The organism is Mycoplana sp. ABR4_002 (assembly GCF_056159645.1).
This window is the reverse complement of sequence record NZ_JBSWVO010000001.1, coordinates 1,228,445-1,673,390: the sequence shown is the minus strand read 5'-3', so window position 1 is coordinate 1,673,390 and position 444,946 is coordinate 1,228,445. Positions and strand designations below refer to the sequence as shown.

At 66.4% G+C, this 444,946-nt stretch carries 430 protein-coding genes, 3 tRNA genes, 2 pseudogenes and 1 other annotated feature (1 of these 436 only partly in view); of the genes and pseudogenes, 197 read left to right on the top strand and 238 right to left on the bottom strand.

Going from position 1 to position 444,946, the window contains the following annotated elements; all coding sequences use genetic code 11:
• The 20 genes from ACXAGF_RS08025 to ACXAGF_RS07930 form a co-directional block, all read right to left on the bottom strand.
• A protein-coding gene (locus tag ACXAGF_RS08025; RefSeq protein WP_475015935.1) for a coiled-coil domain-containing protein crosses the window boundary here: on the bottom strand, window positions 1–937 show its 5' portion. 110 nt of this gene lie to the left of the window's left edge; only the first 937 of its 1,047 coding nucleotides appear in the window; its start codon is at window positions 935–937; its stop codon lies off the left edge, out of view.
• A 57-nt stretch (window positions 938–994) separates the two neighbouring features.
• Entirely contained in the window at window positions 995–1,402 is a 408-nt protein-coding gene (locus tag ACXAGF_RS08020) for a hypothetical protein (protein ID WP_475015933.1), read from the bottom strand.
• Window positions 1,403–1,419: 17 nt separating this feature from the next.
• A complete protein-coding gene (locus ACXAGF_RS08015) occupies window positions 1,420–1,959 on the bottom strand; it encodes a head-tail connector protein (RefSeq protein WP_475015931.1) in 540 nt (179 codons plus the stop codon).
• Window positions 1,959–2,141 carry a hypothetical protein gene (locus ACXAGF_RS08010; protein WP_475015930.1) on the bottom strand — a complete coding sequence of 61 codons (183 nt, stop codon included), beginning with the start codon at window positions 2,139–2,141 and terminating at the stop codon, window positions 1,959–1,961. Before ACXAGF_RS08010 ends, ACXAGF_RS08015 begins: the two co-directional genes overlap by 1 nt.
• A gap of 65 nt (window positions 2,142–2,206) precedes the next feature.
• The gene (locus ACXAGF_RS08005; RefSeq protein ID WP_475015929.1) at window positions 2,207–3,469 is read right to left on the bottom strand and encodes a phage major capsid protein; all 1,263 of its coding nucleotides are present in this window, start codon (window positions 3,467–3,469) and stop codon (window positions 2,207–2,209) included.
• A 98-nt stretch (window positions 3,470–3,567) separates the two neighbouring features.
• Window positions 3,568–4,155, bottom strand: a complete 588-nt coding sequence (locus tag ACXAGF_RS08000; protein WP_475015928.1) for an HK97 family phage prohead protease — start codon at window positions 4,153–4,155, stop codon at window positions 3,568–3,570.
• A complete protein-coding gene (locus tag ACXAGF_RS07995; protein ID WP_475015926.1) occupies window positions 4,118–5,395 on the bottom strand; it encodes a phage portal protein in 1,278 nt (425 codons plus the stop codon). The genes ACXAGF_RS08000 and ACXAGF_RS07995 overlap by 38 nt, the downstream gene beginning before the upstream one ends.
• Window positions 5,392–6,948 carry a terminase large subunit gene (locus tag ACXAGF_RS07990; RefSeq protein WP_475015924.1) on the bottom strand — a complete coding sequence of 519 codons (1,557 nt, stop codon included), beginning with the start codon at window positions 6,946–6,948 and terminating at the stop codon, window positions 5,392–5,394. The genes ACXAGF_RS07995 and ACXAGF_RS07990 overlap by 4 nt, the downstream gene beginning before the upstream one ends.
• Window positions 6,936–7,346, bottom strand: coding sequence for a hypothetical protein (locus ACXAGF_RS07985; RefSeq protein WP_475015922.1), 411 nt, complete (start codon window positions 7,344–7,346; stop codon window positions 6,936–6,938). The genes ACXAGF_RS07990 and ACXAGF_RS07985 overlap by 13 nt, the downstream gene beginning before the upstream one ends.
• Window positions 7,347–7,962: 616 nt before the next feature.
• Complete coding sequence (locus ACXAGF_RS07980; protein ID WP_475015921.1) at window positions 7,963–8,844, bottom strand: transcription termination/antitermination NusG family protein; 882 nt, start codon at window positions 8,842–8,844, stop codon at window positions 7,963–7,965.
• 51 nt (window positions 8,845–8,895) lie between these two features.
• A complete protein-coding gene (locus ACXAGF_RS07975) occupies window positions 8,896–9,717 on the bottom strand; it encodes a ribonuclease H family protein (RefSeq protein ID WP_475015919.1) in 822 nt (273 codons plus the stop codon).
• Complete coding sequence (locus ACXAGF_RS07970; RefSeq protein ID WP_475015917.1) at window positions 9,714–10,100, bottom strand: hypothetical protein; 387 nt, start codon at window positions 10,098–10,100, stop codon at window positions 9,714–9,716. The genes ACXAGF_RS07975 and ACXAGF_RS07970 overlap by 4 nt, the downstream gene beginning before the upstream one ends.
• Entirely contained in the window at window positions 10,097–10,354 is a 258-nt protein-coding gene (locus ACXAGF_RS07965) for a hypothetical protein (RefSeq protein WP_475015916.1), read from the bottom strand. The genes ACXAGF_RS07970 and ACXAGF_RS07965 overlap by 4 nt, the downstream gene beginning before the upstream one ends.
• On the bottom strand, window positions 10,351–10,659 hold the full coding sequence (locus tag ACXAGF_RS07960) for a DUF6074 family protein (protein ID WP_475015914.1): 309 nt from the start codon (window positions 10,657–10,659) through the stop codon (window positions 10,351–10,353). The genes ACXAGF_RS07965 and ACXAGF_RS07960 overlap by 4 nt, the downstream gene beginning before the upstream one ends.
• Complete coding sequence (locus tag ACXAGF_RS07955) at window positions 10,652–11,209, bottom strand: hypothetical protein (protein ID WP_475015913.1); 558 nt, start codon at window positions 11,207–11,209, stop codon at window positions 10,652–10,654. Before ACXAGF_RS07955 ends, ACXAGF_RS07960 begins: the two co-directional genes overlap by 8 nt.
• Window positions 11,206–11,376, bottom strand: coding sequence for a hypothetical protein (locus tag ACXAGF_RS07950; RefSeq protein ID WP_475015912.1), 171 nt, complete (start codon window positions 11,374–11,376; stop codon window positions 11,206–11,208). The genes ACXAGF_RS07955 and ACXAGF_RS07950 overlap by 4 nt, the downstream gene beginning before the upstream one ends.
• Window positions 11,373–11,705, bottom strand: a complete 333-nt coding sequence (locus ACXAGF_RS07945; RefSeq protein ID WP_475015910.1) for a hypothetical protein — start codon at window positions 11,703–11,705, stop codon at window positions 11,373–11,375. Before ACXAGF_RS07945 ends, ACXAGF_RS07950 begins: the two co-directional genes overlap by 4 nt.
• 175 nt (window positions 11,706–11,880) lie before the next feature.
• The gene (locus ACXAGF_RS07940; protein ID WP_475015909.1) at window positions 11,881–12,336 is read right to left on the bottom strand and encodes a hypothetical protein; all 456 of its coding nucleotides are present in this window, start codon (window positions 12,334–12,336) and stop codon (window positions 11,881–11,883) included.
• Window positions 12,336–13,187: a hypothetical protein gene (locus ACXAGF_RS07935; protein ID WP_475015908.1), complete on the bottom strand. Its 852-nt coding sequence runs from the start codon at window positions 13,185–13,187 to the stop codon at window positions 12,336–12,338. The genes ACXAGF_RS07940 and ACXAGF_RS07935 overlap by 1 nt, the downstream gene beginning before the upstream one ends.
• Window positions 13,188–13,266: 79 nt before the next feature.
• The gene (locus ACXAGF_RS07930; protein WP_475015906.1) at window positions 13,267–13,458 is read right to left on the bottom strand and encodes a DNA-binding protein; all 192 of its coding nucleotides are present in this window, start codon (window positions 13,456–13,458) and stop codon (window positions 13,267–13,269) included.
• Window positions 13,459–13,571: 113 nt separating this feature from the next.
• Between ACXAGF_RS07930 and ACXAGF_RS07925 the strand changes: the two genes are divergently transcribed.
• Together ACXAGF_RS07925 and ACXAGF_RS07920 are read left to right on the top strand one after the other, a co-directional pair.
• A complete protein-coding gene (locus ACXAGF_RS07925; protein ID WP_475015904.1) occupies window positions 13,572–13,946 on the top strand; it encodes an Arc family DNA-binding protein in 375 nt (124 codons plus the stop codon).
• A gap of 2 nt (window positions 13,947–13,948) precedes the next feature.
• Window positions 13,949–15,184: a tyrosine-type recombinase/integrase gene (locus ACXAGF_RS07920; RefSeq protein WP_475015902.1), complete on the top strand. Its 1,236-nt coding sequence runs from the start codon at window positions 13,949–13,951 to the stop codon at window positions 15,182–15,184.
• Window positions 15,185–15,361: 177 nt separating this feature from the next.
• On the opposite strand, the gene ACXAGF_RS07915 is transcribed toward ACXAGF_RS07920, so the two are convergent.
• Complete coding sequence (locus tag ACXAGF_RS07915) at window positions 15,362–16,201, bottom strand: hypothetical protein (protein ID WP_475015900.1); 840 nt, start codon at window positions 16,199–16,201, stop codon at window positions 15,362–15,364.
• A 270-nt stretch (window positions 16,202–16,471) separates the two neighbouring features.
• Here ACXAGF_RS07915 and ACXAGF_RS07910 point away from each other — a divergent pair, with 270 nt between their 5' ends.
• Window positions 16,472–16,669 (top strand): hypothetical protein, encoded by a 198-nt coding sequence (locus tag ACXAGF_RS07910; protein ID WP_475015897.1) that lies wholly within the window; start codon window positions 16,472–16,474, stop codon window positions 16,667–16,669.
• A gap of 158 nt (window positions 16,670–16,827) precedes the next feature.
• Here the strand turns inward: ACXAGF_RS07910 and ACXAGF_RS07905 are convergent, their stop codons facing one another.
• Window positions 16,828–17,268 carry a YqaA family protein gene (locus ACXAGF_RS07905; RefSeq protein WP_475015896.1) on the bottom strand — a complete coding sequence of 147 codons (441 nt, stop codon included), beginning with the start codon at window positions 17,266–17,268 and terminating at the stop codon, window positions 16,828–16,830.
• A complete protein-coding gene (locus ACXAGF_RS07900; protein ID WP_475015893.1) occupies window positions 17,258–18,577 on the bottom strand; it encodes an MFS transporter in 1,320 nt (439 codons plus the stop codon). Before ACXAGF_RS07900 ends, ACXAGF_RS07905 begins: the two co-directional genes overlap by 11 nt.
• A gap of 230 nt (window positions 18,578–18,807) precedes the next feature.
• On the opposite strand from ACXAGF_RS07900, the gene ACXAGF_RS07895 reads away from it, so the two are divergent.
• Window positions 18,808–18,942 carry a hypothetical protein gene (locus ACXAGF_RS07895; protein ID WP_475015891.1) on the top strand — a complete coding sequence of 45 codons (135 nt, stop codon included), beginning with the start codon at window positions 18,808–18,810 and terminating at the stop codon, window positions 18,940–18,942.
• Window positions 18,943–19,125: 183 nt separating this feature from the next.
• Window positions 19,126–19,470 (top strand): hypothetical protein, encoded by a 345-nt coding sequence (locus tag ACXAGF_RS07890; RefSeq protein ID WP_475015889.1) that lies wholly within the window; start codon window positions 19,126–19,128, stop codon window positions 19,468–19,470.
• 59 nt (window positions 19,471–19,529) lie between these two features.
• Here the strand turns inward: ACXAGF_RS07890 and ACXAGF_RS07885 are convergent, their stop codons facing one another.
• From ACXAGF_RS07885 to pcsA, 7 genes are all read right to left on the bottom strand, one after another.
• Entirely contained in the window at window positions 19,530–20,279 is a 750-nt protein-coding gene (locus ACXAGF_RS07885; RefSeq protein ID WP_475015887.1) for a FadR/GntR family transcriptional regulator, read from the bottom strand.
• Between the two features lie 591 nt (window positions 20,280–20,870).
• Complete coding sequence (locus tag ACXAGF_RS07880; RefSeq protein ID WP_475015885.1) at window positions 20,871–21,941, bottom strand: BMP family ABC transporter substrate-binding protein; 1,071 nt, start codon at window positions 21,939–21,941, stop codon at window positions 20,871–20,873.
• A 49-nt stretch (window positions 21,942–21,990) separates the two neighbouring features.
• Window positions 21,991–22,911 carry an ABC transporter permease gene (locus ACXAGF_RS07875; protein WP_475019235.1) on the bottom strand — a complete coding sequence of 307 codons (921 nt, stop codon included), beginning with the start codon at window positions 22,909–22,911 and terminating at the stop codon, window positions 21,991–21,993.
• On the bottom strand, window positions 22,911–24,008 hold the full coding sequence (locus ACXAGF_RS07870; RefSeq protein ID WP_475015883.1) for an ABC transporter permease: 1,098 nt from the start codon (window positions 24,006–24,008) through the stop codon (window positions 22,911–22,913). Before ACXAGF_RS07870 ends, ACXAGF_RS07875 begins: the two co-directional genes overlap by 1 nt.
• Window positions 23,998–25,566 carry an ABC transporter ATP-binding protein gene (locus ACXAGF_RS07865; RefSeq protein WP_475015881.1) on the bottom strand — a complete coding sequence of 523 codons (1,569 nt, stop codon included), beginning with the start codon at window positions 25,564–25,566 and terminating at the stop codon, window positions 23,998–24,000. Before ACXAGF_RS07865 ends, ACXAGF_RS07870 begins: the two co-directional genes overlap by 11 nt.
• A gap of 41 nt (window positions 25,567–25,607) precedes the next feature.
• Window positions 25,608–26,579, bottom strand: a complete 972-nt coding sequence (locus tag ACXAGF_RS07860) for a quinone oxidoreductase family protein (protein ID WP_475015878.1) — start codon at window positions 26,577–26,579, stop codon at window positions 25,608–25,610.
• Window positions 26,580–26,595: 16 nt separating this feature from the next.
• A complete protein-coding gene (gene pcsA / locus ACXAGF_RS07855; RefSeq protein ID WP_475015876.1) occupies window positions 26,596–27,321 on the bottom strand; it encodes a phosphatidylcholine synthase in 726 nt (241 codons plus the stop codon).
• A 250-nt stretch (window positions 27,322–27,571) separates the two neighbouring features.
• On the opposite strand from pcsA, the gene ACXAGF_RS07850 reads away from it, so the two are divergent.
• Window positions 27,572–28,777, top strand: a complete 1,206-nt coding sequence (locus ACXAGF_RS07850) for a UbiH/UbiF family hydroxylase (RefSeq protein ID WP_475015873.1) — start codon at window positions 27,572–27,574, stop codon at window positions 28,775–28,777.
• On the opposite strand, the gene ACXAGF_RS07845 is transcribed toward ACXAGF_RS07850, so the two are convergent.
• Both ACXAGF_RS07845 and ACXAGF_RS07840 read right to left on the bottom strand, forming a co-directional pair.
• Window positions 28,745–29,707 (bottom strand): AEC family transporter, encoded by a 963-nt coding sequence (locus ACXAGF_RS07845; protein WP_475015871.1) that lies wholly within the window; start codon window positions 29,705–29,707, stop codon window positions 28,745–28,747. The two genes, ACXAGF_RS07850 and ACXAGF_RS07845, sit on opposite strands and share 33 nt — an antisense overlap.
• A gap of 68 nt (window positions 29,708–29,775) precedes the next feature.
• Window positions 29,776–30,525: a cytochrome c biogenesis CcdA family protein gene (locus tag ACXAGF_RS07840; RefSeq protein ID WP_475015869.1), complete on the bottom strand. Its 750-nt coding sequence runs from the start codon at window positions 30,523–30,525 to the stop codon at window positions 29,776–29,778.
• Between the two features lie 259 nt (window positions 30,526–30,784).
• Here ACXAGF_RS07840 and ACXAGF_RS07835 point away from each other — a divergent pair.
• Window positions 30,785–30,860: transfer RNA gene (locus ACXAGF_RS07835), tRNA-Lys, on the top strand.
• Between the two features lie 664 nt (window positions 30,861–31,524).
• Here the strand turns inward: ACXAGF_RS07835 and ACXAGF_RS07830 are convergent.
• A complete protein-coding gene (locus ACXAGF_RS07830) occupies window positions 31,525–32,172 on the bottom strand; it encodes a class I SAM-dependent methyltransferase (RefSeq protein WP_475015867.1) in 648 nt (215 codons plus the stop codon).
• A 358-nt stretch (window positions 32,173–32,530) separates the two neighbouring features.
• On the bottom strand, window positions 32,531–32,839 hold the full coding sequence (locus tag ACXAGF_RS07825) for a hypothetical protein (RefSeq protein WP_475015865.1): 309 nt from the start codon (window positions 32,837–32,839) through the stop codon (window positions 32,531–32,533).
• A gap of 224 nt (window positions 32,840–33,063) precedes the next feature.
• Here ACXAGF_RS07825 and ACXAGF_RS07820 point away from each other — a divergent pair, with 224 nt between their 5' ends.
• Window positions 33,064–33,837 (top strand): NAD kinase, encoded by a 774-nt coding sequence (locus tag ACXAGF_RS07820; protein WP_475015863.1) that lies wholly within the window; start codon window positions 33,064–33,066, stop codon window positions 33,835–33,837.
• Between the two features lie 123 nt (window positions 33,838–33,960).
• Here the strand turns inward: ACXAGF_RS07820 and prfB are convergent.
• The 3 genes from prfB to ACXAGF_RS07805 all read right to left on the bottom strand — a co-directional run bounded on the left by prfB (window position 33,961) and on the right by ACXAGF_RS07805 (window position 39,189).
• Window positions 33,961–35,092, bottom strand: a protein-coding gene (prfB, locus tag ACXAGF_RS07815) for a peptide chain release factor 2 (RefSeq protein WP_475015860.1) whose coding sequence is annotated in 2 segments (ribosomal slippage) — window positions 33,961–35,022 and window positions 35,024–35,092 — 1,131 coding nt in all. Because the reading frame shifts where the segments join, the coding sequence is not laid out codon by codon here.
• 109 nt (window positions 35,093–35,201) lie between these two features.
• The gene (locus tag ACXAGF_RS07810; RefSeq protein WP_475015858.1) at window positions 35,202–37,652 is read right to left on the bottom strand and encodes a penicillin-binding protein 1A; all 2,451 of its coding nucleotides are present in this window, start codon (window positions 37,650–37,652) and stop codon (window positions 35,202–35,204) included.
• Window positions 37,653–37,890: 238 nt separating this feature from the next.
• Window positions 37,891–39,189 carry an N-acetylmuramoyl-L-alanine amidase gene (locus tag ACXAGF_RS07805; RefSeq protein ID WP_475015855.1) on the bottom strand — a complete coding sequence of 433 codons (1,299 nt, stop codon included), beginning with the start codon at window positions 39,187–39,189 and terminating at the stop codon, window positions 37,891–37,893.
• Window positions 39,190–39,864: 675 nt separating this feature from the next.
• Here ACXAGF_RS07805 and ACXAGF_RS07800 point away from each other — a divergent pair.
• Window positions 39,865–42,738 (top strand): Rne/Rng family ribonuclease, encoded by a 2,874-nt coding sequence (locus tag ACXAGF_RS07800; RefSeq protein ID WP_475015853.1) that lies wholly within the window; start codon window positions 39,865–39,867, stop codon window positions 42,736–42,738.
• Window positions 42,739–42,863: 125 nt separating this feature from the next.
• On the opposite strand, the gene ACXAGF_RS07795 is transcribed toward ACXAGF_RS07800, so the two are convergent.
• Window positions 42,864–44,015 (bottom strand): pyridoxal phosphate-dependent aminotransferase, encoded by a 1,152-nt coding sequence (locus ACXAGF_RS07795; protein ID WP_475015851.1) that lies wholly within the window; start codon window positions 44,013–44,015, stop codon window positions 42,864–42,866.
• 217 nt (window positions 44,016–44,232) lie between these two features.
• Between ACXAGF_RS07795 and ACXAGF_RS07790 the strand changes: the two genes are divergently transcribed.
• The 5 genes from ACXAGF_RS07790 to aat all read left to right on the top strand — a co-directional run bounded on the left by ACXAGF_RS07790 (window position 44,233) and on the right by aat (window position 48,086).
• Window positions 44,233–44,997 (top strand): DsbA family protein, encoded by a 765-nt coding sequence (locus tag ACXAGF_RS07790; protein ID WP_475015849.1) that lies wholly within the window; start codon window positions 44,233–44,235, stop codon window positions 44,995–44,997.
• 193 nt (window positions 44,998–45,190) lie between these two features.
• Window positions 45,191–45,625, top strand: coding sequence for a type II 3-dehydroquinate dehydratase (gene aroQ, locus ACXAGF_RS07785; RefSeq protein WP_475015847.1), 435 nt, complete (start codon window positions 45,191–45,193; stop codon window positions 45,623–45,625).
• An 18-nt stretch (window positions 45,626–45,643) separates the two neighbouring features.
• Window positions 45,644–46,108 carry an acetyl-CoA carboxylase biotin carboxyl carrier protein gene (accB, locus tag ACXAGF_RS07780; protein WP_475015845.1) on the top strand — a complete coding sequence of 155 codons (465 nt, stop codon included), beginning with the start codon at window positions 45,644–45,646 and terminating at the stop codon, window positions 46,106–46,108.
• 10 nt (window positions 46,109–46,118) lie between these two features.
• Window positions 46,119–47,462, top strand: coding sequence for an acetyl-CoA carboxylase biotin carboxylase subunit (gene accC / locus ACXAGF_RS07775; protein ID WP_475015843.1), 1,344 nt, complete (start codon window positions 46,119–46,121; stop codon window positions 47,460–47,462).
• Window positions 47,463–47,471: 9 nt separating this feature from the next.
• A complete protein-coding gene (gene aat, locus ACXAGF_RS07770) occupies window positions 47,472–48,086 on the top strand; it encodes a leucyl/phenylalanyl-tRNA--protein transferase (RefSeq protein ID WP_475015841.1) in 615 nt (204 codons plus the stop codon).
• Between the two features lie 49 nt (window positions 48,087–48,135).
• Here aat and ACXAGF_RS07765 read toward each other — a convergent pair whose 3' ends face one another.
• From ACXAGF_RS07765 to gatB, 4 genes are all read right to left on the bottom strand, one after another.
• Entirely contained in the window at window positions 48,136–48,570 is a 435-nt protein-coding gene (locus ACXAGF_RS07765) for a DUF2155 domain-containing protein (RefSeq protein ID WP_475019234.1), read from the bottom strand.
• 100 nt (window positions 48,571–48,670) lie between these two features.
• A complete protein-coding gene (locus tag ACXAGF_RS07760) occupies window positions 48,671–49,066 on the bottom strand; it encodes an NADH:ubiquinone oxidoreductase subunit NDUFA12 (RefSeq protein WP_475015839.1) in 396 nt (131 codons plus the stop codon).
• Between the two features lie 149 nt (window positions 49,067–49,215).
• Window positions 49,216–49,713: an N-acetyltransferase family protein gene (locus ACXAGF_RS07755; protein ID WP_475015837.1), complete on the bottom strand. Its 498-nt coding sequence runs from the start codon at window positions 49,711–49,713 to the stop codon at window positions 49,216–49,218.
• Window positions 49,714–49,717: 4 nt separating this feature from the next.
• Complete coding sequence (gene gatB / locus ACXAGF_RS07750; protein ID WP_475015835.1) at window positions 49,718–51,220, bottom strand: Asp-tRNA(Asn)/Glu-tRNA(Gln) amidotransferase subunit GatB; 1,503 nt, start codon at window positions 51,218–51,220, stop codon at window positions 49,718–49,720.
• A gap of 167 nt (window positions 51,221–51,387) precedes the next feature.
• On the opposite strand from gatB, the gene ACXAGF_RS07745 reads away from it, so the two are divergent.
• Complete coding sequence (locus ACXAGF_RS07745; RefSeq protein WP_475015833.1) at window positions 51,388–51,756, top strand: DUF1294 domain-containing protein; 369 nt, start codon at window positions 51,388–51,390, stop codon at window positions 51,754–51,756.
• 123 nt (window positions 51,757–51,879) lie between these two features.
• Complete coding sequence (locus tag ACXAGF_RS07740; protein ID WP_475015831.1) at window positions 51,880–52,137, top strand: YjhX family toxin; 258 nt, start codon at window positions 51,880–51,882, stop codon at window positions 52,135–52,137.
• 42 nt (window positions 52,138–52,179) lie between these two features.
• Here ACXAGF_RS07740 and ACXAGF_RS07735 read toward each other — a convergent pair whose 3' ends face one another.
• The 5 genes from ACXAGF_RS07735 to ACXAGF_RS07715 all read right to left on the bottom strand — a co-directional run bounded on the left by ACXAGF_RS07735 (window position 52,180) and on the right by ACXAGF_RS07715 (window position 55,846).
• On the bottom strand, window positions 52,180–52,692 hold the full coding sequence (locus tag ACXAGF_RS07735) for an N-acetyltransferase family protein (protein ID WP_475015829.1): 513 nt from the start codon (window positions 52,690–52,692) through the stop codon (window positions 52,180–52,182).
• Between the two features lie 60 nt (window positions 52,693–52,752).
• Window positions 52,753–54,234, bottom strand: coding sequence for an Asp-tRNA(Asn)/Glu-tRNA(Gln) amidotransferase subunit GatA (gene gatA / locus ACXAGF_RS07730; RefSeq protein WP_475015827.1), 1,482 nt, complete (start codon window positions 54,232–54,234; stop codon window positions 52,753–52,755).
• Between the two features lie 17 nt (window positions 54,235–54,251).
• Complete coding sequence (locus ACXAGF_RS07725; RefSeq protein WP_475015825.1) at window positions 54,252–54,728, bottom strand: GNAT family N-acetyltransferase; 477 nt, start codon at window positions 54,726–54,728, stop codon at window positions 54,252–54,254.
• Between the two features lie 3 nt (window positions 54,729–54,731).
• Entirely contained in the window at window positions 54,732–55,019 is a 288-nt protein-coding gene (gene gatC / locus ACXAGF_RS07720) for an Asp-tRNA(Asn)/Glu-tRNA(Gln) amidotransferase subunit GatC (RefSeq protein WP_475015823.1), read from the bottom strand.
• Window positions 55,020–55,138: 119 nt separating this feature from the next.
• The gene (locus ACXAGF_RS07715) at window positions 55,139–55,846 is read right to left on the bottom strand and encodes a metal-dependent hydrolase (protein WP_475015821.1); all 708 of its coding nucleotides are present in this window, start codon (window positions 55,844–55,846) and stop codon (window positions 55,139–55,141) included.
• Between the two features lie 80 nt (window positions 55,847–55,926).
• Here ACXAGF_RS07715 and ruvX point away from each other — a divergent pair, with 80 nt between their 5' ends.
• Window positions 55,927–56,400 (top strand): Holliday junction resolvase RuvX, encoded by a 474-nt coding sequence (gene ruvX / locus ACXAGF_RS07710; RefSeq protein ID WP_475015819.1) that lies wholly within the window; start codon window positions 55,927–55,929, stop codon window positions 56,398–56,400.
• Here ruvX and ACXAGF_RS07705 read toward each other — a convergent pair.
• Both ACXAGF_RS07705 and ACXAGF_RS07700 read right to left on the bottom strand, forming a co-directional pair.
• Window positions 56,358–56,696, bottom strand: coding sequence for a DUF6105 family protein (locus ACXAGF_RS07705; protein ID WP_475015817.1), 339 nt, complete (start codon window positions 56,694–56,696; stop codon window positions 56,358–56,360). The two genes, ruvX and ACXAGF_RS07705, sit on opposite strands and share 43 nt — an antisense overlap.
• On the bottom strand, window positions 56,693–56,863 hold the full coding sequence (locus tag ACXAGF_RS07700) for a hypothetical protein (RefSeq protein WP_475015815.1): 171 nt from the start codon (window positions 56,861–56,863) through the stop codon (window positions 56,693–56,695). The genes ACXAGF_RS07705 and ACXAGF_RS07700 overlap by 4 nt, the downstream gene beginning before the upstream one ends.
• A gap of 200 nt (window positions 56,864–57,063) precedes the next feature.
• Here ACXAGF_RS07700 and ACXAGF_RS07695 point away from each other — a divergent pair, with 200 nt between their 5' ends.
• Window positions 57,064–57,996 carry an AEC family transporter gene (locus ACXAGF_RS07695; protein ID WP_475015812.1) on the top strand — a complete coding sequence of 311 codons (933 nt, stop codon included), beginning with the start codon at window positions 57,064–57,066 and terminating at the stop codon, window positions 57,994–57,996.
• On the opposite strand, the gene ACXAGF_RS07690 is transcribed toward ACXAGF_RS07695, so the two are convergent.
• Entirely contained in the window at window positions 57,981–59,630 is a 1,650-nt protein-coding gene (locus ACXAGF_RS07690; RefSeq protein WP_475015810.1) for an acyl-CoA dehydrogenase family protein, read from the bottom strand. The two genes, ACXAGF_RS07695 and ACXAGF_RS07690, sit on opposite strands and share 16 nt — an antisense overlap.
• Before the next feature lie 173 nt (window positions 59,631–59,803).
• On the opposite strand from ACXAGF_RS07690, the gene ACXAGF_RS07685 reads away from it, so the two are divergent.
• Genes ACXAGF_RS07685 through dprA form a run of 4 tightly spaced genes read left to right on the top strand, consistent with a single transcriptional unit; the run spans window position 59,804 to window position 63,866 of the window.
• The gene (locus ACXAGF_RS07685) at window positions 59,804–60,745 is read left to right on the top strand and encodes an aspartate carbamoyltransferase catalytic subunit (protein ID WP_475015808.1); all 942 of its coding nucleotides are present in this window, start codon (window positions 59,804–59,806) and stop codon (window positions 60,743–60,745) included.
• Complete coding sequence (locus tag ACXAGF_RS07680) at window positions 60,742–62,034, top strand: dihydroorotase (RefSeq protein ID WP_475015806.1); 1,293 nt, start codon at window positions 60,742–60,744, stop codon at window positions 62,032–62,034. The genes ACXAGF_RS07685 and ACXAGF_RS07680 overlap by 4 nt, the downstream gene beginning before the upstream one ends.
• A gap of 45 nt (window positions 62,035–62,079) precedes the next feature.
• Window positions 62,080–62,694 carry a glycerol-3-phosphate 1-O-acyltransferase PlsY gene (gene plsY / locus ACXAGF_RS07675; protein WP_475015804.1) on the top strand — a complete coding sequence of 205 codons (615 nt, stop codon included), beginning with the start codon at window positions 62,080–62,082 and terminating at the stop codon, window positions 62,692–62,694.
• 14 nt (window positions 62,695–62,708) lie between these two features.
• On the top strand, window positions 62,709–63,866 hold the full coding sequence (dprA, locus tag ACXAGF_RS07670; RefSeq protein WP_475015802.1) for a DNA-processing protein DprA: 1,158 nt from the start codon (window positions 62,709–62,711) through the stop codon (window positions 63,864–63,866).
• Here the strand turns inward: dprA and ACXAGF_RS07665 are convergent.
• Window positions 63,798–64,052 carry a hypothetical protein gene (locus tag ACXAGF_RS07665; RefSeq protein WP_475015800.1) on the bottom strand — a complete coding sequence of 85 codons (255 nt, stop codon included), beginning with the start codon at window positions 64,050–64,052 and terminating at the stop codon, window positions 63,798–63,800. The genes dprA and ACXAGF_RS07665 overlap by 69 nt on opposite strands.
• A 263-nt stretch (window positions 64,053–64,315) precedes the next feature.
• Between ACXAGF_RS07665 and topA the strand changes: the two genes are divergently transcribed.
• The 6 genes from topA (at window position 64,316) to rpmG (ending at window position 71,946) form a co-directional block, all read left to right on the top strand.
• Window positions 64,316–66,973 carry a type I DNA topoisomerase gene (gene topA / locus ACXAGF_RS07660; protein WP_475015797.1) on the top strand — a complete coding sequence of 886 codons (2,658 nt, stop codon included), beginning with the start codon at window positions 64,316–64,318 and terminating at the stop codon, window positions 66,971–66,973.
• The gene (rnr, locus tag ACXAGF_RS07655; RefSeq protein ID WP_475015794.1) at window positions 66,970–69,324 is read left to right on the top strand and encodes a ribonuclease R; all 2,355 of its coding nucleotides are present in this window, start codon (window positions 66,970–66,972) and stop codon (window positions 69,322–69,324) included. The genes topA and rnr overlap by 4 nt, the downstream gene beginning before the upstream one ends.
• Window positions 69,325–69,358: 34 nt before the next feature.
• Window positions 69,359–69,814 (top strand): DUF983 domain-containing protein, encoded by a 456-nt coding sequence (locus ACXAGF_RS07650; protein WP_475015792.1) that lies wholly within the window; start codon window positions 69,359–69,361, stop codon window positions 69,812–69,814.
• Window positions 69,811–70,479, top strand: coding sequence for an NUDIX hydrolase (locus ACXAGF_RS07645; RefSeq protein WP_475015790.1), 669 nt, complete (start codon window positions 69,811–69,813; stop codon window positions 70,477–70,479). Before ACXAGF_RS07650 ends, ACXAGF_RS07645 begins: the two co-directional genes overlap by 4 nt.
• Window positions 70,480–70,491: 12 nt before the next feature.
• On the top strand, window positions 70,492–71,676 hold the full coding sequence (locus ACXAGF_RS07640) for an MFS transporter (protein ID WP_475015788.1): 1,185 nt from the start codon (window positions 70,492–70,494) through the stop codon (window positions 71,674–71,676).
• Window positions 71,677–71,778: 102 nt separating this feature from the next.
• Entirely contained in the window at window positions 71,779–71,946 is a 168-nt protein-coding gene (rpmG, locus tag ACXAGF_RS07635) for a 50S ribosomal protein L33 (protein ID WP_475015786.1), read from the top strand.
• Window positions 71,947–72,765: 819 nt separating this feature from the next.
• On the opposite strand, the gene ACXAGF_RS07630 is transcribed toward rpmG, so the two are convergent.
• Complete coding sequence (locus ACXAGF_RS07630; RefSeq protein WP_475015784.1) at window positions 72,766–74,133, bottom strand: PleD family two-component system response regulator; 1,368 nt, start codon at window positions 74,131–74,133, stop codon at window positions 72,766–72,768.
• Window positions 74,134–74,149: 16 nt separating this feature from the next.
• Window positions 74,150–74,521: a response regulator gene (locus ACXAGF_RS07625; protein WP_108001214.1), complete on the bottom strand. Its 372-nt coding sequence runs from the start codon at window positions 74,519–74,521 to the stop codon at window positions 74,150–74,152.
• A 141-nt stretch (window positions 74,522–74,662) separates the two neighbouring features.
• On the opposite strand from ACXAGF_RS07625, the gene ACXAGF_RS07620 reads away from it, so the two are divergent.
• The 4 genes from ACXAGF_RS07620 (at window position 74,663) to ACXAGF_RS07605 (ending at window position 78,447) form a co-directional block, all read left to right on the top strand.
• On the top strand, window positions 74,663–74,959 hold the full coding sequence (locus ACXAGF_RS07620; protein WP_475015782.1) for a DUF3572 domain-containing protein: 297 nt from the start codon (window positions 74,663–74,665) through the stop codon (window positions 74,957–74,959).
• Complete coding sequence (locus tag ACXAGF_RS07615) at window positions 74,959–75,615, top strand: hypothetical protein (protein WP_475015780.1); 657 nt, start codon at window positions 74,959–74,961, stop codon at window positions 75,613–75,615. The genes ACXAGF_RS07620 and ACXAGF_RS07615 overlap by 1 nt, the downstream gene beginning before the upstream one ends.
• A 136-nt stretch (window positions 75,616–75,751) precedes the next feature.
• Window positions 75,752–77,038, top strand: coding sequence for a DNA polymerase IV (locus ACXAGF_RS07610; protein WP_475015778.1), 1,287 nt, complete (start codon window positions 75,752–75,754; stop codon window positions 77,036–77,038).
• Between the two features lie 113 nt (window positions 77,039–77,151).
• A complete protein-coding gene (locus ACXAGF_RS07605; RefSeq protein WP_475015776.1) occupies window positions 77,152–78,447 on the top strand; it encodes a L,D-transpeptidase family protein in 1,296 nt (431 codons plus the stop codon).
• A 2-nt stretch (window positions 78,448–78,449) separates the two neighbouring features.
• Here the strand turns inward: ACXAGF_RS07605 and hutC are convergent, their stop codons facing one another.
• A complete protein-coding gene (hutC, locus tag ACXAGF_RS07600; RefSeq protein WP_475015774.1) occupies window positions 78,450–79,199 on the bottom strand; it encodes a histidine utilization repressor in 750 nt (249 codons plus the stop codon).
• A gap of 80 nt (window positions 79,200–79,279) precedes the next feature.
• A complete protein-coding gene (locus ACXAGF_RS07595; protein ID WP_475015772.1) occupies window positions 79,280–80,623 on the bottom strand; it encodes a formimidoylglutamate deiminase in 1,344 nt (447 codons plus the stop codon).
• A 101-nt stretch (window positions 80,624–80,724) separates the two neighbouring features.
• Between ACXAGF_RS07595 and hutI the strand changes: the two genes are divergently transcribed.
• From hutI to ACXAGF_RS07550, 9 genes are all read left to right on the top strand, one after another.
• Window positions 80,725–81,972: an imidazolonepropionase gene (gene hutI / locus ACXAGF_RS07590; RefSeq protein WP_475015771.1), complete on the top strand. Its 1,248-nt coding sequence runs from the start codon at window positions 80,725–80,727 to the stop codon at window positions 81,970–81,972.
• A 41-nt stretch (window positions 81,973–82,013) separates the two neighbouring features.
• On the top strand, window positions 82,014–83,549 hold the full coding sequence (hutH, locus tag ACXAGF_RS07585; protein ID WP_475015770.1) for a histidine ammonia-lyase: 1,536 nt from the start codon (window positions 82,014–82,016) through the stop codon (window positions 83,547–83,549).
• Window position 83,550: 1 nt separating this feature from the next.
• Window positions 83,551–84,351 (top strand): N-formylglutamate deformylase, encoded by an 801-nt coding sequence (gene hutG / locus ACXAGF_RS07580; RefSeq protein ID WP_475015768.1) that lies wholly within the window; start codon window positions 83,551–83,553, stop codon window positions 84,349–84,351.
• A gap of 16 nt (window positions 84,352–84,367) precedes the next feature.
• Window positions 84,368–86,044 carry a urocanate hydratase gene (gene hutU, locus ACXAGF_RS07575; RefSeq protein ID WP_475015766.1) on the top strand — a complete coding sequence of 559 codons (1,677 nt, stop codon included), beginning with the start codon at window positions 84,368–84,370 and terminating at the stop codon, window positions 86,042–86,044.
• A gap of 65 nt (window positions 86,045–86,109) precedes the next feature.
• Window positions 86,110–87,435: a YjiH family protein gene (locus ACXAGF_RS07570; RefSeq protein ID WP_475015764.1), complete on the top strand. Its 1,326-nt coding sequence runs from the start codon at window positions 86,110–86,112 to the stop codon at window positions 87,433–87,435.
• A gap of 154 nt (window positions 87,436–87,589) precedes the next feature.
• On the top strand, window positions 87,590–88,156 hold the full coding sequence (locus ACXAGF_RS07565) for a HutD/Ves family protein (protein ID WP_475015762.1): 567 nt from the start codon (window positions 87,590–87,592) through the stop codon (window positions 88,154–88,156).
• 146 nt (window positions 88,157–88,302) lie between these two features.
• The gene (locus ACXAGF_RS07560; RefSeq protein ID WP_475015759.1) at window positions 88,303–89,079 is read left to right on the top strand and encodes an ABC transporter substrate-binding protein; all 777 of its coding nucleotides are present in this window, start codon (window positions 88,303–88,305) and stop codon (window positions 89,077–89,079) included.
• An 88-nt stretch (window positions 89,080–89,167) separates the two neighbouring features.
• A complete protein-coding gene (locus tag ACXAGF_RS07555) occupies window positions 89,168–90,112 on the top strand; it encodes a LysR family transcriptional regulator (RefSeq protein WP_475015758.1) in 945 nt (314 codons plus the stop codon).
• A gap of 119 nt (window positions 90,113–90,231) precedes the next feature.
• A complete protein-coding gene (locus ACXAGF_RS07550; RefSeq protein WP_475015756.1) occupies window positions 90,232–91,356 on the top strand; it encodes an NAD(P)/FAD-dependent oxidoreductase in 1,125 nt (374 codons plus the stop codon).
• A gap of 85 nt (window positions 91,357–91,441) precedes the next feature.
• On the opposite strand, the gene secD is transcribed toward ACXAGF_RS07550, so the two are convergent.
• A complete protein-coding gene (secD, locus tag ACXAGF_RS07545) occupies window positions 91,442–93,988 on the bottom strand; it encodes a protein translocase subunit SecD (RefSeq protein ID WP_475015752.1) in 2,547 nt (848 codons plus the stop codon).
• Window positions 93,989–94,092: 104 nt separating this feature from the next.
• Entirely contained in the window at window positions 94,093–94,563 is a 471-nt protein-coding gene (locus ACXAGF_RS07540) for a hypothetical protein (protein ID WP_475015750.1), read from the bottom strand.
• A 328-nt stretch (window positions 94,564–94,891) separates the two neighbouring features.
• Here ACXAGF_RS07540 and ACXAGF_RS07535 point away from each other — a divergent pair, with 328 nt between their 5' ends.
• On the top strand, window positions 94,892–95,470 hold the full coding sequence (locus ACXAGF_RS07535) for an exopolysaccharide biosynthesis protein (RefSeq protein WP_475019233.1): 579 nt from the start codon (window positions 94,892–94,894) through the stop codon (window positions 95,468–95,470).
• Between the two features lie 12 nt (window positions 95,471–95,482).
• On the opposite strand, the gene ACXAGF_RS07530 is transcribed toward ACXAGF_RS07535, so the two are convergent.
• Together ACXAGF_RS07530 and ACXAGF_RS07525 are read right to left on the bottom strand one after the other, a co-directional pair.
• Complete coding sequence (locus ACXAGF_RS07530) at window positions 95,483–99,121, bottom strand: AAA family ATPase (protein ID WP_475015748.1); 3,639 nt, start codon at window positions 99,119–99,121, stop codon at window positions 95,483–95,485.
• On the bottom strand, window positions 99,121–100,398 hold the full coding sequence (locus ACXAGF_RS07525) for a metallophosphoesterase family protein (protein ID WP_475015746.1): 1,278 nt from the start codon (window positions 100,396–100,398) through the stop codon (window positions 99,121–99,123). The genes ACXAGF_RS07530 and ACXAGF_RS07525 overlap by 1 nt, the downstream gene beginning before the upstream one ends.
• Window positions 100,399–100,604: 206 nt before the next feature.
• On the opposite strand from ACXAGF_RS07525, the gene ACXAGF_RS07520 reads away from it, so the two are divergent.
• Complete coding sequence (locus ACXAGF_RS07520) at window positions 100,605–101,081, top strand: MarR family winged helix-turn-helix transcriptional regulator (protein ID WP_475015744.1); 477 nt, start codon at window positions 100,605–100,607, stop codon at window positions 101,079–101,081.
• Window positions 101,082–101,218: 137 nt separating this feature from the next.
• Here ACXAGF_RS07520 and ACXAGF_RS07515 read toward each other — a convergent pair whose 3' ends face one another.
• The 5 genes from ACXAGF_RS07515 to ACXAGF_RS07495 all read right to left on the bottom strand — a co-directional run bounded on the left by ACXAGF_RS07515 (window position 101,219) and on the right by ACXAGF_RS07495 (window position 109,104).
• Window positions 101,219–103,411 (bottom strand): esterase-like activity of phytase family protein, encoded by a 2,193-nt coding sequence (locus ACXAGF_RS07515; protein WP_475015742.1) that lies wholly within the window; start codon window positions 103,409–103,411, stop codon window positions 101,219–101,221.
• Window positions 103,412–103,599: 188 nt separating this feature from the next.
• Window positions 103,600–103,875: a DNA-binding protein HupB gene (gene hupB, locus ACXAGF_RS07510; RefSeq protein ID WP_108001199.1), complete on the bottom strand. Its 276-nt coding sequence runs from the start codon at window positions 103,873–103,875 to the stop codon at window positions 103,600–103,602.
• A gap of 206 nt (window positions 103,876–104,081) precedes the next feature.
• A complete protein-coding gene (lon, locus tag ACXAGF_RS07505; RefSeq protein WP_475015740.1) occupies window positions 104,082–106,508 on the bottom strand; it encodes an endopeptidase La in 2,427 nt (808 codons plus the stop codon).
• A gap of 397 nt (window positions 106,509–106,905) precedes the next feature.
• The gene (gene clpX, locus ACXAGF_RS07500) at window positions 106,906–108,183 is read right to left on the bottom strand and encodes an ATP-dependent Clp protease ATP-binding subunit ClpX (RefSeq protein WP_475015738.1); all 1,278 of its coding nucleotides are present in this window, start codon (window positions 108,181–108,183) and stop codon (window positions 106,906–106,908) included.
• Window positions 108,184–108,471: 288 nt separating this feature from the next.
• The gene (locus ACXAGF_RS07495) at window positions 108,472–109,104 is read right to left on the bottom strand and encodes an ATP-dependent Clp protease proteolytic subunit (protein ID WP_475015736.1); all 633 of its coding nucleotides are present in this window, start codon (window positions 109,102–109,104) and stop codon (window positions 108,472–108,474) included.
• A 288-nt stretch (window positions 109,105–109,392) separates the two neighbouring features.
• Here ACXAGF_RS07495 and ggt point away from each other — a divergent pair, with 288 nt between their 5' ends.
• From ggt to ACXAGF_RS07480, 3 genes are all read left to right on the top strand, one after another.
• A complete protein-coding gene (ggt, locus tag ACXAGF_RS07490; protein ID WP_475015734.1) occupies window positions 109,393–111,150 on the top strand; it encodes a gamma-glutamyltransferase in 1,758 nt (585 codons plus the stop codon).
• A gap of 474 nt (window positions 111,151–111,624) precedes the next feature.
• Entirely contained in the window at window positions 111,625–112,050 is a 426-nt protein-coding gene (locus ACXAGF_RS07485; protein WP_475015732.1) for a TIGR02594 family protein, read from the top strand.
• Between the two features lie 71 nt (window positions 112,051–112,121).
• A complete protein-coding gene (locus tag ACXAGF_RS07480; protein WP_475015730.1) occupies window positions 112,122–113,369 on the top strand; it encodes a cytochrome P450 in 1,248 nt (415 codons plus the stop codon).
• A gap of 54 nt (window positions 113,370–113,423) precedes the next feature.
• Here the strand turns inward: ACXAGF_RS07480 and ACXAGF_RS07475 are convergent, their stop codons facing one another.
• A complete protein-coding gene (locus tag ACXAGF_RS07475; RefSeq protein ID WP_475015728.1) occupies window positions 113,424–114,254 on the bottom strand; it encodes an SDR family NAD(P)-dependent oxidoreductase in 831 nt (276 codons plus the stop codon).
• A gap of 138 nt (window positions 114,255–114,392) precedes the next feature.
• Between ACXAGF_RS07475 and ACXAGF_RS07470 the strand changes: the two genes are divergently transcribed.
• The gene (locus ACXAGF_RS07470) at window positions 114,393–114,848 is read left to right on the top strand and encodes a MarR family winged helix-turn-helix transcriptional regulator (RefSeq protein WP_475015726.1); all 456 of its coding nucleotides are present in this window, start codon (window positions 114,393–114,395) and stop codon (window positions 114,846–114,848) included.
• 35 nt (window positions 114,849–114,883) lie between these two features.
• On the opposite strand, the gene ACXAGF_RS07465 is transcribed toward ACXAGF_RS07470, so the two are convergent.
• From ACXAGF_RS07465 to ACXAGF_RS07445, 5 genes are all read right to left on the bottom strand, one after another.
• The gene (locus ACXAGF_RS07465) at window positions 114,884–115,228 is read right to left on the bottom strand and encodes a cupin domain-containing protein (RefSeq protein WP_475015724.1); all 345 of its coding nucleotides are present in this window, start codon (window positions 115,226–115,228) and stop codon (window positions 114,884–114,886) included.
• A 28-nt stretch (window positions 115,229–115,256) separates the two neighbouring features.
• Window positions 115,257–115,997, bottom strand: a complete 741-nt coding sequence (locus ACXAGF_RS07460) for an NYN domain-containing protein (protein WP_475015722.1) — start codon at window positions 115,995–115,997, stop codon at window positions 115,257–115,259.
• A gap of 16 nt (window positions 115,998–116,013) precedes the next feature.
• Window positions 116,014–117,294: an O-acetylhomoserine aminocarboxypropyltransferase gene (locus ACXAGF_RS07455; protein ID WP_475015720.1), complete on the bottom strand. Its 1,281-nt coding sequence runs from the start codon at window positions 117,292–117,294 to the stop codon at window positions 116,014–116,016.
• A 181-nt stretch (window positions 117,295–117,475) separates the two neighbouring features.
• Window positions 117,476–117,904 carry a CoA-binding protein gene (locus tag ACXAGF_RS07450; RefSeq protein WP_475015718.1) on the bottom strand — a complete coding sequence of 143 codons (429 nt, stop codon included), beginning with the start codon at window positions 117,902–117,904 and terminating at the stop codon, window positions 117,476–117,478.
• An 85-nt stretch (window positions 117,905–117,989) separates the two neighbouring features.
• The gene (locus ACXAGF_RS07445; RefSeq protein ID WP_475015716.1) at window positions 117,990–118,427 is read right to left on the bottom strand and encodes a CoA-binding protein; all 438 of its coding nucleotides are present in this window, start codon (window positions 118,425–118,427) and stop codon (window positions 117,990–117,992) included.
• Between the two features lie 241 nt (window positions 118,428–118,668).
• Between ACXAGF_RS07445 and ACXAGF_RS07440 the strand changes: the two genes are divergently transcribed.
• A complete protein-coding gene (locus ACXAGF_RS07440; protein ID WP_475015714.1) occupies window positions 118,669–119,505 on the top strand; it encodes an EamA family transporter in 837 nt (278 codons plus the stop codon).
• Window positions 119,506–119,521: 16 nt separating this feature from the next.
• On the opposite strand, the gene ACXAGF_RS07435 is transcribed toward ACXAGF_RS07440, so the two are convergent.
• Window positions 119,522–120,343 (bottom strand): enoyl-CoA hydratase, encoded by an 822-nt coding sequence (locus ACXAGF_RS07435; RefSeq protein WP_475015712.1) that lies wholly within the window; start codon window positions 120,341–120,343, stop codon window positions 119,522–119,524.
• A gap of 150 nt (window positions 120,344–120,493) precedes the next feature.
• On the opposite strand from ACXAGF_RS07435, the gene ACXAGF_RS07430 reads away from it, so the two are divergent.
• From ACXAGF_RS07430 to rpsI, 3 genes are all read left to right on the top strand, one after another.
• The gene (locus ACXAGF_RS07430) at window positions 120,494–120,931 is read left to right on the top strand and encodes a PaaI family thioesterase (RefSeq protein ID WP_475015710.1); all 438 of its coding nucleotides are present in this window, start codon (window positions 120,494–120,496) and stop codon (window positions 120,929–120,931) included.
• Between the two features lie 229 nt (window positions 120,932–121,160).
• Window positions 121,161–121,625, top strand: coding sequence for a 50S ribosomal protein L13 (gene rplM / locus ACXAGF_RS07425; RefSeq protein ID WP_475015708.1), 465 nt, complete (start codon window positions 121,161–121,163; stop codon window positions 121,623–121,625).
• Between the two features lie 2 nt (window positions 121,626–121,627).
• Window positions 121,628–122,101, top strand: coding sequence for a 30S ribosomal protein S9 (gene rpsI, locus ACXAGF_RS07420; protein ID WP_475015706.1), 474 nt, complete (start codon window positions 121,628–121,630; stop codon window positions 122,099–122,101).
• Window positions 122,102–122,224: 123 nt separating this feature from the next.
• Here the strand turns inward: rpsI and ACXAGF_RS07415 are convergent, their stop codons facing one another.
• Window positions 122,225–124,207 (bottom strand): acyltransferase family protein, encoded by a 1,983-nt coding sequence (locus ACXAGF_RS07415; protein ID WP_475015704.1) that lies wholly within the window; start codon window positions 124,205–124,207, stop codon window positions 122,225–122,227.
• A gap of 257 nt (window positions 124,208–124,464) precedes the next feature.
• Here ACXAGF_RS07415 and speB point away from each other — a divergent pair, with 257 nt between their 5' ends.
• Both speB and argC read left to right on the top strand, forming a co-directional pair.
• On the top strand, window positions 124,465–125,436 hold the full coding sequence (speB, locus tag ACXAGF_RS07410) for an agmatinase (protein WP_475015702.1): 972 nt from the start codon (window positions 124,465–124,467) through the stop codon (window positions 125,434–125,436).
• A gap of 76 nt (window positions 125,437–125,512) precedes the next feature.
• The gene (gene argC / locus ACXAGF_RS07405) at window positions 125,513–126,445 is read left to right on the top strand and encodes an N-acetyl-gamma-glutamyl-phosphate reductase (protein WP_475015700.1); all 933 of its coding nucleotides are present in this window, start codon (window positions 125,513–125,515) and stop codon (window positions 126,443–126,445) included.
• Window positions 126,446–126,530: 85 nt separating this feature from the next.
• Here argC and ACXAGF_RS07400 read toward each other — a convergent pair whose 3' ends face one another.
• Window positions 126,531–127,634 carry a COX15/CtaA family protein gene (locus ACXAGF_RS07400; protein WP_475015698.1) on the bottom strand — a complete coding sequence of 368 codons (1,104 nt, stop codon included), beginning with the start codon at window positions 127,632–127,634 and terminating at the stop codon, window positions 126,531–126,533.
• Between the two features lie 125 nt (window positions 127,635–127,759).
• Here ACXAGF_RS07400 and ACXAGF_RS07395 point away from each other — a divergent pair, with 125 nt between their 5' ends.
• Window positions 127,760–127,975: a DUF2842 domain-containing protein gene (locus ACXAGF_RS07395; protein WP_475015696.1), complete on the top strand. Its 216-nt coding sequence runs from the start codon at window positions 127,760–127,762 to the stop codon at window positions 127,973–127,975.
• 169 nt (window positions 127,976–128,144) lie between these two features.
• Window positions 128,145–129,422 (top strand): GNAT family N-acetyltransferase, encoded by a 1,278-nt coding sequence (locus ACXAGF_RS07390; RefSeq protein ID WP_475015694.1) that lies wholly within the window; start codon window positions 128,145–128,147, stop codon window positions 129,420–129,422.
• 3 nt (window positions 129,423–129,425) lie between these two features.
• Here ACXAGF_RS07390 and ACXAGF_RS07385 read toward each other — a convergent pair whose 3' ends face one another.
• The gene (locus tag ACXAGF_RS07385) at window positions 129,426–131,642 is read right to left on the bottom strand and encodes a GumC family protein (protein ID WP_475015692.1); all 2,217 of its coding nucleotides are present in this window, start codon (window positions 131,640–131,642) and stop codon (window positions 129,426–129,428) included.
• 204 nt (window positions 131,643–131,846) lie between these two features.
• Between ACXAGF_RS07385 and ACXAGF_RS07380 the strand changes: the two genes are divergently transcribed.
• The 7 genes from ACXAGF_RS07380 to ACXAGF_RS07350 all read left to right on the top strand — a co-directional run bounded on the left by ACXAGF_RS07380 (window position 131,847) and on the right by ACXAGF_RS07350 (window position 138,271).
• A complete protein-coding gene (locus ACXAGF_RS07380) occupies window positions 131,847–132,425 on the top strand; it encodes a polysaccharide biosynthesis/export family protein (RefSeq protein ID WP_475015690.1) in 579 nt (192 codons plus the stop codon).
• Between the two features lie 5 nt (window positions 132,426–132,430).
• Complete coding sequence (locus tag ACXAGF_RS07375; protein WP_475015688.1) at window positions 132,431–133,612, top strand: glycosyltransferase family 4 protein; 1,182 nt, start codon at window positions 132,431–132,433, stop codon at window positions 133,610–133,612.
• Between the two features lie 58 nt (window positions 133,613–133,670).
• A complete protein-coding gene (locus tag ACXAGF_RS07370; protein WP_475015686.1) occupies window positions 133,671–135,239 on the top strand; it encodes an undecaprenyl-phosphate glucose phosphotransferase in 1,569 nt (522 codons plus the stop codon).
• Complete coding sequence (locus tag ACXAGF_RS07365) at window positions 135,236–136,471, top strand: O-antigen ligase family protein (protein WP_475015684.1); 1,236 nt, start codon at window positions 135,236–135,238, stop codon at window positions 136,469–136,471. The genes ACXAGF_RS07370 and ACXAGF_RS07365 overlap by 4 nt, the downstream gene beginning before the upstream one ends.
• Window positions 136,472–136,480: 9 nt before the next feature.
• Window positions 136,481–137,635, top strand: coding sequence for a glycosyltransferase (locus ACXAGF_RS07360; RefSeq protein ID WP_475015682.1), 1,155 nt, complete (start codon window positions 136,481–136,483; stop codon window positions 137,633–137,635).
• A 119-nt stretch (window positions 137,636–137,754) separates the two neighbouring features.
• Window positions 137,755–137,831: transfer RNA gene (locus tag ACXAGF_RS07355), tRNA-Pro, on the top strand.
• A 137-nt stretch (window positions 137,832–137,968) separates the two neighbouring features.
• The gene (locus ACXAGF_RS07350) at window positions 137,969–138,271 is read left to right on the top strand and encodes a hypothetical protein (RefSeq protein ID WP_475015680.1); all 303 of its coding nucleotides are present in this window, start codon (window positions 137,969–137,971) and stop codon (window positions 138,269–138,271) included.
• Between the two features lie 40 nt (window positions 138,272–138,311).
• Here the strand turns inward: ACXAGF_RS07350 and ACXAGF_RS07345 are convergent, their stop codons facing one another.
• The gene (locus ACXAGF_RS07345) at window positions 138,312–139,658 is read right to left on the bottom strand and encodes a sensor domain-containing phosphodiesterase (RefSeq protein ID WP_475015678.1); all 1,347 of its coding nucleotides are present in this window, start codon (window positions 139,656–139,658) and stop codon (window positions 138,312–138,314) included.
• A gap of 86 nt (window positions 139,659–139,744) precedes the next feature.
• Window positions 139,745–140,440 carry a response regulator transcription factor gene (locus tag ACXAGF_RS07340; RefSeq protein WP_475015676.1) on the bottom strand — a complete coding sequence of 232 codons (696 nt, stop codon included), beginning with the start codon at window positions 140,438–140,440 and terminating at the stop codon, window positions 139,745–139,747.
• A gap of 609 nt (window positions 140,441–141,049) precedes the next feature.
• On the opposite strand from ACXAGF_RS07340, the gene ACXAGF_RS07335 reads away from it, so the two are divergent.
• Window positions 141,050–143,806 (top strand): hybrid sensor histidine kinase/response regulator, encoded by a 2,757-nt coding sequence (locus ACXAGF_RS07335; protein ID WP_475015673.1) that lies wholly within the window; start codon window positions 141,050–141,052, stop codon window positions 143,804–143,806.
• A 142-nt stretch (window positions 143,807–143,948) separates the two neighbouring features.
• On the opposite strand, the gene ACXAGF_RS07330 is transcribed toward ACXAGF_RS07335, so the two are convergent.
• The 7 genes from ACXAGF_RS07330 to ACXAGF_RS07300 form a co-directional block, all read right to left on the bottom strand.
• Window positions 143,949–147,221 carry a cadherin-like domain-containing protein gene (locus ACXAGF_RS07330; RefSeq protein WP_475015671.1) on the bottom strand — a complete coding sequence of 1,091 codons (3,273 nt, stop codon included), beginning with the start codon at window positions 147,219–147,221 and terminating at the stop codon, window positions 143,949–143,951.
• A 420-nt stretch (window positions 147,222–147,641) separates the two neighbouring features.
• Window positions 147,642–148,169: a MerR family transcriptional regulator gene (locus ACXAGF_RS07325; RefSeq protein WP_475015669.1), complete on the bottom strand. Its 528-nt coding sequence runs from the start codon at window positions 148,167–148,169 to the stop codon at window positions 147,642–147,644.
• 127 nt (window positions 148,170–148,296) lie between these two features.
• Window positions 148,297–148,641, bottom strand: coding sequence for an integration host factor subunit alpha (locus ACXAGF_RS07320; protein ID WP_475015667.1), 345 nt, complete (start codon window positions 148,639–148,641; stop codon window positions 148,297–148,299).
• Between the two features lie 106 nt (window positions 148,642–148,747).
• Window positions 148,748–149,719: a beta-ketoacyl-ACP synthase III gene (locus tag ACXAGF_RS07315; RefSeq protein WP_475015665.1), complete on the bottom strand. Its 972-nt coding sequence runs from the start codon at window positions 149,717–149,719 to the stop codon at window positions 148,748–148,750.
• The gene (gene plsX, locus ACXAGF_RS07310; RefSeq protein WP_475015663.1) at window positions 149,716–150,786 is read right to left on the bottom strand and encodes a phosphate acyltransferase PlsX; all 1,071 of its coding nucleotides are present in this window, start codon (window positions 150,784–150,786) and stop codon (window positions 149,716–149,718) included. Before plsX ends, ACXAGF_RS07315 begins: the two co-directional genes overlap by 4 nt.
• 103 nt (window positions 150,787–150,889) lie before the next feature.
• Complete coding sequence (locus ACXAGF_RS07305) at window positions 150,890–151,441, bottom strand: YceD family protein (RefSeq protein WP_475015661.1); 552 nt, start codon at window positions 151,439–151,441, stop codon at window positions 150,890–150,892.
• Window positions 151,442–151,464: 23 nt separating this feature from the next.
• Window positions 151,465–152,010, bottom strand: coding sequence for a ubiquinol-cytochrome C chaperone family protein (locus tag ACXAGF_RS07300; protein WP_475015659.1), 546 nt, complete (start codon window positions 152,008–152,010; stop codon window positions 151,465–151,467).
• A gap of 134 nt (window positions 152,011–152,144) precedes the next feature.
• Here ACXAGF_RS07300 and ACXAGF_RS07295 point away from each other — a divergent pair, with 134 nt between their 5' ends.
• Window positions 152,145–152,642, top strand: coding sequence for an outer membrane protein assembly factor BamE (locus tag ACXAGF_RS07295; protein ID WP_475015657.1), 498 nt, complete (start codon window positions 152,145–152,147; stop codon window positions 152,640–152,642).
• Between the two features lie 72 nt (window positions 152,643–152,714).
• On the opposite strand, the gene ACXAGF_RS07290 is transcribed toward ACXAGF_RS07295, so the two are convergent.
• The 4 genes from ACXAGF_RS07290 to ribH all read right to left on the bottom strand — a co-directional run bounded on the left by ACXAGF_RS07290 (window position 152,715) and on the right by ribH (window position 157,211).
• Complete coding sequence (locus tag ACXAGF_RS07290) at window positions 152,715–154,850, bottom strand: sodium-translocating pyrophosphatase (protein ID WP_475015654.1); 2,136 nt, start codon at window positions 154,848–154,850, stop codon at window positions 152,715–152,717.
• Between the two features lie 187 nt (window positions 154,851–155,037).
• Entirely contained in the window at window positions 155,038–156,261 is a 1,224-nt protein-coding gene (locus ACXAGF_RS07285) for an MFS transporter (RefSeq protein ID WP_475015651.1), read from the bottom strand.
• Window positions 156,262–156,270: 9 nt separating this feature from the next.
• Complete coding sequence (gene nusB / locus ACXAGF_RS07280; protein ID WP_475015649.1) at window positions 156,271–156,753, bottom strand: transcription antitermination factor NusB; 483 nt, start codon at window positions 156,751–156,753, stop codon at window positions 156,271–156,273.
• Complete coding sequence (gene ribH / locus ACXAGF_RS07275; protein ID WP_475015647.1) at window positions 156,750–157,211, bottom strand: 6,7-dimethyl-8-ribityllumazine synthase; 462 nt, start codon at window positions 157,209–157,211, stop codon at window positions 156,750–156,752. The genes nusB and ribH overlap by 4 nt, the downstream gene beginning before the upstream one ends.
• A gap of 208 nt (window positions 157,212–157,419) precedes the next feature.
• On the opposite strand from ribH, the gene ACXAGF_RS07270 reads away from it, so the two are divergent.
• The gene (locus tag ACXAGF_RS07270) at window positions 157,420–157,944 is read left to right on the top strand and encodes a cupin domain-containing protein (RefSeq protein ID WP_475015645.1); all 525 of its coding nucleotides are present in this window, start codon (window positions 157,420–157,422) and stop codon (window positions 157,942–157,944) included.
• A gap of 116 nt (window positions 157,945–158,060) precedes the next feature.
• On the opposite strand, the gene ACXAGF_RS07265 is transcribed toward ACXAGF_RS07270, so the two are convergent.
• The 9 genes from ACXAGF_RS07265 to ACXAGF_RS07225 all read right to left on the bottom strand — a co-directional run bounded on the left by ACXAGF_RS07265 (window position 158,061) and on the right by ACXAGF_RS07225 (window position 166,597).
• Entirely contained in the window at window positions 158,061–158,855 is a 795-nt protein-coding gene (locus ACXAGF_RS07265; protein WP_475015643.1) for a Hint domain-containing protein, read from the bottom strand.
• A gap of 290 nt (window positions 158,856–159,145) precedes the next feature.
• Window positions 159,146–159,961, bottom strand: a complete 816-nt coding sequence (locus tag ACXAGF_RS07260) for a Hint domain-containing protein (protein ID WP_475015641.1) — start codon at window positions 159,959–159,961, stop codon at window positions 159,146–159,148.
• Window positions 159,962–160,171: 210 nt separating this feature from the next.
• On the bottom strand, window positions 160,172–160,792 hold the full coding sequence (locus ACXAGF_RS07255; protein ID WP_475015638.1) for a riboflavin synthase: 621 nt from the start codon (window positions 160,790–160,792) through the stop codon (window positions 160,172–160,174).
• 5 nt (window positions 160,793–160,797) lie between these two features.
• Window positions 160,798–161,892, bottom strand: coding sequence for a bifunctional diaminohydroxyphosphoribosylaminopyrimidine deaminase/5-amino-6-(5-phosphoribosylamino)uracil reductase RibD (gene ribD, locus ACXAGF_RS07250; protein WP_475015636.1), 1,095 nt, complete (start codon window positions 161,890–161,892; stop codon window positions 160,798–160,800).
• 3 nt (window positions 161,893–161,895) lie between these two features.
• Entirely contained in the window at window positions 161,896–162,375 is a 480-nt protein-coding gene (gene nrdR, locus ACXAGF_RS07245; RefSeq protein ID WP_475015635.1) for a transcriptional regulator NrdR, read from the bottom strand.
• A gap of 9 nt (window positions 162,376–162,384) precedes the next feature.
• A complete protein-coding gene (gene glyA / locus ACXAGF_RS07240) occupies window positions 162,385–163,683 on the bottom strand; it encodes a serine hydroxymethyltransferase (RefSeq protein ID WP_475015633.1) in 1,299 nt (432 codons plus the stop codon).
• Window positions 163,684–163,886: 203 nt separating this feature from the next.
• Entirely contained in the window at window positions 163,887–165,212 is a 1,326-nt protein-coding gene (locus tag ACXAGF_RS07235) for a L,D-transpeptidase family protein (protein WP_475015631.1), read from the bottom strand.
• A 311-nt stretch (window positions 165,213–165,523) separates the two neighbouring features.
• Entirely contained in the window at window positions 165,524–166,033 is a 510-nt protein-coding gene (gene ldtR / locus ACXAGF_RS07230; protein WP_475015630.1) for a transcriptional regulator LdtR, read from the bottom strand.
• A 126-nt stretch (window positions 166,034–166,159) separates the two neighbouring features.
• Entirely contained in the window at window positions 166,160–166,597 is a 438-nt protein-coding gene (locus tag ACXAGF_RS07225; RefSeq protein WP_475015628.1) for a DUF6163 family protein, read from the bottom strand.
• 143 nt (window positions 166,598–166,740) lie between these two features.
• On the opposite strand from ACXAGF_RS07225, the gene hemB reads away from it, so the two are divergent.
• From hemB to ACXAGF_RS07205, 4 genes are all read left to right on the top strand, one after another.
• Entirely contained in the window at window positions 166,741–167,748 is a 1,008-nt protein-coding gene (gene hemB, locus ACXAGF_RS07220; RefSeq protein ID WP_475015626.1) for a porphobilinogen synthase, read from the top strand.
• 92 nt (window positions 167,749–167,840) lie between these two features.
• Window positions 167,841–168,302, top strand: coding sequence for an RDD family protein (locus ACXAGF_RS07215; RefSeq protein WP_475015624.1), 462 nt, complete (start codon window positions 167,841–167,843; stop codon window positions 168,300–168,302).
• A 150-nt stretch (window positions 168,303–168,452) separates the two neighbouring features.
• The gene (locus ACXAGF_RS07210; protein ID WP_475015622.1) at window positions 168,453–169,214 is read left to right on the top strand and encodes an arginyltransferase; all 762 of its coding nucleotides are present in this window, start codon (window positions 168,453–168,455) and stop codon (window positions 169,212–169,214) included.
• Between the two features lie 15 nt (window positions 169,215–169,229).
• Window positions 169,230–170,144 (top strand): DMT family transporter, encoded by a 915-nt coding sequence (locus ACXAGF_RS07205; protein ID WP_475015620.1) that lies wholly within the window; start codon window positions 169,230–169,232, stop codon window positions 170,142–170,144.
• Between the two features lie 114 nt (window positions 170,145–170,258).
• On the opposite strand, the gene parC is transcribed toward ACXAGF_RS07205, so the two are convergent.
• Window positions 170,259–172,535, bottom strand: a complete 2,277-nt coding sequence (gene parC / locus ACXAGF_RS07200) for a DNA topoisomerase IV subunit A (protein ID WP_475015618.1) — start codon at window positions 172,533–172,535, stop codon at window positions 170,259–170,261.
• A gap of 213 nt (window positions 172,536–172,748) precedes the next feature.
• On the opposite strand from parC, the gene ACXAGF_RS07195 reads away from it, so the two are divergent.
• The 4 genes from ACXAGF_RS07195 to queE all read left to right on the top strand — a co-directional run bounded on the left by ACXAGF_RS07195 (window position 172,749) and on the right by queE (window position 175,949).
• Entirely contained in the window at window positions 172,749–173,936 is a 1,188-nt protein-coding gene (locus ACXAGF_RS07195) for a hypothetical protein (protein WP_475015616.1), read from the top strand.
• Between the two features lie 212 nt (window positions 173,937–174,148).
• The gene (gene queC, locus ACXAGF_RS07190; RefSeq protein WP_475015614.1) at window positions 174,149–174,859 is read left to right on the top strand and encodes a 7-cyano-7-deazaguanine synthase QueC; all 711 of its coding nucleotides are present in this window, start codon (window positions 174,149–174,151) and stop codon (window positions 174,857–174,859) included.
• On the top strand, window positions 174,859–175,215 hold the full coding sequence (gene queD, locus ACXAGF_RS07185; protein ID WP_475015612.1) for a 6-carboxytetrahydropterin synthase QueD: 357 nt from the start codon (window positions 174,859–174,861) through the stop codon (window positions 175,213–175,215). The genes queC and queD overlap by 1 nt, the downstream gene beginning before the upstream one ends.
• Complete coding sequence (queE, locus tag ACXAGF_RS07180; protein WP_475015610.1) at window positions 175,212–175,949, top strand: 7-carboxy-7-deazaguanine synthase QueE; 738 nt, start codon at window positions 175,212–175,214, stop codon at window positions 175,947–175,949. The genes queD and queE overlap by 4 nt, the downstream gene beginning before the upstream one ends.
• Before the next feature lie 118 nt (window positions 175,950–176,067).
• On the opposite strand, the gene ACXAGF_RS07175 is transcribed toward queE, so the two are convergent.
• The 7 genes from ACXAGF_RS07175 to ACXAGF_RS07145 all read right to left on the bottom strand — a co-directional run bounded on the left by ACXAGF_RS07175 (window position 176,068) and on the right by ACXAGF_RS07145 (window position 182,214).
• Window positions 176,068–177,552 (bottom strand): SulP family inorganic anion transporter, encoded by a 1,485-nt coding sequence (locus ACXAGF_RS07175; protein ID WP_475015608.1) that lies wholly within the window; start codon window positions 177,550–177,552, stop codon window positions 176,068–176,070.
• Window positions 177,553–177,621: 69 nt separating this feature from the next.
• Window positions 177,622–177,677, bottom strand: a sequence feature (sul1 is cis-regulatory element that is thought to sense ions involved in sulfur or methionine metabolism; They are found in Alphaproteobacteria).
• A 115-nt stretch (window positions 177,678–177,792) separates the two neighbouring features.
• Window positions 177,793–179,583 carry an aspartate--tRNA ligase gene (aspS, locus tag ACXAGF_RS07170; RefSeq protein ID WP_475015607.1) on the bottom strand — a complete coding sequence of 597 codons (1,791 nt, stop codon included), beginning with the start codon at window positions 179,581–179,583 and terminating at the stop codon, window positions 177,793–177,795.
• A 92-nt stretch (window positions 179,584–179,675) separates the two neighbouring features.
• A complete protein-coding gene (locus tag ACXAGF_RS07165) occupies window positions 179,676–179,897 on the bottom strand; it encodes a GDCCVxC domain-containing (seleno)protein (RefSeq protein ID WP_475015606.1) in 222 nt (73 codons plus the stop codon).
• A 300-nt stretch (window positions 179,898–180,197) separates the two neighbouring features.
• Window positions 180,198–180,443: a hypothetical protein gene (locus tag ACXAGF_RS07160; RefSeq protein ID WP_475015604.1), complete on the bottom strand. Its 246-nt coding sequence runs from the start codon at window positions 180,441–180,443 to the stop codon at window positions 180,198–180,200.
• Window positions 180,444–180,477: 34 nt separating this feature from the next.
• Entirely contained in the window at window positions 180,478–180,714 is a 237-nt protein-coding gene (gene rpsU / locus ACXAGF_RS07155) for a 30S ribosomal protein S21 (RefSeq protein ID WP_475015603.1), read from the bottom strand.
• Between the two features lie 398 nt (window positions 180,715–181,112).
• The gene (locus ACXAGF_RS07150; protein ID WP_475015601.1) at window positions 181,113–181,322 is read right to left on the bottom strand and encodes a cold-shock protein; all 210 of its coding nucleotides are present in this window, start codon (window positions 181,320–181,322) and stop codon (window positions 181,113–181,115) included.
• 268 nt (window positions 181,323–181,590) lie between these two features.
• Window positions 181,591–182,214: an FMN-binding negative transcriptional regulator gene (locus ACXAGF_RS07145; RefSeq protein ID WP_475015600.1), complete on the bottom strand. Its 624-nt coding sequence runs from the start codon at window positions 182,212–182,214 to the stop codon at window positions 181,591–181,593.
• Window positions 182,215–182,288: 74 nt separating this feature from the next.
• On the opposite strand from ACXAGF_RS07145, the gene pdxR reads away from it, so the two are divergent.
• A complete protein-coding gene (gene pdxR, locus ACXAGF_RS07140; RefSeq protein WP_475015599.1) occupies window positions 182,289–183,746 on the top strand; it encodes a MocR-like pyridoxine biosynthesis transcription factor PdxR in 1,458 nt (485 codons plus the stop codon).
• Window positions 183,747–183,773: 27 nt separating this feature from the next.
• Here the strand turns inward: pdxR and ACXAGF_RS07135 are convergent, their stop codons facing one another.
• A complete protein-coding gene (locus ACXAGF_RS07135; protein WP_475015598.1) occupies window positions 183,774–184,820 on the bottom strand; it encodes an alcohol dehydrogenase family protein in 1,047 nt (348 codons plus the stop codon).
• 69 nt (window positions 184,821–184,889) lie between these two features.
• Between ACXAGF_RS07135 and ACXAGF_RS07130 the strand changes: the two genes are divergently transcribed.
• Window positions 184,890–185,411 carry a TetR/AcrR family transcriptional regulator gene (locus ACXAGF_RS07130; protein WP_475015596.1) on the top strand — a complete coding sequence of 174 codons (522 nt, stop codon included), beginning with the start codon at window positions 184,890–184,892 and terminating at the stop codon, window positions 185,409–185,411.
• A 27-nt stretch (window positions 185,412–185,438) separates the two neighbouring features.
• On the opposite strand, the gene ACXAGF_RS07125 is transcribed toward ACXAGF_RS07130, so the two are convergent.
• A complete protein-coding gene (locus tag ACXAGF_RS07125; RefSeq protein ID WP_475015594.1) occupies window positions 185,439–185,648 on the bottom strand; it encodes a DUF1127 domain-containing protein in 210 nt (69 codons plus the stop codon).
• Between the two features lie 200 nt (window positions 185,649–185,848).
• On the opposite strand from ACXAGF_RS07125, the gene ACXAGF_RS07120 reads away from it, so the two are divergent.
• Window positions 185,849–187,357, top strand: a complete 1,509-nt coding sequence (locus ACXAGF_RS07120) for a winged helix-turn-helix domain-containing tetratricopeptide repeat protein (RefSeq protein ID WP_475015593.1) — start codon at window positions 185,849–185,851, stop codon at window positions 187,355–187,357.
• 45 nt (window positions 187,358–187,402) lie between these two features.
• On the opposite strand, the gene ACXAGF_RS07115 is transcribed toward ACXAGF_RS07120, so the two are convergent.
• On the bottom strand, window positions 187,403–187,795 hold the full coding sequence (locus tag ACXAGF_RS07115) for a GFA family protein (protein WP_475015591.1): 393 nt from the start codon (window positions 187,793–187,795) through the stop codon (window positions 187,403–187,405).
• A 246-nt stretch (window positions 187,796–188,041) separates the two neighbouring features.
• Here ACXAGF_RS07115 and ACXAGF_RS07110 point away from each other — a divergent pair.
• A pseudogene (locus tag ACXAGF_RS07110) lies at window positions 188,042–188,969 on the top strand (MBL fold metallo-hydrolase).
• A gap of 153 nt (window positions 188,970–189,122) precedes the next feature.
• Here the strand turns inward: ACXAGF_RS07110 and ACXAGF_RS07105 are convergent.
• The 7 genes from ACXAGF_RS07105 to ACXAGF_RS07075 form a co-directional block, all read right to left on the bottom strand.
• Window positions 189,123–189,560, bottom strand: a complete 438-nt coding sequence (locus ACXAGF_RS07105; RefSeq protein WP_475015589.1) for a thioesterase family protein — start codon at window positions 189,558–189,560, stop codon at window positions 189,123–189,125.
• Entirely contained in the window at window positions 189,557–190,318 is a 762-nt protein-coding gene (locus tag ACXAGF_RS07100; RefSeq protein WP_475015587.1) for a class I SAM-dependent methyltransferase, read from the bottom strand. Before ACXAGF_RS07100 ends, ACXAGF_RS07105 begins: the two co-directional genes overlap by 4 nt.
• Entirely contained in the window at window positions 190,308–190,811 is a 504-nt protein-coding gene (locus tag ACXAGF_RS07095; protein ID WP_475015586.1) for a MarR family winged helix-turn-helix transcriptional regulator, read from the bottom strand. The genes ACXAGF_RS07100 and ACXAGF_RS07095 overlap by 11 nt, the downstream gene beginning before the upstream one ends.
• A gap of 93 nt (window positions 190,812–190,904) precedes the next feature.
• Window positions 190,905–191,321, bottom strand: coding sequence for a GFA family protein (locus ACXAGF_RS07090; RefSeq protein ID WP_475015585.1), 417 nt, complete (start codon window positions 191,319–191,321; stop codon window positions 190,905–190,907).
• A gap of 141 nt (window positions 191,322–191,462) precedes the next feature.
• Window positions 191,463–191,921 (bottom strand): SRPBCC family protein, encoded by a 459-nt coding sequence (locus tag ACXAGF_RS07085; protein ID WP_475015583.1) that lies wholly within the window; start codon window positions 191,919–191,921, stop codon window positions 191,463–191,465.
• Between the two features lie 50 nt (window positions 191,922–191,971).
• A complete protein-coding gene (locus ACXAGF_RS07080; RefSeq protein ID WP_475015581.1) occupies window positions 191,972–192,238 on the bottom strand; it encodes an ArsR/SmtB family transcription factor in 267 nt (88 codons plus the stop codon).
• 86 nt (window positions 192,239–192,324) lie between these two features.
• Window positions 192,325–192,780: an Lrp/AsnC family transcriptional regulator gene (locus ACXAGF_RS07075; protein WP_475015579.1), complete on the bottom strand. Its 456-nt coding sequence runs from the start codon at window positions 192,778–192,780 to the stop codon at window positions 192,325–192,327.
• Between the two features lie 118 nt (window positions 192,781–192,898).
• On the opposite strand from ACXAGF_RS07075, the gene ACXAGF_RS07070 reads away from it, so the two are divergent.
• The 5 genes from ACXAGF_RS07070 (at window position 192,899) to rnd (ending at window position 199,159) form a co-directional block, all read left to right on the top strand.
• Window positions 192,899–193,810 carry a DMT family transporter gene (locus ACXAGF_RS07070; RefSeq protein ID WP_475015577.1) on the top strand — a complete coding sequence of 304 codons (912 nt, stop codon included), beginning with the start codon at window positions 192,899–192,901 and terminating at the stop codon, window positions 193,808–193,810.
• Window positions 193,811–193,835: 25 nt separating this feature from the next.
• Window positions 193,836–195,035 (top strand): aromatic amino acid transaminase, encoded by a 1,200-nt coding sequence (locus ACXAGF_RS07065; protein WP_475015575.1) that lies wholly within the window; start codon window positions 193,836–193,838, stop codon window positions 195,033–195,035.
• Between the two features lie 172 nt (window positions 195,036–195,207).
• Window positions 195,208–196,443, top strand: coding sequence for an MFS transporter (locus ACXAGF_RS07060; RefSeq protein ID WP_475015574.1), 1,236 nt, complete (start codon window positions 195,208–195,210; stop codon window positions 196,441–196,443).
• Window positions 196,444–196,522: 79 nt separating this feature from the next.
• A complete protein-coding gene (locus ACXAGF_RS07055; RefSeq protein WP_475015572.1) occupies window positions 196,523–197,920 on the top strand; it encodes a multicopper oxidase family protein in 1,398 nt (465 codons plus the stop codon).
• Between the two features lie 93 nt (window positions 197,921–198,013).
• Complete coding sequence (rnd, locus tag ACXAGF_RS07050) at window positions 198,014–199,159, top strand: ribonuclease D (RefSeq protein WP_475019232.1); 1,146 nt, start codon at window positions 198,014–198,016, stop codon at window positions 199,157–199,159.
• Window positions 199,160–199,165: 6 nt separating this feature from the next.
• Here rnd and ACXAGF_RS07045 read toward each other — a convergent pair whose 3' ends face one another.
• Entirely contained in the window at window positions 199,166–199,573 is a 408-nt protein-coding gene (locus tag ACXAGF_RS07045; protein WP_475015571.1) for a DUF2000 family protein, read from the bottom strand.
• Here ACXAGF_RS07045 and ACXAGF_RS07040 point away from each other — a divergent pair.
• From ACXAGF_RS07040 to ACXAGF_RS07030, 3 genes are all read left to right on the top strand, one after another.
• On the top strand, window positions 199,572–200,474 hold the full coding sequence (locus tag ACXAGF_RS07040) for an AraC family ligand binding domain-containing protein (RefSeq protein WP_475015570.1): 903 nt from the start codon (window positions 199,572–199,574) through the stop codon (window positions 200,472–200,474). The two genes, ACXAGF_RS07045 and ACXAGF_RS07040, sit on opposite strands and share 2 nt — an antisense overlap.
• Window positions 200,475–200,514: 40 nt before the next feature.
• Window positions 200,515–201,015 carry a phosphatase domain-containing putative toxin gene (locus tag ACXAGF_RS07035; RefSeq protein WP_475015569.1) on the top strand — a complete coding sequence of 167 codons (501 nt, stop codon included), beginning with the start codon at window positions 200,515–200,517 and terminating at the stop codon, window positions 201,013–201,015.
• Window positions 201,016–201,268: 253 nt separating this feature from the next.
• Window positions 201,269–202,627: an esterase-like activity of phytase family protein gene (locus ACXAGF_RS07030; protein WP_475015568.1), complete on the top strand. Its 1,359-nt coding sequence runs from the start codon at window positions 201,269–201,271 to the stop codon at window positions 202,625–202,627.
• A gap of 62 nt (window positions 202,628–202,689) precedes the next feature.
• On the opposite strand, the gene ppx is transcribed toward ACXAGF_RS07030, so the two are convergent.
• The 5 genes from ppx to ACXAGF_RS07005 all read right to left on the bottom strand — a co-directional run bounded on the left by ppx (window position 202,690) and on the right by ACXAGF_RS07005 (window position 208,882).
• Window positions 202,690–204,210, bottom strand: coding sequence for an exopolyphosphatase (gene ppx, locus ACXAGF_RS07025; protein ID WP_475015567.1), 1,521 nt, complete (start codon window positions 204,208–204,210; stop codon window positions 202,690–202,692).
• 12 nt (window positions 204,211–204,222) lie between these two features.
• A complete protein-coding gene (locus tag ACXAGF_RS07020; protein ID WP_475015566.1) occupies window positions 204,223–206,421 on the bottom strand; it encodes an RNA degradosome polyphosphate kinase in 2,199 nt (732 codons plus the stop codon).
• A 62-nt stretch (window positions 206,422–206,483) separates the two neighbouring features.
• Window positions 206,484–207,185: a DnaA regulatory inactivator HdaA gene (hdaA, locus tag ACXAGF_RS07015; protein ID WP_475015565.1), complete on the bottom strand. Its 702-nt coding sequence runs from the start codon at window positions 207,183–207,185 to the stop codon at window positions 206,484–206,486.
• Window positions 207,186–207,197: 12 nt separating this feature from the next.
• Window positions 207,198–208,391 carry an AI-2E family transporter gene (locus ACXAGF_RS07010; RefSeq protein ID WP_475015564.1) on the bottom strand — a complete coding sequence of 398 codons (1,194 nt, stop codon included), beginning with the start codon at window positions 208,389–208,391 and terminating at the stop codon, window positions 207,198–207,200.
• Window positions 208,358–208,882, bottom strand: a complete 525-nt coding sequence (locus tag ACXAGF_RS07005; protein ID WP_475015563.1) for a CDP-alcohol phosphatidyltransferase family protein — start codon at window positions 208,880–208,882, stop codon at window positions 208,358–208,360. The genes ACXAGF_RS07010 and ACXAGF_RS07005 overlap by 34 nt, the downstream gene beginning before the upstream one ends.
• A 220-nt stretch (window positions 208,883–209,102) precedes the next feature.
• On the opposite strand from ACXAGF_RS07005, the gene purM reads away from it, so the two are divergent.
• Together purM and purN are read left to right on the top strand one after the other, a co-directional pair.
• Window positions 209,103–210,176, top strand: coding sequence for a phosphoribosylformylglycinamidine cyclo-ligase (gene purM / locus ACXAGF_RS07000; RefSeq protein ID WP_475015561.1), 1,074 nt, complete (start codon window positions 209,103–209,105; stop codon window positions 210,174–210,176).
• Window positions 210,173–210,841, top strand: coding sequence for a phosphoribosylglycinamide formyltransferase (gene purN / locus ACXAGF_RS06995; protein WP_475015560.1), 669 nt, complete (start codon window positions 210,173–210,175; stop codon window positions 210,839–210,841). Before purM ends, purN begins: the two co-directional genes overlap by 4 nt.
• A 440-nt stretch (window positions 210,842–211,281) precedes the next feature.
• Here the strand turns inward: purN and ACXAGF_RS06990 are convergent, their stop codons facing one another.
• A complete protein-coding gene (locus ACXAGF_RS06990; RefSeq protein ID WP_475015559.1) occupies window positions 211,282–211,890 on the bottom strand; it encodes an NUDIX domain-containing protein in 609 nt (202 codons plus the stop codon).
• Between the two features lie 86 nt (window positions 211,891–211,976).
• Complete coding sequence (locus ACXAGF_RS06985) at window positions 211,977–214,091, bottom strand: molybdopterin-containing oxidoreductase family protein (RefSeq protein ID WP_475015558.1); 2,115 nt, start codon at window positions 214,089–214,091, stop codon at window positions 211,977–211,979.
• Window positions 214,092–214,177: 86 nt separating this feature from the next.
• On the opposite strand from ACXAGF_RS06985, the gene ACXAGF_RS06980 reads away from it, so the two are divergent.
• The 4 genes from ACXAGF_RS06980 (at window position 214,178) to ACXAGF_RS06965 (ending at window position 216,948) form a co-directional block, all read left to right on the top strand.
• Window positions 214,178–215,041, top strand: a complete 864-nt coding sequence (locus ACXAGF_RS06980; RefSeq protein ID WP_475015556.1) for a 23S rRNA (adenine(2030)-N(6))-methyltransferase RlmJ — start codon at window positions 214,178–214,180, stop codon at window positions 215,039–215,041.
• 124 nt (window positions 215,042–215,165) lie between these two features.
• A complete protein-coding gene (locus ACXAGF_RS06975; RefSeq protein WP_475015555.1) occupies window positions 215,166–215,621 on the top strand; it encodes a hypothetical protein in 456 nt (151 codons plus the stop codon).
• A 3-nt stretch (window positions 215,622–215,624) separates the two neighbouring features.
• The gene (locus ACXAGF_RS06970; RefSeq protein ID WP_475015554.1) at window positions 215,625–216,332 is read left to right on the top strand and encodes a ribonuclease T2 family protein; all 708 of its coding nucleotides are present in this window, start codon (window positions 215,625–215,627) and stop codon (window positions 216,330–216,332) included.
• A 25-nt stretch (window positions 216,333–216,357) separates the two neighbouring features.
• Window positions 216,358–216,948, top strand: coding sequence for a glutathione S-transferase (locus ACXAGF_RS06965; RefSeq protein WP_475015552.1), 591 nt, complete (start codon window positions 216,358–216,360; stop codon window positions 216,946–216,948).
• A 123-nt stretch (window positions 216,949–217,071) separates the two neighbouring features.
• Here the strand turns inward: ACXAGF_RS06965 and ACXAGF_RS06960 are convergent, their stop codons facing one another.
• Complete coding sequence (locus ACXAGF_RS06960) at window positions 217,072–217,710, bottom strand: outer membrane protein (RefSeq protein ID WP_475015550.1); 639 nt, start codon at window positions 217,708–217,710, stop codon at window positions 217,072–217,074.
• A 362-nt stretch (window positions 217,711–218,072) separates the two neighbouring features.
• Between ACXAGF_RS06960 and ACXAGF_RS06955 the strand changes: the two genes are divergently transcribed.
• Both ACXAGF_RS06955 and uvrC read left to right on the top strand, forming a co-directional pair.
• A complete protein-coding gene (locus ACXAGF_RS06955; RefSeq protein WP_475015548.1) occupies window positions 218,073–218,837 on the top strand; it encodes an SDR family oxidoreductase in 765 nt (254 codons plus the stop codon).
• On the top strand, window positions 218,834–220,870 hold the full coding sequence (uvrC, locus tag ACXAGF_RS06950) for an excinuclease ABC subunit UvrC (protein ID WP_475015547.1): 2,037 nt from the start codon (window positions 218,834–218,836) through the stop codon (window positions 220,868–220,870). The genes ACXAGF_RS06955 and uvrC overlap by 4 nt, the downstream gene beginning before the upstream one ends.
• A gap of 139 nt (window positions 220,871–221,009) precedes the next feature.
• On the opposite strand, the gene ACXAGF_RS06945 is transcribed toward uvrC, so the two are convergent.
• Window positions 221,010–221,459, bottom strand: a complete 450-nt coding sequence (locus ACXAGF_RS06945; protein WP_475015545.1) for a hypothetical protein — start codon at window positions 221,457–221,459, stop codon at window positions 221,010–221,012.
• 292 nt (window positions 221,460–221,751) lie between these two features.
• Between ACXAGF_RS06945 and pgsA the strand changes: the two genes are divergently transcribed.
• The 3 genes from pgsA to ACXAGF_RS06930 are packed head-to-tail and all read left to right on the top strand — an operon-like array spanning window position 221,752 to window position 223,070.
• Window positions 221,752–222,336: a CDP-diacylglycerol--glycerol-3-phosphate 3-phosphatidyltransferase gene (gene pgsA / locus ACXAGF_RS06940; protein ID WP_475015543.1), complete on the top strand. Its 585-nt coding sequence runs from the start codon at window positions 221,752–221,754 to the stop codon at window positions 222,334–222,336.
• The gene (gene moaD, locus ACXAGF_RS06935) at window positions 222,336–222,590 is read left to right on the top strand and encodes a molybdopterin converting factor subunit 1 (RefSeq protein ID WP_475015541.1); all 255 of its coding nucleotides are present in this window, start codon (window positions 222,336–222,338) and stop codon (window positions 222,588–222,590) included. The genes pgsA and moaD overlap by 1 nt, the downstream gene beginning before the upstream one ends.
• 3 nt (window positions 222,591–222,593) lie before the next feature.
• Entirely contained in the window at window positions 222,594–223,070 is a 477-nt protein-coding gene (locus tag ACXAGF_RS06930) for a molybdenum cofactor biosynthesis protein MoaE (RefSeq protein WP_475015539.1), read from the top strand.
• A 31-nt stretch (window positions 223,071–223,101) separates the two neighbouring features.
• Here the strand turns inward: ACXAGF_RS06930 and ACXAGF_RS06925 are convergent, their stop codons facing one another.
• Window positions 223,102–223,998 carry a branched-chain amino acid ABC transporter permease gene (locus tag ACXAGF_RS06925; protein WP_475015537.1) on the bottom strand — a complete coding sequence of 299 codons (897 nt, stop codon included), beginning with the start codon at window positions 223,996–223,998 and terminating at the stop codon, window positions 223,102–223,104.
• Between the two features lie 66 nt (window positions 223,999–224,064).
• Here ACXAGF_RS06925 and ACXAGF_RS06920 point away from each other — a divergent pair, with 66 nt between their 5' ends.
• Window positions 224,065–224,619, top strand: a complete 555-nt coding sequence (locus ACXAGF_RS06920; RefSeq protein ID WP_475015535.1) for a CGNR zinc finger domain-containing protein — start codon at window positions 224,065–224,067, stop codon at window positions 224,617–224,619.
• A complete protein-coding gene (locus ACXAGF_RS06915; RefSeq protein ID WP_475015533.1) occupies window positions 224,616–225,158 on the top strand; it encodes a hypothetical protein in 543 nt (180 codons plus the stop codon). Before ACXAGF_RS06920 ends, ACXAGF_RS06915 begins: the two co-directional genes overlap by 4 nt.
• A gap of 174 nt (window positions 225,159–225,332) precedes the next feature.
• Here the strand turns inward: ACXAGF_RS06915 and ndk are convergent, their stop codons facing one another.
• Both ndk and ACXAGF_RS06905 read right to left on the bottom strand, forming a co-directional pair.
• On the bottom strand, window positions 225,333–225,755 hold the full coding sequence (gene ndk / locus ACXAGF_RS06910; protein ID WP_475015531.1) for a nucleoside-diphosphate kinase: 423 nt from the start codon (window positions 225,753–225,755) through the stop codon (window positions 225,333–225,335).
• A gap of 99 nt (window positions 225,756–225,854) precedes the next feature.
• Complete coding sequence (locus ACXAGF_RS06905; RefSeq protein ID WP_475015529.1) at window positions 225,855–226,547, bottom strand: glutathione S-transferase family protein; 693 nt, start codon at window positions 226,545–226,547, stop codon at window positions 225,855–225,857.
• Between the two features lie 141 nt (window positions 226,548–226,688).
• Here ACXAGF_RS06905 and ACXAGF_RS06900 point away from each other — a divergent pair, with 141 nt between their 5' ends.
• From ACXAGF_RS06900 to ACXAGF_RS06880, 5 genes are all read left to right on the top strand, one after another.
• On the top strand, window positions 226,689–227,204 hold the full coding sequence (locus tag ACXAGF_RS06900) for a DinB family protein (RefSeq protein ID WP_475015527.1): 516 nt from the start codon (window positions 226,689–226,691) through the stop codon (window positions 227,202–227,204).
• A gap of 134 nt (window positions 227,205–227,338) precedes the next feature.
• Window positions 227,339–227,629, top strand: coding sequence for a hypothetical protein (locus ACXAGF_RS06895; RefSeq protein ID WP_475015526.1), 291 nt, complete (start codon window positions 227,339–227,341; stop codon window positions 227,627–227,629).
• 151 nt (window positions 227,630–227,780) lie between these two features.
• Window positions 227,781–228,797, top strand: a complete 1,017-nt coding sequence (locus tag ACXAGF_RS06890; RefSeq protein WP_475015524.1) for a GGDEF domain-containing protein — start codon at window positions 227,781–227,783, stop codon at window positions 228,795–228,797.
• Between the two features lie 54 nt (window positions 228,798–228,851).
• Window positions 228,852–230,741 carry an ABC-F family ATP-binding cassette domain-containing protein gene (locus ACXAGF_RS06885; protein WP_475015522.1) on the top strand — a complete coding sequence of 630 codons (1,890 nt, stop codon included), beginning with the start codon at window positions 228,852–228,854 and terminating at the stop codon, window positions 230,739–230,741.
• A 316-nt stretch (window positions 230,742–231,057) separates the two neighbouring features.
• Entirely contained in the window at window positions 231,058–232,164 is a 1,107-nt protein-coding gene (locus ACXAGF_RS06880) for a TRAP transporter substrate-binding protein (RefSeq protein ID WP_475015521.1), read from the top strand.
• A 121-nt stretch (window positions 232,165–232,285) separates the two neighbouring features.
• Here the strand turns inward: ACXAGF_RS06880 and ACXAGF_RS06875 are convergent, their stop codons facing one another.
• Window positions 232,286–233,056: an adenylate/guanylate cyclase domain-containing protein gene (locus ACXAGF_RS06875; protein ID WP_475015520.1), complete on the bottom strand. Its 771-nt coding sequence runs from the start codon at window positions 233,054–233,056 to the stop codon at window positions 232,286–232,288.
• A 207-nt stretch (window positions 233,057–233,263) separates the two neighbouring features.
• Here ACXAGF_RS06875 and ACXAGF_RS06870 point away from each other — a divergent pair, with 207 nt between their 5' ends.
• Entirely contained in the window at window positions 233,264–233,677 is a 414-nt protein-coding gene (locus ACXAGF_RS06870) for a cupin domain-containing protein (RefSeq protein WP_475015518.1), read from the top strand.
• A 63-nt stretch (window positions 233,678–233,740) separates the two neighbouring features.
• On the opposite strand, the gene ACXAGF_RS06865 is transcribed toward ACXAGF_RS06870, so the two are convergent.
• Entirely contained in the window at window positions 233,741–235,588 is a 1,848-nt protein-coding gene (locus tag ACXAGF_RS06865; RefSeq protein WP_475015517.1) for a TRAP transporter large permease, read from the bottom strand.
• Window positions 235,585–236,163 carry a TRAP transporter small permease subunit gene (locus ACXAGF_RS06860; RefSeq protein ID WP_475015515.1) on the bottom strand — a complete coding sequence of 193 codons (579 nt, stop codon included), beginning with the start codon at window positions 236,161–236,163 and terminating at the stop codon, window positions 235,585–235,587. The genes ACXAGF_RS06865 and ACXAGF_RS06860 overlap by 4 nt, the downstream gene beginning before the upstream one ends.
• A gap of 249 nt (window positions 236,164–236,412) precedes the next feature.
• On the opposite strand from ACXAGF_RS06860, the gene ACXAGF_RS06855 reads away from it, so the two are divergent.
• Window positions 236,413–237,339 (top strand): Gfo/Idh/MocA family protein, encoded by a 927-nt coding sequence (locus ACXAGF_RS06855; RefSeq protein ID WP_475015513.1) that lies wholly within the window; start codon window positions 236,413–236,415, stop codon window positions 237,337–237,339.
• Between the two features lie 220 nt (window positions 237,340–237,559).
• Window positions 237,560–238,915 (top strand): metal-dependent hydrolase family protein, encoded by a 1,356-nt coding sequence (locus tag ACXAGF_RS06850; RefSeq protein WP_475019231.1) that lies wholly within the window; start codon window positions 237,560–237,562, stop codon window positions 238,913–238,915.
• Window positions 238,916–238,977: 62 nt separating this feature from the next.
• Here ACXAGF_RS06850 and ACXAGF_RS06845 read toward each other — a convergent pair whose 3' ends face one another.
• Window positions 238,978–239,427 carry a DNA polymerase III subunit chi gene (locus tag ACXAGF_RS06845; protein ID WP_475015511.1) on the bottom strand — a complete coding sequence of 150 codons (450 nt, stop codon included), beginning with the start codon at window positions 239,425–239,427 and terminating at the stop codon, window positions 238,978–238,980.
• 5 nt (window positions 239,428–239,432) lie between these two features.
• On the bottom strand, window positions 239,433–240,920 hold the full coding sequence (locus ACXAGF_RS06840; RefSeq protein WP_475015509.1) for a leucyl aminopeptidase: 1,488 nt from the start codon (window positions 240,918–240,920) through the stop codon (window positions 239,433–239,435).
• A 305-nt stretch (window positions 240,921–241,225) separates the two neighbouring features.
• Here ACXAGF_RS06840 and lptF point away from each other — a divergent pair, with 305 nt between their 5' ends.
• The 7 genes from lptF (at window position 241,226) to ACXAGF_RS06805 (ending at window position 249,591) form a co-directional block, all read left to right on the top strand.
• Window positions 241,226–242,413, top strand: coding sequence for an LPS export ABC transporter permease LptF (lptF, locus tag ACXAGF_RS06835; RefSeq protein ID WP_475015508.1), 1,188 nt, complete (start codon window positions 241,226–241,228; stop codon window positions 242,411–242,413).
• Entirely contained in the window at window positions 242,410–243,489 is a 1,080-nt protein-coding gene (lptG, locus tag ACXAGF_RS06830; RefSeq protein ID WP_475015507.1) for an LPS export ABC transporter permease LptG, read from the top strand. Before lptF ends, lptG begins: the two co-directional genes overlap by 4 nt.
• The gene (locus ACXAGF_RS06825) at window positions 243,489–245,834 is read left to right on the top strand and encodes an LPS-assembly protein LptD (protein ID WP_475015506.1); all 2,346 of its coding nucleotides are present in this window, start codon (window positions 243,489–243,491) and stop codon (window positions 245,832–245,834) included. The genes lptG and ACXAGF_RS06825 overlap by 1 nt, the downstream gene beginning before the upstream one ends.
• Before the next feature lie 208 nt (window positions 245,835–246,042).
• Window positions 246,043–246,981: a SurA N-terminal domain-containing protein gene (locus ACXAGF_RS06820; protein WP_475019230.1), complete on the top strand. Its 939-nt coding sequence runs from the start codon at window positions 246,043–246,045 to the stop codon at window positions 246,979–246,981.
• A gap of 61 nt (window positions 246,982–247,042) precedes the next feature.
• Window positions 247,043–248,071 carry a 4-hydroxythreonine-4-phosphate dehydrogenase PdxA gene (pdxA, locus tag ACXAGF_RS06815; protein WP_475015505.1) on the top strand — a complete coding sequence of 343 codons (1,029 nt, stop codon included), beginning with the start codon at window positions 247,043–247,045 and terminating at the stop codon, window positions 248,069–248,071.
• A complete protein-coding gene (rsmA, locus tag ACXAGF_RS06810; RefSeq protein WP_475015504.1) occupies window positions 248,071–248,904 on the top strand; it encodes a 16S rRNA (adenine(1518)-N(6)/adenine(1519)-N(6))-dimethyltransferase RsmA in 834 nt (277 codons plus the stop codon). The genes pdxA and rsmA overlap by 1 nt, the downstream gene beginning before the upstream one ends.
• 75 nt (window positions 248,905–248,979) lie before the next feature.
• On the top strand, window positions 248,980–249,591 hold the full coding sequence (locus tag ACXAGF_RS06805) for a methyltransferase family protein (protein ID WP_475015502.1): 612 nt from the start codon (window positions 248,980–248,982) through the stop codon (window positions 249,589–249,591).
• A gap of 3 nt (window positions 249,592–249,594) precedes the next feature.
• Here the strand turns inward: ACXAGF_RS06805 and gmk are convergent, their stop codons facing one another.
• The 7 genes from gmk to fabD form a co-directional block, all read right to left on the bottom strand.
• Window positions 249,595–250,260 carry a guanylate kinase gene (gene gmk / locus ACXAGF_RS06800; protein WP_475015501.1) on the bottom strand — a complete coding sequence of 222 codons (666 nt, stop codon included), beginning with the start codon at window positions 250,258–250,260 and terminating at the stop codon, window positions 249,595–249,597.
• Between the two features lie 5 nt (window positions 250,261–250,265).
• A complete protein-coding gene (locus ACXAGF_RS06795; RefSeq protein WP_475015500.1) occupies window positions 250,266–251,153 on the bottom strand; it encodes a YicC/YloC family endoribonuclease in 888 nt (295 codons plus the stop codon).
• Window positions 251,154–251,311: 158 nt separating this feature from the next.
• Window positions 251,312–252,487: an endolytic transglycosylase MltG gene (gene mltG, locus ACXAGF_RS06790; protein WP_475019229.1), complete on the bottom strand. Its 1,176-nt coding sequence runs from the start codon at window positions 252,485–252,487 to the stop codon at window positions 251,312–251,314.
• Window positions 252,488–252,732: 245 nt separating this feature from the next.
• Window positions 252,733–253,992, bottom strand: coding sequence for a beta-ketoacyl-ACP synthase II (gene fabF, locus ACXAGF_RS06785; RefSeq protein WP_475015499.1), 1,260 nt, complete (start codon window positions 253,990–253,992; stop codon window positions 252,733–252,735).
• A gap of 103 nt (window positions 253,993–254,095) precedes the next feature.
• On the bottom strand, window positions 254,096–254,332 hold the full coding sequence (locus ACXAGF_RS06780; RefSeq protein ID WP_097139127.1) for an acyl carrier protein: 237 nt from the start codon (window positions 254,330–254,332) through the stop codon (window positions 254,096–254,098).
• Window positions 254,333–254,614: 282 nt separating this feature from the next.
• Window positions 254,615–255,352 (bottom strand): 3-oxoacyl-[acyl-carrier-protein] reductase, encoded by a 738-nt coding sequence (gene fabG, locus ACXAGF_RS06775; RefSeq protein ID WP_475015496.1) that lies wholly within the window; start codon window positions 255,350–255,352, stop codon window positions 254,615–254,617.
• Window positions 255,353–255,373: 21 nt separating this feature from the next.
• On the bottom strand, window positions 255,374–256,318 hold the full coding sequence (gene fabD / locus ACXAGF_RS06770; RefSeq protein ID WP_475015495.1) for an ACP S-malonyltransferase: 945 nt from the start codon (window positions 256,316–256,318) through the stop codon (window positions 255,374–255,376).
• Between the two features lie 145 nt (window positions 256,319–256,463).
• Between fabD and ACXAGF_RS06765 the strand changes: the two genes are divergently transcribed.
• On the top strand, window positions 256,464–257,915 hold the full coding sequence (locus ACXAGF_RS06765) for a hypothetical protein (protein WP_475015494.1): 1,452 nt from the start codon (window positions 256,464–256,466) through the stop codon (window positions 257,913–257,915).
• A gap of 200 nt (window positions 257,916–258,115) precedes the next feature.
• Window positions 258,116–259,159: an aldo/keto reductase gene (locus ACXAGF_RS06760; protein ID WP_475015493.1), complete on the top strand. Its 1,044-nt coding sequence runs from the start codon at window positions 258,116–258,118 to the stop codon at window positions 259,157–259,159.
• 194 nt (window positions 259,160–259,353) lie between these two features.
• Here ACXAGF_RS06760 and ACXAGF_RS06755 read toward each other — a convergent pair whose 3' ends face one another.
• A complete protein-coding gene (locus ACXAGF_RS06755) occupies window positions 259,354–259,731 on the bottom strand; it encodes a hypothetical protein (RefSeq protein ID WP_475015492.1) in 378 nt (125 codons plus the stop codon).
• A gap of 365 nt (window positions 259,732–260,096) precedes the next feature.
• On the opposite strand from ACXAGF_RS06755, the gene rpsF reads away from it, so the two are divergent.
• From rpsF to ACXAGF_RS06725, 6 genes are all read left to right on the top strand, one after another.
• Window positions 260,097–260,534 (top strand): 30S ribosomal protein S6, encoded by a 438-nt coding sequence (gene rpsF, locus ACXAGF_RS06750; RefSeq protein WP_475015491.1) that lies wholly within the window; start codon window positions 260,097–260,099, stop codon window positions 260,532–260,534.
• A 24-nt stretch (window positions 260,535–260,558) separates the two neighbouring features.
• Window positions 260,559–260,807, top strand: coding sequence for a 30S ribosomal protein S18 (rpsR, locus tag ACXAGF_RS06745; RefSeq protein WP_475015489.1), 249 nt, complete (start codon window positions 260,559–260,561; stop codon window positions 260,805–260,807).
• A gap of 215 nt (window positions 260,808–261,022) precedes the next feature.
• Complete coding sequence (locus tag ACXAGF_RS06740) at window positions 261,023–262,000, top strand: DUF2232 domain-containing protein (protein ID WP_475015488.1); 978 nt, start codon at window positions 261,023–261,025, stop codon at window positions 261,998–262,000.
• Between the two features lie 22 nt (window positions 262,001–262,022).
• Window positions 262,023–262,601 carry a 50S ribosomal protein L9 gene (gene rplI, locus ACXAGF_RS06735; protein ID WP_475015486.1) on the top strand — a complete coding sequence of 193 codons (579 nt, stop codon included), beginning with the start codon at window positions 262,023–262,025 and terminating at the stop codon, window positions 262,599–262,601.
• 181 nt (window positions 262,602–262,782) lie between these two features.
• Window positions 262,783–264,069 carry a class I SAM-dependent methyltransferase gene (locus ACXAGF_RS06730; RefSeq protein ID WP_475015484.1) on the top strand — a complete coding sequence of 429 codons (1,287 nt, stop codon included), beginning with the start codon at window positions 262,783–262,785 and terminating at the stop codon, window positions 264,067–264,069.
• A gap of 260 nt (window positions 264,070–264,329) precedes the next feature.
• A complete protein-coding gene (locus tag ACXAGF_RS06725; protein ID WP_475015483.1) occupies window positions 264,330–265,832 on the top strand; it encodes a replicative DNA helicase in 1,503 nt (500 codons plus the stop codon).
• A 12-nt stretch (window positions 265,833–265,844) separates the two neighbouring features.
• On the opposite strand, the gene ACXAGF_RS06720 is transcribed toward ACXAGF_RS06725, so the two are convergent.
• The gene (locus tag ACXAGF_RS06720) at window positions 265,845–266,450 is read right to left on the bottom strand and encodes a hypothetical protein (RefSeq protein ID WP_475015482.1); all 606 of its coding nucleotides are present in this window, start codon (window positions 266,448–266,450) and stop codon (window positions 265,845–265,847) included.
• Between the two features lie 157 nt (window positions 266,451–266,607).
• Between ACXAGF_RS06720 and alr the strand changes: the two genes are divergently transcribed.
• Window positions 266,608–267,774 carry an alanine racemase gene (gene alr, locus ACXAGF_RS06715; protein WP_475015481.1) on the top strand — a complete coding sequence of 389 codons (1,167 nt, stop codon included), beginning with the start codon at window positions 266,608–266,610 and terminating at the stop codon, window positions 267,772–267,774.
• Window positions 267,775–267,841: 67 nt separating this feature from the next.
• Here the strand turns inward: alr and ACXAGF_RS06710 are convergent, their stop codons facing one another.
• Window positions 267,842–268,474: a LysE family translocator gene (locus tag ACXAGF_RS06710; protein ID WP_475015480.1), complete on the bottom strand. Its 633-nt coding sequence runs from the start codon at window positions 268,472–268,474 to the stop codon at window positions 267,842–267,844.
• A gap of 221 nt (window positions 268,475–268,695) precedes the next feature.
• Between ACXAGF_RS06710 and radA the strand changes: the two genes are divergently transcribed.
• From radA to ACXAGF_RS06690, 4 genes are all read left to right on the top strand, one after another.
• On the top strand, window positions 268,696–270,099 hold the full coding sequence (radA, locus tag ACXAGF_RS06705; RefSeq protein ID WP_475015479.1) for a DNA repair protein RadA: 1,404 nt from the start codon (window positions 268,696–268,698) through the stop codon (window positions 270,097–270,099).
• Between the two features lie 146 nt (window positions 270,100–270,245).
• On the top strand, window positions 270,246–270,863 hold the full coding sequence (locus ACXAGF_RS06700) for a CvpA family protein (RefSeq protein WP_475015477.1): 618 nt from the start codon (window positions 270,246–270,248) through the stop codon (window positions 270,861–270,863).
• A gap of 221 nt (window positions 270,864–271,084) precedes the next feature.
• On the top strand, window positions 271,085–272,581 hold the full coding sequence (gene purF / locus ACXAGF_RS06695; RefSeq protein ID WP_475015476.1) for an amidophosphoribosyltransferase: 1,497 nt from the start codon (window positions 271,085–271,087) through the stop codon (window positions 272,579–272,581).
• 93 nt (window positions 272,582–272,674) lie between these two features.
• Window positions 272,675–273,415 carry an SDR family NAD(P)-dependent oxidoreductase gene (locus ACXAGF_RS06690; protein WP_475015474.1) on the top strand — a complete coding sequence of 247 codons (741 nt, stop codon included), beginning with the start codon at window positions 272,675–272,677 and terminating at the stop codon, window positions 273,413–273,415.
• 86 nt (window positions 273,416–273,501) lie between these two features.
• On the opposite strand, the gene pssA is transcribed toward ACXAGF_RS06690, so the two are convergent.
• Together pssA and ACXAGF_RS06680 are read right to left on the bottom strand one after the other, a co-directional pair.
• Window positions 273,502–274,356 carry a CDP-diacylglycerol--serine O-phosphatidyltransferase gene (gene pssA, locus ACXAGF_RS06685; protein WP_475015472.1) on the bottom strand — a complete coding sequence of 285 codons (855 nt, stop codon included), beginning with the start codon at window positions 274,354–274,356 and terminating at the stop codon, window positions 273,502–273,504.
• Window positions 274,357–274,414: 58 nt separating this feature from the next.
• The gene (locus ACXAGF_RS06680) at window positions 274,415–275,173 is read right to left on the bottom strand and encodes a phosphatidylserine decarboxylase (RefSeq protein WP_475015471.1); all 759 of its coding nucleotides are present in this window, start codon (window positions 275,171–275,173) and stop codon (window positions 274,415–274,417) included.
• Between the two features lie 182 nt (window positions 275,174–275,355).
• Here ACXAGF_RS06680 and ACXAGF_RS06675 point away from each other — a divergent pair, with 182 nt between their 5' ends.
• Complete coding sequence (locus ACXAGF_RS06675; RefSeq protein WP_475015469.1) at window positions 275,356–276,048, top strand: extensin family protein; 693 nt, start codon at window positions 275,356–275,358, stop codon at window positions 276,046–276,048.
• A gap of 54 nt (window positions 276,049–276,102) precedes the next feature.
• Here ACXAGF_RS06675 and ACXAGF_RS06670 read toward each other — a convergent pair whose 3' ends face one another.
• Window positions 276,103–277,995, bottom strand: coding sequence for an ABCB family ABC transporter ATP-binding protein/permease (locus ACXAGF_RS06670; protein ID WP_475015467.1), 1,893 nt, complete (start codon window positions 277,993–277,995; stop codon window positions 276,103–276,105).
• 141 nt (window positions 277,996–278,136) lie between these two features.
• Window positions 278,137–280,278, bottom strand: coding sequence for a LysM peptidoglycan-binding domain-containing protein (locus ACXAGF_RS06665; protein ID WP_475015465.1), 2,142 nt, complete (start codon window positions 280,276–280,278; stop codon window positions 278,137–278,139).
• A 156-nt stretch (window positions 280,279–280,434) separates the two neighbouring features.
• Here ACXAGF_RS06665 and ACXAGF_RS06660 point away from each other — a divergent pair, with 156 nt between their 5' ends.
• The gene (locus ACXAGF_RS06660; protein ID WP_475015463.1) at window positions 280,435–281,055 is read left to right on the top strand and encodes an LOG family protein; all 621 of its coding nucleotides are present in this window, start codon (window positions 280,435–280,437) and stop codon (window positions 281,053–281,055) included.
• A 30-nt stretch (window positions 281,056–281,085) separates the two neighbouring features.
• Here ACXAGF_RS06660 and rarD read toward each other — a convergent pair whose 3' ends face one another.
• The 6 genes from rarD to cysS form a co-directional block, all read right to left on the bottom strand.
• Window positions 281,086–282,024 carry an EamA family transporter RarD gene (gene rarD, locus ACXAGF_RS06655; RefSeq protein WP_475015462.1) on the bottom strand — a complete coding sequence of 313 codons (939 nt, stop codon included), beginning with the start codon at window positions 282,022–282,024 and terminating at the stop codon, window positions 281,086–281,088.
• A gap of 175 nt (window positions 282,025–282,199) precedes the next feature.
• Window positions 282,200–283,816: a citramalate synthase gene (cimA, locus tag ACXAGF_RS06650; protein ID WP_475015461.1), complete on the bottom strand. Its 1,617-nt coding sequence runs from the start codon at window positions 283,814–283,816 to the stop codon at window positions 282,200–282,202.
• A 79-nt stretch (window positions 283,817–283,895) separates the two neighbouring features.
• On the bottom strand, window positions 283,896–284,372 hold the full coding sequence (locus tag ACXAGF_RS06645) for a GFA family protein (RefSeq protein WP_475015460.1): 477 nt from the start codon (window positions 284,370–284,372) through the stop codon (window positions 283,896–283,898).
• Window position 284,373: 1 nt separating this feature from the next.
• Window positions 284,374–284,868 carry a GFA family protein gene (locus ACXAGF_RS06640; protein ID WP_475015458.1) on the bottom strand — a complete coding sequence of 165 codons (495 nt, stop codon included), beginning with the start codon at window positions 284,866–284,868 and terminating at the stop codon, window positions 284,374–284,376.
• Entirely contained in the window at window positions 284,865–285,362 is a 498-nt protein-coding gene (locus ACXAGF_RS06635) for a GFA family protein (RefSeq protein WP_475015457.1), read from the bottom strand. The genes ACXAGF_RS06640 and ACXAGF_RS06635 overlap by 4 nt, the downstream gene beginning before the upstream one ends.
• Entirely contained in the window at window positions 285,344–286,771 is a 1,428-nt protein-coding gene (gene cysS / locus ACXAGF_RS06630) for a cysteine--tRNA ligase (RefSeq protein ID WP_475015455.1), read from the bottom strand. The genes ACXAGF_RS06635 and cysS overlap by 19 nt, the downstream gene beginning before the upstream one ends.
• A gap of 368 nt (window positions 286,772–287,139) precedes the next feature.
• Between cysS and ACXAGF_RS06625 the strand changes: the two genes are divergently transcribed.
• Window positions 287,140–287,280 (top strand): hypothetical protein, encoded by a 141-nt coding sequence (locus ACXAGF_RS06625; protein WP_475015454.1) that lies wholly within the window; start codon window positions 287,140–287,142, stop codon window positions 287,278–287,280.
• Window positions 287,281–287,509: 229 nt separating this feature from the next.
• A complete protein-coding gene (locus ACXAGF_RS06620; protein WP_475015452.1) occupies window positions 287,510–287,698 on the top strand; it encodes a hypothetical protein in 189 nt (62 codons plus the stop codon).
• A gap of 43 nt (window positions 287,699–287,741) precedes the next feature.
• On the opposite strand, the gene ACXAGF_RS06615 is transcribed toward ACXAGF_RS06620, so the two are convergent.
• The gene (locus ACXAGF_RS06615) at window positions 287,742–288,518 is read right to left on the bottom strand and encodes an SOS response-associated peptidase (protein ID WP_475015451.1); all 777 of its coding nucleotides are present in this window, start codon (window positions 288,516–288,518) and stop codon (window positions 287,742–287,744) included.
• Between the two features lie 129 nt (window positions 288,519–288,647).
• On the opposite strand from ACXAGF_RS06615, the gene ACXAGF_RS06610 reads away from it, so the two are divergent.
• From ACXAGF_RS06610 to ACXAGF_RS06570, 9 genes are all read left to right on the top strand, one after another.
• Window positions 288,648–289,088 (top strand): NUDIX domain-containing protein, encoded by a 441-nt coding sequence (locus tag ACXAGF_RS06610; protein WP_475015449.1) that lies wholly within the window; start codon window positions 288,648–288,650, stop codon window positions 289,086–289,088.
• Window positions 289,089–289,093: 5 nt separating this feature from the next.
• The gene (locus ACXAGF_RS06605; RefSeq protein ID WP_475015447.1) at window positions 289,094–289,534 is read left to right on the top strand and encodes a TIGR02301 family protein; all 441 of its coding nucleotides are present in this window, start codon (window positions 289,094–289,096) and stop codon (window positions 289,532–289,534) included.
• Window positions 289,535–289,624: 90 nt separating this feature from the next.
• On the top strand, window positions 289,625–289,894 hold the full coding sequence (locus tag ACXAGF_RS06600) for a hypothetical protein (protein WP_475015446.1): 270 nt from the start codon (window positions 289,625–289,627) through the stop codon (window positions 289,892–289,894).
• An 18-nt stretch (window positions 289,895–289,912) separates the two neighbouring features.
• A complete protein-coding gene (locus ACXAGF_RS06595) occupies window positions 289,913–290,692 on the top strand; it encodes a hypothetical protein (RefSeq protein ID WP_475015445.1) in 780 nt (259 codons plus the stop codon).
• A 152-nt stretch (window positions 290,693–290,844) separates the two neighbouring features.
• Complete coding sequence (gene ygfZ, locus ACXAGF_RS06590; RefSeq protein ID WP_475015444.1) at window positions 290,845–291,687, top strand: CAF17-like 4Fe-4S cluster assembly/insertion protein YgfZ; 843 nt, start codon at window positions 290,845–290,847, stop codon at window positions 291,685–291,687.
• Window positions 291,684–292,319 carry a YfbR-like 5'-deoxynucleotidase gene (locus ACXAGF_RS06585; RefSeq protein ID WP_475015443.1) on the top strand — a complete coding sequence of 212 codons (636 nt, stop codon included), beginning with the start codon at window positions 291,684–291,686 and terminating at the stop codon, window positions 292,317–292,319. Before ygfZ ends, ACXAGF_RS06585 begins: the two co-directional genes overlap by 4 nt.
• Complete coding sequence (locus tag ACXAGF_RS06580) at window positions 292,316–292,864, top strand: tyrosine phosphatase family protein (protein WP_475015441.1); 549 nt, start codon at window positions 292,316–292,318, stop codon at window positions 292,862–292,864. Before ACXAGF_RS06585 ends, ACXAGF_RS06580 begins: the two co-directional genes overlap by 4 nt.
• Window positions 292,861–293,835: an NUDIX hydrolase gene (locus ACXAGF_RS06575; RefSeq protein WP_475015440.1), complete on the top strand. Its 975-nt coding sequence runs from the start codon at window positions 292,861–292,863 to the stop codon at window positions 293,833–293,835. The genes ACXAGF_RS06580 and ACXAGF_RS06575 overlap by 4 nt, the downstream gene beginning before the upstream one ends.
• 76 nt (window positions 293,836–293,911) lie before the next feature.
• Window positions 293,912–294,790, top strand: a complete 879-nt coding sequence (locus ACXAGF_RS06570) for a mechanosensitive ion channel family protein (protein ID WP_475015438.1) — start codon at window positions 293,912–293,914, stop codon at window positions 294,788–294,790.
• A 123-nt stretch (window positions 294,791–294,913) separates the two neighbouring features.
• On the opposite strand, the gene nadC is transcribed toward ACXAGF_RS06570, so the two are convergent.
• From nadC to ACXAGF_RS06515, 11 genes are all read right to left on the bottom strand, one after another.
• The gene (gene nadC / locus ACXAGF_RS06565; protein WP_475015436.1) at window positions 294,914–295,819 is read right to left on the bottom strand and encodes a carboxylating nicotinate-nucleotide diphosphorylase; all 906 of its coding nucleotides are present in this window, start codon (window positions 295,817–295,819) and stop codon (window positions 294,914–294,916) included.
• A 52-nt stretch (window positions 295,820–295,871) separates the two neighbouring features.
• Complete coding sequence (locus tag ACXAGF_RS06560; RefSeq protein WP_475015434.1) at window positions 295,872–297,470, bottom strand: L-aspartate oxidase; 1,599 nt, start codon at window positions 297,468–297,470, stop codon at window positions 295,872–295,874.
• 126 nt (window positions 297,471–297,596) lie between these two features.
• The gene (nadA, locus tag ACXAGF_RS06555) at window positions 297,597–298,676 is read right to left on the bottom strand and encodes a quinolinate synthase NadA (RefSeq protein ID WP_475015432.1); all 1,080 of its coding nucleotides are present in this window, start codon (window positions 298,674–298,676) and stop codon (window positions 297,597–297,599) included.
• Between the two features lie 182 nt (window positions 298,677–298,858).
• On the bottom strand, window positions 298,859–300,103 hold the full coding sequence (locus tag ACXAGF_RS06550; protein WP_475015431.1) for an MFS transporter: 1,245 nt from the start codon (window positions 300,101–300,103) through the stop codon (window positions 298,859–298,861).
• A 99-nt stretch (window positions 300,104–300,202) separates the two neighbouring features.
• On the bottom strand, window positions 300,203–301,066 hold the full coding sequence (locus ACXAGF_RS06545; protein ID WP_475019228.1) for an MOSC domain-containing protein: 864 nt from the start codon (window positions 301,064–301,066) through the stop codon (window positions 300,203–300,205).
• A gap of 93 nt (window positions 301,067–301,159) precedes the next feature.
• Complete coding sequence (locus ACXAGF_RS06540; protein ID WP_475015430.1) at window positions 301,160–302,245, bottom strand: acyltransferase family protein; 1,086 nt, start codon at window positions 302,243–302,245, stop codon at window positions 301,160–301,162.
• Between the two features lie 110 nt (window positions 302,246–302,355).
• Window positions 302,356–305,226 carry a DUF2339 domain-containing protein gene (locus ACXAGF_RS06535; protein WP_475015429.1) on the bottom strand — a complete coding sequence of 957 codons (2,871 nt, stop codon included), beginning with the start codon at window positions 305,224–305,226 and terminating at the stop codon, window positions 302,356–302,358.
• Between the two features lie 137 nt (window positions 305,227–305,363).
• Window positions 305,364–305,873 (bottom strand): PaaI family thioesterase, encoded by a 510-nt coding sequence (locus ACXAGF_RS06530; RefSeq protein WP_475015428.1) that lies wholly within the window; start codon window positions 305,871–305,873, stop codon window positions 305,364–305,366.
• Window positions 305,870–306,625, bottom strand: a complete 756-nt coding sequence (gene recO / locus ACXAGF_RS06525) for a DNA repair protein RecO (protein WP_475015426.1) — start codon at window positions 306,623–306,625, stop codon at window positions 305,870–305,872. The genes ACXAGF_RS06530 and recO overlap by 4 nt, the downstream gene beginning before the upstream one ends.
• A gap of 269 nt (window positions 306,626–306,894) precedes the next feature.
• On the bottom strand, window positions 306,895–307,257 hold the full coding sequence (locus tag ACXAGF_RS06520) for a hypothetical protein (protein ID WP_475015424.1): 363 nt from the start codon (window positions 307,255–307,257) through the stop codon (window positions 306,895–306,897).
• A gap of 9 nt (window positions 307,258–307,266) precedes the next feature.
• Window positions 307,267–307,755 carry an SRPBCC domain-containing protein gene (locus ACXAGF_RS06515; protein ID WP_475015422.1) on the bottom strand — a complete coding sequence of 163 codons (489 nt, stop codon included), beginning with the start codon at window positions 307,753–307,755 and terminating at the stop codon, window positions 307,267–307,269.
• Window positions 307,756–307,826: 71 nt separating this feature from the next.
• Here ACXAGF_RS06515 and ACXAGF_RS06510 point away from each other — a divergent pair, with 71 nt between their 5' ends.
• The gene (locus ACXAGF_RS06510; RefSeq protein WP_475015420.1) at window positions 307,827–308,150 is read left to right on the top strand and encodes an ArsR/SmtB family transcription factor; all 324 of its coding nucleotides are present in this window, start codon (window positions 307,827–307,829) and stop codon (window positions 308,148–308,150) included.
• A gap of 89 nt (window positions 308,151–308,239) precedes the next feature.
• Window positions 308,240–308,722, top strand: a complete 483-nt coding sequence (locus ACXAGF_RS06505; protein ID WP_475015418.1) for a methyltransferase family protein — start codon at window positions 308,240–308,242, stop codon at window positions 308,720–308,722.
• A 211-nt stretch (window positions 308,723–308,933) separates the two neighbouring features.
• On the opposite strand, the pseudogene ACXAGF_RS06500 reads toward ACXAGF_RS06505, so the two are convergent.
• Window positions 308,934–309,869, bottom strand: a pseudogene (locus ACXAGF_RS06500) (adenylate/guanylate cyclase domain-containing protein); the annotation flags it as partial.
• A gap of 106 nt (window positions 309,870–309,975) precedes the next feature.
• Window positions 309,976–311,427 carry an aminotransferase-like domain-containing protein gene (locus ACXAGF_RS06495; protein ID WP_475015416.1) on the bottom strand — a complete coding sequence of 484 codons (1,452 nt, stop codon included), beginning with the start codon at window positions 311,425–311,427 and terminating at the stop codon, window positions 309,976–309,978.
• 85 nt (window positions 311,428–311,512) lie between these two features.
• Here ACXAGF_RS06495 and ACXAGF_RS06490 point away from each other — a divergent pair, with 85 nt between their 5' ends.
• Window positions 311,513–312,376, top strand: a complete 864-nt coding sequence (locus tag ACXAGF_RS06490) for a DMT family transporter (RefSeq protein WP_475015414.1) — start codon at window positions 311,513–311,515, stop codon at window positions 312,374–312,376.
• A 110-nt stretch (window positions 312,377–312,486) separates the two neighbouring features.
• Here ACXAGF_RS06490 and bla read toward each other — a convergent pair whose 3' ends face one another.
• The 3 genes from bla to ACXAGF_RS06475 all read right to left on the bottom strand — a co-directional run bounded on the left by bla (window position 312,487) and on the right by ACXAGF_RS06475 (window position 317,213).
• Window positions 312,487–313,377, bottom strand: coding sequence for a class A beta-lactamase (gene bla / locus ACXAGF_RS06485; RefSeq protein WP_475015413.1), 891 nt, complete (start codon window positions 313,375–313,377; stop codon window positions 312,487–312,489).
• Between the two features lie 142 nt (window positions 313,378–313,519).
• Window positions 313,520–315,817, bottom strand: a complete 2,298-nt coding sequence (locus tag ACXAGF_RS06480; RefSeq protein WP_475015411.1) for a Tex family protein — start codon at window positions 315,815–315,817, stop codon at window positions 313,520–313,522.
• A 142-nt stretch (window positions 315,818–315,959) separates the two neighbouring features.
• Window positions 315,960–317,213, bottom strand: a complete 1,254-nt coding sequence (locus tag ACXAGF_RS06475; protein ID WP_475015409.1) for a class I SAM-dependent methyltransferase — start codon at window positions 317,211–317,213, stop codon at window positions 315,960–315,962.
• 160 nt (window positions 317,214–317,373) lie between these two features.
• Here ACXAGF_RS06475 and ACXAGF_RS06470 point away from each other — a divergent pair, with 160 nt between their 5' ends.
• Window positions 317,374–318,426 carry an ABC transporter substrate-binding protein gene (locus ACXAGF_RS06470; protein WP_475015407.1) on the top strand — a complete coding sequence of 351 codons (1,053 nt, stop codon included), beginning with the start codon at window positions 317,374–317,376 and terminating at the stop codon, window positions 318,424–318,426.
• Window positions 318,413–320,770, top strand: coding sequence for a putative bifunctional diguanylate cyclase/phosphodiesterase (locus ACXAGF_RS06465; RefSeq protein WP_475015405.1), 2,358 nt, complete (start codon window positions 318,413–318,415; stop codon window positions 320,768–320,770). The genes ACXAGF_RS06470 and ACXAGF_RS06465 overlap by 14 nt, the downstream gene beginning before the upstream one ends.
• A gap of 24 nt (window positions 320,771–320,794) precedes the next feature.
• On the opposite strand, the gene era is transcribed toward ACXAGF_RS06465, so the two are convergent.
• The 8 genes from era to rpoZ all read right to left on the bottom strand — a co-directional run bounded on the left by era (window position 320,795) and on the right by rpoZ (window position 327,695).
• Window positions 320,795–321,724: a GTPase Era gene (gene era / locus ACXAGF_RS06460; protein ID WP_475015404.1), complete on the bottom strand. Its 930-nt coding sequence runs from the start codon at window positions 321,722–321,724 to the stop codon at window positions 320,795–320,797.
• A 99-nt stretch (window positions 321,725–321,823) separates the two neighbouring features.
• Window positions 321,824–322,543 carry a ribonuclease III gene (gene rnc, locus ACXAGF_RS06455; protein ID WP_475015402.1) on the bottom strand — a complete coding sequence of 240 codons (720 nt, stop codon included), beginning with the start codon at window positions 322,541–322,543 and terminating at the stop codon, window positions 321,824–321,826.
• A complete protein-coding gene (gene lepB / locus ACXAGF_RS06450) occupies window positions 322,540–323,310 on the bottom strand; it encodes a signal peptidase I (RefSeq protein ID WP_475015400.1) in 771 nt (256 codons plus the stop codon). The genes rnc and lepB overlap by 4 nt, the downstream gene beginning before the upstream one ends.
• Before the next feature lie 76 nt (window positions 323,311–323,386).
• Window positions 323,387–323,797: a holo-ACP synthase gene (gene acpS, locus ACXAGF_RS06445; protein ID WP_475015398.1), complete on the bottom strand. Its 411-nt coding sequence runs from the start codon at window positions 323,795–323,797 to the stop codon at window positions 323,387–323,389.
• A 13-nt stretch (window positions 323,798–323,810) separates the two neighbouring features.
• Complete coding sequence (locus ACXAGF_RS06440) at window positions 323,811–324,389, bottom strand: DUF2062 domain-containing protein (protein WP_475015396.1); 579 nt, start codon at window positions 324,387–324,389, stop codon at window positions 323,811–323,813.
• Between the two features lie 127 nt (window positions 324,390–324,516).
• Window positions 324,517–324,669: a DUF3563 family protein gene (locus ACXAGF_RS06435; protein ID WP_475015394.1), complete on the bottom strand. Its 153-nt coding sequence runs from the start codon at window positions 324,667–324,669 to the stop codon at window positions 324,517–324,519.
• A 206-nt stretch (window positions 324,670–324,875) separates the two neighbouring features.
• A complete protein-coding gene (locus ACXAGF_RS06430) occupies window positions 324,876–327,101 on the bottom strand; it encodes a RelA/SpoT family protein (protein WP_475015392.1) in 2,226 nt (741 codons plus the stop codon).
• Window positions 327,102–327,290: 189 nt separating this feature from the next.
• On the bottom strand, window positions 327,291–327,695 hold the full coding sequence (gene rpoZ / locus ACXAGF_RS06425) for a DNA-directed RNA polymerase subunit omega (protein WP_475015390.1): 405 nt from the start codon (window positions 327,693–327,695) through the stop codon (window positions 327,291–327,293).
• 315 nt (window positions 327,696–328,010) lie between these two features.
• Here rpoZ and ACXAGF_RS06420 point away from each other — a divergent pair, with 315 nt between their 5' ends.
• Window positions 328,011–328,589 (top strand): LabA-like NYN domain-containing protein, encoded by a 579-nt coding sequence (locus ACXAGF_RS06420; protein WP_475015388.1) that lies wholly within the window; start codon window positions 328,011–328,013, stop codon window positions 328,587–328,589.
• A gap of 125 nt (window positions 328,590–328,714) precedes the next feature.
• Window positions 328,715–329,137, top strand: a complete 423-nt coding sequence (locus ACXAGF_RS06415) for a hypothetical protein (protein WP_475015386.1) — start codon at window positions 328,715–328,717, stop codon at window positions 329,135–329,137.
• A gap of 104 nt (window positions 329,138–329,241) precedes the next feature.
• Here the strand turns inward: ACXAGF_RS06415 and smpB are convergent, their stop codons facing one another.
• Window positions 329,242–329,721, bottom strand: coding sequence for an SsrA-binding protein SmpB (gene smpB / locus ACXAGF_RS06410; RefSeq protein WP_475015384.1), 480 nt, complete (start codon window positions 329,719–329,721; stop codon window positions 329,242–329,244).
• Between the two features lie 8 nt (window positions 329,722–329,729).
• Window positions 329,730–330,614 carry a 4-hydroxy-tetrahydrodipicolinate synthase gene (gene dapA, locus ACXAGF_RS06405; protein WP_475015382.1) on the bottom strand — a complete coding sequence of 295 codons (885 nt, stop codon included), beginning with the start codon at window positions 330,612–330,614 and terminating at the stop codon, window positions 329,730–329,732.
• 298 nt (window positions 330,615–330,912) lie between these two features.
• Between dapA and ACXAGF_RS06400 the strand changes: the two genes are divergently transcribed.
• Entirely contained in the window at window positions 330,913–332,982 is a 2,070-nt protein-coding gene (locus tag ACXAGF_RS06400; protein WP_475015380.1) for a lytic transglycosylase domain-containing protein, read from the top strand.
• A gap of 59 nt (window positions 332,983–333,041) precedes the next feature.
• Window positions 333,042–333,926 carry an alpha/beta fold hydrolase gene (locus ACXAGF_RS06395; RefSeq protein WP_475015378.1) on the top strand — a complete coding sequence of 295 codons (885 nt, stop codon included), beginning with the start codon at window positions 333,042–333,044 and terminating at the stop codon, window positions 333,924–333,926.
• Window positions 333,927–334,066: 140 nt separating this feature from the next.
• Here the strand turns inward: ACXAGF_RS06395 and ACXAGF_RS06390 are convergent, their stop codons facing one another.
• A complete protein-coding gene (locus tag ACXAGF_RS06390) occupies window positions 334,067–335,170 on the bottom strand; it encodes a porin (protein WP_475015376.1) in 1,104 nt (367 codons plus the stop codon).
• A 532-nt stretch (window positions 335,171–335,702) separates the two neighbouring features.
• On the opposite strand from ACXAGF_RS06390, the gene ACXAGF_RS06385 reads away from it, so the two are divergent.
• Window positions 335,703–335,990 (top strand): porin, encoded by a 288-nt coding sequence (locus ACXAGF_RS06385; RefSeq protein ID WP_475015374.1) that lies wholly within the window; start codon window positions 335,703–335,705, stop codon window positions 335,988–335,990.
• A 45-nt stretch (window positions 335,991–336,035) separates the two neighbouring features.
• Complete coding sequence (locus tag ACXAGF_RS06380) at window positions 336,036–337,097, top strand: porin (RefSeq protein WP_475015372.1); 1,062 nt, start codon at window positions 336,036–336,038, stop codon at window positions 337,095–337,097.
• 67 nt (window positions 337,098–337,164) lie between these two features.
• On the opposite strand, the gene ftsZ is transcribed toward ACXAGF_RS06380, so the two are convergent.
• The 3 genes from ftsZ to ACXAGF_RS06365 form a co-directional block, all read right to left on the bottom strand.
• A complete protein-coding gene (ftsZ, locus tag ACXAGF_RS06375) occupies window positions 337,165–338,178 on the bottom strand; it encodes a cell division protein FtsZ (protein WP_475015370.1) in 1,014 nt (337 codons plus the stop codon).
• Window positions 338,179–339,040: 862 nt separating this feature from the next.
• A complete protein-coding gene (locus tag ACXAGF_RS06370; RefSeq protein ID WP_475015369.1) occupies window positions 339,041–339,352 on the bottom strand; it encodes a hypothetical protein in 312 nt (103 codons plus the stop codon).
• 245 nt (window positions 339,353–339,597) lie between these two features.
• Window positions 339,598–340,488: a LysR substrate-binding domain-containing protein gene (locus ACXAGF_RS06365; protein WP_475015367.1), complete on the bottom strand. Its 891-nt coding sequence runs from the start codon at window positions 340,486–340,488 to the stop codon at window positions 339,598–339,600.
• 177 nt (window positions 340,489–340,665) lie between these two features.
• Here ACXAGF_RS06365 and ACXAGF_RS06360 point away from each other — a divergent pair, with 177 nt between their 5' ends.
• Window positions 340,666–341,052, top strand: a complete 387-nt coding sequence (locus ACXAGF_RS06360) for an ectoine synthase (RefSeq protein ID WP_475015365.1) — start codon at window positions 340,666–340,668, stop codon at window positions 341,050–341,052.
• 46 nt (window positions 341,053–341,098) lie between these two features.
• Here the strand turns inward: ACXAGF_RS06360 and ACXAGF_RS06355 are convergent, their stop codons facing one another.
• From ACXAGF_RS06355 to ACXAGF_RS06340, 4 genes are read right to left on the bottom strand one after another with little or no spacing between them, the layout of a single operon-like run.
• The gene (locus ACXAGF_RS06355) at window positions 341,099–341,914 is read right to left on the bottom strand and encodes an SDR family NAD(P)-dependent oxidoreductase (RefSeq protein WP_475015363.1); all 816 of its coding nucleotides are present in this window, start codon (window positions 341,912–341,914) and stop codon (window positions 341,099–341,101) included.
• A gap of 10 nt (window positions 341,915–341,924) precedes the next feature.
• The gene (locus ACXAGF_RS06350) at window positions 341,925–342,890 is read right to left on the bottom strand and encodes a TIGR03571 family LLM class oxidoreductase (RefSeq protein WP_475015361.1); all 966 of its coding nucleotides are present in this window, start codon (window positions 342,888–342,890) and stop codon (window positions 341,925–341,927) included.
• A 49-nt stretch (window positions 342,891–342,939) separates the two neighbouring features.
• A complete protein-coding gene (locus ACXAGF_RS06345) occupies window positions 342,940–343,242 on the bottom strand; it encodes a DUF1330 domain-containing protein (protein ID WP_475015359.1) in 303 nt (100 codons plus the stop codon).
• A gap of 25 nt (window positions 343,243–343,267) precedes the next feature.
• Complete coding sequence (locus ACXAGF_RS06340; protein ID WP_475015357.1) at window positions 343,268–344,272, bottom strand: zinc-binding alcohol dehydrogenase family protein; 1,005 nt, start codon at window positions 344,270–344,272, stop codon at window positions 343,268–343,270.
• Window positions 344,273–344,377: 105 nt separating this feature from the next.
• Here ACXAGF_RS06340 and ACXAGF_RS06335 point away from each other — a divergent pair, with 105 nt between their 5' ends.
• Together ACXAGF_RS06335 and ACXAGF_RS06330 are read left to right on the top strand one after the other, a co-directional pair.
• Window positions 344,378–345,283: a LysR family transcriptional regulator gene (locus ACXAGF_RS06335; RefSeq protein WP_475015355.1), complete on the top strand. Its 906-nt coding sequence runs from the start codon at window positions 344,378–344,380 to the stop codon at window positions 345,281–345,283.
• A 104-nt stretch (window positions 345,284–345,387) separates the two neighbouring features.
• Window positions 345,388–346,260: a hypothetical protein gene (locus ACXAGF_RS06330; protein WP_475015353.1), complete on the top strand. Its 873-nt coding sequence runs from the start codon at window positions 345,388–345,390 to the stop codon at window positions 346,258–346,260.
• A 48-nt stretch (window positions 346,261–346,308) separates the two neighbouring features.
• On the opposite strand, the gene ACXAGF_RS06325 is transcribed toward ACXAGF_RS06330, so the two are convergent.
• Window positions 346,309–346,764: a MarR family winged helix-turn-helix transcriptional regulator gene (locus ACXAGF_RS06325; protein WP_475015351.1), complete on the bottom strand. Its 456-nt coding sequence runs from the start codon at window positions 346,762–346,764 to the stop codon at window positions 346,309–346,311.
• 98 nt (window positions 346,765–346,862) lie between these two features.
• On the opposite strand from ACXAGF_RS06325, the gene ACXAGF_RS06320 reads away from it, so the two are divergent.
• Both ACXAGF_RS06320 and ACXAGF_RS06315 read left to right on the top strand, forming a co-directional pair.
• Window positions 346,863–347,294 (top strand): DoxX family protein, encoded by a 432-nt coding sequence (locus ACXAGF_RS06320; protein WP_475015350.1) that lies wholly within the window; start codon window positions 346,863–346,865, stop codon window positions 347,292–347,294.
• A gap of 14 nt (window positions 347,295–347,308) precedes the next feature.
• Window positions 347,309–348,043, top strand: coding sequence for a glutathione S-transferase family protein (locus ACXAGF_RS06315; RefSeq protein ID WP_475015348.1), 735 nt, complete (start codon window positions 347,309–347,311; stop codon window positions 348,041–348,043).
• A 46-nt stretch (window positions 348,044–348,089) separates the two neighbouring features.
• Here ACXAGF_RS06315 and ACXAGF_RS06310 read toward each other — a convergent pair whose 3' ends face one another.
• The gene (locus ACXAGF_RS06310) at window positions 348,090–349,079 is read right to left on the bottom strand and encodes an AraC family transcriptional regulator (protein ID WP_475019227.1); all 990 of its coding nucleotides are present in this window, start codon (window positions 349,077–349,079) and stop codon (window positions 348,090–348,092) included.
• A 64-nt stretch (window positions 349,080–349,143) separates the two neighbouring features.
• On the opposite strand from ACXAGF_RS06310, the gene ACXAGF_RS06305 reads away from it, so the two are divergent.
• Together ACXAGF_RS06305 and ACXAGF_RS06300 are read left to right on the top strand one after the other, a co-directional pair.
• A complete protein-coding gene (locus ACXAGF_RS06305; protein WP_475015346.1) occupies window positions 349,144–349,512 on the top strand; it encodes a DsrE family protein in 369 nt (122 codons plus the stop codon).
• A gap of 146 nt (window positions 349,513–349,658) precedes the next feature.
• Window positions 349,659–350,105 carry an ester cyclase gene (locus tag ACXAGF_RS06300; RefSeq protein WP_475015344.1) on the top strand — a complete coding sequence of 149 codons (447 nt, stop codon included), beginning with the start codon at window positions 349,659–349,661 and terminating at the stop codon, window positions 350,103–350,105.
• Here ACXAGF_RS06300 and ACXAGF_RS06295 read toward each other — a convergent pair.
• From ACXAGF_RS06295 to ACXAGF_RS06180, 24 genes are all read right to left on the bottom strand, one after another.
• The gene (locus tag ACXAGF_RS06295; RefSeq protein ID WP_475015342.1) at window positions 350,045–350,998 is read right to left on the bottom strand and encodes a LysR family transcriptional regulator; all 954 of its coding nucleotides are present in this window, start codon (window positions 350,996–350,998) and stop codon (window positions 350,045–350,047) included. The two genes, ACXAGF_RS06300 and ACXAGF_RS06295, sit on opposite strands and share 61 nt — an antisense overlap.
• A 215-nt stretch (window positions 350,999–351,213) precedes the next feature.
• Window positions 351,214–351,525 carry a hypothetical protein gene (locus ACXAGF_RS06290; RefSeq protein WP_475015340.1) on the bottom strand — a complete coding sequence of 104 codons (312 nt, stop codon included), beginning with the start codon at window positions 351,523–351,525 and terminating at the stop codon, window positions 351,214–351,216.
• Entirely contained in the window at window positions 351,503–352,438 is a 936-nt protein-coding gene (locus ACXAGF_RS06285; RefSeq protein WP_475015339.1) for a LysR family transcriptional regulator, read from the bottom strand. Before ACXAGF_RS06285 ends, ACXAGF_RS06290 begins: the two co-directional genes overlap by 23 nt.
• A 3-nt stretch (window positions 352,439–352,441) precedes the next feature.
• On the bottom strand, window positions 352,442–355,462 hold the full coding sequence (gene cofH, locus ACXAGF_RS06280) for a 5-amino-6-(D-ribitylamino)uracil--L-tyrosine 4-hydroxyphenyl transferase CofH (RefSeq protein WP_475015337.1): 3,021 nt from the start codon (window positions 355,460–355,462) through the stop codon (window positions 352,442–352,444).
• Entirely contained in the window at window positions 355,440–356,396 is a 957-nt protein-coding gene (cofD, locus tag ACXAGF_RS06275; RefSeq protein WP_475015335.1) for a 2-phospho-L-lactate transferase, read from the bottom strand. Before cofD ends, cofH begins: the two co-directional genes overlap by 23 nt.
• Window positions 356,393–357,157 (bottom strand): coenzyme F420-0:L-glutamate ligase, encoded by a 765-nt coding sequence (gene cofE, locus ACXAGF_RS06270; RefSeq protein ID WP_475015333.1) that lies wholly within the window; start codon window positions 357,155–357,157, stop codon window positions 356,393–356,395. The genes cofD and cofE overlap by 4 nt, the downstream gene beginning before the upstream one ends.
• Window positions 357,154–357,819, bottom strand: coding sequence for an NADPH-dependent F420 reductase (gene npdG, locus ACXAGF_RS06265; RefSeq protein WP_475015332.1), 666 nt, complete (start codon window positions 357,817–357,819; stop codon window positions 357,154–357,156). Before npdG ends, cofE begins: the two co-directional genes overlap by 4 nt.
• Before the next feature lie 67 nt (window positions 357,820–357,886).
• Window positions 357,887–358,915: an LLM class flavin-dependent oxidoreductase gene (locus ACXAGF_RS06260; RefSeq protein ID WP_475015330.1), complete on the bottom strand. Its 1,029-nt coding sequence runs from the start codon at window positions 358,913–358,915 to the stop codon at window positions 357,887–357,889.
• A gap of 41 nt (window positions 358,916–358,956) precedes the next feature.
• Window positions 358,957–359,319: a nuclear transport factor 2 family protein gene (locus ACXAGF_RS06255; protein ID WP_475015328.1), complete on the bottom strand. Its 363-nt coding sequence runs from the start codon at window positions 359,317–359,319 to the stop codon at window positions 358,957–358,959.
• A gap of 29 nt (window positions 359,320–359,348) precedes the next feature.
• On the bottom strand, window positions 359,349–360,623 hold the full coding sequence (locus ACXAGF_RS06250) for an aminotransferase class III-fold pyridoxal phosphate-dependent enzyme (RefSeq protein WP_475015326.1): 1,275 nt from the start codon (window positions 360,621–360,623) through the stop codon (window positions 359,349–359,351).
• 153 nt (window positions 360,624–360,776) lie between these two features.
• Window positions 360,777–362,255 (bottom strand): NAD-dependent succinate-semialdehyde dehydrogenase, encoded by a 1,479-nt coding sequence (locus tag ACXAGF_RS06245; protein WP_475015325.1) that lies wholly within the window; start codon window positions 362,253–362,255, stop codon window positions 360,777–360,779.
• Window positions 362,256–362,257: 2 nt separating this feature from the next.
• Window positions 362,258–362,473 (bottom strand): biotin/lipoyl-binding carrier protein, encoded by a 216-nt coding sequence (locus ACXAGF_RS06240; protein ID WP_475015324.1) that lies wholly within the window; start codon window positions 362,471–362,473, stop codon window positions 362,258–362,260.
• A gap of 16 nt (window positions 362,474–362,489) precedes the next feature.
• Window positions 362,490–363,851, bottom strand: a complete 1,362-nt coding sequence (locus ACXAGF_RS06235; RefSeq protein WP_475015322.1) for an acetyl-CoA carboxylase biotin carboxylase subunit — start codon at window positions 363,849–363,851, stop codon at window positions 362,490–362,492.
• Window positions 363,848–364,687: a 5-oxoprolinase subunit B family protein gene (locus ACXAGF_RS06230; protein WP_475015321.1), complete on the bottom strand. Its 840-nt coding sequence runs from the start codon at window positions 364,685–364,687 to the stop codon at window positions 363,848–363,850. Before ACXAGF_RS06230 ends, ACXAGF_RS06235 begins: the two co-directional genes overlap by 4 nt.
• A complete protein-coding gene (locus tag ACXAGF_RS06225; RefSeq protein WP_475015320.1) occupies window positions 364,684–365,460 on the bottom strand; it encodes a LamB/YcsF family protein in 777 nt (258 codons plus the stop codon). The genes ACXAGF_RS06230 and ACXAGF_RS06225 overlap by 4 nt, the downstream gene beginning before the upstream one ends.
• Window positions 365,457–366,470 (bottom strand): 5-oxoprolinase subunit C family protein, encoded by a 1,014-nt coding sequence (locus ACXAGF_RS06220; protein WP_475015318.1) that lies wholly within the window; start codon window positions 366,468–366,470, stop codon window positions 365,457–365,459. Before ACXAGF_RS06220 ends, ACXAGF_RS06225 begins: the two co-directional genes overlap by 4 nt.
• 49 nt (window positions 366,471–366,519) lie before the next feature.
• Window positions 366,520–367,557, bottom strand: coding sequence for a branched-chain amino acid ABC transporter permease (locus ACXAGF_RS06215; protein WP_475015317.1), 1,038 nt, complete (start codon window positions 367,555–367,557; stop codon window positions 366,520–366,522).
• Window positions 367,557–368,444, bottom strand: a complete 888-nt coding sequence (locus tag ACXAGF_RS06210) for a branched-chain amino acid ABC transporter permease (protein ID WP_475015315.1) — start codon at window positions 368,442–368,444, stop codon at window positions 367,557–367,559. Before ACXAGF_RS06210 ends, ACXAGF_RS06215 begins: the two co-directional genes overlap by 1 nt.
• Window positions 368,441–369,178 carry an ABC transporter ATP-binding protein gene (locus ACXAGF_RS06205; protein WP_475015313.1) on the bottom strand — a complete coding sequence of 246 codons (738 nt, stop codon included), beginning with the start codon at window positions 369,176–369,178 and terminating at the stop codon, window positions 368,441–368,443. Before ACXAGF_RS06205 ends, ACXAGF_RS06210 begins: the two co-directional genes overlap by 4 nt.
• Window positions 369,168–369,848 (bottom strand): ABC transporter ATP-binding protein, encoded by a 681-nt coding sequence (locus ACXAGF_RS06200; protein WP_475015311.1) that lies wholly within the window; start codon window positions 369,846–369,848, stop codon window positions 369,168–369,170. Before ACXAGF_RS06200 ends, ACXAGF_RS06205 begins: the two co-directional genes overlap by 11 nt.
• A gap of 78 nt (window positions 369,849–369,926) precedes the next feature.
• Entirely contained in the window at window positions 369,927–371,117 is a 1,191-nt protein-coding gene (locus ACXAGF_RS06195; RefSeq protein WP_475015309.1) for an ABC transporter substrate-binding protein, read from the bottom strand.
• A 347-nt stretch (window positions 371,118–371,464) separates the two neighbouring features.
• Window positions 371,465–371,992: a carboxymuconolactone decarboxylase family protein gene (locus ACXAGF_RS06190; RefSeq protein ID WP_475015307.1), complete on the bottom strand. Its 528-nt coding sequence runs from the start codon at window positions 371,990–371,992 to the stop codon at window positions 371,465–371,467.
• Window positions 371,993–372,104: 112 nt separating this feature from the next.
• Window positions 372,105–372,869 (bottom strand): SDR family oxidoreductase, encoded by a 765-nt coding sequence (locus ACXAGF_RS06185; RefSeq protein WP_475015305.1) that lies wholly within the window; start codon window positions 372,867–372,869, stop codon window positions 372,105–372,107.
• Window positions 372,870–372,906: 37 nt separating this feature from the next.
• Window positions 372,907–373,701: an SDR family NAD(P)-dependent oxidoreductase gene (locus ACXAGF_RS06180; RefSeq protein ID WP_475015303.1), complete on the bottom strand. Its 795-nt coding sequence runs from the start codon at window positions 373,699–373,701 to the stop codon at window positions 372,907–372,909.
• Between the two features lie 123 nt (window positions 373,702–373,824).
• On the opposite strand from ACXAGF_RS06180, the gene ACXAGF_RS06175 reads away from it, so the two are divergent.
• The gene (locus ACXAGF_RS06175) at window positions 373,825–374,766 is read left to right on the top strand and encodes a GlxA family transcriptional regulator (RefSeq protein WP_475015301.1); all 942 of its coding nucleotides are present in this window, start codon (window positions 373,825–373,827) and stop codon (window positions 374,764–374,766) included.
• A 100-nt stretch (window positions 374,767–374,866) separates the two neighbouring features.
• Here the strand turns inward: ACXAGF_RS06175 and ACXAGF_RS06170 are convergent, their stop codons facing one another.
• A complete protein-coding gene (locus ACXAGF_RS06170) occupies window positions 374,867–375,352 on the bottom strand; it encodes a cupin domain-containing protein (protein WP_475019226.1) in 486 nt (161 codons plus the stop codon).
• Between the two features lie 493 nt (window positions 375,353–375,845).
• Between ACXAGF_RS06170 and ACXAGF_RS06165 the strand changes: the two genes are divergently transcribed.
• From ACXAGF_RS06165 to ACXAGF_RS06135, 7 genes are all read left to right on the top strand, one after another.
• Complete coding sequence (locus tag ACXAGF_RS06165; protein WP_475015299.1) at window positions 375,846–378,095, top strand: DUF3604 domain-containing protein; 2,250 nt, start codon at window positions 375,846–375,848, stop codon at window positions 378,093–378,095.
• A gap of 44 nt (window positions 378,096–378,139) precedes the next feature.
• Window positions 378,140–379,333, top strand: a complete 1,194-nt coding sequence (locus ACXAGF_RS06160; RefSeq protein WP_475019225.1) for a hypothetical protein — start codon at window positions 378,140–378,142, stop codon at window positions 379,331–379,333.
• 8 nt (window positions 379,334–379,341) lie between these two features.
• A complete protein-coding gene (locus ACXAGF_RS06155; RefSeq protein ID WP_475015298.1) occupies window positions 379,342–380,325 on the top strand; it encodes a peptidyl-prolyl cis-trans isomerase in 984 nt (327 codons plus the stop codon).
• A complete protein-coding gene (locus ACXAGF_RS06150; RefSeq protein WP_475015296.1) occupies window positions 380,322–381,338 on the top strand; it encodes a HupE/UreJ family protein in 1,017 nt (338 codons plus the stop codon). Before ACXAGF_RS06155 ends, ACXAGF_RS06150 begins: the two co-directional genes overlap by 4 nt.
• Before the next feature lie 11 nt (window positions 381,339–381,349).
• Complete coding sequence (locus tag ACXAGF_RS06145; protein WP_475019224.1) at window positions 381,350–381,940, top strand: HupE/UreJ family protein; 591 nt, start codon at window positions 381,350–381,352, stop codon at window positions 381,938–381,940.
• Window positions 381,937–382,530, top strand: coding sequence for a HupE/UreJ family protein (locus ACXAGF_RS06140; protein WP_475015294.1), 594 nt, complete (start codon window positions 381,937–381,939; stop codon window positions 382,528–382,530). Before ACXAGF_RS06145 ends, ACXAGF_RS06140 begins: the two co-directional genes overlap by 4 nt.
• A gap of 483 nt (window positions 382,531–383,013) precedes the next feature.
• The gene (locus ACXAGF_RS06135) at window positions 383,014–384,249 is read left to right on the top strand and encodes a tyrosine-type recombinase/integrase (RefSeq protein WP_475015293.1); all 1,236 of its coding nucleotides are present in this window, start codon (window positions 383,014–383,016) and stop codon (window positions 384,247–384,249) included.
• Window positions 384,250–384,897: 648 nt separating this feature from the next.
• Here ACXAGF_RS06135 and ACXAGF_RS06130 read toward each other — a convergent pair.
• The 8 genes from ACXAGF_RS06130 to ACXAGF_RS06095 form a co-directional block, all read right to left on the bottom strand.
• Complete coding sequence (locus tag ACXAGF_RS06130) at window positions 384,898–385,587, bottom strand: response regulator (RefSeq protein ID WP_475015291.1); 690 nt, start codon at window positions 385,585–385,587, stop codon at window positions 384,898–384,900.
• Window positions 385,584–388,274, bottom strand: a complete 2,691-nt coding sequence (locus ACXAGF_RS06125; protein ID WP_475015290.1) for an ATP-binding protein — start codon at window positions 388,272–388,274, stop codon at window positions 385,584–385,586. Before ACXAGF_RS06125 ends, ACXAGF_RS06130 begins: the two co-directional genes overlap by 4 nt.
• Window positions 388,275–388,282: 8 nt before the next feature.
• On the bottom strand, window positions 388,283–388,852 hold the full coding sequence (gene kdpC / locus ACXAGF_RS06120; RefSeq protein ID WP_475015288.1) for a potassium-transporting ATPase subunit KdpC: 570 nt from the start codon (window positions 388,850–388,852) through the stop codon (window positions 388,283–388,285).
• Between the two features lie 2 nt (window positions 388,853–388,854).
• Window positions 388,855–390,891 carry a potassium-transporting ATPase subunit KdpB gene (gene kdpB / locus ACXAGF_RS06115; RefSeq protein ID WP_475015287.1) on the bottom strand — a complete coding sequence of 679 codons (2,037 nt, stop codon included), beginning with the start codon at window positions 390,889–390,891 and terminating at the stop codon, window positions 388,855–388,857.
• Window positions 390,892–390,901: 10 nt separating this feature from the next.
• Entirely contained in the window at window positions 390,902–392,611 is a 1,710-nt protein-coding gene (gene kdpA, locus ACXAGF_RS06110) for a potassium-transporting ATPase subunit KdpA (RefSeq protein ID WP_475015285.1), read from the bottom strand.
• Between the two features lie 13 nt (window positions 392,612–392,624).
• On the bottom strand, window positions 392,625–392,726 hold the full coding sequence (gene kdpF / locus ACXAGF_RS06105; protein WP_475015283.1) for a K(+)-transporting ATPase subunit F: 102 nt from the start codon (window positions 392,724–392,726) through the stop codon (window positions 392,625–392,627).
• Window positions 392,727–393,479: 753 nt separating this feature from the next.
• Entirely contained in the window at window positions 393,480–394,142 is a 663-nt protein-coding gene (locus ACXAGF_RS06100) for a hypothetical protein (protein WP_475015281.1), read from the bottom strand.
• Between the two features lie 385 nt (window positions 394,143–394,527).
• Entirely contained in the window at window positions 394,528–395,460 is a 933-nt protein-coding gene (locus ACXAGF_RS06095; protein ID WP_475015279.1) for a LysR family transcriptional regulator, read from the bottom strand.
• Between the two features lie 149 nt (window positions 395,461–395,609).
• Here ACXAGF_RS06095 and ACXAGF_RS06090 point away from each other — a divergent pair, with 149 nt between their 5' ends.
• The 7 genes from ACXAGF_RS06090 to ACXAGF_RS06060 are packed head-to-tail and all read left to right on the top strand — an operon-like array spanning window position 395,610 to window position 402,190.
• Complete coding sequence (locus ACXAGF_RS06090; RefSeq protein WP_475015277.1) at window positions 395,610–396,695, top strand: ABC transporter substrate-binding protein; 1,086 nt, start codon at window positions 395,610–395,612, stop codon at window positions 396,693–396,695.
• A gap of 2 nt (window positions 396,696–396,697) precedes the next feature.
• Window positions 396,698–397,783 carry an ABC transporter ATP-binding protein gene (locus tag ACXAGF_RS06085; RefSeq protein WP_475015275.1) on the top strand — a complete coding sequence of 362 codons (1,086 nt, stop codon included), beginning with the start codon at window positions 396,698–396,700 and terminating at the stop codon, window positions 397,781–397,783.
• Window positions 397,780–398,727 carry an ABC transporter permease gene (locus tag ACXAGF_RS06080; RefSeq protein WP_475015273.1) on the top strand — a complete coding sequence of 316 codons (948 nt, stop codon included), beginning with the start codon at window positions 397,780–397,782 and terminating at the stop codon, window positions 398,725–398,727. The genes ACXAGF_RS06085 and ACXAGF_RS06080 overlap by 4 nt, the downstream gene beginning before the upstream one ends.
• 1 nt (window position 398,728) lies before the next feature.
• Window positions 398,729–399,532: an ABC transporter permease gene (locus ACXAGF_RS06075; protein ID WP_475015271.1), complete on the top strand. Its 804-nt coding sequence runs from the start codon at window positions 398,729–398,731 to the stop codon at window positions 399,530–399,532.
• Between the two features lie 16 nt (window positions 399,533–399,548).
• Window positions 399,549–400,181, top strand: coding sequence for a cysteine hydrolase family protein (locus ACXAGF_RS06070; protein WP_475015269.1), 633 nt, complete (start codon window positions 399,549–399,551; stop codon window positions 400,179–400,181).
• A complete protein-coding gene (locus ACXAGF_RS06065; protein WP_475015267.1) occupies window positions 400,178–401,131 on the top strand; it encodes a DMT family transporter in 954 nt (317 codons plus the stop codon). Before ACXAGF_RS06070 ends, ACXAGF_RS06065 begins: the two co-directional genes overlap by 4 nt.
• On the top strand, window positions 401,132–402,190 hold the full coding sequence (locus ACXAGF_RS06060; RefSeq protein WP_475015265.1) for an ornithine cyclodeaminase: 1,059 nt from the start codon (window positions 401,132–401,134) through the stop codon (window positions 402,188–402,190).
• Between the two features lie 87 nt (window positions 402,191–402,277).
• Here ACXAGF_RS06060 and ACXAGF_RS06055 read toward each other — a convergent pair whose 3' ends face one another.
• The 4 genes from ACXAGF_RS06055 to ACXAGF_RS06040 form a co-directional block, all read right to left on the bottom strand.
• Window positions 402,278–403,369: a tyrosine-type recombinase/integrase gene (locus ACXAGF_RS06055; RefSeq protein WP_475015263.1), complete on the bottom strand. Its 1,092-nt coding sequence runs from the start codon at window positions 403,367–403,369 to the stop codon at window positions 402,278–402,280.
• A 185-nt stretch (window positions 403,370–403,554) separates the two neighbouring features.
• Window positions 403,555–404,007 carry a helix-turn-helix domain-containing protein gene (locus ACXAGF_RS06050; RefSeq protein WP_475015261.1) on the bottom strand — a complete coding sequence of 151 codons (453 nt, stop codon included), beginning with the start codon at window positions 404,005–404,007 and terminating at the stop codon, window positions 403,555–403,557.
• Entirely contained in the window at window positions 404,004–404,393 is a 390-nt protein-coding gene (locus ACXAGF_RS06045; protein WP_475015260.1) for a helix-turn-helix transcriptional regulator, read from the bottom strand. The genes ACXAGF_RS06050 and ACXAGF_RS06045 overlap by 4 nt, the downstream gene beginning before the upstream one ends.
• Before the next feature lie 254 nt (window positions 404,394–404,647).
• Window positions 404,648–404,738 (bottom strand) — tRNA-Ser (locus tag ACXAGF_RS06040).
• Window positions 404,739–405,094: 356 nt separating this feature from the next.
• Between ACXAGF_RS06040 and ACXAGF_RS06035 the strand changes: the two genes are divergently transcribed.
• Window positions 405,095–406,132 (top strand): calcium-binding protein, encoded by a 1,038-nt coding sequence (locus tag ACXAGF_RS06035; RefSeq protein ID WP_475015259.1) that lies wholly within the window; start codon window positions 405,095–405,097, stop codon window positions 406,130–406,132.
• A 63-nt stretch (window positions 406,133–406,195) separates the two neighbouring features.
• Here ACXAGF_RS06035 and ACXAGF_RS06030 read toward each other — a convergent pair whose 3' ends face one another.
• Entirely contained in the window at window positions 406,196–407,317 is a 1,122-nt protein-coding gene (locus ACXAGF_RS06030) for a Gfo/Idh/MocA family protein (protein WP_475015257.1), read from the bottom strand.
• A 128-nt stretch (window positions 407,318–407,445) separates the two neighbouring features.
• Here ACXAGF_RS06030 and ACXAGF_RS06025 point away from each other — a divergent pair, with 128 nt between their 5' ends.
• The 6 genes from ACXAGF_RS06025 (at window position 407,446) to ACXAGF_RS06000 (ending at window position 415,293) form a co-directional block, all read left to right on the top strand.
• The gene (locus ACXAGF_RS06025; RefSeq protein WP_475015256.1) at window positions 407,446–408,315 is read left to right on the top strand and encodes a MurR/RpiR family transcriptional regulator; all 870 of its coding nucleotides are present in this window, start codon (window positions 407,446–407,448) and stop codon (window positions 408,313–408,315) included.
• Window positions 408,316–408,413: 98 nt separating this feature from the next.
• On the top strand, window positions 408,414–410,348 hold the full coding sequence (locus ACXAGF_RS06020; RefSeq protein WP_475015255.1) for a bifunctional 5-dehydro-2-deoxygluconokinase/5-dehydro-2-deoxyphosphogluconate aldolase: 1,935 nt from the start codon (window positions 408,414–408,416) through the stop codon (window positions 410,346–410,348).
• A gap of 86 nt (window positions 410,349–410,434) precedes the next feature.
• On the top strand, window positions 410,435–412,285 hold the full coding sequence (gene iolD, locus ACXAGF_RS06015; RefSeq protein WP_475015253.1) for a 3D-(3,5/4)-trihydroxycyclohexane-1,2-dione acylhydrolase (decyclizing): 1,851 nt from the start codon (window positions 410,435–410,437) through the stop codon (window positions 412,283–412,285).
• A 67-nt stretch (window positions 412,286–412,352) separates the two neighbouring features.
• Entirely contained in the window at window positions 412,353–413,270 is a 918-nt protein-coding gene (gene iolE, locus ACXAGF_RS06010; protein ID WP_475015252.1) for a myo-inosose-2 dehydratase, read from the top strand.
• 30 nt (window positions 413,271–413,300) lie between these two features.
• Window positions 413,301–414,098, top strand: a complete 798-nt coding sequence (gene iolB, locus ACXAGF_RS06005) for a 5-deoxy-glucuronate isomerase (protein WP_475015250.1) — start codon at window positions 413,301–413,303, stop codon at window positions 414,096–414,098.
• Between the two features lie 121 nt (window positions 414,099–414,219).
• Window positions 414,220–415,293: a polysaccharide pyruvyl transferase family protein gene (locus ACXAGF_RS06000; protein ID WP_475015248.1), complete on the top strand. Its 1,074-nt coding sequence runs from the start codon at window positions 414,220–414,222 to the stop codon at window positions 415,291–415,293.
• Window positions 415,294–415,331: 38 nt separating this feature from the next.
• On the opposite strand, the gene ACXAGF_RS05995 is transcribed toward ACXAGF_RS06000, so the two are convergent.
• Window positions 415,332–416,357 (bottom strand): extracellular catalytic domain type 1 short-chain-length polyhydroxyalkanoate depolymerase, encoded by a 1,026-nt coding sequence (locus ACXAGF_RS05995; protein ID WP_475015246.1) that lies wholly within the window; start codon window positions 416,355–416,357, stop codon window positions 415,332–415,334.
• A gap of 279 nt (window positions 416,358–416,636) precedes the next feature.
• Between ACXAGF_RS05995 and ACXAGF_RS05990 the strand changes: the two genes are divergently transcribed.
• The 3 genes from ACXAGF_RS05990 (at window position 416,637) to ACXAGF_RS05980 (ending at window position 419,707) form a co-directional block, all read left to right on the top strand.
• Window positions 416,637–417,815, top strand: a complete 1,179-nt coding sequence (locus ACXAGF_RS05990) for an acyl-CoA dehydrogenase (RefSeq protein WP_475019223.1) — start codon at window positions 416,637–416,639, stop codon at window positions 417,813–417,815.
• 184 nt (window positions 417,816–417,999) lie between these two features.
• Window positions 418,000–418,428 (top strand): PilZ domain-containing protein, encoded by a 429-nt coding sequence (locus ACXAGF_RS05985; protein ID WP_475015244.1) that lies wholly within the window; start codon window positions 418,000–418,002, stop codon window positions 418,426–418,428.
• A 157-nt stretch (window positions 418,429–418,585) separates the two neighbouring features.
• Window positions 418,586–419,707, top strand: coding sequence for a pyridoxal phosphate-dependent aminotransferase (locus ACXAGF_RS05980; RefSeq protein WP_475015243.1), 1,122 nt, complete (start codon window positions 418,586–418,588; stop codon window positions 419,705–419,707).
• An 84-nt stretch (window positions 419,708–419,791) separates the two neighbouring features.
• On the opposite strand, the gene ACXAGF_RS05975 is transcribed toward ACXAGF_RS05980, so the two are convergent.
• Entirely contained in the window at window positions 419,792–420,061 is a 270-nt protein-coding gene (locus ACXAGF_RS05975; RefSeq protein WP_475019222.1) for a sel1 repeat family protein, read from the bottom strand.
• A 508-nt stretch (window positions 420,062–420,569) separates the two neighbouring features.
• Here ACXAGF_RS05975 and ACXAGF_RS05970 point away from each other — a divergent pair.
• Window positions 420,570–420,911: a DUF2147 domain-containing protein gene (locus ACXAGF_RS05970; RefSeq protein WP_475015241.1), complete on the top strand. Its 342-nt coding sequence runs from the start codon at window positions 420,570–420,572 to the stop codon at window positions 420,909–420,911.
• A gap of 99 nt (window positions 420,912–421,010) precedes the next feature.
• On the opposite strand, the gene ACXAGF_RS05965 is transcribed toward ACXAGF_RS05970, so the two are convergent.
• A complete protein-coding gene (locus tag ACXAGF_RS05965; RefSeq protein WP_475015239.1) occupies window positions 421,011–421,712 on the bottom strand; it encodes a glutathione S-transferase N-terminal domain-containing protein in 702 nt (233 codons plus the stop codon).
• 192 nt (window positions 421,713–421,904) lie between these two features.
• On the opposite strand from ACXAGF_RS05965, the gene ACXAGF_RS05960 reads away from it, so the two are divergent.
• The 4 genes from ACXAGF_RS05960 to ACXAGF_RS05945 all read left to right on the top strand — a co-directional run bounded on the left by ACXAGF_RS05960 (window position 421,905) and on the right by ACXAGF_RS05945 (window position 424,274).
• A complete protein-coding gene (locus ACXAGF_RS05960; RefSeq protein ID WP_475015238.1) occupies window positions 421,905–422,072 on the top strand; it encodes a hypothetical protein in 168 nt (55 codons plus the stop codon).
• A gap of 28 nt (window positions 422,073–422,100) precedes the next feature.
• Window positions 422,101–422,280: a hypothetical protein gene (locus ACXAGF_RS05955; protein WP_475015236.1), complete on the top strand. Its 180-nt coding sequence runs from the start codon at window positions 422,101–422,103 to the stop codon at window positions 422,278–422,280.
• A 74-nt stretch (window positions 422,281–422,354) separates the two neighbouring features.
• Window positions 422,355–422,675 (top strand): YnfA family protein, encoded by a 321-nt coding sequence (locus ACXAGF_RS05950; protein WP_475015234.1) that lies wholly within the window; start codon window positions 422,355–422,357, stop codon window positions 422,673–422,675.
• Window positions 422,676–422,771: 96 nt separating this feature from the next.
• Window positions 422,772–424,274 carry an AMP nucleosidase gene (locus ACXAGF_RS05945; RefSeq protein ID WP_475015232.1) on the top strand — a complete coding sequence of 501 codons (1,503 nt, stop codon included), beginning with the start codon at window positions 422,772–422,774 and terminating at the stop codon, window positions 424,272–424,274.
• A gap of 4 nt (window positions 424,275–424,278) precedes the next feature.
• Here ACXAGF_RS05945 and ACXAGF_RS05940 read toward each other — a convergent pair whose 3' ends face one another.
• Window positions 424,279–425,247, bottom strand: coding sequence for a lysylphosphatidylglycerol synthase domain-containing protein (locus tag ACXAGF_RS05940; protein WP_475015230.1), 969 nt, complete (start codon window positions 425,245–425,247; stop codon window positions 424,279–424,281).
• A 144-nt stretch (window positions 425,248–425,391) separates the two neighbouring features.
• Here ACXAGF_RS05940 and ACXAGF_RS05935 point away from each other — a divergent pair, with 144 nt between their 5' ends.
• Entirely contained in the window at window positions 425,392–426,342 is a 951-nt protein-coding gene (locus ACXAGF_RS05935; RefSeq protein ID WP_475019221.1) for a glycosyltransferase family 2 protein, read from the top strand.
• A 1-nt stretch (window position 426,343) separates the two neighbouring features.
• Complete coding sequence (locus ACXAGF_RS05930; RefSeq protein ID WP_475015228.1) at window positions 426,344–427,864, top strand: ArnT family glycosyltransferase; 1,521 nt, start codon at window positions 426,344–426,346, stop codon at window positions 427,862–427,864.
• 76 nt (window positions 427,865–427,940) lie between these two features.
• Here ACXAGF_RS05930 and ACXAGF_RS05925 read toward each other — a convergent pair whose 3' ends face one another.
• The gene (locus ACXAGF_RS05925) at window positions 427,941–429,311 is read right to left on the bottom strand and encodes an aspartate aminotransferase family protein (protein WP_475015226.1); all 1,371 of its coding nucleotides are present in this window, start codon (window positions 429,309–429,311) and stop codon (window positions 427,941–427,943) included.
• A gap of 197 nt (window positions 429,312–429,508) precedes the next feature.
• On the opposite strand from ACXAGF_RS05925, the gene ACXAGF_RS05920 reads away from it, so the two are divergent.
• A complete protein-coding gene (locus ACXAGF_RS05920) occupies window positions 429,509–430,867 on the top strand; it encodes a glutamine synthetase family protein (RefSeq protein WP_475015224.1) in 1,359 nt (452 codons plus the stop codon).
• A 9-nt stretch (window positions 430,868–430,876) separates the two neighbouring features.
• Here ACXAGF_RS05920 and ACXAGF_RS05915 read toward each other — a convergent pair whose 3' ends face one another.
• Window positions 430,877–431,815, bottom strand: a complete 939-nt coding sequence (locus ACXAGF_RS05915; protein ID WP_475015222.1) for a diacylglycerol/lipid kinase family protein — start codon at window positions 431,813–431,815, stop codon at window positions 430,877–430,879.
• Window positions 431,816–432,128: 313 nt separating this feature from the next.
• Here ACXAGF_RS05915 and ACXAGF_RS05910 point away from each other — a divergent pair, with 313 nt between their 5' ends.
• The gene (locus ACXAGF_RS05910) at window positions 432,129–433,373 is read left to right on the top strand and encodes an MFS transporter (protein ID WP_475015220.1); all 1,245 of its coding nucleotides are present in this window, start codon (window positions 432,129–432,131) and stop codon (window positions 433,371–433,373) included.
• 113 nt (window positions 433,374–433,486) lie between these two features.
• Here ACXAGF_RS05910 and ACXAGF_RS05905 read toward each other — a convergent pair whose 3' ends face one another.
• The 4 genes from ACXAGF_RS05905 to ACXAGF_RS05890 all read right to left on the bottom strand — a co-directional run bounded on the left by ACXAGF_RS05905 (window position 433,487) and on the right by ACXAGF_RS05890 (window position 438,236).
• The gene (locus ACXAGF_RS05905) at window positions 433,487–434,374 is read right to left on the bottom strand and encodes an ABC transporter permease (RefSeq protein ID WP_475015218.1); all 888 of its coding nucleotides are present in this window, start codon (window positions 434,372–434,374) and stop codon (window positions 433,487–433,489) included.
• Between the two features lie 113 nt (window positions 434,375–434,487).
• Window positions 434,488–435,486 carry an ABC transporter substrate-binding protein gene (locus ACXAGF_RS05900; RefSeq protein ID WP_475015216.1) on the bottom strand — a complete coding sequence of 333 codons (999 nt, stop codon included), beginning with the start codon at window positions 435,484–435,486 and terminating at the stop codon, window positions 434,488–434,490.
• Between the two features lie 307 nt (window positions 435,487–435,793).
• On the bottom strand, window positions 435,794–436,411 hold the full coding sequence (locus ACXAGF_RS05895; RefSeq protein ID WP_475015215.1) for a L,D-transpeptidase: 618 nt from the start codon (window positions 436,409–436,411) through the stop codon (window positions 435,794–435,796).
• A gap of 160 nt (window positions 436,412–436,571) precedes the next feature.
• Entirely contained in the window at window positions 436,572–438,236 is a 1,665-nt protein-coding gene (locus ACXAGF_RS05890; RefSeq protein ID WP_475015214.1) for an electron transfer flavoprotein-ubiquinone oxidoreductase, read from the bottom strand.
• A gap of 542 nt (window positions 438,237–438,778) precedes the next feature.
• Between ACXAGF_RS05890 and ACXAGF_RS05885 the strand changes: the two genes are divergently transcribed.
• The 6 genes from ACXAGF_RS05885 to ACXAGF_RS05860 all read left to right on the top strand — a co-directional run bounded on the left by ACXAGF_RS05885 (window position 438,779) and on the right by ACXAGF_RS05860 (window position 443,942).
• The gene (locus ACXAGF_RS05885; RefSeq protein ID WP_475015212.1) at window positions 438,779–440,095 is read left to right on the top strand and encodes an Hsp70 family protein; all 1,317 of its coding nucleotides are present in this window, start codon (window positions 438,779–438,781) and stop codon (window positions 440,093–440,095) included.
• Between the two features lie 58 nt (window positions 440,096–440,153).
• A complete protein-coding gene (locus ACXAGF_RS05880) occupies window positions 440,154–440,942 on the top strand; it encodes an SDR family oxidoreductase (RefSeq protein WP_475015210.1) in 789 nt (262 codons plus the stop codon).
• A gap of 80 nt (window positions 440,943–441,022) precedes the next feature.
• Complete coding sequence (locus ACXAGF_RS05875) at window positions 441,023–441,898, top strand: uracil-DNA glycosylase (protein ID WP_475015208.1); 876 nt, start codon at window positions 441,023–441,025, stop codon at window positions 441,896–441,898.
• Window positions 441,899–442,088: 190 nt separating this feature from the next.
• Complete coding sequence (locus ACXAGF_RS05870) at window positions 442,089–442,265, top strand: hypothetical protein (RefSeq protein ID WP_475015205.1); 177 nt, start codon at window positions 442,089–442,091, stop codon at window positions 442,263–442,265.
• 68 nt (window positions 442,266–442,333) lie between these two features.
• Window positions 442,334–442,477, top strand: a complete 144-nt coding sequence (locus ACXAGF_RS05865) for a hypothetical protein (protein WP_475015203.1) — start codon at window positions 442,334–442,336, stop codon at window positions 442,475–442,477.
• A 181-nt stretch (window positions 442,478–442,658) separates the two neighbouring features.
• The gene (locus ACXAGF_RS05860) at window positions 442,659–443,942 is read left to right on the top strand and encodes an MFS transporter (RefSeq protein ID WP_475015201.1); all 1,284 of its coding nucleotides are present in this window, start codon (window positions 442,659–442,661) and stop codon (window positions 443,940–443,942) included.
• Between the two features lie 16 nt (window positions 443,943–443,958).
• Here ACXAGF_RS05860 and ACXAGF_RS05855 read toward each other — a convergent pair whose 3' ends face one another.
• On the bottom strand, window positions 443,959–444,897 hold the full coding sequence (locus ACXAGF_RS05855; RefSeq protein ID WP_475015199.1) for a DMT family transporter: 939 nt from the start codon (window positions 444,895–444,897) through the stop codon (window positions 443,959–443,961).
• Window positions 444,898–444,946: the final 49 nt, after the last annotated feature.

Sequence of the window (444,946 nt, the reverse complement as noted above, 5' to 3'; positions counted from 1 at the left end):
TGCAGCCGGGGATGTTGTCCTCGATGCGCATCGGAAGGTCTGCGCCGCCGAGCCAGTTGTGCCGGACGGTGATGTTCGTGATCTTGCCGGTCTCGTTCTTGCAGAAGATCGCCGAGGTATCGACCCAGTCGATATAGTTCTGCTCGATCACGTGGCCGCTGTTGGTCCACTGGATGGCGATGCCGTCGCAATGGGCGCCGTTCGGATAGTAGGGCTGGTGGATCAGGTTATAGCGGATGACCGCGTTCGAGCCCTGCAGCTTGATGCCGTCCTTGTAGCCGCGGATTTCCGAGTTGGACACGGAGGCGCAGCCGAGAATGGCAGCCTCACGCGATCCGCCCTGCCCGACGAACAGGCAGTGATCGACGGTGATCTTCATGCCGTCCGCGTCGATGCCCCAGGTGCCGCTGGTGGCGAACTCGCAATCCTCGAAAACGGTATTGGCGGCCGGGAAGACAGTCCCGGTAAAGCGCTTGCCCTTGACCGTGCCGCTCACGCTGTTGGATGTCGCATTGGTGCGAGCAATGCGCGGACCAACCGTTGCAGAAGTCGGCCAAGCCGTCTGAAGACCCCTCCAGAAGCCGGTCGGGGGCTCGGGTTCGGGTTCGGGTTCGGGCTGCGGTTCCGGCTCGGGCTCCGGCTGCGGTTCAGGTTCAGGTTCCGGATCGGGGCTGCCGGCCTCAAGCTCGGCAATACGAGCCTGCAGTTGCGCAATCGTGGCGCTGACATCGGAAATGGTCGCATCGCGCTGTGCGATCGTCTGGCGAGCCGCTGCGATCTCCTGGTTCTTCTGGGCCAGAACCGCGGCGTCCTCGATGGCGTCCGCTTCAAGCGCGGCCTGAACCGCTGCGATCTTCTCCGCGTCGAATGCAGCCTGTAGACCGGCGTCATGCTCGGCCAGTGCTGCCTCAAGCAACTGCTGTAGGTTGATACCCATCACAGGGACTCCTGTCGTTCGATGGTTGCCGCCCCCGGCCCCTCATGCAGTCGTGCGTCAGCCGTTGTTGTCGGTGATCGTGAACGACGTCACAGTGAAGGACTGTCCGGAAGCAAAAGAGGTGTTGTCGACCGTCATGTCGCCGCCGCCGCCCGTCGCCGTTACAGTGCCCTGTGCGTGGCAGGTCGTGCCGTCCGAGGCATACAGGCGGAAGTGAGCCGCAGTGCCCGTGGCGTCGGCCGAGGTGTCTTCCCAGGTGCCGGACTTGGCCTTGGTGCCACCCGATGCAGCCGCCATCCAGTCGGACGGGAGGCTCAGGGTCGCCACAACCGTGCCGGAATCGGCCGTCGCACAGTTTGCCGGTGCTGCGCCCGTGCGGATCTTCAGGACAGCCGAGGTGCCGATCGTGGTCTCGACGGCGTCAAGCTTCGCGTTGCGAACCGCAACCGAGTATTGCAGTGCCATTGTCAATTCTCCTTGGGCTAGCGCCGGTAGTTGCTGAGAAGCGTGTCGAGGGCGGTCCAGCCTTCCGCCTTGCTGTTTTCGCGGTTCTCGTAGGCGTCACCGATATGCAGGAGCATGGCGTGCTTCACCGGGGCGGGGACCGTCTCGTAGCCAGCTTCCAGCGTTACCGTGATGCGCGAGCCCGACTGGATCGCCGGCCAGACCTTGCCGTAACCGGCAACAATCGCCGTATCGAGCCCGTCCGCGCGCAGTTCATAGTCCGTATCCGGCACAACCGCGCCCGTGCCATCCGTTGCCACATAGGCGATCGACACAACCTGGAGGACAGGCGCGACCGGAACATGGGAAAGGTCGGCGAAGCTGTCACACTTGATCTCGACCGTCTGCTCGGCAAAGCGGGCGGCGCAGTAGGCTTCAATGTGTTCGCGAGCGGTGGTGATCAGCGCGCCGATGAGGGTGTCGTCATCGCTGTCCAGAACGCGCAAATGCGCCTTGGCTTCGGCCAGTGTGACCGGTTCAGTCGATGGCGGGTCAGTGACTTTCGCCTCGTACCACATCAGTAGCGCTTTTCCCGCACCGGCTTGGCGACAGCGCGCTCGACCTTGGCTTCCGCAACCGGGACGGCATAACCTGCTTCGATGAGGCGCGTTGCCTCTTCGCCGGAAAACCGCTCGGTTTCCTCGTTCGGCGCGAGGGCAAAATCAGTGCCGGCCATGCTGGTGAGCATTTTCAGTTTCATCAGCAAACTCCTTCGGTTTTGAGAGCGGGCGGCGCGAAACCGCCCGCCTTGCAAAGCCGACCAGCTTACGTGGCGGTGAGCAGGTGCTTGACGGCAGCGGTGTCGCCGAGTTCGCCGTCGAAGCGGATCAGGCCGGCGATCCCGAGGTCCGGCCAGAAGCGCTCACGCATCACGCCGATGACCGGGGAGCCGACCTTGCGGACGAAGTACTTGGACAGGTCGCCGAACAGCATGACCTTCTTGGTCGCAGCCAGCGAATCCATGTCGTCGTTGATGCTGTAGCGGTAGCCGAGCAGCGTGCCAGGCTGGCCGGTGGTGATGTCGCCCATCTGCCACAGGTAGTTGCCCTGGCCGTCCTTCAGCTTGCGGATTGCCGCAAGGGTCGCGTCGTTGAACATGAACCGGGCCTTCGGCGAGCGGCGGTAAGCCGAGTTGACCGAGTGCAGCAGGTCGATGATCTCGTCGGACGTGATGGCGGACTGTGCAGCCGCGGTCTTGCCGAGCGATGACGCCGTGACAATGCCGTTCGGGTCGCCCGTACCGTCGCCGATCGTCAGCTCACGATTGGCAATGCGGCCGAGGCGTTCGCCGAGGAGCGAGCCGAGGAGCGATTCCATGTTGAAGATGGAGTCCTGCGCCAGTTCCATCGAGAACTTGACGAACTCGGTGTCGTAGACGTAGGCGTCCAGGCGCTTCTGGCCGAAGGTGACATCCTTGCCGCCGTCATCGGTCAGCGCGGTGCCTTCCGTGTGCTTCTCGGCGGTGACGGCCGTGTCATCGACGGTCGGGATGTTGATCTGGTTGCCGGATGCCGTGTTGAGGACGGTGCAGATGTCCTCGTCGTACATCGGACCCCAGTCCTTCATCGACTTGATGATCTGGTTCGCCAGTTCGACCGGAACGGTGTAGCCGCCGGCTGCTGCCGTGGTGCTCTGAATGCGGGTTTCGATCTTCTGAACGCCGGCCTTCAGGACGGAGCGCTCTTCGGCGGACAGTTCGGTCAGATCGGCGCCCGATGCGATGAACTTGTGGAAAACAGCGCGATATTCCGGCTGTTCGCCGTCATCCTGGCCGCGAGCCTCGCCGTTTTCCTGCGAAATCGGGCGCTGCTTGGCGCGGGCCTCTTCCGTGCGCTTCTCGATGGCGGCGAGCTTTTCTTCGCGCTCGATCACCTTCTCGACCTTGTCGAACTCGGCCATGATGTCGTCGTGGCGCTTGTCGAGTTCAGCCGAGCGGGCCTCGTCGGTGTTGGCCTTGATGGCGTCGAGGGCTTCGCGGGCGTCGTGAACGAGCTTTTCCCGCTTCTCCTGCAGTGCTTTGATGCTCATAAGTCAATCTCCTTGTTGAGCACGACAAAAAGCCCGCCGAAGCGGGCGACGATGGCGGGAAGCGGGTGCTGTCCAGCCCTCCGGGAACCCCGGGTGATCTAGGAAATCTTCCGAAAGCGCTGTTCGGCCTTGGCCTTGCGCTCGGCAACGCGGCGCGAGGCTGCGTCGTGGTTGTGTTGGCGCCGCTCCTTGCGCGTTTCGTCGAGCGATCGCATGGCAATCGAGGTGTCGTCATAGGCGGGTCGAGCCACGGCGCTGACCTCGATCAGGTCTACCTGCTGGATCGTGCGAACCGGGACATCGCCGGTCTCGTCCCACTCCTGCTTTGTGACGATGAAGCCGAAGGACATGCCCCGGATGTCGCCCCGTTCGATCAGCGCGGCCAGATCGCGGCCGTCCGAGGTGTCGGGAAGGTCGATCTCGACCGCAAGGCCGTTGTCGTCTTCACTGAGCCGAAGCGTGCCGGCGCTGGAACGCCCGATCACCCGCCCCATGTCGTGGTCGTAGAGCGCCAGAACGTCGCCCTTTACGGCCTCGGAAAACGCTCCCTTGGCCACGACTTCACGGAAGTGTCCGCCAATATCTGCAGCGCTGCCGAATACTGCAGCATACCCGCCAACGGTCCTGCCGGAATTGCCGGCGCGGACCTCAAGCGGACGGATCAGCGTCCGTTTTTCCAGGCTCATCAGGCTCTCCATTGCCATTGTCGTCAGGCTGCGGGCCACCGGTTTGATCGATGTTCTGGGATCCAAGCGGAACCGTGGCGCCCTGAATGTGTAGCTTGTCCGCTTCCCCACCCTTTGCCGGCAGGTTCTCCAGCAAGCGCGCCTCGTCAGGGGTCCGGATGCCGTTCTGGATTGCGACTGCGTAACCATCCATGCGGCTCTTGAAGTCGCCACGCAGGAGCCCGTCGAGATTGTGCTCAACGTAGCGGTTGCCCTTGAGGCGTCCGAACAGCTTCAGGTTCATCTCGGCCTCCAGGGAGCGAGCCCACTGGCCGATAAGGTGCTTTACGAGGTGCAGGTCCTGCTGTTCCGCATTCGAGAAGGTCGCTCTCGACAGATCCTGCAGGAAAACCGGCGGCAACTGGTAGGCCCGCGCGATTTCCTCGATCTGGAACCGCCGCGCCTCTGTCATCTGCCCCTTTTCAGGGTCGAATCCGACCGGCTTCAGTTCGTGCCCGGGCGGCATCGGGAAGATTGACTTTTCGCTCTTCTTCGCGGCATCGATCGCGCGGTGAACGTCTGCCATTGCGCGCTGCATGGCGTCCGTGCCCTTGGGCAGCGGGCCACTCAAGGCAAGCGGCGGAATCCCGCCACCGGCAAAGAAGTGGCTGGCGTAGTCATTCATTGCCAGGGCGAGCTGAATCGCCTTGCCCGCCATGACGATCGGGCCGTAGTGGCTCAAACCGTCCGGCTTCAGCATGAACGGCACGTCGATCACATCGGCCGCGGAATATTCCTTGTTCTCGAACTGGTAGATCGTGCGGCCGGCGCGGCGCTTTATCGTGGTCTTGGTCGGGTCCATCGGCCAAAGGGCCTCGACGCCAGCCGGGGTGCGCTCGATCCACGCGAGCCCACGCCCACCGGTAAAGACCTGCTGCCAGAAATACTGGCGGAACCTGTACGAGGTCGCCTCGTCGTTGGCGCTTTCATGCACCACGATCTCAAGCTTGCCGCCGGCCTTGACCGGACCATCCTTCGTGGACCGGTAGGCGTGGAGCGGCAAGGTCGCCAACGTGCGCGACAGAAACGCCACCGCCGCCCAGACAGACGGGACAGTCAGCGCGCTGTCGATCGTGACATTCGGCAGATTGGTGCCGTTGACGCCGAAAAAGGCGAGGAAGTTCTCAGCACTGACCGGGACGGTCTCGGTCTCTACCGATGCCCTCCGCTCCGAGCGCTTGCCAAATCCGAAAATCTTCATGCGCCCACCAGCCTGAAATTAGGATCGTCCCACGGTGAGGCGACGTGCCCGCCCTCTTCCCAGGTGCCGGCGACAGACATCGCCATCGCGAGCGCCACCATGCCGTCGATGCGGCCATGAGACTTCGATTTACTCAGTTTCCGGTTTCCGGCCGGGTCGGACTGGACCGTGGCGTTCGCGGCGCACATCGTCAGGACCGGGTGCCCGCCATGCGCGATCTTCTGGTTCAGAAGTGCGCTTTCGAGGTCACGCAGGGCCGGGGACATGGACTGGAACCCCTGCCCCATTGGCTCGAACACGGCGTCGTCGCCTTCCAACTGCCATTCCTCGAAGCCGGCCTTGACCAGCCAGGGCTTCAGGTGCCGCCAATTCCAGCGGTCAAAGGCGATCTTGCGAATGTCCAGATCGTCGAAAAGCGCCCGCAGGTGCTCGGCGACATACTGATAATCGATCGTCCGGCCTGGTGCCGCGAGCAGGTGCCCTTGATTGTGCCACACGTCGTACGGGACGCGATCGGCGCGGGCCTTGTCGTGCAGCCCGTCTCCGGGAAGCCAGAATGTCGGCTTGACGTGCCAGACGCTGGCAGACGGGGCCACCAGCACCAGCGCGGTCAGGTCCGACACTTCCGAAAGGTCGAGCCCGCCATAGACCGGCAGCCCGTCGAAGCTCTCGATCACCTCTGCGCCGCAACCTGCCCAGACCACACGCGAGACAAACGGCGCGTTCATGTCGACGCGCTGATTGAGGATCAGGTTTCGGAATTCCGCCTCTCGGCTCGGCATTCGGCGGGCATCTTCCGCCATTGCCTTCGTTTCCTCTGCGTTCTGGAAGTCACCAAAGGCAGGATTCGCCGCCCTGATCGCATCTTCCGAGAACGGGTCCAGTTCGTGGTCTGCCGTGTAGAGGCTGACCACCACGCGGGCGTCCGCACCCTTCAGGGCGTCATCGATCAAAACCGAGAGCAAGTCCCCGTCTGTGGGCGCCTGCGTAGAGATCACGATCGATAGCGGTTGATCCTGGGCACCCGTCGCCGTCTCCAGCGCCTCGTAAAGCTCAGACCGCGGCCCCTTCACCTGCCCCAGCTCGTCGTGGACGATGAACACCGGAGACAGACCGTAGGCCGTCGAAGCATCCGCCGACAGCGCCCGATACAGCGTCCCCAACTCCGGACAGGCCAACTGCTTTGCCGTGTCCCGGATCACGACGTAGGCGTTCAGGTCCGGCGACATGCGCACGATCTTGGCAGCCAGTGCGAACAGGACCGCCGCCTGGTCTCGAGACTGTGCGGCGCTGAACAACTGGCTATTCGGCCTCGCCTCCGGGCCGCAGAGGTGGAGGAGCAGCAGAAACGATGCCAGGGCCGTCTTGCCGTTCTTCCGGCCGAAGCTCAGAATCGCGCGGCGCGTCCCGGCCTTGTTGTCGTAGATCTTGACGATTTCCCGCTTCTGCCAATCGCGAAGCTTTACCGCCTGGCCGACAAGCCGCCCTTCTGGGACCCTGCAGTGCTTTTCCACCCATGCGATGTTGCGGCCGGCGCGGGTCAGCTTTCCCAAGGTCTACTAACCTGTTTCGGCTTCTTCCGTTCCTTGTCGAACGTCGCCTGCTGCGAAATCCGCATTCGCGTGGCAAGCGAGGAAATCGCCCTGCCCTCGCGCTCCTGCATCTTCAGAAGCTTGTCGTACTGGTCAACGTCGAAAGCCTTCTCGGCCTCGCACGCCGTGACCAGTTGCGCCACTCGGCGAGCTGCGACGACGTGCCGGCAGTACTGCGCCAGCATCCCGTGCGTCTCCCGCGGGAACCAGTCGGCCGGCATCCGATTGACGACCGCCCACCATTCCGTCGCCTGTTCGTCTGTCAGATCATACGGCGCATCCGGCCGCTGGATCGTCTCGACAGGGGAGACAGTGGCAACCTCAAGAGACGCGCCAGACTTGCGTCCGCGAGTACCCATCACAGAAACCTTTTTTGGTGGAGTTTATGGTTTTTCGACTCCCGCGCCGGTCCAGAGGCCGAAGGGGCTAGAGATCCGCCCCACCCCTCCCCCTGGGGTCAGGGCCTGCCGTTCGCGGGGTGCCTGGCATCGGTCGGCCATCCGTCCTCGCCTATGGCCTTGCTGAAGCCATTGCGGTCCTCTGACTGCTTGGCTCCGTCATGGTGCTGCTTGCATAGGCTCTGGAATGGGCCAGCGTAGAACAGGGCAACGTCGCCCTTGTGGTTCTCGATGTGGTCGCAGACTGTTGCGGCTGTCACCCTGCCTGCCGCTGAACACATGCGGCACAGAGGCTCTGCTGCTAGCTGGCTACGACGTATGGCCTGCCAGCGTGCTGTCTTGTAGAGGGCGCGGTATGCGCCGGCCTCACCGCTGCGCCGATCCTTGGCCACTTGCTGGGACTCCATAAACGAAACCCGCCCCGGCGAGGCCACGGGCAGGCGCTACGCATGGGCAACTGGAGAAAGGACGCAATTCTTCCATCGTGCCGAATGCTATGGTTCGGCCTTTGGGACCGGCAGCAGCCCAGCGCGAAGACTGGGGAGCGCATAGGAATTCTGTCATCCCGAATAGGAATTTACACAGCCTCGCGAAACTCATCAAGCGCTTTATCGTCCTCAATAGCGTCGATTGCGGATAAAATTCCTGCAACCCTCTCACGAACGCGGTCAGGAAGCCCGTTGATGCAAGCGTCGGCGTGCTGGCGTAGCGAAACAGTTCTGCTTCGCCCCCGAGGCAGCAGACGGCCGAGCTCTCCATGCAGGGTCTGCCGCCTCTTGAAGCGAGCAATCTCTACCTTGTGCGTCTTATGGAGCCGGTAGTCCTGATGGCGCTTGAACATCTCCAGCATCAGGAACTGGATATCGTCTTCACTCAGTTCTGCCGGTGCGCGGCCGTTCGTCACGACGGCGAGCACACCATCGACATCCCTGATCGACGCGAACCCCCGGCCCGGATCGTGTCGGATGAAGGCATACCCCACCAAGAGTGGAAGCCGCCTCTCGCGTAGCTTACGGCTGCGGTGAACTCGCAGTTCTCTCCAAAAGGCCGGCATGTACACGTCGATCCCGGCTTCGCGCAGATTTCGCTCAATTATGCTTTCGCCGCGGCGATACTCGGGCGGGTCCGGCATTTGCCGCGCCATTGATTGCGATCCCGGCTTGGTTCTCACCGCATACCACTTCGCCCCAGTCGCCCGGTGGACTTGCAGCGCGGCCCAGTCGACCACCACAACGCGTCGGGTATAGGGCCGCTTGCCTTGAGAGCAGACCTCCTGATCCTCTTGGACGGCGGGAAGCACCCGAGCGCGATCGAGGCCGGCGGCGCGGATCAGGGCATAGGAGCGATCCACAGTGAAGCTCTCATCGACCAGTCGCCAGCCGGACAGTCGATCCTGGGCGACGATTGCGTAGCCTACCACGGATGCCTTTATTCTGATTGTCTCGTCGGAAGCGAGCATTGATGCACCAATCCTTTGTTGAACATTTTCGAGATACGTCCCCAATTTGTTCTACACATGTTCATGATATGCATCATAAATAACGTTTGCCGCCTCTGTCCTGCCCTGCTCCGCCAGTTCATCTGCCCGTTCGTTGCCGACAATCCCGTTGTGACCTTTGACCCAATTCACGGTGACCTGTTCCGACGCGGTACCGGCTAGCGCCTCGTCGATCGCCTGCCAAAGCTCGGCATTCAGGAGGATGCGGTTCTCAGGCTTGGCTTTCGCTCCACCGCGAGCCCAGCCGTTCTTTTTCCAGCCATGCCGCCAATCATTGACGCCATTCACACAATATTGGCTGTCCGACCAGATCGTGACCGGACCGCCAAGCCTCTTGGCTACCTCGATCGCGTTGAGAAGCGCCGTCAGTTCCATCTGGTTGTTGGTGGCCTGCGGGTCGCCACCGCACAGTGCATCGATCTCGACGCCATCACGATAGACCACGACGCCCCACCCGCCCTCGCCCGGATTGGGAATGGCTGCCCCGTCCGCGAAGACATGAAGCCCCATACTGAAATCGCATGCTTGGTTGCTTTTCTGTGAGGGCGACCTAGGTTTGGCTTGCTTGGCCCAACTGGCGGCGGACCGAGCGGAGGCGGGCGGCGCGGATGTCGTGACACCCGCCTCCATACCACCGGCCGGGATAGCCTTCTGGATTTGCAGAAGTGTCGGCGTCATGTCCGATCCCTTTGGCGGGAACCTCACACGACTGCCAACCAGTTGCTGGGCCATGAATGCCGCCTGGCGATCAGTCTTGAACGCCGTCACGTCGGCGCCTAGTCCGCGGAGAAAGTCGCACAGCGGCTTCAGCGAGTCCGGGAAGGAGTAGCTCATGCGTCCCTCCCGTGATTTTTCAGAAAGTCTGGCAGCACATAGTCCGTGCGGCCGTGCTGGTGCATGCTCGCGATGAATTCCTCGCTGGTCGGCTCGTTGATGGAGCGAGGCACCTTCGTGTTGATATGGCGCTCGACCTCGGCCTGCATATCCGCCGGCCAGAGGGTGTGGACCGGAATGCCTGCCATCGCAGCGGCGACAAAGTCATCGAAAGAAGGCTGATTGCTTATCAGCTCGCGAAAGCGCGCCATGACAGCCTCCGCTGCCTTGCTGCGGGGATGGTGCTTGCTTCGCTCGACAACCTCCCAGCCCAGGAGGCGGAAATAGACGAAATCCAAAAAGAAGTGGGCTTGCTCCTCGGTCATGGTCGGAAGGCTGGTCATGCGGCACCGCCGATCTGCATTTGCAGCGCCTGGATCAGGACGCGCACGTCAGCAGCAGTAGCGAACAGCACGAACGGGTCCTCGCCGCCATCCATGCTTTGCTGGCGGATTACAATCCCGCCCCAATTATTGCGATACACGGCAGTACTTGGCTGTTCGCGAATGATGATGTCCGCATCGTTCGTCCACCAATCGAAGTCGTCACGCGCTTTTTCCCCGGCGTTCGGCATCAGTGGCTCTAGTAGGTCGGTCATGCTGCACCCCATGGATTGTTGCTGCCGCGACCGCCGCCATAGGCCTGCCGGATCATTTCGGACTGCACCGCGTCGTGGAAGGATCGAAGTTCATCAGCGATTGCCATCTCATCGAGACCGATCCGGGATAGATGCTTCCGGTTCGCTGCCATGACCTGCTTCCAGTACAGCACAGCATCTTCGCCGTGCTTGGACGATAGAAGCTGGGCGGTGTGACGGACCTTGCCGACGCGATTGATCAGCGGGAACAGGATCACCTTGCAAGGTGGTGTCCAGGTGAAGAGTGGAAGATCACGCTCACTCATTGCTCGTACCTCCCATGGTATATCTATATGTGTCGCATGGGTGCGCCTGTGAAACTGCAAAATCGGGCTTCACAGTACGATGGGTGCGCCTGTGAGCTATGAAATCGGACATTTTCGGCAGCGGGGCGTCGCATGGGTGCGCCTGTGTGTCCGATGGGTGCGCCTGTGTTTTTTTCGCTGGCTGCCACCGCATGAACTCTTTCGAGGGCAGTTCGCCGGTCACGTCACAGCTGTATTCGGTCAGCCTCCACTCGGTCACAGCCCGGTTTTTGACGTTGAAGGCACTGGCCTTCACCTTGGCGATGAAGCCCACGTGCGCCAAACGATTCAGCGCACGCTTCGCGGTGTCGCGTCCCATGCCTAGTTCGTCGCCAAGCTCACGGCAGCCTAGACCAATCCGGCCGTTGTTCGTGCCGTCATACCGCCATTTGACTTCGATATAGGCGTTGCGCTCGATCGGGGTCAAAGCCTTCCATGCGGCGCTGCGCTTTACGTAGGCCTCAATCATGATGAACTTGGATTTGCCCTTTCGCTTATGCTTGCTGCTCATCCGTGCGCCTTTCTGTATGTCCTGAACTTGTTCGCCATGGTGAGCGCCTGGGCAGCCTGCGCGGCGGTGAGTCCGAATTGCTCGCGGACGACGGTGAACTTGTTCTCCAGCGTCTCGGGTTGATCTGTGAGCCACATGGCAGCGGTGGTAATGGGATCGATGGTCATGCTTTGCCCTCCAGATAGCCGAGGGCGGCGGCAAGCATGGGCTTAACCGCCCACGACGCTTCGAAGAGGGCCGCCTCGCCTAGTGCAAACCGAAGGGCAGCAATCGCGCCCTCCATCGTCTTCGCCGGCTCGTTCCAGTTCTCGAGAACGCGGAGCGGCGCGGCATAGGTCATTTCGACAACCTCGTCCTCACCGCCGAGCGCGTTAAAGTCCGCTTCCGGGATCGAGTTGAAAGCGCTGCAACCGTCTTCATAGGCCCTGATGGCGAGAATGATGGGATCGGTGACGGCAAGGATGATGCCGTCTGCAGGATGTGTAGCGTACTCCATTATTTGCCCTCCTGCGTTGCGGCGACCTGTAGGTAGTGCTGGATGACGGCCTCGCGCGGCATAACAGTGTGAAGGGGCGCCGCGGCATCGTATCTGCGGAGCAACTCATCAAGCGGCACGTAAGATACACGGACGAAACCGCCGCGGCCCGTGGGGGTGAGGTCGGTCACAAGCATCAGGTGCCCCCCCTCGTACCGCGGAGATTTGGACCACCTTGGTTTTTGTAGGCGGCGGCAAGCCCGACCATGTCGGACCTGTCATGGCCCCCCATTATCCTACCAGCAGCGATGCTGTAGGCGTTGAAAGCAGGGCCCCCTCCCCATCTGTCTTCATCCCTAGCAGGGTGCCCGGCCCTAATATCAATCGCTTCGCAAAGGCCGTGAGCCATAGGATGCGAAATAATCGTAACAATCTTGCCGTCGTTGGTGGCGGTCTCGGCCGCCCTGTTCTCTCGGTCGAAGTTCTGAGCATGTTTCACCATGCGCCTCGCTGCCGACCTAGGGAGAAAGGCTTTCGCGAGTTCTTCCGCGTCAACCCAAAAGAAGTCGGGCTCATTGTGGGGCGGCGTGAAGAACGATACCGGCTTGCCGTTGATCTCCGCGGAGGCGACGAGTTTGGACTTTACCCGCATCAGGAGTCCTCCCCCTGAATGTCAGAACGCAGGAGGTCGACGATGCGTGATGCCCACATCAACTGCTTGATAGGGACACCTCGTCCGGTTCGCTTGTCGGTATCCTTGAAGACCCCGCCGGCCGCCTGACCTTTCGGCGTCAGCTCGTAATAGACGTGGCCGTGGTAGTCTCTGAGCGCGTGCTGATAACCATAGTGCACCAAGAGCTTGTTAGCTTCTTGCGCGCTTTTCAGCCCTAGGCGGTTGGCAATCGTGGTTGGCACTAGATCCGGTTGGTTCACCTGGGCGTCGACATGGGTGATGCCAAGAGAACCCATCACATCAAAGCCAGTCGTGAGCCTGGTGGCGCGGTTCGCGGAAAGGACCGCCTGATTGCCTTTGAGGCCAAGCTGTCGAGCCACACTGGCGAACATGCGGTACTGAAGGCGGCCTTCCCGAGCGACTGCCACCTTTACAGCCAGCGGAATATCCGCCGGACGAACCGAGGGCAGATCGCCTCGCCGCCATGCGACAAATACCTTGATCAGCATGTGGCGGACCTCCGAAGCGCGGTCTGCGTCGGAAAGGGCGGCCGCGAGCAGTGCCTGTTCTTCGTTCAGCCAGTACTCGGTGAACTCCTGACCGCGCGACTTGCCCCGCTGTGGGGCGAGTGAGCCGAACTTCAGGAACTCACCCATGTTCCGCTCGATCAGTTCGCGAATTTTACGGGCGCGGGTGAATCCAAGCCGATCGGCGATATCTAGGTCACGAGCGCGAGGGCCATCGCCGAAGCCCTTCAGCGGTATATCCGAGATCACCCGGCTGGACATTGTAACCGGCACACCATCTGTGATATTGATCACACTGTTCATTTTCAGATCCTTTCGGAGGAATGGATTGGACCGTGGCTCAGCAGTGTTGGCGCACTGGCTGGGCCTTTTGCTTTTTGGGTCATGCCGCAGTCTCCATGAAGAACGCGATCAGTTTGCCGCGTTCTGCGACCCAACGGCCGCCGACCTTTCTGGCGGGGAGCTGGCCAGTTTTCAGCATGTGAAAAGTCTGCCTCGGCGTCCGGCCGATCAGCTTAGCGATCTCTTCCACCTCCCAAATAAGATCGAGAGGAGCGTCCTTATCTACGGCCATTTACCCTTCCTTTACGTTTGGCGGTGTAACCACGGTGGTCAGGTAACCACCGTGGTCACTTGATGTCAACACCACGGTGGTCCATAACGTGGGAAAAGTTTCGAGGAACTCTCATGGGACGCGAAGATCCACAACTGAAGCTACGCCTTAGCGAGGAGATGAAGCAGCGAGTAACCGACTCAGCGCGAGCGAATAATCGATCCGTGAACGCTGAAATCGTAACAAGGCTGGAAAGAACTTTCGCCGAGGACGACCATTACGAAGAACTTGCGACTGCTCAGCCCGAGCCTCCAATCCCCGACGACGACGGCGATAAAGCGCGATTGCGCAGAACTGAGCTACCAGACGGACTAGACTTCGACGAGTATCAACGCCTCTTGAGCCGGGCGCTTCGTGAAGCGACCAGAGCTGCATTTGAAACCGTCGACAAACAGGTACTTGCTCGTGGCGGGAAAGTACTTGTGCTGGATGAGCCAGACGATAACTAGCCATGTCCGTCCGCAAGCGTGAATGGACCACACCAAAGGGCGAGACGAAGTCCGCATGGGTCGTCGACTACACCGACACCGCGGGCAAGCGCCGGCTGAAAACCTTCAAGCTGAAGAAGCTGGCCGATGCCTTCGCGGCTACTGCATCCGTTGAAGTCAGGGAAGGGACGCACGTAGCGGATCGAGAGACGGTGACTGTCGAGGCGGCAAGCAAGCTCTGGATCGCTTCGACGAGGGCTGCGGGCCTGGAGAGATCCTCGATCGAGGACTATGAGCGCACTCTGCGCCTGCACATCATTCCCTTCATCGGCACCCAGCGCTTGAACGCGCTGACAACAGCGCGCCTCCGATCGTTTGAGGACCAGTTGCGCGAGAGCGGCCGGTCCGCATCGATGACGAGACGGGTGCTGACCTCCCTCGGGACAATGCTGGCAGACGCGCAGGAGCGAGGGCTCGTTGTGCGTAATGCTGCCCGGGAAATGCGCGCGCGTCGAGGGCAGAGCGCAACTCGCCAGGAAAAACGCCAAAAGGGCCGGCTGAAAGTCGGGACGGATATCCCGACCCGGGATGAGGTCAAGGCACTGCTTGCGGCGGCTGATGGTCGCTGGCGCCCTCTCCTTCTGACCGCCACCTTCTGCGGGCTACGAGCGTCCGAGCTGCGGGGTCTCCGCTGGAAGGACGTCGATATTGAGAAGCGGGTGATCCGGGTTCACCAGCGTGCCGATCGCTTCAATGACATTGGCCAGCCCAAGTCGATCTCTGGGGAACGCACGGTGCCCGCACCGCCGCTGGTGATCAATGCGCTGCGGGAATGGAAGCTAGCCTGCCCCAAGCGAGATACCGGCAAGCTGGATGGTGATGGCAAGCCGGTCATGGTCCATGATCTCGTCTTCCCGAACGGCAGCGGCAAGGTCGAGCAGTTGAACAATATCCTCCGGCGCGGACTTCACCCCACCTGGAAAGCAGCGGGCGTCGTCGTCGAGACGGATGAAGTGGACGAGCAAGGCAAAGTGGTGCTGGCTCCCAAGTACTCGGGCCTGCATTGCCTGCGCCATTGGTTCGCGTCGTGGTGCATCAACCGTCGCGAGGACGGTGGGCTCGGGCTACCGCCGAAGGTCGTCCAGGAACGCATGGGCCACTCGACGATTGCGATGACCATGGACACCTATGGCCACCTCTTCCCGAGGGGTGACGACGGCTCGGAACTGGCTGAAGCAGCGGACTCGATCCTCGCTTGACGCGACACGAATGCAACATGACTGCAACATGGATGCCATTTCCTCCTGATTTCCAGCGCTTCGGCCATGATTTGTAATCAGGGGGTCCCGGGTTCGAGTCCTGGTGGGGGCACCAGAATTCTTCAAACAAGATCAATTGCCTTAGCGGCTCCAGGCGACTGAGGGACCGGCCTGCACCTAGTGCGGGGGTGTGAACTCGAAGGTGCCTGCCATCTCGACGAAGCCGCGGTAGATGGCCTCGTCTCGGGAATCGAACGTCACCGTCAAATGAAAGATCTTGCCGTCGTGGGCAGCAACAATGTGCTCACTCTGGTAAAGGCCATCGGTTCGGTACCGGACCGCGTTGGCCCCGGCCAGAACCGCCTCCTCGACCGCGCTGGTGGCGAGGTCGATCGACGAGATCCGCCGGTTGCGCTCGACCCAGACCGGCGCGTGCAAATGCTTCGCATTGCGGTAGACGCGCAAGGATACGGCCTTCGGACTCTCCCGTGGTCCAGCGCCGTCGGCGAGCGTGTCAGCGTCCGAGCGGGTCATGAGCGAGATTGCGTAGACCGGGGCCGGGCTTTCGCTGACGTTGACGGGGACGGCAACGTATCCATCCGGCTCCTTGAGGTAGTCAAACCGGAACCCTTGCTCGGGAACCGAATGCCGAGAGACGAGACGAAACGCGTGGCTCGCGTCTTCGCAGGGAACGATCGCGCCATCCTCGGATCTCCTGCCGCGCACGGAGACTAGTTCCCCGACGTTCAGTTTCTCGGGGGCGGCAAGCCGCTGCCTGGCGGCGCAAAGGTTTCTCCCCCGGGAAGGGACGGCGATCGTCACGATGCCCTGTGCCGCCGTTCGAACCCTTACGACCGCCGGGCCATCCAGCATCATCGCGGACAGATCGACCGCGGCAATTTCTCCTTCAAGCTCCACATCTTCCGCAGCAACACCTGCCGTCGCCAGCGGCAGGGCGAACGCTCCGGCGAAAACCAGGCGGGCGCCGACACGGCAATTCAGGCGCAGCGGCTGCATGGTTGGCTCCTTCGGGGGGGACGCCGCTCACCGCAATAGCGCGGTGGACGACGATTGGTACCGCGTGACCTCACGCGCGTCCATCGGCCCCGCGAAAACATCTGCAGCGGACGGCGGGAAGGCAATCCGCCCGCCGCGCAGCGCCGTTCTGCGCAAATGAAACCAAATCCGCGCTACGGCGTTGACATGAAAGCCGCCCCGCCCGGGTCGGTTTGGCCAACCGTCCCTCCAGAACCCTATCGAGGCGGCCGGCACAGTCGAGATACTACCATGGACCGGTTTGCCTATATCGCCCGGGAACTTTGTGATCTGATCGACTTGGCAAAGGACGACCACGATCCGCTAACGGAGTTGCGCTATTTCCTGTCGATGGCGCTGGAACATGCCGAATCCCTGCGACGGGCGCAGGCCGACGAGGCAGGCCGGCAAGGGCAGCGGCTCGATCCCGATCCGGCCACGCTCAACTAGATTGCGGGGACGACGCCATCTTTGCCCGGATGCCGATCGTTACAACGCCCCCCGAGGGAAGAGCTGCGAGGAAGATCACGGACACCGGGTGCCGGCGCCCCCCTCGCCTGTAGGGCGGGCCCCGTATCGCCGCAACTCGACAGGCCTGATCGCCGGGCTCACATCCATCCGCTGGCCGCCGCCGCGAGCACGGCATAGCGTCCGACCTTGGCGACCGAAACCAGTATGAGGAACGTCGACAGCGGCACCTTCAAGACGCCGGCGACGACGGTGATGGGGTCGCCGATGAACGGAACCCAGCTCGCCAGCAGCGACCATTTTCCATAGCGCCGGTACCAGTCCTGGGCCTGCTCCAGACGGGCGGCCGAGACCGGAAACCAGCGGCGGTTGCGGAACCGGTCGATGCCGCGTCCCAGCAGCCAGTTGACGACCGATCCCAGCACGTTGCCGGCACCGGCCACGGCGACCAGAACCGCAGCCGGAAGGTCGCCGGTCAACAGGAGCAGCACGAGGGCCGTCTCCGACTGGGCGGGGATGATGGTCGCGGCGAGAAACGCCGCCGCGAACAGGCCCAGGCAGGCTGCAAGGTCAGCGCTCAAGCGGCCATTCCGGGTGCAGGCTGTCGATGATGATGGCGTGGGCGTGGCGCTTTCCCTGCCGCGCATGGCCTGCGGCGAGATGCGGGTCGTCGAAGGCAAGGTCGTGATGGCTGTGCGCCAGTTCGGCATCGTCCGCGGCCGGCCAAAGCCGCAGCGCCGCCAACAGCGCCCCGGCACCGATGGCGGCGAGGACAAGCGCCGAGGCTCCAAGGCCGGCTTCGGCACCGATCCATCCGGCCAGCGGATAGGTCAACAACCAGGCGGCATGGGACAGGGCAAAATGGGCGGCAAACAGCGCGGGCCGGTCCTCGGCGTGGGCCGAGCGCCGCAGCAGCCGCCCCGACGGCGTCTGGGCGGCCGCGTAGCCGATCCCGAGGAGGAACCAGAGCATCAGCAGCGGCCCGTAGGCGTCGATGGCGGCCGCCGCGGCCACCCCGGCAACGAGGACGGCGGCACCCGTCAGCATCACCCGGCGGTCCGCATAGTTGTCGAGCAGCTTCGGCAACGCCAGCGCCGCCAGCATCGACCCGCCGCCGAAGGCGGCGAGCGCCCAGGCCGTGTGCTGCTGGCTGAGGCCGAGACCGGCCTGCACGAAGACCACAGTGTTGACGATGACCATCGCACCCGCGGCCGACACCGCCAGACAGATCGCCAGCAGCCCGCGAAGCCTCGGCGTCGCCAGGTAGATGCGCATGCCGCGCGTCATCCTGTCGTAGATGCCGACGCTCTCCTTGGCCGGCTGGCGCGGCAGGACCACAGAGACCACAAGCACGGCCGAAGCGCAAAAGCCGATCACCGTGCCGCCGAACAGCACATGATACGACATCACCGTCAGCAGCAGCGCCGCGAGCACCGGACTGACGAGGCTCTCCAGATCGTAGGCGAGACGCGACAGCGACAGGGCTCGCGTATAGTCGCGCTCTTCGACCAAGACGTCGGGGATCGTCGCCTGGAAGGCGGGCGTGAAGGCGGCCGATGCGGACTGGAGCAGGAAGATCAGGAGATATACCTGCCAGACCTCGGAGGCGAAGGGCAGGAACAGGGCGACGCCGGCACGGACGAGATCGAGGCCGACGAGCATCAGCCGGCGCGGCAGCATTTCGGCAACGGCTCCGGCGACCGGGGCGACCGTCACATAGGCGACCATCTTGATGGCCAGCGCCGTGCCGAGAACCGCACCCGCCGCGTCCCCGGCGATCTCAAAGGCGAGCAGCCCGAGCGCCACTGTCGCAAGGCCGGTGCCGACCAGGGCGATGATCTGCGCCAGGAACAGGTGCCGGTAGGTCCGGTTGCGGAGGACATCGAGCATGGCTGTGTTCCAGATGCGGCAACGGATCGCTGGTCCTGCGCCTGGCCCCTTTCCTATCTTCTGGACAGGATATTTCAACAGGCAATGTCGGCAACAGCCAGCGGAGCGGCTCCCGCAGCCTGTCGTTCCCCGCCGCGCGCATCCGCCCGACTATCGGAAAGCGCGAATATCGCCGGTGGCTTCCCGCCTGCCGTCCGCTCATGCTACTCTATTGGATGGGAGGAGATGTTATGGGTAATTTCGTTGCATTGTCCGCGATCGTCGTCGGCTCCGCCGTCCTCGGGCTCATCGTCGCCTATGCCATGCGCCGGCAGCGGGAAGCGCATACTCCCCCCAGCCATGACGACGCATCGCTGCGGTTCTAGCCCCGCCACCGATCCCGATGCGATCCGCCCCGTAGAGAAGGCGCGCGCCGCGCCGACCGGTCCGGCCACAGACTTCGTGCATCCCATCATGCCCGGGGATCTGTTCCTTGCGCCCGGTGAGCGGGCGACCATGCCATCGCCGCAGCCATCGACTCGCCGCTTTCGCCGTGCAAGACTGCGGCCATGATCGAAAGCAGCGACATCGAACTCGAAGACGAACGCCTCAAGCTGTTGAGCGAACTGGCGCGATCGAAGCAGTCCACGCCCGCGACGCTGGCGACGCGCAACGCTCCGGGCAGCATCGGCTTTCACGAAGCGACACATACGGCGTCGATCGTACTCGACCTTCTCGACCAGCACCTGCTGCGGCATCCGGCGATCACCGCCAATCCGGAGTGGTTCCGCTACGCCTCCCGCGCCAGCGAGGCGCTGTTCAATCTCTATCAGTCGATGGGCGCCGCGCAGCTCGACCATCACGGCGATGACGGGCTGCGGCCCGAGGACCTGAACGCCAGCAACGACGACTGAGCCCCTACCACGCCGATATGATGCAAGCCGCGCCGGCGCATCGGCGGTGATCGCAGCGGTCAGGAAGGACTGTGCTCGTTGAGGGCGTCGACGACACGCTCGCGGCCGACCCGGATGACATGTTCCATGGCACGGCGCGCGCCCTGCTCGTCGCGTCGGCGGATTTCCTCGACGATGCGGATGTGCGTGGCCGCCACGTCATCGATCTTGACGGGGTCGCGCGCAGGCGAACTCAGCCGGAACACGCCCACGAGAGCCGCCTCGATCAGACTGCCGATGGTGCGGAAGAACGGATTGCGCGAGGCCTCCAGCACGCTGAGATGGAAACGCAGGTCGGCCAATGCCAGCGTCTCGGCCGTGTGCTCCGGATCGCCCATCGCCATCGCCAGCCGCATCATCTGGCTGATATCGGCATCCGTGGCAAAGCGGGCCGCCAGCACCGCCGCATGCGGCTCGAAAGCCAGTCTCACCTCGCTGAGATCGAGCAGGAAGGCCTCATCGACTCCCTTGGCCAGTTGCCAGGTCAGGATGTCGCTGTCGAACAGGTTCCATTGCGTCCGCGGCGTAACCCGCGTGCCGATCCGCGCGCGCGGCACCACCAGCCCCTTGGCGGACAATGTCTTCATCGCCTCGCGCAGCACGGTACGCGAGACACTGAAGCGCGCCGCGAGCTCGGCGTCCCCAGGCAGGGTCGCACCAACCGGAAACTCGCCGGCGACGATGGCGCGCCCGAGTTCATTGACCACCTGCGCATGGCTCGTGCGTGTATTGGCCCCAGTGATGACGGTTTCGAGCAGACCCTTGCGCAACAGACCCTATCCTCCCTGCGGCCATTCCAAGCGGATCCACATGCCGCAATGTGCAACCCGGTGACGTCGCCGCGCCGGCACGTTGTGTCGCCTTCACGTCACGCCTTCGGCTCATCCGCCAGCCGCCCCGTTCGATCAGGGAAGCGCCTCTACCTGAGGATAGACCCGAAAAGCAGACGCCCAATCAATATCTTCGTCTTCGACCTGCAGATCGGGCTCCATCCCCCGGCGGCATCCTCCCCGTGCCACCGCAGCCGCTCCAAGCTCCACCCCGGCGACTGCATCCGGCTGTGCCGAGGTATAGAGCGCGAAAGCGATTCCCGAAAGCCCGAGCATCGTCCCCCGGCGGTCCGACCAGTCCCCCATGCCGGGGCACCGTCAGACAGGAACCGGTCCGACGTCGTCCAACCATCATATTATATGACTTTATCGCGCACGCAAACGCGTTCCAGCCGCGATTGCACGTCGCAAGTCCGCAGCGCTGGCCGAACCGGCGCAACAGGGCGCGACGAGGAAAAAGGCCCCCGCAGCGGCAGCGCTACGGGGGCCGTCGTTGGACCGTACGCGACAGTCGCCGCGACCGGTTTCGGTCTATTGGGGCAGCGTGTCGTCGACGCCGGCAATATAGAAGTTCATGCCGAGCAGCGTACCGTCGTCGGCCGTCTCGCCGTCCTTCAGCCAATCCGAGCCGTCCTGCTTCTTGATCGGCCCGGTATAGGGGTGAAGCTCGCCCGAGCGGATCTTCGCCTCGGTCTCTTCCGCCATCGTCTTCACGTCGTCAGGCATGTTGGTGTAGGGCGCCATCGTCAAAATGCCGTCCTTGAGGCCGTCCCAGACCTGCTCCGACTTCCAGGTACCGTCGAGCAGCTGGTTGGCGCGCTTGATGTAGTAGGCGCCCCAGGTGTCGACGATCGCCGTCAACTGCGTCTCCGGCCCGGCCTTGATCATGTCGGAGGCCTGACCGAAGGCCTTGATGCCGCGCTCGGCGGCGACCTGCATCGGCGCGGTCGTGTCGGTGTGCTGCGTCAGGATATCGACGCCCTGGTCGATCAGCGCCTTGGCCGCGTCGGCTTCCTTGCCGGGGTCGAACCAGGTGTTGGCCCAGATGACCTTGACCTTGAAGTCCGGGTTCACCGACTGTGCGCCGTGGACGAAGGCGTTGATGCCCATCACCACCTCGGGGATCGGGAACGAGGCGATGTAGCCGGCGAGACCCTTCTCCGACATCTTCGCGGCGATCTGACCCTGGATGTAGCGGCCTTCATAGAAACGCGAATTGTAGGTGGCGACGTTCGGCGCCGACTTGAAGCCGGTGGCGTGCTCGAACTTCACGTCCGGGAACTTCTCGGCGACCTTGATCGTGGCGTCCATGAAGCCGAAGGAGGTGGTGAAGATCAGCGCGCAGCCGGAACGGGCCATGCGCTCGATCGCGCGTTCGGCGTCCGGACCTTCGGGTACGTTTTCGAGGAACGGCGTCTCGATCTTGTCGCCGAATTCTTCCTGAAGCTCCTGGCGGCCAATGTCGTGCGCCTGGGTCCAGCCGCCATCGGTCTTGGAGCCGACGTAGATGAAGCAGATCTTGGTCTTGTCCTGGGCGTTGGCGCCGGCGGCAAAGCCGAGCATCGCCGCCGAGGCTGCAAGTGCGAGTATCAGTGTTTTCATTTCGACCTCTGTAGGTTTGAGACTTGGTTTTCCCGCCGCTTCTTCTTCTTCACCGATCGGGCACGAATGGCTTGCCGAGCGATGCGGGCGTGTTGATCAACGTCATGCGTCGATTGTGCGATATCAGAACGAGGACGACAACGGTCGCCGCGTAGGGAAGCGCCGACAGGAACTGGGAAGGGATGCCGAGGCCAAGCGCCTGCGCGTGCAACTGGCTGATCGACACCGCACCGAACAGGTAGCCGCCGGCCAACACCCGCCAGGGCCGCCACGACGCGAAGACGACGAGCGCGAGCGCGATCCATCCGCGGCCGGCCGACATGTTCTCCACCCATTGCGGCGTATAGACGAGCGACAGCTGCGCGCCGGCCAGGCCGGCGCAGGCGCCGCCGAACAGCACGGCGAGATAACGGGTGCGGATGACGCCGATGCCGAGCGCATGGGCCGAGCCGTGATTGTCGCCGATCGCGCGGATCTTCAGGCCGGCGCGGCTCCTGAACAGGAACCAGTTGACGCCGATGACGAGCGCGATCGACAGGTAGAAGATCAGGTCCTGCTTGAACAGCAACGGGCCGAGGACGGGGATCCCGGACAGAAGCGGCACCGCGATCTGCGGCAGCTTCGTCCCCGACATGCCGACATAGGCCTCGCCGATCTGACCTGAGACGCCGAGGCCGAGAATGGTCAGCGCCAGGCCGGTGGCCACCTGGTTCGCCACCAGCGTCAGCGTCAGGAACCCGAACAGGGCCGAAAACAGCGCCCCGCCGGTGATCCCGGCGAGGATGCCGACATAGGGCGAACCGGTCGCGTGCGTCGCGGCGAAGGCGAGCACGGCGCCCATGATCATCATGCCCTCCACCCCGAGGTTGAGCACGCCGGCGCGTTCGGTCACCAGTTCGCCGAGCGCGGCCAGCACCAGCGGGGTCGCGGCGGTGATGACGGTCAGGAGGATCGCCTCGACAATGCCCATCACTCGGCCCCGCCTTGCGCTGTCGCCACCGTCCTGCCTGCGAGGACGAGCCGGATCTTGTACTGGATGAGCGTGTCGCAGGAGAGCACGAAGAAGAGCAGCAGCCCCTGGAACACGCGCGTCACCTTGTCGGACACGCCGAGCGTCAGCTGAACCGCCTCGCCGCCGACATAGGTCAGCGCCAGGAACAGGCCGGCGACGATCACGCCGAGCGGATTGAGCCGGCCCAGGAAGGCGACGATGATGGCGGTGAAGCCGTACCCGGGCGAAATGATCGGCTGCAGCTTGTTGATGTTGCCGCTGACCTCGGAAATGCCGGCAAGGCCGGCAAGCGCGCCCGACAGAAGCATCGAGAACCAGATCATGCGGCGGGAGGAAAAGCCCGCAAACCGCCCTGCCCGTTCCGACTGTCCGAGCACGGTGATCTCGAAGCCCTTCAGCGTGTAGCGCATCATGAACCAGACCAGAAGCGCAGCGACGATGGCGAAGACGAAGCCGAGATTGGTGCGGCCCGAATCCAGCACCTCGGGCAGGATGGCCTCGGGGGCGAAGTTGCGGGTGACCGGGAAGTTGTAGCCCTCCGGACTGCGCCACGGCCCGCGTACGATCCAGTCGAGGAACAACTGGGCGATATAGACCAGCATCAGGCTCGACAGGATCTCGTTGGTGTTCATGTTCGCCTTGAGGAAGGCGGGAATCGCCGCATAGAGCGCGCCACCGATCATGCCGCAGACCAGCATCAGCGGCAGCACCATCGGCGAGTGCCATTCGTTGAACACCACCGGGATGATCGACCCGGCAATAGCCCCCATGATGAACTGGCCTTCGGCACCGATATTCCAGTTGTTGGAGCGGTAGCAGACGGAGAGGCCGACGCCGATCAGGATCAGTGGCGCCGCCTTGATCGCGATCTCGTGCAGCGACCAGACGTCGAGCAGAGGCTCGACGAAGAAGCCGTAGAGCGCGCTGGCGGGATCCTTGCCGAGCAGCGCGAACATGATGCCGCCGGCAACCACCGTCAACGCCAGGGCGATGAAGGGCGAAAGCACCGCGTACATGGTCGAGGAACTTGGCCGCTTCTCCAGTTCAATGCGCATGAACCGCCTCCGCCTTCTTCTCGTGCATGCCGCCCATCAACAGACCGATCTTCTCGCGCGTCAGCTCGCGCGCCGGAAAGGCGTCGGACAGCCGCCCCTCGCTGATGACGGCAATCTCCGTCGCCACCTCGAAGATCTCGTCCAGATCCTGGCTGATCACGAGCACGGCGGAGCCGGCCCTGGCGAGGTCGACCAGCGCCTGGCGGATGCGGCTGGCCGCACCGGCGTCGACGCCCCACGTCGGCTGGTTGACGACCAGCACCGCCGGCTGGCGGTCGAGTTCGCGGCCGACGATGTATTTCTGCAGGTTGCCGCCGGACAGCGAACCGGCCGGCGGATCGTCGCCGCTCTTGCGCACGTCCATCGCCGCGGAGATCCGCCGCGACGCCATGCGCACGGCCACGTGCTTGATGATGCCGAGCACGCCGCCACCGAGGAACGCAGCGCGGTCCGACTGGTTGCGGGCCAACACGAGATTGTCGGACAGCGACAGACCGGTCACGGCGGCGTGGCCGTGGCGCTCTTCCGGCACGAAGCCCGCCCCCATCAGCCGACGCGCCGTGATGCCGAGGGTGCCCACGGGGCGTTGGCGGATCTTCACCGCATCGCCCGCGGCAATCGGAAACTCCCCCGACAGCGCATCGAACAGCTCGCCCTGCCCGTTGCCGGCGACGCCGGCGATCGCCAGCACCTCGCCGCCATGGACCTTGAGCGAGACGTCCTTGAGTGAAACCGCAAACGGTGTGCGTGCCGCCACGCTGAGATTGCGCGTCTCGAGCAGCACCTCGCCGCGGGTGCTCGTGCCTTCGGCCGTTACCGCCGCCACGTCGCTGCCCACCATCATCCGCGCCAGCGACGCCGGCGTCTCCTGGCGCGGGTCGCAGGCGCCGGTGACCTTGCCATGGCGAAGCACGGTGGCGCGGTCGCAAATGCGCTGCACCTCCTCGAGCCGGTGACTGATGTAAAGCACCGACCGCCCTTCCGCCTTCAGCTTGGCGAGCGTCTCGAACAGCCTGTCGGCCTCCTGCGGCGTCAGCACCGAGGTCGGCTCGTCGAGGATGATCAGTTGCGGGTTCTGCAGCAACGCCCGCACGATCTCGATGCGCTGGCGCTCGCCGACCGACAGGTCGGCAACATGCGCGTTCGGGTCGAGCGGCAGGCCGTAGGCATGCGACAGGCGCGCCGATTCTTCCGCCACCTTGGACAACGAGATGCCGGCAGGCAGCGACAGGGCGATGTTTTCCGCCACCGTCAGTGCCTCGAACAGCGAGAAGTGCTGGAACACCATGCCGATGCCGAGCTTGCGCGCGATGCTCGGGCTTGCGATCGAGACGGCCCCGCCCTTCCAGAAAATGTCGCCGCTGGTCGGCGCCAGCACGCCGAACAACATCTTCACCAGCGTCGACTTTCCGGCACCGTTCTCGCCGAGCAGGGCATGGATCTCGCCCGGATCAATCCGCAAATCGATGCCGTTGCAGGCGGCGAACGAGCCGAACAGCTTCGTCAGGTTGTGCACAGCCAGCAACGGGCTGCTCGCGGACGCTCCAGCGACTGACACTCTGCCCCTCTTTTCTCGAAGCCCTCCCCCTCGCAGCAACGTCAGGGAATGAGCAACGTCGTTCCGCTTGTTCTTCTTGTTTCCAGATCCGTGTGGGCGCGCCCCGCCTCCGCCAACGGATAGGTCTGATTTATATTGATACGCACTTTGTTGCTGCGCACAATATCAAAGAGGGAATTTGCACACGCGTCTAGTTCGGGGCGCGTGGCGATGTAGTGGAACAGCGTCGGCCGGGTGGCGAACAGCGAGCCCTTCTGCGCCAGCAGTCCCACACTGAACGCGTCGACAGCCCCGGAGGAATTGCCGAAGCTGACCCACATCCCGCGCGGCTTCAGGCAGTCCAGCGACTTCGGAAACGTGTCCTTGCCGACCGAATCATAGACGACGTCGCACTTCTTGCCATCGGTCAGTTCCAGCACGCGCGCGGCGAAGTCCTCGCGCGTATAGTCGATCACGTGGTCGTAACCGTGGGCGAGCGCCAGCTCGATCTTTTCCTTCGAGCCGGCCGTGCCGATCACGGTCGCGCCGAGCGCCTTGGCCCACTGGCCGGCAATCAGGCCGACGCCGCCGGCGGCGGCATGGAACAGGATCACGTGCCCGGGCTTCACCGGGAAGGTCTGCAACAGCAGGTACTGCGCGGTCATGCCCTTCAGCATCATCGCCGCCGCGGTTTCCAGCGAGATCCCGTCCGGCACCTTGACCAGATGCCGTGTCGCGATGTTGCGCTCGGCCGTATAGGCGCCATCGGCGGAGGCGTAGGCAACGCGGTCGCCGAGCGCGAAATCGGTCACGCCCGCTCCGAGCGCCGTCACCGTTCCCGCTCCCTCCTTGCCGGGAATGAACGGCAGATCGGCCTTGTAGAGCCCGGTACGGAAATAGACGTCGATGAAGTTCAGACCAATCGCCGCCTGGCTGATGCGCACTTCGCCCGGCCCCGGGGGCGACAGCTCCACCTCTTCCAGCTTCAACACTTCCGGACCGCCGAGCGAGCGGACGATGATGGCCTTTGTCATGTGAATTCTCCCGGACTCAACGCTTGCCGAGGCGCGGAAACAGCTGCATCACCGCGCCGATGCCATAAAGATAGACCCCCGTCGCGACCACGCCGATCACCACCCATTGCGGCGTTGCGAAGTGCAGCAGCAGCGCATAGCCGCCAAGCGCCGCCCAGAGGAAGAACACAGCGAGGTTGAGCGACCGCAGCCGCTGGACCCGCACCGGATGCAGGAAGTGAATAGGCATGAAGGTCAGCAGCACCGAAACGAACACAACGATCGACGCCGTCACTTCGCTCGCCTTGATGACGAACAGGGTGAACACGATCATGTTCCAGACGACGGGAAATCCGGAAAAGAAATACTCGTCCGTCTTCATGCCCATGTCGGCATAGTAGATCGCGCTGGAAACGACGATCGCTCCGGCGGCGACAAAGGACCACGGCTGGCCGATCATGCCGCTCTGGTACAGCGCGAAGGCGGGCAGCAGCACGTAGGTCACATAGTCGATCACGTTGTCGAGCGTATCGCCGGACCAGTTGGGCAGCACCTCCTTCACCCGGACCTTGCGGGCGATCGGTCCGTCAATGCCGTCGACCAGCAGCGCCAGACCCAGCCACCAGAACATGTCGACAAAACGATGCTCGGCCGCGGCGACCACCCCGAGAAAGGCCAGGAACGAACCGGAAGCGGTCAGGATGTGCACCGAAAAGGCGCGGATCTCGGCGTAGGGTACGCGCCTGTAATTGAAGAACCTCATCGCCTGCCCTTGTCCGTCGCCGTGCCACCCGCCGCGCAGCAGATGCTGACACAGCCCTTTTTTCGCCGGTAATATGCACCGATTGGCCGCGGCTTCCAGCGAAAATCGGGGGACGGCCGCAGGCATCCGGCGACGCTTGTCGGCCTGCGCCGATGGAACGCATGGATTTTGCCCGAATCCGGGCTTAGTTTGCGCAGGAACGCCCGTCGGCATTTCTGTGGGTAAGCATGGCATGAAAGAAGAACCGCGCATGGAAGTCTTTGATATCGCGATCGTGGGCGCCGGGCTGGCCGGCAATCTCGCCGCCCTGGCACTGTCCGATTCGGGCCGGCGGATCGCGCTGGTCGCGCCCGCCAGCCGGCCGCACGACGCGCGCACCACGGCGCTGATGGCGCAGTCGATCGACTTTGTGCGGCAGCTCGGCCTTTGGGACGAGATCGAAAGGGTCGCCGCACCGCTGGAGACAATGCGCATTCTCGACGGCACCACGCGGCTGTTCCGCGCCCCGCCAGTCAGCTTCCGCTCCAGCGAGGTCGGCCTGCCCGCCTTCGGCTACAACATCCCGAACGCGCCGTTCCTCGCGAGCCTGGAGCGCAGGATCGCCGCCCAGGATACGATCACCCGGTTCGAAACGACGCTGGAGCGGCTGAGCTTCCCCGACGGCGGCGTCGAGCTCCATCTGGCCGACGGGCACAGCATCGGCGCCGGGCTTGTTGCCGGTGCCGACGGCCGCCAGTCCGAGGTCCGCCGCCAGAGCGGCATCGCCGTGCGCGCCTGGACCTATCCGCAGACGGCGCTGGCGCTGAACTTCGGCCATGAACTGCCGCACGCCAGCATCTCGACGGAATTCCATACCGAGAGCGGTCCATTCACGCAGGTGCCGTTGCCCGGGCGCCGCTCCAGCCTCGTGTGGGTGCTGTCACCGAAGAATGCGGAGGAGACCCGCGCGCTGCCGCTCGACCAGTTGGGCCGCGCCGTCGAGGACCGCATGCAGTCGCTGCTCGGCAAGGTCTCGATCGAGGCGCCGCCGCAGGCCTTTGCGCTCTCCGGCATGCAGGCCGACCGGTTCGGCAAGGGGCGCATCGTGCTGATCGGCGAGGCCGCCCACGCCTTTCCGCCGATCGGGGCGCAGGGCCTCAACCTGAGCCTGCGCGACGTGATGGCGCTGCGCGACCTGCTGGCCGACCGGACCCAACCCCATGCCGCCACCGGCGAGGCTTTCGACCGGCGTCGCCGCGCCGACATCCACAGCCGCACCGCCAGCGTCGACCTGCTCAACCGCTCGCTGCTGTCGGGCTTTTTGCCCATGCAGATCCTGCGCACGGCCGGGCTGCACATGCTGTCGGCCATCGGCCCCTTGCGCAGCGTCGTCATGCGCGAGGGCGTCGAGCCCGGCGGCTCGCTGCGGGCGCTGCGCGAGGGCCTAGGGGAACGGATCCCCCGGCAGCAGGCCTGACTTCACCAGGTACAGCAGCATCGTCACCGTCGCGACGGACAGGACGGTGGTGATCAGGATCGTCGCCGATGCGCGCTCCTGCCAGACCCCGTATTGCTGGCCGATGACGAACACGTTGGTCGCCGTCGGCAGGGCGGCGAGCAGCACGGCGGTATAGACCCAGACGGGGTCGAAGTTTCCCGCCGCCCCGAGCACCAGATACATCGTCAGCGGCAGCAGCAGCAGTTTCGCCGGCACGATGTAGGTGATCTCGATCGGGATGCGCTTGAGCGGGCGCAATGCCAGCGTCACGCCCATCGCGAACAGCGCGCAGGGGGCGGCGGCCTGGGCGAGATAGTCGATCAGCCGCTGCAGCGGCCCCGGTGCCTCGAAGGAGAGAAAGGCGGCGACGAACCCGGCCGCCGTCGCGAGGATGAAGGGATGGGTGACGATCCGGCGGACAACGTCACCGGCGATCGCCGTCGCGGGCCGCTTCTCGCCGCCCGAGAACGACATCAGCGCCGGCGCCACCATGAAGTGCAGCATGTTCTCGAAACAGAACACCAGCGCCACCGGCACCGCCGCCGGCTCGCCGAAGGCCAGCAGCGCCAGTCCCGGCCCCATGTACCCGATGTTGCCATAGGCCGCGGCGAGGCCCTGGACCGTGGCCTCGCCGACCGTCGCGCGCCGGGGAAGGAGGCCGACGGCGAAGATCAGCCCGAAAACGAGGTAGGTGGCGCCGACATTGGCGAGGATGAAGTCGACCCTGGTCAGCTGCTCGATCGGCGTCTTCGATACAAGCTTGAAGAACAGCGCCGGCAGGGCGATGTAGATGATGAAGGTGTTGAGCCAGCCGAGCGCCTCGGCCGGCTGGCGGGTGATCCTCGCCGCCAGGTAACCGAGCAGTATCATGCCGAAGAACGGCAGCACCAGTCCCGTGATTTCCGCCATGCGCCCCGCGAATCCCCGCTCCGTGCACCCGACCTGCCGGACGGTCTAGCCGATGCGGCAGCGCACGGCTAGCCGATCTGTGACAGGATCGGGAATGTCTGCTGGAACCAGATCGCCACCGAGCTGATATAGCCGAACATGAAGGCCAGCCCGGTCAGAACGAGCAGGACGCCCATGACGCGCTCGACCGCGCCGAGATGCTTCTTGAAGCGCACCAGGAACCGCATGAAGGCACCGGAAAAGCCCGCGGCGATCCAGAAGGGGATGGCGAGACCCAGGGAATAGACCGCGAGCAGGAAGGCGCCCTCGCCCACCGTCTCGCGCGCGGCCGCCACGCCGAGGATCGCCCCCAGCACCGGCCCGATGCACGGCGTCCAGCCGAAGGCGAAGGCCAGCCCCATCACATAGGCGCCCGACAGGGTGGCCGGCTGGCCGCCGCCCTGGAAGCGCGCCTCGCGCGAGAACAGCCCGATCCGCAGCAGGCCGAGGAAGTGCAGCCCCATGAGAATGATGATGACGCCGCCGACCTGCGCGAGCAGGTCCAGATGCCGGCGCAGCGCCATGCCGATGGTCGAGGCGCCGGCGCCGAGGGCCACGAACACCGTGGCGAAACCCAGCGTGAACAGCAGCGCCGACAGCAGCACCGCCTTGCGCGCCCGGCCGTCATCGACGGCGACCGTGCCGCCACGGAACTGGTCGACGGAAATGCCGGCCATGTAGCACAGGTAGGGCGGCACGAGCGGCAGAACGCAAGGCGAGAGGAAGGACAGCGTACCGGCCAGAAGTGCGCTCAGCAGGGATATTTCGGCAATCGACAAGCAGATTCTCCATGCCTGGAAACGGCCAGGCACACCGGTGATGCCCCACTCGCGGCGCGTTCGCCGGCATCGCGCCGAACGCCCCGACCGCGGCCGGGCACCGGAGGCTTCCATAACCGCCCCGGCGGCTCCGGGCCAATCACCTTTTGGCGAACGCGGCGAAATGCAGCAAAAGCCGGGCGGGCTGACGAAAAGATGGTTGACCGAGAGGAGACGCCTGCTATATGTCCGCCCACTTCCGCGGGACAGGCCCGCCTGGGAGCGCGTAGCTCAGCCGGTAGAGCAACTGACTTTTAATCAGTAGGTCCAGGGTTCGAATCCCTGCGCGCTCACCATAAGATCACACACTTCGACCATTGCTTGCCGGGTGCGCCAGAACCTGCGGCAACGACAAGCGCGCGGTCTTGCCGTCCGTCGCCCTTGTCGATCTTGCACGGCAGCGGGTCGCCCACGGACGGCCTGACTGGCGACGCTTCATCCGAGCGCCGAAGTCTACAACCGCAGAGCACCGAAGGGCCGGAGGGGTGTTTTTTAGCTAACCGTACCGGAATCACGGAATCAGACCTTCCCAGACGTTCGACCAAAGTCGTAGAGAAAGCCTGTTACTTCCATCTCCCCGCGTCACTGCGAGCCATGTGTGTGACGCCCCTAGCCCCGCCGTCGCGCGGGGCTTTTTTTGGGAAGCGCGCCATCACCAGAAGTGGCCGCCATCGATACCGCGACAAAGCAGCCGTTTCGGACGCCATTCCGTCTCCGACGGCTGGCGCTCGCTTCCCGACCATCGAAAAAGGACGGCGCTTTTGACGGCGCCGCCAGTCTTTGGGGCTGTTGTGTTGCGGGGCTAGCTTACCGCGCCGCAACCATAGACCCATTCCCGGTTGCTTCGTACCGTATAACCGCGTGCTAGATCGAAGTAGCGAGAAACATAACGAGAATGGGTCCGGAACATCCGCATTGTCCGATCTCGGCCGGGTGCTCGCGGGGCTGCCGCGGCAGCCGTCAGGCGGTCCGCCGTGCCACCAGCGACGGCCGATCGCCGCGCATCGGGGCCGTCGCGCGCTGCTCGTCCCTGGACTGATAGATCGCGACCGGGTGCCCCGCGCCGTCGGTCCAGCGCCGGCGGCAGACCAGCCAGGAATGGGCGTCGAAGACGCCTCGCTGCGCCGGCGACTCCATCACGAAGGCCAGGGTCACGCTCCGCCCCGCACGATCCGACCGCATCTTGTGCAGGACCGTGTCCAGAACGTTGGCCTCGAACGGATTGAACAGATAGGCGGCGCTCACGCCGGAATAGTCGAACTCCTCGGCGGCGACCGTGTGGATCTCGGCGGGAGCGCGGCGCCCCCGCATGCGCCGGACGTTCGCCCGGGCCAGGCGTGACAGCTTCGGCGAACACTCGACGCCGAGCACCTTTCGCACGCTCATGCGCGAGGCCAGGCATACGACCCGCCCCTTGCCGGACCCGATGTCGGCGAAGACATCGGTATCCTTCAACGCGAGCCGCCGGAGCACGTCCCTGGTGTCGGAGTAGTCCACGCTGGCATAGTAGACCGCGTCGTCCCTCTCGGCGGGCTCGGTCCCCCGCGTCGACACCCCCAGCAGCCAGTCATTGATCAGGTTCGAGAGCCGTCTCAGAAATGCAGCCATTGCGTCTTCCTTTCATTCCGGCGGCGGCCCGGGCCGCAGGACATGACAGAGGGAATGCGATGGCCGCGCAGCCGCGTTCGCGCGCAGCACGGCCGGCGACACATAACGTCAGCGCCACGAACAACGACGAACCGGCACCTTCAACGGCGCCGCCCGATGCCCGTATGTGAGGAATGATGGTGCGGCGCCGAAGCGACCGCTCTACAACCATACACGATTTAGGGTTGGTTAATACCGCCCAGTCCGGTTGCTAGATCGAAAGAGCGAGAAACGAAACGAGAATGGTTCGAGGCTGCCGCGGCCTGGCGGGCCGGCCAGGAACGGCCGATCTTGCGCGGCGAGGCTACGACCGCCACGTCTAGTCCGGCGCCGCAACGAGCCGCAGGCGGCGGAGGTGCCTGATCTTCTCGTCGGTAGCCGCCAACAGCGTTCGGTAGATTTCCTGAAGCGCATCGGCGGCGTCGTGGTAGGGCTGCGGCAGGTCGGCGGCACGCATTTCAGTCCGGATCCGATCGATGTCCTGCTCGCCCTTTTCGACAATGCGTGCGAGGCTGAGCGCCTGGTCCAGGGTCAGGCCATCCCGGGCGAGGATCTCGGGGACCCGGGAAAGCAGGCGCCGGATGATCGCGCCTTGCCGTTCCAACGTCTGCACCCAGTCGACCGCCATACCGCCCCTCGCCCGCCAAGCCTGAATGTTAAACCGGTAGGGTAAACGCCCGGTAACCACTGCTGTGCGCGTGCCGCCGGCAGCCGGCGGCATGCGCACAGCGGCAAATTTTGTAATGCGCTGGGCGGCGATGCGTGCAACAAAGGCGTGCCCGCCCATGGGATCGGCGGGCTGCCGGCACATGTGCCGGCCAGGGCAGTGGCGGAGAAGGCGCGGCGCGGGGCATGAAAAGCAGCATCGGATCGTTCTGTTTCGTGGCGGCGCAGGGGCCCGAGGCGCAAGAGGCTCACCAGGAACTGGTCCGCCACTACGGCAATGCCGCACCGGAGGATGCAGACGTCATCGTTGCGCTTGGCGGTGACGGCTTCATGCTGCAGACGCTGCACCTGATGATGAACTCCGGCAAGCCGGTCTACGGGATGAACCGAGGCTCGATCGGCTTCCTGATGAATCGCTACCGCGTCGACGGCCTGCCGGAACGAATCGCCGACGCCGTGGAGAACGTCTTCCGCCCGCTCGAGATGAACACCGTCGATGTCGATGGCAACCGGCGCCAGGCGCTCGCGATCAACGAAGTCTACCTGTTCCGCCAGTCCTACCAGGCAGCGAAGCTGCGCGTGACCGTCGACGGTCGCACGCGGCTCGAGGAACTGATCTGCGACGGCCTGCTGCTGGCAACGCCGGCGGGTTCCACCGCCTACAATCTCTCGGCCCATGGCCCGATCCTGCCGCTGGAGGCACCGCTTCTGGCGCTGACGCCGGTCAGCCCGTTCCGGCCTCGGCGCTGGCGCGGGGCGCTGCTGCCGAATCACGTCACCGTCGAGATCGACATCCTCGAAGCGGACAAGCGTCCGGTGAACGCCGTTGCCGACTATACCGAGGTGAAATCGGTGATAGGGGTCAGCATCGCCGAATCGCCGAGTTGCACGGCGATCCTGCTGTCCGACCCCGACCACTCCTGGTCGGAACGTATCCTCGCCGAACAGTTCCAGTATTGATCCGGGAGCCGGCCTCGTGCCGACGCACGGACGTCAGCGGCCCGAAGGACGCAAAAAACCAGTTCCGACGCCTGAAACAGAAAAGGCCCCCGAGGGGGCCTTTGCCAGCGCGCTTCCGCCGGTTCAGGCGATGTCTTCCACAACCGCATCCGCACCGCCGCTGACGCGGTGGGCAAGCGCAGCTTCCATGAACTCGCTGAGCTCGCCGTCGAGCACGTCCGAGGGCGAGGTGCTCTCGACGCCCGTGCGCAGGTCCTTGACCAGCTGATAGGGCTGCAGCACGTAGGAGCGGATCTGGTGCCCCCAGCCGATGTCGGTCTTCGACGCCGCCTCGGCATTTGCCGCCTCCTCGCGCTTCTTCAGCTCGGCCTCGTAGAGACGGGCGCGCAGCATGTCCCAGGCCTTGGCCCGGTTCTTGTGCTGTGAGCGTTCCTGCTGGCAGGCGACAACGATTCCCGACGGGATGTGGGTGATGCGCACCGCCGAATCGGTCGTGTTGACGTGCTGGCCGCCGGCGCCGGACGAACGGTAGGTGTCGATGCGGCAGTCGCTCTCGTTGACCTCGATGTTGATCGAGTCGTCGACAACCGGATAGACCCAGATCGACGAGAACGAGGTGTGGCGGCGGGCATTGCTGTCATAGGGCGAGATGCGCACCAGCCGGTGCACGCCCGATTCGGTCTTCATCCAGCCATAGGCATTGTGGCCCTTGACGAGAATCGTCGCGGACTTGATGCCGGCCTCTTCGCCGTCGTGGATTTCCAGCAGCTCCACCTTGAAGCCCTGACGTTCGGCCCAGCGCGTGTACATGCGCAGGAGCATGTTCGCCCAGTCCTGGCTTTCCGTGCCGCCGGCGCCGGAATGCACTTCGACATAGGTGTCGTTGCCATCGGCCTCGCCGGAAAGCATTGCCTCGACCTGGCGGCGATTGGCTTCCGTCCGCAGCTCCTTCAACGCGTTTTCCGCGTCCTTGACGATGTCGGCGTCGCCCTCTTCCTCACCGAGCTCGATCAGCTCGATATTGTCCTTCAGCTGCTGCTCGAGGTGGCGCAGGCCGTTGACGCCGTCGTCGAGCTGCTGGCGCTCGCGCATCAGTTTCTGCGCCTCGGAGGCGTCGTTCCAGAGGTTCGGATCCTCTGCCTTGTTGTTCAACCAGTCCAGTCGTCTTATCGCCTGGTCCCAGTCAAAGATGCCTCCTCAGCAGGCTTATGGCCTGCTTGATTTCGTCGACCACATTCTCGATTTCCGCGCGCATGTCCGTTTCTTCTGTTGTTGGCGAGTTGGGGCCGTGAATAGTCACATGACCCGAGGATGTAAAGGCGAGCGTGGCGACGCCCGCCTTTTTTCACCCGGCGGCGACCTGCTCAGAACAGGCCGCTCTGCCCGCCGGTGACGGCCTGGTTGGCCTGCGGGGAACTCCGCAGGATCTCCTCCGGCTCCATATATTCCTCGCCGCCGATGACGGAGAACACGTCAGCGGGTCCGGTGCCCGGCTTGAAGGCTTCCATGATCGTGTCCGGCTCGCCTTCATAGGCCTGCATGCCGGTCTTGCGGTTGACGGCGATCATCTGCATCCCTTCCGGGATGATGAACTTCGACTGCGGGGTACCTTCGGTCGCGGCCTGCATGAACGCGTTGAAGATCGGGGCGGACAGCGATCCGCCGGTGGCGCCGCGACCGAGCGGCGCCGGGCTGTCGAAGCCGAGATAGAGGCCGGCGACGAGGTCCGGCGTGTAGCCGACGAACCAGGCGTCCTTTTCGTCATTGGTCGTGCCGGTCTTGCCGGCCACCGGACGATCGACCTTGATCTTGCCGGCGGCGGTGCCGCGCGCGACGACGCCCTCCATCATCGAGGTGATCTGGTAGGCCGTCATCGGATCGAGAACCTGCTCGCGGTTGTCGATCACCGTCGGCTCGTCCTGCCCCTGCCAGCCGGACGCGTTGCAGCCCTCACAGGTCCGCTCCTCGTGGCTGTAGATGGTCTTGCCGTAGCGGTCCTGGATGCGGTCGATCAGCGACGGCTTGATCTGCTTGCCGCCATTGGCGAGCACCGAATAGGCCGACACCATGCGCAACACGGTGGTCTCGCCGGAGCCGAGCGACATGGCCAGCACCGGGTACATCTTGTCGTAGACGCCGAAGCGCTCGGCGTATTCGGCGACGAGGTCCATGCCCATGTCCTGGGCAAGCCGGACGGTCATCAGGTTGCGCGACTTCTCGATGCCGAGACGCAGCGTCGAGGGACCAGCCGCGCCGCCGCCATAGTTCTGCGGGCGCCAGACTTCGCCGCCGGCGACGATCTCGATCGGCGCATCCATGATCACCGAGGCCGGCGTGTAGCCGTTGTCGAGCGCTGCGGCGTAGACGAAGGGCTTGAAGGAGGAGCCCGGCTGGCGCATCGCCTGCGTGGCGCGATTGAACTCGGACTGACTGTAGGAGAAACCGCCCACCATCGCCAGCACGCGGCCGGTGTGGGGATCCATGGCGACCATGCCGCCCTGCACCTTCGGCGGCTGCCGCAGGCGATAGACGCCGTTGTCCGCGGTCGGCTCGACATAGACCACGTCGCCTGCCGCAAAGACACCCGCGGGCGACTTCGCCGTCTTGCGGTCGCCCTTGGCCGAACGGTACGCCCACTTCATCTGCTCGGCGGGAATGCGACCGGTGACGCGCTCCTCGACGATCTTGCCAGACGGCTCCTTGCGCGGCTGGAGGCCGATGTCAGCCCCCTCGCCGTCGGCCGCCAGCACGACCGCAAGCTTCCATTCCGGCACGTCGCTGAACGCGCTCACCTGGCTGAGCTCCACGCCCCAGTCGCCACCGACATCAATCGTCTTGATCGGACCGTGGAAGCCGCGGCGCTCGTCATAGCTGATCAAGCCCTCGTGCAGGGTCTTGCGGGCGATCACCTGCAGTCGCGGATCGAGCGAGGTGCGCACCGACAGACCACCTTCATAGAGCGCATTGTCCCCGTAGCGCTCGATGATCTGCCGGCGCACCTCTTCGGCAAAGTAGTCGGAGGCGAAGAGGTAGGAGCCGCGGTTGCGCGGCGTCACGCCGAGCGGCTGCTTCTTGGCCTCGTCCCCCTCGCTGCGGCTGACGTAGCCATTTTCGACCATCCGGTCGACCACCCAGTTGCGGCGCTCGATCGCCGCCTCGACCTTGCGGAACGGATGATAGTTGTTCGGCCCCTTCGGCAACGCGGCCAGATAGGCGGTCTCGGCGATGGTGAGTTCGGTAACCGCCTTGTCGAAATAGGTGAGAGCGGCGCCGGCGATGCCGTAGGAGTTCATCCCGAAGAAGATCTCGTTGAGATAGAGTTCGAGAATCCGGTCCTTCGAATAGGCCTGCTCGATGCGGAACGACAGGATCGCTTCCTTGACCTTGCGGTCGATGGTCTGGTCCGACGACAGCAGGAAGTTCTTGGCGACCTGCTGGGTGATGGTCGAGGCGCCGACCGGTCGCCGGCCGGAGCCCATCTGCTGGACATTGGTCACGATCGCGCGGAACAGGCCGGTCACGTCCACGCCGGGATGATTGTAGAAGTTCTTGTCTTCGGCCGAGAGAAAGGCCGCCTTGACGCGATCAGGAATCGCCTGGATCGGCAGGTAGAGCCGGCGCTCGCGCGCATACTCGGCCATCAGCGCTCCGTTGGTCGCGTGCACGCGCGTCGTCACCGGCGGGGCATAGCTGTTCAGCACCTCGTAGTCGGGCAAATCCTTCGTAACGCTGGCGAGATAGACCGCAGCAATAGCGGCCACACCGAGGAAAAAGACGGTGCCAATCCCGAAAAAATATCCAATCAATCTGAGCATGTGCCGTTACCGGTACCCTATCACTTCATCAGCCAGGACGATGGCGGCGCCGAGCGCGCGTACACAACGTGCGGGCCGCCATCCCGTCGGCGACAGAAACTCGCCCCAAGAGCCTTCTCAACCGCAGCGCTCCGAGTAGAGCCTCGAATGTGAGGAAAATAGGGCTTACTGCAATCGATACACGATGACTACGGCACAATTGCCGGTGCTGTCACTTTTTCGGCACATCGCCACGCTTTCAGCCGCCATTGACCGTCACCGTGGAGCGGTAGCGCTGCACCGCCTCGGCGAGCAACCCGGCGACCTTCTTCCGCCAGGCCGGATCGAGGAGCAACTTCTCATCCTCCTTGTTCGACAGGAAGCCCAGCTCCAGCAGCACGGATGGCACGTCGGGGGCCTGCAGCACGCGGAAGCCGGCGTGGCGGTGCGGGTTGTTGATCAGGTTCACCTGTCCCTCGAACGCGCCGACGACCTCGTTGGCGAGGCTGATGGAAAACCCTTGCGTCTCCCGCCGCGTCAGGTCGATCAGGATGTCGGCGACCTCGGGCGGGCCGCCGTCGGGCGCGATGCCGGCGATCTGGTCGGACAGGTTCTCGCGCTCGGCGAGATTGGCGGCCAACGTGTCGGACGCCTTGTCGGAGATGGTGTAGACCGTCGCACCGCGAATGTCCTTCTGGCGCAGCGTGTCGGCGTGCACGGAAATGAGGAGATTGGCGCCGCGGTTGCGGGCCAGCTGGACCCGCTGCGGCAGGGACAGGAACTCGTCCTGCTCCCGCGTCAGAAAGGCCTCGGTCGCCGGCAACCCGTTCAGCGCCGCCGCCAGTTCCCGCGCGAAGTCCAGCGTCACCGTCTTCTCGTGGGTGCCGGTCGCGGTTCCCTGGGCACCGTTGTCGATCCCGCCATGGCCGGCATCGACGGCGATGACGAAGCGACCGCCCGCCTCAGCCCCCGGCAGCAGCGCCCCCTTGTCCGTGGCCGCAGGCGTCGCCGGAACGCCCTTCCACTGCTGGACCTCCAGCAGTTGCGAATACTGGCCCTCGGTGACAATCGCCGTGTCGAGCACGAGCCGGTAGCTCGCGCCGCCCTCCTCGGAGCGCACCTCGGAGGCGACCACGCTAACCGGGCGGCGGGCGGTGAGCACAATGCGGGAGCGCCCCGCGGCCATCGCCCCGTAGCGAACGTCGGAGAACAACCCGCGCGCAGCCATCTCGTCCGGTTTCAGGCCGAACACCGTTTCTGGCAGGTCGATCAGGATTCGATAGGGGTTTGCGACATAATGAACCGAAAAGTCCGGGCGCCGGTCGAAGTCGAGGACCAGCCGGGTCCGCGCGTCGTCGCCCGCAAGGCGACCGGAATAGGCCAGAAGCGCCGCATCGGCGAGGGGAAGTGCGCCCGTCGTCGCCGCCGGCTCGGCCGCGACGGCCGTACCGAGCGAGGAAACGATGCCGGCAACCAGCGCCAGCGCTGCGGCGAGCCCCCGCAAACGCCCTCTCGCCAGCCGTACCGCATGGTTCGTTCGCGTCGCTGAGCCCCTCACCGCATCCCTCGTCCTGCATCCAACCGCCCGTTACACGCCCGCAGCAGCCCGAAACCGAACTGATTCGGGCGCGGCCAGTATATCAAAACCAACCCTGCGCAGCGCCGCCGCAAGATGCCGCCGCAGGGTTAATCCGAAATTACCGCGCCGCGGCAACCTCGCCCTCCATCCGGCGCGATTAGATCATAATTGTGACGGCGCCGGCTTTTTCCTTGCCATTGTGACATCTTGAACATAAAAGCGAATTCAGGGAAAAAGCACAGACGGGATAGACGCCCGCAGACGGGCAGCCAACCTATTGGAATTGGCGCCGAAACAGGCCTTCATCGGCCGTCGCAGTGGTTCTTCCCGGACACTGGAATCGCGGTAATCCGGCGGTGGCCGGACCAATTCACAGGTGGTGTTCCACCATGGCCCTCAGGGCCGCTTTCATCGGACCGTAATGGTCTATGGCTTTGGCATTCTCGTTTGGAACTTGAAGTTGTCGCTGCGGTATTTGTCAGAAGTTAACAGGCTCCGGTGCGTTACCGTACCAGCCGTTGTCTGGCCGCGGCCCGCTCAGCCCAACCGGACGGGAAATCACTTATCCGGCGCAGCGCTCCCGCCTTCCGATCCGTCGTCCCCCGTGGACCGGTCGCCAGACAGGCTACGTCTGCGCCGAGGAGCAGAATATTCATGGCAGACAAGATGCTTATCGATGCGTCTCACGCAGAGGAGACGCGCGTCGTTGTCGTACGCGGCAACCGCATAGAAGAGTTCGATTTCGAATCGCAACACAAGAAGCAGATCCGCGGCAACATCTACCTGGCAAAGGTAACCCGGGTCGAGCCGTCGCTGCAGGCGGCGTTCGTCGATTACGGCGGCAACCGCCACGGCTTCCTCGCCTTCGCGGAAATCCATCCCGACTACTACCAGATCCCGCTCGCCGACAGGCAGGCCCTGCTCCGCGCCGAAGCGGAGGAGGCCCGTCGCGACGACGACATCGAGCACGTCGAGACCGCCCCGACTGCCGCCGACAAGGCGGCAGAAAAGGCCGCGAAGACGGAGGCCAAGGCCGCCCCTGCGACCGCAACAGAGTCCGAGGCGGCTTCGGTCGCTGCCGAATCTGACGCCACGGTCGAGGCGACCCCGGTCGTCGAGGCGGCTCCGGCGGACGGCGAAACCAAGCCGAAGGCCCGCAAGCCGCGCAAGCCGCGCGCCAAGAAGACCGCAGCAGCGGACGAGGCTGCCGCAGAGGAAGCCGCAGCGACCGACGACGACGGCGCCACGCCCGGCGAAATGGCCGCGATGGTCGATACCGACGTGATCTCGGAAGATGTTCGGCGGCGGTCCGACGACGACGACGACGACGATCATCACGAAGAAAAGGAAGAGATCGAATCCGTCGGCGCCGAAGACGCGATGGAGGAAGTTCCGGACCGGGTGGTGCGCAAGCCGCGCAAGCAGTATCGCATCCAGGAGGTGATCAAGCGCCGGCAGATCCTTTTGGTTCAGGTGGCCAAGGAAGAGCGCGGCAACAAGGGCGCGGCGCTGACGACCTATCTTTCGCTGGCCGGCCGCTATTCGGTGCTGATGCCGAACACCGCCCGCGGTGGCGGCATCTCCCGCAAGATCACCAACCCGCAGGACCGCAAGCGGCTGAAGGAGATCGCCCGCGATCTCGAGGTGCCGCAGGGCATGGGCGTGATCCTGCGCACCGCCGGCGCGAACCGTACCAAGGTCGAGGTCAAGCGTGACTTCGAGTACCTGATGCGCCTGTGGGAGAACGTGCGCACGCTGACGCTCAACTCGACCGCGCCCTGCCTCGTCTACGAGGAAGGCAGCCTGATCAAGCGCTCGATCCGCGACCTCTACAACAAGGACATCGGCGAGATCGTCGTGGCCGGCGAGGAAGGCTACAAGGAAGCCAAGGGCTTCATGAAGATGCTGATGCCGAGCCACGCCAAGGTGGTTCAGCCCTATCGCGACATCCATCCGATCTTCTCGCGCTCGGGCATCGAGGGCCAGCTCGACCGTATGCTGCAGCCGCAGGTCACGCTGAAGTCCGGCGGCTACATCATCATCAACCAGACCGAGGCGCTGGTTTCGATCGACGTCAACTCGGGTCGTTCCACGCGCGAGCACTCGATCGAGGAGACGGCGCTGCAGACGAACCTGGAAGCGGCCGAGGAAGTGGCGCGCCAGCTGCGCCTGCGCGACCTCGCCGGCCTGGTCGTCATCGACTTCATCGACATGGAGGAGAAGCGCAACAACCGCTCCGTCGAAAAGCGCCTGAAGGACCACCTGAAGAACGATCGCGCGCGCATCCAGGTCGGCCGCATCTCGCACTTCGGGTTGCTGGAAATGTCGCGCCAGCGCATTCGCGCCTCGGTGCTTGAGAGCACGATGCAGGCCTGCCCGCACTGCAACGGCACGGGCCACGTCCGCTCGCAATCCTCGGTCGCGCTGCATGTGTTGCGCGGCATCGAGGAGTACCTGCTCAAGAACACCACCCACAACATCACCGTGCGCACGACGCCGGACATCGCGCTGTACCTGCTCAACCACAAGCGTGGCACGATCAACGACTACGAGGCTCGCTTCGGCCTGCACATCATCGTCGATGCGGATGCCCATGTCGGCGCGCAGCACTTCGCCATCGACCGGGGCGAACCGGTGGAGAACCCCGTCAAGATCGAGCAGTTCGTGCAGTTCGCGCCCGAGCCGGAAGATGACGACGATATCGTCATCGAGGAGGATCTTGCCGACGAAGAGGCCGAGGTTGTCGCCTCCCCGGCACAGGCCGCCGAGGAGTCCGGGCGCAAGCGCAAGCGTCGGCGCCGCCGGCGCGGTCGCGGCGGGCGCGACGAGGAAGGCAGCGACACCGCCTCGTTCGGCGGTGAGCAGCCGGGCGACGAGGGCGACGAGGACGAAGACGTCGACGAGGCCGACGAGGCGACGGCCGGTGCCGAGGGCTCGAGCGGCGATGGCGACCAGGCGAAGCGCAAGCGGCGCCGGCGCGGCAAGCGCGGCGGGCGCCGCAACCGCGGCGATGAAGCCGGAGTAACGGCGGGCGAAGACGTCGCAGGGGCGACGGACGCGGAGGCCGTCGAGGAAGCCGAGGCCGCAGGACTGGACGCAGACGTCGCCGCCGAGGCGGCGATCGAGGGCCAACCCGCGCCAACCGAGGCCGAAGTTGCCGCCGAGGTACAGCCCGAGCCGGCTCCCAAGCCGCGCCGAACCCGCAAGGCGAAGGCCAAGGCGGAACCGGAGGCCGAAGCCGTCGAGGCAGTGGCTGCCGAGGCCGTGGCCGAGGTCACAGAAGCGGTAGCCGACGTAGCGGCACAGGCCGAGGTCGAGGCCCAGCCGGTCGCGGAGCCCGCGCCGGAACCGGCAGTGACCGAAGCGGCCGCCGATCTCGACGAGGCCAAACCCGCTCGTGCGAACCGCGATCTCACCACGATCGCCACGACGCCGGTGGTGAAATCCTCCACCTCGCAGGACAAGAGCGACGACGAGCCGGAGAAGCCCAAGAAGGGCGGCTGGTGGCAGCGTCGCGGCTTCTTCTGACACCGCACCCCGCAACAACAAAAAGACCCGGCCTTCGCGCCGGGTCTTTTCGTCTCTGCTGATGGCGGCCGCTCGGCACGCAATGCGCGTCCTCGCTGCGCGGCCATGGAGGAACGCGGTCGGGGCTATTTCAGCCAGGCGGCGATGCGGTCGGTGGCCTCGACCATCTCGTCGTGCGAGCCGGCAAAGGAAAAGCGCATGGTGCGATGTCCGCCGACCGGATCGAAGTCGTGCCCCGGCGTCGCCGCGACGTTGATCTCGGCCAGCATCCGGCGGGCGAAGGTCATGCTGTCGTTGCTGAAGCGGCCGACGTCGACATAGGCGTAGAAGGCCCCGTCCATCGGCGAGGCGACGGTGAAGCCGATCTCCGGCAGGCGAGCCGCCAGCAGGTCGCGGTTGCGACGGTAGACTTCCCGGTGCCGGTCGAGCTCCTCGCCGGCCCCGAGTGCGGCAAGGGCTGCGACCTGGGAGATCTCCGGGGCCGAGATATAGAGACTCTGCGCCAGGCGCTCGACCGGACGCGCGATCGCATCGGGCAGGACCATCCAGCCGATCCGCCAGCCGGTCATGCAGTAGTATTTGGAGAAGGAATTGATGACGACGACTTCGCCGGTCAGTTCGAGCGCGCTCGTCTCCGCGCCCGAAAACGTCAGGCCGTGGTAGATCTCGTCGGAGATGAAGGTGATCGCATTGGCGGCGCAGTAGTCCGCAAGCGCTTTCAGATGCGCGCGGTTGGTGACGGTTCCGGTCGGGTTGGCAGGACTCGCCAGCAGGATCCCGGACAATTTTCCGAACACGCCCTGGGCCGCCTCGAGGCTCTCCGGCGTCATGGTGAAATCGTTCTCGGCGTTGACCTCGATCTCGATCGTCTCAATCCCGAGGGCGGCGAGGATGTTGCGATAGGCCGGGTAGCCGGGACGGGCGATCGCGACCCGGTCGCCCGCGTCGAACAAGGTCAGGAAGGCGAGGTTGAAGCCCGCCGAAGAGCCGGTGGTCACCGCGACCCGCTCGGGCGCGATGTCGACGCCGTGGCGCGCGCGATAGTGTGCCGCGATCTCGGCGCGCAGGCCCTGAAGGCCTAGCGCCTCGGTATAGCCGATCCGGCCGTCGGCCAGCGCCGCCCGCGCCGCTTCCAGCGCCGCGCGCGGCGCGGGCTGGGCCGGCTGACCGACCGCCATCGAAATGACCGGGTGGCCGGCCGAACGCCGCCGCGTTGCGTCCGCAAGCACGTCCATCGCGTGGAAGGGCTCGACCGCGCTGCGTCTCGATATCTTCATGACCGTCTTTCCCTGGAACTCGCATCGAGGCTCCGCCTTTCCTTGCCGGAAGAAAGGTCTGTTCACAATCCCGGGAGGATCGGAATTCGGCCACTTTTGCTGTTTCGTTGGCAACCACCGCGCCCTAAGGTCGTCGCAATGCACCGCGAGGATGTCGACACGCGGGAAAAAGGAACGCACCGCCAAGGGGCGGTCGCCACACCGTAACGAGGAAAGAATGTTTCGCATCTCCGGCATCACGCTCGCAGCCGCGCTCGCGCTCGCGAGTTCCGCTTCCCTCGCGCTTCCCGCGCTCGCGCTCGACGCGAAGCAGAAGGAAGAGATGGGGGCCTACATCAAGGAATACCTGCTCGCCAATCCGGAGATCCTGATCGACATGCAGGAGGCGCTGCAGCGCAGGCAGGCGGAGGCACAACAACAGCAGGCGACCGCGGCGATCGCGGAGAACCGCAAGGCGATCTTCGACGACGCGACCGACATCTCGCTCGGCAATCCGGACGGCGACGTCACCATCGTCGAGTTCTTCGACTACAATTGCGGCTACTGCAAGCGTGCGCTTGCCGACATGGACGCCCTGCTGGAGAGCGACAAGAATGTCCGCTTCGTCCTGAAGGAACTGCCGATCCTCGGCCCGGATTCGCTGGCGGCGCACAAGGTCAGCGCCGCCTTCCGCGACCTCGCCCCGGAGAAGTACGGCGAGTTCCATCGGACGCTGCTCGGCGCCGAAGAGCGCGCGACCGAGGACAGCGCGATCGCCGTTGCCGTCAAACTCGGCGTCAGCGAGGCCGACATCCGCAAGCAGATCGAGGCAAAGCCGCATGACGAGGCGGTGCGCCAGGCCTACACGCTGGCGCAGAGCCTGAGCATCACCGGCACCCCGTCCTATGTGGTCGGCAACGAGGCCGTGTTCGGCGCGGTCGGGGTCGACGAGCTCAGCGACAAGGTGGCCAACGTCCGCGCTTGCGGCAAGACCAGCTGCTGAGCCAGCCCATATCGGCAATCCGGACCCCGGGAGGCACGTTTTCCCGGGATCATGGGTGCCCCGCCATCTTTCCGCCATTCCCTTGCTGTTCAGGCTTCTTGGTTGTGGACAAGGCCGGCCCGGGTCCTTGGGGCTTTTCCTTCAAGAACCGCCGGTCTATAGGTAACCCACGATCCAGCAAGCGGAAATGGGAATGTCCACAATCTTTGTCCTGAACGGCCCGAACCTCAATGCGCTCGGCAAGCGCGAGCCCGGCATCTATGGCGGGCACACCCTGGCCGACATCGAGACGCTGTGCCGCTCCGAAGGCGAAAGGCTGGGCTTCACCGTCGACTTCCGCCAGACCAACCACGAAGGCACACTTGTCGACTGGATCCACGAGGCAGGCGAAACGGCCGCCGGCATTGCCATCAATGCGGGCGCCTATACGCACACCTCGATCGCCCTGCACGACGCAATTCGCGCCATCCGCATTCCGGTCGTCGAGCTGCATCTTTCCAACGTGCATGCCCGCGAGGAATTCCGACACAAGTCCGTGATCGCGCCTGCGGTCAAGGGCGTGATCTGCGGCTTTGGCGAGCAGAGCTACATCCTGGCGCTCAACGCGCTCAAATCCATCACGACATAAAGAAAAAGGCTCACACAAATGGCTGAGAAGAAACAGGGCATCGATCAGGTACTGATCCGCGACCTCGCCAACATCCTGAACGAGACGGACCTGACCGAGATCGAAGTCGAGCAGGACGACCTGCGCATCCGCGTCTCGCGCGCCGGCACGCCGCAATATGTGTCCGCCCCTGTTCCCGCCGCGCCGGTTGCAGCCGCCGCACCGATCGCGGCCGTCGCTGCCGCCCCGGTCGCCGCCGTGCGTGACAACAAGAACGCCGTGACCGCGCCGATGGTCGGCACCGCCTACCTGTCCCCCGCCCCGGGCTCCCGCCCCTTCGTCGAGGTGGGCTCGACGGTGCAGGAAGGCCAGACCATCCTGATCATCGAAGCGATGAAGACGATGAACCAGATCCCCGCCCCCCGCTCCGGCAAGGTCACCGAGATCCTCGTCACGGATGCCGCCCCGGTCGAGTATGGCGAGCCGCTGATCGTCATCGAGTAAGGGCAGGCTGATGATTTCCAAGGTCCTCATAGCCAACCGTGGCGAGATTGCGCTCCGCGTCCTGCGCGCCTGCAAGGAACTCGGCATTGCCACGGTTGCCGTGCATTCGACGGCAGACGCCGACGCGATGCACGTTCGCCTCGCCGACGAAAGCGTCTGCATCGGCCCGCCGCCGTCGCGCGACAGCTACCTCAATATCCACCAGATCGTCGCCGCCTGCGAAATCACCGGCGCCGACGCCGTCCACCCCGGCTACGGCTTCCTGTCGGAGAACGCCAAGTTCGCCGAGATCCTCGATGCGCACGGTATCACCTTCATCGGGCCGACCGCCGAGCACATCCGCTTGATGGGTGACAAGATCACCGCCAAGCAGACGGCGATGGAGCTGGGCATTCCCGTCGTGCCGGGTTCGGAGGGGGAAGTGAAGCCGGAGAACGCGCTTGAAGTGGCGCGCAAGATCGGCTTCCCGGTCCTCATCAAGGCAACCGCCGGTGGCGGCGGCCGGGGCATGAAGGTGGCCAAGACCGAAGCGGAGCTGGACATGGCGGTGGCCACGGCGCGCTCGGAAGCCGCGGCCGCCTTCGGCAACGACGCCGTCTACATGGAAAAGTTCCTCGGCCATCCGCGCCACATCGAGGTGCAGATCGTCGGCGATGGCAAGGGTGACGCCATTCACCTCGGCGAGCGCGACTGCTCGTTGCAGCGGCGCCACCAGAAGGTCTGGGAGGAGGCAAACTCCCCTGCCCTCAACATCGAGCAGCGCATGAAGATCGGCCAGATCTGCGCCGACGCGATGAAGAAGATGAAGTATCGTGGCGCCGGCACGATCGAGTTCCTCTACGAGGACGGCGAGTTCTATTTCATCGAGATGAACACCCGCCTCCAGGTAGAGCACCCGATCACCGAGGCGATCACCGGCATCGACCTGGTGCACGAGCAGATCCGCGTCGCCTCCGGCGCCGGGCTCTCGGTCACGCAGGAGGAGATCGAGTTCTTCGGCCATGCGATCGAGTGCCGCATCAATGCCGAGGATCCGCGCACCTTCGTCCCTTCGCCCGGCACGATCACGCATTTTCATGCGCCCGGCGGCCTCGGCGTTCGCGTCGATTCCGGTGCCTACCAGGGCTACCGCATCCCGCCCTACTACGACAGCCTGATCGGCAAGCTGATCGTGCACGGGCGGACCCGCGTCGAATGCATGATGCGCCTGCGCCGCGTGCTCGATGAATTTGTCATTGACGGAATCAAGACGACGCTTCCATTGTTCCAGGAACTGATAGCCAATCAGGACATCGCCAACGGCGACTACGACATCCATTGGCTGGAGAACTATCTGGCCAAGACTTCAGCCTAGGGGCAGAGCATGGCAGGGCGGCGCGGCAGGTCACCGGAAGTCACACCGGAACTCTTGCTGCGCGCCTATTCCATCGGGCTGTTCCCGATGGCCGATTCGGCGGACGACCCGGAGCTGTTCTGGGTCGAGCCGGAGATGCGCGGCGTGATTCCGCTGGACCGGTTCCATGTCTCGCACAGCCTTGCCAAGAAGATTCGCAAGAAACCATTCGACATCCGCGTCAATACCGCCTTCGACGCCGTCATCGCCGCCTGCGCCGAAGTGGCGCCGGACCGTCCCTCCACCTGGATCAACCGCAAGATCCGCGCGCTCTACGCCACCCTCAACCAGATGGGCCATGCCCATAGCGTCGAGGCCTGGGAGGGCGACCAGCTTGTCGGCGGACTGTACGGGGTTTCGCTCGGCGCGGCGTTCTTCGGCGAGAGCATGTTCTCCCGAAGGTCCGACGCCTCCAAGATCTGTCTCGTCTATCTGGTCGAGCGGCTGCGGCAGCGGGGCTTCCGGCTGCTGGACACCCAGTTCACCACCGAACACCTGAAGACTTTCGGGGCCATCGACGTGCCCAAGGCCGATTATGAATGCCTGCTGTCAAAGGCGCTGGCCTCGCCCCACCTGCCCTTCTGAGGGCGTCGGCGCGGTCGGCGCACGGCAGACAAGGCGTCTCGCAGCGCTGTTACTGGTTGCCCGAAGCCTCCGAGGCTTCTGGGGGCGGTACGTCCGAGTTCTGCTTGCACTCGACGAGCCAGACGTCATAGACGGGATGCTCGACGGCGTTAAGGCCGGGGCTCTCGGCAAACATCCAGCCGGTAAAGATCCGCCGGATCTTGCGGTCGAGCGTGATCTCGTCCACCTCGACGAAGGAATCGACCTTTTGCGCCTCCGCATCGTCGCGGTTGTAGCAGACCCGCGGCGTGACCTGCAGCGCGCCGAATTGCACGGTCTCTCCGACATAGACGTCGAAGGAGGTGATGCGGCCGGTGATCTTGTCGAGGCCGGAAAACACCGCGACGGGATTGGCAATGCGGGCGGCCTCGGCGGACGGGGCGGCGGCCAGCGACGCGACGACGGCCGCGGCCGTCACCTGGCCGATGCGCGTCCTGATCTTCAGCCTGCCTGCCAAGTCCATCACGTTCCGTCTCTCCAGAAAAACCGGCCCGGTTCGATGACCGGGCCCGTCTGCGCTAACCGTCAAATGTGGCGAAAGCGGTTCAGTTGCGCGGGGCCCAGGCGTCGTAGTCGCCGGTGACGCGGGGACGCTCGCCCGGCACGGCGAGCGAGCCCGGCGGGCGGTAGGCCTGCGCCGTGCCGGTCATGTTCGGGCGGTGCTCCTGCTCCCACTCGCGCGGCTGGTAATTCTCGTCGGCCGGCGAGACGTCGGTACGGTGATGCATCCAGCCGTGCCAGCCGGGCGGGATCTTCGAAGCTTCGGCATAGCCGTTGTAGATCACCCAGCGCCGCGTACGCCCCTCGGAGTCCTTGCCCCCCTGATAGTAGACGTTGCCGAACTGGTCCTCGCCGACCTTCTTGCCGAAGCGCCACGTATGAAAGCGCGTTCCGATGGTCTGACCGTTCCACCAGGTGAAAATCTGCTTGAGAAGGCTCATTGCTCACGTCCTTGGCCGGACCGCACGCCTGGTCCGCTGTCGAAAATCGTCACTCGCTTATGGCGCGGCATGCCCTGAATGTCCAGCGATTCCCGCCGTTTCGACCGGGCTTGCCGCCACCTTCAACCACTTCCGGCCGGGGCCGCGCCTTAGCCGAGAGCCTTCTCGTAGATCAGCGCGGCGATGCCGGACTGGGCTCCGCCGCAGTTCTCGGTTGCGCCAACTCTGAAAAAGCCGTGCGCCTCGTAAAAGCCGATCGCCCGGGCGTTCTGCGGCTCGACCTCGAGCCGCATCACCTTCGCATCCGGGAAGCAGGTCTCCAGCTCGGCAAAGAGATCGCGGCCGACCCCCTGCCCCTGGAACGACGGCAGCACATAGAGCTGGTGCAGGATCACCGCCTTGGGATCCGAGGCCGACATGGCAGCATAGCCCATGCCGGCGAGCCGCGTGCCGTCGTCGGCAACGACGAACTCCGCGCTCTTGCGCGCCAGCTGCGCCTTCAGCGCCTCGACCGAATGCCAGCTGGCAGTGATCTCCGCGACCCTGGCGGCGCCGTAGAGAGTGTCATAGGTCGCGTGCCACGCCTCGCCGAGAAGCGCGCTGACCCCGGGAAGATCGCGCTCGGAGGCGGTGCGGACGAAAAACACCGCCCTATTCCTCGATGCCGAGCTTGGCCTTGACCAGCGCCTGCACGGCCTGGGGGTTGGCCTTGCCGCCGGTCGCCTTCATCACCTGGCCGACGAACCAGCCGGCCAGCGTCGGCTTGGCCTTGACCTTGGCGACCTGATCCGGGTTCGCGGCGATGATGTCGTCGACGGCCTTTTCGATCGCGCCGGTGTCGGTCACCTGCTTCATGCCGCGGCTCTCGACGATTTCCGCCGGCACGCCGCCTTCGTTCCAGACGATCTCGAACAGGTCCTTGGCGATCTTGCCGGAAATCGTGCCGTCCTTGATCAGGTCGATGATGCCGCCAAGCTGGCCGGGCGAGACCGGGGTGTCCTCGATGCCCTTGCCGGCCTTGTTCAGCGCGCCCAGCAGGTCGTTGATGACCCAGTTGGCCGCGGCCTTGCCGTCACGGCCGGCGGCGACCGCCTCGAAGTAGTCGGCGACCGCCTTTTCCGAGACCAGCACCGAGGCGTCATAGACCGACAGGCCGAGCTCGCTGACGAAGCGCGCCTTCTTGTCGTCCGGCAGTTCCGGCAGGTCGACCCGCAGCGCCTCGACATAGGCGTCGTCGAACTCGAGCGGCAGCAGGTCCGGGTCGGGGAAGTAGCGATAGTCGTGCGCCTCCTCCTTGGAGCGCATCGAGCGGGTCTCGCCCTTGTTCGGGTCGAACAGCCGCGTCTCCTGGTCGATGGCGCCGCCGTCCTCGAGGATGGCGATCTGGCGGCGCGCCTCGTACTCGATCGCCTGGCCGACGAAGCGGATCGAGTTGACGTTCTTGATCTCGCAGCGCGTGCCGAACGCCTCACCGGGCCGACGGACGGAGACGTTGACGTCGGCGCGCATGGAGCCTTCGTCCATGTTGCCGTCGCAGGTGCCGAGATAGCGCACGATCGAGCGCAGCTTGGTCAGATAGGCCTTCGCCTCGTCCGAGGACCGCAGGTCGGGCTTCGAGACGATCTCCATCAGCGCCACGCCGGAACGATTGAGGTCGACATAGGACATGGTCGGATGCTGGTCGTGCATCGACTTGCCGGCGTCCTGCTCCAGATGCAGGCGCTCGATGCCGATCTCGACATCCTCGAACTGGCCCTGACGATCCGGCCCGACGGAAATGGTGACGGTGCCCTCGCCGACGATCGGGTCCTTGAACTGCGAGATCTGATAGCCCTGCGGCAGGTCGGGGTAGAAGTAGTTCTTGCGGTCGAAGATCGAACGCTTGTTGATCTTCGCCTTCAGCCCGAGGCCGGTGCGGATCGCCTGCCTGACGCATTCCTCGTTGATGACCGGCAACATGCCGGGCATGGCGGCGTCGACGAGCGAGACGTTGGCGTTCGGCGGCTTGCCGAACTCCGTCGATGCGCCGGAGAAGAGCTTGGCGCTGCTGGTGACCTGCGCGTGAACCTCCATGCCGATAATCACTTCCCAGTCGCCGGTGGCGCCGGGAATGAAGCGTTTCGGGTCGGGGGTGCGAACGTCGACAATGGTCATGATCAGCTCTTGGGAATTCGCTTCGGAATGGCGGATTTTGTCCGGTGTCGGTAGCCCATATGGGCAGGCGGCGCAAGGCTTTCACCCCTGGCGGGGGATGGGGACAGAGATTTGCGGATGGCGCCAGCCGATGACCGGCGGTTAACCGCGACGAAGTAGGCTTGGCCATGACCGCGCCGATCGTCCTCCTCCTGTCCGCATCCAGCATCATGACGTTTCTGATGTTCTGGTGGGACAAGCATGCCGCCCGCACCGGCCGGTGGCGGCTGCGCGAAAGCACGCTGCTGGCGGGCGCATTGATGGGCGGCAGCCTCGGCGCGGTGATCGCCCAGCGAATGCTCCGGCACAAGACCCGCAAGGAGCCCTTCCGCACGAGGCTCATGATGATCGTCGGCCTTCATGCCATCTTGCTCGGCCTCTGGCTTGCGGCCGCGGCGTCGCCCCCCGCATGGCCGACATTGACGGCTGGCGACGCATATTCTAGGACTGGCGGCCTATCTGGAGTGTTGATGTTCTCTTCGTCCGAGTCCCGCTGAGGGCCCTGCCCGCAAACTGAAGCTTGCGCGCACGGGCCTGAAAAAACGGCAAACCCCGCCCGGCATCGTCTGGCGGATCGTTTTTTCGCGTTCTCGAAGAACGCCTCCAGGACTTCCACGACAATGGACATTTCTCGCGCCGAACAGCGCATTCTCCACCTGCTTGCCCAGGGCGGCAGGATCGAGCTCGAACGGGACGATACCCGAACCATCATCAGCGTCTACTGCATCACCCGCGACGGCTGGCGCGCCAGCGGTCTCGACATTCAGCTCTTTCGCAAGCTGAAACGGCGTCGGTGCATCGCCTCCAGCGACGGCAAGCCATACCGGATCACGCAGCGCGGGCTGGTTCTGGTGCGTTCGCAGCCGGACAACCGGTAAGACGTTGGGCGCGCAGCTGCGGCTGCGCGCCTTTCATCGCGGTCAGAAGCCGCCTGGTCCATACCCGATCGGCTCGTCATCTACCAATTGCCGCCGGAGCCCGATCGACTCGACATCGCGGTCGAGCTTCGGCGAATAGGTCACGGACAACCAGTTGACCGAATAGCCGCGCTTGCGGAAGAAGGCGAGCGCCGGCGCGTTTCGGGCGTGGGTCTGCAGGGTAACGGCGTCGAAGTCCGACCGGCGCAACTCGTCCTCGACCGTGGCGAGCAGCGCGCTGCCGACGCCCCGGCGCTGCAGCGCGGGCTCGACCCAGAGATCGGTGATCTCCTCGTCCATCCTCTCTCGCGCCGCCCAGCCGGCAATACGCCCGGTCGCCTCGGCGACCGTGACGGTCAGCCAGTGCGCCGACAGAAACTCGAGGAAGGCGATGCGGGCATTGTCCCGCTGAGCGTCGATCTCCGCCACGCCCGCCACCGCCATCTCCCAGGCGCGCAGACCGACCTCGGCGAGGACCGGTATGTCGTTGTTTCGCGCATGTCGGATGGTTGTCATGGAGCCGCCCCTTCCCGGCCCCATCAAACCACTCGAATCACCGCTTGGCGAGGGGGTCGCTTACCACCACTTCTTCGCTTCGAAGCGGCCGGCGGCCTGCTCGATCACATGGGCGGTCCTGAAGAGGGTTTCCTCCTCGAACGGCTTGCCGATCAGTTGCAGTCCGAGCGGCAGGCCCTTGTGGTCGAGGCCGGCGGGAACGGCGATGCCCGGCAGGCCGGCCATGTTCACCGTCACGGTGAAGATGTCGTTCAGGTACATCTTCACCGGATCGGCGGCGAGATCCTCGTCGGCGATGCCGAAGGCAGAGGACGGCGTTGCCGGCGTCAGGATCGCATCGACCCCGGCGTCGAAGGCCAGCTCGAAATCGCGCTTGATCAGGGTGCGGACCTTCTGCGCCTGCAGGTAGTAGGCGTCGTAGTAGCCGGCCGAGAGCACGTAGGTGCCGATCATGATTCGGCGCTTGACCTCCTGGCCGAAGCCGGCGGCGCGCGTCCTTTCGTACATGTCGACGATGTCCTTACCGTCGACGCGCAGGCCGTAACGGACGCCGTCATAGCGCGCGAGGTTCGAGGAGGCTTCCGCCGGCGCAACGATGTAGTAGGCGGGCAGCGCGTACTTGGTATGCGGCAGCGTAATGTCGACGATCTCGGCGCCGGCCTCCTTCAACCAGGCAATGCCCTGCTGCCAGAGCGCCTCGATTTCCTCCGGCATGCCGTCGACGCGGTACTCCTTGGGAATGCCGATGCGCATGCCCTTGATCGACTGGCCGAGCGCCTTCTCGTAGTCCGGAACCGGCAGATCCACCGAGGTCGTGTCCTTCGCGTCAACGCTCGCCATCGACTTCAGCAGGATCGCCGCGTCGCGCACGTCGCGGGCGATCGGGCCAGCCTGGTCGAGCGAGGAGGCGAAGGCGACGATGCCCCAGCGCGAGCAGCGGCCGTAGGTCGGCTTGATGCCGACGGTGCCGGTGAAGGCCGCCGGCTGACGGATCGAACCGCCGGTGTCGGTCGCGGTCGCGCCGGCGCACAGCAACGCCGCGACGGCCGCGGCGGAGCCGCCGGAGGAACCGCCGGGAACGAGGTCGAGATTGGAGCCCTGCGCGCGCCAGGGGTTCTTGACCGGGCCGTAGTAGGAGCTCTCGTTCGACGAGCCCATGGCGAATTCGTCCATGTTCAGCTTGCCGAGCATGACCGCGCCGTCGTTCCAGAGGTTCTGCGTCACCGTCGATTCGTACTTCGGCTTGAAGCCGTCGAGAATATGGCTGCAAGCCTGGGTGTGAACGTCGCGGGTGCCAAACAGGTCCTTGATGCCGAGCGGAATGCCTTCCAGGGCGCCGGCCTTGCCCTCGGCGATACGGGCATCCGAGGCCTTGGCCATCGCGCGCGCCTTATCCGGCGTCACCGCCACATAGGCGTTCAGCGTGTCGTTGGCGGCGTCGATCGCGGACAGATAGGCCTCCGTCAGCTCGACGGCGGTGATCTCCTTGGCGCCGAGCTTTTCACGGGCTTCGGCAATGGTCAGGCGGGTCAGATCGGTCATGGTTCTATCTTTTCGCGTCATGCAGCGCTGGAGGCGCGTCCAAGCTGCTTCTGGTAGAAAACGGAATAGGGGCTGTCCGGGTAGTCGAGCACCGGGCCGCAGCGGCTGAACCCGGCCTTCTCGTAGATGGCCCAGGCGGCGGGGTGCCGGTCGCCGGTCTCGAGCACGAGTTCGCACAGGCCGTCCGCTTCGGCGGCATCGAGGATCCGTCCGAGGATCGCGCGGCCGATACCGCGGCCCTGCCAGCCGGCTCGGGTATACATGCGCTTGACTTCACCGGTCTGCGCCGAATGGCGCTTCAGCGCGCCGCACGCCACCGCCTTGCCATCCGCCCGCGCGATCCACACGGCAACGCCCGGCTCGGCCATCTGCGCCACCGTCAGGTGGTGGCAGGCCTCCGGCGGCGAGAGCGTCAGCAGAACCTCGTTGAGTTCCGCAACCAGCTCGCGCACATCGTCCTGCAGCGGGGTCTCGATGGCGATCGCGACGGCCAAGGCTTACTCCACGACCTTCGGCACAAGGAAGAAGCCCCGATCGGACACCGGCGCGTTGGCGACGATGTCTTCGGCGGCGTTGCCGTCGGTGACGCGGTCCTCGCGCTTGCGCATCGCCATCGGCGTCACCGAGGTCATCGGCTCGACGCCCTCGACGTTCACTTCGCCCAACTGCTCGACGAAGCCGAGGATGCCGTTAAGCTCCCCCATCATGCGCTGGGCTTCGTCCTCGTTGACCGCGATACGGGCCAGGTGGGCCACCCGCTTTACGGTGGCAAGATCGACAGACATCGGCATTCTCCGGTCGGAAATTTCCCACCCGCTATACTGACCAAGGCTCGGCTGCGCAACGGGGGAATGCGCTCGGCCGCGTGTTCGCGGCGCGTTGCATTGCCCTGCAACCGATGCGGCTATCGCGAGATCACCTCGCCGACCTTGGGCACTTCGACCGCGCCGGCCGAGGCCCCATCCATCGCCGTGACAAAGGTGTCGGCGGTTCGCTCGATGATCGGAAACGACCCGTAGTGGCAGGGTATGACCGTGCCGAAATTGAAGAAGCGCTGGCAGGCCAGCGCCGCCACCGCCCCGCCCATGGTGAAGCGGTCGCCGATCGGCACGAGACCGATGTCGGGTTCGTGCAGTTCCTCGATCAGCCCCATGTCGGAGAAGATGTCGGTGTCGCCCATGTGATAGAGCGTCGGCTCGTCCTCGAAATGCAATACGAGCCCGTTGGCGTTGCCGAGCGCATGCGAGACCCCGTCTTCGGTGATCTGGGCCGAGGAATGCAGCGCGTTGACGAAGGTGGCCGAAAACCCGTCGAAATGGACGGTGCCCCCGGTGTTGCCCATCTCCAGCTTCTTGACGCCCTTCGAACCCAGCCATGCCGCAAGATCGGCATTGGCCATCACCGTGGCACCGGTTTCCTTGGCGATCGCGACGGTGTCGCCGACGTGGTCGCCGTGGCCGTGGGTCAGGAGGACATGGCTCAGGTCGGCGGTGGCGGCGCGGCGTGTCGAAGGATCGAAAGCGGGGTTTCCGGTGAAGAACGGATCGATGAGGATCTTCGCCTTGCCCGTCTCGAGGCGGAAGGCGGAGTGGCCGAGCCATGTGATGTTCATTGAAATTCTCCTTGCAGGTTCTTCCCCAGCACAAGCATATGGGGCATAGCCTCGGCAGGAAAAGGCTGGAAGCGCGCATCATGGCAATTCTGACGATCGAAGAACTGGCAACCTACCTGGAACCGGGACAACCGATCGCCGGCCTCGACCTCGGCACCAAGACGATCGGTCTGTCGGTATCCGACCTCGGCCGAAGGCTGGCGACCCCGCGCCCGGTGCTGAAGCGGGTGAAGTTCGGCGTCGATGCCGAGACGCTGCTCAACTTCGCCGAGAAGGAGAAGATCGCGGCCTTCGTCATCGGCCTGCCGATGAACATGGACGGCAGTGCCGGCCCGCGCGTCCAGGCTACCCGCGCCTTCGTGCGTTCGATGGGCGAGCGAACGGATATCCCCTTCGTCTACTGGGATGAGCGGCTGTCGACGGTCGCCGCCGAGCGGACGCTGATCGAGATGGACGTGTCGCGCAAGAAGCGGGCCGAGCGGATCGATTCGGCGGCCGCCTCCTTCATCCTTCAGGGCGCGCTGGACAGATTGTCGGCGCTCGCCAGGTCCTGAGGCCGATCGGTTTCGGGCCGCGCGCGACGCGCGGTCCACCAGGCGATGATGCGCCTGCGGCGCCGGAAGGCAATGATGGCGAAGACCAGCAGGCTGTCGACGACGATGGCGCGTACCACGAGCGGCGGGATGCTCTCCGGCGGCAGCCCCAAAACATTGCCGTAGACGCGAAACACCAGGTCATGCGCGTCGCGCGTCAGCATGAAGATGCCGAAGCTCATGTCGTAGTAGGACAGGCCGTACCAGCTCCCGAGCAGCGCGATCGGCCCGGCCCAGAGGACGAGGAACCACTTCATGCCATCCGCCTCTCGCTCACCGCCCGTGATCCCATTTCCATTCCCAGTTCCCGCACCAATGAAAGAGCGAGCAGGACGGCCGCGGGCACCGCGATATCGAGCGCCAACGCAGCGAAAAAGGCCGTCATGGCCGCCATATGTACCGCTCTCGGCATGGTCGTCCGCATGGTTAACAAAATCCTTACGCAACCACCTTCTACCCTATGCCCCGGGGTCGCAACGTAAACTCCCCGTTAAGGTTAATTTCCACACGGCGCCCCTCCGGTCATCATGCGATCGGGCGAAGCTGCTCCGGTTTTTCAGGATTGCCGTTTCCGCGAACCCGTGAAAAGACGGCAAAAAATTTCCTGCCCGCTGGTTCCCCGACATGCTCGCCATCTTCGAAAGCACCCTGCCCGTCTTCCTCCTCGTCATCCTCGGCACGCTCCTCAAGCGCTGGCCGAAGCTGGACGACGGGCTGTGGCCCGGCCTGGAGCAACTGGGGTTCTACGTGCTCTTCCCCGCCCTGCTCTTCTCCACGCTCGCCCAGGCCGACTTTGACGGCATGGCGGCGTCGACGCTGGCGGCAACGACGATCGGATCGGTGACGGTCATGTCGGGTGCGGTCCTGCTGTGCTGGCCGCTGTTTCGCAAAACCGGTGTGTCGGCGTCCTCCTTCACCACCATCTTCCAGACCGCAACGCGCTGGAACGGCTTCATGGCGCTGGCGATCGCGGCCAAGCTGTACGGCGCGGACAGCATGGCGATGCTGGCGCTGATCATGACCCTGATCATCATCCCGATCAATTTCTACAATATCGGCATCCTCGTCTGGTTCGGCGGCGGCGCCCGCGACATCCGCGCCTTCATGACCAAGGTCGTCACCAACCCGCTGATCATCGCCGCCGCGCTCGGCACGCTGTTCAACCTGCTCGACATCAGGGTCTACGGGCCGCTGATGGTGACGATCGACCTCGTCGCCGAGGCCTCGCTCAGCCTCGGCCTGATCATGGTCGGCGCCGGCCTCAGGGTCGCCGACGCGCTGCGGCCGCAGCCGATCGCGCTGCTGCCGGTGGTCCTGAAGCTGCTGGTGATGCCGCTGATGATGACCGGCGCGGCCTGGCTCGCCGGAATCGGCGGCGAAGCGCTGCTGACCGTGGCGCTCGGCGCCAGCGTGCCGACCGCGATGAACGGCTACCTGCTCGCCAAGCAGATGGGCGGCGACGCGCCGCTCTATGCCGCCGTCGCCACGCTGCAGACGGCGGCGTCGTTCTTCACCATCCCGCTGGTATTGCTGCTGGCCGGTTACGCGGCCGGATAGAGCAGGTCGACGATATAGCCGGAATCGAATCGCGAATCGAGCATGCCGTAGGTGGAACGCCAGCCGGCCGCCAGCCGCGTCTCGACAAAGGCGTCGGCGATGCGCCCTGCCCCGATCCGGTTCAGTTCGGCCGCGGCCGCCGACAGCGCCAGTTGTTCCACCAGCATGCGCGCGGCCCCCTCGTCGCGCTCGCAAAGCGACGTTGCGGCGCGCAGAACCTCGACCGTCTTGCGGCCCGACGCCCCGAGGTCGCGGGCGATCCCGGCGAAGACCGATTCGAACAGGTCCTTGCCGCGCGACAGCACGCGCAAGAGATCGAGCGCCATCACGTTGCCCGAGCCCTCCCAGATGGCGTTGACCGGGGCCTCGCGGTAGTGGCGCGCGATCGGGCGCTCCTCGACGTAGCCGCCGCCGCCGATGCACTCCATCGCCTCGTAGATCAGGGCCGGGGCAATCTTGCAGCACCAGTACTTCGTCACCGGCGTCATCACCCTGGCATAGGCAGCCTCGTCGGCGCTCACCGGCGCCTTGTCGAAGGCCTCGGCCAGGCGCAGCGACAGCGCCGTGGCTGCGGCAACGTCGAGGGCCATGTCGGCCAGCACGCGCGTCATGATCGGCTGGTCCACCAGCGCCTTGCCGAACACCTTGCGGCCGCGGGCGTGGTGCACCGCCTCGGCGAGCGAAGCGCGCATGATGCCGCTGGAGGCCAGCGCACAATCGAGTCGGGTCAGCGTCACCATGTCGAGGATGGTGCGGATGCCCGCGTCCGGGGCGCCGAGCAGGAAGCCGAAAGTATCGGTGAACTCGACCTCCGAGGAGGCGTTCGAGCGGTTGCCGATCTTGTCCTTCAGCCGCTGGAAGCGCAGGCCGTTGGCCGTCCCGTCCTCGAGCAGCCTTGGTACGAGAAAGCAGCCCATGCCGTCGCGCGTTTGCGCCAGCATCACGAAGGCGTCGCTCATCGGCGCCGACATGAACCACTTGTGCCCGCTCAGCCGGTAGATGCCCTCGCCGACGCGCTCCGCCGTCGAGGTGTTGGCGCGGACATCCGTGCCGCCCTGCTTCTCCGTCATGCCCATGCCGATGGTGATGGCGGACTTCTGCATGGCCGGTCGGTTGGTGCTGTCGTACTTGCGCGACAGGATGCGCCCGCCCCATTCGCGCTGGACCACGGGGGAGGCCGAAATCGCCGCGACCGAGGCGCTCGTCATGGTCAGCGGGCACAGGTGCCCGCATTCGAGCTGCGCAGTGAGGTAGAAGCGCACGGCGCGCGCCTTGTGCGCCCGGCCGCGCTCGTCCGGCAGGCTCTCCCAGACCGACGAATGCAGGCCGATTGCCATCGACCGGCGCATCAACGCATGCCAGGCCGGGTGGAAGTCGACCACGTCGAGCCGCTCGCCGCGCGGGCCGTGCGTGCGCAGCTGCGGCGGGGACTCGTTCGCCATACGCGCCAGCTCCTGCGCCTCCGGCGCAGTCACGCTGCGGCCGAGCGCGTCGAACTCGTCGCGCAGCGATTTCGGCAGCGTGGCCGTCCCGTCGACCAGCAGCGGATCGGACCGATAGGCATTGATGCCCGCCCAGAGCTTGGGCTGATTCAGGTCGGCAAGGGTTTGTTCGGTCCGGGTAATCTGAGTCATGTAGCGGTTCTAGCCTAAGTGTTCACGCTGCGAAACGGGGGCCTTGCGGCCGTACCGGGAAAGAATGCCGGCAAAAGACTAAGGAACCGGCTGCAAGGACTCGGTGCTGCCTTGCCGCCAGCGGGAGGAGCCTCTATAGACCCGCCGTATTCAAGACAGTCGAGGCGACCACCATGGATTCCTTTCCGCATCGCCACCTGCTCGGCATCAAAGGCCTGACCGAGCCGGAGATCACCTATCTGCTCGATCGCGCGGACGCTGCCGTCGACATCAGCCGGCAGCGGGAAAAGAAGACCTCCACGCTGCGCGGACTGACCCAGATCAACCTCTTCTTCGAGGCCTCCACGCGCACACAGTCCTCCTTCGAACTGGCCGGCAAGCGGCTCGGCGCGGACGTGATGAACATGTCGGTCGGCAATTCTTCGGTGAAGAAGGGCGAGACGCTGATCGACACGGCGATGACGCTGAACGCGATGCATCCAGACGTGCTGGTGGTGCGCCACTCCTCCGCCGGCGCGGCCGCCCTGCTCGCCCAGAAGGTCTCCTGCGCCGTCGTCAACGCCGGCGACGGCCAGCACGAACACCCGACCCAGGCGCTGCTCGACGCGCTGACCATCCGCCGCGCCAAGGGCAAGCTGTCGCGCATCATCGTCGCCATCTGCGGCGACGTGCTGCACTCGCGCGTCGCCCGCTCCAATATCCTGCTGCTGAACGCCATGGGCGCGCGGGTGCGGGTCGTGGCGCCGGCGACGCTGCTGCCGAACGGCATCGCTCAGATGGGCGCCGAGGTCTATCACTCGATGGAGGACGGCCTGAAGGACGCGGACGTGGTGATGATGCTGCGGCTGCAGCGCGAGCGCATGTCGGGCGCGTTCGTTCCCTCCGTGCGGGAATATTTCCGCTACTTCGGGCTCGACGCCGAAAAGCTGAAGGCCGCCAGGGACGACGCGCTGGTCATGCACCCGGGTCCGATGAACCGCGGCGTCGAGATCGCCTCGGAGATCGCCGACGGGCCGCAGAGCGTGATCGAGCAGCAGGTGGAAATGGGCGTCGCCGTCCGCATGGCGGTGATGGAGACCCTTCTCGTGTCGCAGAACCAGGGACCGCGCGCATGACCCGCCCGACCGTCATCAAGAACGTCCGCATCATCGATCCGTCGCAGAACCGCGACGAGACCGGCTCGATCGTCATCGACAACGGCCGGATCGCCGCTGCCGGCAAGGCCGCGCAGAACCAGGGCGCACCCGAGGGAGCGGAGATCGTCGACGGCGCCGGCCTCGTTGCCGCGCCGGGTCTGGTCGACGCGCGCGTCTTCGTCGGCGAGCCGGGCGGCGAACACCGCGAGACGATCGAATCGGCCGCCCGCGCCGCCGCCGTCGGCGGCATCACTTCCTTCATCATGATGCCCGACACCGACCCGGTGATCGACGACATCGCCCTTGTCGAATACGTGCAGAAGACCGCGCGCGACATGGCCGCCGTGCACGTGCATCCGGCCGCGGCGCTGACCAAGGGGCTGGCCGGCACCGAGATGACCGAGTTCGGTCTGCTGCGCCAGGCCGGCGCCGTCGCCTTCACCAATGGCCGCCATCCGATGCACGACAGCCAGGTGCTGCGGCGGGCGATGACCTATGCCCGCGAGTTCGGCGCGGTCGTCTCGCTCGAGACGCGCGACCAGCACCTCGGCGCAGGCGGCGTCATGAACGAGGGCCTGCTGGCGAGTTGGCTCGGCCTGTCCGGCACGCCGCGCGAGGCCGAGGTGATCCCGCTCGAGCGCGATCTCCGCCTGGCCGCGCTCACGCGCGCCGCCTACCACGCCGCGCAGATCTCGGTACCGGAATCGGCCGAGGCCATGCGCGTCGCCCGCGGCCGCGGCGCCAACGTCACCTGCGGCATCTCGATCAATCACCTGTCGCTCAACGAGAACGACATCGGCGAGTATCGCACCTTCTTCAAGCTCTCGCCGCCCCTGCGCGGCGAGGACGACCGCAGCGCGATGGTCGCGGCGCTGGCCGACGGCACCATCGACATCATCGTCTCCTCGCACGACCCTCAGGATGTCGACACCAAGCGCCTGCCGTTTGCCGAGGCCGCCGACGGCGCCATCGGGCTGGAAACCATGCTGGCGGCGGCGCTGCGCCTGCATCACAGCGGCGAGGTCGGGCTGATGCGACTGCTCGATGCCATGTCCACCCGGCCGGCGCGGATCTTCGGCCTCGACGCGGGCACGCTGAAGCCCGGCGCGGTCGCCGACCTCGTCCTGATCGATCTCGACGAGCCGTGGATCGCCTCGAAGGACGGCTTCGTCTCGCGCTCGAAGAACACCCCGTTCGAAGATGCCCGCTTTACGGGGCGGGCGGTTCAAACCTATGTTGCGGGCAAGCGCGTCCATTCGGCGCGCTAGGGGCAGCATGCGCGGCCGACGCCGCACCTCGGGGGAGCCAAGACCGTGTCCGACCTATTCACCTGGCAGCTCGCGCCGCTGCCGACGATCCTGTGCCTCGCCTTCGGCTATCTTCTGGGTTCGATCCCGTTCGGCCTGATCCTGACACGCATGGCCGGCCTCGGCGACGTGCGCAGCATCGGCTCGGGCAACATCGGCGCCACCAACGTGCTGCGGACCGGCAACAAGAAACTTGCCGCGGCGACGCTGCTGCTCGATGCGCTGAAAGGCACGGCCGCCGCCGCGGTCGCATCACGCTGGGGAGTTGAGGCCGGTATCGCCGCCGGCTTTGCCGCCTTTATCGGCCACCTGTATCCGATCTGGCTCGGCTTCCGGGGCGGCAAGGGCGTCGCGACCTATCTCGGCGTCCTGCTCGGGCTCGTCCCCTACATGCTGGGCGTGTTCGCCGCGGTCTGGCTCGCCATCGCCTATCTCAGTCGCTACTCCTCGTTGTCCGCCCTGGTTGCAACCTTGGCCTGTACGGTTGTATTGTGGCTGACAGGGAACGACAAGGTTGCACTGCTGTTTGCCGTCCTCACCGCGATCTCGTGGTGGAAGCACCGTGCCAACATCGCGCGGCTGCTGGCGGGAACCGAGAGCAGGATCGGCGACAAGGGCTAGCACCGGGGGGAAACATGTCCGATGGCGCAGGCAGGCAGGGAATTGCGCTTTCGGAGAAACAGAGGATCGCCTGGCTACGGCTGATCCGCAGCGACAATGTCGGCCCCGTTACCTTCCGCGACCTGATCAACCATTTCGGCACCGCCGAGACGGCGCTGGAAATGTTGCCGGAGCTTTCGCGTCGCGGCGGCGCGAGCCGGTCCATCCGGGTCGCCAGCACGGCGGACGCCGAGCGGGAACTGGAACGCGCGCACCGCCACGGCGCCAGCTTCGTCGGCATCGGCGAGCCCGACTACCCCGCCCTGCTGCGCAAGATAGACGGCGCGCCGCCGCTGCTGGCGATCAAGGGCAATCCGCGCATTGCGACCGAGATCGCCGTCGGCATCGTCGGCTCGCGCAACGCCTCGATCGTCGGCGCCAAGTTCGCCGCCATGCTGGCCCGGGACCTCGGGGCCGCCGGCTATGCCACCGTCTCCGGCCTTGCCCGCGGTATCGACACGGCGGCGCACCGGGCCAGCCTTGCCACCGGCACGATCGCCGCGATGGCCGGCGGTTTGGACCAGCCCTATCCGCCGGAAAACGTCGAGCTGCTCGACGCCATCACCGCCGGCAATGGGCTGGCCGTGAGCGAGATGCCGTTCGGCTGGGAACCGCGGGCCCGCGACTTCCCGCGCCGCAACCGGCTGATCGCCGGCATCGGGCTCGGGCTCGTGGTGGTCGAGGCCGCCAGTCGATCGGGCTCGCTGATCACCGCCCGCAACGCCGCCGACTTCGGCCGGCTCGTCTTTGCCGTACCGGGCTCGCCGCTCGATCCGCGCGCCCACGGCACCAACGGGCTGCTGAAGGACGGCGCCATCGTCACGACCGGCGCCTCCGACGTGCTGGAGGCGCTGGAGCCGCTGCACGGCCCGGACCGGCATCATCCGATGACCGGCGCGAACGACCCCGGCAGCGTCGGGGAACCCGATCCGCGCGCCCCTTTCCTGCCCCCGAGCGACGGCGATCGCGATCGTATCGTCTCGGCGCTGGGGCCGACGCCGGTCGAGCTCGATGACGTGATCCGCCACACCGGCCTCCCGGCAGCGACGGTCTACCTGGTGCTGCTAGAGCTGGATCTTGCCGGGCGGCTCTGCCGTTATCCCGGCGGACTGGTTGCGTTCGCCCCGGATTGAGAGCGGCCGAAGCCCAGACAGGATGTCGCTGGCCTCGACGAAGGCCATCTCGATGAGGTAACGCAACATCTCCGCGCCCTCGGTGTTGGCCACGGCCCGCAACTCGCCCAGCATCTGCCGGATGTAGGCGACGTTCTCCCGCGTACGTTCGTCCGGAGGATCGGGAATCATGGGTTTGGTATTCATGTCGCGTCCCTGTTCGAATACCGCCGCGGCGGCGCATGACCTCTTTGCGCCTTCTGCACCTGAACCACGATACAACCTTTATTTTAAATTGCAATACAAGCATGCAACTCTCAATGGTTGCATTTGCCGCAAGCCAGTAATTTTGGCCGCGCCTCTTGACCGGAGCGATTTCCCTGTTCATTTCGAGGCAACGACAACGCCGGCGCGCATCGCAGACATAAGGGCTATCCCGCCGGGATCGCCCCCGGCATCAGAGAACGACGATGAATGTTGTAGTGGTTGAATCGCCTGCCAAGGCCAAGACAATCAACAAGTATTTGGGCTCTGGCTACAAGGTGCTGGCCTCGTTCGGCCATGTGCGCGATCTGCCCGCCAAGGACGGCTCGGTGCTGCCAGACCAGGACTTCGAGATGTCGTGGGAAGTCGACAGCGCCTCGGCCAAGCGGATGAAGGACATCGCCGACGCGGTGAAGGCATCCGACGGTCTGATCCTGGCAACCGACCCGGATCGCGAGGGCGAGGCCATTTCCTGGCACGTGCTCGATCTGCTGAAGAGAAAGCGGGTGCTCGGCGACAAGCCGGTCAAGCGCGTCGTCTTCAATGCCATCACCAAGTCTGCCGTGCTCGACGCCATGAAGGCGCCGCGCGACATCGACATCGATCTCGTCGATGCCTATCTCGCCCGGCGCGCGCTCGACTATCTGGTCGGCTTCAACCTCTCGCCGGTGCTGTGGCGCAAGCTGCCCGGCGCCCGCTCCGCCGGCCGCGTCCAGTCGGTGGCGTTGCGCCTTGTCTGCGACCGCGAGTCCGAGATCGAGCGCTTCGTCTCGGAGGAATACTGGAACCTCTCGGCGCTGCTGAAGACACCGCGCGGTGACGAGTTCGAGGCACGCCTCGTCTCGGCCGAGGGCAAGCGCCTGCAGGCAAAATCGATCGGCAATGCCGAGGAGGCCAGCCGCCTCAAGGACCTGCTCGAGGCCGCCAGCTACCGCGTCGCGAGCGTCGAGGCCAAGCCGACCCGGCGCAACCCCGCACCACCCTTCACCACCTCGACACTACAGCAGGCCGCCTCCTCCAAGCTCGGCTTCTCGGCCTCGCGCACCATGCAGGTCGCGCAGCGCCTCTACGAGGGCATCGACATCGGCGGTGAGACGGTCGGCCTCATCACCTACATGCGTACCGACGGCGTGCAGATGGCGCCGGAGGCGATCGACGCCGCCCGTCGGGCGATCGGCAGCCAGTTCGGCGAACGCTACCTGCCGGAAAAGGCTCGCTTCTATTCCACCAAGGCGAAGAACGCCCAGGAAGCGCACGAGGCGATCCGTCCCACCGACTTCAACCGCGTGCCCGATCAGGTCCGCCGCGCGCTCGACCCGGACCAGGCAAGGCTCTACGACCTGATCTGGAAGCGCGCCATCGCCAGCCAGATGGCCTCGGCCGAGATCGAGCGGACCACCGTCGAGATCGAAGCCAACGCCGGCGGCAAGCAGGCCGGCCTGCGCGCCACCGGGTCGGTGATCCGCTTCGACGGCTTCATCGCCGCCTACACCGACCAGAAGGAGGACGGCGAGCAGAGCGACGACGGCGACGAGGACGGCCGCCTGCCGGAGATCAACGCGAACGAAAACCTCGCCAGGCAGAAGATCAACGCCAGCCAGCACTTCACCGAGCCGCCGCCGCGCTACTCGGAGGCGTCGCTGATCAAGAAGATGGAAGAACTCGGCATCGGCCGTCCCTCCACCTATGCCGCAACACTGAAGACGCTCGGCGATCGCGAGTACATCACCATCGACAAGCGCAAGCTGATCCCGGAGGCAAAGGGCAGGCTCGTCACTGCCTTCCTCGAGAGTTTCTTCACCCGCTACGTCGAGTACGACTTCACCGCTGCGCTCGAAGAAAAGCTCGACCAGATCTCGGCCGGCGAACTGAAATGGAAGGACGTGCTGCGCGACTTCTGGCGCGACTTCACCGCCCAGATCGACGAGACCAAGGAGCTGCGCGTCACCAACGTTCTCGACGCGCTGAACGAAATCCTGGCGCCGCTCGTCTTTCCCAAGCGCGAGGACGGCAGCGACCCGCGCACCTGCCAGGTCTGCGGCACCGGTAAGCTGTCGCTGAAGCTCGGCCGCTACGGCGCCTTTGTCGGCTGCTCCAACTACCCGGACTGCAACTTCACCCGCCAGCTCTCCTCGGAGGCCAACGGCGACGCGGAAGCGGCCGCTTCGAACGAACCGCAGAGCCTCGGCAAGGACCCGCATACCGGCGAGGAGATCACGCTGCGCTCGGGGCGTTTCGGGCCCTATGTCCAGCGCGGCGACGGCAAGGAAGCCAAACGCGCGAGCCTGCCGAAGGGCTGGACGCCGGCAAGCATCGACCATGAAAAGGCGATGGCGCTCCTGTCGCTGCCGCGCGACATCGGCCAGCACCCGGAGACCGGCAAGATGATCTCCACCGGCATCGGCCGCTACGGGCCGTTCGTCCTGCACGACGGCACCTATGCCAACCTCGAGAGCGTCGAGGACGTCTTCTCGATCGGCCTCAACCGCGCCGTCTCGGTGCTCGCCGACAAGCAGACCAAGGGCGGTGGCCGCGCTCGCGGCACCCCGGCCGCGCTGAAGGCCCTCGGCGATCATCCCGATGGCGGCCCCATCACCGTCCGCGACGGACGCTACGGGCCCTATGTCAACTGGGGCAAGGTCAACGCCACGCTGCCGAAGGGCAAGGATGCGGCGTCGGTGACGCTGGAGGAGGCGCTCGCACTGATCGCCGACAAGGCCGGCAAGGCCGGCGCGGCGAAGGGCAAGTCTAAGGCGGCCGCGACCAAGACGGCGGCGGAGAAAAAGGCCAAGGCGCCAGCGAAGTCGACCAAGACCACCAAGGCCGCCGGCGCAAAGGCCAAGACGAAGAAGGCAAGCGAATGACGCATGACCCGCGCGACCGGCCGAAAACAGGCAAACGATCGGGCCGCGCGGGCCGCGACTTGCCTCCCGGCGCCGAAATCCCGCTGATCCACGGGGAAATCCCGCCGCGCGAGGTCCTGCTGCGCTTCATCGCCGACCACCCGGACAAGGCGTCCAAGCGCGAGATCTCCAAGGAATTCGGCCTGAAGGGCGAAAAGCGCGTCGAACTGAAGAAGCTGTTGAAGAGCTTCGAGGAAGAGGGCCTGCTGGAGAAGCGGCGCAAGTCGCTGGTGCGCCCCGGCGCGCTCCCGCCCGTCGCCGTGCTCGACATCACCACGCGCGACGTCACCGGCGAACTGATCGGACGCCCGGCCGAGTGGCTGGACGACGCCGGCGTGGCGCCGGCGGTGGCGATCCGCCAGTCGACGGTCGGCAAGGCCCCCGGCAAGGTGCCCGTGGCCGGCCTCGGCGACCGCGTGCTGGCAAAGATCTTTCCGGCCAAGGAGCGCGGCGGCCCGGCCTATACCGCCCGCATCATCAAGGTGCTCGACAAGCGCAAGAATGCCGGAATGGGCGTCTTCCGGCCGATGCCGGACGGCGGCGGCCGGATCATGCCGATCGACCGGCGCGGCGAGGAACTCGCCGTCGACAGCGACTTCACCGCCGGCGCCCGGGACGGCGACCTGGTGGAGATCGACGTCGTCCGGATCGGCCGCTACGGCCTGCCGCGCGCGCAGATCAAGTCCGTCATCGGCTCGGTCGCCTCGGAGAAGGCGATCTCGATGATCGCGATCCACGCCCACGGCATCCCGCACAGCTTCCCCGACACGGTGCTGAAGGAGGCAGCGGCCGCCGGCGCCGCCTCGATGGCGCACCGCGAAGACTGGCGCCAGCTGCCGCTCGTCACGATCGATCCCGCCGACGCCAAGGACCATGACGATGCGGTCTATGCCGAGGCCGACACCGCACCGGAGAACCCCGGCGGCGTGATCGTCACGGTGGCGATCGCGGATGTGAGCTACTACGTCCGGCCTGGCTCGGCGCTCGACCGCGAGGCGCTGAAGCGCGGCAACTCCGTCTACTTCCCCGACCGGGTCGTGCCGATGCTGCCGGAGCGGATTTCCAACGACCTGTGCTCGCTGAAGGAGGGCGTCGACCGTCCGGCCCTGGCCGTGCGCATGGTGTTTTCCAAGGAAGGCCGCAAGGCCGGGCACACCTTCCATCGCATCATGATGAAGAGTGCGGCCAAGCTCTCCTACCAGCAGGCGCAGGCGGCGATCGACGGCGCCCCCGACGACAAGACCGGACCGATCCTCGAGACGATCCTCAAGCCGCTCTGGAACGCCTACCGGATCCTCACGGTCGGCCGCAACCGGCGCCAGCCGCTCGAGCTCGACATGCCCGAGCGCAAGATCCTGCTGAAGGAGGACGGCACGGTCGACCGGGTGGTCGTGCCGCCGCGGCTCGACGCGCACAAGCTCATCGAGGAAATGATGATCCAGGCCAATGTGGCCGCGGCGGAGACATTGGAAAAGCGCGACCAGGCGCTGATCTACCGGGTGCATGACGCCCCGTCCCTGGCCAAGCAGGAGACCCTGCGCGAGTTTTTGGCGACGCTGGACATCGCGCTCGCCAAGGGCGGCAACATGCGCGCGAACCATTTCAACGGCATCCTGAGCAAGGCCGAGGACAAGCCCTACCAGCAAATGGTCAGCGAGATGGTCCTGCGCTCCCAGAGCCAGGCGATCTACAGCCCGGAAAACATCGGCCATTTCGGCCTCAACCTGATGAAATACGCCCACTTCACCTCGCCGATCCGCCGCTATGCCGACCTGATCGTGCACCGCGCGCTGGTGGCGTCGCTGAAGCTCGGCGACGGCGGGATCACGCCGGACGAGGAAGCGGCGCTGGACGATATCGCCGCGGAGATCTCGACCTTCGAGCGTCGCGCCATGGCCGCCGAGCGGGACACGGTCGACCGGCTGATCGCGCACCACCTCGCCGGGCGTATCGGCGAGGAGTTCGACGGCCGGGTTTCCGGCGTCACCAAGGCGGGACTATTTGTCACCCTGCCGGCCTATGGCGCCGACGGCTTCGTGCCTGTATCTACGCTCGGGCGCGACTACTACATTTTCGACGAGGCCCACCAGGCGCTGTCCGGCGAGAAGACCGGCCTTGGCTATCGTCTGGGCGACGAGGTGCTCGTAAGGCTCGCAGAGGCCGTGCCGCTGGCCGGGGCCTTGCGCTTCGAAATGCTGAGCGAGGGACGGAAGATGCCCACGGGCGTCCGCTCGTTCCACAAGTCAGGACGGCGCGACCGCGCCGGCGCTCGGCGGCAGCCGGGAACGCGCCCGCCGCGCGGCAGGCGCTAGGGCCGGACCGAACACCGACGGCAAGGACGAGGACATGCAGGCCACCTTTCGACAGAGCGCAGACGTTCCAACCGAACCCGGCGACAGGCGCAGGGTCGGCGCCGCCATCCGGCGCGGCTTTCTGAACCGGTGCCCGAGTTGCGGCGAGGGCCGGCTGTTCACCGGCTTTCTCAAGCCGGTCGGCGCCTGCCCGGCTTGCGGGGCGGAAATGCACCACCACCGCGCCGACGACCTGCCGCCCTATCTGGTCATCACCGTCATCGGACACGTCGTGCTCGCCGGTTACATGATGACCGACCTCGTCCTCGACATCGGCACCTGGGCGCACCTTGCGATCTGGGCGCCGGTGACACTGTTCGGCGCGCTCGGACTGATGCAGCCGGCCAAGGGCGGCGTCATCGGCCTGCAGTGGGCGCTGCGGATGCACGGCTTTGGTGGCGAGGCCGAGGCGCCGGCTGACACATTGCCTCGGCGCGACCCCGCCGCATGAGCAGGGCCGCGCTGTTGCGGCCGGTGGACGCCGCCGCCGTCGTTCTGATCGACCGCTCCCGGGGAGGCTATCGCGCGCTCGTGGGCAAGCGCAGCAGCAGGCACGTGTTCATGCCCGATGTCTACGTTTTTCCCGGCGGTCGGCGCGACCGCAGCGACTCCCGCGTCCCGATCAGCGCGCCCCTCAACCCGGCCGCGGCCGATCGGTTGCTGTCGCGCACGCCGGTGCGGACCGGCCACGCGACGTTGCGCGGACTGGGCGTCGCCGCGCTGCGCGAACTGCACGAGGAGGCAGGGCTGACCGTCGGCCCCGAGGACACCGCCACACCTGGCGGGCTGCCCTTCCGTCCGGACCTTTCCGCGTTGCGGTTCTTCGCCCGCGCCGTCACCCCGCCAGGCGAACCGCGTCGCTTCGATGCGCGCTTCTTTGCCCTCTTCACCGATGATGCCGACATCGACCCGACGGCCACGCGCGACAGCCACGAATTGTCCGACCTCCGATGGATCGATATCTTTGGTCATCCGGACGTCGAGATGCCCATGATATCCGTCACAGTGCTCGAAGAATTGCGGAAGTGCCTACAGGAGGACCCCTCGCTACCGTTCGGGACGCGCGCGGCCTTCTTCCAGACCCGTCACGGGCGGTTCGTCCGCGACACGCTTTAGGATTCCCTGCGCATGTCACATCCTGAGCCCTGCCGCCCTCCGTCGGTGGACAGCATTCACTGGCGCTCGCTGATCGCCGCCATCGCCGCGATCTCGGCGGTGGGTATCGCACTCGGCCTCGGCCTGCCACTGCTCAGCATGATCATGGAAAAGCGCGGCATCCCGTCAACCCTGATCGGCCTCAACTCCGCGATGGCGGGTGTCGCCTCCATGCTCGCCGCGCCCTTCACCACGCGGCTTGCCCACCGGTTCGGAACCGCCACGGTCATGGTCTCGGCGATCGTGCTGGCCGCCGCCAGTTCGCTCGGCTTCCACTACCTGCAGAACTTCTGGCTGTGGTTTCCCTTGCGACTCGTGTTTCACGGCGCGATCACCATGATCTTCATCCTGTCGGAGTTCTGGATCAACGCCGCCGCCCCGCCGCGCCGGCGCGGCCTCGTGCTCGGCATCTACGCAACCGTGCTCGCACTCGGGTTTGCCGCCGGTCCGCTGCTGTTCTCGCTGCTCGGCAGCGAAGGCCCACGCCCCTTCGCCGTAGGCGCCGGCGTGATCCTGCTGGCCGCCGTGCCGATCCTGTTCGCCCGCCGCGAAAGCCCGTCGATCGACGAGAAGCCGGAGCTGCACTTCATGCGCTACATCCTTCTCGTGCCGACCGCGACGGCCGCGGTGTTCGTGTTCGGCGCGGTCTCGGTCGGCGGCCTGTCGCTGTTTCCGATCTTCGCCACCCGCTCCGGCTTCACCGAGACCCATGCGGCGCTGCTGCTGACCACGATGGGAATCGGCAACGTCGTCTTCCAGATCCCGCTCGGCATGCTGTCCGACCACCTGCAGGACCGGCGCCGGCTGTTGTCGATCATGGCCCTGATCGGCATGGTCGGAGCGGCGGCGCTCCCGCTTCTGTCGCACAACTGGCTGCTGCTCGCGACCGTGCTGCTGTTCTGGGGGGGCTGCGTGTCCGGCCTCTACACCGTCGGACTCAGCCATCTCGGCTCGCGCCTGCACGGGGCGGACCTCGCCGCCGCCAACGCCGCCTTCATCTTCTGCTATGCGGTCGGCACGGTCGCCGGCCCGCAGGTGATCGGCGCGGCCATGGATGTGGCCGGCACCGACGGATTCGCCTGGTCCATCGTGTTCTTTTTCGGCCTCTATGTCGCCCTTACTCTCGCGCGCATCGCGTTCCGACCGAAACGGGCTTGACTTTTCGGGCGCGATTTGTAGTTTCGCGCCACATTTGGAATCCCCACGCCGTGGAACCGGACTGGTCGTCCACGGCTTCGTTTTTGTAAAGGCAGGACGACCATGGCCAAGGCTACCACCATCAAGATCAAGCTGCTGTCGACGGCCGACACCGGCTACTTCTACGTGACGACGAAGAACAGCCGCACGATGACCGAAAAGATGACCAAGACCAAGTACGACCCGGTCGCACGCAAGCACGTCGAGTTCAAGGAAACCAAGATCAAGTAATCTTTGTTTCGCACGGCCGTTTCGAAGGGCGTGTCGCGAGAGCGGCGCGCCTTTTTCGTTGCCTCGCCAGCGGAAGGGCCGCCACACACCGGGTGGGATTCGATGAGTCTCGGGGGAAAACCACAACGCCGCCTCCTTTCGGGGGCGGCGTCGAATGGGGGCCGGCTGGGGATGACCACGGCACGAGGATTCCGCTTATGTCGTCACCAGCCGGCCGACCCCACGACCCAGGAGATGCGGCGGACCTAGCATCATGGGGTAACCGGTACGGAGCTTTTCAGCCCGTTCTTGATAAGAGGATTGCGCGAAATTAAAAAAAAATCAACGAAATCTTCGGCCTCCCGGCGGCGGGCCGGCAGCTATAGTTAATCCGATTGCCTTCACCACAGGGAACTCAGGCGGATAAAACGTTATTTGTCACAACAAAATTCACCGGCGAATTCAACAACCCCCAGATGCATTCCACCGGCATTGAAAATCCTGACGCTAGGTGACCCCCATTCACGTTGCGGCTCGAAGAGCTTGAATACATTAGCAAACGCGAACAGTAATATGAATTGCAAAAATTTGCCTATACATCTCTTTTCTCGGAGACCGGCACAACACAAGGGTTAGCCGGTTCCGCGGCGGCAAGGCCCGCGGCCGAATTTGACCGGTGATCAGTTTTACCGAAAAGACAAGAGCGAAACCTGTGGATAACGCACGGGACGGCACCACTGTGTCGCCACCGCCACGGTCCCGGTGCGGCACCGACGGGGCACACCGCGCCGCTGCTGCCGGTCGAGCCCGCCGGTCAGGTCGCAGGATTGACGGACTGCGCTACGCGGCCGCGGCGACGACGCGGTTGCGGCCGGTGCGCTTGGCTTCGTAGAGTGCGGAATCGGCGCGCTTCATCAGGGCCTCGGGACCATCGCCATGCGGTAGCAGCGTGGCGATACCGATGGAGGCCGTGACCTGTAAGGCGGCGCTTACGCCCTGGATCCGGAACGGCTCCTGTTCGATGGTCAGCCGCAGCCGTTCGGCGACGGCAGCGGCGGTCTCTGCCGGCGTATCGGGCATGACGAGCACGAATTCCTCGCCGCCGTAGCGGCAGGCCAGGTCGGCCCCGCGCACGGCGGTGCGCAGGCGGCTCGCGAACTCGCGCAGGACCGCGTCTCCAACGTCATGACCGTAGGTGTCGTTGATCAGCTTGAACCGGTCGATGTCGGTGATGCAGACGGACATCTGGCGGCCGCGGGCCGTGGCCCGGTCGATCAGGATCTTGAGATGTCCGTCAAGGTAGCGGCGATTGTGCAGGCCGGTCAGGCCGTCGGTCACTGCCAGCTCGATCGACTGCGTGACGCTGGCGCGCAGGCGGTCGTGGTAACGCTTGCGGCGGATCTGCGTCAGGCTGCGCGCCAGAAGCTCGTTCGGTTCCACCGGACGCATCAGGTAGTCCGTCACGCCGAGGTCGAGCGCGCGCACCACCATCTGGTCGTTGCCCTGTTCGGCAATCAGGAGGATCGGCAGGTAGCGCGTCCGCTCCAGGGACCGCAATTGCGAGCACAGGCGCAAGGGGTCGCAATCGTCGAAGTTGGAATTGACGATGACCAGTTCGAATCCGCCCTCGGCCGCCTCGAACAGCGCCGCCTGCGGATCGGACATGCAGGTCACGTCGGCGATCAGCTTCAAGGCGCGGACGATGCGCTCCTGCGAGCTCGCGCGGCCGTCGACCAGCAGCACCGCCCCCGGCTCAAGACCGAGGGTGCCGGCCTGCTCCGGCTCCATGCCGAGCGCCTCGGCGGTGGCCGCGCGTACGCGCAACTCGTCGGTCAGCGTCTTCAGGCGCACCAAGCTCTTCACCCGCGACATCAATTGCAGGTCGTTGACCGGCTTGGTGAGAAAATCGTCGGCCCCGGCCTTCAGGCCCCGGACCCGGTCCGAGGGCTGGTCGAGCGCGGTCACCATCACCACGGGGATATGCGCCGTGCGCGGATTGTCCTTGAGCCGCTCGCACACCTCGAAGCCGTCGATCCCCGGCATCATCACGTCGAGGAGGATGAGATCGACCTGGGTGCCCTCGCAGATCGCCAGCGCGTCGTGACCGTTCATGGCGGTCAGGACGTCGAAATATTCCGCCAGAAGCCGAGCCTCCAGCAGCTTGACGTTGGCGGGAATGTCGTCAACGACGAGAATGCGCGCTGTCATCCGTCCCGCCCCCGCCTCACGCGTCGCCCAGATAGGTCTTGATCGTCTCGATGAACTTCGGCACCGATATCGGCTTCGATACGTAAGCCTCGCAGCCGCCCTGCCGGATGCGCTCCTCGTCGCCCTTCATGGCAAAGGCGGTGACGGCAATGACCGGAATGACGTGCAGTTCGTCGTCCTCCTTCAGCCACTTCGTCACCTCGAGGCCGGAAACCTCGGGCAGCTGGATGTCCATGAGGATGAGATCGGGGCGGTAACGGCGTGCGAGGTCAAGCGCCTCCATGCCGTTCCGCGTCTGGATCGTCGTGTAGCCGGATGCCTCGATGAGGTCCCGGAAGAGCTTCATGTTGAGCTCGTTGTCCTCGACTATCATCACCTGCTTCGGCATTACACTTCCCTGCCCCTCACTCCAGCCTTGCAACGCCCCAAGAGAGATATAAGTTGCGGCAATGCCGAATTCACCCAGCATGATGGCTGCGATGCTAGCGGCATTAGGTTGACTAAAAGGTAACAATTTCTGGAAATTGCCATGCAACGCCAAAAAGATACGCCGGCATCGGACGCGGAAACCACGGCGATCGCCGTGCTCAGCTGGCTTGCGGGCGAACCCGAACTGCTGTCCCGTTTTCTGGCACTTACCGGCGTCGACCCGTCCGAACTGCGCGCGGCGGCGACAAATCGCGGCTTCCTCGCCGGCCTGATCGACTTCCTCATGGGCCACGAGCCGACGCTGGTGGCGTTCTGCGAGGCAAGCAGCACAAAACCCGAAGAGGTTGTGCGCGCCCACGCCGTACTCAGCGGCGGCGCACCCGGCGGCGGCTGGTGATGGCGGCCGGACCGGCCGCGGCGCAGCGCATCCGGCTGGCCGACCGTCCGCTCGTCGTGTGCGACATCGACGAGGTCGTCCTCGAATACCTTTCGCCCTTCGGCGCCTTCCTGCGCTCGCGTGGTCACGACCTCCTGCCCCGCTCCTTCCGGCTGCACGGCAACATCGTCGAGACCGCGACCGGCGCCACCGCGCTCGATGCGGTGGTCGACGCACTGCAGGAGGATTTCTACGCCGCGCAGGAGGAGTGGCAGACGCCAGCGGCCCTTGCGGTCGAGACGCTCGCCGCGCTTGGCCGCGACGCAGACGTGGTGTTCCTGACCGCCATGCCGCCGCGGCACGCGCACGTGCGCAGGCGCCTGCTCGACCGCCTCGGGCTGACCTATCCGATGATCGCGACGGAGTCGGCGAAGGGCCCGGTGGTGCACGCGCTGCACCGCGCCAGGCCGCTGCCGCTGGCCTTTGTCGACGACATCCACCACAATCATCGCTCGGTCCAGGCGAACGTGCCGGAGGCCATGCTCGTCCAGCTCATGGCCAACGAGGTCTTTCGGGCGATGGCGCCCGATCCGGGCCAGGCGATACGGCGGGCGAAGGACTGGCGCGACGCCGAACGCCTGATCCGGGCCCATTTCGGATGTCCGGCGCGGTTCTGACGCGCCGTCGCAATGTCTGTCGTGCCGCGGTGCCGGCGCGGCGGCGTGGGCCGGTTCCATGCCTACCCCTTCTGCTGGGTCTTGAGACTCGCGAGCTTAGAAGCTAATCTGCCGATGTTCAATATTTGTTCCCATCATGCAGCACGACGAGACGCGCCATCCGGGATTTTGCCGCGATTGCCTTGCCGGGCAGCCGCCGGCCCAGCGCCGCTGCCGGCAATGCGGCAGCCCGCGCCTGCTCTACCATGACGAGCTCTACGGCCTGACGCTGGCGCATATCGACTGCGACGCGTTCTACGCCTCGATCGAAAAACGCGACAATCCGGAGCTTGCCGACAAGCCGGTCATCATCGGCGGCGGCAAGCGCGGCGTCGTCTCCACCGCCTGCTACGTCGCGCGCATCCACGGGGTGCGCTCGGCGATGCCGATGTTCAAGGCGCTGGAGGCCTGCCCGCAGGCCGTCGTGATCAAGCCGGACATGGAAAAGTATGTCCGCGTCGGGCGCGAGGTGCGCACGCTGATGCAGGACCTGACGCCGCTGGTCCAGCCGCTCTCGATCGACGAGGCCTTTCTCGAACTGAAGGGTACCGAGCGGCTGCACCACGACCCGCCGGCCCGGGTGCTGGCCCGCTTCGTCCAGCGGGTGGAACGTGAGATCGGCATCACGGTGTCGGTCGGCCTGTCCTACTGCAAGTTCCTGGCCAAGGTCGCCTCCGACCTGCAGAAGCCGCGCGGCTTCTCCGTCATCGGCCGGGCGGAAGCACTCGAGTTCCTGAGGTCGAAATCGGTCCGGCTGATCTGGGGCGTCGGCAAGGCCTTCGCCGAGACGCTGGAGCGCGACGGCATCCGCGAGATCGGCCAATTGCAGACGATCGAGGAGAGCGAGCTGATGCGCCGCTACGGCCTCATGGGCAAGCGCCTATTCCACCTGTCGCGCGGCCAGGACGATCGCGAGGTCCACCTGAACGACGCAGCCAAGAGCGTATCGTCCGAGACGACCTTCTTCGATGACATCGCCGCCTACGACGACCTGGTCACCCACCTGCGGCGGCTGAGCGAGCAGGTGGCGGCGCGGCTGCGCAAGGCCGGCATCGCCGGGCACACCGTCGTGCTGAAGCTGAAGTCCGCCGACTTCAGGAGCCGGACGCGCAACCGCAAGCTGGAGGACCCGACCATGCTCGCCGACCGGATCTTCCGCATCGGCATGGACCTTTTGAAGAAAGAGGCGGACGGCACCAAGTTCCGCCTGATCGGCATCGGCGTCACCGACCTCTGCGACCCCCAGCGCGCCGATCCGCCCGATCTCGTCGACCCCCTCGCCGGCCGCCGCGCGGCGGCGGAGGCCGCGATCAACGAACTGCGCGACAAGTTCGGCAAGAAGAGCGTGGAGACCGGCTACACCTTCGGCAAGGACCGGCGGTAACGATACGCCGCGGTTTTGCTTGCGCCGCCGCGACGATGAGCGATCATATAGGCTTCCTTAAAGGTGAGGCGCTAGCCTCGGCAGACCCCCAGTATCGCGTAAGGACGGGACACATGCTTTTGCGCCTCGCCACCGGGATCGGACTGCTCGCCCTGACGGCCACCACCGCGCTTGCCGGCGCGACCGAAGGGCCGCTGCAGGTCATCGTCTCGCGGGACCAGCAGACGTTGAAGGTCTATGACGGCGAGGCGATGGTGGCGAGCAGCCGCATCTCCAGCGGCATGGGCGGCTACACGACGCCGACCGGCATCTTCTCGATCCTGGAGAAGAAGCCGATGCACCATTCCAACATCTATGACGAGGCGCCGATGCCGTTCATGCAGCGGCTGACCTGGTCCGGCATCGCGCTGCACGCCTCCGACCACGTGCCGGACTATCCCGCCTCGCACGGCTGCGTGCGCATGCCGCCTAAGTTCGCCAGGCTGCTCTTCCGGATGACCCGCATGGGCGGCCATGTCGTGATCACAGGCCGCGAGGTCGAGCCGCGGGCGATCCGCCACCCGGCCCTGTTCGATCCGGAAAGCCCGCTGACCGACACGGCGCTGCTGTCGGATGCGCTGCTGCGCCCGGCCCTGCTGGAGACGGCCACCGACGCCGCCGCGGTCGTCACGAGCGATCCGGCGCCCGCCGAGACGTTCGAGCGAAATCCGCCGGACGATCCGGTCCGCATCCTCGTCACCCGCCGCACGGAGAGCGACACGCTCCGGGACGTGCAGGACCTGCTGAACGGCCTCGGTTTCGATGCCGGCGAGCCGGACGGCAAGCACGGGTCGCTGACGATCGCCGCCATCAGCGCCTTCCAGACCGCCGAGGGCCTGCGTGTCGACGGCACGTTCACAGCGATGCTTGCCGAGGCGGTGTTCCGCAAGGCGGGCCGCGACCTGCCGCCGAACGGCAAGCTGTTCGTGCGCAGCAATTTCGCGCCGATCCTCGAAGGAAACGTCACCATCGTCGAACCGCAGCTCGAGCTCGGCACCCATTTCCTCGTCGCCCGCGACGTCAGCGGCAAGCATGTCGACTGGCTGGGCGTGACCATGGACAACGACCTGCCCTACGCAGTGCGCAGCCGCCTCGGCATCAAGGACCCCGGCATCGTCGAGGTGACGACCGCGCAGGATCCGATCGCCGCAGCGCTCGACCGCATCGTCATCCCTCACGACCTGCGCCGGCAGGTTGCCGAACTGGTCGGCGTCGGCGCCTCGATCACGATCGCCGACGGCGGCTACGAGCTGGAAACGGGAAAAGGAACCGACTTCATCACACTGACCAACGCCAACGGCTTCCGCTCGCCCTTCGCCCCTTCGACAAAGCTGCGCAAGAAGGAATCCTCGGTACTGACGATCCCGTGAGTTCAGCTCTTGGGGTGGGTTGGCGCGAATTCCGCCACCAGTTCATGGCTCTCGCCCGGATAGGTCAGCCGCACATGGGTGATGTAGGCGCCGCCGCTCCAGGTGCGGCGCTCGATTACGAGGCAGGCGGAAGCGGGCGCAATCCGCAGGGTCTCGGCGACGCGCGGCTCGGCGCCCACCGCACGGATACGGTGTTCGGCGGCGCTCCAGGGCACCTGGCCGAGCAGCCACTGGCCGGGGGCTGAAGTGCTGAAAGGCTCGCTGGCCGCCTCCGGCACCGAGGCCAGGTTGATCAGGCGCTCCTCCAGGCAGAACGGCCGCGCGCCGGCGTGATGCACGGCGACGAGGTCGAGCAGCCGCGCGCCCGGGGCCAGGTCGAGCAGCTTGCGCTCCGCCGGCTTGGGCGCCCGTTCCGCGCGCGACAGGCGCTCATAGCGATAGGGCAGCCCGAGGCCGCGCACCTCGGCCTCGATGTCGTGAATCTCGAGCACGGCGGATTGCGCCTGCGGCTGGGTGACGAAGCTGCCCGACTTGCGCCGCCGCTCGATCAGGCCGCGCTTCACCAGTTCGGTGATCGCCTTGTTCACCGTCATGCGCGAGCAGCCGTACTGCTCGGTCAGTTCGTGCTCGAAGGGAATGCGGTATCCCGGCGGCCAATCCCCGGACAGGATCCTGCCCTCGACGTCCTCGAGAATGCGCTGGTGCAGCGACGGCTCCTTCGGAGCGACGGCGGGGTCTGTGATCTCATCCATGCCGGAGACGACTCGCCCCCCTTTGTTCGTTGAACCGACGTACACGCTACGAAAGGCCGGTCGGCCGATCAACTCCGCGGCTAGGCGACGAGCGCACGCATCGCCTCGGCGAAGGCCCTCGCGACCTGTTCCCGCCCGACATGGCGGCCAGCGGCGACGAGCTTGCGGCCATGCACCCAGACGCCGTCGACGCAGGCGCCATTGGCGAAGATCCAGGCATCCAGCAGCGCGTCGCCCGCGAGCGGCAGCTCGTGCCGCGGCCGAAGGCTGACGAAGTCCGCGGGCTTGCCGACCGCAAGGCCGCCCTCGACCCCGAGCGCCGCCGCGCCTCCGAGCACCGCGCCGTCGAACAGCGAACGCCCGGTCGAGCCGCCGGGCTGCGCCAGCACGTTGCGCGCGCGGTGCAGCAGACGCTGCGAATATTCGAGTTGCCGCAACTCGTCGCCCAGCCCGATCAGCACATTCGAATCCGAGCCGACGCCAAAGCGCCCGCCCTCGCCGACGAAGGCCGCAGCCGGAAACGTGCCATCGCCGAGATTGGCCTCGGTGACCGGGCAGAGGCCGGCGATCGCCCCGGCCGCCGCCATGGCGCGGGTTTCCTCCTCGGTCATGTGGGTGGCGTGGATCAGGCACCAGCGGCCGTCGACCGGCGCGTGCCCGAGCAGCCACTCGACCGGACGCCGGCCGGACCAGGCGCGGCAGTCCTCAACCTCCTTCACCTGTTCGGCGATGTGGATGTGGACCGGCGCCGTCCCGGCCAACCGCACCACCTCCGACAGCTCCTCCGGCGTCACGGCGCGCAGGCTGTGCGGCGCGACGCCGGTCACGCCCTGCGCCAGGTCCCCGGTCAGTTCGCGGCAGCGGGCCAGCAGGCGACCGTAGCCGTCGAGATCGTTGATGAAGCGGCGCTGCCCCTCGCCCGGCGCGCCACCGCCGAAGCCGGAATGGGCGTAGAACACCGGAAGCAGCGTCAGACCGATTCCGGTCGTGGACGACGCCGCGGCGATTCGCGCAGCCATCTCGCCGATGTCGGCATATGGCCGGCCGTCGCGGTCGTGATGCAGGTAGTGGAACTCGCCGACACGGGTGAACCCGGCCTCCAGCATCTCGACATACAGCTGGGCGGCAACGGCTTCCACCTGATCGGGCGTCATCGTCAGGGCGAACCGGTACATGACCTCGCGCCAGCTCCAGAAGCTGTCGCTGCCGGGGCCGCGCATCTCCGCCAGCCCCGCCATGCCGCGCTGGAAGGCGTGGCTGTGCAGGTTGGCCATGCCCGGCACGATCGCGCCGTGGCGCTCCTCCGCTCCGGCCGCGTCGGCCTCCTTCTCGACCGCCGCTATGCGCCCGCCATCGTGCGTGATGCGTACGTTCTGGGCCCAGCCTTCCGGCAGCAGAGCATTCTTCGCGAAAACGACGGCCAAAGCACCCTCCTCGATCCATTCGGTTTGAAAGATCGCAAAACGATCTTGCATGACTTTCATTATGTATATACATTATCAGCAACAGAGGGAAGAGTGAAACGATGTCCGAGGCACTATCCGAGACAAAAAACATCGGGCCGGATGAGACGGCGCGGGTCTGGCGCAATGCGCGGCTGGCGACCTTCGACCCGGCTCTCGAGGGCATGGGTATCGTCGAGCGCGGCGCCATCGCCGTCCGCGACGGTCGCATTGCCTATGCCGGCCCGGAGGCCGGCCTGCCCGCCCCGTTCCGGGAACTGGCGACGGTCGACTGCGAGGGCCGCTGGATCACCCCGGGTCTGATCGATTGCCATACCCATCTGGTCCACGCCGGCAACCGCGCCAACGAGTTCGAGATGCGCCTGGAGGGCGCTTCCTACGAGCAGATCGCGCGCGCCGGCGGCGGCATCGTCTCCTCGGTCACGGCGCTGCGCGGGGCAAGCGAGGACGAACTGCTTGCGCAAAGCCTGCCCCGGCTCGACGCGCTGCTTGCCGAGGGCGTCACCACGGTCGAGATCAAGTCCGGTTATGGCCTTGACCGCGACAACGAGATCAAGACGCTGCGCGCGGCGCGGCGGCTCGGGGAGGTGCGCGACGTGACCGTGCGCACGACCTTCCTCGGCGCCCACGCGCTGCCGCCCGAAATGCGGGGTGACAAGACCGCCTATATCGAAAAGGTCATCACCGACATGCTGCCGGCCGTCGCAGCGTCGGGGCTTGCCGACGCCGTCGACGGCTTCTGCGAGGGCATCGCCTTCTCGCCGGCGGAGATCGCAAAGGTCTTCGATGCGGCCCGCGCGCTGGGCCTGCCGGTCAAGCTCCATGCCGACCAGCTCTCCGATCTCGGTGGCGCCGCACTGGCCGCCTCGTATGGCGCGCTTTCGGCCGACCACCTGGAATACACCGATGCCGCCGGCGCCGCCGCCATGGCCAAGGCCGGCACGGTCGCCGTGATCCTGCCCGGCGCGTTCTACTTCATCCGCGAGACGAAGAAGCCGCCGGTCGCGCTGTTCCGCGAGCATGGCGTCAGCATGGCTGTCGCCACCGACAGCAACCCCGGCACCTCGCCGCTGACCTCACTGCTGTTGACGATGAACATGGCAGCCACGCTGTTCGGCATGACGGTGGAGGAATGCCTGGCAGGCACCACCCGCGAGGCCGCCCGCGCGCTCGGTCTGGTCGATGAGGTGGGGACGCTCGAAACCGGCAAGTGGGCCGACTTCGTCCTGTGGGACATCGGCCGGCCCGCGGAGCTCGTCTATCGCATGGGCTTCAATCCGCTCCACCGGCGCGTCCGCCGCGGCCGGTAACGGGAATCGGCGGCCTTTGGGCCGCATTGGGAGACATCCAAATGACCATCATCCTGCATCCGGGCGCGGTGCCGCTCAAGGACCTCGAGACCATCTACTGGACCGGCGAGCCGGCCCGCCTCGATCCCGCCTTCGATGCCGGCATCGCCAAGGCGGCGGCGCGTATCGCCGAGATCGCCGCCGGCAATGCCCCGGTCTACGGCATCAACACCGGTTTCGGCAAACTCGCCTCGATCAAGATCGACGCCGCCGACGTTGCCACCCTGCAGCGCAACTTGATCCTGTCGCACTGCTGCGGCGTCGGCGCGCCTCTGCCGGAAAACGTCGTGCGGCTGGTGATGGCGCTGAAGCTCGTCTCGCTCGGCCGCGGCGCCTCGGGCGTGCGGCTCGAGCTCGTGCGGCTGATCGAGGGCATGCTGGAAAAGGGAGTCATCCCGGTGATCCCGGAAAAGGGCTCGGTCGGCGCTTCCGGCGACCTCGCACCGCTCGCCCACATGGCGGCGGTGATGATGGGCCACGGCGAGGCCTTCTTCGGGGCCGAACGGATGAGCGGCGCCCGCGCCCTTGACCTCGCCGGCCTGAAACCGGTCACGCTCGCCGCCAAGGAAGGGCTGGCGCTGATCAACGGCACCCAGACCTCGACGGCGCTGGCGCTGGCCGGCCTGTTCCGCGCCCACCGCGCCGCCCAGGCCGCGCTGATCACCGGCGCGCTTTCGACGGATGCGGCGATGGGTTCGTCGGCACCGTTCCACCCCGACATCCACACGCTGCGCGGCCACAAGGGCCAGATCGACACGGCCGCGGCGCTGCGCAGCCTGCTCGACGGCTCGGTCATCCGCCAGAGCCATATCGAGGGCGACGAGCGCGTCCAGGACCCCTATTGCATCCGCTGTCAGCCGCAGGTCGACGGCGCCTGCCTCGACCTGCTGCGCCAGGTCGCCCGCAGCCTCGAGATCGAGGCCAATGCGGTCACCGACAATCCGCTGGTGCTGTCCGACAACTCGGTCGTCTCCGGCGGCAACTTCCACGCCGAACCGGTGGCCTTTGCCGCCGACCAGATTGCCTTGGCGGTCTGCGAGATCGGCGCCATCGCCCAGCGCCGCATCGCGCTGCTCGTCGATCCCGCGCTGTCCTACGGCCTGCCGGCCTTCCTCGCCAAGAAGCCGGGGCTGAATTCCGGCCTGATGATCGCCGAGGTCACCTCGGCCGCGCTGATGAGCGAGAACAAGCAGCTGTCGCATCCGGCTTCGGTCGACTCGACGCCAACCTCCGCCAACCAGGAAGACCATGTCTCGATGGCCTGCCATGGCGCCCGCCGGCTGTTGCAGATGACCGACAACCTGTTTGCGATCATCGGCATCGAGGCCCTGACCGCGGCCCAGGGCGTCGAACTGCGCGCGCCGTTGACGACCAGCCCCGAGCTCGCCAAGGCGATCGCCGCCATCCGCGCCGTCTCGCCCACCATCGAGGAGGACCGCTACATGGCCGACGACCTGAAGGCGGCCGGCGACCTCATCGCCTTGGGTGGCCTCAACGCCGCCGTTTCCGCCGGCCTCCTGCCGGTCCTGGAGGGTTGAGATGACGGTGTTCGACCTCAAGCGCGGCAGCTCGCCGGTCATCCTCGGCTTGCCGCATACCGGCACCGACGTTCCGGCCGATATTTGGACTCGGCTCAACGACAACGGCCGCATCCTCGCCGACACCGACTGGCACATCCATGAACTCTATGACGGGCTCCTGGAGAACGCCACGACAGTGCGTGCCACCTTCCACCGCTACGTCATCGACGCCAACCGCGACCCGGGCGGCGTCAGCCTCTATCCCGGCCAGAACACCACCGGCCTCGTGCCCGAGACCGATTTCGACGGCACGCCGATCTGGAAGGACGGGCAAGCGCCGACCGAAGACGACATCGCCGTGCGGCTGCGGGATTTCCACGCCCCCTACCATGCCGCGCTCGCCGCCGAGATCGCGCGGGTGAAGGAAATCCATGGCGTCGCCGTGCTCTACGATTGCCACTCGATCCGCTCGCACATCCCCTTCCTGTTCGAGGGCAAGCTGCCGGACTTCAACATCGGCACCGACAGCGGCAAGACCTGCGATGCGGCGATCGAGTCCGTCACGGCCGAGGTCGCCGGCAAGGCGGAAGGCTACACCAGCATCCTGAACGGCCGCTTCAAGGGCGGCTGGACCACACGTCACTACGGACGGCCGGAAACAGGCGCCCATGCCATCCAGATGGAGCTGGCGCAATCCACCCACCTCGCCACCGAGGCCCCGCCCTTCGCCTACGACAAAGGCAAGGCGGACCGGCTGCGCACCCATCTGAAAACCATCCTCGAGCGCATCGAAGCCGTCGCGCTCGGCCTGAAACACTGACCGGGAGAGAACCGCAATGACCACCAATCCCCGCCACAACATCCGCGACGTTCGCGCGCCGCAGGGCACCGAGCTCAACGCCAAGAGCTGGATGACCGAAGCGCCGCTGCGGATGCTGATGAACAACCTCGACCCGAACGTCGCGGAAAACCCGCACGAACTGGTCGTCTATGGCGGCATCGGTCGCGCCGCCCGCACCTGGGCCGATTTCGACAAGATCGTCGCGACGCTCAAGGATCTGAACGAGGACGAGACCCTGCTGGTCCAGTCCGGCAAGCCGGTCGGCGTGTTCCGCACCCACAAGGACGCGCCGCGCGTGCTGATCGCCAACTCCAACCTGGTGCCGCACTGGGCGACCTGGGACCACTTCAACGAGCTCGACAAGAAGGGCCTGGCCATGTACGGCCAGATGACCGCCGGCTCGTGGATCTACATCGGCACGCAAGGGATCGTCCAGGGCACCTACGAAACCTTCGTCGAGGCCGGCCGCCAGCACTATGGCGACAACCTCAAGGGCAAGTGGGTGCTGACCGGCGGCCTCGGCGGCATGGGCGGCGCCCAGCCGCTCGCCGCCGTCATGGCCGGCGCGTCGTGCCTTGCGGTCGAGTGCAACCCGGACTCGATCGATTTCCGCCTGCGCACCCGCTATCTCGACGAAAAGGCCGAGACGCTGGACGAGGCGATGGAGATGATCGCCCGCTGGACGAAGAACGGCGAGGCGAAGTCGGTCGGCCTGCTCGGCAACTGCGCCGAGATCCTGCCGGAAATGGTCCGCCGCGGCATCCGTCCCGACATGGTCACCGACCAGACCTCGGCCCACGACCCGGTCAACGGCTACCTGCCGAAGGGCTGGACGATGGGTCAGTGGAAAGAGAAGCGCGTCTCCGACCCGAAGGCGGTCGAAAAGGCCGCCCGCGCCTCGATGCGCGAGCATGTCGAGGCGATGATCGCCTTCCAGGACATGGGCGTGCCGACCTTCGACTACGGCAACAACATCCGCCAGGTCGCCAAGGAAGAAGGCCTGGAAAACGCCTTCGCCTTCCCGGGCTTCGTACCGGCCTATATCCGCCCGCTGTTCTGCCGCGGCATCGGCCCGTTCCGCTGGGCGGCGCTCTCCGGCGATCCGGAAGACATCTACAAGACCGACGCCAAGGTCAAGGAACTGCTGCCCGACAATAAGCACCTGCACAACTGGCTGGACATGGCGCGCGAGCGCATTTCCTTCCAGGGCCTGCCGGCGCGCATCTGCTGGGTCGGCCTCGGTGACCGCCACCGCCTCGGCCTCGCCTTCAACGAGATGGTCAGGAACGGCGAGTTGAAGGCCCCGGTCGTCATCGGCCGCGACCACCTCGATTCCGGCTCGGTCGCCTCGCCGAACCGCGAGACCGAAGCGATGAAGGACGGATCGGACGCCGTGTCGGACTGGCCGCTCTTGAACGCCCTGCTCAACACCGCCTCCGGCGCCACCTGGGTGTCGCTGCACCACGGCGGCGGCGTCGGCATGGGCTTCTCGCAGCATTCGGGCGTCGTCATCTGCGCCGACGGCACCGACGATGCCGCTGCCCGCCTCTCGCGCGTGCTGTGGAACGATCCGGCGACCGGCGTCATGCGTCACGCCGATGCCGGCTACGACATCGCCCTCGACTGCGCCCGCGACAAGGGCCTGCGCCTGCCCGGCATCCTCGGCAACTAAGCATGAACCAGGGGCGGCATGGCGGGCCGCCCCTTTTCATATCCATCTTTGGGAGGAGGAACCCCATGACAGACATCACCACCCGGGCCGCCGGCTCGCGCGCCGGCGCCGGCCTGAAGCTCGTCTTCTTCAGCCTGATCGGCATCGTCCTGTTCTTCGTGCCGGTCACCATCGCCGGCAAGTCGACCATCCTGCTCGACCACGCCGCCAGCGCCATCGCCACCCAGTTGCGCCCGCTCGCCGTGACCTTCGTCTGCGCGCTGATCGCCTATGGCGCGATCGCACCCTTCGTGCGCGGCACCTGGAAGAAGAACGTCACGGAGATGGTTTTCTCGGTTCTGCGCGTGCTCGGCCTCGCGCTCGCCGGAATGTACCTCGCCGGCGTCGGGCCTGAGGTGCTGTTCGCGCCCGACATGCTGCCCTTCCTGTTCGACAAGCTGGTGCTCTCCGTCGGCCTGATCGTGCCGATCGGCGCGCTGGCGCTCGCCTTTTTGATCGGCTACGGCCTACTGGAATTCACCGGCGTGCTGGTGCAGCCCGTGATGCGGCCGATCTGGCGCACGCCGGGCTGGTCGGCGATCGACGCCGTCGCCTCCTTCGTCGGTTCCTATTCGCTGGCGCTGCTGATCACCGACCGCGTCTTCAAGGAAGGCAAGTACACGGTGCGCGAGGCGGCGATCATCGCCACCGGTTTTTCCACCGTCTCGGCCACCTTCATGATCATCGTCGCCAAGACGCTCGGGCTGATGGACAGCTGGAACCTCTATTTCTGGTCGACGCTTGCCGTCACCTTCGCGGTTTCCGCCATCACCGCCCGTGTCTGGCCGATCGCCGGCATGGACCATCCCGCCGACCGCGACCAGCCGCTGCCGGATGGCAAAGGCCGCATCGGCACCGCGATCGATACCGGCCTCGAACAGGCGAGCATCGCCAGGAACCTGCCGGCGATGCTGCGCGACAGCTTCCTCGACGGCCTGCGCATGGCCTCGCTGATCCTGCCGAGCATCATGGCCGTCGGCCTACTCGGCCTGCTTGCCGCCAAGTACACACCGATCTTCGACGTGCTCGGGCTGTCACTCTATCCCTTTACCTGGATCGCCCAGCTCGGCGAGCCGATGCTTGCCGCCAAGTCGCTGGCCTCCGGCCTTGCGGAGATGTTCCTCCCGGCCATCCTGCTCAAGGAGGCGGACATCTCGCTGAGGTTCGTCGCGGCGATCGTCTCGGTCAGCCAGGTGCTGTTCCTGTCGGCCTCGATCCCCTGCGTGCTCGCCACCTCGATCCCGCTGTCGTTCAAGGACCTGATCGTCATCTGGTACGTCCGCACCGGACTCAGCATCCTGCTGGCCGCGCCGGTCGCGTGGATCGCGATCAGCCTCGGCTGGCTCGGCTGACGGGCCGCCTGCGCCCCGGCCCGCACCGTCGCATGCGCAACGGCTGGCGGCGGGGTCGCGGCCATCAGCTCCACCAGTCAACCGACAGCATGGTTACCCCGGCGCGCGGCGTTGGGGTATACTGCCCCCGCAACCGCAAACAGACGGGAAGTCGATGCAGGTTCTCCGCTCCGAAAACTACCGCCGCATGCCGTGGAAGAATGGTACCGGCGAGACGGCCGAGATCGCGGTCTCCCCTACTGGCGCCGGACTTGGGGATTTCGACTGGCGCGTCAGCATGGCGACGGTTGCCGCCGACGGTCCGTTCTCGGCCTTTCCCGGCGTCGACCGGACGCTGTCGGTGATCGAGGGCGAGGGCATTGCACTTGAGATCGCGGAACGGCCCGCGACGGTGCTGACGCCGCATAGCGAGCCGCTCGCCTTTCCGGCCGACCTGCCGACGACCGCGGCGCTGGTGAACGGGCCGATCGTCGACCTCAACGTCATGACCCGGCGCGGTCGCTGGGCCCACCGGGTCGAGCGCTGGCACTTCGAGGGACAGCACCACTTCGACGCCCCCGGCGGCGTGACCATGATCGTCCCGCGCGGCAGCCTGCGCGTCGACGCCGGCAGCCATGCCATCGAGCTGTTTCGGCACGACTGCCTGCTGATCGAGGATGTCGTGCTGCTGACCACCGACATGCCGGTGGATGGCTACCTGATCCGCCTCAGCAAGGTCTGAAACCGTTCCCCGCGGTTTTCGAGGGCTTGACAGCATCAATTCATGCAATGTCTGCTATTATGCCTATCGATTTCGTTTATATCGATGGTGACGCTAGGCTCCGCCTCGACCACCGTCAACGAAGCTCGCAACAAGGGGAACCAACCATGAAAAAGAGCATAGTCGCGCTGGCGCTCGCCGCCGGTAGCCTGCTGGCCTCGACGGCCTCCGCCGAAACCCTCAAGATCGGCACCGAGGGCGCCTACCCGCCTTTCAACTTCCAGGATGCATCCGGCCAACTCGGCGGCTTCGACGTCGAAATCGGCCTCGCCCTGTGCGAGAAGATGAAGGTCGAGTGCGAGGTCGTGGCACAGGACTGGGACGGCATCATTCCCGCCCTGCAGGCAAAGAAATACGACATGATCATCGCCTCGATGTTCATCACCGAGGACCGCAAGAAGCAGGTCTCCTTCACCGATCCCTACTACCTCGCCGCCATGACCCATGCCGCGCCCAAGGACGCCGGCATCACCGACTTCAGCAACGAGGGCATGAAGGGCAAGGCAATCGGCGCGCAGGCCGGCACCACTCAGGCGGAATTCGTCGCGGCCGTCTATCCGGATGCGGACATCAAGCTCTATCCCACCCAGGACGAGGTCAATCTCGACCTCGCCAACGGCCGCCTCGACCTTCAGGTCGGCGACATGATCCCGCTGCTGGACTGGGTTACCAAGAATGACGACGGCAAGGACTGCTGCGAACTGATCGGCGAACCGATCACCGATCCCAAGTTCGTCGGCGATGGCGTGGGAATCGCCGTGCGCCAGGAGGACGAAGCGCTGCGCGAAAGGCTGAACCAGGCGCTGAAGGACATCCGCGCCGACGGCACCTACCAGAAGATCAACGACAAGTACTTCGCGGTCGACGTCTACACGATGAAGTAGCCGGTCGGCCTGTCCCGAAGCGCCCCGGCGCGCTTCGGGCCGTGCCGGTCGCCGTCCTTCGGAACCCGAAAAGCGGTCGCGTCCAGCCATGCCCGTCAACCGCCTCGAACGCTTCGCCCACAATCTCGACTGGAACCTGCTCCGCACCTTCGTCGTGCTGGTCGAGGAAGGCAGCATCACGCGCGCGGCGAACCGGCTCCTGCTGCAGCAGCCGGCGGTCAGCATGGCGCTGAAGCGACTGGAGCAGACGGTCGGCCACAAGCTGATCGACCGGCGGCCGGGACGGTTCGAATTGACCGAGGCAGGCGAGCGGCTGCACGCGCTTTGCCGCGACATCTTTACCGCCGTTGTGCGCCTGCCCGAAGCGATGGAGCCAACCGCCGAGGACGTGTCCGGCCACATCACGATCCACACCGTCAGCCACGCCATGAATCCGGAATGGGACCAGGCGCTCGCCGCGTTCTTCCAGCGCCACCCGCGGGTCACCGCCGGGGTGCGCGTGGAAACCACGTCGGACGTCATCCGCTCCGTCGAGCGCGGCATCGCCACGCTCGGCATCTCGGACGGCATCATTCCCGCGGGACTGGATTGCGTTCCCTTCTGCATCGAGACCTATGCGCTCTATTGCGGCCGCGGTCACCGGTTGTTCGGCCTCGACGGCATCGATGTCGCAGAACTGCGCGGCGAACCCTATGTCAGCTTCATTTCCGACGTGCTCGGCGGCCCGCATATGGGACCGGTCACGGCGGTGCGCGCAATCGGCTCCTTCGGCCAGGCGGTACGCGCCCTCGCCTTCAACGTCGAGGAGGTCATGCGGCTGGTGGTGGCCAATGCCGGCATCGGCATGCTGCCCGCGCACCTCACCGGCGCGGCGGTCGCCGACGGCGACCTCTGGCAACTGCCGCCCTACGAAGACCTGCCGCGCACGGAGACATTCCGCATCACCAATCCCGGCGCGGCGCTGAATCCGGCCGAACGTGCCTTCCTCGCCCATATGTCCGAGGTCACGGCGTGGCGACACGACAACGCATAACTGGCGTTTATACCGGCCTTCATGCCTATAAATTTGAACAGCGGTCACGCCTTCCGTAGACACGGACGGACAGTCCCGGGCCGTTCGCCCGGGAACGGCATCGCAAGAGGGTGGCAACCATGCAGCATTTCGAGGTGGCAATAGTCGGCGGCGGGATTGCCGGCCTGTCGTTGGCGCATTTCCTGGCAACGGCGCGCAGCGTCGTCGTGCTCGAGCGCGAGGGTGCGCATGGCTATCACAGCACCGGACGCTCGGCCGCCGAATTCACCCTGCGCGACAACGCGCCGGAGGTGAACGCGCTGGCGCGTGTCAGCCACGCCTTCATGGCAGGCCCGCCCCAGGATTTCGTGTCCGTGCCACTGCTGACGGCGCGCGGCAGCCTCTGGATCGGCACCGCCGGCAAGGAAGAGACGGTGGAGCGGGCCCGCCGCAAGGCCGAGGCAGACGGAGCAGCCGTCGAGGCGCTTTCGGTCGCCGAGGCCGTTCGACGCGTGCCTTTCCTCGACCCGTCCTACGTCACCGCCGCCTATTACGATCCGGACTACTGGGACATCGACGTCGATGCCCTGCTGCAGGGCTATGCCCGCTCGGCCCGGCGCGCCGGCGCGCAGCTCGTCACAGGCGCGGAGCTCCACGGGGCGCGGCGACAGGATGGCCCCTGGACCATCGAGACCTCGGCCGGATCCTTCTCCGCCGACATCGTCGTCAATGCCGGCGGTGGCTGGGCCGACACCATCGCCGCGCGCTGCGGCGTCAAGCCGGCCGGCATCGTCCCGCACCGGCGTACGGCGATCACCATCGACGTCCCGGCCGGCATCGACGTCGGCGCGCTGCCCGAAATCAACGAGATCGACGAGACGTACTACTTCAAGCCGGATGCCGGACGGCTGCTCGCCTCCCCTGCCGACGAGACGCCCTGCGAGCCGGCCGACGTGCAACCGGAAGAAATCGACGTCGCCTATGCCGCCCACTATCTGGAGGAGGCGACGACGCTGTCGGTCGGCCGCGTCTCCGGCAGCTGGGCCGGCATGCGCAGCTTTTCCGCCGACCGCCTTCCGGTCGTCGGTCGCGCCGCCGACCAGCCCGGCTTCTTCTGGCTCGCCGGGCAGGGAGGCTACGGCATCCTCACCTCGCCGGCGCTGGGCCGGCTCGCGGCCTGCCTTTTAACCGGCACCCCCCTGCCCGAGGCGTTCGAACGGGAGGGGATCGATCCGGCGGCCTTCGCGCCGGGCCGGTTCGACTGACCGGCACAGACCACCGGCCGATCCCGCCCGGGACAAAGCCAGAGATCCGACATGAACAGAAAGGGGCGCCGAAGCGCCCCTTTTGCTATTTCTGCTCGATGATCTGCCCCTCGGCCGTAGCCGCGGTCGGCAGGCGGCTGCCCTCGCGGTCCTTCCACCAGCGCGACAGGAACAGCAGGATCGGGCCGCCGATATAGATCGACGACGAGGTCGCGACGATGACGCCGAAGACCATCGGCCAGGCGAAGGGCTTGACCGTGTCGCCGCCCCAGATCGCCATCGGCAGCAGCGAGATCGCCACCGCCACCGAGGTGAAGATGCATCGCATGATCACCTGGTTGATCGACAGGTCGATCAGGTCGGAGAACGGCATCGACTTGTACTTGCGCAGGTTCTCGCGCATGCGGTCGTAGACCACCACCTTGTCGTTGACCGAGTAGCCGATCAGCGTCAGCACGGCCGCGATCGCCGTCAGGTTGAAGTCGATCTGCATCAGCGCGAAGAAGCCGATCATCTTGGTCACGTCGAGGATCAGCGTCGCGATCGCGCCGACTGCGAAGTGCCACTCGAACCGCCACCAGATGTAGATCAGGATGGCGAGCATGCCGAGGCCCACGGCGATGAAGCCGGAGCGCGCCAGTTCGCCGCTGACGGTCGGGCCGACGACTTCCGTTCGCTCGAAGCTCGCATCGGGAATCACCTCCGCGACACCCTGGCGGATCTCGTTCAGCGCGGCGGTCTGCGCCTCCTCGCCGCCGGGCTGCCGCTGCAGGCGGATCAGCACCGAGGCGCCATGGCCGAATTCCTGCAGCGCCACTTCGCCGAGGTTCAGCGACTCCATCTTCGCGCGCAGCGGTGCAAGCTCGATCGGCGTCTTCGAGGTCGCCTCGACCTGGATGCCGCCGACGAAGTCGATGCCGTAGTTCAGGCCGGGCGTGAAGAACAGGATGATCGAACTGATCGACAGGAAGGCCGACACGCCGATCGCGACGAAGCGGCCCCGCATGAAGGAGAAGCTCGGGATGCTGCGGATGGCGCCGAGGATCGAATGGATCTCGATCTTCTTCATCTTGCGGCGGACGACGACCTCGCGCATCAGCAGGCGCACGACCGTGATCGAGGTGAACATCGAGATCGCAAGACCGATGATCATGGTGATGGCGAAGCCGCGTACCGGCCCGCTGCCGAACATGAACAGCAGCAGCATACCGACCAGCGTCGTCATGTTGCCGTCGACGATGGTGGCGTAGGCCTTGCTGAAGCCGACGTCGAGCGCCTTCATCGCGCCGGACCCGGTCGACGTTTCCTCTCGGATGCGGGCGTTGATGAGGATGTTGGCGTCAACCGCCATGCCGATGCCGAGGATGATGCCGGCGATGCCCGGCAGGGTCAGCGTCGAGCCGAGCAGGCCCAGCACGCCGATGGTCATGATGGTGTGCAGGATCAGGCCGACCACGGCGATCAGGCCCCAGGCGCTGTAAAGGCCGACCATCAGCGCGACGACGAGGGCAAGGCCGACGAGGCCGGTGTAAAGGCCCATGCGGATCGAGTCGCTGCCGAGGTTCGGGCCGACGGTGCGCTCCTCGATGATGGTGAGCGGAGCCGGCAGCGCGCCCGAACGCAGCAGGGCCGACAGAACGGTCGCTTCCTGCGGCGTGAAGTTGCCGCTGATCTGGCCCTGACCGCCGAGGATGGGCTCGCGGATGACCGGTGCGGTCAGCACCTTGCCGTCGAGGACGATGGCGAAGGGACGGCCGACATTGGCCTTGGTGATGTCGGCGAACTGGCGGGCGCCGGTGGTGTCGAAGGTGAACGACACGATCGGCTCGTTGGTGCGCTGGTCGAAGCCGGCCTTGGCGTCGGCAAGACGGTCGCCGGAAATCGCGACGCGGTCCTCGATCGCGTAGTTCTGGCCGTCATTGGCGCCCGGCAGGATCGTCACGCCGCGCGGGGCGACGCCATTGGGATCGACGGAGGCGTCGAGCATGTGAAAGCTCATCTGCGCGGTCGAGCCGAGCAGCTGGCGCAGCCGGGTCGGATCCTGCAGGCCGGGCAGCTGGACGAGGATGCGGTCGCCGCCGACGCGCTGGATCAGCGGCTCGGCGACGCCGACCTGGTCGACGCGGCGACGGATGATCTCGAGGCTCTGGTCGACGGCCGCGTTCATGCGCTCGTTCAGTCCGGCCTCGGTCAGGGTGACGTTGATCACGTTGCCCGCGGTCTGGACGTCGATGTCCGGAGCGTCGGTCCCGAAGCCGAGCGTCCCGGCCGGCGCGGCCAGCTTGCGGATCTCCGGCAGCACCTTGTCGAAGGCGGCCGGGTCGGACGGGGTGACGACGAGGGCGTTGCCGTTCAGGCGCGCGGCGGAAGCGCGCTCGCCGGCAGTGCGAAGGATGCCGCGGACGTCGCTCAGCAGCGTGTCCATGCGCGCCTTGGTCAGCGCGGCCGCGTCGACTTCGAGGACCAGGTGCGAGCCGCCCTTCAGGTCGAGGCCCAGGGTTACCGGCTTGGCCGGCAGGTAGCCGCCGAACCGCTCTTGCTGGGCCGGGGTGAGGATGTTGGGAACGGCCGTCAAAACGCCGAAGACGATGATGGCGATATAGGCCAGAAGGGCCCATTTTGATGTGCGCATGGAAAAATCCGCTTCATGTGCGATGGAGCGCCGGGCCGTGGGCCCCCTGCTCCGGTATCGTCGGAAATTGCGGCGCCGAGGCGCCGGCTCTGGCCGCTCCGGCCTCAGAGGATCGGCGCCGGCGGCGCCCTGCCCTCATAATCGTGACGCGGCGAGCCGGCCGGCGCCATGACGCCGAATGATACCACGGCGCCTGCCTCGGGCAGAGCCGCGGACGCATCGGGACGGGGCGGAGCAAGGAAAGCTTGCGCGGCCGCAGGATCGCCGCCGGCGCCGGACGCCTTGGCCTTCGCCACGCGCCGCTCGGTGCCATGCGACAGTATCCAGCTGTCCTTGCCGGCCGCACCGCCACCGGCCGATAGCGGCCGCTCCGGTTGCGGCACGCGGTCGGCCGCCTTGCCGGGCGAGGCCCGCGTCATTGCCGGATCCGCGCCGGTGCGGAAGGCGACCTTGCGTTCGAGCGTGACGAACTGGCCGACGACGAGCGCGAGCATCAGCACAAGGGCCCCGAGGACGCCTCGCTGCCTTTCCGTCACGCCGCTATGCAGTCCATCCGTCATGCTGTCGCTTGCCATAAACGCTTCCGGCACGGCCGAAACACCGTGCCAAGAACCATTGGCGGCCGGTCAAGTCAACCCCGAAGCCGGCATTGTCGCCGGTCGCTCGGGTCGCACCCGCGCCGGCAAGGGACGTGAGGCGCGCTGGCCACCAGGCTGTGGCACGGCACCACGCCCGCAGCACCCGGCCCGCCGTTGTTACATCATGGTGATCTTGGCAACGTAGCCTCCTGGAACCAACGGTGACTCGCCATGAAGGGAAGACATGATCGACGATATGCCCCAGGCCGTCGGCCGGCGCGGCGCCGATCGCAAGGGCGAAGAGCGGATCCGGGTTTCCACTGTCCTGGGCCGTCTCGCCGCCGACAAGGCCCGCGATCGCATTTCCGTGGGCGACCTGCTCGCCGCGATGGGCGATCGCGCCTTCGGAGCCTTGATGCTGATCTTCGCGCTGCCGAACATCCTGCCGACCCTACCGGGCACCTCGGCGATCACCGGCGCGCCCCTTGTCGTGCTCGCGGCGCAGATGACTTTTGGGCTGCGCCCGTGGCTGCCGAAGGTGATCGCCAACCGGTCGATGGCTACCGCTGATTTCGCCGCCATCGTCAACAGCCTGATGCCTTGGCTGCTGCGGGCCGAGCAGTTCCTTCGTCCGCGCCTGAGCCTGCTCGCCCGCCCGCCGGCGGAATACCTCGTCGGGTCGGTCTGCCTGATCCTCGCGGTCGTGCTGTTCCTGCCGATGCCGCTCGGCAACATCCTGCCGGCCCTAGCCATTTCGCTCGCCGCCTTCGGCATCCTCGAGCGCGACGGGCTTTGGGTGATCGCCGGCCTCGCCTGCGCCGCCGTGGCCCTTGCCGTCGTTGGCAGCGCCACCTTTGCCGTGGCGCTCACCGTCCTGCTGCTCATCGGCGGGGATCTGCCCTGACCGCCAGCTATGTCATAGCTCGTGGATGACCACGTCGGGGCAGGCCGTCCGGGCAATGTCGCGCAGATGCTGGTGGTGCGTCAGGTAGATCACCTGCCCGACCCTCGACATATCCGCCATCAGCCGGAAGGCGTTGAGCGCGCGGTCGTCGTCGAACGTCTCCATGATGTCGTCAGCGATGAACGGCAGGATCTCACGGCTGGCGGCGACCTGGTGATAGCCGGCGACGCGCAACGCCAGATAGAGCTGGAACCGCGTCCCCTTCGACATCTCGCGCGCCAGCTTCGAGCCGCCGCCGGCTGCCGTTGCCACCAGAACCTCCTGATCCTTCTCCACCACCGTCGCGAGGCCGGTGTATTCGCCGCCGCTGATGGTGTGGAGCGCGTCCGAGGCCTGGCGCATCATGGCGCTGCGGTGCCGCTCGCGATAGAGCCTGAGTGCGGCCTCCGCCGCGGCAATGCCCGCGCGCGCGGCAAGGTACCCCCTCGCGCGGTCAGCGAGGTCGAGCACCAGCGTCTGCCGGCGCTCCTCCAGCGCGGCGGCCGATCCGTCGGCACCGATCGCGGCCAATGCGTCGGCGGCCTTAAGGCGCGCGGCGTGCAGTTCGCGGACCTCGTGATCCTGTTCCTCGTGGACCGCCCGGAGGCGCGCCCTTTCCGCGGCCAGTTCGGCCTCGTCGGTCGCCGCCAGCGCCGCCTCGGCCTGCTCGGCACTCGAGGCCAGCATGGCCTGCGCCAGATCTTGCGCTGCCTCGTCGGCCCGTTCCCGGAGGTCCTCACGCTCGCGGTAGCGCTGCAAGGCAAAGGACGCATCGGTCAGCGTTTCGCAGCCGAGCGCCATCAGGATTTCGCGCACACGCTGCTCGTGAACCGCCCGGCGCTGGTCCTGCTCGCGCGCTTCCTGTTCCAGCGCGGCGATCTCCTCGCCGAGGCGCGCGCGCTGGCTCTCTCCCTCCCGCGCCGTCCGCAACCGCTGCACCAGCGCCGCTACCGCGCCGAGCGGGTCGTCCGTCGGCCCGGCGGCCAGCTTCTCCGTCAATGCTCCGGCGATCCGGCCATACTCGGCCTGGTCGCGGCGCATGGCGTCGATGCGGCGGTCGAGCTCGCGCCGGGTATCGACCAGCCGCGAGATCGCCTGGATCAGCGGCAGCAGCGCGACCGCGCGCTCCGCGTCTGCCGCTATGCCGGCGGCGGCGAGCCAGGTGCCCGCGCATGTCTGCTCCCAATCGGCCTGCCAGGCAGCCATCGCCGCTTCGGCGTCCTTGCTGGCCGTCTCGCGCTCGCTGCGCCGTTGCTGCGCGAGCACCACCCCCTCCAGCGCAGCGCGACGTGCAGCCAGGCGCTCGCCGAGCGCGGTGGCCTCGTCCTCGGCCCGCAGCAGAAGTTCGTCGACGACCGCAGCCCCGACCTCCGCCGGCTGCCGGCCGAGCGCCGCGGCCAGCCGGCGCGCCATTTCGTCCGCCTCCTTGGCCACGATCGCGAGCGCGGCCTGGCGCTGAGAGAAAAGGTCGGCCGCTTCCAGCGCCGCTGTGCGGCGGTCGAGCCATCGCTCGACGGCGTCGAGTTCGGCAAGCACCTCGTCGGAGCCGACCCCTTCATTGACGGGATCGAGCGGGGCGGCCTCCTCCGTCAGGATGATGGCGCTTTTCGGCGTCAGAGCGGCCGCACTCAGGGAGGCCGCTGCTGCGGCCGGCCGGTTCCTGCCATCCTCCCTGCGTGTCGTGCCCGAATCGCCGGCCGCGCGCAGACCGAGGCGGTCGGCGATCACCGCAACCTGGCCGGCGAGCGCCGCCCGCTCCGCGCGCGTGCGGCGGATGTCGCCCGACAGCACCTGAAGCCGCGCCTCGTGCTCGGCGATCGCCTTTTCGAGCAGCCGCGCCTCGGAGAGCCGGTCTGCCTGCGCCAGGCGCTGCGCGCTGGCGCGATCGTCGCCCGCAAGCGCCCGCTCGAAGCGTTCGGCGCTGGCGGCGTCCAGCGTGGCGCGATGCGCCTGCCAGGCCGCGTCGCGCGCCGCCCGCAGCGCGTCGGCTTCCTCGTCGCTGACCAGCGTTTCGCTGCGGCGCATCTGCTCCAGACCGGAGCGCTGCGTCGACAGGTCGAGCGAGACGGCGCGCGCCTGCTCTGCCAGCTTCAGGGCCCTCTCCGTGTTTCGGCTCACGCCGTTGCGGAGAGCCTCGACCGTCTCGCGGCCGGGCGCTTCCAGCGCGCGCAGACCCTCGATCTCGGCAATGCCCGGCCGCAGCCGGTCCAGCGCGCCGGCAAGCGCCGCCTGCGCCACCGCCGCCTCGCGCTCGGCCTCGCGCAGGCGTGTCGTCAACGCGTTCAGCTTTGCGGCACGCACCAGCGTCAGCAACGTGGCTTTCGTCTCCTCTGCGCCCGCCTCGGCCTCGCCCGCCCCCAATGCGGCAAGCCGTGCGCCGGCAGCCTCGCAGCCGCGCGCGGCCTCCTCCGCTTCGCGCCGCGCGGCGGCAAGGCGCTCGACGAGACCGGATCGCGCGGAGACCAGCGCCGACAGCGCCTCAGCCTTGTCGGGCCGCAGCAGCAGGCTCGAAGGATCGGCGCCGGCGAGGCCGAGCAGGCCCTGCTTTTCGGCGATCTCCGCGTCGAGCCGGTCGCGCTCCGTCATGCGGCCCGCGAGATCCAGCGTGGCGGTGCGGTAGCGTGCCCCGAGATCGGACCCGGCAAGCGCCTCGATGTCGGCCGCCACGGCGAGCACGTCGGGATCTGGCGTCACTTCCTCGCGCGCGGCGCAGCGGCGCGCCAGTTCGCCGGCCAGCCGCTCGCCGCGCGCCGAAAGCTCCGCCTCGTCGCGCTGCAACTGGCCAACGAGGCCGGTCCATTCCTTCGGCGGCGTCTCGCCAGCGTCAAATTCGGCGAGCCGGGTGCGGATCTCCCGCAGCCGCCGCAAAAGCGGGATCGCCGCCAGCCGGCGTTCCAGCTCCTCGATTGCTGTCCGGGTGGCGGTGCGCGCCCGAAACGCCTCGTCGTAGCGCCCGGCCGAGGATTCCAGTTGCCGCGTCAGCGCGCCGTATTCGCGCGCCGCAATGTCGAGCGCCTTGCGTTGCTCGCGCAGCGCCTCGATCTCCGCCTTGCGCGCCGCCAACTCGTGCTTGCGCGCCTGCGGACGGTAGAAGGCGTCCGCCTCCACCCGTGCCTGCTCCAGCGCCTGGCCCATGTCCGACAGGCCGGAACTGGCGGAAAACAGCAGGGACCCCAGCTCGCCCTCGCTCTTGAGGATCCCCTCGCCACCACGTTCGATGCTGTCGTCGTCGAGCGAGAACATCATCCGGTAGGCCTGCCGATCCATCGCGCCGAGCACCGCGTCGAACAGACTGTCGGGCAGCATCCGGTCGTCGGGGCCGACCAGCGAACCCTGCCGGCGCTTCAGCCGGGCGACCTCGTGGTGCACGCCACCTACCGTGACGTCGCCGCCGATCCGCATGGTTGGATAGGGGTGGAGGAAACCGTAGGCGCTCTGCGCCTCGATGCCGAACAACAGGTCGAGATAGGCGGAAAAGAGCGTCGACTTGCCGGCCTCGTTCGGTCCGTAGACAAGGTGGAAGTCCGGCACGCCCGGGCGCTCGGCCCCGAAGTCGAGCCGCTTGTCGGTGAACTTGCCGTAACGGGCGAGGTCGAGGCGGTTGAGGCGCATCAGACGCCGTCTCCTTCCCGCAGCGCCGCGAGCCGCGGCAGGAGGTCGGCGACCCCGCGTTCGGCGGCAAGCGCCAGCAACGCCTCCTCGCCCTCCTCGTCCGCGCCGAGCAGGTCGCGGACATCGCGCGGCAACTGCGCCATCACCGCCGCGAGCGTTTCACGCAGCTCCTCCCGGTAGGCGTGCGATGGAAGAACCTCGCGTTCGATGATCGCGGCCAGCTCCGACAGCGCGCCGAAGTCGACCGGCGCATCCGCCGCCTGCGCCTGCCCGACGGCAAGTTCGACCGTCTCGATCCAGCACCCTCCGAGGCTGTCGGCAACGGCCTGGAGCTCGGCCGCGAGTAGGTCCTGGTCGCGCCGCAGCCGCCAGCCGAGCGGGGTCGCGCCCGTCAGGGAAATCCGGCAGATGAGCTGGTCGGCACGCGCGCGGCCCTTTGCCTGTCCGAGCGCGGTCCGGGCGAGCTGCAGCATCGCCGGCCAGTCCTGCGCCCCCGTCAGGTCGACCGCAAGCCGCTCGAACTCGGCCACCGCCAGGAACCGCTCCTCGGCGGCCAGCACACCGTCGTCGCCGACGGTGACCAGCGTCACCGACTTCGGCCCGGCTTCGTTGATGTCGCGCCCCTGCGGAATGCCGGGCATGACTACCATCGGCTGTTCGGCATGGACGGCGCGGCGGTGGATATGGCCGAGCGCCCAGTAGTCGAAACCGTGGGCGGCGAGGTCGGAGACGCTCGTGGGCGCATAGTTGTCGTGCCGCCCCGCGCCGGCAAGGCTGGTGTGCAGCATGCCGATGTTGATCGCGTCCGCGACCGGCGGCCTGTAGCCCGGAAGCAGGCTCGCCGGCGCGTGCGGCTGGCCGAAGCTGATCCCGTGCACGTGGACCGCGCGGCCGTCGGCCAGCGAGCCCGCCTGCAGCGGACGGCCGCGCCCGTCGAAGACGTGGACGTTGGCGGGAAACGTCAGCTCGCGGGTGATCTGCGACTGCGCATCGTGATTGCCGCGGATGATGAAGACGCGAATGCCGGCCGTCTCCAGCCGCCGCATCTGGCCGACGAGATAGAGCGCGGTCGCCATGGAGGTCTGCGAGCCGTCATAGAGGTCGCCGGCGACCAGCAGCGCGTCGACGCGCTCGGCGATGCAGAGGTCGACGATCCGCTCGAGCGTACGGCGGGAGGCGCCGCGCACGAGATCCGCCAGCTCCTCGTTGCGCAGCGCCAGCGAGGCAATCGGCGAGTCGAGATGCACATCGGCGGTGTGGACGAAGCGGAAGGGCATGCCCGACCATCCCCGGGTCCGCCGGCCCGGTCAATGCTCGATCCGCTCGGCGGGAGGGTTATACTCGGATAATTGCACCACCCTGCGGAACTGCGAGGCCGCATCGGCGGATGTCGCGGCAGCAGCGTAAATCTTGGGCGACCGGGCGCCGGAAATGCGCGGCATTTCTTTTGACATGGTCCCTCACTATACCTATATTGCCCCTCATGAACGATACGATCGACATCGCCCAGGGCATGTTCAAGCTCTACCATCAGGTCAGCCGCCTGGTGAACGAGTGCATGATGGACGAGGGCGTCTCGCTCGCCCGCAGCAAGTTCCTGTTGCTCTTGTCCTGCCAGGGTCCGCAGCGATCGACCGACATCGCCGCCGCCCTCGGCTTTGCGCCGCGCACGGTTACCGAGGCCATCGACGGACTCGAGCGCGACAAGCTCGTCGTGCGCGACCCAGACCCGAAGGACCGCCGGGCCAAGATCGTCTCCATCACCGAGACCGGACTTGCCGTCATCAACGCCGCGCAGCAGCCCCAGCACAAGACGATCGAGGCCATCTTCGATGCTCTGAGCCAGGAGCAGAAGGAGCAGTTGTCCGAGATCCTGCGCTGTCTCAGCGCGCGCACCGAAGAACTCCAGCGCGCCCGCAACGAGGGCCAGCCGGCAGGATCGCCACTCGAAGCGGTCTGAACACATCCCTTCTCGCCGATGCCACCCTTGCCGGTAACAGCGACCGGTCGCCGGCATTCCCGCATCCACGACCGAACACAAAAGACGGCCGGAAGCACCTGCGCCCGGCCGTCTTGGTGTGCGCCCGATACGCGGACCTACATCGCGTTCATCGAGCCGATGCCGAAGAACAGCGTCTCGCCCGAGGAGTCGTCGACGCCGTCGTTGTCGGTGACGACGTAGCCATTGCCGGCGGCATCGACGGTAAAGCCTTCGACCTTGTCGACAAGGTAGCCGTTCAGGGCATTCAGGTCGGGGATGAAGTCGCGGACCTCTTCCTTGTTCACGACCGGTAGCGTCTCGCCGAGCTTGGCCGGCTTAAGTTCGGAGAGCGCCACGCGATAGAGCTTCTTCAGCCTGGCATTGTTGCCGATCTGGTTGTCGCGCTCGATGACATAGGCGTGGTCACCATGGACGGTGATCTCGGAAAGGCCGACCCAGCCCTCGCCCGCCGCCTCCAGCGGATAACGCACCGCGCCCCATTCTTCCGTCGCCGGCTTGTAGGAGACGAGCTTGACGAAGCCCTTCTCGTCGTCCTTCCACTCGCGCTGGACCGCCATCCACAGCACCGTGTCCTCGCCCTCGCCCACGACGGTGATGCCTTCGAAGCCGAATCGGGTTTCGCCGGCACGCAGTTCGGCGGGAATGGCGATCTCCTTCTTGATCTCGCCCTTCTTGTTCACGTGGATGATGGCGTGGGCGTAGAGCTTGTCGGCATTGCCCTCCGAGGCGAGCCAGAAGCCGCCCTCCCCGTCTGTGGCGATGCCTTCGAGGTCGAGCTTCTGCGCCGGTGCACCGTCGCGCGTGACCGTCAGCTTGTCGGTGATGACCGCCGGCGTCTGCGTTGCGTCGACGGTGAAGATCGAAGGATCGGACGAATAGAACGAGTCGCTGACGGCAAAGAGCTTGCCCGGCTCGTTCTTGTCGGCCGCGAGGGCGGACAGCGCGCCGAAGCCGACCGGCAGTCCGTCCTTGTCGGCCGACCTGATCTGCGGATAGGCGGCCACGCCTTCGGCGCGCTCGTAGATCATCACGTGCGAACGGGCCAGGCCGTCCTCGCCGAGATCGGTCTCGTTGGCGGTGACGAAGAGATTGCGGCCGGGAATGGCGACCGCGCCTTCCGGACCGACGCCGGACGGCAGGAGCTGCAGCAGTTCCGGCTCCGCACCGGTGTCCTTGTAGACGCCGACGATCGAACCGCGCTCGGACAGCACGAAGAACAGCTTGTCCTCGCCGAAGGCCGCCGCCTCAAGACCTTCAGGCTCCACGCCCTTGGAATTGCGCTTGTCGGGATAATGGCCGACCGAAACGATCGCGTGCTCGAAGGACGGGCCGCTCTCGTGGAGCACCTTGCCGGCCTTGTCGAAGATGGTGAAGCCGCGGCTGCCGCCCTCGTAGTCGCCTTCGTTGGCCACCACCAGGCGCTCGTCGTCCAGCCACTTGACCGCATCCGGCTCGCGCTTCTGGCCTTCCTTCTTTCCGGTCAGGGCGATGGCGCCATCCTTCCTGGTGTCGATGCCCACCAGGTCGACGGTGCCGGCCGAAAAGTGGCTCCTTACCGCACCCGTCTTTCCATCGACGATGACGATGTGGTTGTTCTCCTGCAGCGTCACGGCGATCTCGTCCTGGCCGTTGAAGGAGACGAATTCCGGTTCCGGATCTTCGCCGGCGACTTCGGCAAGCCCGGTGAGCGCGACGCGCTTGAGCGTGCCGCAATCCGGCACGCCGTCCTTGAGCGCGAGGATGACGAGGTCGCCGGCCGGCATCTGCGGGATCGCCCCGTCGTTGAGGTCCTCGTCGCGCTCGTTCTCGATCGCGATCGCGGCAAGGGTCCTGTCGCTGTTCAGCGCGATCGAGTCCGGCTGGCCGCCGATGTCGCAGGTGGCCTCGACCGCCTTCGAGCCAAGGTCGACCGTCGCCAGCATCCCGGACGGCTCGACATAGCTCCTGCTGGTGTTGACGGCGACGAGCGCCTTGCTGCCGGCGACGGCAACCGACGTCGGCTCGCCCTCGAAGGCGACCGAGCCGCCGGCCTTCGGAGCCTTCGCATCGGTGATGTCGATGAAGCCGACCGCCTTCAGCGGGCTGTCGGAATAGACGAGCGTGTTGCCGTCCTCGGTCGCCGCAATGATTTCCGCGGACGACTCCGTCTTCGGGTCTGCGCCTTCCGGCAGGTTGTCGATGACGGTGAAAGAGGCAATGCGATTGAACACAGGTTCGGCAAGAGCCGAGGACGCAGCGGATGCGGCCAGGACGGCGGCAAGCGCGGCAACGAGCGATCGGGACTTCATCAAATCCTCCGGGATCCTGAATTTCTGGAACCCGGGGTTTCTGGGCCTGGCCTGTTACACTGCGATGACAGGCACATGACAGATGCACGACAGACAACAACGAAAAAGGGTCCGGACAACCGGACCCTCAATCTTTTGATGCACGCCGGCCAGACCGGTCGAACCGGTCCCGGCCACGGCGATCAGGCTCAGCCGTTGACGGCGTCCTTCAGACCCTTGCCGGCCGAGAACTTCGGCACGTTGCGGGCCGGGATATCGATCTCGGCGCCGGTCGAAAGGTTGCGGCCCTTCGAGGCTTCGCGGCGCGATACGGAGAAGTTGCCAAAACCGACGAGGCGCACGTCGCCGCCGTTCTTGAGTTCGCCCTGGATCGTCTCGAATACAGCATCAACAGCCGATGCCGCATCCGTCTTGGAGAGACCCGACTTCTCGGCCACTGCGGAGACGAGTTCGTTCTTGTTCATGTTTCCACCCCTTTCATACGGTTCGAAACGACTCAAACATAAGTCGTGGGCAGAATACGCATCGACCTTGGCTCCGCAACTGGATTTCCGCTGCAAACGCTGAAATTCCGGGGTTTTCACAGGGTTTTAGACGAAAAAGGCCGGCATCGCTGCCGGCCCTTCCAATTTTACCGCTCCGTGGAACGGCATTTGAGGCTTCGTTTACCTCAATGAGCGATCGCCGTGCCGCTCTCGTCAGCCGATTCGACGGTTGCAACCGACTTCGATTCAACCGACGACGGATCCCACTCGATCGGCTCCGGCTTGCGTACCAGCGCGTGCTCGATGACCTCGCCCATGCGCGTGACCGGAATGATCTCCATGTTGTTCTTGACGTTGTCCGGGATCTCCGCCAGGTCCTTGGCGTTCTCTTCGGGGATCAGCACCTTCTTGATGCCGCCGCGAAGCGCGGCAAGCAGCTTCTCCTTCAGGCCGCCGATCGGCAGGATCCGGCCGCGCAGCGTGACCTCGCCGGTCATCGCAACGTCCTTCGACACCGGAATGCCGGTCATGATCGAGACGATCGCGGTGGCCATGGCGATGCCGGCCGACGGACCGTCCTTCGGCGTTGCGCCCTCCGGCACATGCACGTGGATGTCGGTCTTGTCGAAGCGCGGCGGCTCGATGCCGAAATCGATGGCACGCGAGCGGACATAGGATGCCGCCGCCGAGATCGACTCCTTCATGACGTCCTTCAGGTTACCCGTGACCGTCATGCGGCCCTTGCCACCCGGCAGGCTCACGCCTTCGATGGTCAGCAGTTCGCCGCCGACCTCGGTCCAGGCCAGGCCGGTAACAACGCCGACCTGATCGTCGCGCTCGGCCGAACCGTGGCGGTAGCGCGGAACGCCGAGGAAGTCGTGGATGTTCTCCGCCGTCACTTCCACCTTGGTCGCCTTGCCCTTGATGATCTCGGTCACCGCCTTTCGGGCGAGCTTCATCAGCTCCCGCTCGAAGTTGCGGACGCCGGCCTCGCGGGTGTACTGCTGGATCACCGCCATCAGCGCACCGTCGGTCACGGAGAATTCCCGCTCTTGCAGCGCGTGGTCACGGATCGCCTTCGGCAGCAGATGGCGCTTGGCGATCTCCAGCTTCTCTTCCTCGGTGTAGCCGGCAATCCGGATCACTTCCATGCGGTCCATCAGCGGCGCGGGAATGTTCAGCGTGTTGGCGGTGGTCACGAACATCACGCTCGACAGGTCGTATTCAACCTCAAGGTAATGGTCCATGAAGGTCGAGTTCTGCTCCGGATCGAGCACCTCGAGCAGGGCCGACGACGGATCGCCGCGGAAGTCCATGCCCATCTTGTCGATCTCGTCGAGCAGGAAGAGCGGGTTCGACTTCTTCGCCTTCTTCATCGACTGGATGACCTTGCCGGGCATCGAGCCGATATAGGTGCGGCGGTGGCCGCGGATCTCGGCCTCGTCGCGCACGCCGCCAAGCGCCATGCGGACGTATTCACGCCCGGTGGCCTTGGCGATCGACTTGGCGAGCGAGGTCTTGCCGACGCCCGGAGGACCGACGAGGCACAGGATCGGCCCCTTGATCTTGTTCGAGCGGGCCTGCACGGCGAGGTACTCGACGATCCGCTCCTTGACCTTGTCCAGCCCGAAATGATCCTCGTCGAGGATCTTCTCGGCGTTGTTCAGGTCGGTCTTGACCTTCGACCGCTTGTTCCACGGAATGCCGGTCAGCCAGTCGAGATAGTTGCGCACGACGGTGGCTTCCGCCGACATCGGGCTCATCTGGCGCAGCTTCTTCAGCTCGGCGTCCGCCTTCTCGCGGGCCTCCTTGGAAAGCTTGGCCTTGGCGATCTTCTCTTCCAGTTCGGCCATCTCGTCGCGGCCGTCCTCGCCGTCGCCGAGCTCCTTCTGGATCGCCTTCATCTGTTCGTTCAGGTAGTACTCGCGCTGGGTCTTCTCCATCTGCCGCTTGACGCGAGAGCGGATGCGCTTCTCCACCTGCAGCACGGAGATCTCGCCCTCCATGAAGCCGAGCGCCTTTTCCAGACGCAGCTTGACGCTGGTCGTCTCGAGCATTTCCTGCTTCTCGACGATCTTTATGGAGAGGTGCGAGGCGACCGTGTCTGCCAGCTTCGAGTAGTCCTCGATCTGGCTGGCCGCGCCGACCACTTCCGGCGAGATCTTCTTGTTGAGCTTGACGTAGTTCTCGAACTCCGAGACGACAGAGCGCGCCAGTGCCTCGATCTCGACCGGGTCCTCGTCCGGCTCGGCCAGCACGCGGGCATCGGCCTCGTAGAAATCCTCGCGGTCGGTGTAGCCTTCGATCTCGGCGCGCGCGCGTCCCTCGACCAACACCTTCACGGTGCCGTCGGGAAGCTTCAGCAACTGCAGGACGTTGGCGACGGTGCCGACCTTGTAGATCGCATCGGGCTCGGGATCGTCGTCACCTGCGTTGATCTGGGTGGCAAGCATGATCTGCTTGTCGGTCCCCATCACCTCTTCCAGCGCGCGAATGGATTTTTCGCGGCCGACGAACAGCGGCACGATCATGTGTGGAAACACTACGATATCGCGCAGCGGCAATACCGGGAATGCCGTGCTCTCTTGCGCGCCAGACGTCTTCTTCGTCATGTTCTGTCCTTTCCAACTTCCCGTTACCGGGAGCTGATGCCGGGCGCCCTGTTGCGCTCTTTCCGGCCTATTCTCGTCCACCCACAGGTGGAGTTATGTCATCAAGTTTTCAAGCCCTGAGGGGCCATCACAAACGCGTTGCACAAGACCATCAGGCTAGTGGCGGGACCTGACGCCGGGCTTGCGCCGCAGCATTCCGGTTCGCGCACCCGAGACGCCGGATTGCCCGGTCACCGTGCACCCATCGGCTGCGTCCACGCGTCTGCCCGCTGGCAGGCCTGGTACCATTCGTCATTTCGAAACTTGACCGGCCGGCACGACCGACTGGGGTGCCCTGCAGGCCGCTTCCAATATGCGAAGACCCGCCGGAGGCGGGTCTGCAATGCGTCGGGCCGCGTCAGGCGGACACATTCGCCTTTTCTTCGGAGCGATCGGAGTAGATGTAGAGCGGGCGGGATGCGCCCTTCACCACCTCGTCGGAAATGACCACTTCGCGCACGCCTTCCAGCGTCGGCAGCTCGAACATGGTGTCGAGCAGGATCTTCTCCATGATCGAGCGCAGGCCGCGGGCGCCGGTCTTGCGGATGATGGCGCGGCGGGCGATCTCGCGCAGCGCGTCCTCGTGGAAGGTCAGTTCCACATCCTCCATCTCGAACAGGCGCTGGTACTGCTTGACCAGCGCGTTCTTCGGCTCCGACAGGATCTGGATCAGTGCGTCCTCGTCGAGGTCCTCGAGCGTCGCCAGCACCGGCAGGCGGCCGATGAACTCCGGGATCAGGCCGAACTTGACCAGGTCCTCCGGCTCGAGGTCACGCAGCACCTCGCCGACGCGGCGGTCCTCCGGCGCGCGCACCGTCGCCCCGAAGCCGATCGAGGTCTTCTCGCCGCGCGCCGAGATGATCTTGTCGAGGCCGGCGAAGGCGCCGCCGCAGATGAACAGGATGTTGGTCGTGTCGACTTGCAGGAATTCCTGCTGCGGATGCTTGCGGCCGCCCTGCGGCGGGACGGACGCGACCGTGCCCTCCATGATCTTCAGGAGCGCCTGCTGCACGCCCTCGCCCGACACGTCGCGGGTGATCGACGGGTTGTCGGATTTGCGGGAAATCTTGTCGACCTCGTCGATGTAGACGATGCCGCGCTGCGCGCGCTCGACGTTGTAGTCGGCGGCCTGCAGCAGCTTCAGGATGATGTTCTCGACGTCCTCGCCGACATAGCCGGCTTCGGTCAGCGTGGTGGCGTCGGCCATGGTGAAGGGTACGTCGATGATGCGGGCGAGCGTCTGCGCCAGATAGGTCTTGCCGCAACCGGTCGGGCCGACGAGCATGATGTTCGACTTCGCCAGTTCCACGTCCGAACCCTTGGCGGCATGCGCCAGTCGCTTGTAGTGGTTGTGCACGGCAACCGATAGGATGCGCTTGGCCTGCTGCTGGCCGATGACGTACTCGTCGAGGACCTTGATGATGTCCTGGGGCGTGGGCACGCCGTCGCGGGACTTCACCATCGAGGTCTTGTTCTCCTCGCGGATGATGTCCATGCACAACTCGACGCATTCATCGCAGATGAACACGGTCGGGCCCGCAATCAACTTGCGGACTTCGTGCTGGCTCTTGCCGCAAAATGAACAATACAGAGTGTTCTTGGAGTCGCCGCCGTTGCTGCCGCTGACCTTGCTCATATCACTTTCCTTCCGGCATGCCGCGCAGGCTGCAAGCCCCGCGGACCACTCAACCCACCCGGAGGCCCGGCCTGCAACGCCGGCCCATCAAGGCTCTTTGGGGTACTGGCCGGCTGAGATGACGATCCCCCAGCCGGTGGCAACGAATCCCCCACTCAACCGTACGTTACCCGGTGTCGGGCCGAATAACGCTGACGGCCATTATTAACGTCTTTGTCGCGCGGATAAAGCCCTTGGACCATTACAAATGTGTCACAGCGACTCTCATCCGCACACATTCCATTGATGTCACTCGCCGGGCGTACCCTCGATCGCCTCGCGCGTCGTGATCACCTTGTCGACCAGGCCCCAGTCCAAGGCCTCGTCGGCGCTCATGAAATGGTCGCGATCGAGCGTCTGCTCGACCTCCTCATAGCTGCGGCCGCAGTGCTTGACGTAGACCTCGTTCAGGCGGCGCTTCATCTTCAGGATGTCCCGGGCGTGGCGCTCGATGTCGGAGGCCTGGCCCTGGAAGCCGCCGGAGGGCTGGTGCACCATGATGCGCGAGTTCGGCGTGGCGAAGCGCATGTCCTTGTGGCCGGCGGCGAGCAGCAGCGACCCCATCGAGGCCGCCTGGCCGATGCAGAGCGTCGACACGGCCGGCCGGATGAACTGCATGGTGTCGTAGATCGCCATGCCGGAGCTGACGACGCCGCCCGGCGAATTGATGTAGAGCGCGATTTCCTTCTTCGGGTTCTCGGCCTCGAGGAAGAGAAGCTGGGCGCAGACGAGCGTCGCCATGGAATCTTCCACCGGACCGGTGAGGAAGATGATGCGTTCCTTCAGCAACCGGGAAAAGATGTCGTAGGAGCGCTCGCCGCGGTTGGTCTGTTCGACGACCATCGGCACGAGACCCAGGGCGGTATCTACCGGATTTCTCATGTCAACCCTTCTCAGTGTGGCCCGAAACCCTTGCGAAGCGCCGGGAATCAAGAATTTTCATATTCCCTACATAGAGTGTCCGGGGGCCTCTCTTCAAGACGCGCAGGAACTTTGCCCGCCGTCAATGCCAGAACGGGGTTAACCGACAAATGCCCGGGGCAAATATCCACAGGCGTGATCGCCATCGACGTCCCGACCGCGCCGAAGCGCCGGGCCGCCGTCATCGTCCGCAGTTGCCGCGACCCGTGCAGCAAGCCATAGTATCGTGACCGTTTGAGGGAGGCTTTCATGTCGACGAGAGTGCTTGCATGCGCCGTGGCCGCCGTGCTTCTGGCTGCCGCGCCGGCGTGGCCGCAACAGGCCTCGGACAGCGTCGCGCCGGAGCAGGCGACCGGCACCTCGTCCGCGAAGCTGGTCACCGCCAAGTCCTTCATGGTCTCCGCCGCGAACCCGGTCGCCGCGGCCGCCGGCGCCGACATTCTCAGGCGCGGCGGCAGCGCCATCGACGCGGCGATCGTCGTGCAGACGATGCTGGGTCTGGTCGAGCCGCAGTCATCCGGCCTCGGCGGCGGCGCCTTCCTGGTCTATTACGACGCCGGCAAGAAGTGGCTGACGACGCTCGACGGGCGCGAGACGGCCCCGCAACGGGCCACGCCCAAGCTGTTCCTCGACAAGGACGGCCAACCGCTGGAGTTCTTCGACGCGGTCGTCGGCGGTCGTTCGGTGGGAACGCCCGGCACGGTGGCCCTGCTGCAGGAAGCGCACAAGCGCTACGGCAAGCTCGACTGGAAGGAGCTGCTGGAACCGGCCGCAGCCCTTGCCGACGCCGGATTCGCGGTGTCGCCGCGGCTGGCCGCGCTGATCGCCGCCGAGGGCGACCGGCTAAAGACCTACGAGCCGACCAAGGCCTATTTCTTCGACGCGGACGGAGCGCCGCTGAAGGCCGGCACGGTCCTGAAGAATCCTGCCTATGCCGCGACCTTGCGTTCGATCGGCGAGGACGGGGCGGACGCCTTCTACTCCGGCCCGATCGCCGAAGCGATCGTCGACGCCGTGCGGATGGCGGCCGGAAATCCCGGCATGCTGACGCTGAACGACCTCGCCACCTACCGCGTCCGCGAGCGCCGGCCCGTGTGCATCAGCTACCGCGCGCACGAGGTCTGCGGCATGGGGCCACCCTCCTCCGGCGCCGTCGCCGTCGGCCAGACGCTCGGCATGATCGAAAACTTCGATATCAGCGGGCTCGGCAAGGACAACCCGCAGGCGTGGCGGATCATCGGCGACGCGCAGCGCCTTGCCTTTGCCGACCGAGGCCGCTACCTCGCCGACACCGACTACGTCCCGGTGCCGGTCGAGGGACTGCTCGAGAAGGACTATCTCGGCAAGCGCGCCACCCTTCTCGACGGCGAACTGGCGCTCGGCGACGACAAGGTCGTCGCCGGCGAGCCGGAATGGGACCATGCGCTCCTGTTCGGCCGCGACCGCTCGCTGGAACTGCCCTCGACCAGCCACTTTGCCATTGTCGACGGGGCCGGCAACGTCGTGTCGATGACGACGACCATCGAAAACGCGTTCGGCTCGCGGCTGATGACCAACGGCTTCCTGCTCAACAACGAACTGACCGATTTCTCGTTCGAAACGCATGAGAACGGCGTCCCGATCGCCAATCGCGTCGAGCCGGGGAAGCGTCCGCGCTCCTCGATGGCACCGACGATCGTGATGAAGGGCGGCAGGCCGCTGCTGGCGATCGGCTCTCCCGGCGGCAGCCAGATCATCGGCTACGTCACCCAGGCGCTGATCGCCTATATCGACTGGGGCCTGGATGTCGGCCAGATCGTCGCGATGCCGCACCTGCTCAACCGCTTCGGCACCTTCGAGCTCGAAGCCGGGACGGACGCGGAGAAGCTGGCGGAGCCGCTGAAGGCGCTCGGCTACGAGGTCAAGCTCGGCGAGATGAACTCCGGTCTCCACGCCATCGAAATCACCGCGGACGGCCTCAAGGGCAGCGCCGACCCGCGACGGGAAGGCATTGCCGTCGGCGACTGAACCGAACCGGCTGCGGTCGCCCGCGCTGGCCGCACGGAGCTGTCCGGTCCAAGGCGGACGGCGCTTCGGCCAGTGTGCGAACGTCATGCGGGCGCTCCAATAGTAATCCCTCATCCGTATGAAGCATAACTATCTCTCCCATTGCCCTGCATTTCCCATCCGCGTGAAACCGCAAAGAGCGGCTTGGCTTTGACGCAGTTGTGCCGGCCCCGATCGAGCAAATCGTCTGCCCGTTATGTTTGCCCGAACCGCCAAATCCGGCAGGAAGATCTGCCATGCTTCCCGTTCCTGACGGAAGGCAGCCGCCCCCCTATCGTTGCTCCCGCAGCGCCGGGATTTCCTGCCATGACTGCTAAAGCGCGCATAATTAGAACTTCCTAAATTATGCCCTGATTGGTCTGTACGGTCCTGCCGTCGCTTTGTTCTTTGTGCTGGCCGGGATCACCAGCGCGATCCAAACAGTCCGAGTAGCAAATGAGGGTTATTCTAGCCATCATGCTCGCGTTTCTTGCCGTGCCGGCCCAGGCCGACATGCTGCGCGCGGCTACGAAATTCAACAACATGCATGAGCGATCGATCTCCTTCCTCGGGGTCAATCCCCGCCGCATCTCCTGGTGCGGAGCGTTCATGGCCTACGTCGCCAAGCGCGCGAAGCGTCAGCCACCGGCCAGTCCGAACCTGGCGGTCTCCTGGAAGAAGTTCGGCAGGCCCGTGGCTCTCCGGGCGGCGAAGCCCGGCGACGTCGTGGTGATGCGGACCGGAAAGCAGCGCTTCCATGTCAGCCTGTTCCACCATTTCGACAAGGGGCGGCAGTACGTCTACCTGTTCGGCGGCAACCAGTCGGACCGGGTCCAGCTGTCGCGCTACCGCGTCAGCTCGATCGTCGCCGTCCGGCGCTGACGCGGAGACGGGGCCGCCGCCGGGCCGATCGAGACCTTTTGCACCGCCATGAAATCCGCTAGGTCTGCGCGATGACCCAGCCGTTCCCCTTTCTCTCCATCGACGCGGCCGCGCGCCGCGTCTGCCTCGACGTCCGCGATCCCGCTTTCTACCGCGACCCGAACCCGGTCTATGCCGCCCTGCATGCCCATGCCCCGACCTTCTGGTGGGAGGAGCAGAAGCAGTGGTATTTCACCGGCTATGACCAGGTGAACGCGCTGCTGCGCGACCGACGCTTCGGCCGTCAGATCCTGCATGTGGCAAGCCGAGCCGACCTCGGCATGGCGGCGCCGCTGCCGCACCTGAAGCACTTCGACGCCGCCGAGGCCTGGTCGCTGCTGGAACTGGAACCGCCGGAGCACACGCGCCTGCGCACGCTCGTCAACCGTGCCTTCGTCTCGCGCCAGATCGACCGGCTGCGCCCGGAGATCACCGATCTGGCAAACGGCCTGATCGACAGCTTCGAGCGGGATGGCCGGGTCGAGCTGCTCTCCGCCTTCGCCGACATCCTGCCGGTGACGATGATCGCCCGCATGATCGGCATTCCCGACGCGATGGGGCCGCAGCTGCTGGCCTGGTCGCACGCCTATGTGCGCATGTACATGTTCGGTCGGACCGAGGCGGACGAGCATGCCGCCGATCGGGCCGCCGCGGAATTTTCCGACTATGTGCGCTCCGTCATCGCCGAGCGCCGCGCGCAGCCCCGCGACGACCTCCTCAGCCACATGATCCATACCGAGCACAAGGGCCACTTGCTCACCGAGGACGAACTGGTCTCGACCACGATCGTGCTGCTCAATGCCGGCCACGAGGCGACGGTGCACCAGATCGGCAATGCCGTCCGCAGCATCCTCGACAGCGGCCTTTCGACGGCGGCGATGTTCGCGGACGAGCGGGCGACGGAGCGAACGGTGGAAGAGGCGCTGCGGATCAGCGCGCCGGTGCACATCTTCCAACGCTACGCCCTGGAGGACGTCGAGGTCGACGGCATCCCGTTCCGGCGCGGCGACAAGATCGCGCTGATCCTGGCCGCGGCCAACCTCGACCCGCGAAAATTCGGTGATCCCCTCACCTTCCGGCCGGATCGCGACGAGGGGGCAAACCTTTCCTTCGGCGCCGGCATCCATTTCTGCATCGGCGCGCCGCTGGCGCGGCTTGAACTCAGCATCGCGCTGCCGCTTCTCTTCCGGCGGCTTCCCGGGCTGCGGCTGGCGGCGACGCCGGTCGTCAAGGACGTCTACCACTTCCACGGGCTCGAGCGCCTCGACCTTGCCTGGTAGCGCGCCGGACGCCGTGCGCCATCAGGCGCACAGCGTCGATCACACAGGGAAGCCTCAGGCGGGCACGCGCGCGCCGACGCCGTAGCGGCCAGCCGGCCGGTCGCGCGACAGGTTCGGACGCAGACCGAGGCGCGCAGCATCGAGCTGCTCGAATTCGGCCCGGTCTGGCAGCGACGGGATCGTCACCAGTTCGCCCTGGTCGAGCCCGGCAAGGGCGGCATCGACCATATCGCCGACCTCCATCACCATCGCCGGATCGAGCCGGTCGACCGAACCGCCAGCGCGGTCGAAGATCTCCGTGCGCGTGAGCCCCGGCAACACGGCCTGGACGCGGACGCCCCGGCCCTGAAGTTCGGCGTGCAGCGCCTGCGTCAGGCCGAGGACGAAGGCCTTGCTGCCGCCGTAGGTGCCATTGAACATTTCCGGGATCAGCGCCACGACCGAGGCGATGTTGACGATCGTGCCATGACCGCGCCCGGCGAAGGCCTGTGCCGCGGCCACGGCGAGCCGGTTCACCGCGCCGACATTGAGGTCGATCATGTCGTCGAGATAGTCGATGTCGTCCGAAAGAAGCGGCCCCTTCGGACCGATCCCGGCATTGTTGACGAGCACTGCGATCGCGGCATCCTCGCGCAGGCGGCGCTCGACCTTGCGCACGTCATCCCGCTTCGTCAGGTCGGCGGTGAGGACCTCGGCCTTGACGCCATGCTCCCGCGCCAGCCGTCCGGCCAGCGCGGACAACCGGTCGGTGTCGCGCGCGACGAGCAGCAGGTCGTGGCCGCGGCGGGCGAGGCGCTCGGCGTAGGATGCGCCGATGCCGGACGATGCGCCGGTGACAAGCGCGGTCCCGGCAGCGGATGCAGGCGTGTTGGTAGTCTCGGTCATGGCAATCTCCGTTGGATTGAATTTACTGGCATATGCCACTATATTGTCAAACGACCGCCAAAGCGCAAGGGGCGCCCGCAGGAATCTTTTCGCCGGCGCGGTCTTGGCCTAAGGAAGACGATGGACAAGGGGGATGAGATGACGAAGCCGGAAGGTCCCTGGATGAGTTGCACCGGCAGCGCGGTTCGCCGCGCGGCGCGCCAGCTTGGCCAGCTCTATGACGACGTCCTCGAGCCGGCCGGACTGAAGGCGACGCAATTCTCGCTGATCTCGCAGATCGAGCACAGCGGCAGCCCGCCGCTGAAGGCACTGTCCGAGGCGCTGGTGATGGACCTGTCGGCGCTCGGCCACACGCTGAAGCCGCTCATTCGCGACGGGCTGGTGGAGTTGGTGCCGGACGAGCGCGACAAGCGGGTGAAGCGCGCCCGGCTGACGCCGGTGGGCCGGGCCAAGCACGCGGAGATGATGGAACTCTGGCGCGAGGCACAGGACCGCTTCGACCGCGTCTTCGGCGCAGACCGGTCGGCCGAGTTGCGCCGCGCCCTTGCGGCCATCTCCTCGCCCGACTTTGCCCGGGCGTTCAGGAAGGACTGAGGCGGACCGCGCGGACGACCACGCCTTCCCCAGGCTCAGACCCGGATGACGTAGTCCTTGCGAGTCGTTTCAACGACTTCCCAGCTTCCCTTGAAGCCCGGTCTGAGGATCAGGCGGTCTCCCGGCTTCAGCTCGATCACCTCGCCGTCGTCGGATGTGACGATCGAATGACCGGACAGGATGTTGAAATACTCCCACTCGTCATACTGGATGCGCCACTTGCCGGGCGTCGCCTCCCAGATGCCGCAATAGATCCCGCCCTCGGCCTCCTCCAGGTTCCAGGTGCGGAATTCCGGATCGCCGGCAATGAGCCGGTCGGCCGCCGGCCGGCCGATCTCGGGCGCCAGCGCGCTGATGTCGAATGCGACTGCCTTGGTCATGACTCTCCGTCCGCTCCTCTTGCGACGATCATGGGGCGTTATGCTTCGGCGGCTGCCGTGCCGCCTGATCGGCTGCGCCATAGCGAATCTTTATCGATCCACCGGACTGTTCGATCTCGAACTTGCCGGTCTTGCGCACGAGATCGCTCAGCTTGCCGCATCCGTAGGTCCGCGGATCGAAGTCCGGCGCAAGGTTCGAGAGTTGGCTGCCGACGGCAGACAGACCGAGCCATCCGTCTTCGCTCGCGGCCTGTGCCAGTACCTTGCGGATCAGCGGCACAGCGGCAGACGGCGATTGACGCGCCGGGCTCGCCGCCTGATCGCCATTGGTCTCGGGCAACAGGTTTTCCGTGTAGATGAAGCGGCGACAGGCCTGGCGGAAGCTCTCCGGCGTCTTTTGCTCGCCGAATCCGAAGACGTCCGTGCCCTGTTCGCGAATGCGGGCGGCGAGCCGGGTGAAGTCGCTGTCGGACGACACCAGGCAAAAGCCGTCGAAGCGGCCGCTGTGGAGCAGGTCCATCGCATCGATCACGAGCGCGATGTCGGAGGCGTTCTTGCCGGTGGTATAGGCGAACTGCTGCTGCGGCACGATCGCGTGCCGGGCAAGCGTGTCCGCCCATCCCTTCATCCGGCTGCTGGAGAAATCGCCGTAGATGCGCCGAACGCTGGCCTCGCCGATCTTGGCGATCTCCTCGAAGAGCCCGTCGGCGATCCGGGACGACGTATTGTCGGCATCGATCAGGACGGCGAGGCGCGGCGATCGATCCATGACCGCTCCCTCCCGACTACGCCTGGCCCAGCGCCTGCTCGATATCGGCGATGATATCGGCGGGGTCCTCGATGCCGATGGAGAGGCGCACGACATCCGGACCGGCCCCGGCGGCAATCTGCTGTTCCTTCGACAACTGCCGGTGCGTGGTCGAGGCCGGGTGGATGACCAGGGAGCGCGTGTCGCCGATGTTGGCGAGATGCGAGATCATCTCCAGCCCCTCGACGAAGCGTTTGCCCGCCTCGTAGCCACCCTTCAGACCGAAGGTGAAGACCGCCCCCGACCCCTTGGGCGAGTAGCGCGCCTGCAGCGCGTGGTTCGGATCGCTCTCCAGCCCGGAATAGCTGACCCAGCCGACCTTGTCGTGCGCCTTCAGCCACCTGGCGACCGCGAGCGCGTTGTCGCAGTGGCGCTGCATGCGCAGCGGCAGCGTCTCGATGCCGGTGAGGATCTGGAAGGCGTTGAAGGGCGAGATCGCCGGACCGAGATCGCGCAGGCCGAGCACCCGGCAGGCGATCGCGAAGGCGAAGTTGCCGAAGGTCTGGTGCAGAATGACGCCGCCATATTCGGCGCGCGGTTCCGACAGCGCCGGATAGGCACCGGAGGCCGACCAGTCGAAGGTGCCGCCGTCGACGATGACGCCGCCCATCGAGTTGCCGTGTCCGCCCAAAAATTTCGTCAGCGAATGGACGACGATGTCGGCGCCGTGCTCGAACGGCCGCACCAGATAGGGCGTTGCCATGGTGTTGTCGACGATCAGCGGCAGGCCGTGCTTGTGGGCGATCGCGGCGATCGCGGCAATGTCGACGAAGGTCCCGCCGGGATTGGCCAGGCTCTCGATGAAGATCGCCCTCGTCCGTTCGTCGATCTGGGCCTCGAAGCTGGAAAGTTCGTCGGTGTCGGCCCAGCGCACATGCCAGTCGAAGCTCGCAAACGACTGGCCGAACTGGTTGATCGAACCGCCATAGAGCTTTCGGGCAGCGATGAAGTTGTCGCCCGGGCGCATGATGGTGTGGAAGACGAGCAGTTGCGCCGCGTGGCCGGATGCCACCGCCAGCGCCGCGGTGCCGCCCTCGAGCGCGGCGACGCGCTCTTCGAGCACCGCCTGGGTCGGATTCATGATACGGGTATAGATGTTGCCGAAGGCCTGCAGGCCGAACAGCGAGGCGGCGTGCTCGGTGTCCTCGAAGACGAAGCTGGTCGTCTGGTAGATCGGTGTCGCGCGCGCGCCCGTCGCTGGATCGGGGGCAGCCCCCGCATGGACTGCAAGGGTGGCAAAGCCCGGCTTGTTCTTCATGTATCGACCTCCCCGTGACATGTTCCAAGAGGAAACATGCAATTTTTCATGCGCTTGAGCTGCGACCCCGCGCGGCTTCCGCGGCCCGGCACTATTTCAGAGCCCGGCCGCGGCGTCAAAGCCAGTCTGTCGCGCTTCGCCCGCCCCAGAGCGCGGGCAGAGCACGGCGAAATTCGGCATGTCAGTCGATCAGCCGCGGATGCTCGATCGCCGGACAGCGATCCATGACCACCTTGATTCCGGCCGCTTCGGCGCGCGCGGCGGCCGCATCGTGGCGCACCGACAGTTGCCCCCAGATTGTCCTCGGCGGCGGCGTCATCGCCAGCGCCTCGTCCACCACCTCCGGCAGGGCCGAAGCGGTGCGGAAGACGTCGACCATGTCCACCGGCTCGGGAACGTCCGCCAGCCGGGCATAGACCGTCTGCCCGTGCAGTTGCTTGCCGGCCTGGCCGGGATTGACCGGGATCACGCGGTAGCCCTTGCGCAACAGGAAGGCCATGACGCGGTTGCTCGGCCGCTCCGGCTTGGGCGAGGCGCCGACGAGCGCGATAACCTTGGTCTCCCGCAGGATGTCCGCGAGATAGTAGTCCGTGTAGCTGTCGTGGTTCATGCCCTGTCCTCGCCTGTGGCCTGAGATGGGAGGACAGGTGACGGCGCGTGTCAATACCGCAAATCACGTAAGGTCAGGCAAGCCGTCAGTCGCCGCGCCGGGCCAGATGCGGGTACTCGGTGACCGGGGACCGGTCCATCACCACGCAGATGCCGGCCGCCTCGGCCTTTTCCGCCGCGGCGTCGTCGCGCACCCCGTACTGGCCCCAGATCACCGCTGGCCTCGGCTGCAGCGCCAGCACCTCGTCGACCAGCGCCGAGAGCTGCGAGGAAGCCCTGAAGGTGTCGACCATGTCGATCGGTTCGTGGATGTCGGAGAGGTGACCGACCACCGGCTGGCCGAGAATCGTCTTTCCGGCGTGCCCCGGATTGACGGGAATGACATGGTAGCCCTTGCCGAGCAGAAAGCCCATGACCCCATGGCTCGGCCGCGACTGGTTGGGTGAGGCGCCGACCACGGCGATGGTGCGGACCGAGCGCAGGATGTTGCAGATATAGCTGCCGCTGTAGCGATCATGGTCCATCATGGCCTCCCAGGCTGCCGTCTCGGACGCGCCCCGCGTTCCCGCTGCGTTACGCACCGTCATAATACGTCATGCCGGGTCCAATTGCCATTTTTCGCGCTCCGGCGCCGAGCCGGGCCACCGCTCCTGAAAACGGCCCCGCCCGATACAGGCACCGCATTGCCATGCGGCGCGATTCGGTGGATGAAGGGCGCGGCGATCGCCTACCCTTCGACCCCACCCGTACTGACAGAGGTTTTCCGTGCCGATTGATGTGATAGCACTTGTGCTGCTCGGCGCGGCGCTGCACGCCACCTGGAATGCGATCGTCAAGACGGGCAGCGACAAGTCGCTCGACGCGGCGATGATCGCGCTTGGGGCCGGAGCCTTCGGACTGGCCTTCCTGCCCTTCGTGCCGCTGCCGAAGCCAGAGGCCTGGCCCTTCATTGCCGCCTCGGCCGTCTTCCAGTTCGCCTATTTCCAGCTCGTGGCCGCCGCCTATCGCGCCGGCGACATCGGTCTCGTCTATCCGTTGATGCGCGGCGCGGCGCCGCTGATCGTCGCATCGACCAGCGGGCTGGTGCTCGGCGAACATCTGTCGACGGGCGCCCTGGCCGGCATCCTGATCATATCCGCCGGCGTGCTGACGCTCGCCTTCGAGTCGCGTCACGGCGGCCGCCACGCCTTCCTGCTCGCCCTCGCCAATGCCTGCGTCATCGCCACCTACACCTTCGTCGACGGCGCCGGCGCGCGCCTGTCGGGCAACGCGATCTCCTACACGCTGTGGATGGCGCTCCTGCCGCCGGTGCTGCTGTTCGGCTGGGCCACCTACCGGCGCGGCGCCGACGTCGTCGCCGCGCATGTGCGCCGGAACTGGAGACGCGGGCTGATCGGCGGCGGCGGATCGATCGCGTCCTACGGTCTGGCGCTCTGGGCGATGACGAAGGCGCCCATCGCCACCGTCGCCGCCCTTCGCGAGACGGCGATCCTGTTCGCGCTGCTGATCTCCGTCGTCGTCCTCAAGGAGAAGGCCAGCATCTGGCGCTATGTCGCCGGCGCCACGATCGCCGCCGGCGTGCTGGTGCTGAAGCTAGGCTAGGCTAGGCTAGGCCGGCCTACTCGCCCGTCCATTCCGGCATGCGCTTGTCGAGAAAGGCGCCGATGCCCTCCGTGGCGTCGGCGCGCAGCATGTTGTCGACCATCACGGCGACGGCCTGGTCGTAGGCCTGCGGCAGCGGCAATCCGGCCTGGGCGCGATAGGCGGCCTTGCCGATCTTCAGCGCCTGCGGCGACTTCGATGCGATCACCGAGGCGTATTTGTCGACCACCTGGCGCAGATACTGCTTCGGCACGATGCGGTTGACGAGGCCGAAGTCCTTCGCCGCCCCGGCATCGATGGTCTCGCCGGTCAGCAGCATTTCCATCGCCTGCTTCGGATGGGCGGCCCGCGTCACCGCCACCATCGGCGTCGCGCAGAACAGGCCGATATTGACGCCCGGCGTGCAGAACGTGGAAGTGTCGGTGCAGATTGCAAGATCGGCGGTGGCAACCAGTTGGCAGCCGGCGGCCGTGGCGAGGCCGTCGACCTCGGCGATCAGAGGCTGCGGCAGTCCGGCGATCTTCAGCATCAGGTCGGCCGCCATGCGCATCGTCCGCTCGAAGAAGGCCCTGCCCTCGTCCGCGTCCGCCCTATGCCCGGTCATTTCCTTCAGGTCGTGGCCGGCGGAAAACAGGTTGCCGGTCGCCGCCAGCACGACGACACGCACAGTCTCGTCCGCGGCCGCTTCGTCCAGCGCCGCCGCAAGCGCCGTCATCAGCGCAATCGAAAGCGCATTGGCGGGCGGGTTGTTGAGCGTCAGGCGCAGCACCGCCCCGGCCCGTTCCTTCTGCACCAGCCCGGCTGGATCGTCCCTGCGCAACGGCACCACATCGGCCATGACATCGACTCCGTATCGTTCTTCTTCGCGTCGTGGTACGCGCATGGGCGGCGGCATTCAAGGGCACGGCTGCCCGGCCCGCAGGGCGATCGCGCAATGGGCAGCGGCCGCGAACTCGCCTCGACAAGGCAAGGAAGGACGAGACCGCAGATGAAAGAGAACTTCGCACCGGTCATGACCGTCGACGACCTTAACCGGTTTCTCGAGACCGCGTTCCCCGAGATCCACACGGACGGCAAGCTTTTCGAAGTAACCGCGGTCGGTCCGGGCACCGCCGAAATGCGCCTTGCTCCGTCCGGGAGGCACCTGCGCCCCGGCGGCACCGTGTCGGGCCCGACGATGTTCGCGCTGGCCGACGTCACCGCCTATTGCACCGTGCTCGCCCATATCGGTCCCGTGGCGCTCGCGGTCACCACCAACCTCAACATCAACTTCCTGCGCAAACCGGAGCCCGGGCCGCTTTGCTGCGCCGGCCGACTGCTCAAGCTCGGCAAGCGCCTGGCGGTGATCGAGACGTCGATTTCGGCCGGGCCGGACGCCGAACTCGTCGCCCACGCCACCGCGACCTATTCGATTCCGCCGCGATAATTTGTGGTATCAAACTACCCCACACTTAATGCATTGTATTTGCGTTATTTTTAGCGACATCCCTCGAAACGCAGGGCTTGACGCCGGACGGGGCTTCACCTATAAGCCGGCACAGATCGCGGTCCGTTCGGGCCGCTTTCGTTTTTGGCATGCACCCAGCCTGCCAATCCAAGCAACAAGAAACGCCTGGGGTCCTGCGGCCTCGGGTCCAAACGAAAGAGTTTTTGCCATGGCAACCTTCGTACAGAAGCCCGCCGAGGTGGAAAAGAAGTGGATCCTCATCGATGCCGAAGGCCTCGTTGTCGGTCGTCTCGCTTCCATCATCGCAAACCACCTGCGCGGCAAGCATAAGGCCACCTTCACGCCCCACGTCGACGACGGCGACAACGTCATCGTCATCAACGCCGAGAAAGTCGCCCTCACCGGCAAGAAGTACACCGACAAGACGTACTACTGGCACACCGGGCATCCGGGTGGCATCAAGGAGCGCACGGCGCGGCAGATCATCGAGGGCCGCTTCCCGGAGCGCGTCATCGAGAAGGCTGTCGAGCGCATGGTTCCGCGCGGCCCGCTCGGCCGTCGCCAGATGAAGAACCTGCGCGTCTATGCCGGTTCCAACCACCCGCATGAAGCACAGCAGCCGACCGTCCTCGACGTCGCCAAGCTGAACAAAAAGAACGTAAGGAGCGCCTGAGCATGGCTGACCTCTCTTCCCTGAAGGATCTCGGCACGGCTGCGGCCGCTCCGGCTTCCGCCCCGGTTCACGTCAAGAAGGTTGACGCCCAGGGCCGTTCCTACGCGACCGGCAAGCGCAAGGACGCCGTTGCCCGCGTATGGGTCAAGCCGGGCTCCGGCAAGATCACCGTCAACGGCAAGCCGTTTTCGGCCTACTTCGCCCGCCCGGTCCTGCAGATGATCCTGCAGCAGCCGATCGTCGCCGCTGCCCGTGATGGCCAGTTCGACGTCGATGCCACCGTCGCCGGCGGCGGCCTCTCCGGCCAGGCCGGTGCCGTTCGTCACGGCATCTCCAAGGCGCTCACCTATTTCGAACCGGGCCTTCGCTCGGTGCTGAAGAAGGGCGGCTTCCTGACCCGCGACAGCCGCGTGGTCGAGCGCAAGAAGTACGGCAAGGCGAAGGCCCGCCGTTCGTTCCAGTTCTCGAAGCGCTGATCGCTTCCTGCGATCTCGACAATTCGGAAAGGCGGAGCTTCGGCTCCGCCTTTTTTCATGGCCGACCGGGGAGGATGTTCGCCCGCCGGCACGGCGTGGCCGCCGATCGGTGGGGGCCGTGATTTACGAGGGCCGGGCCGAGCGGAGCGGCCCGCCTTCCGCGCGCAGCGTGCCGACGGCGTTCATGATCTGGTTGACGACAAGCCGGGCACCGTCATCGGTGAAGTGGAGGCGGTCGGCGATGAAGGCCGTCCCGTCGTTCATCATCACGCACTTGCCTGCCTCGAAGCTGTTGCAGAACACCCGCTCGGGATAGATGCGGAACAGCCCACCGCCCCCCTGCCCGGCCGCGGCCCCGTCCAGCAGCTTGTAGGCGGGCGCCGTGCGATCCCTGAAGGCGGCATAGTCCTGCTCGACGTCCGGTGTGTCGTCACCACGCATCATCAGCCGGATGGCCGTCAGGGTGATCTTCACCTGGAGCGAAGGGTGCGGGTAGACCAGGATGACCTTGACCCCGGCCGTGCGCAGGTCCCGCAGCGTGGCATCGAAGGCTTCGGCGACCGCCGCCGTGCCGTCGACGCTGACATTCTTCACCCAGAACCGCTTCTCATCGAAGAAGTTCGCCCACGAGGCGAACAGCACGACCGTGTCGATGCCGTTGTCGATGATGTAGCGGTAGGCATCGTCGTTGAACCGCCGGCACTCGCGCGCGCCCTCGCTCTTGTCGGAGGCGACGTCGCGGATCGGCGCGCAATGCCCGTGCGTCAACTGGTGCAACTCAAGCCCGTCGCCGGCGAGCCGCTGCGCCAGCACCGGCGTGATCGAGGCGGAAACGGAGTCTCCCCAAATCGCCACCTGCTGCGGTTTTCCGGCATTGTAGATGCAGTCCCGCTCCGGGAAATGCCATTCCGTGCCGAACTGGAACAGGCATTTCCTGCTCCATGTCGTGTCCTCGGCGAAATTCTGTATGTGCGGCGGGAGGCGCTCCGGCAGGCCATCGGTGTAGACCCCGGTCATGGCGTAGGCCGTGAACGCCAGGATGCTGGCGGCGACCGCGCCGGCAAGCCGCCGGCCCGTCATCACGAACGTCACCCGATTCGCCCGGAACGGCTGCTCGACGAAACGCCAGGACAGATAGGCCAGGACCAGCGTGAGGCCGCAGGCCGCGACGAGGGTGCCCGTGGTCGGCTCGGCCGGGCTGAAGAGACGCAGGAAGGCCAGCACCGGCTGGTGCCAGAGATAGGCGCTGTAGCTGATCAGGCCGAGGCCGACGAGGATCGGCAGCGAGAGCAGCCGCGCGGTCCATTGACCGCCCCGGGCAAAGTTGAGCACCAGCACCGTGCCCCCCACCGGCACCAGCGCGTAGAGCGAGGGGAAAGGGGTGCCCTCGTCGAAGTGAAAGATCGAGAAGACGATCAGCGCCAGCCCCACCGCGGCCAGACCGTCGTCGACGGCGCGTGGCGCCGGCCGCCGCTGGAACTGCCAGAGCGCCACGAGCGCGCCGGCCAGCAGCTCCCAGGCACGGGTGGGCAACAGGTAGAAGTTGGTCGCCGGGGCGTGTACGGAAGCCCATTGCGACAGGAAAAGGCTGGCGATCGCCAGCAGCGCCACCGTGCCGGTCGTCCAGGCGCGTTGCTTGCGCCACAAACACAGCAGAAGGACGGGGAAGAGCAGATAGTATTGCTCCTCGACGCCGAGGCTCCAGGTGTGCAACAGCGGCGACGTCTCGGCGTCGGGCGCGAAATAGTCGGCCTTGCGCCAGAAATAGATGTTCGACACCGAGAAGGCGGCCGTGACCAGGCTCTTCGAGAAGATCTCGAAGTCCTCCGGATTGATCCGCAGCCAGGCCAGCGGCAGGCAGCAGGTCATCACCAAAAACAGCGCCGGCAGGATCCGTCGCGCCCGGCGCTCGTAGAACCGCGCCAGCGAGAAGGTTCCGCCCTGCAAATCCTTCAGGATGATCGAGGTGATCAGGTAGCCGCTCAGGACAAAGAAGATGTCGACGCCGACAAAGCCGCCGCTCCAGCCATTGAAGCCGGTATGAAACAAAATGACGGAAGCAACCGCGATAGCCCGCAGCCCGTCGATTTCCTTGCGATAAGGCATGTGCATTCCAGATGTGATTCCACGCGAACGCCCCGGCGAGGTCTATCACGACGCCGGCGAGTGACGGTGGGCAGATAGGCGCGAATCCGGGCAACTTTGCGGGCGGCCCACAGTTTTGTGCGCTCGGGATGCGGCGCGGCCTCGACAGCCGGCCGCTCAGGACCACCGGTCCCGCCGCGCGCAGAATTCCGTCCCTCCCCCTTGCCTTCCGCCAGCCGATTGTCCACCGTCCGCGACGAATTGCAGGAGGACCCATATTGGCCAACAAGACCATCGATCACGCGATCACGACGAAATCGCTGAAGAGTGCCGCCTCTGACCCGACCCATGCGGGCGTGCTTTCCTTCATGCGCCGCCGCTACAGCAAGAACCTGAAGGGCGTCGACGCCGTCGTCTGGGGCATCCCCTTCGACGCCGCCACCTCGAACCGGCCGGGCGCACGTTTCGGCCCGCAGGCGATCCGCCGCGCGTCCGCGATCATGGACAACGATCCCCAGTATCCCTTCCAGCAGGACCTGTTCGAGAACATGGCCGTGATCGACTATGGCGACTGCCTGCTCGACTACGGCAACCATCAGAAGACACCGGCTACGATCGAGCGCGAGGCGTCCAAGATCCTGAAGTCCGGTGCCTTCCTGCTGACGCTCGGCGGCGACCATTTCGTCACCTGGCCGGTGCTGAAGGCGCATGCCGCGGCCCACGGGCCGCTGGCGCTGGTGCAGTTCGACGCGCACCAGGACACCTGGAGCGACGAGAAGGGCCGCATCGACCATGGTTCCTTCGTCGCCCGAGCCGTCCGTGACGGCATCATCGACCCGGAACGCTCGATCCAGATCGGCATCCGCACCCATGCGCCGGAGGACTGCGGCATCCGCATCGTCTACGGCCACGAGCTCGAGGACATGTCGGCCGCCGAAGTCGCCGAAACCATCGTGCGCCATGTCGGCGACCGGTCCTGCTACCTGACCTTCGACATCGACTGCCTCGACCCCGCCTATGCCCCGGGCACCGGCACGCCGGTCTCCGGCGGACCGTCGAGCGCGAAGATCCTTTCGGTGCTGCAGCGGCTCGGGCCACTCCACATCAAGGGCGCGGACGTGGTCGAGGTGGCCCCGGCCTACGACCACGCCGACATCACCGCCATCGCCGGCTCGACGATCGCCATGTACATGCTCGGCCTGCGCGCCGGCTGGCTGGCGGAGCGGCGGCAGGCGCCGGCAAGCGCCTAGCCCCCGCATTGAAAGCGTCATGGGGAGGCGGTATAGCCTCCCCGACAAGCGTATGCGGCAGAGGAAGGGCAGCTCCATGAAACCGAAGATCTTCATCGATGGCGAACACGGCACGACGGGCCTACAGATCCGCACGCGCATGGCGGGCCGCACCGATGTCGAGCTGCTGTCGATCCCGGAGGCGGAACGGCGCAACAATGTCCTGCGCGAGGACCTGCTCAACAGCGCCGACATCGCCATCCTCTGCCTGCCGGACGACGCCGCCAGGGAGGCCGTCGCCATGGTCTCCAGCAACAACAGCGTGCGCATCATCGACACCTCGACGGCCCACCGCGTCAGCCCGGACTGGGCCTACGGCTTCGCGGAAATGGACGCCGACCAGGCCGGGCGGATCGCCGCGGCCCGCCACGTCGCCAATCCCGGCTGCTACCCGACCGGCGCCATCGGCCTGCTCCGGCCGCTGCGGGCGGCGGGCATCCTGCCCGAGGATTATCCCGTCACGGTCAACGCCGTGTCGGGCTATACCGGCGGCGGCAAGCAGATGATCGCGCAGATGGAGGATACCGGCCACCCGGAACACATCGATGCGCCGCATTTCCTCTACGGCCTGCCGCTGAAGCACAAGCACGTGCCGGAGATGCAGGTGCACGGCCTGCTGGCCCGCGCGCCGCTGTTCTCGCCATCGGTCGGCAAGTTCCCGCAGGGCATGATCGTGCAGGTCCCGCTCCATCTCGCCGATCTCAACGCGCACGCCTCGCTCGGCTCGATCCACGCGGCTTTGGCCGATCACTATGCCGGACAGGACATCGTCGAGGTCGTGGACCTGAAGGAAAGCGCCGGGCTTGCCCGCGTCAACGCGGTGGAACTGGCCAATACCGACCGGATGAAGCTCTACGTCTTCGGCACGGCCGGCGCCCCGCACGTCAATCTGGTGGCCCTGCTCGACAACCTCGGCAAGGGCGCCTCCGGCGCCGCGGTGCAGAACATGGACTTGATGCTGCGCGGGTAAGTCGACAGGCATGATCCGCCGGCTTCCCGACCGGCGGTGGCAACGAGCCGTCCGGCCCGCAGGAGCCGGCGCTACCGCAGGCGGCTCATGCGGCGGACCCGGTCCGCGCCTCCTTCGGGTAGGCGCCGATGAAGCCGCGCCAGTGGGCGATGGCGAAGCCGAGCACGACAAGTGCACCGCCCTGGTGGGCGAGCGCCCAACCGAGCGGAACCTGCCAGACCAGCGTCAGGATGCCGATCAGCGCCTGCAGGCAGACAAGACCGAACAGCAGCACGGAGCGGCGGGCATGGGTGGTCTCTGGCGCTGCCCGCAACGCGGCGAGCATGTGCATGAGCGCCAGCGCCAGCAGCCCGTAGGCGCCGATGCGGTGCATGAACTGCACGGTCTTCGGGTTCTCGAACAGGTTGATCCACCACGGCCGCTGCACGAACAGGTCGCCGGGCACGATGGCGCCGTCCATCAGCGGCCAGGTGTTGTAGCTCAAACCGGCGTCGAGCCCGGCCACCAGTGCGCCGAGATAGATCTGGAACAGGGCCATGCCGGCGATCACCGCCGCCATTGTCTTGGCATTCCTCGTCGGGGCGGGATCGTTGGTGTGCGGAGACAGTCCGCGCATGATCCACATGCAGGCCGCAAAGATCAGGCAGGCGATGACGAGATGGGTGGCGAGACGGTACTGGCTGACGGAGACACGCTCGGCCAGCCCGGACGACACCATCCACCAGCCGATGAAGCCCTGGAAGCCGCCGAGCGCCAGCACGCCCGTCAGCGGCCAGCGCAGGCGCCGTTCGATCCGGCCGGTCGCCCAGAAGAAGACCAGCGGCAGCGCGAAGACGAGGCCGATCGACCGGGCCAGCAGCCGGTGTGCCCATTCCCACCAGAAGATCGTCTTGAAGGCCTCGACCGTCATGTCGCCGTTGAGCTGCGTGTATTGCGGAATGCGCTTGTAGAGCTCGAACTCCTCCTGCCACTCGGCGTCGGTGAGCGGCGGGATGACGCCGTGAATCGGTTTCCATTCCGTGATCGACAGCCCCGAGTCCGTCAGCCGCGTCGCCCCGCCCACCAGCACCAGCGCAAACAGGGTCAAGAGCACGAAACCGAGCCAGCGGCGCACCATCTTCCGGTTGCGGTCGATGCGCTCGATGTCGCCAGGGAACTGGCGTTCGGTCACGGCGGCGGTGCTGGTCATGGCGGCTCCTGTCTTCTCGGCGTTGATTTGCATCACCGTGCCATGCAAAACAAGCCTCCAGCATTTGCGGCATGCGGTCGCGGCGATGGCCGCGCGCGCGTCGCGCAACGAAACGAGAGTCTTCCATGCCCCCTCGCCTGCGCAAGCTGATCGGCACGATCCTGATCATCATCCTCGTCCTCGTCTATGCGCTGGTGGCAACGACCATCGCCTCGCTCACGCTGGCGACGTCGCCCTGGTGGGTGCACATGCTCTACTTCCTCTTCACCGGCCTGCTGTGGATCCTGCCGGCGATGCTGATCATCAAGTGGATGGAAAAGCCGTCGCGGCCGAAGCAATGACCCCGGCCGAGCCCCATTTTCGTTAGTCACTCGCTAACCCTTGTCGTCGAATTCGGTTGGCAACGGCCGCCGCCGCCGCGGCCGTAAACCAGTTGCCGACCATCCCGACGTAAGGTCAGGCTACCGCAACAGGGCCGACAGGGGCGCGATGGGACCGGACGTGGGTGCAATGCAGATTGATCTCCAGGTCATGCCGGCCGACGGGGACGTCCTCGGCACGCTGGCGCGCTATGTCCCGGGCGGCGAACGGCGGGCGGGCGCCATTCCCCTGTCGATCCAGGTGCACGACCGGATGGAGCCGCTGGAGGCGGCCTGGCGCCGGCTCGAGACCGGCGACGGCCTGTCGCTGCACCAGGGCTACGACTGGTGCAGCGCCTGGGCGAAAACGCACGACAGCCGGCTGCTGATCGTCGAGGGTGTCCATGCCGGGCGCACCGAACTGCTGCTGCCGCTGGAAGTCGTCCGCCAAGGCCCGGTCCGGATCGCCCGGTTTCTCGGCTCGCGCTTCAGCAACATCAACACCGGGCTCTACGGCGAAGGCTTCCGCACTCTCGCCGCGCCGGCGACGCTGCGGCGGGCACTCGACCAGGCCCGCGGCCGATTCGCCCGCTACTTCGACCTGTTCATGCTCGAGAACATGCCGCTGCACTGGCGCGGGCAGGAACATCCCTTCTCGCACCTTCCGGCCGTGCTGAACCAGAACGCGGCCTACCAGTTGCCGCTTTCTCCCGACTTCGACCGCACGCTGGCGCAGCTCAACGCCAAGCGGCGACGCAAGAAATTCCGCCAGGGCGAGCGCCGGCTGGAGGCGCTGGGCGGGTACGAGCACGTCATTGCCGCAGCCCCCGAAAACGCCGTCGAAACGCTCGGCGTGTTCTTCCGCCAGAAGGCGGTCCGCTTCGAGGCACTGGGGCTGCCGAACGTGTTTCGCGACGCCGAGACGCAGGCGTTCTTCCGCATGCTGTCGCGCACGTCGGCCAAGGCAGATGCCTATCCGCTGCAACTGCACGCGCTCAAGGTCCGCAGCGGCCCCGACCAGGGCCGGGTCATCGCGATCGCCGGCCTGTCGCGCAAGGGCGACCACGTCATCTGCCAGTTCGGCTCGATCGACGAGGGATATGCGCCCGACGCCAGCCCGGGCGAATTCCTGTTCCACCTGATGATCCGCAAGCTCTGCGGCGAGGGCGTGGCGCTGTTCGATTTCGGCATTGGCGACCAGGCCTACAAGCGGTCCTGGTGCAGCGTCGAGACCGTGCAGCACGACATCCTGTGGCCGACCTCGACCGCCGGCGCCGTGGTGGCCGCCCTCCACACCGCCAAGGCCAACCTCAAGCGCAGCATCAAGCAGAACCCCCAGCTCTACGGCTTCGTGCAACGCCTCCGCTCGGGCAGGCCGGGCCCCGGCAACGCCACCGACGACTGCGATCAGGACACGGGACGGCCGTAGCGTTCAGGCCGCGCGGCGGTCGGGATCCAGCGGCCGCGCACCACCGGTCAGTAGCACGATCTCGCTGTAGCCGGCCTCGCCGAATGCGCCGATCAGGTCAACCACTCGGTCCTCGTCGGCGCCGGGGATCGACAGGATGATCTCGGCGTCGCGCGATTGCGTCAGCCGCCGCACGCCCGCCACCTCGGCCGCGCCGCACTCCACCAGCACGGTGTCATAGGCGTCCGCCAGCGCATTGATGACCATCGTCAGGCGATCGATGCCGCGCATCGCCCGGCTGATGTCGGCATTGCCGCGCGCGACGATGTGTGCGTCGGAGGCCTCGTCGCCGTGGATGATATCGCCGAACGCCGCGTCGCCGACCAGCAGGTCGGTAACGCCCGGCAGCGCCGTCGTCGATACCATGAGGCCTGTCGGGCAGGCCGAACCCGACAGGTCGACCAGCACCGTCTTGCGACCACGGTCCGACATGGTCCGCGCCAGCGCCACGGTCTCGGCCGAGCCCGGATCCCCGGACGGCGAGACGACGATCGCCACGGCGACGTCGTCCTCGATCAGTTGCCGCGCCACCGCCGTGACGGTGAAGTCGTCGGCATCGAGCGTCTCGGCATCGGGCTCTGCGATCGGTTCCAGTTCCTGCGGTTCCTCGAAGGCGACATCGCCCAGCAGCGACGCCTGGTGGGGCACCGCCTCTGCATGCGCGGCGATCCCGGCGCCCTGCAGCCTTTCGCGCGCGGCGGCCACGTCCGGGCGCGGCATTGGCTGCGACCCGTGCCGCTTCCCGGTCGGGGCGTCACCCTCGGGTTCGGGCCGCGGTGGTGATACCGGCCGCAGCGCGCGTCCGCTGAACAATTCCGAGAGCAGGATCGCGACCGCCGAAAGCAGAAAGCCCGCCACGCCGCCGACAATCGTGACCGGCAGGATCTTGGGGAATTGCCGGTCCGTCGGTGGCACCGCCTCCGATATCACGCGGGCGTCCGCCGGCGTCGAGTTGGCGCCGGTGCGCGACGCCGCCTCGCGGTAACGCGCCAGGTAAGTCTCCAGCAGCTGCCGCTGGGCCGCTGCTTCGCGCTCGAGCGCCTTCAGCCCGACTTCGTCCTTCCCGGCCCGGGCGGTGTCGGCCTTCAGCGCCGCCAATTGCTGTTCGAGTTGCTTTTCGCGCAACTGCGCGACCTTGGCCTCGTTTTCAAGGCTGGCCAGTATCTTCGTCGTTTCCGACTTGATCTGGCCGCGGATGCCGGCGAGTTGCGAACGCAAACCCTTCAGACGCGGGTGCTGGTCGAGCAGTGAGGTCGACAGGTCCGAGATCTGCCCCTGGATCTGCGCCTCGCTCTCCTTCAGCCGCTGGATCATCTGCGAGCCGACCACCTCGCTGAGCGTGTCCGGCGCCCCGCCGCTCTTCAATACCGTGCGCACGCTCTCCGCCCGCGCCTCCGCGGTCGCCCGCTCGGAACGCACCCGTGCCAGTTCGGTCGAAATGTCGTTCAGCTGCCTGACCGCGAAGGTTGCGTTGTCGCCGGCCGGCAGCAGGTCGGAACTGGAGCGGTAGTCCGCCACCTTCTGCTCGGCTTCCCGCACCTTCTCGCGCAGGTTCGCGATCTCCGGCTCCAGCCAGCGCGTCGCCTGCGAATTGGTGTCGAGCTTGGCCCCGCTCTGCAGCGACAGGTACACCTTGGCCATCTCGTTGGGAATGCTGGCCGCCAGCACCGGATCTTTCGAGGTGAAGGCGATCGCGACGACACGCGACCTCTCCACCTGGTACACGACCAGCTTTTCCTCGAACTCCGCAACCACGCGCTCTTCCGGCGGCAGGTCGAGCGGGTTCTTCTTCAGCCCCACCGCCACCAGAATGTCGGACAGCGCCGAGGGATTCGCGGTCGGATCGAACTCCGGCAGTTCGTACAGCTTCATGTTGCGCGCGACCTGCTTGATCAGGTCGGCCGACCTCAGCAGCTGCACCTGGCTGACGACGCCAAGTTCGTCGATCGCCGGCTCGGGCGTGCTCCGGTCGGCGCTCGTCGTGAACGCCGGCTCGCGCGTCTCGATCAGGAGCCGGGTCTCACTGCGATAGGTCGGCGCAATTAGGCTGGCGATGCCGAAGGCGATGCCTGCGGTGGCGACCGTCGCCAGCAGCACCTGCCGCCGCCGGCGCCAGATCGCGCGAACGAGCCCGCCGAGGTCTATGTCGACGTCGTCCTGCACCCCGTAGCCGCTAGACATCCATTCACTCCATCACCCACGCAATTCCCGCGCACGGTAAACAATCGTGGTAACCCAAGCGTTAACGCCGGCGCCGCCTGCAACCAGACGGTTCGGCCCGACCCGCAAATCGACATCCGTCCGTTGCAGCATTTACCGGCCATTAACCCTAACGGACCGATAACAGTCGCCGTATCGAACCACTTCCCGACAGGCATGGGCGAAATGGCTTTCGCAAGCATATTTAGAGGCGCGATCATCGCAGCGGCGTCGCTCGCAACGCTCGCCACGGCCGGCTGCAGCGGCTATCGTCCTGCGCCCAAGGCCTTCCAGGAGGCGACGATCCAGCCCTACCGGCTCGACAGCGGGGACCGCCTGCGCGTCACCGTCTTCGAACAGGCGAGTCTGACCAACACCTACGCGGTCGATCAGGCCGGCTACATCGCCTTTCCGCTGATCGGCTCCGTGCCGGCGCGCGGCAAGACGATCCAGGAGATGGAAAGCATCATCGCCGGCAAGCTGCGCCAGGGCTACCTGCGTGACCCGGACGTCTCCATCGAGGTGGCCAACTACCGTTCGATCTTCATCATGGGCGAGGTCGGCCAGGCCGGGCAGTATGCCTACGTCGCCGGCATGACCGTGCAGAATGCGATCGCGGTGGCGGGCGGCTTCTCGCCACGGGCGAACCAGGCCGACGTCGATGTCACGCGCAAGGTCAACGGCGAGATCATGACCGGCCGCGTCTCGATCTCCGACCCGATCATGGCCGGCGACACCATCTATGTCCGAGAACGGCTGTTCTGAGCGCCATGGCGACCGATCGCCCGCTCCGCATCATCCACTGCTTCCGGTCGCCGATCGGCGGGATCTTCCGTCATGTGCGCGACCTCGCCGAATACCACGCGCGGCAGGGTCACGACGTGGGGATCGTGTGCGACAGCACCACCGGTGGCAGCTACGAGGACGCGCTGTTCGACGGGATCAGGCCGTTCCTGTCGCTCGGCGTCCATCGCCTGCCGATCAGCCGTTCGATCAGCCCGAGCGACCTGCGGGCGCTGTGGGACAGCTATCTTGAAATCAGAAGTTTGCAGCCGGACGTGCTTCACGGGCACGGCGCCAAGGGTGGCGCCATTGCCCGGCTGATCGGCTCAGCCCTGCGGGTGAACAGGTATCGCGTAGCCCGCCTCTATTCGCCGCATGGCGGCAGCCTGCACTACGATCGGGGAACCCTGGCCGGCCAGGCCATCTTCCGCGTCGAGCGGATGCTGGAACTGTTCACTGACGCGCTCGTGTTCGTCTGCGATTTCGAGCGCGCCACCTATGCCGCCAAGGTCGGCGAGCCGCGCTGCCGCAGCGAGCGCATCTACAACGGCATCAGCGACCGCGACTTCGACACCGTCTATCCGCATGACGACGCCGCCGACTTCCTCTACATCGGCATGCTGCGCGACCTGAAGGGACCGGACGTCTTCATCGACGCCTTCGCAAAGGCCGAACGCCGGGTCGGCCGGCCGCTGTCGGCGCTGATGGTCGGCGACGGGCCGGACGAAGAAAAGTACGAGCGCACGATGCTGCAGCTCGGCCTCGGCCGACGCATCGCAATGATGCCGGCGATGAAGGCGCGCGATGCCTTTGCGATGGCGCGCGCGGTCGTCGTGCCGTCGCGGGCCGAATCGATGCCCTACATCGTACTGGAGGCACTGGCCGCCAATATCCCGGTGATCGCTAGCCGCGTGGGCGGCATACCGGAGGTGCTCGGCAGCGGCAACGCCGCCCTTGCCGCACCGGCGGACGCCGACGCGCTGGCCGAGACGATGGCCAGCTCGGTGACCGACCCGAAATGGCGCGCTCTGGTGATGCCCGACGCGGACAGCTTCAAGGGCCGATTCTCCGCCTCGGTGATGGCGGCCGCCATGCTGAAGCTCTATCGCGAACTGCTGCCGCCGCGCGGCATCGAGGCCGGTTGCACCGTCACCGAACGGCTCGCGTAAGCGTTTTCTTAGGGGCTTTCTGCTATCCGGTCCCGAATGACGGACCGGGAAGGTGGCCATGAACCATATCGACAAGCCCGACGCCTTCGACCCGCAGCGGATCCGGCGCAAGGTCTCTGAGGTGCGCACCATCGACCCCGGCGGCGGCGAGCAGGAGGACGGCGGCAAGACGGTCGAGCTCAACCCGCTGGCGCATCAGATCGCCTTGCAGTTCCGCGCGGAAAGCTATTCGCCGAACATGATCACCGGGCTCCTGCGGCTCCTGGAGTTCACGTCGCTATTTGCGATCGGCTACGGCATCACCACGCTCTACGTGGCGCCGTCGCTCGACATGATGCTGTTCTATGTCGGCGTGATCGCGGCCGGTTCCGGGCTGGGCGTGCTGCTGCTGCACCTGGCCGACGCCTACCAGGTGCCGTCCCTGCGCGCCGCCTGGCGCATGTTCCCGCGCGTGCTCGGCGCCTGGGCCATCGCCTTTGCCGCGATGGCGGTCGCGCTGTTCCTGTTCAAGGCGGCGGGCGAGACGTCACGCGCCTGGTTCCTGCTCTGGTTCGCCTTCGGCGCGCTCTACCTCGCGGTCGAGCGGCAGCTGATCGCCTATTCGATCCGGCATTGGGCCCGCAACGGCACGATGGAGCGCCGCGCCGTGATCGCCGGCGGCGGCGAGCCGGCCAAGGAACTGATCCGCGCGCTGGAGCGCCAGCCGGACAATGACATCCGCATCTGCGGCATCTTCGACGACCGCGACGAGCGTCGCTCGCCCTCGGTGGTGGCGGGATACCCGAAGCTCGGCACCATTGCCGAACTGGTCGAGTTCGCGCGGCTCGCGCGCATCGACATGCTGATCATTTCGCTGCCGCTGTCGGCCGAAGCCCGCATCATGGCGATGCTGCGCAAGCTCTGGGTGCTGCCGGTCGACATCCGGCTGGCGGCGCACGCAAACCGCCTGCGCTTCCGTCCGCGCAGCTATTCGCAGGTCGGCAGCGTGCCGATGCTCGACATCTTCGACAAGCCGATCGCCGACTGGGATTCGGTGGCCAAGCGCATCTTCGACATCGGCTTCAGCCTTTTGGCGCTGGCGCTGCTGTGGCCGGTGTTCCTTGGCGCGGCGATCGCCGTCAAGGCAACCTCGCCGGGGCCGGTCATCTTCAAGCAGAAGCGGCACGGCTTCAACAACGAGATCATTGAGGTCTACAAGTTCCGCTCGATGTACACGCACATGTCCGACCCGACCGCCAAGGCCGCCGTCACCAAGGGCGATCCGCGCGTTACCCCGGTCGGGCGCTTCCTGCGCAAGTCCTCGATCGACGAGCTGCCGCAGATCTTCAACGTGCTCAAGGGGGAATTGTCGCTGGTCGGCCCCCGCCCCCATGCGATCCAGGCGCAATCGCACGACCGCAAGTACGTCGACGTGGTCGAGGGCTACTTCGCCCGCCACCGCGTCAAGCCGGGGGTCACCGGCTGGGCCCAGATCAACGGCTGGCGCGGCGAGATCGACCATGACGACAAGATCCGCTACCGCACCGAGTTCGACCTCTACTACATCGAAAACTGGTCGCTGCTGCTCGATCTGAAGATCCTGTTGCTGACGCCGTTCCGGCTGCTCAATACGGAAAACGCCTATTGACCGCCGCGACGCTCGCAACGCCCCCGCCCCTGCGGCCGCAGCTGGCCACCGTCGGCCTGCTGGCCTCGGCCCTTGTCACGCTCGGGGTGTTCCTGTCCGGCTTCGTCATCTCCGAGCCGGCTCCCTACGAGCTTTTCATGGCCGGGCTGATCGGCATCTGGGCCATCTTCGGCCTGCGCATCTCGCGCAGCGTGGCGCCGCTTCTCGCGCTTCTGCTGACCTTCAATATCGGCGGCATGCTGTCGCTGAGCGTGATGGCGGACCTGGCCAACGGGCCGATGTACATCGCCGTCTCGCTGTTCCTGGCGCTTTCCGCAGTGTTCTTCGCCGCCATTGTCGAGGCCGGTCCGCAGCGACTGCGGCTGGTCTTCCGTGCCTGGGTCGCAAGCGCTCTCGTTACCGCCTCGCTCGGCATCCTCGGCTATTTCAGCGCCTTTCCCGGGAGCGAGGTGTTCACGCTCTACGACCGCGCCAAGGGCGCCTTCCAGGACCCGAACGTGTTCGGCCCGTTCCTCGTCGCGCCCGCCCTCTATCTGATGCACGGCCTGCTGACGAAACCGATCGCCCAAGCGCCGCTCAAGGCCGCCGGCTTGCTCGTCATCGTGCTCGGCCTCTTCCTGTCGTTCTCGCGGGCGGCCTGGGCGCTGTTCCTGTTCTCCGCCCTCGCCCTCGTGTTCATCATGCTGCTGAAGGAGCGAACCGGCGCCTTCCGGCTGAAGATCCTGCTGATCAGCCTGCTGGCCGTCGTCCTGATGGTGATCGCCATCGTCGCCGTATTGCAGGTACCGCAGGTCGCCGACCTCTTCTCCAGCCGCTCGCAACTGGTGCAGGAATACGACGGCGGCCATCTCGGCCGCTTCGCCCGCCATCGCCTCGGCTTCCTGATGGCCATGGAGCATCCGCTCGGCATCGGCCCGCTGGTGTTCGGCACGATCTTTTCCGAGGACGAACACAACATCTGGCTGAAATCGCTGACCACCTACGGCTGGATGGGCTTCCTCTGCTACCTGGCGCTGGTGGCGTGGACGCTCGCGACGGGCTTCCGCAACCTTTTGCTCGACCGCCCGTGGCAGCCCTATCTGATGATGGCCTACATCGCCTTCGTCGGCCACACCGCCATCGGCTTCGTCATCGACACCGACCACTGGCGGCACTTCTATCTCATCGTGGGCATCCTCTGGGGCTGCTTCGCCCTTGAGCGTCGCCACCGCAAACGGCACCGGCCGAGCTAGCGATTCCCCATGAACCGGAACAACGACAAGGTCATTCGACCGCTCAGGTTGATGCAGGTGCTCGAACCGAGCGGCGGCGGATCCGGGCGCCACTTCATCGACCTCTGCCGGGGACTGAAGGCGCGCGGACACGCGATTCACGCGGTCTATTCGCCGCGACGCGCCGAGCCGCGGTTTCTTGGCGAGCTCGTCGCCCTCGGGCTCGACGGCGTGCACGCGGTCGACATGGCGCGTTCGCCGGCCCCGTCCGACTTCGGCGCCTTTGCCCGGTTGCGCCGGCTGATGCGCGAGCACGGCCCGTTCGACGCCATCCACGGCCACAGCTCGAAGGCCGGGGCGCTGTCGCGGCTGCGGCTGCCGGGCCGGCACACGCCGCGGGTCTATACGCCGCATGCCTTCCGCACGATGGATCCCGGGCTCGGCAGGATCGGACACATCCTCTTCGGCACGATCGAGCGGTATCTCGCCCATCTCTTCACCGACCGGCTGATCTGCGTTTCGGCCGACGAGTATGCCCATGCCCGGGCGCTCGGCATGCCGCGCTCGAAGCTGTCGATCGTCGTCAACGGAGTGGAGCGGCCTCCGACGGGCCTGCGCGCGGCGGTCCGCGCCGCGCTGTCGATCCCGGAGGGCGCGCTGGTCTTCGGCTTCATCGGCCGGCTGTCGCTACAAAAGGCTCCGGAGCGGGTGGTCGACGCCTTCACGATCGCCGCCGCGGCGTTGCCCGGCGCCCATCTGTTGATGGTCGGCGCTGGCGAGCTGGAGCCGATGGTCCGCGCGAGGATCGGCGCCAGCACGGTGCAGTCGCGGATCCATCTTACCGCCGGCTATTCCGGGCCGCAGGCGATGGACGCCATCGACGCCCTGGTGATGCCGAGCCGCTACGAGGCCATGTCCTACGTGATGCTGGAGGCGGCCGCCGCCGGCAAGCCGATGATCCTGTCGGAGGTCGGTGGCGCCTCGACCGTGCTCGATGACGGCCGCAACGGCATTCTCGTCACCAACGACGACGACCCGCGCGAGCTCGCAAGCGCCATGATCCGGCTCGCGGAGCCTTCTCGGCTGGGCCGCTATGCCGAGGCGGCCGCGCGGCGCAGGGACGATTACGGTCTCGCCCGCATGGTCGGGGAGACGGAGGCGATCTATCGCAGCCTCATCCGCTAGCCGTCGCGCCGGCGACGACCGGGCGCGGCCGCCGCTCCGGTCTTTCCCGCTTTTTGTTTGCGGGCCGCGCATTTGACCCTTGCATCGCGTGCATCGAGACGATAGGGGTTGCGTCGGTTCGGAGCGTAGCGCAGCCCGGTAGCGCACTTGACTGGGGGTCAAGGGGTCGTGGGTTCGAATCCCGCCGCTCCGACCATTAAATCAGGTAGTTCGCTGCCACTACCTGGACCGTTTCCTGCTATCAAATTCGTCTCGCTTCGATTATCCGGTGCTGGAAGCGCATCTCGGCGCGCGCTCGTCCGTGTGCTGGTGCGAACGAGTGTGGAGACGATCATGAACGCCTACAATGACGGTCTTGAAGCAGGTATCCGCATTGCCGGCGTAAGGGCCTCCACCGCGCGCTGGAGCGGCGGCGAGGACGTGGCGGAGGCCATCGAATGGCTGGATGGGCTCCTCCAGGCGGTCGGGGACGAGCAATGGCCGATTGGCGGTGTCCGTGCGTCCGCCGCCGTCGTCGAGGAATTGCGGCGGCGTTCCGAGACCGGCCCGGGTGACCGCTATCAGGGCGTTACGTTCGCCTGCGACGAAGGGGCCACCGGCACGGTGATCGAGGTGCTGCCGGCTGACATCGGCTAGCGGCCGCGCCGAAGGGCTGCTTCCTTGCCGAAATCTTGCCCTATCTCCCGCCCACGGCCCGGCGCGCCCCGCCGGCCTCCGGCAGCCGCGACGCCCCGTTCGAGATGCGGTCGACGCTCTCGGGCCTGCCGAACAGGTAGCCCTGGCCGTAGCGGCAGCCCATCCTCTGCAGGATCTCGTACTCGGCCGTCGTCTCGATGCCCTCGGCGATCGCCTCCTTGCCGAGGCCCCGGGCGAGGTCGACAATCGCCCCGACGATGGCAAGGTCCGCGCGCGAGCGCGTCATTGCCCGCACGAACGAGCCGTCGATCTTGATGTGGTCGTACTGCAGTTCCTTCAGATGGATCAACGAGGCAAAGCCCGTGCCGAAATCGTCGAAGGCGACCTTGTAGCCCCTCGCCCGCAGCTGCACGAGCTGTTGCGCCACCGCCCCGGCCGCGCCGGACAGAAGGACCCCCTCGGTCACCTCGATCTGCAGCTTTCCCGGGGGCAGCCCGACCGCTCGCGTCGCCGCATGGACCTCGTCGGCAAAGCCTTGCGCGCCATCCGGGACGGCAAACTGGCTGGAGGAGACGTTGATCGCGATATGGCCGAAGTCGACGCCGGCACGCTGCCATGCGGCGGCCTGCTCGACCGCCCGTCTCAGCACATGGCTGCCGATCAGCCGTGACGTCTCCGGCTCCTCGATCGCCGCCAAGAAGGCTCCCGGCGACAGGATGGAGCCGTCCGGCTGACGCCAGCGCAGCAGCGCCTCGTAGCCGGCATGGCGCCGCGTCGAGAGCTCCACTTTCGGCTGGTAGTGCAGAAGGAACGCGCCGTCGCGCAGCGCCGCCCGCGCCGCGTCGACAATCCGGAGGCTGCCGGCGGCCTGGACGCGACGCTCGTGCGGGATCGCGTCCAGCAGACGGACGTTCTTGAGCCTTTCGGAGACACACCGAGCGAGCCGCCGCAGGATCTCCAGCGCGTCCGCATCGATCGTTCGCGGCTTTCGATCGAGCAGGCACAGGGAGCCGATGCGGATGCCCGGTTCTATCTCAAGCGGCATGCCGGCGTAGAAGCGGATCCTCTCCCGGCCGCGAACCAGGGGATGGGCGGCAAAGCGGGCGTCCTTCCCGGCGTCGGCAACGATGAACGGACCGCTGCCGAGAACGGCGTAGCGGCTGAAGGCCTGCTCGCCAGGAACGGATTCCAGGGCCAGCCCGCGCCGTGCCTTGAACCATGCCCGCTCCTCGTCCACCAGTGCGATCAGCCCGACGGGCATCCGCGCCGCGATGCAGGCGACCTCGACGAGCGATTCGAGAACCGGATCGTCGGGCGCGTGCAGGACGCCGAGGGCATGAAGTCTGTCGAGACGCTCGGTCTCGTTGGCGGAGAGGATATCGTCCAAGGCGGGTTTCCCGGATAACGGAGGCAGTGCACGGCGATGCACCCGAGGGACCCGTGCAAGGTCTTCTTCCCGCGGGCGCTGCGGCTTTACGGGGTGGTCAGGCGGTAGCCGACGCCGCGGACCGTCTTGATGACGTTTCCGCTCGCCTCGTCGAGTTCGGAGAGCTTTCCCCGCAGCCGATTGATGTAGACGTCGATCGTCTTGTCGCGCGGGTCATGCTCGCGAAACAGCGCCTGTCGGGCGATCGACGACTTCGGGCAGTCGGCGCCGATGCTTTGTTGAAGCACCTGCAGGATGCGCCCCTCAAGGGCGGTCAGGGCAACGGTATTGCCGGAAAACTCGAGAACGAGACGCTGCAGGTCGCACAGTACGGCACCGATGACGAAGGGCGCCGCGAGATGGGCACCCTCCTTCGGCTGGCGCGTTTCCCAGAGCCGGCGGGCGCGGGCGCGCAGTTCCTTCACGCTCAAAGGCTTCATCATGTAGTCATCGGCGCCGACGCTGATCGCATCGGCGCGGCTGTCGGCGTCGCCCGAGCCCGAAATCATGATTACCGGAATGTCCGATCGGCCCCGGACTTCCTTCAGCAGCTCGAGACCGCTGCCGTCCGGCAGGTTGATGTCCACGATCAGGCAGTCATAGGCGGCAAGCTCGTTTGAATGGACGTATCGCCTCGCCTGCTTGAGCGTGGCGAGGAAATCGAGCCTGTCGCGCGAATCCGCCCAGTTCAGACGAAGCATCTCGGCGATGTCGTGTTGGTCTTCGACAACCAGTATGTTCATGATGGTCTCGGTACTTCGAAAGGTTTGCCGCCCTCGTAAAAGGAAAGTGCCGTGCTCGGTACGGGTGGCAGCCGGAACGGCTGCTGCGGCAGGTTCTGCTGAAATATGGTTCTTACTGAAATACTTTCCAAGGTGACCTTTGGTTTGGGCCAGGGCAACACTTGACCAATAGTCTTCGGTGCACTTGCGGACCCGCAGCAAAGTTCACTGCCAGGGTCCTTGAGCCATTTTCCGGTCGCGGAGGGATTGCCCCGCCGGTTGCCACCCGACCGATACCATTGACGGGCGAAATCGCGGTCGATCGCGCCCGGTAGATATCTGTTTTGCCATTCGGACGCCATTGTATCGCAACCGACCCCACAGCGCCCGCCCGCCGCCAAATTGCTCTGACGGACGCCGTAATTTTGTCTACAGCTACGAATAGACCGGCGCGGTGTTAAGTGACCATGCCGCCAGGTTTAAAAAAGGTTAAACCCCTCGGATCCGATGGCAAGCCCCGCCTCTTGCTTGTAAGAGGCGCTGTGGGCATGGCGTGCAGGCCGGTACCGACAGGAGGCTGGAGCGATATCGCTGGTCACGCAGATATGGATCGGAGCGAGCATACTTTTGATGGTCGCTTCGGTGTTCGCCGATTTCCTCTGGCGCCCGCTCATCGGCGCCGCCGCCATCTCCGCAATCGGCACGGCCATGCCGCTGCTGCTGTGGCGCCTCGACGGGCGTCGGTGGCTGCGCGCGCGTGCCTGGGGCCTTCCCTACGATCCCTGCCAGGAGCTGCTGCACATCGCTGGCCGCACCGCCAAACTCGGCGGCTGGGTGGTGCACCTGCCGGATCGCAAGGTTGAGTGGTCCGACGAAACTCGGCTGATCCACGGCATCGATACCGATCGGACGCCCGACTTCGCGCAATGTCTGGGCTACTTCTCCCCGGAATGGCGCGACGCGGTCGCGGCCGCGTTCGAGGCGTGCGCCCTTGACGGCAAGCCCTACGACATCGAGGTCGAGCTCGTCAGTGCCCAGGGCCAGCGCAAATGGGTCCGGGCGATGGGTGCTGCGGTGCGGTCGGAGACCGGCCGGATCGTGCGCGTGCAGGGTGCGTTCCAGGACATCGACGAGCGCAAGGCTCTCGAGGCGGCGACGCGGCAACTGGAACTGAAGTTCAGCGAAACGATCGAGTGCATCTCCGACGGCTTCATCCACCTGGACGGCGACTGGCGTTTCACCTACCTCAACCGGGTCGCGGAGCGCTGTCTGGGGCGGACGCGCGAGTCGCTGCTCGGCAAGGTGATCTGGCAGGCAATTCCGGAAACCGCCGCCGGCGCCGTCTTCGAGCACCTTCACCGGGCCATGGACCGCCAGGAAAAGCTGACCTTCGAGGCCTGCTGCCCGGAACGGGCGAAGGCCTTCTCCATCACCGTCAATCCTTCTCCCGCGGGGCTGACGATCTATTTTCGCGACGTCACCGGCGAACGCGAGGCCGAGCAGCAGCTCAGACTCCTGGAGATGGCCGTCTCGACCACCAGGGATTTCGTCATCATCACCGAGACGACGGCGTCCGGTCGCCAGATCATCCGCTACGTCAATGATGCCTTCGTCGAAATCACCGGCTACTCTCCAGACGAGGCGATCGGTCGACCGCCTGGCTTGCTCCAGGGGCCGAAAACCGATCGGACCGTCGTAGACACGATCAACGCGGCCGTGCGAGAGGGCCGTCCGGTCCTGGCGGAACTGGTCAACTACACCAAGGACGGTCGGGAGTACTGGTCGGCCATGAGCATCGCTCCGATCCTCGGGCCTACCGGCAAGCCCAGCCACTTCGTCGCCACCGGACGCGACGTCTCCGAACAACGGCGCGCGGGCGCGGCGCTGGCCGAAAGCGAGGAGCGCCTGGCCATCGTTGCCAAGCTCACCACCGACGCGGTCTGGGACTGGGATACCTCCAGCAACAGCGTGCGCTGGAACAGCAACATCACCGCCCTGTTCGGGCACGAAGCCGTCTTTCCAGAGGAGGAGCTCGACCAGTGGTCCGCCCGGATCCATGCGGACGACCGCGCGCTGGTGCTGGCCGACATTGCCAAGGCTCTTTCCGGCACGGGCGACGAGTGGCAGATGGAATACCGCTTCCAGCGCGCCGACGGCAGCTATGCCAATGTCCTCGACCGCGGCCATATCCTGCGCAACGAGACCGGCGCGGCCGTCCGCATGGTCGGCGGCATCCGCGACATCACCGTCAGCAAGGCGCAGGAGGCCCGGCACCTGCAAAGACAGCGGCTCGAGGCCGTCGGCCAGCTGACCGGCGGCGTCGCCCATGACTTCAACAACCTCCTGACCGTCATCACCGGCACCGCCGACACGCTGGTCGACGAACTGGCCCATGAACCGCGCCTGCTCAAGATCGCCCAACTGAACCGCCGGGCGTCGGAGCGCGGCGCCGCGCTGACCCGCCAGCTCCTGACCTTCGCCGGTCGCCAGCCGCTCGAACCGCGCGTCATCGACCTGAACAGCCTGATTGCCGGCATGGACGGGATCCTGGCGCATGCGGTCAGCGGCGCCGTCGTCCTGCGCATCGAAGCCGGAAGCGGTCTGTGGCGGGTGCGGGCCGACGTCGCCCAGCTCGAAAGCTCCATCCTCAACCTCTGCCTGAACGCCCGCGACGCGATGGTGCAGCCCGGTCAGATCACGCTGCGGACGATGAACGTCGAGGTGTCGGCCGCCGACCACTTCCATGCCGCCCCTCCCGGCCAGTACGTCTGCCTCGGCGTCACCGACAACGGCCGCGGCATGGATGACCAGACCCTCGCCCAGGTGTTCGACCCCTTCTTCACCACCAAGGGCGTCGGCCGAGGCAGTGGTCTCGGACTCAGCATGGTTTACGGCTTCGTGCAGCAGTCGGGAGGGTATATCGACGTCGTCTCCGAACCCGACCGCGGGACGACGGTCTCCCTGTTCCTGCCTCGGGTCCGCGCAGCACTCGGCGAGGAGGATGTGCGCGCGGAGGGGGCCGTGTGCCGCGGTGGCGAGCGCATCCTCGTTGTCGAGGACGACCCGATGGTGAAGGGCTTCACCGAAGCATTCCTCAAGTCGCTCGGCTACGACGTGGTTTCCGTCGCCAGCGCCGAGGAAGGGCTCGCGCTTCTGCGCGACGGCGGCAGGGTCGACCTGATCATCGCCGATTTCGTCAAGCCCGGCGCTTCGAACGGCTGCGACATCGCCGCGCGCGTGCGCCGGAGCCACCCGGACCTGCCCATCCTCTTCACCTCCGGACTGCCTGCAGAGGGCCGCGACAAGGTCTCGCCGCGGGACCATTTCATCGTCAAGCCCTATACCGGCCGGCAGGTCGCAGAGAAAATCCGCCAGATCCTCGACTGAGGCGCCAGCGGGAAACGGCGCCGGCGCGGCCGACCATCCGCGCCGTCGACCGGTCCCTGCCCCTCCCACGACCGGCTGCTGCCACTGCCGCGACGTCCCGACATTGTGGCGCCTCGGCGTGGCCGTGGTCAGGCCACCGGGCTCAGATGACGAAGAAGTCGGCGTAGGTCAGCGCGAGGTTCTTCGACAAGGTCGCGATCTGCACGGCGGCACCCTTGCCGTTGCCATCCGCGTCGTAGAAGAGCTTTCCGGTATCCGTTTCGTAGACGATGCGATCGAACTTGTCGGTCGCAAGGCCGGAGGTGTTGCTGGCGAAGGCGGACTTTGACAGCGCGCCCGTCGCCGAGAGCGCTGTGAAGACGGCGTTCTCGAGCCGGATCGCGTCGTCGACGACGTTGAAGTCCTTGATGACGTCGACGTTGCCGGCGGAAGGCTTCGTGTTGAAAATGAACATGTCCCGGCCGCTGCCGCCCACCAGCAAGTCCTTGCCGAGCCCGCCATACAGCGTGTCGTTGCCGGCGCCGCCATTGAGTACGTTGGCCCCCTTGTTGCCGGTGATGACGTTGGCGTGCCCGTTGCCGGTACCGTTGATCGCAGCCCCGCCGGTGAGGACAAGGTTCTCGAGGTTCGCCCCGAGCGCCAGGGTGACGCTTGTGCGCACCGTGTCCGTGCCGCCGCCGGCGGCCTCGACGATGGTGTCGCCACCGTCGGTGACATAGGTGTCGTCGCCGGCGCCGCCCACGAGCCGGTCCGCTCCTCCTCCGCCGTTGAGGACGTTCGCGCCGCTGTTGCCAGTGATGACGTTGGCAAGCCCGTTGCCGGTGCCGTTGATCGCCGCCGTGCCGGCAAGCACCAGGTTCTCGATCGCGGCATAGGCGGCAAGGCTGCGGCTGACCGTGGTGACAATCGTGTCGTTGCCCGACGTATCGATGACCGTGTCGTCTTCGGCGCCGAGCACGTAGGTGTCGTCGCCCGCACCGCCGATGAGGACGTCGAAGCCGGCCCCGCCGTCGAGCCGGTCGTTGCCGCCGGCTGCGTTGATGATGTCGTCGCCGCCACCACCGGAAAAGACCTCGGCGGCGCTGGTGCCGCGCAGGTAGTCGTTGCCCGCCGTGCCGGCATTCGTGCCATGGACCGTGATGGCAAGCGTTGCCGTGGCGGTTCCACCTTGGCCGTCCGAGACCATGTAGGAAAACACGTCGGTGCCACTCTCGCCGGCCGCCAAAGCCTCGGCATTGTCTGCGACATAGCTGTAGCGGCCGTCGGCGAGCAACGTCAGCGCGCCGTAGCGGCCGTACACCACCGTGCCCGAGGCGCCGGCAACCGGCAGACCGGCGACGTGGGTGACGGCGAGCGGATCGTCGTCTGCGTCGGTATCGGCGCCCGCCCCCGTCAGCACGCTCCCGGTCACGGTCGCGTATTCGACCACTGCAGCGACGTCGCTCGCAGCCACCGGTGCGTCCTGGACCGGCGTCAGGTCGAGGCTCGCGGTCGCGCTGACGCTGTGCTCGCCGTCGGTGGCGGTGTAGCTGAAGCGCACCGCCGTGTCGTCGTCGGCTGCCCCGGTGTAGGTCCAGCTGCCGTCACCGTTGTCGACCAGCGTGCCCCCGCCCGCAGCGATCATCAGGCCGGTGATGGCTGCCGACGGACCATCGACATCGCCGACGCCGGCGAGCAACTGAGCCGCGGTGATCGTCAGGCTGCCCTCCTCGGCGATGGCGCCGAGGTCCAATGCGGCGGCCGTCGGCGCATCGTTGACCGCCGCAAACACGATCGTCCGGGTCGCCTCGGCGGTGCCGCCGTTGCCGTCGGTGACACTGTAGGTCAGTGTCACGGTGCCGTGGAAGTCTGCCGCCGGCGTCACCGTAAAACCGCCCGCCCCGTCGGACTGGACCGTCGCCCCGTGCGAGGCCGAAATCGCCGCGATCGCCAGCGCATCGCCGTCCGCGTCGCTGAAGCCGGCCAGGAGCGTGCTGGCGGCAATGGCGTAGGCGACGTCTTCCGTGCCCGCCGGCAGCACCCCGGTCGGTTCGCCCGAGGGGGCGTCGTTGACGTTGCCGACCGTCAGAACGAAGGTGGTCGACACCGAGCCACCCCTGCCGTCAAACGCGATCACCCTCAATGTCAGTGCGCCAACGTCGTCATTGGTCGGCGTGCCGGCGAAGGTGCCGTTCGTTCCGTCAAAATGAAGCCAGGCGGGCAACGGATTGCCGTCGGCCAGTGTCGCAAGAAATGCGAGGCCGTCTCCATCGGCATCGGCGAAGGTGGATTGCGGCAGCACGAAGCTGAACGGCGCGTCCTCGGTCGCCGCCTGCTCGCCGATCGCGTTCTCCACCGCCGGCGCCTCGTTCACCTCGGTCACCGTGATCGACACCGGTTGCGCCACCGTCGAGATTCCGTCCGAAACGGTGACGGTGATCTCGTAGATGTTGTCGCCGTCCAGGTCGGCCGGCGCCTCGAAGTCGGGAGCCGCCTTGAACGTGACATGGCCGTGCGCGTCGATGGCGAACAGGGCCGCATCGGCCCCCGACAGGGCATAGGCCAGTGGGTCGCCATCGGCGTCCGTGGCGATCGCGGCGTAGACAATGCCGGTGCCGTTCTCGGCAAAACTCGACGAGGGGCCGGACAAGAACACCGGCGCATCGTTGCGTTCCTCGATCGGGCCGGTCGGGTTGCTCGTCACCTGCTCGAACACGCCCGTATCGGGACCGGTCTTGACGACATAGCCGGCGACCACCGAGATCGCGCAGCCCAGGTCTTCGTGAGTCAAGGTGTAGTCCGCAGCGGTGGCGCCATCGATCGGCACGCCGTCGCGCAGCCACTGATAGCTGACGGTGCCGACGGTCGTGGTGGCGAGCACCGCGCTCAGAGTCACGTTTTCCCGCGCACCGGCGCCGCCATCGTCGATCGCCACTGCTCCTGTGGCCGGCACGCCGAGCGCGACGATGCGGTCGACGAACTGCAGGAACTCCACATTGATGATCGTGTCGGTGCCGTCCGGCGACCCCGGCCGCATGTCGCGAACCTGGAATACGCCGGGGCTGATCTCTGCAATCCGGTAATCCTGCAAGTTGGTCCAGAGGCCCGGGGACATGGTGTCGTAGGTCACCGTGTCGCTCCCGTCACCCCCGTCAATCACGTCGTTGCCGGCCCCTTCGTGGATGCGGTCGTCGCCGTCACCGCCGAAGATCAGGTCGTCACCCTCCTCGCCGCCGATGACATCGTCGCCGGCATCGCCGAAGAGCACGTCGCTGCCCCGGCCGCCATAGACCGCATCGCTACCGTCGCCACCGTGGATCGTGTCGTCGCCGCCGAGGCCGACGATGCTGTCGTCGCCACCGAGCCCGTCGATCTCGTCGTCCTCGCCGGTGCCGATGAGGTTGTAGTCATTGCCCTGCGTCCCCTTGATTATCATCGTCCCGCCCCCCTTTTGCTATACCCGGCAATGCCCCATCCCTCGCCACGGGCCCGAGGGCCCCGGCGACAGGTCGAAGATGAAAGCATTGAAACAATCGTGGTGGCCGCCGGGCAGTCACCCGGCGGCCATGCGGCCGACAGCTCCCCCAAGCCGCGGCCGCGCATGGACCGACGCCGCCGCAGGCGCCTGGCCGATCCGGCCGCCCGCCTGTGGTCAAGATCGCGAAGGTCCCTTCCCGTCTCCCAATGGGTCGGGTCCCTTGCTAGCAGGCAGACGGGGGCTTCGCCTCACCCGTTCGGGTGACGCGGTCGATTTTTTCGCGCCGCTGCAACCCAGAGGTGCGAAAGCGACCTACATTGATTGTCGAAACCGGAAACATGCCGTCCTGCGGCGGCCGCGGCTCGCGCCGTGGCGGCATCAACGCACCTGGTCGAGCAGCCGCTTGCACTCCAAAAGATCGTAGAGCGCTTCCTGCAACAGGGCGCGATCCTCCTTGCCGACGCTGCTCTTGCCGATCGAAACCTCCGGCGCGTCGTCGCCGCCGCCGACAAAGGAGAAGAAGCGGCGACTGGCGGGCGCCTTGGCGCGGCCGACGATCTGGTCGTCATCGCCCGTCTTGGGCGCGGCCGGCTCCTCGTGGCTCGCCGCGGCCAGCGCCTCGACGGTGGCGAGATCGCCGGTGGCGATCGCGGCGACGAACTTGTTGCCGTTGTTCTTCAAGAGCTTCTGCACGCCCTTGATGGTGTAGCCGTGGTCGTAGAGCAGGTGGCGGATGCCCTTCAGGAGCTCGACGTCGTCGGGGCGGTAGTAGCGCCGGCCGCCGCCACGCTTCATCGGCTTGATCTGCGAGAAGCGGGTCTCCCAGAACCGCAGCACGTGCTGCGGCAGGTCGAGATCGTCTGCGACTTCGCTGATGGTGCGGAACGCGTCGGGGCTCTTTTCCATCGATAACCTCACCGAATGACGGATTCGACTCAACAACCGGAATCCCGGCGAGCGAATCGTTGTATTTCAGCGGGTTGTCGCGCCTTTTTCAAGCAAGGAACGCGTCTTTTCCAAGGCAGCGTCCCGATCAGGGCGCCGGTGCCTGCTGCTGCTGCTTCTGCTTGGCCTTGCGCGCCGTATGCGCCTTCAGCACCCGCTGCTTCAGCACGTTCGAAGCCTTGAAGGTCATGACGCGCCGTGGCGAGATCGGTACCTCCTCGCCGGTCTTCGGGTTGCGGCCGATGCGTTCGTTCTTGTCGCGGACCTGAAAGGTCGCGAACGAGGAGAGCTTCACGCTCTCGCCACGCACGATGGCGTTGCAGATTTCATCGATCACGGTTTCGACGAGTTCCGCCGACTCGGTCCTGGAGAGGCCTACCTTACGAAAAACCGACTCGGCCAAATCCGCGCGCGTCACCGTTTTGCCGCTCATCTTCTCCCACCCGTTTGTTATTGAAAGCGCTAGATTATCGGGCAAGAGTATTGCCCTTGCCCCTGCCGGTCAAGCGCTGTCGAGAACAGGTGTAGGCGGCGCCGGGCTACCAGCGCAGCAGCACCGCGCCCCAGGTGAAGCCGCCGCCCATCGCCTCGAGCAGAACAAGGTCGCCCGTCTTGATGCGACCATCGCTTGCAGCGGCGGCCAGCGCGAGCGGGATCGAGGCGGCCGAGGTGTTGCCATGCAGGTCGACGGTGACGACCACCTTCTCCAGCGGAATGCCGAGTTTCTTGGCCGAGCCGTCGATGATGCGCCGGTTGGCCTGGTGCGGCACCATCCAGTCGAGGTCGTCGATGGTGAGCTTCGTGGCGTCGAAGGCGGCGACGATCACGTCGGTGATCATGCCGACAGCGTGCTTGAACACCTCGCGACCCTCCATCCGCAGATGGCCGACCGTGCCGGTCGTCGAGGGGCCGCCGTCGACATAGAGCTTGTCGCGGTGGGTGCCGTCGGAGCGCAGCTGCGCCGTGAGCACGCCGCGGTCGGCCACGGTCCCCTCGCCGTCCTGCGCTTCGAGCACGATCGCGCCGGCGCCGTCCCCGAACAGCACGCAGGTGGTACGATCGGTCCAGTCGAGGATGCGCGAGAAAGTTTCGGCGCCGATCACCAGCACGCGCCGCGCCAGTCCGCCGCGGATATAGGCGTCGGCGGTGGCGACAGCGTAGACGAATCCGGAACAGACGGCCTGGACGTCAAAAGCAAAGCCATGGCTCATGCCGAGCCGGTTCTGGATGTTGACGGCCGTCGCCGGGAAGGTGTTGTCGGGCGTGGAAGTGGCAACGATGATCAGGTCGATGTCGGCGGGCGTCAGCCCGGCCTTGTCGAGCGCCGCGCGCGCGGCGCCCTCGCCTAGCGAGGCCGTCGTCTCGCCCTCGCCGGCGATATAGCGCTGGCGGATGCCGGTGCGCTGCACGATCCATTCGTCGGACGTGTCGACCATGCTTTCCAGCTCACGATTGGTGAGCACCCGTTTCGGGAGCGCTGTCCCGAAACCGCGAACCACTGAACGGATCATATGCCTTCCTGTATCCCGTCGTTCATGCTGCTGGCCGCGCCTTCGACGGGTCTGTCCGCATGATACCTCTTGAGGTCGTTTTCAATCTTTTCCCTCAGCCCGTTGCGCACCATGTCGTAGCCGACGTCCACGGCCGCCGCGAAGCCCTCGGCATCGGTACCGCCATGGCTCTTGATGACGATGCCGTTCAGGCCGAGAAACACACCGCCATTGACCTTGCGCGGGTCCATCTTCTCGCGCAGCCGGTCGAAGGCGCTCTTGGCCAGAACGTAGCCGAGCCTGGCAAGCCAGGTGCGCGACATCGCGGCCCGCAGGTATTCGGCAATCTGGCGCGCGGTCCCCTCCGCAGCCTTCAGCGCGATGTTGCCGGCGAAGCCCTCGGTCACGACCACGTCGACCGTCCCGCGACCGATATCGTCGCCCTCGACGAAGCCATAATAGTCGATCGTGTCAAAATTGGCCTCGCGGATGAGTTGGCCGGCCGCCTTGACCTCTTCCTGCCCCTTGATCTCCTCGACGCCGACATTGAGCAGGCCGAGCGTCGGCCGGTCGATCTCGAACAGCGCCCGCGCCATCGCCCCGCCCATCAGGGCGAAGTCGAACAACTGGTTGGCGTCGGCGCCGATCGTTGCCCCGATGTCGAGCACGATGCTCTCGCCTTTCAGCGTCGGCCAGATGCCGGCGATCGCCGGTCGCTCGATATCGGCCATCATCCGCAGGCAGAACTTCGCCATCGCCATCAGCGCACCGGTATTGCCGGCGGACACGGCCACGTCCGCCTCGCCCTTGGCGACCGCGTCCAGCGCCTTCCACATCGACGACTTGTTGCGGCCGCGGCGCAACGCCTGGCTCGGCTTCTCGTCCATGCCGACAGCAATCTCGCAGTCGGTAAAGGTGCTGGCGGCCTTCAGCTTCGGGTATTGGTCGAGTAACGGCAGGCATTGCGCCTCGATACCGAAAAGACAGAAACGAATGTCGGGGTGACGTTCGAGCGCCTTGGCTATGCCAGGGATAACGACCTGCGGGCCGAAATCGCCACCCATGACATCAACGGAAATTCTGACCACGCGAGTCCAGTCCTTTTCTCCAGCCTCCCGGGGCGGAAATTTCGGCCAAAATACCGCTTTTCGTCCCAGTGACAACCGAATTATCAAGGCCCCCAGGGCCGATTCAGTTCTTTTTCCAGTCCTTCAGCGCGGCAAAGGGAGAAGGTTTCCTGTCATCGGCCTCCGTACTCTCCACATGCGCGGAAAACACCACGCCCTCCTTGCGTGGATAGGGATCGATCGCCATTGCCGCGTATTCGGCCGCAACCATTCCGGCGTCGATCGTGTCGCCGTGGAAGATCTCCGGACTGTCGGGACCGTCGGGGTCGAGCAGCATCTCGCCGCCCTCGACGACCGGGGCGCGGGCGAGCTTGGAGCCCTCCGGCACGAACACGGCGTCGATCGGCTCGTCGAGTTCGGTCTCGACCGGCTCGAGCGTGACGACGCAGGCCTGGACGATGGCGGCCCGCACCCTGCCCTTCAGCCTGACGCCGTCCTTCTTCCAGCGCTGGATCTGCATCTCGGCGGAGAAGGCCTTGACGCCGAGGAGGTCCCATTGCTCGGCCAACGCCCTGCACTCGGCGGCGTCCGCGGTGATCTTCACCTCGATTGGATTGGCCGAAACGTGGCCGACCTTCACGGCATAGGAAAACGGAATGGTTTCATCGTGTTTCATGATCGCTTCCTCGCTGGCCCGGCTCAACCCGCGCGTCCGGCGGGCGGCAGCCGCACCTCGCCGGTCTCGACCGCCAGTTCGTCCAGCGCCGTCAAGCCGGCCTCCGCATCGAACAGGTAGCCGGCCAGGGCGCGCATGTCCGGGGCCGGCTCCTCCGCCTCGGGATAGATATTGCGTCGCAACGCCTGCGCAAGGGCGTCACGGTCGCCGGCGTCGAGCGCGGCCGCATAGGATTCAAGCCGTCCATAGAACTGGCCGGCGAGCTTCTTCATCCGCTTCGGCACGCCGACGTCACCGACACCCAGTTCGCGGATCGAGTGGTCCATGTCCTGAAAGAACGCGTCGACGATGCGCTGGGCGACCTCCTGGCCGGAGACGGCCGAGACGCGGGTCCGGCGGAAATAGAGGATCAGAACGGCCGACAGCATCTCGAACCGTCCCATCACCGTGTCGGGCACGTCGAGTGACTCGTAGAGATGCGGCTGGCGGGCGGCGGCGATCAGGTGGGCGTACTGGCGCTCCACAATGCGCTGGTTGGCGTTTTTTTTCCTGAACAGGCCGAAAATCATCATAACGCCCAGTTTTGGCTGATTGAAGGGGTGGAGCCGCCGCTGTCGTGTTGCATGACGGCGGAAGCTGGTTTACCGAAGCATCCACGAATTGCAATGGCTTGCCGGCCATCTTAGCCTCAAGGGGAATGTCGTTGAAGAGACGCTATTTCAGGACCGACACTAATCTGCTGCGCAGCGCGACGATTGCCATTGTCCTTTCCACCAGCGCGCTTTCCGGCTGCCAGACGGGCGAGGTCCTCAACCAGGGCTACATCGTCGACGAGCAGACCCTGGCACTCGCCCCGGTCGGCTCGTCGCGCGAGCAGGTGCTGCTCTCCCTCGGAACGCCCTCGACGACCGCCACCTTCGACAGCGAGGTGTTCTACTACATTTCCCAGAAGCGCTCGCGCCCGGTCGCCTTCATGAAGCCGAAGATCATCGAGCAGAGCATCCTGGCCGTCTACTTCAACAAGGAAGGCAACGTCGACCGGCTGGCGAACTATACGATCAAGGACGGCGTGCCGTTCGACATGATCTCGCGCACGACGCCGACCGGCGGTACCGAACAGACCTTCCTCGGTCAGTTGCTGAAGGGCGGGAGCGACCCGAACGCCGCGGTGCGGAACGCGCTCGCCGGCCCGGTCCAGTAGGCCGACAGATCAGTCCAGGCATGACAAAGCCGCGGGGCGCGAGCCCCGCGGCTTTCTTGTTTGTTGGTTCGATCAGGCCAGCACGGCGAGCAGCAGCAGGGCGACGATGTTGGTGATCTTGATCGCCGGGTTGACCGCGGGGCCGGCAGTGTCCTTGTAGGGGTCGCCGACCGTGTCGCCGGTGACCGACGCCTTGTGCGCCTCGGAACCCTTCATGTGACGCTGTCCGTCCTTGTCGACGAAGCCGTCCTCGAAGCTCTTCTTGGCGTTGTCCCAGGCGCCGCCGCCGGACGTCATCGAGATCGCGACGAACAGGCCGTTGACGATGACGCCGAGCAGCGAGGCGCCGAGCGCGGCGAAGGCCGAGGCCTTGGAGCCGGAGATCAGCAGCACGCCGAAGTAGACGACCAGCGGCGCCAGCACCGGCAGCAGCGACGGCAGGATCATCTCCCGGATCGCGGCCTTGGTCAAAAGGTCGACGGCGCGGCCGTAGTCCGGCTTGTCCTTGCCCTGCATGATGCCCGGCTTCTCGCGGAACTGCTGGCGCACCTCCTCGACGATCGAGCCGGCGGCGCGGCCGACGGCCGTCATCGCGATGCCACCGAAGAGGTAGGGGATCAGGCCGCCGAAGATCAGGCCCGCCACCACGTAGGGATTGGAGAGATCGAAGGAGATCTCGCCGATGCCGGCGAAGTAGGGATACTGTTCCGGATTGGCGGCGAAGTAGGACAGGTCGTTGGAATAGGCCGCGAACAGCACCAGCGCGCCGAGGCCGGCGGAGCCGATGGCATAGCCCTTGGTCACCGCCTTGGTGGTGTTGCCGACGGCGTCGAGCGCATCGGTCGACTTGCGCACCTCCGGCGGCAGCTGCGACATTTCGGCGATGCCGCCGGCGTTGTCGGTGACCGGGCCGAAGGCGTCGAGCGCCACGATCATGCCGGCGAGGCCGAGCATGGCGGTGACCGCGATCGCCGTGCCGAAGAGACCGGCGAGCTGGAAGGTGGCGATGATGCCGGCAACGATGACGATCGCGGGCAGCGCCGTCGATTCCAGAGAGACGGCCAGGCCCTGGATGACATTGGTGCCGTGGCCGGTCACCGAAGCCTGGGCGATCGAGTTGACCGGCCGCTTGTTGGTGCCGGTGTAGTATTCGGTGATGACCACGATCAGCGCGGTGACGACAAGGCCGACGAGGCCGCAGATGAACAGGTTCGTGCCGGTGACGTCGATGCCGGCCACCGTGCCGATCGAGCCCCAGCCGATGGTGAGCGACGTCGCCGCCCCGAGCCCGACTATGGACAGCAGCCCGGTGACGATCAGGCCCTTGTAGAGCGCGCCCATGATCGAGTTGTTGGTGCCGAGCTTGACGAAGAAGGTGCCGACGATCGAGGTGATGACGCAGGCCGCACAGACGGCGAGCGGATAGGCCATCGCCGTTGCCAGCACCGGCGTGCCGGCAAAGAAGATCGCCGCCAGCACCATGGTGGCGACCACGGTCACGGCATAGGTCTCGAACAGGTCGGCCGCCATGCCGGCGCAGTCACCGACGTTGTCGCCGACGTTGTCGGCGATGGTGGCCGGGTTGCGCGGGTCGTCCTCGGGAATGCCGGCCTCGACCTTGCCGACGAGGTCGCCGCCGACGTCCGCGCCCTTGGTGAAGATGCCGCCGCCGAGACGGGCAAAGATGGAGATCAGCGAAGCGCCGAAGCCAAGCGCCACGAGGGAATCGATGACCTCGCGCGACGCGGGCTCATGGCCGAGCACCGCGGTCAGGAACCAGTAGTAGATCGAGACGCCGAGCAGCGCCAGACCGGCGACCAGCATGCCGGTGATCGCGCCCGACTTGAAGGCGATCTCGAGACCGGAGGCGAGGCTGACCGAGGCGGCCTGCGCCGTGCGCACGTTGGCGCGAACGGAGACATGCATGCCGATGAAGCCGGCCACACCGGAAAGAACGGCGCCGATCAGGAAACCGATGGCGGCGGTCGAGGACAGAAGAAGCCAGGCGGCGATGAAGACGACGGCGCCGACGACTGCAATGGTCTTGTACTGGCGGGTCAGGTAGGCCTGCGCCCCTTCCCGGATATAGCCTGCGATTTCCTGCATGCGGGCGTTCCCCTGATCGGCGGCAAGCACCGACCGCGTCGCCCAGATGGCATAGACCACCGAGAGCAACCCGCATGCGATAACGCCCAATAGAATGGTCATTTCGCTATTCCCTCCTGTGAGGCCGCGTTCCGTTCCGCACGGCCATAAAAAACGCCAGCGGCCCGTTTGCCTCCTCACAAGACGGGCAGTTGACGACGCGCAGAGAGTGCAAGTGCGAATCGCCTGCGTCAAGACGTCGCGACATGCCGGAATTGGAAGAAAGGACCTATTTTTCGGGGGATAGGCGTCAGCCGGCGAGCGCCCGGCCGCGGTAGGCGAGCATCAATACGAGGAGCAGGCTGATGCCCGCGACCGGCCAAAAGACGAGGCTGATGGTCTGCCAGCCGTAGGCGGAGAAGACCTGGCCGGACGAGAACGAGGCGAGCGCGACGGTGCCGAACAGGACGATGTCGTGGAATCCCTGCACCTTGTCGGCCTCCTGCGGGCGATAGGTCGAGGCGACCAGAGCGGTCGAACCGATGAAGCCGAGGTTCCAGCCGATCCCGAGCAGGATCAACGCCCCCCAGAAATTCCAGAGCGCGATGCCGGCATGGGCAACCACCGCGCAGGCCATCAGGATCACGAGCCCGGCAGCGATCACCCTTTCGGTTCCGAAGCGCTGGATCAGCATGCCGGTGAAAAAGCTCGGCGCGAACATGGCGAGCACGTGCCACTGGATGCCGAGCGTGGCCAGTTCCTGCGAGAAGCCGCAGCCGATCACCATCGCGAGCGGCGCGCCCGTCATCATGAAGGTCATCAGGGCAAAGCTCGAGATGCCGCAGACCATGCCGGTCAGGAACCGCCGGGTCAGCACGATCTCCAACAGCGGCCGCGCCGGCGCGGCGTCTGCAAGCCGGGTCGCGGCGGCGTCGGGCAGGCGCAGCAGCAGGAACAGGACGATGGCGGACAGGCAGAGCGGCACCAGCGCGACAAAGGCGCCGGCAAACAGGACCGGCGCGAACAGGTCCTTGGTGAAGATCACCAGTTGCGGCCCGAGCACGGCGGAAATCACGCCGCCGCCGAGGATCCAGGAGATCGCGCGCGGCTTGTAGAAGGATGGCGAGGCGTCCGCTGCGGCAAAGCGGATCTTCTGGGTGAAGCCGGCGGAGACGCCGACCAGCAGGAACCCCGCCGCCAGCAGCCAGAAGTCGGAACGGAACAGCGAGATCGCCGCCAGCAAACCGCCGGCCGCGCCGATCACGGCCCCGGCGATGAAGCCGTTGGCACGGCCGAGATGACGCGCCAGAATGGCGACCAGCACCGCCCCCAGCGAGACGCCGAGGTTGAAGCCGGTCAGCGGCGTTGTGGCAAGCGACTTGTCCTCGCCGAGGAGTTCGTAACCGGCGATGCCGCCGACGGCGAACACCACCGGCCCGGCGGATGCCAGGATCGCCTGCGCCAGCGTCAGCAGCAGGACGTTGCGGCGCGCCGACGAGAGTTCGCGTTCCAGCCCGTCCGCCACCGCCGTCATCGTTCCGTCCTACGCCTTCTTCTCGCCGCGGATCTGCCTGGCGATGCGGTCCAGTACCGCGTTGACCAGCTTCGGCTCCTCGTCCTCGAAGAACGCCTTGGCGATCTCGACATACTCGGTGACGATCACCGCCACCGGCACGTCCTTGCGCTCCAGCAGTTCGAACGCGCCGGCGCGCAGGATCGCGCGCACGGTGGAATCGAGCCGCGACAGCGCCCAGTCGTCCTGCAGCGCGCCACCGATTAGCGGATCGAGCTTGCGCTGGTCACGCACGACGCCGGACACGATCGAACGGAACCAGGAGGGATCCGCCTTGAGATAGGTGTCGCCGTCCAGTTCCTGGCCCAGCCGGTGCGTCTCGTACTCGCTGACGATCTCCAGCACGCCGGTCCCGCCGACGTCCATCTGGTAGAGCGCCTGGACGGCGGCGAGGCGCGCCGCGCCGCGCTGGTTCGCCTGCTTCACCGGCTGATCCGCTTTGTCCTTGGTCACGATTCGCCGCCCAATTTCTTCTTCAGGTTGATCATCGTCAGCGCCGCGCGCGCGGCAAAGCCGCCCTTGTCGCCCTCGGTCCGGCGCGCGCGCGCCCAGGCCTGCTCGTCGTTCTCCACCGTCAGGATGCCATTGCCGATCGGCAGGCTCTCGCTGACGGCGAGGTCCATGATGGCGCGGCTGGATTCGTTTGCAACGATGTCGAAGTGGTATGTCTCGCCGCGGATCACCATGCCGAGTGCCACGAAGCCGTCATACTGAACACTGCCATTGTCCATGCCGTCGAGCGCCATCGCGATCGCTGCCGGTATCTCCAGCGCGCCGGGGACGGTGACGAGGTCGTAGGTCGCGCCGGCCGCGTCGAGGGCAGCCTTGGCGCCATCCAGCAGCGCATCGGCCATGTCGTCGTAGAAGCGGGCCTCGACGATGAGGAGATGAGGGGTTTCAGCATCAGCCATGGGTCACCCGAACAATTGAGGAGGAAGGCACGCGGTTCGTCGCGGCAGAGGCGCGGTAAAACCACGACGGGGCGCCGATGGCAAGGAAATTCGCGTCTGCGCCGCCGATTCGGGCCGGCCCGTCGCTTTATTCCGTGCCCCGGCTGGACTACGCATAGGCGGTGCGCGTTCCGCCTTGGAGCGGTGCTTCGTCCCGCGGAGTTTGACCATGACCGACCCCAGAAAACCCGTCGTCAATCCGACATCGCTAGAACTCGACCACCTGACGCAAGGAGACTTCTTCGAATCCCGCGATGTCTCCTTCGGCGCGCTGCTGGGCCTGAAGGACCTCGGCATCGGCTACGGCGAGGTGCCGCCAGGCAAGTCGGGCTGCCCGTTCCACAACCACCATGTCGAGGAGGAACTGTTCGTCATCCTCGAGGGAACCGGCACCTACCGCTTCGGACCGGCACGCTACGAGGTCGGCCCCGGCGACGTGCTGGGCGCCCCCGCCGGCGGTCCGGAAACCGCGCACCACCTGATCAACACCGGGGCGGTGCCGCTCAAGTACCTCTCGATCTCGACCATGGCCGCGACCGAGATCTGCGAATACCCCGATTCCGGCAAGTTCCTCGCCAAGACCCGCCCGGTTGCCGGCGGCCGGGCGTCCTTCCGCTTCATCGGCCGGGCGGAAGCCACGGTCGACTACTGGGAGGGTGAGCCGGGCGCGGGCAAGGACGCGCCCCGGCCCTGACGGAGACGCGCCCGAAGGCTACCGCGCGAACGCAGGACAGCCGCTCCCGCGGCTGTCCTGTCATCCCTTTAACTGGGCGGCGGTGCCGCAATTCCACATATCGCCGCGACCGGGCGTCAGCCGGCGAGCGCCCTCGCCCGATCGGCAAGTCGCAGTTGCGCATCGCCGATCGGGTCGCGCGCCGGTGCGAATGGGCGTACGCCCAACCGCAACAGGCCCTTCAGATGGTCGCGGCCATGGACGGTCGGCATCGGCGCGAACGGCGCCTGTACCCGCTGCGCCACCGGCACGAGCCGCTCGAACTCGGCGAAATTGGCAAACGCTTCGTGGTTTCCGCCCTCCGGGCGGAAGCTCTCCGCACCCGCGCCCTCGGCCAGAACGACCCCATGACACGGCAGCAGAAGGTTGTAGTACTCGATCGTGTCGCGGCCGGCCGGGAGCGCCGGCGTGATCGAGGATCCGTTGACGAGGTCCTTGGCGCGGATCAGGGCGCCGTCGATGTAGAGCGCATGGTAGGGGGAGACATAGAGATCGGTATGCGGCGTCTTGTCATCGAGCGCATGGCGGGCGATGCGGATGGGCAGCACGTCCTTCTGCCAGGCCCGGCCGGTCCGCTTGAAGGTCTGGCGACCGATCCAGCGGATCGCCACGGTCTCGCCGGTCACGGTCCGGACCAGATCGCCGGCGCGCAGGTCCTCGACCCGAACCTCGCCGTTTGCGGTCAGGATGGCCGTGCCGCGCAGGAAGCAGAGCGATCCGTCGCCCTTTCCGCCCTTGCCGCCCCGGCCCTTGCCCCAGTTGCTGCCGCCGGCCCAGGCCGGCAGCACCGACGAGGCAAGCACGCCGAGCGCTGCGATCCGGCCGCCGGTCGCCGCCGCCAGACCAAGGAAATGACGCCGGGCCCTGTTCATTTGGGAGGGCCCTTCGCTATTAGGCATGGCTGTCTCCTTCTCAAGGTTGCTTAGGGTTGTGATGCCATGCTGAAGGATTTTCACCGTAGGTGGAACGTCGTCATAAGGTCGCCTTCCTACCCGATATGGTCAGGTTGCAGCGCATGGGCAGCCTCTCCCAAAGGTGTATGCAGGCTAACCTTGCGGCAGAAGGTTGCCCTAGCGGCAGCGACGTCGGGCGGCAACGGGTCAGCAGCAGGCGCGCCGGGCGAGGCTGCCATCCCGGCCGACCCCGGTCGCGGGATCCCAAGCTAGGGGGCCATCGCCCTTGCGCGCGCCGCTAGCCGTTCCTGGGCGTTGCCGATGGCGTCGCGCCGATAGGCCCCCACCGACAGGCGCAGCAGCGCCTTGAGATGGTCGCGCCCGCGGAAGCGGACAACCGGGGCGAACGACGTCATGGTCATGGTCGCGGCCTCCGGCAGGAGCCGCTCGAGCTGGGCGAAGTTCTCGAACGCCTCATGGTTGGCGGCTTCGATCCGGAACGTCTCGGCGGGCGCGCCCTCGGCGAGAACCACTTCGTGGCTGTCGAGCAGCAGGTGGTAGTAGTCCACCGTCTGGTGCGCGGCGGGAAGCGCCGGAGCGATCGAGGTACCGTTGACGAGGTCCTTGGCCTGGATCAGGACGCCGTCCAGATACAGGCAGTGATAGGGCGAAACATAGAGATCGGCATGCGGCGTTCGATCGTCGAGCGCGTGGCGGGCAATCCTGACCGGCAGCACGTGTGGCTCCCAGCGGGCTCCCGACCGGCGGAAGCTCTGGCGGGCGATCCACCGGACCGGCATCGTTCTTCCATCGATGGTGCGGAGCAGATCGCCGGCCCGCAGGTCCTCAACCCGGACCTCGCCATTGGCCGTCAGGACCGCCGTGCCGCGCAGGAAGCAGCGGGACCCGCCGCCGCCCTTGCCGCCCCTGCCCTGGTTCTTGCGGGAGGCCCACGCGCCGGTGCCGGGAAGAACCGATGACGCCAGCACCGCCATCGCCGCAAGCTTGCCGCCGCTGGCCGCGGCTACCCCGAGAAAATGACGCCGCGCCCGATTCAGCTGCGACGACCGATCGATGTCTGCCATGGCTCCGCTCCTCGCTGCTGGCCGCGACCGGCCAAAGCACCTGAAGAACGGCATTCTGCCGCAGTTCCGCCCTTGGTTGAATGTGTTCTTAAGTCCGGGCCGAGGCGCGATCTACGTCAACAGGGGTAGGCCATCGGCACATTGGATGAACCCGTCAACACGCCTGGATTGCGCAAGGTTGCCGGACTGGCGGCACTCCCCGCCGGCCGGCTATTTCGCGCGCGGCGTTGGAAATTCCGCCAGCCGTGCGGCATAGCGGGCCATGGTGTCGACCTCGAAATTGACGAAGTCGCCCGCCTTGCGTTCGCCCCAGGTGGTGACCTCGAGCGTGTGGCGGATCAGCAGGACGTCGAAGACGTCGCCGTCGACCGCATTGACCGTCAGCGAGGTGCCGTCAAGGGCGACCGAGCCCTTGGGTGCGACGAAGCGCTCGAGTCCTGCCGGCGCGCGCAGGGTGAAGCGGGTGGCATCGCCCTCCGGCTCGACCGCGAGGATCTCGGCCTTGCCGTCGACATGGCCGGAAACGAGATGACCGCCGAGTTCGTCGCCGATCTTGAGCGACCGCTCCAGATTGATGCGAGTCCCCGGCCCCCAGCCGCCGATGGTCGTCAGCCGCAGCGCCTCCTCCCACGCCTCGACCTCGAACCAGCGATCGTTGCAGCCCTGCTCCGGCAAGGCGGTCACGGTGAGGCAGGTGCCGGAATGGGAAATAGAGGCCCCCATGTCGATCGTCGCCGGGTCATAGGCCGTGCGCACGCGCAGCCGCACCCCCGCGTTCATGGGTTCAGCCCGCTCGATCGTGCCGATATCGGTGACAATGCCGGTAAACATGCTTTTCAGCCTCTCTCATATTCTTCAAACAGGTCCGCGCCGAGCTGCATGGTCCGCACCCGCGTGAACCCCGTCGGCATCGCCGCCGACACACATGGGGATGGAACGCCGCCATCGCCAATCGGACGGGGTCCTGTATAAAGATGAATCCGGTCGACAAGGTCGGCGTCGAGGAAACTGCGCGCCACCGCCGCCCCGCCCTCGACCAGCAGCGAGGAGATACCGCGCGAGGCGAGCCCGGCGAGAAGAGCGTCCAGCTGATGCGGATCGCACTCCAGCACCTCGACACCGTCCCGGTCCAGCACCGCCCGGCGGGCATTGAAGGCCTCGTTCGCGTGCGTCGGATCGAGCGCAACGGCGATCACGGGAACGGACGGAGCCGTCGACACGAGCTTGCTGGCCGGCGGCAGCCGAAGGTCGCGGTCGAGCACGATGCGCACCGGCGAGCGATCCTCCAGGCCCGGCAGTCGGCAGGTGAGCTCGGGATCATCGGCCCTCACGGTGCCGATGCCAACGAGGATCGCATCGGCCTCAGCGCGGAGCTGGTGCACCTGCCCGCGCGCGACCGGCCCCGTCACGGCAACCTGCCCGGCGCCGAGGCGGCCCACCATCCCGTCAGAGGAAACGGCAAGCTTCAGAGTAACATATGAGCGTTTGCTAACCTGCCGCGTCAAGTAAGCGGCGAGCGCACGCCGGCCCTCCGCCTCCAGCACGCCGGTCTCGACCTCGATACCGGCGGCCTCGAGCATGGCTATGCCCCGGCCGGCGACGCGCTCGTCCGGATCGGTGACCGAGATCACGACCCGTGCGACGCCAGCGGCGATCAGCGCGTCGGCGCAGGGCGGCGTCTTGCCATGATGGGAGCACGGTTCAAGCGAAACATAGGCGGTCGCCCCGCGCGCCGCCGCTCCGGCCGCTGCGAGTGCGATGCGCTCGGCATGCGGCCGGCCACCGGGCGCCGTCACCCCGGTCGACAGTACCACGCCATCCTTGACCAGGATGCAGCCGACGGAGGGGTTGGTGGCGGTGCGCCCGAGATTGCGCCGGCCGAGCCGGATCGCCGCGGCCATGAACCGACGGTCGTCCGCCGCGCCGGCCATCGTTCAGGGCTCCTCGCCGGCGTCGCGCCCGATCTTGGCGGCAACCTCGGCTAGCGTCTTTTCGAAGTCGGCCACATGCGAGAAGTCGCGATAGACCGAGGCATAGCGGACGAAGGCGACGTCATCGAGCGCCTTCAGCGCCTCCAGCACCTGCAGACCGATCTGTTCCGACGAGATCTCCGTCTCGCCGGAACTTTCGAGGCGGCGCACGATGCCGGACACCGCCCGCTCGATGCGGTCGCGGTCGACCGGGCGCTTGCGCAGCGCGATCTCGAACGAGCGCATCAGCTTGTCCCTGTCGAAGGGGGCCTTGCGGCCCGTCTTCTTCAGTACCATCAGCTCACGCAGCTGCACCCTTTCGAAAGTGGTGAAGCGGCCGCCGCAATCCGGGCAGATGCGGCGGCGGCGAATGGCGGCTCCGTCCTCGGCGGGACGGGAATCCTTCACCTGGGAATCTTCCGAAGCGCAGTAGGGGCAGCGCATGCCGTGTCCTTACATGTAGGGGTACATGGGGAAACGGTCGGTCAGCGCGACCACCTTCTCCCGCACGGCGGCTTCGACGGCGGCATTGCCCTCGTCGGAGTTGGCGACCTTCAGGCCGTCGAGCACCTCGACGATCAGGTTGCCGATCTCCTTGAACTCGGCCTCCTTGAAGCCGCGGGTCGTGCCGGCCGGCGTTCCGAGGCGGATGCCCGAGGTGACGAACGGCTTTTCCGGATCGAAGGGGATGCCGTTCTTGTTGCAGGTGATGTAGCCGCGGCCGAGCGCGGCCTCGGCCCGCTTGCCGGTGGCGTTCTTCTTGCGCAGGTCGACCAGCATCAGGTGGTTGTCGGTGCCGCCCGAGACGATGTCGAGGCCGCCCTCGATCAGCGTCGCCGAAAGCGCCTTGGCGTTCTTGACGATCTGCGCGGCGTAGTCGTTGAACTCCGGCTGCAGCGCCTCGCCGAAGGCGACGGCCTTGGCGGCGATGATGTGCATCAGCGGGCCGCCCTGCAGGCCGGGGAACACGGCCGAGTTGATCTTCTTGGCGATGTCCTCGTCATTGGTCAGGATGACGCCGCCGCGCGGTCCGCGGAGCGACTTGTGCGTGGTGGTGGTGGCCACGTGGCAATGGGGGAACGGCGAGGGGTGCTGGCCGCCCGCGACGAGGCCGGCAATGTGGGCCATGTCGACCATCAGGTAGGCGCCGACCGAATCGGCGATCTCGCGGAAGCGCTTCCAGTCCCAGATGCGGGAATAGGCGGTGCCGCCGGCGATGATCAGCTTCGGCTTGTGCTGTTCGGCCTTGCGGGCGACGTCGTCCATGTCGAGCAGGTTGTCGCCCTCGCGCACGCCGTAGGAGACGACGTTGAACCACTTGCCGGACATGTTGACCGGCGAGCCGTGCGTCAGGTGGCCGCCCGAGTTCAGGTCGAGGCCCATGAAGGTGTCGCCCGGCTGGAGCAGCGCCAGGAACACGGCCTGGTTCATCTGCGAACCCGAGTTCGGCTGGACGTTGGCGAAGTTGACGCCGAACAGCTTCTTGGCGCGCTCGATCGCCAGTTCCTCGGCGATGTCGACATACTGGCAGCCGCCGTAGTAGCGCTTGCCCGGATAGCCTTCGGCGTATTTGTTCGTCATGATCGAGCCTTGGGCCTCGAGCACGGCGCGCGAGACGATGTTTTCCGAGGCGATCAGTTCGATCTCATGGCGCTGGCGGCCGAGTTCCTTCTGGATGGCCCCGAAAATGTCCGGATCGGTATCGGCGAGCGAACGGCTGAAGAATGCGTCGGTGGTGGAAGAAAGGCTCATCCTCGAGGCTCCTTTGGAACGGTGGCACGGTGTTTATCGTCCTCGCATGGCAAGGGCAATATCCGCTGTGCCGATTGCGGCATTTCCGGCCCGGCTGCGAAATAAAAACGACGCGCCGCGGCCGGACGGGGCAAAAATGCAGAAGGGCCGCGCGACCCGAAAGGTCGCACGGCCCTGACTAAGCCCCCGGCGGCCGGAAGCGCCTATTGCGGCAGCGCGTCCTGCTCGACGGCGCCTGCTGACTGCTCGACGCCGTAGTTCGTCTGCAGCGCCAGCTCGGCCACGCCGTCGCGCTGGTAGATGTCGTCGCGGAACTGCACGACCCGGTCCTTGGCCGACCAGGCGGTGATGTAGACGAAATAGACCGGCACCTCCTCGGCGAGCCGGATCGGTGTGTTGGAGCCCGACTTGATGGTCGCCTCGATCTGCGCGCGCGACCAGTCGGGCGTGTCCTTCAGCAGCCAGGTCGACAGGTCGCGTACGTTCTGAACGCGCACGCAGCCCGAGGATTCGAACCGCATCAGCTTGTTGAACAGCCCCTGCTGCGGGGTATCGTGCATGTAGACGGCATGCTCGTTGTGGAAGTTGATCTTGGTCGACGACATCGCGTTGATCTTGCCCGGGTCCTGCCGGAACATCAGGTTCGGCGCCTTGTCGGCGAACCAGTCGATCGTCTCCGGCGCCACCTCGTTGCCGCTGGCGTCGATCAGGCGGATGTTGTTGCGGGTCAGGTAGGTGGGGTCCTTGCGCATCAGCGGCACGATGTCCTTCTGGACGATCGAGCGCGGCGCGGTCCAGTAGGGATTGAGGATCACCTCGTAGATCTTGGAGTTCAGGATCGGCGACTGGCGGTCGATCTTGCCGACGATCGCGGTATGGCGCAACGCCACGCGGTTGCCCTCCACCGCCTCGATATAGGCGGCGGGGATGTTCACCATCACGTAGCGATAGCCGAGATCGCCGGACATCGCCTGGATGCGGATGAGGTTCGTCTGCAACTGGCCGAGACGGACATCGGCGGGCACGTTGATCGCTTTCAGCGTGAACTCGCCGAGGACACCGTCGGCCGGCAGCCCGTGACGCGCCTGGAAGCGCTTCACCGCGCCGTCGACGTAGGAATCATAGGCATTCGAGATCCCGGCCGCGCGCGGCAGGTCGCCGGAGATGATCAGGCGCTGGCGCAGCGTCTGAATGACGGGATCACTGACGCCGAGTTCCAGCCGCTGCGCGGCGTTGACCGTCGGCCAGCCGCCGGCAGACACGATGTTCTGGTAGTCGAAGATCGCCTGCTGGATGTGGACGGTCGAGTCCGGCCCGAAGATCGGATTGTTGGATACGACCGCAGTCGCCGTGCGCGAGGCCTTGGCGTCGAACTGGTCGTCCCAGTTGCCGCGGCGCGGCGCGTTGAGGATGTCGTCGATCGCGGTCTGGGCGCTCGCGGTGCCGGCGACGGCGGCAGCCCCCAGGGTCGCGGCCGAACGCAGGAAGGCACGGCGCGAGTACACATCAATTCCGATCTTGCGAGACATCTATCCTACCAATCTCTGGCGATTGCACAGCACGGCGCTTGCCCCACGCGAATCGCTTGGCCGATCAAAGGCCCATGTTCCACGGGTGCTAGCACAAACAGGGTTAACAAACGGAAACGCCCATGCCGCCGGCGCCTGGCCGCGGCCCACAATTCGCTGTCACAGCAATATGGCCAAAGCGTGTTCCGGACGCATGCGGCGGTCACGCCTGCGTGAGACCGGACCGTGCCAAAAGCAGAAAACCGGACGCGCAGGGACGCATCCGGTTTTGTCGACGCTGGAGGTCGTCTCTTGCTGCTTCGGCACCCCGATCAGAGGCGGTAGAGGATCGAGTCGTTCCAGAACCGGTCGAGGCGCTGCAGCAGGCGGTTCATCTCGTTGAACTCGTTCTCGCCGATGCCGCCGACTTTCTGGATCGAGCCGATGTGGCGGTCGTAGAGCTTGGCGACCGTCTCGGCGACCTCCTGACCGCTCTCGGTCAGGCTGATGCGTACCGAGCGGCGGTCGATCCGCGAGCGCTGGTGGTTGATGAAGCCGAGGTCGACCAGCTTCTTGACGTTGTAGGAGACGTTCGAGCCGAGGTAGTAGCCACGCGAGCGCAACTCGCCGGCAGTCAGCTCGGAATTGCCGATGTTGAAGAGCAGCAGCGCCTGCACGGCGTTGACGTCGGAGCGGCCAGCGCGGTCGAACTCGTCCTTGATGACGTCGAGCAGACGGCGGTGCAGACGCTCGACGAGATGGAGGGATTCCAGGTAGAGATTGCGGATCGCATCGTCCTGCGGATCGACTGCGGGGGCCTGTGGCTTCAGCTTCGTGTTCATCGTTTCTGCCTCACTGTTTTGGTGGCGGTGTCTTTCTTCCCGCCTTGAGTGAGACACTATCGAATGCGTCTAAAATTCTACTTAAACCTCAGCCTTAACAGCGCCTTACCTTTTCGCGACGCAGTTTCAGGGTAAATCACTTCTTACCTGCCGCGCCTGCTTGCGCCGCTGCAGGAACAACGCCGCCTGGAACAGCAGATAGACGACGGCGACCGCGACATGGGCAAAGACGAGCAGCCGGTTGATGCCGAAGATGGAGGGATAGAACTCGTGCATGCCGATCTCGGTGGCCGCCGCCAGAACCCACACGACCGCGCCCCAGGGGGCGACCAGCCACAATCCGACCGCCGCGACCGGATACATCACCGCCAGCGCGGTCGCGGCCGCCTTCCAGGCGCTCGGCAGGAGATCGAAACGTCCCCTCCCCTCCAGCGACACGCCGGTGAGCATGGCCCAGTACTGCAGCGCGAACCACAGGCAGACGACCGCCATCAGCCGCAGGAAGAGCACGAACAGCGTGTCCGTGAGGGTCCATCGCGGCACGTTCGGAGAATCAGAAACCATGGGCGGACAATAACAGCCCGTGCCTGCGCATAAAGCTTCATTGTCGGGCGAGCGGCCTTGTGCCGCATTCGCTTCGCCCGGCAGGCTTTGGTAAGCCTGCGCTGCGTGCTAAGAGCGCAGGAACGTAATGCAGGGACAAGTCCATGACCAACATCGTCGATGAAATCACCGGCCATCGCCGCATGCGCCGCAACCGCAAGGCCGACTGGACGCGGCGGCTGGTGCGGGAGACGCAACTGACGGTCGACGACCTGATCTGGCCGGTCTTCGTCGTTCCCGGCACCAACGTCGTGGAGCCGATCGCGGCGATGCCGGGCGTCAACCGCATGAGCGTCGACCGCCTCGTCGAGGCGGCCAGGGAGGCGGCCGATCTCGGCATCCCGGCGCTCGCGACCTTCCCCAACATCGAGATGGGCCTGCGCGACGAGACCGGCTCGAACAGCCTCGCCGCCGATAACCTGATCAACGAGGCGACACGGGCGCTGAAGCGGCACGTGCCGTCGATCGGCGTCATCACCGACGTGGCGCTAGACCCCTTCACCAGTCACGGCCATGACGGCATCCTGCGCGGCGGCGAGATCGTCAACGACGAGACCGTCGAGCAGGTGGCCCGGGCCGCGGTCATCCAGGCCGACGCCGGCTCCGACATCATCGCCCCGTCCGAGATGATGGACGGCCGCATCGGCGTGATCCGGCAGGCGCTCGACGCGGCCGGGCACCAGAATGTCGGCATCATGTCCTACGCGACCAAGTTCGCCTCGGCCTTCTACGGTCCCTATCGCGAGGCGATCGGCACCGGCGGGCTGCTGAAGGGCGACAAGAAGACCTACTATATCGATCCGGCCAACGGCACCGAGGCGATCCGCGACGCCGCGCTCGACGTCGAGGAAGGCGCCGACATGCTGATGGTCAAGCCCGGCCTGCCCTATCTCGACATCTGCTGGCGCATGAAGGAGGCCTTCGGCCTGCCGGTTTTCGCCTACCAGGTGTCCGGCGAGTACGCCCAGATCAAGGCGGCCGCGATGAACGGCTGGATCGACGGCGAACGCGTGATGCTGGAGACCCTGCTCGCCTTCAAGCGCGCCGGCTGCGACGGCATCCTCAGCTACTTCGCGGTCGAGGCTGCGCGGCTGCTGTCGGCCAGGGCCTGAACCGCCCGGGCGCGACGCGCAGAACGTCGCCGCATTGCATTTGTGGCGGCGTTTCCCATATCAGGGACAGTGGAAACGCACAGGAGCGACCGATGAGCAACTTTGGCGAGGTTCGTTTGCCGAGCACGGACTGGCGTGCCTATCGCGGCGTGCTGTCGCGCCGGGTGTTCGCGTTCCTGATCGACTACGCCATCGTCGCGCTGCTGTGGATCCCGGCCGCTGTGGTCGTGTTCTTCCTCGGCATCATCACGCTCGGGCTCGGCTGGATGCTGTACCCGGCCCTGTTCGTGATCGTCGCCATGCTGTATTTCGGCCTGACGATCGGCGGTCCGAACCAGGCCAGCGTCGGCATGAACGTGATGGACCTTGCGGTGATGCGCGTCGACGGCCGGCCGATGGATTTCCTCACCTCGGTCGTCTACCTCGTGCTGTTCTGGGTCGGCAACGCCATCCTGACGCCGTTCATCCTGCTGATCGGCCTCTTCACCGATCGCAGCCGCCTGCTGCACGACCTCCTGCTCGGAACCGTCGTGGTCCGGCGCTCGAGCCTGTAGCGCCGAAAGGTGGCGGATGCGGGCTTTTCCACAGGCACGGGCCGCCGTCACCTCCGCAAGCGTCCCGTTCCAACGGGGCAGTTGACCTTTTCCTCACTTGCGCCATCCTGATACTGTTTGTGAGGCCCGGTTGGAGTCGCGCGCCAGAAGATGAACACCCAGACAACACCCGCCCCCCAATTCTACCTGACGGCTCCGGCGACGTGCCCGTACCTGCCCGACGAGATGGAACGGAAGGTGTTTACCCATCTCGTCGGCGAACGCGCGCCGGAACTGAACGACCTTCTCACCCAGGGCGGCTTCCGCCGCTCGCAGAACATCGCCTACCGCCCGGCCTGCGAGACCTGCCGGGCCTGCGTTTCCGTGCGCATCCTCGTCGACGAATTCGAACCGACTCGCTCGATGCGGCGCGTAATGTCGAGGAATGCCGGGCTGGTGGCCCATGAATATCCGGCCGAGCCGTCGAGCGAACAGTACTCGCTGTTCCGCCACTATCTCGACCATCGCCACCAGAAGGGCGGCATGTCCGACATGTCGGTGCTCGACTACGCGATGATGGTCGAGGACACCCATGTCCACACGAAGATCATCGAATACCGCCTGCGCACCGAAGGCTCGGGGATCGAGGAACGCCCGCGCGGCGACCTCGTCGCCGTCGCCCTGACCGACCGGATGAGCGACGGCCTGTCGATGGTCTATTCCTTCTATGATCCCGAGCGCGAACAGCGGTCGCTCGGCACCTTCATGATCCTCGATCATATCCGTCGCGCCAGGGCGCTCGGCCTGCCTCACGTCTATCTCGGTTACTGGGTCAAGGGATCGCGGAAAATGGACTACAAGGTCAAGTTTCTGCCGCAGGAACACCTTCTTGCCCGCGGCTGGGAGCGCTATGACGGCGAGAGTTCAGACTGAGAATCGGATTTTCGCGTGCCACCCGCTCTTGACCCCGCCTTGCATCGCAAGGGCCTGACGATCACCGCCATCGGCGGACTGGCCCTGTCGTTCGACATCCCGCTGATCCGCTCCGCACAGGGCGAGGTCTGGTCGCTGCTCGCCATCCGCAGCCTGTCGACCTTCGTCGTCGCCATCGCCGTCTGGTCGATCGTCCGCTTTGTCATCAAGCGCCCGGCTGCGCTAATACCGGGGCGCGCCGGTCTGTTGGCGGGCCTGCTCTACGGCATCAACTCGCTGACCTTCATGCTGGCGGTATTCAACACCACCACCGCCAACGTCGTCTTCATCCTCGCCTTCACCTCGATGTTCGCAGCCCTGCTGTCCTGGGCGTTTCTCGGCGAGCGTCCGTCCAACGCGACGCTCCTGACGATGGCGGCGATGGTGTGCGGCGTCGCCCTGATCGTCCAGGACGGGCTCGAGAGCGGCAACCTCTTCGGCGATGCCATGGCGGCCTGTTCGGCACTGCTGCTGGCGGCGGCCATCACCATCAGCCGCAAGAGCGGCGCCGACATGGGCTTCGTGCCGCTGGTGACCGCCATCGTCCCCGGCCTTGTTGCGCTGCTGCTGCTGCCGGGCGGCACCCTTGCGGTCGAACAGCCGGCCTATATCCTGTTCAACGGGCTGGTGATGATCCCGCTCGCCTTCTGGTGCCTGGCCACCGGGCCGCGCTTCCTGTCCGCGCCGGAGGTCGGCATGTTCTACCTGCTCGAGACGGTGCTGGCTCCGATCTGGGTGTGGATCGTCTTTGCCGAGCGCCCGTCCGGCCAGACCATCGCCGGCGGCTCGATCCTGATCGCCGCGCTGCTCGCCCACTCGCTCTGGCAGATGCGCAGCAAAGCCAGGATCGCGGCCCTGCGCGGCGCCGTCGCCGAGCCGGCGGCGGGATAGACGCGGCGACCTCGCCGGTGTCGCTGCGGGCGCGAGCGGCGCGGAATGTTGCCCCTGCGCACCGTGCGTTCTTCCCTGCCCGGGCCCGCGGCCGGGGCATCGGGCAGCCACCGGCTAGCCGCTGAACTTGCCGCTGCGCGGGAACCCCTTCGGCACCGTCCGGCCGGCGCCGGCGCGGTCGCCCGTCCATTCGAGCAGTTCGTCCTTGCTGCGCACGAAGTTGCGCCCGGCGCTGTCGTCCCAGGACAGCCCCTCGGCCATGGCGAAGCAGCGCACGTCGGAGATGCCGCCGTCCTTGTAGCGCTGCAGGCGCACGCCCTTGCCGCGCGACATCTCCGGCAATTGCACCAGCGGGAAGACCAGCATCTTGCGGTTCTCGCCGACGACGGCGACGTGGTCGCCGCGGACCGGCACCACCAACAGCGCCTCGTCCGGCATGGCGACGTTCATCACCTGCTTGCCCTTGCGGGTGTTGGCGACCATGTCGCTCTCCGCGACCACGAAGCCGTTGCCGGCGCGCGAGGCGATGACCACCTTTCGACCCGCATCATGCGCGAACGCGGTCAGCACGTCCTGGTCGTTCTCCATGTCGACCATGATGCGCAGCGGCTCGCCATGGCCGCGCCCACCCGGCAGCTTGTCGGCACCGAGCGTATAGACCTTGCCGCCGGTGGTGACGACGAGGATCTTGTCGGTCGTCTGTGCCGGGAACGCCACCTTGAGCGCGTCGCCCTCCTTGAACTGCAGGCCGGAGGTGTCGGCGATGTGCCCCTTCAGCGCGCGGATCCAGCCTTTTTCCGAGATCACCACCGTAACCGGTTCCTTCTCGATCATCGCCTGCTGGATCGCCTCGACGTCGGCGTCGGGCGCGTCGGCGAACTGGGTGCGGCGCTTGCCGAGTTCGGTCGCCTTGGCGAATTTCTTCTTCACCTCGCCGATCTCCCAGGCGACGGTCTGCCACTGCTTGGCCTCGGAGGCGAGCAGCGCCTCGATCTCCGCCTTCTCCTTGGTCAGCGCGTCGAACTCGGTGCGGATCTCGAATTCCTCGAGCTTGCGCAGCGAGCGCAGGCGCATGTTGAGAATCGACTCGGCCTGCAGGTCGGTGAGCGAGAACCGCGCCATCAGCGCCGGCTTCGGCTCGTCCTCCTCGCGGATGATGCGGATCACCTCGTCGATGTTGAGATAGGCGACGAGGTAGCCGCCAAGGATCTCCAGGCGTCGCTCGATCGCGGCAAGGCGATGGCGGGAACGGCGCAGCAGCACGTCGCGCCGGTGCGCCAGCCACTCCGACAGCACCTCGTTCAACGCCATGACGCGCGGCACGCGGCCCATCGACAGGACGTTCATGTTCAGCGGAATGCGGCTTTCGAGCTCGGACAGCTTGAACAGCGATTCCATCAGGATCGTCGGATCGACGCTGCGGCTCTTCGGCACGAGGACGATGCGCACGTCCTCCGCCGACTCGTCGCGGATATCCTCCAGCAGCGGCACCTTGCGCGCCAGCAGCAGCTCGGCGATCTTCTCGATCAGGCGCGATTTCTGCACCTGATAGGGAATCTCGGTGACGACGATCTGGAAGCCGCCGCGGCCGAGGTCCTCGGTCGTCCACTTCGCCCGCACGCGGAAGCCGCCGCGGCCGGTCCGGTAGGACTCCAGCATGCTCTCGCGGCTCTCCACGACGATGCCGCCGGTCGGGAAGTCCGGCCCCTCGATGCCGCCCTTCTGCGGGTTCGCCGGGTCGAACATCAGCTCCTCGACGCTCGCCCCCGGGTTCTTGATCAGATACAGCGCCGCATCGCACAGCTCATGGGCGTTGTGCGGCGGGATCGAGGTGGCCATCCCGACCGCGATGCCAGAGGCGCCGTTGGCCAGCAGGTTCGGGAAGGAGCCCGGCAACACCACCGGCTCCTGGTCCTCCTCGTTGTAGGTCGGGCGGAAATCGACCGCGTCCTCGTCGATGCCCTCCAGCAGCAACGAGGCGACGTCGGTCATCTTCGCCTCGGTGTAGCGGTAGGCAGCGGCATTGTCGCCGTCGATGTTGCCGAAGTTGCCCTGGCCGTCGACGACCGGATAGCGCTGCGAAAAGTCCTGCGCCAGGCGCACCAGCGCGTCGTAGACCGACTGGTCGCCGTGCGGGTGGAACTTACCGATGACGTCGCCGACGATACGGGCGCATTTCTTGAACGAGGAATTCGGCCTGAGGCCCATCTCGCTCATGGCGTGGATGATGCGGCGGTGGACCGGTTTCAGCCCGTCGCGCACGTCCGGCAGCGCGCGGTGCATGATGGTCGACAGCGCGTAAGCGAGGTAGCGCTCTTCCAGCGCCGCCTTGAGGTCGACCGGATGGATGTTGTCGTCTCCGCCAGAGGGCGGCAAAATCTCTTGTCCCATTGGGCTTGACTACCGAAAATGCCGATTCGCGGCAAGGAATCCGGGCGATTGCGCTGTGGATAGCAGGGCGTGGCGGCCGGCCACAATTACGGAACCTTCGAGATTTACACTCTGCCGCCATGGACGCTTAACCCATTGAGAATATAGTCCGCCGACCACACGTCCAGTTGCCCGGGACGGCATTCGCCACCGGTTTCCAGAGAAGAGGACCCCATGTTCCAGAAACGCACCCTCCGTACGATGCTGGCCGGCGTCGCCTTGGCTACGCTCGCAAGCCCGGCCCTTGCCATCGACGGCGCCGACCTCGTCAACAAGCTGAACGCGGCCAGTGGTGCGAGCGGTTTCGCCGTCTCCTACGGCAACATCGCCGTCGACGGCGACACCGTCACGCTCGAGGCGGCTAGGTTAACGCCGGCCGGCGGCGAGCCCGCAATGGTGGGCGACGTCACGCTCGAGGGCGTCGAGGAGGACGGCAGCGGCGGCTATACCGTCGAAACCGTCCGCTTTCCCGACGTCGACCGGACCGACGACGGCGTCACCGTGAAGGCGACGGACCTGACGATCGGCGGGCTGGCCATCCCGGCGACGGTCGATGGCAAGTCGCTCGATTCGGTCATCCTCTACGAAAGCGCCAGCGCCGGCCCGGTCACCGTTACCCGCAAGGGCGCCGAGGTGTTCTCGATGTCGGGCATCGAGGCGACGGTACAGCGCATGGCAAACGACGGGGGGCTCACCTACGACGCCACGCTTTCCGACATCAAGGCCGACCTCAGCCAGATCGAGGACCCGAAGTCACGGGACACCATCGAGAAGCTCGGCATGCAGACCCTCGACGGCCGGATCACGATGAAGGGCAGCTGGGAGCTCGAAAGCGGCAAGTTCGCCCTGGAGGAGTACGCGCTCGACTTCAACGACGTCGGCCGGCTCGACCTTTCCTTCGCCATTTCCGGCTACACCATGGACTTCATCCACTCGATGCGCGAGGCGATGGAGGCCAACCAGGCCAATCCGAACAAGGACGAAGCCAATGCGGCCCTCGGCATGTCGATGATGGGGCTGCTGCAGCAACTGACCTTCGACAGCGCCGTGATCCGGTTCGCCGATGCGTCGCTGACGAAGAAGGTTCTGGAGGTGGTCGGCGCAGAGCAAGGCGTGTCCGGCGAGCAGATGGCCCAGTCGCTCAAGGGCCTCGTGCCGCTGATGATCGCCCAGCTCAACATGCCCGAACTGCAGAACCAGATCGCGCAGGCCGTCAACACCTATCTCGACGACCCGAAGAACCTGACGATCAGCGCCGCACCGGCCAAGCCCGTGCCATTCCCGATGATCATGGGGGCGGCCATGGGCGCGCCGAACACGATCCCGCAGGTGCTCGGCGTCACGGTGACGGCGAACCAGTAACCGGCCCCCACGGCAACAACGGAAAGCCCGGGCCAGACCCGGGCTTTCTGTTTTCCCGATGGCGGGCGGGGCACGGTCCCTGCCCGCCCCGCCAACGATATGGCGGACACCTGAAGGATGTTTGCCATTCCCTTGGGCCGCGCTTTGCCCTAAAGAGCGCCCAGGTCACTCTCCGGTCGCAGCCTACCCGGTCAAAACAAGGACAACAGACTATGAGGACAATCGTCATCTGCTCCGGCGGACTGGATTCCGTATCGCTGGCGCACAAGGTCGCAGCCGAGCACGAGCTGGTCGGGCTTCTCTCGTTCGACTACGGCCAACGGCACCGCAAGGAGCTCAATTTCGCCGCCGCCTGCGCCGAACGGCTGGGCGTGCCGCACCAGATCATCGACATCCGTGCCATCGGCCAGAGCCTGACCGGTTCGGCCCTCACCGACGAGGTCGAGGTGCCGGACGGCCACTATGCCGAAGAGACGATGAAGGTGACCGTGGTGCCGAACCGCAACGCCATCATGCTCGCCATCGCCTTCGGGGTGGCGGCGGCGCGGGACGCCGAGGCCGTCGCGACCGCCGTGCATGGCGGCGACCACTTCATTTATCCGGACTGTCGCCCCGGCTTCATCGACGCCTTCCAGGCCATGCAGAACCATGCGCTGGAGGGCTACGCCAACGTGAAGCTCCATGCGCCCTACGTCAACGTCTCGAAGGCGGACATCGTCACCGACGGGGCCCGCCACGGCACCCCGTTCGCCGCCACCTGGTCCTGCTACAAGGGCGGCGACCGGCATTGCGGCCGCTGCGGCACCTGCGTCGAACGGCGCGAGGCCTTCCATCTCGCCGGCGTCGAGGACCCGACCGACTACGACGATCCGGAATTCTGGATCGCCGCCACCGCCGGGCCTGCGGCGAAGGCGGTGAAGTGATGTTCCGGATCACCAAGGAATTCCACTTCTCGGCCTCGCACCAGCTGACGAGCCTGCCGCCGGAACACCAGTGCGCCCGCCTGCACGGGCACAACTACGTGGTCGAGGTGGAACTCATGGCGGACGCCCTGAACGAGCACGGCTTCGTGCGCGACTATCACGAGCTTGCGCCGCTGAAGCGCTATATCGACGAATGCTTCGACCACCGCCACCTCAACGACGTGCTGGGCCACGACCGGGTAACGGCGGAATGCCTGGCCAAGCACTTCTACGACTGGTGCAAGGAACGGCTGCCGGAAACCTCCGCTGTGCGCGTGAGCGAGACCGCCAAGACCTGGGCGGAATACCGGCCATGACGAGCCAGCCCGACGCCGAAATCCGCGTCAGCGAGATCTTCGGACCGACGATCCAGGGCGAAGGCGCGCTGATCGGCGTGCCGACCGTGTTCGTCCGGACCGGCGGCTGCGACTACCGCTGCTCCTGGTGCGACAGCCTGCACGCGGTCGACAGCCAGTACCGCGACCAGTGGCAGGCGATGTCCACCGAGGCGGTCTGGAGGCAGGTGACGCGGCTGTCGGGCGGCAGGCCGCTGACGGTCACGCTGTCCGGCGGCAATCCGGCGATCCAGCCGTTCGCCGACCTGATCCGGCGCGGCCAGGCCGAAGGCTACCGTTTCGCGCTCGAGACGCAGGGATCGGTTGCCAGGGACTGGTTTTCGGAGCTTGACGTGCTGGTGCTGAGCCCGAAGCCGCCGTCGAGCGCGATGACAGCCGATTGGGACGCGTTCGATGCCTGTCTCAGCGCCGCGGCGGGCAAGCCGCAGACGCTGCTGAAGGTCGTCGTGTTCGACGAGGCGGACTATGCCTTTGCCAGAAGCGTGGCCGCGCGCTATCCGCACCTTGCGATGCACCTGCAGCCGGGCAACCACACGCCCCCGCCGCCCGAGGACGACAGCGCCCTCGTCGATATCGACGGCGTCAACGCGCGCATGCGCTGGCTGGTGGAGAAGGTCGTCGCCGACCGCTGGTTCGAGGCGCGCGTGCTGCCGCAGCTTCACGTGCTGCTGTGGGGCAACAAGCGCGGCGTCTGAGCCCTGCCTTGTTGCGGAGCTGTTCCCGCCCGGTCCGACTTTGCCAATCCGCCCCTGCCACAATCGAAAGGCCCGGCAATCAGTTTGCCGGGCCTTTTCCTTGGGCGGTTGTCCGCGGTCAGTGCGCGGCCGGCACGGCGGCGTCGTCCTTGTCGTGCAGGGCGAAGCGGTCGAGCATATGCGCGCTCGCCTCGTTCACGCCCCTCACCTCGACGTCGATGCCGTGGCGGCGATACTTCAGGACGACCTTGTCGAGCGCGCCGACGGCGGTGATGTCCCAAAGGTGGGCGTTGGAAACGTCGATCAACACCTTCTTCAGCGGCTCGGCAAAGTCGAAGGCGGCGATGAAGCTTTCGGTCGAGGCGAAGAAGATCTGGCCGTCGACGTGGTAGGTGCGGGTCTGGCGGTCCGCGTCGAGCACGGAGCGGACATGGAACAGGCGTGCGACCTTGCCGGCAAAGAACACGCCGGAGAGCAGCACGCCCACCAGCACGCCCTTGGCAAGGTCGTGCGTGCCGACGGTGGTGACGACGGTCGCGAGCATGACGATCGAGGACGGCAGCGGGTTGCGGCGCAGGTCGAGGATCGAGCGCCAGGAGAAGGTGCCGATCGAGACCATGATCATGATCGCGACGAGCGCGGCCATCGGGATGACGCGGACGAGGTCGTCGAGCACGAGGATCAGGAACAGCAGGAAGGCGCCGGCGACGAAGGTCGACAGGCGGCCGCGGCCGCCGGAGGTGACGTTGATCACCGACTGGCCGATCATGGCGCAGCCGCCCATGCCGCCGATCAGGCCGGAGGCGATGTTGCTGGCGCCCTGGCCGATGCATTCCTGGCTCTTGGAGCTGGTGGTGTCGGTCATGTCGTCGACGATCTGCGCCGTCAGCAGCGATTCCAGCAGCCCGACGGCGGCCAGCGCCATCGCATAGGGAAAAATGATCTGCAACGTCTCCAGCGTGAGCGGCACCTGCGGCAGCGCGAAGATCGGCAGGGCGGAGGGAAGCTCGCCGAGATCGCCGACGGTGCGCAGGTCGAGCCCGCCCCAATAGGCGACGGCGGTGAGCACTGCGATCGCGACCAGCGGCGACGGCACGGCCTTGGTGACGTAGGGGAACAGGTAGATGATCGCCAGACCCGCCGCGATCATCACATAGGTTAGGTTCGGCACACCGATCAGTTCCGGTAGCTGCGCCATGAAGATCAGGATCGCCAGGGCGTTGACGAAGCCGGTGATGACGGAGCGCGAGACGAAGCGCATGACGCGGCCGAGCTTGGCCATGCCGGCGAGGATCTGGATCAGCCCCATCAGCAGCGTCGCGGCGAACAGGTACTCGAGGCCGTGCTCCTTCACCAGCGTCACCATCAGCACGGCGGTGGCAGCGGTGGCGGCCGAGATCATGCCGGGACGGCCGCCGGTAAAGGCCGACACACAGGCGATGGCGAAGGACGCGAACAGGCCGACCTTGGGATCGACGCCGGCGATGACGGAGAAGCCGATGGCCTCGGGGATGAGCGCGAGCGCCACGACGATGCCGGAGAGGACATCGGCGCGGATGTTGGAAAACCATTCGCGTTTGTAGGTCGAGAGCGTTGTTTTCATGAAAATCTTCGCAAGAGTAGTGCATCCAGACCGGCGGTCAGCCGGCACGTGACTGGTTTGATGCTTTTGCGTTGTCTGGCGGATCGGCGGCCAGAAGAGCCACCCGGGGTTTCACCGGGTCCGGGGCGAATAGCGCTTCTTTTAGACTCGATCGTGCTGCATTGCAACATGGCCGGGTGCGCAAAAGGCCCGGCAGCGCTGCCGGGCCTTTCCCTAATCAGGAACGATCCGCAGGGATCATCAGTCCTTCTTCGGCTGCGGCACGACCCGCAGCGCCAACTCGCGCAGTTGCGTCGTCGTCGCCGGCGACGGTGCGCCCATCAGAAGGTCCTGCGCCTGCTGGTTCATCGGGAACAGCGTGATCTCGCGCAGGTTCTTGGCGCCGACGAGCAGCATGACGATGCGATCGATGCCGGCCGCCATGCCGCCATGCGGCGGCGCGCCGTACTGGAAGGCGCGGTAGAGGCCGCCGAAGCGTTCCTCGACGTCGGCCTGGCTCAGACCCACCTTCTCGAACGCCCGCACCATCAGCTCCGGCGACTGGTTTCGGATCGAGCCCGAGGCGATCTCGAAGCCGTTGCAGACCATGTCGTACTGGAACGCCTTGATGGTCAGCGGGTCCTGGTTTTCCAGCGCCTCGAGGCCACCCTGCGGCATGGAGAACGGGTTGTGGGCGAACTCGACGGTGCGCTCGTCTTCGTTCCATTCGTAGAACGGGAAGTCGACGATCCAGCAGAGCTCGTAACGGTCGCGGTCGACCAGGTTCAGTTCCTCGCCGGCCTTGGCGCGGGCCTCGCCGGCGAACTTGTAGAACTTGGCCGGATCGCCGGCGACGAAGAAGCAGGCGTCGCCGTCGTCGAGGCCAAGCTGGGTGCGGATCGCGTCGGTGCGCTCCTCGCCGATGTTCTTGGCGAGCGGGCCGGCACCCTCGAGCTTGTCGCCCTCCTTGCGCCAGAAGATGTAGCCGAGGCCGGGCTGGCCGTGGCTCTGCGCCCAGGCGTTCATGCGGTCGCAGAAGGCCCGGGAGCCGCCGGTCCGCGCCGGAATCGCCCAGACCTCGACCTTCGGGTTGGAGGCGATCATGTTGGCGAAGACCTTGAAGCCGGAATCGCGGAAATGATCGGTGACCGCCTGCATCTCGATCGGGTTGCGCAGGTCCGGCTTGTCGGTGCCGTAGGTGCGGATCGCGTCGTCATAGGCGATGCGGCGGAACTGCTGCGTCACCGGCTTGCCGTCCGCGAACTCCTCGAAGATGCCGCGGACGACCGGCTCCATCGTGTTCCAGACGTCTTCCTGCTCGACGAAGCTCATTTCCAGGTCGAGCTGGTAGAACTCGCCCGGCAGGCGGTCGGCGCGCGGGTCCTCGTCGCGGAAGCACGGCGCGATCTGGAAATAGCGGTCGAAGCCGGCCACCATCAGAAGCTGCTTGTACTGCTGCGGCGCCTGCGGCAGGGCGTAGAACATGCCCTCGTGGATGCGGCTCGGCACCAGGAAGTCGCGCGCGCCTTCCGGCGAGGACGCCGTCAGGATCGGCGTCGAATACTCGGTGAAGCCGATCTCGCCCATGCGCCGGCGCATCGAGCCGATGATCTGGGTGCGCTTGACGATGTTTTTGTGCAGCGTCTCGCGGCGCAGGTCGAGGAAGCGGTATTTCAGGCGCACGTCCTCGGGGTAGTCGGGCTCGCCGAACACCGGCAGCGGCAGCTCACGGGCCGCCGACAGCACCTCGATCTCCTGCGCGTAGAGTTCGACCTCGCCCGTCGCCATGTGCTTGTTGACGGTGTCCTCGGTCCGCGCCTTGACGAGGCCATCGACGCGGATCACCCACTCGCCGCGCACGGATTCGGCGACCTTGAAGGCCGGGCTGTCGGGATCGGCGACGACCTGGGTGATGCCGTAGTGGTCGCGCAGGTCGATGAAGAGCACGCCGCCGTGGTCGCGGACGCGGTGAACCCAGCCGGAGAGACGGACGGTGGAGCCGACATCGGCCTTGCGAAGGGCTGCGCAGGTGTGGCTGCGGTAACGGTGCATTGTCTTATCCTGGAATGCTCTGAGGTCGGCGCGGGACGCCCGCGCGCGCTTTGCGAAAATCGGGCGGACAAGCGCATGACCAGCCGGATTTGTCAAGGCTTGGAGCGCGGCGCGGCGCGGCGGCCGGCCGCCTGGACGGGCGGGCACGGCAGGTCGCCGAAAGAGCAGAACACGCAGCAGTCACCGGAGTTCGGCCGCAGCACCGCGCCGCAACCGCCGCATTGATAGATGATCTGGCAGGCGTCCGGGGGCATGGTTTCGGTGGCCTGATGGCCGCAATGGGGACAGGTAAGGATGGATCGAAGCTTGATCATCGCAGCGCGCTCCAATGCTGCCGGACGACGCCGTCATCCGTGATCGAAAAGCTATGTGAAAACACAGCAACTTGTGAAAGGACGACCCTCCCGACGGCGGCCAGGTGCGCCGCTGTCGCCGGCGGCGATGACCTTGGGGCCGAACGCTCAGGTCGGGAAAACTGTGCCGCGGCGCGATCGCCCTGGCACGCCCGCCACGGCAGGCGCCGTCGGGTGGAAAGCGGGCGCCGGGCACGCCAAAGATTGCCGATTGCGGGCGGGTCATGCCCGGGGCGCGGACATCTACTCGAGGGCGCGCGGCTATTCCAGGGCGCGTGACGGCGCCGGCTTCTTGCTCGCAGCGGCCGACGTCCGCCGGCGCGCTGGAGCCGCAATGGCAAGGTCCTTACCCTGCGCCTCGCGAAGCTTGCGAAGCCGTTCGGTCTTGCGGGCGCGCTGGATCGCCTCGGCGGCGATGATGTCCTTGGCTGCCGCATCTGTCTGAGCGGCCTTCTCCTCCGCGGACGTCCTGGTCCGCCTGAAGGTATCGTTCTTGCCGGCAGTCATCACCGTCCTCCGAAAATGCACGCCCCTTGCGCCATCAGCGCGCGCGGGTCTTCTTCTTCGGCCCCGGCAGCAGGCCTTCGCGTTGCGCCTTCTTGCGCGCCAGCTTGCGTGAGCGCCGGATCGCGTCCGCCTTCTCGCGCGCCCGCTTCTCGGACGGCTTCTCGTAGGCCCTGCGCGCCCGCATTTCCCGGAACACGCCCTCGCGCTGCATCCTCTTCTTCAAAACGCGAATGGCCTGCTCGATGTTGTTGTCCCTGACGATAACCTGCAAAATATCTCCTGACGCAGCTACGGCTGCTGTTTCCTTTCCTGATTGCATCCGCCTTGATCCGGCTCGGTGATCCGGCCCCTGACCTTCGCCCCCGAGGGGAGGCGGACGACGACACGCGACGGCGTCGTACTCATCCCGGGCGCTTCGCTCCGGGCAATGCGCTTCGTTCAAAGCGCGCGACTTCGGACGAAGCCGCTATCGGACAGTCCGCCCGTTCCCGGCCGGTCACCCTTGCGGGCTCTGGTTGGCGGGCTCTGGTTGGGCGCTGTCCGGCACCCGAGCCCTCGATCCGATGGTCGAAAGCTCCGATCAAACAGGGCCGGTCGGACCCGGCCCTTCAAGGTCGTCCCCGCTGCGCTGCCGGGCCAAACCGCGGCCAATGCCAGCGCGCGTCAAGCTCACCCCGCCTGCAGATTGTCCGCCGAGCTCTTGCCCGTGCGACGATCCTGGACAATTTCGTAGCGAATCTTCTGGCCGTCGTTCAGCGAACGCATGCCAGCCCGCTCAACGGCGGAAATATGGACGAACACGTCAGCGCCGCCATCATCCGGCTGAATAAAGCCGAAGCCCTTGGTGGCGTTGAACCATTTGACGGTCCCGGAATTCATGGCGACGTCCTTTCGAGGCATCGTTGGTTCCCGCGGTACCTTGCGGGATTGGATCGATTCGTTGAGAGGATTTCCGCCGGGAGCGCATGGCTCGACAACGACGTCACACGCAATGGTCGATGGCAAAAATATAGGCGCAATTCTGGATTATGCAACGGGACTGCCTGCGATTGGCCCGTAACGCTTTGCTTTCGAAGGAATGTTTATGCCTTTCCCCCGGCGCCTCGATCCGGGTCGATGCGCCGGGGCAAGCTTTGTGCGGACACGGTCAGGTCGGGATCATGCCCGAGACGATCCGGTCCTTGCTCTCGCCGCTGGCGGCGAGCGCCTGCCTCACACCGAGACGATCGGCTTCGGGCCGGTTCTGGCTCATCTTGCGCTTTCCCTTCAGCGTGGCGATGGGCATGCGCAGGCCAACGATGCCGCGAAGCTGCGCCTTGATGAAGCCTTCCGGCGCGTCCGTGACCGCCCAGGGGAGACCGCGGCCGCTCTCGTGCAGACCGGTGAGGCGCGTGACGACCTCGAGCAGCCGCTCGGGCTCGTCGAAGAACTCGACCGGGCCGCTGGCCTGCACGAGCGTATAGTTCCAGGTGGGAACGACCTTGTGGTGGTCGTTCTTCGAGGCATACCAGCTCGGCGAGACATAGGCGTCCGGTCCCATGAACACGGCCATCCCGTGACCGATCACACCGGCCTTCCACTGCGGGTTGGGCCGGGCGAGATGCCCGTACAGCACGCCAAGCCCGCCCTCGCCTTCCGAGAGAAGCAGCGGCAAAGGCGTGACCATCGGGCCGTCGACCGTCGCCGTGACGAAGGTGGCAAGGTGGCATTGCCGCATCATCGCGTGAAGTTCGGCGGTGTCGTCGACGGCAAAGGCTGCTGGGGTGTACATGGGCGTCTCCTTGACTTGGACGCATTATCCTCCTCAACTGGCTCCGGATACATGACCAGTTATGAGGTATTTTGTTGGTCCAGTTTGAACGCGACGCTCAAAAGACGGGCGCGACCCGCAACATCTATCGCTCACTGCGCGCGCAGATCGCGTCCGGCGTCTACCTTGCCGGCGACAGGCTTCCCTCGAGCCGCGCGCTGGCGGAAGAACTTGGCGTCTCGCGGAACACGGTGACCGCCGCGTTCGAGCAACTGATCTCGGAGGGCTACATCCAGGTGAGCCAAGGCAGGCGCGCGACCGTGGCTCCCTCGGTTCAGCCGCCGCCCCTGGAGCCCCCGCGGCCGGCGCACGGCGGCACAGACAAGCTGTCCGCCTACGCAGCGCGCGCGCTGGCGCTGGCGCCGAACAGCAGCACCGAGCGGCAAGCGCTGGCGTTCGACTTTCGTTACGGCGACATCGCCGCGGCAGACTTTCCAAGGCTTCTCTGGCGCAAGGCACTGAGCGCGGCCACGCTGAAAGTCCGCGACCGCCTGGGTTACGAGCATCCCGCCGGCAGTCCGGCCCTTCGCCAGGCCTTGCAGAGCTATCTGTGGCGGGCCCGCGGCATCGGCTGCGACGCCGACCAGATCGTCGTCGTCAGCGGCTCGCAGCAGGCACTCGACCTGTGTGCGCGTGTGCTGGTCAACCCCGGCGACCGGGTCGTGCTCGAGGATCCGTGCTATGCGATGGCGCGAAACGTCATGGTGGCCATCGGTGCGCACCCGGTCGACGTGCCGTGCGACCAGGATGGATTGGACACGGCCCGGCTGCCCGAGCCTGCCGGCATCGCGCTCGCCTGCGTGACGCCGAGTCACCAATTTCCGCTGGGCGGGGTACTCTCGGCCGGGCGGCGGCAAGCGCTTGTCGCGTGGGCCGAAGCGGCAGGCACCTACATCGTCGAGGACGACTACGACGGCGAATACCGCTACGACGTCGGCCCGATCCCTCCCCTCCAGCTGTCGAGCCAGGAGCGGGTCATCTATGTCGGTACCGTGTCCAAGACGCTCTCGCCCACCCTGCGGCTGGGCTACATGGTGCTGCCGGGTCCGCTCGTCGAGGCCTTCGTCCGCTGCAAGCAGTTCGCCGACCGCCACAGCAGCAGCTTCGGACAGGAGGCGCTGGCCTCGCTGCTGGAGACCGGCGCGTATGAACGGCACGTTCGCAGGATGCGACGCGTGAATGCCGACCGGCGGGCCACGTTCCTGGAGGCGATGGCGGCGCTGTTCGGCAGCGAGGTCGAGATCGTCGGAACCTCGGCGGGTTTGCACGTGGTGGTGTGGTTCAACCACCTGCGGACCGAGGACGAGGACCGCCTCGTCGCCACCGCCGCGCAGAACAACGTCGGCGTCTACCCGGTGTCGCGCCTCTATGCGACGCGGGGCGACCGGCGCGCCGGCTTGATCTTCGGCTATGCCTCGATGCCGTCCCCAATGATCGTCAAGGGGGTCACGCGGCTGCACGAGGTGCTCCGCTCGTCCGGCCTGCTGCCGTGACGGGCGCGCGCCGCAGGCCCGTGGCGGTCACAAAACGGTGAGGACGATCTTGCCGACATGGTCCTTCTTGACGAAGGCCGCCTGCGCCGCACCGATCTCTTGCAACGGATAGGTTCCGGCGACCAGTGGCCTGATCTCGTTGCGCTCGATCCGGCCGACCAGGTTGGAAAACACCCCCGGGGCGAGTACCGTGCAGCCGAAGAAGCTGAGGTCCTTGAGGTAGAGCGTGCGCACGTCGAGCGTAACCATTGGCCCGCCGATGGCGCCGGCGACGGCGTAGCGCCCGCCGGGGCGGAGCAGTTCCGGCAGTATCGGCCAGTTCGGCCCCGCCACCAGATCGACGACGACGTCGACGCCGTTGCGGCCGACCGCCGCCAGAAGGTCCGTCTCGCGGCTCAGCGTCTTCTCCGCGCCGAGCTCGGAAAGCAGCCCTGCCTTCGCCGGACTGGTCACCGCCAGCACGCGCGCCCCGCGCGCCCGGGCGAGCTGCACCGCGGCCGATCCGACCCCGCCGGAGGCCCCGGTGACCAGCACGGTCTCCCCGGCCCTCACCCCGGCGCGCGTCAGCATGTTCTCGGCGGTGGAGTAGGAACAGGGAAATGACGCCAGCTCGACGTCGGTCAGTTCGCTGCGCACGGGATGGGCGTGGCGGGCCGCAACCCTTGTGAACTCGGCAAAGCCGCCGTCGCACTCGGAGCCGAAGTACCAGGGCGTCTGCAGGCCCGCGCCACCGGCCTCGCGCAGGCACGGCTCGATCAGCACGCGCTCGCCGATCCGGCCCGGATCCACGCCCGCGCCGACGGCGACGATCCGGCCGCACGCGTCGGCGCCCTGGATCCGCGGGAAGGTCAGCGCCGCGCCGGTCCAGGACGCGTCCGCAGCCGCGGCATCGCCCTTCGAGTACCAGCCGGTGCGGGTGTTGATGTCGGTGTTGTTCACGCCCGCGGCAGCGACCCTGACGATCACCTCGCCGCGGCCCGGCGACGGCACGGCGAGATCGTCCCGCCAGTGCAGCATCTCGGGTCCGCCGTGGCCGGTGAGGACGACGCCGCACATCAGTTCGGGCAGGATCATGGGTCACCCCCGAGGTAGAATGAATACTCTACTTGCCGAGGTAGAGCGTTCATTCTACAAAGTCAAGCCATGACCGAGACACCGAACAGGATCGCGGCCGGGCTGGAGCGCGCCTTCGCCGCGCACGGATTTGCCGAGCCGAATATCGAGACGCTGCGCGATGCGGCCGGGGTGAGCCTGCGCACCCTCTACAAGTACGCGCCCTCGCGCGAGGCGATGGTGAAGATGGCGCTGGAGCACCGGCACGAGCGCTATCTGGCGCGGGTGTTCTCGGCGCTGCCGGCCGATCCGGCGCAGGCGCTGGCGGCGATCATGGACAGGATCGGCGTCTGGATGGCCGACGAGGCGGCCCACGGCTGCCTGTTCCACGCCGCCGTCGCCGCCGCCCCGAACGACGCCGCGTTGCGGGCGCTGCTGGCCCGGCACAAGGGCGAGGTGGCGCGCCGCGCCGCCGCGGCAACGGACCGGCCGGGACACGTCGCCGATCTGATGCTGATCCTCGACGGCCTCACCCAGAGCTGGCCGCTCCTGCACGGCGCGGCGATCGACAGCGCCAAGCGGCTGGCCGCTTCCCTGCCCCGCCAGCGATGAGCGCTGGCGCAGCGCCTGGCACGCGCGTCACCGCTGCCAGAATGGCTTGCCGACCTCGGCCTCGACCTGCGGCCTGGTCAGGCCGATGTCGTCGATCAGATGCGGGTCGTCCTGCGATTTCCGTTCAAGCTCGCGGCGAAAGCGCCGGCGCTCCTCCCAGGTGGCGAGCAGGCTTCGCAGTCGCGCAAGACCGCCACGGCGCGGCGGCTCCTGCGGCGCAAGACAGATCTCGTTCATGGCTAATCTTCCTTTGCTTGAGGGGCCCTGGCCTCGACCGGAACGAGACCGGATTCTGCAAGAGGCACGCCGCGGCGTCCTTAAGCCCTGCCAAAGCCCCGGCAAAAACTTCCAAATCAGCCATGGCCAGCCGTGATCCAAGGCGACCGCCCGCCCGGGGCGATTCCATTTGCCCCCGAACGGCTCTATAGATTCGGCCCATGCAGGGATTGCGCATCGGCTTTGGTCCATTCGTGCTCGATCCGGGCGCAGGAACGCTGCTCCGGAACGACGAGCCCGTGGCGCTCGGTCAACGCGGGCTGAGGCTGCTGGCGACGCTGGCTGCACGGCCCGGCGAAATCCTGGGCAAGGCCGAGCTGATGGAGGCGGCCTGGCCGGGCATGGCCGTGGAGGAAGGCAATCTCACCGTGCAGGTCGCGCAGCTGCGCAAGCTGCTCGGCCCGGCCGATGACGGCGGCGAATGGATCACCACGGTGCCACGCGTCGGTTATCGCTTCACCGGGCTCGTCCGCTCGCTCGGAGCTGCGCGGCGCACCGCGTTGCCGCTTCCCGAAAAGCCGTCGGTCGCCGTGCTGCCCTTCGTCAATGTCAGCAACGATACCGCCCAGGATTCCTTTGCCGACGGGCTGACCGAGGACCTGATCACCGACTTGTCCCGGCACGCCGGCCTGTTCGTCATCGCCCGCAACTCGTCCCTCGCCTACAAGGGCAAGGCGATGGACGTGCGCGCGATCGCGGCCGACCTCGGCGTGCGCTACCTGCTGGAGGGCAGCGCGCGCCGCGCCGCGGACCGGGTGCGGATCAACGCCCAGCTGGTCGACGCAACGAGCGGCGAGCACCTTTGGGCCGAGCGCTTCGACCGCAGCCTCGACGACATCTTCGCCGTCCAGGACGAGGTTACCGGCAAGATCGTCGAAGCCCTGCTCGGCCGGCTGCGGGCGCCGCCGCCACGCAACCGTCCGAGGAGCCTCGAGGCCTATGATCTGTGCGTGCGTGCGCGCAAGCTGATCGATGAATCGCCGCAGACGGCGCGGGAGGCGCATCTGTTGCTGACGCGGGCGATCGCGCTCGACCCGCACTATGCCGAAGCCCATCGCTGGCTCGCGATGAACCACTGGATGGGGTGGGTGCATTGGGGCGCACCGATCGAACCCAACCGCCGAACCGGCCTCGACCTGGCGCACATGGCCGTGGCGATCGATCCCAACGATGCCGGCTGTCGCTGGGTGCTGGCAAACCTGCTCGCCTACGAACGCGATTTCGCGGCGGCCGACGCGGAGTTCGCGCGGGCGATCGAACTTGACCCGAACGAGGCCGACATCTGGGCGACCCTGTCCGACATCGCCGTCCTGGCCGGGCGGGTCGACGAGGGCCTTGCGCACATCCGCAAGGCGTTTCGGCTGAACCCCTATCCGGCCAGCTGGTACTTTCTGACGCTCGGCCAGGCGCAGTACGCCGCCGGCGATTACGAGGCCGCGGTCCAGACGCTGCGCCGGGACGAGACCTACCGGACGAGCTCGCGGCGCTTCCTGGCGGCAAGCCTTGCCCAGCTCGGCCGGCTCGACGAGGCGCGCGCGGAGGTGGAACTGTTCCTCGTCGGCAACCCGCACTTCACGACCCGGTACTGGGTCGAGACCGAGCCGTTCCGGGACGAGGCGACACTGGCACATTTCGTCGACGGCTTCCGCAAGGCCGGACTTCCGGAGTGACGCCTCCGGCGCGGGGCCGCCGATCCGGAGGTGCCGCCGCCGGATCTAGTCCTCGAAGCGGCTGGCGGCGTCGCGATCGCGCTCGTAGCGCCGCTTCAACGGAAACGGCGGCAGCCAGCTTTCGCGGCGCACGGTCCAGAGTTCGTAGGTCGGCGCCAGTTGGTCCGGCGCGTCCAGCGAGCCGAGGTTCACCTCGATCTCGTCACCGCTGCGGCCGAACACCGGGGAACCGCAGCGGGGGCAGAAGAAGCGCCCGGCATAGTCACCGGTCTCGCCCTCGATGCTCACCGCGTCCTGGGGAAAGATCGCCGATGCGTGAAACAGGGCGCCGTGATGCTTGCGGCAGTCGAGACAGTGGCAGAGGCCGACCCTGTACGGGCGCCCCGAGGCGACAAATCGGACGTTGCCGCACAGGCAGCCGCCGCTGAACCGGTCCATCTGCGTCTCCTCCAAGATCACGCCGCCCGCCTGTCTACAGCGAACGGCGCCGTTGCGGCAACGGCCGGCAGAAATCGGCCGCGTCGGGCCTGCCGGATCGATGAGCATCGGGCGAACCAAATCGTCTTCGGCTCAACGATTTCGAAGATACCCAAACTTAGGTCCAGCTTGTTGGCGAATAGCCGCGAATTTAGTTCCCGCGGCTGGCCCAGACCGGGCCTCACTGCCACAAGTAGGAGCATTTTCATGCCAAAGGTAGAAACAACAGCGCGAGCGATCGTTCAGCAGAAGCCGGTGCCCGACGCATCAGTTCCATCGCGCTATGCGGTGCGGATCGGCGCGATTGACGTGCTGGTGTTCAGCGATGGGATTATATCCATTCCGGCCGAAGCGATGGCGACGAACGCCGACCCGACCGCCCGGGCGACCTGGCTCCAGGACATGTTCCTCCCGACCGACGATCTCGATTGGGCGCTGAACGCGTTCGTTGTGCGCAGCGGCGAACGCACGATCCTTGTCGACAGCGGACTCGGCGGAGAATACTCCGGCTACCCCCGGGCTGGTCAGTTCGTAAGCCGGCTCGAGGCCGCCGGTGTCGATCTCGCATCCGTGACCGATGTGGTGCTGACCCACATGCATTTTGACCACATTGGCGGCCTGCTGGTCGAGGGCGTGAAGAACCGCTTGCGCCCGGACCTGCGGGTTCACGTGTCCTCAGCCGAAGTCAGCTTCTGGGAGGCGCCAGATTTCTCGCGGACTGCCATGCCTCCGGAGCTTGCAGAGGTCATCCGGCGGACGTCGAGCCAGTTCCTGACCAAGTACCGCAGCCATCTGCATACGTTCGAAGAAGAAGCCGAGGTAGCGCCGGGCGTCGTTGTCACCCGAACCGGTGGCCACACCCCTGGACACAGCGTGGTTCGTATCGAGTCGGGTGGCGATCGGTTGATGTTTGCCGGTGACGCACTGCTTCCGTCTTCGTTCGACCACCCTGAGTGGCACAACGGTTTCGAACACGATCCCGAGGAGGCGACCCGCGTTCGGCTGCGCCTCATGAAAGAATTGGTGGCGACCGGATCCCTGCTGGTTTTCCACGCACATGCCGTTCCCATCTGTGGGCCACGTCGCAGCTGCGGGCGACCTCTTTCGTTGGGTCCCGGCATGGTGGGACTACTGACGGCTCGCGAGCGAAGAGGTGCCCGCCGTCATGGCGGTCAGGACATCAGCTTATTCAACGCTGAATTGGCGATGAGCCACCGGAGATAGGGCAAGGCCGGGGCGAAACCCGTCCCGGTTCCCATTATGGCCCGTGACGTGAGTTGGCGCGAACCTATCGCAGGCCGGAGGCGGCGGACTTGGCGCCGAGGCGCTGCAGGAAGCGCTCCACCTCGACAATCGCGCGGCGATGCGTGCCTTGCCCGATCGGGCCGCCCTCGTCGCGGCAGGCGACGTCGAACAGCAGGCTGCGGCCGTCGACCTCGACGAGTTCGACGTCGGCCGTCACCGTCATGCCGACGGCGGTGGCGGCGATGTGGCTGACGTCGACATGGGTGCCGACCGTTCGCTGCTGCGGCGAGAGAAAGGGCCGCAAGCCCTCGATGCAGGTCTGCTCGATGAAGGCGATCATCATCGCGGTGGCAAGGACGGGCGGCATGTCGCGGAAGCCGGGCCAGGCGTCGTCGATCTCCGGAACGGTGTGCAGCGGCGCCACCGTCAGATGCGCGCGGTGGCGCAGGCCGGCCACGAGGGCGGGCATGTGCCGGGTCACGGCGAGATCCTCCCGAGGCGCATGTTGACCGGCCAGGTGACGGGACGCCGGTGCTCCCCCCAGAGCATGGAGAGGTCCTGGACGAAGCCGTGCAGGATATCCTCGCGGCCGGCCTCGGTGACGCGGCGGACGGCCGACCAGGTCGAAAGGTAGCCGAGAAACTCGCCGAGCTCCCAGGCGCGCTCGATCTCCATCTGCGGGGCGCGCAGCTCGTCAAAGGGAAAGGGGATGTCGGCGTAACCCCGGTCCACCAGCCCGCGCTCGGGCGGCCAGTAGGGGCCGATCTCGTCGCGGTAGAACCGGTCGAACCGATCCTGCAGGCCAGCCGGCGACAGGCGCAGCACGCCGTAGCTGACAAGGGCGAGCACGCCGCCGTCGACCGCCACCCGCCGCGCTTCCCGGTAGAAGGCGGGCAGATCGAACCAGTGGGCAGCCTGGGCCGCGGTCAGGAGGTCGACGCTGCGGCCGGCGACCGGCAGGCGCTCCGCCGGCGCCAGAACATATTCGACGCGCGGGTGCGGCACGGCGTTGTCGAGCTGGTCCGCGCTCGGATCGAGGCCGAGCACCGAGTGGAAGTGCTCGCCGAGCTGGCGCGTCAGCTGACCACTGCCGCAGCCGACATCGACCGCCCTTTGCCGCGCCGGCGCGAGCGCGGCGAGGAAGCGCGACAGGCCGGCCGGATATTCCGGCCGGAACAGCGCATAGGCGTTGCCACCGCCGTCAAACCAGTTGCGCGCGGCGCTTTCGTCAGTACCCACCATCCGCCTCCTTGCATGACGTCGTGCATGTCTTGCCTGCGGCCGCCTCCAGCCGCGCGGCGAAGCCTTGCCGTTCGAGCGCCTCGGCGGCAGCCTGCAGCCCCGCGAGCAGCGGATGGCCGATCTCGTGCTCCAGCGCGGCGATGGCGGCAAAGGTGGTTTCCCAGTGCGGCACGAGACGCGCGAGCAGCGCCCGGCCCTTTTCGGTCAGGTGGATGCCGCTCTTGCGGCCGTCATCGAGCGGATGGCGCTCGACGATGCCGTCCTTCAGCATCAGGCCGACGGTCTGGCTGATCGCCCCCTGGGTCAGGCGGCTGCGCGCGGTGATCTCGGTCACGGTCTCCGCCCCGGCGCCCAGCGCCCGCAGCACCGGCGTGTAGCGCGGCCGGTAGGCGAGGTCGAGGGCGCGATAGCGGGTCTCCGCCCCCTGGTCGACGAGTTCGCCGACATAGCGTAGCAGTTCCCCCAGGCCCGGCATCGTTCGTTCGCTCATGCCGGCCATTTACATTAGCGCTAATGCTTTTTCAAGCCTTGACCGCTGTCGCATATCCGCAGCCGTCGCCATGCGTGTCGCGTTGCAGCGCGGCTATGCGGACGGCATGCGCTCGAAGGTCGGCAGCGCGGGGTCCATTGTGTCCCACCCATGGCCGCGAGTCGTGTATGTGACCGCCTGTGGCTGGAACTGGCCGGGATCGTCCAGGCTGGTCGCGTGAACCGCGATCAGGTCCGGGCTGGCCGCGAATGTCAGGTACACCGGTGTCCCGCAGATCGGGCAAAAGGCGTGGACCTTTTCGTTGCCGCTGTCGCCCGCCACCCGCCAATCGCGCGCTTCGCCGGCGATCGCCACGTCGGCGCGACGGGGAAAGGTGAGGTAGGACCCATGCCCGGTACCGCTGCGCTTCTGGCAGTCGCGGCACTGGCAATGGTTCTCGAAGATCGGCCGGCTGCGCGTCTGGTAGCGGATCGCGCCGCAGGCGCATCCGCCGCTATAGATGGTGGACATTGTCTTTTCTCCCGTTGTCCGGCCTCGCACACACCGAGGCCGCGTTGACAGACGAAGGCACGGCGGCCCTTGACGGCCGGCGCCCGGACCCTGCTCCAGAACGGATTACAGGTGCGGCTCAGCAGGATGCGATTGGCAAAATCAGCCCGATTTCGGCCTGGCCGAGAGCCCGCGGCCGGTCTCCAGGAAGGACTTCAGGCTGGAGAGAACGACCGGCCACCCCCTGCTGACGCCCTTCGCCATGCCGCCGCCGGCCTCGAGCTCGTCATGGCTGACGGTCAGCCGGACCATGTCGCCGCAGTCCTCGATGGCGAAGGTCACCCGGCTGTAGCTCTCCGGATCGTCGGCCTGCGACGCATTCGCCCAGGTGATGACGAGACGAGACGGCGGATCGACCTCGACCACTTCGCCGACAAGCTCGACGCTGCGCCCGTCATCGGCACGGACGTGCTCCCATTTCGACCCCGGACGCCAGTCCGAGACGTTCTCGTGACCCCAGTAGCGCCTCGCGATCTCCGGCCGGGTGATGGCCGCGAATACCTTCTCCGGGGTCGAGCGAATATAGGTCACGTAAACGAAGCTGGTCGTCTCCCTGGTCATCGTCACTCTCCCTCGAGTTCCCTCTTGAGGTCATGCAGCAGGCTGAGCCGCTACCGCTCGAATTTTCGCACCCATCGCTCATAGACCTCGTGCAGCGGCACGGGGTTGATGAAATGCAGCTTTTCCCGGCCACGCCTCACCGTGCTGACGAGGCTGGCCTCCTCCAGTATCCCGAGATGCTGCGCCGCCGACTGGCGGGCCATGTCGAGGTGTTCGCAAAGCTGGCCGAGCGTCTGCCCGTTCCGCTCGCACAGGAGGTCGAGCAATCGCCGGCGCGTCGGGTCGCCCAGCGCCTTGAAAACCTTGTCAGCGTCCATCGGTCTTTCTCGTCTGTCGGCAATTTATGCAGGCATTTGCCTGCCTGTCAAGAGCAGGCGATTACCTGCATTTCTTGTGCCCGCGTTCACAGCCGCGGGTACACCGTCGCGCGCTTCACCGTGCCGTAGGCAAAGCTGGTGTCGATGGCGGCGATACCCTCGATGCTGTGCAGCTGGTGCCGGACGAAGTGCTCGTAGTCCTTGAGGCTCTTGACCAGCACCCGCAGCAGGTAGTCGGCCTCGCCGGTCATGACATAGCAGTCCTGGATGTTGTCGATCGTCCGCACCTTGCGCTCGAACGCCGCGACCGAGCCCTCGGAATGGCGCTCGAGCCGGATGCGGACGAAGGCGGTGATCGGCAGGCCATAGGCCTCCTCGTCGACGATCGCGGTGTAGCCCGTGATCACCCTCGCCTCCTCGAGCAGCCGCAGCCGCCGCAGACAGGGCGACGGCGACAGCGCCACCTTCTCCGACAGGTCCTGATTCGACAGCCGCCCGTCCTTCTGCAGCGCCCAGATGATCTGCCTGTCCTTTTCGTCCATTTTTCCCATCCCCTTGGCAGATTCTGCCAACATTTGCCTACCCAATCGATGAAGTAGCAAGAAACCGCCTGCGAGAGAAGCATATCATCCCGTCCATTCCGATCACCGGGGCTCTGCCATGACCGATCTAGCGTCCGACCTTCACCAACCCAGAACCGGGCTGCTGGCGCCGGCCACCGCCGGCTATCTCGTGCTTGCCGTCGTGGTGCTGGTCTGGGCCGGGTTTGCGCTGACGATCCGGGCGATCGGCGCCTCGCCGCTGGCGCCGGCCGACGTCGCCGTCATCCGCTTCGCCGTGCCCATCATCGCGCTGCTGCCGGTCATCCCCTCGCGCCTCGCTGCACTGCGGCGGATCCGCCCGCGCGACGCGGCCCTGGTGCTGCTCGGCGGCGTGCCGTTCTTCTTCATCGCCTCGGAAGGCGCACGCACGACCTCGGCCGCCTATGTCGGTGCGCTGATCGCCGGCACCGCACCGCTTTCGGTGGCCGTGCTGACCTGCCTGATCGAGCGCCGCTTCCTGCCGCGCCGGCAACTCCTGCCGCTGGCGCTAATCCTTGCGGGAGCCGCCGGCATCGTCCTTGCCGACCAGCACGCCGTCACCGCCGAGACGCTGCACGGCGTCGGCTGGCTGCTGGGCGCCAGCCTGCTCTGGGGCGCCTACACCATCGGCCTGCGCCGCACCGGCGTCGATGCGATCACCAACGGGCTGCTGCTGTCGACCTGCTCGCTCGTCGTCGCCCTCGCCCTGCTGCTCTCCGGCGCCGTCACCACCCATCTCGGCCAGTTCGCGCTGCACGCGGCGCTGCCGTTTATCCTGATCCAGGGGCTCGGCGTCGGCCTCATCTCGACCGTCGGCTACGCCTTTGCCGTCTCCCGGCTCGGCGCCGCACGGAGCGCGACCTTCGGCTCGCTCGCCCCGGCGCTGGCGAGCCTGCTGGCGATCCCCTTCCTTGGCGAGCCGCTGACGCTCGCCACCGCCGCCGGCATCGCCGTCATCACCGCCGGCGTGATCCTGGCCAACCGCGCCTAGCCGCCCAACGACCCTGAGGGACCCCATGCTTGCCAGCCTGCCCGTCGCCGAACCCGATCCGCTGTGGACCCTGATCAACGCATTCGCGCGGGACCGCCGGCCGGACAAGATCGACCTCGTCGTCGGCGTCTACCGCGACGCGTCGGGCCAGACCCCGGTGATGGCGGCGGTGCAGGCGGCCGAGGCTCGACTGGCCGCGGCCGCCGCCTCCAAGGCCTACCGCGCGCTGTCGGGGAACCTCGAGTTCAACGACGCCATCGCCCGCTTCCTGCTTTCGGCCGACGGCGAGGCGCTTTCGCGCCAGTGCACGATCCAGACCGTCGGCGGCACCGGCGCGCTGCGGCTGCTCGCCGACTTCATCGCCCTCGCAACCCCTCAGGCGACCGTGTGGAACACCGATCCCGGCTACGTCAACCACCGCCCGATCATGAGCGCGGCCGGGCTCAGGGTGCGGACCTTCCGCTGGCGGGAGACGGAGACGGGGCTGGACATGGCCGCCGTCCTGTCCGACCTGGGGCAGGCCCGGCGCGGCGACGTCGTCATCCTGCACGGCTGCTGCCATAACCCGTCCGGCATCGACCCGAGCCTGGAGCAATGGCGCCAGCTCGCCGCGTTCTGCCGCGATAACGGCCTGATCCCGCTGGTCGACATGGCCTACCAGGGCTTCGGCGCGGGCACCGACACGGACGCGGCGGGGCTGCGGCTGCTGGCGGCAACGGTCGATACGGTGCTGGTGGCGGCGAGTTGCTCCAAGAACATGGGGCTCTATTGCGAACGCACCGGCGCGGCGATGGTGATCGCGCCCGACCGGGCGCCGCTTGCCAACATCCGCGCCACGCTCGAGCGCATCACCCGGGCCAGCCACTCTGTGCCGCCCGAGCACGGCGCTGCCATCGCCGCGATGCTGTTCGCCGAGCCCGGCCCCTGGCTTGCGGAACTCGAGGCGAGCCGGCGCCGCGTTTGCGACATGCGCGAGGCGCTGTGCGCGGCGCTTAAGGCCCGCGGCGCGCCGGCGCAGTTCCAGGCACTGGGCCGGCAGAAGGGCATGTTCTCGCTGCTGCCGCTCGACGGCGCGCAGATGCAGCGGCTGCGCGAGGAATACGGGGTGTACGGCACCGCCAGCGGCCGCATCAACATCGCCGGGCTGCTGCCGCACCAGGTCGGACGGCTCGCCGCCGCGCTCGCCGCCGTGGCGCGAGCGCCCGTGACCGCCGGGGCCGCCTGAGGCCGGTCGCGCCGTCGCCGACCAGTGACCCGCCGCCGGCATCGTCCGCTCCGATGCCGGCACGCGCAAAAAGTGCAACCGCCGTCGCTTCTGGCCTGTCTTCGGCCGTGATCTGCCGGTAGAACCCGGTTCGACCCGCGTCGTGACCCTGATTCGCTAGCCCGGCGGCCCCATGAGCCACATCCGTCCCCTCGTCCCGCTCCTGATCACCGCCGGCATCCTGATCGGCGGCAACGGACTGCAGGGCACCTTCATCTCGCTGCGCGCCTCGCAGGAGGGGTTCTCCACCTCCATGATCGGGGTCGTCGGCGCCGGTTACAACATCGGCTTTGCCATCGGCTGCATCTATGTCAGCCGCGTGCTGCGGGCGATCGGCCACATCCGCACCTTCTCCGCCATGGCGGCGATCGCGGCGGCCTCGGCGCTGGCGATGGTGCTGGTTATCGACCCGAGCTTCTGGTTCCTGATGCGGCTCCTGGCCGGCCTCTGCTTCGCCTGCCTGTTCGCCACCGTCGAGAGCTGGCTGAACGCCAGCGTCACCAACGCCAACCGGGCGCGCACGCTGTCGCTCTACCGCCTCGTCGACCTCGGCTCGGTGACGGCGGCGCAGTACCTGATCCCCGGCGTGGGCATCGGCGGCTTCCAGCTGTTTGCCATCGTCGCGATGGCGCTGACGCTGTCGCTCGTGCCGATCTCGCTCGCCGACCGCTCCAGCCCGGTCGCACCGGAGGCGATCCGCTTCGACGTCAGGAAGCTCTGGAACATCTCGCCGCTCGCCACCATCGGCTGCATCGTCGTCGGCCTGACCAACGCCGCCTTCCGCTCGCTCGGACCGATCTATGGCGAACAGATCGGGCTGACGGTGACCGAAATCGCCAGCTTCATGAGCGCCGGCATCATCGGCGGCGTGGTGCTGCAGTACCCGCTCGGGCTCTACTCCGACAAGCTCGACCGGCGCGTCATCATCCTCGTCGCCACTCTCGGGGCGACGCTGGCGGCGCTGTTCCTGGCGACCTTCGCCGGCGGCGACGAATGGCTGAACATGGCCGGCATCTTCGTGTTCGGCGCCTTCGCCATGCCGCTCTATTCGCTGTGCTCGGCCCATGCCAACGACCATGCCGGCCCCGGCGAGCACGCGCTGGTGTCGGCCGGGATGCTGTTCTTCTGGTCGACCGGGGCGATCATCGGGCCGCTGTTCGCCTCGGTGCTGCTCGACCTGTTCGGACCGGGCGCGCTGTTCACCTACACCGCCGCGGTGATGGTGGCCTTCATGGGCTACACCGTGCTGCGCATGGGAACGCGGCCGGGCGTGCCGGCGGAACGGCGCGACCGGCGCTTCCGCAACCTGCTGCGCACCTCCGCCTTCTTCAACAAGCTCGCCGGCGAGGAACGCAACGACCGCCGCTAGGCCGCGCGCGCCATCCCGCCTTGCGGCCGCGCGGCGGCGCGGCTAATCCGCACCATCGAACCGGAACCGGGACGCCACCATGTCGATCAACCGCCGCACCCTCCTCAAGGGCACCGCGCTCGCCGCGGCGGCCTACGGCGTCGGCATGGCCGTGCCGGCCGCCCGCCGAGCGCTGGCCGGGGCCCCGGCCGAACTCGTCGCCTATGAGGGCAGCGCGCTGCTGACCGGCTCGGCCGCAACACGGGGGACGATGTCCTACCGGCTCGGCGCGGCCGGCGACGGCGCGCCGCCGGTGCTGCGCCTGCGCAAGGGCGCGCCGTTCGCGGCGCGCCTCGTCAACCGCCTGGGCGAGCCGACGACGGTGCACTGGCACGGCCTTCGCATCGACAATGCGATGGACGGCGTACCCGGACTGACCCAGCCCTACGTCTATCCCGGCGACAGCTTCGACTATCGCTTCACCCCGCCCGATGCCGGCACCTTCTGGTACCACCCGCATTGCAACACGCTGGAACAGATGGGGCGCGGGCTGACCGGGCTGATCGTCGTCGAAAACCCGGACGACCCGGCATTCGACGCCGAGATCGCTCTCAACCTGCGCGACTGGCGGCTTGGCGGCGACGGCCAGTTCATCGCCGCCTTCAAGCCGCGCGACGCCGCCCGCGGCGGCACCTACGGCACCGTGCGCACGGCCAACTGGCGGCAGGCGCCGGTGCACGACGCGCCGGCCGGCGGGCTGCTGCGCCTGCGCCTGGCCGCCACCGACGTGACCCGGATCTACCGGCTCGGGCTTCAGGGCGGCGCGGCCAGCGTCGTGGCGCTCGACGGCAATCCGCTGGCGGCCCCCTTCCCGCTCGAACTGGTCGATCTCGGCCCCGGGCAACGCGTCGACCTGGCGCTGCGGATGCCGGACAGCGAAGGCGCGGTCGCAAGCCTCGTCAACGTCCGCGGCAGCACGCCCTGGACCGTCGCCTCGTTCCGCGCTGTCGGCTCCAGCCTGAAGCGAAGCCTCGACGACGTGGCGCCGTTGCCGGCCAATCCGATCGCGCCGGCCGATACGCCGGCCGCCGAAGTCGTGCCACTGGAGTTCACCGCGACGGCCGAGCACGGGGCACGGGCCAGCCACTGCGGCTCGCTCGGCTATACATTCTGGGCGATCAACCGCGTCGCCTGGCCGGGCGACACGCCGGACCCGGTGGCGCCGCTGGCCGAGCTGAAGCTCGGCCGCAGCTACATCCTGCGCATGGCGAACCGCACGCCGCACGCCCACCCGGTCCACCTGCACGGCATGAGCTTCCGCGCCGTCGCCTCGAACCGGCCGCGCCTGCTCGGCCATCCGACCGACACGATCCTGCTGCAGCCGGACGAGACGGCAGACCTCGCCCTCCTCGCCGACAACCCCGGCGACTGGATGCTCCATTGCCACATCATCGAGCACCAGAAGACCGGCATGAGCGCCTTTGTCCGGGTCAGCTGATCGGCCGGTGGCGCACTTTTCGATTGTGGCGAAATCGGGGAACGAGTAAACCATCCCCTCGAGAACGAGGCCCACCCGAGCGAATTGATGCACATCATCGAGACAACCGCGGCCTTGGCCGACGCCTGCGCGCTGCTTGCCAAGTCCGACTACCTGACCATCGACACCGAATTTTTACGCGAGACGACCTTCTGGCCGGAGCTGTGCCTGATCCAGATGGCCGGGCCGGACACGGCCGTGATCGTCGACCCGATGGCCAAGGGTATCGACCTTTCGCCATTCTTCGCACTGATGGCCGATACGAGCGTCGTCAAGGTGTTCCACGCCGCCCGCCAGGACCTCGAGATCATCTACAATCTCGGCAAGCTGATCCCGCACCCGATCTTCGACACCCAGGTCGCCGCGATGGTCTGCGGCTTCGGCGACAGCGTGTCCTACGACCAGCTGGTGCAAAAGACCCGGGGCGTGCAGATCGACAAGTCCTCGCGTTTCACCGACTGGAGCCGGCGGCCGCTGACCGACCGGCAGCTGGAGTACGCACTCGCCGACGTCACCCACCTGCGCGACGTCTACCAGTTCCTCAAGGACGAGCTGGAACGGGAGGGACGGACGCTCTGGGTGGCCGAGGAGATGGCCGTGCTGGAGGCGCCCGGCACCTACGACCTGCACCCGGACGAGGCCTGGAGGCGGCTCAAGCTGCGCGTGAGAAAACCGTTGGAACTGGCTGTTTTGCAAAAGGTCGCTGCGTGGCGCGAACGCGAGGCGCGCGGCCGCAACGTGCCGCGCTCGCGGATCCTCAAGGACGACACCATCTACGAGATCGCCCAACAGCAGCCGGCCGACGCCGAGGCGCTGGGCCGGCTGCGGACGATCCCCAAGGGCTGGGAGCGCTCGCAGTCGGGCGCGGCCCTGGTCACGGTCATCCAGGAGGCACTGGCGATCCCGAAGGCCGACCTGCCACGGCTGCCGCGGCAACCGCAGGTGCCCGAGGGAGCGGCCGCCGCCGGCGAGATGCTGAAGGTGCTGCTGAAGCTCGTGGCGGAGCAGCGGGGCGTCGCCGCCAAGATCATCGCCAACAGCGACGACCTCGACCGGATCGCCGCCGAGGGCGAGGCCGCCGACGTGGCGGCGCTGCACGGCTGGCGGCGCGAGCTGTTCGGCAACACCGCGCTGGACCTGATCGGCGGCAGGGTCGCCCTGCGCTTCGTCAACAGGAAGATCGAGGCCATCGAACTCTGACGCGCCTCAGGCGTGCAGCTTCGCTCCCTTGGTGATGCGGTCGACCGTCTTCTTGTCGCCATGCAGCGCGATCCCGACGACGCGGGCGTCCTGCGGCGAGAATTCGGCGAAGACGGCCCGGTTGGCCGCGTCGTGGCCGGTCGAGAACATTTCCTCGATATAGACCGAGGCCGGTACCTGCCGCTCGAGCGCGCGGGCATGGATCTTGGACAGCGACGCCGCGTCGGCGGACAGCACGATGATCGGCTGGACGCTCAGCGCGTTGTAGACATTGCCGGCGGCGTCGCGATAGGCTTCGCCGATCAGCTCCGGGTTCCGGCCGATGACGCCACCGGAGAGGAAGGCGGTAACGTTCAGCTTCTGCCAGACCTCAAGATCTTCGCGCAGAACGACGGCGAACTTGGTATCAAACATGCAGGTGTACTCCAGGAAAGACGCTGCGGACCATTCCGCGGCCAACGCGATAGCAGGCGCCATCGACGAACCGCTTGAACGTTCGTGCCAGAAACACGACCGCATCGTCGTCGCGCCGGAGCTAGCCGGCATCGAGCGGATCGAAGCCCGTTTTCACGGCAAGGGGTTCGAGCCGCACCGGCACGACACCTACGGGCTCGGCGTCACCCTCGACGGCATCCAGACCTTTCGCTACCGCGGAGTGGAGCGCTTCAGCCCCCCGGGCCATGTCATCCTGCTGCATCCGGACGAAGTGCACGACGGCGGCGCCGGCACGGACGACGGTCTCACCTACCGCATGATGTATGTCCCGCCGGAGCGCGTCCTGCCGGCGGCCTTCGAACGGGGGCGCGCGTTGCCGTTCGTTGCAACGCCGGTCGTCGACGATCGGCGGCTGGCGCAGCTGCTGCTCGACGCCTTCGGAAACGGGGATGAAACCCCCGAGCCGTTGGGGCTCGACGAGATGCTGGCGGAGATCTCGACCGCGCTGCTCGACCTTGCCGGAGCGCCGCCAGCGCCCACGGCGCGGCGGGCGCATCCGCAGCTGCTCCGCGCCTGCGACTTCCTGCGCGACAACCTCGCCCGGCGCGTAAGTTCAACCGATCTCGAAGCGGTGACCGGCCTCGATCGCTTTGCGCTGGCACGACAGTTCCGACGCTACCTCGGCACGAGCCCGCACCGCTACCTGGTCATGCGCCGGCTCGAACGGGCGAGGTCCCTGATCCTGGCCGGGCAAAGCATTGCCGAAACGGCGTATGCCAGCGGCTTTGCCGACCAGGCGCACCTCAACCGGCATTTCAGGAAGGCACTAGGCATGACGCCGGGCCGCTTCGCCATGCTCGCCGCCCAGCGCGCGGGCTAGATCATTTTGCCGGCCGGTCCAACTCCGCTAGAATAGCGGCATGGACGTCGCCGGAAAATTCGCCATCTCGACCGTCGTCCTGCCCGCGGGCGGACGGATCGGCATCAGCTGTATTCCCGGGCGCGACGGCGAGTATGCCGCCGACCTGGAGGCGATCGCCGACTGGGGCGCGAACGTCGTCGTCTCCATGACGGACACGATCGAGATGGAGGCGCGCGGCTGCGGCGACCTCGGCGCTCAGTTGGCGAGCCGTGGCATCGGCTGGCTGCACCTGCCGCTCCGGGACCTGGGCGGGCCGACCGGTGCGAGCTGCGAGCGGTGGGCGGGCTATTCCACGCAGGTGCACGGCGTCCTCGACGGCGGCGGCGCCGTTCTGGTTCATTGTCATGGCGGGCACGGGCGCGCCGGCATGGTGGCGCTCAGGCTGCTGGTCGAACGCGGCGAGGTGCCGGAGACGGCGCTGCAGCGCATCCGCGCCGTGCGTCCCGGCGCGGTGCAGACCGAGGGCCAATACCGCTGGGCTGCCGCCGCAGCGCGGTGACCGAACGATCAGGCGGGCGCGGCGGTCCGAGCACACTCTAGCGCGAGCCGGTCCGGGACCGCCCCGGTGCAGCCGTTCGTCCGATCGATCCCGCAGCGGACTGGGCCAACGCCTGCTCGCGCCGGCTGCGGACGTCAGCCGCCCACAACGAAGCCGCCGCCGGGCGTCACCAAAGCTTCAGGCAGCCGTCAAGCGGCGGTCATGCAAGGCGCCTATCGCAGGCGTGTTTCAACTTCTCCTCACGGTGACCTTCATGACCAAGACATTCCTTACCGGCGCCGCCCTCGCCGCCCTTCTTTCCGGCACCGCCCTTGCGGGCGAAACGGAGTTTCCGGCAACGCTGAGGGCTCACGCGATCCTCCCCGCCGACACCATCATCGCCGCCCCCGCCGATGCGGCCGACCACCTCAAGACATCGGGCAAGTTCACCACAGCCGACCGCCAGCGGGCCGCGACCGCCGGTAGCGTCCCGGGCAGGGACGGCGTGCGTGCGACCGGGCTGTCGCTGCCCTTCGAGGGCCAGCCGATGCAGGGCTTTTCGGGCATCAGGGCGATGGCGGACGGCACGTTCTGGACCCTGTCCGACAACGGCTTCGGCAGCAAGCTCAACTCGACCGACGCGATGCTGATGATCCACAACGTGCGCTTCGACTGGGACAAGGGCACGCTCGAGCCGCTACGAACCGTGTTCCTCTCCGATCCGGACCACAAGGCGCCCTTCCCGATCGTGATGGAGGGAGCCGAAAGGCGTTACCTCACCGGCGGCGACTTCGACGTGGAATCGATCCAGCCGGTCGAGGACGGCTTCTGGATCGGCGAGGAATTCGGTCCGTATCTGTTGAAGTTCGACGGCGACGGCCGGCTGACCGACGTCGTCGCCACGGAGGTGGACGGCAAGCCGGTGCGATCGCCGGACCACGCGGCGCTGGCGGTGCCGGCCGACCCGTCGAAGCCACTGCCGGCCTTCAACCTCAAGCGCTCCGGCGGCTACGAGGGCCTGGCGCTGTCGCGGGACGGAACACGGCTCTACGGCCTGCTGGAAGGCCCGCTCTGGGTCGACGGAGAATCGGTCGAGCAGGCCGGCGGCCGCCCGGCGCTTAGGATCGTCGAGTTCGACCGCGCCACCAAGGCCTGGACCGGCCGCAGCTGGCTCTATCCGCTCGCCGAGGGCGGCGAGGCGATCGGCGACTTCAACATGCTCGACGAGACGACGGCGCTTGTGATCGAGCGCGACAATGGCGCCGGCACCGCCGACCGGGCCTGCGCCGACCCGAACGACCCGAAGCCGGACTGCTTCGCCGCCGCCGCGAAGGTGAAGCGCGTCTACAAGATCGAGATGGGCGCCGATACCGTCGGCAAGGCGGTGCGCAAGATCGGCTACATCGACCTGCTGAAGATTGCCGACCCCGACAACAGGAAGCGCCAGGGTGGCGGCGACGGCTTCTACGACATGCCGTTCGTGACGATCGAGAACGTCGACCGGGTGGACGAGGCGCACATCATCGTCGGCAACGACAACAACCTGCCCTTTTCGGCCGGCCGTTTCCTCGATCGGGCCGACGACAACGAGTTCGCGCTGATCGAGGCGGGCGACCTGCTGGCAGCGAAGTAGCCGGACGATGCGCCGCCGCCGCCCCGGTGGCGGCGCATGCCGGCTCGCCCGGCTGAGGGCACCTATTCGAAACGGAACGCGATCTTCTTGCCGGTGAGCTTTGCCAGCTGCTGCAGCCGGCCCTCGATGCGCTCGCCGGCGAAGTCGTGGTAACGCGCCGGGACGACGAATTCGAGGTCGAGGTCGGGCGTGCCGGCCGGGCGGATCGACAGATGCGGCACGATCCCGGGCATGGAAGCGGAGAAGAGATAGACGACGCGCAGAAGGCCGCCCAGCAGCTTGGCCAGCATCAGCAGGCGCGGCGTCGCGATCGCGGCAAGCGGGCCGGAGGCGCCGTCGTCGTAGAGCCCCTCGAAGCGGTAGTAGTTCGCCAGCGCGATATAGGCCCGGCCCGGATGGGTGATGCCGATGAAACTGCCGTGCGAGATGATATTGAGCGCCTGCAGGCCGCGATAGTCCGGATGCGCGCGCCAGCTGATGTCGGCCAGCAGGCAGGCGGCCTGGCGGTAGCGCGCCTCCGCCTCGGTCTCCTCGACGCCGAAGGCCGGCAGGGCCCGGCCGGTCCACTCGGCCAGCTCGCGCGCGTGCTCGGGCGAACGGGCGCGCAGGATCGCCAGTTCGTCGGCGGCCGCAAGCAGGGGATCGCGCGCCTTTTCCGATTCCGGCAGCAGCGAATAGAGATAGCCTTCGCGCACGCCCTGCGCCGAGAACGAGATCTTCGCCGGGCGCATCAGCGCGATCGCCTCCTGCATGGCGACGGCGCCATAGGGCAGCAGGTTACGGCGGTTCTTCGAGATGGTGGCGTAGGCCGGGTCCTTGCTGTCCTTCGTCGTGACGACGTAGGTGAGAAACTCCATCGCCTCGGCAAAAGAGATGTCGTAGCCCTGCATCATGTGCAGCGGGTAGTCGTTGACCTCCATGTGGAGCTTGGCCAGCGAACGCCAGGTGCCACCGACGGCGTAGAAGGTCCGCCCCTCGCCGCGCTTCAACAGGCCGGCGGTCTTCAGCAGGCGGCGCGCCACCACCCGCGCCTGGGCGATCGAGCCGCCCGAGGCTTCCGACAGCCGGATCCCGCCGAGCGGCAGGGTCAGTCCCCCGCCGATGGCCTCGCCGGCGAGGTCGACCAGTTCCAGCGAGCCGCCGCCGAGATCGCCGACGATGCCGTCCCGCTCATGGAAACCGCTGACGATGCCGAGCGCGGAGAAATAGGCCTCCTCCTCGCCGGTCAGCACGCGCACCTTGTGCTCGAGGATCGCCTCGGCCCGCTCGATGAAGTGCGGACCGTTCTCGGCCTCGCGCGCGGCGGCGGTGGCGAGCGCGTACATCCGCGTCGCACGCGCCTGGCTGGACAGCGCCTTGAAGCGATCGAGCGCGCCGAGCGCCCGCTCGACGCTCGCCTCGTCCATGCGGCCGGTCTTGGCCAGCCCCTTGCCCAGCCCGCACATGACCTTCTCGTTGAACAGGATGGCAGGCGCGCGGCTCATGCCCTCGTAAATGACAAGGCGTATCGAGTTCGACCCGATATCGACGACCGACACCGGGGCAATACCCGGCAGGCGCCCCTGCGCTTCCGATTCAACCATGCAGTTCCAAATTTACCGTTTGCGCAGGCTCTTCCAGCCGGCGATCGCCTTCGGCGCGCTCGACTTCAGAGCACCACCCCGGCCGGAAAGGCTCGGGTTCGTCATGAAATAGTGCTGCGCATTGAACGGCTCGGTTCCCGAGGCCACCTGGATGCGGCGCGAGGTGCCGTCCGGCAGGATCTCGTAGCTTTGCTGATTGTCGATCAGGTTGGCCAGCATGATCTGCGAAAGTACCTGTTCATGCACAGTGCGGTTGGTCAGGGGAACCAGCGTCTCTACCCGCCGGTCCAGGTTACGCGGCATCAGATCCGCCGAGCCTATATAGACGAGCGCCTTCTCCGAGGGAAGCCCGTGCCCGTTGCCGAAGCAGAAGATGCGGGAGTGTTCGAGGTAGCGGCCGACGATCGACTTGACGCGGATGTTGTCCGACAGTCCCGGCACCTGCGGCCGCAGGCAGCAGATGCCGCGGACGACCAGATCGATTTCCACGCCGACCTGGCTGGCGCCGTAGAGCGCATCGATGATCTCCGGATCCACCAGCGAGTTCATCTTCATCCAGATCGACGCCGGCCGGCCGGCACGGGCGTGCTCGACCTCCTGGTCGATGTGCTGCAGCATGCGCGGGCGCAAGGTATGCGGCGACACCGCGATCTCCATGTCGTCCTCGGGCTCGCCGTAGCCTGTGATGAAATTGAAGATGTTCGCCACGTCGTGGGCGATCGACGGACCACAGGTGAAGAACGACAGGTCGGTGTAGATCTTCGCCGTCACCGGGTGGTAGTTGCCGGTCCCCAGGTGGCAGTAGCTGCGCAGCCTGCCCTCCTCGCGGCGCACGACGAGCGACATCTTGGCGTGGGTCTTCAATTCGATGAAGCCGAACACCACCTGCACGCCGGCGCGCTCGAGGTCGCGGGCCCAGCGGATGTTGGCCTCCTCGTCGAACCGGGCCTTGAGCTCGACCAGCGCCGTCACCGACTTCCCGGCCTCGGCCGCGTCGATCAGCGCCCGCACGATCGGGCTGTCGTTGGAGGTGCGGTAGAGCGTCTGCTTTATCGCCACGACCTCGGGATCGCGCGCAGCCTGGAGCAGAAACTGGACCACCACGTCGAAGGATTCGTAAGGGTGGTGGACCACCATGTCCTTCTCGCGGATGGCGGCGAAGCAGTCGCCGGCGTGTTCGCGGACGCGTTCGGGAAATCGCGCATTGTAGGGCTCGAAACGCAGGTCCTCGCGCGGCGCCCGGGTGATCTCCGACAGCGTGTTGAGCGCGAGCAGGCCCGGCAGCACCGCGACGCGGTTCTCCGGCACGCCGAGTTCGTTGACGACGAAGTGGCGCAGCGATTCGGGCATTTCCGAATCGGTCTCGATGCGGATCACCGAACCACGGCGTCGGCGCTTCAGCGCGGTCTCGAAGAAGCGCACCAGGTCCTCGGCCTCTTCCTCGACCTCGATATCGCTGTCGCGGATGATGCGGAACGTGCCCGAGCCCTGGACCTCGTAGCCAGGGAACAGCCGGTCGATGAACAGGCCGACGGCGTCCTCGAGCGTGATATAGCGGATGACCGTGCCCTCGTCGGGCAGGCGAATGAAGCGGTCGAGCGCCGGCGGCAGGCGCAGGAGCCCGGTCATCGGGCCGCGGTCGCGCTTGCTCACCAGTTGCAGCCCCATCGAGAAACCGAGATTGGGGATGAACGGGAAGGGATGGGCCGGATCGATCGACAACGGCGTCAGCACCGGGAAGATCGACTGCTCGAACTCCTGGGCGAGCCACTTCCGGTCCTCGCCCTTCAGCGCCGCCGGCCGGACGATGACGATGTCCTCCTTGGCCAGGTACTGCTGCAGGACGGCGAGCGAGGCCTGCTGCTCCATCTGCAGGTTGTCGATTTCCTTGAGGATCTCGTCGAGCTGCTCGGCCGGGGTCTTGCCGTCCGGGCTGCGCATGCTGATGCCCTGGCGCACCTGCCCCTCGAGACCGGCGACGCGGACCATGAAGAACTCGTCGAGGTTGGCCGCCGAGATCGACAGGAAGCGGACCCGCTCCAGCAACGGATGGGCGGAATTGAGCGTTTCCTCGAGCACGCGGCGATTGAACTGCAGCCAGGAGAACTCGCGGTTCACGAAGCGGTCGGGGCTCTTCATCAGGTCGCGGATGGCGGCACTGCCCTCCTCGGCCGGTGCTTGCGTGCCTTCAACCGTTGATATGCCATCCATTTCCATCACCGCCCCATTGTTTTTGTTCTGGCTAGAACAGTTTCACGACGCTTCTGTGACAGTCAATCCCACGGCTCCCCCGCGTCTCCCCCGGCCATGTTGCCGAGCACTTCCTGCGCCAGTGCGCGGGAAATGCGGCTGCCGCGCGACAGCGCCAGCCGGTCGAGCCGCTCGACCAGTCGCTGCGCCGCGTCGAGCGAGCGCTCCATACGGGCGACGATGTAGGCGACCAGGCGGTCGTCGACGAACAGTTGGCGGTCGGCGAAGAGCTTGACAATCACCTGCGACAGCAATTCGTCGTCCGGCTCGCCGATCTCAACGACGGTCGCGGCCTTCAGGCGGGAGCGCAGGTCGGGCAGTTCCACCGGCCAGGACATCGGCCAGAGCCGCGTCGTCATCAAGAGCGTGTGCCCGTTCTGGCGGATGTTGTTGACGACGTGGAACAGGCTGCGATCGTCGAAGCCCTTGCGGTCGACATCCTCGAACAGGACGGGCCCGGCGGCGGCCACCTCTTCCGCCCCGGCGCCCTCGACCGGGTGGATGGCGGTCGCACCCGACCGTGCCTGCCAGATCGCGGCGAGATGCGTCTTGCCCGAGCCGACCGGCCCGGCCAGGATCACCACCGGCGACGGCCAGTTGGGCCAGGCATCGACGACGGTGACGGCCGCGCTCAGCGGGTCCGAGATCAACAGGTCCTCGCGGCTGCACGCGGGGACGTGCTGGAACTCAAGCGGCAGTTGCTCGGAGGCCTTTGGCGATTTCATGCGATACACCGGTCACGGCTTCGTGTTCGAAGCGGTCTCTTTCTTCCTGGCGACAGGCGGGTTTCCCTGACCGTGATAGAGATCGCTGTCAAGGTAGCGCTGCAGGCCGAAGCGGACAAGCACGCCGACAGCGGCGGCGGCCGGCACGGCGACGAGCAGCCCGACGAAGCCGAACAGCGCGCCGAAGGCGAACAGCGCGAACATCAGCCAGACGGGATGCAGGCCGACCTGCTTGCCGACAAGCTTCGGCTGCAGGATGTTGCCCTCGACGAACTGGCCGGAAAAGAACACCGCCATCACCACGAAAATCCACAGGTAATCGGGCCAGAACTGGACGACGGCGACGCCGACCGACAGCACCAGCCCCACCAGCGAGCCGACATAGGGCACGAAGCTGATCGCGCCGGCAAACAGCCCGATCAGCAGGCCGAAATTGAGGCCGACCGCGGTCAGGCCAATGCCGTAGTAGAGCCCGAGGATGATGCAGATCGAACCCTGGCCGCGGACGAAACCGGCGATCGCCGTGTTCATCTCGCCGGCGAGCTGGCGCACCGTGTCCACGTGCTGCCGGGGAATCCAGCTGTCGACCTTGGCGATCATCCGGTCCCAGTCGAGCAGCAGGTAGAAGGCGACGACCGGAGTGACGATCAGCAGCGAGGCGATGTCGATCAGCGCCAGCCCTGAGTTCCAGATCTGCTTGAAGATCGCGGCGATCAGGCCTGCGCCCTCGGCCAGCACGCCGGCGAACCCCTCCTTGATCGTCCCCATCTGGTCGCTGATCCAGGGCGGCAGGATCTCCGGGTCGAAGCTCGTCACCAGCGATTGCAGCTGCGATATGTAGCCCGGCAGGGTGGAAAGCAGGTCGGAGGCCTGCGTCGCCAGCAGCGGGATGATGATCATCAGCGACAGGGCGAAGATGATCAGGAAGGCGACGAGAATCACCACCGTCGCCATCGCCCGGCTGAGGCCGAGCTTCACCAGGCGGTCGGCGACCGGATCGAGGAAATAGGCGAGCGCCATGCCGGCGACGAAGGGCAGCAGGATCGAACTGAACACCAGCAGGAACAGCACGAGCCCGATCAGCGCCAGCAGCCAGAAGATGGCCTGCCGCTTCAGGCTGGCGCCGCTGACATGGGTCGGCGCCGTCCTGTTCTGCTCGTCCCGCTGCCTCTTCACGGTGGCGCCCCGCGCATGTGTCGTATCCATATGATGACATAGGCCGCGCCGGAGAGAATGGTCAAGGTGGCAGCGGCGGCGATGACCGACGTAATCACCGGAGCCGCGGAGAGGCCGAAGGCAAGGCCGGTGAGAACGAGCACGATCAGCACAATCTGCACGGCGGTGTTCGCCTTCGACACGGGAACCGGCTTCGGCGCGATCGGCCGGCCTGCGACCCGCGCGGTCGCCACCGCGGCGAGGATCATGACATCGCGGCCGATCACCAGCAGCACCAGCCACACCGGCAGGTGGCCGAGATAGCCGAGCGAGCCGTAGGCGCTCGCCATCAGCAGCTTGTCGGCGAGCGGATCGAAGCGGGCACCGAAGCCGGTTTCCTGCCGCCAGCGCCGGGCCAGGAAACCGTCGACCGCGTCCGACAAGCCGGCGAGGAGAAAGACCACCAACGCCAATCGCAGCCAGCCGTGCAGCAGCAACCACGCGAACAGCGGGACGGCCAGCAGGCGCGCCACGGTGATCATATTCGGTATCGTCATTGCGCGCCGACCATGCCTCCAGCCACCCGTCGCCGGCCCGCACTGTGGCGCGGCCGACGCCCGATTTGAAGCCCCCGGTCGACACCGGCGGCACGGCCCCGGCATAATCGTCAAAAACGACCGGCGAAGGCGGGCATAGTGCTTGCACTTGCGTCCCCTTCGTGCCAATCGGGCGCACGATTGCCAGACCAGCGGAGAGCCGAGCATGAGCCAGTCTGAGAAAAACGGCCTGACCTACAGCGATGCGGGCGTCGACATCGACGCGGGCAACCTTCTGGTGGAAAAGATCAAGCCCGCCGTGCGCTCGACCCGCCGCCCCGGCGCCGACGGCGAGATCGGCGGCTTCGGCGGCCTGTTCGACCTGAAGGCGGCCGGCTTCAAGGACCCGGTCCTCGTCGCCGCCAATGACGGCGTCGGCACCAAGCTGAAGATCGCGATCGACGCCGACAGGCACGACACGGTCGGCATCGACCTCGTTGCCATGTGCGTCAACGACCTCGTCGTACAGGGCGCCGAGCCGCTGTTCTTCCTCGACTATTTCGCCACCGGCAAGCTCGACCCCGACCAGGGCGCGGCGATCGTCGGCGGCATCGCCGAGGGCTGCCGCCAGGCCGGATGCGCCCTGATCGGCGGCGAAACGGCGGAAATGCCCGGCATGTATGCCGGCGGCGACTACGACCTCGCGGGCTTTGCGGTCGGCGCCGCCGAGCGCGGCCGGCTGCTGCCGGCCGGCGACATCGCCGAGGGCGACGTGATCCTCGGGCTCGCCTCCTCCGGCGTCCACTCCAACGGCTACTCGCTGGTGCGCAAGATCGTGGCGCTGTCCGGGCTCGGCTGGGATGCCCCTGCCCCGTTCGCCACCGGCCAGACGCTGGCCGAAGCGCTGATGACGCCGACGAGGATCTACGTGAAGCCGCTCCTGAAGGCGATCCGTGAGACCGGTGCGATCAAGGCGCTGGCCCACATCACCGGCGGCGGCTTTCCGGAAAACATTCCGCGCGTGCTGCCGAAGCATCTCGCCGCCGAGATCGACCTCGACGCGGTCAGGGCGCCGGCGGTCTTTTCATGGCTGTCGAAGACCGGCGGCGTCGCCGCCAACGAGATGCTGCGCACCTTCAACTGCGGCGTCGGCATGATCGCCGTCGTCGCGGCGCAAGACGCCGAACGGGTCAGCGCGGCGGTCTCCGCCGAGGGCGAGACTGTCTTTACGCTCGGCCGGATGATCGCGCGGGGCGAAGGCGAACCCGGCACCCGCTACAAGGGCACGCTCGCCCTATGATCTCCGACACCAACCGCAGGCGCGTCGTTGCCTTCATCTCCGGCGGCGGCTCCAACATGCTGACGCTGGCCGAAAGCTGCGCGCAGGCGGACTATCCGGCCGAGATCGTCGCCGTCTTCTCCGACACGCCGGACGCCGGCGGGCTGGCCAAGGCCGCGGCGCTCGGCCTGCCGACCTTCGTCTTTGCGCGCAAGGAGTACGCCTCCAAGGAGGCGCACGAGGAAGCGATCCTTTCCGAGCTTCAGCGCCAGCGGCCGGACATCATCTGCCTCGCCGGCTACATGCGGCTGCTGTCCGGGCGCTTCATCGCGCGCTACGAAGGCCGGATCCTCAACATCCACCCCTCGCTGCTGCCGCTGTTTCCCGGCCTCGACACCCATCGCCGCGCCATCGAGGCGGGCATGAAGATCGCCGGCTGCACCGTGCACTTCGTCACCGAGGGCATGGACGAGGGCCCGGCCATCGTGCAGGCGGCCGTCCCGGTGCTCGCCGACGACACGCCCGCCGATCTCGCCGCCCGCGTGCTCACCGTCGAGCACAAGGCCTATCCGCTGGCGCTGAGGCTCGTGGCCGAAGGCAAGGCGGGGATGGAGAACGGCAGGGCGGTGACGCGAGACGCAGGCGACCGCCAGCCGCAGGACTGGCTGATCTCGTCGGGCCGGTGAAATCGACACACGTGCCGCTGACCACGGCACAGGTCGTTCACGGAACTCGAACCTGACGTCGCCCAGCCCCGCCGGAAGCCGAGGAATTGGCTTCTCGATCAGATAGGTGCATCTGCCCAGGCTTCTGATCGAGCCGTCCTGCAGCAGCTGGAAGAGGCCGGCCTGCTCTGGCAGAACCCTGTAAGCCGCAGCGCCCCCGGACCCGATGACTGTTTGCGGGTCCAGCATCGCAATGCCGCCGGGATGGAAACGCTTCAGCGGAGCCAGCGCCTCCTGATCGGCGGGTCTCAGGTTGCCGGTGGAAAATGCGGCATAGACTTTCCGCCTCGCGAGGTTTGGCTCCCACTGGTCGGGTGAAAGCGCCCCAGACGGCAGCGTCACCGCCGAGAGGGCGTAGGCGTGATGGGCGAGCGGGCCCTCCGGCCCGAGACCACTTCCGCTCAGGTCTCCGGCGCCGCAAATTCCGCGCGGTTCAACATCAGCCATTGCAGCAGCATGGCCGTCTTGGCGTCGCAGATCTCGCCCGACGACACCATGGCGAAGGCCGCATCGATCCCAAGCTCGACGACCTCGAGATCCTCGCCTTCGCCCTCGACGCCGCCGCCCGACCCGGTGCGATGGCTGGCATCGACGCTGGCGACGAAGCAGCTCACCCGTTCCGTCAGCGTTCCCGGACTGCAGTAGATGTCGAACAGGTGACGCACCCCGGCCAGCGCATAGCCGGTCTCCTCCATCGCCTCGCGCATGATCGCGTGCTCCGGGCTGTCGCCGTCGAGCAGGCCGGCCGGCGTCTCCAGCAGGAAACCGGATGGATGGCCGCCGACGAAGGCGCCGGGACGGAACTGGCGGACGAGAACCACCTGCTGGCGGACGGCGTCGACCAGCAGGACCGTCGCCGCGTGGCCGTGGTCATGGATTTCCCGGTCGAGCCGCTCGGTGCGCCCGTCGGCGCGCCTCTGCTCGACGACCAGGCTCTCGAGATGGATGAAGCGCTTCCATTCGGTCTTGCGTTCGACGATGCGCACCGCGGAGCAATTGCCTGCCTTCATGGACGGTTCCGTCAGTTTTGGGGTTCGATGGCGCCGGCCCGAATTGGCGGCGCGTTGCATTTGAGGTCGCTATCGGCCGGCGGCGCTCAGTCCCTTTCCAGCCAGACGCGGTTGTCGTGCAGCGCGGCCCCGCCATAGGGGGCGACCGGATCGGCACCGGTCAGCACGTTGATGCCCTCGCCGTCGAGATGGGCGTCGTTCGGCCAGATGCCCTCGGCGATCAGCACGCCGGGCTTGCCGTCATCCGTCACCCTGGCGTGCAGGCGGATCTCGCCGCGCGCATTGCCGAGCCGGACGACGTCGCCGCCGGCGATGCCCTTCGCCGCCGCGTCGCGGGAATGGATCATCACCTCCGGCCGGCCCTCGCGCTCGCGCGACCACTTCATCTCGGTGAAGCTGGAATTGAGATAGGTGCGCGCCGGCGGCGTGGCGAGGCGGAAGGGATGGGCGGCGTCCGGCGTCTCGATCACCTCGACATAGTCGGGGAACTCCGGCAGCGCCTGGTGCGGGCCGAGCGCGCCGATCGAGGCCGGCGGCTGGTTCGGCGCCGGCGTCGCGGTCCAGTCCGGACGGAAGCGGAACTTGCCGTCCGGATGGCCGAAGCCGTTGGCATAATGCGCGGTCTCGAAGTCCGGCTGGCAATCGATCCACCTGTCCGCGGCAAGGCCATCATAATCGGTTTCATAGTGCGGCAGCATGCCCGTGATATGCTCGCGCTCGGTCAGGCCGAAGCCCGGCAGGTGGCCGACGCCGAGGCGATTGGCCAGCTCGTCGATGACGAAGAGGTTGGTGCGCACCGTCTCCGGCGGCTCGACCAGCTTGGGGCCGAGCAGGATGTGCTGATGGCCGCCGCCGCGATAGAGGTCGTCGTGCTCGACGAACATGGTCGCCGGGATGACGATGTCGGCGAGCTTGGCCGTATCGGTCATGAAGTGCTCGTGCACGGCGACGAACAGGTCGTCGCGCAAAAAGCCGCGCCTCACCAGCCGCTGCTCGGGCGCGATATTGGCCGGGTTGGTGTTCTGGATCAGCATCGCCGTCACCGGCCCGCGCTGGCGCAGCGCCACCGGATCGCCGGTCAGGACCCGGCCGATCTGCGACTGGTCGAGCTCGCGGATGCCGGGATCGACCATGTCGAGGCCCATCAGCTCGCGCTTGTCGAGCCGGTAGATCGCGCCGTTGTTGTGGAAGGCGCCGCCGCCCTCGTACTGCCAGGAGCCGAGCACGGTGGCAACCGAGACGGCGGCATGCATCGAAACGGAGCCGTTGCGGCTGCGGGTAAAACCGTAGCCGAGGCGGAAGAAGGTGCGCTTGGTCTCGCCGACGAGGCGGGCGAAGGCCTCGATCTCCTCGACCGCGAGGCCGGTGATCGCCGAGGCCCACTTTGGGCCGCGGCTGGAAAGGTGCGCCTCGAGGCCGGCCGGATCGTCGGCGTATTTTTCCATATAGGAGCGGTCGGCATAGCCGTCGCGGAAGGCGATATGCATGACCGCGCAGGCAAGCGCGGCATCGGTGCCGGGCCGCAGCTTCAGCGCCAGGTCGGCCTGCTTCATCGTCGGATTGTCGTAGATGTCGATGACGACGATCTTCGCCCCGCGCTCCTTGCGCGCCTTGACCGCGTGGGTCATGACGTTGACCTGGGTCGAGACCGCGTTGGTGCCCCAGATGACGACGCAGTCGGCCTTGGCCATCTCGCGCGGGTCCGGGCCACGAAGGCTGCCGGTGCCCATGACATAACCGGTCCAGGCGGTGTTGGTGCAGATCGAATCGAAGAAGCCGGAATAGCGCTTGGCGTGGCGCAGGCGGTCGATCGAGTCGCGCTGCACCTGCCCCATCGTGCCGGCGTAGTAGTAGGGCCAGACGGCCTCGGAGCCGTGCGCCTGCTCGGCCTTGACGAAGGCGCCCGCGATCTCGTCGAGCGCCGCTTCCCAGGAGATCTCCTGCCACTCGCCGCCGCCCTTTTCGCCCTTGCGGCGGAGCGGCTTCAGCAGCCGGTCGGGATGGTAGAGCCGGTCGGCATAGCGGGCGACCTTGGCGCAGATGACGCCGGCGGTGTAGGAATTGTCGGCGCTGCCGCGCACCTTGCCGATCCGCCCGTCGGCACCGATCTCGATGTCGAGTGCGCAGGCGGACGGACAGTCATGGGGACAGACCGAATGGCCGATGGCGGCTTTGCCGAGATTGGGGGTCGCAACGTTCATGGCTTTTCTATATTCGAGTAGCGAAGCGCCAAGAAGGCAAAATATTCTCCCATCGCAACAATTCATCGGCGCATCACGGATATGCAATGAACTACCGCCACATCTACCATGCAGGCAATTTCGCGGACGTGCTCAAGCATGCCGTGCTGGCGCGGCTGGTGACCTACATGAAGGGCAAGGACAAGGCGTTCCGCGTGCTCGACACCCATGCCGGCCTCGGGCTCTACGACCTCTCCAGCGAGGAGGCGCAGAAAACCGGCGAGTGGCGCGACGGCATCGGCCGGCTGCTCGACGGCGAACTGCCGGCGGACGTGGCCGCGCTGCTGGCGCCCTATCTCGAGGCGGTCCGCGCGCTGAACCCCGACGGCGGCGTGCGGCACTATCCCGGTTCGCCGAAGCTGGCGCGGCTGCTGTTCCGGCCGCAGGACCGGCTGTCGGCAATGGAACTGCACCCGGACGACTACGAGAGCCTGCACCGGCTGTTCGACGGCGACTTCCAGAGCCGGATCACGCATCTCGACGGCTGGCTGGCGCTGGGCGGGCACCTCCCGCCGAAAGAAAAGCGCGGCATCGTCCTGGTCGACCCGCCGTTCGAGAAGGAAGGCGAGTACGAGCGCCTGGCGGACGGGCTGGCCCGGGCCTGGCGGCGCTTTCCCGGCGGCGTCTACTGCCTGTGGTATCCACTGAAGAAGGGCGCGCCGGTTGCGGACCTCCACGCGGCGCTGAAGGCCTTGGGCATCCCGAAGATGCTGTGCGCCGAGTTGAGCGTGAGAAGCGACCGCGAGACGACGGGACTGACCGGCTCCGGCCTGATTGTCGTCAACCCGCCCTATACGCTGAAGGCCGAGCTCGAACGGCTGCTGCCGTTCCTGAAGGAGACGCTGCGGCAGGACCGCTTTGCCTCGGCCCGCAGCTTCTGGATTGCGGGCGAGCAGAAACTCCCCTCTTGACCTTGCGCGGGCAAGGGACGCAATCTCGGCAGGGATTCACGGCGCGCCAGCGGCGGGCCAACGTCTGAGGATCGACGCGCTATCGGGCCGCCGCGGCGGCCGCCAAGCGCAGACGGAGGGGACCATGACCGTCAAACGCGCAGCCATCGCCGGAGCCTGCCTGCTCACCGTCGGCCTTACCGCAGCGGCGAATGCCGCCGACCTCGCCGGGGCCTATTCCGAGACACCACCGGCCTACGCTACCGCGCCTGCCGGCGCCTGCACCGACCGCGGCGTGCTCGGCTTCATCACCAACCGGTTCGAATACAAGGCGTCGAACTACCTCCGGCAGGACCTGTCGATCTACGAGATCCGCCGCGCCCACCTCAGCCGGTTCGAGCCGTTCAACGGCTACATCTCCTCGGTGCAGCGCGAATACTGCCTGGCCAGCGCCACGCTGACCGACGGCACCGAGCGGGAACTGGTCTACGTCATCGAACGGCCCTGGGGCTTTGCCGGGGTCGGGCGCAGCATCGAGTTCTGTATCCCCGACCTCGATCCGTGGCACGTCTACGGCTACGCCTGCGCCGCGATCCGCTGAGCCGTGCCCCCTTCGCAGTCCCCGTGCCGGCGCATCGGCCTTGCCGCGCTGCTGCTTGCGGCGGTATCCCTTTCCGGCTGCAGTGACGACCGGCAAGGCGAACGGGTCCCGGCGCCACCGGAAGGGGTCGCAAGCGTGCCGCGTGGCCAGGGCTTCGACTTCTACGTCCTGTCGCTGTCATGGTCGCCGACCTGGTGCATGGACAACGACGCGACCGGCCGCGGCGAACAGTGCCGCAGCGGCCGCCGCGCCGGCTTCATCGTGCACGGACTGTGGCCCCAGTTCGAACGCGGCCATCCGCAATACTGCCGCTCGCGCGAGCCCGACCGCGTCCCGTCCTCCCTCGGCCGGCAGTACCTCGACATCATCCCCTCGATGGGCCTGATCGGCCACCAGTGGCGCAAGCACGGCAGCTGCTCGGGACTGTCGCAGCGCGACTACCTGGCCGTGACGCGCGCAGCCTTCGAGCGCGTCGAGCTGCCGGACGCATTGGAACAGGGCTCCGGCGGCCTCGACGTGGCCAGGGCCGAGCACGCGCTGGTCGCGGCCAATCCGGGCCTCAGCGAGCGCGGCATTGCCGTGACCTGCGACGACGGCCGGCTCGACGAGATCCGCATCTGCATGACGCCGGCGCTCGACTTCCGCGCCTGCCCGGAGGTCGACCGCGCCGCCTGCCGGGCGAAGACCATCACCCAGCCGCCAGCCCGCTAGCGGCAGCCAACCAGGAGAACATTGCGTGAAGATCTTCTATTCCTCGGCCTCGCCCTACTCCACCAAGGTGCGCATGGCCGCCCACTATAGCGGGCTCGACGCCGCCCATGTCGCGACCGACACGAACGCCGACCCGGCAGAGCTGATCGCCGCCAACCCGCTCGGCAAGATTCCGACGCTCGTCACCGACGAAGGCCTCGCCGTCTATGACAGCCGGGCCATCATGCAGTTCATCGACCGCGCCACCGGCCGCAAGCTCTACCCCCGCGCCCATGCCAAGCGCACCGAGGCCGAGGTGCTCGAGGCGGCAGCCGACGGCGTCTGCGACTGCCTGCTGGCAATCGTCTACGAACGTCGCTTCCGCCCGGACGACAAGGTGCACCAGCCCTGGATCGACCGGCAGTGGTCGAAGGTGGAGCGAGCGCTCGACCATCTGGAAAAGACGATGCCGCGGCTGGGCAAGAAACCGCATGGCGGCCACTTCGCCCTGGCCGCGATGCTGCGCTACATCGAGCTGCGCTTTGCCGGGCAGTGGCAGAAGGGCCGACCGAAGCTGAAGCGATACCTGACCCGCTTCGAGGCGGCGTTCCCGGACTACGCCCAGTTCAAGGACTGAGACGCCAGGCCCGCGCCTGCGCCCGTCAGCCGAGCGCCATGCCGGCGCCGGCGGGCGGGGCCGGCAAACGAAAAGGCCGGGCGTCGCCGCCCGGCCCTGTCAGCGTCCGGCCTGCCGGCCGACTCAGAACTTGTAGCCCATGCCGAGACGGATGCTCTGCTCGTCCTGGCCGGCGTTGACGTTGCCGGAGTCGAGATCGAAGCGCTTCTCGGCATAGTCGGTGTAGCGGTATTCGACGCGGGCGGTGACCTTGTCGGTGACGAAGCCCTCGGCGCCGACGCCGGCCGTCCAGCCGTACATGGTGCGCTTGTCGGACGAGGTGGCGTCCTCCATCTTCGCACGCGAAACGGCCAGGCCGCCCGTGCCGTAGACCAGCACCGGGTTCAGGTCGACGCCGACGCGGGCGCGCAGCGAACCGTTGACGCCCTGCTCGGCCTCGCGCACCGAATTCTTGGAATCGATGCCCGAGTAGTTGACGTCGGCTTCACCGCCGTAGACCAGCTGGCCGCTCTGCATGTTGTAGCCGCCATAGACGCCGCCGCCGAAGCCGTTGGCGCCGTGGCCGCTCTGCTTGTCGAACTCACCGTGCTGCCAGGTGACCGTGGCACCGGCATAACCACCGGCCCAGTTCGGGGCCGCCGGCTCGGAATAGTCCGAAACGGGCGCCTGCGGGATCTGGTCGACGGCGTCGGCGGCACGGGCGGCCTGGACGGCGGCGATCGACAGGGCGGAAGCCATCAGGGTGAGGATCAGGGTACGCATACTATTCTCCTTTGCATGCCATGCGATGTAGCGACACATCAATTCGGCACTTACTAATATAACGGTTCGGGTCGCCCGGTTGCTGTGAAATTGAATAAAGATTGAGGATTTGAAAGAGCCAAATTGTGGAATTTTGGCGGCATAGACATGATCAAAATGCGATGTTGCTTTGCAACAACACGTAGTTTGTTAACCATGTCCATAACAATTTTGAAATATACTTCCCATTCGACCTTCATAACTAACGATGATGCGGAACGGTTAACTTTTTTGAAATCTTTTCCAGGCCCCAGTTTAAGGCCGCGCGCAATTCTCTATATCTGGGGACGGTTAAGCGAAATCGACACGACGCGGGCATATCCTTGAGAATTCTTCATCGGACAGCATTGGTCACGGGCGGCGCGCAGCGGATCGGACGCGCGATGGTGGAGGATCTGGCCGCGAACGGTTTTTCCGTCGCGATCCATGCCAATGCCTCGATCGGCACGGCCCGCGACATAGCGCAGTCGATCGTCGCCGCAGGCGGCAGGGCGGTGGCGCTCGAATGCGACCTCGCCGAAGCGGCCGCCACGCAGGACCTGGTCGCGCGCGCCACCGAGGCGCTCGGGCCGCTCGGCCTGCTCGTCAACAATGCCTCGCTGTTCCAGCCGGACAGCCTTCGCCGGTTCGACAGCACGCTGTGGGACCGGCATTTCGACGTCCATGTGCGGGCGCCGTCGCAGCTGGCGCGCGATTTCGACGCGCAGCTGCCGGAGGACAGCGGCGGACTGATCGTCAACATCATCGACCAGCGGGTCTGGAACCCGACGCCGCGCTACTACTCCTACACCTTGTCGAAGTCGGCGCTGTGGATGGCGACGCGCACCATGGCGCAGGCCCTCGCGCCGCGCATCCGCGTCAACGCCATTGGCCCCGGCCCGACGCTGCCGAACGAGCGGCAGAGCGAGGACGACTTCCGCACCCAGACCGAGGCGCTGCTGCTGCGCTCCGGTCCCGGCCTGGACGAATTCGGCCGCAGCTTGCGTTTTCTGTTCGACACGCCGTCGATAACCGGGCAAATGATCGCGCTCGACGGCGGCCAGCACCTCGCCTGGGAAACGCCCGATGTCGCGGAGATCACGGAATGACCACCGGCCGGCCGGTTGAGGATGGCGGCGTCCTGTTTGACGACAACGAGCGGGAAGACGACGACGAGCTGGCGGAGGCCGCCGCGCCCGCCGCCGCCCTGCCCGCCGTCGAATGGTCGGAGGCGCTGGAGGCGCCCGCCGGACTGCGCGGCGCCGAGCTGATCCAGGAATTCGTCAAGCGGCTGCCGAACAGCCCCGGCGTCTACCGGATGTTCAACGAGGCCGGCGACGTGCTCTATGTCGGCAAGGCGCGCAGCCTGAAGAAGCGCGTCAACAACTACGCGCTCGGGCGCGGCCATTCGAACCGTATCGGCCGGATGATCCGCGAGACGGCGAACATGGAGTTCGTCACGACGCGCACCGAGATCGAGGCGCTGCTGCTCGAGGCGAACCTGATCAAGCGGCTGCGCCCGCGCTTCAACGTGCAGCTGCGCGACGACAAGTCCTTCCCCTACATCCTGGTGACGGCGGACACACGCGCACCGGCGATCTTCAAGCATCGCGGCGCACGCAGCCGCAAGGGCGACTATTTCGGCCCGTTCGCCTCCGCCGGCGCCGTCGGCCGCACGATCAACGCGCTGCAGCGGGCGTTCCTGCTGCGCACCTGCACCGACAGCGTGCTGGAGAGCCGCACGCGGCCCTGCCTGCTCTACCAGATCAAGCGCTGCTCGGCCCCGTGCACGCACGAGATCAGCGACGCTGCCTATTCCGGGCTGGTGCAGGAGGCGAAGGACTTCCTTTCGGGCAAGAGCCGGAACGTCAAGGGCCAGATCGCCGCGGCGATGAACGAGGCGGCCGAGGCGCTCGATTTCGAGCGCGCGGCGGTCTACCGCGACCGGCTGGCGGCGCTGAGTCACGTGCAGAGCCACCAGGGCATCAATCCCGCCGGCGTCGAGGAGGCGGACGTGTTCGCCATCCACCACGAGGGCGGCGTTTCCTGCATCCAGGTGTTCTTTTTCCGTACCGGGCAGAACTGGGGCAACCGCGCCTACTTTCCCAAGGCCGACCCGCAGCTGGCCAGCGGCGAAGTGCTGAACGCCTTCCTCGCCCAGTTCTACGACGACAAGCCGTGCCCGCGGCAGATCCTGCTGTCGGAGAAGATCGAGGAGCAGGAACTGCTGTCCGAGGCGCTGAGCGAGAAGTCGGGCTACCGGGTAGTGATCGGCGTGCCGCAGCGGGGCGAGAAGAAGGACCTCGTCGCGCAGGTGCTGGCGAATGCGCGCGAGGCGCATGGCCGCAAGCTGGCCGAGACCGCCTCGCAATCGCGGCTGCTGGAGGGCTTTGCCCAGACCTTCAAGCTGGCCACCGTCCCGCGCCGGATCGAGATCTACGACAACTCGCACATCATGGGCACGAATGCGGTCGGCGGCATGGTGGTCGCGGGACCGGAAGGCTTCGTCAAGGGCCAGTACCGCAAGTTCAACATCCGGTCGACCGACATCACCCCGGGCGACGACTTCGGCATGATGCGCGAGGTGATGACCCGGCGCTTCTCGCGCCTGCTGAAGGAGGAAGGGCTGCCGGACCGCACCGCCGAGACCGGTGTCGATGTGGCCGACCTGCCCTTCCCGGCCTGGCCGGACGTGATCCTGATCGACGGCGGCCAGGGCCAGATGACGGCGGTGCGGGCGATCCTCGCCGAGCTCGGCATCACCGACCAGGTGGTCGCGATCGGCGTTGCCAAGGGCGCCGACCGCGAGGCCGGCCGCGAGCGGTTCTTCGTCGCAGGCACGCCCGACTTCTCGCTGCCGCCGCGCGACCCGGTGCTCTACTTCGTCCAGCGCCTGCGCGACGAGGCCCATCGCTTCGCCATCGGCTCGCACCGGGCACGGCGCAAGAAGGAGATGGTCAAGAACCCGCTCGACGAGATCGCAGGCATCGGCCCGAGCCGCAAGCGCGCGCTGCTGCAGCATTTCGGCACGGCCAAGGCGGTGTCGCGCGCCGGCATCGCCGACCTGATGGCGGTCGAGGGCATTTCCGAAAGCGTCGCCCGGCTGGTCTACAACCACTTCCACGAGGACGGGGCGCGGTAGCCCCGCCCATCCGGCCGGCATCGACCGATGCATTTTTCTCGGGACTAGGGTCGCAATGCCTCGACGGCTTGATCGCCCTCAACCCGCGCGCTCGTCCTGCAGCCTGATCGGCATAACGCCAAAGGCGCTGCGGAAGCGCCTAGATCGCTTCGTGGCGGAAGATCAGCGCAATATGTCCAATTTTCGCCCTGTCTCTCAATACGAGCTGTATCTCGAAACTATCTTCTGCTCCGTCGAAGACATCGAAGTGGTGCTTGCTGCCGGCTCCTGACGTGCGGATATAGCCGAAATCCAGAGTCGGGTACCCATGGTGAAATGAGCAACGTTCACGACAACGCAGGTGCAATCTGCCAAGGCCGTTCGGCGAGACTGTAACGGAAAGGCCGATTTCTGAGAGCTCTGGATCGAGCAGATGACAGATTTGATCCACATCGCAAGTTGCCGAGCCAACAATCGGCTCGTCATTGACAGGCGAGACCGCAAACTGAATTTTATAGACACTCTGCCCACTGCTTCGCGCGACTTGAGGAACACAAAGAGCAGCCAGAAATAGAGCCAGAGATACTGAAAAGCGGTTGATCAGAGCCATAAAGCTGCGTCCAAGACTGCGGCATCAGGGCCGCCAGTCGGCAAATCCGACCAATATCCCGTCGTTCGAACGCTTCAAGGTTCATCCGTTCATCGGACGGGCGCGAGGCACATGCAAAGATGTCGAAAGCACCCACAGCGTTCAAGGCGTCGGGCTTTGCTACCTAATGCCGCATTTTCATGACGGCCATCGGAATATTGCCTTGTTCGCGGTGAAAAGCTCTCGCAAACGGTTGACGGAACTGTCACAAAGTCCACAACTAGCCGCAAACACTTCCGAGACTGCGAAATCCATGGCCCGTCGCGCATACAGCATCCCCAATCTCCTCACCTACGGCCGCATCCTTGCCGTTCCGCTGATCGTCCTCTGCTTCTTCGTCGAGGGACGGCTGCAATCGTCTGACTTTGCCCGCTGGTCGGCCTTCTGGTTGTTCATGGTGGCCTCGATCACCGACTTCTTCGACGGCTACCTCGCCCGCATCTGGAAACAGACCTCCAACATCGGCCGCATGCTCGATCCGATCGCCGACAAGCTGCTGGTCGCCTCGGTGCTGCTGCTGATGGCCGCCGACGGCACGATCGCCGGATGGACGATCTGGGCGGCGATCATCATCCTGTGCCGCGAGATCCTCGTCTCGGGACTGCGCGAATATCTGGCCGAGCTGAAGGTGAGCGTGCCGGTGACGCGAATCGCCAAGTGGAAGACGACGATCCAGATGCTCGCGATCGGCTTTTTGCTGGCCGGTCCGGCCGGGGCCAAGTACCTGCCGTTCACCACCGAGATCGGCATCGTGCTGCTCTGGATCGCCGCGGCGATCACGATGTATACCGGCTATGACTATTTCCGCGCCGGTTTGAAGCATATCGTGGACGAATGATGACCAAGCTTGTCTATTTCGCCTGGGTGCGCGAGCGGATCGGACGGGGCGAGGAGGAGATCGACCTCCCCGGCCACGTCAGGACCGCGGGCGAGCTGCTGCGACACCTGAAAACGCTGGGCGAGGAGTACGAGGCCGCGCTCGAGCACGAGAACGTCATCCGCGTGGCCGTCAACCACGAGCACGTCGAGCACCGGGATTCGATCGAGGGCGCGCGCGAGATCGCCCTGTTCCCGCCGATGACCGGGGGCTGAGCGATGACCGGCGGGCGCGACATACCCGTCACCGTCCGGGTCCAGCAGTCGGACTTCGACGCCGCGGCCGAGACCGCTGCGATTGCGGCCGGACGGGCCCAGATCGGCGCGATCGTCAGCTTCACCGGGCTGTGCCGCGACGAGGGCGGCACGCTCGCCGCACTCGAGCTCGAGCACTACCCGGGCATGGCGGAAGCGGAGATCCGGCGCATCTGCGAGCAGGCGGTCGCGCGCTTCTCGCTCGAGGGCATTGCCGCCCTCCATCGCGTCGGGCGGATTGCGCCGGGCGAGAACATCGTCCTCGTCATCGCCGCCGCCCCGCATCGCCACGCCGCCTTCGACGGCGCGTCCTTCGTCATGGACTACCTCAAGACCTCAGCGCCCTTCTGGAAGAAGGAGCACCGCACCGACGGCAGCGCCGGCGGCTGGGTGGAGGCCAGGGACGCGGACGATCGCGCCCGCGACAAGTGGAAACGATAGCGGCGCCGTCTCGGGCCGGGCACGGCACCGCTCAAGGGACAGCGCTTTCGCGGCGGAAGACGACCAGCAGCAGCACCAGCGCCGAATAGATGAAGAGGTCGCGCCAGAGGAACGCGCCGTAGGCGCCCCAGACCGTCTCGGCGAGGCCAACCGCGGCGCCACCAAGGGCGGAAAGGATCGGGCTGGAGTAACCGCCGATGGCGGCGATGAACAGCACCTTGACGCCGAAGTTGAGCCCGGCACCGAAGTCGATGTTGCCGTAGTAGCCGGCGGCGAGGATGCCGGCGATGCAGGCCAGCAACGCGGCCAGGAGATAGGCGGACAGAAAGACGCGGGCCGAATCGACGCCGCAGAGCTCGGCCGCGCGGGGGTCGTCGCAGACGGCGCGCCAGCGCCGGCCCCAGCCCGAGCGGACCAGGAAGAGATGGCCGGAGAGCACGATCGCGGCCATCACCGCCGCATTCGCCAGCTGCAGCACCGTCAGCGTCACCGGGAAGGCCGGGTCGCCCCACAGCTCGAGCGGCCAGCTGAGCAGCGGCGGCAGCCAAAGGCTGCGCGTGTCGGCGGCCAGCCGCGCCGTCTCCATCAGCACCAGCACCACGCCGAGCGCGGCCACGATCACGCTGTTGTTCACAACGAAGGCGAGCGGGCGCATGACATGGCGCCCGACCAGCAGGCTCGCCCCCATGCCGAAGGCGAGCGCCATCGCCGCGCCGAATCCGAGCGCCGCCGGCAGCACGAGCCACAACCGGTTCCAGCCGTAGTCGGAAAACAGGATGAACATCTGCCCGGCGAAGGCGAAGACGGCGCCGAAGCTGACGTCGACCCGGCGGGTCACCGAAAAGGCGATGGCATAGCCGAAGGCAAGCAGCGCATAGAGCGCCGACACGGGCACGGCATTGGCGAGCTGCTGCAGAAAATAGGCCATCGGACATCCCGTGCGTGACTGGCCTACTATAACTGGTATAATACGGTTTACCAGTTAGGATAAGGCATGAGCTTCGCCTGGACCCCTCATCGCTTCGCCGGCGGCGCGCTGGCGCTCGACGTCGCCAACTCGGTCGTGCTGCGCGCCGACCGGGCGCGACGGATCGACCGCTATGCCGACATCGAGGCGATGGACGCCTTCGCCGAGGCGGCCAACCGCCACTGCGCCGAGCGCGCGCTGGCCGGCCCACTCGTGCCGGTGCTGCCGGCGCGACGCACCGCCTTTCTCGCGCTGCGCGAGGCGATCGACGCCCACTTTCGCGCCGTGGCGACGGGCGACGGCACGCCGACGCTGCTGGCGGGTCTGCTGGAAGCGATCGCCGACGCAGTGCGCCACTCCGGCACCCGCCCCGGCGCGCTCGATGCCGCCGCCGCGCATTCGGCACTGCGGCTTGCGGGCAGCGGCGAGCCCGACCGGCTGAAGATCTGCCGCAACTGCGGCTGGCTGTTCCTCGACCGCAGCCGCAACCGCTCGCGCGCCTGGTGCGACATGGCCGTCTGCGGCAACCGGGCCAAGGCCAGTCGCCACTACTACCGCCACCGGGAGGAACCGAGTCGATGAAAACGTCGTTGCGGCGCGCCCTGCCCTCCGCCCTTGTCACCCTCGCCGCCCTTGCCATCCTCGCCGCCCTTGCCATCCTCGCCGCCTGCCAGCGCGAGACCGGCCCCGACCCGCTGCAATTGACCGGCAAGATGTTCGTCTTCAACTACCGGCTCGCCTACGCGACCTACATGGTCACGCTGCACCGCTCCGAACCGCTGCCGGAGGGAGCGACCGTCACCGCGGAATTCGAGAACCCGGCCGGCGGCGCGCCGCTGGTGATGACCCGCAGGCTGTTTCCGGCGCTGGACAAGGTGGTGCTCGAGAGCCCCGAGATCAGTTGCGTGAAGAAGGCCCGGCCCTACCGCGTGACGATCCGTGTCACGGGGCCGGACGGAGAAGCGTTGCAGGCGCTGGAGACGACCGTGGTCTCCGACCTCGACCAGAGCGTCCTGCCGGCCCGGCCGCTAGTGGTCGGCCCGGCCTACGAGAAGAACCCGCAGGTGTTCCGCAACGGCCGGGCGCCGGAGCGCTTCGAGACGGCGAAGTGCCCGACCTGAAGGTCCTGCCGGCGTTCGGCGCCGCGCCCAAACTGGAGGGCAGTCGATCCGGCGCGCCTCGCGGCACGAAAAAACCGCCCGGGGCGCGCCCCGGGCGGTTCTTGATGCAATGCTTTTCGCCAGCCGTTACCCGAGTCCTTTCAAGGGCTTGCGGAAACGGCCTGCGAAACTGAATCAGCCGACGATTTCGGTGCCGGAGAACCAGTAGGCAATCTCCTCGGCGGCGGTTTCCGGAGCGTCGGAGCCGTGAACCGAGTTCTCGCCGATCGACAGCGCGAAGGTCTTGCGGATGGTGCCTTCGTCGGCGTTGGCCGGGTTGGTGGCGCCCATGATCTCGCGGTTCTTGGCGATGGCGTTCTCGCCTTCGAGGACCTGGACGATGGTCGGGCCGGAGGACATGAACTCGACCAGCTCGCCGAAGAACGGGCGTTCCTTGTGGACCGCGTAGAAGCCCTCGGCTTCGCGGCGGCTCATCCAGACGCGCTTGGAGGCGACGACGCGCAGGCCGGCGTCCTCGAACATCTTGGTGATAGCGCCGGTCAGGTTGCGCTTCGTCGCGTCCGGCTTGATCATCGAAAAGGTGCGTTCAATCGCCATGGTCCGTTTCCTTGGTATACGGTGAAAAGTGGCGGTTCATTACCCGCCAATTCGGCGCAAAACAAGGGGCCGCCGCGCGAAACGGCGGTGGCGCCCCGATCAGGCGGCGGCGCGCACGCTGCGCCCGAGCCCGCCGTAGAGGTCGAGGCAGCGCTCGAACCACAGCGCGACCGGATCGTCGGCGCCGATCACCCTTGCCGGCGAAGTGATGCGCAGCCACTGCAGCGCGCCGAAGACGATGTAGTCGGCAAACAGTGGATGCTCGCCGCCGATGAACGGCTGCGCCTTCAGCATGGCGCGCATCGGCTCGAGCTTGGCGGCGAAGGCGGCGATCTCCTCGTCGCGGCCGGCGACCACCGCTTCCAGCGGCTTGCCGAGCCGAGCTTCGCGGCTCTGACGGAAATAGTCCCGGTCCTCTGGGCCGAGCAGGTCGTGAATGTCGACGAGCGCGATCCGCGTCACCGCCGAATGCAGGGTGGTGAGCGACCATGCCTCGATGAAGCGCGCCATCGCCCGGCCACCCTCGCCGCCAAACAGCGACGGCCGGTCCGGATAGGCCTCGTCCAGATAGACGGCGATGTCGAAACTGTCGCGCACCAGCCGCTCGCCGTCACGGATCACCGGCACGGTCCGGGAGAAGCCGTCCTCCAGCTTCGGAATGCCGGTAAAGCCGACCGTCTCGATCGCATGGGGCAGGCCCTTGTGCGCCAGCGACAGGACGGTCTTCCAGACATGTGGGGAGAAGTGGCGGGCGCTGTCGCTGCCGCCGAGCGCGTAAAGCTTGATCGTCATTGTCACATCCTGCGGTTCGGGGCGCCATTTGAGGCAAGGCGAAGGAGCGGATCAAGTCAGAAATTTTCATGCGTGCATCACGCCCGGGGCAGCCCTTCCGGTGATAGGTTGTGCCACGATCAGTGAACCTTGGGAGACGATATGCTCGACCATTACAAGATGTTCGCCGCCTACAATGCCTGGGCCAACCGGTTGCTCTACGCGGAGGCGGCCACGCTGTCGCCGCCGGCCTTTCGCGAGCACAGGGGCGCCTTCTTCGGTTCGCTGCAGGGCACGCTCAACCACATGCTCGTCGCCGACAGGATCTGGATGCGGCGCTTCACCGGCAAGGGCGAGATCCCCGGCCGCCTCGACACCATCCTGTTCGACAGCATCGAGGAACTGCGCCAGGCGCGCATCGGCGAGGACCAGCGCATCATCGACTGGATCGGCTCGCTCGACGAGAGGCAACTGTCCGAGCCGATCAGCTACGTCACGCTGACCAGCCCGGTCGCGATCACCCAGCCGCTCGGTCCGGGACTTGCCCATTTCTTCAACCACCAGACGCACCACCGCGGCCAGTGCCACACGATCCTGACCAGCCTCGGCCGGCCAAGCCTGACGCTCGATCTGCTCTATTTCCTGCGCGGCGACGGGGCTGTGTGGATGAAGAGCTGACCACCCCCGCCTGCCGCCTTTTGCCCCCACGCTGTTACCCGCGTAACAGGGGCCGGCATCCACGCGTGCGACAATTCGTCCGCCGGGTTGCGCCTCAACGGCGCCGTCGATCGCCCGGCGAAGCGAGGGAGAACATGGCCAGGACGAGTGAGGAATGGAGCACCCTGCTGGGCAGCACCCTGTCGAAGATGGCACTGGTGCGGGGCACCGACAGCCCTGACGCCTATCTGCCCGACGAATGCTACCGCGTCATCGCGACGGTTATGGCGGTCGCCACCGCGGAGGCCCGCGCCGAAGGCTATGCCGCCGCCCGCGAAACCCGCCGGGAGAGCGGACGGGCACAAGGGAGCCTGCGGGGGGTAATCCGGCAGATTGCCCGCGCCGTCCCGCTGGCGCGCCGGCTCTCCTGGAGCCGTTCGCTCTGAACTGCGGCGTGATTCAGCGCTTCTTAATGCCCATCAGCTAAGGGTTGTACAGATGCGGTCCGTTCGGGCACCGCGCAATCCGAACTCCAGCTGGTGACCTATGAACGCAAAGGCGAATCCTTCGGAAACACTTGCCCGGTCCGCGGCCGTGATGGCGAAGATTTCGCAGTTGGTGACCCGGTTCGAAATCCCGGCCATTCCGCGCAACTACGCGCTGCTGCACGAGGCGCTGACCGGGAGCAACACCGCGCTCGGACGCGAGATCACCGCGCTCGGCAAGGCACCGTCGCAGGAAGCGCTGGATGCGATCGGCGTTCGCCACGGGCTGGCGGATCACAACGCGCTCGTGCTCGGTCACAGCGCCACCGACCTGATGCGGACGATCGAGGCGCTGGCGGCAGAAGCCGAGGCGGAACGGCAGAAGCGGACCAACGCGTTGACCCAGATCGGCCACCTGCTTGGCCGGCTCAAGGCCGACCCGGTGCTGGCGATGACCGACTTCGCCGGCCAGGCCGACCTGCTGGTCTCCTCGGTCGAGGCGCTGATCGGCAGCGAGAGCGCGCATTGCCAGCGGCTCGACGCGCTGGTGGCGCGGCTGGAAAACGTCGCGGCAGGCGCCGCCGCCAGCGAAACCGCGCTGCTGCACGACCCCGTTACCGGGCTTGCCAACCGCACCGCGCTGATGAACCGGCTGCTTTCGGTCTACGACGCGGAGGACAGCGCCGGCAGCGCGCTGCTGCTGATGCGGGTCGACCGGCTGAAGGGCCTGTCCGACAGTCACGCCCCCGGCGCCAGCGAGGCGGCGGTCAAACAGATCGCCACGGTATTCCGCAAGTCGATCAAGAAGCTCGACTATGTCGCGCGCGTCGGCGGAGACGGCTTCGCCTTCGTCTTCGACAAGGTCGATCGCGACGGCGTGTTCTCGATCGCAGAGCGCATCCGCAACCGGATCGAGGCCCAGGTGTTCCGCCTCGCCGGGCGCGAATACCTGCCCGGCACGCTGTCGCTGACGGTCGGCGCCGCGTTCTCCGACGACGCCCCCTCCTCCAACGAGCTGTACCGCCAGGCGATCCTGGCGCTCGAAGCCGCCAACGAGGGCGGCACCTGCGTCTATTCCGTCGAGCTGGCGGAACTGGCCGGCCGCAACTATCGCCGCGACGCGGGCTGACGACCGCCGCGGCCTCTTGCGCAGGAGCCGTCCGGCACCCTATAGACGCCGGTCATGATCACGATCTCCGGCCTTTCCGCCCGCGTCGCCGGGCGCCTGCTCATCGACAACGCCTCCGTCTCGCTGCCCGCCGGCACCAAGGCGGGACTGGTCGGGCGCAACGGCGCCGGCAAGTCGACGCTGTTCCGCGTCATCACCGGCGACCTCGCCGCCGAGGCGGGCGCCGTGTCGCTGCCGAAGAATGCCCGCATCGGCCAGGTGGCACAGGAGGCGCCGGGCACCGACGAGCCGCTGCTCGACATCGTGCTGGCCGCCGACAAGGAGCGCGCAAGCCTGCTGCGCGAGGCCGAAACCGCCACCGACCCGCATCGGATCGCCGAGATCCAGACGCGACTGGCCGACATCGGCGCGCATTCGGCCGAGGCACGGGCGGCGAGCATCCTGTCCGGTCTCGGCTTCGACCACGAAGCGCAACGGCGTCCGGCCAGGAGCTTCTCCGGCGGCTGGCGCATGCGCGTGGCGCTGGCGGCGGTGCTGTTTTCCGAACCGGACCTGCTGCTGCTCGACGAGCCGACCAACTACCTCGACCTCGAGGGCACGCTGTGGCTCGAGGACTATGTGCGGCGCTACCCGCACACCGTGCTGATCATCAGCCACGACCGCGACCTTCTGAACACCGCCGTCAACGCCATCGTCCATCTCGACCAGAAGAAGCTGACCTTCTACCGCGGCTCCTACGACCAGTTCGAGCGGCAGAAGGCGGAAGCCGACGAGTTGCAGATGAAGGCCCGGGCCAAGAACGAGGCGGCGCGCAAGCACCTGCAGAGCTTCATCGACCGCTTCAAGGCCAAGGCCTCCAAGGCCCGCCAGGCCCAGAGCCGGGTCAAGGCGCTGGAGCGAATGGGCACGGTCGCCGCCGTGATCGAGGAGCATGTGCAGGGTTTCAGCTTCCCCGAGCCGGAGAAGCAGCCCGCCTCCCCGATCGTCGCCATCAGCGGCGGCGCCGTCGGCTACGAGCCGGGCAAGCCGATCCTCAAGCGGATGAACCTCAGGATCGATACCGACGACCGCATTGCGCTGCTCGGCTCCAACGGCAACGGCAAGTCGACCTTCGCCAAGTTCATCTCCGGCAAGCTCGCCACCGAGAGCGGCGAGGTGAAGACGGCGCCGGGCCTGCGCATCGGCTTCTTCGCCCAGCACCAGCTCGACGACCTGATCCCGAACCAGAGCGCTGTCGAGCACGTGCGCCGGCGGATGGCGGACGCGCCCGAGGCGAAGGTGCGCGCCCGCGTCGCCCAGATGGGGCTCGCGACCGAGAAGATGGACACTGCCGCCAAGGACCTGTCCGGCGGCGAGAAGGCGCGGCTGCTGATGGGGCTGGCCGCCTTCGACGCACCGAACCTGCTGATCCTCGACGAACCGACCAACCATCTCGACATCGACAGCCGGCGCGCGCTGATCGAGGCGCTGAACGACTATCCCGGCGCCGTTATCCTGATCTCGCACGACCGCCACCTGATCGAGGCGACCGTCGACCGGCTCTGGCTGGTCAAGGACGGCACGGTGACGAGTTTCGAGGGCGACCTCGAGGATTATCGCACGCAGATCGTCGGCGGCGCGAAGCCGAAGGAGGACAGGGCGCGGCCGGTCGCCACCGACGAGGGCCTGTCGAAGGCCGACCTGCGCAAGGCCAATGCCGACCGTCGCGCCTCGCTGGCGCCGCTGCGCAAAAAGATCAACGAAATCGAGTCGCTGACGGCGAAACTGGAGAAACAGATTCAGGCGCTCGATGCCGAGCTTGCCGATCCGGTCCTCTACGAGAAGAACCCTGCGATGGCGGCGAGGAAAGCCAAGGATCGTGCCGAGGCGGCCCTTCGGCTGGCCACGGCGGAAGAGCAGTGGCTGGAGCTTTCCTCGGAATACGAGGAGGCCATGGCGGTCTAGGCCACCGCCAGGGCCGTCCGGGGCGACCGCCGCGCGCACCACGGATACCCGCCTGCCGCAGCCGCGCTTGCGCGGCGTTGACCGCGTGGCCAGAGCCCCCGTCACGACGCTTGCAATCGCTCCACCTTTGCAGCGGCAGAAGCAAGAAACGCACAAAAAACAGGCAGATAGGCCTTTGTTAGGGATTAGACCAAAGTCGCATTCGGCGACATCCCGTTAAATCGCCGTCCGCGCTTGAAACCCCTCCGGTGACATGGTTAGTTTCGCCGTGACCGAAAGGCGGACCAGCCGTCCGCGTCCAATGGGAGGAATAGAATTGGATCGTCGCTCATTCATGAAGAAGGCCGGGGTTGCCGGCGCTGGCGTCGCGGCTTCGGCCGTACTCGCCGCCCCCGCGATTGCCCAGAGCAATCCGAAGATCAACTGGCGACTCGCCTCGTCGTTTCCGAAATCGCTCGACACGATCTATGGCGGCGGTGAGGTTCTGGCCAAATACGTCTCCGACGCAACCGATGGCAATTTCCAGATCCAGGTCTTTGCGGCCGGCGAAATCGTTCCGGGCCTGCAGGCGGCCGACGCGGCTGCCGCCGGTACGGTCGAGGCCTGCCATACCGTCTCCTACTATTACTGGGGCAAGGACCCGACCTGGGCCCTCGGCGCAGCCGTTCCCTTCGCGCTCAACGCGCGCGGCATGAACGCCTGGCACTACCACGGCGGCGGCATCGAGATGTTCAACGAGTTCCTGGCGACCCAGGGCCTCGTCGGCTTCCCCAACGGCAACACCGGCGTGCAGATGGGCGGCTGGTTCCGCAAGGAAATCAAGTCCGTCGCCGACCTCCAGGGCCTGAAGATCCGCATCGGAGGCTTCGCCGGCAAGATCGTCGAACGGCTCGGCGCGGTGCCGCAGCAGATCGCTGGCGGCGACATCTACCCGTCACTGGAAAAGGGCACCATCGACGCCGCCGAGTGGGTCGGCCCCTATGACGACGAAAAGCTCGGCTTCTACAAGGTCGCCCCCTACTACTACTACCCCGGCTGGTGGGAAGGCGGCCCGACCGTGCACGCCATGTTCAACAAGGCGGCATTCGACGGCCTGCCGGCGAACTACCAGTCGCTGCTGCGCACCGCCTGCCAGGCGGCGGACGCGAACATGCTGCAGAAGTACGACTGGCTGAACCCGCCGGCGATCAAGCGTCTGGTCGCGGCCGGCGCCAAGCTCAGCCCGTTCAGCCCGGAGATCCTCGCAGCCTGCTTCGAAAAGGCGAACGAGGTCTACGCGGAGATGGAAGCCGAGAACGAGAACTTCAAGAAGATCTGGGAGTCGATCAAGGCATTCCGCGGCGAGTACTACCTCAACGCGCAGATCGCCGAGTACAACTACGACACCTTCATGATGATCCAGCAGCGGGGCGGCAAGCTCTAAGCGGCGGTATTCTACTGATGCAGAACCCCGGGGCCCTCCCCGGGGTTTTTCGTTTCCGGCGGCTTCGCCCTGACGTGGTTCGAAAACGCCGGCAGGCGGACGCGGCGTCAGCTTTCCGGCGTCAGCTCGACAGCACCCGGACCTGCACCGGCTGCTCGATCCCTTTGAGGGTCAAGGTGCGCCGCGGCGCCGCCTTGACGGCATCGGGCGCCAGGGCGGCGGTTGCGCCCGACAACAGGATCTCGCCCGCAGCGGCCTGTCCCTGAAGTCTCGCCGCCAGGTTCACCGCCCCTCCGATTGCGGTGAAATCGCTGCGGAAGCTGGAAAATTCGCCGATTTCAACCTCGCCGCTGTGGATCCCAACGCCGACGCCAAGCCGCTGGCCGGGCAGCCCCTCGATGTCCTGCCCCCGTTCGCCCAGTGCCGCGGCGCAGCGCGCCTGCAGGTCGAGTGCCGCCCGGATGGCGGCGGTGGCATGGTCAGGGATGCCGATAGGGAAGTTGAAGATCGCCATCAGACCGTCGCCCATCTGCTTGTTGACGATGCCGTCATGCGCCCAGATCGCCTGCGCGCAGCGATCCTGAAACAGGCTAACGATCCCGCCCAGCCGAAATGCCCCGATCCGCTCCGACAGCGCGGTATAGCCGCGGATGTCGGCGAACAGGATGGTCGCCGAGGCGGTGATGTGGCGCTGCTTCTTGACGTATTGGAAGGAGCGCTCGCAGAGCGTGCAGATGTTCGGGTTCATCTTGCTGCGGGTGATGCCGAAGGCCCGCAGCGGCAGCGCAAGCGGACCGCGGATCGGGATCGGCACGCGCATCTGGTCCCAGCATCCCCTGCAGATGGTGGCGCCGCCTCGGGCGCCCGGCCCGACGGAAAAGGCAGTGGTCATGTCCCGCATCGCTCCGGCTGGGACGGCGAGAGGGCCGCGCGTCACGTTCCGATATTTCCTGACATTTGGCAACTCGCGGCCCAGGGACCATCAGCGCCAACGGCCCGACCTGCGCGCCTGCAGGCGCCTGGCCGCCGCCCCGGCGTCGAGACCACCGGCACCGGTCATGCTAGGGTCCGGACGGTGAACGCTCGACAGGAGGACAGGATGGCGAGCCAGAACAATACGATCGTGCTCGGCCCGGACGATGGCCGGCGCTACGACATGGGTTCGATCCAGGCCGTCTTCAAGGCGGACGGCGCGGAGACCGGGGACCGGTTCTCGATCTCAGAATGGTGGCTGGAGGCACGCCACGAGGGCCCCGGCGCGCACAAGCACGACGCCAACGACGAAATCTTCTACGTGCTGGAGGGCATCGCCAGCATCCTGATCGGAGACCGCTGGCATCGGATGCCGAAGGGATCGTTGTGCGTCATTCCGCGCGGTACGGTGCATGACTTCCGCAACGAGAGCAGTGCCCGGATCGGGCTGCTCAACCTGTTCCTCCCCGGCCCGTTCGAGGAGATGATGCCGACGATCGTCGACTGGTACCGCGACAATCCGGCCCGGCGGCTGGAATAGAGGATTGCGCGGGCCCGGGCCTGCAAACGGAACGGGCGGCCCTGCGGCCGCCCGTTGCCTTCGTCAGTTGAACGACGGTGGCTGGCTGAGATCGTTCGCCGGCGCTTGCTCTTTGCCCGCCCCGCCGTTCTGCTCGAACGACGGTGGCTGGCTGAGGTCGTTCGCCGGCGGATGTCCGCCGGCACCGTCGGCCGGGGCCGCCGGCTGGTCCAGCGGGCTGGAGCCGGGAAGCTGCAGACCGCCCGGCAGGCCGAGGCCACCGCCGTTGTCGGGCAGCCCGAGGCCGCCGTTCTGACCGCCGAAGCCCGGCACCTCGATCTGGATGGTCGACGGGTCGACGCCCGAGCCCGAGCCCTTGTAGTGCAGCACCATCTGCGGGAACATCAGCGTCAGCGCCACCATGATGATCTGGATGCCGACGAAGGGCACCGCCCCCCAGTAGATCTGGCCGGTGGTGACCGGCGCGGTCATCTTGCCCGTGACCTTGTCGAGGTACGGCACCTTGGCCGCGACCGAGCGCAGGTAGAACAGCGCGAAGCCGAAGGGCGGATGCATGAAGCTGGTCTGCATGTTGATGCCGAGCAGCACACCGAACCAGATCAGGTCGATGCCGAGCTTGTCGGCCGCCGGCGCTAGGAGCGGCACGATGATGAAGGCGAGCTCGAAGAAGTCGAGGAAGAACGCCAGGAAGAAGACCAGCAGGTTGACCGCGATCAGGAAGCCCAGCTCGCCGCCCGGCAGCGAGACGAGCAGGTGCTCGACCCAGAGATGGCCATTGACGCCGTAGAAGGTGAGCGAGAACACCCGGGCCCCGATCAGGATGAACATCACGAAGGCGGACAGCCTTGTCGTGGCGGCCAGCGCCCCGCGCACCACGTCGAGGTTGAGGCGCCCCTTGGCGGCGGCCATGATCAGCGCACCGACCGCCCCCATGGCGCCGCCCTCCGTCGGCGTCGCGACGCCGAGGAAGATCGTGCCAAGCACGAGGAAGATCAGCGCCAGCGGCGGGATCAGCACGATGATGACCTGCTGCGCCAGCCGCGACATCGCGTTGATCTTCAGGGTCTTGTCGAGCAGTGCGACGACGTAGATGAAGATGATGCCGACCGCGGCGCCGAGGATGTCGGCGTTTCCGCCCTGCGTCGGCGCAAAATAGACGTGGGCGGCATAGGCGATGCCGACGGCGACGGCAAGCGCGACGAACAGCGAGGTGACGCCGGCACCGAGCGAGCGGGCCTCGAGCGGCAGCGCCGGCATCGCGTCCCGCTTGAGGAAGGTCATCAGCACGATGTAGCCCATGTACAGGCTGGTGAGCACAAGGCCCGGAATCAGCGCGCCGGCATACATGTCGCCGACCGATCGGCCGAGCTGGTCGGCGAGCACGATCAGCACCAGCGACGGCGGGATGATCTGCGCCAGCGTGCCGGAAGCGGCGATGACGCCCGACGCGATCGAGCGGTCATAGCCGTAGCGCAGCATGATCGGCAGCGAGATAAGGCCCATGGCGATCACCGAGGCGGCGACGACCCCGGTGGTAGCCGCAAGCAGCGCGCCGACGAAGATGACCGCGTAGGCGAGGCCGCCGCGCACCGGCCCGAACAGCTGGCCGATCGTGTCGAGCAGGTCCTCGGCCATGCCGGACTTCTCCAGCACGATGCCCATGAAGGTGAAGAACGGAATGGCGAGCAGCGTATCGTTCGACATCACCCCCCAGAGCCGTTCCGGCATCGCGTTGAGCAGCGGCCAGGACAGGTTGATGGTGTCCGAGAACGGCGCCAGTTCGACGCCGATGACAAAGAAGAGCAGCCCGTTCGCGGCGAGCGCGAAGGCCACGGGATAGCCGAGCAGCAGGAACACGATCAGCGAAACGAACATGATCGGCGCCAGGTTCTGCGCAATGAGTTCGATCATGGGCGGGTCTCCTCGGCAGGCGTTTCCATGTCGAGCGGCGCGTGCGTCGGCACATAGGGCGTCGGATCGTCCATGTCGCCGCGAATGATCGCCACCTTCTTGATGATTTCAGAGATCCCCTGGGCGGCCAGCAGCACAAAGCCGGCGAGCAGGATGGCCTTGGCCGGCCACAGGATCAGGCCGCCGGCGCTGGAGGACATCTCGCCGGAACGATAGGACATCAGCACGTAGGGCACGAGGAAGTAGTTCATCAGCAGCACGAACGGCATCAGGAAGAAGCAGTGGCCGAACAGGTCGATCCAGTGCTGGGTGCGGCGCGAGAACTTGCCGTAGACGATGTCGATTCGGATGTGATCGTTCTGCGCGAGCGTGTAGGCGGCTGCGAGCATGAAGGCCCCGCCGAACAGGTACCACTGCGCCTCGAGCCAGGCGTTCGAGGAAACGTTCAATGCCTTGCGCACCACCGCGTTTCCGGCGCTGACGAGCACGGCAAGCAGGATCAGCCAGGACACTGACTTGCCGATCCTTTCGGTAATTAGGTCGATTAATCGGCTGAGCCCAAGCAGCGTACCCATGCTATGCCTCCCCGCATTGGCGTGATTTTGGTGTTTGTGCCATGCACAGCCACAGTGCGCATTTCAAGTCCGGTTTCAAGCACGACGCCGGTTTTTCCCGGGCAGAGGCAGCGCATTAGACGAAAGGCGAATATGATCGCGGCGCAACGGCACAACGGCTGGGCAGGTCCCGGGAAACGTCGGCCTTGCCGCCGCCCTGCATTCTGCTAAAACGGCCTTCCAATCATCATACTATTCGAGCAAGAATCCATGTCCCCGATCCATCTCGCCATCGTCGGCGTCGGCAAGATCGCCCGCGACCAGCACCTGCCCTCGATCGCCCAGAACCCCGATTTCAAGCTCGTCGCCGCCGCCAGCCGGCACGGCACCGTCGACGGCATCGACAATTTCAAGTCGATCGAGGAGATGCTGGACCACACGCCGCAGATCGAGGCCGTTGCGCTGTGCATGCCGCCGCAGAACCGCCACGAGGCCGCACACAAGGCGCTGTCGGCCGGCAAGCACGTGTTCCTGGAAAAGCCGCCCGGCGCAACGCTGAGCGAGGTGGGCGACCTGCAGGCACTGGCCGAGGCAAAGGGACTGTCGCTGTTCGCCAGCTGGCACTCGCGCTATGCGCCGGCGGTCGAGGCGGCGAAGGCCTTCCTCGCCGCGACCACCATCCGCTCGATGCAGGTGGTCTGGAAAGAAGACGTGCGCCACTGGCACCCGAACCAGGAATGGATCTGGCAGGCGGGCGGGCTGGGCGTGTTCGACCCCGGCATCAACGCCCTGTCGATCGTCACCCACATCCTGCCGCGGCCGGTGTTCATCACCGGGGCGACGCTGGAGTTCCCGGAGAACCGCGACGCGCCGATCGCCGCCGCCATCGACTTCACCGACGCCGGCGGGCTCAGGCTTGCGGCCGAATTCGACTGGCGCCAGACCGGCAAGCAGAGCTGGGACATCATCGCCGACACCGACGCCGGCCGGATGGAGCTGTCTGAGGGCGGGGCGAAGCTTTCGGTCGATGGCGTGCTGAAGCACGCGGCGCCCGAGCAGGAATACCCGATGCTCTACCGACGCTTCGCCGAAATCATCAAGGCCGGGCAGTCCGACGTCGATCTCGCACCGCTGCGCCACGTCGCCGACGCGTTCATGCTCGGCCGGCGCAAGTTCGTGGAAGCGTTCCACGACTGAGGGAGACGGTTGGCAGCTGACGGACCAGCGGCTGCGCTGCGCACGGATGGACGGGCGATGCGGGTGAAGTGACGCGCCGCGGGGTTGCCTTGACCCCGATCGCCTGGACGCTACAATTTTGTCTTGTGCCGCAACCGTCCGCTTCCACGGGAGGTCCACCGTGTCGCGCAAGTCTTTCGCGTTGCATTTTCTGGCCAGAACGATGCTCGGGGCACGGGCCCTGCCCCGCGCGGCCTGCGCGCTCCCGGGACGCCGACGAAGCGGATGCTGGCTTGCGACCGCTGTGGCGCTTGGCCTTTGCTCGCCGGTGCAGGCCGACGACGTCCTGTTCGAGGACGTGCGCATCTTCGACGGCAAGGGATCGGCCACCCTCTCTGCTCCGTCGAACGTGCTTGTTCGGGGCAATGTGATTGCCCGGATCTCCGAAGGGCCGCTCGAGGCCGAAGGCGCCCGACGCATTGCCGGCAACGGCCGCACGCTGATGCCGGGGCTGATCGATGCGCACTGGCACGCCATGCTGATCCGGGTCACGCCGGCCGAATCCCTTGGCGACGTCGGCTACAACAATCTGGTGGCCGGCGACGAAGCCAGGGACACGCTGCTGCGCGGCTTCACCACGGTTCGCGACGTGGGCGGCCCGGCATTCAGTCTCAAGCGGGCGATCGACGAGGGCATCGTCGACGGGCCGCGGATCTATCCGTCCGGCGCGGTGATCACCGTGACCAGCGGGCACGGCGACTTCCGCCAGCTGACCGACCTGCCGCGCAGGATCGGCGGCCCCCTGAGCCGCATGGAGCAGGTGGGCGGAAGCATGGTCGTGGACAGCCCGGACGAGGTGCGCACGCGCGTCCGCGAACAGTTCATGCAGGGAGCCACGCAGATCAAGGTGACAGCCGGCGGCGGCGTGTCGTCGCCGTTCAGCCCGCTCGACGTCACCACCTTCACCGAGGCCGAACTGCGGGCCGCAGTCGAGATCGCCGACAACTGGGGCAGCTATGTCGCCGCGCACGCCTTCACGTCCGACGCGATCCACAAGGCGGTCGCGGCCGGGGTGAAATGCATTGAACACGGCTTCCTGATGGACGAGGCAACCGCGAGACTGCTTGCCAACAAGGGCGTCTGGCTCAGCCTTCAGCCGCTGCCCGACCTGTTGAGACAGGGCTTTCGGGAAGGCACCGTCGAGCGGGCCAAGGCCGATTCGGTGTGGCCCGGCATCGCCAGGACCTATGAACTGGCGAGGAAATACAACATCAAGACGGCCTGGGGCACCGACGTCCTGTTCTCCCGCACCTTGGCGCAGCAGCAGGGCGCGATTCTAGCCTCGCTGACCCGCTGGTACACGCCTGCCGAAGCCCTCACCATGGCGACCGGGACCAATGCCGAACTGCTGGCGCTGTCAGGCCCGCGCAACCCCTACCCGGGCAGGCTCGGCGTGATCGAGGAAGGCGCCCTCGCAGACCTCCTGCTCGTCGATGGCGATCCGCTCGAAAACATCGCCCTGATCGCCGATCCGGCCAACAGCTTCAAGATCATCATGAAGGACGGCGTCATCTACAAGGATGCGCTGACGCCGTAGCCGCTAGCCGGCCGGGTGGCGCTTGCGCGTGGCGAGCCGCAGCCATCTATACGACCGCACGCCTACGCCTTCTTCACCCAGCGTCCGTCGTTGTTCTGCTGCCAGTAGGTCAGCTGGTGCCCCTCGCCCTTCAGTCGCTTCCAGTGACCGCGCGCGGCGTCGAGTTCGGCCTGGTCGTAGCCGTCGAACATGAAGATCACCCGGTCGTAGGAATCAAGCGCGGGCGGCTCGGCGCCGTCGACGAGAAAACGCACCGTGGCGGCGTTGGGATTGCCGGGACCGGCGGTCAGCAGCACCGGCTGGTCGGCCGCGTTCGGCTGCTCGTCGGTCCCGTGCGGCAGGAAGCTTTCGTCGCGAAAGGTCCACAGATGCGCGTCGAGCGCGTCGCGCCGCTCCACCCTGCCGGTCTGGACGACAACCCGCCAGCCGCGCTCGACGCTCTTGTCGACCAGCGGCGGCAGGGCGTCCTCCAGCTTCGATTCGGTCAGGTGATAGAACAGGATCTCGCTCAAGCCGGTCAGCTCTCGTAGTTCGTCCGCACCAGTTCGTCGAGCAGGCGCACGCCGTATCCCGAGCCCCAGGACGGGTTGATCTCGTCCGTCGGCGAACCCATGGCGGTGCCGGCGACGTCGAGGTGCGCCCACGGCGTGTCCTTGACGAATCGCTGCAGGAACTGCGCCGCCGTGATCGAGCCGGCATAGCGTCCGCCGGTGTTCTTCATGTCGGCGAACTTGCTGTCGATCATCTTGTCGTATTCCTTGCCGAGCGGCATGCGCCAGACGCGCTCGTTGGTGGCAAGGCCCGCGGCCGTCAGCCGGGCGGCCAGCGTGTCGTCATTGGTGAACAGGCCGGCGTGATGGCTGCCGAGCGCCACCAGCACGGCGCCCGTCAGCGTCGCAAGATCGACGATGAACTGCGGCTTGAAGCGGTCGTTGCAGTACCACAGCGCGTCGCAGAGGACGAGCCGGCCCTCGGCGTCGGTGTTGATGACCTCGATCGTCTGTCCGGACATGGAGGTGACGATGTCGCCCGGCCGCTGCGCGTTGCCGTCCGGCATGTTCTCGACCAGGCCGAGGATGCCGATGGCGTTGACCTTCGCCTTGCGCGCGGCAAGCACGTGCATCAGGCCGATCACGGCGGCGGCACCGCCCATGTCGCCCTTCATCTCCTCCATGCCGGCCGCGGGCTTGATCGAGATGCCGCCGCTGTCGAAGACGACGCCCTTGCCGACGAAGGCGATCGGGCGGTCCTTGGGCTTGCCGCCGTTCCACTGCATGATCGCCAGCCGCGGCGGCCGCTCGGACCCCTGCGCCACGCCCAGAAGTGCCGCCATGCCGAGCCGCTTCATCTCGCGCTCGGTCAAAATCTCGACCTCGACGCCGAGCTTTTCCAGCGCCTTGGCGCGTTCGGCGAATTCGACCGGGCCCAGTACGTTGGCCGGCTCGTTGACGAGGTCGCGCGCCAGCGTGACGCCGGCGGCGACTGCCTCGCTGTCGGCGAAGGCCTTCTTGGCGGCGGCAGCGGCGGCGGTGATGATCGTCACCTTGCTCGCCTTCTTGTTGGCGCGCGGCTCGTCTTCGTCCTTCTTCGTCTTGTAGCTGTCGAAGCGATAGGCGCCGAGCAGCATGCCGAGCGCGAAGTCGGCGGCGGCCTGGCCGCCGACCTCGATGCCGGGCACGTCGAGATAGACGGCCGCCGATTCGGCGTCGCGGAGCTTTGCCGCCGCCGTGCCGCCGGCCTTGAGCCAGTCGTGGGCGGCGATCTTGTCCTTGTCGCCAAGGCCGAGCAGCAGGATCCGGTCGAAGGGTGATTCGTGCGGCGCGACGATATCGAGGCTCTTCAGCGGCTTGCCCTTGAAGCGCCCGACCTCGGCGGCACGGGCGACGACGCCGGCCGGATCGACCTCGGCGGGCGCGCCGATGGCATCCGGCACCTGCAGAACCACGGCGACCCCGCCGGCCGGCTTCAGCGATTTAGCGAAATTGACGTCGAATTTCTGGGACATGGTCTACTCCGGGCGTTGCCGTGCCGGTTGCTGCGGCCGGCTGCATGAATTTCTGCAGTTGCAGGACTGACTGTCGGCAATTCCTTGTCGCTTTTGCGACGCTTGGCAAGATGCGACGGCATGTTTAGAAGTCTTCGGGCCGGTTTCTTCGCCGCAATTTTCCACCGCAGTGGCAGGCGAAAACGCTGGCGCGGGCGGCGGAAACCCCTATATGCGCTCGGGCAACGCCAGGCGAAACCACCTGCGGCCGCCGGCTGTGCCGGCGGGAAAGCCAACGGAAACGGGACTTCGGTTCGGAAACAGACATGAAGCTGATTGAACGCTACGTCCTGCGCCGGACATCGACGATGTTCCTCGCCACCCTCCTGCCGCTGCTCGGCATTGTCTGGACGACACAGGCGCTCACCAGCATCAATCTCGTGACGGACAGCGGCCAGTCGATGGTGGCGTTCCTCAAGCTCGCCACCCTGGTCCTGCCGTCGGTGATCCCGATCATCCTGCCATTTGCCTATGTGATCGGGGTCGCGCAGACGCTGACGGTGATGAACGCCGATTCGGAGCTGACCGTGCTGAGCGCCGCCGGCAGCTCGCGCATGATGATCATCAAGCCGGTGATGTATCTCGGGATCGCGCTGAGCGCGCTGTCCTTTACCGTCGACAATTTCGTCGAACCCTATTCGCGGACGGCGGTGCGCGAGATGATCGCCACCGCACATGCGGACCTGCTGTCCTCGGTGATCCAGGAGAACGCCTTCCGCAAGGTGACGGACGGGCTCTACGTCCAGGTGTCGCGCCGCAAGAGCGGCGGCGTGCTCGAGGGGCTGTTCGTCGCCGACACCCGCGACCCGAAGGTCGAGTACGTCTACTACGCCCGCGAGGGCGCCGTCGACGAGAAGACCTCGGCGCTGGTGATGAACGACGGGGAAGTGCACCGCAAGCTGCCGAACGGCGACGTCTCTGTGATCAAGTTCGATTCCTATGCCTTCGACCTCGCCGACCTGACCGAGCGCACCGGCGAGGCGACGCTGCGGGCAAAGGACCGCGACCTGCCGTTCCTGTTCAATCCGGACCCGAACGATTCGCAGGTCAAGCGCAACCCGCAGGCCTTCCGGGCGGAATTCCACCGCCGCTTCACCGAGTGGCTGCTGCCGGTGCTGTTCGGCCTCGTCGCCCTCGTCGTCAGCGTCGATGCGCGCTCGCATCGCCAGGCACGGGTGCATCCGATGATCACGGCGCTGCTCGTCGCCCTCGCCATCCGCTGGGCGGTGTTCTACGCGGGCAATGCCGCGGAACGCTCGCCCTACCTCATCCCGCTGATGTACCTCATTCCGGTCGCCGTCACCGCCCTCGCGCTGCGGCTGCTGATGCGGCACAAGAGCCTCGACCTTCCCGCGACCTGGCGCACGCGCCTGCTGGACCTGCGCGACAGCCTGCTGGCGCGCCTGAACCGGCGCGCCGACGCGACCTCCTCCGGCCACGGACCGCAGCCATGATCCCGACCCTCGGCTTCTATTTCTTCCGACGCTACGTCGTCACGACGATCTGGTTCCTGATCGGGATCTTCGCGCTCGTCTTCATCATCGACTTCAGCGAGACGTCCAGCCGCATGGGCGGGCTGCCGAACTACACCGTGACCAGCGGCATCCTGATGACGGCGCTGCGCATCCCGATGATCCTGATGCAGACGGTGCCGTTCGTCGCCCTCTTCGCCGGCATGGCGGCGCTGATCTCGCTGAACCGCCGCTATGAGCTGGTGGTGACGCGCGCCGCCGGCGTCTCGGTCTGGCAGTTCCTGCGCCCCTTCGCCGTCGGCGCATTCCTGTTCGGCGTGCTGGCTGTCGTCGTTTTGAACCCGATCTCCGCCTGGGGCACCCGCCAGGCGCAGGTGCTGGAGGCCGAGTGGGGATCGAGCCGCAAGTCCTCCGGCTCCGGCGTGCCGTGGATCCGACAGAAATATGGCGACGACGACGCCATCATCGGTGCGAAGGCGGTCGAGAACAACGGCACGCGGCTGCTCAACGTCAGCATCGTCCACTTCGACAAGGACGGCCGCATCACCTATCGCCAGGACGCCGAATCAGCGATCCTCGAAGATGGTTACTGGCTGCTTAACGACGTGCTGGAGACCCGCAACGGCGAGTTGCCAAAGCGCATGCCGACGGCCCAGCTTCGTACCAATCTGAGACAGGAATTCGTGCAGGAAAGCCTCGAAAAACCTGATTCCGTTTCGTTTTTCAGCCTTCCTCGGAAGATCGAGGCGGCAAAGTCGTTCGGTTTCGCCACCGAACCGCTCGAAACGCAGTACCATTCGCTGCTGTCGCTGCCGCTGCTTCTGGTTGCGATGACGCTGATCGCCGCCAGCGTGTCGCTGAAATTTAGCCGGTTCAATCAATCACGTGCGGTGATTCTGGGTGGCATCCTTTCGGGCTTCATGCTTTATGTGGTCACCGTGCTTGTAAAAGCATTCGGAAGCAGTGGAATTGTTCCTCCGTTCGTTGCGGCCTGGCTGCCAGTTGTTGTAGCTATGTCGCTCGGTGCGACGATCTTGCTGCACCAGGAGGACGGCTAGTGGCGGCAGGTAACCGCGGACAAAAGGGTTTGATCGCGACTGCGCTGCTTGCCGGTGTCGCCACGTGCGCGCTTGCGCCGATGGCATCGCTGCCGGCGCGGGCCCAGGCGGCGAACGACCTTGGCGTGGCGGCGCCGCAGGTCCCGGCGGACGCCAAGCTGATTCTGGCCGCCAACGAACTCGTCTACAACCAGGACACCGACAAGGTGACCGCGCGCGGCGCGGTGCAGATCAACTATGGCGGCTACCAGCTGGTCGCCCGGGAAGTCGTCTACGACCAGAAGACCGGCCAGTTGCACGCGGCCGGCGACATCGAATTCATCGAGCCGACCGGCAACCGCGTCTACGCCCAGGAACTGACGCTGTCGGACGACTTCGCCAACGGCTTTGCCAATGCCTTGCGCGTGGAGACGACCGACCTGACCAAGCTGTCGGCCGTCAGCGGCGAGCGCGTCAACGGCGAGGAACTGATCCTCAATCGCGGCGTCTACACTGCCTGCACGCCCTGCGCGACCAATCCGACGCATCGCTCGCTGTGGCAGATCAAGGCCGAGCGCATCGTCCAGAACGGCCGCACCCACACGGTTCGTCTCGAGCACGCGCGGTTCGAGATGTTCGGCAAGCCGATCGCCTATTTCCCGCGGCTGGAGGTCCCCGACCACACCGTCAAGCGCAAGACCGGCTTCCTGTTCCCGCAATTCAGCTACGCGCCGAAGCTGGGGCTCGGCGTCGGCGTTCCCTACTACTTCGCGATCGCCCCGGACATGGACGCAACCGTTACCGGCACCGGCTTTACCAAGCAGGGCTTCCTGCTCGAGGGCGAGTTCCGCAAGGCGTTCCACAACGGCATGGTCACGCTGCGCGCGGCCGGCATCGACCAGATGCAGCCCGAGGTCTTCACCGACGGCACGAGCGACCGCGAGGTCGACGGCCGCGGCCTGGTGGCGACGCAGGGCGAGTTCGAGATCAATCCGCGCTGGATCTTCGGCTGGGACGCGATGGTCCAGACCGACAACAACTTCGGCCGCACCTACGATCTCGACGACTTCGAAGACCGCATCGTCGAGAACCAGCTTTACTTGAACGGCCTCGGCCAGCGGAACTACTTCGACCTGCGCGGCTACTACTTCGACGTACAGGACGCCGACCCCGACGATGTGGCGGAGCGGCAGCAGGCCATTCCGCAGGTGTTCGACTACGAGTACTTCGCCCCGCAGCCCGTGCTCGGCGGCCAGCTCAGCGGCACCGTCAACCTCACCAATGTCGAGCGCAGCCTGCTCGACAGCTACAACGTCGGCAGTTCCTATCGCTTCCCCGGCCTCGAGGGCGGCACGACGCGACTGACGGCCGAACTGGAATGGAAGCGGCAGTACATCATGCCGGGCGGCCTGGTGGTCACGCCGCTGATGGCGGCGCGCGGCGATTCGCTGCGTCTCGACATGAGCGACCCCGGTCCCGACTATCGCGGCGATTTCGACACCGGCAGCAGCGCCAGCCGCTACATGCTCACCGCCGGTCTCGAAGCCCGCTATCCCATCCTGGTGACCACCGACAACAGCTCGCATGTTTTCGAACCGGTCGCCCAGGTCTATGCCCGCCCGGACGAACAGCTGGCCGGCGGCCTGCCGAACGAGGATGCGCAGAGCTTCGTCTTCGACGCGACCTCGCTTTTCGAGCGTGACAAGTTCTCCGGCTTCGACCGCATCGAGGGCGGAACCCGCGCCAATGTCGGCCTGCGCTACACCGGCACGTTCGACAACGGCTACACCTTGCGCAGCATCGTCGGCCAGTCCTACCAGCTGGCGGGGGACAACTCGTTCGCCTCCCCGGATCTAGTCAATGCAGGCGCCGATTCCGGCCTGCAGTACGACAGCTCCGACTACGTGACCATGGCCGGACTGGCGATGCCGATCGGCTGGGCCGTCTCCTACAGCGCGCGGCTGGACCGCAAGGATCTGTCGCTGCGGCGCACCGATGCCAGGGTCGGCTTCGAGAACTACCGTCTGCAGGCGGCCATGACCTATACCCGCATCGCCGCCCAGCCGCTCTACGGCTCCGACAGCGACAACGACGAGGTGCAGACGATCGCGGCGCTGAAGTTCCGCGACTACTGGTCGGTGTTCGGCTCGCTGACCTACGACATCAACAACAGCAATCTCGCGCGCAGCGGCGTCGGCCTGACCTATGACGACCGCGACACGATCTTTTCGATCGTTTACGAAAACAGGCGCGATACCGCCGCGACGATCGCCAACGACTGGTCGATCGGGGCACGGCTGAGCTTCCGTACGCTCGGCGACATCAATCTCGGCGACACCACCCTCGACGGCTTCGACGACTACTGAGCGATCCGCGCCGCGAGGCGGGCTTGTCATCGTTTGGCCGCATGCATTATGCAAATGGCCAAGGAAGGGGCGACTTGCGGCGGGGCACAACGGCGTGCTCCGCATTTTGCGCTGAAACTGGCCGAGGCACGCTGGCTGGCGAGGGAGCCGACGCGCCGGACCGGGAAGGGCATCGACGATGCGATCCGGTCAGCCGAACACGAAAGGGATGGGCATGAAGTACACGATGTCGTTGATGCGGGCGATGGCTCTGGGCACGGCCCTGTTCGCTGCCGCAACCACCACCACCATGCAGCCGCCGGCCGCGATGGCGGCGACGGGCGTCGAGGCCGTGGTCAACGGCACGGCCATCACCTCCGGCGACGTGGCCCGCCGCGCCGCGTTCCTCCGGCTGCAACGGCAGAAGAGTTCCAGCGCAATCGCGCGCGAGCAGCTGATCGACGAGGCGCTGAAGCGGGCGGAGATCGCCAAGCTGAGAATGTCGGTCAGCACATCGGACGTGGACGCTTCCTTTGCCCGTTTCGCGCAGGGCAACAAGCTGACGCCCGAGCAGTTGAGCGACATCCTCGACAAGGCCGGCGTCGGCGCCGACCATTTCAAGCAGTACATCGCCATCCAGATGAGCTGGCCGCGCGTCGTCAACGCTCGCTTCGGCGGCACGGCCGGCAAGAGCCTGGCCGAGCGGATGCAGGAGCACGGCGGCGAGAAGCCCTCGACGACGGAATACTTCCTGCAGCAGATCATCTTCGTCGTCCCGGCATCGCGCCGCAATGCCATCCTCGGCAAGCGCAAGGCCGAGGCGGAGGCCTCGCGCTCGAAATATCCGGGCTGCGATGACGCCAAGGTCTTCGCCGCCACCATGCATGACGTGTCGATCCGCGAGCTCGGCCGCGTGCTTGCGCCGCAGCTTCCGGCCGACTGGAAGCCGCTGGTGGAGAAGGCCGAGGGCAACACCACCGGCACCCGCGTCACCGACCGCGGCGTCGAATACCTGGGCATCTGCAAGAAGCGCCAGGTCAACGACGACATGGCGGCAGAGATGGTGTTCCGCGCCGAGGACCTCGGCAAGGGCGGACAGAAGGACGACGGCAACAGCGAAAAGTACCTCGAGGAACTGCGCAAGAAGGCCCAGATCGTCCTGCGCTGACCCGCCGCCATCGCCGGCGCCCGCGCGCCGGCTACTCTCCGCACGGAACGAACCGATCCCGATGACCTTCCCGCCTGTTCTCCCGCTGGCCCTGACCATGGGCGATCCGTCCGGGATCGGACTCGACATCACCCTCGACCTGTGGCGCGACCGCGCGGCACTGGCCCTGCCGCCGTTCCTGTTCGTTGGCGATCCGGCGGCGCTGCAGGAGCGGGCGCGCGAGCGCGGCCTCGACGACGTGGCGACCGCAGCCGCCACGCCCGAGAGTGCCGCCGGCCTGTTCGCCGCCGCAATCCCGGTGCTGACCGTTGCCCTCGCCGAGCCGGCCGTGGCAGGTGCACCGTCGGCGCGCAATGCCGGCGCGATCATCGGCGCGATCGAGGCGGCGGTGCAACTGACCCTGGCCGGACGGACCGCCGCCGTCGTCACCAATCCGATCGCCAAGGCCGTGCTCTACGGTTCCGGCTTTCCCTTCCCCGGACACACCGAATACCTCGCCGAGCTCGCCGCCCGCGCCACCGGCCGGCAGGCATTGCCGGTGATGCTGCTTTCCGGACCGCGCCTTCGCAGCGTACCGGTGACGATCCATATTCCGCTGAAGGACGTGCCGAACGCGCTGACCGAGGACCTGGTGTTCGAGACCGGCCTTGTCACGGCGCGCGACCTCAGCCGCCGCTTCGGCCTTGCACGGCCGCGCCTGGCCGTCGCCGGACTCAACCCGCATGCGGGCGAAGGCGGCGCGCTGGGCCAGGAGGATGCGAGGATCGTCGCCCCCGCCATCGCGCGGCTGAAGGCGGCCGGCATCGATGCGTTCGGTCCGCTGCCGGCAGACACCATGTTCCACGACGCCGCGCGCGCCACCTACGACGTCGCGCTCTGCATGTACCACGACCAGGCGCTGATTCCGGCCAAGGCGCTCGGCTTCGACGATTCGGTCAACGTCACCCTCGGCCTTCCCTTCATCCGCACGTCGCCCGACCACGGCACCGCCTTTTCGCTGGCGGCAACCGGCAAGGCCAGGCCGGACAGCCTGCTGGCCGCCCTGAGTCTGGCGCAGGACCTGGCCGCGCACGAGCGGAGCGCCGGCTGATGGCGGCGATCGACGGGCTCCCGCCGCTGCGCGACGTCATCCAGCGCCACGGGCTCGATGCGAAGAAGTCGCTCGGGCAAAACTTTCTGCTCGACCTCAACCTGACTCAGAAGATCGCCAGGACCGCAGGTCCGCTCGAGGACTGCACCGTGATCGAGGTCGGACCGGGTCCAGGCGGCCTCACCCGGGCGATCCTCTCGCTCGGCGCCCGTCACGTCATCGCCATCGAACGCGACGCCCGCGCCATCCCGGCGCTGCAGGAGATCGCCGACCACTACCCCGGACGGCTCACGGTGATCGAGGGCGATGCGCTGAAGGTCGACTTCGAGACGCTTGCGACATCCGGCGAACCCGTCCGCATCATCGCCAACCTGCCCTACAACGTCGGCACGCAGTTGCTCGTCAACTGGCTGCTGCCGAAGCGCTGGCCGCCGTTCTACCGGTCGCTGACGCTGATGTTCCAGCGCGAGGTGGGGCTGCGCATCGTGGCGCGCGAGGACGACGATCACTACGGCCGGCTCGGCGTCCTTTGCGGTTGGCGCACCAGGGCGCGGATGGCCTTCGACGTGCCGCCGCAGGCCTTCATCCCGCCGCCGAAGGTCACCTCGTCGGTCGTCCATCTCGAGCCCGTCGAGGCCCCCCTGCCCTGCCGCGCCGAAGCACTGGAGCGCGTCACCCAGTCGGCGTTCGGACAGCGCCGCAAGATGCTGCGCCAGAGCCTGAAGCCGCTCGGCGGCGAGACGCTTCTCGCGAGGGCCGGCATCGACCCGCAGCGGCGCGCCGAGACGCTGTCGGTGGAGGAATTCGTTACGCTCGCCAACGCCCTCGGCTGATGCGACGGCGCTGGACGCGCCCGGCCGTTCGGCCTAGATTCACCTGGCTTCCCGCACCGATCAGGACCCTTCATGATGCAGCCCACAGCATTCAACCAGAAAAAGCGCATCGTCTCCCTCTGGCTGCTCGCCGCGCTCTTTCTGTCCACCATACTCGTCTCCCGCCCGCTCTGGAGCGAGCAGAGCGACATTCACGAAGCGCTGGAGATTTCCGGGCTGGTTCTGGTGTTCTGCGCCATCCTCGGGCGGCTGTGGAGCATCCTCTACGTCGGCTCGCACAAGAACAAGCAGCTGGTGACGCTCGGCCCCTATTCGATGGTCCGCAATCCGCTCTACTTCTCCTCGCTCGTCGGGATCTGCGGAATCGGCCTGATGTTCGGGTCGGTGGCCCTGGCGGCGGCGATGACCGCGGCCTTCTACGGCGTGTTTCTCTATACGGCCCGGCGCGAGGAAAGCTACCTGCGGCACCTGTTCGGCGCGACCTACGACGACTATGCGGCGCGCACGCCGCTGCTGCTGCCCAACCCGCTGCTCTATCGCGGTGCCAGCCAGGTGACGTTCTCGCAGGCGGCGCTGTCGAAGACCTTCCTCGACTGCCTGCTGCTGATCGCGCTGTTCCCCGTGATGGAGGGGCTGGAGTACCTGCAGAGCGCGGGCTACCTCGCAACCATGATCACGCTGCCTTGAGCCTCACAGCGTCGGCTCCTCGGTCAGGAGCTTCGAGACGAAGTCGTACATGCCGTAGCGGCGGTCGCGGCGCAGGCGCTCGGCCTTGACGATGCTCTCGACGGCGTCGAAGGCGGCGTCGAGGTCATCGTTGAGGATGACATAGTCGTACTCGTGCCAGTGGCCGATTTCGGCGCGGGAATTGGCAAGCCGTGTTGCGATCACCTCCTCGGTGTCCTCGGCGCGGCGATGCAGGCGGGACTGCAGTTCCGTCATCGACGGCGGCAGGATGAAGATCGACACGACGTCGGCCGGCATCTTGTCCTGCAACTGCTGGGCGCCCTGCCAGTCGATATCGAACAACATGTCGCGGCCGGACGCCATCGCCTCCTCCACCGGCTTGCGCGGCGTGCCGTAGAAGTTGCCGTGCACCTCGGCCCATTCCAGCAGCGCATCGGAATCGCGCAGCATGTCGAACTCGCCCCGGCTGATGAAGTGGTAGTGGTGGCCGGCGATTTCGCTCGGACGGCGCTGGCGGGTGGTGACGCTGACGGAAAGGCTGACGCCCGCACCCCGCTCCAGCAGGTTGCGCGCGATCGTCGACTTGCCGGCGCCCGACGGCGAGGAGATGACCAGCATCAGCCCGCGCCGGGGGATCTCGATCGGTTTGGCAGTCTGCGGCGCGGTCATGGTCTCTACTCCAAATTCTGAATCTGCTCGCGGAACTGGTCGATCACGACCTTCAGCTCGATGCCCGCGGCGGTGACGGCGGCGGCGTTCGACTTCGAACAGATGGTATTCGCCTCGCGGTTAAATTCCTGTGCAAGGAAATCCAGCTTGCGGCCCACCGGCTGGTCGGCAAACAGCAGTTCCTCGGCGGCGCGGACATGGGCGCCCAGGCGATCGATCTCCTCGCGCAGGTCCGCCTTGGTCGCCAGCAGCACCGCCTCCTGGTAGATCCGCTCGCGCTCGAGCCCGTTGCCGCCCTTCATCAGCATCTGCACCTGTCCGGCCACACGCTCGGCAATCGCCTCGACGCTGCGGCTCGGGTCGGCCTCGATGACGGCGGCCAGTTCAGCGATGCGGCCGACCTGCCCGCCCAGGACCTGGCGCAGCGCCTCGCCCTCGCCGAGCCGCATCGACAGCAGCCGGCCGATGGCGGCGTCGAGGCCGGCGGCGATATCGGCGTCGCGGCGGGTCCGGTCGGCCTCACTCTCCTCGGCCTCGCGGAAGTCGACGACGCCGCGGATGGCCAGCAGCGTGTCGAGCCGCAGCGGCGCGGCATCGACGATTCCGGCCAGTTGCTCCCGCAGCGCCAGGATCGCCGACAACGCCGCCTGGTTGACCACCGGCTGCACCTGCGGCTCGGCGATGGACACCGACAGGCCGATCTGCATGTTGCCGCGGGCAAAGGCGGCCGCCGCTTTCTGCCGGACCTCCGGCTCGAAGTGCTCGAAGCCCTGGGGCAGCCGGATGCGCAGGTCGAGCCCCTTGCCGTTGACGGAACGAAGCTCCCAGGACCAGCGACAGCGGCCGCTGGTGCCCTCGCTGCGCGCGAAACCGGTCATCGATTGCAATGGCATGTCATACTCCGAACGCGGGTTGCCCCGGTGCACCGCGGAATCAGCGCCGCCGGCACCCTGGTCCCTATATAGCCTGTTCCGGGATGAAAAGCGTCGGCCTAGGGTTATTTCCCGGCAAAGAGCGGTCGGGCAGGCGCGGTCGGCCCGCCCGGAGGATGTTACTGGCTGCCGTCCGGGGTCGCGCCCTCGGCCTCCTTCGCCGCCTCGGCGGCCTCGGCGGCCTTGGCAGCCTTCTCGGCCTCGAGCTTGCGCCAGCGCCGGACATTGGCGTTGTGCTCGTCGAGGGTCTCGGCGAAAACATGCCCGCCGGTTCCGTCGGCGACGAAGTAGAGCTCGGCGGTGCGCGACGGATTGGCGACCGCCTCCAGCGCCGCGCGCCCGGGATTGGCGATCGGCGTCGGCGGCAGGCCCTTGATGACGTAGGTGTTGTAGGGCGTCTCCTTGTCGATGTCCGACTGCAGGATCGGCCGGTCGGACGGCTTCCCGTCGCCGCCGAAGATGCCGTAGATGATCGTCGGGTCGGACTGCAGCCGCATGCCCTTCTCCAGACGGTTGATGAAGACCGAGGCGACGCGCGGCCGCTCGTCGGCCTTGCCGGTCTCCTTCTCGACGATGGAGGCAAGCGCCACCAGTTCCTCCGGCGAGGTGATCGGCAGCCCGTCGTCGCGCTTTTCCCAGATCTGCTGCACCAGCGCCGCCTGCGCGGTGAGCATCTGCTTGAGGATATCGGCGCGCTTGGTGCCGCGGGAGAACTTGTAGGTGTCGGGCATCAGCGAGCCCTCTGCCGGCAACTCGGCCGGCAGGTCGCCCTCCAGCACCGGATCGTCGGCGAGCCGGCGGAAGACCTGCTTGACCGTCAGCCCCTCGGGCACGGAAACGCTGTAGAGGATCGACTTACCCGACTTCAGCAGTTCCAGGATGTCGTGCATCGAGGTACCGGCGCGGATCTCGTATTCGCCCGCCTTCAGCACCTGGTCTTCGAGATAGATACGGCTGACCGCCCGGAAGACGCGGCTGTCGGTGATGATGCTGTTGCGCTCCAGGCTGGCGGCGATCTCGTTGAGGCCGGCGCCGTTGCGCACGATGAAGTTGGTGTTTGCGGTCAGCGGGCCGGGCTTCTGGTAACTGTCGAGCGCGTAGTAGAGGATTGCCGCGCCGGCGAGCGTGACCAGCACCACCACCGTCATGACGAAGTTCAGGAAGATCACCACCTGGCTGCGCGCCTTGCGCGAGCGGCGCGGCGGGCTCGGAACCGGCTCCGGACGCAGCGCATCGTTGGCCGACTTCGGAATGATGGGGCCCTTGCTGGCATTCTCGCCGCGGCCGAACGTCATCTCAGCGGGGTCGTTGTTCTCGTTCACAGACAATCCTCGAATGATCTGGCCGCCAATAGCCTCTCCCCGCCGCTGCCAGCGCCCCTGCCCGGACTGTGCAAGATCATGCGCAGATTCAAGGCGTTAATGCGCTCGAAGAACCCGAACAAGCGCGAAGCGCAGTAGGTCAGACCAATGCGGCAAAAACTGGATCGAAGCCCGCCCGTAAGGGCGGGATCCGGCATGGTTTTCAGGTGCCGCGCGGTTCAGCCGTAGCGGCGCAGAACCAGCGAGGCGTTTGTGCCGCCGAAACCGAAGGAGTTGGACAGCGCCACGTTGATCTCGCGCTTGCGCGCCTTGTGCGGCACGAGATCGATTGCGGTCTCGACTTCGGGATTGTCGAGATTGAGCGTCGGCGGGGCGACGTTGTCGCGGATCGCCAGCGCCGAGAAGATCGCCTCGACCGCGCCGGCCGCGCCGAGCAGGTGGCCGATCGCCGACTTGGTCGACGACATCGAGATCTTGGCGGCGTGGTTGCCGACCAGGCGCTCGACCGCGCCGAGCTCGATGGTATCGGCCATGGTGGAGGTGCCGTGCGCATTGACGTAGTCGATATCACCGGCGGTCAGGCCGGCCCGCTTCAGCGCCATCTGCATGCAGCGATAGGCGCCGTCGCCGTCCTCGGACGGCGCGGTAATGTGGAAGGCGTCGCCGGACAGGCCGTAGCCGACAACCTCGGCATAGATCTTGGCGCCGCGCGCCTTGGCGTGCTCGAGCTCCTCGAGCACGACGATGCCGGCGCCCTCGCCCATAACGAACCCGTCGCGGTCGCGGTCATAGGGGCGCGAGGCCTTGGTCGGCTCGTCGTTGTACTGGGTCGACAGCGCCTTGCAGGCGGAAAAGCCCGCCAGCGCCATGCGCGAGATCGGCGACTCGGTGCCGCCGGCCACCATCACGTCGGCATCGCCGAGCGCGATCAGGCGAGCGGCGTCGCCGATCGCATGCGCACCGGTCGAGCAGGCCGTGACGACGGAATGGTTCGGGCCGCGCAGCTTGTGGCGGATCGAAACCTGGCCCGAGGCGAGGTTGATCAGGCGGCCGGTGATGAAGAAGGGCGAGACGCGGCGCGGGCCCTTGTCGCGGAGCGTGTAGCCCGCATCGACGATCCCCTCGAGGCCGCCGATGCCGGAGCCGATCAGCACGCCGGTCGAGGTCTGGTCATCGTCGGTCTTCGGGTGCCAGTCGGCATCGTCGAGCGCCATGTCCGCCGCCGCGATGGCATAGGCGATGAAGGCGTCAACCTTGCGCTGTTCCTTCGGCTCCAGCCACTGGTCGGGATTGTAGGTGCCGTCCGTGCCGTCGCCGGTGGGGATGTAACAGGCGATCCGGGCAGCAATATCGTCAACCTCGAAGCCGGTCACCTGACGGGCGCCGCTCTGTCCTGCAAGCAGGCGAGACCAGGTTACCTCGGTACCGCAGCCCAAAGGAGATACCATGCCGGTACCGGTGATAACGACACGTCTCATCGTCGGTGATCCACCCTATGCACATTCCTGGGCCGAGGCGGGGCACAGGCGCACGTCCGCCAACGGGGTCTCGACGGGCCCGGGGGCCCGCCGGACGGTTTTGTCAGGCCTGGGCCTTCTCGATGAACTTGACGGCGTCGCCGACCGTCAGGATCGAGTCTGCGGCATCGTCCGGAATCTCGACGCCGAATTCCTCTTCGAATGCCATGACCAGTTCGACCGTGTCGAGCGAGTCCGCGCCGAGATCATCGATGAAGCTTGCGCCTTCGCTGACCTTGTCGGCGTCGACGCCCAGATGATCGATAACAATTTTCTTTACGCGTTCTGCGATGTCGCTCATGTCGGATTCCTCGACCTTTGTTTTCTACGGTGCCGTTCACGGCACCGGGCACTCAACCAAGCCCGGGACGCCGAGGCATTCCGGGCAATTCGTTTTTTTCAACCGCAGATGCCCCCGGGCGCTGCATTCGAGCGCCTAACAAAGCATGCATTCCCCGGTCGACTGCGGACAGTCATGGCCCGATTAACACGGTTTAAGGCCGCCGCAAAGTCCGAAAATCGCCCGCCTCGCCGCGGTCAACATGCTATTTTGACGCGACGAGCCGGGCGTTTTCACCGCTGTTCAGATCATCGCCATGCCGCCGTTGACGTGCAGCGTCTGGCCGGTCATGTAGCCGGCCTCGGTGGAGGCGAGGTAGGCGACCGCCGAGGCGACTTCCGCCCCCGTGCCCATGCGCTTCATCGGGATGGCGCCCATGATCGCCTCTTTCTGCTTGTCGTTCAGCTTGCCGGTCATGGCGGATTCGATGAAGCCGGGGGCGACGCAGTTGACGGTGACGTTGCGGGTGGCGATCTCCTGGGCGAGCGACTTGGTGAAGCCGATCATTCCGGCCTTGGAGGCGCAGTAGTTCGCCTGCCCCGGATTGCCGGTGACGCCGACCACGGAGGTGATGTTGACGATGCGGCCGAAGCGGCGGCGCATCATCGGATGCGTGAGCTCGCGGGTAAGCCGGAACACCGACGTCAGGTTGACCTCCAGGACCGCGTCCCAGTCCTCGTCGCTCATGCGCACGAACAGGCCGTCCTTGGTGATGCCGGCGTTGTTGACGAGGATGTCGACCCCGCCGAGTTCGGCTTCCGCCTTCTCGCCGAGTGCCTTGACTTCGGCGCGGTCGGCAAGGTTGGCAGGAAAGATCTGCACCCTCTCGCCAAGCGTGTTCGCCAGCGCCTCAAGCTTTTCGACGCGCGTGCCGTGCAGGCCGACGATCGCGCCCTGGGCGTGCAGGACCCTGGCGATTTCCTCGCCGATGCCACCGGAAGCGCCGGTTACCAGTGCCTTGCGGCCGGAAAGATCAAACATGGTTTCATCCCTTGCTGGGTATCAGCCGCAGAGGGTCTGCAGCAGGTTCTCGATATCGGTCGCCGTGTTGACGGCATAGCCGGTCACGGACTTGTCGATGCGGCGGGCCAGGCCCGTCAGCACCTTGCCCGAGCCGATCTCGTAGAGCGAGGTCGCGTCGTTGCCGGCGAACCACTCCACCGTCTCGCGCCAGCGCACCTGGCCGGTCACCTGCGCCACCAGCAGCCGGGCGATCTCGTTCGGGTCGGTAACGGGCTGGACGGAGACGTTGGCGATCACCGGCACGACCGGCTCGCGGATGGTAACATTGGCGAGGGCCTCACGCATGACCTCGGCGGCCGGCGCCATCAGAGCCGAATGGAACGGCGCCGACACCGGCAGCATGACGGCGCGCTTGGCGCCCATCTCGGTCGCCATGCGAGCGGCGCGCTCGACGGCCGGCTTGGCCCCGGACACGACGAGCTGGCCGCCGCCGTTGTCGTTGGCGATCTGACAGGAGCCATGCACCAGCGCCTCGTCGCAGATCGTCTGCACCTCGCCGTGCTCAAGGCCGATGATGGCGGCCATGCCGCCCTCGCCCACCGGCACGGCCTTCTGCATGGCCTTCCCGCGGATGCGCAAGAGACGCGCCGTGTCGGCGATGGTGAAGGCGCCCGCGGCGCAGAGCGCCGAGTACTCGCCGAGCGAATGGCCGGCGACGTAGGAAACCTTGTCGCGCAGGATGACACCGCGCGCCTCGAGCACGCGGACGATCGCCATCGACACCGCCATCAGCGCCGGCTGGGCGTTGGCGGTCAGCGTCAGTTCGGTTTCCGGCCCCTCGAACATGACGGCCGACAGCTGCTCGCCGAGCGCGTCATCGACCTCTTCGAACACGGCTGCGGCTTCGGGAAAGGTCTCCGCCAGTTCCTTGCCCATGCCGACGGCCTGGCTGCCCTGGCCCGGGAAGGTGAATGCGATGGTCATGGGGCGTCTCCCGTCGTTGTTTTGCCCTTCCAATTCACGGAATGCGGCATCGAGTCAAGATTTCGGGCGGCGCGGCGGCAAACTCATCCATTGCGTGTATTATAATTTTGTGCAATCATTAATTGCTTTACTGCGGGAGAGGACCATGCTGGACGTCAGGCGCGCGGAAGGACAGTCGGGCTGGGAAACGCTGGCGCTGCGGCGGGGTGACTACAGCGGCAGGATCATGGCGCTCAACCTCCGGCAGGTGGAGGGGCTGACGATCCGCTTTCTGGTGGTCTACGCCCTCGTGATCCTTTGCTATTCCGCCGCCACGGCGCTGAGTGCGACCGCGGGCGCGCCGCATTGCCCTGTCGGCCCGATCTGCTTGTCGGGCCTGCTTCTGAGCATCGGCGGCTATGTCGCCGTGCTGGCGGCCGCGGTGACCATCGGCGGACTGCTCGGCTTCCTGTTCGGCATTCCCCGGCTGCTGCAGCGCAGGAGCCAGGCCGTCATCCAGTCTCCGGGCGCGAGGGACGACGACAAGGGCGAGAAGGATGCGGAGGTGCCGGAGCCCATGCCCTCGTCCTCCCTGTCGCGATTCGCCGGCAACACCAATCTCGAGGACATCTCCGACTGGCTGACGAAGATCATGGTCGGCCTCGGACTGACGCAGATTGCGAGTATCAGCGACGCATTCCGAACAGCCCGGACCGACTTCGTCGAATCCGCCATGAGCAATGCGGTCGGCTCCGGCTCGATGTTCGCGGCGACGGTCGTCTGCGGGCTCGTCATCGGCTTTCTTTTCTTCTACCTCGAGACGCGCACCCGCCTGACCATCCTGCTGGCGTCCGCCGATCACTTCGAAAGCCACCTGCTGCCGGGACAGGAGGCGCTGGCGCAAGCGCTGCGGACGACGCGCACGGAGGCGGTGCTGGACGAAGTCCGCATCACCCTGCATTCCCCCGAGGCCAGCGCCCCCACCGCTGCGGACCGGCAGATCGCGAAGGTTCCCTTCGACGAGCTGCAGACGGTCGACGAACTGGCGGTCTGGGGCGCGGCCCAGGACCGTCTCGGCAACGCCGAGGCCGCGGAACGGGCATTTGCCGAGGCGATCCGCAAGGCGCCCAACACGCCGAAGCTGTACCTTGCGCTCGCCGCCGTGCGCAAACGGTTCGGCGAGAACGAAAAGGCCGCCGAGACGCTGAACTCGGCGGCGCGGCGGTTCTCGGACAACCCTACCGTCCTGAAGGACACGCTGTTGAGCGCCCTCTACGTGCCGCCGCCGGCCGGCTACGCGATGGCACTGGCCGCGGCGCAGCAACTGGAGCGAGTTTCGCCGAAAGCGATGGACGACCCCCAGGTGCAACTGTGGGTCGCCGCCGCAAACGGACAGAAATATGCCGCGGCGACGGACGAGGCGGAGAAGGCCGCGGCGGAGGCTGCGGCGCTGCGGGCGGTGGAGAACGTGGTCCGGCTCGCACCCGAGCCCGGTCATCCGGTCCGCAACACGCTACGCAAGATCTTCAATCCGGCCGAGGAGCGCTCGAACCCGACCGAGAACGACCTGGAAGTGTTCAAGAACAGCGACGCGTTCAGGTCGCTGATCAAGCCGTGACCGGGCTCCAAGCCATGCACGGACGGAGCGGACTGCCGGGAAGATCGATGTCGCGGCGGCACGCTCCGCGACGGCACACCTTGCAATTGAAGGCCTGACGCTTAAGTTTCGACGCGGTGCGTGGAGCCGCCCTGTGTCGGCCCGTGCGCAGCCAATCCGTCATCGCGGCGCAAACGGCGCCCCCAGCAGAACAAGTTGCTATGAAATACAATCTTCTCGGCAGGACCGACATCCGCGTCTCGGAAATCTGCCTCGGCACCATGACCTGGGGTTCGCAGAACAGCGAAGCCGAGGCGCATGCCCAGCTCGACTACGCGCTCGACCGGGGCGTCAACTTCATCGACACGGCGGAACTCTATCCGACGACGCCGCTCTCGCCCGAGACCTACGGCGACACCGAGCGCTTCATCGGCTCCTGGCTGGTTGCACGCGGCAACCGCGACAGGGTCGTGCTCGCCTCCAAGGTCGCCGGCCCCGGCCGGCCCTATATCCGCGAGGGCAGGCCGATCACGCGCGCGGGGATATTGGAGGCGGTCGAGGGCAGCCTCAAGCGGCTGCGGACCGACTATCTCGACCTCTACCAGATCCACTGGCCGAACCGCGGGCACTACCACTTCCGCAATGCCTGGACCTACGATCCGTCGAAACAGGACCGGGTCCGGTCGGCAGACGATCTCGCCGAGATCCTCGATACCGCAGGCACGCTGTTGAAGGCGGGAAAGATCCGCGCCGTCGGCCTCTCCAACGAGACCGCCTGGGGCACGATGCAGTACCTGGGGCTGGCGGAAGGTCGGGACCTGCCGCGCGTCGTCTCGATCCAGAACGAATACAACCTGCTCTATCGCAGCTACGACCTCGATCTCGCCGAACTGTCGCACCACGAACAGGTGGGTCTGCTCGCCTATTCACCGCTCGCCGCCGGACTGCTGACCGGCAAATACCTGGGCGGCGCCCGCCCGGCGGGCTCCAGGCTGACCAAGAACGGTGACCTCGGCGGCCGCTATCAGCCGCTGCAGGAACCGGCCGTCGCAGCCTATGTCGCGCTCGCGCGCGAGCACCGGATCGACCCGGCCCAGATGGCGATCGGCTTCTGCCTGTCCCGGCCGTTCACCGCCTCCGTCATCATCGGCGCAACGACAATGGAACAACTCAAGACGGACATCGCCGCCGCCGAGCATCCGCTCTCGACCGAAGTGCTGAACGGCATCCGCAAACTGCACCGGCAGTACCCCGCGCCGATCTGATCGCCTCCGGCAGGCTGCCGCGGGGTCGGCTTTTCGGACAGACGGGCGCTGCCTGACTTCCGATCAGAGGCTCTTGGCTTCAGAGGCCAAAGAAGACGCCGCCGTGTGGGGCACGGCGGCGCGGCAGCGCGGCAGACGCGGTTACAAGTCCTCAGCTGCCGGCACCACCTAACTAATGCCGTCATCCGGCCCCGTTACTGAACACCGTTGCCGGTGGCAGGCTGCTCCGGGCTGGGCTGGACCGGTTCCGGCGCCGGCGTCACGTCGCTCGCGCCATCGGCCGGGGCTGGCGCTGCAGGGGCCGGCTCCTGCGATCCGACCGACGAGGTGTTGGCGTTCGGATCGACCCCGTCGCCGGTCCAGCTGCCGGCAAAGTACAAGGCGCCGGCGGCGACCAGCACGGCAACGACGAGCGCTACCGCCCAGGCGCCCGCCCCGCTGCCGCCGGCATTCGCGGCGACGACGGTGTGTCGCTCTTCCGGCGGTCGCTCGTGCACCGGATCGCCCGCTACCGGGCGGCCCTCGAGGGGACGGTGTTCGATGGGGTCTTTCTCGGGGATACGATCTTGCATCTTCTGCCACTCCGACTGTTGATATCGACAAGACAACGCGCCGCGCCGCACCGGGTTCCCCGCCCGATGCGCGCGGGCGCCGCGACGGCACCGGCGGCCCATCCATGATCACCCCTTGCCTTCTGGCGAAAAATCCGTATAAGCGCGCTGTTCAAAACACCCGGTCGCATCGGCTGGTGGCTGAACGGAGGGCCGTTCCCGGCGACGGGCGCGACAGGAACGGAAGCGTTCCGGCCTCCCGTGTCTCCGCTCTCGACCGTACAGATGAAACGCTTTTCTTGCCGGGGCCCTGCGTCCTTGAGATCAGTCGTTGAGGCTTGGCGCCGGTTCCGGGTGTGGATCAAACGCAAGAAAGGCAAAGCCACATGGCTCTCTATGAACATGTATTCCTGGCCCGCCAGGACGTGTCCGCCCAGCAGGTCGACGGGCTCGTCGAGCAGTACAAGGGCGTGATCGAAGCACACGGCGGCAAGGTCGGCCGGGTCGAGAACTGGGGCCTGAAGTCCCTGACCTACCGCATCAAGAAGAACCGCAAGGCGCACTACGCGCTGATGGACATCGACGCTCCGGCCGCCGCCATCCACGAGATGGAACGCCAGATGCGCATCAACGAAGACGTCCTGCGCTATATGACCATCGCCGTCGAAGCCCACGAAGAGGGCCCGTCCGCGATGATGCAGAAGCGCGACCGCGACGACCGTCCGCGCCGTGACGGCGACGACCGTGGCCCGCGCCGCGACTTCGGCGACCGTGGCCCGCGCCGCGATGGCGACCGTCGTCCGCCGCGCGAAGACCGCGCCTAATCGAAGCCGAAGGAGATAAAGACAATGGCTGAAGTTTCTTCCGCTCCGGTTCGCCGCCCGTTCCACCGCCGTCGCAAGACCTGCCCGTTCTCCGGCGCCAACGCGCCGAAGATCGACTACAAGGACGTGCGCCTGCTGTCGCGCTACATTTCCGAGCGTGGCAAGATCGTTCCGTCGCGCATCACGGCCGTTTCCCAGAAGAAGCAGCGCGAACTCGCCAAGGCGATCAAGCGCGCCCGCTTCCTCGGCCTGCTGCCCTACGTCGTCTCTTAATAGGCGGACCCTGAGGCCCGGCTGCGTCCGGGCCGAAGTTTCAGGGCAAGGCGGCCTCCGCCTTGCCCTCTCCCTTCCGCGGTGGGCGCGGATCGGACCAACCACCGGTCAGCGGCGCCCGCGGGCAGCCGAGGCCAAAACCCCATGTTGGGGAGCCTTTCCTGACAAAAAGATCAGGAAACTCCTCTAACTGTCTGGAAAGACAGGACAGCGCCGTGAAGAATGTAACCTGGACCGCGATTGCGATCGGCCTCGTCGCCGGTGTCACCGCCGCTCTGCTGTCGCTGAGCGCGAACGCGCAGTCGTCGCTCGCGATCTTCCTGTTCGCCGGCTCGGCGCTGCCGATCCTGATCGCCGGCCTGGGCTGGGGCAACGCCAGCGCGCTGATCGCCGTGCTGGCCGGGGCCGCCGTCGCCGCCGCGATGGCTTCCTCACACTTCGCCATCCTGATCGTGCTCATCACCCTGATCCCGGCCGGCTGGCTCAGCAACCTGGCGAACCTCGCGCGTCCGGCAACGGAACTCGGCGGGCCGGAAGACGCGCTCGCGTGGTATCCGCTGTCGAACATCCTCACCCACCTCGCCGTGATGGTGACGCTCGGGATGATCGCGGTCGGCATGATCGTCGGCTACAGCAGCGAGCTCGCCGCGCAGATGGTCGACATGATGCTGCTGGCCCTGCAGGAGCAGGAGCCGCTCTACAATCCCGATCCCGCAGCCGTCGCACAGATGAAGGCGGTCTTCGGGCTCGCCCTGCCGCTCGTGCAGGGCGCGCTCTGGGTGTTGCTGCTGTTTGCCGCCTACTACATCGCCAGCGCGATCGTGCGGCTGTCGGGCAAGGGCCTGCGGCCGCGCGAGGACATGCCGACGGCGCTGCGCATGCACCGCAACGCGATCTACGTCTTTCTCGCCGGGCTGGCGCTGTGCTTTGCCGGCGGGCTTGCCGGCATCATCGGCGCGCTCGTCTGCGGCACCTTCGGCGCCGGATTCGTGCTCTCCGGCTTCGCCATCCTGCACCAGCGCAGCCGCGGCAAGGCGTGGCGGCTGCCGGCGCTGTGGCTCGCCTACTGCTCGGTGCTGCTGTTCGCACTGCCCGTGCTGGCCATTCTCGTACTTGGCCTGACCGATACCCGGCGCACCATCGCGCTGACGCCGGTCGGCCCGAAGACTGAATCCAAATCCACAAACACCTGAACCCGAAAGAAAGGAACTGAACATGGAAGTCATCCTGCTCGAACGCATCGCCAAGCTTGGCCAGATGGGCGAAACCGTAAAGGTCCGCGACGGCTTCGCGCGCAACTACCTGCTGCCGCTCGGCAAGGCGCTGCGCGCCAACGAAGCCAACAAGAAGCGCTTCGAAACCGAGCGCGCCACGCTCGAAGCCCGCAACCTGGAGCGCAAGTCCGAAGCCCAGAAGGTCGCCGAGACGCTCGAAGGCAAGTCCTTCGTGATGGTCCGTTCCGCCGGCGAAACCGGCCAGCTCTACGGCTCGGTCGCCGCCCGTGACATCGTCGAGGCGCTGGTTGCCGAAGGCTTCAACATCGGCCGCAACCAGATCGAGCTGAATGCCCCGATCAAGGCGATCGGCCTGCACAAGGTCGCCCTGCACCTGCATTCGGAAGTCGAGATCGCAATCGAACTCAACGTCGCGCGCTCCGCCGACGAAGCCGAGCGCCAGGCCAAGGGCGAGAGCCTGACCTCCGCCGACGCCATCTACGGCGTCGACGAAGATGCGCTGAAGCCGGGCGACTTCTTCGACCCGGAAGCCGAAGAAGAAGAAGGCGAAGAGGCCTAGTACCCGGGACCGGAGCGGCAACCGCCGCTCCTTCTCCCGCCATAGGTGCAAGAGGACCCGGGTTGAAATCCGGGTTTTTTTGTTATTTTCTATAGGGATCAGACTGGATTGGCGGTCGGGCCGCTCCCAGGCCGGTTTCCGACCAGACCCGCTCCGCCGCAGCCTGCGATGGAGTATGCGGATGAAAATCATTCTCGAGTCGATGATTTCCCGTCTGGTTCGGCGCGGCAACCTGACGTTTACCTACCCCGACGGCAAGACGCGCAGCTTCGGCGACGGCAGCGGAAAGCCGGTGCACATCCGCCTCAACAGCGCCCGGGCGCAGTGGGGACTGGTGCTCGACCCCTCCTTCTACCTCGGCCACCATTACGGCAGCGGCGACATCGATCTCCTCGAAGGAGACATGTACGACCTGCTCGAGACCGTCTTCACCGGAAACCCCGAATTCCAGTACTACGAAAGCGGCTGGAACCGCTTTCTCGAGCGGACCCGCTACCTCCTGCGCTGGCTGCGCGAGCACAACGGCATCCGCCGGTCGCGCAACAACGTCCAGCACCATTACGACCTCACCGGCGCGCTCTACGACCTGTTCCTCGACGAGGACAAGCAGTATTCCTGCGCCTATTTCGAAACGCCCGAGCAGAGTCTCGACGAGGCGCAACTGGCAAAGAAGCGGCACATCGCCGCCAAGCTGACGATCGGACGCCCGGGGCTGTCGGTCCTGGACATCGGCAGCGGCTGGGGCGGGATGGCGCTCTACCTGGCGCGCAACCTCGGCGCCCGGGTGACCGGCTTGACGCTGTCGAACGAGCAGTTCGCCGTCTCGCGCCAGCGCGCTCAGGACGCCGGCCTCGGTGGCGAGGTGCGCTTCCTGCTCGAGGACTACCGCAAGGCGCCGGACACCTACGACCGCATCGTTTCGGTCGGCATGTTCGAGCATGTCGGCCGGCCGAACTACCTCACCTTCTTCCGCAAGGCCGCCGCGCTGCTGAAGCGGGACGGGGTGATGCTGCTGCACACGATCGGCCGCACCGACGGGCCGACGAGCAACAACCCGTTCATCGAAAAGTACATCTTCCCCGGGGGCTACATCCCGGCCTTGTCGGAGGTGATGAAGGCGGTGGAGAAGTCCGGGCTGGCCGTCACCGACATCGAGATCCTGCGGCTGCACTACGCCGAGACGCTGCGGCACTGGCGCCAGCGCTTCTTGGCACGGCGCGACGAGGCCAAGGCGCTCTACGACGAACGCTTCTGCCGGATCTGGGAATTCTACCTTGCCGCCTCGGAGAGCGCGTTCCGCTGGCAGAACCTCGTCGTTTTCCAGCTACAGATGGCGCACGACCAGACCGCCGTTCCGCTCACCCGCGACTATATCGGCCATGGCGAGGGCTGCCTGAAGGCGCGCGAGGGCGACGGCAAGGGGCGGGCCGCCGGTGCGCGGAAGTTCCCCCAGGAAGCCCGGCTCTAGCACGCCGTTGCCGCCGAGGTCCGCAAATCCAGCGCCCGGGCGTCAAGGCTCCGGGTCCAACTGCCCGCCGAAATGCACTGATTTTCCGTCACTGTGGGATTTGTGCACGGGCGCTGCTGTGGATAGGTCGAACAGCGTGACCAACGGCGGCCGCCGCCATGCCATCATGCGGCAGGGAGCAGACAGTCCTTGACCCGTGCGGCCCCCGGTTGCAAGCAGGATGCTTCACGACAGATGGGATTCGGGGAGATTCGGGCCACATGAACGACGCCGTGCGAAAACTTGCCAGCCCTGGCCGCGACGACCCCGGCGCGCATCATCGCGAAGCGCCGGGCAACATCGAAGCGGAGCAGGCCCTGCTGGGCGCGATCCTGGTCAACAACGACGCCTACTATCGCGTCTCGGACTTCCTCAAGCCGATCCACTTCCAGGAACCGCTGCACCGCAAGATCTTCGAGCTTGCCGGCGACACGATCCGGATGGGCAAGATCGCCACGACGATCACGCTGAAGACCCATCTGCCATCGGACGGCCGCGTCGGCGACCTGACCATCCCGCAATACCTCGCCCGGCTTGCGGCCGAGGCCGTCACCATCATCAACGCCGAGGACTACGGCCGGGCGATCTACGACCTGGCGCTGCGGCGCTCGCTGATCACCATCGGCGAGGACATGGTCAACATTGCCTATGACGCGCCGCTCGACATGCCGCCGCAAAGCCAGATCGAGGACGCCGAACGCCGGCTGTTCGAGCTGGCCGAGACCGGCCGCTACGACGGCGGCTTCCAGTCGTTCAACGACGCGGTCGCCCAGGCGATCGACATGGCCGGCGCCGCCTTCGAGCGCGACGGCTCGCTGTCGGGCATCTCCACCGGCATTCACTCGCTCGACGCCCGCATGGGCGGGTTGCAGCGCTCGGACCTGATCGTCCTCGCCGGCCGTCCCGGCATGGGCAAGACGTCGCTCGCCACCAACATCGCCTATAACATCGCCGCCGCCTACGAGCAGGAAGTGCAGGCGGACGGATCGTTCAAGGCCAAGAACGGCGGCGTCGTCGGCTTCTACTCGCTGGAAATGTCGTCCGAGCAGCTCGCCACCCGTATCATCTCGGAGCAGACCGAAGTCTCCTCCTCGAAGATCCGCCGCGGCGACATCTCGGAGGCCGATTTCGAAAAGCTCGTCGCCTGCTCGCAGATGATGCAGAAGGTGCCGCTTTTCATCGACCAGACCGGCGGCATCTCGATCGCACAGCTCTCCGCCCGCGCGCGTCGCCTGAAGCGCCAGCGCGGACTCGACTGCCTCGTGGTGGACTATATCCAGCTGATGACCGGCTCGGGCAAGTCGAGTGACAACCGCGTGCAGGAGATCACCCAGATCACCACCGGCCTGAAGGCGCTCGGCAAGGAGCTGAACGTGCCGATCATCGCGCTTTCGCAGCTCTCGCGTCAGGTGGAGAGCCGCGAAGACAAGCGCCCGCAGCTTTCCGACCTTCGCGAATCGGGCTCGATCGAGCAGGACGCCGACGTCGTGCTGTTCGTGTTCCGCGAGGAATACTACGTCAAGAACCTTGAGCCCCGCGACGAGTTCGATCCGAAATACGACGAGTGGAAGCAGAAGTTCGAGAGCGTCAAGGGCACGGCCGACGTGATCATCGCCAAGCAGCGTCACGGACCGACCGGTACGGTGAAGCTCGCCTTCCAGTCCGAATTCACCCGCTTCGCCGACCTCGCCGACCCGTCCTTCTCGCAGTACGAGGAGCACTGAGGCCCCGGCCGGTCAGTCCTGCAGGACACCGACCTTGCACCGGGCGGCCACCAGCGCCAGCGCCTTGCGGGCGCGGACGGCCTGAACGTCGGTCGTCATCGCGATGTCGAGCCGGTCGCTGCAGGTGCTGGCCGGGTCCTTCACGTCGGCCTCGAGCGACAGCCGCGTGGTGCAGCGCAGGCCCTTGCCTTCGAGGACCAGCTGCCGGGCGGCCGGATCACCGGGCTTGAGCGGGTGGCGGCCGGCGATGAGATCGTCGACCGAACGGTAGGCGACGGCGCTCGTGATCCTGTAGAAGTCGGTCAAGGTCAGCGACAGCGCCGCCCAGGATCCGGGAAACTGTAGCGCCGCGGTGGTGCGAACGCGGCATTCGTTGCGGGCCAACTCCAGCCGGGTCAGCAGCCGTGGCGCCGCGGCGTCGTCAAGAATGGCCCGGTACACGTCGGCGCCGTGATCTCGCCCCGCACGCGTGCCGTCGAGGTCGAGCCCAAGCAGGGTCGCATAGGCGTCGCGCAGCTCGAGCGGCGTGGTGGCGGCCTCCTGTGCCCGCGACGGCGGCGCCGCCGCCGCCCCGGCCAGCCCGAGCGCCAGGAGCCCGGCAATCAACAGTCTGCTCATTCTCGTCAGATCGATCCTTCTTCGTGGCCATGCACGTTAGGGCGAAGCCGTGCTCCGGAAAAGCGTCGCGCCGAGGTTATCAGCGCACATTTTTGCGCAAGGGCGACATGCGCGCATTGCTGTTGCTGCCCGCCGCCGGAGCGAGTATTTCAAGGACATGACGAAGCCCCCCCTCCCTTCCATGTATCCGACGGATCCGATTGGCGAAGCGCACGCCCGGCTGACCATCGACCTACAGGCGCTCTCCGACAACTGGCACTTCATGGCCAGGCGATCGGGCGCGGCGCGCACGGCCGCGGTCCTCAAGGCCAATGCCTACGGCACCGGGCTCGGGCCGGCGGCACAGACCTTCTACCGGGCGGGCGCGCGCGACTTCTTCGTGGCAAGCCCGGCCGAGGGCGCGTTCCTGCGCCCGATCGTGCCGGACGGCAGGATCTTCGTGCTTTCGGGCATGTGGCCCGGTTCCGAGCGGCTGTTCTTCGAGCACGATCTCGTGCCGGTGATCACCTCGCTCGGCCAGCTTGCCGTCTTCATGGCAGCGATCTCGGAGCGCGGCGACCATCCTTGCGCGCTGCAGGTGGATACCGGCATGAACCGGCTGGGGCTGTCGGTCTCAGAAGCGATCGCCCTTGCCGGCGATCCGGCCCGTCCGGCAAGCTTCTCGCCGGTGCTGATCATGAGCCACCTCGCCTGCGGCGACGAGCCGATGCACCCGATGAACCGCATGCAACTCGACCGCTTCCGCGCTGCCGCGCGGGCGTTCGAGGGCGTGGAGGCGAGCCTTGCCAACTCGGCCGGCGTATTCCTCGGCGAGGACTTCCACTTCGATCTCACCCGCCCCGGCATCTCCCTCTACGGCGGCGCAGCGGTCAATGGCGAACCGAACCCGATGAAGCCCGTGGTGAAGGCGGAGGCGCGGATCCTTCAGGTGCGCGACGTGCGGATCGGCGAAAGCGTCAGCTACGGCGCGGCCGCCGTGGTCAAGCGCGACAGCCGCATCGCGGTGGCGGCCATCGGCTATGCCGACGGCTACCTGCGCAGCCTTTCCGGCGCCGGCGTGCCGCTGCGTCAGACCGGCATTTCCGGCGCCAGCGGCATCCTGCACGGCCAACGCGTGCCGCTGATCGGCCGCGTGACCATGGACCTGACCCACTTCGACGTCACCGACCTGCCGCCCGGAAAGGTCAACGCCGGCGACTTCATCGAGTTGTTCGGGCCGAACATGCCGATCGAAGCGGTGGCCAAGGCTGGCGGCACGATCGACTACGTCCTGCTCACCAGCCTCGGCACGCGTTATCGCCGGGAGTACATCGAGGCTCGCTAGGATCCATCACCACGCCGGCGGTGCGCCGATGCCGTATCGACGGCGTCTCGGCCCGTCCGCCGTTTGGTCAGCGCTCGGCGAGCGCGAGGCGGATGCCGAAGGCGATGAACAGCGTTCCGAGCCCCCGGTCCAACCAGAGCCCGAAGCGCCGGTTTGCCCGCAGGGCGCGTGCCAGGCGGCTGGCAAGGAGGATCAGTGGCGGCTCGATGAAGGCGGCCACGACGATGATGAGCAGCCCGTGCAGCAGCAGTTGTGCCCAGGCCGGCCCCGCCCCCTCGACAACAAACTGCGGCAGGAAGGCGAGGAAGAAGATCGCAACCTTGGGATTGAGCAGCGAGACAAGGATCCCCTGCCTGAAGACCTGCGCCAGGCGCAGCTCCTGCGCATCCGCGATCCATGCCCCCTCGCCCTTCGAGCGCAGCGCCAGGATCCCGAGCCAGATCAGGTAGAGGGCGCCGATCCACTTCACCATCGAGAACGCGAGCGAGGACGCGGCCAGGATCGCCGACAGGCCGGCGGCGGCCATCAGCACGTGCCCGCAGGCGCCGCTCCAGATGCCGAACAGCGCGGCGAACCCGGCGCGCCTGCCGCCGCGGACGGTGTGTCCCAGAATGAAGGCAATGTCCGGCCCCGGCGACACATTCAGCAGCGCCGCAGCCGAGAAGAACGCGATCCAGTGCACAAGCGTGTAGTCGAACATCGCCCAAGGCTCCCCGGGGAACATCCCCGGACAAGCAATTGCCACGGCCGGGATCGACGCGGAACCGATTAATATTGATCGCGCTCTCAGGCGCGCTGATAGATCGCCGGAACATTATCGTTCTTCCCGGCGCCCTTTCCTCCCATTATGTGGCGCGCCCGCATTGATTCGCGGCCCCGAGCCACCGCCAAGGTGGCCGGCAATCTCGAGAGCATGTTCCCATGGCCAAGGTCCGTACCCAATTCGTCTGCCAGAACTGCGGCACCGTGCACGCGCGATGGGTCGGCAAATGCGACGCCTGCGGGGAGTGGAACACCGTCGTCGAGGAAGACCCGATGGGCGGGATCGGCGGCGGCCCGGGCAAGACGCCGAAAAAGGGCCGCGTCGTGGCGCTGACCAGCCTGTCCGGCGAGATCGAGGAGGCGCCGCGCATCGAAACGGGCATCGGCGAACTCGACCGCGTCACCGGCGGCGGCTTCGTGCGCGGATCGGCCGTGCTCGTCGGCGGCGATCCCGGCATCGGCAAGTCGACCGTGCTGATGCAGGCCGCCGCCGCCCTCTCCCGCCGCGGCCAGCGCATCATCTACGTCTCAGGCGAGGAGGCCGTGGCACAGATCCGGCTGCGCGCCCAGCGCCTGGGCGCGGCCGAGACCGACGTCCTGCTCGCCGCCGAGACCAACGTCGAGGACATCCTGGCGACGCTGACCGACGGCAAGCGCCCGGACCTTGCCATCATCGACTCGATCCAGACGCTGTGGAGCGACATTGTCGAATCCGCGCCCGGCACCGTGACCCAGGTGCGCACCGGCGCGCAGGCGATGATCCGCTTCGCCAAGCAGACCGGCGCCGCCGTCGTGCTCGTCGGCCACGTGACGAAGGAGGGGCAGATCGCCGGCCCGCGCGTGGTCGAGCACATGGTCGATGCCGTGCTCTATTTCGAGGGCGACCGCGGCCACCACTACCGCATCCTGCGCACGGTCAAGAACCGCTTCGGCCCGACCGACGAGATCGGCGTGTTCGAGATGTCCGACAAGGGGCTGCGCGAGGTCTCCAACCCGTCGGAACTGTTCCTCGGCGAGCGCAACGCAAAGGCACCGGGCGCGGCCGTGTTCGCCGGCATGGAAGGCACCCGGCCGGTGCTGGTCGAGGTGCAGGCGCTGGTGGCGCCGACCTCGCTCGGCACGCCGCGGCGCGCCGTCGTCGGCTGGGATTCGGCCCGGCTGTCGATGATCCTCGCCGTGCTCGAGGCCCATTGCGGCGTCCGGCTCGGCCAGCACGACGTCTACCTGAACGTGGCCGGCGGATTTCGCATTTCCGAGCCCGCGGCCGACCTGGCGGTGGCGGCGGCGCTGGTTTCGTCGCTGGCCGGCCTTGCCCTGCCGGCCGATTGCGTCTATTTCGGCGAAATCAGCCTGTCGGGCGCCGTCCGGCCGGTGTCGCACACCGCACAGCGCCTCAAGGAGGCGGAGAAGCTAGGCTTCACCCAGGCCGCGCTACCGGCCGGCTCCGCCGAACTGCCCAAGGGCAATGGCGGGCGCTGGACGGAAATCGACAGCCTGCCGGACCTGGTGGCGCGAATCGCCGGCTCGAAGGGCGCGCTGATGCGAGGCGAGGAAGACAACTGACGCGGCTGCCGCGAAATTGGCAAACCACTGTGGAAACAGTTCGTTGCCGATGAACCGTATTGGGACGCCGAGGAAGCGATCGGCTAATGTGCCGGGGCAAATCGCATCCGGGTCGAAAGACATTGCAGGTCTGGAGTAGGACAAAAATGCCCATCACACTTCTCGACGGTATCGTCATCGGCGTCGCGCTCTTCTCCGCCGTGCTGGCCATGGTGCGCGGCTTCTCACGCGAGGTCCTGTCGGTGGCAAGCTGGGTCGGCGCCGCCGCGGCCGCCTACTATCTCTATCCGGTGCTGCTGCCGTACGCGAAGGACTACACGACCAGCGACACCGTGGCGATCATCGGCTCGGCCGCGGTCGTCTTCCTGGTGGCGCTGATCGTGATCTCGTTCATCACCATGCGCATTGCCGACTTCATCATCGACAGCCGCATCGGCGCGCTCGACCGCACGCTCGGCTTCCTGTTCGGGGCCGCCCGCGGCATCCTTTTGGTCGTGGTCGCAATGCTGTTCTTCAACTGGCTGGTGGCCCCGCAGCAGCAGCCGGGCTGGGTCGGCAGCGCGAAGTCCAAGCCGCTTCTCGACAATCTCGGCACAAAGCTGATCGCACTCCTGCCGGAGGACGCTGACACGCAGATCCGCGACCGGCTGCTGGGCAAGCGCGCGCCGGCCGACGGCGCCGACATGCCGGCCGACGGGACGAGCGGCCAGGTTCCGGCCACGGGCGGGGAACCGGCCGAGGACGTGCCGCCCACGAGCGGATGATTGCGCAAGGCTGCCCCGCAGATTTGGCGAGAGCAGCGGCGGCGAAAATCTGGTAGGGTATTTGAGCTACCACTGAAGCCTCCGGACTTCGGTGGTAAAGTCGTTAAGGCATCCACATATAGGCATCGCGCGGTCCGGATCCGCGCCAGCCCACCCGGCGCAGGGCGCCGCAAAGCGAATTCGTGCAACCCAGTCAAGTCCCGATCAAAGGCTCGCAGCTCATGACCGATCCTTCCGTCTTTCCCCACCGTTCCGACAGCGATCTGGACGGCGATACGCTGCATGAAGAATGCGGCGTGTTCGGCATTCTCGGCCATCCCGACGCGGCGACGCTGACGGCGCTTGGGCTGCACGCCCTGCAACACCGCGGCCAGGAGGCCGCCGGCATCGTCTCCTTCGACGGCAAGCAGTTCCACACCGAAAAGCACATGGGTCTGGTCGGCGACCACTACACCAACCCGGTGACGCTGGCGAAGCTGCCCGGCAACATGGCGATCGGACATACCCGCTACTCCACCACCGGCGAGGTGGCGCTGCGCAACGTGCAGCCGCTGTTTGCCGAACTGGAAGTCGGCGGCATCGCCGTCGCCCATAACGGCAACTTCACCAACGGGCTGACGCTGCGCCGGCAGCTGATCGCCGGCGGCGCCATCTGCCAGTCCACCTCCGACACCGAAGTGGTTCTGCACCTGATCGCCCGCTCGCGCTACACCTCGACCACCGACCGCTTCATCGACGCGATCCGCCAGATGGAGGGCGGGTACTCCATGGTCGGCATCACCCGCACCAAGCTGATCGCCGCGCGCGACCCCACCGGCATCCGCCCGCTGGTGATGGGCGAGCTCGACGGCATGCCGATCTTCTGCTCGGAAACCTGCGCGCTCGACATCATCGGCGCGAAATACATCCGCGACGTCGAGAACGGCGAGGTCGTCATCTGCGAAATTCAGCCGGACGGCTCGATCTCGATCGAGGCACGCAAGTCGACCAACCCGCAGCCCGAGCGCCTCTGTCTGTTCGAATACGTCTATTTCGCCCGGCCCGATTCGGTGGTCGGCGGCCGCAGCGTCTATGTCGCGCGCAAGAACATGGGCAGCAACCTCGCCAAGGAGCACCCGGTGGAGGCCGACGTGGTCGTGCCGGTGCCGGACGGCGGCACGCCCGCCGCGCTCGGCTACGCCCAGGAAAGCGGCATCCCGTTCGAATACGGCATCATCCGCAACCACTATGTCGGCCGCACCTTCATCGAGCCGACGCAGCAGATCCGCGCCTTCGGCGTGAAGCTGAAGCACTCCGCCAACCGGGCGATGATCGCCGGCAAGCGCGTCGTGCTGGTCGACGACTCGATCGTGCGCGGCACGACCTCGCTGAAGATCGTGCAGATGATCCGCGACGCCGGCGCCAAGGAGGTGCACATCCGCGTCGCCAGCCCGATGATCTTCTTCCCGGACTTCTACGGAATCGACACGCCGGACAAGGACAAGCTCCTAGCCAACCAGTATGCCGACGTCGAGGCGATGGCGAAGTACATCGGCGCCGACTCGCTGCAGTTCCTCTCCATCGACGGCCTGTATCGCGCCGTCGGCGGCGAGGGCCGCAACCCGGCCCGGCCGCAGTTCACCGACCACTACTTCACCGGCGACTACCCGACACGCCTGCTCGACAAGGAAGGCGAGACGATGGGTCGCAAGGTTTCGGTGCTCGCCAGCAGCGGCTGAGCCACAGCGCCGGTTTGCATTCGCCGACAAACGCTTTAGAAGGCTGCGGAAACGCGGCCTTCTTCTTTGGCCGGCACACACGGGAAGACAATGATGGAACTCGATCTGAAGGGCCGGATCGCGCTGGTCACCGGCGCCTCGCGCGGAATTGGCTATTTCACGGCCCTCGCGCTCGCCAAGCGCGGCGCCCATGTCGTCGCCTGCGCCCGCACGGTCGGCGGGCTGGAGGAGCTGGACGACGCGATCCAGGCGGCGGGCGGCTCGGCCACGCTGGTGCCCTTCGATCTGGCCGACATGGCCGCGATCGATCGGCTCGGCGGCTCGATCTTCGAGCGCTGGGGCAAGCTCGACATCCTGGTCGCCAATGCCGGCGTGCTCGGCACGATCTCGCCGATCGGCCACGTCGAGGCCAAGGTGTTCGAGAAGGTGATGACCATCAACGTCAATGCGACCTGGCGGCTGATCCGCTCGGTCGAGCCGCTGCTGCTGAAGTCCGATGCCGGCCGCGCGCTGGTGCTGTCGTCATCGGCCGCGCACAAGTGCAAGCCGTTCTGGGGCCCCTACTCCGCCTCCAAGGCCGCCGTCGAGGCGCTCGCACGCACCTGGGCCGCCGAGACGCAGCGCACGCCGCTGCGCATCCTCTCCGTCGACCCCGGCGCGACCCGCACGGCCATGCGTGCCCAGGCCATGCCCGGCGAGAATCCCGAAACCGTGCCGCATCCTTCGTCGGTGGCCGAGGCACTGATGCCGCTGCTCGGCCGCGACATGACCGAGACCGGCAAGCTCTTCATCGTCCGCGACAACAAGCTCGTCGACTACCACCTGCCGGGCTGACGGCCCGCAGCGCCCTCGACCCGGGCGATAGGTGGCGGGCCCGGCGTGGCCCGCCTCAAAGTCCGTGACCGGTGCCCCGGGTGCCGTCAGGCCGGGTCCTCGCCCTCGCCCGGGAACTCGTTCTCCACCGCTGTATCGGCGGCCGGCCAGCGGCCGTACTTCCGATACCAGGCGCGCGCGCCGAACGGCAGCGAGGCGAGATAGAGCGCAACCGTCACCACCATGGTTTCCCAGGTGAAGCTCATCAGCGTCGCCACATAGATGACGATGAACAGCATGACCGGCAGGACGAGATCCTTGCGGATGCGCCCGCCTTCCGACTTGCCCGACCAGACCGGCACGCGGCTGACGAGCAGGAAGGCGATGAGGACGGTGTAGGCCGAGGCGATCAGGGCGAAGGGCTGGCTCGGCGCCACGCCAAGGAAGCCGACATAGACCGGCAACAGCACGAGCATGGCGCCGGCCGGCGCCGGCACGCCGACGAAATACTCCGACTGCCAGCTCGCCTTGGTCTCCCGCTCCGCCATCACGTTGAAGCGGGCCAGGCGCAACCCGGCGGCGATGGCGAAGATGAGCGCGGCAATCCAGCCGACGGAGCGGGCCTGGTCGAGCACGAAGGCGTAGAGCACCAGCGCCGGTGCGACGCCGAAATTGACGATGTCGGCCAGCGAATCCATCTGGACGCCGAACTTCGACGTCGCCTTGAGCAGCCGCGCAACGCGGCCGTCGATGCCATCGAGGAAGGCGGCGAGCAACACCATGCCGACCGCCAGTTCGTAGCGGTTCTCGAAGGCGAGGCGGATGCCGGTGAGCCCGGCGCAGATCGCCAGGATGGTGATGAGGTTGGGGACGATCACGCGGAGCGGGATCTGGCGCAGGCGTGGCCCGCGGGCCTCGTCATTGGGCCCGTTCGGTTCATAGGGGTGAAACGGCGTATTCATCTCGGCTCGCTCTGCTTGCTTGACGGCAGGCCCTGAATTCCCGTGATCCCGATCGCTGTCAACCCCGGCGCGCCAGCGTCGGCCCCTTCGCCGAGCCGAACTCGGCGATCACCGTCTCGCCGGCGACGGCCTTCTGGCCGACCGCGACGCGCGCCACGGCCCCCTCCGGCAGGAACACGTCGACGCGCGATCCGAACCGGATCAGGCCGAAGCGCTCGCCTACGTCGAGACGATCGAAGGTCGCGGTCCAGCAGAGAATGCGGCGGGCGACGAGGCCGGCGATCTGCACGACGCCGATCTCGCCATGGGCGGTGTCGATCACGAGGCCGTTGCGCTCGTTCTCCTGGCTCGCCTTGTCGAGTTCGGCATTGACAAAGCGGCCGGCGCGATAGGCGATGCGCCGCACGCTGCCGCGCATCGGCGCCCGGTTCACGTGGCAGTCGAACACGTTCATGAACACGGAGATGCGCAGCATCGGCGCCGAGCCGAGTTCCAACTCCGCCGGCGGCGTGACCGTGGCGATCGAGGAGACGCGACCGTCCGCCGGGCTGATGGCAAGGTCCGGATCCAGCGGTGTGAGGCGCTCGGGGTCGCGGAAGAAATAGGCGCACCAGGCCGTCAGCAGCAAGCCGAGCCACAGCAGTGGCTCCCAGAGCAGGCCGAGCACGATCGACACCACGAAGAAGATGGCAACGAACTTCCACCCCTCGCGGTGGATGGGAACCAGGGTGTTGCGCACCGTATCGACCAGACTCATGCCATGTTGCTCCGCGTTCTTGTTGGCACTGGAACTAGCGCGAAACGCAGGCCGGGGCAATGCGAAGCGGCGCCTTGGCCTGCTTCCGGTGCGTGTACGACCGCCGGTGTGGGCAATTGGCACCGCTCTCTTGCCGTGGAGTTCCAACCGGCAGCGCCCGCATGGCTACCGGCAACGGTTTCGCTTGGCAGATCTCGCCTTTTAATTGTATATATTAACCAATACAATCCATGGAGGTTGAAATGCCCCTCACGCGCGTCGACAACATTGCCGGACTGCCTCTCTTCTACGACCGTTTCAATGACACGTCCTACGGACAGAGCGCCGTGCCGATGCGGCCGTACATCGACGATGTCTTTCTCGATCAGTGCACCGCCTGTTTCCGCCAGATGCAGGAGGTCCTATCCCGACACGGATTCGACGTGACTCAGGTCTGGAGCGGCGGGGTCGGTCGCACCGGCAGCGGCGTCTCCTACCACCACCGGAACAGGGCCTTCGACCTCGACGCGCTTATCTTCCGGGGCGGCGGCAAATGGGTCGCCAGCACCTTCCCTGCCCGCCCCTTCCTCTATCTCGGGATCGAGGCGGTGCTGCGCCTGCACTTTGGCACCGTGCTCAACCATGACTACAACCGGGCTCACGCGGACCACCTGCACTTCGACAACGGCACCGCCCCAAGGTTCAAGCGCGATGCGCGCAGCCACACGCTCTTCATCCAGCACGCCCTGACGAAGCTGTTCAACCAGAGCGTCGGAGAAAGCGGAACCGACGGCGTCTTCGGGCCCGAGACCGAGCAGGCCCTCAACCGGGTGCGGCGCAGCCTTGGGATCGGCAGCTTCGGCGAGCGGGCAAACTGGTTTGCCTTCCTCGAAGCCACTGCAGATGCGGCATTGCGGAGCGAACGCGGCATCGTGAATGCGGACCTTGTGGCCTGAGGCATCGCATGCCCCCCGGTAGAGAGAAGCAGGGTCTCGCCGGCCCCTGTGACCTCACTCCCCGGCCGCCGGCTGGCGGATGACGATCCCGAGTTCGTCGGAATCCCGGACCTGCTTGAGATGCTCCTCGGCCTCCGTCGCCTCGCGCTGGCGGTTCCACATGGAGGCGTAGAGGCCTCCCTGCCGCAGCAGCTCGGCATGGGTGCCACGCTCGGCGATCAGGCCGCTCTGCAGCACGATGATTTCGTCGGCCGCGACCACGGTCGATAGCCGGTGGGCGATGACCAGCGTCGTGCGGTTCTTCGAGACGACGTCGAGCGCGGCCTGGATCTCCTGTTCGGTGCGCGTATCGAGGGCCGAGGTGGCCTCGTCGAGAATGAGGATCGGCGGGCTCTTGAGGATGGTGCGGGCGATGGCCACGCGCTGCTTCTCGCCCCCCGAAAGCTTCAGCCCGCGCTCGCCGACCATGGCCTTGAAGCCGTCCGGCAGGTGCTCGATGAAGCCGCTGATCTGGGCGATGTCGGCGGCGGCCCGAACCTCCTCGTCGTTCGCCTCCGGCCGACCGTAGCGAATGTTGTAGGCAATCGTGTCGTTGAACAGCACCGTGTCCTGCGGCACCATGCCGATGGCGGCGCGCAAGGACTTCTGCGTGACGTCGCGTACGTCCTGCCCGTCGATGGTGATTGCCCCCTGCTGCACGTCGTAGAAGCGGTAGAGCAGCCGCGACAACGTCGACTTGCCGGCCCCCGAGGGACCAACGACGGCGACCGTCTTGCCGGCCGGAACCTCGAAGGAGATGCCCTTCAGGATCGGACGGGCCGGATCGTAGGCGAAGTGGACGTCGCGGAAGGCGATGGCGCCGGCGCCGATCGCAAGCGGCCTGGCGCGGGGGCTGTCCTCAACCTCCGCCTCGACCTCGAGCAGGTCGAACATCTGCTCGATGTCGGTCAGACCCTGGCGGATCTCGCGATAGACGAAGCCGATGAAGTTGAGCGGGATCGCCAGCTGGATCAGCATCGCATTGACAAAGACGAAGTCGCCGATGGTCTGTTCGCCGCGCTGCACGGCCAGCGCCGACATCACCATCATGATCGCCGTGCCGACGCCGAAGATGAGCGCCTGGCCGAAGTTGAGCCAGCCGAGCGAGGTCCACACCTGGGTCGCCGAGCGCTCGTAGCGCGCCATCGACTGGTCGAAACGCCGCGCCTCCATCTCCTCGTTGCCGAAATACTTCACCGTCTCGAAGTTCAGCAGTGAATCGATCGCCTTGGTGTTGGCCTCCGTGTCGCTCTCGTTCATCGAGCGACGGATCGCAATGCGCCAGTCGCTGGCGCGCACGGTGAACCAGATGTAGAGCGCGACGGTGATGGCGGTGACAAGCAGGTAGCTGAAACCGTAGCCGACCCAGAAGATTACCGCCGTCAGCAGGAACTCGATGATGGTCGGCACGGTATTGAGAATCGTGAAGCGGACGATCGTCTCGATGCCCTTGGTGCCGCGCTCGATCACGCGCGACAGCCCGCCGGTGCGCCGCTCGAGGTGGAAGCGCAGCGACAGCCGGTGGAGGTGGACGAAGGTCTTGTTGGCGAGCTTGCGCACCGCGTACTGGCCGACGCTGGCAAACAGCGCATCGCGCAGTTGGTTCAGGCCCGCCTGCAGAATGCGGGCGAGATTATAGGCGATCACCAGCATGACCGCGCCGAGCAGGAAGGACGGCAGGATGGCGACGGCATCCAGCCGCCCGTTCAGCGCGTCGGTCGCCCATTTAAAGAAATAGGGCACAAGCAGCAGCACGACCTTGGCGACAAGCAGGAAGACCGTGGCCCAGACCACCCGCATCTTCAGGTCCGGCCGCTCCGAGGGCCACATATAGGGCCAGAGATTGACGATGGTCCCGAACGGATTGCTGCTGTCGGCCGAAACCGTCTTTTTTGCCTTGGCCGCCACGCGCGCCTCCGATCGCCGGTCTCCCGGCTCAGTCTTCACGAAAAATGCGGCGCCCGGTGAAGGACGCCGCACGGGCTGAGATAGGGGTGCGGAAGCTCCGATGCAATGCGCAGCCGCACGCCAGGCGATCGGTGCAGCCGATCAGTTGCCCTTCACGTGCTTGCGGTGAAGCTCCTGCGCCTCGGATTCCGGCATCGCCTCGTCAGGGATTCCGAAGATCTGCCCCGGCAGGATGCGGTCCGGATCGTTGATCTGGTCCTCGTTGGCGCGATAGATGGTCGTGTAGCGTACGCCCTGCCCGTAGACGCGCCGGGCGATCTGCCACAGCGTGTCGCCGCGGCGGATGATCACCGAGGTCCTGCTCTCCTTCAGCGGCGCCTGTTCGACCGACTGCGGTTGCTCGACCGCCGCCTGCGGGCCGGCCTCGGCCTCGGACGGCTGCCCGGCAGCTGTCGCCGGCTGCGGCATCGACGGTTGCGCAGCGTCGCCGACCGGCGTCCCGGTAGCGGCATCGGAGTCCGCCGGCTGGGCGCTGGCAAGGGTTGCGTCCGCGGCCGGCTTCGACAGCGCCGGCGCGGGCGCCGCCCCCAGCACGGCGAGCGCGGTCGCATAGCCCTCCCTCTCAGCCTCGAGCGGAACCCGGGCCAGCGCTTCGCCCGCGGACTTCGACCAGACCTTCAGCCGGTCGATGATGGCGAGACGGTCGGCATCGATTCCGGTCGGCGCCGAATAGGCTGAAATCTTGCCGAGAACCTCTTCCAGGGCCCGGCGCGCGGCCGCAGTCTCGTCCGCCCCGGCATCGCGGCCCTCGGCGAACAGTTCCCTGAACTTCGCGCTCAGATCGGCCGACTCTGCCTCGAGCGCGCCGATGTCGATGTTCGGGCCCTGGGCGATGCCCTCCGGCTTGGCGCTGCCGCTCGTCGCCGGGGTCAGCGCCTCCTTCACGGACGACTCGATGGCCGCAATCGACTTGCCGATGGCGGCCGCATCGGTCGGCAGCGCCTTCAACTTGGCCAGCGTATCGGCGGCGACGGCCGAGGTCCGCGCGGCGATCTCCTCGCCGGGGCCGCCGGGCGGGGCCTTGTAGTCGACGAGCGACTGCAGTGCGATCTCGGTTGCCGAGCGGGCCGCCGCCAACTGTTCCGCCGACGGCAGCCGGCCGTCGGCATAAAGACCGCTCAACAGCGCCACCGCCTTGTTGGCCTCGTCACGCAGCTTGTCGAAGGCGCCCTGGTCGATCAGGCCGAGTTCCGGCGCGCCGCTGCCCGCGGCCGGGTCGTCCTGGGCGACCACCGCCACCTGCTCGCCTTCGGGACGGTCGAAGGGGACGGAGGCGCGCAGTTCGACCTTGGCCCCGTCCGCGCTCATCACGTCAGCGCGGATGGTATGGCGACCGACCGGAAGCGACATCTGGCCGTCGACCACGTAGCGCCCCTGCGGGTCGGACGTGATCTCGCCGAGCAGCTTGTCGTTGGCATAGATGCGCACCAGCGCCTCGGGCCTGGTGACTCCGGCCACGAACATCCGGTCGCCTTCGAGTTCGACGGCCGAGATGCGCACGTTCGGTGAAGCGGCCGGCGCGGCCGCCTCCGCAGCGGCGTCGGCCGTCTCCGTCTGGGCCGGGACCGCAGCGTCGCCCAGCGCGGTACCGGCAGGCTCGACGCCGGTCTTCACCGTGCCTTCGGGCCCCTCGAGCACCGTGATCAGGCGGCTCGCCGAACCCGGCTTGGTGACCATCGCCAGCAGCTCGCCGCCGCGATCCTTGGGGATCGACACCGTTGCGACCTCCTCGGACGTCTTCGCCGCGCCGTCGCCTTCGATCCGCAGCGTCAGTTCGTGGTTGCCGGAGGCGAGCGGCCTGTCGAAAACCGCGGCAAAGTCGCCGGACGGGCCGACATTGGTGGTGGCGACCACGTCGCCGTCGTTGAGGATGTGCAGCGTCTTGTTCGGCTCGGCATGGCCGGCGATCACCGTGGAGCCGTCGGGCTCGACGCGCAGAAGATCGAAGGTCGGAGGCTGCCAGGCGGTCGCGTCATCGGCACCGTCCGCTCCCGGCGCCGGCTGTCCGGCCACGCCGCCCTCGGTCGAGGTTCCGGCGGCCGGCTGTTTCTCCGCCGTCGCCGGCGCGGGGGCCGGTTTTGTCTCCGTTGCCGGCTGCTCGGCGACTTGCTGCGCGCCCTCGGGAGCCTCGCCCTCGTCGATGTTCGGGAGGACGACAAACACCATCAGCGCGGTGGCTGCCGCCAGCACGCCCAGTGCAACCAGGCTGGTCTTATGCTTCATCTTCTCGTGTCTCCACGCGGCGCGCCGCTATTCCCCTTGGAATTGCTAACGATTTCCAAGGGGTTCGACAAGCTTGCGGCTCGAATGCGGGCCCGGGCAGCGCCGTTTTCATCATTTTCCTTGACCTTGGCCGCCACGAAATGGCTCAATCGCGTTATGAACGATGAAACCATGCCCATCCGCGCCATCTGCGTCTATTGCGGCTCCCAGCCCGGACGCGATTCCGCCTACATCAATGCCGGCCGCGTGCTCGGCCGGTCGATGGCGGCGAATCACCTGCGCCTTGTCTATGGCGGCGGCACCAAGGGCATCATGGGGGCCGTCGCCAGCGGCGTCCTTTCCGGCGGCGGCCGCGTCACCGGCATTATACCGCAGTTCCTCGTGGACATGGAGGCCACGCGCCATTCGCTCGGGCAGCTCTCCGAACTGATCATCACCGCCGACATGCACGAGCGCAAACACAAGATGTTCGAGCGCGCCGACGCATTCGTGGCCCTGCCCGGCGGCATCGGCACGCTGGAGGAAATCGTCGAGATTATGACCTGGGCGCAGCTCGGCCGTCATCGCAAGCCGATCGTCTTCGCCAATATCGGCGGCTTCTGGGACCCGATGCTGAAATTGATCCGGCATATGGCCGACGCCGGCTTCGTGCACGCCGCCCATCTGGTCCAGCCGATCGTCATCGACGAGCCCGAAGAGATCGTGCCGGGGCTGCTCCAGCACTGGACGACCGCCATCGACCGCGCCGGCGAGGCCGGGATCATCGCCCGGCTCTAGCGGCGGCGAACGCTCCCTGCCCAGACAGGCTCACTCCGCCGGCTTCAGCGCCACTGCGCGCCGGGCGCGGGCACTCGACAGCATCGAGCCGGAATAGATGAACAGCGCCGCCCAGATCAGCGAGAACGCGATCATCTGCGCTCCGCCGAACGGCTCGTGGAAGAAGAACACGGCGGCGATGAAGATCATCGTCGGGGCGATGTACTGCATGATGCCGATGGTCGAAAGCCGCAGGAGCTTGGCGCCGTTGGCATAGACCATCAGCGGCACGGCGGTGACGACGCCGCAGCTCAACAGCAGCAGAAGGTCGGCCGACCCGGTGTCGCCGAAATGGCCACGCCCGGTCGCCTCCAGAAAGACGATGTAGCCGATCGCGGGGACGCTGAGCAGCAGCACCTCGAGGAAGAAGCCCTGGTTCGGGCCGATCGGCAGCGTCTTGCGGAAGAAGGCGTAGAAGCCCCAGGAGACGCAGAGCGCCAACGAGACCCACGGCAGGCCACCGGCATCGAACGCCAGCACCGCCACGGCGGCCGCGGCCAGCACGATCGCCACACCCTGCGCCCGCGTCAGCTTCTCCTTCAGCAGCACCGCGCCGAGGAAGATCGAGAACAACGGGTTGATGTAGTAGCCGAGCGCCGTCTCGATCGCCCGCCCCGCGCCGATCGCCCAGACATAGATGCCCCAGTTGATCGTGATCAGCGTCGCCGTCACCGCTGCCATGCCGAGCATGCGCGGCGCGCCCAGCGCGCGTCGGATGTCGGCGGTGCGCCCGAGGCAGACGAGCACGAGGCCCGCGATCGGCACCGACCAGACGATGCGATGCGCCACCACCTCTGTGGCCGGGATATGGGCGACCGCCTTCATGAAGAACGGCAGGAAGCCCCACAGCAGATAGGCGGTGAGCGCGAACAAAAAGCCGCGCAAGGAATCGCCGTTCGTCGCCTCGGGTGCGGTCTTCGGGTCGGCCATCGTGCTGGATCCTGCTGGTTCATCCGGAGCGCGGAAATGCGCGCTGCGTGCAATGCAGCTCTAGCCCTACTCCAATGCCGGCGAATGCACCAATTCATTTCGGTGAAGCAAGATGAAGCCGCCCTGATGCTGGCCGGCGAGCGCGCGGCGATGGCCGGGCCGGAGGTGGCGGCGCCTATTCCGCCGCCACCCGGCCCGCCGTGCCGCGGTTCTTCAGTAGCTTGTAGACGATGCTGTCCATCAGCGCCTGGAACGAGGCGTCGATGATGTTGTCGGAGACGCCGACCGTCCACCAGCGCGCGCCGGTGCCATCGGCCGACTCGATCAGCACCCGGGTGACGGCCTCGGTGCCGCCATTGAGGATGCGCACCTTGTAGTCGGCCAGTTCGAGGTCTGCGATTTCGCTCTGGTACTTGCCGAGATCCTTGCGCAATGCCAGGTCGAGTGCGTTCACCGGCCCGTGTCCCTCGGCCACCGACATCATCGTCTCGCCGTCGACCACGACCTTGACCACCGCCTCCGATACGGTCTTGAGGTTGCCGTTGGCGTCGTAGCGGCGCTCGACCATGACGCGGAAACTGTCGACGTGGAAGAACTGCGGGATCGTGCCGAGCGTGCGGTAGGCGAGGAGCGCAAAGCTCGCGTCCGCGCCCTCGTAGGCGTAGCCGGTGGCCTCGCGCTCCTTGACGATTTCGATCAGGCGGTCGAGCTTCGGATCGTCCTTCGACACGACGATGCCGCGCAGCTTCAGCGCGTTGATGAAGTTCGCCTTTCCACCCTGGTCGGAGACCATCACCTTGCGCAGATTGCCGACGCTTTCGGGCGCGACATGCTCGTAGGTGCGCGGGTCCTTCAACAGGGCCGAGGCGTGGATGCCGGCCTTGGTGGCGAAGGCCGAGGCGCCGACATAGGGCATCTGGTGGTCCGGAGAACGGTTCAGAAGCTCGTCGAACTGGTGCGACAGCCGCGTCAGACCCTGCAGGCGCTCGCGGTCGATCGAGAGCTCGAAGCGCGCGCTGTAGCTCTCCTTCAGCAGCAGCGTCGGGATGATCGTCACGAGGTTGGCGTTGCCGCAGCGCTCGCCGATGCCGTTCAGCGTGCCCTGGATCTGGCGTGCGCCGGCCTCGACGGCGGCGAGCGAGTTGGCGACCGCCTGCCCGGTGTCGTTGTGGGCGTGGATGCCGAGGTGAGTGCCGGGAATGCCGGCGGCGATGACGGCGGCGACGATGTCGCGGATCTCCGGCGGTTGCGTGCCGCCGTTGGTGTCGCACAGCACGACCCAGCGCGCGCCGGCCTCGAACGCGGCCCGGGCGCAGGCGAGCGCATAGGCGGGGTTGTCCTTGTAGCCGTCGAAGAAGTGCTCGCAGTCGACCATCGCCTCCTTGCCGGCGGCGGCGACCGCCCGGACCGAGGCGCCGATCGCTTCCAGGTTTTCCTCGTTGGTGCAGCCGAGCGCGACGCGCACGTGGTAATCCCAGCTCTTGGCCACCAGACAGACGGCGTCGCTTTCCGACTCGATCAGAGCCCTCAGGCCGGGATCGTTGGAGGCCGAGACGCCGGCGCGCTTGGTCATGCCGAAGGCGACGAAGCGCGCATCGCGGGTGCGCCGCTTGCCGAAGAAGGCGGTGTCGGTCGGGTTGGCGCCGGGATAACCGCCCTCGACATAGTCGAGTCCGAACTCGTCCAGCAGCGTGGCAATCGCGATCTTGTCCTCGACGGAAAAGTCCACGCCCGGCGTCTGCTGGCCGTCGCGAAGCGTCGTGTCGAAGAGATAGATGCGTTCTTTTTTCATCTGCGTGTTCCCTCCGGAGGAACGATGTCGTCTGTCGGGCAGCCGGTCCGGCGGCGCTTTTGCGGCGGTCGGCCCGCGTTCACATCTTCAGCCCGTGCGTCGGCCAGTTGTCGGTCTCATGGTCGGGGTGCTGGAACGAGATGACCTTCTCCTGCCGCGCGTAATAGTCGGCGTCCTTGTGGACCGGCTGGCCGAAGATCGTCTCCACCCAGGGCAGCCGCGCGGCATGGTTGACCTGGATCTGCGGCGCGAGATCGGAACGGTCGTCGAAGGTGCCGATGGCGATCTCGAGCCCGCCGGGATGGCGGTAGGTCATCGGCGTGCCGCAGTTCCGGCAGAAGCCGCGATCGATGTTGACCGAGGACTGGAAGTAGCTTGGCTCTTCGCGCGTCCACTCGACGCCGCCCTTCGGCGCGGTCACCAGCGCGGAAAAGAAATTGCCGAACTGCTTCTGGCACATGCGGCAGTGGCAGATCGAGGGGCGGCCCAGTGCGCCGCGGATCCTGAAGCGAACGGCGCCGCACTGGCAGCCTCCGGTGCGAATGGTGTCGGTCATGTCAGTCCTCCGGTGGCCAGTTGTCGGTGTCGTAGTCCGGGTGCTGGCGGTTCGATTCCAGGATCTCGAGATGACGCTCGCGCCCCGCCGGCCCTTCCACATCCGTCTCCCGGCCCGACAGCTGCGGCAGCTGCGAAAACCAAGGGACGCGCGATTCGGTGCCGGACTGCGAGGTCGGCCTGACATCCTGCGGATCGTCGAGCGAGCCGAGGACAATGTTGATGAACCCCTGGTCCGGCATGTCGTAGAAGAGCGGCGTGCCGCACCGCGGGCAGAATCCGCGGCGGACGTGCTCGGACGACTGGAACCAGCCGGGCTCGCCGCGCGTCAGGCGGAAGCCGGCACGGTCGGCGTTGGCAAGCGGCATGAAGTAGTTGCCCGCCGCCTTCTGGCACATGCGGCAATGGCACAGGTGCGGGTCCTCGAGCGTGCCCTCGGCGCGATAGCGCACCGCGCCGCACTGGCAGCCGCCCGTGTAGATCCGCGCAATGCTCATCGAGGCCCCTCCAGCGGCCAGCTCTGCGTGTCGTGGTCGGGATGCTGGTAGGACACCACCTCGAGCAGGAACGGCGCATCGCCGACATCCTCCTCCGTCGTATAGTTCGGCAGCGTGTGCAGTCGGTCGACGAAGGCGACCTTGGCCTCGCTGCCGAACTGCCGGTCCGGCGGCAGCAGCGAGGGATCGTCGAAGGTTCCCGCAGCAATCGCGATACCGTCCGGCGCCTCGTAGGTCAGCGGCGTGCCGCACGCCGCGCAAAAGCCGCGCTCGGCGAAGTTCGACGAGCGGAACTTCTTCGGCGCGCCACGCGTCCACACCAGCTCGGCACCGCGGGTCGAGGCCAGCGCCGCGTAATAGCCGCCGACGGCCTTCTGGCACATGCGGCAGTGGCAGATCGAAATATCGGTCAGCGCGCCATGGACGCGGAAGCGGACCGCGCCGCATTGGCAGCCGCCGGTGTAGAGCGTGTCGGTCACCGCTTTGCCTCCCATGTGGTCACGCGCTCGCCGGTCGCCGCATCCTTGCCGTCCTTCAACTGGATGCCCCTCGACAGCAGCTCGTCGCGAATGCGGTCGGCCTCGGCGAAGTTCTTCGCCTTCAGCAGGCCGAGCCGCTGCTGAACTATCGATTCAACCTCGGCTGCCAAGCCTTCGGAAATGTCTACCTTTTTCGGCTTCACGCCAAGCAGTGCGGCGCTCGCCTGGAAGCTGGCCGCCGCGGATGGATCGTGGGCGGCCTTGTGCGCCAGCGCATGCAGCGCCTGGATCGCGCCGACGGTGTTGAGGTCGTCGGCCAGCGCCGACAGCACCGCCGGATCGACCGCACCGCCGTCCGCCTCTTCCGCCGGCCAGCGCGCCAGCAGGCGCTCGGCCTCCTCCAGCCGCTTCACCGAGAAATCGATCGGCTCGCGATAATGCGTCATCAGCATGGCCAGGCGCAGCACCTCGCCCGGCCACTTGCGGCCGCCGAAGGCCTCGGTGTGCAGGAGGTCGTGGATGGTGACGAAGTTGCCTTCCGACTTCGACATCTTGCGGCCCTCGACCTGAACGAAGCCGTTGTGCATCCAGACGTTGGCCATCACCCTGGTGCCGTGGGCGCAGCGCGACTGGGCGATCTCGTTTTCGTGGTGCGGAAAGATCAGGTCCAGCCCGCCGCCATGGATGTCGAAGGTCTCGCCGAGATAGGCGGCCGACATCGCCGAGCACTCGATGTGCCAGCCGGGGCGGCCGCGGCCCCAGGGGCTGTCCCAGCCGGGCTCCTCAGGCGAGGACTGCTTCCAGAGCACGAAGTCGCCGGGGTGCTTCTTGTGGCTCTCGACCGCGACGCGAGCGCCGGCCTGCTGGTCTTCCAGGTTGCGTCTGGACAGCTGCCCGTATTCGGACCAGGAGGTGTCGAACAGCACCTCCCCTCCGGCCTGGTAGGCATGGCCGCGCTCGATCAGCCGCTCGATCAGCGTGATCATGTCGGCCCGGCCGTCCGCCCGCTTCTGGACGAACTCGGTCGCGCGCGGCTCCTGCGTCGGCGGCAGCGTGCCGAGCGCCTCGACATCGGCATGAAACTGGTTGGCGGTCTTTTCCGTCACCCGGCGGATCGCCTCGTTCAGCGAGACCGTGCCGGCGGCGATCTCGTTGCCGAAGTCGCGCAGCGCGCGGGCGTTGATCTTGTCGTCGACGTCGGTGATGTTGCGGACATAGGTCACCCGGTCGGCGCCATGGACATGGCGCAGCAGCCGGAACAGCACGTCGAAGACGATGACCGGGCGGGCATTGCCGATGTGGGCGAAGTCGTAGACCGTCGGGCCGCAGACATACATGCGCACGTTGTCGGGTTCGATCGGCGTGAACGCCGCCTTCGAGCGGGTGAGCGTGTTGTAGAGGGTCAGGACCGGCTGTTCGGCCATCAAAAATCTCCCAAGGGCAAGCGTCCGGCTGGCCCGGCCCGTTTGTCATCTGGGGATGTCAGGAGACGAAAACGGCCAAGCCAGCGCTCAGGCTAGCGAATAATGCTCCGGCAAATAATGCAGAGAACCGTTTTCATGGCTCGCTTTATCGCCCCGGAATCCGCGACGGTCAAGGGAGCCAGGCCGGGTGCGAGGCCGGATTTCTCCATTTATTTGCGCGCTTGCGGTCGCAATCACCGTTCAGGGCGCTCTCCGGCGGCGGCGCGATGGCGTCGTCCCTTGTTTCCCAGGTGACAACATCGGGGCCGTCCACCTGCGACAAGGTCTTCAACCGCGGCGGCTTCGCGGACAAGAAAAAGGGGACCACGATGCGCAACCAGACAAGCAAGACGCAAAGACCGGCCAGCCAGCAGAGCCAGCGCCGCCGCCCGACCGGCCTGAAGGCCATCCTCGCCGCGGCGCTGCAGATCGGCGCCCGCAGGCGTCTTGCGAGCATTCCGAACGCCTAGCGAGCGTCCTGTGCTGGCGAGCATGGGCGCGCAAAATTGCAATATATCAATTATTGTTTCCTGAACGCGTTAACAAATATTAATGTTGTCTTTGTTTGCGCGCCTGAATTTCAAATTTAGTTCTATATCCGGGCAGATTTTCACCAAATTCCTGCGCTAGCATCCCGTCCATGGATAGAGCCCACGGTATTGGAGCCTGTCCGTGCAGAATTATTAATGGGAGTCAGGAATGTTTACTAATGGTGCGAAGCATTCAACTTCGCCGCGAGAAGCAAAGCCGGATAATCTTGAGAAGCAGTACAGACCGCTCGGCCTGAAGGCGGTGGCTGCGGCTGCAAGTCAGCGCAAGCCGGAGACCCGCAAGGTCATCAAGGGCGAACTCCCCGCCGGCCTGAAGCACATCGAGTCGGGGTACTGACCGACCCCGCGGCGCGGCCTCGCCCCGCCGCCCGCAGCGTCACTCAAAGCAGGGAGAGTTGGCCGCTGTCCTCGCCATCAGAGCGCCCCGGTCCGGATGCAGCCGGGGGCGCCAGCGCCGCCCCGATCGGCGCCTGGATCTCCGGATCGGCATTTGCGACCTTGTTGACCCGGTCCGAAACGGGAATAGCCTCGAAGAAATCATCCTCGACCGGACGGAACAGATCGGCCACCTCCCGCGGTTCCTGCGTGCGGCAATCAAGCCACCGCGCGAAATCCTGCGGTCGGATCACGACCGGCATGCGGTCGTGGACCCGGCCGACCGCCGCATTGGCAGCGGTGGTCAGGATGGCGCCGGTATCCACCTCCGACCCGTCGGCCGAGGCCCAGGTCTCCATCAGCCCGGCAAAGGCGACGAGGCCACCGTTGCGCGGCCGGATCCAGTAGGCCTGCGACTTCTCCCGGGTTGCCTTGGGCGGCCGATACCACTCGTAGAAGCCGCTGGCGGGCACCAGCACGCGCCGGTGGCGCATCGCCGCACGAAACGAGGCCTTTTCGATCACCGACTCCGAACGGGCGTTGATCAGCAGCGGGAACTCGCGCGGGTCCTTGACCCAGGAGGGAGTGAGCCCCCACCGCACCAGCATCGCCTTGCGCTGCGGCAGATTGCTGCCCGGCCCGGGGCGCTCGCCGGTAATGACGATCAGGATCGGCTGGGTCGGGGCGATGTTGTAGCGCGGGGGGAACGGCTCGACGTCCACGACGTCGAGGAATTCTTCCAGCCGAGCGGCCGGTTCCGTCAGGGCAAATCGTCCGCACATGATGTCCGTTCCTGCCTGCTGCCAACCCTCGGCAAATGGTCGGCGCCCGCCAAAGGTCAATGGCGCGCCGGTCTGGATCAATCTACGGGGAGCACCTATAAGGGGTCAATGAAGGGTCCGGAATCGCCGATGACTGCCAAAGCCGCCTCCTCCGCCATTCTCGAGCGCGATGGCCGCTACCTCTTGGTGCTGCGGCGCAATCCGCCGGCGGCCGACATGTATGCCTTTCCCGGCGGCCGGGCCGAACCCGACGAGACGCCGGCCGAAACGGCCTTGCGCGAATTTGCCGAGGAGACCGGGATCGTCGCGCGCGCGCCGCGGCTGTACGCCACCTACGATCTGCAGAGCAGCACCACCGGCAACAGCTATTTCCTGTCGGTCTTCCGCGTCGAGGCCGACCTCGACGCGGTTGCCGTCGCGGCGGACGACGCCGCCGCGCTCGGCTGGTTCTCGGCCGCCGAGATCGCCGCCCTGCCGGCACCGGAAAGCGTGCGCGACTGCATCCGCCGGCTGGAAGCCGACCGTGGCATGGCGCCTGCCACCCCCTATCATCGCGCCGGCCTCAGGTGAGCCTGATGAGGACGACCTTCCGCCTTGCCCTGCCGCTTTTGCTGGCGCTGCCGCTCGCCGCGCCGGCGCTGGCGCAGGCGAACCAGGCCGAGCCGGCCGCCCCCCCAGCCGCAGCCGCACCGCCATCGGTCGAAAGCAAGCCCGCGCCCTATGACGGCCGGCTCGAGCGGTTGTCGGAGATCCTCGGCGCAGTGCACTACCTGCGCAACCTGTGCCTGAAGGAGCGGGAGGACAGCTGGCGAAAGGCCATGGAAGACCTGATTGCGATGGAGGCCGGGACCGAGCAGGCGCGCAGGGAGAGGCTCACCGCCGCCTTCAACCGTGGATATCGTTCGTTTGCCTCGGTGTATTCGGCTTGCACCGAGCAGGCCGTCGCCGCAGAAGAGCAATACCGTAACGAAGGTGCAACACTGGCCACAGAAATTACCGCCCGATTCGGAAATTAGGGGACAATTAACCTCTTTTCTGCCGCACCCGTGTCGTTTTGATAAAACGCTGATAAGGTCATTAACAGTCTGGTAAAGAAGAAGCCGCGCATGGATCACATAATGGAACCAAGCCTCAACGATATCGACGAGATGATCGTACACGAGAAGATGCAGGCCGCGCTGGAATACCAGAACGAGGCTTGGGCCGACGGGATGGCGGACGGCATCGAGCCGGAAATCATCGCGGATGCGGCCATTGCACTGGCGATGCGGGAAACCATCCGGCTGCTTGGCGAAGACGGCGCCGACGCCATGCTGACATCGCTGCGCGAGCGCATGCTTGCCGGCGAGTTCTCGCCTGAACGCACCCTCCAGTAGGGCGGAAAGACCGGGCTCATGCACAGGTCGATCGAGAGCATCAGGCTGCTTCGCGGCAGCGTGTTCGCCGTTTCCGTTTGCCTGGCGATCACCGGAATCCTCAGCCGCTCCACGCCCGCCTTGGCGCTCAGCGAACTGAAGCAGATCCCCGGGCAGGAAGGGCAGCAGCAGGCACCCGAACAGTCGTCCGACGCCGGCGCCGAGACCCCGCCCGACGAGGCCGACCGGCGCCTGGAACTGCCGATGCCCGATCCGCTGATTCGCAAGGACGAAGCAGGCGCGGACGCGATGGCGCCCGGATTCGACGGGGCCGGGACCGAGCCGGAGGCGGCGGTCGAAGTGCTTTACGATATCGACAAGGCCCCCGAACCGGTGCGGCGCATGCGCGAGATGATCGTCGAGGCCGCGGCGTCCGGCGAGATGGAACGGCTGCGGCCGCTGCTCGGCAAGGGCCCGACCCAGACGCAGGTCAGCGTGATCGAGGGCGAGGACGACCCCGTGGCGACCCTGAAGGGCCAGTCCGGCGATGCCGAGGGCGTGGAGATCCTGGCGATCCTGCTCGACGTTCTGGCGACCGGATTCGTCAAGGTCGACGCCGGCACGCCGAACGAGATCTATGTCTGGCCCTATTTCGCCGCCAAGCCGCTCGAATCACTCTCCCCGCCGGAGAAGGTGGAACTGCTGCGGATCGTCACCGCCGGCGATTTCGCCGACATGCAGGAGTTCGGCGGCTACAATTTCTATCGCGTCGGCATCACGCCCGACGGCCAGTGGAAGTTCTTCGTCGCCGGCGACTGAGGCGTCGGGGGAAGGCAGCGACCGCGTGGCGGTCGACTGCAGCGGCCGGCGGCACCGTACGGGACTTGCGAAGCCGGAACGGGCATTCTACCTCTCTACCGAGTGCTCAATCCCGGCGCCGATGCCGCGCCCGCTGACAACTGGACCCGACAATGCCTGCCGTCACCCTCGCCCGACGCGCCCACATCTCAATATCCGGCAAGGACGCCGAGGATTTCCTTCAGGGCCTGATCACCACCGACGTGGCCTCGCTGCCGCAAGGCGAGGCCCGCGCCGGAGCGCTTCTGACACCGCAGGGCAAGATCCTGTTCGATTTCCTCGTCAACCGCGAGCCCGGCGGCGGGTTCCGGATCGAGACGACGCAGGACCAGCGCGATGGCCTGGTGAAGCGGCTGACCATGTACAAGCTGCGCTCCGCCGTCGACATCGCGCCGCTTGGCGAGACCGAGACGAGCGTGCGCTGGGACACGGACGGAGACGGTATCGCCGACGGCCGCTTCGCCGCGGCGGGATGGAAGGTGCTGCGCCGGCCGGGCGCCGGCGGCAACGACGACATCGCCGCCTATGATGCGCTGCGAATCGCCTCCGGCATCGTCGAATCCGGCCGCGACTACGCGCTGTCCGATGCCTTCCCGCACGACGTCCTGCTCGACCTGGCCGGCGGCCTCTCCTTCCGCAAGGGCTGCTATGTCGGCCAGGAGGTCGTGTCGCGGATGCAGCACCGCAGCACGGCGCGCAAGCGGCCGGTGATCCTGAAGGCGCAATCCCCCTTGCCGGAGACCGGGACGGAACTGACCGCCGAGGGCAAGGCGATCGGCTCGCTGGGCACGGTCGTCGGCGACGACGGGCTCGCCATCGTCCGGATCGACCGAGCCGCCGACGCCATGCGCGCCGGCGTGCCGATCCTGGCCGGCGACGCCGAGGTGACGGTGCGGCTCCCCGAATGGACCGGCCTCGCCTTCCCGGAGCAGAGCGCCGAGGCCCCGGCGCCATGAGCGGCGCGGCGCGACAGAAGAGTGCGCCCCGCGCCTGGCAGCGAATGCTGTCGGGACGCCGGCTCGACCTGCTGGACCCCTCGCCGCTCGACGTCGAGCTTTGCGACATCGCCCATGGCCTTGCCCGCGTCGCGCGCTGGAACGGCCAGACCGCCGGCGACCACGCCCTTTCGGTGGCGCAGCATTGCCTGATGGTCGAGACGATCTTCCGCCAGCTGAACCGCTGCGGGCCGGAGGAATGCCTGATGGCGCTGCTGCACGATGCGCCCGAATACGTCATCGGCGACATGATCTCGCCGTTCAAGGCGGTGGTCGGGGGCGGCTACAAGACGGTGGAGAAGCGGCTCGAGGCGGCCGTGCACCTGCGCTTCGGCCTGCCGGCGCAGACGCCAGCGGCGCTGAAGGACAAGATCAAGAAGGCCGACCGGGTCGCGGCCTATTTCGAGGCCACCGAGCTTGCCGGGTTCCTGCCGGCCGAGGCGGCGAAATTCTTCGGCGAGCCGCGCGGCGTCACGCTCGACATGCTGGCGATCGCACCGTTGCCCGCCGTCGATGCACAGCGCCGGTTCATCGCCCGCTTCGAGGCGCTGGAGGCCGAGCGCGCGGTCGCCGCGAAGGAGCACAAGCCATGAGCGCGATCGTCGTGGCGCCGCTGTCGCGCATCGCCGAGGTCGCGGTGCGCAGCCGCTGCCGGGAGATGATCAGCCTGCTGGCGCCGAAGCAGGACTTTCACCGTCCGGCGGTGATCGATGCCGCGCGCCACCTCGTGCTCGGGGTCAACGACATTGCCTTTGCCGGCACCGGCGACCTGGTCGCGCCGCAGGAGGCACATGTGGAGGCGGTCGTCGCCTTCGCCAGGGACTGGGACCGCCGCGCGCCGCTCCTGGTCCATTGCATGATGGGCGTCTCGCGCTCGCCGGCGGCCGCGCTGGTGGCGGCGCTGGCGGTGGCGCCGGACCAGGACGAGCAGGCGCTGGCGCTGCGGCTGCGCGCCGCCTCGCCGCAGGCGACCCCCAACGCCCGCATCGTCGCCATCGGCGACGAGGTCCTCTCGCGCGGCGGGCGCCTTGTGCGCGCGGTCAAGGGCATCGGCCGCGGCGCCGACTATCGCGGCGACCAGCCATTCACGTTCAGCGCCGTCCCCGCCGCGGCGACAACGGAGGTGACCCCGCCATGATCGTCCCGTCGCCATCGTCCTCCGTCGAGATCGGTCTCAACGCGGCGGTGGTTGCGATCTTCGGCCGCGGTCCGGCGATCCTGACGATCTCGGGCGGGACGGGCGCACGCGACGCCCTGCCCTTCGGCCCGTTCGACCCGGCCCGGCACCGCACCTTCGAAACCAGTCTGCGCGCCAGCGTCGAGGCGCAGACGGCGCTGAAACTCGGCTACATCGAGCAGCTCTACACCTTCGGCGACCGCGGGCGGCAGAAGGCGCCGGACGAGGCCGGCACGCACATGGTCTCGGTCGGCTACCTGGCGCTGACGCGCATGGACGCCGAAGCGACCGAGCGGCTCGAGGCGGCCGGCGCCCACTGGCGCGACTGGTACGCCTTCCTGCCGTGGGAGGACTGGCGCCTCGGCCGGCCCGCGGTACTCGACCAGACGATCATCCCGGCGCTGTCCGCCTGGGCGGACGAGAGGCTCCCGGGCGAGGCCAAGGCCGTTCCCGGCCGCAGGACGCGGCTGCGGCTTGCCTTCGGCCTCGATGATTTCCCCTGGGACGAGGAGCGGGTTCTGGAGCGCTACGAACTGCTCTACGAATGCGGGCTGGCCGCCGAGGCGGTGACCGACGGACGCGCGCCCGACGGCCGGCCCGCCGTCGGGCTGGCGATGCGCCACGATCACCGCCGGATCCTCGCGACCGCGGTGGCGCGGCTGCGCGGCAAGATCAAGTATCGCCCGGTCGTTTTCGAGCTGATGCCGTCGGAGTTCTCGCTGACCGAGCTCCAGGCGACGGTCGAGGCCATATCCGGCCGCCACCTGCACAAGCAGAATTTTCGCCGGCTGGTCGAGGGGGCGGAGCTGGTCGAACCGACCGGCGGGACCACGGCGGCAACCGGGGGACGCCCTGCGGCGCTCTTCCGCTTCCGCCGGCGGATCCTCGAGGAACGCCCCGCCCCGGGGCTGAAGCTCGGCGGCCGGGGATGACCGGCTGAAATCGGCAACCGGTCTTTACCTTTGCCGCACACGCCCCATTTGCAGAGGGCACAACCAGGAAGGGATCATGGAACAACAGGCAAACGACATCATTCTCGCCACCCAGACAGCGTGGAACCAGGCGAGCGCGCTCGCCGTGGAGTACGCGTTTTCCATTCTCGGCGCGATCATTCTCCTGCTCGTCGGCTGGGTCGTCGCAAGACTTTTGCACAGCTGGTCGCTGCGCGGCCTCTCGCGCATTCGCGGCATCGACCTGGCCTTGGCGCAGTTCTTCTCCAGCATCATCCGCTACGCCGTGCTGGTGGTCGTGTTCGTCACCGTGCTCGGCCAGTTCGGCGTCCAGACCGCGTCGATCATCGCCGCGCTCGGCGCCGCCGGCCTTGCCATCGGCCTCGCGCTGCAGGGAACGCTGCAGAACATCGCCGCCGGCATCATGCTGCTGGTGCTGCGGCCGCTCCGCGTCGGCGAGTACATCGAAACGGCGGACGTGGCCGGGACCGTCGTCGAGATCGGCCTGTTCGCAACCGAGCTGCGGACCATCGACGGGCTCTACCTGCTGGCGCCGAACTCGACGCTCTGGAACACGCCGGTGACCAACTACAGCCGCCAGAGCACGCGCCGGCACGACCTCAAGGTCGGCATCGGCTATGACGATGACATCGATCTGGCGCTGAAGACGATGATGTCGCTGGCGGAAGCCGAGCCCCGCGTCCTGGGCGAACCGGCGCCGACCGTCTTCGTCGACAATCTCGGCGACAGCGCCGTGGTGGTGACGCTGCGCTACTGGGTGGCCTCGGCCGAATGGTGGGCGACCACGCACGACATGGTCAAGCGCGTCAAGCAGTCCTTCGACGAGCTCGACATCTCGATCCCCTACCCGCAGGTTACCTACCACAACGTGCCGGCCGCGACCGCTCCCAAGGAGAACGAGCGCCAGGACGCATAGGCGCCGCTGCCGCCGGCGCGGCGAAATCGCTCCGGCCGGCCTTGCTTGCGCCAACGCTGTCGCCGTTGATGCCGGCGCAACGGTCCCGCCGGTCGCCGCTGCCGGCAGGACGGCGGCGGAACGCTAGCCGACCACCACGTCGAGACCGATGTCCAGCGTCGGCGCGGCCATGGTGATCTTGGAGGTCGAAATGTAGTCGACGCCGGTCTCGGCGATGGCGCGGATCGTCTTCAGGCTGACATTGCCCGAGGCCTCCAGCTGGACCCGGCGCGGATCGCCGGCATAGACGTCGTCGGTCAGGCCGGCGCAGTCGCGGTTGATCTCGACCGCGCGGCGCAGCAGTTCGGGCACCATGTTGTCGAGCAGGATCACGTCGGGTGCGGCGTCGAGCGCCTCCTCCAGTTCCTCCAGCGTCGTCACCTCCACCTCGATCTTGACGAGGTGGCCGGCGAAGGCGCGGGCAGCGCGGATGGCGCCGCCGACACCGCCGGACACGGCGATATGGTTGTCCTTGATCAGGATCGCGTCATCCAGCCCGAAGCGGTGCGACGAGCCGCCGCCCAGGCGAACGGCGTATTTCTCCAGCGCCCGCAGGCCGGGAATGGTCTTCCGGGTGCAGCAGACCTTTGCCGGGGTGTGCGCGATCTCGTCGGCGAAGGCGGCGGTGTAGGTGGCGACACCGGACAGATGCATCAGAAAGTTCAGCGCCACGCGCTCGGCCGAAAGCACGGCGCGCGCCGACCCGTGCACGCGGGCCAGCACCGTGTCCGGCCCGACGCGGTCGCCGTCGCGGACGAGCGCCTCGAATACGACCGCCGGGTCCATCAGCCGGAAGGCGGCGGCGGCCAGTTCCATCCCGGCAATCACGCCGCGCTCGCGCGCGTTCAGCTCCGTCTTAGCCGTCAGGCCGGGCGAGATCGTCGCCTGGCTGGTGATGTCTCCGGCGCGGCCGAGGTCTTCGGCAAGCGCGGCGCGGACCTGCTCATCGATCAGCAGCGGCGAGAGAGCGGGGAGATGGTGGGTCGTCATCGGTCCTGTCCATTTCGTGCGAATTCAATTGCAAGACCCGGCGGCTTCCGGGTCAGGCCAGCTCGGTCTCGGCCAGTTCTGCCACGATCCGGTCGGCGTCGGCCAGCGTCAGGTAGGTGCGGCGCTTCCAGTCCTTGCGTGGCTCGGGGAAATCGGAGCGGAACTGGCCGCCGCGGCTTTCCTCGCGCAGCCAGGCGCCGACCGCGATCAGCTTGGCGGTCGTGACGATGTTGTGGAAGCGCATGCGGCTGTTCTCGCGCTCCAGCGCGGCGATCGCGGCAATCGCCTTCCTCAGCCCCCCGCCGCTGCGGATCACGCCGACATGGGCGCTCATCAGCTTGCGCAGGGAAGTCAGCGCCTCGCTGTCCTCGACCGTCACCAGGTCGTCGCTCTCGCCGGCATTCTGGCCCCAGTCGCCGGTCTTCGGCTCGGGCAGCATGCCCTTGATGTTCTCGGCGATGCGCGCGGCGAACACGACCGCCTCCAGCAGCGAGTTGGAGGCCAGGCGGTTGGCGCCATGGACGCCGGTGGACGTCACCTCGCCCGCCGCCCACAGCCCGTCGATCGAGGTGCGGCCCTCGGCATCGGTCAGAATCCCGCCCATGTGGTAGTGCACCGCCGGGGTGACCGGGATCGGCCGGGTGACCGGGTCGATGCCGGCGGACATGCAGGAGGCATAGACGGTCGGGAACATTTCCGGAAAATGCCGGCCGATCGCCTTGGTGCAGTCGAGGAAGGCGCCGCGGCCGGCCTGGACCTCGGCGAACACGCCGCGCGAGACGATGTCGCGCGGGGCGAGCTCGCCATCCGGGTGGATGCCGAGCATGAAGCGCTGGCCGGCGGCGTTGACGAGATGGGCGCCGTCGCCACGCAGCGCCTCGGTCGCCAATGGCGCCGGGTCGCGGCCGATGTCGATTGCGGTCGGATGGAACTGGACGAATTCGGGATCGGCAATGATGGCGCCGGCGCGCGCGGCCATGCCCACGCCCTGCCCGCAGGCCTCCCACGGATTGGTCGTCACCGCATAGAGGTGGCCGACACCGCCCGAGCACAGCACGACGGCGCGGGCGGGAAAGTGCACGCGGTTCTTCGACTGGCCGCAATCGGGCCGCGCGATCACGCCCGAGACGAAGCGCCCCTCGCTCACCAGCTGCTCGACCACGTAGCCTTCCAGCACCCGGATCGACGGCGTCCTGCGGACCGCCGCGACCAGCGCCTCCATGATCGCCTTGCCCGCCATATCGCCGCGGACGCGAACGATGCGGCGCTCGGAATGGGCGGCCTCGCGGGACAGAAGCAGCTTGCCTTCAAGATCGCGGTCGAACGGCACGCCGTATTCGAGCAGGTCGTGAATGCGCGCCGGCCCCTCGGAGACCATGAAACGCGCCATCTTCTCGTCGACGATGCCGGCGCCGGCCTCGATCGTGTCGGCAACGTGCTTGTCGAAGGTGTCGCCCGGGCTCATCGCGGCGGCGATGCCCCCTTGCGCCCAGGCCGACGACGCACCCTGGCCGATCGGCGCGGCGGCGAGGATGGTGACGGGCCGCGGGCTGAGCTTCAGCGCGCAGAACAGCCCGGCGAGCCCGCCACCGACGATGACGATGTCGTCGATGGCGTCCCACGAGAGCGGGCGAAAACTGTCGATCGGCATTTCAATCTCCTCCGGCCAGCGTCCTCTTCCGCAAGGGGCGGCGGCGTGCGGACCGGGATGGGCGCGCGACCGCGTGCCCCCACTCCCCGCCCGCCGGGCGCCTTCGTTCCCTCGGGAAGAAGGGGCCTATTGCTTCAGGTTCACCATCCGCTCGACGGCGAGGCGGGCGCGCGCGGCGATCGCCGGATCGACCACGACCTCCTCCGTCATGTTCACCAGGCTGTCGAGGATCTTCGGCAGCGTGATGCGCTTCATGTGCGGACAGAGGTTGCAGGGCTTGATGAAGTCCACGTCCTGAACCTCGGCCTGGATGTTGGAAGCCATCGAGCATTCGGTGACGAGCAGCACGCGCGGCGGGCGCCTGTCCTTGACGTAGTCTATCATGCCGGAGGTCGAGCCGGAGAAATCGCAAACGGCGATCACGTCCGGGTGACATTCCGGATGGCCGATGATCTCGATCGAGGGGTCGGCCTCCTTGTAGGCCAGCAGTTCGGCCGCGGTGAAGCGCTCGTGCACCTCGCAATGGCCCTTCCAGGTCAGGATCTTCTTCTTCGTCTGCCTGGCGACGTTCATCGCCAGGTATTCGTCCGGGATGCAGAGAACGGTGTCGCTCTCCAGGCTCTCGATCACCGCCAGCACGTTGGAGGAGGTGCAGCAGATGTCGGTCTCGGCCTTCACCTCGGCCGAGGTGTTGACATAGGTGACGACCGGCACGCCGGGATAGCGCTGCTTCAGCAGCCGCACGTCGGCGCCGGTGATCGATTCCGACAGCGAGCAGCCGGCCCTGGCATCGGGGATGAGGACGGTCTTGTCCGGGTTGAGCAGCTTCGAGGTCTCGGCCATGAAGTGCACCCCGCACTGGACGATGATGTCGGCATCGGCCTTCGTCGCGTCGCGGGCGATCTGCAGCGAGTCGCCGACAATGTCGGCGACGCAATGGAAGATCTCCGGGGTCTGGTAGTTGTGCGCGACGATGACGGCGCCGCGCTGCTTCTTCAGCCGGTTGATCGCATGGACATAGGGCGCGTAGACCGGCCACTCGATCGCCGGGATGAACTGCTTCACGCGCTCGTAGAGATGCGCCGTCTCGCGCGCCACTTCGGGCGTGTAGGCGAGATCCGGCATGTCCAGCACGCCGAAGCGCTCCGCGGCGGTTTGCCGGGTCGAGGTCTCCGCGGCGCTCTGGCCGCTGGCGGCGTGGGTCATGCCCTTCTCCCTTCCTGCCGCCCTCCCGGCGGCACCGTTTTGCTCAAAATGAGCATAACGGGTGTCAAATAAAACCGGCAGCGCCGGCCCGGTTGATGTAGAGGCTTTCGCGCCGCATTGCAAGGGCGCCGGCCCGCCCCGGGCCCGCCAGACGCGGCGGGCCCGGGGCAGAAAATTGCGGATCAGGCCAGCGCCGGCCGGGCGACCGCCTGCTCGCGGATCGGCCAGTGCACGATCGCGGCGAAGATGCCGAGCACCACGCCGAGCCACCAGACCGGATCGTAGGTGCCGAAGCGGTCGTAGAGGTAGCCACCCATCCACACGCCGAGGAACGAGCCGACCTGGTGCGACAGGAAGACGACGCCGCCGAGCAGGCCGAGATGCCGGGTGCCGAACATGATCGCGACCAGGGCGTTGGTCGGCGGCACCGTCGACAGCCACAGCAGGCCCATGACGACGGCGAAGACGATGACCGACAACGGCGTCTGCGGCAGCAGCAGGAAGCCGGTAACGGCGACGGAGCGGGCAAGGTAGATCAGCGCCAGGAAATAGGGCTTGGAGTAGTGCTGGCTGATCACGCCCGAGGCGAGCGAGCCGATGATGTTGAAGAAGCCGATCAGCGCCAGCGCGATCACGGCGTAGCGGGCATCGATGCCGATGTCGCCGATATAGGCCGGAAAATGCGCGGTGATGAAGGCGACCTGGTAGCCGCAGACGAAGAAGCCGGACACGAGCAGAACGTAGCTCTTGTGGCCGAGCGCCTCCTTCAGCGCCTCGCCGATCGTCTGCTTGTACTCCGCCTCCTTCTGCGAGCCCGACGACGCGTTGCCGCGCAGCGGGATCGCGAACAGCGGCACGAGCAGCATCAGCACGCCCAGGATGACCAGGCTGTCCGACCAGCCATAGGCCGAGATCAACCCCTGGCTCAGCGGCGCGAACAGGAACATGCCGGCGGACCCGGCGGCCGTCGCGATGCCGAACGCCATCGGTCGCCGCGCCGGCGCGACGTTGCGGGCAAAGGCGGACAGGATGACGCCGAACGAGCCGGCCGCAATGCCGAGGCCGACAAGGATGCCGCCGCCGACGTGCAATGTCAGCGGCACGCTGCCGAGCGACATCAAAAACAGCCCCGAGGCGTAGAGCAGGCCGGACAGCGCCAGCACCCGCCAGGTGCCGAAGCGGTCGGCGAGCGCGCCGAAGAACGGCTGGCCGAGCCCCCAGAACAGGTTCTGCAGCGCCATCGCCAGGCCGAAGGTGGTGCGGTCCCAGCCGGTTTCCTGCAGCATCGGCAACTGGAAGAACCCCATCGCCGAGCGCGGGCCGAAGGTGAACATGGCGATCATGCAGCCGGAGGCGATGATCAGCCACGGTATGGCGGCACGGGCGGCGTGGGCAGGGGCGTCGGCAGTGACGGAAGGGGCGGACATGGGCGACTCCGGAGTCGTGGGCCCGCACGATAGCCGCCGGCAACTATTGAAAAAAGTGAATTAAATTGACCGGCCTATCAGCGCGATTGATGCCTGCGGTCAGGCGCGCGCCCCGGCCTCGCCCCTTACCCGCATCGGCCAGCGCTCGGACCGGCTGCTTACGACCGCCACCCGGTCGCCGAGGCGGATCGTCCCTGCGCTTCGCGGCGCCGCGTTCCAGCCGAACAGGACCCCGGCGACGCGGCGGTCGGCCGACATGCGATTGTCCGCCAGGCCCTGGATCGGATTGCCGCCGGTGCGCTCGCCGGTCTGCTGGTCCTGCGTCGTCATGATGCAGCGGGAGCAGGGCTTGACCAGATCGAAGACGATACCGCCGATCTCGATCGCCGCCCACAGGTCCTCGGCCCAGGGCTCGTCGCTCTCGACCAGGATGTTGGTGCGAAAGCGCTCCATCCCGACCGGAGGCTGCCCCTTTTCGGCCAGCGTCCGGTTGAGGTCGGCAAGCGACCCGGTGGTGGTGACGAGGATCGGGAAGCCGTCGGCGAAGCCGACCGGCACGGCCCTGCCGGCCCAGTGCTCGCCGACGCGCCGCTCGGCCTGATCGTCCATGTGCACGAGCCGCACCTGGCGGCCGAGCCAGGCCGACAGGGCGGCGTTGCTGGCGTCGTCGGCGAGGGCCGCGTCGACCGCGCTGTCCCAGACCTTGACCTGCATCCGGCGACCGGGCGCAAAGCCGGGCACGATCTGCTGCCCGTCCATCACCAGCCGCAGCGTCCCGTTGTGCGGATAGGCCTCGACCCGCGCCAGCGCCTGGAGATCGCGCTGGGTGATGAAACTGCCGTCCGGATCGGTCACCATGAAGCGGCGATCGTCGGCGAAGCCGTCAAGGTCGACCGATACCTCGGTCATGGCGATGGCGCGACCGCTCTTCAGCGGATGGATGTTCAGGCCGGCGACGGTCAGGGTCTTCATGGGCGGGATCCAGTCGGGAAAGCGTGTGGTCCGTCTCCATAGCCGATCCTGGCGCGGAGCGGAACCGGCCAGACGGAACGGGCGCTAACCCCGGACCGAGACCTCGTCGGCCTCGGACGGGCGCCTGCGGCGGACGGCATGCGGCCGGCGCAGGAGGTCGCCGCGCATGGTGCTGTCGCGCCAGGCGGCGACGATGCGGCGCCGGCCGGGTGCCTCGATCGCATTGTAGCTGACCCAGGCGGCGACGACGGACGTCGCGAGCGTCAGCAGGGCCAGCACCGGTAGCGGCACGAGGCCGGCAAAGCTCTCGCGGGTCAGGAACATCACCGGCACATGCAGCAAGTAGAGCGAGAAGCTGGTGGTGCCGAGAAAACGCAGCGGCGCGGAGGCGAGAAACCGGGCGGTCAGGGGATGCTCGCGGGCGACGAGCGCGACCACCAGCGCCGAGGCCAGCGCCGTCGACAGGCCCCAGAACGGCCCGTCCGGGCCGGGGACAAGGTGCTTGTGGCCGAAGAACAGCAGGAGCATCAGCAGCGCCAGCGCGCCGATCGCAGCGGAAGGCGGGCGGGCGGCGAGAACGGGATGCAGCCGTCCGGCAACGACGCCGAAGAAGAAATAGGGCAGCTTGGCGTGCAGGAGGATGCCCGGGCCGGGATAGTCGAGCAGGCTGACGACGGCGACCACCACCATCAGCGCATAGCCGATGGCCTGGTAGCGGCGCGGATCGGACAGGAACAGCCAGATGACCGGAAAGGCCACGTAGAACTGGATTTCGGGCGGCACCGACCAGAAGACGCCGCTGTTTCCGAGCAAAGCCACGTGCAAAAGGAAGTCGAGCCGGCTGCCGATCGGTTGCGGGTAGCCGAGGTCAGGAATGGCCGACAACAGCGCCACCACGCAGACGGCAAAGAGATAGACCGGGTAGATGCGCGCAAAACGGCTGACGAGGAAATCGAGTACGGACTCGCGCGTGGCCGGGCGAGCGCCGTAGAGATAGGCCATCAGGAAACCGCTGAGCGCGAAGAAGATGCCGACCGCCTCGGTGCCGATGTCGAACGGCGCCAGCGGCCCGAGCTCCGGAAAGACCAGGGTGATGTGCGACAGCAGGACGATGCCGGCGGCAAGACCGCGCAGCCCGTCGAGGCTTCCGATGTGACCTGGCTCGTTCATTCGCCCGCCATCGCCCCGTTGCTGCTCTACGGGGCCTGCCCGCATCATCCGCCATGAGCGGTTTACGAGGCGTTAAGGACGATCTCCCGCCCCGCCGCGTCCCGCCCCGGCTAGGCGGCCGGGGGTGCGCCTCGGCCGCCCGCCGCGGCCGACAGGATGCGCTGGTAGAACAGGCCGATGCCGATCAGCACGACGCCCAGGCCGATGAAGGACAGGGCACGCAGGATGCCTTCGAGATTGGCCATGTCGAACACGAAGACCTTGACCACCGCAATCAGCACCAGCGCCGCCGAAGCCAGCCGCAGGCTCTTTGCATCCAGCCGCGAGCCCAGCGCCAGCAGCGCCACGCCGAGCAGCAGCCAGACCACGGAGTAGGTGTAGGTCTCGCCCTGCAGGAACCCCTTCCACGCCGCGATGCCCTCGCCGTGCCAATAGCGGCGAACGGACAGCGACAGCCAGGCGATGACGAGCGCGGCCCCGGTCAGCGCCAGCAGCGTCACATAGGCCGGCGGGCGCTTGTCGCGCGCGTACCAGGCCAGCCCGGCAAAGGCGGCGCCGGGCAGCAGGTAGCCGATCAGCAGCAGGTTGAAGAACGGCCAGCGGCCGGTCAGTTCTCCCGTGACATACGGATTGAGCGCAACGAAGTGCACGAGCAGGATCGACAGCACCGAGAGCACGCCGACCAGCATCGAGCCGTAGCGGAAGACCGGGCTCGGCGAGCGCAGGTCCAGCGTCATGAACACCGCCGAACCGCCGACGGCGAGCAGGGTGTAGATCGCCTGTTCGCCGAGCGAGGGCACCGTGCTGTCGAGCACGCCGCCGTTCATGGCGTGGCGGACGAGGATGGCCACGGCCAGCAGCACGAACAGGCTGGCAAGCGCCTGCAACAGGTTGCGGACGCGCTCGCCCGGCCAGCGGCGCAGTTCGTAGGCGGCGGCGGCGAGCAGCAGCGCGGGCCCGCCATAGCCGGCCAACAGTGCGTTGAACACCGGCGTGCTCGACAGGTTGGCCGCGCCGACGACCGTCGGTTCCCAGCCGATGCGGACCGCCACCACAATCGCGGCGCCGACCATCAGCCACGGCAGCGCCGGCCACGGCCGCAGCCGCGTCGCCATCGCCATGGCGAACCCGAGCAGGGCGACCAGCAGCGTCGTCGCAAGACCGTTGGTCAGCGCGACCAGCGACAGCACGAGGAAGGCGAAGGCGCCCGCCAACAACGCCCATTGCGGCACCGGTGCGGCGCCCGCGGGCAGGCCGCGCGCGTTGACTTCCGCGGCGCCGAGGTAGGCCAGCCCAAGGACCAGTGCAAACAGGCCGTGCCGCAGGTCCAGCGACAGGTGGCCGAAGGCGAACAGGCCGGCGGCCGCAATCGCCACCGGAACGGTCGCCATCAGGACGCCGAGGAGCGCGGCATGGCCGGGCGCCCGGTCCTTCCAGAGGCGGATTCCCGCCGCACCGACGACGGCCAGGCCGGCCGACAGCAGCAGGAGGAGGTTGACGGGCGCCGTGCCCGGTGCGGGCGCGGGCGCGGCGGTGTCAAAGCTCGGCGCTTGCGGCAGCGCTACCAGCACGTCCACCGCCAGCCCCCCGGACAGGCCGGCCAGAACCATCGCCCCGGACAGGGCACAAAGATGGCCGAAAAGCGCCGGATGGATCGCCCAGGCGCGCCCGGCGCCGACGGCGGCCAGCGCCAGCGCCAGCACCGCGAAGGCCGGCGCCGCCGATGCCGGCGCGGGATGGGCGAAGGCAAGGGCGATCGCCGGAACGGCGGCCGCAAGCGCAGCGCTGAGCGAGACGGCAACCGCCGGCGGGGCCAGCAGCCGCAACCATCGGAGCGCGGCCACCTGCGCAACGGCCGGATTCACGGGCGCAGGCGCACCGACCTCGGCACCGCCAGCCCCGGCACCGCTGCCCTCGGCCGCGCCCGCCGCAACGCCGGACCCGACGGGTGCGGTGGCGGCCGGGCCGATGCCGCGGCCGGGCCAGACCAGCGCGATGCCGGCCAGCATCACCAGCAGCGCCAGCGTCACGGGCAGCGACTGGACGGCATCGGTGGCGGCAAGGTAGAGCAGCGCCCACAGGCCAAGGCCGGCATTGGCAAGGGTGGGGACGGCCAGCCAGCGGCGCTGGCGCGCCGCGACGAGCGTCGCGAGCCAGGCGACGGACAGGTAGCCGAACAGCCGCCAGGGGTCGGGCTCGGCGGTCGAGACCAGCAGCGGCGTGACCATCGAGGCAAGCAAGCCGAGGCCGGCCAGCGCCTGGCCATGCAGCAGCGCCAGCTCGATCGTCGCCAGCGCAATCGCCGCGAGCAGGACGAAGGCGGCGGACGCGCCGAGGTAGCCGTACACCGCGTAGGCCGCATAGGTGACGCCGAACAGGGTGAGCGTGCCGGCCGCCGTGAGCACCCCGGGGATCATCGCGTTGCGGAAGACGGCGGCGACGAGCGGCTGCGCCCGCCTGCGAACGATCTCGCCGGCCGCGACGAGGGTCAGGCCGAACAGGGCCGCGAGCGTCAGGCGCACACCCGGGCTCAACAACCCGCTCTCGATCGCATAGCGCACCATGAAGATGCCGCCGAGCGCCAGCGCCAGGCCACCGACCCAGACCGCCCAGCGTCCGCCGATGCGGCTCTCGAGGCTTTCGCGCACCGCTTCCGGCGCAGCCGCCGCCATGGCGGCGGCCGCGGGATCGCCCTCCCCCGTCGTCGCTTGCGCCGCGGCGGCCTGCCGCTCGCCGGCGCGCGTCCACGGTCCCGGGACGGCCGGTTCGGCCGGCGCCGATGCGGCTCCGACAGCCTCGTCGTCTGCCTCGCCGGCAGTGGCTTCGGGACCGGCCTGGCGAGGCGCGACGCCGGCGCCGAGGGCCGCGAGTTGCCGGCGAAGTTCCTGAATCTCGTCAGCGAGTTGCGCGGAGTTCCTGCGATTTCGATTCATCGCGATGATTGCAAGCACGATGGCCACAAGCGCCAGTATATCCGCCATGTCTTCTCCGCTGGGCGGGCCGCCCCGTGGCCCGAGCGCCGCGCCGGACTGCCCGGCTTGACGGCGCGATTGCAATCATAGCCTGCGCGACCGCGCTGCGAAATCGTCCCGCGCGGCCTGTCCGGCACCCGGTCGTGTCAGCGCCGCAGGCCGGCGATCGGGAAGATCGCGCAGGTCTCGGTGCCGTGGGCCAGCAGCTTGCCGTTGCCATCGCGCAGCCAGGCCTCGGAGGTGGCGATCGTCTTGCCGCGATGAACGATCCTGCCCTCGCAGAACACCTCGCCCATTCCCGGCAGGACCGGCCGCACCAGATTCACCTTGAACTCGACCGTGGTGTAGGCCTCCCCCGGCAGGACGGTGGCGAAGACGGCGCAGCCGAGGGCGGAGTCCATGACCGTGGCGGTCCAGCCGCCGTGCACTGTGCCGAGCGGGTTGAGATGCTCCTCGGTCGGCAACCCCTTGAAGACGACGCGACCCTCGTCGACCTCGGACAGGGTGAAGCGCAGCGTCCTGGCCATCGGCGGCGCCGGCAGCTCGCCCGCCAGCATCGCCTGCAACACCTTCAGCCCGCCGTCGCGCGCGACCACCTCGAGCGGCAGCGTGCCCACACCGGCGACGCTAAGGCCGGGATAGAGTTCGACATTCATGCATTGGTCTCCGTTTGGGAATTGGCCAGCAGTGCCCGCAAAGTCGCCTGGACGAAGCCGTCGCGGGCGCTGGACAGCGGCTGCCCGCGCGGCTCGCAGACGTGCCGGTTGAGGAAATAGGCGGTCAGGCGAAAGCCGTCGGAGAGCGCATCGCGGTCGGCGGCGCGGCTTGCCTGCGGGCCGAGGAACCCCGGCAGCGCCAGCAACCGGTCGGACCAGGGACCGCCAGCGTCGCGACAGACGGCACGGCCGGATTTCGGCGAGACGAAGACGAGGTCGTCGGTGGCGCCGGTCGCGGCACAGCGGAGAAGATCGAGGCCGAAGCCGAGGTCCTCGAGCACGGCCAGCTCGAAACGGATGAAGAGCTCGCCGGCATCGGCCGGATCCTCCAGATGCTCGAGGATGACGCCGAGCATGTCGTAGAGGTGCGGATGGGGATCGCGCTCGGGCAGGTACCGCAGCAGCGCGGCCATCGCCTGAACGCCATAGACGGCGGTCGCGGTCTCCATCAACCGGCCGGCACGCAGGTGCAGCGGCTCCATGCGGAATTCGCCGAGATGCTCGTCGAGCCGTGCGCGCCAGGTCACCTCCACCGCGTTTCCAGGCTGCAGCACCGGCTGCATCGTGCGCGAGCGGCCGGATCGGACGACACCGAGATGGCGGCCATGGCCGTGCGTCATCACCTCGGCGATCACCGAAGTCTCGCCGTGACGGCGCACGCCCAGCACGATTGCCTCGTCGCTCCATTGCATGCGGCAAGCCTTACGCCCTCGCCCGGCCGGCCGCAAGCCGCAGCCCTTGTCCCCGGGACGGCCAGCCGCGATCCGGCGGAACGCCCCTCACCCTGCCTGTCCGGCTTCGCCCCTCGCCATCGGCCTGAGGAACCGCGCCCCCGTGCGGGACGAAGGCAGGGCAATTCGGCGCGGGGATGTGGCGCCGCACGCCCGAGCGTGGCCATCGGCCGCAAGGCGGAATGACCGCGTGTCCGCGACCGGCGACCCGACGCCGCCGGCGGCGGGCGCTACCAGGCGTCGGGTTCGCGCACCATGTGCACGATGTTGGCCGGGTTCATCACCCAGCCGCCGCGAAATCCCTCGCCGAGATCCTCGACGGCGTCGCAGCGTACGACGCCGTTCCTCTCCAGGTGGCCGAGGGCGGCCGCATGGTCCGGCGTGAAGAGCTCGAGCCACACTTCGGCCTGGCTGTAGGTCGGCGCCTCGTCGATCCACAGCCGGTTCGGGCCGAGCTTGAAGCCCGTGGCCGGCGCCTTGTCCGCGAACGGCTCGAGGCCGACGACGTTGCGGTAGAAGGCGATGGTCGCCTCGTACTGGTGTGACGGCACCTTCATGGCAATGTTGATGCCACCCTTGATCTCGGCAGTCATGGCACTCTCCTAGGTGAAATCTTGCTGTTCGGTGGCGACCACGCCCTTGAGCTCGCTCGGATAGTAGCCGTGGCGCAGGTTGATCCCGTATTCGAGATAGGCCTTCAGGCAGGCGAGCATCTGCGCCCAGCCCTCGCAGTTCTGGTAGGAGCTCTTGCGGCCGCGTGCGTTCTCGCGCCAGCCGGCCTCGGCGATCGTCACCATCGTGCCGCCGTCCTCGAGCGGGATGAAGCGCATCTCCACCCGCGTCCGGTACGGCTCCTCGCCCTCGTCGACCGCGGCATCCCAGCGCAGGACGATGCGGGAATTCTCCTGCACCTCGTCGACCACGACCGGCGCCAGACCCCACCAGGTCACCGTCGTGCCGGCGACCAGCGGTCCGCTCGCCCCGCCGACGGTGGTGAAGTAGCCGCTCAGCTTCTCCGGATTGACCACCGCGTCGAAAACCTCCGCCACCGGCTTGCCGATCCGGCCGTTCACGCGAAATTCCAGGCTCATGGCCTCCTCCCGCGGGCGACGACGCCCGCCTCGACCTTGTACCCGGTCAATTTATGTTATAAAAATATAACATGTCAAGCGAATCGAAAGAGGACGCCGTCTTCAAGGCGCTCGCCAACGGCAAACGGCGGCAGATGCTGGATGCGATCAAGGACGCACCGCTGACGACCGGCGCGCTGTGCGAACGATTTCCGGAGATGGACCGCTGCACCGTGATGCAGCACCTGAAGGTGCTGGAAGAGGCGGAACTGGTCATCGCCCGGCGTGAGGGGCGCGAACGCTGGAACCACCTCAACGCCTTGCCGATCAAGGCGGTCCACGACCGCTGGATCAGCCAGTATGCCGGCCACGCGATCAACGTGCTGGCAGCGCTGAAGGGGGAAATGGAGCGCTAGGCCGCGACCCGGCCGTCCCGTGCAGCATTCTGCGCGCGGGCCCGCCGTGCTAGGATCCGCTTCGGCGACGGCGCCGGGACGGCTGCGGCATGAACGAAACGAACGACAATTTGCGCGACAGCTCGGGCGCGGCGATCCGGCCGCCGTTCGCCTGGGCGATCGCCGTGATCGCCGCACTTGCGCTCGACCAGTTGCTTCCGTTGCCCTTCGTGCCGGCGGCCGTGCCGTCCGGCTGGCTCGGCAGCGCCGTGTTTCTGGCCGGGCTGGCGCTGCTCGTCTGGGCGGCGATCACCTTCCGCCGTGCCGGCACGCAGATCCAGACCACCGAGCCGACGACGGCGATCGTCGACGAGGGGCCGTACCGTCACAGCCGCAACCCGATCTATATCGGCATGTTCCTTGGCCTCGCCGGTCTCGCCGTCGCCCTTGACAGCCTCTGGCTGCTGCTGGTGTCGGTGCCGTTCTTTCTCGTCATCCGCCATCTGGTCGTCGCGCGCGAGGAGGCCTATCTCGAGCGCAAGTTCGGCGACAAATACCGTTCCTACAAGGCCCGCGTGCGGCGGTGGCTGTAGCGGCCGCCCGACCCGCGCCCTCCCCTCCGGCTTTTCAGGTCGAGCCGCCGCGGTGCATCATCCAGCGAAGCCCGGCCGCAACCGTGATGCCGAACAGCGGCCATACCGCCCAGAAGGTGCCATCCCAGGACAATAGATTGATCGCAACGACCGTGCCCCCGGCGACGGCAAGCGTCGAAAGAATGCGGTCGAGGTTGGCGGCGATCCGCGTCCAGCGCAGCGCCGCCATGGCGGCAAAGGCAAGCAGCGGCCAGACCGCCCAGAACGTCCCGTCCCAGGACAGGAGATTGATCGCAACGACCGTGCCAGCGGCGACGGCGAGCGTCGAAAGAACGCGGTCGGAGCGCTCGGGCGAACGCGTCCGGCGCAGCGCCCACAGTACCGCCACCGCCAGCACAGGCCACACGGCCCAGAAGGTTCCCTCCCAACTCAGGAGATTGAGGACCAGCGACGCGGCGGCGACAACCGCGAGCAGCCGGAGCCAGCGGCGGGTCGTCCCGGCCTTGGCTGCGCCCTGTAACGCGCCCGTTGCCGCCGCGACGTCCGGCCGCGAGCGCTCTTGCGGCGCGGAACTCGGCGGCGCGGGTCGCGAGGTCGCGAATCTCGGGGGCGGCGAACGCTCCGCCCCGCCGATCCGTACCGCATAGCTCGGCACGCCTCCGTCGATGTTCTTGACCTCGAGTTGCCCGAGAAAGTCGAAACCGATGGCGATCTTGTTGCAGACATGGTCGTAGACGGTGTTCGAGATCACGATGCCGCCCGGCGGCGCCGAGGCCTGCAGGCGCGCGGCGATGTTGACGCCGTCGCCATAGATGTCGTCGCCTTCCGACAGCACGTCGCCGAGATTGATGCCGATGCGAAACTGCATCCGCGCCTCGCTCGGGAAGCGGTGGTTCAGTCCGGCCAGTTCGTTCTGCGTGTCGATCGCGGCGCGGACCGCCTCGACCACGCTCGGGAACTCGGCGATCAACCCGTCGCCCCACGTGTTGATCACACGGCCGCCATGCGCCTTGATCAGCCGCGCCATCGCGTCCCGGTGCTGCTTCAGCGTCGCGAGCGTCCCCTCCTCGTCATCCCGCATCAGGCGGGAATAGTCCTGGACGTCAGCGGAAAAGATGGTTGTCAATCTGCGCCGAGTTTCGGACATGGCCGTCGTCCTGACTGCTGCGCCACCACGGGAGAGGAGCAAGAACATCCACGGGCAGCCCCAAGGGCCGCCGCGATTCCTCCGGAACTATACCGGCGCCGTCGGCCTAATCCAAGCCGGATCCGCCCCGGCCCTTGCAACCGGCACCGCGCGACAGCATCGCCTCGAGAATCTCGAAGATGCGCGGATCAAGTGTCTGGGAGACATTGAAGCGCATGAAGTTGCCGGCGGATTGCGACAGGCTGAACGCATTGCCAGGCGCCAGCACGACGTTCCTTTCCAGCGCGGCCCGCGCAAGGTCCGCAGCGTCCACGCCCTCCGGCAACCGGCACCAGAGGAACATGCCGGACCGCGGCTCCAGCCAGGGGGTTATTCCAACCCTTCGCAGGCCGGCCGAGGCATCGACCATGGCCCTGGCGAGGCGGGCGCGCAGGGCCTCCATGTGCTTGCGATAGCCGCCGTCGCTCAGCACACCCAGCACAAGTTCCGCCGCGAGCCGCCCGCCACCGAACGTGGTCGCGATCTTGAGATCGATCAGACCGTCGATCCAGTCGCGCCTGGCCGCGACATAGCCGCAGCGCGCGGAGGCGGACAGCGTCTTGGAGAAGCTGCCGATATGGATGACCCGCTCCAGCCCGTCGAAGCCGGCAAGGCGCGGCGCCGGCGTGTGCTCGAAGTCGGCGAAGATGTCGTCCTCGACGACCGTGAGGTCGTGCTGGTCCGCAATCTTGAGCACCCTGTGCGCCGAGGCCGGGGAAAGCACGGCCCCGGTCGGATTGTGGATGGCCGAGTTGGTGATGTAGAGCCGCGGGCGGCTGTCCGCAACGATCCGCGCCAGGGCCTCGATGTCCGGCCCCGAGGGGGTGTAGGGAACGCCCACGATCTTGGCGCGGTGGACCCGCAGCAAGGCATGGAAATTGAAGTAGCAGGGATCGTCCACCAGGACCGTGTCGCCCGGCTCGAGCAGGAACCGGCACAGCAGGTCGATCGCCTGGGTTCCCGATTCGGTCAGCAGGATCTGGTCCGGAGCGGCCTCGATCCCCCGTTCGGCCATGCGCCGGGCGATGAACTGGCGAAGCGGCGGCAATCCCAGCGGGGAGCCGTAGTCGGCCAGCGAGGTGTCGCCGGCACGCGAGAGTGTCCTGAGCGCGCTGCGGATACGCCTTTCCGGAAGCCATGCCGGCGGCAGCCAGCCGCAGCCCGGCTTCAACTGCGCGGCGCCGGCCTCCAGCGACTGGCGTGATATCCAGAAGGGATCGACCACGCGATCGAGCCTGGGCCCCGCCTCGGCCGGCGAATACGGGGCAACCTGGCTTGCGACGTAGAATCCGGAACCGGGCCGCGACACGATCGCCCCCTCGGCGACCAGACGCTCGTAGGCATCGACGACCGTCGACGTCGAAACCTTGAGGGTTGCCGAAAGGCCGCGGATCGACGGCAACCTGGCGCCGGGCGTCAGGCTGCGGCCGGCGATGCGCTGCCTGATCGTGGCCATCACCATTCCGACCCGGGTGGGCCGCGCCGTCACTTCGCTCATCCGTATCGGTACCTTGCCCATTACAGTTCGGCCAAATCGTACCAGACTGTTTCTGGCAACACCATCGCCACCGGCCGATAAGGATGCTCCAACGATGGAGTGCCTGATGGACCGGACAGCAACCGCATGGATCAATGGTCTTGTCGGCGTGGTGATCTTCAGCGGATCGCTGCCGGCGACGCGCGTGGCGGTGATGCAGTTCGACCCGGTGTTCCTGACCGTCGCCCGAGCCGCGATCGCAGGCGGCCTGGCGTTCCTCCTCCTGCTGCTCTTCCGGGAGAAGCGGCCCTCGCGCGGTGATCTGCTGTCGCTGGCCGTCGTCGCGCTGGGCGTGGTGGTCGGCTTCCCCCTTTTGACGGCGCTGGCGCTGCAGCACGTGACCTCTGCGCACTCGATCGTCTTCGTCGGCCTGCTACCGCTCGCCACCGCCATCTTCGGCGTCGTTCGCGGCGGCGAACGCCCGAAGCCGGCCTTCTGGCTGTTCTCGGGACTGGGAAGCGCACTGGTCGCCGGATACGCCCTGGCGCAGGGGCTGATGGTCTCGCCGGCCGGCGACTCTTTGATGATGGCCGCGATCGTCGCCTGCGGACTCGGCTATGCCGAGGGGGCGCGGCTCTCGCGCAGGCTAGGCGGATGGCAGGTGATTTCGTGGGCGCTCGTATTGTCGCTGCCGCTCATGGTCATCGCATCGATCGTCTGGATGCCGCCGAGTTTTGCGAACATCCACGCCCCGGCCCTGTTCGGCCTGGCCTATGTCTCGCTCTTCAGCATGCTGATCGGCTTCGTCTTCTGGTATCGCGGCCTGGCCCAGGGGGGCATCGCCTCGGTCGGCCAGTTGCAGCTGCTGCAGCCCTTCTTTGGCCTGGCGCTGGCGGCGACGCTGCTCAACGAAGCCGTCACTCCAGCCATGTTCGCGGTCACCGCCGCGGTCATCCTGTGCGTCGCGGCCGCGCGCCGGTTCGCCGTATAACCGCAAACGACGCGCCGAAATCGGCGATCCCGCCGTTTCAGGCCCGCATTCGGCGCCCCGTTCAAGGGCCAGCCGGAAGCGCGAGGCGTCGCGCCAGGGCCGCGCGGCAGTCAGACCTCGGCGGCGATGCGCCCGATCTCGGCGATGACGGCGTTGCGCTCGTCGCCGCCAACGCCCGGGATTTCGCAGAAGGCGGCGACGATGACGGCGCCCCGGTCCGGCGACCACGCGACGGCGACGTCGTTGGCGTTGCCGGCCTTGTCGCCGTTCGTGCCGGTCTTGTCGCCGGTCATCCAGCCTGCCGGAAAGCCCGCGCGCAGCCGCGCGTCGCCCGTCTTGTTCATGACCAGCCATGCGGCAAGCTGCGCCTTCGAGCGGGCCGACAAGGCGTCGGCGAAAATCAGCTTGCGCAGCGTCTCCACCATCACGGCCGGCGAGGCGGTGTCGCGCTCGTCGCCCGGCCCCTCGTGATAGTTGAGCGCCGGTTCCACGCGGTCGAGGCGCGTCACCTCGTCACCGATGCCGCGCAAGAATTCCGTCACGGCCTGCGGTCCACCGGACGCGGCCAGCAGCAGGTTGGCCGCGGCGTTGTCGCTGAGCGTGACCGTCGCCTCGCAGAGTTCGGCAATCGAGATGCCCGCACCGCCGAGACGCTTTTCCACCACCGGCGACCAAGCCACGAGATCGGCCTTCCGCGCGACGATGCGCCGGTCCAGCGCCTCCTCGCCGCGGTCGACCCGGGCGAGGACATGCCCCGCCAGCAGCGCCTTGAACGTGCTGCACATCAGAAAGCGTTCGTCCGCGCGGTGGCCGAGCCGCGCGCCGGTCGCAAGATTGAGTACCGCCACGCCGACGCGGCCGCCGTGGCGCGCCTCCAGCCCCGCAAGCCGCCGTTCCAGGTCGTCGCCGGCAACGGCCGCGCTGGCGGCCAGAACCGAGGCCGCGGGAGCGGCAAGAAGGACGCCGGCCATGGCCTGCCGGCGGGAAATCGTGATCGTCATGTCTGCTTCCCGTTTTTTGACACCGGAGGCGCGGCGCGCCGCCCGGTCCGATTGGTCCGCCCTCATCGCGACACGGCGGCCGAGCGATCCAGGGCAAACGACGAATTCTGCCGACAGCCACCAGGAAAACCTGGGCTTGCTGCTACTTCCGCTTCAGCGCCTCGGCCAGCGCTGCGCCGAGCGCACCCTGGCTCGGCGCCTGCGGCTTGGGCGGCATGCGGCTGCTGCCGCCGCGCGGCGCCTCGCGGCGCTGGTCGCGCGGTGGCTGATCGCCGCCGCCGTCCTTGCGCATGGTCAGGCCGATGCGCTTGCGCGCGACGTCGACCTCGGTCACCCGCACCTTGACCACGTCGCCGGCCTTGACCACCTCGTGCGGATCCTTGACGAAGCGGTCGGCAAGCTGGGAGACATGCACGAGCCCGTCCTGATGCACGCCGATGTCGACGAAGGCGCCGAACGCTGCGACGTTGGTGACCGTGCCCTCCAGCAACATGCCGACCTTCAGGTCCTTGATGTCGTCGACACCGTCGGCAAACGTCGCCGTCCGGAACTCCGGGCGCGGATCGCGGCCGGGCTTTTCCAGTTCGGCGAGGATGTCCTTCACCGTCGGCAGGCCGAAGCGCTCGTCGACGAAGAGCCCCGGATCGAGCTTCTTCAGCGCGGCGCTGTCGCCCATCAGGCTGCGCACGTCGCGGCCGCAGGCGGCGACGATCTTCGCCGCCACGCCGTAGGCTTCCGGGTGCACCGAGGACGCGTCGAGCGGCTCCTTGCCGTTGGGGATGCGCAAGAACCCGGCGCACTGCTCGAAGGTGCGGGCGCCGAGCCGCGAAACCTTGAGCAGTTCCTTCCGGCTCAGGAACGGGCCGTTGGCGTCGCGATGGGCGACGATCGCCTCCGCCGACGACTTGCCGAGACCCGACACCCGCGCCAGCAGCGGCGCCGAGGCGGTGTTGAGGTCGACCCCGACGGCGTTGACCGCATCCTCCACCACCGCGTCCAGCGAGCGCGACAGCTTGCCCTGGTCGACGTCGTGCTGGTACTGGCCGACGCCGATCGACTTCGGCTCGATCTTGACCAGCTCGGCGAGCGGATCCTGCAGTCGGCGGGCGATGGAGACCGCGCCGCGCAGCGAAACATCGAGGCCGGGGAACTCCTGCGCCGCGGCCTCGGAGGCCGAGTAGACAGAGGCGCCGGCCTCGGAAACGATGACCTTGGTCGGCTTCGGCCCCGGCAGCTGGACGAGCAGGTCGGCAACCAGCCGTTCGGTCTCGCGACTGCCGGTGCCGTTGCCGATCGCGACCAGTTCGACCCCGTGCCTGCGGATCAGGGCCGCCAGCTCGGCCTGGGTGCCGCGGATGTCGTTCCTCGGCGGGAACGGATAGACGGTCGCCGTCTCCAGCAGCTTGCCGGTGTTGTCGACGACGGCGACCTTGACCCCGGTGCGGATGCCAGGATCGAGGCCCATGGTGGCGCGGGTCCCGGCCGGCGCGGCGAGCAGCAGGTCCTTCAGGTTCCGGGCGAAGACGTGGATGGCCTCCTCCTCGGCGCGCTCGCGCATGTCGCGCATCAGGTCGAGCGACAGCGACATCGACAGCTTCACCCGCCAGGTCCAGCCGATCACCTCGGCCAGCCACCGGTCGCCGGGCTGCTGGCCGAGCGCGTAGAACGAGGCGATGATGCGCTCGACCGGCTTGACCTGGTCGGTCGCGTCCTGGTCGACGACGATGTCGACGGAAAGGATCTCCTCGTTCCAGCCGCGCAGCATGGCGAGCGCCCGGTGCCCGCGCACGCCGGACCAGCGCTCGGTGTGGTCGAAATAGTCGGAGAACTTGGCGCCGTCCGCCTGCTTGCCCTCGACCACGCGCGAGCGCAGGAAGGCGTTGTCCTTCATGTATTCGCGCAGCCGCTTCAAGAGGTCGGCATTCTCGGTGAGCTGCTCGGCAACGATGTCGCGGGCGCCCTCGAGCGCCGCCTTGGTATCGGCCACCTCTGCCGACAGGAAGGCGGCGGCAAGCTCGGCCGGAACCCTGCTGCGGTCGGCAAGGATCGCCTCGGCCAGCGGTCCGAGCCCGCGTTCGCGCGCGATCTCGGCCTTGGTGCGGCGCTTCGGCTTGAACGGGAGGTAGATGTCCTCCAGTTCGGCCTTGGTGGCGGCGGCGGCGACCTTGGCGGCAAGCTCGTCGGTCAGCTTGCCCTGACCGGCGATCGATTCGACGATGGCGGCACGGCGCGCCTCCAGCTCGCGCAGGTAGGTCAGCCGCTCGGAGAGGACGCGAAGCTGGGTGTCGTCCAGGCCGCCGGTAACCTCCTTGCGGTAACGCGCGATGAAGGGAACGGTCGCGCCGCCGTCCAGCAACTCCACGGCTGCCGAGACCTGCGCCGCGCTGGCCTTGATCTCTGCGGCAATCGTGTTGGCGATCTTCTGCGGTGTTGCGGCCATCATGCTCTCCTCGGTGTCAATGCCGCGGGCGCTCCCCGGGTTTCGAGGACACCGCGTCAGCGGGCGGCGACCATAGGGTGCCGCCCCTTCGCCGCCAACTGCGACGGCGGCGGGCGTCCACAACATATCGCAAGGGCCGCGCTCAGAAGCGAACCGGGGCGAGCGGCGGCCTTGTCTCTTCGAAGGCCCTGAGCCGGGCCTCGGCCTCGCCGATATAGTCGCGCGCGAACGGCACGGCGTCCTGGTGACGGGCGAGTTGCAACTGGATGATCGGCAGGCGGTCGTGCCGGAACGCCGCCTCCATCGCCGCGAGATAGAACTCCCACATGCGGCAGAAGCGCTCGTCATAGAGCCGCGCCGCCTCGTCCCAGCGGGCGACGAAGCGCTCGCGCCAGGCTCTCAGCGTCCAGGCATAGTGCATCGGCAGCATCTCGACGTCCTTGACCAGGAATCCGGCCCGCTCGATCGCCGGCAGCACCTCGGACAATGCCGGCAGGTACCCGCCCGGGAAGATGTATTTCTCGATCCAGGGGTTGATCGTATAGGCCGGCTTCACCCGGCCGATATAGTGGAGGACCATCACGCCCTCCTTCTTGAGAACTCGCGCCATCGTGCCGAAAAACTTGCCGTAATTGGCAAGCCCGACATGCTCGAACATGCCGACGGAAACAATGCGGTCGAATTCGCCCGCGAGGTCGACATAGTCGGTCAGCTCGAAGCGGACCCGATCCGACAGCCCGCGCTCGGCGACCCGGCTGCGCGACACCGCAAGCTGCTCCTCGCTCAGCGTGATGCCGGTGACGTCGACACCGGAGCTTTCGGCCATGTACATGCCGAGCCCGCCCCAGCCCGAGCCCACCTCCAGCACCCGCTGCCCCGGCTCCAGCAGCAGCTTGGCGGTGATATGCCGCTTCTTGGCGGTCTGAGCCTCCTCGAGCGAGATGCCGCGGGGCTCGAAATAGGCGCAGGAATATTGCCAGTCGCGGTCAAGGAACAGGTCGAACAGGCGCGCGTCGAGGTCGTAGTGATGCGCCACGTTGTGCCGGTTGCGGTTGACGGGAAGGCGCGCGCTGAGCTGGTAGGCCAGCAGCCGCAGCAGCCCCTGCGCCTTGTGGCGCGGCGTGGCGGCGCGGCGGACGCCGTTGCGGCGCAGCAGCGAGAGCAGATCGAAGATGTCGCCCTCCTCGACCAGCAACCGTCCGTCCATATAGGCTTCGCCGAGCTTCAATGCCGGATCGGCGGCGATCTCGCCGCCGACGGTCGGATCGGCAAGGCGGATGCGCAGCGGCGCCCCGGCCCCGTCGCCGAAGCGCACCGACCCGCCGGACGGATCGACGACAAGCAACTGCCCGGTCGTGACCATCCGCCCCAGCATCGCAACAAATTCCGAGCCCATGCACCATTCCTCTGCCTTCGAAGTCCGGACAAGGTAGCGATCTGCGCCGGCGGCGCAACAGGCTCGCACCGCGTCCGCCTCAACATGCGGTTTCCATGTAACAATTCCTCAATTTCTTGCGGTCTATAGTCGCCAGCACAAGCAACCGGGGGCTAGCGGGATGCGAAGATCGATGCTGATAGCGACGGCGGCGCTTGCCGTTTTCTGTCCGTCCGCATCCGCGTCTTCGGAACCGCTCAACCTTCTGATCTGGGAAGCCTATATCGACGCCGCGATCCTTGAGGACTGGACGGCGAAGACCGGCGTCGAGGTCCGACAGTCCTATTACGACAGCGGCGACGCCCGCGACGAGGTATTGTCGGATCCCAACAGCGACGTCGACGTGGTCATCACCGGCGAGAACGGTGCCAAACTGTTCGGCAGCCGCGGCATCCTCGCGCCGCTAACGGTCGCCAACATAGCTTCGCTTGCCCAATACGACGACGCCTGGAAGAACCGCTGCGGCGGCTATGGCGTTCCGTACCTCTGGGGCACGATGGGTCTGCTTTACCGCTCCGACATGATTGCCGCGGCGCCGGACTCCTGGGCCGATCTGATGCGGCCCGCCGAGCCGCTGCGCCAGCATATCGCCATGTACCAGGACCACAACGAGGCCTTCGTGCCGGCGCTGGTGCTGCTCGGCAAGTCGATCAACGCCAACGACAACGAGACGCTGAAGGCCGCCTATCAGCTGATGAGGGCGCAGGCGCCGTTCGTCCTGACCTACGACTACATCATCACCTCGATCCAGAACCCCGAGGTCGGGCCGCGGGTGTATATGGCGCTCGGCTACAGCGGCGACCAGCACGTGCTGAACGAGAAGATCGGCGCCGCCGCGCTCTGGCGCTACGCCGTGCCGAAGGAAGGAACGTTGTCCTGGCTCGACTGCATGGCCGTCAGCGCGCGTTCAAAGCGCAAGGACCAGGCGCTTGCGCTGGTAGACCACATCGCGAGCGCCGCAAGCGCGGCCCGCAACGCCATTTCGCTCAGCATGCCGACGGCCAACCGGGAAGCGCTGGCGCTCATCCCCGCCGACATGCGCGGCGACCCGGAAATCTATGCGGCGCCGGAAACCCTGGCCCGGAGCCAGTACTCCGAGGAACTCACCGTCCCGTCGGTGCAGGCCCGCCGCCGTATCATCAGCAGCCTGGTTCAGTTCCGTGAGTCTCAGTAAACGCGCCTTCGTCCTCATCTTTCCGGTCGTGCTGGCGGGCTACGTCCTTGCGGCGACGCTGCTCTACATGAGCCAGAGCGCCTCGATCATGCGCCTGGAACGGGCCCGCCTGTGGCAGCAACTCGGCCTTCTCGGCGCCGTCTTCCAGAACGAGGTGACGCAGAACAAGAGCCTGATCTACTCGCTGATCGAGGGCAACGCCGTGCGCCTGTTCGTCAGCGAGCCCGATGCAAGCTATCGCAGCAACGCCATCGGCGTGCGGGTGCAGGAGAGCATCACCTCGCTGACCGAGGATCCGGCCCGCTTCATCTCGGTGGCCATCATCCGTCCGCCCGCCTCGGTCGAGTACTACTACGAAAACAGCATCGATCCCTTCGCCACGATTCCGCCGGAGCAGGTCGAGCACGCACTGCAGCTCATCGACAGTCCGAAGCTGTCCAACTGGTCCTACGTCGCGCTGAAAGATTCGGACCCGCTCATCATCCACTCCGAGTTCCTCGATCCGCGGACCTTCAACCGCCCGGTGTCCAGCGCCAAGGCGGGGTCGATCCTCGTGCAGACGGCGGTGCGGCCAAGGCCGTTCCTCGACATGAAGAAGGCGCTGGAAAAGGAATACGCCAGCACGATCGACATCGCGTCCCGCCCGCTGCTTGCGCAGGGCGAGTATTCCGCCACGGTCAAGCTCGGCCCCTCGCTCTTCGCGCGCCTGACGCCGCCGGCCGATCATCTCGACGACCGGCTGTACAACCTGAAATACCTGCTTGCCCTCGGCGCGCTCGGGCTCAGCCTGTTCACCATCGGCACCGTGCTCGTGCTGGTCCGCCGCTTCATCACAAGCCCGATCGCCCGGCTGGACCACCAGCTGACCGAGGTGATGGCGGGGTCCCGCTCCGAGATCGCGGCCACCAGCGAAGCCGGCGAGATCGGCCGGCTGTCGGCCAACATGAAGCAACTGCACGACGATGCGGTGCACTCCTTCGAGCTGGTGCGGGAGGCCTCCTGGACCGATACGCTGACGGGCATATCCAACCGCGAGCATTTCAATCTCCGCTCGACGGAAATCCTCGAGGCGGCGGAGGCGTCGTCGGCGAATTGCACGCTGCTGTTCATCGACGTCGACAACTTCAAGTTCGTCAACGACAAGCATGGCCACAAAGTCGGCGACGAACTGCTCAAGACGCTGGCTGCGCGCATCCAGGCGATCGTCAAGTCGGTCGCGCTACGCCACGCTTTGCCGGAGGCGCTGGTGGCCCGGCTGTCCGGCGACGAATTCGCGATCATGGTGCAATCGCGTCCCGGCGACGGCGCGGCCGCGGAGATCTCGGCCGAAATCGTCTGCCTGTTCGCCGACGGTTTCGAAATGCTGGAAAAGTCCTACCCTGTCACTGCCAGCATCGGCATCGCTGCCTTTCCCGAGGACGCGGCCAGCCTGCCCGAGCTGCTCGCCGACGCCGATGCGGCAATGTACCAGGCCAAGGCGCAGGGCAAGAACGGCTCGGCGCGCTATTCCCGATCACTGCACGCCACCCGTACGCGCCGGCTGCGGATCGAGGAGGAACTGCGGGCCCTCGATCCCGACGACGAGATGCACCTCGTCTACATGCCGATCGTCGACGGTCGCGGCAAGGTCGTCGCATGCGAGGCCTTGCTGCGCTGGACCTCGCCCCTGCTGGGTCGCATAACGCCCGACGAATTCATTCCGATCGCCGAAACCACCGGACTGTTCAGCAAGATCGACTCCTGGGTGATCGACAAGGCCATGTCCAGCTGTGGCCGGATCAAGCAGCTGTTCGGCCCGGACACGGTGCTGTGCATCAACATCTCGTCGGCGGAGCTCTACACCAAGTCGATCGCCGACCGGTTCTGCGACGCGCTCGTGCGTCACGACGTCGATGCGCGCTCGGTCGAGATCGAACTGACGGAGACCTTCGCCGTCAAGCTCGGCGACCAGTCGCAGCGCAACTTCGAGGCGTTGCGCGCCAAAGGTTTCCGCATTTCCATCGATGATTTCGGCGCCGGCTACACGTCCGTCCAGCAGCTCATCGACTATGCCGCCGAGACCATCAAGCTCGACCGGGTGCTGGTCGAGAGCCTGACCAGCAAGGCCGCGCTTCCGACCCTGCGGGCGCTGGTGGCGCTCTGCCACGCGCAGGACATGCAGGTGGTGGCCGAGGGCGTCGACACTCCCGAGAAGATGGCGCTGCTTGCCGCCGCCGGCTGCGATCTCTACCAGGGCTACCTGATCAGCCAGCCGCTCACGGCCGAGGACCTCGGCATCTGGGCGATGCAGCGGCTGATGGAGCGAGCGAAGCAGTCCGCGGGCGCGACGGCCGTCAGCGCCTGATGCAGCCGTGATCGGCCGGCCCGGTCAGTGCGGGAAATCCAGCCCCATTTCGCGGAAGCGCGCCGGATCGTCGCCCCAGTTCTCGCGCACCTTGACGAACAGGAACAGGTGCACCGGCTGCTCGAGGATCTCCGACAGTTCCTTGCGCGACGCCATCGAGATCGCCTTGATCGCCTCGCCGTTCTTGCCGAGCGCGATCTTTTTCTGGCTGTCGCGCTCGACATAGATCACCTGCTCGATGCGGACGGAGCCGTCCTTGCGCTCCTCCCACTTCTCGGTCTCGACGTGCGAGGAATAGGGCAGCTCCTGATGCAGGCGCAGGAACAGCTTCTCGCGCGTGATCTCGGCGGCGAGCTGGCGCATCGGCAGGTCGGAAATCTGATCCTCGGGGTAGTACCACGGCCCCTCCGGCAAGGTCGCGGCAAGGTAATTCATGACGTCCTCGCATCCGGAACCGTTCAGCGCCGAGATCATGAAGGTGCGCTCGAAGGCAACGACGTCGTTCGCCGCCTTGGTCAGCTTCAGCAGTTCCTCCGGCGCGACCCGGTCGACCTTGTTCAACACGAGGATCTTCGGCTGGTGTACTTCCTTGAGCCCTTCCAGAATCGCCTCTGCATCCCCCTTCAGCCCGCGCTCGCTGTCGATCAGGAACATCACCAGGTCGGCATCCTTCGCCCCGCCCCAGGCGGTCGTGACCATGGCCCGGTCGAGCCGGCGCCGCGGCTTGAAGATGCCGGGCGTGTCCATGAAGACGATCTGGGCGTTGTCGTGGATGGCGATGCCACGCACGATCGCCCGCGTCGTCTGCACCTTGTGGCTGACGATCGAGACCTTGGCGCCGACAAGGCGGTTCACCAGCGTGGACTTGCCGGCATTGGTCGCGCCGATCAGCGCGACGAAGCCGGAACGGGTGGGGGCGCCGCGCTCGGCGGCTTCGTGCTGTTGCTCTGTCATGATGGTTCCGTTGCTCTTGCGGCTCCCTTCCGGGCATGATGCACACAGGTCGGGACCGCACTCAATTCATTTCGGGGCGAAGGTGCCGGGGCCTGTGTCTCAGCCCTCTCCGCCCGCTTTCCTCCAGATGCCCTCGCGTTCCAGCACCCGGGTCGCGGCGGCCTGCTCGGCCGCGCGCTTGGAGCGGTCCGTCCCGGTCTCCGGTGCGATGCCGGCAATCTCCACCGTCACGGTGAAGCGCGGGTCGTGGTCGGGGCCGGAGCGGTCCTCGATACGGTAGACAGGCGTGGTGGCGAAGTTCGCGTGCGCCCATTCCTGCAGTTCGGTCTTGGCATCGCGGCGGCCGCCGTGCTCGCTCTTCGCCCGGTTCTGCCAGTTGCGCAGGATGAAGCCGCGGGCCGCTTCCAGTCCGCCGTCGAGGTAGATCGCGGCGATCAGCGCCTCGACCACGTCGGCGCGGACGTTCATCATCGGCTTGCCGGTCAGCTTCTTCACGTCCGAACCGGTGCGGATGAACTGGTGCAGGCCGAGGTCGTCAGATACCTTGGCGCAGGTCTCCGCGCTGACGAGCTGGTTGAGCCGCACCGAGAGTTCGCCCTCGCTCGCCTCGCGAAAGGTCTGGAACAGCAGTTCGGCCACGCACAGACCCAGCACCCGGTCGCCGAGGAACTCGAGCCGCTCGTAGTTGCTGCCCTTGGCCGGTCGGGCGCTGGCGTGGGTGATGGCGCGGTCGAGCCGGTCCTTGCTGGCGAAGCTGTAACCGATCGCGGCTTCGAGCCGTCCGCGATTTTCCTCGTTCAGCGGCTTGGCCGATTTCATTCGACGACCTTGAACAACCGATCCCAGCGCAGGTTGGCCGGCCACTTCCACACTTCGCGGAAGGCGGTGTCGTTGCCGAGCGAGAAGAAGATCATGCTGGCGCGGCCGATCAGGTTCTCCGCCGGAACGAAGCCGACGTCGAAACGGCTGTCGGCGGAGTTGTCGCGGTTGTCGCCCATCATGAAATAGTGTCCCTCGGGGACGATGAACTCGCGGGTGTTGTCGCCGATGGTGCCGATGCGGGTGTCGATGGTGTCGTAGGAAACGTCGTTGTCCAGCGTCTCGCGGAAAACCGGAATGTTCTCGCCGGTGTCATACTGGTCGTCGGGGCGGAAGTAGCCGCTCGGCTGGCGCGGCACCGGCTGGCCGTTGATGTAGAGAACGCTGTCGCGGACCTGGACGCGGTCGCCCGGGAGGCCGATGACGCGCTTGATGTAGTCGATGCTCGGATTGGGCGGGAAGCGGAACACGGCGATGTCGCCGCGGTCCGGCTCGCTGGCGAAGATGCGGCCAGCAAACAGGTTCGGCGAGAACGGCAGCGAGTAGCGCGAGTAGCCGTAGGAGAACTTGTTGACGAACAGGTAGTCGCCCACGAGCAGCGTCGGCATCATCGACCCGGACGGGATCGTGAAAGGCTGGAACAGGACCGTGCGGATGACGACTGCGAGCAGCAGGGCCTGGATGATGACCTTGACGTTCTCCCACAGGCCACCCTCAGCCTTCTTGATCTTCTCTGTCACGCCTGTCTTGTCCTCTCGTGCAAACATGCCGCTCTCTCTAGCGCATGTTCTGGGGAAATGAAATCGCGGCCGCGAAAAAGCCGCAGGGGCCCGGCCGCGCCGGTCAGGGCCGCTCCGCAAGGGGCAGCGCCTCGATGATGACGAAGGCCTGGGCCAGCGGAAAATCATCGGTGATGGTGATGTGGATGTGCGCCTCGTGGCCCGGCGGCGTCAACGCCTTCAGCCGCTCCCCTGCCCCGCCGGTCAGGCGCATCGTCGGCTTGCCTCCGGGCAGGTTGACCACGCCCATATCCTTCCAGAAGACGCCCTGCGCAAGGCCGGTGCCGAGCGCCTTGGAGCAGGCTTCCTTGGCGGCGAACCGCTTGGCATAGGAGGCGGCGCGGTTCTTGCGGCCGTCGGACTTCCGGCGTTCGACCTCGGTGAAACAGCGCTGGGTGAAGCGTTCGCCGAAGCGCTCGAGCGATTTCTCCACCCTGCGGATGTCGATCAGGTCGCTGCCAATGCCGATGATCATGCGCCGGTCTCCGTCAGGCCAATTGTTGCGTGCCGCGGTGGGCGAGGCGCTGCAGACGGCGGCGGCGATGCGCCCGCACCCCGGCGTGACTCACGCCATAGGCCAGCGCCGCCGCCGCCGCTCCGATCGCGACGGACCCGACGAGCATCGGCTTCAGCACCGGTCTCCACAGGTCCGAAAACGTCAGATGGTCGAACAGGCGGGCGAGGTCAATGGCCGTGCCGCTGTGTTGCGAGGTCGTGCCCAGGACAAGCTCCCCGGCGCGCAGGGTCGCGGTCCAGATCAGCGGAAGCGTCAGCGGATTGGCCACGGCGGTCGCCAGCGCCGCGGCCACCAGGTTGCCCGACAGCAGGTAGGCCAGGGCGAGCGCGAGGACGACATGCAAACCGAGAAACGGCGTGAAGGCGGCAAAGGTGCCGGATGCAACGCCCAGCGCGACCGCATGCGGCGAAGCCGAAAGCCGGACGATCCGCATGCCGAGGTAGCGCAACGGCCTGCCGAGGCCCTTGCGCGGCCAGAAGAATTCACGCACCCGGTCCTGCCAGGTCGATTGCTTGCGGCGACGGAACAACATGGCGCAGACATAGCGCATGGCGCCGAAATCGGAAACGGAATTTCAGCCGGAAGCCCGGGCGCTGGATATATCGTGGCGCCGGCGGCCGGGCAGAGCGAAGGCACCGATGGCGCAGGCGTCACGCCGCGCCACGGCTGCGTCGGGCCTAGTAGTATTTGCGGAAGAGGCCGCGGTCGATCTGGCGCTGGCGGTATTCGAGATCGATGCGATCGATCGCGCCGTTCAGATAGGCCGTCTCGCGTTCGGCGATGGTCGGTACGCGCAGGGCGCGGGTGAAATTCTTCAGCTGCTTCAGCATCGGTAAAACCCTTGTTCGGTTCAACCTCCCGCTATTGAGAATAGGGGAACCCGCTGAAACAACCAGCGCCATGATCAGAGTCCAGATATGCGTCACACGCATATCTGTGGTTAAAAATCAGGCAACATCGCCCATTTTCCCGGCAAGACCGCACAGATTTGCATGCAAGGCACCCTTTGCCACGGCGCCAGCCCAATCGGTGTGCGCTACGCAAAGACCCGGCTGACCGTCGACACGCAGGTCAGCTCCTTCAACTGACCGATGATCTGGTTCAACTGCCGCAGGTCCCACACCTCGAGGTCCATCTGCACTTCGGTGAAATCGGCCGCCACCCGGGTCATCGACATCGAGCGGATGTTGACGTCACCGGTGGCGAGAATCTGCGTCACCTCGGCGAGCGAGCCCGGCTCGTTGAGCTGATTGATCAGGATGCGCGCCATGAAGCGGGTGTTGTTGGCCTCGTCGAGGTCCCAGCGCACGTCGATCCAGCGCTCCGGTTCGTCGTCGAACTTCTGCAGCGCCGGCGACTGGATCGGATAGATGGTGATGCCCTTGTCCCGTTCCATGATGCCGACGATGCGATCGCCCGGGACGGCGCCGCCCTCGGAGAAATGAACTTCGGCCTTGCCGGAAAGGCCGCGAATGGGCAACGCTTCCGGGCCCGCGCCCATCGCGGCGTCGAGCTGGGCCTTGGACTTGCCCGGCAGCTTGAACACCATGCCGGAGGCGCTGCGCATCGGAAACCAGCCCTCTTCCTGGCTCGGCTTCACCGTGACGCGCTCGTCCTGATGATCGGGGTGTACGGCACGCAGCACGTCGAGCGAGGAGAGTTCGCCGCGACCGACGGCGGCGATCGCATCCTCGACGTCCTTGTGACCGAGGCGATGCAGCACCGGCTTCAGGAGATCGCGCGAAAAGGGCTTTCCGGCCCGGTCGAAGGTGCGCTCGATGATGCGATAGCCGAGGCCGGAATACTGCTTGCGGACGGCCGCCCGGGTGGCGCGGCGGATGGCCGCGCGGGCCTTGCCGGTAACCACGATTTCCTCCCAGGCGGGCGGCGGCACCTGGATGCCGGAGCGGATGATCTCGACCTCGTCGCCGTTGTTCAGGCGCGTGACGAGCGGCATGATCCGCCCGTTGATCTTGGCGCCGACGCAGGTGTCGCCGATGTTGGTGTGGACGGCATAGGCGAAATCGATCGGGGTCGCGCCGCGAGGCAGCGTGATCAATTGCCCCTTCGGGGTGAAGCAGAACACCTGGTCCTGGAACAGTTCCAGCTTCGTGTGCTCGAGGAACTCCTCCGGGTTGTCGCCTTCGGCGAGCGACTCGATGGTGCGGCGCAAGCGGGCATAGGCGTTCGACTGCGGCCCGCCCCTGTCGTCGGCGTCGCCTTCCTGCCCGTCCTTGTAGAGCGAATGGGCGGCGATGCCGTATTCGGCGATCTCGTGCATGCGCTTGGTGCGGATCTGCAGTTCGATGCGCTGACGCGACGGACCGATGATGGTGGTGTGGATCGACTGGTAGTCGTTCTGCTTCGGCGTCGAGATGTAGTCCTTGAACCGGCCGGGAACGACGCGCCAGCGGGTGTGCACGACCCCGAGCGCGTGGTAGCAGGCCGGAATGTTCTCGACGAGAATGCGGAAGGCGTAGACGTCGGACAGCTGCTCGAAGGAGAGCGACTTCGACTGCATCTTGCGGAACACCGAATAGGGCTTCTTCTGGCGTCCCTTGACCACCGCGTTCGGCAGGCCGTTGGCGACGAGCAACTCGCCGAGTTCGGCCTCGATCTTTCGGACCAGGTTCTCGTTGCGGGTCGACATTTCCGCCAGCCGCTTGGTCACGGTGTCATAGGCTTCCGGATTGATGTGGCGGAAGGCGAGGTCTTCCAGCTCCTCGCGCATGTCCTGCATGCCCATGCGGCCGGCGAGCGGCGCATAGATCTCCATCGTCTCCTCGGAGATGCGCGCCCGCTTTTCCGGCGACATGTGGTCGAGGGTGCGCATGTTGTGGAGCCGGTCGGCCAGCTTGACCAGCAGCACCCGCACGTCGTCGGAGATCGCGAGCAGCAGCTTGCGCAGGTTTTCCGCCTGCTTGGCCTTCTTGGTCACCAGATCGAGCTTCTTGATCTTGGTCAGGCCCTCGACCAGCGTGCCCATGTCCTCGCCGAAGAGTTCGTCGATCTCGGCGCGCGTGGCGCTCGTGTCCTCGATGGTATCGTGCAGCAGCGCCACCGCGATGGTGGACTCGTCGAGCTTCATCTCCGTCAGGATGGCCGCCACCTCGAGCGGGTGCGAGATGTAGGGATCGCCGCTCGCCCGCTTCTGCTGGCCATGCTTCTGCATGGCATAGACATAGGCCTTGTTCAGCAGGGCCTCGTTGGCATCGGGCTTGTATTCCTGAACCCGCTCGACGAGTTCATATTGGCGCATCATCCGGTTGCCGCTCCTACAGCGTCCGTGCGCCCGTCCGGGCATCGGAAACGCAGCGATATATTGATCCTCGACGCGCCAGACCGGAAGTCGACTTTCACCCGGCCATCTGGCGCGCGCCGCAACGAAAAAGTGCGCCGAACGTGGGCACGGCGCACTGCATTACATAGGCATGGAACGTTTAGTCCGCCATCAATAATCGTCGCTCTTTTCCGGCGGGACGAGCCCTTCGATGCCTGCGAGCAGCTCCTCTTCCGACATGCGGTCGAAGGCGACGACCTCGGGCTGGTCCTCCTCTTCGTCGGGCAGCACCAGGCCGGCCGTGTCCTCGGCGGCGAGCGCGGTCGCGTCGGGCTCGGGCTCGTCGACCTCGACATGCTTCTGCAGCGAATGGATCAGGTCTTCCTTAAGGTCGTCCGGCGACAGCGTCTCGTCGGCGATCTCGCGCAGCGCAACGACCGGGTTCTTGTCGTTGTCGCGGTCGACGGTGATCGGGGCGCCCTGCGAAATGAGGCGTGCGCGGTGGCTTGCAAGAAGAACCAGCTCGAAGCGGTTGTCTACCTTGTCGATGCAGTCTTCAACTGTGACACGGGCCATTGCCTGTCCTTTGCGGTCGAGAATTTCAGGGGTTTGGATGCCCGATACAATCAATGGGCCGCAATTTCAAGTTTTTCCTTGCAATCCGGCCGCCGCCGTCGACCGGCCGGGACCGACACGCGCCGGTCTCAGACCAGCGCTGCGGAGCGCCGTCATAATTTCGCCTGCTTCAACCGTCGCTTGGTTGGAATTCCCTAGGCCCTGCCCTAAATCGCGTATATGATTGCTTTTTAATGTTTGTGATCCGGAAATACGCGCAGGGGCCGGATGCCATGCATTTTTTCAAGCGCTTTCGGAAATAAAGGATTGGTCTGAATGTTTGATCCTCGCGAAAAGATCGCACTCTTCATCGATGGGGCAAATCTCTACGCGGCCTCTAGGACACTCGGGTTCGACATCGACTACCGGAAGCTGCTGAAGGCGTTTCAGAAGCGTGGCTACCTGCTGCGCGCCTACTACTACACCGCGCTGATCGAGGACCAGGAATATTCGTCGATCCGCCCGCTGATCGACTGGCTCGACTACAACGGCTACAAGGTGGTGACCAAGCCGGCCAAGGAATTCACCGACTCGCTCGGCCGCCGCAAGATCAAGGGCAACATGGACATCGAACTCGCGATCGACGCCATGGAGCAGTCGGAAACGGTCGACCACCTGGTGATTTTCTCCGGCGACGGCGACTTTACGACGCTGGTCGAGGCACTGCAGCGCAAGGGGCGCAAGGTTTCGGTCGTGTCGACCATGGCGACGCAGCCGCCGATGATTGCCGACGACCTGCGCCGCCAGTCCGACTATTTCATCGATCTCGTGACGCTGAAGCCCGAGATCGGCCGCGACCCCTCGGAACGGCCTGTGCGTGCGAGCGAGCAACACTCGGACGAGGTGGCGAACTGACGGCGGCCACACCGCCGGCCGGTGGCCCGAATCTGGCATTCGGTAAAATCCGACGGAAACTCTTCAATCCCTGTCAATGAGACGGTGATAGCCAGAAACCCAGACGCAGGAGATACGTCAGGGACATGCTTAGCCCACTCTCGAACATCAACGCGGTCAGCCCGCTGGTCGGACCCGTTCGTCCGCTTCCGGGCGGCGCGCGCACGGAGACCGCCGCCGCGGCCCTGGCGGCGCTGTCGCCGGCACAGCCCGGCCCGCAGGTGGCGAACTCGCTCGAGGACGCCGGCGAGACGGGCCCCTTCCTCTACGGGCCGCGCGGCATGCCCGCCGGCGAGCCGGCTCCTGCCGCGGTCAGCAACAACACCACGAGCGGGTCGTCCCCTGCCCCGCGCCTGGCAATGGAAAGCGGGCAACTGACGGCGCTGCTGTCGTCGCTGATGGCCCCGGGCAGCGCCGCTGCCGAAAGCCACGCCCCCGCAGTGCCGCAGCCGGCCGCGCCTGCGACGGCCGAACCGTCGCTGATCACCAGGCTCTACCAGCAGTTCTGAGACGCGTCTTCACGCTAATCACGTCCGGGCCGTCGCGGCACGGACGGCGATCGCGCACCAATGCGTAATCACCCCGGCGCGGCGGCGGCAACCATGCCCCGCGCTTAGCCCTGCTCCTTCAACAGCCGGCTCTTCTGGCGCGCCCAGTCACGTTCCTTAGCGGTCTCGCGCTTGTCGTGGAGCTTCTTGCCCTTGGCCAACGCCAGCTCGAGCTTCGCCCGGCCGCGGTCGTTGAAGTAGATCTTGAGCGGCACCAGCGTCATGCCCTCGCGATTGACGGCGTTCTTCAGCCGGTGCATCTCGCGCTTGGACAGCAGCAGTTTCCGCCGTCGCCGGGTTTCATGATTGAAGCGGTTCGCCTGCAGGTATTCCGGCAGGTAGGAGTTGATCAGCCAGATCTCGCCGTCCTCGTCGGAGGCGTAGGACTCGGCTATGTTGGCCTTGCCCTGCCGCAACGACTTGACCTCGGTGCCGGTCAGCACCAGGCCGGCCTCGTAGGTATCCACGATCTCGTAGTTGAAACGGGCCTTGCGGTTTTCCGCCACGACCTTCTGGACGGTCGCGGGATTGGCCTTGGTCGCCATCGTTCGCCTCAGTCGATCAGGCCGGCATGCCGCAAGGCCGCATCGAGCGCGGCCTCGGTCGCCGGCTCGAGCGTGGGCAGCAGCGGCGAGCGCACCGCACGGCTCATGCCGCGCACGCGGCTGAGCGCATACTTGGCGCCGCACACACCCGGCTCCATGAAGATCGCCTTGTGCAGCGGCATCAGCCGGTCCTGGTATTCCAGCGCCATGGCGTAGTCGCCGGCCAGCGTCGCCTTCTGGAACTCGGCGCACAGCCGCGGCGCGACGTTCGCGGTCACGGAGATGCAGCCGACGCCGCCATGGGCGTTGAAGCCGAGCGCGGTGGCATCCTCGCCGGACAGCTGGACGAAGTCCTTGCCGCAGGCGATGCGCTGCTCGGACACGCGTTCGATCTTGCCGGTCGCATCCTTCACGCCGACAATGTTCGCGTGGGATCTGGTCAGCGCACTCATCGTCTCCGGCATCATGTCGACGACCGAGCGGCCGGGGATGTTGTAGATGATGATCGGCAGGCTAACGGCCTGCGCGATCGCGGCAAAATGCGCGATCAGGCCCTTCTGCGTCGGCTTGTTGTAGTAGGGCGTGACCACCAGGATCGCGTCGGCCCCCGCCTTCTCCGCGTGCTGGGCAAGCTCGATCGCCTCACTGGTGTTGTTGGAACCCGCGCCCGCGATCACCGGAACCCGCTTGGCCGCGACCTCGATGCAGAGCTCGATCACCCGCTTGTGCTCGGCGTGTGACAGGGTCGGGGACTCGCCCGTGGTTCCGACCGGGACCAGACCCTGGCTGCCCTCGGCGACCTGCCATTCGACATGGCTGGCGAAGGCGGCCTCGTCTACCGCGCCGCGTTCGGTGAAGGGGGTGACGAGGGCGGGAATGGACCCCTTGAACATCGAGAACTCCTAGAGCCAGAGTCCGGGGCGAACCCACGCTTTGGCCGTAATCCGTGGTTAAAAGCTGCCGCACCATAATCATGAGATGGTCGGGCGGCAAGCGGCGGATACAGCGTTTTTCGCCAGCTCCGACGGGCCGTTCCATGCCCCTTTCCGATCGACGGGATCGGGTGAATCGAGCGAATGAGGCGACGTGCGTTTCCCGGGTAACAGTTCGTTAAGACAACAATCCGCTAATCTGCTCAGATCCACTCTGAACGCGCCGAAGACGCAGGATGATCAGCGGGCTGGCTTTTCCATGACGATACCCAAGGCCCTCGTGGCGCTTCTTCTGCTGGCGGCCGGGGGGCCGGCTCCGGACGCGGCCGCCGCCCAGCTTCCAACCGACAATGCGCCGCTGCCGCAGGTCAAGCCGCTCGGCTTCTCGGCCGGCGTGCCCGACCACGGTGCGACCGGTCCGTTCCCGCTCGTCGCCGGCGAGCCGCAGGCGGCGTCGTCCCTGAAACACGGCCTTGACGCGCTGTCCGAAAATGACGCCGCCGCGGCGCTGCAGATCCGAGAGGCCATGGCGGCGGACAGCCTCGACCGCCGCATCCTGACCTGGGCAATCGCCGTATCCGGGGCGCCGGGCGTGCCCTCACACGTGATCGCCGCCGCCCAGAGCGAACTGAAGGGCTGGCCCGGCCTGAAGGTGCTACGCGCCAATTCGGAGCGCGCCATGGCGCGCGAAAACCCGTCGGCGCGCGACGTGCTGGCCGCGTTCGGCACGACACGCGCCGAAACTTCGGAAGGTGCAGTGGTGCTGGCCCGGGCGCGCCTGTCCACCGGCGACGCGCCGGGCGCGGCCGACGCGCTGCGGCCGTTCTGGCACGCCGAAGCACTGGATCCGTCCACCGAGACAACAGTCCTCAAGGAATTCGGTGCCCTGCTCTCCATCGCCGACCATCGCAAGCGTATGGAAATGCTGCTCTATCGCGAGCGGACGCAACAGGCGGCGCGGTTCGGCGAGCTCGCCAAGGCGCAATCGCTCTACCGGGCCTGGGCCGCGGTGATCCGCAAGGAGCAGAACGCCGCGGCGCTGGTGAAGGCGGTCGACCCGTCGTGGCATGGCGATGCGGCCTATGCCTTCCTCCGCGCGGAGCTCGCCAACCGGAACGAGGATTACGAACTGGCGGCAAGACTGTTGACGCGCACGCTGCCGGACGACACCGACGCCGAGGCCGCCTCGGCCTGGTGGGTCGAGCAGCGGATCGCCAGCCGCGGCCTTGACGAACAAGGCAAGACAGCGGCGGCCTATCGTCTTGCGGCGGGCCACGCCGCCAGGAGCGAGACCGACGTGGTGGAGGCCGAATTCCACGCCGGCTGGTATGCCCTGCGCGGCCTCGAAGACCCGGGCAAGGCCGCGCCCCATTTCCAGCGGATCCTGCGCGTCTCGAACCGGCCTCTGGCCGTCTCGCGTGCGTGGTACTGGATCGGCAGAACGGCGGAAGCCGCGGGGTCGAACGGCGAGGCACAGGCGCACTACGCCAAGGCGGCAACCTTCACGGGCACCTATTACGGCCAGCTGGCGGCGGCCCGGATCGGGCGGAAGTCCCTGAACGTCGCCTACCCCGCGCCGACCGCGGAGGAGCGCCGCCGCTTTGCCTCGCGCGAAGCGGTCCAGGCCATCGCCCGCCTCTCCGCCGCCGGCCACGACCGGCGCACCGGCAGCCTCTATCGCGCGCTGGCGGAAGAACTGCAGAGCCCGGGCGAACTGGCATTGCTGGCGACCCGGGCCGAGCGGGACGGCGACCACCAGCGGTCGCTGCAGGTCGGCAAGATCGCCTTCGGGCGCGGCATCGACGTTGCCGCCCTGGCCTTCCCGATCGGTGTCATTCCCGCCAGCGCCGACATTTCCGGCTCCGGCAAGGCGCTGGCCTATGCCATCGCCCGCCAGGAGAGCGCCTTCAATCCGGCGGCCGTATCCCCGGCCAACGCCCGCGGGCTGCTGCAGCTCCTGCCCGGCACCGCCAAGGGCGTAGCCAGGCGCTACGGTCTCGCCTACTCCGCGGACAGACTGACAAGCGACGCCGGCTACAATGCGACCCTCGGCGCCCACTTCCTCGGAGAACAGATCAACGATTTCGGCGGCTCCTACGTCCTCACCTTCATCGCCTACAATGCCGGGCCGCGCCGCGTGCACGAATGGATCGAACGTTTCGGCGACCCGCGCGGCAAGCCGATCGACGCAGTGGTGGACTGGGTGGAGCGCATTCCGTTCTCCGAGACGCGCGGCTATGTCCAGCGCGTGATGGAAAACTACCAGGTCTACAAGGCGCGCCTTGGCCAGGAGACCGATATCGTGCACGATCTGCGCATGGGCCGATAACGACCGGCCGGCGGGCACCCCGGCGGCCGGTGCCGGATCAGGCAAGGGTACGGAGCGCCATGACGTCCGAGGAATTCGACGAGCACTATTTCACTTCCGCTGACGGACTGAGGCTCTATGGGCGCGACTATCGCCCCACCGCCCCCGACATCGTGAGGCAACCGCCGGTCGTCTGCCTGGCCGGCCTTAGCCGCAACTCGCGCGACTTCCACCGGTTCGCGGCGATGCTGCGGGCCGATCCGGTGGCGCCGCGACGCGTCGTGACGCTCGACTATCGCGGCCGCGGACAATCGGACTGGGACGAGAACAAGGCGAACTACAACATTGGCGTCGAGAGCGCCGACACGCAGGCCGCCATGGCCGGACTGGGGATCGAGCGCGCCGTCTTCGTCGGCACCTCGCGCGGCGGCCTGATCCTGCACCTGATGGCGGAGAACATGCCGCATCTGATCCAGGCGGTCGTGCTGAACGACATCGGCCCGGTGCTCGAGCCGGAAGGTCTGCAGGAAATCGCCGCCTATCTCGGGCGCCAGCGCCGGCCCGAAGACTGGGACGATGCGGCCCGTATTCTCGCCGAGACGCACGGCGCCACCTTTCCTGCCCTCGACGCGGCCGACTGGCGCGAACTGGCGGCCGCGATCTATGCCGAAAGGTACGGGCGGATCGTCGCCGATTTCGACCCGGCGATCGCAGCCCCCCTGCAGGCGCTCGACCCGACGCAGCCCCTGCCCGATCTCTGGCAGCAGTTCGAGGCGCTGCGCGCAGTTCCGCTGATGGCGATCCGCGGCGCCCACTCCCGGCTGCTCTCCGAAGCCACGCTGGACGAGATGGCCCGGCGCCATCCCCGTCTGCGGCGCCACGTCGCCCGCGGCCAGGGCCACGCCCCGCTGCTGCACAAGCCGGACGTCTTTTCCGCAATCACGGCCTTCCTGCTGGATATCTGATCCGCCACCGCATGGCCCAGCAGGACCTGAAGGGCGGTTCGCAGCGATCGTGCAGCCGCCCGCCGGGATATCTTACCGGAACAGCAAAAAGCCCGGCTCGAAAGCCGGGCTTCGTCCAAAATGACCGAGGTCAGATCAGATTAGAACGAACGCTGGAAGCGGATGTGGCCACCCCAGTCGTTGGCTTCTTCGCCAGCGAGGTCGGAGTAGTCAGATACGTAGGAGACTTCCGGGTAGATGGTGAAGCCCGGAACGACCTGGTAGGCGAGGCCGACGGTTGCTTCCATCTGACCAGCGTCGCCAGCAACGCCGTCTTCCATGAAGTTCAGGTCGCCGTAGATGGCGAGCTTTTCGGTGGCCTGGTACTGCGCACCGAGCCAGACAGCCCAGTCGCCGTTCCACTGAGCGTAGTCGTTCGGGCCTTCGTCACCGTCGGTGTTCCAGCCGGCCATTACGAAGGCGCTGAAGGCGCCGAACGTGGCGTTGATACGGCCCTTGATGGCGCCCTGCTCGACGTCGGCGTCGTAGCCGCCAACGAGGAAGGCCTGGAAGCCGCCAGCCGAGTAGCCGAGACCACCAGCAACGTTCGGAACGTAGGTGTCATCGCCATCCGGGTTCGGAAGCTGCGAGTCGCTACCGTCTTCGACAGCTGCCGTGAACGAGAAGCCAGCATCCGTGGAACCGTAGGTGTAGCGGATCTGCGTGCGAGCCGAGTCACCGTAGTTGACGAGGATGTAGTCGTTGTTGGCGTAGCCGCCACCGATGTAACCGCCAGCGAACAGCGAGTCGGTGTAACCGATCAGGAAGCCGGCGAACTCGATGTAGCCGTGAGCCAGGCTCTCGTTCGAAGCCGTGTTGTCGTCGCGCTGCAGGTCGACTTCAGCGTAGGTCTTCAGAGCGCCGTACTCGGTGTCGGTCGCGGTCGAAACGCGCAGGTTGAAGCGCGAACGGGTGTTCCAGGAGTCGCCACCACCGGTGTTGCCAGCCAGTGCATCGGCAGCGGAACCAGCGAAGGTGTCCTGACCGAGAACGTCGCCGCCGTTGATGTCAACGCGGATGTAGCCGCCGATCTTGAGGCAGGTTTCGGTGCCCGGGATGTAGAAGTAGCCGGTGCCGAACGCGTCGCAGACGCGGACGTATTCCATCGGCTCCGGCTCGGCAGCGACGATTGCGTCGGCAGCCTGAGCGCCGGATACTGCTGCGAGAGCAGCAGCGGAGCCGAGAAGAAGGCTCTTGATGTTCATTTTCTGACCTCCAGTCAAAAGTTTCATTCGGGTCTGGGTCTTTTTGCTGAAGGACAGCGTTTCCCTGCCCCATCCCCAATTTCAGGAAGCGGACGTTCACCGCCCCTGCTTCCGGAGTTGAAAATACAAGACGCGGAACCCGGCGCAATCTCCAAACTGCGGGAAGAATGGGTTTGCTTCACCCTTCCGTGTGTCCTGTTGCGCAAAGGACACAAAATTGTAACCGCGGGACAGAGAAATTTACCGGTCGTTAACGAAATGCCATAGGAATTCGGCACTTAGCCGCTCCCACCTGTGCCATCACGTGGCGTCTTGCCCCACTGATTCACACGCCGCCGGCATGGTTGGCAGGGTTGCGAACCCATCTTCGGCAAACGCCGGAGCTAAGCGGAGCACGGCCGGCGGCACGCCGGGTCGCCCGCGGATGGCTGTACCGATTCGAGAATCAGGGCGCCGGGGACACGCATTGCACTGCCGCCGCTCGCCCATCCTCCCGTTGGCCGACTTGCACCAGAACGGACGATAGGCGAACATGGCGCAGATGAAATTGCAGGGACTGCCAAGCATGCCACCCACCGCTATCCGCCTTGTCGCGCTTGTCGCCGGCGCGCTGGTCTTTTCGACCTCCGGCGCGTTCGCCGAGGATGCGATCCCGTCAGGGCAAGGTGCGGAACCGCCGCCGGTCGAGCCGTGCGCCTCCTTTGGTGCCGGCTACACCACGATCCCCGGCACCCGGACCTGCATCAAGATCGGCGGCTATGCCCGGGTGGATATCGGCGGCGGCGACATCGTGCGGGGCGGCAAGCGCGCCGAGGACTGAGTCGTCCACCGACTTTGAGCGCCCGGATGCTCGACGGAGCGGACCATGCGCATGCGACGGATGCCATTGGTGCTTGCCGCGGCCATTGCCGCCGCGGACGCCGGCGCGGACGAGGCGATCGTCGCGGCCGAACCGCAACCGACCGCCTATGTCCGCGTCTGCGATGCCTTCGGCATGGGTCACCTCTACATTCCCGGGACGGAGACCTGCCTGAAGATTGGCGGCTACCTCAGAGTGGAGGCCGAGGGCGGCGATCCCAACCGGCAGGATACCTACCCCGGCGGCGGTGGCGATTCCTGGTCCACCCGCTCGCGCCTGAACCTGCGCATGGGCACGGCGACCGACACCGAGTTCGGCGCGCTGTCCACCTTTGCCGAGGCCAAGATCCAGAATGACGACAATGGCCCGACCGACATCGAGATGGAAAACATCTATCTCGAACTGGGCGGCCTGCGGGTCGGCTATTCCGAGACGCTCTACACCGACTTCACCGACTACGCCGGCAACACCATCAAGGACTATTACGACGTCGACTATGGTGACTTCGGCCGCACCCAGCTGCGCTACACCTACGACCCCGGAACCGGTTTCAGCTTCGCGTTCGCGGTGGAGGACGACAGCGGCGACAACACTTCCTTCCAACTGCCGGACGAAGGCCAAGGCGACGACAACTATATTCCCGATCTCATCGGCGCGATCGGCTATGAGGCGGACGGCTTCGAGGTCCGCGCCGTCGGCGGCTACGACGAGTCGCTGGAAGCCGGCGCGTTCAAGCTGCGGCTGGACGGCAATGCCGGTCCGCTCGCGTTGTTTGCCATGGGCGGCTGGAACACCGACGGCGACCAGCCGAACAACTATGCGCGCTGGAGCGGCGACTGGGCGCTCTGGGTCGGCGGCTCGTTCAAGATGTCGGAAAGGGCAACCATGAACGCCTCCGCCAACTTCGACGACGGCGGCAACGCCGAGGCCTCGCTCAATCTCAGCTATACCGTCGTGCCCGGCTTCACCGTCACGCCGGAACTCAACTACCGCAACGACATGGACGAGAAGGCCGGCCCCGGATCCGAGGACTGGGGCGGCGTCATCCGCTTCCAGCGCAACTTCTGATCCCGCCGCCCATGGAAAAGGCCCGGGATGACCGGGCCTCTGAAGGTCTGCTTTTCTTGCGCGACGCCTAGCGCTGGAAATTGACGACCATGCCCGGCTCCTGGGCGCCCTGCTCTTCCAATGCGCCGAGCCCGGTGGCCACCACCGACACGCGGAACTTGCCGGCAAGGTCCTGGTCAAAGATGGCGCCGACGACGATGTTGGCGTCGTGGTGGACCTCGTCGCGGATGCGCGACGCCGCCTCGTCCACCTCGAACAGCGTCATGTCGTTGCCGCCGGAGATCGAGATCAGCACGCCCTGGGCGCCCTTCATCGAGGCTTCGTCCAGCAGCGGATTGGCGATCGCCGCCTCGGCCGCCTTCATGGCCCGCCCCTCGCCGGTGGCCTCGCCCGTACCCATCATGGCGCGGCCCATATCCTTCATCACCGCGCGCACGTCGGCGAAGTCGAGGTTGATCAGCCCCTCCTTGACGATCAGGTCGGTGATGCAGCTGACACCGGAATAGAGCACGCGATCGGCCATCACGAAGGCGTCGGCGAAGGTGGTGTTGGCCGTGGCGACGCGGAACAGGTTCTGGTTGGGAATGACGATGACGGTGTCGGCGCTCTCGCGCAGGCGGGCGATCCCGTCCTCCGCCATTTGCATGCGACGGCGCCCCTCGAAGCTGAAGGGCTTGGTGACGACGCCAACGGTCAGGATGCCGGCCTTGCGGGCGGCCTGGGCGATGACCGCGGCCGCCCCCGTGCCGGTGCCGCCGCCCATGCCGGCGGTGACGAAGCACATGTGCGTGCCCGACAGGTGATCCATGATCTCGTCGATCGATTCCTCGGCCGCGGCACGGCCGATCTCGGGGTGCGCGCCGGCACCCAGCCCGCCGGTGATGTCGGCCCCCAACTGGATGATCCGCGTGGACCTTGACATGGTCAGGGCCTGGGCATCGGTGTTGGCGACAACGAAATCGGCTCCCTGCAGGTCTTCCGCGATCATGTTGTTGACGGCATTGCCGCCACCGCCGCCGACGCCGATCACGGTGATCTTCGGCCGCATCTCGGCAACCTCAAAGGGCCGGTCCTTGGTCATCTGTTGTCTCCTCGTTGCGTCGGGGCGGCGCAGTCCACCACTCAATCCGCTGGCGCGAATCACTCGGTCCCCGTTCGTGAATAGTGGATAACAGATAACGGCGGCAAATGGGCGAAACCGACGGTTCATGCCGGAATGCGCACGCAATCTGGGGAAAGGCGCGCGCGACACCGCGCGGCCCGCCCTGCCCCGGCCTGACATCACGCCTTCATCGCCGCGGCGAACATCACCGCCCAGCGCAATTGCAACGAGTACCAGGGCGACGCCCCGGATCCGTCACCGGATGTTGAGCTTCTTCAACTGAAATTGCTCGAAGTGCCTTGCTTCCGCCTCCGTGACGAACGCCGTGTGCACGGTGCTGTCGTCGATGCGCACGGTCACGATCCATTTCCCGCTTTGTTGCACGACTGTAACGGCCATGGCCGGCCTGTTTTCGGTTCTCAACTGCTTGCCTCCGATGCCCCAACTCAAAAGCAACCTATGGTCATCAATCCCGAGAGCAGGTTCAAGTTTAGCGACCGCAACCTTTGGTAAACGTTTTGTGATCGGCCGCTGACCTGCCCGCGCAAACGATGCCGATAGTTTGACGTTCGCGGCGTCCGTTTTATGCGGTCGCTCGACGGCCCATCCGAATTCCGAACGGACCCGCCCGGCGCCGCCCTCGGCTTGTCCCGCTGCGAGCGAGCTCCGCCATATCTTGGCAATGTAACGGGATTGTCACGGCACGACGGAGAGCAGCCACCACTGTCGGACGGCCAGCCTCAACGGCGGCGATTTCGGGGAACCTGGCAGAAGCGTTTGCGCGAAACCGCGGGAGCGGGCCGACAGGCCCGCGGCCGACGGGGACAGCGGCTTGGGGGAGCTAATCCTGCTCGACGACGATTCTGAGGTCCTGCATCGCCCGCATCTTTTCCACGGTGGCCGCCAGGAGCATCGCGTAAAGATCCTGCAACGCCGTGGTGGCGCGATGGAACGCCTCGTCGAGGTCTTCCTGCTGCATCGAGGCGGCGATGCCCTCGACGTCCTTGGCGCCCTTCTGGATGATCCGGTGCAGCAGCGCGGCCTGATCGAGGGTCAGGTCCTCGCGAGCGAGCAAGACAGGCACCTTGGAGACAAGGCTCTGCGCGATCGTTCCCTGCGCTTCCAGCGTTTGCAACCAGTCAACGGCCATCATGTCCCTCGCCTGCGCGGACAGGGTGACACGACCGCCCCCGGTGTCAACCAAGCCGGAGCGCGGCGGTGTCGAAAATGGCCGCGCGTGGCGCATTCGCCACGGCCACGCAAGGACGCCTTCTCCCTGTGACGACCGCCAGCGCTGGTGCCGCGATCGTCGCGACATCCGCCAGCCGCCACGCGCCTCACGCCACACGCCTGACAGGCCGGCCGACTGGCACGCGGGCCTGCAGCCCGGACTTGCGACTAGCGGGCGGCGGTCCTTGTCGCGGTTGCGAGGTCGCCGAACCAGCGGACGAAGGCGGCCGCGGCGCCGCCCGAACTGCGCCGGTAACGGGCAACGTAGGCACCGTTCTCCTGCAGCGACAACTCCGACAGGACCACCAGGTCGCCCCGCTCGACCTCCAGCGCGAAGACCTCCACCGGGCAGAGCGCCACGCCATGCCCGGCGATGGCGGCGGTGGCGAGCATGTTGGAATCCTGGAACACCGGCCAGTGGACCGGCTCCTGCCAGGCCATGCCCGCGGCCCCGAACCAGGCCCGCCAGCCGCTGCGGGTCTCGTCGTGCAGGAGCGGAGCGGCAGCGATCCGGCGCGGCGTATCGAGCGGCCCGTGCGCATCGAGGAAGCCTGGGCTGCAGACGGGCCGGGTCACCCTCGAAAACAGGTGGCTGGACAGGATGTCGGGCGCCTCCTCGGTGCCGGTGGTGATCAGCACGTCGAGGTCGCTGCCGGCAAGCTTTTCGTCCGCTGTGGCATAGACCACCCGGACCTCGAGGCCGGGATTGACGGCGACGAAGGCGTTCAGGTTCGGCACCAGCCAGCGGCTGGCAATGGAGGGTATGCAGCCGACGCTCAGGGATTGCCGGCCGCCAAGCGCCTTGACCCGACTGCAGGCCGCGGCGATGTCGGCAAAGACCGTGGCGATCTGCCCGAACAGGACCTCCCCCGCCCGGGTCAGCCGCACCCCCCGCCCCTCGCGCTCGAACAGCCGGGTGCCGAACCAGTCCTCGAGATTGCGGATCTGGTGACTGACGGCCGCATGCGTCACGCACAGCTCGTTCCCGGCCGCGGAAAACGACTGGTGGCGCGCGGCGGCTTCGAAGGCGCGGAGCGCGGACAGCGGGGGCAGCCTCATCTGTAATATTTCCTAACACCTCGCGTGAAAAAGGATCATTTGTGCCCGTCCGCGCGGTCAGGCAATCTGCATCATCAGACGACCGGCCTGGAAACGCAACGGCCACCACGCGACGGGTCTACCACGCGGCCCGGACACCCTGCCATACGAAAATCAAACTAACGGATGGAGAACCGCATGTTCGTACGCTCGCTCATCGAGGTGGAAACGACCGACAAGTTCGTCGACTGGGGCAACGGCACCAGCCATCGCCTGCTCACCCACGACGACCGGATGGGATTTACCGTCTGCCACACGGTCGTGCGGGCGGGAACGGTGTCCGAACTGCATTACCGCAACCATCTCGAGGCCTGCTACTGCATCGATGGCGAGGGCGAAGTCGAGGACATGGACGGCAAGGTCTACCCGATCCGGAAGGGCGACATCTACGTCCTCGACAAAAACGATCGCCACTTCCTGCGCGGCGGCCGCGATGCCGACCTGATCCTGGTCAGCGTGTTCAACCCGCCGCTCAAGGGCACCGAGCGGCACAATCTCGACGACCCGAACGGCTCGGCCTACTGAGGGCGCATGGCGGCCGCGCCGCGCCCCTCCTCCCGGAAGTCCACCGTTACGGCAGGCGCAGGTCCGCGGCGATCCGGCGCTCGATGGCGCCGACGACGCGGGCCAGCCTTGCCGGGTCCGCCGCGTCCTGATGCGGGGCGGCAAAGCGGCCGGCGTCATTGTCGAAATAGCGGCCCGAGGCGCGGGCAAAGGCGTCCGACAGCGCCGCCTCGGCCAAAACGTGCGCGCCGATGCCGACGTCGTTTCCGGACACGCCAAAGCCCTGGCGCACCATGTTGGTGGCCAGCAGCGAGCCGGGATTGACGGCAACGGTGACGGGGCCGTCCGGCCCGAGTTCGGCGGCCAGGGCCTGGCTCCACATCGTCAGCGCCAGCTTGCTCTGGGCATAGGCCTCCATCGGCTCCAGCCGGCGGCTGCCGGCAAGCGCGGAAAGATCGACGGACGCCTGGGCAGCGGAGGACAGGTGCACGACCCGGCCCGCTGCCGGGATCGCCGGCAGCAGCAGCCGCGTCAGCAGCGCCGGGGCGAACGTGTTGACGACGAAGCGGACGTCCTCGCCGCCCGCGGTGAGCGGACGGTCGGTCTTGAAGACGCCGGCGTTGTTGATCAGAACGTCGAGACGTCCGTGGGCCGCAAGCACCGCACGGGCGAGCGCGGCGACGCCGGCAAGATCGGACAGGTCGGCCTGAAAGCCGTCGACGGGTCCTGCGCCGGGCCGGGCGCGCAGTTCCGCGCAGGTCGCGGTCAGCTTTTCGGCATTGCGGCCATGAACCAGCACAGTGTGCCCGACCGCGGACAGGCGGCGGGCGGTCGCCCGGCCGATGCCGTCCGTCGCACCGGTGATCAGGATCGTCTTTGGCATTGGCTGGTCCTTACTGGTTGAACGCGGGCAGGATGTCGTCCGCAAGTCGCGCCAGCGTGGCATCGATCGGGGCGCCATTGAAGCGCAGGTTCAGGGCGACATGGTTGACGCCGATCCTTTCGAGTTGCCGCAGGTAAGCGCAAAGCCAGCGCGCGCCGCAGCGAAAACCGAGGTGGATCGGTCGCGGCGAATCGTCCGGATCGTCGGACAGATCGAGATAGAGCGGCTGCAGCACGGGTTTTGCGTGGGCACCGGCGGCGCTCACGCGCACCCGCCAGTCCGCCAGCGCGGCCGCCTGTTCTTCGAGCGGACGGGGATAGGTCATCCAGCCGTCGGCGCTTTCGGCGATCCAGTCCGGATGCTGGCGGCTGGAGCCCGTCACCAGCAGCGGCAGGCGGCCGGCCACCGGCTTGGGCAGCATGTCCATGTCGCCCTGCAGGGACCCTGCCCCGTTGGCAAACACCGGCCGGCGCCGCGCCATCGCGCGGATGTAGTCGAAGCTCTCGCGGAACCGCGCGCCGCGGTCCCCGTGGGTGCGGTTCATCGCCGGATATTCCCCCGGGCGGTCGCCCGAGGCCACGCCCAGCACCAGCCGTCCGCCCGACAACACGTCGGCGCTGGCCGCCGCCTTGGCGACATGGGCCGGGTGCCTGAGCGGCAGGATGACGCTGGCCACGCCGAGCGCGATGCGGGTGGTCTGCCCGGCGAGAAAGCCGAGATAGGTGAACGGGTCGAACAACTGCCCAGCGTCGCCGAAGGACGGCACGTCGAAGGGAACGTCGCGCAGCCAGACGGCGGCAAAGCCCAACCGTTCGGCTCGCTGCACCCTTTCGAGGTGCCCCTCCATATCCGGCACGGACCCCTCCGGGTAGCCGGCGATCGGCACCACCAGGCCGAGGCTGAGCCGGCTCGGGCGGAAGATCGCGTTGAAACCGCGGTTCAGGCGCGCGAATTCAGCAGCGGCGGTGGCGAGCATGGCATCCTCCGGTGGCGGCCGCCGGACAGGTCCGGCGGCCGGAGCGAGATCAGTCGGGCGCGTCCTGGCCCTCGATCAGGTAGTGGTGGCTGACGGAACCCTCGGTGCGGGCCTTCAGGTGCGGCGCGTAGGCGTCGTCCTGCATGAAGGCCAGGGCGGCGGCCTTCGACGGCCAGGCGATGATGACCCGCACGGCGGCCAGCCGCTCGCCGCCCTCGAGCTGCTCGTGGTTGGCGCTGCGCGCGAGGTATCTACCGCCGTAGGCGGCGACCCGGGCCTCGGCGCAGGGCTGATAGCCGGCGATCCAGTCCGTGCTGTGCGGGGTAACGTCGAGGACGGAATAGTAGACCATTTTTGCCTCTCTTGCGGTTGCGACCTCAGAACCCTTCGAGCACCTGCTTGCCGATGACCCGCCCGCTCTCCTGCCGGGCATGGGCGGCGCGCAGGGCGTCGACGCCGAGCTGGCCGGCGCGCGCGGTGACGGTGGATTGCAGCTCGCCGGCGTCGACCATTGCCGAGACCCGGTTGAGCAGGTCGCGCTGCACCGCGATGTCGGCAGTTCCGAACATCGACCGCGTGAACATGAACTCCCAGCTGATGCTGAGCGCCTTGGGCTTGGCGGGCTTGATGTCGAGAGCCGCCGGGTCGTCGATCAGGGCGATGTGGCCGCGCGGCGCGATCAGGTCGACGAGGGCCGGAAAATGCTGGTCGGTCGCAGTCAGCGCGGCGACGTAGCGCGGCGCCAGCCCGAGGGCCTTGATCTGGGCGGCCAGGCTCTCGCGGTGGTCGACGACGTGATCGGCCCCCATCCTGGCCACGAAGTCGCGGGTCTCCGGACGCGAGGCGGTCGCCACGACCGTCAGGCCGGTCAGGCGCTTGGCGAGCTGGATCAGGATCGAGCCGACCCCGCCGGCGCCGCCCACCACCAGCAGGCTGTCGCCGCTGCCCGCGCCCTCGGCCAGACGGAAGCTGTCGAACAGCATCTCCCAGGCGGTGATCGCCGTCAGCGGCAGGCCGGCCGCCTCGACAAAGTCGAGGCGGGACGGCTTGCGCCCGACGATGCGCTCGTCGACGGCCTGGAACTCGGCATTGCTGCCCGGGCGGGTGACGTCGCCGGCGTAGAACACCTCGTCGCCGACCGTGTAGCCGGTGACGTCCGAACCGGTCTCGACAACCACGCCGGCGGCGTCGAAGCCGAGCACGCGCGGCCCGCCCTCTGGCTGCGCGCCCGCGCGCAGCTTGACGTCCACCGGATTGACCGAGACGCCCTTCACCGCCACCAGCAGGTCGCGCGGGCGAAGTTGCGGCCTTGCCACCTCGAAGACCTTCAGCGCCTCCGGCGCATCCACCGGGCCCGCCGTCTCATATCCGATTGCCTTCATTGCGTCGCTCCAATGCGGTTGTTGCTCGGAGGGAAAATACGCATTGCCGAACACATAGAAACAGGCCAGAACTGAGTTCAGTTTTCCGTTTTCGAAGATAATCACATGGATACCAACAGCCTGCGCCTCTTCGTCATGGCCGCCGAGCGGCTGAACATCAGTGCCGCCGGGCGCGATCTCGGCCTCGGCCCGGCGGTGGCGAGCGCGTGGCTCGCCAAGCTCGAGCAGGAGCTGGGCGCGGAACTACTGCACCGTTCCACCCGCAAGGTGTCGCTGTCGCTGGAGGGGGCCGAATTCCTGCCCTATGCCCGCGAGATCCTGGCGCAGGAAGAGGCCGCGCGCGCGGCCATGGGCCACGGCGGCGCCGGCGTCACCGGCATCTTGCGCTTTACCGCCCCGAGCAGCTTCGCGCAGTTGCACATCATGCCGCTGCTGCCGGAGTTCCAGGCGCGTCACCCGGAACTGACGCTCGACCTCCGGCTGTCCGACAAGCGCTTCGACCTGATCGAGGGCAGCTACGACCTCGCCCTGCGCAGCGCACCGATGGCCGACAGCAGCCTGAAGGGACGCAGGCTGGCCGACGACGTCCGCGTCCTCTGCGCCGCTCCGGACTACCTGACGCGGCACGGAACGCCGCAGGGCCCCGACGAACTGGCCGGGCATGTCCTCATCGCCTGGGCCGACCTCTTGCCGCGGGACCTGATCAACCGCGACGGGCGAACCGCCGTGCTGGATCCGAAGGCGCTGCATTGCCGCACGGTCGTCGATGACGGCACCGCGCAGCGGCTGGCGACGGTCGCCGGCGCCGGGCTGTCGATCAACTCGCTGTGGAGCGCCGCGCACGAGATCGCCGCCGGGCGGCTGGTGCGCGTGCTGCCGGGCTGGCGGCTGAACGACCGCTCCGGGCTCTGGCTGATCTACCCCCGGTCGAACGTGCTGACGCCGAAGACGCGGGTCTTCATCGACTTCCTGATCGAGAAGCTCGGCAACCGCCCCGACTGGAGCGATTGACACGAGACCGGAGCGCCAGGCGGGCGGCTCGGGCCCCGGACCGGGCGCCTGCTGCTACGCCGCGGCCGGCCGGCGGCCTTCGATTCAGCAGCTACGTCCAGGCGGTGCTGGCGGCGCTGACCGGCGACGGGGTGATGCTGGGCTGGCGCTCGGTGGCTGGCGATCTCGTGCGCTCGCAGCAGTTCGCCCTCGCCTCTGGCGCGCCCATCCACCTGCGCAGCGGCTACTGTTTCCGCACCACCAGGATCTTCAATAAGGGGCGCAGCGTGATGCGGTTTCTCGACCGGCTGAAGGAGCAGGCGCTCGCAACGCCCGAGTTCGACGGCGGTCCCGCGCCGGCCGGCCCTAGGCCTGCGAGCGCCGCGCCGCTCCCGCGACGTGCCCAAGCCGCAGCGCGGTGGTTGGTCGCGATGGCTTTGGCCGCCGCGCTAGCCCTAATGAGCGACTTCGCGCGTGTCCGGAAACGTGCAAAGCTTGGTTTTGGCCAGGGCTTTGCTGCGATGACGACGTGTAGCGTATGTGCCGGATCCGGATGGACCTACGGGGACTACCCGGCCTGCTATTCCTGCAGCGGCAGCGGGCGGGGTGGTTTTACCGACATCGCATGCGCGGCGTGTGGCGGGTCCGGGCGGGGGTCGGCCAGGGAGCAGCTCGTATGCATCGGCTGCGGCGGCAGCGGCCGGGTTCCCGGATCGGACAGTCCGAGCAGGGCTCCATCGCCGCGCACCCGTGCGGGCAAGGCGTCGGCCACCCGGTCACGGTCGGCGCAGCCTGCGAGGCCGTGGACCCGGCGCGAACTGTACGCACTGGTCCCGGCCTTTGCCGCCTGTGCCTTCGGCCTGCACGGCTATGCCGGCCTCAGCGGCTGGTGGCTGGTGGGCGCGGCGGCGCTTTCGGCGGTCGTCCTGGTGCGTGCATGGAAGGTGCTGGCGGTGATCGCACTGGCCGCAGCAGCCCTGTGGTACGTCTCGAGGTAACAGCCGTCGCCGGAGCCGGCCGGTTCGACGCCGCGCGCGGCCGCCTCCCTACCGCGCGGCTGCGGCGAAGGCGGAAAGGATGCCCGCCAATCGCTGCGCCTCGTCTTCCCTCACCCTGCCGGCGAAGGCCGCCTCAAGCGCCGGGCGGTAGACCCGCCACATGCGGCGCTGCATGTCCCTCCCCGCCTCGGTGATCCGGACGACCTGGCCGCGGCCATCGTCGTCGCAGGCGAGCCGCTCGACCAGCCCCGCCTTCTCCATCCGATCGAGCAGGCGCGAAAGGTTGTATTGCGGGATCAGCAGTTCCCCCTGGAGCTTGACGGGACGGATCCCGTCCGGTCCGGCGCGGCGCGTTTCCAGAAGGGCGTCGTACCAGCCGAGCGGCGGCAGGCCGGCATCCTTCAGGGCGCCCTCGATGGCCTGAAGGATGCCGCTCGTCGCCCGGACCATGCGGGCCCAGGCGGTGATGTGCTCTTCGGACAGCGGCGATGGTTCGTGGCTCATGCCGCAGCCATAGCAGATACATGCAAATGCATCAAGATTGACGATCGATGCATTCGCATGTAAATAGATGCAAATGCATCTTTATGGGAGATTCCGAAATGCCCCTTGACACCCGACTCGCCCCCCTTGCGGTGACGCTCCTGCGCGTCGCGCTTGGCGTCATGTTCATCGCCCACTCGCTGTGGCTGAAGCTGTTCGTCTTCACCCTGGCCGGCACGGCACAGTTCTTCGTCTCGATCGGCCTGCCCGGCCCGCTCGCCCACCTTGTGTTCGCGGCGGAAGCGGCCGGCGGCATTCTGCTCGTGCTCGGCGTACAGAGCCGATGGGTGGCGCTGGCGCTGACGCCCATCCTCGCCGGCGCGACCTGGGTGCATTGGGAGAACGGCTGGATGTTCGCCTACACCAATGGCGGCTGGGAATATCCGCTGTACCTGACCGTGCTGGCGGTGTGCCAGTTCATGCTCGGCGACGGCCGCTACGCGCTCGTCCCCTCGTCCGTCACCCCGCTCTTCGCCGCGCCGGCACGCTGAACCGGAGGACCGCCATGAAGTCCGCACCCCGCACCGCCGCCGAAAAAGCACCAGGGCTGACCCTCGTCAGCCACGCGCTCTGTCCCTATGTGCAGCGCGCCGCCATCGCGCTGGCGGAGAAGAACGTCGCCTTCGACCGCATACTTGTCGACCTGTCCGACAAGCCCGCCTGGTTCACCGCGCTGTCGCCGCTGGGCAAGGTCCCGCTGCTGCGGGTCGCGCTGCCGGACGGCGACGAGGTGATCTTCGAATCCGCCGTGATCCTCGAATATCTCGAGGAGACGCAGCCCAACCCGCTCCACCCAGCCGAGCCGCTGGCGCGGGCACGGCACCGGGCCTGGATCGAGTTCGGCTCGGCCCAGCTCAATGCCATAGCCCGGCTCTACACCGCCACCACGGCCGAGACGCTCGACGCCGAGGCCAGCGGCCTGCGCGCGGCATTCGAGCGGCTCGAGGCCGAACTGGACCGCCGATCCGCAGGCCCGTTCTTCGACGGCGGGCAACTGTCGCTGGTCGATGCCGTGTTCGGCCCGGTCTTCCGCTATTTCGACGTGTTCGAGACGCGCGCCGGCCTGTTCCTCGTCGACGGCCTGCCGCGCATCGCCGCCTGGCGCGCCGCGCTGGCGGCGCGACCGAGCATCAAGAGCGCCGTCGGCGTCGACTACCCGGAGCGCCTCGCCGCCTTCCTCGTCGCGCGCGGCTCGGCGCTGGGGAAGCGGGTGGAGAGCCGTGCGGCTCGGCCCGCCTGACCGGCAGACGCGATCCAGGGACGCTTGGCGTCCCTATAGACCACGCTCATAACGCGACCCTGCCGTTTTGGCCGCGATAGGCGGCGGGCGGCAGGCCGTTCGCCCGGGCGAAGGCCCGGCTGAACGCCGCCTCCGAGGCGTAGCCGGCCTCGAGCGCGAGGACCGCGATGGCGACATTGCTCTCGACCAGGCGTTCGCGCGCCAGGAACAGCCGCCAGTCCCGCAGATAGGCGATGGGCGCGGTGCCAAGCACGGCGGCAAAGCGCTCGGCGATCACGCTGCGGGAGGCCCCGGCTGCGCGCGCCAGTTCGGCGATCGTCCACGGGCGGCGGGGATCGTCATGGAACAGCCGCAGGCAGCGCCCGACAATCGGATCCCTGATCGCCGCCAGCCACCCGCGAAAGCCGGCGTCCCCGCAAAGCAACTGCCGGCGCAGCACCTCCAGCAGCGCTATCTCGCTGAGCCGCTCGAGCATGGCCGGCCCGCCGCCACGCGGCGCATCCACCTCCCGCACGATCTGCGCGACGATACCGGCGAGCCAGTCGTCGTTGCGGGCGGTCGCGACGTGGATGAATTCCGGAAGGGACTGGCGAAACGGCGCGAAATGCATCGCCTCGCAGCGGACGTAACCGCACAGCATGCGCACGACGCGTTCGCCCGCGCCAAACCGCAGGATCGGCGTTTCGGGCCATGGTGGCGGCGTCAGAGCGCCGCCCGGGTCGATCTCGGGCCCGTCCGTGCCGGCGCCGAGCTGATGCGGCGTGCCGAACGGAAACGCGGTAATATCCCCCTCCTCCAGCACCGTCCGAACGCCGCCGATCTCGATCCAGCACGAACCGCCGGCGAGAATGTGAAAGCCGATCGCGTCCTTGGGCTTGTAGGGGGCGGGCGCCGCATCGGTGACCCAGTTTCCGGACGGCATGAAGCAATACTGCATCGAGTCGGTAATCCGCACGCGCTGAAGCGCCAGCGCAAGCAGCGCGGCGAGCGCCGCCTCGCCCTCTCCCGGCTTCGCGATCAACGCTTTCGGACGCACGGCCAATGCCGACAACTCCTGCAAGGGCTAATGTTTCGAAGTCTTGCCAACAGCGGAGGCTAACATGAGTGCCGGTACCGAAAAACTGGTCGTCCTGCTGACCAGGGGCATCGATTCCGAACTGTCGTCCGTCGCCTTCACCATCGCCAATGGCGGCATCACCGCCGGACTTCAGGTGTTCATCTTCCTGACCAGCTCGGCGATCGACCTGGTCCGCCGCAACGGCCAGCAGATGACGCACGTTCCCCCGCTCGATCCGCTGGCGCGGCTGATCTCGGACTTCCAGGCGCGCGGCGGCACGATCTGGGCCTGCCCGCCCTGCGTCACGGCCAGGGGCTACGGCCAGGACGACCTCCTGGCCGGGGTCATCATCGCCGGCGCCAGCGTCATGCACGAAGAGATCAAGAAGGGCGCAGCAACGCTGTCCTTCTGACCGGCGACCGCGGCCGCCCGCCCCGCCCCCTGCAAATCTGCAGGCTGCAGCGGCAGCATTGCGGCTGCCGCCCGCGAAGCATCTGCTCTAAGCCTGGCCCGCAACCGCCGCGATGGACGCGGCGGGATCAGAGTGGAGCTCATGGCATGACCGATACCGAACGCAACCGCGCCGTCGTGGCCGCCTATGTCGACGCGATGAACGCCGGCGATCTCGACCGCCTTCAGGTGCTTTTTACCCCCGGCGCCCATATCCAGGGGGTGACGGGCGCCGGCGGGCTGGACTTCGCCCTGCCGATCTGGCGGCAGCTGCATGACGGCCTGAACATGCATCTCGAGGTCAAGGAGATGGTCGCCGAGGGCGACCGGGTCGCCGTGCGCTACCGCGAACGCGGGCGCTGGACCGGCCCGTTCCTCGGCTTCACGGAGCCGACCGGGCGCGAATACGAGCTGGTCGCGCTGGAATGGTTCGAAATCCGCGACGGCCGCATCGCCGGGCGCTGGGCCGCGCGCGACGCGGCCGCGCAGGCCCGTCAGGTAGGCTTCCCGTCCGCCGCCGGTCCCGCCGCATCGATGGGCGCCAGGCGCGCCTGAGCGGGGTCGCCGAGGCGCCCGCGGATCTCGGCAAAGCGCGCCGCCACGGCGTCGGCGAAGGCCCGCACGTGCGGCGCATGCCGCTGGGCGGCGCGCTGCAGCAGCCAGATCGGCGCGCTGATCGTGAGCTCCGGCAGGCAGGCAATGAGCGCGGGATCGTCGCCGGCGGCGAAATAGGGCAGCGGCCCGATGCCCACGCCGGACCGCACCGCGGCCACCAGGTTCGGCACCGAATTGCAGCGCAGCGCCACCGGCGCCTCCGGCGCCAGCCCGGCCACCCAGGCGTGCGCCGGCAGGTTCAGCAGCGCGCCGCTGCCGGCGATCACCCGGTGCCGGCGCAGCGCCGCCGGCGTGTCGGGCAGGCCGTGACGCTCGGCATAGGCCCGGGCGGCGAACAGGCCCCACCGGCTGTCGCCGATCCGCCGCCCGACGATCTCGGGCTCGGTATCGGGGGGGCCGAGCCGGATGGCGATGTCGGCCTCGCCGGCGCGCAGGTCGAGCCTTCGGTCATCGGCAAGGAGTTCGACCTCGAGCCCGGGCAGGCTGTCGCGCAGCTCCGCCACGAGCGGGGCGATCACGCCCATGGCCAGAAGCTCGGTCGTCGTCACCCGCAGCACGCCCGCCACCTCGCGGCGCCAAGACCCGGCCGCGGCCTCCAGCGCCTCGGCGCCCTGCCCGACGCGCCGCGCCAGCGCCACGGCGTCGCGGCCGCGCCGCGTCGGCACGAAACCGCCGGCGCGGCGCTCGAACAGCACGACGCCGAGCGCCCGCTCCAGCACGTCGATGCGCCGCGCCACCGTCGTCTGGTTGACGCGCAACCGCCGCGCGGCGGCCGTGGTCGAGCCGGCCTCGGCGACGGCGATCAGATAGCGGAGATCGTTCCAGTCGAACATGGACGCCATCCAAACCAAGGCACAAGGCGCCGGTCAAGCGCCGTCGTTAGCCTCGACGCCCAACCGGCAGCAACAACGTCGCTCCTCGCCGGCGGGACACGGCGCGCAGGTTGTTCGAGCGACACCTGACCTCCTGGGTGTTCAATGACAGAAGGCCCTCTCCCCCCGCTACAACAATGGTGCAAGCACGCCCCGCCGATCATGTCCCGCGCCGGCTATGGCCAGAACGCATGCGCCTCCCTTGGCACGCGCAGTTTTCCAAGCGATACCCGCAAGGATACCCGCTTTTGCGTACTATGCAGCGGGTCTCGGTGAATGGAGCTTGGGTGACGTCCCACAAGGTCGGCTAGTTCCTCAAGAGACATATAGTGATCGCCGGGGCGGGCGTTGTGGACCCCATGGATGGCTATGGCGAGGAACGTCACGAATACCCTGACCGGCACTTCCAGCGTGTCTGACTGTTTGTCCATCAGGAAGCGGGCGTCGCCCACGGGCTGGAAGGCGTCACGCAAAACCACGGTCGCCATGGGCGGCCCGTAGACACTCCCGGAATCTCTGCAGCATCGCGCTGTCGGCCAGGCCGCGCTTGAAGATGAAGGCCATCGGTTTGCGGTAGTATGCAAGTTCCGGCAGCACGGCGCGCATGCGGCCGACGCTCTCCCACTGCTGGGCATAATGGACCGGCAGGAAACCGATGAAATGCCCGCTCAAGATCAGCATGGCCGCGCCCTCGTTGTTGAACACCGTCGCACGCGGGGTGAACTCGAGCCGCGACCGATAGACCGTCGTATCGACGAAATAGCCCCAGTCGACGTAGTTCGCCTCGCGCAGGTCGCCAAGCGAGACGGCATCATCGCCGCGAGCGAAGAAGGGATGCGCGTCACCGCAGTAGAGATAAGCGTCCTCGGTGAAGACATACTCATGGTCGAGACCGTCGATTGCGTGGTGAAAGGGCACCAGCCCCGCCCGATAGCGCCCTTCGGTCACTCCACGCTCAATCTCATTTGCGGACGAAATGTTGATCCTTAGATGAACGTCCGGGGCTTCTCGATGGAACATCTCAAACGCGCGCTCCAGTCGCGCTTCCGGGTTCTTCAGCACGCCGTCGGCGAAGGCGATGTCGAATACGCCGCTAAGATAGCCGTGAATCCCGGCAATTTCGTTGGAGAAGGCGTTGACCGTGCCCAGGAGATTGCGCGTCGCCTGATAGACCCGCTCCCCGGCCGCAGTCAGCGCGAAGCCATGCCGGCCGCGCTCGCACAGCTTGATGCCGAACCGTGTTTCGAGGTCGGCCAGGTGCTTGCTGATGGTTGAACGGTCCAGGTTCAGCTCAATTCCGGCAGGCGTTATCCCGCCGCACTCGACGATCGTCCCGAATATTCGCAGCAGGCGCAGATCAATGTCGGTAATCGTTCCCCGAAAGGGCCGCGTTGTGTTCATCCCCTAATCCCTCGGAACCGGTGCAGCAGCAAGCTGTCCCGATACCGCCCCGTAAAGGGTTGTGCGCTGCATCGGCCGCCTGTCGGCAGCGCAGATGATAGAAGACAGATGCGCAGCCGTCATCTCTGATCCGTGCGCGCCCCCTGAGGACCGGGTGATGGTCTCATCCATCAGGGTTCCGCCGATATCATTTGCGCCGGCCTTCAAGGCGGCCGTCACGCCTTCCTCTCCGAGCTTCACCCATGACGCCTGAATATTCGGGACGAAGGGGCTCAGCACCAGTCGAGCCACCGCATGCATCAGCAAGGCCTCGCGCAGCGACGGGCCGGCGCGGCTCTTGCCTTGCAGGAATATGGGGGCCTCATGGGCAACGAACGGAAGCGGCACGAACTCGGTGAACCCGCCGGACATCCGGGCAGCCTCGCGAAGACGCAACAGGTGCCGCGCCCAGTGTTCGTAGCGGTCGACATGGCCAAACATGATGGTCGACGTGGACCTCAAGCCAAGCCCGTGCGCCACGCGCATCACCTCGAACCATTCGCTCGTCGTCAGCTTGTCGTGGCACAAGACAGCACGAACCTCGTCATCGAGGATCTCGGCAGCGGTGCCGGGCAGACTATTGAGCCCTGCGGCGACCAGACGCGACAGGAAGCTCTCCAGGGAAGAACCCAGCGTTTTGGCGCCTTGCATGATTTCCAACGGCGAGAAGGCGTGGATATGTACGCCGGGCGCTGCCTCGCGCACGGCAGCGCAAATGTCCAGGTAGGTCTTGCCGGTGTATTCCGGATGTATGCCACCTTGCAGACAAACCTCGGTGGCTCCGCGCGCCCAAGCCTCCGACACGCGACGCTGGATCTCCTCAAGACCGATGTTATAGGGTTTGCCTCGCAGATGCGCGTGCGTCTTGCCCTTGGAAAATCCGCAGAACCGGCATTTGAAGTAGCAGATGTTGGTATAATTGATGTTCCGGTTGACCACATAGGTGACGGTGTCCCCGTGCGTCTCGGCCCGCAACTGGTCCGCAGCGGCAAGGACGTCGGTAAAGTCATCATCGCGACTGGCGAACAGCCGTACGATGTCCTGCTCGTCGAAGGCACTGCGTTCCGGGCGGAACCGCGCCAGTACCGATTGCGCCTGCGACAGGTTGCGGATGTTCGACCCCGCGCGGCCGTTCGGAAGGCGCCTGGCAACCCGGTCCGGCAGCGCTCGGCTGCGCCCGGTCATCCAGCTGTCGGAGCGGGCATAGCCCTGGGCGTCGGTCAGCCGGTCGATTGCACCGTGTACTGCCGGGTCGGCCCACTCGTCCTTGCCCACGACGTACCGAGGGTAAATCGTCAAGCGCTCTTCAAGCCCGAAGCCGATTGCGGACAATTCGGCCTCGAGATGGGCAATCTCCGGCCATGGCGCTTCGGGGTTCACGTGGTCCGGGGTAACCGGCGAAATCCCGCCCCAGTCGTTGATTCCTGCTCCGATCAACGCCACGGTCGCGCCCGGATTGAGGTTGGGCGGCGCCTGTATACTGATATCGGCGGGAAGGACGACCCTGGCCACGGCGATGGTCCACAACAGCTCGTCCAGCGGCAGGTCGGGAGCATCGGCCATTCGTGTTCCAGGCTTTGCCCGGAAGTTCTGGATGATGACTTCCTGAATATGACGGAACTCCCTGTGAAGCTCGGCGATAGCCCGCAGGTCGGCCAGCCGTTCGGCGCGACTTTCGCCAATCCCCACCAGCAGGCCCGTTGTCGTGGGAACATGGGCGCGGCCGAGCGCACGGAGCGTTTCCATTCGCTTCGCAGGCAGCTTGTCCGGCGAACCGTGATGGGGCATTCCCGGCGCTGCGAGGCGCGCGGCCCCGGATTCCAGCATCAGCCCTGCAGATGCCGAGACCGCCCGGAGCCGTTCGATCTCCGCGTCGGACAGCAGGCCGGCGTTGATGTGCGGGATGAGCCCCGTCTCTGCCAAAACGACCCGCGCGGTCTCGATGAGGTAGTCGATCGTCGAGCTGAATCCCATGTCGGCGAGCGCCTGTCGGGCATCGTCATAGCGCGCCTCCGGCTTGTCACCGAGGGTGAACAGCGCTTCCTTGCACCCTGCGCGCTCGCCCGCGCGGGCGATCTCGAGGACCTCCGCGACGGAAAGATACGGTGCCTTCAACGTCTTCGGCCGGGTGGCAAACGTGCAGTAGTGGCACACGTCGCGACAGAGCCGGGTCAGCGGAATGAAGACCTTCCGCGAATAGGTCATCGTGCGGCCCCAGGCGCGGGTACGGATCGCCGCAGCACGCGGCGCAATTTCGCTGGCCGGCAGCGACAGCAGCGGATCGGACTTGTTCTGGCGGCGAGCGCGACCGGCGGCCCCGACAGCGAATTCGGCGAACAGCGTCAGGACCTCCGGCCCCGGGCTCAGGCCGGACGCCGGTCCGTCCTGCATCTGCGTAAGATCATCGGTCGTATCCATGTCCCAGGACAGGTCGAACCGGCTGAGCGACACACAGGCATGCCCGGCTCGGTGCGCCCTTTCCATGTGCAGGTCATGGCTTCGCGGACCGTAGGCGAGGTCAAAGGCAAGCGGCAGATGGGTGCACAGCACGTTGGTACCCTCGCCCGCCAGGTCACCAATCACAAAGCTGGCCTGGCGCGAAGCCTTGGCCCACAGCCAGTGGATCGCCTTCTGGCCGGCGAGCGGCAGGTCGGAATGAAGGAATATGACCCGGCGGAAGCCGCGCGCCGCGAGAACCGTGGCCGCTTTCTCCGCCGAGCCGTTGAGCCCGCCTTCATTGCCGTCCGGGATCAGGCCGAACCCATGTCCGCGTGCGATGTCGGCCGCGCCTGCGTCGGCTGTCGCCACGAACACCTGCCCAGGCGGCACGACGGTGGCCATCGCAGCCGCCTGATCGGCCAACATCGCCAGGGCCAGGCGCTGCCGCATCGGCGCGTCGAGCACGCCGGAAAGCCGCGATTTGGCGTTAGGGCCGCCCTTGAACAGTACGACCAGCGCAAGATCACTCACGTTCGTGCGTTTCATGCCCACCCCCGATTTCGTGGATCAGCCCAAGGCATGCTTCCGCCAGCCGGACTGCGTCTTCCGATTCGATCATGACAATGTTGGTCGCGTGCACACGCATACGCCCGGTCCATTCGGCTGGCACATCTGCGCGATCAACGACCAGAACATCGACCAGCCCCGCATAGTGCGCAGCCAGCGCGGCCGGGTCGGTCGCAAGGCCGAGTTCCGCGCTCATCTTCGCCGCGGGGCCCTTCAGCGCCCGCCCGCCGACAAACGGGGAAACGGCGACGACCGGGCAGGACCGCTCGTTCAGTGCCTGCCTCACCCCCGGCAGGGACAGAATCGGATCCACGCTGACGAAGGGGTTCGAGGGGCAGATCACGATTCCGTCGAAGCCCTGGCCCGTCAGTTGACGTGCCGCCCGCGCGCTTGCGGCCCCCTCAAACCGGACGCCACGGATCGCGGGATGGCATTGCCGCGCCACAAAATACTCCTGGAACGGCAAGTCGCCCTCGTCGGTACAAACGATCGTCGCGACCGGATCATCGCTCATCGGCACCACGGCCGCCGCAATACCGAGGGCACGGGCGATACGTCCCGTCGCCTCGCTCAGCGTTTCGCCGCCACGCAATCCGGCGGTGCGCAGCACGTGCGTCGCAAGATCGCGGTCACCGAGCTGGAACCAATCCGGACCGCCAAGTTGCCGCACCGCTTCGAGAAACGCCCAGCTCTCATCGCTCCGCCCCCATCCGCGCTGCCGGTCATTCAGCCCCGCCAGGGCATAGCAAACGCTGTCGATATCCGGACAGATGCGAAGCCCAAGATGGTCGAAGTCGTCTCCCGTATTCACCACCACCGTCAGCTGTTCGGCCAGCAGTTGCGCGAGCCCGGCGGCGAGTTTCGCACCTCCGACGCCGCCGCTGAGGGCCAGAATCCTGGGCCGCCCGCTCATGAGAATAAGTCCTGTTCCACCGGCCGGATCAGATCCGCCGTGTTGCCGCCGGGATCGAGGCTGAGCCCGCGGATGCGCACGGCGGGAACGCCTTCCCGGCCCTGCCCCATCAACAACGATGCGGCGGCGGCGATCTCGTCGCCGACAGCCTGCTGCGAAACCTCGAGCCGCCGTCCGAAGAGGTCGGGCTGGCCGCGCAGGTCGAGAAGCGGCGAAAGCCCCGCCGACCCGATACACGTGCCAGTCGTACCGACGCGCCAGGCCCGACCGAAACTGTCGGCAATCACGACACCGGGCAGTACGCCGAAGCGCCGGCCGAGCGACTCCCGGATGCGGTCGGCGCTCGCGTCGGGATCGACCGGCAGCAACAGCGCGACAGTGCCTGCTTCCTGCGAGACATTGGACTGGTCAATCCCGGCATTGGCCATGACGTGACCCAGTCTGTGGCGGACGATCAGTACGTCTTTCGCCACACGGACGACGGAAAGACTTTCTCTCAGAACCAGCTCGACCAGCGCGGGGTCCTTGCCGCAGGCTGCCGCCAGTTCCAGCGCCCGATCGCCCGGCGTGACCTCGGCGAGCCGGACCGCACGGGCTTCGGCCTTCGAGACAATCTTCTGGGCCACTACGACAACGTCGCCCGTCTCAAGGCCCCCGATGCGCTCGAGCGAGGCGGCCAAGAGCTCGGCTACATCGTCCCCCGCCCGTACGAGCGGGACTTCCGGTAGCGAGGAGAGACCGAGGGCCGAGCTAGTGGTCATCCGTGTGCCGCCATGATCCGCACGCCGGCACCCTTGATCTTGTGCCGGCGGTTGATGGAGATGAGAATCGAGGTCATCGCCTCGACCCCAACCGAGTTCGCAATCGGCCCGGCCTCCCAGGCCTTCAGGCCGATAGCCTCCACCAGGTCCGCGACACTGCGCAGCGCCTCGGGATCGTCGGCACAAACCAGAACGTCGCAGTTGAGATCCTCTTCCCCGCCGAGATGGGCCGCGGAAATGTTCTGAAAGGCGGCCACCACGCGCACCTTGTCGCCGAGCATGCGCTGCGCCTGGACGCAGGCGGATCCTTCCGCCGGGATCGCGACCGTGCCGACCTTGGGCGGATTGAGGCAGACGGTCGCGTCGATAAGAATCTTGCCCGAGAGGGCGCCGGCGATGCCTTGCAACGTTTCCGTATGGGAGGAATACGGGACAGTCACCGCTATGACATCGCCGACGCGCGCCGCGGCCTCGTTGGACATGGCCGCTATCCGGGCATTTGGGATCCTGTCCAGCAGCGCACGCGCCGCGGTCTCCGCCTTTGACGGATCGCGCGACCCAATGATTACCGAAATTCCGTGACGCGCGAGGCGTTCGGCGAGCGCGCCGCCAAGTCCGCCCGTGCCTCCGACGATGGCAATCTTCTGTTCCCTGATGGACATTCGACACTCCAGTATGTTTGCTTGTTTGGCGCACGGCGCACCTTCCGGCGCCGTGCCCGGGAACGTTTCACTTGAAGGCCGGTATGACCTTTTCCGCAAACAGCCTGATCGAGCGCTCGAACGCATCGGTGGGAATACCCGGCAATTGCATGCGGAGGTTGATCTCCGTCGGATTGACTTCGTCGATCAACCGCTGGATGTCCGCCTTCGCCACCTCCGGATCGCCGATGATGTAGCGTGAGGCGAAGGTGCGGAAATCGACGTCGTCGGCATTCCTGATCAACTCGCCTTTGTCATTGCGAAGCTCGCGCTCGCCCTGGGCCGACTTCTTGCCGTACAGGCTGAAGAGGTGCGTCACGGCCGGGCCGGCGATGCGTTCGGCCTCCTCCGTCGTCGGTGCGACGAAACACTCACGGATCACGGGACGCTCTTCCGGCACGTAGTCGTGCGCGGCGGCGATCTCGGTGTAGTGCTGAAACTGGGCCTTCAGTTCCTCGATGGTATGGCGTGGAGAGGCGGTGACCGGCACCCGCCGCTTGGCCGCACGCTCAAGCAGTTTCGGACCGGAGACGCCGTACCAGATCGGCAGTTGCTTCTGGACCGGCTTCGGCACCATTTCGCAATTCGGGACGTTCACATAGGTTCCGCTGAAGCCGACGTCATGCGGGTTTGCCCACGCATGCTGGATGAAGTCGATCGTCTCCTCGTGGATTGCGAAACGCTTCTGGTAGTCTACCTCGAAGGCCGCGAATTCCTCCGAGGCATACCCAGGAGACGTGCCGACCGTCAGCCGACCGTCGCAGAGGTTGTCGAGCGTCGTGAGGTCCGCCAGCAGTCGGAGGGGCTTGTAGAACGAGGGAAGCATGATGTTGGTGACCAGACGCATGTTCTTCGTCAGGCCCGCGGCCTTGGCCAACACCAGAAGCGGGCTGGGCGCCCAGCCGTTGTACTGGAAGTGATGCTCGGTCGTGTGGAACGCCTCGTATCCAAGCGCCTCTGCCAGCGGCAGAAGGCGATCCAGCTCCCGGAAGGTGTCCAGATGCGTCGAAGCCGCATCGGGCGGGTTCACGAAGCTAAACATGATGGAAAATTTCATCTGCTTTCCTTTCCCTATGCAGACGGGATCCTCCCGCCGTCTCAAACCTGCTTGCGGAACGAGTCCTTCACCTGGATCAGGTCGCCCTGGAACACGAAGCCGTCGCAGCCGCGAACCGAAACACGGTTGCCGTCACGATCCGTGCCCTGGAACGTCCACTCCGAGTAACCGCGCGACCCGGCGGCGAAGTGATTGTCCTGCGCCCAGACGGCATCGCTGTACCGATCGAAAATCAGCTCGAACCCCTGCCGGACCTCGTCTATGCCGCGATAGGCCGTCCCGTTGGGCGCCTCCCCCGCGGCAGCGAAAAAAATGCAGTCCTTGCAGAAGAAGGACATGATCTTGTCGAGGTCATGCGTATTGAGCGCCTTGATGAAGTCTCTGAGCATGTCGACATGTGACATTGGGCTTTACTCCTCGGTGGCAGGGATGCTCATCCGGCGGTGAGCTCTGCGAGTGATTGACGAAGCTTGGTGCAGATCTCATCCACATGCGGCATCTGCAGGACGAGTGGCGGAAGGATCTTGGCAGGCGCCTCGGGATAGGCGCCGGAAGCCTGGAGCAGCAGCCCGTTGGCCAGGCAGCGCAATGTCAGGTCCTTGCCGGAAACCCGCTCCGGTCTTGTCTTCAGTATGAAATGCAGTCCGGTGCGCTGCACGGCTTCGACCACGTCCGCCGCGTCTGCTGCAATGGACATCAGCCCATCCTCAAGCGCGTCGGCGACCGGGGCGACGACCGGCAGCAACCGCTCGGTTTCCTCAATGGCCGCGAGCGCTACGCGGGCGCCGACATTGGACCAGGCATAGCTGGAATAGGCACGGAACGGGTTGCTGCCCCACCGCTCGAGAAGATCTTCGCGGACGACGGCCGCAGCCATGGGGAAATACCCGCCGGACAGTCCCTTCGCCGTCACCACGACATCGGGCTGTATCCCGAACAGCTCGCTGCCCCAGAGCCGACCGAGGCGGCCCATGCCGCAGACAACCTCGTCGATGATCAGGCGCGTTCCGTTGGCGTCGCACAGACGGCGCACTTCCGCCCAGTAAGCGGCATCCGCCTTTTTCCCGTCGAACAGACTGCGGATCGGCTCCATGACCACCGCCGCGGTATTCTCCGTGAGCGAGACCCGGAGGGCATCGAGATCGCCGGGCTCGATCTGCGTCACCTGCAGCGCGCGAATTGGGTACCAGTCCCGCAGGACCGGCGGGCCAAGCTCCGCTGCAACGCCGGCGCTTCCATGGTATGACTTCGTACAGCAGACAACGCCGCTCCGGCCGGTGGCACCGGTGCAAAGCTTGATCGCGAGGTCCATGGCCTCCCCGCCCCCGACCGCGGGCAGCGCCACGTTCAGACCGTCCGGCGAGGTTTCGGCAAGGCGCCGGCTCAGTTCCCCCTTTGCCTCGCTGAGGTAGAAGACGCCGCTGTAGCTCTCGCCTTCGAGGGCGTTCAGCATTGCCCTGCCGACGACGGGATTGCGGTGGCCGAGGGTAAAGACGCCGGTGGCGAGAAAGCAATCAAGGTACTGCCTGCCGGCGATGTCGCGGAGATAGACGCCATCGGCATCCTTTTCACAGATCAGCTTTCCGCTGGCGACCAGGGCAGACATTCGCCGCGCCCCAAAGGCTGCCTCGTATGTCCGCAGGAAGCGCAGTTCCGCGGTCGTCATCGTCCGCATGTACCGAGCAGTGGCGGTGTTGGTGGTCGTCATGGTCGAGTTCATGTTCTGCTGTTCGCGTTGGTTGCTTCGTTCGGGAAGATGCGGTTCGCTTGCCGTTGTGTTTTCAACTTATCGGCAGTCACGCTCGGGTAAGAGGAGCAATTTCGCCAGTTCACGTGGCAAAACGCACACCTCCGCTCGCCGTCAGACGGCCAGGCAGAGGTACTTCAGCTCGCAATACTCAATGAGACCGTGGCGCGAGCCCTCACGACCAAGGCCCGACTGCTTGATCCCTCCGAACGGCGCGACCTCGGTGGAGATCAGGCCCGAATTGACGCCGACCATGCCCGCCTCGAGCGCCTCTGCGACACGCCAGACGCGCGAAAGGTCGCGAGCGTAAAAGTAGGCCGCCAATCCGAACTCGGTGGCATTCGCGAGCGCGATCGCCTCATCGTCGGTGTCAAAGGCTATCAGAGGCGCAAGGGGGCCGAAGGTTTCCTCGTGGGCCACGAGTGCGTCTGCCGGCACGTCGGCGAGCACGGTCGGCCGATAAAAGGTTCCACCGCGCTCGTCGGCCTCACCGCCCACGAGAACCCGTGCACCGCGGGCCACTGCATCGGCTTGATGCTCCTTCACCTTGGCCAGCGCGTCGGCGTCGATCAGCGGTCCAAGATCGACCCCGGCCACGGTGCCCGGGCCGACGCTCAGGCGCGACACGCGGCTCGACAGTCGCTGCGCGAACGCCTGATAGACGCCCCTTTGCACGTAGATGCGATTGGCGCAGACGCACGTCTGGCCATTGTTCCTGAACTTTGCCTGCACCGCACCTTCGACGGCGGCGTCCAGGTCGGCGTCGTCGAACACGATGAACGGTGCGTTGCCGCCGAGCTCCAGGCTGAGCTTCTTCACGGTTGCGGCGCTTTCCGCCATCAATTGCCGCCCGACCTCGGTCGAGCCGGTAAAGGTCAGCTTGCGGACCTTCGGGCTCGAGGTCATTGCGCGGCCGATGTCGCGCGCGCCGCCGGTCAAGACATTGAAGACGCCGGGCGGGACACCCGCCATCTCCGCCAGCTTCGCGAGCGCGAGCGCGCTGAGCGGCGTCTGGCTGGCGGGCTTCAGCACCATCGTGCAGCCCGCGGCCAGCGCAGGGGCGGCCTTTCGTGTGACCATCGCAATCGGAAAGTTCCAGGGCGTTATCGCCGCGCATACCCCGACCGGCTGCGGCATCACGATCAGCCGCTTGTCGGGCTGGGGGCCCGGTATCGTCTCTCCATAGAGACGCTTGGCCTCCTCGGCGAACCATTCGACGAACGCCGCGCCGTAGCGCACCTCGCCACGCGCTTCCGCCAGTGGCTTGCCCTGTTCGGCCGTCATGAGTTCGCCGAGGGCTTCCTCGTTCTCTACGATCAGTTCGAACCAGCGGCGCAGGATCTTCGATCGCTCCCCGGCGGTGCGGGCGGCCCAGGACGGCCCGGCGCGCTCTGCAGCATCGATGGCAGCGAGGGTCTCCGAGGTCCCGAGCCGTGGCACAAGGCCGACGAGGGAACCGTCGGCCGGGTTGCGAACCTCCATGACCGCATCGTCGGCAGCACCGATCCACGCGCCGCCGACCAGGCAGCGGTTCTGGCGCAACGCATTGGCCGCCGCTCGAAGCGGCGTGGCCGGAATCACCAGATTGGCCAAGCTCAGTCCTCCTCGATCACCAGGAGCAACTGGTCCTGCTCGACCGAGTCCGCTTCAGCCACTGCGATGCTTGCGATCGTGCCGGCGGCCGGCGCTGCCACGTTTATCTCCATCTTCATCGACTCGAGGATGATCAGGACATCCCCGGCCGCGACGGGACTGCCCTCGGCGACGAGGATCTTCCAGACGTTGGCGTCAAGTTCTGCGTTCACGTTCATGTTTTGGCTCCGTTCTTCAGGTCAGGCTGGCAAGGAAGGCGCGGTCCGAAATCAGGTCGTGCCCGGTTTCGCCCCGCGCCCACTCCTCGGTCGCGAGAAAGCCGCGGTGGAATGGGATCAGCGTCTCGCAACCTTCGATCCGAAATTCCGCCAGTGCCCGCAGCATCCGCGCGGTCGCGGCCTCGCGGGACTCATCCCAGACGATCAACTTCGCAATCATCGGGTCGTAAAACGGCGTGATCTTGCTGCCCGCCCCCACGCCGCTGTCGACGCGAACGCCGGGACCGGAAGGCTCCACGTAGTCGACGATCTGTCCGGGCCGGGGGATGAAGCCCTTGGCCGCGCTTTCGGCGTTGATCCTGCATTCGATCGCATGGCCGCGCAGGACGATATCCTCCTGCCACCAGCGCAGCGGCTTGCCCTGCGCGATTTCAATCTGGGCACGGACAAGATCGATACCGGTCACCAGCTCGGTAACCGGATGCTCGACCTGGAGCCGGGTGTTCATTTCCAGGAAGTAGAATTCGCCGTCGACGAACAGCCCCTCGATCGTCCCGGCATAGGTGTAGCCGATCGCCTTGGCGGCCCGCACGGCGATCTCCCCGATGCGCGCGCGCATCGCCTCGTCGATCGCTGGCGCCGGCGACTCCTCGATCAGCTTCTGATGGCGCCGCTGGACCGAGCAGTCTCGCTCGCCCAAGTGAATGACATTGCCATGGGTGTCGGCGAGGATTTGAACCTCGACGTGACGCGGCTTCGGGAGATAGCGCTCGACGTAGACCTCGCCGTCGTTGAAGAACCGCTCACCTTCGGAAGACGCTCCGGTGAAGGCCGCCTCGACCCCGGCCGAATCCATGGCCACACGAAAGCCCTTGCCGCCACCGCCCGCGGCGGCCTTGAACGCCACGGGGAAACCGATCGCCGCCGCGCGTTCATGCGCCTCCTCGATCGTGGTGACAGGCGTCGTGTCGCCAGGAACTACCGGGACGCCCGACTCCTTCATCAGCTTGCGCGAAGCGACCTTCGATCCCATAGCGCGAATGACATCGCCGCGGGGGCCGATGAAGATTAGACCGGCCGCGGCACAGGCATCAGCGAAATCCGCGTTCTCGGACAGAAATCCGTAGCCGGGATGGATCGCCTGTACGCCGGTCTCCCGCGCCGCCGCGATGATCCGCTCGCCGACGAGATAACTCTTGGCGGAAGCCGATTCGCCGATGTGGACCGCCTCGTCCGCAAGCCGAACATGTGGTGCCTCCGCATCGGCATCGGAATAGACGGCGACACTGCCGATGCCCATTTCCCGCGCCGCGCGGATCACGCGCACCGCAATCTCACCCCGGTTGGCGATAAGGATCTTTTTGATTTCTGCGCTCACGCCGCGCCCTCCTCGTTGCCCGACGGCACCAGATCGAGCGTGGTGAGGTCGAGGTCTTCTTCGATGAACTTGATCTGATAGCTACCGGAGCGAACCTGCTCGCGGATCGCCTCGTATTCGAGTGCGTCGATCGCCCGGTAACGATGGCGATCGCCCCGGCGCACGAGGGCACCGTCCTCGGGGTAGAGCGGACCGGGCTGACCGAGCATGTAGAACTCGATCGGCGTGCGACCGATGCACTGGTAGCCGCCCGGCCCGGCGTAGGGATAGATGGTGCTGGACAGCCCCGCGAGCGCAAGCGTTCGGGCCGGAGTGTAATCGCGCGGCACCACGTATTTGGGCGCCGAAAGCGCCTTGTCCTGATCGAGCGGAAGCGCCCAGTAGCACCCCGGCACGAACCCAACCGCCGCGATCCAGAAGTCGGTTCCGGTGTGCCGCGCGATGACCTCCTGCGGGTCGATGCCATTCGACCTGGCGAGGAACTCGAGATTGTTCTCGACCTTGAAACGGTCCGCCAGAGCGCGGCTCCAGGGGTCGTCATACCAGATCGGCACCTCGAACCTGCGCGAGCGCAAGACACTCGGCCGGGCGGTTGCGGCAACCGTGTCCTTCAACTGCGCGGTAATCCGGTCCGCGTCGGTCATCGTGCGGTCGAAAACGATGCCGAGGCTACGGATATGCGGCACCACCTCGACGAGACCCGGGAACGGATGCTCGGCGATGGTATCCGCGATCGCATGCACCCGGAAGTTTTCGGCCAGGCTCACGGTGTCGGAAAACGTCACCGCGACCACGCAATCGCCAAGCTGTCTGTAGATCGGCACATCGTAAATCATGCTGATTCTCCTTTTCCGATGGGCCGGAGGTCAACGCCCCGAGCGGCCAGGACGCCGTCGATCGCGTCCAGAAGCGGGACAAGATTCGGTCCATCGCCATGAACGCAGATGCTTTCGGCCTCGATGTTCAGCCATCGGCCAGACATGGTCCGCACCCGCCCCTCGTCGAGAAAACTTTCGATCTGGGCCACCGCGTCCGAAATGTCGGTATGCTGCTTGTTTCTCTGGACCACGACATTTCCGGCGTCATCATAGGAAAGATCGGGGTAGACCTCGGGCACGACGCGCAGCCCCATGCCCGCGGCGATCGGCGGCAGCACCCACAAGTCGAGCGGGGCAACGAAATAGATCGACGCGCCCGGCGCGGCATCGGCGACCGCCCGGCAATAGGCCTGTGCGAGCGCTTCGTCGGTCTGGAGCATGCTCATCAGGCTGCCATGCGGCTTGACGTGGGACAGTTCCGTTCCGACCGCGCGTGCCGCGGCCTGGATCGCGCCAATCTGGTAGAGGGTGTAGGCATAAGCGTCCTCGGCCGAGATCGCCATTCGCCGCCGACCGAACCCGAGAATGTCCGGCAGGCCCGGGTGGCAACCGATATTCACCCCCGCATCGGCGGCGATCTTTACGGTACGAACCAGCGTCACCGGATCACCGGCATGAAAGCCGCAGGCGATGTTGGCCGAGGTTACGCGCGGAAGCGCGATTTCATCGGCTCCCATCTTCCAGTTGCCAAAGCTTTCGCCACAGTCGCAATTGATGTCGATCCGTCTCATGCCGCGAACTCCGCCAAACGATTTTCAATTTCGATAGCGGCCTCGCGTGCTTCTGCCGCGGCGATTTCACGGAAACGCACTTCCTGTCCTGGCCGCACCTGCCCCAGCGCACAGAGATCGGGGGTAATGACGGTACCGATCTTGGTGTAGCCGCCCGCTGTCGGGTGCTCCACGCCCATCACGATGGCGGCCGTCCCGTCCGGGCACTGGATCCCGCCCAGCGGGATCAGGTCGTCCACGATGTTGGAGGGGTTCGCCCCGCCGTCGCGGTCGAGATAGGCAGGACGTCCCGGCCGAAAGGTCAGCCTTGGACCGGAAAAGCGGAACCCCATGCGGTTGGACACCGGGAGAAGCTTCCAGGCGCTGCCGAAGAAGGCGGCAATGCTCTCATCATCGAACATTGCCTTTTCCGGCCCCTCGGTCACACGCAGTTCGATCGTGGTCTCAGAGGGGCGGAAACGCAGTGCGCCAGGGGCGCTGCGTGTCGGGCGACTGCCATGGGGGAACAGCGAAAGCCTGTCTCCAGCCGCGAGCTTGCGGCCCTTGAACCCGCCCGAGCCCATCGCGACATGCGTCGCACGGCTTCCAAGATAGGCCGGAACGTCGATGCCACCGCCAATCGCGACATAGCATCTGAGCCCGGCCTTGACCGACCCGATCTTCACGACCGATCCGGCCGGCGCGTGGAAGCTCTCGTAGAGCGGCACCTCGGTTCCATCGCAGGTGATGCTGGCATGGCCGCCGGTAACGGCAACGAGGACATCGGCAGTCGGGCGAAAGCCGAGCCCGCCCAGGGTGCATTCAAGCCCCGCCGCACCGGGATCGGCCAGCGAGTTCATCGCCGGGCCAGGCCTGTTGCCGACGAGAATGTTGGCGACCCTTAGCGCGAGATTGTCTTGAGCGCCGGCCGGCGGCACGCCGCGGCTCAGGTAGCCCGGCCGACCGCTGTCCTGCACGGTCGTCAGAGGCCCCGGTTGGAGGATCTCGATGACGGGGACTTCCTCATTCATTCGCTACTTCCTTCCTTGTTCGGCTGCATCGCGGCATAGTGAACCATGATCACGCCCTTCGCGCCTGCCCTTTGCGCGAGAACCCAGCGAGCACCTGTCTGTCGAACTCACGTCCCCTGGTCAGACCTTCGGGCCTCAGGATCAGCAACGTCACCAGAATCGCCGCCACAACGATGTCGCGCCAGCCGACCACGTTGATTCCGGCTGACGACAGCATCGCTTCTGCCTGGCGGAGCGCTTCGTTCAGTGCCGTGACGAGAACCGCACCGGTGACGGCACCGAACAGCGAGTGCATTCCGCCGACCACCAGCATGGCCATGGTGAGAAAGGTCAGGTTCAGGAAGAATGCGTCGGGACTGATCGTGCCGCTGAGACGGGCCGACAGGCCGCCTCCAACCGCCATCATCACAGCGCCGATCACGAAGGCCAGCGTCCGTTCGCCCGCAACCCCGATGCCGAGCGCCCGCGCAGCGTTCTCTTCATCCCGTGCCGCGCGCAAACGCAGGCCGTAGGCCGAAGTCTGGAACAGATAGGCCACGACGATGCAGCCGGTCGCAACGGCGAGCACCTGGGCGAGCGTCGTCTCGGTTGGGATGCGGGTTACCGTCCCCCCGTTTCCGAGGCCGCGCCAGTTGTTGAGGATCTCATTTCCGATCACCAGAAAGGACAGCGTCACGATGCTCGCTGCGATTCCTTTCAGCTTCATGATCGCAAATCCGAAGATACCGGCGAGGGCCACAACCCCGGCCCCTGCGAAACCAAAGGCCAAGGCCGGCGCCAGCGAGATGTCGCGCAGGACGTCGGGCAGGCGCGGCAGCAATACGGCCTTCGCCTCGACCGGCGAGGTCAATATGCCGACCGCATAGGCCCCGAGCGCGGCGAAGGCGACGTGGCCGAAGGAAACGACGCCGGAATTGCCGACAAACAGGTAGAGACCGACGACGTAGACAAGGTTGATCGTTCCCGAGATGACGACCACCTCGTTCATGCCCAGACCTGTCGCACCCCCAGCCAGAGTGGCCACGGCGGTTGCAAGCACCAGCGGATAGATGAGCCGGATGGCGGGGGTATCGTAGATATTTTTCATCAGACGCGGGCTCCAGACGTCAAGCGGATCAGTCCATCGGGGCGGCATAGGAGAACGCCGACTATCAGCGTGAAGAGGATGGCGGTCCTGAATGGCGCCAGACCGGCTGGCAGGAATTCCTGCAGGGCCACCGTCACGACGGCGAGGCCGAACGATGCCATGACGGCGCCGCTGAGGCTGCCGAGGCCGCCGATCACCGTGGCGATGAAGGCGATAAGCACGGGCTGCACACCCATCGACAGGCTGAGGCTGCCGGTCTGCACCACCAGTACCAGCGAGGCGAGTCCCGCAAGCATGCCCGAAAGAGCGACCGTGACGGCAACCACGCGGGATGACGAGATCCCAAGCAGCCTGAGCATCGTGCCATCGAGCGCGGCGGCTCGGATCAGCAGCCCGATCGTCGTCAACCGCAGCAGGGCGACGAGCAGGCAGAGCGCAAGCGCCACGACGGCGATGGTGACGATCGAAGACGCTCCGACCGCCAAGCCGCCGATCCGCCAGGTCGTGGCCAGCTCGGCGCCGAAATCAAGCCCGACGGGCCTTGCCCCGAACACGAGCAGGAGCCCGTTCTCGATCGCGACGCTTACCGCAAAGGCTGCGATGAGTATGGTCGTCGCGTCTGCGCCCGATCTCCTGGCCGGAGCGAAAACCACGCCTTCGGTCAAAAGTGCCAGAACGATCACGGTCAGCAGGATGCAGATGACCGCCAGCGGCCAGACGAGACCACCGAGGATCACCAGCGCGTAGGCGCCCGCCGCGATGAAATTTCCATAAGCGAAGTTGATGATCCCGGAGACGCCGAAGATCAGCGCCACGCCCAGGCTGTAGAGCGCATACATGCCGCCGAGACTCAGCGCATCAATAAGCAGTTGAAGGATCAGCATCATGCTCGGGCCTCCCCGCCGTGTCCGACGCCGAAGTAAGCGTCAATGAATTCCTTGTTGCCGCGCATCTCCCGGGCGACGCCCCGCATTTCGACGCGCCCGCTGCGGAGCACGATGCACCGGTCCGCAAGGTCGAGTGCTGAGAGCGCGTTCTGTTCGACCAGCACGAGCGCGGTGCCGTGATCGCGCACCAGCGCACGGATCAGGTCGTACACCTGCCGGATCGCAACCGGCGAGAGTCCGAGCGATGGCTCGTCAAGCAGAAGAAGCCGTGGCTGGCCGATGACGGCCCTCGCAATCACCAGGAGCTGCTGCTCGCCGCCGGACAGTTTTCCCGCGGGGCGGTCACGCAGTCCGGCCAGCACCGGGATGCGCTCGAAAAGCTCCTCGACGGCACGCTCTCTCCGCCGCACCTCGGGCAACCTGCGCGCACCGATGCGAAGGTTTTCGACGACGGTCAGATCGACGAAAGCGCGCCGAGCCTCGGGAACCAGCGACAGGCCGAGCCTGGCGATGACTTCGGCTCCCTTTCCCAAGACGGCCCGGCCGGCGATCCGGACCGTTCCGCCGACACTGCCGGCACTGGCTCCCGCGATCGCCATCATCGCCGACGTCTTGCCTGCACCGTTCGGGCCGACGAGGCTGACCACCTCGCCCTCGTCGCAGCTGAAGCTCAGACCCTGGAGGGCTTTTGCCCGCCCGTAGGAGACCGTCAGATCCTGCACATCAAGCAGCATGGGCTTCGCCTCCCAGGTATTCCCTGATCACATCCGGATTGGCGTTGACCTCCGCCGGCGTGCCATCCGCAAGGTTCGCGCCGTTTGCAAGCACGCAAACCCTGCTGCAGATGCTGGCAATCAGATCCATGTCGTGCTCGACGATCAGCATCCCGCAGCCGAAGGCCTGCGGTATTTCGCTCAGCGCGTCCTTCAACTCGCGCGTTTCCGCTTCGTTCAAGCCGGCGGCAGGCTCGTCCAGGAGGATGAAGCGGGGCTGTGACGCCAAACAGCGCGCCACGGACAGAAGCCGCTCTTCCCCATAGGGCACCTCGTTGGCGAAACGCTCGCTTCGGCTTCCCAGCCCGAAATGCCGCAGCAGTCTCATGGTGCGTGCATACGCCTCGGCACGCGAACCCGCGGCAGGGCCGATCGCGGCAACGAAGACGTTCTCGAAGACGGTCATTCTCGAGAACAGGCGGCCTCCCTGAAAGCTGCGCGAGACGCCGCTGGCCGCTATCTTGTGCGCCGGCAGTCCGGTCAGGTCGGCCTCACCAAGGCGTACGGTTCCCGAGGCTGATCTTTGGAAGCCGCTCGTCACATTGATGAGCGTCGTCTTGCCTGCCCCGTTTGGCCCGATCAGGCCGGTGATCTTCCCCGGCTCGACGTCCAATGTGACATTGCGCAGCACCTGGAGCCCCCCGAAGGCCACGCATATGTTGCGAACGCTGAGGGTCGCGGGTTCACTCTGCAACCGCCCGGCCATTGCTTAAAACTCCGGGATTTCAACGTCACCGGGATCGGCGGTGGTGACATAGGCGGGCACGCCGTTCGTGTAGCTGATGATCGCCATCGGGCGATCGGCGTTGATGTGCAGGTCGGGCGTAAAGCTCGTCGGCCCGTTTAGCAGGCCAACGCCTTCGAACTTGTCGAGCTCGGCTGCGACCGCCTTGCCGTCCGTCGTCCCCGCCTTCTCGGCCGCGATGGCCATGGCTTGCACCGCGGCGTAGCCCGACAGGGCGAAACCGGAAATCGGCCGGTCACCAAACTTCGCCTTGTGCTTTTCGATCGCCGCAGCCACGTCCGGCGACGGGTCGTCGCCATAGACCGACTTGGTGGCCGTCACGTAGAGGTTGGAGATGTCGGGGGTAGTGTCGAGCCAGAAAGTCCCATCGAGCGTGTTCGGCGCCATGAACACGCCGTCGAAGCCGGTTGACCGCAACTGGCGCATGGCGCTCGGTGCACCCGGAGTGTAGCCGCAGATCACCACCGCATCCGCGCCGGACCGCAAGATCTGGTTCGACTGGGAACGGATCGTGGCGTCGTCATTCTTGTAGAAGGCCTCGCCCACAAGCTCGCGACCGGCGGCGGTCCAGTGGTTTCGGAAGCCTTCGCAGACCTCCACGTCGTAGGCGATCGTGTCGTCGATCAGCAGGAACGGCGCCTTAATGCCGGTCCATTCCTGAGCGAACTGGGACAGAACCGCGCCCTCGTTGTAGGTGGCCGGAGCCGCCGTGTACGCCAGCGGTCCAATCCCCTGGACGCCGAACTTGGGCGACTGCGCACAGAGCGAGAAGACGACGATGCCCGCCTCTTGTGCCGCAATGGCGGCCGGGGAACCGAAATCGAAATCGCAGGTCGCGAGCATGAAGCTCGCGCCCTCGTCGATCAGCTGCTGCGCGGCGACCCGCCCCTGCTCCACCTTCGAACCGGTATCCGCGACGATCAGCTTCACGGGACGACCGAGGATGCCGCCGGCAGAATTGAGGTCGTCAATGGCGACTTCCACCATCTGCATCGGCGGAATGTCAAACTGGGAGGCGACCCCGCTCTGGGCCACGGCCGCGCCGATGACAATCGGTGCGCCATCCTCGGCCGCCGCCGAGGACGATAGCAGGCAGCCGGTGCCCAGCAGGAGCACCCGCAGCGGGTGTCTGATTTCGAAGTTTTGGCCCGTCATTGTCGCTTTCCCCTTTTGGTCTTTGATGGTGAAATCATAGCCGCAGCGCGGTCGCGCCACAGATGACCAAAGACGAAAGCTTGCGTGGAAGGGGAGCAACGCTGATGGTCCGCGGCTTCTCCAGCATGGGCGAGTGACCGCCATGGGCGAACACTCGCACCGTCAGGTCCGCGAATGTCTCACGCACGGGCTCCCATGATCGGAGCGGGGCTGTGAAGCCTGCCCTCGCGCACTGGCCAATCACCACAGCCTGCGGGCGGAACGGCGGGAAACGCCGGTCGTCAGGTGAATGCCGCGCGACCCTGGGCCGCACGGCAGACTTGTCCGATTGGCAGGAGAGTGGCCTTCTAGATTTCCGGGAAGTCCACCTCGGTGCCAGCGACGTTGTTCATCAGGTTGGTGAAAAAATTCTCCGCCACCAATGCGACGATCTCGACGATCTGGCCCTCACTGAAGCCGGCTTCACGAACCGCATCGATATCGGCTTGCGAGACCTTGCCGCGCGCTTCGGCAACGCGGCGGGCGAATGCCACTGCGGCTGCGGCCCTTAGCTCTTCCGATGTGCCTTGCCTTGCGCGCTCGATTTCCTCGCGGCTCAACTTGGCGAAGTTGAACCCGGTGAAGGTATGCGCGGCGGTGCAGTACTCACAGCCGTTTACCGCCGCGACCGCGAGCGCGATGCGCTCGCGGAGCTTTACGTCAAGCGCCTTGCCAAGGCCCTGATTCAAGGCGGCATGGGCATTGATCACCGCCGGGCTGTTGGAAAGGACGCGGAAGAAGTTGGGAACGCGGCCGAGCTTCGTGTTGATCGCGTCGAGCGTGGCCTGCGCAGCCTCGGGAGCGGACTGCGGAGCGGGAACCGGGATTCGGGACATAGTCTTGCCTTTCCTTGTGTCGGGATATTCTGCTGAGGGACTGCTGCCGATGTTGCCGGCCGGGAAGTGTTGACCGATGCCGAGCAGGTATCGTCCGGCATCGGCTGTGGTCTCAGGCACCCACCGGGATCGGGTTCTCGACGAGACTCTGGTTGAACGCACCGAACAGGGCGTGCTCGTTTGCACCCGGATTGTCGCGCATGGGCCTGATGGCATCGACGATCACTTCGGGTTCGTCGGTTGCGAGCGCGACCAAGGTCTGCTCGATGAAAACGGGCAGTGGCATGGCACGCGGGTCCCCGCTCTTGTAGATGAGGTCGGTATCCACCCACGGCGGCGCGATTTCCTGCACCCGCACATTGGTGTCGCGCAGTTGGAAGCGCTGCGACAGGGCGAAGGAGTGCAGCGCGGCCTTGGTCGCCGAATAGATCGCATTGCTGGCGATCGGAACGAATGCCAGAACACTGCTGGTATACAACACAGTCGCCTCGGGCTTCGTCTTCAGATGTTCGATCAGTGCCGAGGTCACGCGAATGGGGCCAAGCAGGTTGGTTGTGATCAACTCCTGCGCGATGCCATCGTCGACTGGGCCGGAGACATCGTCGAAGGGCATGAAGCCGGCGTTGTTGAACACCACGTTGAGATCGGGATGCTTCTCGACCAGTTCCCGAGCCGCCGATTGGATGCTTTCGAGGTTGGTTACGTCGAGCACGATTGCCGCCATGCCGGGATTGGCAGCGGTCACCTCCTCGAGCAGCGCGGTGCGCCGTCCAGAGATGATCACCTTGTTGCCGCGGCGGTGGAGTGCTTCGGCAAGACCCCGGCCGATGCCGCTGGTGCCGCCTGTTATGAAGATGGTATTGCCAGTGAGTTTCATGGGATCAGTCCCTTGATCTGAAGAAGATGCGGTAGGTTCAGGACGCTACGCTGAAGCGCGGGGCGGGTTGGGTGGCGGAAAGCTGTGGGCCGAGCGCGAGACGCGCAACTTCGAAGGCGTTCCACAACTCGACGTCCCTGAGCGCGGGGATCGTGCTGGTTTCGCCCTGATCGAGCCCGGCGAGCGCGGCGTCGACCATGTCCTCGGCCGGCATCACGATCTCGGCGGGCAGGTTTTCGACCGGCAGGCCGCCGAGTGCCCAGAAGTCGGTCCGCGTGGCGCCGGGCAGGACGGCCTGGGCGCGGATGCCGCGGCCGGCCAGCTCATGGTTCAGCGAAGTGGTGAAAGCCTGGACGAAGGCCTTGGTCCCACCATAGACGCCGTTGAGCAGTTCGGGGGCAACCGCGACGATCGAGGCGATGTTGATCACAGTGCCGCCGCCGCGCGCCACAAAGCCGGGCACCGCGGCATAGGTCAGGCGCATCAGCGCGGTAACGTTGAGACGCACCATGGCTTCCATGGTGTCGACATCGCTTTCCAGCAGCGTGGTGTGGGTACCGATGCCGGCATTGTTGACCAGCGCCGTGATGCTCGCATCCTCGCGCAGCACCTTCTCCACACTGGCAAGGTCAGCCGCGTCACCGAGGTCGGCGGCAATGACTTCGACCGCACGGCCTGTCCTGTCTGAGATCGCCGAGGCGAGCGACTGAAGCTTGTCCTTGTTGCGGGCGACGAGAATGAGGTCGTATCCGCGAGCGGCGAGGCGATCGGCGTAGATCGCGCCGATGCCGGTGGACGCGCCGGTGATGAGTGCAGTTCCCTTGGTGGTCATTGGTCTGGTCCTGTTCGAGGAGGAAAGCACCATCGCTTTCGACAAGGACGTTATGGACCGAATGATCGGCGTCTGATATGACGTATAAATTACGTTTTTCGGCCACCTGCCCTAGAGGATCAAATGCCTCACGTTTCCATGGTGCTTACGCCGGGCTTCCAGTTCCTTGCTCTCGGCGTGCAGGCCGCCTTCGAATTGGCCAATGCATTGAAGGACGAAGCCTATTACACCCTTTCCATCGCATCGGTCGAAGGTGGATCCGTCACGTCTTCGAGCGGCTTTGCGGTGCCGACAACGAAGCTAAGCGAGGTGGGGGCGGTGGACACGCTGCTCCTCCTCGCCGGCCTCGTGCCGCCTCCGCAGCAGGACGAAGCAACGCTCGCCACGCTGCGTGCGATGGCCAGGAAATCTCGCCGGGTCGCGGGCCTGTGCACCGGGTCGTTTCTCCTTGGGCAAATGGGACTTCTCGAAGGACATCGCGCAACCACGCACTGGTCCTATGCCCGGCAGATGCGCGAGGCCTTTCCGAACGTGCGCGTGGAGGAAGACCGCATCTTCATCAACGAGGGCGTCGTCTGGACTTCGGCAGGTCTCACTGCCGGTTTGGACCTCTCGGTGGCGTTGATCGAGAAGGACCTGGGACGCAATGTGGCAAGCGCGGTCGCGCGGCGGCTGGTGATGCACCATCGCCGCGCGGGCGGCCAATCCCAGCATTCGGAGCTTCTGGAGCTTGCACCCAGCAGCGACCGCATCCAGAAGGCACTGATCCATGCCAAGGCCCATCTCACCAGTCCGCTGACAGTGGAGGAACTGGCCGAAGTTGCGGCGCTCTCGCCGCGCCAGTTCAGCCGTGCGTTCCGTGCAGAAACCGGTCAGACGCCGGCCAAGGCGGTGGAGCAGATCCGCCTTGAAGCGGCCCGCCTGATGATCGAGGAAACCCGCCACCCCATGGACCAGATTGCGCGAGAAAGCGGCTTCGTCGACCTGCGCCGCATGCGCGAAGCCTTCATGCGCCAATACGGACAGCCACCACAAACTCTCCGACGCCTCGCGAGGTCCGCCTGAACGTCCGGGATGGGGGGCGCAAGGCTTCGATGATGTCGTCGCGCGCGGACCTCTACTCTGCGTTCACGGCTGGTAGATTCATGAGAGCCAACTTCGCCGTTCAGTCGATGTCTGCCTGTATCCAGCGGGTCGAGTGGTGAATGTCGATCGTTTGTAGCCGTCCTGGGCCCATATTCTCGAACCTATGCGGAACGCCCGCGGGTCCCAGCACGGCCTCACCCGCGCTAGCTTCGATGACATCGTCTCCAACAAAGAACCTAGCCCTTCCCGCGACAACAACAAAGACTTCGTCATAAGGATGAACATGCAGCCGGGGGCCTTCCCCCGGCGTATCATTGCCATACGCAAGAACGGTGATTGGCCCGTTTATAGCCTCTCCCGGGAGTACACCGCGCCACGGCCCCTCTGCCTCGGCGTTGTAAACGAAACCTTTGGTGGCGGGCCTTCCGTCCGGTGCGACCGTTTCTGGATCAAAATCTCTTCGTGTCAATGTTGAACTCCGTGAAGCACTGCTGTTCGAAGGTAACTGACGAGTGTGAATGTGCTCTACCGCTTCAGCAATACGCGTAAAGCGCGACCTTGTCATTGAACGGCGCGATAGAGGCGAGACCATCGTCATCTTGCTCCACCCCAAAGACAGGTGGCTCGTTGCGATGACCGCTCATGGCGCAACGGCTTGTGGGTCATCGGCCTGATGGAACGCTCGACCGTATTGGAGTCGGATTGCCCGGCTTTCGGGCGGCGTTGACGGTTCACGGACGAACAGATCGTTGGGATTTTCGAGAAGCAGGAGGCCCGCGCCAAGACGGTTGATGTCTGCCACAAGCACGGGGTCTCGCGGGTGCGCAGCCGCATCAGAGCGAGTGCCTCCCGTGCAACCAACAAAATCCGACAAAGTTGCTGTTGTCTGTTTGGAATGCCCTGCTAAAGTAACCCAGCGTTGCCGAGGCCATACAATCAATATCATATGTGGCAGTTCATTCGCTGGCGCACCTTCCTAAGAGTAGAGTTTGTCAGGTCCGCATCATTTCAAGCCGGGGCGGGCAGACATCGATCAAGGCAAGCCTTTGGAGGAACGGATGCAAAAATCGATTTTGACGCTTGCCCTGCTTGCTTCAGGGGCAATAGTGACGACTACGTCGTCAGCCGCCAATGCTCAGGAGCGTGAAGCCTACTTTGGCGAAACTCACGTCCACACCAGTTGGTCGTTCGATGCCTATATCTTCGGCAATACCCATACCGGGCCGGCGGACGCCTATGCCTACGCCAAGGGACAGACGATCAAACATCCGCTCGGCTATGACATCAAGATCGAGACACCGCTCGACTGGATGGGGGTTACCGATCACTCCGAATATGTCGGCACCGTCAAGCTCGCCAACACCCCGGGTTCTTCGATCAGCAAATTGCCGATTGCGCAAAAGCTGATCGTTCGCAAGCCCGAGGATGTCCAGCGCATCTACCTTTGGCTCGGCACGACGATCACCGAGAACAAGCCCATCAAGGAATTGATCTCGCCGGATGTCGCCGGAACCGTCTGGAAGGAGAACATCGCCATCGCCGACAAGGCGAACGAGCCGGGCAAGTTCACGGCCTTCTGCTCCTATGAATGGACGTCGACGCCGAACAACCGCAACATGCACCGCAACATCTTCTTCCGTGACTGCTCCAAGGTCCCGCAGTTGCCTTACAGCTCGATTGATTCCGACAAGCCCGAGGATCTATGGACCTGGATGGACCAGCAACGCCAGTCCGGCAACGAGCTGCTTGCGATCTCGCACAACGCAAACCTGTCCGACGGCCACATGTTCCCTACCGACGTCGACGAGAAGGGCCGCCCGATCGACGCGGCCTGGGCCGCCTCGCGGGACCGCAACGAACGGCTGACCGAAATCAAGCAGATCAAGGGTGCATCCGAGACGCACCCGGCACTCTCCCCCAACGACGAATTCGCCAACTTCGAGATTTTGACCTATCTGCTGGGCGACCCGGCTGGCCGCTTCCCGCACGTCGCCGGCAGCTATGTCAGACAGGCCCTGAAGGATGGCCTTTCGATGGCCGAGGCGCAGGGCTACAACCCATACAAGATGGGCTTTGTCGGCGGTTCCGATTCCCACAACACAGGGGTTCCCTATCGCCAGACGAATTTCTTCGGCGGTCACGGAAAAGCCGATGGCGACATCAAGCAGCGCATGTCGGGTTATCTCTTTGCCGGACTGGACATCCGCCTTGAAAACCCGGCGGGCCTGACGGGAATTTGGGCAGAGGAGAACACCCGCGCATCCCTGTTCGACGCGATGCAGCGCAAGGAAACCTTCGCCACGAGCGGACCGCGCATCAAGGTGCGCTTCTTCGGTGGATCGGACTGGGCCAGCGTGGCCAACGAAGCCGATTGGGTCAAAATGGCCTACGCCGGGGGCGTAACCATGGGCGGCGACCTGCCGCCATTGGCGGAGGGCCACGCCCCGTCCTTCCTTGTATGGGCGGTCAAGGACCCCACCTCGGGCAATCTGGACCGCATCCAGGTGGTCAAGGGTTGGACCAAGCATGGCCAGAGCTTCGAGAAGGTCTACGACGTTGCCTGGGCTGGCCGACGCACGCCGGACCCATTTACCGGGGTCGTGCCGCCAATCGGATCGACGGTCAATCTGGTCGATGCGACCTACACCAACTCGATCGGCGCGGTTGAGTTGAAGGGTGTCTGGACCGATCCCGACTTCGATCCGAGTCTCGACGCATTCTACTACCTTAGAACCCTGGAAATCCCGACGCCGCGCTGGAGCACCATCCAGGCCAGGGAACTGGGTGTCGCTCCGCCCGACAACGTGGCGGCAACGGTTCAGGAGCGGGCGTGGAGTTCACCGATCTGGTACACGCCCAGCGCGGATGTGCGCGCATCGGCAGCCAAGGGCACCACCGTTGCCGGCCTTACCGAGCAGGGCGCGACTGCGCTGGACGACAAGGCGCTCACCGACCTTGTCGTCGGAAAGACGACCTGGGTGAAAAACACCGTTACGGGCGAGGTTTTCAGCATCGCCTGGACCGAGGCCGGGCGGCGGCTCGTCAACAACGTGGGTGGATCACTGCCGCAACCCAGCGATGTCGGAGATGTCCTGCATGGCGGACTTATGGGGAGTGGGACTGCATATGAGATCAAGGACGGTGCCATTGTCACAACGCTTGAGAACACGCCGTATGAGGTAAAGGTCTACAAACTCGGCGATAAGTTCGTTGCCGCCCGCAGCAACGAGTTCGGCTTTGCGAACTACGAGGTCGTTGCGACCCCGCAGACTCTCGATCCGCTGGACCAGCAGAAGTCGCCGTTCTGAGACCGCTGGCCCCAGCAAACAGCGAGGTGTGCCACGTGGACCGCATGGCGGCAGGTTTGTCAGGGCGATCAAACGGGCAAGTCCGGTTGCGGCTCCTGCCTGTTCTCATCATGCTGTTGCTTGCCGCCGTCGGTCAGGTCCATGCCTGCGCAGTGTGTCTGAGTGGGATCACGATCACACCTGGTCAGCAACTGGACGCGGCCGCCGACGCCGTTCTGGCCTTTCCGCTCACCAGTGGCGGACAATATCGAGTGCTGGAAGTGATTAAGGGTGCTGAGGTCGTCGGTGAGACCATAGGGCAGCCCGGCATCGCCGCGGTCAAGCCGGAGATCATGATGTCTTTGGACGGACCCTTGCTGGCTGAGGATGTCAGTCGAACGTCAGGCACGAAGCCGCAACTGCTCATTCGCGACCGTACTTCCGAGGAATGGAGGGGGTTGGGCGAGATCGAGGTCAGCCATGCCGAATGGCTCCGGAGGCTGGCGGCAACCTACGATCCGAAAAGAAAGCGTCCAACCGGCGGTACCGGGATGGCTGCGCTGGTTGGCACCGAATCGGGGGGGATCGATTGGTCCGCGCGTCTATCGATCGTCGTACCCAATCTCGAAAGCAGCGAACCGCTGGTCGCTGAAATTGCCTATGGCGAGCTGGCGAGGTCACCGTACGCCGCCATCGCCAACCTCAAGCCCCGACTTGACGTGGCAAAGATCGCCGACTGGATCAACGACCCCGCACGTGCCGAGCGAGTTTCGGGATATACCCTGTTGATGGGTGTCGCCGGCGGGCCGGATGAAGCAAGGGAAGTTGAGGAGCGCATCGCTTCTGCGTTGACCACCGGCATTTCCACGAACCTTGCGGCGATGCTCACCGCCGATCTTGAACTGCATGGGCCAAGCCGGATCGACTGGCTCGTGGAGACGTTCTTTGTCGACCGACGACGCACCCTGCCCGAGATCGAGACCGCCTTGCAGGCCCTCAGCGTGCATGGGCAGGCCAACGCCTCGATATCGCGGGCAAGGGTCGTCGAGGCCTATCACGACTTCGTCCGGGCTCGCAGGCCGATGGCAGGGTTCGTAGCCATGGAACTGGCGGATTGGGGGGAATGGGGGTTCACGGACGATTTTGCCGACATTCTCCGCGCGAAGGCGGTGAAGGACCCGGCGGGTGAGTTCGCCATCCTCAGCTACCTCCGCCAGAGTTCGACACGATCCGCAACGCAAACCGATCATCCGAACTAGGAGCAGACATGACGCGGCTGATCGAGCGGGAAAGCAATACCGAACGCAACATGACCGACAACGGCACTGCCGGCAGGTGGACGCGGCTCCTGCGCGAACCGCTTGTTCATTTTCTTGTCGGCGGTGCGGTGCTCTTTGGTGCCTATCAATTCGTGCCCCGCGACGAGGCAATAACGGCAGTCGATGGGCTGACCATCGCGCTGACGGAGGACGACATCCGCCAACTCGCCGTGAGCTGGTTGGCCCAGGGCCGCCCGCAGCCGACGGCCGAGCAGTTGCGCAGTCTCGTGGATCAGAGGGTAACCGAGGAGATCCTCTTCCGGGAGGCCGTCGCCCTCGGCCTTGATCGCGACGACGAGATCATCAAGAGGCGGCTCGCCCAGAAAATGGACTTCCTGACTGCCGACCTGGCGACGATGGAGGAACCCACAAGGGATGAGCTCAAGGAATGGTTCGCAAAGAACGCCGGGCGTTTCGCCCTCCCCCCGCATGTGAGCTTCAGGCATGTGTATTTTTCGCCCGACAAGCACGGCGCGAGCACACGCGAAGCGGCAGCGGCAGCCATCAATCTCATCGCAGGCAAGCGCCCGGGCTCGCCAGAGGTCGCCGCCGCCGGAGACCCGTTCATGTTCCGGAATACATACGGCGACAGCACGCCCGCCCAGGTGGCCAAGGAGTTCGGACCAGAGTTTGCGAACGCGCTCTTCGATCTCGAAGCAAAGTCATGGCAGGGACCCGTCCGGTCCGGATACGGATGGCACCTGGTCTGGATCGATTCCACCGAACCCGGTCGCATTCCTGACTTTGAGGAGGTCGAACCGAACGTCAAGTCGGCCTGGGTGGACGAGCGGTATCGAGAGATCAAACGTGTTGCGCTCGAAGAGATGCGGTCACGCTATCTGGTGACGATGCCTCCTATCGAGGATATCGACCTTAGCGATCTGGTGGGGCAGCAGGCCGGCAGCGGTGCTGCAGAAGGGTTGTCGCAGTGACGACAGCGCGGCTACATCCACGCCTCGGTTGGCGCATCCTGCTTGGCGCCCTGCTCTGGTCGCTCAGCTTTGCCTTGGCGGCCGCGCACGAAGTTCGTCCGGCTTACCTGCAAATCGACGAGATCGGGAATGGTCGCTTCAGCATCCTGTGGCGGACGCCTCTGCTTTCCGGCATGCGCCTTCCGGTCGTGTTGCGGCTGCCCGACGACGTACGCACCATCACTGCTCCGATCGAGCGCACGTTTCCGGACTCGCTCGTCGAGCGTCGAATGGTGGAGGCGAGCGACGGTCTGGGCGGAAAGCGCATAGAATTCGTCGGCCTGCAGGCGACGATCACCGACATCATCGTCCGCACGAAGACACAGGGTGGTGCGGCGGTTACCACAATTGTGCGCCCTTCCCAGCCATGGATCGATATCGAGAACGAACCCGATCCGTTTCAGGTCGCCGCGACCTTCTTCCGCAACGGCGTGGAACACATCCTCTACGGCATTGATCACCTGCTGTTTGTGGCCTCGCTAATGCTGGTGGTGCGGGGGTGGCCGATGCTGCTCAAAACCGTCACCGCCTTTACCATCGCCCATTCTGTCACGTTGGCGCTCGCGACCTTCGGGGTCGTGACGCTGCCGGCGCAACCTGTAGAAGCGATGGTGGCGCTCAGCATCGTCCTTGTCTGTGTCGAAGCCGTGCGGTTCAGGCGTGGCGAGACGAGCCTTGCAATCCGGTGGCCCTGGGTGGTCGCCTTCGCTTTTGGTTTGCTGCACGGTTTCGGCTTTGCCGGAGCATTGGTCGACCTCGGTCTGCCCACGTGTGATATCCCGCTCGCGCTCCTGTTTTTCAACATCGGCGTCGAAGCGGGGCAACTTCTCTTCATTGCGGCGATCCTTGCAGTGACAGCTTCGGTTCGCCGCATCTTCGAGATCCCTCGATGGGCCCCGGTCGCGGGTGCCTATGCCATCGGTTGTCTCGCATCGTTCTGGGTGATCGAGCGCGTCGACACCATGTTCTTCTGAGGGGAAAAAGCATGCGTACCGCAGTTCACGTCTTTGCAGCGATCAGCTTCCTCGCCTTGCTCTCGGGTCAAGCTCTCGCCCATTCGGACACCGGCGACGTCGGCGGATTTTCAGCGGGGTTTCTTCACCCGGTCTTCGGCCCGGATCATGTGATCGCCATGGTTGCCGTCGGGCTTTGGGGCGTCTTCCTCGGCGCGCCCGCGATCTGGATGCTTCCGATCGTCTTTCCGCTGGTGATGGCGTTCGGTGGAGCATTGGGCATGATCGGTGTTCCGCTTCCGGCGGTGGAGACGGGCATCGCTCTGTCGGCTGTCGTCCTGGGGCTTTGTGTGGCCTTGGCGCTCAAGCCACCATTGGCCATTGCAGCGGTCATCGTCGGGGTATTTGCCATCTTTCACGGCTACGCGCACGGTGCGGAAATGCCCGGGGCCTCTGCCCCCCTCTCCTATGTTCTCGGCTTCGTCATTGCGACGGGGTTGTTGCACCTTTGCGGAATCCTGTTCGGCAACCTCGCGCGTTGGCCGGCCGGCCGAATGGCCGTCCGCGCCGCGGGTGGGCTGATCGCGCTGGCCGGCGGTGCCTTCCTGAGCGGCCTGGCTTGAGACGCGTCGGTGCCGCCGTCGCCGCTGCGGCGTTCGTACTCGAGCCGGGGGCTGCCGGGGCCCACGGGACACTGCAGGGCGTAGGCGATTTCTATGCCGGCCTCCTTCATCCGCTGGTCGTCCCGGCGGAGTTTCTCGCTCTCGTCGCAATCGCTCTCCTGCTTGGCGGATCAGGAGTGCAGGCGTGCCGACTGGGACTGCCGGCGCTGGCCCTGGGGCTCTCCGCGGGGCTGCTCGTGGGGCACGACGTCCCGGAAGACATGGCTAGCCCGCTGCTCCTGGGCGTGGCAATGACATCGGGTGCGCTCGTAGCCTCCGCAATTCAGCCACCCATCGCGCTTCTGACGGCTCTGGCGGCGGTGGCAGGCTTGGCCGTCGGCACCGACGCGGCTCCCGAGGCCGGTGCGCTACGGCCGTTCCTTGTCGCCAGTGTCGCTACCGTGCTTGGCGGATCGGCACTTGCAACAACGGTGATAGCACTGGTGCTGGGAAGAGACGTTCACTGGCAGCGTGTCGCTGTCCGAACGGCCGGATCATGGATTGCCGCATGTTCGATCCTCTACTTCACCTGGCTGCTCGTGCCCCGATAACCAGCCCTTGTCGCGGGCCAGCGACCTCCGGAACAGACCGACGACCTTAGCGAACTCGATTGTGTGGTGTGAACGACCGAAATGAGGGCGCAAACCTGCGGCCGCGCGGATCCGCCGAATGTCCGCATCTGGGAGACAGCCAGAATGCGCGCCGTTACGGAGATGGTGGGCGCAATCAAAGGCGCCGGGGCTGGCAAACAGCCCGTCCCTCATAACCCTCGAAAACAACGGAAAAATCCGGCCATAGCCGGATCGGGAGAACGCTTTCGCGAGAGCAAGTGGCGGAGAGGAAGTCCGCCATAGGTTACATTTTATGAGGTGACATGTGACCGCATAATATCATGATTTAAAATACTTTTTGTCTGTTTGCCTCACAAGTTTGACCACATGTGATCACATCTCATCTCAAGCAATTCCACGTGTTGTGATGGGCTGCATGATGGGCTAAACACCGCCTCAGTCGAACTTGGGGAAGCCAATCTGATGCTGAGTGATGCAAAAGCCCGGAAGCTGAGGCCGGGCGAAAAGCCCGTATCTGACGGCACGGTCAAGGGTCTCTACCTCTTTCCGACCAGCACGGCCGGCAGCGGAAAGTGGATCCTCCGTTTCGTCTCGCCAGCGAATGGGAAACGCCGAGACATGGGGCTCGGAACCTATCCGGCGGTATCCCTCCGCGATGCGCGCGGCAAGGCATTGGAAGCGCGGACCGTTATCGAAAATGGCGTCGATCCCCTCGAGGAGAGACGTGAGCGCCGGGCGGAGGAAAAGAAGCTTGCGGCGATCCCAACCTTCGAAGGGGCGGCGCGGCAGCTTCACGCCGATCTGTCGGTTGGCTTCCGGAACAAGAAGCACAGTGAGCAATGGATCAATACGCTGGAGCAGTATGTTTTTCCGGGGATCGGCAAGCGCCTTGTCAGCGAACTGGGCCCCTCGGACTTTGCAACCTGCCTGAGACCGATCTGGCTGGAAAAGCCTGAAACGGCATCGCGCGTGAAGCAACGATGCGACGCTGTCATGGACTGGTGCTCCGCCAACGGCCACATTCTTGCAAGCCCCGTGAGGGTCGTTGACAAGCTTCTGCCGAAGCAACCCGGCAAGCGGGAGCGTGTCGAGCATCAGCCAGCCCTTCCCTGGCGGCAACTGCCTGGCTTCTTCAAAGACGTGCTGCATGTCGGACCAAGCCGAACATCGAAGATCATGCTCGAGCTCTTGATCCTGACCGCCTGCCGGTCGGGCGAGATCAGGCAGATGCGCTGGGACGAGATCGATTTCGCCGAAGCGGTCTGGACCATCCCGGCTGCGCGCATGAAAGCCAGGATCCTGCATCGTGTACCGCTGACTCCGCGGGCGCTGGCTCTTGTCAAACTCCAACAGGATAGGCTCGGCTTGAACGAAGGGTTGGTTTTTCCATCCCGCTCCAACACGCCGGTCAGTGACATGACGCTGACCAAGTTCCTCAGGGACAAGAAGGTGGAGAGCGATACACCGGGACGGCTGGCAACGGCTCATGGGTTTCGATCCAGCTTTCGCGACTGGGCCTCAGAAAATGGCTACCCACGCGACGTCGCGGAACGCGCCCTTGCCCACACCGTCAAGAATGCCACCGAAGCCGCGTATCACCGCACCGATTTGCTCGAGCAACGGCGTGCCATGATGCTGGAATGGGAAAGGCATTGTCTTCGCGACACGCGGCAGAGGGTCGACGTTAGCGCAGGCTAACAGAACAAAATCCCCTTGCAAGCCTGGTCGGATTATGGCTTGCCGGTCTGTTGGCTAGTCATCCAGCAGCTTTGCAGCAATAGCGCCTGTCCTAGTGTTGCTGCCGATACTCGACCGCCCAGACCCGCCACGGAGGCAGTTGCGGCTTCGGCGCATGCCGTAGACCGGCCCGCCGTGCTCGTGACCCACTTTACCCTGACCCAAGCAAGCCCGGCTGGCCGGATGGCCCGGGGCTGCAGCCGGTTTGACAACCAAAGGCGCAAACCTGCAGTTCGCCGACATCTGTGCATGTCCGCTTTAGAAAAGCACTGTGCTCAGGTCAGTGCCCTGCTTGGCGGCGCGCTGCGGATCGGTTGCTGGAGCCAGCATCGACCCGTCAGATTTGGGGCCGTCTACCGACTGTCCGCTGCTGGGAACGCAACACGACAACGGACAGTCCAAAGGAGTCATGGGTTGCGAAGAGATCACCCCGCAGCCCGAATTCGGCTACGCTGAAACTTGTGTCATCGCCATGACCGGGTCGTGCCATGCGTGCATACACCGAACATTTGCATGCCAACGTCTGGAAACGACCCCGAGAAACCGCCAGGATGCTGACAAGCATCGTGTCGGTCCGTCGTGAAGCCGCTTGCCGACACGCGGGACCGCTCAGTCTTGATCCGCCATCCGGTAGCCGACCCCGGGTTCTGTCCGGACGATCGCCGGCTGTGTGGGGTCGCGCTCGATCTTCTGGCGTAGCTGGCCGATGAATACGCGGAGATAATGCAGGTCTTCGCTGTGGGCGGGCCCCCAGACGGCGGTGAGCAAAGTGCGATGGGTGACAACCCTGCCGGCATGCCGGGCGAGCAGCAGCAAGAGGTCGTATTCCTTGGGCGTTAGGTGCACGGTCTCTCCGCCCCGTGAGACGAGCCGCTTGATCGGGTCGATGGTCAGCTCGTCCACCTCCAGCGTGGCCGGGATGGCATCGGCACGCCCGCGGTGCCGCAACGCCGTGCGGATCCGTGCGGTGAGTTCGCCGATGCCGAAGGGCTTTTCGACATAGTCGTCGGCACCGAGGTCGAGTGCGGCGATCTTCTCGCTCTCGCGGCCTCTGGCGGAGAGGATGACGACCGGAATGTCCGACCAGCTCCTCAGCTTCGCGATGACCTCCTTGCCGTCCATGTCGGGCAGGCCGAGGTCTAGAATGACGAGGTCCGGCGCTTGCGTCGCGACCGCCTTCAGGGCCTCGGCCCCCGTCGCCGCTTCGACGACGTCGTATCCCGCCGCCGTCAGCGACGGCTTCAGGAAACGCTGGATCTGCGGCTCGTCGTCTACGACGAGAATGCGCGATGCGGTCATGAGGCCTTGTGTCCGGTTGTTTCGGCTGCGGGGAACCGCATGATGATGCGGGTTCCCTTTTTCTTCATGGCGGGACTTTCAGCATGGATCTTTCCACCCATCGCCTCGACGAAACCCCGCGCGATGGAGAGCCCAAGCCCCGTTCCCGGGGACCGGCCGTCGGGCTTGCCTCTCCGGTAGAACTTTTCGAACACCCGGTCGAGATCCGCCGCCGGGATGCCCTTGCCCAGATCGGTGACCGAGATCAGCACATTCGCACCATCGCGGCGGGCATAGACATTGATCGGCTCCTGTCCGCCGTATTTCACGGCATTGTCGAGAAGGTTGAACAGGACCTGGGACAGCAGCACGCTGTCCCCCTTGATCAGGGGCAGATCCTGCGCGATTCCGGTTTCAATCATGCGCCCCGGCGCGTATTTCCGCGTTCGTTCGACGGCGGACTGCACCGCGTCGGTTACGTCCACCCAGTCCTGCTTCGGCTTCAGCGTTCCGGCCTCGATGCGGGTCATGTCGAGCAGATTGGCGACGAACCGGGTCATTCGGGCACTTTCCTCCTCGATGGAAAGCAGCAGGTCGTCCCGGCTCGCCCGGGTCATCCGTTCGCCGAGTTGCCGGATGCCCGTGACCGCGCCGGTGATGGTGGCAAGCGGTGTTTTGAGATCGTGGGAGATCGAAGACAAAAGTGCCTCCCTGTAGCGCTCCCCCTCCAGCCTTGCGGCCTGCTGCACCGTCTCCTCCGCCAATCGTGCACGGTCCAGTGCGATTGCGGTCTGGTCGAGGATGGCGGTCAGCACGCGCTCGGTGTTGAGGTCGAGCCGGTCGTCGTTGTGCTCCAATCCGCAGACGCCGACAATCCCATGCGGACCGAGGAGCGGCCGGAACTCGAAACGGCTGTTCGGCAGCGTGCCGGTTCCATGGCCCGCCGCCTCGTGCCTGTCGTGTGCCCAGCGGGCCGCGGTGAGGTCCGTGACGCCCATTTCCGTGTCAGGCGGCCAGGCGGCGATCAGACTGAGGTCACCCTGTCGTGGCAGCAGCAACACGACGCTGCGCCTCAGACTCGCCTGCAGTTGCGAGACCGTGAGCCAGACGGCGTCCTCGGTCTTGGCAGTGCTGGCGAGCTTGCGGGAGAAGTCGTAGAGCGCCTGCAAAGCGGTGGCGCGCAGCCGCGCGACCTCCGCCTGTTCCCTGATGCGGGATGCGAACCCTCCGGCGATGATCGCAACGGCGAGGAACACGAGCAAGGCGAAGACCTCGTGTGGCGCGGCGATCGTGAAGGTGTGCAGCGGATCGATGAAGAAGAAGTTGTAGGCGAGCGTCGACAGGAGGGCCGCGGCAAAGGCGGCGAGATAGCCACCGGAAACGGACGCGCCCAGCACCGCAAGAAGGAACAACAGCGATATGTTGGGCAGGTCGACGACCATGCCGATGGCCTTGCCGATCGCGGTCGTAGCGGCGACGAAGCCGAGTGCGATGAGCGCGGCCCGCCGCAGGCTTGATAGTCTGGGCACCGGTGCCGATGGCCACTGTCGGGCGGGATTGTTGGCGTCGGGAGTAACGATATGCACCCCCAGACCGGAAGCCTGCCGTGCCAGCATATCCGGAAGCGATCGGGCGAAGAGCCTTTCCAACCGGCCGCGCCTGGGCGCCCCGATGACGATCTGGGTCACATGTTCCCGCCGGGCAAGCCTCAGGATCTCCGCGACGAAGTCCCGGCCGATCACCCGTCGGGTCTCCGCCCCGAGTTGCTCGGCGAGCCGGAACAGCGTCTCGATCTTCTGCAACCGGTCTGGGGTTTCCACCTCCCGGTCGGCTCGCTCGATCGAGACCGCGAGCCATGGAGCGTTGAGACCCGAGGCCAGGCGGCTCGCCACGCGCACGACCTTTTCCGACAACGGATCGGAACCGACGCAGACGAGGAGCCGCTCTCCCGTTGCCCATGGACCGTCGATCGCGTTCTGCTTGAGATAGTCGACCATCTGGTCGTCGACGCGGTCGGCGGTGCGCCGCAGCGCCAGTTCCCGCAGCGCGGTCAGGTTGCCCAGCCGGAAGAACTTGTCGACGGCGCGTTTCGCGCTTTCAGGCAGGTAGACCTTGCCGTCCTTCAGCCGCTCGATCAGTTCCGAGGGCGACAGGTCGACCAGCAGCACTTCGTCCGCACGCTTGAGCACGACATCGGGGACCCGCTCGCGAACTGTCACGCCGGTGATCTGTGCGACGAGGTCGGCGAGGCTTTCGAGGTGCTGGATGTTGAGCGCCGTCCAGACATCGATGCCGGCGGCCGTCAGTTCCTCGATGTCCTGATGTCGCTTCGGGTGGCGACTATCCTCGGCGTTCGAATGGGCGAGTTCGTCGACGATGACGATTCGTGGCCGACGGGCGAGTGCGGCATCGAGGTCGAGTTCCTCGAGCATCCGCCCGCGATGGGCGGCGCTGCGGCGCGGCAGCACCTCGAGCCCCTCCATCAGGGCCGCAGTCTCGCCGCGACCATGGGTCTCGACCAGGCCGACGACGATATCCACGCCATCCGCCTTCATTCGGCGGGCCCGCGACAGCATCGCATAGGTCTTGCCTACCCCCGGTGCGGCGCCCAGAAAAACGGTAAGCTTGCCCCGGTGGTCCTTGTCCGCCAAGGCAAGCAAGGCATCGGGGTCGGGACGTCGTTCGTCCCTGCGGTCGTCGTCCGCCATGCGTGCACTCACATCTTCATGGCATCGAGTGCCAGGTTGAGCTCTAGCACATTTACCCTTGCTTCGCCGATAAAGCCGAGAGCGGGGTTTTCGATCTGGCGCTCGACCAGTTCTGCGATCTTGGCCTCGTCCTGTGACCGAGCTCTCGCCACGCGCGCGACCTGTGCGCGGGCGAAGGCCGGCGAGATGTGCGGGTCGAGGCCGGAGCCCGAGGTGGTGACGGCGTCGGCCGGAACAGGCTGGGTCAGGCCGGCCTCGGACAGGCGACCGACATCTGCGGCGACGCGATCCCGGAGCTTGACCGAGGTGGTACCGAGGTTGGACCCGGAAGAGGCCCCGGCATTGTAGGGCCCGGGGCCCGTCGCCGATGGGCGCGACCAGAAATAGCTGTCCGAGGTGAAGTTCTGGCCGACCAGGGCAGAGCCGACCACGGTGCCGCCGCGTTCGATCAGGCTGCCGTTCGCTGCCGCCGGCATGAAGGTTTGCGCGAGCGCGTTGATGGCCAGCGGGTAGGCAAGACCAGTCAGCACGGTCATGACGACGACGAGGGTGATCGCGGGGCGGAGATGGTTGAGCATGGTCACACCAGGTTGAAAGCGCTGACGACAAGGTCGATGGCCTTGATGCCGGCAAAGGGAAGGACAAGGCCGCCAAGGCCGTAGATCGTCAGGTTGCGTCGCAGCAGGCTCGCCGCAGTGGCCGGCGAGAAGGCGACGCCCTTCAGCGCGATCGGGATCAGCGCCACGATGATCAGCGCGTTGAAGATGACGGCCGAGAGAATGGCTGATTGCGGCGAGGAAAGCCCCATCACGTTGAGAGCGCCGAGCCCCGGATAGCTGGCGACGAAGAGCGCCGGGATGATGGCGAAGTACTTGGCCACGTCGTTGGCGATCGAGAAGGTGGTCAGCGACCCGCGTGTCATCAGGATCTGCTTGCCGATTTCGACGATCTCGATGAGCTTGGTGGGGTTCGAATCGAGGTCCACCATATTGGCAGCCTCGCGGGCGGCCTGGGTGCCGGTCTGCATGGCAACGCCGACATCAGCCTGGGCGAGCGCCGGCGCATCGTTCGTGCCGTCACCGCACATCGCGATCAGGCGACCGCCCTGCTGTTCGCGCCGGATAAAGGCGAGCTTGTCCTCCGGCGTCGCCTGGGCGAGGTAATCGTCCACGCCTGCTTCCGAGGCGATTGCCGCGGCCGTCACCGGATTGTCACCGGTGACCATTACCGTGCGGATGCCAATGGCGCGCAGGGCCGCGAAGCGTTCCTTGATGCCGGGCTTGACGACGTCCTTGAGGTGGATGACGCCGAGCAGGCGATGTCCGTCCGCAACGGCGAGCGGCGTGCCGCCGGTGCGGGCGATCTGGTCGACGACACGACGGAATTCTGGCGGCGTATCTTGTTCGGCAAGGCCGGAAAACGCCAGCACGGCATCGACCGCCCCTTTGCGCAGCCGGCGGGGACCGATGTCGGCACCCGATAGCCGGGTCTCGGCGGTAAAGCCGATCACGGCATCGAGCGCTGCCGTCGGCCGTGCGACCCCGAACTCGCCAGTGGCGAGCGCCATGACAGAGCGGCCTTCCGGCGTCTCGTCGGAAAGCGACGCAATCAGGGCGGCTTCGGCAAGTTCGGCAGCCGAAACGCCTGGCGCAGGCACGAAGTCGCTGGCCATGCGGTTGCCGAAGGTGATCGTTCCGGTCTTGTCGAGCAGCAGCGTGTCGACGTCGCCGGCGGCCTCTACCGCACGGCCCGAGGTGGCAATGACGTTGAAGCGCACGAGGCGGTCCATGCCGGCAATGCCGATTGCCGACAGGAGCCCACCGATCGTGGTCGGGATGAGCGTCACGAGCAGGGCGGCAAGGACCGCGACCGAGATGACGGTTCCGGAATAGCCTGCCAGTCCCCAGATCGCCGCGCAGACGCACAGGAAGACGAGCGTCAGGCCGGAAAGAAGGATCGCGAGGGCGATCTCGTTCGGCGTTTTCTGACGCTGGGCGCCTTCGATCAGGGCGATCATGCGATCGACGAAGGAAGAGCCCGGGGCGACGGTGATCCTTATCTTGATCGTGTCCGACAGCACCTGGGTGCCACCGGTGACGGCAGAGCGGTCGCCGCCGGATTCGCGGATGACCGGGGCGGACTCGCCGGTAATGGCACTTTCGTTGACCGAGGCGACCCCCTCGATCACCTCGCCGTCGCCTGGGATCAGTTCGCCGGCCGCCACGATCACGACATCGCCGACCTTGAGGCTGGTGGCCGGGACCGTTTCGTCCTTGCCGCTCGCGCCGATCCGGCGCGCGACCATCTCGGACTTGGCCTTTCTGAGGCTGCCGGCCTGGGCGCGACCGCGGCCCTCGGCGACAGCTTCGGCGAAGGTCGCAAAAACCACCGTGAACCACAGCCAGATCGCGATCTGGCCTGAGAATGCCGCGGCATCGGGAGCGCCCCAGAGGTCGCGGAGAAAGAGGATCGTGACGACCGCCGCCAGGACCTCTGTCACGAAGATGACCGGGTTGCGCGATAGTTGCCGGGGGTCGAGTTTTCGGAAGGCGTCGCCGATCGCCGGGATGAGGATCGCGGGATCGAGAAGACCGGGAGTCCTGTGGCCTTTAGACATGTGGTTTCCTTTAGAAGGTCTGGCCGGCAAGCATGGCGAAGTGTTCGGCAATCGGGCCGAGTGCCAGTGCCGGGAAGAATTGCAGGCCACCGAGAATGAGGATGATGGCAATCAGCAGACCGACGAAGAGCGGCCCGTCGGTGGGAAAGGTGCCGGCCGAGGCGGGCGTCTTCACTTTCGCGGCGAGCGATCCTGCGATCGCCATGACCGGCACGACGTAGCCGAACCGCCCGACCAGCATCGCGATTCCGAGCGTCGCGTTGTACCACGGCGTGTTGCCGCTGAGGCCGCCGAAGGCCGAGCCGTTGTTGCCGGCGGCCGAAGTGTAGGCATAAAGGATCTCCGACAGGCCGTGCGGGCCGGCGGTCCCGAGGCTCGCCACCGCGAAGGGCAGCGTGGCCGAGGCGGCCGTGAAGCCGAGGATGGTCAGCGGCAGGATCAGCACCGCCAGCATGGCGAACTTCATTTCGCGGCGCTCGATCTTCTTGCCGAGGAATTCCGGCGTGCGGCCGACCATGAGACCGGCGACGAAGACAGAGAGCAATGCGAACACCAGCATTCCGTAGAGGCCGGAGCCGACCCCGCCCGGCAGAACTTCGCCGAGCTGGATCAGAAACATCGGAACGAGGCCGCCGAGCCCGGTGAAGGACCCGTGCATGCCGTTGACGCCGCCGTCCGACAGTCCGGTGGTGACGGCGGCATACAGCGCCGTCATGGCCTGCCCGAAGCGGACCTCCTTGCCTTCCATGTTGCCGACCGAGGGATCGACGCCAAGCGCGGTGAGGATCGGATTGCCTTGCGCTTCGGCCCAATAGGTGACGCCGACCCCTGCGATCAGCAGGATGGCCATCGCCGCGATCAGGGCCCAGCCCTGCCGGCGGTTGCCTACCATCTGGCCGAAGCTGTAGACGAGCGCCGCCGAGATCGACAGCATGGCGAACATGTTGAGGTAGTTCGACCAGGCGCTCGGGTTCTCGAACGGATGCGCGGCGTTGACGTTGAAGAAGCCGCCGCCATTGGTGCCGAGTTGCTTGATGGCCTCCTGGGATGCGACCGGACCGAGAGCGATCAACTGGTGGGCGCCTTCAAGCGTCGTCGCTTTTACCGAGGCGTCGAGGGTCTGGGGCAAGCCCATGGCGACGAAAGCCAGCGCCACGACCATCGCGATCGGCAAGAGCACGAACAGAGTGGCCCGGGTCATGTCCACCCAGAAGTTGCCGAGGGTGGCAACCCGCGAGCGCATGAAGGCCCGGGTGAAAGCAACGGCGAGCGCCATGCCGGTAGCGGCCGAAAGGAAGTTCTGCGCGGTCAGGCCGGCCATCTGGCTGAAGTGGCCAAGCGTGGTCTCGCCGCCATAGTTCTGCCAGTTGGTGTTGGTGACGAAGGAGACGGCGGTGTTGAAGGCGAGGTCCGGGGCCATTCCGGCAAAGCCCTGAGAATTGAGTGGCAGGTAGGCCTGCAGCCGCAGGATCGCATAAAGGGCCAGGAAGCCGGCGAGCGAGAAGGCGAGCATCGCCAGCGTGTAGCCGAGCCAGCTCTGCTCCTTGTCCGGATTGATGCCGCTGATGCGATAGAGACGGTGCTCCAGCGGGCCGAGCACGGGGGACAGCAACGTCGGCTCGCCGGAGAAAACCCGTGCCATGTAGTGGCCCAGCGGTTTGATCACGAGTAGCACGGCGAGGAAAAGAAGGCTGATCTGCAGCCATCCGATGGATGTCATGGCCTGCTCCCGATCAAAACCGCTCGGGCCACAGAAGCGTGGCCACGAGATAGACGCCGAGGGCGATGGCGGTGACGAGGCCGAACAGAGGTTCAAGCATGCTTGTTGCCTCCATCACAGCCGGTCGAGCGCAAGGGCATAGGCCGCGACCACAAGAAGCGTGCCGCCGCCGAGCGCGATGAAGATGAGGTCGGACATGTCCGGTTCTCCTGTTGATGCAGGAGCGGAAACTAGCGGTGTTTCAGGTTAGGCTTCGATTGGGAAGTGCCGGATCGGACATAAAGAAATGATAAGGATGAGTTCTGACCTGCTCCCCTGAATGTAGCCATTCATAGGCTAGCGCTGTTTTTGAGGTGCCCCCCGATCCAGCGGAAGCTGGAATTTTCCGGGGTTAAGGCTCAGTTCGGCGGGGGTGCCGATGAGCCGTGCATGAGTGATATCGGCACCTTGCCTGCTCGTGGTACTGCACCGCGTAGGCGCCGAACTCTTCGACGGCCACGTTGCCGCCATACGGGCCACGGGTTTCCTCTACCTCCGCGACGTGGTCGCGGGCCTTGTCGTAGAACTCCCTCGCTTTCCCGCCGCTCCGCTCGAATTGGCGATGCAGCGCCTCGAGCCGCGTCTCGAGGACCGGCCAGATGGATCGCTTGCACAGCGCATGCCAGCCGATGTGGAACGCCTCGTGCAGCAGGATGGCTGTGCCAGCGCCAGGCCGGATGCGATCGGCGACAAGGCGAATGGTACCGCCTCTCGTGGCCCACGCTGTTTCGCCGAAGCTCGGAAGAACGACGCTCAGTTGTGGGCTTGAAAATATCGCCAGTGTTAGTATTTTCCCCCTTGAGGGCGGCTGGCCTGGCTACGACAGTCTTTAGTGACTGAATCCTGCTGGAATTAGCCCAGGTGGATGAGAGCCAGAGTGCCGCCCCACTTTTATCCAGATACCGCAGCCGGCCGTCCAGCACGGCGTAGATGTCCATCCCGTTGAAGTCGCCGAAAAACTCCGTCGAGAAGTTGTTGACGTCGCCGACGACTTGGTCGGCCTTGCCGCGTCGCCAATACCGCCCAAGGTGCCGCCCATCGCGCCGCGGGTAGCAATCCCGGCCGCGACCTGTTCGGCGACGCCCTCGGTCAAGTCCTGATCGGGGCTGACCTTCTGCATGGCCTTGTTTTCAGCGATGGCCTGCGCAGCGCCCTGCGGGGCTTCTTCAAAGATGCCTTCGCCGACCGTACCTCGAGCCGCGCCGGACAGGATGCGCTTGGCAACCGATCCGCCTACGCCTTCGGCGATGATCTTGGCTAGGGCACGATCGCCCATGCCGCCAAAGGCGCCCGTGGTGATGCCGGACACGAGAAACGCCTGCGTCGCAGCATCGTCGGTCAGTGCCGCGATCGCCTCGTCCTCGGACATACCGCCATCGACATCGGATTGAAGACGTCCCGTCAGTCGTTCGAATTGCTCGATATGGCGGAAAGCTTGCTTCAGGTAAACTTGGAAATCGTAGATCGCAAAATCGTTCGAATGAGATGTCATGTTCGTCCATGGTCTTTGATAGCATGCATTGCCCGCGCATCCGTTAGCCGCCGGCACAATGCTTTCGATTCAACGGGATAGGTGGCACGACCGGCTCCTTTCGGAGCCCATGTCGTGCTGGAGCCTGTTTTGAAAAGTGGAATGTGGCTTCTGAGCACAATCCCAAAGCAGAGAAAGCCTACATACTAGCCGACACTCTGGTACAGGTGAGGGTGGATACGTGGTCGCTTTCACACATTGCGCATCGCATTCGACATGAAAGCCATCCCTTGGCTTCGGGAGATCGGGCAAAGCGATCATACGACAATGGCTAAATCCAAGCCGTACGTCGAAAACACCTCGGTGGTGGGGCACACCACGTCCACCAACCAAGTGTCCCCGCGACTTAGTCTGGCATCGTATGAGCAATGCCGGGGCCGTCAATTGTATTCCGAAGGCCCTTGGTCTGATCGAGCAGCCAGTCTCGAAACACCACCGATGCGGACTTCTTCGCCGTCTGGCCCGGTAGCGCGATCTGATACCAGACGCACCTGATCTCGCGCTTGTCGAGGCGAACCAGCTTGCCGGAAGACATGTCCCGCTGGCACAGGATGTCGTCTGCAAGGATGACGCCCTCTCCGTCCACGGCGGCCTCAATGGCAAGCGAGAGGTCCGAGTAGACGCGCCCGCGGCGCCAGCCATCGCTGTCCGGCTCGTGGGCCGTATACCACTTGTGCCAGGTTTCCCTGCCATTGTCATGAACCAACGGGGCCACGCGCCAATCCATCGTGGCGGAAGCGGACAGCAGTCTGTCCCGGACCTCCGGCGTCGCCGCGGGATAGCCGTCAAGTGGAAACAGGTTGTCCCTTTCGACGCCGGCGACAGGAATGCGGGTCTCGAAATGAATGATCATATCGGCGTGCCCATCGCCGATGCGATCGGGGGTCCAGGCAGGACGCAAATCAACCTCGATGCGTGGAAAAAGCGCACAAAATTGCGTGACGAGCTTGCGCAGCCACAAGGACGCCAGCGCCGGCTCGGCGCTTACGATCAACGAACCGGTTTGGGACTTGCGCAACAGGTTTTCACAGGCGTCCGTCAGCGTCTGCAATCCGCTCGCGACGTGCGGCATCAACACTCGTCCGTCCTCGGTTAGCTCTACACGGTTTCCGAGGCGGACGAACAGGTCAGTCCCGAACCAATGCTCCAGTTTTCTGACATGCTGGCTGATCACGCTGTGACTGACGTTCAGCTCCTTTGCAGCCTGGGCAAAGCTCGAGTGCCGTGCAGCAGCCTCGAAGGCCCGCAGAGCGTTTAGATGGCGAAGTGATCGATTCATATGGTCAGCGTAGGCAAAAGCGACGCTCAGCGCCAGATATTCGCGTTTTTTTGGGACGCCCTTCAGCGAGTAGGCTCTCCGACAACGAGAAGAAGCCCCGCTTGGGCCCTGCCACAAAGATCAGCACACTCTTTCATTGGGAGATGACAATGCCTGGAACGATCACCCGACGCCATCTACTGAAGGCCACCGCAGCCCTTGGTGCTTTCGCCGGCACGGGAATGTTGGCCACGCCAGCACTGGCGCAAAGCCGGTCCATCCGGATCGGCTCCTATGGCGGCTATTTTGAAGACAGCCTAAAGAAGCACGTCTATCCGGCCTTCACCGAAGCAACAGGCATTGCCATCACCAGCGTCACGCAACCTGACTCGACCAGTTGGCTCCAAACGATGAGCCAGGCAATTTCTGCAGGCAACGTTCCCGCAGATCTATCGATGCACACGCCTGTCAATATCATCAAGGCGGAGCGTCTCGGCGGAATTGTTGCGCCGATCGATGCCAAGCGCATCCCCACGCTCGACAATGTCGAGGACAATTTTCTGTCGCGCAGTGGCGACCACCTCTATGGTGTCGGCGCGCTCAGCTTCTTCTACTCGATGGTGGTGAATACGAAAGAGGTCGATGCGCTGCCCGCCAGTTGGGCAGAGTTTTGGGACACCGGTCGCTTCGAGGCCAGCCTTGGATTGCCAAAAAGCGTAAACTTCCACTTTCTAGACATTGTCGCCGCCACCTTCCTCGGAGGCGCCGACGCGCTCCGGACGCGCGACGGCATTGTCGCGGCGATCGAGAAGGCAGCTGAAATTCACCCGAACGTGGCGCTCTGGTACACCGGCGAGAGCCAGATGGAGCAGGCGCTCAAGAACTTCGACGTCGCGGGTGGGCTATATTTCCATGATGTCGCCGGGCTGATGGCCGCGGACGGCCATCCGGTGGCTTCGGTATTCCCGAAGGAAGGCAACGTTCTCGACTTCAATTCCTGGACCTTATCCGAGGGATCGAGCAAGCCAGACGAAGCGCACGAGTTCATCGCGTTCTCCTGCCTCCCGGAAACACAGGCAATCATGTCGCGTATGATTGGCACGGCCCCGGTGGTCGATCCCGCCACGACCGGCCTCTCGGAGAGCGAGCTGTCCGCCGTGTCCGGCACGCCGGCAATCCACACCCCTTACGAGGTCTATCTCGACGACGAAACATTCATAAACGAGACGTGGGACCGCATGGTCGCGAAGGCATGACAATGGTAGGCGATATCAAGACGAAGTCGGACCTTGTTCTGAAGGGCATCCGCAAGCAATTCGGTAGCTTCAACGCCGTTCATTCTGCTGATCTGACCTTCGAGGCGGGCAAGCTGACCGCTCTTCTAGGCCCCTCCGGCTGCGGCAAGACAACGCTCTTGCGAATGATCGCTGGGCTTGAGAGCCCGAGCGGAGGGCAGATCCTGCTGGGCGGCACTGATATCGCCCCGCTGCCTGCCGAACGGCGCAGATTCGGCATGGTGTTTCAGTCCTTCGCGCTGTTTCCGCATCTAAATGTTGCGCAGAACGTTTCCTACAGTCTGCGCATCGCAGGGCTTGATGCCGGGACCCGTCTGGCCCGTGCGCAAGAATTGCTCGATCTCGTACAGTTGGGCAGCAAGGGCAACAACAGAATCGGCGAACTGTCGGGCGGTCAGCGCCAACGTGTCGCCATAGCCCGGGCGCTGGCGCAGGAGCCCGAAATCTTCCTTCTGGACGAGCCTATGTCTGCGCTCGATGCCAAGCTGCGCAACGACATGCAGATGGAACTGCGGCTCTTGCAGCAGAGGCTTGCAATCACGACCATCGTCGTCACCCACGACCAGCGCGAAGCAATGACGATGGCGGACAGTATCGTCGTCATGAGCAACGGACGCGTCGAACAGGTCGGCACACCGCAGGAGGTCTACCATCGTCCTGCAAACGCCTTTGTCGCATCGTTCATCGGTAACGCGAATCTGCTAGAGGGGCTTGCCACAGCGACAGGCGTCGCCATTGGCAAGGCGCGTCTGGCAGTGAATACCCGCGGCAACTTTCGCCCCGGCGATCCGGTAACGCTGTTTTGCCGGCCGGAGGCGGTGCGTCTGTCGGAAGCCGCGTTTGCCGAGAACAGCCTGCCCGGCACAGTCCGTTTCGTCCGCGACGAAGGCATGGCGCGCGAGATCCATCTCGACACACCGGCCGGCCACCTGACGGCGGAAATCCCGGGCAGTTACCAGGAAACCGTCCGGATCGGCGACATACTGCACGCGGAACTGCCGGCTGAAACCCTGCATCTATTGCCTGTTGCAGGCACGGAGGCAGCATGACAGCCACTCTTTCTCTGCCGGTACGCGCACAGCGTGTGCCTCGCCTGTTGCATGTCGCCGTCATCCTAATCCCGGCGACAGTGCCCTTTATTCTGGTGTTCGCGATCAGCTTTGGCGAGAAGGTCGAAGGCGCGTCCTGGGTCTGGGGCTTGGCCCTCAGCAACTACAAGCGATTTTTCGTCGGGTCGGATTTTCCCGAAACCGTCTCGCTCCTTTATCTAAAATATCTCTGGTACACCGTCTGGTATGCATTGGTAGCCGCGATCCTGGCGGTTGCCACGGCCTTCCCCTTCGTCTGGATAATGACCCGTCTTTCGCGTCGGGCCCAAACGGCGTGGCTGGTGTTCTTCCTGTGCAGCCTGACCTTCTCCGAGGTCTTCATCGTTATGGGCTGGGACATCCTAATGTCGAACCGTTCGGGGCTGCCGATGTTGTTCGAAGTCACCGGTCTCACCAAGGTGCTGAAGGAGTCGGGTTGGCTGAGCGTACTGCGCGAATGGGGTCTGGCCACGCCACGCAATGTCCGGTTCAAACCAAGTGAGTTTGCGACCATCCTGACCTTGACCTACCTCGTCTGGCCTTATGCCGTCATCCTGCTCTACCCGCCGGTCTCGAAGATCGAGCGCGAGGTGATCGAGGCCGCCCGCACCATGGGAGCCCACCCGTTCACCATTGTACGGACCGTCGTGCTGCCAATGGTCCGCACGCCGCTGGTGGGAGCGACCTTGCTTCTATTCGTGTTCCTGCTCGGCGCCTACGTCACGATTGCCGTCTTCGCCGATCCATCCAAGCATACGCTGTCGATATCGGTCTACGAGGCAGTGCGAGGGTCGACGCTGAACGCGCCATTCGGTGCCGCGCAGGCGGTGGTACTTCTGCTGACAGCTTCCGGCGTGCTTGCGCTCGGACAGCGTTTCCTGTCGGCCAAGGGGGGAGGGAACTAAGATGGGAAGGATCATTTCACGCGTATTCTTGGCCGCAGCGGCAATCTGGATCGCCTTTCCGATCATGGTTGTCTGCCTTGCCGCCCTGAACGGGGGGCGGACGATGTTTTTCCCGCCTGAGGCGCCAAGCCTTGCTAGATTTGGGGAGTTTTTCCTGACCGAAGCGATTTGGGTGCGGTCGTTGCGCAATTCCGTGATCGTCGCTTTCGCCAGTGCGACGCTCGCAGTGCTCGCCGCTTGGCCAATCGCCTTCACCCTCTGGCGCCGGTCGGATCGGGCCTCGAGATTGGTGGCTGGGCTCGCTTCGATGCCTTTCGCCCTGCCGCCCATTATTTTCGGCGTAGGACTGGTTTTCTTTTGGGGATATCTGGGTGCGCTCGGTGACTTGTGGTCAGGCATTGTCAGCCACGCGATCCTTTTTCTAGCGTTACCGCTCACGACCCTGTCGATCGGCCTTCAGTCCATCGATAGGGCGCACCTCGACGCGGCCGCGACCATGGGCGCAGGTGAGTTCACCACCTTCCGCACCGTCATATGGCCGCAGATGATGCCCTTTACCGCGTCCGGCTTCTTCTTCGCGCTGGTGCTGAGCTTCAACGAGTTCATCGTGATTTTTTTTGTGTCGGCTTCGGGCTATTCGACGGTCACGGTGCAGATCTTCAACTCTCTACGAAACGGCTTCACCCCAACCATGGCGGTGGGCGCCATCACTTTCCTGACCATCTCCGCGCTGGTGTTTACGCTGATCGCGCGGTTCGGAAACCTGCCCCAGCTTCTTGGGGCTGACAACAGTAAAACATCCTGAAGGAGGCACACCACAAATGCTGAACGGCAAACCGAACAAGCGCACCCTGATCGAAGGTAACCCGGCCCTGGTCGTCATCGACATCCAGAAATCGACCTTTGCACCGATCCCGGATGAAAAGCGATCGATCGCTCATATGCCGGACTACGCCAAGCGCATGGCGCGTACGAGAACGGTGATTGACCGCGCCCGAGCGGTGAGCATTCCCATCATCTTCATCCAGGAGATCCACCGCGCGGACCTTGTGGATCTGGGGCGGGAGACGGACGGGGACGAGGATATCCACTGCCTTGACAGCAACCCCCTGACCGATCTCGCGGTGGACGAGTTGGACATTCGCCCGAATGACTACAAGATCCAGAAGCGCCGATATTCGGCCTTCTACGGCACCGACCTCGAAATCCTGCTGCGCGGACTGAACGTTGATACGCTTCTGCTAACGGGCGGCCTGACTGATGTCTGCGTACACTACACCTTCGTCGATGGCCATCAAGGCGACTATTTCTGCCGTGTGATCGAGGATTGCGTCGCCGGATCCAGCCAAGCGGCACATCAGGCCTCGCTCAGCGCGATGGAATATTTGCAGCACGGCGCAATAAGATCGCTTGACGAGGTCCTGCGGGCTATGGATCGGCGGGCGGCGGCTTGAAACCGGCTGTGGGAGGCAACGGCGCGGACAACAGTCGCAACCTGCAGGCCGCCACGATGGCGCTCACGGCCTCGGCGATCCTCAGTCTGATCGACAACTTCGTCACATCGGTGGGCGAAGAGGCCGGACTTTGGCAGTTTCAGGTGTTCCGCGCTCTGTTTGCGCTTCCACTGCTCTACGCGCTGGCCCGCGTTGCCGGAGTTCAGATCAGGCCGGTAAGGTGCGGCGCGCTTGCATTGCGGAGCCTCACCGTTTCCGTCGGACTGCTTCTATATTTCGCGGCATTAGGCACGCTTTCCGTGGCTCAGGCAGGGGCGGGCCTGTTCAGTGCGCCGATCTGGATTGTGCTGTTGTCTAGGATTGCGTTCGGTGTGCGAGTCGATGTGACTAGGTTGGCTGCGATGTTCGTGGGGTTCGGTGGCGCGCTCATGGTGCTCCAGCCCGCGGTTGGGGCGCTCTCCATCGCCACGATCATCCCTCTTGGGGCCGGCGCCTTCTATGCCATGGGGATGTTGCTGACCCGGCAGGTTTGCTCGGGCGAGAGCCCCTTGGTCCTGGCCTTCGGCGTGTTCTTCACGATCGGTGCTCTCAGCCTTCCCGTACTGATCGTCGCCACGTATTATTCCGACCAGGTTAACTCCGCAGGGTTCCTAACCCGTGGCTGGTCTGACCTCACGCTCCGCTTCCTTTGGCTAACGGCCTTCCAGGCCGTTGGCGCCGTCGTCGCAGTGACACTGATCGCGCAGGCCTATCGTATCGGCAACCCCGCGTTCGTTGCTGTCTTCGAATATTCCTTTCTAGCCTTTGCCGCTCTCTGGGCGCTCCTCATTTGGGGCAACCAGACATCTGCTACCGGCTGGTTCGGGATTGCCGCCATCGTCGTTTCGGGCCTTGTCGTCGCAACGCGCCCTAATCAATCTGTCAAGAAACTGTCCAGCCGAGGTGTCTGAATGCCCCCCCTTCCGTCCGCGCGCGCCTACGTGCCCTTCGTGTCCGTCGCCAATATGATGGACCTCGTTCACCATCTTGGCGTCGAGAAGGTCCTGGTGGACCTTGCCGACGAGATCGAAGCCGATTTCAGGCGCTGGGAGCTCTTCGACAAGACACCGCGCGTGGCCTCGCACTCCGAGGTCGGCGTCATCGAGCTGATGCCGACATCGGACGGGGAGACCTACGGCTTCAAATATGTCAACGGCCATCCGAAGAACACGCGCGAAGGGCTGCAGACCGTCACCGCCTTCGGCCTGCTTGCCGACGTCGACACGGGCTATCCGAAGCTTCTGAGCGAGATGACCCTGCTGACGGCGCTGCGCACGGCGGCGGCCTCGGCCATGGCCGCCAGGCACCTCGCCCCGAAGGGCGCCAGGACGATGGCGATGATCGGCAATGGCGCCCAGTCGGAGTTCCAGTGCCTCGCCTTCAAGGCGGTCTGCGGCATCGAAACCGTGCGCCTCTACGACATCGACGCGTCGGCGACCGCGCGTTGCGCCGGCAACCTTGCCGGACGCGGGCTGGAGGTGGTGTCCTGCGCCTCCGGCCAGGAGGCGATCGAAGGGGCGGAGATCATCACCACCTGCACGGCGGACAAGCAGTATGCCACGATCCTGACCGACAACATGGTCGGCTCCGGCGTGCACATCAACGCCATCGGCGGCGACTGCCCGGGCAAGACCGAGCTGCACCGCGACATCCTGCTGCGCTCGGACATCTTCGTCGAGTATCCGCCGCAGACCCGCATCGAGGGCGAGATCCAGCAACTCGACGCGGACCACCCGGTGACCGAGCTGTGGCAGGTGATCACCGGCCGGCACCGGGGCCGGACCGACGCGCGGCAGATCACCCTGTTCGACAGCGTCGGCTTTGCGATCGAGGATTTTGCGGCGCTGCGGTACGTGCTCCGGGCGATCCAGGACACCCCCTACTACACCCAGCTCGACATGATCGCCGACCCCGACGATCCGCGCGATCTCTTCGGCATGTTCGAGCGGGCAAGGCCGCAGGGACGCTAGCCTATGAATGGGGACATTCAGGGGAGCAGGTCAACGGGCTAGTGTTACAATGCTCAATCTCGCGATCACAGCCCTTTCTAGCGTCCTTCATTTATAGGCCTTTAGCATCTCCAGAAGGCCAGCCCGGATGTTTTCGGGCGCCCTCGATAGCGGCAGCAGAAAGTCATGGTGAAGCGATATTTCACCGCGCGGCCTGATCGAGTGCACGAGTTCGAGCTGGCGGCATTCTTCCAAGGCTCCGTAGTACATCTCGGTTGTTCGGTACTGCTCATGGCCGAGGTTCTGGCTCAAGGCCTTGCGCTCTTCCGGGGACGCACCCCAGTCTGGGATCATCCGTGCAATGGTGGAACGGACGGCATGGGGCGTGAACCGCTCTACTTCGGCCCGGTCGGCGGCGGCAGCGACTATCTTTCGAACGGGTGCCGCCGATGCGAGAAACTCGAACGACTGCGTCGGACTGCCCGGCCATCGATGCTGGAAGGCGTGCGGAAAGAGCGGCGCGTCACCGCCGGCACCGACCGAGCGCAGTTCGTCGATCCAGTCGATGACAATCTGCTCGAACAGGTCGCCGACCGGGAACCAGGCAGTGCGCATCGTCTTGCTCGCCTTGGTCGCAACCTCGCTGGCGTCCTGGATGACCAGCCGCCGCTCGACGTCGACATGTTTCAGGCGGAGCGTCACCAACGCCCCGTCGCGGACACCGGTCAAGAATAGGAAGGCGAGGATCGCGCGATCACGGCGCTGCCAAAGGGTGGACACCGGCATCATCTCGATGATCCTAACCAGATCGGCCTTTGTCGGCACCCGCTTTTCCTTCGGCGCATTCGCGATCTTCACCAGCCGCTTCTCGGGTGTGAAGTACTCTTGCAGGTCCCGGCGCATGGACCTGTAGCCCGGCTGCGTCCCCAACCACTTGAAGAATGCCCTCATGGTTCCGAAGCTATGGACGAGTGTCGATGCAGACAACGGGTCTCCATGATCACAGGAGGCAATCAGGCTCTGTTTGTAGGCGATGATCGTCTCCGGTTCGATCCGATTGAAGGGCTGACGTCCCGTCAGTCGTTCGAATTGCTCGATATGGCGGAGAGCTGCATCGATTGTCTTGTCATGCCGACCGCGCGCCTGCTTCAGGTAAACTTGGTAATCGTAGATCGCAAAATCGTTCGAATGAGATGTCATGTTCGTCCATGGTCTTTGATAGCATGCATTGCCCGCGCATCCGTTAGCCGCCGGCACAATGCTTTCGATTCAACGGGATAGGTGGCACGATCGGCTCCTTTCGGAGCCCATGTCGTGCTGGAGCCTGTTTTGAAAAGTGGAATGTGGCCTCTGAGCACAATCCCAAAGCAGAGAAAGCCTACATACTAGCTTGGACTCTCTGCTTTCGGACTGGATTGGCGCATTGCCATGATCCGTTCCATTTGTTCCGCAGTCACCCGTTTTGCGGTGGTTTTTCCGGAGTCCGGGCACTCGATCGCAAGCCTGAGGTCCCCGAGGGGGGTCCGCTGGGCTTCGAAGCGCACATCAAGCAGCGAGTGCTTGCACTTGCATGCGAAGCAATGCACCTCATAGAACTCACAGGGACGCTTGGAATCTTCCCGCCTCTGCCGATGGAAGGCGTTGAGATCCTCACCCCGAAAGAGATGACGTCCCTCGTGCTCCCGGCGGACGAGCCCCGCCTTGACCCAGTTCAGCAGGGTGTTCCGGCATATGCCGTAGAGGTCGACAACCTCCTCGGGTCGATAGCGCCAGTTGGTCTTCGCCTGGCGCGGGCTCTGGAGATTGCGTCGACGGCGCTCGCGCCGCACGCCGCTCACAGCCCGCCCCCCAAATATCGGCGCTCATAGACGGTGAGGTCACTCAACCGCCAGCGGGTCGTTCCACCTTCGATCTTGATCGGCTTCGGGAAAGACTGTGACTCCCTTGTCCAGCGCCAGATGGTTTGTTTTGAGACTCCGTAGCGGTTAGCAACCATCGAGTCGGACAGAAAGCGTTCGTCTGCGAGAGATACTTGGGAGTCTGGGTATCGGGCTACGCCGGACAGGCTACCGGTTTCCAGGTGCACTGCGGCCCCCGGCTCGCCCGTAGTCTTGGACGCGTGAACGTCATCCAAGTCAGGCTCAACCAAGCCCTTTGCCTGAGCATACGAGTTATTCTGAAGAGAGAAATTCGTTAGATGCGGCGCATTGCGAATTGTAGCCATGCCGCTCCCTTTCTCCGCCAATGGCGGTGTTGGGAAAGCAAGCACTCATGCGCAAACGCTTTCGTCGATTATGTACGAACGCCGGTCTGCCAGCGGTCGTACGCTTATGTAGATCTATGAAATCGCATTTGGCAACAGCCACTTAGGAATTTTTCCGCAGTTTTCCGCAGTGAGCCAGCGTGATGGGCCAAATGATGGCCCAGGCAGACAGCAAAACAAAAAACAACGTAAAAACAATTACATAATCGGAACGATGGCGGAGAGGAAGGGATTCGAACCCTCGATACGCTTTTGACGTATACTCCCTTAGCAGGGGAGCGCCTTCGACCACTCGGCCACCTCTCCGTCCACGGCGCTGATAAAGAAAACGCGTCCCCTAATCAACTGGTTTCCGCGCTCGCCGGCATTTTTACTGCGACCGATCCCGGGAGCGGCGATTGCACACCAGGGCCGGCGCGCGTCGCGACCGCGGATGTCGGGCGCATGCCGCCGGGTCGCCAGCATCCCTGACCTGGCTCGCGCCCGACCGCCGTCCGCCCGCGCCAGCCCCGCGCCGACGGGCCGCGAACTCGAACCGCCGCGCGGAAACCAGCAAGGATGGCACATACCGCGCCGGTCCGGCCGCAACCGATTCGTTCAAGCGGCGTTCAGGTACAGACGCATAGGTTTCAATCCATCATTCATCCTGACGGGACAAGACCATGGGTTGGACCAATTCCTACACCTTCGAAGGCACCAACGGCATCGACATCGTCGAGCAGAAGTATCGGCTCGAGGTCGAGATCTTCACCTATGGCGGCAACGACACGATCTATCTCAACCTGGTCAGCGCCGACGGCGGCTTCAACTTCGTCGACGCCGGCAGCGGCAACGACTACGTCAAGAACTGGTTCGAGGGCGGCAACGAGATCTATCTCGGCGCCGGCAACGACACCTACGTCCATACCGGCCACGCGATCGACGACGACTACCACGACGTCGTCTACGGCGAGAGCGGCAACGACCGGTTCGAGGTGCTGACGCTGCAGAGCAGGTATTACGGCGGCGAGGACAACGACACCTTCCTGTCGGCCGGCTACCGCAACTACTTCAACGGCGGCTCCGGCATCGACACGCTGTCCTACGCGCTGCAGGACGGCAGCGCGCTGCGCGGCCGCGGCGTGCTCGTCGACCTGGAGCAGAAGTACGCCAAGGTCGGATCCTACCGCGAAACCTTCACCAGCATCGAGAACGCTACCGGCACCGGCTTCAACGACACGCTGAACGGCAACGCGCTCGCCAACGACCTCAACGGCGGCGCCGGCAACGACATCCTCGACGGCCGTGCCGGCAATGACTACCTGCTCGGCGGTTACGGCAGCGACCGGCTGCTCGGCGGCAGCGGCAACGACGACCTCGTCGGCGGGCGTGGTCACGACATCCTCAACGGCGGCACCGGCGCCGACTACTTCATCTTCGATTCGGTCAAGGATTCGGTGGTCGGCAGCGGCCGCGACGTGATCGAGGACTTCTACCGCTCGGAGAAGGACAAGATCGACCTGAGCGGCATCGACGCCCAGACCGGTCGCAGCGGCAACCAGGCGTTCCACTTCATCGGCACTGCCAAGTTCTCCGGCGAGGCCGGCGAACTGCGCTATTCCGGCCATGTCATCTCCGGCGACATCGACGGTGACGGCCGCGCCGACTTCGAGATCTACGCCAACCTGACGAAGTATTATGCGAGCGACTTCATCCTCTGACCGCGCGCTCCCGGCCGGCCGGCGCCGCAGCGCGAGGCCGGCCGCCTTGCCGGGCGCCCGGCGTCAGACCTCGGCCACCGCGATCCAGCGCCGCTCCCGGAAGGACCGGGCCATGGCGTGGACGGCGCGCTCGATGCGCAGCGCGTCGGCGAATTCGACCGCGCGGAACGGCTGTCCGGCGATCGCTCCGAGCAGTTCGCGGCATTCGATCACCTTGAGGTCGTTGAAGCCGAGGCCATGGCCGGGCGCGGGCAGGAAGCGTTCATAGGGGCGGTGGTGGGGGGCGGTCAGCACCGTGGCAAAGCCCTGCTCGCTCGGCCGGCCGATGGCCCGGTAGAGCTGGAACTCGTTCATCCGCTCCTGGTCAAAGACGATCGCGCCGTTGGCACCGAAGATCTGCAGGGCGAGCCGCCCCTTGCGCCCCCAGGCGGCACGATTGACCGCCAGCAGCGCCGGAATGCCGCCGGCCAGCCGCATCAGCACACTCGCCTGGTCGTGGTTCTCGACGGCGCGCCGTCCCCCCTCGACGAGCGGGCGGTCGGGATACGGCCTGCCGAGATCGGCGACGACGGATTCGACATGGCCGAGGAGACTCCACAACAGCGACAGCGGATGGACGGCGAAATCGTCGAGCACGCCGTAGCCGGCGGCCGCTTCGCTCTTGGGCGAGAACGGCGCCTCGGGATCGGCCATGAAGTCCTCGTCCATTTCCACGCGCACGTGATTGACCGCGCCGATGGCGCCCTCGTCGATCAGGGTGCGGATGTGCCGGATGACGGGGTTCTGGATGTAGTTGTAGCCGATGATCGCGACCCTGCCGGCCTGCCCGGCGGCGGCCTCCATGCGCGCGGCGTCGGCTAGCGCGGTCGCCATCGGCTTTTCGCACCAGACGTGCTTGCCGGCCTCGAGCGCGGCGATCGCCATCTGCGCGTGGAACTGGTTCGGGGTCGTGATCGAGATCACGTCCACCTCCGGATCGGCCAGCAGGTCGCGCCAGTCCGAAGTCGACCTGGCAAAGCCGAACTCCCGCGCCCGGCTGGCGGCCAGCTCCGGCGTCTGTTCGGCGAGATGGACGAGGCGCGGCCGCTCCACGTCACCGAAAATCGCGGCGACATTGTTCCAGGCAAGCGCGTGGCACTTGCCCATATACCCCGTACCGATCAGTCCAACACCAAGCGCGGCCATCTTCGCTCCTCCATTCCGGCGGCGGCATGATGGACCGAATCCAGGCGGAATGAAAGAATCGAAGCAACATCCGTATGGAACATCTGTTTCGCCTGAGTCATAATGTCGGCAGGGGGACGGGATCGGACATGCACGAACAAGACAAGCACGCACGCGTGCCGCGCGACTTCGACAGCCTGCGCAGCGTCATCATCGAGCGCAAGGAGGCGATGCCGAAGCGGCTGGCACAGGTGGCCGCCCATATGCTCGCCCATCCCGATGAGGTCGCCTTCGGCACGGCCGCCAGCATCGCCGCCGCGGCACAGGTGCAGCCGTCGACGCTGGTGCGTCTCGCCCATTACTTCGGCTTCGACGGCTTTTCCGACCTGCAGACGGTGTTTCGCGAACGGCTGCGCGACCGCACGCTGTCCTACGAGGAACGGCTCGCCACGCTCGAGCAGGACGGCGAGGCGGGCAGCGAGAACGAACTGCTGTCGGGCTTCATCGCCGCCGCCAGCCAGTCCGTCGCCCGGCTGGCGGCCACGATCGACCGGGACGCCTTCGCCAGGTCCGTCGACCTGCTGGCGCGGGCGGAAACGATCTATCTCGTCGCCAAGCGCCGCGCCTATCCGCTGACCGCGCACATGGCCTATGCCTTCGGCAAGCTCGGAATCCGCCACCAGACGATCGCCTCGCCCAACGGCATCGACGGCGAGCTCGCCGGGTTCGCCACGACCAGGGACGCGGCGATCGCCGTCAGCTTCGCGCCCTACGCATCGGAGAGCCTGGCGCAGGCGCAGGCGCTGCACGAACGCGGCGTGCCGATCGTCTCGATCACCGATTCGGCCTTCTCGCCGCTGGCGGCCTGCGCCACGCACTGGTTCGAGATCGCCGAGGCCGACTATGGCGGGTTCCGCTCGCTGTCCGCCTCGATGGCGCTGGCCATGGCGCTGCCGGTCGCGATCGCGGAGAAACGGCGACATCCGACCCGCGCCAACCCGTCCGCATCCGGAAAGTGAAATGGAACAAATATTCCGAATTGACTATCAATCGGAATTGATGTTTCATTTTGCCATGTGCGGGCGAGCGAACACGGCCGCGCCGACGGGAGGGCCTGATGCCGAGACACGAAGCTGGAACCGGGGCGGACACCCCGCTTGACGTCATTGCGATCGGCCGCTCGTCCGTCGACCTCTACGGGCAGCAGCTCGGAAGCCGGCTGGAGGACATCACCTCGTTTGCCAAATCCGTCGGCGGCTGCCCGGCAAACATTGCCGTCGGCACCGCCCGCCTCGGCCTTCGCTCCGGCCTGATCACCCGCGTCGGCGACGAGCAGATGGGCCGCTTCATCCGCGAACAGTGCGCCCGCGAGGGTGTCGCGACGAACGGCATCGTCACCGACCGCGAGCGGCTGACCGCGCTGGTGTTGCTGGCGATCGAGGCCGAGGGCGTCTCGCCGATGATCTTCGTGCGCACCGACTGCGCCGACATGGCGCTGTGCGCGGACGACATCGACGCGGCGTTCATCCGCTCCGCGCGCGCCGTCCTCGTCTCGGGCACGCATTTCTCGCGGCCGAACACAGAGGCCGCCCAGCGCAAGGCGATCCGGATCGCGCGCGACAGCGGCCGCAAGGTGATCTTCGACGTCGACTACCGGCCGAACCTCTGGGGCCTGGCCGGCCATGCCGAGGGGTTCGAGCGCTACGTCAAGTCCGACCGGGTCTCGCAGCTGATGAAATCGGTGCTGCCGGACTGCGACCTGATCGTCGGCACGGAAGAGGAGATCATGATCGCCTCCGGCGCCGACGACGTGCTGTCCTCGCTGAAGGCGATCCGCGCCGTCTCGGACGCGACCATCGTGCTGAAGCGCGGCGCCATGGGCTGCATCGTCTACGACGGCCCGATCAGCGACGACCTGGAGGACGGGATCGTCGGCAAGGGATTTCCGATCGAGATCTACAACGTGCTCGGCGCCGGCGACGCCTTCATGTCCGGCTTCCTGCGCGGCTGGCTGAAGGGGGAGGACCATGCGACCTCGGCGACCTGGGCGAACGCCTGCGGCGCCTTCGCCGTCTCGCGCCTGCTGTGCTCGCCGGAATACCCGACCTGGGACGAGCTTTGCCATTTCCTCGCGCATGGCAGCGCGCACCGCGCCCTGCGCAAGGACGAGGCGATCAACCATGTTCACTGGGCCACCACGCGCCGCGGCGAGATCCCGCTGCTGATGGCGTTGGCCTGCGACCACCGCATGCAGCTGGTGGACGTCGCCGACGAGCTCGGCGTGCCGCAGCAACGGATCTCCGCCTTCAAGCGGCTGACGGTGGAGGCGGCCGCGCGCGTGGCCGAGGGGCGGCCCGGCTACGGCATGCTGCTCGACGAGCGCTTCGGCCGCGAGGCCCTGTTCGACGCGGCGACGAAGAATTTCTCCTGGATCGGCCGGCCGGTGGAGCTGCCGGGATCGAAGCCGCTGCGCTTCGAGTTCGGCCAGGACATCGGCTCGCAGCTCGTCGAATGGCCGATCGACCATTGCATCAAATGCCTATGCTTCTATCATCCCGAAGATCCTGCCGCGCTGAAGCAGGAGCAGCAGGAAAAGCTGCGCACGCTGTTCGAGGCGGCGCGGCGGGTCGGGCGGGAGCTGCTGATCGAGATCATCGCCGGCAAGAACGGTCCGCTGCAGGACGCGACCGTATCGACGGCGCTGCAGGAGCTTTACGACCTCGGCATCAAGCCGGACTGGTGGAAGCTGGAACCGCAGGCCTCCGAGCAGGCCTGGAAGAACATCGAGGCGGTGATCGCGAGGAACGACCGCTACTGCCGCGGCATCGTCCTGCTCGGGCTCGAGGCGCCGGCGGAGGACCTGGTGAGCGCGTTCGAGGCTACCAGGGCGGCACCGGCGGTCAAGGGCTTTGCCGTCGGCCGCACGATCTTCGCCGATGCCGCGCGCGCCTGGCTCGCCGGCCGGATCGACGACGAAGCGGCGATCGCCGACATGGCCGGCCGCTTCCGTACCCTGACGGAAGCCTGGCTGCGGACGCGCGGGCTGAACTGACCCCCTCCCCCATTCCCGCTCCGCACGGCTTGGAGGGATGGGAGGGGTCAAACGAGACAAGAGAACAAGGCTGCGGGAGGACACCGATGGCGAAGACGATCCGGCTGACGACGGCGCAGGCCGTCGCGCATTTCCTGAAGGCACAGAAAACGGTCGTCGACGGCAAGACGGTGCCGATCTTCGCCGGCGTCTGGGCCATTTTCGGCCACGGCAACGTCGCCGGCATGGGCGAAGCACTCTACCAAGTGCGCGAGGAGCTGCCGACCTATCGTGCCCACAACGAGCAGGGCATGGCGCATGCGGCCGTCGCCTTCGCCAAGGCGAGCTTCCGTCAGCGCTTCATGGCCTGCACCACCTCGATCGGGCCGGGCGCACTCAACATGGTCACCGCAGCCGGGGTGGCGCACGTGAACCGCCTGCCGGTGCTGTTCCTGCCCGGCGACGTCTTTGCCAACCGGATCCCAGATCCGGTCCTGCAGCAGGTCGAGAACTTCGGCGACGGCACCGTGTCGGTCAACGACGCGTTCCGCTGCGTCTCGCGCTATTTCGACCGCATCACCCGGCCCGAACAGATCATCCCGGCGCTGAAGCGCGCCATGCAGGTGCTGACCGATCCGGTCGACTGCGGTCCGGTGACGCTGTCGCTCTGCCAGGACGTGCAGGCCGAGGCCTATGACTACCCCGAAAGCCTGTTCGCCGAGCGGGTCTGGAAGGAGCGCCGCCCGCGGCCGGACGCGGACGAACTGGCCGCGGCACTCGAGGCGATCCGTCACGCGCAGCGGCCGCTGATCATCGCCGGTGGCGGGGTGCTCTATGCCCGCGCGACGGCCGAGCTGAAGGCCTTTGCCGGCATGCACGACGTGCCCGTCGCCGTCACCCAGGCCGGCAAGTCGGCCCTGCCCGACGACCACCCGCTCTGCATGGGCTCGATCGGCGTGACCGGCACCAGCGCCGCCAATGCCTTCGCCGAGGAAGCCGACCTGATCCTCGCCGTGGGCACGCGCCTGCAGGACTTCACGACCGGTTCCTGGGCATTGTTCAAGAACGACAAGATGCGGATCATCGGCCTCAACACCGCGCCGGTCGACGCCGCCAAGCATGACGCGCTGCCGCTGGTCTGCGACGCGCGCGAGGGCCTGACGCTGCTGTCCGAGGCGCTCGGCGGCTGGAACGCGCCCGCCTCGGTCGAGGCGGCTGCGAAGACGCGCAAGGCGGAGTGGATGGCGGCGGTCGAGCGCGCGACGGCGGCGACCAACGCGGCGCTTCCCTCCGATGCGCAGGTGATCGGCGCCGTCCAGCGCGCGATCGGCGGCGAGAACGCGGTGCTCGTCTGCGCCGCCGGCGGGCTTCCGGGCGAGTTGCACAAGCTGTGGCAGGCCGGCAAGCCGGGCAGCTACCACATGGAATACGGCTTCTCCTGCATGGGCTACGAGATCGCCGGGGGCCTCGGCGTCAAGATGGCGCGACCCGAGGCCGATGTCGTCGTCATGGTCGGCGACGGGTCCTACATGATGCTGAACTCGGAGCTCTCGACCTCGGTGATGCTCGGGCACAAGCTCACCATCGTCATGCTCGACAATCGCGGCTACGGTTGCATCAACCGGCTGCAGATGGCCACCGGCGGCGCCAACTTCAACAACCTGCTGAAGGACGCCCACCTCGAGACGATGCCGGACATCGACTTCCGCGCGCATGCGGAGAGCATGGGCGCGATCGCCGTCAAGGTGTCGTCGATCGCCGACCTCGAGGCGGCAATCGAGGCGGCGAAGGGCAACGACCGCACCTCGGTGATCGTCATCGACACCGATCCGCTGGTCACGACGGAGGCCGGCGGCCACTGGTGGGACGTGGCGGTGCCCGAGGTCAGCCCGCGCCAGCAGGTGAACGCGGCACGCGAGGCCTATGTCAAGGCCCTTGCGGCGCAGCGCATCGGCTAGGCGCCTCGCCCCCCTCGCGGCATTTTTCCGGAACGCCACCCGGCGTTCCGCCCCAAGGAGACTATCGATGAAGGCCAAACTTGGCATGTCGCCCATCGCCTGGTGGAACGACGATCTTCCCGAACTCAGCGACGACGTGTCGCTTGAGGAGTGCCTGCGCCAGTCGCGCAGCGCCGGCTTCACCGGCATGGAACAGGGCCGCCGCTTCCCGAGCAATCCCGACGAAATGCTGCCGATCCTGCGCGCCGCCGACGTGACGCTGTGCGGCGGCTGGTTTTCCGGCACGCTGGTCGACGAGGAGCTCGCCGCCAACAAGGACCGCATCGCCCCGATGATCGAGCTGTTCAAGGCCGTCGGCGCCCCCTGCATCGTCTACGGCGAAGTCGGCCGCTCGATCCAGGGCGACCGCTTGAGGCCGCTTTCCACCAAACCGCGCCTTTCGGACGATGAGATGAAGGCGTACGGGCGCCGCCTCAGCGCCTTCGGCGAATGGTGCGCCGAGCAGGGCATGCCGCTCTCCTACCACCACCACATGGCGGCGGTGGTGGAAACCGAGCCCGAGCTCGACGCCTTCATGCGGGCTTCCGGCGAAGGCATCCCGCTGCTGCTCGATGCCGGCCATCTCGCCTTCGCCGGCGGCGACGTCCTGCGCGCCATCGACAACCACCACGCCCGCATCAACCACGTCCACGTCAAGGACATCCGCAAGGCCGTGGTCGACGGGCTGGACCGCACCCGGCAGTCCTTCCTCGACGCGGTGGCGCTCGGCGCCTTCACCGTGCCGGGCGACGGCTCGCTCGATTTCGGCGCCATCGTCCAGCGACTGGCGAACCACGGCTACGAGGGATGGTTCGTGGTCGAGGCCGAGCAGGATCCGCGCAAGGCGCCGCCGCAGAAGATGGCCGAGATCGGCCATGCGGAGCTGATGCGCGTCATGACCGCCGCGGGCTACACCGTGGAGACAGAGGGCTTCCCGAAAGGGTAAGCGTCGCAGACGGACGAAAGGAACGAGCGCATGTCGAAACTGCTGGTCAAAGCCAATGGCACCCATGGTCGAGTGACGCATGTGACACCGGAGAACGCCGGCTGGACCTATGTCGGCTTCGACCTGCACCGGATGAAGCCGGGCGAGATCGTCTCGGCGGAGACGGGAAGCCGCGAGGTCTGCCTCGTCTTCGTCACCGGCAAGGGATCGGCGTCCGCCGACGGCGAGAGCTTCGGCGTGCTCGGCGAACGGATGAGCGTGTTCGAGGGTCCGCCGCACGCGCTCTACGTGCCGGCCGGCTCGAACTGGTCGGTCACGGCGGAGACGGAGCTGGAACTGGCCGTCTGCTCGGCACCGGGCGGCGGCGGGCACAAGGCGAAGGCGATCCCGCCCGGCGCCCACCCGCAGATCGTGCGCGGCAAGGGCAGCAACGTCCGCCACGTGACCAACATCATGCCGGAGGACGACGGTTCGGCGCATTCGCTGCTGGTGGTCGAGGTGATCACGCCGGAGGGCCATACCTCCTCCTATCCGCCGCACAAGCACGACCGCGACGACCTGCCGAACGAGAGCCTGCTGGAAGAGACCTACTACCATCGCCTCAACCCGCCGCAGGGGTTCGCCTTCCAGCGCGTCTATACCGACGACCGCTCGCTCGACGAAGCGATGGCGGTGGAGGACGGCGACGTGACGCTGGTGCCGAAGGGCTACCATCCCTGCGCCGCCTGCCACGGCTACGATCTCTACTACCTGAACGTCATGGCCGGCCCGAAGCGGGTATGGAAGTTCCACAACGCTCCCGAGCACGAGTGGCTGCTGGCGCAGTAGCCGGCCAGGACGGCGGCGGTCGGCGCGGCCGCCGTCAATTCCCCGAATGCGCTCGACCGTGGCCGTGCTTGTGCTGTATGCACGCGCCAGCAAGCGCGGATGGCGGCGGGGGATGGATTTCTTGAAGACTGCGGTTCTGATCAATGACACCTCGACGAAGGCGCATCTCGGCTGCCGCGTCGTCGTCGGCCAGATCGCCCGGCTGGCGGCTGCGTCCGGCATCCGGATCACGGCCACCTCCTCGGTGCATGCCGACTGGCGCGAACACCCGCGCCTGATGGAGCGGATGCGCGCGGCCGATCTCGTGATCGTCAATGGCGAGGGCACGCTGCACGACAGCACCCGGCAGGCCATGGCGCTCGCCGCGGTCGGACCGTTCTGCCGCGACGCCGGCGTGCCGAGCGCGCTCGTCAACAGCGTCTACGAGCGCAACGACGGCGAGATCGCCGCCGCCTGCGCGGCCTTTGACCGGGTGTATGTGCGGGAAACGAGCAGCGCCCGGGCGGCGCAGGCCGCGGGCCTGCCGGTCGCGGTCGTGCCGGACCTCACCCTGTCCAGCGATGTCATGGCGCCCTTCCGCGCCAGACCGCGCGGCGCCGGCCTTGCCGTCACCGACAATGCCAACCGGTCGGTCGGCGGGCCGGCCCTCGAGGAAGCGCTGCGGCGTCAGAACGTCTCGTTCCTGCATCTCGACACGTCGGAGCCGCACAACCCCTTCATGGACGCGGCACTCGCGCCGGAAGTCGTGTTCATGAACACCGGCGAAGTGCCCGTGCCGCCGGCTCCGGCACACCGAAAGCCGGTCAGCGCCTTCCGCGCGTTCCGCAAGTCGCTGTTCAAGCCGCAGTTGACGCGGCGCATGCGGATGCTTGACGCGTTGAGCGCCCCGCTTAGCGCCACGCAGATCCTGAACCGGATCGCGACGTCCAACGGCCTCGTCGGCGGGCGCTTCCACGCCGTGTGCATGGCGATGCTGTCGGACACACCCTTTGCCGCAATGTCGTCGAACACCTCCAAGATGCGCGGCATGCTTACCGACGCCGGTGTGGCGCGTTTCCTGACCGACGATCCGATAGCGGCCTTTGACCTTCCCAGCCGCTGGACCGAGGCCGACAGAACGGCCGTCGCAGCCTATATCGCTCGGGCACGGCGGGAGGCGCAGGCGATGTTCGACGACATCGCCTCCCTGGCATAGCGCCAGCATCGAGAACGAGGCCGGGCGCGACCGGCCTTTCAGCTGCGGCGCGACAGCAGTCCCCAGCCTTTCGCGATCTCCAGCGTCGACGAGAAGCCCGCCTCCAGCATGAACGGCTGCAGCTCGCGGGCATAGCCGCCGCCCCTGCCCCGCGTCACCGGCGTGCCGTGGCCGACCCCGGCCAGACGGTGGAACGTCACCCGGACACGGCCGTCCGCATCGCGCCAGCGCTGCGTCTTGCGTCCCCGGCTGCGTGCCTCGGCGAATCCGGCCGGCTCGAGCCCGTGGACGTCGAGCCATTGATCGACAAGCGCCTCGGCGTTGGAGATCGATACGGTCTCGTCCGACGTGCCGTGCCAGACCGAAACGGGCGGCCGGGCCGCAACCTGCGGCGCGGCGGCGCGCACGAGGTCGCCCCACTGCGCGGGCGAGCGCTGCGGCGCCTGTTCCATCGCCGCGAGCGCCCGGCGGGCGTCGCGGGCGGCCCCGAACGGCAGGCCGGCGATAATCGCGCCGCCGGCGAACACCTCCGGGTAGCCGGCGAGCATGGCCGCCGTCATGGCGCCGCCGGCGGACAGGCCGGTAATGTAGGTGCGGCCGCGGTTCGCGCCGGTGCGGGCGGCGATATGGTCGATCATCTGGCGGATCGAGGCGAGTTCGCCGCGATCGCGCGTCACCTCGCTGGGACGAAACCAGTTGAAGCAACGGCGCGGATTGTTGCTGTCCTTCTGCTCGGGATAGAGCACGGCAAAGCCGCATTCGCGGGCAAGGGCGGCCCAGCCGGCCGCCCGGTCGTAGCTGGCCGCGGTCTGCCGGCAGCCGTGCAGCACGACGACCAGCGGCGCGCCCGGCTTCAGGCGGCCGGGAACATATTCCAGCATGCGCAGATTGCCCGGATTGGTGCCGAACCCCCTGGTTTCGGTCAGGACCGGCCCGTCGGCGCCGCCACGCCGCCTGTGGCGGATCCCCGGCTCGAACTCCCGCAGGAACGGCCGGAACAGTTCGCCGAAGCGCTCGGGGCTGAAAAACAGCCCGCCCATCGATCGTCTGAAGCGATCCCGCATCCGCGCATCTCCTGTCGTTTGCCAATTTCCCTCGTGACAGCCACAGGGGACATAATCATGGCTGGCGCCGGAAAAAGAACGATTCGGCCCCGTTTTCGCACTCTCATTCTGCCGGCGCATCAAGCCATGCGGAATTACACAAAGCGCAAGCGAGGTCGATTCGTTCCGGGCCTTTCGGCAATCGCCGTCCTGATGTAGCACTCTTGCAACGACACGACGGCAGAGGACCCCGCGATGAGCGCACATCACCAAGCAACCCCGGAACAGGCGCGCGCGAAGATGGCCGCCTTCGACTGGGAGGATCCCTTCCTGCTCGAGGACCAGCTCACCGACGAGGAGCGGATGATCCGCGACGCCGCCCGCGCCTACTGTCAGGACAAGCTCGCCTCGCGCGTGCTCGAGGCCAACCGCCACGAGATCTTCCACCGCGAGATCATGACCGAGATGGGCGCGCTCGGCCTGCTTGGCCCGACCATCCCGGAGGATTTCGGCGGCGTCGGCGCCAACTACGTCTCCTACGGCCTGGTCGCCCGCGAGGTCGAGCGCGTCGATTCCGGCTATCGCTCGGCCATGTCGGTGCAGTCCTCGCTCGTCATGCATCCGATCTTTGCCTATGGCACCGACGAACAGCGCAAGCGCTATCTGCCGAGGCTCGCCTCGGGCGAATGGGTCGGCTGCTTCGGCCTGACCGAACCTGACCACGGCTCGGACCCTTCCTCGATGGTGACGCGAGCGAAGAAGACCGATGGTGGCTATCTGCTTTCCGGCGCCAAGAACTGGATCACCAACTCGCCGATCGCCGACATCGCCATCGTCTGGGCCAAGTCCGAGGCGCATGACGGCAAGATCAAGGGCTTCATCCTCGAACGCGGCATGAAGGGCTTCGAGACGCCGAAGATCGAGGGCAAGTTCTCGCTGCGCGCCTCGATCACCGGCATGATCATGATGCAGGACGTATTCGTGCCGGAAGAGAACCTGCTGCCTGAGGTCTCCGGCCTCGCCGGGCCGTTCGGCTGCCTCAACCGCGCCCGCTACGGCATCGCCTGGGGCGCCATGGGCGCGGCCGAGTTCTGCTGGCATGCGGCGCGCCAGTACACGCTGGACCGCAAGCAGTTCGGCAGGCCGCTGGCGCAGACGCAACTGATCCAGAAGAAGCTCGCCGACATGCAGACGGAAATCTCGCTCGGGCTGCAGGGCGCGCTGCGGCTCGGCCGGCTGTTCGACGAGCACCGCGCCTCCGCCGAGCTGATCTCGCTGATGAAGCGCAACAACTGCGGCAAGGCGCTCGACATCGCCCGGGTCGCCCGCGACATGCACGGCGGCAACGGCGTTTCCGACGAATACGGCGTCATCCGCCACGTCATGAACCTCGAGGCCGTCAACACCTATGAGGGCACGCACGACGTGCATGCGCTGATCCTCGGGCGCGCGCAGACCGGCCTGCAGGCGTTCCAGTAGGGCCGTCCGGACCACCGGGCACGGGGCGGCGGCGCCAGTCGGTGCACGCCGCCCCGCCCCGGACAACGCGTCAAAATTGCAATACGTAAAATTTTACACGTCACGTTCAACCATTCCCAACCTCTCGCTGCGACACTGGCTCCCGATTGTCATCGGGTCGTGGTGCCCGTTTCCGGGAGTGGACATGGTGGAGCTGGTCGACAAGCGACAGAGCGGCGGTCTCTACGAGCGCAAGTGGGAGCGGTTCCGGGTCAGCCGCCAGGGCATGCTGGTCTCGGTGGGGCTCGACCTCGCCGCGCCTAAGTCGCGGAGCTGCCAGCTGATCGACATCTCCCAGGGCGGCGCCAGCTTTTCGGTCAACACCACGATCGGGCTCGGCCAGCATTACTATCTGTCGATCGTCGGGATCGTGGCCAGGATCGGCTGCGCCGAGGTCTATCGCAGCGAGCACCGCGTCGGCGTGCAGTTCATCAAGGAGATCGACGAGGAGCTCCTGCACGAGATCGTCCGCGCCGACTACTTCACCGGCGGCGTCGCTCCCCGGAAGAAGGAGGCGCCGGCGCCCTACCTGAAGGGTGTGGAACGGCCGCGCTTCGACTTCCAGGGCAACTGACCCCTGCGGCAGGCCGAAAGCCTCCCGCACGTCGAACGGGACACCTGCCGGCCCTAGCCGGGCCGGGCCTATTTTCAAACACGCGCAGGATGCTCTAGTCTGGCCGGCTCACGGCGGCACCGCCGCCTCTCGTGTCCAACAAAGGTATTCGCACACCATGTCCGGCTTTTCCCGCTTCACCCCCACCGTCAACGCCCTGCCGTCCACCGTGCCCTTCGTCGGGCCGGAGGCGATCGAACGCCAGCGCGGGGTGAAGATCAGGGCGCGCATCGGCGCCAACGAGAGCGGCTTCGGCCCCGCGCCGTCGGTGCTGGAAGCGATCCGGCGCGCGGCCGGCGAGACCTGGATGTACAACGATCCGGAGAATTTCGAGTTGCGCGAGGCGCTGGCCCTGCACCACGGCGTCTCTCGCGACAACATCGCCATCGGCAACGGCATCGACGGCCTGCTCGGCGAGGTCGTGCGGCTCGTCGTCGAGCCCGGCACGCCGGTGGTGACCTCGTTCGGCGGCTACCCGACCTTCAATTATCACGTCAACGGCTATGGCGGACGTCTCGTCACGGTGCCCTACGCCGACGACCGGGAGGATCTCGACGGCCTGCTTGCCGCGGCACGGCGCGAGGACGCCCCGCTTGTCTACCTCGCCAATCCCGACAATCCGATGGGCAGCTGGTGGGACGCCGGCAGCGTCGTGGCCTTCGCCCGGGCGCTGCCCGACCGCAGCCTGCTCGTTCTCGACGAGGCCTATTGCGAGACGGCGCCGGCCGGGTCGACGCCGGCGGTCGAGGCGCTGATCGGCCAGCACAACGTGTTGCGGATGCGGACCTTCTCCAAGGCCTACGGCCTTGCCGGCGCGCGTGTCGGCTATGCGATCGGCACGCTTGGCAATGCGCAGGCGTTCGACAAGATCCGCAACCATTTCGGCATGCCGCGAATCTCGACGGCGGCAGCGCTGGCGGCGCTGGAGGACCGGGGCTACTTGCGCGACGTCCTCGGCCGCATCGCCACCGCGCGCGAGACGATCGCCGCGACCGCGACCGGCAACGGCCTCAAGCCCCTGCCCTCGGCCACCAATTTCGTCGCGATCGACTGCGGCCGCGACGGCAGCCATGCCCGCGCCGTCGTCGACGGGCTGATGGAGCACGGCGTGTTCGTGCGCATGCCGGGCGTCGAGCCGCTGAACCGCTGCATCCGCGTCAGCGTCGGCCCCGAGGCCGAGCTGGCGCTGTTCGACGAGGCGCTACCGAAGGTATTGAGGGCGCTTGGCAGCAGCCGGTAGGCAGCAGGGCGTCGTTGGACAGCGAGACCCCTGCAAGGTCTAAGTTTTTTCGCTCCTACCGCCTACCGGTGGCCCGCCCCTCGGTCAATGCGTCGTCATCCAGTCGCGGGCGGCGCGCAATGCCAGCGCCAGGTCGCCCTTGGTCATGGTCGCGGCGAGATCGGCGCGCAGCTCGGCGGCCCGATCACACCCCTTGATGGCGGCGATGTTGAGCCATTTGTGAGCGGCGACCAGATCGACGGCGCATCCGCGCCCGGTCGCATACATGAGACCCATTTCGCAGAACGTGTCGGCGCGGGTCTCGCCGCCCATCATGGCGGCCATTTCGGTGTTTCGCATTTCGAAGCGTGCCATTGTCATTGTCCCTGTCTTGTTCGTCTTCTTGTGCATTCGCCCTGTCTTGCGGGCCTTTCGAAGCCGTGCCGTCTTCTGCGGCATTCGGTCTTCGAAGACCTTTGCGGCCGGTTTTTCCCCGTGCTCGTCTTATGGCCCCACTATGCCGGCACGCTTTCAACGGGTACTTAAAATGCATGCTTAATTTGCGACAAACAAAGTTCAAACACTTGGTAAACTTGGGTTTTCGTTAAGCATCGCACAGGCTGGAACAGCGTCGATCCGCTTCAAATTTTACGGAATTTTCAACTTCCGATTTCAACCAATCGCTAACCACGAAACCGATCGCCGGATGGGGCGGGCACGCAATCCGCTTGCCGAAACGACCGAAGACGGCGGAAAAACCGCAGGGCCGCGGCGAAAGGCGATTTACCCTTACGTGTGCGTCATATAGCCTGCGCCGGCGTCGGAGGAGGCGCACGGGCCGCGGCCAAGGCGGCGGCCGGCCCGGAAAACAGGAGGAAGAGACATGATGCGCATGGCCATTCTGGGCGCGGCCCTCGGGCTCGGGCTCTCTGGCGCGGCCCTGGCCGCCGAGCCGATCGAAGGCGACTGGAAGACCGCAAGCGGCGAGACCGCGGCGATCGCCAAATGCGGCGGCGGCTTCTGCATCACTCTGAAAACCGGCAAGTTCGCCGGCAAGCGGATCGGCGAGCTGTCGGGCGCCGGTGGCGAATACAGCGGCTCGATCACCGATCCGGCCGACGACAAGACCTATAGCGGCTCCGGCTCGGTCAACGGCAACTCGCTGCAGATGAAGGGCTGTGTGCTGAAGGTCTTCTGCAAGTCGCAGAGCTGGTCGCGGCTCTGACCCGTTCGGCGGTGCCGCGCGAACGAGGCGCGGGGCACCGCGCGACGAGAGCCGGCCGGTCCCCACCGGGACCGGCCGGCTCCTGCGTTCAGGGGCGGCTCAACGGGCGCGCTGGTTGAACAGGACCGCCTGGGCTTCCTTGTCCTCGGCGAAGCTCTTCTGGCGCTCGCGCTCCTCGCGGCCGACCTCGATGCCGCGCTGGACCGCAGGCCGGGCGAGAACGGCATCGAACCAGCGCTTCAGGTTGGGGAAATCCTCCAGCGTCTGGCCCTGGTTCTCGTAGGGCCGCACCCAGCCGATGCTGGCCATGTCGGCGATCGAATAGTCGCCGGCGAGGTAGTCGCGGTCCGCCAGCCGACGGTCCATCACGCCGTAGAGCCGGTTGACCTCGTTGGTATAGCGGTTGATGCCGTACTCGATCTTCTCCGGGGCGTACAGCCGGAAGTGATGGGCCTGGCCGGCCATCGGCCCGAGCCCGCCCATCTGCCAGAACAGCCATTCCTCGACCTGCACGCGGGCACGCTCGTCGGCCGGGTAGAAGCGGCCGTACTTGCGGCCGAGATACTGCAGGATGGCGCCGGACTCGAACACCGAAATCGGTTCTCCGCCCGGCCCGTCGGGGTCGATGATGGCCGGCATGCGATTGTTCGGGGCAATCTTCAGGAAATCGGGCGCGAACTGCTCGCCCTTGCCGATGTTGATGTATTTCACCTCGTAGGGAACGCCGAGTTCCTCCAGCATGATCGTGATCTTGTGCCCGTTCGGCGTCGGCCAATAGTAGAGTTCGATCGGTGTGGTCATGCATTGCTCCTTCGCTGTCCGGCTGACTTAGCGACGACCGCCCGCCGGTTCAAGGCGAGCGGCGATCAACCACGCCATGCGTGCGGCGCCGCCGGTGCCCGATTCCTGAACGCCAGATGAACCGCCCCCTCAGCACGCGTTCAGTCGCCTCATGCGAGAAAGCGTCACAAACGACACTCAGGGGACGAAATCATGGAAATTCTGGCCCGCCGGCTGACAATCATCTCGCTGCTCATGACCGTGTTCGCCATCTCGGTCGCGGCTGCGGTCGAGAGCGATGCGCGCCGGCACGAGCAGAAGCAGCGCTACGGCACGGCCAGCGCCTGCGCCATCCCCTCCATCTGCCCCCCTGCGCTCTGACGCACCAGATCTGGAAAGGACGGACATCATGTTGACCGCGCTTCTCACGAGCATCGCCGTCAGCCTTCGCATCGCCGTCCTGACCGCGCTGATGGTCGCTCCGCTCGCCGCCCTGTCCGTTGCCGCCAGCGACGGCAGCCTCGGCATCGGCAAGCAGGGAGCGGGCCTGGTGCTGTTCGTCACGCTGCAGCGCCAGGCGATGAGCTGACGCGCTGCCCGCGCAATGCGTTTCCTTTTCCCGCGACGGTGCGCTAAGGCTTGCGCACACCTGTCGGGGGCCGCATGCCATCCATCCTGATCTATTGTGCCGCGGCGATCGCGGAAATCGCCGGCTGCTTCTCCTTCTGGGCCTGGTTGCGGCTGGAACGCTCGGCGCTGTGGCTGCTCCCCGGCATGGCGTCGCTCGCCGCCTTCGCCTGGCTGCTGACCTTCGTCGACAGCGGCGCGGCGGGGCGTGCCTATGCCGCCTATGGCGGGATCTACATCGCCGCCTCGCTGCTGTGGCTCTGGCTCGCAGAAGGCGTGTCGCCCGACCGGTGGGACCTTGCCGGCACCGCGATCGCGGTCGCCGGCGCGGTGGTCATCCTCGCCGGTCCGCGTTGATTCCTGCGCAAATCGCGACGAACGGCCCGCATCGCCGGCGGCAGGGCGTTGCATCTTGTCGTTTGCGTGCGAAAATCCCGGAAACTATAGTGATTCATGAGCGAACCGATCTTGTCCCGAACCGCCCTTCCCTTCGCCACGCCGGAGCCCTTCGAGCCCCGGTCCTTCGACGACCCGGTGCAGGCCGTCGACTGCCTCCAGCAACTTTATGAGCGCAACACCCGCTTTCTCACCGACGCCTTTGCCGGGCTGGCCAGGGTCGGCGCGGCGGAGCGCCGCTATCGCGCCTGCTATCCCGAGGTCAGCGTCGAGACGACCAGCTTCGGCCACGTCGATTCGCGCCTGTCCTACGGCTACGTCGCCTCGCCGGGGGTCTACTCGACGACCGTGACCCGGCCGAAGCTGTTCCGGCACTACCTCAAGGAACAGCTCGGGCACCTGATGCGCAACCACGGCGTCACGGTGAGGGTGTCCGAATCCAGGACGCCGATCCCGCTGCATTTCGCCTTCGGCGAGGGCGCCTATGTGGAGGCGGAGATCGCCGAGAGCATCACCGTGCCGCTGCGCGACCTGTTCGACGCGCCCGACCTGACCAACACCGACGACGAGATCGCCAATGGCTCCTACGAGCCGGGTCCCGGCGAGCCGTCGCCGCTGGCGGCCTTCACCGCCCAGCGCATCGACTACTCGCTCGCCCGCCTCAGCCACTACACGGCGACAAGCGCCAACCACTTCCAGAACTTCGTGCTGTTCACGAACTACCAGTTCTACGTCGACGAGTTCTGCGCCTGGGCCCGGCTGCAGATGGCCGAGGGCGGCAACGGCTACACCGCCTTCGTCGAGCCCGGCAACGTCACCACCCAGGCCGGCAACGACAAGCCCGACACCGACCTGACGCTGGCGCGGCTGCCGCAGATGCCGGCCTACCACCTCAAGCGCAAGGGCCACGGCGGCATCACGCTCGTCAACATCGGCGTCGGCCCCTCCAACGCCAAGACCATCACCGACCACATCGCCGTCCTGCGCCCGCACGCCTGGCTGATGCTCGGCCACTGCGCCGGGCTGCGCAACAGCCAGACGCTCGGCGACTACGTGCTGGCGCATGCCTATGTGCGCGAGGACCACGTGCTCGACGACGACCTGCCGGTCTGGGTGCCGATTCCGGCGCTCGCGGAAATCCAGCTGGCGCTCGAAGGCGCGGTGGCGGAGGTGACCGGGCTCGAGGGCTACGACCTGAAGCGGATCATGCGCACCGGCACCGTGGCGACGATCGACAACCGCAACTGGGAACTGCGCGACCAGCGCGGTCCGGTGAAGCGGCTGTCGCAGTCGCGTGCGATCGCGCTCGACATGGAATCGGCGACGATCGCGGCCAACGGCTTCCGCTTCCGCGTGCCCTACGGCACGCTGCTGTGCGTCTCCGACAAGCCGCTGCACGGCGAACTGAAGCTGCCGGGCATGGCGACGGCGTTCTATCGCACGCAGGTCAACCAGCACCTGCGCATCGGCATCCGGGCGCTGGAAAAGCTCGCCGGCATGCCGACCGAGAAGCTGCATTCGCGCAAATTGAGAAGCTTCTTCGAGACGGCCTTCCAGTAGGCCGTCACGACGCCCTGGCCGGCAGCCAGGAGAGCACGATCGACAGCGCCGTGCCGGCGCAGGCGCTCGCGACGATCAGAAGATGCGCGTTGACGGCCGCCTCCCCGAGCGCCGGCAGCGCGGCCGCGCCTCCCGGCGCGCCGAAGGCGACAGCGCCGGCTGCGATCCCGGCCGGATAGGTGCCGACGCCGCCGGGGGCATGCACCGGCAGTACCGAGGACAGTTCGCCGCCGAGCGCGCCGCCGAAGGTGGCGGCGAAGGGCGAGACGCCGAGCAGGCCCAGGACCCAGGCCAGCACCACTACCTTCACCCCCCAGTTCAGCACGGTGAAGGCCCAGGCGCGGACAAAGCCCGCGGGCGACGCGGGAATCCCGGCCTCGACCTCGCGCAGCAGCTTTTCCAGGCGTTGTGGCAGGGCGCCGTGCAGCCGGCGGAAGATCGATCCCTTGGCGGCATAGGCGCCAAGGGGCAGGACCAGGAACGCGGTCCACAAGAGCCAGGCGAGCGCCCCGTTCGCCGCACCGGGCACAAGGCCGAGGCCGGCGGCAGCCAACAGCGCGTGCAGGTCGAGCAGGCGCATGACCAGCAAGGCGGCCGTGGCCCGCGCCAGCGGCACGGCGAACTGCGATCGCATCAGCAGCGGAAAACTCGTCTCGCCCGCCCGGAAAGGCAGCATGATGTTGAGGAGGTTGTGCACCTGGGTCAGGTGGAACAGCTTGAGGAACCGCCCCGCCGTTTCGGCGGGAAAGTAGTCGTGGATACGCTGGGCGCGAACGAGGTGGGTCGCGGTCAAAAGCAGCAGCGCCGCCAGCGTCGTCCCCGCCCCCACCCTGTCCCATTGCGACAGCAGCCGCGCCCAGCCCCACTGCCACTCGACAAAGGCCAGATAGGCCAGAAGACAGGCGATCGTCAGCAGGCTCATGGCATGGCGGGATAGCCACGGACGTCGGCTGGAATTCGGCGCTGAAGTCATATAGTGCTGATTTTCCCTGAAAGGCTGCGAGCGCGTGGTAACACGAACCGCGGACGGAAAGAACTCCGCCGGAGTGGAGAAACGTAAGTGCAAGAGAATTCGCCCACCAAGCCCGAGATCGCGCTGGCCCCGACCGCGGTCGAGATGTCGCTGGTCGTCCCCGTCTTCAATGAGGAAGAGAGCGTGCAACTGCTGATCGACCGCGTCTGCGCGGCGATGCAGGGCTTCGACAAGCCGTGGGAACTGATCCTCGTCGACGACGGCAGCACCGACGCCACGCTCGCCCGCGCCCGTGGCCTGCTGGAGCGGCCGGGCCTGAAGCTGGTGATCATCGAACTGCAGCGCAATTTCGGCCAGACCGCCGCCATGCAGGCCGGGATCGACGCCGCCAGCGGCCGGCTGATCGCCACGCTGGACGGCGACCTGCAGAACGACCCGGCCGACATCCGCGCCATGGCCAAGGCGCTCGACGAGCGCGAACTCGACCTGCTGGTCGGCTGGCGCAAGAACCGCAAGGACGGGCTTTTCCTGCGCAAGATCCCGTCCTGGTGCGCCAATGCGCTGATCGGCCGGATCACCGGCGTGCGCCTGCACGACTACGGTTGCAGCCTGAAGATCTATCGCGCCTCGATCATCAAGCAGGTGAAGCTGATGGGCGAGATGCACCGCTTCATCCCGGCCTGGGTGGCGGGGGTGGTGCCGAGCTCGCGGATCGGCGAGATGGTGGTGACACACCATCCGCGCACGCTGGGGACGTCGAAATACGGCATATCGCGCACCTTCCGGGTCATTCTCGACCTCTTGTCGGTGCTGTTCTTCATGCGCTACAAGGCGCGCCCCGGCCACTTCTTCGGCTCGATCGGCCTTGCCGCGGGCGCGCTCAGCGCGCTGATCCTCGCCTACCTGTTCATCGACAAGTTCGCCTTCGGCAACGATATCGGCACCCGGCCGCTGCTGCTCGTCGGCATCATGCTGTTCCTGTCGTCGGTCCAGATGATCACCACCGGAATCCTCGCCGAGATGATCGCGCGGACCTATTTCCGCGACGACGACACGCCGAACTACGTTATCCGGCAGACCTTCCGGCACGATTGAGATGGCCCGGTTCCTGCGCGCCTCGCCGAACGCGGTGTTCGTCCTGCTGGCAGGCTATTTCGTCCTGAACCTTCTGGTGCGGCTCGCCCTGCCGGATTCGCTGGAGCGGGACGAGGCGCAGCAGGTCCTTTTGGCGCAATGGCTGGCGGCCGGCTACGACACCCAGCCGCCGTTCTACAACTGGCTGCAGTACACGCTGATAAAGGTGACGGGACCGAGCGTCTTCGCCATCAGCCTGCTGAAGAACCTGATGCTGTTCCTCGCCTATCTCGCCTACGGTCTGGCCGCGCGCACCGTGCTGCGGGACCGCGACCTTGCGATCATCGCGACGCTGGCGCTCCTGACGATCCCGCAGCTGGCCTTCGAGGCGCAACGCGACCTCACCCACACCGTGGCCGTCGTCTTCGCCACGGCGCTGTTCTACTGCGGGCTCTTCCGCACCCTCGCCGCGCCGAGCGCCGCCAGCTACCTTGCCACCGGCATCGCCGTCGGCATCGGCCTGATTGCCAAGTACAACTTCGCGCTTCTGCCGGCGGCTGCGTTCGTCGCCGTGCTGCTCGACCGCGGCTGGCGGCAGCGGCTGTTCGACTGGCGGCTGCTGCTGACGGCCACGGCCGCCGCCGTGATCGTCGCGCCGCACGCGCTCTGGCTGTTCGACCATCTCGGCCTGGCGACGGACGGAACGATGGACAAGCTCGCCGAGAAGGGCACCGGGCTGGCCTCGCAGATCGCCGGCGGCTTCGCCTCGCTGGCGCTTGCGATCCTCGGTTTCTCGGCGCTGACCGTCATCGTCTTCGCCGCCGTGTTCCGCGGCCGGCTGTGGAAGGCACTGGCGCAGGGCAACCGCTGGACGATGCTGATCGAGCGGATGATGCTGGTGTTCGTGCTGGCGCTGGCGCTGCTGATCCTGTTTGCCGGGGCGGCGCATATCAAGGACCGCTGGCTGACGCCGCTGCTTCTGGTGCTGCCGATCTATCTCTGCCTGAAGATCGAGGCCGCCGGTGGCGACACCGGGCGCGCGTTCGGGCGGTTCCTGCCGGTGCCGCTCGCAATCATGCTGCTGGTGCCGGCGATCCTGTTCGGCCGCGTCGCCGCCGCCGGCCTTGTCGGCGACTACCAGAAGCTCAACGTGCCCTATGCCGGCTTTGCCCGCCACGTCGCGCAGACGGCACCGGCCCGGCCGGCGGCGATCCTGACCGACCGGGACACCCATCTGGCCGGGAACCTGCGCCTGCAGTTCCCGGATGTGCCGGTGCTGGCGGAAAGCTATTCCGGCTTCGCGCCGACGCTTGACTGGAGCCGCCAGTCGCCGCTGCTGCTTGTCTGGCGGCTCGAGGACGACGCGGCCGAAGGGGTTCCCGCCGGCCTGCTCTCCTATGCCGTGCGTGTGCTCGAAAATGCCGAGACGGCCATGCCCGCCGTCGACTCCGTCGCGCTGCCCTTCCACTATGGCCGCGGCGGCGACAGCTACCGCTTCGACTACGCCTGGCTCTATCCGGCAGCGCCCGGCGCCACGCCCTGACCGGCACCGGACAAAGGAAAAGGGCCCGCTACCGGTCCGGCAGCGGGCCCGCTTCGTTTCGCGCGCGCCGGTCCGGTCAGCTTCTCACTGCCTGCCAGGCGTGATCCAGGCCCTTGCGGGTGATTTCGATCATCTGGTCGATTTCGCTGCGGGTGATGACGAGCGGCGGCGAATAGAGCATGCGGTCGCCGGTGGCGCGCAGGACGAGACCGTTGCCGAGGCAGTGGTTGCGGACCTCGACACCGGCTTTCTCCTTGTCCTCGAAGCGTGCGCGGCTGGCCTTGTCCGCGGCCAGCTGGACGGCGCCCATCAAGCCGACGCACTGGGTCTGGCCCACCATCGGGTGGTCTTCCAGCGATTTCAGTCCGGCCGCGAGGTACGGGCCGACGTCGTCCCGCACGCGCTCCACGAGTTTCTCGTCCTCGATGATGCGCAGGTTCTCCAGTGCGGCGGCGGCGCAGACCGGATGGCCGGAATAGGTGAAGCCGTGGTTGAAGTCGCCGACCTCGTTGACCAGCACCTCGCCGACGCGGTCGCTGACCATCACGCCGCCGATCGGCAGGTAGCCGGAGGACAGGCCCTTGGCGATCGGCGCAAGGTCAGGTTCGACGCCGAAATACTGGTGGCCGAACCAGTGGCCGGTGCGGCCGAAGCCGCAGATGACCTCGTCGCTGACGAGCAGGATGTTCCGCGCCTTGCAGATGCGGGCGATCTCCGGCCAATAGGTCTCCGGCGGCACGATCACGCCGCCCGCGCCCTGGATCGGCTCGGCGACAAAGGCGGCGACGTTGTCCTCGCCCAGTTCGTCGATCTTCTCCTCCAACTCGCGCGCCATCTTCAGGCCGAACTCGGCCGGCGAAAGCTCGCCGCCCTCGCCGTACCAGTAGGGCTGGCCGATGTGGACGATGCCGGCGATCGGCAGATCGCCCTGCTCGTGCATCCACTTCATGCCACCGAGCGAGGCGCCGGCGACGGTCGAGCCGTGATAGCCGTTGCGGCGCGCGATCACCGCCTTCTTCGACGGCTTCCCCACGGCCGCCCAGTAGACGCGCGCCATGCGGAACCAGGTGTCGTTCGCCTCCGAGCCGGAACCGGTGAAGAACACCCGGTTGATGTTGGGACCGGCATGGGCGGTGATCTTCTGCGCCAGCAGCACCGCCGGCGGCGTCGTGGTGCCGAAGAAGGTGTTGTAGTAGGGCAGTTCGTTCATCTGCCGGACGACGGCGTCGGCGATCTCCTTGCGGCCATAGCCGATGTTGACGCACCACAGGCCGGCAAAGCCGTCGAGATACCTCTTGCCGTGGTTGTCAAAGATGTAGCAGCCCTCCCCGCGCTCGATGATGCGGGTGCCGGCCGCGTTCAGCTTCTTCATGTCCGAGAAGGGATGAAGGTGATGGGCGGCATCGAGGGCACCGAGATTGGAGACGGCGGCAGTCCTTGTCGTCATGGGGAGGCTTCCTTGGGGCTGTGAGGGTTTTCCGCCGGTTCTCCTCAAAACCGGCGAAAGATACCGCGATTGTTGAACGGCGGATCAGAATGGGCTAGGAAAATGCCGACCCGGCAGGGTTTTGGCAAGAGAGCGGCGCGAGAATCGCTTCCTGCCGGATGCCTTGGGGAACAACCCGCCTGAAGCGAAGCCAGATCATGACCAACGACATCCCGGCAGCCGGAACCGCGCCTGCCAATGCCCCGCCCCGTATCGAAATCCTGCTGGTCGGCATGAACGGCGACCTGCGCGGCAAGCAGATCCCGCTCGAGGCCGAAAAGAAGGTGTGGGACGGCAGCGTGCGGCTGCCCTCCTCCACCCAGTCGCTCGACATCTGGGGCGACGACAACGACGACATCACCGGGCTGTCGCTGTCCGTCGGCGACCCGGACGGCACGTGCATCCCCGATCCCCGCTCGCTCGCCGGCATGCCCTGGGCGCCGGCCGGGTCGAAGCAGGTGCTTGCGACGATGCACGAACTCGACGGCACGCCGAGCTTCATGTGCCCGCGGGCGATCCTGGCAGCGCTGCTGAAGCGGTTCGAGGCGCGCGGGCTGACCCCGGTCGTCGCCACCGAGCTGGAATTCTACGTGGTGCAGGACGACTGGCGCAGCACCGGCCGGCCGCGACCGCCGGAACGGCTGATGTATCGCGACCAGCCGAACGGCTTCCAGCTCTACGACATGAGCGCGGTCGACGCGCTCGACGACTACCTGCAGACGGTCCGCAGCTGGGCGCGCGCGATGGAGCTGCCGGCGGACGCCACCACGGCGGAATTCGGCCATGGCCAGTTCGAGATCAACCTCCTGCACCGGCCGGACGCGCTGGCGGCGGCCGACGACTGCGTCTACCTGAAGCGGGTGGCCGAGCAGGCCGCGCGCCGGCACGGGCTGAAGTCCACCTGCATGGCCAAGCCCTATGCCGACCAGGCCGGCTCCGGCCTGCACGTGCATGCCAGCGTCGTCGACAAGGAGGGCCGCAACATCCTCGACGCCAAGGGCGGCGAGCCGAAGGCTCTGAAATCCATCTGCGCCGGCATGCTCAGGACCATGCGCGAGGCGCAACTGATCTTCGCCCCCTTTGCCAATTCCTATCGCCGCTTCCAGCCCGGCTCGTTCGCGCCGGTCGACATCGACTGGGGCTTCGGTCATCGCGGCACGGCGATCCGCATTCCCGACAAGGACGGCCCGGCCGCGCGCGTCGAACACCGGGTCGCCGGCGCCGACGCCAACCCCTACCTGTTGCTGACGGCGATCCTCGGCGGCATCCTGCTCGGGCTGGACGAAGACCTCGATCCCGGACCGGCCACCGAGCCCGGCAAGGACCCCGTCGGCACCGGGCGGCTGACGCACGACTTCCTGACGGCGGTCGACGAATTCTCCGCCTCGCCCTTCATCGCCGACGTGTTCGGCCCGCGCTACCGGAAGCTCTATGGCGACACCAAGCGCAAGGAAGCCATCACCTACCTGCGCACGGTGTCGGATTTCGACTACCAGACCTACCTGCCGCGGATCTAGACGGCCCCGTCAGGCGGCGGCCTGCGGTTGCCTCGACGCCGCCTGACTGGCCGCGCGCGGCACCATCACCTTCAGTTCGCCGGCGTGCAGGCGCAGCGACACGTCACGCTCCATCGGCAGCAGCTCGCCGTCGATGACGCAGTTCACGGCACGGTCGATCCTTGGGAAGTGCAGGTCGACGGCACTGCCGGTCATCTCGGTGACGGCGCCGTTCTCCCGGAGCCGCCCGCGCGCGATGTCGAAGGCGAGCCTGGCCGCGCCCGTCACCTCCAGCGGCTCGGCGACGTAAAAGCCGAGGTGGCCGCCGGTCACGCTGTCGGCATACAGGAGCGGCTCGTTGCCGAAGCGGTTGTTCGAGACATTGATCGCCGACACCAGCCGATGCGCCTGGACACCGTCCAGGTTGAATTCGACATCGAACCGCGGCGGGTCCAGCAGGACGCCGACCGCGGCGCGGGCGTTCGCCAGCAGTTTCCCGGCGCGGGAGCGGAAGGTCATGGCGTTGCGCAGGCGCACCATGCGGGCGTGCATCCCCGCAGAGAACTGGTGAACGAAGGCGCGCCCGTTGGCGCTGCCGATATCGGCGTCGGCGACCACGCCGTCGGCCAGCGCCTCGGCCGCCCGCCAGATGTTGAGCGGGATGCGAAGCGAACGGGCAAACAGGTTCATCGTGCCGGCGGGTACCACGCCGAGCGTGATGCCGCTCTCCCAGGCCAGGCCGGCCGCCGCAGAGATCGTGCCGTCGCCGCCACCGGCGAGCATGGCGTCGATGTCGGTGCGGTCGGCGCAGCGGCGCAGCGCCATCTCGACGTCCGCGCCGTCGACGACGTCGCAATCGAGATGATGGCCGGCCGCGGCGAATACCGCCTCGGCGTGGCGGACATAGGCCTCGATGTCCGTCGTGCGGAAGGTACCGCCATCCCTGTTGAATATCGCCTGGATCCGCATCCTCGTTCTCCGTACCTTCGCGCCATTGCCCTCCCTTCAATGCTTTGGCCCATTAGATTGTTGCAAAGCGGCGAAATAACAGCGGCGGCGTGACACCGGGCATTTTCGCGCGGCACAACGATGCGGCACTGCAAAAAAACGATGGGATTCCCCGCAAATAGTGATACTTTTGTCGCGACCCCGCATTCGCGGGCTCATCCTATTGCTTTCCCGTGCAAGGCCGCTGGCCGGACGTTAGCCGCGCATCCCAGGAGGAGGGGCAAGCGGCGCGCGTCCCCTGTCCGCCGTGCAAGGGCCTCACAGGGAAACCACCGTGCAAGAACCGCGCGCCGTCGACGTCGCCGTCCCCTCCTCCGGACAGCTCCCCAGTTCCGCCCTCACAACGACGCTGGTGATCCTCGCCCTTGCCGTCGGCAGCTTCGGCATCGGAACCGGCGAGTTCGCGATCATGGGCCTGTTGCCGGACGTGGCGACGACCTTTCACGTCACCAATGCCGAGGCCGGCTATGTGATCAGCGCCTATGCCCTCGGCGTCGTCGTCGGCGCGCCGGTGCTGGCGGTGATCGGCGCGCGGTTCCGCCGGCGCGACCTGCTGCTGGCTTTGATGAGCGTGTTTGCCGCCGGCAACATCGCCAGCGCGCTGTCCCCGACCTTCGAGAGCTTCATCCTGATGCGCTTCCTGACGGGACTGCCGCACGGCGCCTATTTCGGCGTGGCAGCGCTCGTCGCCGCCGCGATGGTGCCGGCGAACCGGCGCACGCAGGCGGTCGGCCGGGTGATGCTCGGCCTGACGCTGGCGACGCTGATCGGCACCCCGCTCGCCGCCTTCTTCGGCCAGGTCCTCGACTGGCAGTACATGTTCGCCGCCGTCGGCGTCACCGGCCTCCTCACCGTCATCCTGATCGCCGCCTTCCTGCCGCGCGACCGCAAGGCATCCGGCATCGATGCACTGACGGAACTGGGCGCGCTGAAGCGCCGGCAGGTGTGGCTGACCCTCGGAATCGCGGCCACCGGCTTCTGCGGCATGTTCGCCGTGTTCACCTACATATCGCCGATCGTCACCGAGGTCGCCGGCCTGTCGCTGGCGATGGTGCCGGTGATCATGGCGGTGTTCGGGGCGGGCATGATCGTCGGCAACGTCTTCGGCGCCAAGCTCGCCGACCTGTCACTGATGCGCACGATCGGCTGGTCGCTGTTCGTCTACTTCCTCGTGCTCGTGACGTTGTCGCTGACCGCCCACATCCCGGCGCTTCTATTCCTCTGCTGCTTCCTGATCGGCTGCAGCTTCGTCGTCGGCCCGGCGCTGCAGACGCGGCTGATGGACGTCGCCGGCGACGCGCAGACGCTCGCGGCCGCGCTCAACCACTCCGCCTTCAACGTCGCCAACGCGCTCGGGGCGCTGCTCGGCGGCCTCGCCATCAGCCACGGCCACGGCTATGCCGCGATGGGCTTCGTCGGCGCGATCATGGCCGCGATGGGCTTCGTCGTCTTCTCGATCTCCGTGGCGCTCGACCGAAACGCTCCCCCGGCCCCGGCTGCAGCCTGCCCGGCTGAGTAGCAGGCCGCGCCCCGCGCCGCGGCCGGCTGTTCGACCGGTGGCAACGGGCAAATGAAAGGCCCCGGCGAGACGTCTCGCCGGGGCCCTGTTCGGTCGGACGGCCGGGAACGATCCTAGCCGTGCACGATCTCGCGGTGACGCTGCAGCCGCTTGCCGTAGGCCTGGCTGACGCGGTCGAAGATGATGGCGATGCCGACGATGGCCATGCCGTTGAAGATGCCGAGCGTGAAGTACTGGTTGGAAATCGCCTTCAGCACCGGCTGGCCGAGCCCCTGCACGCCGATCATCGAGGCGATGACGACCATCGCCAGCGCCATCATGATGGTCTGGTTGATGCCAGCCATGATGGTCGGCAGCGCCAACGGCATCTGCACGTTCTTCAGCTTCTGCCAGCTGGACGAGCCGAAGGCGTCGGCCGCCTCCAGCACGTCCTTGTCCACCAGCCGGATGCCGAGATTGGTCAGCCGGATCATCGGCGGGATCGCGTAGATGACGACGGCGATCAGCCCCGGCACCTTGCCGATGCCGAGCAGCATCACCACCGGGATGAGGTAGACGAAGCTCGGCATGGTCTGCATGACGTCGAGCACCGGGTTGATCAGGTTCTGCAGCCGGTCCGAGCGCGACATGGCGATGCCGATCGGAATGCCGATCGTGATCGACAGGACGGTACAGACGAAGATCATCGAGATGGTCTTCATCGTGTCTTCCCACATGTCGAGATAGCCGATCAGAAGCAGCGTGACGATGCAGCCGGCGACGATCTTCCAGTTGCGGCTGGCAATCCAGGCGACCAGCGCGATCGCCGCCAGCACGATCGGCCACGGCGTCTGCGTCATCAGGCGCTCGGACTGGATGAGGAAAAACTGCAACGGATCGAAGAAGGACTCGATCATGTCGCCATAGGCTCGGGTGAAGGCGCGGAAGCCCTCGTCGATCGCCTTCTTCAATTCGCGCAGCGAATCATCGTTCATATGCGGAAACTTGGTGAGCCAGTCCATGCCGATCCCCTTTCACGTGTTCTTGTTCCGCCGGCCGCACGCCGGCAGCCGCCGGCAAGCCGGCGGGTATTGCGGCGCGCCACGCAGTGACGCGCCGGGTACGACAAGCAGGCTCAGAGCGACGCCTTGATCTTCTCGGCGGCTTCCGGGGAGACCCACGGGGTCCAGAGGTCCTCGTTTTCCTTCAGGAAGTACTTGGCGCCGTCCTCGCCGCTTGCCTGGTTCTCCGTCATCCAGGCCATCAGCTTGTTGACGGTGGCGTTGGCCCAGGAGCGCTTGTTGAGGTAGTCCATCACTTCCGGGCCGGCGCGGTCGGCAAAGCTCTTGGTGACGAGCGTCTGGACCGTGTCCTTGGGCCAGTCGTTCTTCTTCGGGTCGGGGCAGTCCGCAACCGTGTTGCAACGCTTCCACTCGTCCGTGTCGAGCGGCACGCCGTGCTCAAGCTTGACCATTTCGTACTTGCCGAGCAGTGCCGTCGGCGCCCAGTAGTAGCCAACCCAGCCCTGCTCGCGCTCGTAGGCCTTGGCGATCGAACCGTCGAGGCCGGCGGCCGAGCCGGTGTCGACCAGGGTGAAGCCGGCGCCTTCGCCGCCGTAGGCCTTGTAGAACTGCGACGTCACGACCGTGCCGCCCCAGCCCTGCGGGCCGTTGTGGATGGCGCCCTTGCTGGAGTCCTCCGGATCCGGGAACAGTTCCGGATGCTTCAGCACGTCGTCGATGGTCTTGATGTCGGGATTGGCGTCGGCGATGTACTTGGGAATCCACCAGCCCTGCACGGCGGCGTCGGACAGTGCGGTGGCGGCGGCAATCAACTTGCCTTCGGAGAGACCGCGGTTGACGACGTCCGGCAGCAGGTCGACCCAGCCCTCGGGGGCGAGGTCCGGTTGGCCCTTCTCGATCATCGAGGTGATGGTCGGGACCGTGTCGCCGACGATCACGTCGGCGTTGCAGCCATAGCCTTCCGAGAGAATGATCTTGTCGAGGCCCGCCAGGACTTCCGCGCTCTGCCAGTTCATGCTGGCAATGGTGACGTTGCCGCACTCGGCAGACGCCGCGCTCGCCAGGCCGAACAGGCCGAAGGCAAGGCAGGTGGTTGCAAGCAGTTGTTTCATGTCGGTTCCCTCATTTTTTCGGCGGTGTCACAAACGCCCCAGATGCCCGACTGCACCGCCGCAACCGGCATCGCGATCCGAGTAGGATACAGCGCGGCCGACTCCTCAGAAAGACCGCCCGTTCCGCAGCCACGAGTTTTGCAGGAGTGGTGTCGAATGACGCTCAATAAGCGTCCGAGATTAGCTCGCTTGCGCCATTGGCGAATAATTCGGCGGCAGACAGGATTGCGGCACGGACGGCTTCACGCGCCATGCGCGAGCCGGTCCGGCCGTCGACTGGTCTGACTTTTCACGTCCCGTCAAGGGCTTACGCCTGCCGGACGATGACCCTCTCGCCAACATTGACGCGATTGTAGAGATCGATGACGTCGTGATTGAGCATGCGCACGCAGCCGCTCGACACCGCATGGCCGATCGTCTGGGGCTGGTTGGTACCGTGGATGCGGAACATGGTGTCGTTGCCGCCGCGATAGAGGTAGAGCGCGCGGGCGCCGAGCGGATTGTGCGGCCCGCCCTCGACGCCGCCGGCGTATTTCAGGTTCTTTTCCGGCTCGCGGCGGATCATGTTCGGCGTCGGCGTCCAGCTCGGCCATTCGGCCTTGCGGCCGACATAGGCGTTGCCCGCCAGCGCCAGGCCCTCGCGCCCGACGCCGATGCCGTAGCGCATGGCCCGGCCGTCGCCGAGCACGTAATAGAGCCGGCGCGCCGGGGTGTCGACGATGATCGTGCCGGGCGGCTGCTTGCCTTCATAGGCCACTTCCTGGCGGCGCAGCTCCGGCTTGATGCGATCGAGCGGCATTGCCGGCAGGGGGAAGCGGTTGTCCGGCACCGCGGCGTAGTTGGCGCGGTGATTGGGGTAGTTCGTCGTGCAGCCGGCCAGGACAGCGGTCAGGCCGAGCAGGAGGCCACGGCGGGAAAGCGACATCGTGCGGGTCCTTAAGATTCGATTGACACCGACGACCCTATGAACCTCATGGTTAATGGCGGGTTAAGCCGCACGCCCTGCCGCAGCGCTGGCATCGCCGCGACCCGGCACGGGCCGCCAGCGCCGAGGCAGTCCCGGCGGCGGCGGCGCGTGTCCCTTGTCACATGTTCGGATAGACCGGCCCCTCGCCGCCCTGCGGGGGCACCCAGTTGATGTTCTGGTTGGGGTCCTTGATGTCGCAGGTCTTGCAGTGCACGCAGTTCTGGGCGTTGATGACGAAGACGTCCTGGCCGTCCTTCTGCACCCACTCGTACACGCCGGCCGGACAGTAGCGCGTCGACGGGCCGGCGAAGACGTCGAGCTCCGAGGCCTTCTGCAGCGCCGGGTCCTTCAGCTGCAGGTGGATCGGCTGGTCCTCCTCGTGGTTGGTGTTCGACAGGAACACCGAGGACAGGCGGTCGAAGGTGAGCACGCCATCGGGCTTGGGATAGTCGATCTTCTGGTGCTTGTCCGCCGGCTCCAGGCTCGCCGCGTCGGTCTTGCCGTGCTTGAGCGTGCCGAACAGGGAGAAGCCGAGCAGCGTGTTGGTCCACATGTCGAGGCCGCCGAGCGCGACGCCGACCGCCGTGCCGAACTTCGACCACAGCGGCTTGACGTTGCGCACCTTCTTCAGGTCCTGGCCGATCGCGCTCTGGCGCCAACCGCGCTCGATCTCGAGCGGCTCGTCATGGGCGCGGCCGGCGGCGATCGCGTCGGCCAGCTTCTCGGCGGCGAGGATGCCCGACAGCACCGCGTTGTGGCTGCCCTTGATGCGCGGCACGTTGACGAAGCCGGCCGAGCAGCCGATCAGCGCGCCGCCGGGGAAGGACAGCTTCGGCACCGACTGCCAGCCGCCCTCGGTGATGGCGCGCGCACCGTAGGACAGGCGCTTGCCGCCCTCGAAGGTGCCGCGGATGGCCGGGTGGGTCTTGAAGCGCTGGAACTCCTCGAACGGGTACAGCCACGGGTTCTTGTAGTTCAGGTGGACGACGAAGCCGACGGCGACGAGGTTGTCCTCCAGGTGATAGAGGAACGAGCCGCCGCCGGTCTTCATGCCGAGCGGCCAGCCGAAGGAATGCTGGACCAGGCCCGGCTTGTGGTTCTCCGGCTTGACCTCCCACAGCTCCTTCAGGCCGATGCCGAACTTTTGCGGCTCGCGACCCTCGCTCAGGCCGAACCGGGCGATCAGCTGCTTGGCGAGCGAGCCGCGCACGCCCTCGCCGATCAGCGTGTACTTGCCGAGCAGCGCCATGCCGCGGGTGTAGTTCGGCCCCGGCTCGCCGTCGCGGCCGATGCCCATATCGCCGGTAGCGACGCCGATCACCGCGCCCTCGTCGTTGTAGAGCACCTCGCTGGCGGCAAAACCTGGATAGATCTCGACGCCGAGTTCCTCGGCCTTGGTCGCCAGCCACCGACAGACATTGCCGAGCGAGACGATGTAGTTGCCGTGGTTGTTCATCAGCGGCGGCATCAGGGCGTTCGGCAGGCGCAGCGAACCGGCCGGGCCAAGGACGAGGAAGTGATCGTCGGTCACCTCGGTCTTGAACGGATGGTCGGCGTCCTCGCGCCAGTCGGGCAGCAGCCGGTCGATGCCGATCGGGTCGACAACGGCGCCGGACAGGATATGCGCGCCGACCTCGGCCCCCTTCTCCAGAACCACCACCGACAGCTCCGGATTGACCTGCTTCAGCCGGATCGCCGCGGCAAGCCCGGCCGGGCCGGCGCCGACGATGACGACGTCGAATTCCATGCTTTCGCGTTCGGGGAGATCCATTGCCTCGCTCATGTTGTTCTTGCCTCCAGTTGCCGCCGCCCCAGCGCGACAAGCCTTCATTTGCGGCCTGTCATGACAAATGCGCAAAGTCTTGTCGAGCCGAAGCGCGACAGACAATCTCCGCATTTGCGCATATGTTCATGCCTCGGGCGTGCAGACTATTTCCTTTTACGTAAACGTCAAGAAGCAATCCGGACGCCCGCCGCGCCCCTTGCCGCCGACCGTCACCCGGCTGCAGTGACCGGTACGGCAGGAAAACCTAGCGAAAGCGCCCGCACGTTCCTGGACATTCCAGGCACCAGCCTTGACATTATCGGAGGCAGCGCCAAATGCAGGACCCGCCTTCCGCCATCGTCGGCGCTGCGAAACCCGACAACTGGAAAACGGCGACGAGCGCCGCCTGCCCGTTCCCAGGCAGTGCACGGCATTCCCATTGCCGCCGGGATGGGGTATAGCGCTGCACCGGATCCGGCGCACCCGCCGCGGCGCCGGCACGGCGTCCTGCGCTCTCCATCCTCAACTGCACCCGACAACCCCTCCAGGCGGACTTTCCGATGACGATCGCATTCGGCCTTGATTTCGGCACCACCAATTCCGTCGTCGCCTCTGCCAGCGGCGGCGCGACGCGGTCGGTCGCACTGCACACGCCCGCAGGCGAAACGGACACGCTGCGCACCGCCCTGTCCTTCCTGAAGGCTGGCGCCGAGACGCTGTCGGTCGAGGCCGGCCAGGCGGCGATCCGGCAGTTCATCGACAACCCGGGGGAAGCCCGCTTCCTGCAGTCGATCAAGACCTTCGCCGCCAGCCCGCTGTTCCAGGGGACGCTGGTCCACGCCCGCCGCTTCCAGTTCGAGGACATCATGCACGCCTTCCTCGCGCGGCTGCGCGACTATGCGGGCGAGGCCCTCCAGCCCGGCTCCGCGCGCCTCGTCATCGGCCGTCCGGTCCGGTTCGCCGGCAGCAACCCGAACGAGGCGCTGGCGAGTGCGCGCTATAACGCCGCGCTCGCCCGCCTCGGCTTCCCGCAGGTCCATCACGTCTTTGAACCGGTCGCCGCCGCCTTCTACTTCGCCCGCAATCTTGAACGCGACGCGACGGTGCTCGTCGCCGATTTCGGCGGCGGCACCACCGACTATTCGCTGATCCGTTTCGAGACCCGCGCCGGGCGGCTGACGGCGACGCCGCTCGGCCATTCGGGCGTCGGCGTCGCCGGCGACAACTTCGACTTCCGCATCATCGACAACATCGTCGCACCGGTGATCGGCAAGGGCACGCTGTTCAAGAGCTTCGACAAGCTTCTGGAGGTGCCGTCCGGCTACTACGCCAACTTCGGCCGCTGGAACCAGCTGTCGATCTTCAAGACGCTGCGCGACTTCAGCGAACTGAAGAAGCTCGTGCGCGTCAGCCTCGAGCCGGAAAAGCTCGAAGCCTTCGTCGACCTGATCGAGCACGACGAGGGCTACCCGCTCTACCAGGCCGTGTCGGCGACCAAGATGCGGCTGTCCAGCGCGGAAGAGACCGAGTTCGCCTTCACCCCGCTCGGCGAAAGGGCGAAGCGCATCGTCCGGCGCACGGAGTTCGAGGCATGGATCGCGCCGGAACTGGCGCGGATCGAGGCGGCGCTCGACGACGTGCTGGACAAGACCAACACGAACGGCGCCGACATCGACAAGGTGTTTCTGACCGGCGGCACCTCCTTCGTCCCCGCCGTCCGGCGCCTGTTCGAGCAGCGCTTCGCGGCGGACCGGATCGAAAGCGGCGGCGAGCTGTTGTCGATCGCCCACGGCCTGGCGCTGATCGGCGAGCGCGACGATATCGACGACTGGACGGCCACGCCGGCAGATGACGCGCGCGCGCAAGTCGCCTATTGAAGCTCCGGAACTCTATCGACAACGGCCCGGCCGCAGGCGGCCGGCAAGGAGGCAGGTCATGGATCTCGGCATCAGGGGAAAACGGGCGCTGGTACTGGCGTCGTCGCGCGGCTTGGGGCGGGGGATCGCCGTGGCGCTTGCCCGCGAAGGGGCTGATGTCCTGCTGTGCGGCCGCAACGCCGAGGAGCTCGCGCAAAACTGCGCGGCGATCAATGCCGAAGGCCAGGGCAAGGCCGCCTTCGTCCGCGCCGACCTGTTCGCGGCGGATGTGGTCGACACGCTGGCGACCGCGGTCGAGGACCAATTCGGCGGTCTCGACATCCTCGTCAACAATTCCGGCGGCCCGACCCCGGGCTCGACCGAGGACATGACGCCCGAAACGCTCGAGACCTATTTCAACGCCATGGTGCTGCGGCTGATCTCGCTGGCCAACCGCGTCCTGCCGCAGATGAAGGCGCAGCGCTGGGGCCGGATCCTGACGGTTGCCTCCTCCGGCGTCATCGAACCGATCCCGGGGCTGGCGCTTTCCAACACGCTGCGCCCGGCGCTCGCAGGCTGGTCGAAGACGCTGGCGAACGAGGTCGCCGAATTCGGCATCACCGCCAACCTGCTGCTGCCGGGCAGCATCCTCACCGACCGCCTCACCAGCCTTGACGCGGCCGCCGCCAGACGCAGCGGCCGGCCGGTCGCGGAGGTGAAAGCCGAATCGGAACAAGCCATTCCGGCGCGTCGCTACGGCACCGTCGAGGAGTTCGCCGCCACCGCCGCCTTCCTCTGCAGCCAGCCGGCAAGTTACGTCACCGGGAGCATCATCCGCTGCGACGGCAGCGCCGCCCGATCGGTCTGACACGCGCCGCGTGGCGGCCGGATCTCGCGCGCGGCGGGCAAGGCTTGCCGCGCGGGCGGCGGTTCCTGTATGGCTAGGACATGATCTCCGCTTCCGACCTCGACGCCGCCGAACTGGCCGCCCTGCTCGCGTTTCACGCGGATGCCGGGGTGGAGTGGCTGCTCGAGGACGCGCCGGTCGACCGCATCGCCGAGTTCGAGGCGGCGCGCGCAGCCCATGCCGCCCGGCAGGTCCGCAGCGATGGCCCGGGCCCGGCCGGCGGCGCCGCGGCCAGGGGCGGCGATGCCGCGCGCACCGCCCGGCCGGCGGCGCCCGTCCCGGCTGTCCCGGCCGTCGCCATGCCCGACGGCCAGGCCGTGGCCGAGGCCGGCCTCGTTGCGGCCGCTGCGAATTCGCTGGCCGAACTCCGGGCCGCGATGGAGGGCTTCGGCGGCTGCAATCTCAAGAACAGCGCGCGCGGCCTGGTGTTCGCCGAGGGCAATCCGCGGCCGGCGGTAATGGTGATCGGGCCGATGCCGAATGCGGACGACGACCGCGAGGGCCTGCCCTTCTGCGGCCGCCAGGGCCAGATGCTGGACCGCATGCTCGGCGGCATCGGCTTGAGCCGAGCCGAGGTGCTGCTGACCAACGTCATCCCCTGGCGCCCACCGGGCAACCGGGTGCCGTCCGGCCCCGAAAGCGACATCTGCCGCCCCTTCATCGAGCGGCAGATCGAATTGGCCGGGCCGAATCAGCTGCTGATCCTCGGCAACTTCGCCGCGCGATTCTTCTTCGGCGGCAGCCAGACGATCCACCAGTTGCGCGGCGAATGGCGGCAGGTTGCGATCGCCGGGCGCACGATTCCCGCCCTTGCCACGCTGCATCCGCAGGATCTCGCCGCCGCGCCGATCAGCAAACGCCTCGCCTGGCAGGATCTGCTTGCCTTCCGCGCAGGCCCGGCTGCAAACCCCGCCTGACGAGAAAGCCATTCGTTTCAGGACCTTGCCGGCGCCAGGGATTCGCTTGCACGCGCGCCTGCCCGAAATATGACCGAAATATTTCCGACGCCATGCAAATTGCGCATATCAGAGGGGCCTATTTTTGCATTGCAATATTTTTGCTGCGTCGCAATATAGGATGCGGGAGGACAATCAAGGATACTGAATCATGACCGCCCGCCTTCGCCCCATTCATTCGAGCTTCGAGACGCTGCGCCATGCCGGCTTGCGTCCCGCGAGTGGTTTCGGCGGCCTGCGCGCTCCGGCCAACGAGCAGTTGACGGCTTCCGGCTACGCTCGCATCAACCGCCCCGCCCACATCTTTTCGGACTTCGTCCAGCGCTGAGCGGCGCATCGGGAGCGCCGCTGCGGCGCTTCCGTCCGCCCGCGGCAAGGACAACCCGCCAGGAAGAAATGACAGCACTGCGCAAGCTCCTCTCCGACCTTCGCGACATCCGCGCCGCCGTCAACGCGGCGCGCGAATACCGGGTCCTTGCCGCGCTGCCGCGCGACGCGGTGCAACGGCGCGATCCGCTCAAGGCGTTCCTGCCGAACTGAAATCCCGACAACGGTGACAAGCCGGACAAAAAAGCAGTGACAACCCTGGAGGGGACGCATTCGCGTCCCCTTTTCCTTTGCGCCAACGGCTGTCGCAAATCACAATGCGGAGCGGCCCCGTTTGACGCCACACTCGGGCCGTCCGCCGCGTCCTGCCCGCCCTCATTTTCGGGATCCTGCCATGCTGGCAAGCCTCGCCCCCTTCTTCAGCCTGCTGCTGTCGACGCTCCTGATGATGGTGGCGTTCGGGCTGCAGAGCTATGTCATTCCGGTTCGCGCCGTGACCGAGGGCTGGTCGACGCAAACGGTCACCTGGATCGCGACCGGCTATACGCTCGGCTTTACCGCCTCCTGCATCGTCACGCCGCGCTTCATCCTTGCGGTCGGACACGTCCGCGTGTTCGTCGCCCTCATCACTCTGCTTTCGATCGCGATCCTGCTTTGTGCGCTGGTGGTCGACTGGCGCGCCTGGATGATGTTCCGCGTCATCTCCGGCTTCGCCATCGCCGGCAGCTACCTGATCATCGAAAGCTGGCTGAACGAGCGGGTGACGAACGACAACCGCGCCTCGGTGTTCTCCATCTACGTCATCACGACGATGGTGGGAAACATCGGCGGCCAGTACCTGGTGCCGCTGGGCGACCCGTCCACGACCTCGCTGTTCATCCTGTGCGCGGTGATCTTCTCGATCGCGCTGCTGCCGACCGCGCTGACGTCGTCGCCGCTGCCGGCCGCGCCGACGCAGGTCCGCTTCAACCTGGTCAAGCTCTACGGACGCTCGCCGGTCGCCGTCGTCGGCGCCTTCCTGGCCGGCGCGCTCTCGGGCGCATGGCTCAACCTCGGCGGCGTCTTCACCCAGCGGATCGGGCTGACAACGGCGCAGGGCGCGACGCTGCTCGCCGCCGTCCTGATCGGCAGCGCGCTGGCGCAGATCCCGATCGGACGCGCCTCCGACCGCATGGACCGGCGCCTCGTGATGATCGCCTGCGGGGTGATCGGCGTCGCCTGCTGCCTGGCCATGATTGTCGTCCAGGGCAGTTCGCCGATGGTCCTTTACGTCGTCGCGGCGCTCGTCGGCTCGGTGCTCTTCCCGATCTACGCGCTCAACGTGGCGCACGCGAACGACCTCGCCCAGCCGGACGAGTATGTCGAGATCTCCTCGGGCATGATGATCGTCTACGGCATGGGCACCATCTCCGGCCCGCTGATGGTGGGTCCGGTCATGGACCGCTTCGGGCCGACCGCGCTGTTTGCCGTCTTTTCCGTCTATTTCGCCCTTTACGGCGGCTATGCCGCCTGGCGCATGTTCCGCCGCGAGGCGACCGAGGGCATGGTGGGCAAGACCGACTACCAGGCAATGCCGGTGCAGCCGCTCGGGGCGGAGGCCGCGGCCGCGCTGCAGGGCGACGGCACGAGCGAGGAGGTCATGGAGGACACCACCACGCCGAGCTGGAGCAATCCGTAGCCGCGCTGCGGCCGGGTCAGCCCTGCGGCGTCATGTGGCGGCGGGCCGCCTTGCGCCGGATGCCGAGCCGGTGCTCTCGGATGATGATGAAGATTCCGGCCGAGACGACGATCGCCGTTCCGGCGAGCATGGTCAGCGTCGGCACGTCGTCGAAGAGCACATAGCCGATCACCAGGCCGAGCACGATCGAGGTGTATTCGAACGGGGCGATGGTGGAGACGTCGCCGTAGCGGTAACTCGCCGTCAGCAGCAGTTGCGCCACCCCGCCGCAGAAGCCGGCCAGCGCCAGCAGCCCCAGCGCCCTGCCGCTGATCTCGACCCAGCCGAAGGGCAGCGTCGCCAGCGAAAACACGGCGGCCGAGAGCGAGAAATAGAGCACGATCGTCGGCGTCTTCTCGGTCTGCACGAGCTTGCGTACCAGCACCATGGCGATGGCGCCGAGCGTGGCGGAGACGAGCACCGCGGCGGCGCCGGCCGCCTCCGCCGCTCCGAGCCCGCCCTGGTCGAACAGCGTCAGCCGCGGCCAGGTGATGATCGTCACGCCGCACAGGCCGACCAGAACGGCCGACCAGCGGTAGATCCCGACCGCCTCCTTCAGGAACAGCGCCGCGATCATCACGGCGATCAGCGGCATGGCATAGCCGATCGCGATCGCCTCGGGCAGCGGCAGGTGGACAAGCCCGTAGAAGCCGAAGCTCATCGAGACGATGCCGACGAAACCGCGCGCCAGATGGCCGGACAGGTTGCCGGTGCGGAAGGACGCGAGCAGTTCGCCGCGCGCGGCCAGATAGACCGCGATCGGCACCAGGGCGAAGGCGGAGCGGTAGAAGGTGATCTGGCCGGTGGCGATGTCCTTGCCGGCGGCCTTGATCAGCGTCGCCATCATGACGAAGACAATGACGGAAGAGACCTTGAGGAAAATCGCCCTCATCGGCTGCTGTTCGGCGAATTCCATCGGAAGGACAGTCTCTCTGAAGCCCCGGCGGCCGCGCGAGAAGCGCGTC

What these genes read in the sequence shown, in the direction of transcription:
- ACXAGF_RS06960 (WP_475015550.1), bottom strand. Translation starts at nt 217,710, where the DNA reads ATGCGTACCCTGATCCTCACCCTGATGGCTTCCGCCCTGTCGATCGCC.
- ACXAGF_RS07540 (WP_475015750.1), bottom strand. Translation starts at nt 94,563, where the DNA reads ATGGCAAGCGACAGCATGACGGATGGACTGCATAGCGGCGTGACGGAA.
- ACXAGF_RS06045 (WP_475015260.1), bottom strand. Translation starts at nt 404,393, where the DNA reads ATGGCTACAATTCGCAATGCGCCGCATCTAACGAATTTCTCTCTTCAG.
- ACXAGF_RS07795 (WP_475015851.1), bottom strand. Translation starts at nt 44,015, where the DNA reads ATGAAGATATCGAGACGCAGCGCGGTCGAGCCCTTCCACGCGATGGAC.
- topA (WP_475015797.1), top strand. Translation starts at nt 64,316, where the DNA reads ATGAATGTTGTAGTGGTTGAATCGCCTGCCAAGGCCAAGACAATCAAC.
- ACXAGF_RS06035 (WP_475015259.1), top strand. Translation starts at nt 405,095, where the DNA reads ATGGGTTGGACCAATTCCTACACCTTCGAAGGCACCAACGGCATCGAC.
- ACXAGF_RS05885 (WP_475015212.1), top strand. Translation starts at nt 438,779, where the DNA reads ATGACGATCGCATTCGGCCTTGATTTCGGCACCACCAATTCCGTCGTC.
- queC (WP_475015614.1), top strand. Translation starts at nt 174,149, where the DNA reads ATGAGGACAATCGTCATCTGCTCCGGCGGACTGGATTCCGTATCGCTG.
- ACXAGF_RS06385 (WP_475015374.1), top strand. Translation starts at nt 335,703, where the DNA reads ATGGCGCAGATGAAATTGCAGGGACTGCCAAGCATGCCACCCACCGCT.
- ACXAGF_RS07335 (WP_475015673.1), top strand. Translation starts at nt 141,050, where the DNA reads ATGGTCGCTTCGGTGTTCGCCGATTTCCTCTGGCGCCCGCTCATCGGC.
- aspS (WP_475015607.1), bottom strand. Translation starts at nt 179,583, where the DNA reads ATGCACCGTTACCGCAGCCACACCTGCGCAGCCCTTCGCAAGGCCGAT.
- ACXAGF_RS07825 (WP_475015865.1), bottom strand. Translation starts at nt 32,839, where the DNA reads ATGGCGGTCGACTGGGTGCAGACGTTGGAACGGCAAGGCGCGATCATC.
- ACXAGF_RS06805 (WP_475015502.1), top strand. Translation starts at nt 248,980, where the DNA reads ATGCAGCCCACAGCATTCAACCAGAAAAAGCGCATCGTCTCCCTCTGG.
- ACXAGF_RS07860 (WP_475015878.1), bottom strand. Translation starts at nt 26,579, where the DNA reads ATGACAAAGGCCATCATCGTCCGCTCGCTCGGCGGTCCGGAAGTGTTG.
- ACXAGF_RS07435 (WP_475015712.1), bottom strand. Translation starts at nt 120,343, where the DNA reads ATGGCCGATGTGGTGCCGTTGCGCAGGGACGATCCAGCCGGGCTGGTG.
- fabF (WP_475015499.1), bottom strand. Translation starts at nt 253,992, where the DNA reads ATGAGACGTGTCGTTATCACCGGTACCGGCATGGTATCTCCTTTGGGC.
- ACXAGF_RS06100 (WP_475015281.1), bottom strand. Translation starts at nt 394,142, where the DNA reads ATGACATCTCATTCGAACGATTTTGCGATCTACGATTTCCAAGTTTAC.
- ACXAGF_RS06865 (WP_475015517.1), bottom strand. Translation starts at nt 235,588, where the DNA reads ATGATCGAACTCATTGCGCAGAACCTGGCGCCGATCATGTTCGTTTCG.
- ACXAGF_RS06290 (WP_475015340.1), bottom strand. Translation starts at nt 351,525, where the DNA reads ATGGCGACCGTGGTTTTGCGTGACGCCTTCCAGCCCGTGGGCGACGCC.
- hutU (WP_475015766.1), top strand. Translation starts at nt 84,368, where the DNA reads ATGACCACCAATCCCCGCCACAACATCCGCGACGTTCGCGCGCCGCAG.
- ftsZ (WP_475015370.1), bottom strand. Translation starts at nt 338,178, where the DNA reads ATGACCAAGGACCGGCCCTTTGAGGTTGCCGAGATGCGGCCGAAGATC.
- ACXAGF_RS05920 (WP_475015224.1), top strand. Translation starts at nt 429,509, where the DNA reads ATGACCAACGACATCCCGGCAGCCGGAACCGCGCCTGCCAATGCCCCG.
- ACXAGF_RS07925 (WP_475015904.1), top strand. Translation starts at nt 13,572, where the DNA reads ATGGGACGCGAAGATCCACAACTGAAGCTACGCCTTAGCGAGGAGATG.
- ACXAGF_RS06890 (WP_475015524.1), top strand. Translation starts at nt 227,781, where the DNA reads ATGGCGAAGATTTCGCAGTTGGTGACCCGGTTCGAAATCCCGGCCATT.
- ggt (WP_475015734.1), top strand. Translation starts at nt 109,393, where the DNA reads ATGTCGACGAGAGTGCTTGCATGCGCCGTGGCCGCCGTGCTTCTGGCT.
- ACXAGF_RS05970 (WP_475015241.1), top strand. Translation starts at nt 420,570, where the DNA reads ATGATGCGCATGGCCATTCTGGGCGCGGCCCTCGGGCTCGGGCTCTCT.
- ACXAGF_RS06395 (WP_475015378.1), top strand. Translation starts at nt 333,042, where the DNA reads ATGACGTCCGAGGAATTCGACGAGCACTATTTCACTTCCGCTGACGGA.
- ACXAGF_RS07150 (WP_475015601.1), bottom strand. Translation starts at nt 181,322, where the DNA reads ATGAATTCCGGGACCGTCAAATGGTTCAACGCCACCAAGGGCTTCGGC.
- ACXAGF_RS06720 (WP_475015482.1), bottom strand. Translation starts at nt 266,450, where the DNA reads ATGAGCAGACTGTTGATTGCCGGGCTCCTGGCGCTCGGGCTGGCCGGG.
- ACXAGF_RS06305 (WP_475015346.1), top strand. Translation starts at nt 349,144, where the DNA reads ATGAGTGCCGGTACCGAAAAACTGGTCGTCCTGCTGACCAGGGGCATC.
- ACXAGF_RS05890 (WP_475015214.1), bottom strand. Translation starts at nt 438,236, where the DNA reads ATGAGCGAGGCAATGGATCTCCCCGAACGCGAAAGCATGGAATTCGAC.
- ACXAGF_RS06520 (WP_475015424.1), bottom strand. Translation starts at nt 307,257, where the DNA reads ATGACTGCCGAGATCAAGGGTGGCATCAACATTGCCATGAAGGTGCCG.
- ACXAGF_RS08005 (WP_475015929.1), bottom strand. Translation starts at nt 3,469, where the DNA reads ATGAGCATCAAAGCACTGCAGGAGAAGCGGGAAAAGCTCGTTCACGAC.
- ACXAGF_RS06240 (WP_475015324.1), bottom strand. Translation starts at nt 362,473, where the DNA reads ATGAACGTGAACGCAGAACTTGACGCCAACGTCTGGAAGATCCTCGTC.
- ACXAGF_RS06470 (WP_475015407.1), top strand. Translation starts at nt 317,374, where the DNA reads ATGCGAAGATCGATGCTGATAGCGACGGCGGCGCTTGCCGTTTTCTGT.
- ACXAGF_RS07665 (WP_475015800.1), bottom strand. Translation starts at nt 64,052, where the DNA reads ATGAATACCAAACCCATGATTCCCGATCCTCCGGACGAACGTACGCGG.
- ACXAGF_RS07630 (WP_475015784.1), bottom strand. Translation starts at nt 74,133, where the DNA reads ATGACAGCGCGCATTCTCGTCGTTGACGACATTCCCGCCAACGTCAAG.
- ACXAGF_RS06090 (WP_475015277.1), top strand. Translation starts at nt 395,610, where the DNA reads ATGCCTGGAACGATCACCCGACGCCATCTACTGAAGGCCACCGCAGCC.
- ACXAGF_RS06610 (WP_475015449.1), top strand. Translation starts at nt 288,648, where the DNA reads ATGACTGCCAAAGCCGCCTCCTCCGCCATTCTCGAGCGCGATGGCCGC.
- ACXAGF_RS07080 (WP_475015581.1), bottom strand. Translation starts at nt 192,238, where the DNA reads ATGGACGCTGACAAGGTTTTCAAGGCGCTGGGCGACCCGACGCGCCGG.
- ACXAGF_RS06580 (WP_475015441.1), top strand. Translation starts at nt 292,316, where the DNA reads ATGAGCGCGATCGTCGTGGCGCCGCTGTCGCGCATCGCCGAGGTCGCG.
- ACXAGF_RS06195 (WP_475015309.1), bottom strand. Translation starts at nt 371,117, where the DNA reads ATGACGGGCCAAAACTTCGAAATCAGACACCCGCTGCGGGTGCTCCTG.
- ACXAGF_RS08015 (WP_475015931.1), bottom strand. Translation starts at nt 1,959, where the DNA reads ATGTGGTACGAGGCGAAAGTCACTGACCCGCCATCGACTGAACCGGTC.
- ACXAGF_RS07875 (WP_475019235.1), bottom strand. Translation starts at nt 22,911, where the DNA reads ATGGGCATTGTCGAGGCGATCCTCCTGACCGTCATCACCGCCGCGACC.
- iolD (WP_475015253.1), top strand. Translation starts at nt 410,435, where the DNA reads ATGGCGAAGACGATCCGGCTGACGACGGCGCAGGCCGTCGCGCATTTC.
- ACXAGF_RS07400 (WP_475015698.1), bottom strand. Translation starts at nt 127,634, where the DNA reads ATGACCAGCACCGCCGCCGTGACCGAACGCCAGTTCCCTGGCGACATC.
- ACXAGF_RS07495 (WP_475015736.1), bottom strand. Translation starts at nt 109,104, where the DNA reads ATGAGAAATCCGGTAGATACCGCCCTGGGTCTCGTGCCGATGGTCGTC.
- ACXAGF_RS07975 (WP_475015919.1), bottom strand. Translation starts at nt 9,717, where the DNA reads ATGAGCTACTCCTTCCCGGACTCGCTGAAGCCGCTGTGCGACTTTCTC.
- ACXAGF_RS06585 (WP_475015443.1), top strand. Translation starts at nt 291,684, where the DNA reads ATGAGCGGCGCGGCGCGACAGAAGAGTGCGCCCCGCGCCTGGCAGCGA.
- fabD (WP_475015495.1), bottom strand. Translation starts at nt 256,318, where the DNA reads ATGACCATCGCATTCACCTTCCCGGGCCAGGGCAGCCAGGCCGTCGGC.
- ACXAGF_RS07640 (WP_475015788.1), top strand. Translation starts at nt 70,492, where the DNA reads ATGTCACATCCTGAGCCCTGCCGCCCTCCGTCGGTGGACAGCATTCAC.
- ACXAGF_RS06925 (WP_475015537.1), bottom strand. Translation starts at nt 223,998, where the DNA reads ATGGCCTATTTTCTGCAGCAGCTCGCCAATGCCGTGCCCGTGTCGGCG.
- ACXAGF_RS06860 (WP_475015515.1), bottom strand. Translation starts at nt 236,163, where the DNA reads ATGGGTACGCTGCTTGGGCTCAGCCGATTAATCGACCTAATTACCGAA.
- ACXAGF_RS06675 (WP_475015469.1), top strand. Translation starts at nt 275,356, where the DNA reads ATGCCCCTCACGCGCGTCGACAACATTGCCGGACTGCCTCTCTTCTAC.
- ACXAGF_RS07060 (WP_475015574.1), top strand. Translation starts at nt 195,208, where the DNA reads ATGAGCCACATCCGTCCCCTCGTCCCGCTCCTGATCACCGCCGGCATC.
- ACXAGF_RS06285 (WP_475015339.1), bottom strand. Translation starts at nt 352,438, where the DNA reads ATGAACACAACGCGGCCCTTTCGGGGAACGATTACCGACATTGATCTG.
- ACXAGF_RS07940 (WP_475015909.1), bottom strand. Translation starts at nt 12,336, where the DNA reads ATGCGGGTAAAGTCCAAACTCGTCGCCTCCGCGGAGATCAACGGCAAG.
- hupB (WP_108001199.1), bottom strand. Translation starts at nt 103,875, where the DNA reads ATGAACAAGAACGAACTCGTCTCCGCAGTGGCCGAGAAGTCGGGTCTC.
- ACXAGF_RS06400 (WP_475015380.1), top strand. Translation starts at nt 330,913, where the DNA reads ATGACGATACCCAAGGCCCTCGTGGCGCTTCTTCTGCTGGCGGCCGGG.
- ACXAGF_RS07650 (WP_475015792.1), top strand. Translation starts at nt 69,359, where the DNA reads ATGCAGGCCACCTTTCGACAGAGCGCAGACGTTCCAACCGAACCCGGC.
- nadC (WP_475015436.1), bottom strand. Translation starts at nt 295,819, where the DNA reads ATGACGACCCACCATCTCCCCGCTCTCTCGCCGCTGCTGATCGATGAG.
- ACXAGF_RS06595 (WP_475015445.1), top strand. Translation starts at nt 289,913, where the DNA reads ATGCACAGGTCGATCGAGAGCATCAGGCTGCTTCGCGGCAGCGTGTTC.
- ACXAGF_RS07470 (WP_475015726.1), top strand. Translation starts at nt 114,393, where the DNA reads ATGACGAAGCCGGAAGGTCCCTGGATGAGTTGCACCGGCAGCGCGGTT.
- ACXAGF_RS06345 (WP_475015359.1), bottom strand. Translation starts at nt 343,242, where the DNA reads ATGGTCTACTATTCCGTCCTCGACGTTACCCCGCACAGCACGGACTGG.
- ACXAGF_RS08020 (WP_475015933.1), bottom strand. Translation starts at nt 1,402, where the DNA reads ATGGCACTGCAATACTCGGTTGCGGTTCGCAACGCGAAGCTTGACGCC.
- ACXAGF_RS06535 (WP_475015429.1), bottom strand. Translation starts at nt 305,226, where the DNA reads ATGGCGGATATACTGGCGCTTGTGGCCATCGTGCTTGCAATCATCGCG.
- ACXAGF_RS06335 (WP_475015355.1), top strand. Translation starts at nt 344,378, where the DNA reads ATGGATACCAACAGCCTGCGCCTCTTCGTCATGGCCGCCGAGCGGCTG.
- ACXAGF_RS05855 (WP_475015199.1), bottom strand. Translation starts at nt 444,897, where the DNA reads ATGGAATTCGCCGAACAGCAGCCGATGAGGGCGATTTTCCTCAAGGTC.
- ACXAGF_RS07260 (WP_475015641.1), bottom strand. Translation starts at nt 159,961, where the DNA reads ATGGCAGACATCGATCGGTCGTCGCAGCTGAATCGGGCGCGGCGTCAT.
- ACXAGF_RS05895 (WP_475015215.1), bottom strand. Translation starts at nt 436,411, where the DNA reads ATGTCGCTTTCCCGCCGTGGCCTCCTGCTCGGCCTGACCGCTGTCCTG.
- ACXAGF_RS06530 (WP_475015428.1), bottom strand. Translation starts at nt 305,873, where the DNA reads ATGAATGTCGAACTCTATCCCGGCCTTAGCGTCGCCGGTGTGGGCACG.
- ACXAGF_RS06020 (WP_475015255.1), top strand. Translation starts at nt 408,414, where the DNA reads ATGCCGAGACACGAAGCTGGAACCGGGGCGGACACCCCGCTTGACGTC.
- ACXAGF_RS06130 (WP_475015291.1), bottom strand. Translation starts at nt 385,587, where the DNA reads ATGACCGCATCGCGCATTCTCGTCGTAGACGACGAGCCGCAGATCCAG.
- ACXAGF_RS06885 (WP_475015522.1), top strand. Translation starts at nt 228,852, where the DNA reads ATGATCACGATCTCCGGCCTTTCCGCCCGCGTCGCCGGGCGCCTGCTC.
- ribD (WP_475015636.1), bottom strand. Translation starts at nt 161,892, where the DNA reads ATGGCCGGCGCGGCGGACGACCGTCGGTTCATGGCCGCGGCGATCCGG.
- ACXAGF_RS07960 (WP_475015914.1), bottom strand. Translation starts at nt 10,659, where the DNA reads ATGAGTGAGCGTGATCTTCCACTCTTCACCTGGACACCACCTTGCAAG.
- rpmG (WP_475015786.1), top strand. Translation starts at nt 71,779, where the DNA reads ATGGCCAAGGCTACCACCATCAAGATCAAGCTGCTGTCGACGGCCGAC.
- ACXAGF_RS07680 (WP_475015806.1), top strand. Translation starts at nt 60,742, where the DNA reads ATGACCCGCCCGACCGTCATCAAGAACGTCCGCATCATCGATCCGTCG.
- ACXAGF_RS07235 (WP_475015631.1), bottom strand. Translation starts at nt 165,212, where the DNA reads ATGTCTCGCAAGATCGGAATTGATGTGTACTCGCGCCGTGCCTTCCTG.
- hutC (WP_475015774.1), bottom strand. Translation starts at nt 79,199, where the DNA reads ATGGATGAGATCACAGACCCCGCCGTCGCTCCGAAGGAGCCGTCGCTG.
- ACXAGF_RS06370 (WP_475015369.1), bottom strand. Translation starts at nt 339,352, where the DNA reads ATGATGGCCGTTGACTGGTTGCAAACGCTGGAAGCGCAGGGAACGATC.
- ACXAGF_RS06220 (WP_475015318.1), bottom strand. Translation starts at nt 366,470, where the DNA reads ATGAATGAGGAAGTCCCCGTCATCGAGATCCTCCAACCGGGGCCTCTG.
- ACXAGF_RS06360 (WP_475015365.1), top strand. Translation starts at nt 340,666, where the DNA reads ATGTTCGTACGCTCGCTCATCGAGGTGGAAACGACCGACAAGTTCGTC.
- recO (WP_475015426.1), bottom strand. Translation starts at nt 306,625, where the DNA reads ATGCAATGGAGCGACGAGGCAATCGTGCTGGGCGTGCGCCGTCACGGC.
- hutH (WP_475015770.1), top strand. Translation starts at nt 82,014, where the DNA reads ATGACCATCATCCTGCATCCGGGCGCGGTGCCGCTCAAGGACCTCGAG.
- era (WP_475015404.1), bottom strand. Translation starts at nt 321,724, where the DNA reads ATGACAGAGCAACAGCACGAAGCCGCCGAGCGCGGCGCCCCCACCCGT.
- ACXAGF_RS06085 (WP_475015275.1), top strand. Translation starts at nt 396,698, where the DNA reads ATGGTAGGCGATATCAAGACGAAGTCGGACCTTGTTCTGAAGGGCATC.
- queE (WP_475015610.1), top strand. Translation starts at nt 175,212, where the DNA reads ATGACGAGCCAGCCCGACGCCGAAATCCGCGTCAGCGAGATCTTCGGA.
- fabG (WP_475015496.1), bottom strand. Translation starts at nt 255,352, where the DNA reads ATGTTTGATCTTTCCGGCCGCAAGGCACTGGTAACCGGCGCTTCCGGT.
- ACXAGF_RS06875 (WP_475015520.1), bottom strand. Translation starts at nt 233,056, where the DNA reads ATGACCACTGCCTTTTCCGTCGGGCCGGGCGCCCGAGGCGGCGCCACC.
- ACXAGF_RS05980 (WP_475015243.1), top strand. Translation starts at nt 418,586, where the DNA reads ATGTCCGGCTTTTCCCGCTTCACCCCCACCGTCAACGCCCTGCCGTCC.
- ACXAGF_RS06540 (WP_475015430.1), bottom strand. Translation starts at nt 302,245, where the DNA reads ATGAACGAGCCAGGTCACATCGGAAGCCTCGACGGGCTGCGCGGTCTT.
- ACXAGF_RS07225 (WP_475015628.1), bottom strand. Translation starts at nt 166,597, where the DNA reads ATGGTTTCTGATTCTCCGAACGTGCCGCGATGGACCCTCACGGACACG.
- ACXAGF_RS08000 (WP_475015928.1), bottom strand. Translation starts at nt 4,155, where the DNA reads ATGAGCCTGGAAAAACGGACGCTGATCCGTCCGCTTGAGGTCCGCGCC.
- ACXAGF_RS06030 (WP_475015257.1), bottom strand. Translation starts at nt 407,317, where the DNA reads ATGGCCGCGCTTGGTGTTGGACTGATCGGTACGGGGTATATGGGCAAG.
- ACXAGF_RS07790 (WP_475015849.1), top strand. Translation starts at nt 44,233, where the DNA reads ATGTTTCGCATCTCCGGCATCACGCTCGCAGCCGCGCTCGCGCTCGCG.
- ACXAGF_RS07115 (WP_475015591.1), bottom strand. Translation starts at nt 187,795, where the DNA reads ATGGACCGGTTCAGCGGCGGCTGCCTGTGCGGCAACGTCCGATTTGTC.
- ACXAGF_RS07265 (WP_475015643.1), bottom strand. Translation starts at nt 158,855, where the DNA reads ATGAACAGGGCCCGGCGTCATTTCCTTGGTCTGGCGGCGGCGACCGGC.
- ACXAGF_RS07350 (WP_475015680.1), top strand. Translation starts at nt 137,969, where the DNA reads ATGAACGCCTACAATGACGGTCTTGAAGCAGGTATCCGCATTGCCGGC.
- cofH (WP_475015337.1), bottom strand. Translation starts at nt 355,462, where the DNA reads ATGAAACGCACGAACGTGAGTGATCTTGCGCTGGTCGTACTGTTCAAG.
- ACXAGF_RS06165 (WP_475015299.1), top strand. Translation starts at nt 375,846, where the DNA reads ATGCAAAAATCGATTTTGACGCTTGCCCTGCTTGCTTCAGGGGCAATA.
- ACXAGF_RS07530 (WP_475015748.1), bottom strand. Translation starts at nt 99,121, where the DNA reads ATGCGCCTCAACCGCCTCGACCTCGCCCGTTACGGCAAGTTCACCGAC.
- ACXAGF_RS06380 (WP_475015372.1), top strand. Translation starts at nt 336,036, where the DNA reads ATGCGCATGCGACGGATGCCATTGGTGCTTGCCGCGGCCATTGCCGCC.
- ACXAGF_RS07045 (WP_475015571.1), bottom strand. Translation starts at nt 199,573, where the DNA reads ATGTTTGATACCAAGTTCGCCGTCGTTCTGCGCGAAGATCTTGAGGTC.
- ACXAGF_RS07195 (WP_475015616.1), top strand. Translation starts at nt 172,749, where the DNA reads ATGTTCCAGAAACGCACCCTCCGTACGATGCTGGCCGGCGTCGCCTTG.
- ACXAGF_RS06700 (WP_475015477.1), top strand. Translation starts at nt 270,246, where the DNA reads ATGCCCATCACACTTCTCGACGGTATCGTCATCGGCGTCGCGCTCTTC.
- ACXAGF_RS06210 (WP_475015315.1), bottom strand. Translation starts at nt 368,444, where the DNA reads ATGATGCTGATCCTTCAACTGCTTATTGATGCGCTGAGTCTCGGCGGC.
- ACXAGF_RS06660 (WP_475015463.1), top strand. Translation starts at nt 280,435, where the DNA reads ATGAACGATGAAACCATGCCCATCCGCGCCATCTGCGTCTATTGCGGC.
- ACXAGF_RS06605 (WP_475015447.1), top strand. Translation starts at nt 289,094, where the DNA reads ATGAGGACGACCTTCCGCCTTGCCCTGCCGCTTTTGCTGGCGCTGCCG.
- ACXAGF_RS07570 (WP_475015764.1), top strand. Translation starts at nt 86,110, where the DNA reads ATGACAGACATCACCACCCGGGCCGCCGGCTCGCGCGCCGGCGCCGGC.
- ACXAGF_RS06390 (WP_475015376.1), bottom strand. Translation starts at nt 335,170, where the DNA reads ATGAACATCAAGAGCCTTCTTCTCGGCTCCGCTGCTGCTCTCGCAGCA.
- ACXAGF_RS07085 (WP_475015583.1), bottom strand. Translation starts at nt 191,921, where the DNA reads ATGACCAGGGAGACGACCAGCTTCGTTTACGTGACCTATATTCGCTCG.
- ACXAGF_RS06180 (WP_475015303.1), bottom strand. Translation starts at nt 373,701, where the DNA reads ATGACCACCAAGGGAACTGCACTCATCACCGGCGCGTCCACCGGCATC.
- ACXAGF_RS05990 (WP_475019223.1), top strand. Translation starts at nt 416,637, where the DNA reads ATGGCCGCCTTCGACTGGGAGGATCCCTTCCTGCTCGAGGACCAGCTC.
- pgsA (WP_475015543.1), top strand. Translation starts at nt 221,752, where the DNA reads ATGGCCCGTCGCGCATACAGCATCCCCAATCTCCTCACCTACGGCCGC.
- ACXAGF_RS07320 (WP_475015667.1), bottom strand. Translation starts at nt 148,641, where the DNA reads ATGAGCGGCAAAACGGTGACGCGCGCGGATTTGGCCGAGTCGGTTTTT.
- rplM (WP_475015708.1), top strand. Translation starts at nt 121,161, where the DNA reads ATGGCAACCTTCGTACAGAAGCCCGCCGAGGTGGAAAAGAAGTGGATC.
- ACXAGF_RS07920 (WP_475015902.1), top strand. Translation starts at nt 13,949, where the DNA reads ATGTCCGTCCGCAAGCGTGAATGGACCACACCAAAGGGCGAGACGAAG.
- ACXAGF_RS07330 (WP_475015671.1), bottom strand. Translation starts at nt 147,221, where the DNA reads ATGATAATCAAGGGGACGCAGGGCAATGACTACAACCTCATCGGCACC.
- ACXAGF_RS07305 (WP_475015661.1), bottom strand. Translation starts at nt 151,441, where the DNA reads ATGAAACACGATGAAACCATTCCGTTTTCCTATGCCGTGAAGGTCGGC.
- ACXAGF_RS07095 (WP_475015586.1), bottom strand. Translation starts at nt 190,811, where the DNA reads ATGAGCGAACGAACGATGCCGGGCCTGGGGGAACTGCTACGCTATGTC.
- cofD (WP_475015335.1), bottom strand. Translation starts at nt 356,396, where the DNA reads ATGAGCGGGCGGCCCAGGATTCTGGCCCTCAGCGGCGGCGTCGGAGGT.
- ACXAGF_RS07460 (WP_475015722.1), bottom strand. Translation starts at nt 115,997, where the DNA reads ATGGATCGATCGCCGCGCCTCGCCGTCCTGATCGATGCCGACAATACG.
- ACXAGF_RS07005 (WP_475015563.1), bottom strand. Translation starts at nt 208,882, where the DNA reads ATGATCACCGTGGCGCGCCTGCTGGCCGTCCCGCTGTTCGCGTGGTTG.
- ACXAGF_RS07380 (WP_475015690.1), top strand. Translation starts at nt 131,847, where the DNA reads ATGGCTTTCGCAAGCATATTTAGAGGCGCGATCATCGCAGCGGCGTCG.
- uvrC (WP_475015547.1), top strand. Translation starts at nt 218,834, where the DNA reads ATGACCACCGGCCGGCCGGTTGAGGATGGCGGCGTCCTGTTTGACGAC.
- ACXAGF_RS06365 (WP_475015367.1), bottom strand. Translation starts at nt 340,488, where the DNA reads ATGAGGCTGCCCCCGCTGTCCGCGCTCCGCGCCTTCGAAGCCGCCGCG.
- ACXAGF_RS07360 (WP_475015682.1), top strand. Translation starts at nt 136,481, where the DNA reads ATGAACCGGAACAACGACAAGGTCATTCGACCGCTCAGGTTGATGCAG.
- rpsF (WP_475015491.1), top strand. Translation starts at nt 260,097, where the DNA reads ATGGCTCTCTATGAACATGTATTCCTGGCCCGCCAGGACGTGTCCGCC.
- ACXAGF_RS05975 (WP_475019222.1), bottom strand. Translation starts at nt 420,061, where the DNA reads ATGGCACGCTTCGAAATGCGAAACACCGAAATGGCCGCCATGATGGGC.
- ACXAGF_RS06840 (WP_475015509.1), bottom strand. Translation starts at nt 240,920, where the DNA reads ATGTCCCAGAAATTCGACGTCAATTTCGCTAAATCGCTGAAGCCGGCC.
- ACXAGF_RS06215 (WP_475015317.1), bottom strand. Translation starts at nt 367,557, where the DNA reads ATGAAAAATATCTACGATACCCCCGCCATCCGGCTCATCTATCCGCTG.
- hemB (WP_475015626.1), top strand. Translation starts at nt 166,741, where the DNA reads ATGACCAACATCGTCGATGAAATCACCGGCCATCGCCGCATGCGCCGC.
- kdpA (WP_475015285.1), bottom strand. Translation starts at nt 392,611, where the DNA reads ATGACATCCATCGGATGGCTGCAGATCAGCCTTCTTTTCCTCGCCGTG.
- ACXAGF_RS07605 (WP_475015776.1), top strand. Translation starts at nt 77,152, where the DNA reads ATGCTTTTGCGCCTCGCCACCGGGATCGGACTGCTCGCCCTGACGGCC.
- ACXAGF_RS06205 (WP_475015313.1), bottom strand. Translation starts at nt 369,178, where the DNA reads ATGCTGCTTGATGTGCAGGATCTGACGGTCTCCTACGGGCGGGCAAAA.
- acpS (WP_475015398.1), bottom strand. Translation starts at nt 323,797, where the DNA reads ATGATCATCGGCATTGGCAGCGACCTGATCGACATCCGCAGGGTGGAG.
- ACXAGF_RS05930 (WP_475015228.1), top strand. Translation starts at nt 426,344, where the DNA reads ATGGCCCGGTTCCTGCGCGCCTCGCCGAACGCGGTGTTCGTCCTGCTG.
- ACXAGF_RS07910 (WP_475015897.1), top strand. Translation starts at nt 16,472, where the DNA reads ATGGACCGGTTTGCCTATATCGCCCGGGAACTTTGTGATCTGATCGAC.
- ACXAGF_RS06615 (WP_475015451.1), bottom strand. Translation starts at nt 288,518, where the DNA reads ATGTGCGGACGATTTGCCCTGACGGAACCGGCCGCTCGGCTGGAAGAA.
- ACXAGF_RS06175 (WP_475015301.1), top strand. Translation starts at nt 373,825, where the DNA reads ATGCCTCACGTTTCCATGGTGCTTACGCCGGGCTTCCAGTTCCTTGCT.
- nadA (WP_475015432.1), bottom strand. Translation starts at nt 298,676, where the DNA reads ATGACCCACGCCGCCAGCGGCCAGAGCGCCGCGGAGACCTCGACCCGG.
- argC (WP_475015700.1), top strand. Translation starts at nt 125,513, where the DNA reads ATGAAACCGAAGATCTTCATCGATGGCGAACACGGCACGACGGGCCTA.
- ACXAGF_RS05875 (WP_475015208.1), top strand. Translation starts at nt 441,023, where the DNA reads ATGATCTCCGCTTCCGACCTCGACGCCGCCGAACTGGCCGCCCTGCTC.
- ACXAGF_RS07125 (WP_475015594.1), bottom strand. Translation starts at nt 185,648, where the DNA reads ATGAACGAGATCTGTCTTGCGCCGCAGGAGCCGCCGCGCCGTGGCGGT.
- ACXAGF_RS07145 (WP_475015600.1), bottom strand. Translation starts at nt 182,214, where the DNA reads ATGTACACCCCAGCAGCCTTTGCCGTCGACGACACCGCCGAACTTCAC.
- cimA (WP_475015461.1), bottom strand. Translation starts at nt 283,816, where the DNA reads ATGAAAAAAGAACGCATCTATCTCTTCGACACGACGCTTCGCGACGGC.
- accC (WP_475015843.1), top strand. Translation starts at nt 46,119, where the DNA reads ATGATTTCCAAGGTCCTCATAGCCAACCGTGGCGAGATTGCGCTCCGC.
- ACXAGF_RS07690 (WP_475015810.1), bottom strand. Translation starts at nt 59,630, where the DNA reads ATGACTCAGATTACCCGGACCGAACAAACCCTTGCCGACCTGAATCAG.
- ACXAGF_RS06915 (WP_475015533.1), top strand. Translation starts at nt 224,616, where the DNA reads ATGAAAACGTCGTTGCGGCGCGCCCTGCCCTCCGCCCTTGTCACCCTC.
- ACXAGF_RS07040 (WP_475015570.1), top strand. Translation starts at nt 199,572, where the DNA reads ATGCAGGTGTACTCCAGGAAAGACGCTGCGGACCATTCCGCGGCCAAC.
- ACXAGF_RS06095 (WP_475015279.1), bottom strand. Translation starts at nt 395,460, where the DNA reads ATGAATCGATCACTTCGCCATCTAAACGCTCTGCGGGCCTTCGAGGCT.
- ACXAGF_RS07620 (WP_475015782.1), top strand. Translation starts at nt 74,663, where the DNA reads ATGCAACGCCAAAAAGATACGCCGGCATCGGACGCGGAAACCACGGCG.
- ACXAGF_RS06690 (WP_475015474.1), top strand. Translation starts at nt 272,675, where the DNA reads ATGGAACTCGATCTGAAGGGCCGGATCGCGCTGGTCACCGGCGCCTCG.
- ACXAGF_RS07315 (WP_475015665.1), bottom strand. Translation starts at nt 149,719, where the DNA reads ATGATCCGTTCAGTGGTTCGCGGTTTCGGGACAGCGCTCCCGAAACGG.
- clpX (WP_475015738.1), bottom strand. Translation starts at nt 108,183, where the DNA reads ATGAGCAAGGTCAGCGGCAGCAACGGCGGCGACTCCAAGAACACTCTG.
- ACXAGF_RS07175 (WP_475015608.1), bottom strand. Translation starts at nt 177,552, where the DNA reads ATGAAAACAACGCTCTCGACCTACAAACGCGAATGGTTTTCCAACATC.
- lon (WP_475015740.1), bottom strand. Translation starts at nt 106,508, where the DNA reads ATGACGAAGAAGACGTCTGGCGCGCAAGAGAGCACGGCATTCCCGGTA.
- ACXAGF_RS07950 (WP_475015912.1), bottom strand. Translation starts at nt 11,376, where the DNA reads ATGACCATCGATCCCATTACCACCGCTGCCATGTGGCTCACAGATCAA.
- ACXAGF_RS06475 (WP_475015409.1), bottom strand. Translation starts at nt 317,213, where the DNA reads ATGGGCTCGGAATTTGTTGCGATGCTGGGGCGGATGGTCACGACCGGG.
- purN (WP_475015560.1), top strand. Translation starts at nt 210,173, where the DNA reads ATGATCTCCGACACCAACCGCAGGCGCGTCGTTGCCTTCATCTCCGGC.
- ACXAGF_RS07930 (WP_475015906.1), bottom strand. Translation starts at nt 13,458, where the DNA reads ATGGCCGTAGATAAGGACGCTCCTCTCGATCTTATTTGGGAGGTGGAA.
- ACXAGF_RS06930 (WP_475015539.1), top strand. Translation starts at nt 222,594, where the DNA reads ATGACCGGCGGGCGCGACATACCCGTCACCGTCCGGGTCCAGCAGTCG.
- ACXAGF_RS07340 (WP_475015676.1), bottom strand. Translation starts at nt 140,440, where the DNA reads ATGAACATACTGGTTGTCGAAGACCAACACGACATCGCCGAGATGCTT.
- ACXAGF_RS06135 (WP_475015293.1), top strand. Translation starts at nt 383,014, where the DNA reads ATGCTGAGTGATGCAAAAGCCCGGAAGCTGAGGCCGGGCGAAAAGCCC.
- ACXAGF_RS06645 (WP_475015460.1), bottom strand. Translation starts at nt 284,372, where the DNA reads ATGACCGACACCATTCGCACCGGAGGCTGCCAGTGCGGCGCCGTTCGC.
- ACXAGF_RS06560 (WP_475015434.1), bottom strand. Translation starts at nt 297,470, where the DNA reads ATGCCGATCGACAGTTTTCGCCCGCTCTCGTGGGACGCCATCGACGAC.
- ACXAGF_RS06160 (WP_475019225.1), top strand. Translation starts at nt 378,140, where the DNA reads ATGGCGGCAGGTTTGTCAGGGCGATCAAACGGGCAAGTCCGGTTGCGG.
- ACXAGF_RS07520 (WP_475015744.1), top strand. Translation starts at nt 100,605, where the DNA reads ATGAACGATACGATCGACATCGCCCAGGGCATGTTCAAGCTCTACCAT.
- ACXAGF_RS07715 (WP_475015821.1), bottom strand. Translation starts at nt 55,846, where the DNA reads ATGAACATCACATGGCTCGGCCACTCCGCCTTCCGCCTCGAGACGGGC.
- ACXAGF_RS07695 (WP_475015812.1), top strand. Translation starts at nt 57,064, where the DNA reads ATGCTCGCCATCTTCGAAAGCACCCTGCCCGTCTTCCTCCTCGTCATC.
- ACXAGF_RS07560 (WP_475015759.1), top strand. Translation starts at nt 88,303, where the DNA reads ATGAAAAAGAGCATAGTCGCGCTGGCGCTCGCCGCCGGTAGCCTGCTG.
- radA (WP_475015479.1), top strand. Translation starts at nt 268,696, where the DNA reads ATGGCCAAGGTCCGTACCCAATTCGTCTGCCAGAACTGCGGCACCGTG.
- ACXAGF_RS07700 (WP_475015815.1), bottom strand. Translation starts at nt 56,863, where the DNA reads ATGCGGACGACCATGCCGAGAGCGGTACATATGGCGGCCATGACGGCC.
- ACXAGF_RS06325 (WP_475015351.1), bottom strand. Translation starts at nt 346,764, where the DNA reads ATGAGCCACGAACCATCGCCGCTGTCCGAAGAGCACATCACCGCCTGG.
- ACXAGF_RS06620 (WP_475015452.1), top strand. Translation starts at nt 287,510, where the DNA reads ATGTTTACTAATGGTGCGAAGCATTCAACTTCGCCGCGAGAAGCAAAG.
- ACXAGF_RS06170 (WP_475019226.1), bottom strand. Translation starts at nt 375,352, where the DNA reads ATGACAAGGTCGCGCTTTACGCGTATTGCTGAAGCGGTAGAGCACATT.
- ACXAGF_RS06350 (WP_475015361.1), bottom strand. Translation starts at nt 342,890, where the DNA reads ATGCTCGCCACCGCCGCTGCTGAATTCGCGCGCCTGAACCGCGGTTTC.
- ACXAGF_RS05960 (WP_475015238.1), top strand. Translation starts at nt 421,905, where the DNA reads ATGGAAATTCTGGCCCGCCGGCTGACAATCATCTCGCTGCTCATGACC.
- ACXAGF_RS07215 (WP_475015624.1), top strand. Translation starts at nt 167,841, where the DNA reads ATGAGCAACTTTGGCGAGGTTCGTTTGCCGAGCACGGACTGGCGTGCC.
- gmk (WP_475015501.1), bottom strand. Translation starts at nt 250,260, where the DNA reads ATGACCGCGCCGCAGACTGCCAAACCGATCGAGATCCCCCGGCGCGGG.
- ACXAGF_RS06855 (WP_475015513.1), top strand. Translation starts at nt 236,413, where the DNA reads ATGTCCCCGATCCATCTCGCCATCGTCGGCGTCGGCAAGATCGCCCGC.
- ACXAGF_RS06080 (WP_475015273.1), top strand. Translation starts at nt 397,780, where the DNA reads ATGACAGCCACTCTTTCTCTGCCGGTACGCGCACAGCGTGTGCCTCGC.
- ACXAGF_RS07165 (WP_475015606.1), bottom strand. Translation starts at nt 179,897, where the DNA reads ATGATCAAGCTTCGATCCATCCTTACCTGTCCCCATTGCGGCCATCAG.
- purF (WP_475015476.1), top strand. Translation starts at nt 271,085, where the DNA reads ATGACCGATCCTTCCGTCTTTCCCCACCGTTCCGACAGCGATCTGGAC.
- ACXAGF_RS07820 (WP_475015863.1), top strand. Translation starts at nt 33,064, where the DNA reads ATGAAAAGCAGCATCGGATCGTTCTGTTTCGTGGCGGCGCAGGGGCCC.
- kdpF (WP_475015283.1), bottom strand. Translation starts at nt 392,726, where the DNA reads ATGGAGGCAACAAGCATGCTTGAACCTCTGTTCGGCCTCGTCACCGCC.
- ACXAGF_RS07740 (WP_475015831.1), top strand. Translation starts at nt 51,880, where the DNA reads ATGGACATTTCTCGCGCCGAACAGCGCATTCTCCACCTGCTTGCCCAG.
- ACXAGF_RS07300 (WP_475015659.1), bottom strand. Translation starts at nt 152,010, where the DNA reads ATGATTTTCGGCCTGTTCAGGAAAAAAAACGCCAACCAGCGCATTGTG.
- ACXAGF_RS06515 (WP_475015422.1), bottom strand. Translation starts at nt 307,755, where the DNA reads ATGAGCCTGGAATTTCGCGTGAACGGCCGGATCGGCAAGCCGGTGGCG.
- hdaA (WP_475015565.1), bottom strand. Translation starts at nt 207,185, where the DNA reads ATGAAATCGCCAAAGGCCTCCGAGCAACTGCCGCTTGAGTTCCAGCAC.
- rplI (WP_475015486.1), top strand. Translation starts at nt 262,023, where the DNA reads ATGGAAGTCATCCTGCTCGAACGCATCGCCAAGCTTGGCCAGATGGGC.
- ACXAGF_RS06920 (WP_475015535.1), top strand. Translation starts at nt 224,065, where the DNA reads ATGAGCTTCGCCTGGACCCCTCATCGCTTCGCCGGCGGCGCGCTGGCG.
- ACXAGF_RS06625 (WP_475015454.1), top strand. Translation starts at nt 287,140, where the DNA reads ATGCGCAACCAGACAAGCAAGACGCAAAGACCGGCCAGCCAGCAGAGC.
- ACXAGF_RS06975 (WP_475015555.1), top strand. Translation starts at nt 215,166, where the DNA reads ATGACCGTCAAACGCGCAGCCATCGCCGGAGCCTGCCTGCTCACCGTC.
- rnr (WP_475015794.1), top strand. Translation starts at nt 66,970, where the DNA reads ATGACGCATGACCCGCGCGACCGGCCGAAAACAGGCAAACGATCGGGC.
- kdpC (WP_475015288.1), bottom strand. Translation starts at nt 388,852, where the DNA reads ATGCTCAACCATCTCCGCCCCGCGATCACCCTCGTCGTCGTCATGACC.
- ACXAGF_RS06340 (WP_475015357.1), bottom strand. Translation starts at nt 344,272, where the DNA reads ATGAAGGCAATCGGATATGAGACGGCGGGCCCGGTGGATGCGCCGGAG.
- ACXAGF_RS06725 (WP_475015483.1), top strand. Translation starts at nt 264,330, where the DNA reads ATGAACGACGCCGTGCGAAAACTTGCCAGCCCTGGCCGCGACGACCCC.
- kdpB (WP_475015287.1), bottom strand. Translation starts at nt 390,891, where the DNA reads ATGTCTAAAGGCCACAGGACTCCCGGTCTTCTCGATCCCGCGATCCTC.
- rarD (WP_475015462.1), bottom strand. Translation starts at nt 282,024, where the DNA reads ATGGCCGACCCGAAGACCGCACCCGAGGCGACGAACGGCGATTCCTTG.
- ACXAGF_RS07970 (WP_475015917.1), bottom strand. Translation starts at nt 10,100, where the DNA reads ATGACCAGCCTTCCGACCATGACCGAGGAGCAAGCCCACTTCTTTTTG.
- ACXAGF_RS06125 (WP_475015290.1), bottom strand. Translation starts at nt 388,274, where the DNA reads ATGGCGGACGACGACCGCAGGGACGAACGACGTCCCGACCCCGATGCC.
- rpsI (WP_475015706.1), top strand. Translation starts at nt 121,628, where the DNA reads ATGGCTGACCTCTCTTCCCTGAAGGATCTCGGCACGGCTGCGGCCGCT.
- ACXAGF_RS07625 (WP_108001214.1), bottom strand. Translation starts at nt 74,521, where the DNA reads ATGCCGAAGCAGGTGATGATAGTCGAGGACAACGAGCTCAACATGAAG.
- ACXAGF_RS07890 (WP_475015889.1), top strand. Translation starts at nt 19,126, where the DNA reads ATGATCGAAAGCAGCGACATCGAACTCGAAGACGAACGCCTCAAGCTG.
- ACXAGF_RS06300 (WP_475015344.1), top strand. Translation starts at nt 349,659, where the DNA reads ATGACCGATACCGAACGCAACCGCGCCGTCGTGGCCGCCTATGTCGAC.
- ACXAGF_RS06225 (WP_475015320.1), bottom strand. Translation starts at nt 365,460, where the DNA reads ATGAGACGGATCGACATCAATTGCGACTGTGGCGAAAGCTTTGGCAAC.
- ACXAGF_RS07550 (WP_475015756.1), top strand. Translation starts at nt 90,232, where the DNA reads ATGCAGCATTTCGAGGTGGCAATAGTCGGCGGCGGGATTGCCGGCCTG.
- ACXAGF_RS06510 (WP_475015420.1), top strand. Translation starts at nt 307,827, where the DNA reads ATGTCAAGCGAATCGAAAGAGGACGCCGTCTTCAAGGCGCTCGCCAAC.
- hutG (WP_475015768.1), top strand. Translation starts at nt 83,551, where the DNA reads ATGACGGTGTTCGACCTCAAGCGCGGCAGCTCGCCGGTCATCCTCGGC.
- ACXAGF_RS06255 (WP_475015328.1), bottom strand. Translation starts at nt 359,319, where the DNA reads ATGTCACATGTCGACATGCTCAGAGACTTCATCAAGGCGCTCAATACG.
- ACXAGF_RS05965 (WP_475015239.1), bottom strand. Translation starts at nt 421,712, where the DNA reads ATGACCACACCGATCGAACTCTACTATTGGCCGACGCCGAACGGGCAC.
- ACXAGF_RS07415 (WP_475015704.1), bottom strand. Translation starts at nt 124,207, where the DNA reads ATGCCTTATCGCAAGGAAATCGACGGGCTGCGGGCTATCGCGGTTGCT.
- ACXAGF_RS07055 (WP_475015572.1), top strand. Translation starts at nt 196,523, where the DNA reads ATGTCGATCAACCGCCGCACCCTCCTCAAGGGCACCGCGCTCGCCGCG.
- ACXAGF_RS06480 (WP_475015411.1), bottom strand. Translation starts at nt 315,817, where the DNA reads ATGGCCGCAACACCGCAGAAGATCGCCAACACGATTGCCGCAGAGATC.
- ACXAGF_RS06505 (WP_475015418.1), top strand. Translation starts at nt 308,240, where the DNA reads ATGAACGAAACGAACGACAATTTGCGCGACAGCTCGGGCGCGGCGATC.
- lepB (WP_475015400.1), bottom strand. Translation starts at nt 323,310, where the DNA reads ATGTTTGCACGAGAGGACAAGACAGGCGTGACAGAGAAGATCAAGAAG.
- mltG (WP_475019229.1), bottom strand. Translation starts at nt 252,487, where the DNA reads ATGACGTTCGGCCGCGGCGAGAATGCCAGCAAGGGCCCCATCATTCCG.
- ACXAGF_RS07515 (WP_475015742.1), bottom strand. Translation starts at nt 103,411, where the DNA reads ATGAAGTCCCGATCGCTCGTTGCCGCGCTTGCCGCCGTCCTGGCCGCA.
- gatC (WP_475015823.1), bottom strand. Translation starts at nt 55,019, where the DNA reads ATGTCTGTCGATCTTGCCACCGTAAAGCGGGTGGCCCACCTGGCCCGT.
- ACXAGF_RS07745 (WP_475015833.1), top strand. Translation starts at nt 51,388, where the DNA reads ATGACCGCGCCGATCGTCCTCCTCCTGTCCGCATCCAGCATCATGACG.
- ACXAGF_RS07965 (WP_475015916.1), bottom strand. Translation starts at nt 10,354, where the DNA reads ATGACCGACCTACTAGAGCCACTGATGCCGAACGCCGGGGAAAAAGCG.
- pdxA (WP_475015505.1), top strand. Translation starts at nt 247,043, where the DNA reads ATGACCTTCCCGCCTGTTCTCCCGCTGGCCCTGACCATGGGCGATCCG.
- ACXAGF_RS07395 (WP_475015696.1), top strand. Translation starts at nt 127,760, where the DNA reads ATGCCCCCTCGCCTGCGCAAGCTGATCGGCACGATCCTGATCATCATC.
- ACXAGF_RS05995 (WP_475015246.1), bottom strand. Translation starts at nt 416,357, where the DNA reads ATGCGGGATCGCTTCAGACGATCGATGGGCGGGCTGTTTTTCAGCCCC.
- rnc (WP_475015402.1), bottom strand. Translation starts at nt 322,543, where the DNA reads ATGAAATCGGCCAAGCCGCTGAACGAGGAAAATCGCGGACGGCTCGAA.
- ribH (WP_475015647.1), bottom strand. Translation starts at nt 157,211, where the DNA reads ATGGCTGATGCTGAAACCCCTCATCTCCTCATCGTCGAGGCCCGCTTC.
- ACXAGF_RS06260 (WP_475015330.1), bottom strand. Translation starts at nt 358,915, where the DNA reads ATGAAATTTTCCATCATGTTTAGCTTCGTGAACCCGCCCGATGCGGCT.
- ACXAGF_RS06640 (WP_475015458.1), bottom strand. Translation starts at nt 284,868, where the DNA reads ATGAGCATTGCGCGGATCTACACGGGCGGCTGCCAGTGCGGCGCGGTG.
- alr (WP_475015481.1), top strand. Translation starts at nt 266,608, where the DNA reads ATGACGAAGCCCCCCCTCCCTTCCATGTATCCGACGGATCCGATTGGC.
- ACXAGF_RS07705 (WP_475015817.1), bottom strand. Translation starts at nt 56,696, where the DNA reads ATGAAGTGGTTCCTCGTCCTCTGGGCCGGGCCGATCGCGCTGCTCGGG.
- dapA (WP_475015382.1), bottom strand. Translation starts at nt 330,614, where the DNA reads ATGTTCAAGGGGTCCATTCCCGCCCTCGTCACCCCCTTCACCGAACGC.
- ACXAGF_RS05880 (WP_475015210.1), top strand. Translation starts at nt 440,154, where the DNA reads ATGGATCTCGGCATCAGGGGAAAACGGGCGCTGGTACTGGCGTCGTCG.
- ACXAGF_RS06870 (WP_475015518.1), top strand. Translation starts at nt 233,264, where the DNA reads ATGGCGAGCCAGAACAATACGATCGTGCTCGGCCCGGACGATGGCCGG.
- npdG (WP_475015332.1), bottom strand. Translation starts at nt 357,819, where the DNA reads ATGTCCATCAGGGAACAGAAGATTGCCATCGTCGGAGGCACGGGCGGA.
- ACXAGF_RS05905 (WP_475015218.1), bottom strand. Translation starts at nt 434,374, where the DNA reads ATGGACTGGCTCACCAAGTTTCCGCATATGAACGATGATTCGCTGCGC.
- ACXAGF_RS06055 (WP_475015263.1), bottom strand. Translation starts at nt 403,369, where the DNA reads ATGACATCTCATTCGAACGATTTTGCGATCTACGATTACCAAGTTTAC.
- ACXAGF_RS07325 (WP_475015669.1), bottom strand. Translation starts at nt 148,169, where the DNA reads ATGGAAAAGAGCCCCGACGCGTTCCGCACCATCAGCGAAGTCGCAGAC.
- ACXAGF_RS07995 (WP_475015926.1), bottom strand. Translation starts at nt 5,395, where the DNA reads ATGAAGATTTTCGGATTTGGCAAGCGCTCGGAGCGGAGGGCATCGGTA.
- ACXAGF_RS07900 (WP_475015893.1), bottom strand. Translation starts at nt 18,577, where the DNA reads ATGCTCGATGTCCTCCGCAACCGGACCTACCGGCACCTGTTCCTGGCG.
- ACXAGF_RS06420 (WP_475015388.1), top strand. Translation starts at nt 328,011, where the DNA reads ATGTTTGATCCTCGCGAAAAGATCGCACTCTTCATCGATGGGGCAAAT.
- ACXAGF_RS08010 (WP_475015930.1), bottom strand. Translation starts at nt 2,141, where the DNA reads ATGAAACTGAAAATGCTCACCAGCATGGCCGGCACTGATTTTGCCCTC.
- ACXAGF_RS05945 (WP_475015232.1), top strand. Translation starts at nt 422,772, where the DNA reads ATGAGCGAACCGATCTTGTCCCGAACCGCCCTTCCCTTCGCCACGCCG.
- ACXAGF_RS05860 (WP_475015201.1), top strand. Translation starts at nt 442,659, where the DNA reads ATGCTGGCAAGCCTCGCCCCCTTCTTCAGCCTGCTGCTGTCGACGCTC.
- ACXAGF_RS06490 (WP_475015414.1), top strand. Translation starts at nt 311,513, where the DNA reads ATGGACCGGACAGCAACCGCATGGATCAATGGTCTTGTCGGCGTGGTG.
- ppx (WP_475015567.1), bottom strand. Translation starts at nt 204,210, where the DNA reads ATGGTTGAATCGGAAGCGCAGGGGCGCCTGCCGGGTATTGCCCCGGTG.
- cysS (WP_475015455.1), bottom strand. Translation starts at nt 286,771, where the DNA reads ATGGCCGAACAGCCGGTCCTGACCCTCTACAACACGCTCACCCGCTCG.
- ACXAGF_RS07915 (WP_475015900.1), bottom strand. Translation starts at nt 16,201, where the DNA reads ATGCAGCCGCTGCGCCTGAATTGCCGTGTCGGCGCCCGCCTGGTTTTC.
- ACXAGF_RS07895 (WP_475015891.1), top strand. Translation starts at nt 18,808, where the DNA reads ATGGGTAATTTCGTTGCATTGTCCGCGATCGTCGTCGGCTCCGCCGTC.
- ygfZ (WP_475015444.1), top strand. Translation starts at nt 290,845, where the DNA reads ATGCCTGCCGTCACCCTCGCCCGACGCGCCCACATCTCAATATCCGGC.
- ACXAGF_RS07450 (WP_475015718.1), bottom strand. Translation starts at nt 117,904, where the DNA reads ATGAACCACGACAGCTACACGGACTACTATCTCGCGGACATCCTGCGG.
- ACXAGF_RS07090 (WP_475015585.1), bottom strand. Translation starts at nt 191,321, where the DNA reads ATGTCCACCATCTATAGCGGCGGATGCGCCTGCGGCGCGATCCGCTAC.
- ACXAGF_RS05865 (WP_475015203.1), top strand. Translation starts at nt 442,334, where the DNA reads ATGACAGCACTGCGCAAGCTCCTCTCCGACCTTCGCGACATCCGCGCC.
- ACXAGF_RS06730 (WP_475015484.1), top strand. Translation starts at nt 262,783, where the DNA reads ATGAAAATCATTCTCGAGTCGATGATTTCCCGTCTGGTTCGGCGCGGC.
- ACXAGF_RS07290 (WP_475015654.1), bottom strand. Translation starts at nt 154,850, where the DNA reads ATGACCATTCTATTGGGCGTTATCGCATGCGGGTTGCTCTCGGTGGTC.
- ACXAGF_RS06190 (WP_475015307.1), bottom strand. Translation starts at nt 371,992, where the DNA reads ATGTCCCGAATCCCGGTTCCCGCTCCGCAGTCCGCTCCCGAGGCTGCG.
- cofE (WP_475015333.1), bottom strand. Translation starts at nt 357,157, where the DNA reads ATGACCACTAGCTCGGCCCTCGGTCTCTCCTCGCTACCGGAAGTCCCG.
- ACXAGF_RS07555 (WP_475015758.1), top strand. Translation starts at nt 89,168, where the DNA reads ATGCCCGTCAACCGCCTCGAACGCTTCGCCCACAATCTCGACTGGAAC.
- ACXAGF_RS06025 (WP_475015256.1), top strand. Translation starts at nt 407,446, where the DNA reads ATGCACGAACAAGACAAGCACGCACGCGTGCCGCGCGACTTCGACAGC.
- ACXAGF_RS07255 (WP_475015638.1), bottom strand. Translation starts at nt 160,792, where the DNA reads ATGTTTACCGGCATTGTCACCGATATCGGCACGATCGAGCGGGCTGAA.
- ACXAGF_RS06430 (WP_475015392.1), bottom strand. Translation starts at nt 327,101, where the DNA reads ATGATGCGCCAATATGAACTCGTCGAGCGGGTTCAGGAATACAAGCCC.
- ACXAGF_RS06765 (WP_475015494.1), top strand. Translation starts at nt 256,464, where the DNA reads ATGCTGGACGTCAGGCGCGCGGAAGGACAGTCGGGCTGGGAAACGCTG.
- secD (WP_475015752.1), bottom strand. Translation starts at nt 93,988, where the DNA reads ATGCGCACATCAAAATGGGCCCTTCTGGCCTATATCGCCATCATCGTC.
- ACXAGF_RS07160 (WP_475015604.1), bottom strand. Translation starts at nt 180,443, where the DNA reads ATGACTGCCGGCAAGAACGATACCTTCAGGCGGACCAGGACGTCCGCG.
- ACXAGF_RS07850 (WP_475015873.1), top strand. Translation starts at nt 27,572, where the DNA reads ATGGAAGTCTTTGATATCGCGATCGTGGGCGCCGGGCTGGCCGGCAAT.
- ACXAGF_RS07375 (WP_475015688.1), top strand. Translation starts at nt 132,431, where the DNA reads ATGGCGACCGATCGCCCGCTCCGCATCATCCACTGCTTCCGGTCGCCG.
- ACXAGF_RS06415 (WP_475015386.1), top strand. Translation starts at nt 328,715, where the DNA reads ATGCTTAGCCCACTCTCGAACATCAACGCGGTCAGCCCGCTGGTCGGA.
- ACXAGF_RS05870 (WP_475015205.1), top strand. Translation starts at nt 442,089, where the DNA reads ATGACCGCCCGCCTTCGCCCCATTCATTCGAGCTTCGAGACGCTGCGC.
- aat (WP_475015841.1), top strand. Translation starts at nt 47,472, where the DNA reads ATGGCAGGGCGGCGCGGCAGGTCACCGGAAGTCACACCGGAACTCTTG.
- lptG (WP_475015507.1), top strand. Translation starts at nt 242,410, where the DNA reads ATGATCCCGACCCTCGGCTTCTATTTCTTCCGACGCTACGTCGTCACG.
- ACXAGF_RS06570 (WP_475015438.1), top strand. Translation starts at nt 293,912, where the DNA reads ATGGAACAACAGGCAAACGACATCATTCTCGCCACCCAGACAGCGTGG.
- accB (WP_475015845.1), top strand. Translation starts at nt 45,644, where the DNA reads ATGGCTGAGAAGAAACAGGGCATCGATCAGGTACTGATCCGCGACCTC.
- ACXAGF_RS05985 (WP_475015244.1), top strand. Translation starts at nt 418,000, where the DNA reads ATGGTGGAGCTGGTCGACAAGCGACAGAGCGGCGGTCTCTACGAGCGC.
- rsmA (WP_475015504.1), top strand. Translation starts at nt 248,071, where the DNA reads ATGGCGGCGATCGACGGGCTCCCGCCGCTGCGCGACGTCATCCAGCGC.
- ACXAGF_RS06900 (WP_475015527.1), top strand. Translation starts at nt 226,689, where the DNA reads ATGCTCGACCATTACAAGATGTTCGCCGCCTACAATGCCTGGGCCAAC.
- ACXAGF_RS06155 (WP_475015298.1), top strand. Translation starts at nt 379,342, where the DNA reads ATGACGCGGCTGATCGAGCGGGAAAGCAATACCGAACGCAACATGACC.
- ACXAGF_RS07475 (WP_475015728.1), bottom strand. Translation starts at nt 114,254, where the DNA reads ATGACCGAGACTACCAACACGCCTGCATCCGCTGCCGGGACCGCGCTT.
- smpB (WP_475015384.1), bottom strand. Translation starts at nt 329,721, where the DNA reads ATGGCGACCAAGGCCAATCCCGCGACCGTCCAGAAGGTCGTGGCGGAA.
- ACXAGF_RS06760 (WP_475015493.1), top strand. Translation starts at nt 258,116, where the DNA reads ATGAAATACAATCTTCTCGGCAGGACCGACATCCGCGTCTCGGAAATC.
- dprA (WP_475015802.1), top strand. Translation starts at nt 62,709, where the DNA reads ATGTCCGATGGCGCAGGCAGGCAGGGAATTGCGCTTTCGGAGAAACAG.
- ACXAGF_RS07455 (WP_475015720.1), bottom strand. Translation starts at nt 117,294, where the DNA reads ATGAAGAACAAGCCGGGCTTTGCCACCCTTGCAGTCCATGCGGGGGCT.
- ACXAGF_RS06755 (WP_475015492.1), bottom strand. Translation starts at nt 259,731, where the DNA reads ATGCAAGATCGTATCCCCGAGAAAGACCCCATCGAACACCGTCCCCTC.
- ldtR (WP_475015630.1), bottom strand. Translation starts at nt 166,033, where the DNA reads ATGAACACGAAGCTGAAGCCACAGGCCCCCGCAGTCGATCCGCAGGAC.
- ACXAGF_RS06295 (WP_475015342.1), bottom strand. Translation starts at nt 350,998, where the DNA reads ATGTTCGACTGGAACGATCTCCGCTATCTGATCGCCGTCGCCGAGGCC.
- ACXAGF_RS06985 (WP_475015558.1), bottom strand. Translation starts at nt 214,091, where the DNA reads ATGAACGTTGCGACCCCCAATCTCGGCAAAGCCGCCATCGGCCATTCG.
- ACXAGF_RS07760 (WP_475015839.1), bottom strand. Translation starts at nt 49,066, where the DNA reads ATGAGCCTTCTCAAGCAGATTTTCACCTGGTGGAACGGTCAGACCATC.
- ACXAGF_RS05900 (WP_475015216.1), bottom strand. Translation starts at nt 435,486, where the DNA reads ATGAAACAACTGCTTGCAACCACCTGCCTTGCCTTCGGCCTGTTCGGC.
- ACXAGF_RS06355 (WP_475015363.1), bottom strand. Translation starts at nt 341,914, where the DNA reads ATGCCAAAGACGATCCTGATCACCGGTGCGACGGACGGCATCGGCCGG.
- ACXAGF_RS06895 (WP_475015526.1), top strand. Translation starts at nt 227,339, where the DNA reads ATGGCCAGGACGAGTGAGGAATGGAGCACCCTGCTGGGCAGCACCCTG.
- ACXAGF_RS07845 (WP_475015871.1), bottom strand. Translation starts at nt 29,707, where the DNA reads ATGGCGGAAATCACGGGACTGGTGCTGCCGTTCTTCGGCATGATACTG.
- ACXAGF_RS07445 (WP_475015716.1), bottom strand. Translation starts at nt 118,427, where the DNA reads ATGGACCATGATCGCTACAGCGGCAGCTATATCTGCAACATCCTGCGC.
- ACXAGF_RS07985 (WP_475015922.1), bottom strand. Translation starts at nt 7,346, where the DNA reads ATGGGTACTCGCGGACGCAAGTCTGGCGCGTCTCTTGAGGTTGCCACT.
- hutI (WP_475015771.1), top strand. Translation starts at nt 80,725, where the DNA reads ATGTCCGAGGCACTATCCGAGACAAAAAACATCGGGCCGGATGAGACG.
- ACXAGF_RS06635 (WP_475015457.1), bottom strand. Translation starts at nt 285,362, where the DNA reads ATGGGAGGCAAAGCGGTGACCGACACGCTCTACACCGGCGGCTGCCAA.
- aroQ (WP_475015847.1), top strand. Translation starts at nt 45,191, where the DNA reads ATGTCCACAATCTTTGTCCTGAACGGCCCGAACCTCAATGCGCTCGGC.
- ACXAGF_RS07270 (WP_475015645.1), top strand. Translation starts at nt 157,420, where the DNA reads ATGACCGACCCCAGAAAACCCGTCGTCAATCCGACATCGCTAGAACTC.
- ACXAGF_RS07485 (WP_475015732.1), top strand. Translation starts at nt 111,625, where the DNA reads ATGAGGGTTATTCTAGCCATCATGCTCGCGTTTCTTGCCGTGCCGGCC.
- ACXAGF_RS07685 (WP_475015808.1), top strand. Translation starts at nt 59,804, where the DNA reads ATGGATTCCTTTCCGCATCGCCACCTGCTCGGCATCAAAGGCCTGACC.
- iolB (WP_475015250.1), top strand. Translation starts at nt 413,301, where the DNA reads ATGTCGAAACTGCTGGTCAAAGCCAATGGCACCCATGGTCGAGTGACG.
- ACXAGF_RS07935 (WP_475015908.1), bottom strand. Translation starts at nt 13,187, where the DNA reads ATGAACAGTGTGATCAATATCACAGATGGTGTGCCGGTTACAATGTCC.
- rpoZ (WP_475015390.1), bottom strand. Translation starts at nt 327,695, where the DNA reads ATGGCCCGTGTCACAGTTGAAGACTGCATCGACAAGGTAGACAACCGC.
- ACXAGF_RS06440 (WP_475015396.1), bottom strand. Translation starts at nt 324,389, where the DNA reads ATGCGCTATGTCTGCGCCATGTTGTTCCGTCGCCGCAAGCAATCGACC.
- ACXAGF_RS06315 (WP_475015348.1), top strand. Translation starts at nt 347,309, where the DNA reads ATGAAGTCCGCACCCCGCACCGCCGCCGAAAAAGCACCAGGGCTGACC.
- rpsR (WP_475015489.1), top strand. Translation starts at nt 260,559, where the DNA reads ATGGCTGAAGTTTCTTCCGCTCCGGTTCGCCGCCCGTTCCACCGCCGT.
- pssA (WP_475015472.1), bottom strand. Translation starts at nt 274,356, where the DNA reads ATGAATACGCCGTTTCACCCCTATGAACCGAACGGGCCCAATGACGAG.
- ACXAGF_RS07830 (WP_475015867.1), bottom strand. Translation starts at nt 32,172, where the DNA reads ATGGCTGCATTTCTGAGACGGCTCTCGAACCTGATCAATGACTGGCTG.
- ACXAGF_RS07735 (WP_475015829.1), bottom strand. Translation starts at nt 52,692, where the DNA reads ATGACAACCATCCGACATGCGCGAAACAACGACATACCGGTCCTCGCC.
- ACXAGF_RS07070 (WP_475015577.1), top strand. Translation starts at nt 192,899, where the DNA reads ATGACCGATCTAGCGTCCGACCTTCACCAACCCAGAACCGGGCTGCTG.
- ACXAGF_RS07615 (WP_475015780.1), top strand. Translation starts at nt 74,959, where the DNA reads ATGGCGGCCGGACCGGCCGCGGCGCAGCGCATCCGGCTGGCCGACCGT.
- iolE (WP_475015252.1), top strand. Translation starts at nt 412,353, where the DNA reads ATGAAGGCCAAACTTGGCATGTCGCCCATCGCCTGGTGGAACGACGAT.
- ACXAGF_RS07385 (WP_475015692.1), bottom strand. Translation starts at nt 131,642, where the DNA reads ATGTCTAGCGGCTACGGGGTGCAGGACGACGTCGACATAGACCTCGGC.
- ACXAGF_RS05915 (WP_475015222.1), bottom strand. Translation starts at nt 431,815, where the DNA reads ATGCGGATCCAGGCGATATTCAACAGGGATGGCGGTACCTTCCGCACG.
- ACXAGF_RS06980 (WP_475015556.1), top strand. Translation starts at nt 214,178, where the DNA reads ATGAACTACCGCCACATCTACCATGCAGGCAATTTCGCGGACGTGCTC.
- ACXAGF_RS07020 (WP_475015566.1), bottom strand. Translation starts at nt 206,421, where the DNA reads ATGGATGGCATATCAACGGTTGAAGGCACGCAAGCACCGGCCGAGGAG.
- ACXAGF_RS06435 (WP_475015394.1), bottom strand. Translation starts at nt 324,669, where the DNA reads ATGCTGAAGCAGCTGAAGAATTTCACCCGCGCCCTGCGCGTACCGACC.
- ACXAGF_RS06060 (WP_475015265.1), top strand. Translation starts at nt 401,132, where the DNA reads ATGCCCCCCCTTCCGTCCGCGCGCGCCTACGTGCCCTTCGTGTCCGTC.
- ACXAGF_RS06250 (WP_475015326.1), bottom strand. Translation starts at nt 360,623, where the DNA reads ATGACGACCACCAACACCGCCACTGCTCGGTACATGCGGACGATGACG.
- ACXAGF_RS07525 (WP_475015746.1), bottom strand. Translation starts at nt 100,398, where the DNA reads ATGCCCTTCCGCTTCGTCCACACCGCCGATGTGCATCTCGACTCGCCG.
- ACXAGF_RS05955 (WP_475015236.1), top strand. Translation starts at nt 422,101, where the DNA reads ATGTTGACCGCGCTTCTCACGAGCATCGCCGTCAGCCTTCGCATCGCC.
- ACXAGF_RS06185 (WP_475015305.1), bottom strand. Translation starts at nt 372,869, where the DNA reads ATGAAACTCACTGGCAATACCATCTTCATAACAGGCGGCACCAGCGGC.
- nrdR (WP_475015635.1), bottom strand. Translation starts at nt 162,375, where the DNA reads ATGCGCTGCCCCTACTGCGCTTCGGAAGATTCCCAGGTGAAGGATTCC.
- ACXAGF_RS05940 (WP_475015230.1), bottom strand. Translation starts at nt 425,247, where the DNA reads ATGACTTCAGCGCCGAATTCCAGCCGACGTCCGTGGCTATCCCGCCAT.
- ACXAGF_RS07120 (WP_475015593.1), top strand. Translation starts at nt 185,849, where the DNA reads ATGCAGGGATTGCGCATCGGCTTTGGTCCATTCGTGCTCGATCCGGGC.
- ACXAGF_RS07810 (WP_475015858.1), bottom strand. Translation starts at nt 37,652, where the DNA reads ATGCTCAGATTGATTGGATATTTTTTCGGGATTGGCACCGTCTTTTTC.
- glyA (WP_475015633.1), bottom strand. Translation starts at nt 163,683, where the DNA reads ATGAGCCTTTCTTCCACCACCGACGCATTCTTCAGCCGTTCGCTCGCC.
- ACXAGF_RS05950 (WP_475015234.1), top strand. Translation starts at nt 422,355, where the DNA reads ATGCCATCCATCCTGATCTATTGTGCCGCGGCGATCGCGGAAATCGCC.
- ACXAGF_RS06495 (WP_475015416.1), bottom strand. Translation starts at nt 311,427, where the DNA reads ATGGGCAAGGTACCGATACGGATGAGCGAAGTGACGGCGCGGCCCACC.
- ACXAGF_RS07285 (WP_475015651.1), bottom strand. Translation starts at nt 156,261, where the DNA reads ATGACGGCGGTGGCGGACGGGCTGGAACGCGAACTCTCGTCGGCGCGC.
- ACXAGF_RS05925 (WP_475015226.1), bottom strand. Translation starts at nt 429,311, where the DNA reads ATGACGACAAGGACTGCCGCCGTCTCCAATCTCGGTGCCCTCGATGCC.
- lptF (WP_475015508.1), top strand. Translation starts at nt 241,226, where the DNA reads ATGAAGCTGATTGAACGCTACGTCCTGCGCCGGACATCGACGATGTTC.
- ACXAGF_RS07870 (WP_475015883.1), bottom strand. Translation starts at nt 24,008, where the DNA reads ATGCGCATTGAACTGGAGAAGCGGCCAAGTTCCTCGACCATGTACGCG.
- ACXAGF_RS06320 (WP_475015350.1), top strand. Translation starts at nt 346,863, where the DNA reads ATGCCCCTTGACACCCGACTCGCCCCCCTTGCGGTGACGCTCCTGCGC.
- ACXAGF_RS07565 (WP_475015762.1), top strand. Translation starts at nt 87,590, where the DNA reads ATGCAGGTTCTCCGCTCCGAAAACTACCGCCGCATGCCGTGGAAGAAT.
- ACXAGF_RS06665 (WP_475015465.1), bottom strand. Translation starts at nt 280,278, where the DNA reads ATGAAGCATAAGACCAGCCTGGTTGCACTGGGCGTGCTGGCGGCAGCC.
- ACXAGF_RS07880 (WP_475015885.1), bottom strand. Translation starts at nt 21,941, where the DNA reads ATGAAAACACTGATACTCGCACTTGCAGCCTCGGCGGCGATGCTCGGC.
- parC (WP_475015618.1), bottom strand. Translation starts at nt 172,535, where the DNA reads ATGGGACAAGAGATTTTGCCGCCCTCTGGCGGAGACGACAACATCCAT.
- purM (WP_475015561.1), top strand. Translation starts at nt 209,103, where the DNA reads ATGAGCCAGTCTGAGAAAAACGGCCTGACCTACAGCGATGCGGGCGTC.
- ACXAGF_RS07210 (WP_475015622.1), top strand. Translation starts at nt 168,453, where the DNA reads ATGAACACCCAGACAACACCCGCCCCCCAATTCTACCTGACGGCTCCG.
- ACXAGF_RS07945 (WP_475015910.1), bottom strand. Translation starts at nt 11,705, where the DNA reads ATGGAGTACGCTACACATCCTGCAGACGGCATCATCCTTGCCGTCACC.
- ACXAGF_RS06990 (WP_475015559.1), bottom strand. Translation starts at nt 211,890, where the DNA reads ATGAAGGCAGGCAATTGCTCCGCGGTGCGCATCGTCGAACGCAAGACC.
- ACXAGF_RS06145 (WP_475019224.1), top strand. Translation starts at nt 381,350, where the DNA reads ATGCGTACCGCAGTTCACGTCTTTGCAGCGATCAGCTTCCTCGCCTTG.
- ACXAGF_RS06795 (WP_475015500.1), bottom strand. Translation starts at nt 251,153, where the DNA reads ATGCCATTGCAATCGATGACCGGTTTCGCGCGCAGCGAGGGCACCAGC.
- ACXAGF_RS07465 (WP_475015724.1), bottom strand. Translation starts at nt 115,228, where the DNA reads ATGACCAAGGCAGTCGCATTCGACATCAGCGCGCTGGCGCCCGAGATC.
- ACXAGF_RS06710 (WP_475015480.1), bottom strand. Translation starts at nt 268,474, where the DNA reads ATGTTCGACTACACGCTTGTGCACTGGATCGCGTTCTTCTCGGCTGCG.
- gatB (WP_475015835.1), bottom strand. Translation starts at nt 51,220, where the DNA reads ATGACCATTGTCGACGTTCGCACCCCCGACCCGAAACGCTTCATTCCC.
- ACXAGF_RS07030 (WP_475015568.1), top strand. Translation starts at nt 201,269, where the DNA reads ATGACCAAGACATTCCTTACCGGCGCCGCCCTCGCCGCCCTTCTTTCC.
- ACXAGF_RS07065 (WP_475015575.1), top strand. Translation starts at nt 193,836, where the DNA reads ATGCTTGCCAGCCTGCCCGTCGCCGAACCCGATCCGCTGTGGACCCTG.
- ACXAGF_RS06600 (WP_475015446.1), top strand. Translation starts at nt 289,625, where the DNA reads ATGGATCACATAATGGAACCAAGCCTCAACGATATCGACGAGATGATC.
- queD (WP_475015612.1), top strand. Translation starts at nt 174,859, where the DNA reads ATGTTCCGGATCACCAAGGAATTCCACTTCTCGGCCTCGCACCAGCTG.
- ACXAGF_RS06780 (WP_097139127.1), bottom strand. Translation starts at nt 254,332, where the DNA reads ATGAGCGACATCGCAGAACGCGTAAAGAAAATTGTTATCGATCATCTG.
- ACXAGF_RS07010 (WP_475015564.1), bottom strand. Translation starts at nt 208,391, where the DNA reads ATGGATACGACACATGCGCGGGGCGCCACCGTGAAGAGGCAGCGGGAC.
- ACXAGF_RS06820 (WP_475019230.1), top strand. Translation starts at nt 246,043, where the DNA reads ATGGGCATGAAGTACACGATGTCGTTGATGCGGGCGATGGCTCTGGGC.
- ACXAGF_RS06550 (WP_475015431.1), bottom strand. Translation starts at nt 300,103, where the DNA reads ATGTCCGCCCCTTCCGTCACTGCCGACGCCCCTGCCCACGCCGCCCGT.
- ACXAGF_RS07480 (WP_475015730.1), top strand. Translation starts at nt 112,122, where the DNA reads ATGACCCAGCCGTTCCCCTTTCTCTCCATCGACGCGGCCGCGCGCCGC.
- ACXAGF_RS07980 (WP_475015921.1), bottom strand. Translation starts at nt 8,844, where the DNA reads ATGCTCGCTTCCGACGAGACAATCAGAATAAAGGCATCCGTGGTAGGC.
- bla (WP_475015413.1), bottom strand. Translation starts at nt 313,377, where the DNA reads ATGACGATCACGATTTCCCGCCGGCAGGCCATGGCCGGCGTCCTTCTT.
- ACXAGF_RS07075 (WP_475015579.1), bottom strand. Translation starts at nt 192,780, where the DNA reads ATGGACGAAAAGGACAGGCAGATCATCTGGGCGCTGCAGAAGGACGGG.
- gatA (WP_475015827.1), bottom strand. Translation starts at nt 54,234, where the DNA reads ATGACCGATCTGACCCGCCTGACCATTGCCGAAGCCCGTGAAAAGCTC.
- ACXAGF_RS06070 (WP_475015269.1), top strand. Translation starts at nt 399,549, where the DNA reads ATGCTGAACGGCAAACCGAACAAGCGCACCCTGATCGAAGGTAACCCG.
- ACXAGF_RS07370 (WP_475015686.1), top strand. Translation starts at nt 133,671, where the DNA reads ATGAACCATATCGACAAGCCCGACGCCTTCGACCCGCAGCGGATCCGG.
- ACXAGF_RS06075 (WP_475015271.1), top strand. Translation starts at nt 398,729, where the DNA reads ATGGGAAGGATCATTTCACGCGTATTCTTGGCCGCAGCGGCAATCTGG.
- moaD (WP_475015541.1), top strand. Translation starts at nt 222,336, where the DNA reads ATGACCAAGCTTGTCTATTTCGCCTGGGTGCGCGAGCGGATCGGACGG.
- ACXAGF_RS06905 (WP_475015529.1), bottom strand. Translation starts at nt 226,547, where the DNA reads ATGACGATCAAGCTTTACGCGCTCGGCGGCAGCGACAGCGCCCGCCAC.
- ACXAGF_RS06575 (WP_475015440.1), top strand. Translation starts at nt 292,861, where the DNA reads ATGATCGTCCCGTCGCCATCGTCCTCCGTCGAGATCGGTCTCAACGCG.
- ACXAGF_RS07955 (WP_475015913.1), bottom strand. Translation starts at nt 11,209, where the DNA reads ATGAGCAGCAAGCATAAGCGAAAGGGCAAATCCAAGTTCATCATGATT.
- pcsA (WP_475015876.1), bottom strand. Translation starts at nt 27,321, where the DNA reads ATGAGGTTCTTCAATTACAGGCGCGTACCCTACGCCGAGATCCGCGCC.
- ACXAGF_RS07800 (WP_475015853.1), top strand. Translation starts at nt 39,865, where the DNA reads ATGGCAGACAAGATGCTTATCGATGCGTCTCACGCAGAGGAGACGCGC.
- ruvX (WP_475015819.1), top strand. Translation starts at nt 55,927, where the DNA reads ATGGCAATTCTGACGATCGAAGAACTGGCAACCTACCTGGAACCGGGA.
- ACXAGF_RS07135 (WP_475015598.1), bottom strand. Translation starts at nt 184,820, where the DNA reads ATGATCCTGCCCGAACTGATGTGCGGCGTCGTCCTCACCGGCCACGGC.
- ndk (WP_475015531.1), bottom strand. Translation starts at nt 225,755, where the DNA reads ATGGCGATTGAACGCACCTTTTCGATGATCAAGCCGGACGCGACGAAG.
- ACXAGF_RS06230 (WP_475015321.1), bottom strand. Translation starts at nt 364,687, where the DNA reads ATGATTTACGATGTGCCGATCTACAGACAGCTTGGCGATTGCGTGGTC.
- ACXAGF_RS07610 (WP_475015778.1), top strand. Translation starts at nt 75,752, where the DNA reads ATGCAGCACGACGAGACGCGCCATCCGGGATTTTGCCGCGATTGCCTT.
- ACXAGF_RS07430 (WP_475015710.1), top strand. Translation starts at nt 120,494, where the DNA reads ATGAAAGAGAACTTCGCACCGGTCATGACCGTCGACGACCTTAACCGG.
- ACXAGF_RS06945 (WP_475015545.1), bottom strand. Translation starts at nt 221,459, where the DNA reads ATGGCTCTGATCAACCGCTTTTCAGTATCTCTGGCTCTATTTCTGGCT.
- ACXAGF_RS07130 (WP_475015596.1), top strand. Translation starts at nt 184,890, where the DNA reads ATGACCGAGACACCGAACAGGATCGCGGCCGGGCTGGAGCGCGCCTTC.
- ACXAGF_RS05935 (WP_475019221.1), top strand. Translation starts at nt 425,392, where the DNA reads ATGTCGCTGGTCGTCCCCGTCTTCAATGAGGAAGAGAGCGTGCAACTG.
- ACXAGF_RS07390 (WP_475015694.1), top strand. Translation starts at nt 128,145, where the DNA reads ATGCAGATTGATCTCCAGGTCATGCCGGCCGACGGGGACGTCCTCGGC.
- ACXAGF_RS07035 (WP_475015569.1), top strand. Translation starts at nt 200,515, where the DNA reads ATGGACGTCGCCGGAAAATTCGCCATCTCGACCGTCGTCCTGCCCGCG.
- ACXAGF_RS07645 (WP_475015790.1), top strand. Translation starts at nt 69,811, where the DNA reads ATGAGCAGGGCCGCGCTGTTGCGGCCGGTGGACGCCGCCGCCGTCGTT.